Here is a 459,125-nt window from a genome sequence, read left to right as displayed (position 1 = left end):
CGATATGCGGGCTCAGAAGGCCGACGACGAGGCTGGCGACAGCCATGCCGAAAGTGCTGGCATTGACGGCGAAGCCCATCGCGGCCGGCGTGACGCCGTAATGGCGTGTCAGAGAGGGCAGGATGGCCTGGGTCGCGAACAGGTCGACGACGGTCAGGAACGCAGTCAGTCCAATCACGAGCGAGCGCAACGCGCCGCCCGGAGAGCGCTCGTCCATCGCGATCGCGGACGGCTTCATCGGTGCGGTCAGATCGTCCATGGCGGGATCTCCAAGCAGCCTGATTGTCGTTCCGAGACGGCGCACCATGCGCCCGACCCCGAATCGCGAGAGCTTCAGGCGGGCAACTGCTCACCATCGTTCGCTTAGCGCCCCGCAAGGACGGGGCGCATGCGCGACAGGCGCGCGTTACATGTGGTGGTCGTTCGGGTCCTTGCGGACGTCGCCGACATAGAGAATGACGGTCTCCTTGCCGAGGTTCTTCCACCAATGCGACGTGCCGAATACTTCGGGACGGATGTCACCGGCCTTGTGCACGATCGGATCGACGCAGTTGGAGGCGTACTCGACGATCTCGCCCTGCTGAACGAGAATCAGGGCGGGGCGGTCGTCATGGCTGTGCCAGGGTACGATGCCGCCGGGCGCGATCGTCAACTTGCGGAAGCGCAGCTCGCGGCCTTCGATACGGGCGGGCTGCTTGCCGAGATCGATCGCGCCGAGCGTGACGTCGGTGACGCCGACCGGCTTATGGTCTACCATCTGCTGCGCGTTCGGCTTGATCTTGTCCGCGGGGCACTCGCCGGCGATGACCGGCTGGGCCGAAAGCGTCAGGGCGCCGAGGATCGCAAGACCCGGGCAGACCGCGCGAGATAATGTGCGATGCTTGAACATGGAAGTCTCCTGTGTTGCCGCAACCGCAGCGGTCGCCGGCTGTGGCAGGAGTTTCTTCGAGGCGCTGCTCGTCCTGAAATGCCCGTTCGCTCTCGGTGCGATAGCTCAGCGCTATGCCGATAGGCGGCGGCTATCGAACCGATCGTGGATCGGCATTTCCGCTCGCGCGACTTCCGCCGTTCGATGGCAACGTGCCCGATTAGCGGGCGTTTACGTCAATCCGGAGGAGCGTCCCATGACCGGCAAATGCTACGTAAACTGATCATGTGCCATGACGGCCGCCCCTTGCGGGCGGCCGGACCAGGAAACTAGTATTCGTCCCCGAACGCCGGAGCAGAAGATGACGTCTCTCTCGCCCGCCGACGCCGAACAGCTCAGGCTTGCCTTCCAGCGCTGCCGCGACATGGATGGAACGCTGAACGAACAGCTCCTCGCCTATGCAGAGGCCAGCCGCAAGGTCTTCCCTGCTTATGGCGAGGCGGTCGATCGCCTGGTCGCGCGATTGAACGGAAACGATGGTGGCGAGATGGCGCCGCGTCCGGGAGATATGATGCCGCCGTTCATGCTGCCCGACGAGAGCGGACGTCTCGTCGCGCTCACCGCGCTGCTGGAGAGCGGCCCGGTTGCAGTGATGTTCTTCCGCGGTCACTGGTGTCCGTATTGCCGGCTCAATGTCCGTGCGGTGGTCGAAGCCGCCGGCCGCATCAACGCGATGGGGGCACAGGTCGTGGCTATCATGCCGGAGACGCAGGAATATGCGCGGCAGCTCAAGGTGGATGCCGGTGCGCCGTTTCCGATCCTGACCGATCTCGACAATGGCTATGCGCTCTCGCTCAATCTCGCGATCTGGCTCGGCACCGAGATCCAGCATCTGTTGTCCTATCAGGACATGGCGAAATTCCACGGCAATGACGGCTGGATGCTGCCGATCCCGGCCGTGTTCGTAGTCGGGCGCGACGGCATCGTGAAGGCCCGCTTCGTCGACCCCGATTTTCGCAAGCGCATGGAGATCGACGATCTGCTCGAGGCGCTGGAAGATGCCGGCGCGGAGTCCTGAGACTGTCGTTGTCTCCCGCGAAACCTACCCCGCAATCTCCCGCCAGTCTGCGCCGCGCAGCATGCGCATCATGGCGTTGCCCACGGCGGTGCGCTGCCGTCCCGCCACCCCATAAAGGCTGACGGTACGACGGGCATCCAGACCCGTCACCGCAGCGCGTGTAAGCCGCTCCGGCACGGGCGAGGTGTGCGGTACCATGGCGATGCCCATGTCGGCTTCGACTAGCTCGATCAGATCGCGCTCGTTCGAGACTTCGTGGCCACGTTCGATGTCGATGCCGTGCTCGCTCAGGCTTGCAGCAATCCGGCTGGAATGCTCGCAGAAGGTTCGGTTCAGAAGCTGCTCCGATCGCAAATCGTCCGGCTCGATCGAGCTGCGGCCGGCCAGCCGATGGCCATCGCCGACGACGAGTTCGAAGTTCTCGGTGAACAACGGCCAGACGTCGAGCCGCTCCCAGGCCTCGTCGATCTCCGCGGCGATCCCGAGCTCGGCCTCGCCCTTTTTCAAGAATTCGGCGACCTCGCGGTTCGAGCCGCGCAGGAAGCGGAATTCAAGCCGGTTGAACTGCCGTTTGATCTGGTTGAGATGCGAGATCAGCAGCGCAAGGTCGATCGAATGCGTCAGCGCGATCCGCAGTGCGCCGATCTCGCCGCTTCTGAACGATGAGGCGAGCGAGCGCGCGCCGACGGCGGCATCATAGCACTGCTTCAGGAGCGGATGCATGCGCTGGCCGAGCTCGGTCAGTTGCGCTGCCGGACGCTCGCGGCGGAACAGGTCGCCACCGAGCTCGGCCTCGAGCTGCTTGATCGCCCGCGTCAGCGACGGCTGCGTGACGTTGCACTCCTCGGCGGCGCGCGTGAAGTTCAAGAGCTGCGCCACCGCTAGGAAATAGCGGACCTGGTGCATTTCCATGGATCGGCTCCCAGCAGGATCGTCTGGAATCTAACCGATCGGGGCGGGGAATGATATGCTAGCAGCAATAGCACGCACGTATGGTTTCGGAAGCCAGCCGGCATTTCCGAAAGGCCCGACAATCGCCGAGAATGGCAAGATGATGCCCATAGGCTCGACAGGAGCGAGACATGAACAACATGCAGGAGAACGCGCAACGTAAGGGTATGGACCTGCCGGGGCAGGTCGTTCTCGTGCTTCAGGGTGGCGGCGCGCTCGGCTCCTACCAGGCCGGCGTCTACCAGGCGCTCCATGACGCCGGCATCGAGCCGGACTGGATCATCGGCACGTCGATCGGCGCGATCAATGCGAGCCTCATTGCGGGCAACGCACGGGAGCACCGGCTGGCCCGCTTGAGGGAATTTTGGAAGCGGATGGAGCAGCAGCCGGTGTGGGACTGGCGCGCTGCGTTGCCCGGCTTCAACGAGAAGCTGGCCTATTGGTCGACCGTGACCCACGGCATTCCCGGTTTCTTCCGGCCCAATCCGCTGGCGCATGCGGGGGATTCCTATCCGCTCGGCGCTGATCACGCGGGCTTTTATTCGACCGCGCCGCTGGAGAAGACGCTGAGCGAGTTGGTCGATTTCGATCTTGCCAATCGCTGCGCGCCACGTCTGACGGTCGGTGCGGCTCATGTCGGCACCAGCGAAATGCGCTATTTCGACAGCCGGGATGGCGAACTGACGGTGAAGCATGTGATGGCTTCTGGCGCGCTGCCGCCGGCTTTCCCGGCCGTGCGCATCGACGGTGAACTCTATTGGGATGGCGGCATCCTGTCGAACACACCGACGGAAGCCGTGTTCGACGACAATCCGCGCAGGAATTCGCTGATCTTCTCCGTGCATCTGTGGAATCCTGTCGGGCCCGAGCCGACGACGATGGCGGAGGTGCTGAACCGGCACAAGGACGTACAATATTCCAGCCGCATCGCCAGCCAGATCGTGCGACAGCAGCAGGCCCATCGCCTGCGCCATGTCATCAACCAGCTCGCGGCGCGGCTTCCTGAGAGCGAGCGCAACGATCCCGCGGTGATCGAGCTGACGAGCTACGGCTGTCCGACCCGCATGCATGTCGTGCGGCTGCTGGCGCCGCAGCTTGAGCGCGAGACCCATACCAAGGATATCGACTTCAGTCCGTCGGGCATCACGCGGCGATGGCACGCGGGCTATGCCCACACGAAGTCGGTGCTGTCGCGCAAGCCCTGGATCGGCGAATTCGATCCGCTCGCCGGCGTTGTGCTGCACGAGCATATGGACGAGATGCCGATGGCGGCGGAATAGGGGGCCGCGTCCCCCTTCATCGAATTGCCACAGGCCTTGCGGATCGTCAGTCTCGTCCGCAGTTGAAAGACCGCGCAAGTGGTGTCCGAGCACGATCTGGAATCAGCCCTCGATCAGGTCCGCGCCGACGCGGCCGGGCCGGTTGCGGGCGTGTTCGGCCCGGCCTCGGTCACCTGGCAGATCGATCGCGAGGCCGTGATCTTTCTCGGGGCCGGCCGCGCGCTGCTGCTGCAACTGGCGCATCCATGGGTCGCGGCTGCGATCGCCGAGCATTCGCGCACCCTTGCCGATCCGATCGGCCGCTTCCATCGCACCTTCGACATCGTCTTTGCCATGGTGTTCGGCTCTCTGGACCGGGCGCTGCTGTCGTCCCGGCAGCTGCACCGGCGCCACGGAATGATTGTCGGCGAGATGCCCGAGACCGTCGGTCCCTTCGCGGCCGGCTCGCGCTACTGCGCCAACGACATTCCCTCGTTGCGCTGGGTTCATGCGACGCTGGTTGAGACTGCGCTGATTGCGCATGATCTGGTGCTGCCGCCGTTCTCGGCTGGGGATCGCGAGCGCTACTGGACCGAGAGCCGGCTGCACGGCGCCCTGTTCGGACTGACCGGGAATGATCTGCCCGCGGACTGGTCGGGCTTTGCAGCCTACAATGCAGCAATGGCGCAGTCACAGACGCTGACCGTCAGCCCTGCGGCACGCGAGATCGCCACGCAGATTTTCAGCGGCGCCCGTCCCTGGTTGCGGCCGCCGCGATGGTATCGTGCGCTGACGGCAAGCCTGCTGCCGGAACGATTGCGCGCCGGCTTCGGTCTTGACCTCGACGAGCGCGATATCAGAGCTGCCGAGAACGCGCTGAGATGGATCCGGCGCGTCTATCCGAAATTGCCCGACAGGCTGCGCTATGTCGGTCCCTACCAGGAAGCCCAGGCGCGATTGCGTGGCGAGCCGCAGCCTGACTGGATCACCCGCTGCCTCAACCGCGTCTGGATCGGACGGTCGCAGATGGACGCGCGTGGGAAGGGGTGAGGGCCTCCGCCCTTAAACCCGTCATCCTGAGGTGCGAGTGGCGCGATGCGAAAGTATCGCGCCGGGAGCCTCGAAGGATGCACGGCCCCGCCCCGCAGCCGGGCCGTCGCCCTTCGAGGCTCGCCGAAGAGCCGAGCACCTCAGGGTGACGGAAGATAGAGTGGTGCACGGCGCCTCCACCGTCATTGCGAGGAGCCCTTGCGACGAAGCAATCCAGACTGTCACCGCGGAGACAGTCTGGATTGCTTCGCTTCGCTCGCAATGACGGAGTATGCTGAAAGCGCCGCCGGTCTCACACTGACGCCAGCTTCCGGTACAGCGCGCTGTAGCAGCCAGCCGAGATGCTCCAGGAGAACGATCGTCCCATGGCGCTGCGGCGCATGGTATCGAGCTGATCCTGTGCCATGAACGCCTCGAACGCGCGGCGGACGCCGCCGAGGAAGGATTCGCGCGAGGGCCTTGAGAACAGGAAGCCGGTCTCGCCGTCGGTGATGGTTTCGGCAAGGCCGCCGGTCTGGTGTCCGATCGGCAGCGAGCCGAAGCGCTGGGCGTACATCTGGCTGAGGCCGCACGGCTCGAAGCGCGAGGGCATCAGCGTGAAATCGCTGCCGGCGAAGATGCGGCGCGCCTGAGCGTCGTTGAAGCCGATCACGACGCCGATAGCATCGGGGCGGCGGCGATGCGCGTCGATCAAGGCCCGCTCGAGCGCCGGCTCGCCGGAGCCGGTGACCACGATCTGCCCGCCGGCATCGACGATCTCGTCGGCGGCCGACAGCACGAGGTCGATGCCCTTCTGATGCACGAGGCGGGCGACGATGCCGAACATCGGCCCGCGCGACACCGCGAGCCCGAACTGCTTGCGGACGTAATCCGCATTGGCCTTCTTGCCGACCCAGTCACCGGCGCCGAATTGCTGGGCGAGCTGGGCGCAGGAGCGCGGGTCCCAGCTCTCGTCGATGCCGTTGAGGATGCCAGTGAGCTCGGCAGCGTCGGAGCGGGCGCGAAGCAGACCTTCGAGGCCGCAACCGAATTCCTCCGTCGTGATCTCTCGCGCATAGGTGCCGCTGACGGTGGTGAGGTGCGATGCGTAGACCAGCCCCGCCTTGAGGAATGAGACCTGGTCGTAGAATTCGACGCCGTCGATGTGGAAGGAGCTTTCCGGTGCGCCGATCCGCCGCAGCGAGTCCTTCGGGAAGAGGCCCTGATAGGCGAGGTTGTGGATGGTCAGGATCGACGGCAGCTTGGCGCCGCGCCAGGCGAGATAGGCCGGCACGAGCGAGGCCTGCCAGTCATTGGCATGGATCAGGTCCGCTGCCCAATTCTTGTCCAGCTTGCCCATGGCAAGCTCAGCGGCCGCCAAGGCAAAGCGCGCGAAGCGGATGTCGTTGTCCGGCCAGTCGCGTCCGGTCTCGTCGCCATAGGGATTGCCCGGGCGGTCGTAGAGTTGTGAGCACAACAGCACGTAGACCGGCAGGCCGTCCTTGGTCGCGGCTCGCCCGAGCGAGCAGGCCGGCATCTCCGCGAACGCCGGGCAGCGGCCAACAATCTGAATATGCGTGAGTTGCTCGATGATGTCGCGATAGCCGGGCAGCATGATCCGGATATCGGCAAAGGAGCAAAGGGCGCGGGGGAGGGCAGCGGAAACGGCTCCAAGTCCGCCGACGCGGATGAAGTCGTCCATCTCTGTCGTGATGAACAAGACTCTCAAGAACAGCTGCCCTCTGCCGATCCCGTTTGCTGCTATGCAAGAATGGGTCCAGTTGTCCCGAAATTCCCAAGCCCGCCTATGAGGCGCGTCGGCGCGGTAAACACTTTCCTACTCAGCCGCCACCCTCTAGGGTCGCCGCATAAACAACAGAGAACTTCGATAGTTCCTAAGGGACCCAAGGACGTAAGCAGGCATGCAGCTAGCAGATAAGCATGAGGGGACGACGACAAAGGCCTTCGCGGGCCTGCGGGTCCTGGATTTCTCGACCACGATCGCCGGTCCCCATTGCACGCGGATGCTCGCCGACATGGGCGCCGAGGTCATCAAGATCGAAACCGATGGCGGCGAGACGATGCGGACCCGGCCTCCGCTGCGCAAGGGCTGCAGCACCACGTTCGGCCAGCTCAATGTCGGCAAGAAGAGCCTGGTGCTCGACCTCAAATCCGAGGACGGCAAGGAGGCGGTGCGCCGGCTGGCCGCGACCGCCGGCATCCTGGTCGAGAACTTTCGTCCCGGCGTGATGCACCGGCTGCGGCTCGACTACGACAGCCTACGTCAGGTCAACCCGAAGCTGATCTACTGCTCGATCTCGGGCTACGGCCAGACCGGTCCCTCGGCCGAGCTGCCGGCCTATGCGCCGGTGATCCACGCAGCCTCCGGCTACGACATGGCGCATCTCGCCTACCAGCCCGGTCGTCACCGCCCCGACTATTGCGGCATCTATCATGCCGATGTCGTCACCGGAACCTACGGCTTCGGCGCGATCGCTTCGGCGCTCTATCAGCGCACCGTGACGGGGCTTGGCCAGCACATTGACGTCTCCATGCTGGAAACGATGCTGTCGCTGACGCTGACCGAGTTGCAGAATTCGCAATTCACGGTGAAGCCGCCGCCGCGTCCGATGTTCGGGCCGACCGAGACGGCAAACGGCTATGTCATGATCACCGTCGCCAGCGAGAAGACGTTTCAGGGCTTGATGGGGGTGATCGGCCGCCCCGCATGGATATCCGATCCGCGCTTCTCGACCTACGCCGCGCGCCGCGAGAACTGGGCCGACATGATGGACGGTGTCGAAGCCTGGTCACGGCAGATCTCGACCGATGCATGCCTTGCTGCGCTCGGCGCGGCCGGCGTCCCGGCCTCGGCCTATCGCACCGTGTCGGAAGCGCTGGCCGATCCGCAGCTCGCACACCGGCAGGCGCTCTCGTCCGTGCAGGACGAAGGCGGCTCGTTCCAGGTGCTCAATCTGCCGTTCCGGATGTCGGGCGCAGACACCGCGCCCGGCAAGACGATGGCCGTGCTCGGCGAGCATACGGATGTGCTGCGCGACGAAATTGGCCTCGCGAGCGATGCGCCAATTCCGTCAGGCAAGACAGCTGCGCAAGGTTGAAGAAAAGCTCGCTGCGGCAAGCAATGCGGCCCTGCGCGCGGCCGGCTTGCCATCGTCCGCCGGCCCAAACTAGGAGCGCTGGCGGGTTTGTCTCGCTTCGTCGGCCATGGCATGGTGGGGCCGAGAACGAGAAGCATGCCGGGAGGACGCCGATGAAGAGTTTCAAGGTCGCCGATTTCAAGGCGCCGCTGCAGGAGTTCGACGAGGCCACGCCGCAGCCCTCGGGCACGCAGGTGCTGATCAAGGTGAAGGCGGCCGGTGTCTGCCACAGCGATCTCCACATCTGGGAAGGCGGCTACGATCTTGGCCACGGCCGCAAGCCGCTGTCGCTGAAGGATCGTGGCATCAACCTGCCGCTGACCATGGGCCACGAGACGGTTGGTGAAGTCCTCGCTTTCGGCCCCGACGTGAAGCCGACCGACCAAGGCGATCTCCGGCTTGGCGATATCGGCCTCGTCTATCCCTGGATCGGCTGCGGCAAATGCGCCACCTGCCTCGGCGGTGACGAAAACATGTGCCTGACGCCGCGCTCGCTCGGCGTCTATTGCGATGGCGGTTATGCCGATCACATGCTGGTGCCGCACCCGCGCTATCTGCTCAACCTCAGAGGGCTCGACCCGGCGACGACCGCCCCCTATGCCTGCTCGGGCGTCACCACCTACAGCGCGCTGAAGAAGGTCGAGCAGCATTTCGACACGCCGATCGTGATGTTCGGCGCCGGCGGCCTCGGCCTGATGGCGCTGTCGCTCCTGAAGGCGATGGGCGGCAAGGGCGCGATCATGGTCGATATCGACGCCAGGAAGCGCGAGGCGGCGGAAAAAGCCGGCGCGCTCGCAACGGTGGATCCCAAGGCGCCGGATGCGCTGGAGCAGCTCGCGAAGAAGGCGGGCGGACCGATCCGCGCCGTGATCGACCTCGTCGGCAACGCCGCCACGACGCAGCTCGGCTTCGACTGCCTGACCAAGGGCGGCAAGCTCGTCATCGTCGGCCTGTTCGGCGGCGGCGCGACCTGGGCGCTGCCGCTGATTCCGATCAAGGCCGTGACGATCCAGGGCAGCTATGTCGGCAATCTGCGTGAGACGCAGGAGCTGCTCGATCTCGTGCGCACCAAGAACGTAGCGCCGATCCCGGTGACGACGGCACCGCTCGCCAGGGCCAACGACGCGCTGGTGCAGTTGCAGCAGGGCGCAGTCGTCGGGCGCACGGTGCTGACGCCGTAATCATTTCTCTCCTTCGTCATTGCGAGGAGCGAAGCGACGAAGCAATCCAGAGTGTTTCCGTACGTGCAGTTCCGGATTGCTTCGCTTCGCTCGCAATGACGACTTGGCTGGCTCCTTCCTAAGGTCTCTCAAATGTCCGCAAACAACGCCTTCCACATTGCCGTACTCGCCGGCGACGGCATCGGTCCCGAAGTCATGGCGCCGGCCATCGAAGTCCTGCGCAAGATCGAACAGAAGTCGGATTTGCGCTTCCGCTTCACCGAGGCGCCGGCCGGTGCCAACAACTATCTCGCCACCGGCAAATCGATGCCGGATACGACCATCAAGCTGTGCGAAGAGGCGGACGCGATCCTGCTCGGGGCGTGCGGGCTGCCGTCGGTGCGCTACCCCGACAACACCGAGATCGCGCCGCAGATCGAGCTGCGCTTCATCTTCGATCTCTATGCCGGCGTGCGTCCGGCGCGGCTCATCCCGGGTGTGCCGAGCCCGATCGTCGGCGCCGACCGGCGCGGCATCGATCTCGTCGTGATCCGCGAGTCGACCGAAGGCCTGTTCGCCTCGATGGGCAAGGGCGTCGTTACCCATGAGGACGCGCGCGAGACCATGGTGATCACGCGCAAGACCTCCGAGCGCCTGTTCGAGTTCTCGTTTCGCTTGGCCGAACGGCGCAAGGCGCGCGGCAAGCCGGGGGCGCTCACCTGCGTCGACAAGGCGAACGTGTTCAAGGCTTTTGCCTTCTTCCGCGGCATCTTCGACGAGATCGAGAAGAAGCATCCGGAGGTGAAGACCGACCGGCTCTATGTCGATGCCTGCTCGGCGATGCTGGTGAAGCGGCCCTGGGATTTCGACGTGATGGTGATGGAGAACATGTTCGGCGATATCGTCTCCGACATTACCGCGAGCCTGATAGGCGGCCTCGGCATGGCGCCGTCGGCCGATATCGGCGACAAGTACGCCGTGTTCCAACCGTGCCACGGCACCGCGCCCGATATCATGGGGCAGGGCAAGGCCAACCCCACCGGCATGATCCTGTCAGCGGCGATGATGCTGGACTGGTTCGCCGACAAGCACGGCGTCGAGAGCGCGGCTGAGGCCGGCGAGACGATCGAGCGTGCGGTGGACCAGGTCTATGCCGGTGGCATCAAACCCATGGAGTTCGGCGGCAGTAACGGTACCGCCGACATCACGAAAGCGGTGCTCGCGGCGCTGTAGCCAAGACGCGCGCGACCAAAAGGGGCCTTGCGGCCCCCTGGTCGTTACCAGCGACGCCAGTGGCGGTGGCCGTAATAGCCATATGGCCGTGCGCCGTAGAAGCGGCGCGGGCCACCGTAATAGCCATAGGCGCCGCGGTAATAGTTCGGACGCCACCAGCAGCGGCCCCAGCGATTACAGACCATGCGGACCTGGTCGATGTTGGCGGCCGGACCGCCTGCGATACGGTCGGCCTGTGGGATGCCATTCGGCATCGCCGCGAGCGCCGGTCCCGACGCCAACGCCGCTCCCCCCAGGGCAGCCAGACCAAGAACAGCAAACTTGAGTTTCATTGCGATCTCCCTCTTGTGACGGCGGAAGAACCTGCCGTGGATCAATTGGTTGCTATCGCGGTGCGAGCGCCCGAGGAATTTAATCTTCCTGAATGCAGGTTCAGGTTGGCTCAGAGTTCCGAACTCGGTCTCTCCACATCGTCATTACGAGCGAAGCGAAGCAATCCAGAGTCTTTCCGTGGAGGGATTCTGGATTGCTTCGCTTCGCTCGCAATGACAGTGGTGAGCGAGGTCCGCTCGCAATGACGGCGGAACTAGTTCCCTCTGAATTGCGGCTTGCGCTTTTCCATGAAAGCCTGTCGGCCCTCGCGGAAATCCGCGCTATCCATGCACGCATTGCCGATCGCCTTGATCGCGTTCATGTTGCGCTGGCCCTCGTCCTTCAGAACCTGTGCGATGGTGATCTTGGCGGCCTTGATCGCGAGCGGCGCGTTTTCGGAAATGGTCTGCGCGATCGCCATGGTCTCGCCCCAGAGCTGATCATCGGGGATCACGCGCTCGACGAGACCAATGCGTAGCGCCTCGGCGGAATCGATGCGCATGCCGGTGTACATCAACAGGCGGGCCCAGGACGGGCCGACCAGCGACACCAGGTGCCGCAAGCCGTCATAGCCATAGGCGATGCCGAGCCTGGCGGCGGGAATGCCGAACTGGCTGTCCTGCGAAGCGATGCGGATGTCGGCGAGCATCGCGATCTGCATGCCGCCGCCGAGACAAAAGCCCTGGATGCAGGCGATGGTCGGCTTGGGATAGTCGGCAAGCAGCGCACGCTGGGCAGCACTGCGCTTGGCGTATTCATCGGACGCCGCTGCATTGTGCCTGACCTTCTCGAACTGGCTGATGTCGGCGCCCGAGACGAAGGCCTTGCCGCCGGCGCCGCGCAGGATCACGACGCGCACGGTCTCGTCGTCACGCAGGCTCGTCAGCGCCTCGCCAAATCCCTCCCACATTTCCAGCGACATCGCGTTGCGCTTGTCGGGATTGTTGAAGGTGATCACGCCGACGCCACCGGCCGTGTGCTCGAGGATCTTGCCGTCGGCGTAAGCCGTTTCGGTCGTGCTGGATATGTCGGACATTGCGTGCTCGCTGGTCGTTGGCGAGGCGCAATGTGCGGCGCAAGCGCCGCTGCGGTCAACCGGGGCAGGGGAGGAGAGCTTGCATCCGCCTGTGCCGCGATTGCATGGCGCGCGCGAAGTTGGCGAATGGCAGCAAACTGCCAAGACCAAACTGCCAAGACCAAACTACCAAGACGAAGGGGCGGCCAGACCACCCCGAGACAGACCGCGCGCAAGCGCGCGGGCGCAGACATATCTCGTCCGGTCTCGTCCAATCCGGCCGCGCCCCCGCGACGCGGCGGATTGAACGTCGGCCGCGAAGGCCGGACCGTCGATCGATCTCAGCCTTCGTTCGCGGCGATCGATTCCATCAGCGAGACGAGCTGACGCTGCACCGTCTGGTCCTTGATCTTGCTGTAGGCGCGCAGCAGCCGGAGGCTGAAGGCGCTGTCGAGGAAGAGCAGGCTCTCCACTTCGCGCGCCTTGTTGTCGCCGTCATAGAAGAAGGTCACGGGCACATCGAGGGCGGAGGCGATCTGCTGAAGCCGAGCCGCGCCGACGCGATTGACGCCCTTCTCGTATTTCTGGACCTGCTGGAAGCTGACGCCGAGCTTTTCGCCGAGCTCAGCCTGCGAGATCTTCATCTCGACGCGCCGCAAGCGGATCCGCTTGCCAAGCTCAATGTCCGGCTTGCCGGCACTGCGCTGCTTCATTCTTTTCGCCGCTGCTTTCATATTCGTTCTCACCGTTGTTCTTCGGTTGAAAATCCCCCGAAGAGCTGGGTCAGGGGTTCGCCCATATACGAGTCCTTGAATTCATGCGGATGCACGAACTCCTCCTTAAACCACGGGAAGCGAGCCGGATTGAAAGCCTCGATCAGCCAGTCAATCATGTGCCGCACGCGCGGAATCCGGCCGCTACCGGGATGGTAGGACAGCCAGATATCCAGCGGTCGGTTCAGCTCGACCTCCAGTGGAATCAACTTCCCGCCAAGCGCAATGGCGTAGCTCGGGAATACGCCGATTCCGGCGCCATTCGCGACCGCCCAGTAGTTGGCGCTCGAGACGTTGGTCTTCATGACCAGAAGGTCACGCTCCGAAACGCCCGGGAAGAAGCTCTCGAAAGATTCCTTGGCGGCGAGCTGGTCGGCGAATTGCAGCACCAGGCGGTGCTTGATCAATTCCGCCGCCGAGCTCGGCGCGCCATGTTTTGCGATGTATTTCTCGGAAGCCCAGAACATCAGATGCATGCGGCCGAGGCGCACGAGCTTGACGTCGAGCGCCGAGGGGCGCGACAGATGGATGGCGACGTCGGCCTCGTGGCGAGAGACGTCGGCCGAGCGCATCGCGCAATGCAGGTCGACCAGGATCTTCGGATAGGTTTGCTGGAATTCGACCAGGCGCGGGGCGAGCCAGAACGTCCCGAGTCCCTCGGTGACGGCAACGCGGACTTCACCGGACAGGGCGCTGGCCGTCGAATCGCTGGTGCGCAGCACATCGAAGGCTGCCTTCTCCATGCGCTCGACGGCGGAGACCACCATCGCGCCTTCGTCGGTCAGATGGGTGCCGTGCACGTCGCGGGTGAACAGGGTGGTGCCGGTCTGGCGCTCGAAATCATCGATCCGGCGGCGGACGGCGTTGATCGACAGCGATAGGCGCTCGGCCGCCGAGCGGAAACTTCCGCATCGGACGACCTCAAGGAATATGCGGGCCGTATCCCAATCCGAGAGGCCGCTCACGTTTGTTTTTGGGCGTTCTTCCAATGGAACGCCCCTTTCCGCCATGGAGTGCATACAATTCCCTTCGGGTTGCTAAACTGGCAGAATCTGGCGCAAACCACAACCACGGCGGGTTGCGGGGTGATGAGTTTTGAACGTCATCCTTACTGCTGTGCGAGCGGTATTTAAGTGCTGCCAAGGGCTGGGAATCGGGCAAATTGGTGCCCGCTTGAGGGGTATCGCGTGAGTTCCGTTGCGAGCCTTGACATGGCTGCGGGATCGTCGGCGCTGTCCGCAATGGACGTTCCTGCGCGAGAGCCGTTGCCATCGTCCCGGATGGATCAATCACAGGGCGCCAAGCATCTTGTTTCGGACTGCTCCGACGATCGTTGGTGGCGTCGTGAGACGATGTTCGCGGGAAGCGCGATTTCACTGCAGAAACGCGCTGAAATCATGTTCGGAGCCATAGCGGCCTCATGCTATCTTCGGGTCTCCACGGGGGCCGAAGGGGGCGTCACAGCCACATCTCGCAGGCCGAATTAACGGAAAGAACGCCGGTGTCGCATTCAGACGAACAGTTGCAGTCGGTGCTGGAAACGCTCGAGGAGTGCCGCAGGGTTCTCAATGCGAGCAACAGCCGCGAGTCGGCCGAGCTGCTGTCCATGGTCATCCTCGACGTCAGGATGAAGCTCAAAGGAATTGACGATGCCGATTTGAAGGCATTGTGCGACGAAATGCTGCGGAGCGCTGCGAGCGACCCGCTGTCCCCTTCCAAGCAGACGCAGGACCAGCCCCGGCGTCCGCTGCTCCGCGTGGTGAAGTAGCCGCGCCGCCGAGTCTCGCTTTTTGGCGAGATTTGTGCGCGTCCCGATGCCGCATCTGTGATCGCGGACGGCATCGGGAGGAGCCTCGGTTTCGTGCGCTTGTGTTGCGCATTCCCCGGCATCGGCTACACCAGAGCCGGTTCGGCTCCGGCCGCGCGTTCCCTGCGCGTCGTGCCGGGCCTGAGATGGCTCCGATTGCATCATGCAAAATGTTTCGATCCCGGCGGCGCTGATCGCCGGCCTCGTCAGCTTCCTCTCGCCTTGCGTCCTGCCTTTGGTCCCGCCCTATCTGATCTATCTGACGGGCGCCACGATCGAGCATGTCGAGAGCGACGAGCCGGCCGCGGCCTCCAAGCGCGCGATCATGGTGTCGGCGCTCTTGTTCGTGCTCGGTTTCTCCACGGTGTTCGTCGCGCTCGGCGCCAGTGCTTCGCTGATCGGCGGGCTGATCCGCGCTTGGTCGGCCGAGCTGTCGATCCTCGCGGGCATCGTCATCATCGTCATGGGCCTGCACTTCCTTGGGTTGACGCGGATCGACCTGTTGATGCGCGAGGGCCGGCTGTCCATTCCCAAGCCCGTCGGGCTCTGGGGCGCCTACATCATGGGTCTCGCCTTTGCCTTTGGCTGGACACCGTGCATCGGCCCGATCCTCGCCGCGATCCTGTCGATCGCTGCAGCGGAGGCAACGGTGACCAAGGGCGCGGCTCTGCTCGCGGTCTATTCCGCGGGGCTCGGCATTCCCTTCCTGCTCGCCGCCCTGATGATCGAACAGTTCTCGAAACTGTTCGCGCGGATGAAGGGCCAGCTCGTCAATGTCGAGCGGGCCATGGGTGTGTTGATGGTAATCACCGGCATCGGCTTCCTCACCGGCGCCGTGTCGAATGTGAGCATCTGGCTGCTGGAGACGTTCCCGGCGCTGCAGACGATCGGGTAGGGCGAAACCGTGTTTTCACGGGTGGAAAACCAAAAGAAAGCGCTGAGGACCGCCGGGCAAGCTAGGACATGCTCGTGCAGAGCCGAGAGACATCAAACCTTTCCGGTTCCAAGGCGTTGCAGCAGGGACAACTGCATGATGGAGATCGCGTGACCAAGACACTGCTTTTAGAGCCGTTGCCGAACAACGCAGCTTTGGTTGCCTGGCAGTTCGTGGGGCAGCCGTTGCAGGAATGGCCGAGCTGGGTTCAGTCGACCTGCTCGCTGCATAAGGACGCTGATGGGAAGTTCGAGCTTCGCCACGCGCGGCGCAGCGGCACGCAGATCGTTTATCTCGGCGAGTGGCTCGTGAGAGATCTGGACGGTGGCGTTGATTTCTACACGGACGCCGAGATCTGGGCGCGGTTCGCCGCGAAGCGCTAGCAATCAATCAACAGCGCGTGTTCGGGTGGGGCAAAACGCCTCGCTGCTGAAGCTCTCTGCGGAATGCAATCTGTGGTAATATTTCATTGTACTGCACCCAGAGGGGCAATTTTCAAAAACCTATACTGAAACGAGAATTTTGGAACATCGACACCTTCGTCGCCCCTCTCCCTTTCAGCATTTCAAGCAGGAGCAAGCGATGGGAACCGACGTAAACGTTCAGCCCGGCCATGGCAAAGCCGGACGTCAGCCGACGCGGCATTTTCTGGATACGCTGACCGGACACGATGATCCCGGCATGTTTGGCCGGATGTTTCCGACACTGGAACCTCTGGCTGTCGACGACGGTCCGCTCCATGAACTCGCCGATGCGATGAAGGATCCCGCTCCTGGCGACGCTGCGGGAAACAACGCCAACATACCCGCCGGCTTCACCTATCTCGGACAATTCGTCGATCACGACATCACGCTGGACCTGACCTCCTTTGGCGACAAGGAGGCCGATCCCATGGCCGTGCAGAATTTTCGCACGCCGGCGCTCGATCTCGACTGCGTGTATGGTCTCGGTCCCGACGGGAGCCGTCATTTGTACGCGCGCAACTCGGCCACCGACAACGGCAAGACTCCGGGCCCCAAGCTGCTGATCGGCAAGACCGTCAACGTCGATAGCATCACGGGAGATCATCGCAACGATCTTCCGCGCAGCCCCGAGGGGTTTGCCCTGATCGGCGACCATCGCAACGACGAGAATTTGCTCGTCGCGCAGACCCATCTTGCGATGCTCAAATTTCATAACAAGGTCTGCGATCGGCTCGCGGCGTCAGGCAAGCCGCCGGGAGAGATCTTCGAGGAAGCGCGCCAGATCGTGACCTGGCACTACCAATGGATGGTCTTGCACGATTTCGTGGAGCGGATCACCGAGAAGGGACTGGTAGCCAAGATCCTCGAGCAGGGGCGGCGCTTCTATCGCTTCAAGAAGATACCCTACATGCCCGTCGAGTTCTCCGCGGCCGTCTATCGTCTCGGCCACAGCATGGTTCGTCAAGTCTACAGCCACAACAGGATCTTCACGCCCGGGCCGGGCGGTATTCCTGCAACTCTCGACCTGCTGTTCAGGTTTACCGGGCTTTCGGGAGGAATCATCGGAGATCTCGCACCTAATCCGATTCAGCCACCGCTTCCGCTTCCGGTTCTTTCAAGCAACTGGATCATAGACTGGCGCCGCTTCTATCAAGTCCTGCCGGCCAATCCGCCGGGTGTGGCGCTCAATCCATCTCGCAAGATCGACCCGTTCGTCGTGCCGCAACTCCACACCCTGCCTGGCGACGGCGGCAGCCTGCCGTTCCGCAATCTCAAGCGCGGCGTGCTGTTGGGATTGCCGTCCGGGCAGGACGTCGCCAAGGCCATGAAGATCAAGAATCCACTGACGCCCGAAGAAATCTCGAAGGGAAGCGACGGTGCGGTGGCGAAGAAGCATGGTCTGCACCAGCACACCCCGCTCTGGTACTACATCCTCAAGGAGGCGGAGCAGCGGGGCGGAGGTGAGCGACTCGGACCGGTTGGCGCGACGCTGCTTGCCGAGGTCTTTGTCGGCCTCGTCCATGGCGATCGACAGTCGTATCTTTGGCTCAAGGGCAAGACCTGGAAGCCGACGCTTCCGTCGCAAGTGCCTGGCGAATTCACGATGGCCGACCTGCTGCGCTTCGTCGGTGACATCAGCCCGATCGACAACATCTCGACCGTGTAGGCGCTGGTCGCACGAAGGAGGTGGGCCACGACGTGGCCCACCTCATGAGTGTCGATTGTACGGGCCCACTTAACTTAACTCGCCGCGAACCGCGCCAGCGCCTTGCGGTCGATCTCGATCCCGAGTCCCGGGCCGTCGGGCACGCGCACGACTCCATTCGCATGCTCGATCGGCGCCTTCAAAACCGCCTGCCGGATCGGATGCTCGGTGCGGTCGAATTCGAGCAATGGCGCGAGCGGCGCCAGCAAGGCTGGCGTGTGCGAGGGCAGCACGGCAAGGAGCTGGAGCGAGGCGGCGATCGCAACCCCGGTGCCCCAGACGTGCGGATTGTAGCGGATGCCGAACGCTTCGCTCATGTCGGCGATCTTCTTGCATTCCGTGAGGCCGCCGGCGGCGCAGGTGTCGGGCTGGGCGATGTCGAGCGCATGGGAGGCGAACAGGTCGCGGAAGCCGAAGCGGGTGAACTCGCACTCGCCGCCGGCGATCGGAATTGTCAGCGCGGATTTCACCGCGCGATATCCGGCGACGTCCTCGGGCGGCACCGGCTCCTCGAACCAGTCGATGTCGTAGGGCTCGATCATGCGGCCGAGCCGGATCGCGGCGACGGCGTCGTAGGCGTGGTTCGCATCGACCATCAGCGCAACATCGGGGCCGATCGCCTCGCGCACCGCGCGCGTGACCGCGGCATCCTCGGCGAGGCCGAAGCCGACTTTCAGCTTCACGGCGCGAAAACCCTCCGCAACATAGCCGGCGGCTTCTTCCGGCAGATATTTGAGTGGATCGCCCGACTTGCGCCGGTAGAGACCGGTCGCATAGGCCTGCACGTCTTTACGCGCCGCGCCGCCGAGCAGCTGATGCGCAGGCACGCCAAAATGCTTGCCCTTGATGTCCCACAGCGCGATGTCGATGCCGCTCAGACCCTGGATCACGACGCCCTTCTGGCCGTGATCGCGCAGGCGTGCGTAGACCATCTGCCATAGTACGTCGGTGGGCAGCGGATCCTGGCCGATCAGCCATGGCGCGACATTTTGCACGACGGCTGCGGTCATCCGGGCCGGCCCGTAGCATTCGCCCCATCCGGTCAGGCCCGCATCGGTCTCGATTTCGACCAGCATGGCGGTGCGTGTGTCGTACCAGGCGCGCGAATAGGCGAACGGCTGCGAGAGCTTTGCTTCGAGGATGTGGGTGCGCACATGGGTGATCTTCATGGTCGGTATCCTTCTCGTCCGTTCATCGCGCCTCGTCCAGCGTGCAAATCACCGTGCAGACGACGCCGCGCGGCAGGAAGTCGACCGTTGCCTCACCGCCGAGCTGATCGCGCGCGCTGCGCTCGATCAGGCGCGAGCCGAAGCCGCGCTGCACCGGCGCCGTCACCGGCGGTCCGCCGATCTCGGTCCAGATCAGCCGCAGCCGCGACTTGGGCGTATCTGCGATGACCTCCCATTCCAGCGTCACACGGCCGGTCTCGTTGGACAGCGCGCCGTATTTCGCGGCGTTGGTGGCGATCTCGTGCACGATCATCGACAGCACCACGGCGAGCCGCGGCGACAGCGGCACGGCGGGACCGGCCATGCGGATGCGATCGGGATTGCTCAGCAGGAACGGCTGAAGCGCGCGGGCAATGACGTCTCTCAGTTCCGAGCCGGCCCATTTCTCCTGGCTCAGGAGATTATGCGCTTCGGCCAGCGCGCCGAGCCGCCCCTCGAACTTCGTCCGCTCGTCACGGCTGGCGCTGCGGAAGGTCTGAACCGCGATCGCCTGCATCAGGGCAAGCGTGTTCTTGACGCGATGGTTGAGCTCCTCGATCAGGAGATTGTGCAGCATCTCGCCGCGCGCGATCGTGGTCGCCATCCTGACTGCAAAGGTCAGTCCGGTCAGCAGGAGGATGCCGCCGATCAGGCTGGTGATCGCGATGTCGCGCCAGAGCGGTGCGATCAGCGAACTCTCGGCGACACCGGCCACGACCGCCCAGCCGGTCAGCTGCGATCTGGTAAAAGCGGAGGACAGCGCGACGCCGTCGAGCGAAACGCTCGAAAGGGCGGCCTCCGGACTGCGGGACATCGCATCGTAGAGTGCACCGGAAGCTTGCTTACCGAACGTCTCGGCAGGGTTGGGTGCGCGCGCGAACACGCGAGCCTTGGTGTCCAGCAGCGATACCGTCCATTGGTTGTTTGGCCTCTGCTGCTCGACCAGTTTCTGGAATATCGCGATCGGTGGACTGAAGGAGAGTGCATAGGCGACTTTGCCATCGCGCAGCACCGGGACCTCGACGGTCACGATCGGCTGTTTCTTGGTCGACCCGACGAACAGGTCGGAATATTGCGGCGTCTTGCTTGTAAAAACGCGCTCGACGATTTCTCGATTGTTGCGCGATGGCAGGTTCGCCGTTTCGGTCGTGACGGTCGAAAACAGCTGTTGGCCGGACCTGTCGGACAGCAGCAGGACGGTATCCTCCCCATACTGGCTGATGAAGCCGGCCGCCACGCGGCGGAAGCCGTCGAAGTCGCCGCTCTGCAGGGAGTCGCTGAGTGCGAGCACCTGCAAGCCGCCGGTCATCCGCTGCACCTCGGAATCAAGCACGAGCCGCATGCTCCGCACCGTCTCCAGCACCCGGCGCGTCGCGTCGCTGCGGTCCTGACGATAATTGGAGTAGGCAAGGCCGACGGCAAAGACGATCAGCGGCAACATCGTTCCCGCTACCAGGAGAGCGAGCCGGACCGGCAGGGTGAGCTTCGACAAACGCAGGCGTCCCAGTTCCAGCGCCGTGGCGCCGGATTATGATTTTGGGAAGACCATACGGGCAGGCGTTGCGCGGCGCCACGATTTTCGGCGCCCGCGGGCAGCCCGGGAACGGGATATTGCAGTGCAGCCGGTGATGCCTGCACGTTAGCTCATGCTGATCGCAGTCAGCAACAGGCACACGGCGTAGACGGCCGCCAGGCTGAGCCCCACGATCCGCGCTTCTCGATGCGGTGTCATGCTGGTCAACTCCGGGAGGGCGGCCGCCGTCGAGGCAGCCGTCCGTCGCGTCCTGATCAATCGATTTCCTGCACGACCATGCGTGAGCCGGGATCAACGAGCATCACGCGATCGCCGGAGTAGACGTAGCGGTACTTTGTCAGCGACGGGCCCCAATCCGCCGGAACGGACTCGAGCTCCACGTCGCCCGGGACCGCCGCCCCGACAATGATCTTCTGCTTCGTCGTGACCGGGCGGACGCGTTGCTCGGTGACGTAGGATTTGATCCTGGTCCGGTACTCGGGCTCGATCTGCACGGCGGCTGCGTGGCCGGTTCCGGTGGTGGTCACCACGGTGGATTGCGCGAAAGCGCCGGTCGAAATCAGCACCGCCGTGGCGGATAGCAGAGACAGCCTTTTCATCTAGTCCTCCTCTCGGAACCTGCGCCGCACCAACAGCTCATCCTGGGCGGCGTTCCCGACGGATAGGAACAAATTGCCATTTTTTCCCGTTTGTGAATCGGCCGGGCGGCGAGCCCGGTGATTGGAGGAGGAAAAAATGAAGCTGAGAATAGCGACCACAGCCGTGATGCTTGCTGCATTATCCCTGCCGGCGTTTGCGGCGGACGAGTTCTACGTCGTCCAGGACGTCAAGACCAAGAAGTGCACCATCGTCGACAAGAAGCCGATGGACACGTCCATGACCGTCGTCAGCCCGGCGGGCACGATCTACAAGACGCGCACCGAAGCCGAGAGCAGCATGAAGACCGTGAAGGTCTGCACGTCGAACTAGGGAGAACGTGATGCCAGTACTTATCCTATGGGCCGTGCCTGCGATCATTCTGGTCGGTGGCGGCGTTTATCTGATTGGTCACATGCACTAGGCCTGTCGCGGAAGACGAGAGGGTCTGTGCGTGCAGCGCACAGACCCCAGGATTTTTCGTTTCCGACGAGCGAGGCAGGTCGTCCTCGCGGCCTGCCTCACCCCGGCAGGAGCGCGAGTTGCAGTGCAGCAGGTGCAGGTGATGCAGGGGTAGCCCTGCGACGAAGAGTACCTCCAGCACGCGCGAAATGACTTTCGTATCGACGGCGATTTTCATACGCTTCTCTCTCGCAAGCCGCATACCGGCTGCGCTCACGTCCCGGCGACAGGGGCGGAGCATCATAGGGAGGGGAGACGATGAAGCGAAGGTCATTTCTCGCTGGTATCGGTGCGACCACTGCGGCGGCCACGATCGGCATGCCATCGATCCTCAGGGCACAAGCGCCGATCACGCTGAACGGCGCGGTCCAGTTCAACGACGACCATGCCTTCAATCGGGCGCTGATCCGGTTCGAGGAGCTGGTGAAGAAGTACTACGGCAAGCCCGTCAATTTCACGCTGCACAAGAACTCCTCGCTCGGCCTCGAGAAGCAGTATTTCGAGTACATGTCGCAGGGCAAGGCCGTCGATTACGGCATCGTCTCGCCGGCCCACATGTCGACCTTCGCCAAGGCGGCCCCGTTCATCGATGCCCCCTTCGTGTTCAAGGGCATCGAGCACATGAACAAGGTCGTCGAGGCCAATATCCTGGCGCCGATCGCCGATGAAGTCGCGACGAAAGCCGAGGTCGTTCTGATCGGTTATTCCGGCGGCGGCATCCGCAACATCTTCGCCAACAAGCCGCTCAAGAATCTCGCCGATCTCAAGGGGCTCAAGGTTCGCGTGCAGGGCGCGCCGATCTGGTCGAAGACCTTTGCGGCCGTCGGCATGAGCCCGACCGTGATCGCCTATAACGAAATCTACAACGCGATCCAGAATGGCGTGATATCGGCCGGCGAAAACGAGGCGGCCGGCGTCGAGGCGATGAAGTTCTACGAAGTGGCCCCGCATCTCAATCTGACCCAGCACGCCGTGTCGATCCGGCCGATCTGCTTCTCCGTGAAGACGCTGAAGACCTTGCCGAAGGATCTGCAGGACGCGATCATGAAGGCCGGCAAGGAGGCCGGCGATTACGGCCGTCAACTCGAGTCGAGCGAAGAGGTCGTCAAGCTCGACACGCTCGAGAAGGCCGGCAAACTCAAGCGCGTTCCCTTCGAGGAGCGGGACGCCATGAAGAAGCTCGCCGACCCCGTGATGGCCTCCTACGCCAAGGAAATCGGTGCGGAAGGCATTTTCGAGAAGATCAACGTCGTCTGAGGTCGCTCTGTCCGCCGACAGCATTCCGGGCAGGCCCCGCTTCCTGCCCGGACGTGGCGGATGAGCTGCGCACGGAGCCCCAATGTCTGAAATGCCCGTCCCGTCCACACCGTCGCTGTGGCGTCGCGTCACGGCGGCCTATGCGAAATTGCTGGAAATCCTGCTGGCCGCCTGCGTCGGCATCCTGGTTGTTCCGGTCACGCTGCAGATCGTCTCGCGCTACACGCCCTTGATCCCGTCCTACATCTGGACGGAGGAAATGGCGCGATTCCTGTTTATCTGGACGATCATGATCGGCGCCATGGTCGGTGTGCGGGAAGCCCAGCATTTCGAGGTCGACGTGTGGCCCGATTTGTCGCGGCGGTCGGAGGCTGCGGTGCGGATCCTGGCGCGGCTCGGCGTGCTGGCGCTGGCACTGGTGTTCGTTTCGGCGGGCATCGAGTTCACCCGCTTTGCCTGGAACAGAACCTCGGAGCTGGCCGATCTGCCGCTTTGGCTGATTCACGTCGCCTGGCCTGTGGCCGGCGTGACGTGGATCGTCTTTGCGGGTGAACAGATCATCGATGAAGTGCGCGTTCTGATTGGGGCAAAGTAATGGGTGGCAATGTGCTTTCGGCTGGACAGGCCGCGTTGGTGCTGTTCGGTGTCTTCATCGGCCTGCTCATCGTGCGGGTGCCGGTCGCCTTCGCGCTCGGCCTTGCCTGCGTGCCGATCCTGCTGATCGAGCCTCATCTCTCGATGATGATGCTCGCGCAGGAGACCTTCAACGCCTACAATTCATTCATCCTGCTCGCGGTGCCGTTCTTCCTCTTGACGGCCAACCTGATGAGCATCGGCGGCATCACCGATCGCCTGGTGGCGCTGTCGCGCTCGATGGTCGGGCACTGGCCGGGATCGCTGGCGCAGATCAACGTCGTGCTGTCGGTGTTCTTTGCCGGCATTTCGGGGTCCTCCACCGCCGATGCGGCGAGCCAGTCCAAGATCTTCATCGATGCGCAGACCAAGGAGGGCTACGACCTCTCGTTCTCCATCGCCATCACCGCGGTTTCCGCGGTGCTTGCAGTCATCATTCCACCGTCCATCCTCATGATCGTGTGGGGCGGGCTGATCTCGACCTCGATTGCGGCGATGTATCTGGCCGGCATCGTGCCGGGCTTACTGATCGCGGGCGCGCAGATGGCGACGGTGCACGTCTACGCGGTACGCCGCGGCTACCCGACCTATCCGAAGGCGAGCTGGGTCGAGATGCGATGCGCCATCTGGAAGTCGATACCGGCGATGATGACTCCCTTCATCATCGTTGGCGGCATCCTGCTCGGCTGGTTCACCGCGACCGAGTCGGCTTGCGTCGCGGTGCTTTATTCCATCGCGCTCTCCGCGTTCTTCTATCGCGAGACGGGGATACGCGAATTGTACAAGGCCTTGCTCGACACCGGGCGACTTGCCGGCGTGGCGCTGTTCTGCGTCGGCACCGCAAGTGCGTTCGGCTGGCTCCTTGCCTACTACAAGATCCCGCAAGAGCTGCTGGCCAACGTCTCGACATGGGGGATGGGCACCGTCACGGCCGGCTTCTTCATCGCCTTCTGCTTTCTGGTGGTGGGCTGCTTCCTGGACGCCATCCCGGCTATCGTCATCGTCGGCACCGTGCTGGAGCCGCTGGCCAGGTCCGTCGATCTCCATCCGGTCCAGTTCGCGATCATCTCCATCGTCTCGCTGGCCTTCGGACTGGTTACGCCACCTTATGGCTTGTGCCTCATGATCGCCTGTTCGATCGCCGGCGTGCGGCTGCGTTATGCCCTGAAGGACACGGTGATCATGTTGATCCCAATGCTGCTCGTGCTGGCGGCGGTCATCGTTTGGCCAAGCGTGTCGCTGTTCTTGCCGCGTCTGATCGTGCCGGAGATGCTCAAGTGAGGGTCTGATCGTGCGATCCCACGGCCGACGGACGGCCGCGGGATCGCCGCGACTGGTTACAGGTTGCTCTCGGTGATCGCGGCGTAGACCATGCTGCGCAGCTCGCGCCGGATCGGGTAGGCGCTCGAGGGCAGCACCTGCGTCATGAAGATGGTGATCAGCTCCTCAGCGGGGTCGATCCAGAACGACGTCGTGGCCGCGCCGCCCCAATTGTATTCACCCGGACTGCCGGCGATCAGCGTCTCCGCCGGACGCATGGTCACGGCGAAGCCGAGACCGAAGCCGATGCCGTTATAGGTCGCTTCCGAGAACAGCGAGCGCGACACCTCCGGCAGCGCGCGGCCACCCGGAATGTGATTGCTCGTCATCAGCGCCAATGTCTTCGGTCCGATCAGCCTGACGCCGCCGAGTTCGCCGCCGTTGAGCAGCGCCCGGCAGAAGGTGAGATAATCGGCGACCGTCGAACAGAGGCCGCCGCCACCGGAGATGAAGGAGGGCGGCGACAGAAATGAGCTCGTCGCCGGATCGTCCTGGAGCGTCAGGCCCTCGCGCCGCTGGCCGGCATGGAATGTCATTCCGCCGCCTGGATCGGCGGAATAGCAGGCCGCGAACCGATGCGCCTTGGAGGCCGGCACGTGGAAATCGGTGTCGGTCATGCCGAGCGGATCGAGGATGCGTTGCTTCAGGAACTGCTCGAAGGGCATGCCGGAGATCTTGCCGACGAGATAGCCCACCACGTCGGTCGCGACCGAGTAGTTCCAGGAATCGCCAGGCGAGAATTCCAGCGGGATCTTGGCCAGGCTCTCGATCATGGTCTGGAGCGTGCCCGACTTCTCGACCTCGCCGATCTTCTCGGTGCGATAGGCGGCATCGACATTGGAGCGCTGCTGGAAGCCGTAGGTGAGGCCAGCGGTGTGGCGCAGGAGGTCGACGATCAGCATCGGCCGGGACGGCGGCCGCGTCAGGAAGGCCGGGGCGTTCCCGGCGACGAACACGCCGAGATCCTTCCATTCCGGAATGTATTTGGCGACGGGCTCGTCGATCGCGACGAGGCCTGCCTCGACCAGCATCATGAAGGCGACGCTGGTGAGCGGTTTCGTCATGGAATAGATGCGGTAGATCGTGTCGTCCTTGACCGGCGCCTTGCGCTCGACGTCGGCAAAGCCTTGAACCGAGCTGTGCGCGACCTTGCCGCGGCGGTAGACCAGGAGCTGCGTGCCCGGGAACCGGCCGGCATCGATGTACCGGCTCTTCAGATGCGCATCGACGCGGTCGAGCGCGGCTTTGGACATGCCCACGGATTCGGGCGAGGCGGGGGTAGGGGCAAGCATCAGTTCCTCCGGGGCAGTTTTGTCAGGCGTTGATAGCCGAAATGGCGGTCTCATTCCAAGCCGGTCGCGCTTAACGCCAGCCCGCCCGCTGGTGTAGGCTGGACCTTGGAATGCCTCCAGGGAGCCCAAGATCCCCAAGCGGGCCAATCAGAAAAACGCAGGGCAAATGCACCATGACCCAATTCAACGAGACCGAACTCACCGAAGCCGTCATCAAGAGCTTCGACAGCACGCCTGATACGCGGGCAAAATTCCTGCTCCAGGAACTGGTGAAGTCGTTGCACGATTACGTGAGCAAGACCGGTCTGACCTTCGCGGAATGGGAATACGCCATCGACTTCCTGACCCGCACCGGCCAGAAATGCACCGACACCCGGCAGGAGTTCATCCTCTTGTCCGACGTGCTCGGCGTCTCCATGCTGGTCGATGCCGTCAACCACCGCGACCGCGAAGGCGCGACGGAGACCACAGTGCTTGGTCCGTTCTATGTCGGCGAGCACCAGGTGACCGCGCATGGTACCGACATTTCGCCGAACAACCAGACCGTCGAGCGCATGTTCGTGCAGAGCCGCGTCACCGACCTCAAGGGCAGGCCGCTCGCGAACATTCCGGTGGACGTCTGGCATGCCGACGATGACGGCTTCTACGATTCCCAGAAGGCGAACTATAACGAGGTCGGCGCTTCGGCGCGGGCGCGCTTCATCACGGATAGTGACGGTCGCTTCTTCTTCCGCACCATCCTGCCGTGTAGCTACCCGATCCCGACCGACGGCCCGGTCGGCGAGATGATCGTGCAGACCAAGCGTCATCCGATGCGCCCGGCGCATGTGCACTTCCTGGTCAATGCGAAGGGCTATGAGCCGCTGATCACCCACGTCTTCATGGACGGCGACAAATATCTGGATTCCGACGTCGTGTTCGGTGTGAAGGACGATCTCGTCGCCAAGGTCGAGCCGCGCAACGACCTTGAGATGCCCGATGGCACCAAGGCGAACGGGCGCTGGCATCTGATGAGCTACGAATTCCACCTCAAGCCGGGCGGCGGCATGGCGCCGAAGCCGCTGGGGGTGAAGGCCGGGGAGCCGGCCTGACGCCAAAAGCTGCCATCCCTGCCCCGGGCGACCTCCGAACCGTATCGCGTCGTATCGGCGCCGACTTCCTGATGCTAGATTTCACGATGGCAGGGAGCACCTGCTTCCTGCTCTAGACCGAACGGGAGGACGACATGCCTGATAGCGTCTACAAGGTCATTGAACTGGTCGGTACCAGCAGCGACTCATGGGAGAGGGCGGCGGCCAATGCGGTCGAGCAAGCTGCAAAATCTGTCCGAGATCTTCGCGTTGCAGAGGTCGTCAAACTTGATATGCAACTCGATGCCAAGGGAAAAGTAGAGGCCTATCGCGCCAAGCTCAGCGTATCGTTCAAATTCGAGGGTTCCTGAGCCTGAAAGCCTCGCTCCGCTTTCGGAGCGAGGTGGCTCACTGAAGAAAGGCGCGGCCCGCCGACCGGCGCTTGTGATCCATCTCGGAAGTAGTGCCTGGTCCGATTGGGCCCTGATATGCTTTGATGACCGGGGGCCGTAACTGTAACGCGTGGTGGCCTCATGTACATTGTCATTCGCAAGTACACCAAGGTTCGTTCGGTTGCCGACGCTGCGCGCCGCGCCAAGAGCGGCATCGGTCAGATCTTAAGGCAATCGCACGGATTCAGATCCTACTATGTGCTGGATGGGGGCGACGGCGTTGGTGTCGCCGTGATGATATTCGAGGACCGCGAAAGCGCGAATGCAGCGAGCGCCAAGATATTGGAGTTTGTTCAGGCAAGTCTGCATGACCTCGACCTTGGAAATCCCGAAATCACAAGCGGTGAAGTCTTGCTGAATATAGAACCTGAGGCGCCCTCGGACAGAAAGTAAACGCCGCCAGTTGCGTGGGGTGCCGCCCCTTGCCGCTGCAGTCGACCTGATCGCCGTTGCGTTGGAGCGATCGCGCCCTGGACATCCGGATGTCGTCCGTCAGGAATATTGAACCGCGCATGCTTTTTAGGGAGTGACAACATGAAGCAACGCGCCTTCGAAACATTTTTCACCGCGGCGATCGGCTGGACGCCGCTCGTGCGTATGGGCGCCGTGATGCCGCCCCGAGACCCTGATGAAGACGAGGAGGACGACGACGAAGAAGATGAGGACGACGCTGACGAGCCGGCCGTAGTGCGCGAGCCGGACGAAGACTAGACTAGCCGTTGTCTGGGTCGACGTTATAATATCTCCCATGGGCTGGGATACGAAAGACGTAGCGCTGCTCAAAAGGCTCTGGGCCGCAGGACAGAGCGCGGGGCAGATTGCGGGCCGTCTCGGGTGTAGCCGTGACGCGGTCTGCGGCATGCTAACCCGTTTGGGTCTGAAGCGCGGCCACAAGCCGCCGACAGCAAGACCCAAGATAAGGCCGCCTCCGAAGCTGAGGCCGGCATCGGCTGCCGCCGCCCATCCAGCGGCAAAGAAGGTATCGCGGATCTCAGCAAAGAGGCAGCAGCACAAAGAACTCAGCAAGCAGCAGCTTTACGCCATTCTAGCTGAGGCGGTTCGGAACACCGGCTAGTCTAGGAGCTCACACGAAGGTCGTTACGCTCTGCGTCCGTGCCCCAGTCCAACTCGAACGGGTTCGGCTGTGCTGAACCTAAGTATGGCCACTTCATACCTGCGCGCGATGGCACTGGCCGAGTGCTTGGTGTTACCGATACATCCAGAGTGAAAGCAACGGAACCGGCCCTGCGAGCCGGCAGTTGCGGGACAAGGCCGGCGGCGTAGTGCCCGGCGGCTCTTTTCCCGATCTAGCGGCAATTGGTCGCTCTACTGATGCTTACCGCTATGGTTGGTGCAGAGATTACGCCATGAGAAACATCGCCCATCTCCTGATGCGGTTCTGGCAGGGAAGCCAACCCGCGTCCGATACCCAGATTGCGGCTATGGCCGAAAACCGAGATCGATCCAGCATGGCTGACTTTGTTCGGATCCTGCAGGCTTACGATCAAGCCCAGTAGGGCAGACGTCAGGGGCGCTGGCGCCAGTCCGTGATACGAACTTCCGAGCAAACCAAAGCCAAGGCCTGAGACCGACCGCGTCCAGGTTTTACATCGACCACGTCCGTTCAGGGTCATTCGCGTCGATCGCGACGGCATTTCACGGCCTGTGCGACGCACATTGCGTTGCACGATCACCGATCATGGTTGGGGACCCATTCCTCCGCGGTTGAGTCCCAATGATGGGTGTCGTCGAAATGTTTCCAGAGTGGCTGCCTCTGCTTGCTTTCGACGTTCTGTCGGTTTGCATGTGCGCGAAGTTGGACGACAAGCGCCCCAGCCATCATCACCCATTCGCGAGCACTATATCGGGAGTTCCATTTGATTGCCGCGAGCATTGGATGCCTCCTTCAAAGTAAGAAGCCTTCGCCACATTAGCCCGGGCTAAGAACGCTGGGATGTAAACTACTTCACAGGCGGTCATCATCTTCGACATAGCCGGGGAGCTGCCGCTTCCGCCCTTACACCCTAGCGCGCGTGCAGCAGCGCCAGCAGCACGACGACCGCGCAGGCGAGCGCCGCCGAGGTCAGCTTCCAGAACATCAGCGGGCTGCGCTCCAAAAGCGGCGTGATCCGCGTGTCGAGATAGGCCGGATTGGGCGTGCGAAGCTCGAAGACGAATTCCGACAGATCCTCGTGCCGCTTGTAGGGATCAGGATGGAGCGCGCGCCTGAGCGCGCCGTCGACCCAGGCCGGCACGTTGCGGTCGTCGTCGGCCGGGCGATATTGAAGTCGTCGCACGTCCGCCTTGCGGCGGATCCTGGCAACCTGGGTGCCATAGGGCAGCTTTCCCGTCAGCATCTGATAGCAGATCACGGCCAGCGAAAACATGTCCGAGCGCGGCGTGCCGCCTTGCCCAAGAAAATACTCCGGCGCCGTGTACTGGACCGTTCCCAGGATTTCGTCGGCGTCCTCCCGCGGCGCAGCCTCCGCGACGCCGGCGACCCTGACCGATCCGAAGTCGATGATCTTGGCGGTGCCGGTCTTGTCGATCAGGATGTTGTCGGGCCTGAGGTCCTGATGCAGCATCTCCATGCGGTGGAAGGCGCGCAGGCCCGCCGCGATCTGCTCCACCAGCCCGCGGACGGTTTCGAGATCGGGGCGCGGATTGTCGGTCATCCACTGCTTCAAGGTCTGCCCCTCGACGAATTCGGTCGCAACGTAGAGGTAGCTGCGCCGCTTCGACTGCGACAGCGGCTTCAGCACATGCGGGCTGTCGATCCGGCGCGCGATCCACTCCTCCATCAGGAAGCGCTTGAGATAGGCGGCATTGTCGCGCAGGTCGATCGACGGCAGCTTGAGCGCAACAGGCTCCTCGGTCTCTGCATCGACGGCAAGGTAGATATGGCTGCGACTGCTGCCGTGGATCTCCCGGACGATCCGGTAGCCGTCGAAGCTCGCGCGCGGCTCCGGCAGCGGAGGCAGCGGCAATTGTGACGTCTGATTGAAGATGCCGGCCGGCTCGCGCTGCGGCACCGCGTCGATCCGGATGATCTGAACCGTGATGTTGTCGTCGCTGCCGCGCCGGTAGGCTTCCTCGACGATGGCCTTGGCCGCCCCGTCGAGCTCGCCCGCATGCTCGTTCAGGGCACTCGTGACGAAGCGCGCGTCGACGAATTCGTAGGCGCCGTCGGTCGCCAGCAGGAAGGTGTCGCCGGCCTCGACCTCGAATGCCTGATAGTCAATCTCGAGCTGCGGATTGATGCCGAGCGCCCGGCCGAGATAGGTCTGCTCGGAGGACACGATGATCCGGTGATCGTCGGTCAGCTGCTCGAGCGCCTTGCCGGCGACGCGATAGACGCGGCAATCACCGACGTGGAAGATGTGCGCGGTGGTCGCCTTGATGACCATGGCGCTGAGGGTGCAGACATAGCCCTTGTCCCGGTCATAGGCATATTGGCTCTTGCGCGTCTGCGCGTGCAGCCAGGAATTGGTGGCGTCGAGCACGCGGCGGGCGGACGTCTTCACCGTCCAGGATTCCGACGTGCAGTAATAGTCCATCAGGAAGCTCTTGACCGCCGACTCGCTGGCGATCTGGCTCACGGTGCTGCTGGAGATGCCGTCGGCGAGGACGGCCGAGATCCCCTTCAGGCTGAGCAGCGGTTCTTCCGGAATGAGGACGCCATGAAAATCCTGGTTGACGGGCTTGCGACCCTTGTCCGAGTGCTGGCCGACCGAGATCAGGAGTCCGCGGGACATCGTCATCACCAGGAGAGGGGAGCCTCACCCTGCTTGGGCAAGGCTCCCCTGTCGAGACGTATTCGATCAGGCCGCAACGCGAGGCGGCGTCGCCTTGCCGGCCTGACGCTTCGGCTGGGTCATGACGTGCGTGGTGTAGAGAGTCATGCCGGTGAAGGCGAGGCCGCCGACGAGGTTGCCGAGCACGGTCGGGATCTCGTTCCAGATCAGATAGTCCAGGATCGAGAACTTTGCGCCGAGCAGCAGCCCCGACGGGAACAGGAACATGTTCACCACGGAATGCTCGAACACCATGTAGAAGAACACCAGGATCGGCATCCACATCGCGATGACTTTGCCGGGGACCGAGGTCGAGATCATGGCGCCGACGACGCCGGTCGAGACCATCCAGTTGCAGAGCATGCCGCGCATGAACAGCGTCGCCATGCCCGCAGCACCATGCGCGGCGTAGCCGAGCGTCCGGCTTTCGCCGATGATTCCGATCGCGGTGCCGACCTTGTCCGGGGGCTGCGAGAAGCCGAAGGTGGTGACGAAGGCCATCATGAAGGCGACGGTGAAGGCGCCGGCAAAATTACCGACAAACACCAGGCCCCAATTGCGCAGCACGCCACCGAGCGTGACGCCGGGGCGCTTGTCGATCAGGGCGAGTGGCGAGAGCACGAACACGCCGGTCAGGAGATCGAAACCCAGGAGGTACAGCATAACGAAGCCGACCGGAAACAAGAGTGCGCCGATCAGCGGCTGGCCGGTGTTGACGTTGATCGTAACGGCGAACCATGCCGCGAGCGTGAGGATTGCGCCGGCCATGTAGGCGCGGATGATGGTATCCCGGGTGGACATGAAGATCTTGGACTCGCCTGCATCCACCATCTTGGTGACGAATTCCGAAGGCGCGAGATACGACATCAATGGTTCCTTTTGCTTCGTAAGTGGGATCGACGCACCCACTTGGAGAGTGCGGCTGAACGGCTTGGGCCGTGCGGGCCGGCCTGCCGCGCACGAGAGCTATTGAAAGTCTGGAAGCCCCGGGGAATTGCGTCACGACGACCGAGAGAGCCGCGAAGCAGTCGAGCTTCCGGAATGCAGCCGCCAGAGGCTGCAGCGATGCGGCAAGCCGCCGTCTTCGTTGACGCCAACGGAAATGCAAGTTGCGTGCCGTCTGTGGGCGTCAGAAAGACGTAGTGATATCAATATGATGCGTCTTCATCTGAACTGATCCTGACGCGACCCCGGACTTCTTGCATGTGCTGTTGCACAAGATTTGTGCGTCGCACAAGGATTGAGCAAATCGCAAATTTCGCATGCGGAACAGGCCCTGCGGCAGCTTGGCGCAGTCCATTTAACATACTGATTATACGTAATTTTTCGCGGTGCCGGGCTTGGCATGAAGCTTGAATAGTTCCATTCCGACGCCATTGAAGCCGTCCCGCGAGACTTCTCATCCGACTTGCCGACGCCACAGGCGGGGATCCCCGTCGTGCGTTCGCATGCGCCAAAGACGGCGCCGCCGGACGGACGGGCAGCTCGCGCGCACTGACGCCAAATTCTGCAACGATGCAAAAGGACGACACTGCCTATGACCAAGCGCACCCGCCGGCCCTCGGAATCGACTGGCCTGAGCCGCCGTCAATTGTTGAAAGCCACCGGCTCGACCGCCGCACTTCTCGCCGCAGCAAAACTGAATTTCCCGGCCGGCGCCTTCGCGCAGGACGCAGGCCCCGAGGTCAAGGGCGCCAAGCTCGGCTTCATCGCGCTGACCGATGCGACCCCGCTGTTCGTTGCGAAGGAGAAGGGCATCTTCGCCAAATACGGCATGCCCGATGTCGAGGTGCAGAAGCAGGCCTCCTGGGGCACGACGCGCGACAATCTCGTGCTCGGATCCGAAGGCAACGGCATTGACGGCGCGCACATCCTCACCCCGATGCCGTACCTGATCTCCGCCGGCAAGGTGACGCAGAACAACCAGCCGACGCCGATGTACATTCTGGCGCGGTTGAACCTGAACGGTCAGTGCATCTCGGTTGCCAAGGAATATGCCGACCTCAAGGTCGGAATCGACACCGCGCCCTTCAAGGTCGCGCTGGAGAAGAAGAAGGCCGGCGGCAAGGCCGTGAAGGCTGCGATGACCTTCCCCGGCGGCACGCATGATCTCTGGATCCGCTACTGGCTTGCCGCTGGCGGCATCGATCCGGACAAGGACATCGAGACAATCGTGGTGCCGCCGCCGCAGATGGTCGCCAACATGAAGGTTGGCACCATGGATTGCTTCTGCGTCTGCGAGCCCTGGAATCTCCAGCTAATCCATCAAGACATCGGCTACACCGCGATTACCACCGGCGAGCTTTGGGATAAGCATCCCGAAAAGTCGTTCGGCATGCGCGCGGCCTGGGTCGACAAATACCCGAAGGCGGCGAAGGCGTTGCTGATGGCGGTCATGGAAGCCCAGCAGTGGGCGGAGAAGGCGGAGAACCGCGAGGAAGCCGCGGTGATCTGCGCCAAGCGCCAGTGGATCAACTGCCCGGTCGAGGACATCACCGACCGCATGAAGGGCAAGTTCGATTACGGCACTGGTCGCGTCGTCGACAACTCGCCGCAGCAGATGCGCTTCTGGAAGGACAGCGCCTCCTATCCCTACCAGAGCCACGACCTCTGGTTCCTCACCGAGGACATCCGCTGGGGCAAGTACGAGCCTGGCTTCGACACCAAGGCGCTGATCGCCAAGGTCAATCGCGAGGACCTCTGGAAGGATGCGGCCAAGACGCTCGGCGTTGCGGCCGCCGAGATCCCGACCTCGACCTCGCGCGGCAAGGAGACTTTCTTCGACGGCAAGGTGTTCGATCCCGAAAATCCGGCAGCCTATCTGAAGTCGCTCGCGATCAAGCGTGTCGAAGTCTGATGGAGCCAGCGGCCGCCGTCAGGCGGCCGCATCGTCTTTGAGCCGGAGAGGGATTTTCAATGAACATGCCTGCCACGAAGCTTGAGGTTGAGACCGCGGTGCCCGCTTCCATCGCCGCGCCGGTTGTCGCGATGACACCAAAGCGTCCGCCGCGCGCGGAGACCTATGCACGCATGGCGCGGGAGACGGCCGTACGCGTGATTCCGCCACTGGTCGTGATCGCACTATTGACGCTTGTATGGGAGCTGGTCTGTCGCCGCAGCGGTTCTGCACTGCCGCCGCCGTCAAAAGTGTTCAAGGACACCAAGGAGCTCATCCTCGATCCGTTCTTCGACCATGGCGGCATCGACAAGGGGCTGTTCTGGCATCTCTCTGCCAGTCTCCAGCGCGTCGCGCTCGGCTATTCGCTCTCGGCGGTCGCCGGCATTGCGCTCGGTGTGCTGGTCGGACAGTCGGTCTGGGCCATGCGCGGGCTTGATCCGCTGTTCCAGGTGCTGCGCACCATTCCGCCGCTGGCCTGGCTGCCGCTGTCGCTCGCGGCGTTCCGCGACGGCCAGCCCTCGGCGATCTTCGTCATCTTCATCACCTCGATCTGGCCGATCATCATCAACACCGCGGTCGGCATCCGCAACATCCCGCAGGACTATCGCAACGTCGCCGCGGTGGTGCGGCTCAATCCGCTCGAGTTCTTCGGCAAGATCATGATTCCGGCGGCGGCGCCCTACATCTTCACGGGCCTTCGCATCGGCATCGGCTTGTCTTGGCTCGCCATCATCGCCGCGGAAATGCTGATCGGCGGCGTCGGCATCGGCTTCTTCATCTGGGACGCCTGGAACTCCTCGCATATCAGCGAGATCATCCTGGCGCTGTTCTATGTCGGCATCGTCGGCTTCGTGCTGGACCGCCTGATCGCGGGTCTCGGCAAGTTCGTCACCCGCGGCACCGCGCTGAACTAAAGGAGGGGAGCACATGACCGCCTATCTGAAGCTCGACCACATCGACAAGATCTTTACCCGCGGCGCCGCCACCACCGAGGTGCTCAAGGAGATCAACCTGACGATCGAGAAGGGCGAATACGTCTCGATCATCGGCCATTCCGGTTGCGGCAAGTCGACCCTGCTCAACATCATCGCAGGCCTGACCAACGCCACCACCGGCGGTGTGCTCCTGGAAAACCGCGAGGTGAATTCGCCGGGGCCGGATCGCGCCGTGGTGTTCCAGAACCACAGCCTGCTGCCGTGGCTGACCGTCTACGAGAACGTCAGGCTCGGCGTCGACAAGGTCTTTGCCAGGTCCAAGTCCCGTGCCGAACGCGACGCCTGGGTGATGCACAATCTCAACCTCGTGCAGATGGCCCATGCCAGGGACAAGCGCCCCTCGGAGATCTCCGGCGGCATGAAGCAGCGCGTCGGCATCGCGCGGGCGCTGGCCATGGAGCCGAAGGTGCTGCTGTTGGATGAGCCCTTCGGCGCGCTCGATGCGCTGACCCGCGCCCACTTGCAAGACTCCGTGATGGCGCTGCATCAGAAGCTCGGCAACACCATCCTGATGATCACACACGATGTCGACGAGGCCGTGCTGCTCTCCGATCGCATCGTGATGATGACGAACGGACCGAGCGCGCGCATCGGCGAGGTGCTGGAGGTGCCGTTGGCGCGTCCGCGCAAGCGGCTCGAGCTTGCGACCAGTGGCACCTATCTGAAGTGCCGCCAGCGCGTGCTCGAATTCCTCTATGAACGTCATCGCTTCGTAGAGGCTGCGTAAACCAAAGGTTAATGCACGAAAGGTCCACGCCTAAATAATCGACATCTCGCTCAATCCTTGTGCGGCGCACAAGGATTGAGCGAATCGCAAATTTAGCGTGCGGAAAAGCCCTGCAAGAAATTCGGGCGATACGAATAACATCCTGAAATCCCTGTATTTCCAGCGTGCGCGCAACTGGCACGGAAATTGAAATGTCTTTGCGCGACGCCAACGACGACGTCCCTCAACATCATCAATCAGCATCGTGAACTCGCCACCGGGGTGAAGCCTCGGAGCGCGCCTCCGTGGCCGGAGGTGGGGCCTGCAACGAAGCAGCGGTGAGCCTAGAAGGGATTATCAATGACGAAGAATCCTACTTGGATTTCAGACTGGCGCCCCGAAGATGAGGCGTTCTGGAATGCGACCGGCAAGACTATCGCGCGACGTAACCTGATTTGGTCAATCGTAGCCGAGCATATCGGCTTCTCGGTCTGGCTGATCTGGAGCATCGTCACCACCAAGCTGCCGCAGGCGGGCTTCCACTACACCACCGACCAGCTGTTCCAGCTCATCGCCGTGCCGGGCCTGATCGGCGCCTTGATACGCTTTCCCTACACCTTCGCAGTGACGACGTTCGGCGGCCGCAACTGGACCATCTTCAGTGCGGCGATCCTGTTCATCCCGACGTTGTCGCTTGCCTACTTCGTCAGTCATCCCGACACGCCGTTCTGGCTGATGCTGCTGGTCGCCTCGACCGCGGGTCTCGGCGGCGGCAATTTCGCCTCCAGCATGACCAACATCTCCTTCTTCTTCCCCGACCGGATGAAGGGATGGGCACTCGGCCTCAACGCTGCCGGCGGCAATATCGGTGTCTCCAGCGTGCAGCTGCTGACCCCGATCCTGATGACGCTCGCCGTCATCAACTTGTTCCAGGCGAGCCCGATCGACGGCATCTTCCTCCAGAATGCCGGTCTGATGTGGGTATTGCCGATCGCGATCGCGGTGTTCGGCGCGGTGTTCTTCATGAACAACCTCACCACGGCGAAGTCGTCGGTGAAGAACCAGCTCGCGATCGTCAAGCGCAAGCACACCTGGATCATGGCGTACCTCTATATCGGCACGTTCGGATCCTTCATCGGCTACTCCGCCGCCTTCCCGCTGCTGATCAAGACGCAATTCCCCACCGTGACGATCTCCATCGCCTTCCTGGGGCCCCTGGTCGGCTCGCTGTCGCGTCCGCTCGGCGGCTGGCTTGCCGACAAGATCGGCGGCTCGATCATCACCTTCTGGAACTTCATCGTGATGGCGGGCGCCACGGTCGGCGTGCTCTACTTCGTCGGGCAGAAGGATTTCATCGGCTTCCTGTCGATGTTCCTGATCCTGTTCGTGACGACCGGCATCGGTAACGGCTCGACCTATCGCATGATCCCCTCGATCTTCCGCGAGGAGAACCTGTTCAAGGTGCGCGGCAAGGGCGATGCGACGCGTGTACTGGCGCTCAAGACGGCGAGCATCGAGAGCGGAGCAGCGGTCGGCTTCATCGGCGCGATCGGCGCGATCGGCGGCTATCTGATCCCGACCGGGTTCGGCAAGTCGATCGCCATGACTGGCGGGCCGCAGCTCGCGCTCGCGATCTATCTCGGCTTCTACGCCTCCTGCCTGGCTTTGACCTGGTGGTTCTACCTGCGTCGCAGTCCGCAGGGCGAAGGCACGTCAAGCCTCGCCGGAGCGCGGGTCTAATACTTGGTACGAATCTCGCTTCTCCCCGTACGCGGGGAGAGGCCCCACCGCAGGCTTTGGAACAGGGAATTTCCATGAGTGAACCGCTCGTCATCGTCGGTAACGGTATGGCGGCCGCGCGTCTGGTCGACGAGCTCGCCAAGACTGCGCTCGGCCGCTACGCGGTCGCCGTGATCGGCGAAGAGCCGCGGCTCGCCTACAACCGCGTTCTGCTCTCCTCCGTGCTGGCCGGCGAGACCGGTTCGCATGAGATCGAGCTCAGGCCGGCCGACTGGTGGCGCCATCGCGGCGTCACGGTACGCTACGGCTATCGCGTCACCGAGATCGACGTCGGTCGCCGCGAGCTGAAGATCGACGGCGAAGAAAGCATGGAGTATTCGAAGCTCGTGCTCGCCACCGGCTCGACGCCGCTGCGGCTCAACGTATCAGGCGCCGATCTCGCCGGCGTGCACACGTTTCGCGACAGCCGCGACGTCGATCTGCTGCTGACCCTGGCCGCGGCGAAGAAGCGCGTCGTCGTGGTCGGCGGTGGCCTGCTCGGACTTGAAGCAGCTTATGGCCTCGCCAAGGCCGGCGCGCCGGTGACACTGCTGCACCTGATGGACCGGTTGATGGAGCGTCAGCTCGATGCGCCGGCCGCCGATCTGCTCAAGACGCTGGTCGAGCGCAAGGGCATCCGCATCCTGCTCAACGCCGCCACCGCCCGCATCCATGGCGATGGTCACGTCGAGGCCGTCGAGCTCGCCGACGGCAGCCGCATCGAGGCCGACGCCGTGATTTTCGCTGCCGGCATCAAGCCCAACGTGACGCTGGCGAAAGAGGCCGGGATTGCGGTGAACCGTGGCGTCGTCGTCAACGACGTGATGCGGACGGCTTCGTCCGACATCTTCGCGCTCGGCGAATGTGCCGAGCATCGCGGCACCTGCTATGGTCTGGTCGAACCGGCCTATGAGCAGGCGCGCGTGCTGGCACGGCATCTCGCCGGCCGTCCCGCAGCCTATAAGGGCAGCGTGGTCTCGACCAACCTGAAGGTCTCCGGCGTCAGCGTGTTCTCGGCCGGCGACTTCATGGGCGGGGAGGGCAGCGAAAGCCTCGTGCTGACCGACCGCAGGCGCGGCACCTACAAGAAGCTCGTGATCGCCGACGGCCGGCTCACCGGTGCCGTGCTGATCGGCGATACCCTCGATGCGCTCTGGTATCTCGAGCTGATCCGCAATCGCGACAAGGTGGCGGCGATCCGCACCGACATGATGTTCGGCCGCGCGCTGGCGCGTCCCTCCAAGGCGGCTTGATAGAGGCGGCTTGATAAGGCAGCTCGATATGACGGCGATTGATCCAACGCTCCGCGCCACCAAGACAACCTGTCCCTATTGCGGCGTCGGCTGCGGCGTGCTGGCGACGCCGGACGGCAAGGGTGGGGCGGCGATCGCCGGTGATCCTGACCACCCCGCCAATTTCGGCCGCCTCTGCTCCAAGGGCTCCGCGCTTGGCGAGACCGTCGGGCTGGAAGGCCGGTTGCTTTACCCGATGATCCGCTGCAAGGGTGTGCTCGAACGGGTCGCCTGGAGCGATGCGCTCGACCACGTCGCGCACCGCATGCAGCACATCGTGGCGCGCGACGGCGCCGACGCGGTCGCGTTCTATCTCTCCGGCCAGCTGCTGACCGAGGATTACTACGTCGCCAACAAGCTGATGAAGGGCTTTGTCGGCACCGCCAACGTCGACACCAATTCGCGGCTCTGCATGTCGTCCTCGGTCGCCGGCCACCGCCGCGCCTTCGGCGCCGACACCGTGCCCGGCTGCTACGAGGATCTGGACCAGGCCGACCTGCTGGTTTTCGTCGGCTCGAATGCGGCCTGGTGCCACCCCATTCTGTTCCAGCGTATGCTGAAGAACCGTGGGGAACGCGGCGCACGCATGATCGTGATCGATCCGCGCCGCACCGACACCGCTGATGACGTCGATCTTTTCCTTGGGCTCAAGCCCGGGACCGACACCGCGTTGTTCTCCGGCCTGTTCGTCCATCTCGCCGACAATGGCGCGCTCGACCAGGATTATATCGCGCAGAACACGTCAGGTTTCGACGATGTGCTGGCGCGCGCGCGCAAGATCGCCGGCAGCGTCGCTGCGACGGCGCTTGCCACCGGTCTGTCCGAGCAGGACGTTGCCACCTTCTTCAAGATGTTCCGCGACACGCCGCGGGTCGTCACGCTCTATTCTCAAGGCGTCAACCAGTCGGCGCAGGGCACCGACAAGGTCAACGCGATCCTGAATTGCCATCTCGCGACGGGGCGCATCGGCAAGCCGGGCGCCTCGCCATTCTCGCTGACCGGCCAGCCCAATGCGATGGGCGGCCGCGAGGTCGGCGGCCTCGCCAATATGCTCGCCGCCCATATGGGCTTCACGCCGCCCGACATCGATCGTGTCAGGCGATTCTGGAATGCGCCGCGCATCGCCACCCATGAGGGGTTGAAGGCGGTGCAACTGTTCGAGGCCATCAACCGCGGCGAGGTCAAGGCGCTCTGGGTAATGGGCACCAATCCGGCGGTGTCGCTGCCCGATGCCGACTTCGTGCGCGAGGCGCTGAAGAAGCTCGAGCTGTTCGTGGTCTCCGAGAACGTGCTCTCCAACGACACGGTCGAGGCCGGTCCGCATGTGCTGTTGCCGGCTCTGGCCTGGGGCGAGAAGTCGGGCACGGTGACCAATTCCGAGCGCCGCATCTCGCGTCAGCGTTCGTTCCTGCCGGCGCCAGGCGAGGCGCGCCCCGATTGGTGGATCCTGAGCGAGACCGCAAAGCGCCTCGGCTTCGGCGACAGCTTCAATTACAAATCCGCGGTGGACATTTTCCGCGAGCATGCATCGCTCTCGGCCTTCGAGAATGACGGCAGCCGCGACTTCGACATCGGTGCGCTGACCTCGTTGTCCGACGACGCGTTCGACGCCTTGAAGCCTGTGCAGTGGCCGGTGCGGGAGGGCGGGGCGCCGGGCGCGCGCTTCTTTGCGGATGGCGGCTTCTTCACCAGTGACGGCAAGGGCCGCTTCGTCGCGCCCGAGGTGCCGGCATTGCGCAGCGAGACCGGCGCCTCGCGTCCCCTGCGGCTCAACACTGGGCGCATCCGCGACCAGTGGCACACCATGACGCGCACCGGCCTCAGCCAGCGGCTGGGCGCGCATCTGCCCGAACCCTTTGTCGAGATCCACCCGGACGATGCCAGCAAATATGGCATCGTTCACGACGGCTATGCCCGCATCACCACCGATTACGGCCAGTGCATTCTGAAGGTCGTGGTCAGCGAGCGGCAGCAGCGCGGCACGCTGTTCGTTCCGATCCACTGGAGCGCGATGAACGCTTCGCATGGCCGCGTCGGGGCGCTGGTGCAGTCGTTCACCGATCCTTTCTCGGGGCAGCCCGAGTCCAAGGCGACGCCGGCCGCGATCGCGCCCTACGAGTACGTTTTCCGCGGCTTTGCGCTGTCGAGACGGCAGCTCGATCTGCCGCCGAACCTGTTGTGGACCCGCGTCACGGTCGACGGCGGCTTCGGCTACCTGTTCGCCGACAATGCCGATCTGTCGCGCTGGCCCGCCTGGCTCGACCGCGTTGCCGGCGAGGATGTCGCCGAATACCGTGATTTTGGCGGCGGCATCTATCGCGCGGCCTCGTTCGCGGGCGATCGCATCGAGGCCTGCCTGTTCGTCGGCCCGGGGCATGACGCCGGCGATTGGGAGGTGGTCCGAAGTGCCTTTGCGGCCGATCACGTCACCGACGAGCAGCGCCGCATGCTGCTATCGGGCAAGTCGACGGAAGGGGCGGCCTCGACCGGGCCGATCGTCTGCGCCTGCTTCGGCGTCGGCCGCGGCACCATCTGCGACACCATCGCAAGCGGCGCGCGCACGGCCGGCGAGATCGGCGCCAAGCTCAAGGCCGGCACCAATTGCGGCTCCTGCATCCCCGAGCTGAAGCGCCTGATCGCGACGACGGAAGTGCCGGTGAAGCAGGCGAAGGTCGCAAGCGTGGTGGGGTAAAAACTCTCTCCGCCGTCGTCCCGGCGAACGCCGGGACCCATAACCACAGGGAGTGGTTTGGCGAAGATTTGTCGCTCGGTACTCCTACCACCCACAACCGATAGATTCCGCGGTATGGGTCCCGGCGTCCGCCGGGACGACGACCGCATGTGTGGCGTGGCGAATGCCGCCCGCGCCAATCGACGCGCCCGCCAATGTGCCCTATGGTGCCGCACTCTTCCCCTCAACACCCATAACAACAATGATGTACCTGGAAACGCCGCCGCGCCTGATCGAGACCAGGCTCTTCTCCGCCATGCCCGACAAGTTCCGCCGCAAGGGCGTGCGGACGGATTGGGCCGATGCGAACCGGCCGGGTGTGCCGACCGACAGCTTCATCGAGGGGCCGTCCTTCGACAGGGACGGCAATCTCTACATCGTCGACCTTCCCTTCGGTCGCATCTTCCGCATTGCGACTGATGGTGCGTGGTCGCAAGTCGTCGAGTATGAGGGATGGCCGAACGGGCTGAAGATCGCATCCGACGGCCGCATCCTGGTCGCCGATTACATGCATGGCATCATGGAGCTCGATGCGAAGTCCGGCCGCGTCAAGCCGGTGCTCACCGCTCGCAATTCGGAGTCGTTTCGCGGCTGCAACGATCTGCATCTTGCCTCCAACGGCGACATCTATTTCACCGATCAGGGCCAGACCGGCTTGCATGATCCAAGCGGCCGCGTCTACCGCCTGACATCGGGCGGTAGGCTCGACTGCCTGATCAACACCGGCATCAGCCCGAACGGCCTCGTGCTCGACCCGAGCGAGACCGTCCTGTTCGTCGCCATGACGCGCGACAACGCGGTGTGGCGACTGCCGTTCATGAAGGATGGCAGCGTGTCGAAGGTCGGCCGCTTCTGCTCGCTGTTCGGCACCAGCGGCCCTGACGGCATGACCATGGATGCCAAGGGTCGTCTCTTTGTCGGGCACGCCTCGCTCGGCCACGTCTTCGTGTTCGCGCCGAACGGCGAACTGATCGCGCGGATAAAGTCGTGCGCGGGGCCGAATTGCACCAATGTCGCGATCGGTGGCGAAAGCAAGGATCGCCTCTATATCACGGAGTCGTCGACCGGCAGCGTGCTGGTGGCTGACATCAGCGGATTGTAGTTCTTCGCCTCTCCCCGCTTGCGGGGAGAGGCCGGAATTTGCGTGAGCAAATTCCGGGTGAGGGGGAGCTTCCACGAGTCCAACTGTCAGCAATTTTGCGGAAGCTGGCCCCTCACCCCAACCCTCTCCCCGTAGAACGGGGAGAGGGAGAATAGCCATCGAAATCGGAGCGCACATGAACATAAATCCCTTCGGCAAGACCGGCGCCAACGTCTCCGTCATCGGGCAGGGCACCTGGTATCTCGACCATGGCGATCGCAAGCGCGCGATTGCCGCGCTTCAGCGCGGGCTCGATCTCGGCATGACCCACATCGACACCGCAGAGATGTATGGCGATGCCGAGCTCGTCATTGCCGACGCGATTGCAGGCCGGCGCGACGACATGTTCCTCGTTTCGAAAGTGCTGCCGAGCAACGCCTCGCGCCGCGGCACGATCACGGCCTGTGAGCGTTCGCTGAAGCGGCTGAAGACCGATCGCCTCGACTGCTACCTCCTGCACTGGCGCGGCCCCTATCCGCTGGAGGACACCGTTGCTGCGTTCGAGGACCTGGTGAAGTCAGGCAAGATCAAGTCCTGGGGCGTCTCCAATTTCGACGCTGACGATCTCGACGACATTCTCGACGTCGCCGGCGAGGGCCGGATCGCGTGCAATCAGGTGCTCTATCATCTCAAGGAGCGCGCGATCGAGCATGCGGTAATTCCCTGGTGCGAGCGGCATGGCGTCGCCGTGGTCGCCTATTCGCCATTCGGCCACGACGATTTCCCGGACGAGCGCAGCAAGGGCGGTGCTGTCCTCGGGCGCATCGCGGAGGCGCGTCGTGCAACACCGCGTCAGGTCGCGCTGAGCTTCCTTACCCGTGCAACTACGGTGTTCGCGATCCCGAAGGCGTCGTCCGCGGAGCATGCCGGCGAGAATGCGGCGGCCGGTAATCTTGTGCTGACGAAAGACGAGATTTCTGCGCTCGATGCGGCGTTTCCGCGCGGGCCGAAGCCGCGCAGCCTGCCCATGTTGTAACGCACAAACCCCTATTATTAATGGAGTATTGACGCGCGCGGCGGCCGGCGCATATCGGCATCCTGTTTTCGGAAGTTGTGAACGCGGCGCATTTGTCGTTTTTTACGGCTGTTCTCGAATCGCATTTTTTCCCGGGTTCCAGCCGTGACACCGCCGCCTGCCGCAGCCGTAAGGCTCGACAATATTCCTATGCCCGTGCCGGAGAAGAAGCAGGACGTTCGCCGCGCGCCTGCGCGCGTCGATCATCCCTTCAAGGGCATTGCGCTGGTGTTGCTGTCGACGGTGTTTCTCGGCTGCTCCGACGTCACCGCGAAATATCTCTCGACTAGCCTGCCGTCGATCGAGATCACCTGGATCCGCTTCGTCACCTTCGCGCTGATGTTCACGCCGGTGATGCTGCCGGGCTCGCCGCTGCATGCGATGCGCACCGAGCGCCTCGGCCTCCAGCTGATGCGGGGCGCCGCGTTGCTCGGCTCCTCGCTGTTCTTCATCACGGGCTTGCGTTTCCTCCCCATTGCGGAGGCCTCCGCCACCGGCTTCGTCTCGCCGCTGTTCGTCACCGCGCTGTCGATCATCTTCCTGAGCGAGAAGGTGGGCATGCGCCGCTGGATCGCCACCGCGATCGGCCTGACCGGCGTGATGATCATTCTGCGGCCGGGCACGAGCGCGTTCCACGCCGCCGCGTTCTTTCCGATCATCTCGGCGTTCTGCTGGGCTGCGGCGCTGATCCTCACGCGCATGATGAGCGGTCGTGAAGCCGTTCTCACCACCATGGCTTATTCCGCGCTGACGGGCGTTGCGATCCTCAGCGTCATGGTGCCGTTCGTCTGGGTGACGCCGAGCTGGACCGCGATCGGGCTCGGCATCGTGATCGGTGTTGCCTCAACCGTCGGCCAGTGGATCATCGTGCTGGCCTATCGTTACGGCGACGCATCCGTGCTGGCGCCGTTCTCCTACACCCAGCTGCTCTGGGTCAGCATTTTGGGCTTCTTCCTCTTCGGTGAGCTGCCGGACATCTGGACCATCGTCGGCGCCGCCTTCATCGTCGCGAGCGGTCTCTACATCGCCCATCGCGAGCGGGTGCGCCGCGCGCAGCTCCTGGTGCTGGAAGAGCGCTCCCCGAACCCCTGACGCAAGTTCGCGCGTCCCACGTCGTGCTATCATTGGCTCCAACACCACGGGAGGGAGCCGGATGCGCGCTGCGATTTTCAGGAACGGTGAGATTGTCGTCGACCGAATGGCCGAGCCGACGCCGGGTCCCGGCCAGGTTCTGGTCAAGACGCTCGCCTGCGGCATCTGCGGCTCCGATCTGCACGCGCGGCAGCACGCCCATCGCATGGTGGAGATGGCGCGGAAGACCGGGCGCAAGCCGATGGATCTCGCGCGTGACGTCGTGTTCGGCCATGAGTTCTGCTGTGAGGTCGTCGATTATGGTCCTGGCACGGCGCGCAAACTCAAGCCTGGCACCCGCGTCTGCTCGCTGCCGGCGCTGGTGACGCCTGAGGGTATCGAGGGCATCGGCTATTCCAACGACAATATCGGCGGTTATGCCGAGGCGATGCTGCTGAGCGAGCCGCTGCTGCTCGAAGTGCCCAACGGTCTTGCGCCGGAGCACGCTGCATTGACCGAGCCGCTCGCAGTCGGTGTTCACGCCGTGGCGAAAGCCAATATCCGTGGTGGGGAGGTGCCGCTCGTGATCGGCTGCGGCCCGGTCGGGCTTGCGGTGATCGCGGCGCTGAAGCTTAGGGGTCTGCATCCGATCGTCGCCGCCGACTATTCGCCGGCGCGGCGCGCGCTCGCCGCACGGCTCGGCGCCGACGTCGTCGTCGACCCCAGGGTGACGCAGCCCTATGCGACCTGGGCCGAGCACGCGCAGATGTCGGACGCCGAGAAGGCGGCGCGGCCGCCGTTCCAGGCCATGCTGCCGGCGCTGAAGCCCGCGATCATCTTCGAATGCGTCGGCGTGCCCGGCCTCCTGCAGCAGGTGTTCGAGGGCGCCTCGCGCGACGCGCGCATCGTCGTGGTCGGCGTCTGCATGGAGACCGACAGAAGCGAACCCATGCTCGGCATCATGAAGGAGCTCAACGTCCAATACGTGCTCGGCTACACGCCGGAGGAGTTTGCGGCGTCACTGCGCCTGATCGCGGAAGGGCAGGTGGATGCCGCGGCGATGGTGACGGCCGAGGTCGGCATCGACGGCGTCGCCAAGGCGTTCGCCGACCTTGCCAACCCTGAAGCCCACACCAAGATCATCGTGCAGCCGTGGCGGTGATCATTTAGCCGCAACCTCGGTGCTCTCCCTCCCCCGCTTGCGGGGGAGGGTTGGGGAGAGGGTGCTTCCGCAATCGAGAACCCCAAGAGGGGAAAGCCCTCACCCGGCGCTACGCGCCGACCTCTCCCGCAAGCGGGAGAGGTTGACCGCGAGACCTCCATCAATACGTCGACGGCACGTACATCTCCGGCGGGATCGGGCCGCGGTGATAGTCGGGATTGCGGACGCGCGGCGGCAGCACCACCGGTACGCGTGCGACCTCTTGATAGGGAATCTGGCTCAGGAGATGCGAGATGCAGTTGAGTCGCGCGCGTTTCTTGTCCACGGCATCGACGATCCACCACGGCGAGTCGGGCAGATGCGTGTGTTCGAGCATCGTCTCCTTGGCCTTGGTGTACGCCTCCCAGCGGCTGCGCGCCTCGACGTCCATCGGGCTCAGCTTCCACTGCTTGAGCGGATCCTTGATGCGCATGGTGAAGCGGAGCTGCTGCGCGTCGTCGGTGATCGAGAACCAGTATTTGACCAGGATGATGCCGGAGCGGATCAGCATCCGCTCGAACTCCGGCACGGTCTGGAAGAATTCCTGATACTGTTCCTCCGTGCAGAAGCCCATCACGCGCTCGACGCCGGCGCGGTTGTACCAGCTGCGGTCGAACAGCACGATCTCGCCGCCGGCCGGCAGATGCGAGACGTAGCGCTGGAAGTACCATTGCGTGCGCTCGCGCTCGCTCGGCGCCGGAAGGGCGGCGACGCGGCAGATGCGCGGATTGAGGCGCTGGGTGATGCGCTTGATCACGCCGCCTTTGCCGGCGGAATCGCGGCCCTCGAACAGCACCACGACTTTCTTCTTCTCGCTCTGCACCCAGTCCTGGAGCTTCACCAACTCGCCCTGGAGGCGGAGCAGCTCGCGGAAATAGAGCTTGCGATCGACTGTCGGGCCCGGCGTGTCGGTCTCGTCCAGGAGCTCGTCGAGACGGGCATCATCCAGTTCCATCTCCAGCTCTTCGTCGAGGTCGTCGGCCATTTCCTGGATGATGCGCTCGCGCTTGGCGGTTTGGGAGGTCCGGTCGGATGCAGTCATGGGCTTCTTCTCTCGGCTGGGTGCCAGTGTTACCAACGACCATCGGCGGGCTTTGTTGCGTCCATGTGACAGCCCGCCACTCGCCGAAGCAGGTCACACCGGCAGCGCGATCGAATATTTCACCTGGCTCAGCGCGAAACTGGACTCGATCGAGGCAATGCCGTCGAGCCGGGTCAGCTTGGTCTTGAGGAAGGTCTCGTAGGAGGCGAGGTCGGCGGCGACGACACGCAGGAGATAGTCGCGATTGCCGGTCATCAGATAGCACTCCAGCACCTCGTCCCATTTCGAGATCGCGCGCGCGAAGCGGTTGAGGTCCTCCTCCTTCTGCCGTGCCAGCTTGATGGAGATGAACACGCTGACGTGCAGGCCGAGCGCCTTCTGGTCGACGGTCGCGACGTAGCGCGAGATCACGCCACGCTCTTCCAGGAGCTTGACCCGGCGGTGGCAGGGCGAGACCGAGAGCCCGACCTTGTCGGCGAGCTCCTGCATGGTCATGCGGCTGTCGGTCTGGAGGTGGCTGAGGATCTTCCGGTCGATGGCGTCGAGGTTGGGCATTGGGATGGAACCTACATAATGGCGAGCATGTTGGTAAAATATCCCAATCATCACGGGGATGTTGCAAGAAATTGAGATATCTGGCGCCTTCCGCAGGCGTATGATCGGTGGATCAGATTCCGGAGCAGCCCCCATGCCCGTCGATTCCGCTCGTCTGGACACATTGACCGCCCTCAGCCGCAAGGCGCTGTGGCTGTCGTCCTGGACCATCCACCATGCCAACCACGTCCGCCCGAGCGCGGACGGCCTCAAGGTCGGCGGCCACCAGGCCTCATCCGCCTCCCTCGCCACCATCATGTCGGCGCTGTACTTCCATGTGCTGCGCCCTGAGGATCGCGTCGCGGTGAAGCCGCATGCGAGCCCGGTATTCCACGCCATCCAGTATCTGTTCGGCCGGCAGAGCCGCGAGAAGCTGGAGAATTTTCGCGGCTACAAGGGCGCGCAGTCCTATCCCTCGCGCACCAAGGATATCGACGACGTCGATTTCTCCACCGGTTCGGTCGGTCTCGGCGTTGCGCAGACCCTGTTCGCCTCGCTGGTGCAGGACTACGTCAAGGCGCATGGCTGGATGAAGGATCGCCGCGAGGGGCGGATGATCGCGCTGGTCGGCGATGCCGAGATGGACGAGGGCAACATCTTCGAGGCGCTTGCCGAGGGGTGGAAGCACGGCCTGCGCAACACCTGGTGGGTGGTCGACTATAACAGGCAGTCGCTCGACGCCGTCGTGCGCGAGGGTCTATGGGAAAAGTTCGAGACCATGTTCCGCAATTTCGGCTGGGACGTGGTGATCGTGAAATACGGCCGCCTGATGCGTGAAGCCTTTGCCGAGCCGGGCGGCGAGGCGCTGAAGCGCTGGATCGACAATTGCCCGAACGCGCTCTACGCCGCGCTGTGCTTCCAGGGCGGCGCTGCGTTCCGAAAGCATTTGCACGACGAGATCGGCGACCAGGGCCCGATCACCAAATTGATCGACAAGCGCAGCGACGACGAGCTGCTGGCGCTGATGTCGAATCTCGGCGGCCATGACATGGCCAGCATGCTGGAGGCGTTCTCGTCGATCGACCACGATCGTCCGGTCTGCTTCATCGCCTACACCATCAAGGGCGTCGGCCTGCCGTTCCAGGGCCACAAGGACAATCACGCCGGCCTGATGACTGTCGCGCAGATGGAGAAGTTTCGCGACAGCCAGAACATTCGGCCCGGGCATGAATGGGACAAGTTCGAAGGCCTTGCGCAGGATGCGGCCGAGTTGGAAGCCTTCCTCGCGCGCGTGCCGTTCAACCAGGATGGTCGCCGCCTGAGCGCGCCGGTTGTCGAGGTGCCCCAGCAGCTTGCGTTCAAGCCATCGCCGCAGATGTCGACCCAGCAGGGCTTTGGCCTCGTGTTGAACGAAATCGCGCGTGGCGACAGCGAACTGGCGAAGCGCATCGTCACGACTTCGCCCGATGTCACCGTCTCCACCAATCTCGGCCCCTGGGTCAACCGCCGCGGGCTGTTCGCGCACGCCGAGAAGGCGGACTTATTCCGCAGCGAGAAAATTCCGTCGACCTACAATTGGGATGCTTCCCCCAAGGGGCAGCATCTCGAGCTCGGCATCGCCGAGATGAACCTGTTCATCATGCTCTCGGCGCTCGGTCTGTCGCACCAGATCAACGGCGAGCGGCTCTTGCCGGTCGGCACGCTCTACGATCCCTTCATCGAGCGTGGCCTCGATGCGCTGAATTATGCCTGCTACCAGGACGCGCGCTTCATGGTGGCGGCGACGCCGTCTGGCATCACGCTCGCGCCCGAGGGCGGCGCGCACCAGTCGATCGCAACCCCGCTGATCGGCATGGCGCAGGACGGGCTGGCCTCATTCGAGCCGGCCTTTGTCGATGAGCTCGCCGTGATCATGGCTTTCGGTTTTGACCACATGCAGCGTGATCCGGGCGAGGGCGGCTCGGTTTATCTGAGGCTCTCGACGCGCAGCATCGATCAGGCGCAGCGCATCATGACGCCGGAGCTGAAGCAGGGCGTCACCGACGGCGCCTATTGGCTGCGCAAGCCGGGGCCGAATGCCGAAGTCGTGATCGCCTACACCGGCGCTGTCGCACCCGAAGCGATCGAGGCGACGGGCTTCATCGGCGAGAGCCGCCGCGATATCGGCCTGCTTGCGATCACCTCGGCCGACCGTCTCCATTCGGGGTGGACCGCCGCACGGAAATTGAGGCGCGACCGCCGCGGCGTGCAGCACCTCAGCCACATCGAAAGACTGCTGGCGCCGCTGCCGCGGGACTGCGGCATCGTGACCGTGATCGACGGGCATCCGTCCGCGCTCGGCTGGCTCGGCAGCGTCCGCGGCCACCGCGTCGAGGCGCTCGGCGTCGAGCAGTTCGGCCAGACCGGAACGATCGCGGATCTCTACCGCCACTACGGCATCGACGCCAACGCCATCATCGATGCGGCCGAAAGCCTCACCACCGGCGCGCCGGTGCTGCATCGGAAGATGGCGGTGTAGTCGAGGTAACCTGGCGTATGGGCGGACCGCTCCGCTGTCGTCGTCCCGGCGAAAGCCAGGACCCATACTCCGCGGCGATGATTGTAGGCCGCAGGTGGTGGACGTCGGCGCAAAACAACGCAGCTTGGTGGTAATGGGTCCTGGCTTTCGCCAGGACGACATCCGCGACCTTGCCACGTTCCCGCCACCGGCTCATATAACCTCTGTCCGCCGCAACGCTGGCCCCGCATATGGCGGGTTCAACTGCCGGCGCTTTCGTGCAAGGATGCCTGCCGAAACGCCCCCTCCAAGCCCCCAAGAAGAGGTTACCGATGGTCAATCGCATGCAATTCTACATCGACGGCGCCTGGGTCGATCCCGCCGTCAAGAAGTCCACCGCCGTGGTCAATCCCGCGACGGAAGAGGCGATGTACGAGGTTGCGCTGGGCTCTAAGGCTGACGTGGACAAGGCCGTGGCCGCCGCCAAGCGCGCCTTTGCCACCTTCTCCCAGACCAGCCGCGAGGAGCGCGTCGCGCTGCTTTCGAAAGTCATCGAGGTCTACAAGGGCCGCCTCAAGGAGATCGGCGCTGCCGTCTCCGACGAGATGGGCGCGCCGCTGCCGATGGCGGAGAAGCTGCAGGCCGGCGCCGGCCTCGGCCATCTCATGACCACGCTCGACGTGCTCAAGAACTATCATTTCGAGGAGCCGGTCGGCACCGCCATGGTGCTGCGCGAGCCGGTCGGCGTGGTCGGCATGATCACGCCCTGGAACTGGCCGCTCAACCAGATCGCCTGCAAGGTCGCGCCCGCGCTCGCCGCCGGCTGCACCATGATCCTGAAGCCCTCGGAATTCACGCCGACCTCCGCGCTGATCTTTGCGGAAATACTCCATGAAGCCGGCGTGCCGAAGGGCGTGTTCAACCTCGTCAACGGCCTCGGCCCCGAGGTCGGCGCCGCCATGAGCGAGCATCCCGACATCGACATGATCTCCTTCACGGGCTCGACCCGCGCCGGCATCGACGTCGCCAAGCGCGCCGCGCCGACCGTGAAGCGCGTCAGCCAGGAGCTCGGCGGCAAGTCGCCGAACGTCATCCTGGAAGGTGCCGACCTCACGAAGGCGGTGACCGGCGGCGTGATGCACATGTTCAACAACTCCGGCCAGTCCTGCAACGCGCCCTCGCGCATGATCGTGCCGCTGTCGAAGATGAAGGAAGTCGCCGCGATCGCGAAGGCCGTCGCCGACAAGACCAAGGCCGGTGATCCGCGCGGCGAAGGCACCACGATCGGCCCCGTGGTCAACCGCGGCCAGTGGGACAAGATCCAGGCCTTGATCAAGAAGGGCATCGACGAGGGCGCAACGCTCGTCGCCGGCGGCCCGGGCCTGCCCGAAGGCGTCAACAAGGGCTTCTATGTCCGTCCGACCATCTTCGCCGACGTCACCCCCGAGATGACGATCGCACGCGAAGAGATCTTCGGACCGGTGCTGACCATCCTCGGCGCCAAGGATGAAGCCGACGCCGTGCAGATCGCCAACGACACGCCGTACGGCCTCGCCGGCTACGTCTCCGGCGCTTCGGTCGAGGACGCCAAGCGCGTCGGCCGCCAGATCCGCGCCGGCAACGTCAACCTCCAGGGCGTGCCCAACGACCGCACCGCGCCGTTCGGCGGCTACAAGCAGTCGGGCAACGGCCGCGAGTGGGGCAAGTACGGCCTCGAGGACTTCCTCGAAGTGAAGGCCGTCGCCGGCTTCAACGCGGCGTAAGTTTTAGCGCCTGAACAAACAAGCGCCGGAGCGGGCAACCCGCTCCGGCGTTTTTTTGTTCGTAGCCCGGATGGAGCGGAGCGTAATGCGGGACCGGTCCCCGGATTTCGCTCCGAGACTGGGCAAGATTCTAACATCGAGTGAAGGTAGGATTCGGCATGACGAATCGTACCTTCAAAACCGGCGTCAGGCGGGATCAGCCGAGCCTTCTGCCGGCGCGGGTGGAAGATTATGTGGCCGGCGACAATCCGGTTCGGGTGATCGAGGCTTTTGTTGCAGCGCTTGACCTCGGGAAGCTTGGCTTCCGCCATGCCGGATCGAGCGGCGGGGCTGGACAGCCACCTTATGACCCGGCCGACCTGCTGAAGCTTTATCTTTATGGCTACCTGAACCGGATCCGGTCGTCGCGCAACCTGGAGCGCGAAGCCCGGCGCAATCTGGAACTGATCTGGCTGATGAAGCGCCTGGTGCCGGGCTATCGCACCATCGCCAAGTTCCGCCAGGAGAACTGGAAGACGCTCAAGGCGGTGAACCGGGAGTTTGTGCTGATGCTGCGCGAACTCGGTCTGATTGGCGGAGAGGTTGTGGCGATCGACGGTGCGTTTTTTGATGGCAACGCCAGCAAGGCGAGCATCAAAACGCAGCGCAAGCTCGCCAAGCGGCTGGCGGAGATCGAGCAGGATATTGAAGCCTATGGTGCCACGCTCGAGGCCAACGACAGCGCCGAGGTGGAACGTCCACCCGCGGGGCGGGATGGCGGAGGCGATGGCAGTCGCGGCGGAGACCTCGCACAAGAGGTGGCGGCGTTGATGGCCAAGCGCGCCAGCTTGCAGGCCGATCTGGCACGACTGGAGGAGAGCGGGCAGACGCAGCTGTCGCGAACCGATCCGGATGCCCGCCTGTTGTCGAAGAACGGCCAGGTGGTGGCAGGCTATAACGTTCAGATCGGCGTCGACGACAAGCACGCTCTGATCGCGGCGAGCGAGGTCGTCAACGACGGCAACGATAGCGGCCAGCTTTACGACATGGCCAAGGCCGCAAAGGACGAGCTTGGCGTCGAGACGCTGACGGTTCTCGCCGATACCGGCTACTACAACGGCCATACGCTCAAGGACTGCGAGGAGAACGGCATTGCCGCCTACGTTCCGCTGGCCAAGCGAACCACGCGGCTCGAAGCGCAGGATCGCATCAGCCATGAGGCGTTCGCCTACGACGCCGAAGCGGATGTCTATCGCTGTCCCGCCGGCAAGCAGCTGCGTCCCACGGACGGTCGCAAGACCAACGGCAACCGGATCGAGATCAGGTATGTCAGCCGCAAGTCAGATTGCGACGCCTGCCCGCTGCGCGCGCGCTGTGTCACCGTCAAGATCCCGACGCGCACCGTCCAGCGCTGGGAGCATGAAGCGGTGCTGGATCGGCATCGCGCGCGGATGCAGGGCGCCGAGGCCCAGATGCGCCGCCGCGCCGAACTCGCCGAACACCCCTTCGGCACCATCAAATGCCGGGCCGGCTACCGCCACTTCCTCGTCCGCGGCTTCGACAAAGTCTGTGGCGAATGGAGCCTGATGGCGCTTTGCTACAATTTCTCCCGAGTCCTCAGCATTCTCGGCCTCGACGCCTTCATGGCCTATCTGGCAAGCCGGCTTCCGCATTTGGCACTCTTGCTGCTCAACGCCATCACCGACATCATCACCCGGATACGGCCCGCTCCAGCGCCAATCCGAGCCCAAATCCGTCCAATTTTCCGATATGCCGCGTAAGCCGCGCCCAAACAAATACTTGCCCAGCCTCTCCGCTCCATCCGGGCTACGAAGTCTATCCTTCGTCATTGCGAGCGAAGCGAAGCAATCCAGTATCTTTCTGCGGAGACAGTCTGGATTGCCTCGTCGCAAGAGCTCCTCGCAATGACGGGGAGAGAGCTGTGACGACGACGGCGCAGCGCCTAGCCGCCCAGCGCCCCCTGCGTATTCACATACAGCGCGTAGATCGACTGGCTCGCAGCCATGAACAGGCGGTTGCGCTTGACGCCGCCGAAGCAGAGATTGGCGCAGCGCTCGGGCAGGGCGATGCGGCCGATCATGACGCCGTCGGGCGCGAACACCACGACGCCGTCGAGCTCGGGATCGCCCATGCCCCAGCCGCACCAGAGATTGCCGTCGATGTCGCAGCGCATGCCATCGGGCGTGCCGGGCCCCGCATCGATGTGGACGCGCTTGTTCGAGATCGCGGTGCCGTCCGCGGAGACGTCATAGGCGAGGATCTTTCGGTTCGGCACACCGCGCGATTCCACGACGTAGAGGATCTTTTCGTCCGGCGAGAAGCACAACCCGTTCGGGCCCAGCACGCCCTCGGCGACGATCGTTGCCTCGCCGGACGCGGGATCGAGCCGGTAGACGTTAGGCTCGATTTCGGGCTCGGCCTTGTAGCCCTCGTAATTGCCGAGCAGGCCGAAGGTCGGATCGGTGAACCAGATCGAGCCGTCCGATTTAACAACGACATCGTTCGGCGAGTTCAACCGCTTGCCGTTGAATTGATCCATCAGCACGGTGATGCTGCCGTCATATTCGGTGCGGGTCACGCGGCGCCCGCCATGCTCGCAGGTGACGAGCCGGCCCTGGCGGTCGCGCGTATTGCCGTTGGCGAAATTAGAGGGCTTTCGGAACACGCTGACCGCGCCGGTCTCCTCTTCCCATTTGAGGATGCGCTGATTGGGGATGTCGCTGCAGAGCAGATAACGCCCGTCGCCGACCCAGACCGGACCTTCGGCCCAGCGCAGCCCGGTCGCAATCCGCTCCACCGCCGAAAGCTTCAGCCAGTATTTTTCGAAGCGGGGATCCAGTGCTTTTATCGCCGGATCGGGATAGTAGCTCGCCGGCCGCCAGCCTGGCCGCTCTTGGGGGTGGGACGATGCCTCATTCATGTCGGTTCTCTCGTTTCGTTCCCTCTGGACAAACCTGCTATCATTAGAGACACGTGACCGCAAATTGGTCACCAACGGCGAGGGAAGACATGCCGCGTATTTTGATGACGGGAGCTTCGGGCGGAATCGGCACGAGCCTGCGAAAACTGCTGCCGCCGATCTACCCGGATCTCCTGCTCTCCGACATCAAGCGGCCCGCCGATCTCGGCGCCAACGAGCAGTTCAAGGCGGCGGACCTCGCCGATCTCAAGCAGGTCGAGGCGATCTGCGAGGGCGTCGACGGCATCATCCATTTCGGCGGTTATTCGGTCGAAGGCCCCTGGGACGACATCCTCCAGGCCAACATCATCGGCTGCTACAATCTGTTCGAGGCCGCGTACCGCAAGGGTGTCAAGCGCGTGGTGTTCGCCTCGTCGAATCACGCCGTCGGCTTCTATCCGCGCCACCACAAGATCGGCACCGACGTCACCCCGCGCCCCGATGGCCGCTACGGCGTCAGCAAGGTGTTCGGCGAAGCCGTCGGCGCGCTCTACGCCGACAAGCATGGGTTGAAGGTGACGTGCCTGCGCATCGGCAATTTCGGCGACATGCCGCTGGACCAGCGCCGGCTTGCGATCTGGCTGAAGCCCGACGACCTCGTGCAGCTCTGCCGCATCGGACTCGAACATCCCGACATCCATTTCGAGGTCTTCTACGGTGCCTCCCTCAACGAGCGCGCCTGGTGGGACAACCATCGCGCCTACGAGTTCGGCTATCGTCCCACCGGGCGTTCCGAGGATCACGTGGCTCACGCGATGGCGGAGCAGGCCAAGCTCAAGCCCGATCCGGTCGGCGACCACTATCAGGGCGGCGCCTTCTGCAGCAGCGAGTTCGATGCCGATGCGAGCCGGATCATCGACTGGAACAAGCGGTAGGCGAATGACGAGATAGCCGAGGCGCTCGTCATCCTAGCCTGCGCGTCTGAGGTTCTCAGCAGCGCGTCGAAGGACGTCATGGAGCCATTCGTGCGCGGGCTCGCCGTCGACACGCTCGTGCCATAGCAGCCGGACCTCCAGCGGAGTCGCCGTGTAGGGAAGCTCGTAGGTCGCGATCGGGTAATTTTGCGCCAGGGCTTTCGCAAGCGGGCGCGGGACGATGGCCGCCAGCTCAGAATCCTGAAGCAGTCCCGGGACGGCAAGAAAATGCGGCAACGACACCGCCATCCGCGGCGGCCGGTCGCTCTCGGCGAGTGTTCGCTCGAGCGCGTCGCGGTCGTACATTTCCGAGCGCCGCGCCAGGCCGCGCTCGGAAATGAAGCCACCGATCGCGCCCTCCTGCTCGCCACCGAAGGAGACGACCACCAGCGGCAGCCGTGAAAGCAGCGCCTTGTCGAGCCGGCCAAGCTTGCGCTTTTTGCCGACAATCAGCACGTCGTCATATTCGAAGAGCAGCGACGTGCGGAAACGGCTCGGCGGGAGCGAGAAGACGCCGATCGCAACGTCGATGCGGCCGAGATCGATCTGCTCGGCAAGGTCGATCCGCGTGACCGGCTTGATGGTCAGGTCGATGTGGGGGGCCTCGCGCCCCAGTATCTTCAGCAGCGGGGGCGCCAGCACCATCGTGGCGAAGTCATTGGCGGCTAGCGTGAACTGCCTGGTTGATGTTGCCGGAACGAAGGTCGGCAGCTCCACGGCCGCCTCGAGCACGCGCAGCGCCTCGCGAATCTGCGGCGCCATCGTCAATGCCCGCGCCGTCGGTTGCATGCCCGCGGCCGTGCGCACGAACAGCTCGTCTTCCAGCATCTCTCGAAGTCGCGCGAGCGAGTGGCTGACGGCGGACTGGCTCAGCGCGACTTTCTGGCTGGCGCGCAAGACGCTCCTTTCCTCCATGACGGCGTCGAACACCTTGAGCAGGTTCAGGTCCAATGTCTTGAAGGAGACTGACACGATGAGGGTCCGGTTGACGGCGCGCCGCGATGGCGACCAGTTAAGGGCAGGGGCGCCGCAGATGCAACCGACGCAAACGATCGAACCAGGCCTTGAGCGGCACCGCCGGGCAAACTGAAGCGGGTTCAGGATCAATCTGCAAGAGTTTCACTTCCGCAAGAGACCGATCCCGGCATTATTCAGCCGCTGTGTTCGGAGGAGGTGAGCCATGAGATCGACCACGACGACAGGTACCGGCAAGGCAGTCGTTGCGACGTTGATTTCACTGATGCTCACGACCACGGCGATTGCCGACGAGGGACCGATCAAGCTCGGGGTGCTGACCGACATGTCCTCGCTCTATGCCGACAATGGCGGGCAAGGGTCGGTGGTCGCGGCGCAAATGGCCGTTGACGATTTCAAGGGCAAGGTTTTGGGACGCCCCGTCCAGATCATTGCCGGCGACCACCAGAACAAGGCTGACGTGGGGTCGGTGATCGCACGGCGCTGGATCGAGAACGAAGGTGTCGAGGTGATTCTCGACGTCCCCAATTCGGCCGTCGCGCTCGCCGTCCAAGGCATTACCCGTGACAAGAAGAAGCTGTTTCTCGCCACTGGCGCCGCCACGTCGCGCCTCACCGGCGACGAGTGCTCGCCGACCGGCATTCACTGGACCTACGATACCTATGCCTTGTCGCAGGGCACAACGAAGGCGATTTCCCGGCTTGGCGCCAAGAGCTGGTTCTTTCTTTCCGCTGACTATTCGCTTGGTACGCAGCTCGAAGCCGACAGCCGCAAGGTGATCGATGCGACCGGTGGCAAGGTCAAAGGCGCCGTCAAGCATCCGATCAACACACCGGATTTCTCCTCCTTCCTGCTGCAGGCGCAGTCTTCGAAGGCGGATGTGATCGCACTGGCGAACGCTGGCGGTGATTTCATCAACGCGGTCAAGCAGGCCGGTGAATTCGGGATTACGCGCGAGCAGAAGCTTGCCGGTCTGATCGTGTTCATCGCGGACATTCACAGTCTTGGACTGCAGAGTGCGCAAGGCTTGATGCTCAGCTCGGCATTCTACTGGGACCTGAACGAGGAGACTCGCGCATGGTCGAAGCGCTTCATCGAGAAGACCCAGAAGGTCCCCACCATGATCCATGCGGGTACTTATGGCGCGGTGATGCACTATCTCAAGGCGGCCGAAGCGGCGGGCACGTTGGATGGACCCGCCGTTGCCGCCATGATGCGCGAGATGCCGGTGAATGATTTCATGACCAAGAACGGCCGGATCCGCCAGGACGGCAGATTGATCCGCGACATGTATCTATTCCGGGTCAAGTCGCCACAGCAATCAAAGCACAAGTTCGACTATTACGAGCTGCTCGCGACCATTCCCGGAGACGAAGCCTTCAAGCCAATGGAGGGAGGAGGATGTTCGCTCCTGAAGCAGCGGTGATCGCTCGAGATGAGGCCTGTGCCGTGGTGCGGAGCCCGATCGACGAGATCCTGACCGGCCGGTTTGCATGCCGCGAGTTCTGCAGCGCTCCGGTTGCCCGGCGAACGATCGAGCAGATCCTCCGTGTCGCGCGATTCGCGCCCAGCGGTGCGAACATCCAGCCCTGGCACGTCTACGTGCTGACAGGCGAGGTCAAGGGCAGGGTCTCGGCGGCGCTGCTCGATGCGCACGAGACCTCTCGTGACGAACATGTCTCGGAGTATAGGTACTACGCCAGCGATCTGCCCGGCCTGTATCTCAAACGACGGCAGGAGTTCGGCCGACTATACTATGGCTCGCTCGGGATTCATCAGGCCGATTCCGAGGCGAGAACCAGACAGACCGCGAAGAACTACACGTTCTTCGGCGCGCCCGTGGGATTGATCGTAACCATCGACCGTCGTCTCGAAGTCGGAAGCTGGCTCGATCTCGGAATGTTCGTGCAGAACGTCATGCTCGCGGCGGCAGGACGCGGGCTTCGGACGTGCCCGCAGGAAACGTTCGCGAAGTATCACCGGATCCTACGCCCGCTGCTGTCGATTCCGGCAGAGCAGATGGTGGTGTGCGGCATCTCGGTTGGCAAGGCCAAGGTTGAGAGGCAGGACAGATTGATGCCGCGCGCGGACATCGACGAGTTCGCGACGTTCCTTGGTTTCGACGATTGAAGTTTTGGTCGAAGAGGAGATCATCGTGGGAAGTCGAGAAGAACTGATCCAGTGCAGCATTCCGTTTCTCCGCGAGGTCAAGGACATGACCCCCGGAGCCGAGATGGAGCGTTGGCTCAACGAGACATATGGGGAGGAGAGCGCGCTCTATCAGGATCTCGCTCGCCTGATCAAGGTCGGGATCGAGGAGGGATGGGCGGCAAATCAGGAGGTGGACGGCCCAAACTACCGCCGCAGCCGCATCCTGGAGCCCACTGCTGAAACGTTCCAGTTCAGCATCACCGCTGTGTACATGAACAGCGCCGATCCGCGCCGCTTCAAGGACGAGGACGACCACGACGTGTTGCGGGGGCAATATCACGGCCATCCCTACGGCGAGCTCAACCTTGTGGTGCCCTTGAACAAGGGCGCGGAGCTGAAGGGATTGCAGGGATGGCAGGGAGCCGGCTGGACGGCGCCTGATCCGGGCAGCAGGCACTATCCCGAAGTCAGGGGCGGCGCGGTCATTGCACTGTTCTATCTGCCGGCCGGGCGCATCTCGTACGATTTCAACGCGCCGGCCGGATGATGCGCCGAGCCACGCCAGGCCGAGCTATTCGCGGTACTGACGCCGGCAGCCTAGTCCATGCCTTCGTCCGGAATATTCACAATGGTCCCGCAGGCCTTGCAATGCACCGCGTCGACATCATGGCGCTGCAGACCGCAGACGGGGCAGGGAAAGCGCACCTTGGAGGGCGCCAGCAACGCCTTGGCGAGATTCAGGAACAGGGTTACGCCGAAGATCATGATGACGACGGTGATCAGGCGTCCGACGGTGCCGGGCAAGGTGATGTCGCCGAAGCCGGTCGTGGTCAGTGCGGTGACTGTGAAGTAGAGCGCGTCGGCATAGTTGGCGATCTGATGGTTGTGAGACTTTTGGGTCTCGTAGACGATTCCCGTCATCACGAAGATGAACACGCCGAGGTTCGCGACGGCAAAGACGACCTCTTCATTCCGCCGGAAGAAGGGGCTGTCTATCCGAAGCCGCGCCACCATCTGATAGTCGCGCAGCAGTCGCAACGTTCGAAATGCGCGCAGGAAGCCGCCGGCTTCGCCAGCGAGCGGCGCGAGGAACGAAATGATAACGACGATGTCGGTCCAAGTCGACACCCGCGCGAGGTCGTGCAGCGGCTGACGGCTGATGATCATTCGTGCTGCGAAATCCGCAAGGATCAATACACCGAACACGACATCCAGCGACTCGACAACCCTGTTGCGAGGCATGAACGACGTCGCAATGATGAACAAGACCGTGATGATATCGAGCGCGAGCAAGGCGTACCGGAATTTGATGCAGCCGAAAGTGTCGCCTTCGTAAAGTGTTCGGATACTGCTCTTCAGGCGCAGAAACGGGGCGGCGACAGCGTCGGGCGCCCCATGATCACTCGTGTCGTTGCGATCAACCGCCATGGTCAGCGACCGCCGCGCTTGTGCCGGCAGCCTATCCCTCCGAAGGATCGAGGACTTCGCCGATCTTGTTGACGGCGACATTGATCGACATGCCCAGGTAGTCGCCGGGATCTCCGAACCACGAGCCGGCCAGCGGCACGGCCTGGCCCGGATGCCGCGCAATCGCCACCGGGATGAGGTCGAAGCCGGAGCTAAGGCTGTTGGTTGGATCATAATCCAGCCATCCGGCACCAGGCAGGAATACCTGCACCCATGCGTGGGTCGCGCCGGAGCCGGTCATGCCCACGGCGCCGCCGTCAAGTGCCGCGTCGTAGAGATAGCCGCTGACGAAGCGGGCGGCGAAACCGAGCCGGCGCAACGTCTCGATCATCAGCCACGCGAAGTCCCGGCAGGTGCCTGATTTTGTGCGCAGCGTCTCCCCGGGCGACTGGGTGCCTTCGGCATTTCTCCCGCGATAGCTGAACTCGCTGCGAAACATGCCCAGCATTCGGCGCAGCACGTCGGCGGTCCGGTCCTGATCGCCGGCGACGAAGCTCTTGGTCCACGCCGCATGGCTGCCGTCGGCATCGTCGGCATGCGGGCGCAGGTAACCGGCAAGGTCGGTCCATTCGTCCGGCGTATACTGCACGGGGACTTCCTCGGCCCGTGGCTCCAGCGGAAACGCCTCCAGACCCTTGATGCCGAAATAGATGCCGCGAACCCTGAACGTGAATGTCAGCTCGCTGCCGGGTTCGCTGAAGTCCATCACCGTGACGGCATTGGAGCGGGAGTCGGTGACCCAATGCACCCTCGATGACAGGCTGGTCGATGCGGACCAGCGAAGCAGCCGGGTCGAGGCGCCCGGCCGCGGCAGGAACATCGCGCGGTGCGTGCCGAACGTCACCGGCTTTGCATAGCGATAGGTCGTAATGTGCGTGATCTCGCCAATGATCGCCATGCACTGATCCGCTTCGTTTTGCGGAGCTCGTTGAGGTGCTTTCCTCCCACGGGAAGAGCGAACTCAGCTTTCGGTCTGGCCATGTCGGCCCCTTGATCTAGATCAACGTTGCCCTGGGATCGTCTGGCTCAAGCTCGAACGATCACGCTTTGATTCCGACGTTGATGTGCGAATTGACCGAAATGGAGCGATGGAAATGGGGATCATTTGGACGATCATTATCGGATTTATCGTTGGCGTGGTCGCAAAGTTCATCATGCCAGGCGACAAATCCGAGCCCACGGGGTTCATTTTGACGACCGTTTTGGGAATTGTCGGCGCATTCGTTGCGACCTGGCTCGGCCAGGCGGTGGGATGGTATCGGTTCGGCGAGGGAGCCGGCTTCATTGGCAGCGTGGTCGGTGCAATCATCCTGCTCGTCCTGTACGGCCTTGTCATGGGTCGTCAGGGGCGCGCTTGAGCGATCCACATGTTCTGCCGCGTCGTGGCGCCAAGCGCACGACCGTGAAAATCATGCTGCCAGCTGCCGCGATGCTCGCGATCGTCTTCCCAGGACCCGCGCGAGCCGCAGCCCTCAGCGACGCCGAGGCGACGTTCCTCGACCAGCTCGTCACCGCGTCCGCGGTGCTCGAACAACGATGCGTCGGCTACGAGGTCAATGGTGCCGGCGGTGTTCAACTCGGCGCCCGGCTGCTCGGCAGTCCCGATGCGGCGATGGCCATGATTGATACGTATGCTGCGGCCATCAAGGCGCGCGATGGCGCGACCTACGATCCCAACAATTTCCGCCCCGAGGTGTACGAGGCGGCCAGCAAGACGTTCAGGCGCATTCGGACGGATTTGGTCAGGAATCCGGAGCGGGCCTGCGCCGATTATGGCGATACCAGCGTGGATCGCGGCCTGCTGAGACGATACTGAACATTCGAGGGCTACTCGGCAGCTTCGGCCACTGCACAACGGGCCGCACGTACGTACATGATGGGTAGAGCGAAGCGAAACCCATCGAGCTTCACTATTGCAGGTGGACCCGAAAGAGAAAGACTGAGGCGATGGGTTTCGCAAGAGCTCCACCCATCCTAAGGGGTTCATCTCGCGTCCGACCAAAGCAAAGCGGCAGCGTCGATCCGCTGACTTTGAGCGGCGGGACGGCTAAGGTTTCATCACATCCAGCCGGCACTTGGGAGGCGTTGATGGTCATCCTGTATTTCGACGAGGCTGAGGTCGGTAAATTGCGGACGGCGGGCCCGTATCAGGTATCGAAGGACGAAATCATCGAATTTGCCAGGAAGTTCGACCCGCAGCCCTTTCATGTCGATGAGGAGGCTGCCGCGCGCTCGGTCTTTGCGGGGCTGACGGCATCAAGTGCTCACACCTTCGCGATCCTCATTTCATTGTTGAGCAAGACACAGCCCTTTTCGTTTCGCGTCCTGGCTGGGCTCGGTTTTGATGAACTCAGGTTACCCGCGCCGGTGCGCCCGGGAGACGAGCTCGGTCTTGAGGTGACGATCCTAGAGAAGCGCGAAACCAAGTCGCATTCCGATAGGGGTGTCGTCCGCAACCAGATCCATCTCCGCAATCAAAAACGTGAAATCGTGCTGCAGTGCATCGGCACAGTCCTCGTCGCGCGCCGGCCGGTCGCGAGCTCCTGAGACGTCGAAGCGAAGCCCTACCGCCGCGCCTCCTCGCCCGCGATCCTTGCCAGATAATCCTTCTTGCTGAACTGCATGTGGTCGACGCAGAGCTGCGCCAGCGCCCAGCTGTCGCGGCCCTTCAACAGCTCGATCATCAGTTCGTGCTGGCGCCGCGACTGCGCCAGCCCGTTGCGGTCGGCGAGGTTCTTAGCGCGCATCGGCAATGTCAGGTTCATGTAGTCCTGCAGCGAGCGCACCAGATACGGATTATCGCAGGCCGAGAACAGCGCGAGGTGGAACGCATCGTTGGCCTCGTGAATGCCACGCAGGTCCTGCATGTCGGCCTTCGCGCAATACTGCCCTTGCAGTGCCGTGAGTTCGTCGATCAGGCCTTGCGGTGCAGGCAGGGGGATCATCAGCGCGGCCTGTCGCGTCAGCATCTCCCGCACCTCGTAGATCTGCCGAACTTCCTCGGCCGAATAGAACCGCACGGTGGCGCCGACGTTCTTCTCACGACGGACGATGCCGCGCTGCTCGGCTTCCACCAGGGCCTGGCGCACGAAATGCCTGGAGGTGCCGTAGCGCGACATCAGCGCGTCTTCGGTGAGGCGCGCGCCCGGCGAGAGGCGGCCGAAGATGATGTCCTCCTCCAGCCGCGCGACCACGTCGTCCGGATCGTCGCGCCGGACCGGCATGCTGTCTGCGGTGCGAATGTCGGACATGCCCTCAGCCTCCCGGCCTTGGGCCGGCCCGTCCTCTGGAGCAGGGAAGGTGCAGATTGTCAATAATTTGTGCCCTGCACCCGCCGTGAAGGCCGAAACCGCGACAATATGCACCAATCTTATTGACAATCGAGGGGCTGGCTGTACCACAATGGCAACTTGGAAGGAGTGGCATGATGACGAGTGGCTTGCGCAAGGGTCTGACCAGCTATGGCGATGCCGGCTTCTCGCTGTTTCTGCGCAAGGCGTTCATCAAGGCCATGGGCTATTCCGACGACGCGCTGGAGCGCCCGATCGTCGGCATCACCAACACCTATAGCGACTACAACCCCTGCCACGGCAACGTCCCTGACATCATCGAGGCCGCCAAGCGCGGCGTGATGCTGTCAGGTGCGATGCCGTTCGTGTTCCCGACGATCTCGATCGCCGAGAGCTTTGCGCATCCAACCTCTATGTATCTGCGCAATCTGATGGCGATGGACACCGAGGAGATGATCCGCGCGCAGCCGATGGACGCGGTGATCGTCATCGGCGGCTGTGACAAGACCCTGCCGGCGCAGGTGATGGCCGCGATCAGCGCCGATCTGCCGACGGTCGTCATTCCGGTCGGCCCCATGGTGGTCGGCCATCACAAGGGCGAGGTGCTGGGCGCCTGCACCGACTGCCGCCGGCTGTGGGCAAAATATCGCGCCGGCGACATGGACGATGCCGAGATCGAGGCGGTGAATGGCCGCTTGGCGCCGTCGGTCGGTACCTGCATGGTGATGGGCACGGCCTCGACCATGGCTTGCATGATCGAAGCCATGGGACTGTCGTTGCCGATGAGCGCGACGATCCCGGCGCCACACGCCGAGCGTTTCCGTCTGGCGGAAGCGAGCGGCAAGGTGGCCGCCGAGATGGCGAAGACGAAGGGTCCGAAGCCGAGCGAAGTGCTGACGCCGGCGTCTTTCAAGAATGCGCAGGTCGTGCTTCAGGCGATCGGCGGCTCGACCAACGGCTTGATCCATCTGACGGCGATGGCGCATCGCTCGCCGCATCGGCTCGACCTCGAAGTGTTCGACCAGATCGGTCGCGAGGTGCCGGTGCTGATCGATCTCAAGCCGTCCGGCGAACATTACATGGAGCATTTCCACCACGCCGGCGGCGTGCCGAAATTGCTGGCGCAGCTTGGCGATCTCATCGATCTCGACGCCAAGACCATCACCGGCCAGACGCTGCGCGATATTGCGGTGAATGCGGAGGACGTGCCCGGCCAGGACGCGATCCGTTCACGCGACAATCCGATCAAGAAAGAGGGCGGCCTCGCCATCCTGCACGGCAACCTCGCGCCGCGTGGCGCGGTGATCAAGCAATCGGCCGCGAGCCCGAAACTGTTGCAGCACACCGGGCGCGCCGTCGTGTTCGAATCCGTCGAGGATATGACCTTGCGGGTCGACGATCCCGATATCGACGTGACGGCCGATGACGTGCTGGTGCTGCGCAATGCCGGCCCGAAGGGTGCTCCGGGCATGCCCGAGGCCGGGTACCTGCCGATCCCGAAGAAGCTCGCGCGCGGCGGCACCAAGGACATGGTGCGCATTTCGGACGCGCGCATGAGCGGCACCGCGTTCGGCACCATCGTGCTGCACATCACGCCGGAATCCGCCGTCGGCGGGCCGCTGGCGCTGGTGAAGAACGGCGACATGATCCGCCTGGATGTGGCCAAGCGCAGCATCGAGCTGCTGGTCGATGCCGCCGAACTGGAACGCAGACGTGCCGCGCTGAAGCCGGCCGTTGCGCCCGAAGAGGTGCGGCGCGGCTACGCCTGGCTGTTCAACGAGACCATCATGCAGGCCGACGAGGGCTGCGATTTCGATTTCATGCAGAGGACTGGACCAAAGACTGAGAAGGGGTGAGCGACCACCCGCAAACGGTTCAGCCGCAAAAGCGGCGAACCATAAAACAGGGGGAAACGATGATTGCACGATCCATGCGTGGGTTGGCGGCCATGGCCGCCGTGCTGTTCGTCACGGGGGCCGGGGCTCAGGAGGTAAAGCATTATCGCTTCGCCTATGACCAGCCGCGCAACACCGGCTATTCCATTGCGGGCGATATCTTTGCCGACAAGCTCAAGGAATTGAGCAAGGGCACCATGATCATCGACCAGTATCCGGGCGCGCAGCTCGGGCAGGAGCCGCAGGTGCTCCAGCTCGTGAAGGCCGGCGACGTCGAATTCTCGATCATCTCTTCCGCCAACACCGCGACGATCTCCCCGCAGGCCGGCGTGATGTCCTTGCATTACCTCTTCCGCGACGAGAACCATGTGATCAAAGGGCTCGCCGATCCCCGCGTGTTCGAAGCGCTCAAGACTATGATCGACGAGACCACGCAGGGCCTGCATGTGATTGCGACCGGCTCGCAGGGCGTGCGCCACATGTACTCCAAGAAGGAGATCCACAACGTCGGCGACGTCAAGAGCCTGAAGGTCCGCGTGCAGGCGACCGCGACCGAGGACACCATGTTCCCGGCCTATGGCGCCCAGACCGTGCACATGCCGTTCGGCAGCGTCTACACGTCGCTGCAAACCGGTGTGGTCGATGTCGCCGAGAACAGCATCAACGTCTACCTCGTCAACAAGCACTACGAGGTCGCCCCGGTCCTCAACATCACCGAGCACGAGGCCAACAATGCGCTGGTGTTCGTCTCGGACAAACTCTGGCAGAGCCTGTCCGCCGAGCAGAAGGGGTGGGTGCAGGCGGCGGCCAACGAGGTCAGCACCAAGGAGCCGGCGAAGGCGTTCGAGCTCGAACGAGCCGCCGCGGAAAAGCTCAAGAAGATGGGCGTCAAGCTCGTCCAGGACGTCGACAAGAAGAGCTTTACGGCGATCGCCGACCCCTATCTCGACAAGCTCGCCAAAGATCTCGGCCCGCATGCCGAGAAGATCAAGGATTTGATCCGGTCGATCAACTGACCGCGCGTACCGCTCTCTCCGCGAGTCGTCCCGGCGAAAGCCGGGACCCATAACCACAGGATTGAGTTTGGCGAGGACTTGGAGTCGCCAGCTCGCGCAACAACTCCGCTTTGGGATTATGGGTCCCGGCTTTCGCCGGGACGACGGGGGTAACGATGGCCATTGCCGACAAACTGCTCGCTCACCGCCAACGTCACTTGAAATGGCGCTGGCTCGACTGGCTCGAGCTCGCGCTGATGATCCTGTGCGGACTGCTCTGCTTCGGCTTCTCATTGTCGGTGACCGCCGACATCGTCACCCGCACCGTCGGCCATCCCTGGCTGTGGCTCCAGGAGGTGACCTCGACGCTGTTCATCTACGCGATCTTCATCGGCACGGCGGCTGCAACGCGTCGCAATGACCACCTCTATCTCACCGCGATCTCCGAGGCGATGCACGGCACCTCGCGGCTCATCGTCGAGGTGATCATCCGTCTCATCGTGCTCGGCGTCGCCTTCTGCCTGATTTGGTACGGCTACCAGAACTATCTCCGCGGCTTCGGCAGCTTCCGCCTGCCGTCGGGCACACCGATTGCCTCGCTCTATGCGATCATCCCGCTGTCGGGCGTGCTGATCGGCCTGTTCACCATCGAGCAGCTCGTCAATGGTCTGCGCAACGGCTTTGACCATCCCGAGCCGCCCGACGAGGATGCCGGGCCTGGCGTCACCGAGGTGCAGATGAGGGCGCAGCCGTGAGCGCACCCGTCGTCCTGGCCTTGATGACGGTCTGCTTCCTGTCCTTCGGCTATCTCGGCGTGCCGGTGCCGTTCTCGCTGATGGCAGGGGTGTTCATCGGTGCGCTCCTGTCGGACGTCTCGCTCGCCGCGATCATCCAGAAGATCTTCGACGGCGTCGATTCCGAGGCGCTGCTGGCGATCCCGTTCTTCCTCCTGGTCGGCGAGCTCATGAGCTCGGCCAATGTTGTGGTGCGAATAGCCAATCTCTCGGTATCGCTGGTCGGGCATATCAGGGGCGGGCTATCGCAGGTCGTCGTGGTCTTCAGCATGTTCTTCTCGGAGATGTCGGGCTCGACCACCGCCGACGTCGCCGTGATGAGCCGCGCGCTGGGCGGCCCGATGAAACGCGAGGGCTACGAGCCCGCCTTCATTGCCGCGATCATCGCGTCTGCCTCGACGATCGCGGCGCTGGTGCCGCCGAGCATCACGGCCGTGGTCTACGGCGCGGTCGGCAATGTCTCGATCGCCGGCCTGTTCATGGCGGGCGTCGTGCCCGGCCTGATGATCGGCTTCGGCCTCATGATCTACTGCTACTTCTTCGGCCCCTCGGGCCTGCGCAAGCCGCGCGCGCCACTGCGGCAGGTGGTGTTCGCCGCGGGCGATGCCGCGCTGCCGCTGATGATCCCGGTGATCCTGCTCGGCGGCATCCTGACCGGCTGGTTCACGCCGACGGAGGCCGGCGTGGTCGCCGTGGTCTGGATCGTCCTGGTCGTGATCCCCGCGCTCAATCGCGGGCACATCAGGAAGATTCCCTACGATTTCTGTCTCGCCGGCCTGATCTTCTCGCTGCCGCTGATCACGATCGGCGCCGCCAACGCCTTCGGCTGGATGCTCGCGTATTTGCGCGGCGCGACCTTCATTGCCGAGTGGATCACCTCGATCGCCGGCAACGATCCGCATCTGATCATGCTCTTGATGGTGCTGCTGTTCACCGTGGTGGGTGACTTTATCGAGCCGGTGCCGACCATCATCATCTTCATGCCGCTGGTCAACGCGCTGACGGAGGCCGGCGACATCAACGCCGTGCACATGGGCGTGGTGCTGATCGCCACGCTCGCCTTTGGCCTGATCACGCCACCTTACGGGCTCGTGCTGCTGATGGCCTCGAAATTCGTCGGCGTCAGCTTTGCCAAGGCGCTGCGCGCGGCGCTGCCGATCTATCTGGTATTCCTGGCGACCATCGCATTCGCGATCTATTTTCCGAGCGTGGTGCTGTGGCTGCCGCGGCACGTGCTCCCGGAGTCGGTCGGCTGCTTCAAGTCGCCGGCGGGGACGGGTTATATCTGTCCGCAGTAGCGACTTGCTCGATCCGCCATTGCCCGACCTCGTGCAAATAGCGGAACGGCGTGCCATGGCTGTTCTTGAAATAGCTGCCGCACAGCGCGTTCGCCATGGCCTGCATCACCGCGTCGTGGCAGACGAACAGGAAGTTGCTGTCAGGATGGCGGTCGAGCCATGCGGAGACGCAAGCCAGCGACCGTCCGGCCATGGCGTCCCAGTTTTCGCCGTCGGTCGGCAGGATCGAGACGAGGCCCGTCGCCGATGTGACGCCGTGCTTGATCATGAGGTCGCGGACGGGGAGGCCTTCAAAGCTGCCGAAATCGAACTCGATGATGCCTTCGTCGATCGCAAGCGGGACCGAGATCGCGTCCGCGATGATCTCGGCGGTTCGCGCCGCGCGCACCAAGGGGCTTGCGACGATGCGGCTGATGCCGACACCGCGCAACATGTTCGCGGCCTCGTGCGCTTGCCGCAGGCCGTCCTCGTTCAGCGGGTTATCCGTCCGGCCCTGGAACAGCCCCTTGCGATTCCAGTCGGTGGCGCCGTGACGCAGGCCGTAGAAAGTGCGCGCGGGCGTCGTCACTTGGACTTGCTCGTGAACTTCTTCACCGCAGTGCGGAACTCGTCCGTGTTCATCGCCATGATGATCTTGTGCTCCTCGGCGTCGAGCTGCTGCTTCACCGGCGTGGTGGCGGCCTGGTAGACCAGCGACTTGGTGCCGGCGATTGCGGCCGGCGGATTTTGCGCCAGACGCTCGGCGAGTTGGCGCGTGGCAGCCTTCAGATCAGCAGCGGGAACGACCTTGGCGACCAGACCCCACTCGTAGGCCCGCTGCGCGGTAAAATTGTCCTCGGACAGGAAGATCTGCAGCGCGCGGCGGGAGCCGACCGTGCCGACGATGCCGACCGTCGAGCCCCCGTCCGGCGACACCCCGATCTTGGCATAGGCCGGCGTGAACTTGGCATCCTCCGCGGCGATGCAGAGATCGGTCACGAAGGCGAGCCCCATGCCGGCGCCGGCGGCCGAGCCGTGCACGCTCGACAGCGAGATTTTTGGCATGCGCCTGACGATCTCGATGAAGGCATGATAGTGTTTCAAGAGCTCGCCGACCACGGGCGTCACCGTGCCCGCTTCGGCGGCGGCCCCGATCGTCTGAAGATCGCCGCCGGCTGAAAAGGCCCGGCCTTCGCCTTCGAGGACGACGACCTTGATGTCGTTTGCGCTCTCGAGATAGGCCGCGAGTTGCTCGAGCCTCTGCGCGATCGCAAGGTTGATCGAATTGAAGGCGGCGGGCCGGTTGAGTGTTATGGTCGCTATCGGGCCGTCGATCCGCAGCAGGGCGGGATCGTCGGGCTTGGAGACGGGAGCTGGCATCTTGAAATCCCCGGCAAGAGGTCGTTGCTGCAACTAAATCGCAGAAGGCGAGGGGAGACAATCCCCGGTCGCTCTTGCGCTGGGCCAAACGATAGGCTCAAATGGAGCCGCCTTCGCCAAGGGACGGACACGAGCGCCGGCTCCTCGTAAGGCCAGCAAATCAAAATCAGCGAGAGAGGAGACGACATGGGTCACGCTCGTGTCTCCGGAAGTGGGCTGTTCCGATGACGGATGGTCCGGTGATCATTGTCGGTGCCGGCCATGGCGGCTACCAGGTTGGGGCATCCCTGCGCCAGGCGGGCTTCTCCGAGCGCATCTGTCTGATCAATGACGAGGCGCATCTGCCCTATCAGCGGCCGCCGCTGTCCAAGGCCTACATCAAGGGTTCGGCCGGGCCGGAGAGCCTGATGTTCCGGCCAGAGAAATTTTACCACGACCAGAACATCGAGCTGATCGCCGGTCGCGCCGTCTCGATCGACCGCACCGCACGCAAGGTCCTCCTCGCCTCCGGCGAGACGCTGCCCTACGGTCATCTCGTGCTGGCCACGGGCGCGCGAAACCGCTTGCTCGATCTGCCCAACGCCAATCTGGCGGACGTGAAATATCTGCGCATCCTCGACGACAGCGAGGCGCTGCGACAAATCATGCCGTCGAAGAAACGTGCGGTGATCATCGGCGCCGGCTTCATTGGCCTCGAATTCGCCGCCACCGCGCGGATCAAGGGCGTGGAGGTCGACGTGCTCGAGCTCGCCCCGCGCGTGATGGCGCGCGCGGTGACGGCCGAGGTCTCCGAGTATTTTCAGGCTCGGCATCGCGAGGCCGGCATCCGCATCCATCTCGGTGTGCAGGCAACCTCCATCGAAGCCGAGGGCGGCAAGGTTACCGGCGTCAGTCTCAGCGACGGCCGGCATTTGCCCGCCGACCTCGTCGTGGTCGGCGTCGGCGTGCTGCCGAACATCGAGCTCGCCGCGGAGGCGGGGCTGCCGGTCGCTGCCGGCATCATCGTGGACGAATATCTTGCGACGGCTGATCCCGATATCTCCGCGGTCGGCGATTGCGCGCTGTTCGCAAGCCCGCGCTTCGGCGGCTCGCTGCGGCTGGAATCGGTGCAGAACGCCACCGATCACGCCCGCTGCCTCGCGGCGCGGCTGACCGGCGACAGGAAGCCTTACGACGGCCATCCCTGGTTCTGGAGCGACCAGGGCGACGACAAGCTGCAGATGGCGGGCCTCACCACCGGCTACGATCGCGTCGTGCTGCGCGGCGATCCCGCCAAGAAAGCGTTCTCGGCGTTCTGCTACAGGGGCGACGCGCTGCTGGGCATCGAGTCGGTCAACCGTGCCGGCGACCACATGTTCGGGCGCAGGCTGCAGGGTATGAACCGCTCGATCACGCCGGAGCAGGCCGCGGATGAAAGCTTCGACCTGAAGAGCGCGCTGGCCTGAGTTTTTCTCCCTCTCCCCGCTTGCGGGGAGAGGGTCGGGGTGAGGGGGACTCTCCGCGGGGACGGTGACAGTCGGACTCGCGGAGGCTCCCCCTCACCCGGATTGCATCTGCGATGCAATCCGACCTCTCCCCGCAAGCGGGCGAGGTGAAGAGAGAGCTCCGTCTTACAAGACCGCCGCCACTTCCTTCGCCGTCGGCATCGACGGCCCCGCGCCCATGCGCTGAACGCTGATCGAGGCGGCGGCGTTGGCGAAGGCGAGGGCGGTGCGCAAAGCCGCGCCATCGGCGAGGCGCGCGGCGAGCGCGCCCACAAAACAGTCGCCGGCGCCGGTCGTATCGACCGCCTTCACCACGCGGCCGGGTACGGAAATCTCCTCGCGTCCCGCCAGCGCGAGCACGCCGCGCTTGCCGAGCGTGACGCAGATGGTCTGATCCTCCCGCGCCTGAAGTTGTCGCGCGACATCGATGATCCGCGTGCCCTCGTCTCCGTCGGAGAGCTCGGTGCCTGCGAGGAAGCCGAGCTCGGTCTCGTTCAGCACGAGGATGTCGACGAGCGCGAGCAGCTCGCCGGACATTTTTTGTGCCGGCGCCGGGTTGAGCAATGTCGGCGCTCCAGCCGCACGCGCGTGCTGAAAGAATGCAGCGATCGTCGGCAGCGGAATCTCGAACTGGCTGACCGCGACGTCACCCTTCAGCAGCGGCACGACGCCGACATCATCCGCGCTGACAAGCGCGTTGCTGCCGGGTATGACGACGATGGTGTTGTCGGCCTCGGCGACCGTGATGATCGCAGTGCCGGTGTGGGCCTCCGCCGTCTCCTTGACGTAGCCGAGATCGATGCCCTGTTCGCCGAGAAACGCCCTCAGCTCGGTCCCGAACGCATCCGTGCCCAGCCGCCCGATCAGCGTGGTCTTGGCGCCGAGCCGCGCCGCCGCGACCGCCTGGTTCGCGCCCTTGCCGCCCGGAAAATACAGCACCTGCTTACCCGCGACGGTCTCGCCGACCTTGGGATGGCGATCGGCAGTCGCCACCACATCCATGTTGATGCTGCCGGCGACGAAGACGCGCCCCATGATGACCTCGGTGAATGCTAGACCCTGACCTCGAACTCGTGCCTGACTTTTGCGATGTCCACAAGCGTCGGCAAGCCGGCCTCGTTGCCGAGACGCTGGATCTTGTAGGTCGAGGCGGCGCGGGCAAAATCAAAATGCTCGCGCCAGCTTTTGCCGGGATGGGCGAGGTAGGAATAGACATAGGCGCCGTGGAAGACGTCGCCGGCACCGTTGGTGTCGATCACCCGCTCGCGCGGGATCGGCATCGCCGGCATCACCTGGACCGTCCCCGTCTCGTCGTACCAGAGCAGGCCCTTCTCGCCCATGGTGATACCGCCGATCTTGCAGCCGCGGCCCTTGAGATAGTCCAGCATCTTCTCCGGCGTCAGATCCATCTGCTCGCACAGGCGCTCGGCGACGATCGCGACGTCGATGAATTCCAAGAGCTCATGGGTGTTGGTGCGAAGGCCGCCGCCGTCGAGCGAGGTCAGGATGCCGGCTTCGCGGCACACCTTGGCATAGTGGATCGCGGCATCCGGCTGGTGGCCGTCGACATGCAGTGCGCGGCAGCCGCCGAGATTGAGCATCGGGAAGGGGTGAATGTGCTCGTCGTCGCGGCAACGGACGATGGCGCGCTTGCCGTCCTTGGGCATGATGAAGGAGAGTGAGGACTGGTTCACCTTCCGCCCGTGCAGCGAGATCGCGTATTTCGCGCACATATCCTGGAACATGCGCCCCAGCCAGTCATTGGCCGCGGTGGCGATGAGATCGGGCACGATGCCGAGCTTGGCGCAGCAGAACGCCGCCGTCACCGCGTTGCCGCCGAAGGAGACTGCGTAGTCCGAGGCCACGTGCTTCTCGTCGCCGGTCGGCATGTGGTCGGTGATGAAGACGACGTCGATATAGGTCTGTCCGATGAAGAGAGCCTGCATTGCTTGTCCGTGATGCGCGTGTGGTCCCGGCCGGCGCGCTTATTCTAACACCGGTTCCGCCGAGGGATCGCTGAAATTATTCGCAAAACCGCCGCCCGAAGCGCTTGAGGTCAGCATGGTCAGGGAATACGACCATGACAGGGCAATGCCAAGCCCGGGCAAATGCCGTATTTCGGCCCATGGTTCCAGATCAATAAAGGGTCGATCAAAAGGGGGGAAGATGATCACCGGCCTCGATCACGTCGTCGCGCTGGTCCGGGATATCGGTGCGGCGAAGGCGGCGTATCAGACGCTGTTGGGGCGCGCGCCTGCCTGGCAGAACTCCGGCGAGGGCGCCGACCGGGTGCTGTTCACCCTCGACAACATGACGATCGAATTGATGGCGCCGAGCGGCTTCAGCGTCACCGCCGATCGCATGCGCGCGCTGCTCGACGACCATGAAGGCGTGCTCGCCAGCCTGTGCTTTCGTGTCGCCGACATGAGCAAGATGCACCGCCGGCTGGAGCGGGTGGCCTTGCGGCCGGATCCGATCGCCGAGGTCGAAAGCAACGATGCCCTCACCGATGCCGTGCTGCACTGGAAGCGCACGCGCGCCGCCACCGAGCTCACGCGCGGCGTGCGCATGTTCTTCCTCGAATTGGCCGACGAGCGTCCCAAGTCGGTCGCGACCGACATCGCGCCGATCGACGCGCTCGACCATGTCGTGATCACGACGGAGGATTCCGAGTGCGCCGCCGCGCTCTACGGCGCGCGGCTCGGGCTCGATCTGGCGCTCGACCGCTCCCACCAGGATTGGGGGCAGCTGATGTTCTTCCGCTGCGGCGACCTGATCGTCGAGGTGGTGCGTCGCCCGGTGGCGGGCGGCGATGCCGCGCATGACCGCCTCTGGGGCCTGAGCTGGCGCGTCGCCGACATCGACGCCACCCGTGCCCGCCTGATCGCTGGCGGACTCGACGTCACCGAAGTGCGCAACGGCCGCAAGCCGGGCACGCGGATCATGACGGTCCGAAACGGCACCTGCGGGATCCAGACGGTGCTGCTGGAGCGCTCGCCGAAGCCGGTGGATTAGGCACCGTTCTCTCCGCTCGTCATTGCGAGGAGCCCTTGCGACGAAGCAATCCAGGCCGTCACCGCGGCGGCAGTCTGGATTGCTTCGCTGCGCTCGCAATGACGAAACTATGCGGCGGGCCGCGCGCATGATAAATGCGATCTAGACGAGCACCCAGCGAGCACCCGGTTTGGCGACAGCGAAGGCAAAGCGAACTCTGAAATGGCAGCGCGACCCCGAGGGGATGCGGCTGCGCATTCTCGAAGCCGCCAAGCAGGAGTTCTCCGCCCATGGCCTCGCCGGCGCGCGCGTCGACCGCATCGCGGCGAAAGCCGGCGCCAACAAGCGCATGCTGTACTACCATGTCGGCAACAAGGACGAGCTTTACCTCGCGGTGCTCGAAGGCGCCTATGACAAAATCCGCAGCGAGGAGCGGGGGCTCGATCTCGAACATCTCGATCCGCCCGAGGCCATCAGGCGCCTGATCGAGTTCACCTGGAATTACTTCCTGCGCAATCCCGAATTCCTGTCGCTGCTCCAGACCGAGAACCTCGCGCGGGCAAAGCACCTGAAGCGCTCGACCAAGGTCAAGTCGATGCACTCGCCTTTCGTCGAGATGATCCGCACCGTGGTGCGCCGTGGTGTCGACAGCGGCGACTTCCAGGTCGCTGTCGATCCGGTGCAGCTCTACATCTCCATCGCCGGCCTCTGTTTCTTCTACCTCTCGAACTCGGCGACGCTCAGCGTGATCTTCGGCCGCGATTTGCTGGACAAGAAGGCCAAGGATGAGCGGCTCGCGCACATGATCGGCCTCGTGCTCGCCGCGCTGACGGGACAGTCCGTGGCGCTGTTCGAGATCGCGAAAGAGCCGAAGTCGCGCGCGACGGTGGTTCAGACGGCGTAAGGCGCGCTGTCTTCGTGTTCGTCGTCCCGGCGGAGGCCGGGATCCATACCGCGTGATGCCAATCCCGAACGACCAGTCTTCGCCAAACTCCTCCCTGGGGTGATGGGTCCCGGCCCCCCGTGCGCAATTGCGCACTAGGCCGGGGCGACACCTGTGATTTGGTACGGCCCTCGGTCCTCAAGGGACACCGAACATGCGGAACCCGGCGCAAAACGTCACAGGGAAAGCTCTGGACAGTATTTATCCAACGGGTTAATTTCTCTCCCGAACGAAGAAGAAATGCCGGGAGTGAGACGTGGCTGAGTTGAAGCCGCAGAGTGCGGTGTCCAAGATGCTGAATGCGGCCTGGATTCGGCCGTTCTTGTTCCTCGTCTTCATCGTCGTCGCCTGGGATCTCGCGATCCGGCTGTTCAAGATTCCCGCCTACCAGATCCCGGCCCCGCTCGATGTCGTCGCCGTGCTGCGCACCGAATGGCCGGAACTGCTGCGCCAGTCCTGGCCGACCACCTATGCGACCGTCTGCGGTTTCCTGCTGTCGGCGCTGTTCGGCATTCCCGTCGCGATGTTGATTGCGGGCTCGAAGACGGTGGAGAGCTACGTCTACCCGCTGCTGGTGTTCTCGCAATCCGTGCCGAAGATCGCGATCGCGCCGCTGTTCGTGGTGTGGTTCGGCTTCGGCATCATCCCCAAGGTGATTTCGGCGTTCCTGCTCGGCTTCTTCCCCGTGGTGGTCTCCGCGGTGCAGGGCTTCAAGTCGGTCGATCCTGACATGGTCGATCTCGCCCGCGCCATGCAGGGCAGCCGCTTCCAGGTATTCCGTGCGGTGAACCTGCCGCATGCGCTGCCGGCGATCTTCTCAGGGCTGAAAGTGTCGGTGACGCTTGCTGTGGTCGGCGCCGTCGTCGGCGAGTTCGTCGGCTCCAATTCCGGCATCGGCTATGTGATGCAGCGCTCGATCGGCACCTTCGACCTGCCGACCATGTTCGCGGCGCTGGTGATCCTGGCGCTGCTCGGCGTGGTGCTGTTCTGGGTCGTCGACCGGATCGAGAAGCTGGTCATTCCCTGGCATGTCAGCCAGCGCGAGGACGTGATTTTCGCCTCTTGAGCATTTCGGCTCTGAAGCGAAGCAACGAACGGCCACCAACGGCCGACGCAACAACGACAAGGGAGAGTGACGATGAAGCGGTGGATAGGGGTTGTCTCGGCGGTGCTGATGACCTTTGCGGCCATGCCGGCACAGGCGGCCGACAAGGTCGTGCTGATGCTGAACTGGTACGTTTATGGCGAGCACGCGCCGTTCTATTACGGCAAGGCCAAGGGCATTTACGCGGCCGAAGGCATCGACCTCGAGATCCAGGAAGGCCGCGGCTCGGCAGCGACCACGCAGGCCGTTGCCGCCAAGACCGCGGACTTCGGCTATGTCGACGTCCCCACCATGATGCGCGCCGCGATCAAGGGGGCGCCCGTGGTCGCCACCGGCGTGCTGCTCCAGACCTCACCGATGTCCGCCATGGGCTTGGTCGACAAGAACATCAGGAAGCCCGAGGACATCAAGGGCAAGACGGTGGCGATCACGCCGGCCGACTCCATGACCCAGATCTGGCCGCTGTTCCTGAAGAAGACCGGCCTGAAAGAGAGTGACTTCAAGACCGTTGCAGGCGACGGCCAGACCAAGCTCAACGCCGTCATCAATGGCCAGGCCGACCTCTTGCTCGGCTACGTCATGGACCAGTCGATGAAGATCAAGGACGCCACCGGCAAGGACGTCTACCCGATCAAGTTCGCCGACTACGGCATCAACATGGTGTCGTCGGGCATCATCGCCAACGTCGACTATGTGAAGGCCAATGCCGATCTCGTCCGCCGCTTCATGTCGGCGACCACCAAGGCGGTCGAAGCCGCCGAGAAGGAGCCGAAGGCGGCGGCGCAGGCGATCCTCGATGCCAACCCCAAGGGCGGCAAGATCGATACGCTGACCCAGGGCTTTGAGCTGACCATTCCGCTCTACCGGACCGCGGAGACCAAGAGCAAGCGGCCGTTCCAGGTCACCGACCAGAACATGACGGACTCGGTCAATCTGATGGTCGAATATGGCGGCCTCGACGCCAAGGCCAAGGAGAACCCGAAGGCCTTCTACACTAACGACTATTTGCCGAAGAGTGGCTCGTGAAACCTGCGACGATCATGAGCGAAACCGCGCAGCCGGCCGCACATCTGAGACTGGTGAGCGACCGGGCTGCCGGCGATGCGTCGGGCATAAAACTGTCAGGCGTGTCCAAGACCTATCGGACGCGCGACGGCGACGTGCCGTCGCTGCGGCCGCTCGACTTCCACATCAACGACGGCGAGTTCTTCGTCGTCGTCGGCCCAAGCGGTTGCGGCAAGTCCACCCTGCTCAAGCTGATCTCGGGATTGCTGCCGCCGACATCAGGCGAGGTCCTGGTCGAGGGCGAGAAGGTGACGAAGCCGCACGGCAATGTCGGCATCGTCTTCCAGAACGCGTTGCTGCTGCCATGGCGCAACATCCTCAACAACGTGATGCTGCCGATCGACATGAAGCGGCTGCCGCGACAACAATATCTCGACCGCGCCAAGGCGCTGTTGAAGCTCGTCGGTCTCGAAGGTTTCGAGAAGAAGCTGCCCTGGCAGCTCTCCGGCGGCATGCAGCAACGCGCCTCGATCTGCCGCGCGCTGGTGCACGATCCCAAGATCATGCTGATGGACGAGCCGTTCGGCGCGCTCGATGCGCTGACGCGCGAACGCATGAATGTCGAATTGATGCGGATCCAGCGCGAGACGAAGAAGACGGTGCTGCTGATCACGCATTCGATTCCGGAGGCGGTGTTCCTCGCCGACCGCGTGCTTGTCATGACCGAGCGGCCCGGTGCGATCGCCGCGATCTACGACGTGCCGCTGCCGCGCCCGCGCTCGCTCGACGTGATGGCCGACCCTGTCTTCACCGAACTGGTGCAGCGCATCCGCAAGCACTTTTTTTCGCAAGGTTCTCTGGACTAAAGCCATGGCGCCGCGCCTGAAGTTGCGAGATATCGCCTTCTTCGAACGTCCCGTGCAGTTCGCGCGGCCGTTCCGCTTTGGCGCAATCACGATCAATGCGACGCCGCAGCTGTTCGTGCGGGTCGAGATCGAGGTCGAGGGTCGGGGAAGTGCGGTCGGTGCCAGCGCCGAGCTGCTGGTGCCAAAATGGTTCGACAAGCGGCCGGAGCTTTCGCCGGCGCAGACGGTCGACGGTCTGCGACGCTCGTTGGAGATCGCGCGTGGTCTCTATCTGGCCCGGACCGGATATCTCACCGCGTTCGATCTGCACGCCTTGAGCATCGGTGCGCAGGTCGCGACCTGTGCGAACAAGAACATTCCGGCACTCGCCGCGGCTTATGGCCCGGCGGAAATCGACAAGGCGATCCTCGATGCGCTCTTGCGCGCAGCCGACACCAGTTTCTTCGACGGGATAGCCGGTAACATTGCCGGCATCGATGCGCGGCTTTCGCCTGACCTGAAGGACGCGGACGTCGCCACGTTTCTTGCCGGCCGCAAGCCACTGCCGCGTGTTGCCATCAGGCATACCGTTGGCCTCGACGATACCGTCGAAGGTGAGGGTGGCGTCGCCGACGCACGCGAGAATGCAGATGCGAATTACTTCAAGCTGAAGCTGTCGGGCGATCCCGCCTCCGATGCGGCGCGGCTGGCGCGGATCGGCAAGGAACTCGATACGCTTGGGCGCGCCTACAAGGTGACGCTCGATGCGAATGAGCAGTACGCCGATCTTGCGGCGCTGGGCGCGCTGATGGATCGGTTCGACCGTGATCCCGCATTGCGCCCGATCGCTTCGCGACTGCTCTATGTCGAGCAGCCCATGCCGCGCGACATCACACGGCAGTCGCCGCTGGGTTCTCTGGCCGCGTACGGCTTCACCATCGACGAAGCGGACGATTCCTACGACGCGTTTCCGGCAGCGCGGGCCCTCGGCTATCGCGGCATCTCCTCGAAATCCTGCAAGGGTCTCTACAAGTCGATTCTTAATGCAACCCGCGCGGCGAAATGGACGACCGGCGCGGAAACCTTTTTCGTGACCGGCGAGGATCTCACCTGCCAGGCTGGCCTTGCCGTGCAGCAGGACCTCGCGCTCGGCGCCTTCATCGGTGTCACCCACGCCGAGCGCAATGGCCACCACTATGTCGACGGTTTCGGCGAGACGCCTGCCGCTGATGCTGCGGCCTTCGCGGCCGCACACCCCGATCTCTATGCCGACGCCGGGCAGGGCATCCGCCTCGCCATTCACGACGGCGGTCTCCTGACGGGGTCGCTCAATGTTGCGGGCTTTGCGACGTCGGTCCATCCCGACTGGTCGGCGCTTCGTCCGCTCGAACAGCCAACATCACTTCAGGAGTATCTGGCATGACCACGCAGCGCCTCGGCCTCATCATGAACGGCGTCACCGGCCGCATGGGGCTCAACCAGCATCTGATCCGCTCGATCGTCGCGATCCGCGAACAGGGCGGCGTCCGCTTGAACAACGGCGATCGCGTGATGCCCGATCCGATCCTGGTCGGCCGCAGCGCCGAGAAGGTCGAGGCGCTCGCCAAGCGCTACAACATCACGCGCTGGACCACCGACCTCGATGCGGCGCTCGCCGACAAGAACGACACCATGTTCTTCGACGCCGCGACCACGCAGGCGCGGCCCGGTCTGCTGACCCAGGCCATCAACGCCGGCAAGCACGTCTATTGTGAGAAGCCGATCGCGACGAATTTTGAAGAGGCTCTCGAAGTCGTGAAGCTCGCCAATGCCAAGGGCGTCAAGCACGGCACGGTGCAAGACAAGCTGTTCCTGCCCGGCCTGAAGAAGATCGCCTTCCTGCGCGACTCCGGTTTCTTCGGCCGCATTCTCTCCGTGCGCGGCGAGTTCGGCTATTGGGTCTTCGAAGGCGGCTGGCAGGAGGCGCAGCGCCCGTCCTGGAACTATCGCGACGAGGACGGCGGCGGCATCATCCTGGACATGGTCTGCCACTGGCGTTACGTGCTCGACAACCTCTTCGGCAACGTCCAGAGCGTGGTCTGCATCGGCAACACCGACATTCCCGAGCGTTTCGACGAGCAGGGCAAGACGTATAAGGCGACCGCGGACGATTCCGCCTACGCGACCTTTCAGCTCGAAGGCGGCGTCATCGCCCACATCAACATGTCCTGGGTCACCCGCGTCTATCGCGACGATCTCGTTACCTTCCAGGTCGACGGCACGCATGGCTCGGCGGTCGCGGGCCTCACCGACTGCATGATTCAGGCGCGGCAGGCGACGCCCCGTCCGGTCTGGAATCCCGACGAGAAGCGGCTGCATGATTTCTACGGCGACTGGCAGAAGCTGCCCGACAACGTTACCTACGACAACGGCTTTAGGGAGCAGTGGGAGATGTTCATCCGCCACGTCTACGAAGATGCGCCCTACAAGTTCACGCTGCTCGAAGGCGCCAAGGGCGTGCAGCTCGCCGAATGCGCGCTGAAGAGCTGGAAGGAGCGGCGATGGATCGACGTCGCCCCGATCAAGGCGTGAGGTTGATTGGATAGAGTCTCGATGTCTACCAAGCCGTCATTGCGAGCGAAGCGAAGCAATCCAGGGTCCCGCCGCGGACGTAGTCTGGATTGCTTCGTCGCTTCGCTCCTCGCAATGACGGGGAAAGGTCTGAAATCATGAACAAGCCCGTCCAGCCGATGTCATCATTGTCGCTCAAACTGCCGAAAGCCGATCGGTCGATCGAGACCTACCGGCTCGCGGCCTCGCGCACGTTTCCCGCAAAGCTCGAGGGGCCGCTGAACCGCATCGCGTTCTCGGCCGTGCACACGGTCGCCGATCCCTTCGCGGACAGCGATCCCTGGCTGTCGGTCGCCGTCGACTGGGACAAGACCATCGCCTTCCGCGAGCATGTCTGGGACCTCGGCCTCGGCGTTGCCGAAGCCATGGACACCGCGCAACGCGGCATGGGCCTGGACTGGCCGACCTCGCTCGAGCTGATCACGCGCTCGGTCGGCGCCGCCAAGCGACGCAACGCGCTGGTGTTCTCCGGTGCCGGCACCGATCATCTCGCGGTCGAGGATGCCAAGAGCCTCGATGACGTGATCCGCGCCTATGAGGAACAGATCTCGGCGGTTGAGAAGGTCGGCGGCCGCATCATCCTGATGGCATCGCGCGCGCTGGCCAAGCTCGGCCGCAACGCCGACGACTACGCCAAGGTCTATGACCGCGTGCTGTCGCAGGTCCGTGAACCCGTCATCATCCACTGGCTCGGCGACATGTTCGACCCGGCATTGACTGGCTATTGGGGCACCGGGGATCTCGACAAGGCGATGGACACGGCCGTTGCCATCATCAACGGCAACGCCGCCAAGGTCGACGGCGTCAAGGTCTCGCTGCTGGACAAGCAGCGCGAGATCGACATGCGCCGGCGTCTCGACAAGCGCATCAAGATGTACACCGGCGACGACTTCAACTATGCGGAGCTGATCGCCGGCGACAGCGAAGGTTTTTCGCACGCGCTGCTCGGCATCTTCGACGCGATCGCGCCGGCGGCGTCCTATGCGCTGTCGCGGCTGGCGGCCGGCGACGAAGCCGGCTTCCACGACGTGCTGGGACCGACGGTGCCGCTGTCGCGGCACATCTTCAAGGCGCCGACGCGCTTCTACAAGACCGGCGTGGTGTTCATGGCGTATCTGAACGGCCACCAGGATCATTTCACCATGGTCGGGGGACAGGAGAGCGCGCGCTCGATGCTGCATCTGGCCGAGCTGTTCCGGCTGGCCGATCAAGCCGGCCTGCTTGCCAACCCGGAGCTGGCGACGCAACGGATGAAGACCGTGCTGGCCTCGCATGGACTTGAATCCTGATGCGTGATTTCTCGTCCGACCACCGCTGGCTGTCGCTGAATACGGCGACCGTCCGCAAGCAGGGTGACCTCGTCGAGATCATCGAGGCCTGTGCGAAGCATGGCATCCGCGCCATCGATCCCTGGCGCGACCAGGTCGCGGCCGTGGGTCTCGACCGCGCCGCGCGCGCGGTGCGCGACGCCGGTCTTGATCTCTCGGGCTATTGCCGTGGCGGCATGTTCACCTCGGATGCGTCGCGACGGGGCGAGGTGCGCGACGACAACCGGCGTTGCGTCGATGAAGCCAAGGCGCTGGGCGCGCCCTGCATCGTTCTCGTCGTCGGCGGCCTGCCGCAATATTCGCGGCCGGGCAGCGAGGCGTCGAAAGATATCGGGGCAGCGCGCGGGCAGGTCGAGGAGGCGCTTGCGGAGATGCTGGACTACGCCAGACAGGCAAACCTGCCGCTGGCGATCGAGCCCTTGCATCCGGCCTACGCGGCCGACCGCGCCTGCGTGAACACGACAAGGCAGGCGCTCGATATCTGCGACCGGCTGGATCCCGGCCGCACCGGCATGCTCGGCGTCGCGCTCGATGTCTATCACATCTGGTGGGACCCGGAGCTGATCGGTCAGATCGCGCGCGCCGGCAAGGATCGGCTGCTCGCGTTCCATGTCTGCGACTGGCTGGTGCCGACCAGGGACATCCTCAACGACCGCGGCATGATGGGCGACGGCGTCATCGACATCAAATCGGTGCGTCACGCGGTCGAAGCGCAGGGCTTTGCCGGCTATTCGGAGATCGAAATCTTCTCCAACGACTGGTGGGGCAAGCCGATGGACGAGGTGCTGCGCACCTGCATCGCGCGGCACAAGACGGTGGTGTAGCTCCCACGCGCGCTGCCGTCACGGGCTTGCGACCTGTTGCAGCGTGTTGAAGCGCGCCTTCTGCTCGCTGCTCAAGGTGGCATAGAACTCGTTCAGGGCGGGTTCGACCAGCTTGGCGGCCGTCAGGATGGCCCCTCTGAATTGACTTTCGCTTTCAGCGGCAGAACGGACATTGCTCGGACTTACTGCTGGCCCGACCCGTCGCGAAAGACCCAACTTGGACGTTGACGTCCGCCTTTCGTGGGGAGCGGAAAAAGGCGCGGTTTGACGAGACGACATCACTGAGAGACTGACCTGTCCTCATCAACGCGCGGCGTTCGATCAGATGCGCGCATGATCCAGATATGTAGTGATCGCATGTCGACCCGCGCGGGGCGCGCCAGGTGGTGCGCGCTAGTGCGGACGATTGGGCGCGATCGCCTAACGACATCTGCGGTTCAGCCGCCTAGATTCCTATCTTGGCAGCCGAGGTCCTTGGCAAGCGGACAACCGACCGACGTCGATTGATCCGGTCGCTTGTTCGCCGGCCTCGAGCTGGGAGAAGGACCAAGTCGAGAACCAGGCTGGGCTCCGCAGCAGGCGTACAAACGAGATGGCATCAGAGATTCCCTACATGTTCGGTCATTCCGAATCAGAAGTTCACCGCTTTATGCGCCAAACGGCAGTACTTACACCGATCACACGGCGCTTGTGTAGCGACGCGGGCCTCGCGCGCGATATGCGCGTGTGAGATGTCGGCTGCGGTAGCGGCGATGTGTCGATGCTCGCCGCCGACATGGTCGGCTCCGGTTGCGCGGTGGTGGCCAATGCTCGGCTCAAGCGACGCGAGAGCGGTGTCGCAGTCTTCTCGAAACGAAGCAATGGAGGCTGAAATGGGAATGCGAAGAAGCACACGGGGGCTTTGCCGCGGGTCGCATGACGTCGGCAGTGAAGCGACACGATTGCGACTGAAGGTCATACCCGTGCCTGACCTGGGTGAGGATGCCCTGAGTCGTTGCGGCGTTGGACCCGGCAAGCGTATCCTCGATCTAGAGTGCGGCGTTGGCGACACATCTCTCTTGATCGCCGGGTTGGTTGGCCCCACTGGCCTTGTGGTCGGAATCGACAAATCGGCGGACTTCATCGAGGCCGCGGAGAGGCGCGCGACGGTTGCCGGTCTGTGCTATTGGACACGGTTTGCCACTGCCGATCCCAACACCTTCGTTGCCCGGGAACGATTCGACATCGTCATTGTTCGGCTGACTCTCTTGCTTCAAAGCGAACACGCCGCCTTCTTGCGGCTGTGCGCCTGCGCTCGTCCGGACGGAGTCATCATGGTCGTCTCCAGCGAGCCCGCCAAAAAGGCGGATTCGAATCGGCTCGAATCGGCTCCCGATTGCTATGACCGACTGGTCGGTGGCTTGCACGACGCTGGAATGCCTGTTTCCCGCCACCGACCCCGTCGAGACGTACGCCGATCGCCGAACGTTTGACCGGAGACGAGCGATGCAAGACATCATTGCAATGGCGAGCAGGAAGAATATCGCTTTGGTCGCGCACGACAACAAGAAGGAAGAGCTTGTCGCGTGGGCCAAGTTCAATTGCCGAGTGTTGGCAGAGCACTCTCTCTGTTCCACGCGGACAACCGGCGAGATCCTTAGGAACAGGCTCGGACTGAACGTGACGCTCCTGGAAAGCGGAGCTTTAGGAGGTGACCAGCAAATCGGGTCCCGAATCACGGAAGGCCAGATTGATTTTGTGATCTTCTTCCTGGACCCGTTGCAATCTCAACCTCACGACGACGACGTGAAAGCGCTGCTGCGCATCACCGTCGTGTGGAATGTTCCGCTCGCTTGCAATCGCGCTTCCGCCGACTTCCTTATTTCGTCGCCATTGATGACGACAGGATATAAACGCGTGTTTCCCAACCACTCAAAGCACAGAGCCCGCCTGCGCGTCGGCTCGCACTCCAAGCTCGCTGCGGAAGGCGCTGTCGAGAGCCTGAGGCAGAGACGCCACCTCGGCGTCCATGAGAGGGACGGGGAGGAAGTGGCCAGCCCCCCGGTAACCCGCTGAAGTAAGGTCAGCTTTCGGACGACTGCTGCCGAAATCGGATCGATCTTGCATTGACTCGCAACCTTCATCACCGGAGACAAACCATGACCAAGACCATTCTCATCACCGGCACATCGAGCGGCTTCGGCCGCGAAACCGCGGAAAGGCTGGCGCGCGACGGCTATCGCGTGTTCGCCGCGATGCGCGACATCGCCAGCCGCAATCGCTGCCACGCCGACGCGCTGCGAAGCCAGAAAATCGACGTCGTCGAGCTCGATGTTACCGATGGCGGCTCGGTCGATCGCGCCATTGCTTCTATCCTCGCCAAGGCCGGCAAGATCAACGTGCTGGTCAACAACGCCGGCATTGCATCAGCCGGCGTGACCGAAGCCTTCACGGCCGATCAAGCCAAGGCGATCTTCGACACCAACGTCATCGGTCTCCTCCGCGTCACCCGGGCAGTGCTACCATCGATGCGTCGGGAGCGCGAAGGTCTCATTATCAACATGGGCTCGGTCCTCGGCCGGGTGACGATCCCCTTCTTCGGCATCTACGGCGCGAGCAAGATGGCGATCGAAGCTTTGACCGACAGTATTCGGCTGGAGGTCTCCCAACTCGGCGTAGACGTGGTGGAAGTTCAGCCTGGCGCCTACGCGACAAGCTTGTACTCTAGCATCCAGAGGCCTGCCGACGGCGATATCACGAAGTCCTACGGCGAGGTCGGCAAGACTCCCGACGCCCTCTTCAAGATCTTGGAGTCAATGTTGCAGGCTAAGGACGCTCCGAAGCCTCACGACATTGCCGAGGCGGTCGCCAATCTCGTCGGCCAGGCGAAGGGCAGTCGCGCCGCTCGGACGGTGGTGGGCACGTCGTTCGGTGCTGACAAGATCAATGCCGACGTCGCGCCCGTCCAGAAGGCCGTCGTCGGCGGTCTGGGCCTCGGGCATCTCGAAGAACTCGCGTGATGGAGCGTTCTGGGTCGGCGGCCTGCCGTCGACCCGTCCTCACGCGGCAGCACGCTGGCGTGCCATCGCGCTGATGTTGGGCGTCGACAATCGGTGCGGCCGGACAACCGCCACAGCAGGCCAAGTTCCTAATGAACCAGGTTTTGGTCAGAACGCAATCCGGTTAGAAAGTGTCGAGCATCCTGCCCATCTCTGTGCCCGCACTAGCGAAGTGATCAAACGAGATGCCTATTTGCTGCAGTGCATGAGTCCGGTTGTGGCCCATCGCGTCGTTTCGCCGCGGTGCGGAGTTTGATCGCTACCGGTGCATACCCGACATCGGGCAAGCCTGCACCAATCAAGCTCGATTTATGAGTACGTGCCCTATAGTAACCGTCAACAACCTAAAGCGCGAAGACGATTCAGCCCAATTCATCGCGCCTTAGCTCCCACGCGCGCTGCCCTCACGGGCTTGCGAGCTGTCGCAGCGTGTTGAAGTGCGCCTTCTGCTCGCTGCTCAAGGTGGCATAGAACTCGTCCAGGGCGGGTTCGACCAGCTTGGCGGCCGTCAGCATGGCCCCTCTGAATTGACTTTCGCTTTCAGCGGCAGAACGGACATTGTTCGGACTTGCTGCTGGCCCGACCCGTCGCGAATGACGCATTGCGGACTTCGAAGTGCCGCCCAATTCATAACGGATGGGCAGGGTAGAACCCTTCAACGAACAGCAAAGCATCGATTTCTTCTCGGCGCAGGGTGGGATAGTCTCCGCTTCCGTATCTTCGGTCGAGCTGAAGTAAGGTCTCATGAATTTCAGCAGGCAATGGCGCTATTGAGTTGATCGTACAGACCGCTAAGCCGTCACCGATTACGGCTGCACCTGTTGCACGATCAAAGACGAATTTCTCTTGTGTCGTGATCCGCGTTGCTCGGATTTCATCATCAGCGATCGAATTGACTAAGCAAATGCAGCTTGCTCCGTTAGGAAAACTGGCCTGAAAGATGTTTCCTTCGACGAGCGTTGTCAGCGCGGTACTGTGGTCCATTTCGTCCACCTAGCTTCGAACGCGGCTCTGGAGCAGGTCAATTTCGAGTGGCAGCATAACTGCATATTGACCAGTGAGCCGCGATCAAACGGCCGGAGCGATAACGTTCCGTTAATGGCCCTTAGCCGAACAAGGCTGAGACCATTGTAGTGTCGGCTATCGGCGGCAGACCGGACGCGCGGCCGTGCTCACTTCGACCGCCGCTTGTGACCCAAAGCGGACTTGGACTTCTGGCATTTTAACTCTTATCGGCCATCTTCGTACCCTATCCGTTGGATCTAAGAAGGTTCCCGTGCGCCTATGCTGACGCTAGAGAAATTCTGCTGGGAGACTGTTGATGGGTCAGGAAAGCTCGAGGCCGCGAATCGGTGAAGGGCGCATCGGCAGTTCTCTCTGCGCCGCGGTCGGCGTGCTCAGCGTCGCTGCGGTGCTATGCCTGCGTTACCCCGCCTTTCTCACGACACCTGAGCTCCGCGTCCATTACGACGTCGAGCTGCTCCGCCTCACCCTCGCGATTGCCATGGTCGTCGGTGCCTGGCTCGGTGTCATCGGGATCGTGCTCGGCGGCCCGCGGGTGCCCGCTACGATCGGCCTCAGTGCGCTTTTCCTCGCCACGCTGCTTGGCGGGCCCTATGTGCCAACACCGGATTTTCTCCAGCCGCGCTTCTATCTCGGACTCGACTGGCTGGTGCTCGATCTATTCTTCACCGGCGCAGCATTCGTGCTGCTCGAGTGGATCTTCCCACGGGTGCGGCCGGAGCAAGGGCCGCTCAGCCCCGGCTGGAGGCTCGATCTCGCCTATTTCGGCGTCAACCATCTGCTGATCGGCGTCTTCCTAGTGGTCTCGACACATTTTGCCCATGACTATTTCGCCTGGGCGATCAGCCCGTCACTGCAAGCGCATGTCGTGGCCCTGCCGGCGATCGTCCGATTCGTGCTGGTGATCCTGGCGGCCGATGCAGTCGAATACATCTCTCACCGCGCCTATCACGAGGTGCCGTGGTTGTGGCGAATTCATGCGGTCCATCATTCGCCCGAACACATGGACTGGCTCTCGGGATCGCGCCTCCATTTCTTCGAGCCATTGGCAACGCGCGCCCTGGTGCTGGTGCCGATCGTCCTGCTCGGCTTCCCGCAAGACACGATCTTCGCCTATCTTATTTTCATCTCTGTGCAATCGGTGCTGATCCATTCAAACATCAAGATGGATGTCGGCTGGCTGCGGTACGTGATCGTTACACCGCAATTCCATCACTGGCACCACGCGTCGGACGCCGAGGCCATCGACAAGAACTACGCGGCACACACGCCGCTGTTCGATATGCTGGGCAGAACTTGGCACCTGCCCAAAGACCGCTGGCCGGTCAAATACGGTACGGTGAAGCCGATCCCCGGCGGCATGCTCGGCCAGTTTGTGCACCCCTTCGTCGGGCCGGTGAAAGAATTCCTTGAACACCGGAACCCATGAAGCGGCGTGATCCGCTGTTTCCAGCATCAGATCCCTCGCGACGCCACAGACGATGGCAACTGTGCCGATGATCGACGTTCGCGCCTGCGCCAAATGTCTCAAAGTCTAATGACGCTCTAGCGCTTGGGCGACTGGGCGGAGCGCACGATTCATGTCCGAGTCGAGGTTCGTAAGGACACAGCTGAGCCTGCGGCTGAGGTCTGCTTTTGGCCCTTCGGCGAAGTGGCAGCATCGCTCCACGAGGTCCGCTTATTGAGGCATAGCGGACAAGATTTGCTCAGGTTGAGTTCTTCGCATTTTGACCCTGGCTGTGTAAAAACTCAAAAATCGAAACTCGACAAAGAATGATACTTTTCAGTTCGATCTCTAAGTTGAATCCGCTTGCGCGTTGAGCGACTAAAACAGTCTTGGACGAGTAACTTCTTCTATCGCGATTGAGCGTCTTCGCGTTTTCGCACAGCCAAGACCCATCTGCGACATCAGCGCGCATATTGCTGTGATGCACAATACCGGTGGGGTTTGAAGCATATGTTAGGCTGTCGCTCGGCCTTGAGGACGACGAAATGCGACGGCGCGAGTTCATAACGCTAGTCGGCAGTGCGATCGTGGCGTTGCCGCTCACAGCGTTGGCTCAGAAAGAGGGACGGACATATCGCCTAGGTTGCTTGTCTCCGCATCCTCGCGATATTCCCTTTAACGTACTCTTTTTTGACAAACTACGGCGCGCTGGTTTCATTGAACGCCAAAACCTCTCGATCGATTACCGCGCCTTTGCTGCGCATCTCGATCTGATTTCGCAATATGCGGCGGAGCTAGTCTTGGCCCAGCCCGATGTCATCTATGCCGCTAGCGATGCGGCAGTTCACGCCGTACAGCAGGCAACCAACAGCATTCCCATCGTCGGGATCGCAGGCGATATGGTCGGGGAACGATTGGTAGAATCGTTCGCCCGGCCCAATGGCAATACCACAGGGATCAGCATCTTCTCCCGTGAGCTTGACGGCAAGCGACAGGACATCCTGATCGAAGCCGTGCCCGGAATTCGCCGCATGGCAGCTCTCGCCGATCCCCGCATTCCAACTGAGACGAACGCTCGCGCCCTGCAAGAGGCGGCGCGTGCAAAAAACGTCGAGCTTTCAATCTATCGCATCACCAGAGCCGAGGAGATTGTCGCGACTATCGATGAAGCAGAGGCATCGGGCGCCAGGGCGCTGAATGTTTTTTCGTCCTCGATGATCGACGGCAATGTTCCGCTGATTATAGAACGAGTTGCAGCACTGCGGCTTCCGGCGATGTATCAATGGGCCTATTGGGCCGAGATAGGTGGCTTTATCGGCTACGGGCCATCCCTCGATCAGTTGGCAGACCGCACGGCGCAATTTGCGGTGAGCCTTTTGCGCGGCACGATGCCCGCCGATATGCCGGTCGAACAGCCGACGAAATTCGAGCTCGTGATCAACCTCAAGACGTCGATGGCGATGGGCATGACGGTTCCGGCGGCTTTATTGGCGCGCGCTGACAAGGTGATCGAATGAGATGATGGGTTTGCGGCACGGCAGGAGTCTGCACATGGCCCATCGCCTCGTTTCGCCGCGGTGCGGAGTTTCATCGCGCCTTTAGCGCCACGCGCGCTGCCGTCACGGGCTTGCGACCTGTTGCAGCGTGTTGAAGCGCGCCTTCTGCTCACTGCTCAGCGTGGCGTAGAACTCGTCCAGAGCGGGTTCGACCAGCTTGGCGGCCGTCAGCATGGCCTCGAGCCGGTGCTGCATCGTCTCCAGCCGTCCAACCGGCGTCAGCGGCGCATCGTTCGGACAGGCCGCCTGCAGGCCCTCAACGCCCTTCGCCGTCGCTTCGCTGAGGCGGTCGAGCGCCTCCTTCTGCTTACCTGCGGGGTGGAGCACAGCCTCGATCCTCTGGATCGGCAACTGCGTCAGCCCGGACTTGGGATCGGCGCAGCCTTCGGCATTGGCTTCCTGGGCACTGGCCTCCTGCTGCTGCGGCGAGCGCTCGGCGGCATTGGGGCCAAGCTCGTTGAAGCGGGCCTGCTGTTCGTCACTGAGCGAGTTGTAGAAATTCTCCAGTGCCGGTCGAACGATCTTGACGGCTTCCAGCGTCGCGCTGATGCGGTTCATCATCGCGCGCAAGCGGCCAGGAGGAGTCAGTGCATAAGTCTCCGCGCAGGAGTCCTTGAACACACCGGCAGCGTTGGCCGCCGCCGTCTTCAGCTCGTCGAGCAGCGTGCGTTGCTCCGGCGTCGGCCGCACCGCTCGCGCGATATCGGCGAGCGGCCAGGCGGTCACGCCCTTGTCCGGCGTGCCGCACAATTGCTGAAGCGTCTGCGGGCTCACGCTGGCACGCTGGCGCGCGCGGGAGCCGCCGCCGGCTTGCGGATAGTCATACGGGTTGGTGCTGGCATAGGCGGAAGAGGGGCCGTCACCACCCCAGTACACGGTGTCGACGAAGTCGTCATAGGCGTACGCCCAATATCCGGGCTCGTAACCATCGGACCAGAACGTGTAGTTGAAGATGTCGGAATAGGCGTAAGGCCAGAACACGGGCCCAAGCCAGGCCACGAACACCGCGGGATGGCGGTGACGCCAGGCCTGCCGGGGAGCCCAGCCACTTTGGCGAGTGAGGAGAGCCGCTTGGGTCCGCGACGTGGCCTGCTCGCGGAAGCGCGTGGCGAACCGTCCGCGCTCGGCGGCCTGCGTGGCGGCCGCAAACGCCGAAGCGCGTGCCGCCGGAGCCTGCAGTCCAAGCCGCTGCTGGCGTGCCAGGTCACTTTGCTGCGCGCGCTGCTCACGGCCAAGCAAGCGGTTCTGCGTCTGGAGCATCCGTTGCTGCTCGCGTTGCGCCCGCGCGCCTTCCGGCCTTTGCGATTGCAATTGCTGCACGCGCTGTTGCAGGCGATCGATGCGGGTCTGGCGCTCCGTCGTCTGGCGCGACAGCATCTCGCGCTGCCGCTGCTCGACGAGCTGCGAGCGCTGTTGGACACGTTGCTCGCGCTCGAGAAGGCGGCTCTGCGACTGCAGCAACCGCTGCTGCTGGTGTTGCGCCCTTGCGCCTTCCGGTTTCTGCGATTGCAATTGCTGCACGCGCTGCTGCAAGCGGTCGATGCGGCCTTGGCGTTCCGCGGATTGGCGCGAAAGTGTCTCGCGCGGCGGTCCCGGTCGCTCGCTCACGGCCGCTGGTGCGCTCGGGCGCGATGGGGCGGCGATATTCGGCGTCGGCCGCGGCGCCATGGCCGGACGTTGCGGCGCTGCCGGCGCCCGACGGAATTCGGGCCGCGGCGAGGCCACGTGCGGGGCGGGGCGCGACGGCGGCGCAGTGAAACGTGGGGTCGGACGCGGTGGCGGTGAGGCGATGTGCGGCGCCGGACGTGGCGCCATGGCAGGCCGCTGCGGCATGGAGGGCCGCGCCATGGCTGGCGGAGCCGCCGGACGGGCCATGGCAGGTGGTGCCGCCGGACGCGCCATGGCCGGTGGTGCTGCTGGACGGGCCATGGCAGGCGGCGCTGCTGGCCGAGCTGCCGGCGCTGCGGCTGGCCCTGGTGGTCCACCTCTGCCATGTCCAGGAGGTCCCTGGGCGAACGCGCCGACGCTCGCTCCCAGCATCGAGACACCAACCAAAACGGCCGTCAGGCAAACGCCACGCGGAAGCATGGTCTGAGCTCCCAGCTCGTAATCGCCCACGACTTTCAACGCAGGGACGGCGGAATCGTTCGTTGTTGGCCGCGGCCGGCGTTGCGATCTTCCGCCGCAGGCAGCCTCAAGAGAAATCCTGCGTCAGGACCGCGGCGATCCGCTCCAGCGCCCAGTCGACTTGATCACTGGTGATCACCAGCGGCGGGGCGATGCGGATGGTATGCTCATGGGTATCCTTGGCGAGGATGCCCTTGCCCTGGAGCGCCTCGCAGTAGCGGCGTGCGCGTCCGGCCTCCGGATGAAGCTCGACCGCCAGCATCAAGCCGCGCCCGCGCACCTCGCGGATCGTGTTGGCACGGATGGCCTTCAAGCCTTCCAGAAAGCGCGCGCCTTGCCTCGCCGCATTCTCGATCATGCCTTCCTCGACCAGCACCCGCATCGCCGCGCGCGCCACCGCGCAGGCAAGTGGGTTGCCGCCGAAAGTCGAACCGTGCTGCCCGGGCCTCAATGTCCCGAGCACTGCGTTGTTCGAGAGCACGGCCGACACCGGATAGAAGCCGCCGGACAAGGCCTTGCCGAGCAGCGTCACGTCCGCCTCGATTCCCTCGTGCTGTTCGGCGAGCAGCTTGCCGGTGCGGCCGAGCCCGGTCTGGATCTCGTCGAGCACCAGCATCACGTTGTTGGCGGTGCAAAGCTTCCGCACCTCAGTGAAATAGCCGGCTGGAGGAATGATGACACCGGCTTCGCCCTGGATCGGCTCGACCAGAAAGGCGACGGTGTTTGGCGTGATTGCTGCTTCCAGCGCCGGGGCGTCGCCGAACGGGATGAGCTTGAAGCCCGGCGCAAACGGCCCGAAATGTGTGCGCGTCTCGGGGTCGGTTGAAAAGCCGACGATGCCCAGCGTGCGTCCGTGGAAATTGTTGGCGCAGACGATGATCTCGGCCTGGCCGTCCGGCACGCCCTTCACCTCGTAGCCCCATTTGCGCACCGACTTGATCGCGCTTTCGACCGCCTCTGCGCCGCTGTTCATCGGCAGCACCTTGTGGGAGCCGGTCAGCGCTGCGATCTCCTCGTAGAACAAGGCGAGCTGGTCGTTGTGGAAGGCGCGCGAGGTGAGCGTCAGCCTGTGTGCCTGTTCCACCATCGCCGCCAGGATCTTGGGGTGGCAGTGGCCCTGGCTGACCGCCGAATAGGCGGAGAGGCAATCGAGATAGCGGTTGCCGTCGGTATCCCAGACCCAGATACCCTCGCCGCGCGACAGGACGACCCCGATCGGCTCGTAGTTTTGGGCGCCAAAGCGTGCTTCCGTCGCAACGAAATCAATGACCGACGAGCTCATCTGTCGTCACTCCATTGCTCCCGGGCTGGGCGTCAACCGACCGCACCGGGGCGGCGCTCAAACTGATGTGGGTATCGGTTTGCCCGCTCGGAAGCCTTGATGCGTCCGGTGGCGCGGCGCGGCCCGATTTTCTCGAAATGTCAGATAGTTCTGTGGGAGGAGCCGGCATCGTTCGCCGACGCACCCTGTACTGTGCATGGGGTTGTTTTCGCCATTTTTGTTGTTGGCCCTCAGCGAAGCGCGCAGGGCACGCTCAAAAAGCCGCGGAACCGCACCCGTCCGCCCCGCACCGGCTGTCCGCTCACGGAATAGTTCGGAAAGCGCGCCAGGAAGCGTGAGATCGCAATCGCACCTTCCAGCCGCGCCAGCGCCATGCCGGCACATTGATGCGCGCCGGTGGCGAAGGCGAGGTGCCGGTTCGGGGTACGTGCGATGTCGAAACGTTCGGGGTCCGGAAACTGGGCGGGATCGCGGTTGGCCGCGCCAATGCATAGCGTCACCGACGTGCCGGCCTCGAGCGTGACGCCGCCGAGCTCGACCTTCTCGGTGGTCATGCGGTTGCCGAGCTGGTTTGAGCTCTCGTAACGCAGCATCTCCTCGACCGCGGTCTTGATCATGTCGGGATTGCCGATCAGCCGCTGCTTCTGATCCGGATTTCGGTCCAGCGCGACGAGGCCGTTGCCGATCAAATTGGTGGTGGTCTCGTGCCCGGCATTGAGCAGGAAGATGCAATTGTGCAGCAGCTCCTTCTCGGTCAAACGCTCGCCGTTCTCCTCGCCGTTACCTTCTCCCTGGATCAGGCGCGTCAGCACATCGCGCTCGGGATTGCCGGGCTTCGCTCGCCGGCGCGCCACCAGCGTTTCGAGATAGGCGAGAAAATCCTTCACCGCCTTGTTGCCGCGCGCGGCAGCTTCTGGCCGCACGACGGGTTCGAGCGCGCCGAGGATCGCCAGTGACCAGTCGCGCAGCGGCGCGCGCTCGTCATGGGGAACATCGAGCAGATTGCCGATCACCTCGATGGGGATCGATGCGGCGAAATCCTCGATGAGCTCGCAAGCCCCCTTGGCGGCAATCGCGTCGAGCAGGCCGTCGACCAGCTTGATGAGGTCGCCCTCCATCCCTGCGATCGCGCGCGGCGACAGCGCGCCCATGATCAGGCGACGCACGCGGGTATGGGCCGGCGGATCGTTGAACACCAGGCTCGTGGTGTGGTGTTCGTAGAGCAGGCTGTCGCCGTATTTCGGTGCGAACTCGCGCTTCTTGTCCGAGCTGAACGATTTTGTGTTCTTGTACGTCGTGACGAGATCGTCATAGCGCGTCAGGAACACGGAGCCGTTCGGCAGGCGCTTGACCGGCTCGTTCTCCCGCAGTGCACGATAGGTTGGATAGGGGTTGTCGTAGAATTCTGGCGTCAGCTTCTCGAGGTCGAAGCTTGCCGCCAGCTCTCTCGCATCTGCGTTCATCCCGTTATACTCGCCGGTTAAAGCCGATATGCCGTTTTTGTTGTTCTGATCGACGCGTTCATGCGTCTACAGTCGCGCTAGTCTTTGCTAGCCGACCGGACAGGAAAATGCACGCGCGCGCTGACGCTCCCGACACGGCCCCGAATTGGCCCGATGATATTTTCGCGACATTGCAACGTTTCGACGTCCGGCAGGTGCCGTACGTGCCCGACGCTGGTCATTCCAAGCTGATCCAGCGCGTGCTCGCGTCCTCCACGATGCGCGGCATTGCGTTGACGACGGAGGAGGAGGGCGTCGCGCTTCTGGCCGGCGCCTGGACCGGCGGGCAGCGCGGCGTGCTGCTGATGCAGTCGAGCGGCGTCGGCAATTGCATCAACATGCTGTCGCTGATCCCGATCCTGCGCTTTCCGTTCCTCACCCTCGTGACCATGCGCGGCGAGTGGGGCGAGTTCAATCCGTGGCAGGTGCCGATGGGATCGACCACGCAAGGCGTGTTCGAGCTTTTTGGCGTCCAGGTGCTGCGCGCTTCGAACCCAGCCGAGGTTCCGGCCGTGCTCGAGGCGGCCGCCGCGCAGGCCTACAATGCGCTCACCCCCACTGCCGTCCTTCTGTCGCAGCGCCTGATCGGCGCCAAGGTTTTCACCAAATGAGCAAGGCCAATCTCCTCGACCGCCGCCAGGTGGCGTCCACCCTGCTTGCGGACCGCAAGGACGTCGTTGCGATCGGCGGCCTCGGGGCCTCCACCAACGACATGTGCGCGGCCGGCGACCACGCCCGCAATTTCTATCTCTGGGGCGGCATGGGCGGCGCGGCGATGATCGGGCTCGGGCTCGCGCTGGCGCAGCCACGGCTTCCGGTGCTGGTCATTACCGGCGACGGCGAGATGCTGATGGGCATGGGCAGCCTTGCCACGATCGGGCTCCAGAAACCGTCCAACCTCTCCATCGTCGTGCTCGACAACGAGGCCTATGGCGAGACCGGCGGCCAGACCAGCCATACCTCCGCGGCCGCCGACCTCGTCGGCGTCGCCAGGGCCTGCGGCATTGCCGATAGCCAATCGATCTCGACCATGGCGGGGGTGGAGGCCTTCGCCAAAGCCGTCCACGACGTCTCGGTGGGGCCACGTTTTGCCAATGTGAAGATCGGCAGCGACAACGTTGAGCGGATCCTGCCGACCCGGGACGGGACCTACATCGTCAACCGGATCCGCGGCGACCTCGGTTTCCAGCCGATCTAGAGCCGGCTTGCCGGCATCTCGGTCCTGCACGCAAGCCGTGTGGGCGGAGCCAATTTCCGCTGAATCTACAACGCATTCAGGTTGCGTTGCAGCATACCGCTTGACTTTTGCGTGGGTGAGTGCTTACTCACTAGCATGAGCTCATTGCGTATGACGAGCGACCTGAGGCGTCAATTGATCCTCGGTGCCGCGAAACGCTGCTTCGCCCGACACGGCTATACCGGCACCACGACCAAGAGCGTGGCGGCCGCCGCTGCCATTTCCGAGGCGCTGCTGTTCAAGCATTTCCCGTCCAAGGCGGCGCTGTACGCCGAGATCCTGAGCGACGAATGCGAGGCCGATCCGGCCCTGACGGAACTGCTCGAACGGGAGCCGTCGACGGCGGCCCTGGTCGAGCTGATCCGCGGCATGGTCCAGCATTTCCTCGCGATCGCCGACGGGCCCGACCAGGAAGAGGCGCAGCGGCTGCGGCTGATGGCCACGAGCCATTTGGATGATGGCGAATTCGCCCGTTTGCTATATGCCAAGATCGAGACGCTGATCGGGGCTGTCTTCGTCGCTTCGCTCGATCGTGCGGTGGCCGCCGGAGACGCGCGGCCGTGCACGGGTGATCCGCTCAACCTGTTCTGGTTCGCGCATCATGCGGTGATGACCGCAGCGTTGACCAGGCTGCCGGCCACGCCCTGTCTCGCTTACGGGAAGGCGAACGATCTGGAGCGGCAGCTCTGTGAGTTTCTCCTGAGGGGTATCGGACTTAACGACGCCGCAATTGCTTCGCATCTGGGCCACGATCAGGCCACGAGTGCGGGCAAGACGGCGATTGCAGAGAGCGCATGACATGAACATCGTAGCCGAAAACAAAATTTCGGGCCAACCGATCGACAACAAGGCTCCCAAGCGTCCGGTCCGGCCGGTGCTGTGGTTCATCATCGTCGGCACGCTTCTCGGCGCGCTGGTCGGTGGTCTCGTCTGGTTCAATTATTTCCGCGGCCAGATGATCAAGCAGTTCTTCGCCAACAACAAGCCGCCGCCAACCGCGGTTAGCGCGGCTGAAGCGAAGTCCGAGGTGGTGCCGAACCTGCTCACCGCCGTCGGCAGCCTTGTCGCCGTGCACCAGGTCGATGTCAGCGCCGACGTCAACGGCCGCGTCACCGAGATCAAGTTCGAGCCAGGCACGCGTGTCGAGGCCGGCACGCCGCTCGTGCAATTGTTCGACATGCCGGAGCAGGGTGACCTCGCAAATTACAAGGCGCAGGCGACCGTGGCGCAGCTGTCGCTCGACCGCGCCAAGCAGCTCGCCGCGCGCCAGTTCGGTCCGCAGGCGACCGTCGATCAGGCCCAGGCCGCCTACGACCAGGCGCAGGCCGGCATCGCCAAGACCGAGGCGCTGATCTCGCAGAAGCTGGTGCGTGCGCCGTTCTCCGGCGATCTCGGCGTCCGCAAGGTCGAGGTCGGCCAGTATCTCACCGCCGGCACTGCCATCGTCTCGCTGACCGATCTGTCGGAGCTGTGGGCCAACTTCACGGTGACGGAAAAGGACTCGGGCAACCTCAAGGTCGGTCAGGTCGTCCGGTTGAAGGTCGACGCCTATCCGGGCCGCACCTTCGACGGCAAGATCACCACGATCGAGCCGCAAATCTCGACCGACACCCGCAACATCCGCGTGCAGGCGACGATCGCCAACCCGGAGAAGATCCTGAAGCCCGGCATGTTCGTGACCACCACGGTGGTGCTGCCGGACAAGCCGGCCGTGATCACCGTTCCCGAGACGGCGGTCGACTACACGCTGTACGGCGACTCGGTGTTTGTGATCACCGAGAAGAAGGAAGAGGACGGCAAGACCAGCCTCTCCGCGGTGCGCACCTTCGTGCAGACCGGCAACCGGGTCGAAGGTCGCGTCGAAATCATCAAGGGCCTGAAGGCGGGCGACAAGATCGTCGCCGTCGGCCAGCTCAAGCTGCAATCGGGTGCGGCAGTGGCGATTTCGACTGACCCGGCCCCGCAGATCCCGGCGCAGCCGCCGCGTTACTGACCCAACTACATTCGCGTGATCCGGCTCGGCCGGATCACGCTTCTTGAGACAAAGAATTCGAGATCGCCGCGATGCGCTTTACCGATATTTTCATCAAGCGACCGGTCCTGTCGGTCGTCGTCAGCCTGCTGATCCTGCTGATCGGTCTACGTGCGGCGATGGTGCTGCCGATCCAGCAGTATCCGAAGCTGTCGAACACGGTCATCAACATCACGACCGTCTATCCCGGCGCGTCCGCGGACCTGATCCAGGGCTTCATCACCACGCCGATCGAGCAGGCGGTCGCGTCCGCCGAGGGCGTCGACTACATCACCTCGTCCTCGGTGCTCGGCACCTCGACGATCCAGGTCTACATCAAGCTGAACTTCGATCCGAACCAGGCGCTCACCGAGGTGCTGGCCAAGACGAACTCGGTCAAATACCTCATTCCGAAAGAATCCAACGACCCGATCGTCACCAAGACCACCGGCCAGACCACGGCCGTGATGTATCTCGGCTTCTCGTCCGAGGAGCTGTCGGGCTCGGCGATCTCTGATTATCTGACGCGCGTGGTGCAGCCGGTGCTGTCGACCGTCGATGGCGTGGCCTCGGCCGACATTCTGGGCGGCCAGACGTTTGCGATGCGGCTGTGGCTCGATCCCGTGAAGATGGCCGGCCGCAATGTCTCGCCGGCCGACGTTGCCGCGGCGATCCAGGCCAACAACTTTCAGTCCGCGGCAGGTCAGACCAAGGGCTATCTCATCGTCTCGAACGTCTCGACGAACACAGGCCTGACCGATGTCAACCAGTTCAAGAAGATGATCGTCAAGGCCAAGGACGGCGGCTTCGTGCGGATGGAGGACATCGCTACCGTCGAGCTTGCCGCGCAAAGCACCGACGCCAGCGTCGCCTTCAACGGCGAGCACGCGATCTTCATCGGCGTGCAGGCAACGCCGCAGGGCAACCCGCTGACGCTGGTCAAGGGCGTGCGCGCGTTGTTCCCCGAACTGGAACGCAATCTGCCACCGTCGATGAAGATGAAGGTCGCCTACGATTCGACCAAGTTCATCCAGTCCTCGATCGACGAGGTGGAGAAGACGTTGGGCGAAGCCGTGCTCATCGTGATCGTGGTCATCTTCCTGTTCCTGGCCTCGCTCCGCTCGGTCATCATTCCCGTCGTCACCATTCCGCTGTCGATGATCGGCGTCTGCACCCTGATGCTGGCGCTGGGCTTCAGCTTCAACCTCCTGACCCTACTCGCGATGGTGCTCGCGATCGGCCTCGTGGTCGACGACGCCATCGTCGTGGTTGAGAACATCCACCGCCATCTGGAGGAGGGCAAGACGCCGGTACAGGCGTCGCTGCAAGGCGCGCGCGAAATCGTCGGCCCCGTCATCTCGATGACGATCACGCTCGCCGCGGTGTATGCGCCGATCGGTTTCCTCGGCGGCCTCACCGGCTCGTTGTTCCGCGAATTCGCCTTTACGCTGGCGGGCTCGGTGATCGTGTCGGGTGTGATCGCGCTGACGCTGTCGCCGATGATGTGCTCGGTGCTGCTGAAGAACACCGAAGAGGGGCGCTTCGCCAAGCTGGTGAACCGGGTGTTCGGCGCGATAACGCGGTGGTACGGGCGCAAGCTCGATCGCTCGCTGGACTACAAGGCCATCACCGGCCTGTTCGCGGTGACGATCCTCGGGCTGGTCGGCTTCCTCTACATGCACACCTCGAAGGAGCTGGCGCCGGAGGAGGACCAGGGTATCGTGTTCGCGGTGACCAAGGCTCCGAAATACGCCAACATCGACTATGTCGATTTCTACGGCGAGAAGCTCGACAAGGAATTCCAGAAATTCCCAGAGACCGATCTGCGTTTCGTGCTGAACGGCATCAATGGCCCGCAGGGCGGCATCGCCGGCATGCTCTTGAAGCCCTGGGACGAGCGCAAACGCTCGTCGATCGCCCTGAAGCCGCTGGTGCAGGCGGAGCTCGCCAAGATCGAGGGCGTGCAGGCCTTCGCCTTCAACCTGCCGCCGCTCCCGGGCGGACCGGGCGGTCTCCCGATCCAAATGGTGATCAACTCCACGGCAGGCTTCCAGACGGTCTTTGAGCAGATGGAGAAGCTGAAGGACGCCGCGCGCAAGAGCGGCATGTTCATCGTCTCCGACAGCGACCTTGCCTACAACCAGCCGAACGTCGAGGTGACGATCGACCGCACCAAAGCGCAGGACCTCGGCGTCAACATGCAGAACCTCGGCGCAACGCTCGCGGTGCTGCTCGGCGGCAACTACATCAACCGCTTCAACCTCGAGGGCCGTTCCTATCAGGTGATTCCGCAGGTGCCGCGCGGCAAGCGGCTCTCGCCGGAATCGCTCGGCGGCTACTATGTGACGACCAACACCGGCCAGCAGCTTCCGCTGTCGACCGTGGTCTCGATCAGGACTAAGACCGACCCGAACTCGCTGACTCACTACAACCAGCTCAATTCGGCGACGTTCTCTGCCGTGCCGATGCCCGGCGTGACCGTCGGCGCGGCGGTCGACTTCCTCGAAGGCGAGGCCAAGAAGCTGCCGCAGGGCTTCAGCCACGACTATCTGGCCGATAGCCGGCAGTATGTGCAGGAAGGCAATCAGCTCGCGATCACCTTCGGCTTCGCGCTGATCATCATCTTCCTGGTGCTGGCGGCGCAGTTCGAGAGCTTGCGCGACCCGCTGGTGATCATGATCTCGGTGCCGATGGCGATCGTCGGCGCGCTGATACCGTTGTTCTTCGGCGTTGCGACCATGAACATCTACACCCAGGTCGGTCTGCTCACCCTGGTCGGCCTGATCACAAAGCACGGCATCCTGATGGTGGAGTTCGCCAACGAGCTCCAGGTCAACGAGCGGCTCGACCGCCGCTCCGCGATCGAGATGTCGGCCCGCATCCGGCTACGGCCGATCCTGATGACCACGGCCGCGATGGTGACCGGCCTGATCCCGCTCCTGACCGCGACCGGCGCCGGCGCGGCCAGCCGCTTCTCGATCGGTCTGGTGGTCGTCGCCGGCATGTCGATCGGCACGCTGTTCACGCTGTTCGTGCTGCCGGCGGTCTATGTGGTGCTGGCGACCGACCATCGCGCGGCGGCCGATTCGGAGCGGAACAAGCAGGTCGCCGATCTCGACCTCGACTCCAAGGCCCTGCGGCCGACCTGAGACCGCAAGCAAACCGATGAGAGGGCGGCAGCGGCCAATCCGTTGTCGCCCTTTTTTGTTGTGTTCCCCCAACCGCGTCGGGCGGGCCGTTTCCGCGCTTGCGAGAGACAAGGTCCGGTCTTCTTGCTAGGTTCCGCGGGATGAGCCTCTCCCTCCATCCCGACACCCCGCAAGCCAGGACGCTGCCGAGCGCGCCCCCGGGCGAGGTCGTGTCCGGTGAAGCGGCGGGGCGGGGGATCCGAACCCGTCTATTCACCAAATACGTGGCGCTGTTCGTGGCCGTCGTCGCCATCGCGCTGCTCGCCAACGGCCTGTTCGAGGTCTTCTTTTATTATCGTGAGCACAAGGCCTCGCTGATCCGGGTGCAGCACGAGCAGGCGGAGGCGGCTGCGGCCAAGATTGGCCAGTTCGTCAAGGAGATCGAGAGTCAGCTCGGCTGGACCACGCAACTGCCCTGGACGGGGGGATCGATCGAGCAACGCCGGTCCGACGCGCTGCGGCTGCTCCGTCAGGTGCCTGCCATCACCGAAATCGCCCAGGTGGATGCGACCGGAAAGGAGCGATTGCGCGTCTCGCGGCTCGCCATGGACGCGATCGACAGCGGGATCGACCTGTCGAGTGATCCGAAGTTCACCGAGGCGGTCGCGCGCAAGGTCTATTACGGTCCGGTCTATTTCCGCAGGGACTCCGAGCCCTATATGACGCTGGCGCTGGCCGGCGCGCGCAAGGATGCCGGCGTCAGCATCGCGGAGGTCAATCTCAAGCTGATCTGGGACGTCGTGTCCCAGATCAAGGTCGGCGAGCACGGGCACGCCTACGTGGTGGGACCGGAGGGACGCCTGATCGCGCATCCCGATATCAGCCTCGTGCTGCGCAATACCGACATGTCCAAGCTCGAGCAGGTGCGCGGTGCCCAGGCCGGTGGCGGCGCCATGCCGGACTCATTGCAGGAGGCGACCAACATCCAGGGGCAGGAAGTTCTGACAGCCTCCGCCCCCATCGCGCCGCTCGGCTGGACGATGTTCGTGGAATTGCCGGTCGAAGAGGCCTATGCCGCGCTCTACGCCTCGTTGCAACGACTAGCGATCGTGCTGCTGGCGGCATCGATCTTCGCTGTGCTCGCCGGGATTTTTTTGGCGCGCCGCATGGTAGGGCCGATCCAGGCGCTGCGCAGCGGCGCAGAGCGGATCGGTGGCGGCGACTTCTCCCAGCGCATCTCGATCAAGACCGGCGACGAGCTCGAAGGGCTCGCGGACCAGTTCAATCACATGGGCGAGCGCTTGCAGGAATCCTACGCCGATCTGGAAAAGAAGGTCGAGCAACGCACGGCAGAATTGAGCGAGTCCCTGCAGCAGCAGACGGCAACCTCTGAGGTCTTGGAGGCCATCAGTTCGTCCGCGGGCGAATTACAGCCGGTCTTCAACAAGATGTTGGAGAATGCAACGCGGGTCTGCGGAGCGAGCTTTGGCGTCATGGATCTCTGGGATGGGGAGCGATACGCTCTGGTATCGGACTACAATCTACCCCCGCAATTTGCTGCCACGCGACAGCAGAGCAGGATGCTCGCACCACATCCCGAAAGCGGCCTTGCCGAGGTTGCCAGAACGCATCAGGTTGCCCACGTTCTCGATGTCCGCGAAGCCCCTGCCTATCGTGCCGGAGCCGAAATGGCAGTCTTGCTTGCTGACGTTGGAGGCGCTCGCACGGCGCTTATGGTGCCGTTATTGCGGGAAGACGAGCTGATCGGCGTGATAACAATCTTTCGCCGGGAGGTTCGCGCATTCACCGACAAGCAAATCGCGCTGGTAGAGAATTTTGCCAACCAGGCCGTCATTGCCATTGAGAACGCACGGCTGCTCAAGCAACTTCGCGAACGCACCAGCGAGCTTTCGCAATCCCTCGACGACCTGCGCGCCGCGCAGGACCGCCTGATCCAGACCGAGAAGCTCGCGTCCCTCGGCCAGCTCACGGCGGGCATTGCCCACGAGATCAAGAACCCGCTCAATTTCGTCAACAATTTCTCCGCGGTCTCGACCGAGTTGATCGACGAACTCAACGGGGCGCTGCAATCGGCAGCGCTCGACGCCAAGTCGAAGGAGGATATCGACGAGCTGACCGGTATGCTCAGGGCCAATCTCGAGAAGGTCGTGCAGCACGGCAAGCGTGCCGATTCCATCGTCAGGAACATGCTGCTGCATTCGCGCGAGGGCTCCGGCGAGCATCGCGCCGTCGACATCAACGCGATCGTTGAGGAAAGCCTCAATCTGGCCTATCACGGCGCGCGCGCCGAACGGCCGTCCTTCAATGTCACGCTCCAGCGTGGCTTCGACCCGGCGGCAGGCATGGTCGACATCTATCCGCAGGAGATCACGCGCGTCTTCCTCAATCTGATCTCGAATGGCTTCTATGCCACTGCCAAGCGCAAGGAGAGCGCAGGCGACGCCTTCGAGCCCACCTTGAGCGCTGCGACGAAAAATCTGGGCGACAAGGTCGAAATTCGGATCCGCGACAACGGCATCGGGATTCCGCCCGAGGTGAAGGAGAAGATGTTCAATCCGTTCTTCACCACCAAGCCGGCCGGCGAGGGCACAGGACTCGGCCTTTCCATGAGTCATGACATCGTCGTGAAACAGCACGGCGGCACGATCGAGGTGGAGACCGCGCCCGGTGTATTCACCGAATTCATCATCACGCTGCCGCGCACGATGGCGGTGGGCGACACTTCCGGAGGCAAGACTTGAACGTTTACATCCTAGTCGTCGACGACGAGCCTGACGTCGAGGCGTTGTTCCGGCAGCAATTCCGGCGCGAGCTGCGCGCCGGCCGCTTCCAGATGGAATTTGCGTCATCTGCGCCTGATGCGCTCAAGCGCGCCGCCGAGGTTCGCGATCCCTCGCTGATCCTGATTCTCTCGGACATCAACATGCCCGGCATGAGCGGTCTCGACATGCTGCCGAAGGTGCGCGCCGCGCATCCGGACGTTCCCGTCATCATGATCACGGCCTATGGCGATGCCGAAACGCGCCGGAAGGCGATCGAGCGCGGCGCTGTCGGGCTCCTCACCAAGCCGATCGACTTTGCGCTTCTGCGGCAGGAGATCGATACGAGGCTCGAGCAAGCCGCATGACTGCGACCATCCTCTTCGTCGATGACGAGCCGGATCTCGAGGCGTTGATCCTGCAAAAGTTCCGCAGGCAGATCCGCGACGGTGTCATCGATATCATGTTCGCGCGCGACGGCCTCGACGCGCTGCAATCGCTCGAGCAGAATCCGCATGTCGATATGGTGGTTTCCGACATCAACATGCCGCGCATGGACGGGCTGTCGCTGCTGGCGAAACTGCAGGAAGCAGAGGACAAGAAGTCGACCATCATCGTCTCCGCCTACGGCGACATGAGCAACATCCGCACCGCCATGAACCGCGGCGCATTCGACTTCCTGACCAAGCCGATCGATTTCGCCGACCTGGAAGCCACGATCGACAAAACCATTCGTCACGTCGAGATGCTGCGCGAGGCGCGGCGGCGTCAGATGGAGGCCGAGCGTGCCCATGCCGCGCTGTCGCGTCATTTCTCGCCCGAGCTCGCCAAGCGTCTGGCGGCAAGCGGCGAGGGTGAGGGCATCCAGGTGCAGTGGCGCGACGTCGCGACCATCTTCACCGACATCACAGGCTTCACCTCGCTGGTCGAGACTGCGCCGCCCGAAACGCTTGGCGCGCTCCTCAACGAGTATGTCGGCGGGATGACCGAGGTCGTCTTCGCGCATGAAGGGACGGTCGCCAAGATCATCGGCGATGCGATCCAGGTGCTGTTCAATGCCCCGGGCGATCAGCCTGACTATGCGACCCGTGCGGTCGCCTGTGCCCATGATCTCGATGCGTGGGCGCAGGATTTTTGTGCGCGCCAACGCTCAAAGGGCGTGAACTTCGGCGCGACCCGCATCGGCATTCACGCGGGGCCGGCGCTGGTCGGAAATTTTGGCGGCAATCGGTTCTTCGACTACACCGCATATGGCGACTCCATCAACATCGCGGCGCGGCTGGAGGCCGCCAACAAGTACCTGGGAACGCGCATTTGCGTCAGCGCCAGCGTCGCCAACGCGGCCGACAGCTTTCAGGGTCGCCCTGTGGGTGAGTTGATGTTGCGCGGACGCAGTGAGCCGCTGCGCGCGTTCGAGCCGCTGCCGCAGGCCAGGTTCGAGGCGCCGGAGACGGCGCTCTATTCCGAGGCGTTTGCCAAGATGGAAGCCGGCGATGCCGCCGCCATGCCGGCCTTTGCCGCGCTGGTCGGCATGCACGCCGACGATTCCCTGGCCGGCTTTCACCTGAAGCGCCTGCTCAACGGCGCCAAGGGCATTCGCATGCAACTGGAATAGGAGTGCGTCATGGTTCGTGAGTTCTCTGCCGGCAATTATCGTTTCATTCCGTCCGTGTTCCAGTATTCGGCAGGCGCGGCCGCGGATGAGGGCTATGAGATCGAGCGCGTCCGGTTCGACCGCCTGGTGCCGCTTGCCGAGGGGTTTGCGCTGGCCGGAAAATTCATCCAGGAGGCGGGGCGTCCGCTGACAGCGTTCTGCGCCTGTGAGCTGCGTTCACCGGCGGCCTTCAGCGAAGAGGGCTTTCGCGCGTTCAACCTGCACTATGTGAAGACGCTGTCCGAATGGGGCATTTTCGACGGCACCAGCAATCCGGTGGCGCGCAGCAATGTCTGTCCCGAGATCGACCCGCCGTCCGAGCCATCGTTCTACGCGTTCTGCTTCACGCGCCCGGCACGCTCCAAGGCGCCGAGCTTTGTGATCGCCGGCGGCGCCGAGGCACGCGAGGGCGGCGGGACCTATGTCGAGCGCACGGTGCGCTACCGCGACCTCAGCCCGGAGGGCCTTCGCGAGAAAGTGCGCTTCACGACGACGTCGCAGATGGAGAACCGCCTGGCGGCCTTCGGCTTCGGCTGGAAGGACACCACTGGCGTGCAGGCCTATTCCGTCCACGACTTCCACCACGCGCTGGTCGACGAGCTGGTTCGCCGTGGCGCCTTGCGCTCCGGCCTCACTTGGCATTTTGCCCGGCCGCCAGTGGTCGATCTCGAATATGAGATGGATTGCCGCCGCGTGATGCGGGAGGTGGTGATCTAGCGCTGGCGCGGGTCGAGGGCGTCGCGAAGACCATCGCCGAGCAGGTTCAGCGACAGCACCACGAGGAAGATTGCAAGTCCCGGCCAGATCGCCATCCAGGGTGCCTGGGTGAGGAAGCGTTGCGCCGCATTGAGCATGCTGCCCCAGGACGGCGCCGGTGGCTGCTGGCCGAGGCCGAGGAAGGACAGCGCGGCTTCGGCGATGATGGCGGCTGCAATCGACAGCGTCGCCTGCACCAGCAGCGCCGGCAGGATGTTCGGCAGGATATGCGAGAACGCGATCCGCCACGGCGGATTGCCGAGCGCACGCGCAGCCTCGACATAATCCTCGGCCTTGACGACGAGCACCTGGCCGCGGGTCAGGCGGATGAAGATCGGGGTGGCCGAGATGCCGATTGCGATCATGGCGTTGCCAAGACTCGGGCCGAGGAATGCCGCGAGCGCGATCGCCAGGATCAGGAACGGGCAGGCCAGCATCGCATCCGTGATCCGGCTGATCAGCGCGTCGGTGAAGCCGCCGCGATAGCCGGCGAGCAGGCCGAGCGGAACGCCGATGCCGAGCGCGATCGCGACCGAGATCAGGCCGGCGAGCAGCGAGGCCCGCGCGCCGTAAATGACGCGGCTCAGGATGTCGCGGCCGAGCTCGTCGGTGCCGAACCAGTGTGCGGCGGTCGGCGGCTTGCGCACCAGACTCCAGCTCGTCGCGATGGGATCGAAGGGGACGACGAGTGGCGCAAGCACCGCCAGCGCGATAAACGCGATGATCACGACAAGGCCGAACACAGCCGCCTTGCGCTTGAACAAGCGCCGCCGGGCGCGACGTGCCGGGCTATCCAGCTCGTGAGCTTCCGTGACGGGGCTGGCCAGCGCCGTGTCGGTCATGGGTTAGCCTCGAAGCCGCGGATTGACGAGGATATAGGCGATGTCGGCAATGAGATTCAGCGTGATGTAGACCGTGGCCGTCACCAGCACTACGCCCTGCACGACCGCGTAGTCGCGGTTGAACACGGCGTCCACGATCAGCTTGCCGAATCCGGGGATGGAGAAGATCTGTTCCGTCAGCACGGCGCCTGACAGCAGCGTGCCGAGCTCGAGCGCGCCGAGCGTGATGATGGGTGTCAGCGCATTGCGCATCGCGTGCTTGAGGATGACCGAGCGTTCCAGCAGTCCCTTGGCGCGCGCAGTGCGGACATAGTCGCTCTCCAGCACCTGGAGCATGGCGCTGCGCGTATGCCGCATCAGGATCGCGGCAATCGCATTGCCGAGCACGAAGGCGGGCATGATGGTGGCCGCCAGGCTCGCGCGCCAGTTCTCGGTGAGCGGCACGTAGCCCGAGGCCGGCAGCCAGCCGAGCTCGATCGAGAACAGGAAGATCAGCATGATGCCGAGCCAGAAGTTCGGCGTCGATATCCCCCACAGCGCGAAGAAATTGGCGCCGTAGTCCCAGGCGGTGCCTTTCTTCACGGCCGCAACGATGCCGGCGGGAATGCCGATCAGGAACGCGATGATGATCGCCATCGAGCCGAGCTGCAGCGTCACCGGCAGCTTTTGCGCGATCAATTCGCGCACCGGCATCTTGTTGCGCAGGGACTCGCCGAAATCGCCAGCCAGCACGCCCTTGATCCAGTAGGCGTACTGCACGGGGACGGGCTGATCGAGCCGGTACTGACGCCGGATCTGCTCGATCACGGCGGGATCGCGCTCTTCGCCCGCCATCACCAGCGCGGGATCGCCGGGCAGCAATTGCTGCAGCGAGAAGATCAGCACCGAGACGAAGAACAGTGTCGGCACGATCTGCGCAAGACGGCGGGCAAGGAAGTTCAGCATTCTGGCTGCGTCACTTCAGCTTGAGGCCGATGACACGTACGAGCCCGTCGGGCATCTGCTTATAGCCTTCGAGCTTGGTGGTGTGCGCGATGATGATGCGGCGGTGGTAGAGATAGAGGAGCGGCTCTTCGTCCTGGACCAGTTTCGCCAGGGCTTCGTAACTGGCCTTGCGCTTGGCGAGGTCGGTCACGAGGCGCGCATCCTCCAGCGCCTTGTCGGCCTGCGGATTATTCCAGGCGCCGTAGTTCTGTGGCGCGCCGTTGTGCAGGAAGACGAAGGTGTTGCCATCGGGATCGACGCGGCCGCTCCAGGCCAGCATGAAGGCCTGGTAGTCGCCGGCCTCGGCCTGCTTGAGCCCGGTCGCGAATTCGGTGACGCGGAGCTTCATGTCGAAGCCGGCTTCAGCCGCCATCGACTGGATCACCTGCGCTGGCGTCTCGGTCTCCGCGCCCTTCGACACCAGGAAATCGACGCTGACCGGCGGTGTCACGCCGGCTTCCTTCAGCAGCGCCTTGGCCTTCTCCACGTTGCGGGGGCGGATCGGAAGCGATTTCTGATAGTAGGGATGATCGGGATTGACCCACTGATTGCCAGGCTGGAACTCGCCGTTGAACACGACCTGGTTGATGGCCTCGCGGTCGATCGCGAGGTCGAGCGCCTGCCGTACCTTGGCGGACTGGCTGAGCGGGCCCTTGGCCTTGTCCTTGCCGATATTGAGCGTGATGCCCTGATAGCCGAGCTCGATTGCGGTCGCGACCTTCAGTCGTGAGTCCGCGCGCACCTCCTTGAGGTCGGTGGCGAGCACGCGTTCGATCAGGTCGAGGCCGCCGGACTTCAGGTTCGCGAGCCGAACCGTGGCATCGACGATCGGCTGGAACACGATCTTATCGATGAAGACGTTGTCCTTGTTCCAGTAGTCGGCAAACTTCTCGAACACGATGCGGTCCTGCTGCACGCGCTCGACGAATTTGTAGGGGCCCGCGCAGACCGGACGCAGGCCGAACTTGTCGCCGGCCTCCTTGGCAGCTTTAGGCGACATCATCATGCCGGCACGATCGGTGAGCTGGGCGAGCAGAGGTGAGAACGGCGACTTCAGCACCAGCTTGACGGTCAGGGGATCGACGATTTCGATGTGGTCGACCGAGGCCAGCTCGGGTTTGCGGAAGGAGCCGGGGAATGTCAGGTGGCGCTCCAGCGAGAACTTGGCGGCTTCCGCATCGAACGGCTCGCCGTCGTGAAATTTCACGCCCGGGCGGAGCTTGATGACGAGCGCCTTGCCGTCGTCGGCGGTTTCGCTGGAGAGCGCGAGCTGCGGCACGATGTTGAGCTTTTCGTCGATGTCGAACAGCTTGTCGCAGAACGCGGAGAACACGATGCGGCCGACATAGGTGCGCGCCATGGTCGGGTCGAGGATATCGGGGTCCTCGGCGAGGCCGATGCGCAGCGTGGTCTGGGCCTGCGCGGTTGCGATCGACAGCAGGAAGGCGGTGGCCGTTGCGGCCAAGCGAAACATCTTCATCGGACAGTCCCCATTGCTTCGGCTACGTCGTTGTCGGCGCGGTGCCTTGTATACCAACCCCGGAAGGGGCAGCGCCTTCCGTCTTTCGACTGAAGGCCTCGACCAATTTTGCCAGTGCCGGCGAAAACCCGCCGGCGGCCGGCAGGATGGCCTCGGCCGACGGCAGCTCGCTCACGCGGTGACAGGCGGCGGCATGGGCCGCGCCGTCGGCGATCAGCTCCGGCGCCTCGCTGCGACAGCGCTCGACGACGAAGGGGCAGCGGGTATGGAAGCGGCAGCCGGCCGGCGGATTGAGCGCGCTCGGGATCTCGCCTTGCAGCAGGACCTTCGCGCGCTTGGCGTGGGGCTGCGGCAGGGGGATCGCGGACAACAGCGCGCGGCTATAGGGATGGCGCGGCGCAGCGAACAACTCGTCCGCCTCCGCCGTCTCGACGATCTGGCCGAGATTCATCACCGCCACGTGGTCGGCGATGTGCTTGACCACGGCGAGGTCATGCGAGACGAAAATGTAGGCGAGGCCGAGCCGGTCCTGGAGCGCACGCAGCAGGTTCAGGATCTGCGAGCGGATCGAGACGTCCAGCGCCGAGACCGGCTCGTCGCAGATGATCAGCTTCGGCTCGACCGCGAGCGCACGGGCAATGGCGATGCGCTGGCGCTGGCCGCCGGAGAATTCATGCGGATAGCGCCGCGCGAGCCGCGGCTCCAGCCCGACCAGCCGCAGCAGTTCGGCGACCCGTTCGCGCCGCTGTGCCGCCGGCACGAGATCGTGCAGCACCAGCGGCTCGGTCAGGATCTGGCCGACGGTCATGCGCGGATTGAGCGAGGCGTAGGGGTCCTGGAAGATGATCTGAGCCTCGCGGCGAAAGGCGCGGAGCGCCTCGGCATCGAGCGACAGGAGATCGTGATCGTCAAAACGGATCGCGCCCGCATCCGGTTCGATCAACCGCAGGACGAGGCGGCTGACGGTGGATTTGCCGCAACCGGACTCGCCGACGATGGCCAGCGTCTTGCCGGCTTCAAGGGAGAAGCTGACGCCATCGACCGCCTTGACATGCGCCAGCGCGCGGCCGAACAGCGAGCGTTCGGCGACGAAATGCTTGACCAGGCCTTCGACCTCGAGCAGCGCCATCACGACACCAAGAGTTCGAGCGGCGCGCGGATGCAGCGCGAGAGGTGGCCGGAGCTGATTTCGACGAGTGGCGGCGGCGCTTCGGTGCAGGCGTCCAGCACGAAGGGACAGCGCGCGGCGAACCGGCAGCCAGCGGGCGGCTGCGCCATGTTCGGCACCATGCCTTCGATCGTCGCAAGCTGCTCGGCGCGATGGTCGAGCCGCGGGATCGAGCCGAGCAGGCCGACGGTGTAGGGATGTTGCGGCGCTGCGAACAATTCGTCCACCGGCGCACGCTCGACGATCTCGCCGGCATACATCACCGCGACCTCGTCGCAGACCTCGGCGACCACGCCGAGATCATGGGTGATCAGGATGATCGCGGCGCCGCTCGCCGCCTTCAACTCCCGCATCAGCTCCAGGATCTGAGCCTGCAGGGTGACGTCGAGTGCGGTGGTCGGCTCGTCGGCGATGAGGAGGCGCGGATCGCAGGCCAGCGCCATGGCAATCATCACGCGCTGGCGCATGCCGCCGGAGAGCTTGTGCGGATATTCGTCGATCCGCCGCTCGGGTGAAGGGATGTGGACGCGGCGCAGGAGCTCGATCGCCCGCTCGCGCGCGCTTTTCCGCGAGCCGCCGCGGTGGCGCAGGATGGTCTCGATGATCTGGTCGCCGATGGTGAGGCTCGGGTTGAGCGAGGTCATCGGCTCCTGGAAGATCATCGCGAGCCGGTTCCCGCGGAGATCGCGCAGAGTCTGGTCCGGCGTCTCCAACAGATCGAGGCCCTCGAAGCGGATCGCGCCCGATATCTCCGCGCTTCCCTTCGGCAGCAGGCCCATGATCGCCAGCGACGTCACGCTCTTGCCGCAGCCGGATTCGCCGACGAGACCGAGTGTCGCGCCATTGGCGACGCTGAGGTCGACGCTGTCGACCGCGTGGGTGACGCGGCCGTCGTCGCCATGGAAGCGGATGCGCAGATCCGTGATATCGATGAGAGGGCCCGCGCTCATGACCGTCTTGCGCGCGCTGCTGCGATGCTGGCGTCGATGACGCTGCGATCGGTGTTGCCGGCCGGGTTCTGCCGCGTCGGCATCGAGGCGCGGAAGTGCATCCAGAGCTCGTGGCTGACTTGCTCGAGGCGTTCGAGCTCGCCGAGCGGGTCGGGATGATCGTCGGCACGAATGTCCAGCGCCGGCCATTCCTCCTCGCCGTGGATCAGCAGCGCGGCCGATTGCTTGCCGCGCTTGTCGCCGCCGGCGGCCTCGCCCGCTCGCATGGCCGCGAGCAGGCGGCGCGCAAAGGGCAGGCTGTCATTGGCGATATAGGTCTTTGCGGTCTCGTCGAGCACGTCGGCACCCGCGAGCATATTGCCGGCGATGGAGAAGCCGCTGCCTGCGATGTGGCCGCACCAATCGACGCAATCGCGCCCGGTATGCGCGGCGATCTCGCCGCTGGCATCCATGACATGGATCTGTCGGCTTTCGCGACCATCATCGGTCGCGAGCAGGGAGGCCAGCACGTCGTGTGCATTGAGGCCCTCGCGCAGCAGCTTGACGCCGTCGATCCCGTAATAGGGATTGACGAAGGCCTGCGTTGCGATAGCGCCGAGTCCGGCCGCAATGTACGGGACGCGCGCGCCGACGGCGAAGAAACGGGTCGCAACCGCGATGCCGAACTGGCCGGTGGCAGGATCGCGCGCAATGATCGACCAGGTCATGTGCTGCCCTTAGCGTCCCGCGGCGTAGCCCTGCATGCCGCGCGGATTGGCGGCGGCGCGCCGGCGCGGACCAACGCGCGAGGCCGCGGTGAGGCGGCCTTCCGACCAGTCCGGCCCGACCTCGACGATATGCCCGCGCTCGCGAAGATTCTCGATCGTGGCCTTCGGCACGCGGTTCTCGACCACGAGCACGCCCGGGCGCGCGGTGCGCGGCCAGAACGAGATCGGGAAATGCTCAGAGTGCCAGGCCGGGGCGTCGATCGCTTCCTGGAGGTTGAGGTTGCAATGGACGTGGCGCAGGAAGAACTGAGTGATCCACTGGTCCTGCTGATCGCCGCCGGGGGAGCCCCAGGCCAAATACGGCTCACCATCGCGCAGCGCCATGGTCGGAGACAGGGTGGTGCGTGGCCGCTTGCCCGGCGCGAGCGCGGCGGGATGGTCTTCCTCCAGCCAGAACATCTGGGCGCGGCTACCGAGACAGAAGCCGAGCTCCGGAATGATCGGCGAGGATTGCAGCCAGCCGCCCGACGGTGTCGAGGACACCATGTTGCCGGCCTTGTCGATGATGTCGAAATGCACGGTGTCGCCGCGCACCTCTCCGAAGCGTCCGACCGTCGGCTCGCCGGCACCGAGCGCGCCGACCGCCTCGCGCTGGCCCTCGGCACGGCGCAGCTTGACCACCCCGCCATAACCCTCGACCGTGCCGGGCACGAAGTCGAGCGAGGCCTTGTCGGTGACGAGCTTGCGGCGCTCGTCGTTGTAGGCATCCGACAGCAGCGTCGCGATCGGGATCTCGGTGAATTTGGGGTCGCCGTAGAATTTTTCGCGGTCGGCGAAGGCCAGCTTGGCGCATTCGATCTGGAGATGGATGAACTCCGGCCCGGTCGGGTCGAGGCCATCAAGCGCAAAACCCTTCAATAGCGCGAGCTGTTGCAGCGTCACCGGACCCTGGCTCCAGACGCCGGCTTTGCAGACGGTGTAGCGGCCATAATCGTAGGTGAGGGGCGCCTCGATCGTCGGCTGCCACCGCGCCATGTCATCGGCCGAGAGCACGCCGCGATGCGGTGAGCCGCTGACGTCCATGACTGCCTGGGTGCGGCAGAATCTGTCGATGGCTTCCGCGACGAAGCCCTGCGACCACGCTTTTCGCGCCCGCTCGATCTCGGCGTCGCGGCCGCCGCCGCCGCTTTCGGCCTCGCTCAGGATTCGCGCGTAGGTCGCCGCCAGCGTCTTGTTGGTGAACAGCGTGCCTGGCTTCGGCACCTCGCCGTTCGGAAGATAGACCGCGGCCGAGGTCGGCCAGTGCTTGCGGAACAATTGCTCGACGGTCTGGATCGTGGCGCAGGCGCGCTCGACCAGCGGGTAGCCGTCGCGCGCGTAGGAGATTGCGGGCTCCAGCACGTCGCGCACGCGCATCGTGCCATAGTCGCGCAGCAGCATCATCCAGGATTCGAAGGTGCCGGGAACACATGCCGCGAGCAGGCCGGTGCCCGGCACCATGTCGAGGCCCTCGCTCTTGTAATGCGCGATGGTGGCGCGCGCCGGCGCCGGCCCCTGGCCGCAGATCACCTCGGTGCGGCCGCGCTTCACGTCGTGAACGATAACAGGCACGTCGCCACCGGGGCCGTTGAGATGCGGCTCGACCACCTGGAGCGTGAAGGCGGTGGCGACGCCGGCATCGAAGGCATTGCCGCCTCTTTCGAGGACGGCCATGCCGACGGCCGTCGCGATCCAGTGCGTGGTGGCGACGACGCCGAAGGTGCCTTCGATCTCCGGCCTGGTCGTGAACGGATCTGGATTGATATTGCTGGCCATGGGCTACCTCATTTGCGACGCGCGCAATTGATCACAGGCCCACGCCGCCGCCAAATGCGCAGGCCGCATGGCACGCGCGCGTCACGCCGGGACCGGCGCGGTATTCACCGCGTGGCAGGCGACGCCGTCGATCAGTTCCGGAGTTTCCTTGCGACAAAGATCGAACGCCAGCGGGCAGCGCGGATTGAAGGCGCAGCCGGAGGGCGGATTGATCGGGTTCGGGATCTCGCCCTTGACCGGAATGCGCTGGCGGCCGCTCATGGCGAGATCAGGCACGGCGCCCAGCAGCATCTTGGTGTAGGGCATGCGCGGACGGGCGAACAGCTCGCGGCCTTCCGCGATCTCGACGATGCGGCCGAGATACATCACGCCGACGCGGCTCGCCATGTGACGGACCACGGCGAGGTTGTGGCTGATGAACATGTAGGTCAGGCCGAACTTGTCCTGGAGGTCGCGCATCAGGTTCAAAATCTGCGCCTGCACGGAGACGTCGAGCGCCGAGGTCGGCTCGTCGCAGACGATGAACTCGGCGTTTGATGCCAGCGCGCGCGCGATCGCGATGCGCTGACGTTGGCCGCCGGAGAATTCGTGCGGAAACTTCAGCCTGTCGTCAGGGTGCAGGCCGACGAGGCTGAGCAGCTCGCCGACGCGCGCCTGGATGTCACGTTCGCCCTGGATCAGATCGAACGCGCGGATCGGCTCGGAGATGATGGCGTCGACGCGGAAGCGCGGGTTCAGGCTCGCATAGGGGTCCTGAAAGATCATCTGAATGCGGCGGCGCAGCTTGCGCCGCGCCGGCGCCTGCCGCGGGTCGGTCATGGAGACGCCGTCGATCAGGACGTCGCCGGAGCTCGGCGGCAACAGGCCGACGACCATTCGCGCCACCGTCGTCTTGCCCGAACCGGATTCGCCGACCAGGGCGAACGTCTCGCCCTTCCTGATCTCGAAGGAGACGTGATCGACCGCCTTGAGATATTCGAGATGCCCGCCCTCGAGCACGCGGTTCAGCCAGGGCTTCGAGACGTCGAAGACGCGGCGCAGATTGGTGGCCTGGACGAAGGGAAGGCTCATGCCGCGCTCTCCGCCGGCACATTGTCATAGAGGTGGCAAGCGACAGACTGCGCGCCACGCGGTAGCGGCTCCGGCCGCTCGACCCTGCAGCGGTCGAAGGCGAACGCGCAGCGCGGATTGAACGAGCAGCCCGGCGGGATCGCCGACAGGCGCGGCATGGAGCCGGGAATCTGCACGAGGCGCTTGTCGTCGCCGGCCAGCGTCGGGATCGCGCCCATCAGACCCTTGGCGTAGGGGTGCAGCGGGTTTTTCACGACGTCCTGCACAGGGCCGATCTCGGCGACGCGGCCGGCATACATCACCGCGACCCGGTCCGAGGTCTCCGCGATCACACCCATGTCGTGGGTCACCAGCATCACGGCCGTGCCGTGGTCGCGTCCGAGCCGCTTGATCAGCGAGATGATCTGCGCCTGCACGGAGACGTCGAGTGCAGTGGTCGGCTCGTCCGCGATGATCAGCTCCGGCTCGGCACAGATCGCCAGCGCGATCACCACGCGCTGGCGCATGCCGCCGGAAAATTCGTGGGGATAGCCGTCGATGCGCTTTTCCGGCGCGGGAATGCCGACTTCGGCCAGGAGGTCGATGGCGCGGCGGCGAGCGGCCGCCTCGGAGAGATTGAGGTGGGTCCGGATCGTCTCCACGATCTGGTCGCCGACGCGGTAGAGCGGATTGAGCGAGGTGAGCGGATCCTGAAAGATCATGCCGATGCGCTTGCCCCGGATGCGGCGCATCTCCTCTGGCGGCAGATTGTCGACGCGCACGCCTGCGAGACGGATCTCGCCGCCGGCGATGCGGCCGGGTGGATCGATCAGGCCGATCACTGCGAGGCCGGTGACCGACTTGCCGGCGCCGGATTCGCCGACGACGCCAAGCACCTCGCCCTTGCCGATGTCGAAGGAGACGCCGTCGATGGCGCGCAGCGTGCCGCGGCGTGCCGCGAATTCGACCTTGAGATTACGCACGGAGAGGACGGGGGCGGTCATGGGCGACGAATACTCATCGAAGCTTCGGGTTAAGCGCGTCGCGTAGCCAGTCACCGAGCAGGTTGATCGACAGGATCAGGGCAGCGAGCGCGAGTCCGGGGAAGGCGACGATCCACCATTCGCCCGCGAACAGGTAGTTGTTGCCGATGCGGATCAGCGTGCCGAGCGAGGGCATGGTGTCGGGCAGGCCAACGCCGAGAAAGGACAGCGTGGCCTCGGTGATGATGGCCAGCGCGAGGTTGATGGTTGCGATGACCAGGATCGGGCCCATCGTATTGGGCAGCACGTGCCGCAGCATGATCTTTGGTGCAGGCAGGCCGATCAGCTGCGCGGCGGCCACATAGTCCTTGTTCTTCTCGACCATCACCGAACTGCGTACCGTCCGGGCATACCCCACCCAGAAACTCAGGCCGATCGAGATCACCAGCACCAGCAGCATGCTGGTGGCATCCAGCCGGTTGCCGAGGATCGATTTCGCGATGCCGTTGACCAGCAGCGCGATCAGGATGGCGGGGAAGGTGAGTTGCACGTCGGCGATCCGCATGATCACGCCATCCACCGCGCCCCCGAAATAGCCCGCGATCAGGCCGAGCGCGATGCCGAGCGCGCCAGCGAATATCACGCCGGCCACACCGACGGCGAGCGAGATGCGCATCCCGTAGAGAATGGCGGAGAACACGTCGCGGCCCTGCTCGTCGGTGCCGAGCAGGAACGGGCTCTGGCCGTCCGCGGTCCACAGCGGTGAGATCCGCGAATTCATCAATTGCAGTTGCGCCGGATCGAACGGGTTTTGCACCGCGAGCCAGGACGCAAAGATCGCAAGCAGGAAGAACAGGATCGTGATGGCGGCTGCCACCATGGTGAGCTTGGAGCGTCGGAACGAATAAAAGAGGTCGCTGTCGAGTGCGCGGCTGAACCAGCTCTGGGCGGCATGCGTCGGCTGCGCGCCCTGCTTGTCGGAATTGGAGACGACTGCGTCGGACATGCAGGCTGCCTTATGCGGCGCGACCGATGGTCGAGCGCAGGCGCGGATCGACCACGGTGTAGAGGATGTCGACCACCAGATTGATGGTGACGAAAATCAGCGAGACCATCAGCAGGTAGGCGGCCATGATCGGGATATCGACGTTTTGCACGGCCTGCACGAACAGCAGTCCCATGCCCGGCCATTGGAATACGGTTTCGGTGATGATCGAAAATGCAATAACCGAGCCAAACTGAAGTCCGGCTACCGTGATCACGGGAATGAGCGTGTTCTTCAGCGCATGGCCGAAATGGATGGCGCGGGTGGTCAGCCCGCGGGCGCGAGCGAAGCGGATGTAGTCGGTCCGCAGCACTTCCAGCATTTCCGCGCGCACCAGCCGCATGATCAGGGTCATCTGGAACAGGCCGAGCGTGATCGAGGGCATGATCAGTGCCTTCAGGCCCGACAGCGTGAGCAGGCCCGTCGTCCACCAGCCGAGCTTGACCACCTCACCGCGGCCGAACGAGGGTAACCAGCCCAATGTCACCGCGAACAGATAGATCAGGAGAATGCCGATCAGGAAGGTCGGCAACGAGATGCCGATCAGCGAAACAGCCTGGAATAATTTGGCGAGCACGGTGTCGCGCTTGAGCGCCGAATAGACGCCCATCAGGATACCAAACACCATTGCGAAGACGGTCGCGCAGATCGCAAGCTCCAGTGTCGCCGGCATGCGCTCCATCAATAATGCCGAGACCGGCTGGCGGAACTGGTAGGAGACGCCAAACTTGAACTGCGCGGCGTCGGCGAAATAGCGCACGAACTGCACCGGCACGGGATCGTCGAGGCCGAGCGACTTGCGCACGACTTCGCGTTCGGCCGCCGAGGTGTCGATCGAGACGATCTGGTTGACGGGGTCGCCGGCAAAGCGGAACATCGAGAACGCGATGATACCGACGGCGAACATGACGCCGATGGCCTGAATGGCGCGGCGAAGAGTGAAAGCGAGCATTCCTTCCACTTTCCTTGAGTGGGCTTCTAGCCGACGTCTTTGTCAGCCGGAAAAGGAAAGGTCCCGGAAGCCTGGTGCTGCCGGGACCTCGTATTTAACCGACGCTATTCCTTTTTGGTCGCCCAATGGAACATGACCAGATTGTCGGCGCGTTGCGGCAGGTTGACCTTTTTCGATACGCCCCAGGCCAGTGCCTGCTGGTGCAGCGGGATGTAGGCCCAGTCCTTGATGCTGATTTCGTAGGCCTGCTTGATCAGCTGGTTGCGCTTGGCGGTGTCGGTTTCGACCAGCACCTTGTCGGTGATGGCGTCGAACTCCTTGTTGCAGTAGCCGCCGAGATTGGCCTCACCGCGCGAGGATTTGGCATCGTCGCGGCAGCCCATGATGTCATAGAGCACGTTGTGGGAATCCATCGTGCTCGGCGTCCAGCCCAGCAGATAGAACGAGGTCTGGTAGCCGCCCTGTTTCAGCACCTTGGCGAAGTATTGCGCCTTCGGCTGCGCCAGCAAATTGATCTTGACGCCGATGCGGGCAAGCATGCCGACGACCGCCTGGCAGATCGCCGCGTCGTTGACGTACCGATCGTTCGGGCAGTCCATCGTGACCTCGAAGCCGTCGGGATAACCGGCCTCGGTCAGGAGCTTCTTGGCTCCATCAGGGTCGAATTTCGGCCTCGTGAACTCCTTGGACAGCGCGAACAATTCCGGCGCGATCATCAGCGCCGATGGCGTTGACAGCTCGCGCATCACGCGCTTCTTGATCAGCTCGATGTCGATCGCCTTGTAGAAGGCCTCGCGGACGCGGACGTCCTTGAATGGGTTCTTGCCCTTGATGTTGGAGTAGAGCAGTTCGTCGCGGGTCTGGTCGAAGCCGATGAAGATGGTGCGCAGCTCCGGCCCCTTCAGCACCTGGGCATTCGGGCTTGAATCGACGCGGGAGATGTCCTGGATCGGCACCGGCTCGATGACGTCGACTTCGCCGGAGAGCAGTGCGGCGACGCGGGTGGCATCGGAGGCGATCGGGGTGAAGATGATCTCCTTCAGATTACCTTCCATCTTGCCCCAGTAATTGGGGTTGGCCTTGAACACGGTCTTCACGCCGGGCTGGTGGCTTTCGATGATGAAGGGGCCGGTGCCGTTCTCGTGGAGCGAGGCGTAGCTCGGCGTGGTCGCCGCCACCGGCGTCGGATCGACGACGTTGTTCGCCTCCGCCCATTTCTTGTCCATGATGTACCAGACATCCCACGAGTTATGCAGGATGGGATTGGGCGAGGGCAGGACGAAATCGACGGTGTAGTCGTCGACCTTGACCACCTTGACGTCGGGCGCAAGGCGGGTCTGCATATTTGACCCCTTCTTGCGGACGCGATCGGCGGAGAACAGCACGTCGTCGGCGGTGAAGGGATCGCCGTTGTGGAATTTCACGCCCTTGCGCAAATGAAAGCGCCAGCGGGTCGGCTCCGGAGTTTCCCAGCTTTCCGCCAGCGCCGGAATGATCTTGAGGTCCTTGTCGCGGGCGGTGAGGCCTTGATAGACGTGACTCAGATGGGCGTGGGTGGTGCTCTCGTTGAGGGTATAGGGATCGAGCGACTTCAGGTCACCTTGGTTGGCATAACGCAGCGTCTGGCTGGACGCCGGAGAGACCGTCAATGCAAACGTACCGGCGAGCGTCGCCGCAAACAGACTTCGACCTACTGACATTCTTGACCCTCTCCGCTGCCGTGCCGGTGATTTTTGATTTGTTCGGCCGGCCGATTAATCCATGTTGCCCAGAGTTATCGACCCGTGCAAGCGTCATTCCAGCAAAGAACGCGCCAAGTTGCACCGCTGTGCAGCAATGTTGATCGTGCCACCTGGCATGGAGGCCTGCGGCTTTCGACTTTGGTTGACCATATTCGGCCGATTGCGGCTCGGGACATGTCGCGCCGCCATCAGGTCGCTTGCGTCGCACCACAACTCGCGGCGATACTGCGACAGGCCGCTCGAATCTCATCCGGAGGGGACATGAAGGTTAACATCGAAATCGACTGCACCCCCCTTGAGGCCCGCCAGTTCTTCGGATTGCCCGATGTGGCTCCGATGCAGACGGCGGTGATGGACAAGCTGCAGCAGCAGGTGCTGAGCAACATCGAGAAGGTTTCGCCGGAATCGCTGATCCAGAGCTGGTTCACCTTCGATCCGAAGCTCGCCGAGCGGTTTCAGGACATGTTCGTCGCGATGGCCGGCCTCGGCGGACCGCGCAGCGGCGACAAGAAGAAATAGTGTCGTCCGGGCCGGACGGGATGCCTGATTCAGGCCGGCTTCGTCCGCCGGCCCTCGGCCTGCTGCTTGCCGAGGCCCGCGGTCTGTTCGAATTCAATGCGAGCCTGCTGCTGTCACCGCTGCTGATGCGCGCGCCGAGGGGCGACGGCCATCCGGTGCTGGCGCTGCCGGGCTTCCTCGCCAGCGATCTCTCGATGGCACCGATGCGGCGCTATCTTAGCGAGCTCGGTTATGAGGCACATGCCTGGCGGATGGGCCGCAATCTCGGCGGGCTGGCACGGATGCGGGATGCGCTGCGCAGGCGCCTGGCCGAGATCCACGCCGCCACGGGGCGCAAGGTCAGCCTGGTCGGATGGAGCCTCGGCGGCGTCTATGCCCGCGATCTCGCGCTCCAGGCGCCGGACATGGTGCGTTATGTCGTTACGCTCGGCAGTCCTTTCGCCAACGATGTGCGGGCGACCAACGCCACGCGGCTCTACGAGGCACTGTCCGGCGAGCGCGTCGGGGACTTGGCCGAACTGCGCGAGGCGATCGCCGGGGACCTGCCGGTGCCGGCGACGTCGATCTATTCGCGCGCCGACGGTGTCGTGAACTGGCGAACCTGCCTGCTCCGTCCCTCCGACCGCGCCGAGAACATCGAAGTGCACCTGGCGAGCCATATCGGGCTCGGAGTGAACCCCGCGGCGCTATGGGCCGTGGCGGACCGCCTGGCGCAACCGGAGGGGGAGTTTTGGCCATTTGACCGGGCCGGGCCGTTTGCCATTGCATATGCCCCGCCGGAACAGGCAGTATCGGCCTGACGAGAAGCGCGACCAAGGCGCCCGTCGAAATTAGCGGAGGGAATTATGGCTGACGGTAAGAAGCTGTCGTCGCTGGACGCGTCGTTTCTCTATCTGGAAACGCCGGAAATGCCGATGCATGTCGGCAGCATGGCGATCTTCCGCCTGCCTGACGACTACAAGGGCGACTTCTTCGAAGACTTCAAGGCGATGATCGTCTCGCGCCTGCACATTGCGCCGATCCTGAAGGCGCGGCTGGAGAAGGCGCCGCTCGACATCGATCATCCCTCCTGGGTCGAGGACGACCAGTTCGACATCGATCGTCACATCTTCCGCGCCAGCCTGCCGCAGCCGCGCGACCGCGCCACGCTCGAGCGCATCGTCGGCTGGATGCACGCCAAGCTCTTGAACCGCGCCCGCCCGCTCTGGGAATTCTACGTGTTCGAAGGCATGAAGGACAACGAGGTCGGACTTTATTCGAAGATGCACCATGCCGCCATCGACGGCGGCGCCGGGGCGGCGCTGACCAACATGATCTACGATATCTCGCCGATCCCGCGGAAGGTCGATCCGCCGACGGCAGGAGCCAAGCCCGGGCAGGAGCCGCGCGACATCGCTGCGAACCTGCTCGATTCCTATCAGCAGCTCTTCAGCCAGCCGCTCGATGCATCGGCCGCCGCGAAGAACCTGCAACTGCCCCGCACCGGCAAGAGCGACATCGGCTCGATTCTGTTCGACAATGCGATGTACCAGATCGAGAGCGCGGTGCGCTTTGCCGGCAACATCCCGACCGTGCTCAAGAGCGTGTCCGACGTGCTCGGCAAGGTCGCCGATCCCAAGTCGCGCGAGAGCCTTGCCAGCATGGTGTCGCCGCCGACCTTGCTCAACAAGACGATTTCGTCGGAGCGCAGCTTCGCCGGTGTGTCGATCTCGTTGTCGCGGGCGAAGGCGCTGGCCAAGCAGGCCGGCGGCAAGCTCAACGACGTCGTGCTGGCGCTCGCCTCCGGCGTGGTCCGCCGCTATCTCCAGCAATACGGTACGCTGCCGGCGAAATCCTTGACTGCCGCCGTGCCGATCTCGCTACGCGAGGAGGGCAACACCGAGGCCAACAACCAAGTGTTCGGCATGATCTGCGCGATTGCGACCAACGTCGACGATCCCAAGGCGCGACTGGAAGCGATCATCGCGCAATCGACCAAATCCAAGGAGATGTCGCATCCGCTGCGCGCGCTCATGCCGCAGGTCTCCAACATCTCGATGCTGGGCGCGCCGATCATGGTGCAGATCCTGGCCTTGCTCTACAGCCGCTCGAACCTCTCGGACGTGCTGCCGCCGGCCGCCAACATCACGGTGTCCAACGTGCCAGGACCGCGGCAGACGCTTTATGCTGCTGGTGCCGAGCTATTGCACATCTTCCCGGTGTCGATCTCGACACACGGGCAGGCGCTCAACATCACCGTGCAGAGTTATCGCGACCAGCTCGATTTCGGCTTCATCGTCGGCGCCAACATCATCCCGCACGTGCAGGTGATGTGCGACATGCTGCCGGAGGAGTTTGCCGCACTGGAGGCGGCCTACGCGCCGCGGGCGACCGACGTCAAGGGCGCCGCGGAATAAGAAATTTATTCAGGACGTTCGCAATGATTGAAATGCCGCCGCTCAAGTTCGTGCAGACGAACGGAATCCGCATGGGCTATTACGAGGCGGGTCCGGTGACGGACACCCCGCCGGTCGTGCTGTGCCACGGCTGGCCCGAGCTCGCCTTCTCCTGGCGTCACCAGATCAAGGCGCTGAGCGAGGCCGGGATCCGCGTGATTGCGCCGGATCAGCGTGGCTATGGCGCGACCGACCGGCCCGAGCCGGTCGAGACCTACGACATCGAGCACCTGACCGGCGACCTCGTCGGACTCCTCGATCATCTTGCCATCGACAAGGCGATCTTCGTCGGTCACGACTGGGGCGGCTTCATCGTCTGGCAGATGCCGTTGCGGCATCTCGAGCGGGTTGCGGGGGTGGTCGGCATCAACACGCCTCATACCAACCGTGCCTGGGCTGACCCGATCGAGCTCCTGCGCGCGCGCTTCGGCGAGAAGATGTACATCGTGCAATTCCAGGATCCCGCGCGGGAGCCCGACAGGATTTTCGGCAGTCGCGTCGAACAGACTTTCGATGCGTTCATGCGCAAGCCGGCGCCACGCCCGCCCGATGCGCCGGCCGAGGAAGTGGTTGCCGGCGTCGGCGCTTCGCCGCGCGTCAATCTGGCGTTTCCGCAAATGATCGCCGCCTATGACGCGAAGCACGATCCGCGTACACCGATCCTGTCGCCGGAAGAGAAGCAGGTGTTCGTCGACAACTTCACCCGGACCGGCTTCACCGGCGGCATCAACTGGTACCGCAACATGTCGCGCAACTGGACGCGCGCCGAAGGGCTCGATCATACGGTGCGCGTGCCGTCGCTGATGATCATGGCAGAGAACGACGCGGTGCTGCCGCCATCTTCCGCCGATGGCATGGACAAGCTGATTCCCGATCTCGAAAAATATCTGGTCCGCGACAGCGGCCATTGGACGCAGCAGGAGAAGCCGGAAGAGGTCAGCGCCAAGCTGATCGAATGGCGTAGAAGGCGGTTTGGCTAGCCCGTCATTGCGACGAGCGAAGCGACGAAGCAATCCAGATATGTAACCGCTGGCACATTCTGGATTGCTTCGCTTCGCTCGCAATGACGGCGTTGAATACCGATCAGGGGGAAGCGCATTCAATGTCATCCAAGAACCGACTGGATCCGATTCCGCATCCACCGACCAAGCCGGTGGTCGGCAACATGCTGTCGCTGGACTCGGCCGCCCCCGTGCAGCACCTGACGCGGCTGGCCAAGGAGCTCGGTCCGATCTTCTGGCTCGACATGATGGGCTCGCCGATCGTCGTCGTCTCCGGCCACGATCTCGTCGACGAGCTCTCCGACGAGAAGCGGTTCGACAAGACGGTGCGCGGTGCGCTGCGGCGCGTGCGTGCGGTCGGCGGCGATGGCCTGTTCACGGCCGATACCAAAGAGCCGAACTGGAGCAAGGCGCACAACATCCTGCTGCAGCCGTTCGGCAACCGCGCCATGCAGTCGTACCACCCGAGCATGGTCGATATCGCCGAGCAGCTGGTCCACAAATGGGAGCGCCTCAACGCCGACGACGAGATCGACGTCGTCCACGACATGACCGCGCTGACGCTCGACACGATCGGCCTGTGCGGCTTCGAGTATCGCTTCAACTCGTTCTACCGGCGCGACTACCATCCCTTCGTCGAGTCGCTGGTGCGCTCGCTCGAAACCATCATGATGACGCGCGGCCTTCCGTTCGAGCAGATCTGGATGCAGAAGCGGCGCAAGACGCTCGCCGAAGACGTCGCCTTCATGAACAAGATGGTCGACGAGATCATCGCCGAGCGCCGCAAGAGTGCCGAGGGGATCGACGACAAGAAGGATATGCTGTCCGCGATGATGACGGGCGTCGACCGTTCGACCGGCGAGCAGCTCGACGACATCAACATCCGCTACCAGATCAACACCTTCCTGATCGCGGGTCACGAGACCACCAGCGGCCTGCTGTCCTACACGCTCTATGCGCTGCTCAAGCATCCGGACATTCTCAAGAAGGCCTATGACGAGGTCGACCGTGTCTTCGGTCCCGATGTCAATGCGAAGCCGACCTATCAGCAGGTGACGCAGCTCACCTACATCACGCAGATCCTCAAAGAGGCTCTGCGGCTGTGGCCACCGGCGCCGGCTTATGGCATCTCCCCGCTGAGCGACGAAACCATCGGCGGCGGTAAGTACAGGCTCAGGAAGGGCACCTTCACCACCATCCTGGTGACCGCGCTGCATCGCGATCCCTCAGTCTGGGGGCCGAACCCCGATGCCTTCGATCCCGAGAATTTCAGCCGCGAGGCGGAAGCCAAGCGGCCGCTCAATGCCTGGAAGCCGTTCGGCAACGGCCAGCGCGCCTGCATCGGGCGCGGCTTCGCCATGCACGAGGCTGCGCTCGCGCTCGGCATGATCCTCCAGCGCTTCAAGCTGATTGACCACCAGCGCTACCAGATGCACCTGAAGGAAACCCTGACGATGAAGCCGGAAGGCTTCAAGATCAAGGTGCGCCCGCGCGCCGACCGCGAGCGCGGTGCCTATGGTGGGCCCGTGGTGGCGACGGCTTCAGGGCCGAAGGCGCCGCGCCAACCGACGACACGGCCCGGCCACAACACGCCGATGCTGGTGCTCTACGGCTCCAATCTCGGTACCGCCGAGGAGCTCGCAACGCGCATGGCCGACCTCGCCGAGATCAACGGCTTTGCCGTGCACCTTGGCCCGCTTGACGATTACGTCGGCAACCTGCCGCAGGAGGGGGGCGTACTCATCATCTGCGCCTCCTACAACGGCGCGCCGCCTGACAATGCGACCCAGTTCGTCAAATGGCTGGGTGACGATCTGCCGAAGGATGCCTTTGCCAAAGTGCGCTACGCCGTGTTTGGCTGCGGCAACAGCGATTGGGCCGCGACCTATCAATCGGTGCCGCGCTTCATCGACGAGCAATTGTCGAAGCACGGTGCGCGCGCGGTTTATCCGCGCGGCGAGGGCGATGCACGCAGCGATCTCGACGGCCAGTTCCAGAAATGGTTCCCCGCGGCGGCGCAGGTCGCGACCAAGGAATTCGGCATCGACTGGAATTTTACCCGGACCGCGGAGGACGATCCGCTCTACGCGATCGAGCCTGTTGCGGTGACCGCCGTCAACACCATCGTGGCCCAGGGCGGTGCGGTCGCGATGAAGGTGCTGGTCAACGACGAACTCCAGAACAGGAGCGGGTCCAATCCGTCGGAGCGCTCGACGCGCCACATCGAGGTGCAACTGCCGGCCAACATCACTTATCGCGTCGGCGATCACCTAAGCGTCGTCCCGCGCAACGATCCGACGCTGGTGGATTCTGTTGCCCGCCGCTTCGGCTTCCTGCCGGCCGACCAGATCAGGCTTCAGGTCGCCGAAGGCCGCCGCGCGCAATTGCCGGTCGGCAATGCCGTATCGGTCGGACGCCTGCTCAGCGAGTTCGTCGAGTTGCAGCAAGTGGCGACCCGAAAGCAGATCCAGACCATGGCCGAGCACACCCGCTGCCCGGTCACCAAGCCGAAGCTTCTGGCCTTCGTCGGCGAGGAGCCTGAAACGCTCGAGCGTTACCGCACCGAGATTTTGGCGAGGCGCAAATCGGTGTTCGACATGCTGCTCGAGTACCTTGCCTGCGAACTGCCGTTCCATGTCTACCTGGAAATGCTCTCGTTGCTCGCGCCCCGCTATTACTCGATCTCGTCCTCGCCGTCGGTCGACCCGGTGCGTTGCAGCGTCACCGTCGGCGTGGTGGAGGGACCTGCCGCTTCCGGGCGGGGCACGTACAAGGGCATCTGCTCGAACTATCTCGCCAACCGTCGCGCGGGCGATGCCATCTATGCGACCGTGCGCGAGACCAAGGCCGGTTTCCGGCTTCCCGATGATCCAACCGCGCCCATCATCATGATCGGCCCGGGCACGGGACTTGCTCCGTTCCGCGGCTTCCTTCAGGAGCGCGCCGCGCGCAAGGCGAAGGGGGCCGCACTCGGCCCAGCCATGCTGTTCTTCGGCTGCCGCCATCCCGACCAGGATTTTCTCTACGCGGACGAGCTGAAGGCATTGGCGGCAAGTGGCGTCACCGAGCTCTTCACGGCGTTCTCGCGTGCGGACGGGCCGAAGACCTATGTGCAGCACGTGCTTGCCGCGCAGAAGGACAAGGTGTGGCCACTGATTGAGCAGGGCGCGATCGTCTATGTCTGCGGCGATGGCAGCAAGATGGAGCCCGATGTGAAGGCTGCGCTCGTCGCAATCCATCGCGAGAAGAGCGGCAGCGATGCCGCCACAGCTGCGCGCTGGATCGAGGAGATGGGCGCGAAGAACCGGTATGTGCTGGATGTCTGGGCGGGCGGGTAGGGCGAGATTGTAGGGTGGGTTAGCGAAGCGTAACCCACCAATTCTGTCCAAGCGGAAAGTAAAGAGGTGGGTTACGCCTTCGGCTAACCCACCCTACGAATTGCGATCGTGCTAAACGTCACGCATGATTCCCTGGGAAAAGATCGACACCGCCCAAATTCCCGGCTCCGATGGCGAACTCCGCCTGATGCGACGCGGCAAGGAGTTCTCCATCAAGCTTGGCAGCAACGAGCTGATGAACAGCCGCCTGTCGGGCTCGGAGGCCGCACTCGCGACGCTCGCGGCGAAGCAGATCGAGAAGGTCGCCAAACCCGTCGTGCTCATCGGCGGCCTGGGCATGGGTTTTACGCTGCGTGCGGCGCTCGCCGTGCTCGGAGATAAGGCGAACATCGTGGTCTCCGAGCTCGTGCCGGCGGTGGTCGCCTGGGCGCGAGGTCCGATGGCGGAGGTTTTTGGTGACAGCCTCGATGATGTCAGGGTGAACATCCGGGAGACCGACGTCGGCGAGATCATCCGGGCGAAGCGGTCCGCCTTCGACGCCATTCTGCTCGACGTCGACAACGGGCCGGAAGGGCTGACTCGGAAGGGCAACGATGCGCTTTATAATGCGAGCGGGCTCGCGGCGGCAAAGACGGCGCTGCGGCCGGGCGGCGTTCTCGCCGTCTGGTCTTCGGGACCCAACCCCGCATTCACGAAGCGCCTCGGCCGCGCCGGCTTCGACGTCAACGAAGTCAACGTCCGCGCCACCGGAAGGGGCGGCGGCGCGCGCCATGTGATCTGGATGGCAAGGAAGAGCTAGCAGTTTCTTTGTGCTGCGCCGAGCCCCGAATCCACGATGTCGGAATTGTAGGGTGGGCAAAGCGAAGCGTGCCCACCAATTCCACTGTCATTGCGGATGGATGGTGGGCACGGCGCGCGAAGAGCGCGCCTTTGCCCACCCTACGATCTGCATGTCAGAACATCGTGTTGTTGTTCGCCGGATTCTCGGGAATGTCCTGGACGACGTCCCAGTGTTCGACGATCTTGCCGTTTTCCAGCTTGAAGATATCCACGATCGCGCGCCCCCTGCTGCCGGGCTCGCGAACGGAGTGAACGTGCAGGATGACAAAGTCGCCATCCACGAAGCTGCGCTTGATCTCGCTGTGCGAGTTCGGAAATTTTTCGTGCAGGAAGCCGATGAATTTTCGGAATCCGTCCGGGCCGTCGGCGGCGTTTGGATTGTGCTGGACGTAGCGATCCCCGACATAGGCGAGTGCTGCATCGGCGTCCTTCTGATTGAGGCCCTTCTCGTAGAAGGCCAGCACGGTTGTGCGATTGGCTTCTTCTTGCGCGCTGGCGGCCATCGCGGCAGCGCTTGCGAGGGACAGCATGAGCGCTGAAGCGACGACCATTGCGGCCGACCGGACGATAAGATGCATGTGAGCTCCGAGAGGCCGCAGCCCCTGTCTTGCGATTGAGGAGGCCTGTATAGCTTTCGCGCCGGCTTGCGTTAAGAGCGTAACCGACAGCTCACATGGTCACCACGAGGAAACCGGACGGCTTTAGGCCGCCCGTGCCGTCGCTCCATGCGCGTGCTTGTCGATGGCGCCGATGATCTCCGGCCAGAACCGCATCGGCAGCGCGTGGCCCATGCCGTCGATCATCAACAGCTTTGCGCCCGGAATTGACTCTGCCGTGTCCTTGCCCCCCTCGGGACGGACCAGGGGATCGACCGTGCCGTGAATGACCAGCGTCGGAATCTTCACGCCATGCAGCCGTTCCTTGCGGCTGCCGGATGCAAGCACGGCGCGGAGCTGCCGGCCGACGCCGGCCGGATTGAGTCCGCGCGCGAACACCCGCTCGGCACGACCGGGGTCCAGCGCTTCCTCCTCGGGAAAATGTCCGGCGCGCAGCACCTTCCAGGTCTGGCCGAAGCGGATGATGAACTCCTCCTTGCTCTGCGGCGGCGGTGCCATCAGCATGGCCCCGGCCTCGCGTGTCGGCGGCGGTACCCGCGGGTTGCCCGTGGTCGACATGATGGAGGTCAGCGAGCGCACGCGCTCCGGAAACGATAGCGTCACCTCCTGCGCGATCATGCCGCCCATTGAGGCCCCGACCAGATGCGCCGACTTGATGCCGAGCGCATCCATCAGCCCGACCGTATCCTTGGCCATGTCGATCAGCTTGTAGGTGGCGGCCACGGGAATCCTGAGGAAGCGCAGCTTCAGCAGCTCGAGCGGGGTCAGCCGCTTGCCTCCCGTGAGATGGCTCGACTTGCCGATGTCGCGATTGTCAAAGCGGATCACGCGAAAGCCGCGCGCTGCGAGCTGCTCGCAGAACGCATCGTCCCAATGGATCATCTGCGCCCCGAGCCCCATGATCAGCAGCAGCGGCTCGGCATTGTCGTTGCCGAAGATCTCGTAGCAGATGTCGATGCCATTGGCGCGGACGGTCTGGGGCGGCTGATGAACGTTCACGGTCGCGATCCCTTGCTGCTGACCAATGCTGTATTGCACGGTTTCCCGCGGCAAAGAAGCCGTGTGTGCGGCACCGGGCCGCTTGCTGGTTGACCGGCCCCTCGCAACGGTGTGGTATGGCCAAAAAGAAGGGCATCGCAGCTCTCGATACCAGGAGGACGCCGATGACCGACAAGACCAATGACCCCGTCGCTATGTGGCAGAAGATGATGGGCGAGATGGAGAAGGGGTTCAACTCCTTCGCCAACCAAGCCATGTCGTCACCCGAGTTTTCCCAGGCGATGAACCGCGCAGGAGGAGTTGCTGCAGGTGCTCAGAAGCAACTGGGCGAGGTCATGGAGAAATACCTCGTCGCAATGAACCTGCCGAGCCGGGAGCAGGTGACGGGTCTCGCGGAACGCCTACAGTCCATTGAAGCCCAGCTCGCTGAGATGAAGTCGATGCTGAGCCAGATGGCGGCAAGTTCGGGCATCCCGCAAGGCTTCGACGGCACGCCACGGCCGCCACGGACGAAGCGTCCGCCCTCCGAAAGCGGAGGGCAGACATGAACGCTTCGACGGGACTTGATTTCGCATCCATCCCGGAGCGCATCCAGAACGAGGTGCAGCGTGCGATCCAGCGCAGCATCAAGGGCGTCGAATATTTCTCGACCTCCGGCCCCACGCTCGGCTCGACGCCAAAGGATGTGCTGCATTCGCGCGGCACGATGAGCCTCTATCACTACCGGCCGATGTCGGATGAGATTTACCGCGTGCCGGTGCTGATCGTGATGGCGACCACCAACCGCGGCTACATCCTCGACCTCGTGCCCGGCCAGAGCTTCATCGAGTTCCTGCTCAGGCGTGGCTATGACGTCTACATGCTCGACTGGAGCGCACCGCGGCCGGAGGAGAAGAGCCTGCGGATGGAGGACTACGTTCTCGACTTCATCCCGGATTGCGTCCGCCGCGTGCAAGCCGATTCCGGCGAGCAGGACGTCTCCGTTATCGGCTATTGCTTCGGCGGGGTGCTGTCGCTGCTCTACGGCTCGATCCACAAAGACGGGCCGATGAAGAATTTGATCTGCTTCACCACGCCGATCGACTTCCGCGAGATGAAGCTGTTCTCCAATTTTTCCGACCGCCGCTATTTCGACGTCGACCGTCTGGTCGACAGCGTCGGCAACGTGCCGCCGGAGATGATCCTATCCTCGTTCGAGATGCTGCGCCCGGCCTCGCGCACTGTGAGCCAGATCCAGCTCTGGGAGAACATCTGGAACGACGAGTTCGTGAAGTCTTACCGGATGTTCGACCGCTGGGCGACCGACACGCTGCCGTTGGCCGGCGAATATTTCCGCACCATCACCAAGGACCTGATGTGGGACAACAAGCTGTTCAACGACACCATGTCGGTCGGCGGCCGCGCCGCTAAACTCGAAGACATCAAGGTGCCGATCCTGCATGCGGTCGCCGAGCACGATCACATCGTGCCTTATGATGCCGCAAAGCACCTGATCACCAAGATCGGATCCGAGGACAAGGAAGAGGTGATGCTGAAAGGCGGGCATGTCTCGCTGGTCGCCGGCGCCAACGCGGTGAAGCGGCTGTGGCCGAAACTGGACTCCTGGCTGGGAAAGAGATCGACATGAGTGAGCAGCGTTCCTATCCGCGTCACGTCAAGACCGATGCTGGTGATATCGAGATACGCCTGATGTCGCCTGGAGATGAAGCTGCGGTGCTCGCCTTCGGGCAAGGCCTTCCGTCCCATGATCTGTTGTTCCTGCCGCGCAATATCAGCCAGCCGAAGGTGCTCTCCGCCTGGATCAAGGAGATCGAGCGCGGCGCGATCACGAGCCTGCTCGCGGTAAGGGACAGTCAGGTCGTCGGCTGCGGCACGCTGGTGCGCGATCCGCATTCCTGGTCGCCTCATGTCGGCGAAATTCGCATGGTGGTCTCGTCCGACGTCCGCGGGCAGGGGGTGGGCAAGGCGCTTTCACAGGAGACCTTTGCACTTGCGCTCGGTGCGGGCCTGGAAAAGCTGTCGGTGCAGATGACGGTCGATCAGCAGGCGGCGATTGCGCTGTTCGAAGGCCTCGGCTTCAAGGCCGAGGCGTTGCTGCGCGATCATGTCCGGGATATCGGCGGCAAGACCCATGACATCGTCGTGCTCGGGCACAACATCGCGCAGGTCCAGGCCCAGATGGAGGCCTATGGATTGCCAGGCGCTGTCCAGCATTAGGCGAAGATCGGGCCGATCCGGGTCTAATTGTCCCAGGCAGCCCTAAGAAGCGGCACACCGCCTTCCGTTAAGGCAGATCACGACTTTGTGATATCGCAGTGCAATACGAATATTGCATCGCACAATTAACTATGCCATATAAGCCGTGCCCCGGGCCATCGAGGACGGGGTGAGCCCATAGCTCAACCCAATGAGGATGGAGAGAACCCCAATGACCACCGAAACCAACACCGCTTTCGACGGCTTCAAGGACGCTTTCAAGAACATCCAGAATCTGGAAGTTCCCGAGGCCGCCCGCGAGTTCGTCAAGAAGACTGCCAACACTGCCAAGGACCGCGCTGCCGAGGCTTTCGCCGGCTCCGAGCGGGTGACCGCCGCCGTCGAGAACGCGGTGACCGAATCCGTTGCCGAGGCCGGCAAGATCAGCCGCAACATCCAGCAGGCGATCTACGAGGACGCCGAGGCGTTCTTCTCGGGCATCGACAAACTCGCGTCCGCCAAGTCGATCAGCGAGGCCGTCGAGATCCAGTCGAGCCTGCTCCGCGCCCGCGGCGAAGTGTTCGTCTCGCGTGCCAAGGCGACCGCCGACTATTTCGGCAAGCTCGCCGCCAACGGTGCGAAGTCCGCTCAGGACAACTTTGCCAAGGTCTACACCAAGACCGCCTGATCCGGCCTGAGAGAGAAACTGAATTTTGAGGCCCGCTTCGGCGGGCCTTTGTTTTTGCGCTACCGTCATTGCGAACAAAGCGAAGCAATCCCGAGTCTTTCCACGGAGCAGACTGGATTGCTTCGCTTCGCTTGCAATGACGAGTACTGTGATGCAGCCATGAACGCACCCGCCACCTTCTCCTTCGACTCACCCGGCGATGCAGAACGCGCGGCCGAGCTGAGGCGCGTGAAAGCGCTGGCGACGCTGGTGTTGGCCGCGACACTGGCACTGTTCGTGGTCGCAAAGTGGTTGTTGCCCGTGCACCCCGTGTTCGGCTTCATCGCCGCCTTCGCGGAAGCTGCGACCATCGGCGGGCTCGCCGACTGGTATGCCGTGGTCGCACTGTTCAAGCGGCCGCTAGGCCTGCCGATCCCGCATACCGCGATCATCCAGAGCAATCAGGCCCGCATCGCCGACAAGCTCGGCGAGTTCATTCAGGTGCACTTCCTCGAGGCAGGTCCCGTCGAGGCGAAGCTCAAGGAGATCGATTTCGGCTCTTTTGTTGCCGACTGGCTGCGCGACCGCAAGCGCAGCGATGATCTGGCGCGCTTCGCGCTGCGACTGTTGCCGGAGGCTTTTTCTGCGACGGAAAGCTCTGGCCTGATGACCTTCATCATCCGTCGCATGTCGTCGCAGCTCCAGGCCATCGACCTGGCACCGCTTGCGGCCGGCACGCTACGCGGCTTTGTGGCGGAGGGGCGACACCAGATCCTGTTCGACGATCTCCTGCGCGTGATGCACGAGACGCTGAATCAGAAAGAGACGATGGCGATGATCCGCGAGAAGGTGCGCGCGGAGTTGCCGACCCTGCTCAGGCTCTATCGCGCCGACAAATTTCTGGTGAACAAGATCGTGTCGTCCGCGACCGCTTTCTTCAATGAGGTGCGCAGCGATCCCAAGCATCCGTTCCGCGGCGAGTTCGATCGCATGGTGCTGACCTTCGTCGATCGGCTCGGCACCGACCAGGCCTATATCGACCGCATCGACGGACTGAAGCGCGATCTTCTGGCGCGGCCCGAGCTTGCCGACCTCGCCCGCACCGTCTGGGCCAACACGCGCTCTTTCATCGAGCGCAGCGCGAGCGGTGAGACGCAGGTGCTCCAGCATCATCTCGCCGGCATGTTCGTTGCTGCGGGCGAAGCGCTCGCTAGCGATGCCGAACTGCGCGGGGAGATCAACAAGGGTCTGGTGACCGTGCTGCGCAGCTTCGTCGCCGATCAGAAGGGGGGCGTCTCGACCTTCATCTCCGACCAGGTCAAGGCGTGGGATATGGCGCAGCTGATTTCGCTGATCGAAATCAACATCGGGCGCGACCTGCAATACATCCGCTTCAACGGTTCGCTGATCGGTGGCCTTGCCGGACTTACGCTCTACTCCGTGGAATTCCTGCTCCGATTGTTGTGACTTTTGCGTCACGGCCGTTAGCATTAACGCGCGGGCCTATTGTCGCCTCGCGTCTCTCCCGCTTGAATGTCGGGAACCGGCCGCCTAGCTGATTCATGTTGCGCTGCGGAACATTCAAGAAGCCGGAGTATTGGAATTCACGCCCGTTTGCCGGCATCGCAGCCGGTGGCCTTTCCAGGAATTCGTCCCAGGGGAAACATTGATGACCGCTACTGCCCAGACGCTGCGTCCGCCGTCCCGCACCCTGATGTTTCTGGAGGGGCGCGCAATCCACGAGTTCGGCGCATTCCTCGGCGCGCTGCCGCTGCTGAGCCTTGCGCCGCGCGGTGATGGGCATCCGGTGCTTGTGCTGCCGGGCCTGGTGGCCTCCGACGCGTCCACGCGCGCGCTGCGTGCATTTCTGACCAGCAAGGGTTATGCGGTGAGCGGCTGGCGTCAGGGGCGCAACTACGGCCTGCGCCCCGGCGTTCAGCACGCGATGGCCGATCTGGTCCAGGAGCTCAGCGACATGCATGGCCGCAAGATCAGCCTGGTCGGCTGGAGCCTCGGCGGCCTCTATGCGCGCCAGCTCGCCAAGATGATGCCCGAGCGCGTGCGTCAGGTGATCACGCTGGGCAGCCCCTTTGCGGGTGATCCAAAATCGACCAATGCCTGGCGCGTCTACGAATGGGCAAGTGGTCGCCGCGCCGACGAGGTCGATCCGCGCTTCGGCGGCGAACTCGCCGTCCCCCCGCCGGTGCCGACCACCGCCATCTTCAGCCGCACCGACGGCGTCTGCGCCTGGCAAGGCTGCATGGAGAAATCGGGCGCACAGACCGAGAGCATCGAGGTCGAAAGCAGCCATTGCGGCATGGGTCATCACCCCGCCGCCGTCTATGCGGTCGCCGACCGCCTCGCGCAGAAGGAAGGCCAGTGGCGGCCCTTCGATCGCAGCGGCTGGCTGAGCTTGGTGTATCCCGACCCGCATAGGTAGGTTCTTCGCCTCTCCCCACCTGCGGGGAGAGGCTGGAATTTGCGAGGAGCAAATTCCGGGTGAGGGGGACTCTCCGCGAGTCCCTCTACCAGTGATGCAGCCTCTCACCCCAGCCCCCTCCCCGTAAGAACGGGGAGGGGGAGAGTAGCCGCCTCGCTCCCCTCCATTGTCGCGCCCGCACCAAACGCGCTATGGCTCGTGCATGGCGCACCCATTGTCCCGCATCATCGATCAGCTCAAACGCGAGCCGTCGCGCACCGGCTCGATCGTCATCACCGTGTTCGGGGACGCTATCGTGCCGCGCGGCGGTGTGGTGTGGCTCGGGACGCTACTGGAGTTCTTCGAAAGCCTCGACATCGACAGCGGCGTGGTGCGCACCGCGATGTCGCGCCTCGCGGCGGACGGCTGGTTGACGCGCGAAAAGGTCGGCCGCAACAGTTTCTATCGGCTGGCCGAAAAAGGACGCCAGACCTTCGAGGCCGCGACCCGCCACATCTATGACCCGCCGCCATCGGACTGGACCGGGCGCTTCGAGCTGTTGTTGATCGGCAATGGCGAGGACCGCGACGCCTCGCGCGAGGCGCTTCGCAATGCCGGCTTCGGCAGTCCGCTGCCCGGCGTTTGGGTCGCGCCGTCAGGCGTGCCCGTGCCGGACGAAGCGGTGGGTGCAATTCGTCTCGAAGTCTCGGCGGAGGATGACAGCGGTCGCCGCCTGCTGAGCGCGAGCTGGCCGCTGGAGCGCACCGCGGATGCCTATCTGAAATTCATGAAGACGTTCGAGCCGCTCCGCGCCGCACTCGCGCGCGGCACGGAGCTGTCTGAGGCCGAGGCGTTCACCGCACGCATCCTGCTGATCCACCACTACCGCCGCGTCGTGCTGCGCGATCCGCTGCTGCCGGAAAGCCTGCTGCCCGCGGACTGGCCGGGCAGGGCAGCGCGAGCGCTTTGCGGCGAGATCTATCGCGCGCTGCTTGTCCCGTCCGAACAATGGCTTGACGGCCATGGAACCAACGAAAAAGGGGCATTGCCGCCGGCGCGAAAGCACCTGGAACGGAGGTTCGACGCTTGAGTTATATGTTACAGAAATATCTTGCATGATCTAAATTTTGTTATATGTTATCTCCCAACAAATCGGGAGGATGCGCATGTACACCCAGGCGCTGAATACGGCCGAGACCGACGATCGTGGTCTTGAGGACGCGGCCAAGGCCGTGCAGTTTCAGGCCCGCATCGATGCCGAGGAGCGCATCGAGCCGAACGACTGGATGCCGGCGGCCTATCGCAAGACGCTCACCCGCCAGATCTCCCAGCACGCCCATTCCGAAATCGTCGGCATGCTGCCTGAAGGCAACTGGATCACGCGCGCGCCGACGCTGCGCCGCAAGGCGGCGCTGCTTGCCAAGGTGCAGGACGAGTGCGGCCATGGGCTCTATCTCTACGCCGCCGCCGAGACGCTTGGTACCTCGCGCGAAGAGCTGGTCGACGCCATGCTCGCGGGGAAAGCCAAATATTCCTCGATCTTCAATTACCCGACGCTGACCTGGGCCGACATCGGCACCATTGGATGGCTGGTCGACGGCGCCGCCATCATGAACCAGATCCCCCTGTGCCGTTGCTCCTACGGTCCCTATGCGCGGGCGATGATCCGCGTCTGCAAGGAGGAGTCGTTCCACCAGCGGCAGGGCTACGAGATCATGCTGACGCTGTGCCGTGGCTCCGACGAGCAGAAGGCGATGGCGCAGGACGCGCTGAACCGCTGGTGGTGGCCGGTGCTGATGATGTTCGGCCCGCCCGATGCCACCAGCCAGCACAGCGACACCTCGACGAAATGGAAGATCAAGCGCTTCTCCAATGACGAGCTGCGCCAGAAGTTCGTCGATGCCACCGTGCCGCAGGCGCAATATCTCGGCCTCACCATTCCCGATCCCGGCATGACGCAGGATGCCGACGGGCACTGGCGCTACAGCGAGATCGACTGGACCGAGTTCAAGCAGGTGCTCGCCGGCAACGGCCCCTGCAATCGCGATCGTATAGCCGCGCGCCGCAAGGCGCACGAGGAGGGCGCCTGGGTGCGTGAGGCAGCCGCAGCCTATGCTGCAAAGCGCGCGCAGCGTCAGACCGCACAAGCCGCAGAATAGGGAGATCGCGATGGCCACGCCGAACACGCCGCTGTGGGAAGTCTTCATTCGCAGCCGCAACGGGCTCGCGCACAAGCACGTCGGCTCGCTGCATGCGAGCGACGCCACCATGGCCCTGCAGGCCGCCCGCGACATCTACACCCGCCGCGGCGAGGGTCTGTCGATCTGGGTGGTGCCGTCGACCGCGATCACTGCAAGCGATCCCGCCGAGAAGGGCATGATGTTCGAGCCGGCGGAGTCGAAGATCTACCGGCACCCGACATTCTACGAGGTACCCGAGGAAGTGGGGCACATGTGATGGCCGTCGCCAACATTCAGGTCTCCGAAACGCCGCTGGTGCTCTACACGCTGCGCCGCGCCGACGATGCGCTGATCCTCGGTCACAGGCTGTCGGAATGGTGCGGGCATGCGCCGATGCTGGAAGAGGACATGGCGCTGTCCAACATCGCGCTCGATCTCATCGGCCAAGCGCGCGAGCTCTATGGCTACGCCGCCAAGGTCGAAGGCACCGACAACGACGAGGACAAACTCGCCTATTTGCGCGATGTCAGGCAGTACCGCAATTTGCTGCTGGTCGAGCAGCCGAATGGCGACTTTGCCCAGACCCTGGTGCGGCAGTTCTTCTATTCCGCCTTCGCCGACCTTTATTGGCGCGCGATGATGACCTCGCGCGATACGACGCTTGCCGCCATCGCGGCCAAGTCGGAGAAGGAGAGCGCCTATCACCTGCGCCACGCCTCGGAATGGATCATCCGGCTGGGGGACGGCACGGCCGAAAGCCACGCGCGGGCGCAGGCCGCGATCGATCATCTCTGGGCTTTTACCGGCGAGATGTTTGTCGTCGACGATAGCGAGCGCGCCCTGATTCATGCCGATATCGCCGTCGATCCCGGGAGCTTGCGCGGTCGTTGGCTGACGACGCTGTCCGATGTCGTCAGCGAGGCGACACTTGAACTGCCGCAGAACGACTGGATGCAACAAGGCGGTCGTTCCGGCAGGCACAGCGAGCATCTTGGCCATCTCCTGTCGGAGCTGCAATCGATGCAGCGCACCTTCCCGGGGCTGACATGGTGACGGTGCTGGAGTCCGATAGCAATCTGCGCCAGCGGGCCTGGGACGCTGCGGCCGGCGTGGTCGACCCCGAGATCCCGGTGCTGACCATCGCCGATCTCGGCGTGCTCCGCGACGTCGTGCTGGACGGCGATCAGGTCGAGGTCGAGATCACGCCGACCTATTCGGGCTGCCCGGCCATGAACATGATCGCCCTCGAAATCGAGCTCGCGTTGGAACGCGCCGGATTCCATCATCCCAAGGTGCGCACGGTACTGTCGCCGGCCTGGACCACAGACTGGATGAGCGAGGAGGGCCGCCGCAAGCTACGCGTCTACGGCATCGCGCCGCCGCAGGCGTCAAGCTCCCGCCGCGCGCTGTTCGGCGAGCAGGCCATCGCGTGCCCGCAATGCGGCTCTGACAAGACCGAGCTGCTGTCTGAATTCGGCTCGACCTCCTGCAAGGCGCTCTGGCGCTGCAAGTCCTGCCGCGAACCCTTTGATTATTTCAAGTGTCTTTGAGGGCACAATGCCAACCTCACCGTCATTGCGAGCGCAGCGAAGCAATCCAGAATCCCTCCGCGGAGACAGTCTGGATTGCTTCGTCGCAAGGGCTCCTCGCAATGACGCCGGTGAGCCAAACCTAGAGTGTTCTTGATGTCCGCAGCCGCACCGCGCTTCCATCGCCTGGCCGTCAGCGACCTCCGCCGCGAGGCGTCCGACGCCGTCTCGATGACTTTCACAATCCCCGGCGAGCTCGCCGAGGATTACGCCTTCACGCCCGGCCAGTACCTCACGCTCCGCACCTCGCTCGATGGCGAGGAGGTGCGTCGCTCCTATTCCATCTGCTCCGGTCCTGATGACGGAGAGATCCGCATCGCCGTGAAGAAGGTCGACGGCGGGGCGTTCTCGAGCTGGGCGGCGGACGAGCTGAAATGCGGCGACGAGCTCGACGTGATGACCCCGACCGGCCGCTTCGGCGTGGTGCCACCGGCCGATAGCGGGCGCATCCATGTCGGCTTTGCCGCCGGCTCCGGCATCACCCCGATCCTGTCGATCGTCAAAGGCATCCTCGCACGTGAGCCGGCCAGCCGCTTCTTCCTGTTCTACGGTAACCGTGTCACCGACAACATCATGTTTCTCGAGGCCCTCGAGGAGCTGAAGGACCGCTTCATCGATCGCCTTTCGATCTTCCACGTCATTTCCGGCGAAGAGCAGGACATCCCGATCCTGCATGGCCGGCTCGACGGCGACAAGGTGAGGGTGCTGCTGCGCTCCCTAGTCCCGGCGGAAAGCGTCGATCATGTCTTCGTCTGCGGTCCGTCCGGCATGAGCGAGGACATCGAGGCGACCTGCCGCGGTCTCGGGATCGCGGAAGAGCGTATTCATGTCGAGCGCTTCGTCTCCGAATTCGGCGGCAAGCCGCGGCCGAAGAAAGTCGTTGCGCCCGATGCTCCGCCGAGAGCGATCGCATCCCTGATCATCGACGGCAAGCGCCGCGACGTGCCCGTTGCCGAGGACGAGGCGATCCTCGATGCCGCGCTGCGGGCCGGCGTTGATCTGCCCTTCGCCTGCAAGGGCGGCATGTGCTCGACCTGCCGTGCCAAGCTGGTCGAAGGCGAGGCGCCGATGGACATCAACTATTCGCTGGAACCGTGGGAGCTGAAAGCCGGTTTTGTCCTGACCTGCCAGGCCAAGCCGTCGTCGCAGCGCGTCGTGGTCGATTACGACCACGTTTGACAGTTTTGGCCGAGCAGCAGAGCATCATGGATAGACCTTGACCGGGAGAAGCGCGTGAACCTCAAAGCCGCCCTGTCGCCTGAGGATGTTGCCCGCGCCTGCGCCGATGCGATGTGGGCGGAGGACGATGCCTCAAAGGGTCTCGGCATGGAGATCGTCGAGATCGGTCCTGGATATGCGACGCTTGCAATGATTGTGCGGCCGGACATGGTCAACGGCCAGCGCATCGCCCATGGCGGCTTCATCTTCACGCTCGCCGATTCCGCCTTCGCCTTTGCCTGTAACTCGCACAACGAGCGCGTGGTGGCGGCGCAGGGCCAGATCACCTTCATCAGGCCTGGCAAGCTTGGTGACCGCCTCGTCGCAAAGGCGCGTGAGGTGAATCGCAGCGGCCGCTCCGGCATCTACGACGTGCGCGTGACCGCGGGAGACACCGTCATCGCAGAATTCCGCGGCCATTCGCGCGTCATTCCCGGCACGTGGCTGCCGGCGCAGGATCAGTAAAGACGACCAATCAAGAAAAGAACGAACCAATGTGGGGAAACGAGGATGGCTCTGACGAGACGCAAGGAAGGTGGCGGCACCTATAGCGCCGAGATGGACGCGCAGGAGCGCGCCTCGCGCGACGAGATCATGGCGCTGCAAACGCAGCGGCTGGCCTGGTCGCTGAAGCACGCCTATGACAATGTCGCGCATTACCGCAAGGCCTTCGACGGGGCCGGCGTGCATCCGTCCGATTTCCGCCAGCTCTCCGATCTTGCGAAATTTCCGTTCACGGTGAAGACGGACCTCCGCGACAACTATCCCTTCAACATGTTCGCGGTGCCGCGCGAAAAGCTGGTGCGCGTGCACGCCTCGTCGGGCACCACGGGCAAGCCGATTGTCGTCGGCTATACGCAGGCCGACATCGACACGTGGTCCGACGTGATGGCGCGCTCGATCCGCGCCGCCGGCGGCCGCACCGGCATGATCATCCACAACGCCTACGGCTATGGCCTCTTTACCGGCGGCCTTGGCGTACATTATGGCGCCGAAAAGCTCGGCTGCACCGTGGTGCCGATCTCCGGAGGCATGACCGAGCGGCAGGTGCAGCTCATCAATGATTTCCGCCCTGACATCATCACGGTGACGCCGAGCTACATGCTGGCGATCCTCGACGAGTTCAAGCGGCAGAAGCTGGACCCGCGGCAATGCTCGCTCAAGGTCGGTATTTTCGGCGCGGAGCCCTGGACCAATGCGATGCGCGGCGAGATCGAGGACGCCTTCGATATGGATGCGACCGACATCTATGGCCTCTCCGAAGTGATCGGCCCCGGCGTCGCGCAGGAATGCATCGAGACCAAGGACGGCCTGCATATCTGGGAGGATCATTTCTACCCCGAAGTGATCGATCCCCAGACGGGCGCGGTGCTGCCCGACGGGGAGAAGGGCGAGCTGGTGTTCACCTCGCTCACCAAGGAAGCTTTTCCGGTGATCCGCTATCGCACGCGCGACCTGACCCGGCTGCTCCCCGGCACGGCACGCCCCGGCATGCGGCGCATGGAGAAGGTGACAGGCCGCTCGGACGACATGATCATCCTGCGTGGCGTCAATCTGTTCCCGACCCAGATCGAGGAGGTGCTGCTCGCGACCGACTGGTGCGGCGGACATTTCGTCCTGGAGCTGACCCGTGAAGGGCGGATGGACGAGTTGACCATCATCGCCGAGGCAAGGCCGGAAAGCTGGGACGGCCGGGGGCTCGTCGATCATGCCGATCGCATCTCAACCCATATCAAGAATACGATCGGGATCAGCTCCACGGTAAAGGTGGTCGCGCCGGCTACGCTGGAACGCTCGCTCGGCAAGGCCAAACGGCTCTACGACAAGCGGCCCAAGGACTGACCTGACGGATTGACTTGGTCGGCCCCAAAGGCGACAAGGCCCGCGAGAAATCACGGGTCTTCCGATGTCGCAAGCCGATACCAAAACCGTCGAAGCGCGCTGCGCGCGCCTCAGTGCCAAGGCCGAGAGCGCCGCTGCCCTCGCACCTGGCATCGAGCGTCATGCGCTCACGCGTGGTGCGAACGATCTCCTGATCGAGGTGAAGGCGGCCGCGGTCAATCCCTCGGACGTCAAGGCTGCGACTGGGTTGATGCCCTATGCCGTGTTCCCACGCACCCCCGGCCGTGACTACGCTGGCGTAGTGATCGACGGGCCGGCCGGTACGATCGGTCGTGAGGTGTTCGGCTCGTCCGGCGATCTCGGCATCCGCCGCGACGGCACTCACGCATCCCATCTCGTGGTCGAAGCCGATGCCGTGGTCGAGAAACCGGCGACGGTGTCCTGGGAGGAAGCCGCCGGTATCGGCGTTCCCTTCGTCACGGCGATGGAAGGCTTTCGCCGTGCCGGCGTACCGAAGAACGGCGAGACCGTGTTGGTGTTCGGTGTCAACGGCAAGGTCGGCCAGGCCGCCGTGCAGATCGCGACCTGGCAGGGGGCGCGCGTCATTGGCGTGGTGCGCAAGGCGGAAGCCTATGAAGGCCACACCAATGCGCCAATCGAGGTGATCGATGCCTCCGCGCTCGACGTCGCCGCGCGCGTCCGCGAAGTGACTGGTAGCAAAGGCGCCGACATCGTCTTCAACACGGTGGGCGATCCCTATTTCCAGGCGGCGCACAAGTCGCTAGCACTCCGCGGCCGCCAGATCCTGATCGCCGCGATCGACCGCATCGTGCAGTTCAACATTCTCGAATTCTACCGCGGCCAGCACACCTATGTCGGCATCGACACGCTCGGCCTGTCCTCGGCCACAACAGGCGCGGTGCTGCGGGAGCTCGGCGCGGGCTTTGCGAGCGGGCACCTGAAGCCGTTCCCGATCAAGGCGGATGCCGTCTATCCGCTGGAACGCGCAAAGGAGGCCTATGTTGCGGTCGCCGGCTCGTCTCGAGACAGGGTGGTCCTGCGGCCATGAGACTCGTCATTGGGAGCGCAGCGAAGCAATCCAGAATCTTTCCACGGCGGCAGTCTGGATTGCTTCGCTGCGCTCCCAATGACGGAGAATGGCGAGAGACCTGAGGGCCACCGATGGAGTCCACCCAACTCGTCATCCTCGCCGGCCTCGTCATTGGCCTGATCTACGGTGCCGTCGGCCTGCTCAGCGGCTTCTGCCTGATGAGCAGCATGCGCGGCTGGCTCGCGGAGGGGGATGGGCGGCTGGTGCGCACCTATGCGCTGGCGATGGCCGTTGCGATCGCCGTCAGCCAGTTTTTGGCGGGCAGCGGCACGGTCGATCTCGGCAAATCGATCTACCTGCAACAATCTTTTTCAGTGCCTGTGTTGTTCCTCGGTGGTCTGCTGTTCGGCTATGGCATGGTGTTGTCGAACGGCTGCGGCTCGCGGGCGCTGGTGCTGTTCGGGCGCGGCAATCTCCGCTCCTTCGTCGTCGTGATCGTGCTTGCCATCGCGGCGCAGATGACGCTCAAGGGGCTGATCGCGCCAGCACGCATTGCGCTGGTTCAGGCGTCGCAAACGACCGTCAACGCAAATTCGCTGCCGTCGCTGCTGGCAGCGCTTGGTGCCGCTGAACCGGTTTCGCGTGTGCTCGCTGCTGCCGTGGTCGTGGTCGCGCTGATCCTGTTCGCTTTCGCGCATCCGGCGTTTCGACGCTCGCCGGGCCAGATCGCAGCGGGCGTCATCGTCGGCCTGCTCGTCGCCGGTGGCTGGTTCGTCACCGGCTCTCTCGGTGCTGACGACTTCAATCCGGTACCGGTGGCTTCGCTCACCTTCATCGCGCCGATCGCCGATAGCCTGCAATACGCGATGCTCTCGACTGGCCTCACGCTCAATTTCGGCATCGCTACGGTCGCAGGCGTATTTGCCGGGAGTCTGGTCACGGCGCTCGCCACGGGCCGTTTCCACCTCGAAGGCTATTCCTCGCCGCGCCACATGCTGCGCTCAGGCAGTGGCGCCGCGCTGATGGGCATCGGCGGCGTGATGGCGTTTGGTTGCTCGATCGGGCAGGGGCTGACCGGCCTATCGACGCTTGCGCTGGGCTCGTTCGTCGCGGTTGCCGGCATCGTTCTCGGTACCACGGCGGGCCTGCGCGGCGCGCTGCGCGTTCAGCTGCTTGCCGTGGCCTGACCGCGCAGCATCCGGTCGCCCAGCGTCGCAAGGCCGATGCCGGTGACGATCAGTCCGGCCGCGACAGCAAGGCTCATGTCGATAGGTTCGCCCAGCAGGATCGCAGCACTGGCGATACCGACCAGCGGCGTCCCGGTGGTGCCGAGCGAGGTCGTCAGGGCCGAAATGCTCTTGTTGACCATCGACATCGCCCAATAGGCCAGCGCCGTTCCGATCAGCCCCGAGTACAGGAACAGCAGAACGAGCTTCCACGACCATTCCGCGTGAGGCAGTCCATCGACGACCGTCGCGCTGACTGACAGCACGATTGTCGCGACGAGCACCTGCCAGATCAGGAGCTGGAGCGGCGAGGCGATCCAGCGATGCGCGCGGATATAGATGATGTTCGCCGCCCAGGAGATCGCGGCCAGGATGACCATGCCGGCGCCGAGGACAGCGTTGTCATTGGTCCAGTCGATCGACGCCGGATTCAGGATCACGGCAAGGCCTATCAATCCGAGCAGGGCGCCGGCGAGCTTTGACGCGGTCAGCGTATCCTTTCCCAGCAAGGGCGCGGCGATCGCGACCCAGAGTGGGGTGGTGTAACCGAGCACGATGGCCTTGCTCGCGGGCAGGAAGCGCACGCCGGCCGCAACAAGGACCGAGAACACCGTCATGTGCAGCAGCGCCACGCTCAGGATCACCGGAATGTCGTGCCGCTCCGGGATCACCAGATTCTTGCTCAGTCCGAGGATCACGATCAATCCAGCCAGCGCGATCCAGCTCCGGATCGCTGACGTCCACAGTGGCGGAAGGAACTGCACGAGCTGTTTCGTGACCGACCAGTTCACGCCCCAGGCTAGCACGACGATGAGGAACAGACCGATGGCCGCGCGAGGCGAAAGGGAGTTCATCGTAAAATCCTTGAAGCAGTCCGGTACGGCGGATAGCATCCCATTTGGCACCTGAAAAAGTGCCAGATCGAAAAGGAATAAGGTGCCAGTTTCGGAAAGCATGATCTCCGGCCTGATCAACCTGAAGCGGGCCGGCGATGAGGGCCTGGTCGTCCAATTGACGAGCCGGCTTCGAAACCTGATCGCTGCCGGAAGCCTGGGCAAAGGTTACGTGTTGCCGTCGAGCCGCCGGCTTGCGAGTGAGCTTGGCGTTTCGCGCAACACCGTCACCTATGCGTTCGAGCAACTCGCTGCCGAGGGATATTTGACGGCGTCACACGGGCGCCGGGCGGTGGTGACGATCGACGGCGATGAGCGCGCCGAAGGGGCGGGCGCCGTCGCTTCGAGCATCCGCCCTGTCAAGCCGCGGCTCTCGCCCTGGGCGTCGAAGCTCAAGCAGACTGACTGGCCGATGTCCTATCAGGCACCGCTCAGGCCGTTACGTCCGGGGCACGGCGATTTCAGGGAGTTTCCGAACGAGATCTGGGCGCGCTGCTTGCGCGGCAGTGCCGTGCGTGCCGTCAAGCGCGAGCTCGGCCCGGTGAACCGGACGCGGCTGCGTGAGGCGCTGGCGCATTATCTGGCGACCAGCCGGGGTGTCCGCGCCACCGCAGAGCAGATCATGATCCTGCCAAGTGCACAGGCTGCGTTGACCTTGATCGCGGCCGTGCTCATTACGCCAGGTGACGAGGTCTGGGTCGAGGATCCCGGCTATCCCGGCGCCGCGGCTGCCTTCCGTGGGTCCGGTGCGCGCGTGATCGGCGTGGAGCTGGACGAGCAGGGCATGCAGCGGATGCCGGACGTACTTGCGCCAAAGCTCGTCTTCATGACGCCGTCGCATCAGCACCCAACCGGGCGGCTGATGTCGCTGGAGCGCCGCACCGAGTTTCTCAGGACAAGCCGGCCCGGCAAGACCTGGATCGTGGAGGACGATTACGACGGCGAATTCCACTACGACAGCCGGCCGGTGCCGGCCCTGCAGGGGCTCGACGCGCACGGCCGTGTGTTCTATGTCGGCACCTTCTCGAAGGCGATGACGTCCGATATCCGGCTTGGCTATCTCGTCGCGCCGCCGGCGCTGGTCGGCACCTTGGAGATCGCGCAGCGGCACATGGGGCTGATCGCCGCCAGTCACATCCAGGAAGCGCTGGCTGAATTCATCAGCGATGGGCACTTCCTGGCGCATCTGCGTCGCATGCGCCGACTCTATCACGCGCGCCGCGATCACCTCGTTGAGGGACTCGAGCATCATCTGGGCGAGGTGCTTTCGGCCGAAGTGCCCTCGGGCGGAATCCAGCTCGTGGCTCGTCTCAAGCGTGGTCGTGCCGATCAGGCGGTGGTGAAGCGGCTCGTTGCGGCGGGCGTTGTGACGCGAGCCCTGTCGAGCCTGGCGCTCGGCAAGCCGCGCGATCATGGCCTGCTGCTCGGCTTTGCGGCGTGGCGAGAGAACGAGATCAGCGCGGCGTTGCGGACGATGGCGTCGTGCTTCTAGGGCATGATCCGGAAGAGTGTGAGGCGGTTTTCCGAAAAGATCATGCTCAAACAATAATGCGCTAGTCCACCGCCTTCGTCACGATGCGGATCTCCGACGTCAACGTCCGGTGCACCGGGCATTTGTCGGCGATCTCCATCAGTTTCTTGCGCTGCTCGGCATCGAGCGCGCCGTCCATCGCGATGTCGCGCTCGATCTGGTCGAGCATGCCCTCGCGCGTCTCGCACTCCGCGCAGTCCTTGGCATGGATCTTGGAATGTTTCAGCGAGACTGTGACGCGATCGAGCGGCAGCGATTTGCGGTCGGCATAGAGGCGCATGGTCATGGAGGTGCAGGCGCCCAAGCCGGCGAGAAGGAAATCATAGGGCCCGGGTCCGGCATCCTCGCCGCCCGCGGTCACCGGTTCGTCCGCCACCAGATGATGTGGCCCGATGGTGATGATCTGGTTGAATTTGCTCTTGCGGGTCTCCTGCACCACCACCTTGCGCGGTACTTCGGCGAGATCCATCGTTTTCGCGGGCCTTGCAGTGTCGATGTAGCGGCTTGCCCAGGCCGCGATTACGTCGGCCGCGTAGAGAGCGTCGGCCGGTTTCGTCAGTAGATGGTCGGCGTGGTCGAGCGAGACGAAGCTCTTGGGATGTTTTGCTGCGACGAAAATCTTTGTCGCATTGTCGATGCCGACGGTGTCGTCGACGGGTGAATGCATCACGAGAAGCGCCTTGTGCAAGCCGGTGATGTCCTTCATCAGCTCGTGCTCGGCGATGTCGTCGAGGAATTCGCGCTTGATCCGGAACGGGCGTCCGGCGAGCGAGACTTCGACCTCGCCCTGGGTGCGGATGTTGTCGAGATGCTCCCTAAAGAGACCGGTGACGTGGGCCGGATCGGACGGCGCTGCAATGGTCACGACCGCCTTGGCGTCCGGAATTTGTCCCGCTGCCGCGAGGATCGCCGCGCCGCCGAGGCTGTGGCCAATCAGGACCGACGGCGCCTTGCGGACGCTGCGCAGATGATCGGCCGCGCGCACGAGATCGGTAACGTTGGAGGAGAACGTGGAATTGGCGAAATCGCCCTCGCTGGAGCCGAGCCCGGTGAAGTCGAACCGCAGCACCGCGATACCCTTGGCGGCAAGCGCGACCGCGATGCGCTTGGCCGCCAGCGTGTCCTTGCCGCAGGTGAAGCAATGCGCGAACAGTGCGAAGGCCGCGGGCTCACCGTCCGGCAGTTCGAGCGCTGCTGAAAGCTGATGGCCGCCTTCGCCGGTGAATTGAAAACGTTCCGTCGGCATGGGCTTCCCCCGTCGTTGCCTAAAATCAATCGTCTGAATAGCGCTGCTCGGCCCAGGGATCGCCACGGTTATGATAGCCACGGACTTCCCAGAAGCCCGGCGCATCCTCGGTCAGGAACTCGATCGCCTGGAGCCATTTGGCGCTCTTCCAGAAATACAGTTGCGGCACGACCAGCCGCACAGGGCCGCCATGCTCCTCCGTCAACGGCTGACCCGACCAGCTATGGGCGAGCAGCGCATCCTCGGCGGCAAAGTCTTCCAGCGCGAGATTGGTGGTGTAGCCGTCGTAGGAATGGAGCACGACGAAGCGCGCATCCTCGCGCGGCTGGCAGGCCGCGAGCAGTTCACGTGTCGCGAGCCCTTCCCACTCGTTGTCGTAGCGCGACCAAGTCGTCACGCAATGGATGTCGGAGGTGAACCACACCTGCTTCTGCGCGGCGAATTCGGCGAATGTCCAGAACACGGGCGTCTCGACCGCGCCATAGACGTCGAGCCGCCAGCGTTCGCGCGACACAGGGGGCACGACGCCGAGATCGAGCACAGGCCAGTCCTTGGTGAGGTGCTGGCCGGGCGGCAGCCTCTCGTCCTCCGGCCGCGTGATCTTCCCTGTGAGAAAGCGGCCCTCACGCGCCCATTTCTCCTTGGTGCGCGTCAGCTTGCTGTCGAAGGGCGTCTCGTCGGCCATGGTCTACTCGTGCCGATGCATCGCGGAGGCGTGCTTGGTGTCGCGCATGGTAGCATAGATGATCAGCGACAGGCAGATGATGCCGGCAAGATAGAAATAGAACCATTCCTCGCGCCCGATGCTCTTGAAATAGAGCGCGATCGCCGGCGCCGTGCCGCCGAAGATCGAGACCGTGATGGCATAGGGCAGGCCGACGCCGAGCGCGCGGACATTGGTCGGGAACAGCTCGGCCTTCACCACCGCGTTGATCGAGGTGTAGCCGGCGACGAACAGCCAGGCGGCGCAGATCAGGATGAATGCGATGAAGGGCGATTTGGTCTCCTTCAGCGTCATCAACAGCGGCACCGTCGCGAGCGTGCCGGCGACACCGAAGAAGATCAGTAGCGGCTTGCGTCCGATCTTGTCGGAGATCGCGCCATAGATCGGCTGGAGGATGGTCGCGAAGATCAGCGTGCCGAAGATCACGAAAGTGGTCTGGTCTTCGGTCAGCCCGACCGAAAGCTTGACGAAGGTCTGCATGTAGGTGGTGAAAGTGTAGAACGCCGCGGTGCCGCCGGCGGTGAGACCAACCACGAGCAGCAGCTCGCGCGGATAACGCAGCAGGTTGGCGATCGAGCCGGTCGGCTTCACCACCTTCTTGGCTTCCTCGAACGCCTCCGTCTCGTGCAGGCCGCGCCGCATCACCGCGGCAAAGATCGCAAGCGCTGCGCCGATCGCGAAGGGGATACGCCAACCCCAGTCCTTCAGCTCCTGCGGCGTGAGGAAGACCTTTTGCAGGAGCAGCAGCACGATGATCGCGGTGAGCTGGCCACCGATCAGCGTCACGTACTGAAAGCTGGAATAGAAGCCGCGGTGCTTGGGGTCGGCGACTTCGCTGAGGTAAGTGGCGCTGGCACCGTATTCGCCGCCGAGGCTCAGGCCCTCGATGACGCGGGCGAGCGCCAGGATCACCGGTGCGGCGAAGCCGATCGTGGCATAGGTCGGCGTCAGCGCGATGATCAGCGAGCCGAAGCACATGAAGACGACGGACAGCGTGAGCGAGATGCGGCGGCCGAAATGGTCGGCGAGATAGCCGAAGAACCAGCCGCCCAGAGGCCGCATCAGGAAAGTCGCCGCGAATACGACGGCGACGTTCAGTTGCTGGACGACAGGGTCGTTACCGGGGAAGAATGCGGGAGCGAAGTAAAGCGCAAATGCCGTATAGGCGTAGAAATCGTACCACTCGACGAGATTGCCGATCGAGCCGATGAAGATCGCCTTGATCCGCCGCTGGGCGTCGGCGAGGTCAAGGTGGTCGGAGGCCGGTTGGATTGCTTGCTCAGTCACGTCCGGCCTTTCCGCATGTTTGGAGAGGTCTACATCGCCTTTCCCAGCAGAAATGGCAACTGGCGGGGGCCTCTGACCGTGCCTTGCGACCAGGTCACGGTGCCTGCCGGGTCGAGGGCGAAGTCGGGAACCCGCTTCAGCCATTCCTCCAGTGCAACCTGCATCTCCATGCGTGCAAGGTTGGAACCGACGCAGCGGTGAATACCAAGACCGAAGGCGGCGTGGCGGTTCTCCCGGCGGTCGATCACGACTTTGTCAGCGTCCGGAAACATCTTGGGATCGCGGTTCGCGGCCGGGAAGGACAAGAGCACCATGTTGCCCGCCTTCACCGGGCAGCCGGAGATCGTGGTCTCCTTGACCACCTCGCGGGCCATGGTCACCGGCGAATAGGCACGCAGCAGCTCTTCCACCGCGGTCGGGATCAGTCCAGGCTCGGCGATCAGCCGCTCGCGATCGGCCGGCGTTTTCGCAAGATGCCAGAGCGAGGAGCCGATCGCACTCCAGGTGGTGTCGATGCCGGCGATCAGGAGCAGGCGCAGCGAGCCCAGCACGTGGGAGTCCTCGAGCGGATTGCCTTCCTTGTCCCTGGCATTCATCAGATAGGAGATCAGATCGTCGGTCGGCTTGTTCTTGCGCGCCTCGATATGGGCGCTGAAATAAGCGCTCATCTCCTGGACGGCCTGGAGCAGCTTGGTTTCGTCCTTGATGCCGAGCTCCAGGATCATGTGGATCCAGTTGACGAAGAGGTCGCTGTCGCTTTCGGGAATGCCGAGCATGTGCGCGATCGCGCGCACCGGAATGTGCTTCGTGTAGCGCGCCGCCGCGTCCACGCTCTTCTCGGCGATGAAGCCGTCGATCAGCTCGTTGCAGATGGCGCGGACCCGCGGCTCGAGCTTCTTCATCGCGTCCGGCGTGAACGGAGGCAGCAGCAATTGCTTGGCCGGCTTGTGCACGGGCGGATCGGAGGTGATCGGCGGAGCCGCGTTCTTGGCAATTTCGTTACGCACATCGCGGACGATGATGCGGCGTGAGGAGAAATGCTCGCTGTCGTTGGCGATCTCGCGCACCGCCTCATAGGTCGTCGGCAGATAGCAGCCGAGGAAGCGGTTCGTATGCACGACCGGGCTTGCGGCGCGCAGCTCGTCCCAGATCGGGAAGGGGTCGTCGGTCCATTGCGGATCGGTGTGGTCGAAATCGTGGACCCAGTCGGTCACGGGCGGATGAGCGGCGGGCTGGCTGACGTCGGACATGTCGGAATCCCCAGGGGCTCGTGTTCGCTGCAGGCACGCACAATGCGCGGAAGGCGCGTTACTCCTCGATCACATCGATTGCGATTTCCGGACAATTGGACTTGGCAAGCCAGGCCTTGTCTTCCAGACCCGGCGGAACGGTGCCGTCTCCGGCTTCGTGGGCGTTGCCGTATTCGTCGAGCTCGAACAGCTCCGGCGCGAGCGCCTTGCAGCGGGCGTGGCCCTGGCATTTGTCGGGATCGACGTGAACCCTCAGTCGCTCTGCCATTGCGGCTTCCTCGGTCGTGCGCGCGGACCCGAAGGCGGCGCGTGTCCTCGTTTGGGCTTTGTCTAAGTTATATCCTATTACATTCGCGGCAGGCTTCCCCTGTCAAGCGCAAACTTATAGGCTTCGCTTCAAGATGCGTTCACAACTCGCTCGCAAGCCCGAGAAGACCTACCACCATGGCGATCTCCGCGATGCCTTGATCAAGGCCGCGCTGCGCGAAGCGGAGCGGGGCGGCGCCGAGGCGATCAGCATCAAGGCGCTGGCCAAGCAGCTCGGCGTCTCGCAGCCGGCGCCATACCGGCATTTCGCCGACCGCGAGGCCTTGATCGCGGCGGTGACGGCGGAGGCGTTCCGGCAGCTCAGTGCAATCCTGCGGGAGGCGATGGCGGGACTGTCGAAGCAATCGAAGCTGTCGCGGCTCGCGCTAGCCACGCTCGATTTCGGTCTGCGACGTAACGGCGTCTACCGGCTGATGTTCGCCTCGCGCACCGTGTCATGCGCGGCCAAGGGCAGCGAGCTGCACGAGGCCACGCGCGAGACCTTTGCGCTCGTGATCGAGGCCCTGGAGGCTCCGGCGGTCGGCTACTTGCGCGAGCGGCAAGCGCTCAAGATCTGGGCGGCGCTGCACGGCGTGGTGATGCTGGCCGAGCAGGGCCTTTTCACCGGCGAGGCGGCGCATGCCACGCGCGAGGAGCTGATCGAGGATTTCGTCAGCGAAACGAAGGCCGCTCTGGCGGTCGCGATTAGGCATGCCCGCCGTCGTAAGAAGAATGGTGCCTAAGCCTCTGCCTTCAACAGCCTCTTCAGCTTGTCGACCGCGCTGTCCGGTGTGGTCACGACCGGGCAGCCGGTGGCTTCCACAACCAGCGGCGCAGTGCCTGCGATGCTGAACTGCGCAAGCGCAATGACGTCGCAATCGCGCAAATCGCGCGAAGCTTCGGTGATCAGCCGGTCGTGCGTGGCGCGGTCGCCGCGGTCGAGCGCCGCCAGTGCCCCCTCGGCGAGTTTTGGCACGACTTGAACGGAACCAGGAAATTCCGGCGGCATCGAGGCCAGGGTCGGCGGGAAGGTCGAGAGCAGGCCGATGCGCTGACCCATGGTCACGGCACGTTCAATCATCGCCTCGTTCGGCTTCAGCACCGGCATCGGTGCATGTGCGCGCGCGACCGCTTCGATGCAGGGCCCGAAGGCGGAGCAGGTGAACAGGATTCCGTCCGCCCCCGTCGCTGCGGCGTAATCGCCGAGCGCTAGGAAGCGCTCGGTCATGGCGTCGTTGAGTGCGCCCTCGCGCGTCAGGTCCGCCGACAGGCTGTCGTCGAGCAGGTTCATCAGCCGTGCCTCGGGCCATGCCGTGGCGAACGCCGCCTCGATCGGCGCGATGGAGTGTTTAAGGGCGTGGATCAGGGCGATGCGCATGGGATGTCTCTTCTGCCTCTCCCCGCAAGCGGGGAGAGGCAAGCGGGTACAGGCGAACTCCTTACTTGAACGGAATGGCGTACATCAACCCGCCTTTGCTCCAGAGGCCGTTGAGGCCGCGATCGAGCTTGAGCGGGCTCGCCTTGCCGACATTGCGCTCGTAGATCTCGCCGTAATTGCCAGTGGCCTTGATCGCGGTGACCAGCCATTTGTTGTCGAGGCCGAGCCGCGAGCCCAGATCGCCGGAGGCCCCTAACAGCCGCTGGATCGCAGGCGTCTGCGACTTCGCCATCTCCTCGACATTGGCCTGCGTGACGCCGAGCTCCTCGGCCTCGATCAGGCCGTAATGCAGCCAGGTGATGATGTCGCTCCAGACTTCGTCGCCATTGCGGGTGAATGGGCCGAGCGGCTCCTTGCTGATGGTCTGCGGCAGCACGACGTAATCGGCCGGGTTCGGTGCCGCGGTCGTCACGGCGCCGGCGAGCGCGGAAGCGTCCTGGGTCATGGCATCGCAGCGGCCGCCGAAGAAGGTCTGGTACATGGTGTCGACGCGGTCGAACACCAGCGGCTTCCAGTCGATGCCGTTGGCGCGGCCGTAATCGCCCAGCGTGACCTCATGCGTGGTGCCCTGCGCGACGCAGACAGTGGCACCCTTGAGGTCCTTCAGCTCCTTCACGCCGAGGTCCTTCTTCACGACAAAGCCCTGGCCGTCGTAGAAGTTGATCGGGCCCTGGCGGAGGCCCAGCGTGACGCCGCGCAAATAGGTCTGGGTCGAGTTGCGGTAGAGTACGTCGATCTCGCCCGATTGCAGCGCGGTGAAGCGGTTCTGCGCGGTCAGCGAGACGTAACGCACCTTGTTGGCGTCACCGAGCACGCCGGCCGCAAGCGCGCGGCAATAGTCGACGTCGAGGCCCTTGTAATTGCCCTGCGAGTCCGGTGCGGAGAAGCCGGCGAAGCCGGCGCTGACGCCGCACACCAGCGTGCCGCGGCTCTTCACCGTGTCGAGCGTCGCCGCTGACGCGACGACCGTCGATGCCGCAAGCACGCCGGCTACGATAACCACTTTCCTCATCATGCTACTCTCCCCTCAGTGATTGACACTACGCAACACGTTGTCGACGGCCGTGCCGAGCCTGTCGACGATCAGGTCGATCTCGTCCGCGGAAGCGATAAAGGGCGGCGCCAGCAGCACGTGATCCCCGCGCACCCCGTCGACGGTTCCGCCGCCGGGATAGCAGCCGAGCCCGTTGGCGAGCGCCTCCGCCTTGATCTTCTGGTGCAGCTTGAGCGCCGGATCGAACGAGGCGCGGCTGGCGCGATCGGCGACGAGCTCGATCGCCCAGAACAGCCCGCGGCCCCTGATGTCGCCGACATGGCGGTGATTGCCGAAGCGTTCGGTCAGCCGTTGCTCGAGTTGCTTGCCGCGTTCCTTGACGCGATCGAGCAGGCCGTCCTCGCGGATAACGCTTTGCACCGCGAGCGCGGCCGCGCAGGCGAGGGGATGCGCCAGATAGGTGTGCCCGTGCTGGAACGCGCCCGAGCCTGATCGGATGGTGTCGATGATCTTGCCGCTCGCCAGCATCGCGCCGATCGGCTGATAGCCACCGCCGAGGCCCTTCGCAATGGCCTGGATGTCGGGCGCGACGCCTTCCTGCTCCCAGGCGTGCGTGGTGCCGGTGCGGCCCATGCCGCTCATGACCTCGTCGAGGATCAGCAGCGCGCCATGCCGGTCGCAGATCTCGCGCACGGCCTTGAAGTAGCCGTCGGGCGCGGTCACGGCGCCTACCGTGGCGCCGACGACAGGCTCGGCGAGGAATGCCGCCACGGTGTCAGGTCCAAGCCGCTGGAACTCGGCCTCGAGCTCGGCGGCAAGACGCGCGACGAACTGCGCATCCGACTCGCCCTCGCGTTTCTCGTGATAGGCGAAGGCCGGCGTCACGTGGCTGAAAGCGGCTGACAGCAGCGGCGCATAGGGCGCCCGACGCCAGGCATTGCCGCCGGCGGCCAGCGCGCCGAGCGTGTTGCCGTGATAGCTCTGTCGCCGCGCGATGAAATGTTGCCGCTGCGGCTCACTGCGCTCGATGAAATACTGCCGCGCGAGCTTGATGCTGGCCTCGATGGCCTCCGATCCGCCGCTGACGAAATAGGCGTAGGCGAGCCCGCCGGGCTCATGGCCGACCAGCGTTTCGGCGAGCGCCTCGGCCGGCTCGGACGAGAAGAAGGCGGTGTGGGCGTAAGCCAGCGTCGAAGCCTGCTTCGTCATCGCCGCGATGACGCGTGGGTGTTGGTGCCCGAGGCAGGAGACCGCCGCGCCGCCGGAGGCATCGATGATGCGCCGTCCGTCCTCGGCGAAGAGATAGACGCCTTCGCCGCCGATCGCCTTGGGCGGGGTTTCGCGCAACGAGCGGTGCAGCACGCGGCTGGTGCGAGCGGCCATGGGTCAACCTTTCTCTGGGACGTAAGTGGCGGCCGCAGCGAGCCGCGCCTCGGTACTTTCCAGGCGTTTCTTCGCGGCAACGCCGCCGAGCGAGAACGTGACCGCCGCGAGCGACTGCGCGATCGCGATCGCGCCGGTGAGGCTGGGAAAGAAGCCGGGAGAGGACGCCGCCTCGAACAGCAGCACGTGGTCGGCGCCCTCGGCCATCGGTGCCGAGAGGCTATCCGCGATCGCGATCAACGTTGCTCCGGCGCGATAGGCGGCTTGAGCGACCCGGACGCTGGCATGCGTGTAGGGCAGGAAGCCGATGACGATGACAGCCTCGCCGGGGCGGAACGCGCCAAGATCGAGATCGTCGGGCCCGGACGTGCCGACGAGTTGCACCTGTTCGGGCCGGAACAAACGCAGCTCGTAGTTCAGCAATTCCGCGACGCTGCGGCAGCTTCGAAAGCCTGCGATCCATATCCTCCTGGAGTCGTGCAGCGCGCGAGCCGCTTCCGCAATCGGCTGCGCCGGGATCCGCGGAAGGCCGGCGGCCTCGGCCTCAAGCTTGTCGGTGATGAGCGCGACATCGGCATGCGGGCCGTGGCGACGACCTCTTGTGCGGCCGGAGAAGGGCGCGGTCTGCGACGGCCGCCGCGCCTCGGTCAGCGCCGCGCGCAACTCGTCCCAGCCGGAATAGCCGATGGCCTTTGCAAGTCGCGTGAACGCGGCGGGATCGGCGCCGGCTTCCGCCGCGAGATCGCGCATCGAACGGGTGGTGGCGTCGTAGTCGTTGGCGGCGACGAAGCGTCCGACCTCCTGCAGGCGCATCGGGAGCGATGGCAATGCAATACGCAGCTCGCTCAGCGGCGAGGATTTCGCGGGCTCGGCCATGAAACATTTGTTGCATGGATTGGGTTTTGGTGCAACAGTTGACGTGCGCTGCCGGAAATCGCTGCCTTTTAGAAGGATTTTTGTGCTGTGACGTCAGATGCGCCGAGACCGCCGCCGCGCCGCCGCTTCTTCGGTGCCTTCGGGCGTCGCGAGCTGAAGGGCCTGGTCTGGCAGGTCCTGGTGGTCGGCATCGCGGTCGCGGTCATCGCCTTCCTCTGGTCCAACACCGTCACCAACCTCTCGGCCCGCCGCATCACGACCGGCTTCGCCTTCCTCGGCCGCGAAGCCGGCATGCCCATCGCCGACAGCCTGCTCCCCTATAATCCGAGAGACACCTATTTCTGGGCCTTCGTCGTCGGCGTCGCCAACACCTTGCGCGTCGCCGTGATCGGTATCGTGCTCGCGACGATTTTGGGTACGCTGATCGGGATCTCACGGCTGTCGAGCAACTGGCTGTTGTCGCGGCTCGCGGCCGTCTATGTCGAAACTCTTCGCGACATCCCACTGCTGCTTCAGCTCCTGTTCTGGTACGTATTGATGCAGGCGTTGCCGGCGGCACGCGCCGCGTGGCGACCTGTCGAAGGTGTGTTCCTCTCCAATCGCGGCCTGATCCTGCCGGCGATCCCGTTCGGTCCGCCTCAGCTCGCAGTGCTCGGCACTGCGGCGCTGGGTTGCGCGGTGCTCTATGTCATCCGGCGATGGCTCGTCGCGCAGCAGATGCGCGACGGCAAGCCGCGGCCGGCGTGGCCCTTTGCGGTTGCGCTGCTGATTGCGTTGCCTGCGGTGGTGTTCGTGCTGCTCGGCGTATCCTGGACCATCGAATGGCCCGAGCTGCGCGGCTTCAACTTCGTCGGCGGACTGACGCTGGCGCCGGAATATTTCGCGCTGCTGATCGCGCTCGTCACCTACACCTCGGCTTTCATCGCCGAGATCGTGCGTAGCGGCATCCAGTCGGTGCCGCGCGGACAGTGGGACGCCGCCAACGCGCTCGGCCTGCGTCGCAGCCTCATGCTGCGGCAGATCATCCTGCCGCAGGCGCTACGCGTGATCGTGCCGCCGATGACGAGCCAATATCTGAACCTGACCAAGAACTCCTCGCTCGCGGTTGCGATCGGCTACCAGGACGTGGTCTCGATCGCCAACACCACGCTGAACCAGACCGGGCAGGCGATCGAGGCGATCGCGCTGATCATGGCGGTGTTTCTGACCATCAGCCTCGGGATCAGCTTCTTCATGAACTGGTACAACGCGCGTATCGCGCTGGTGGAGCGCTGAGGATGACGGCGATCACGGATATGCCGGACGTGCCGCGTGCCGCGCGCCGCCCGCAAATTGGCAATCCTGTGCTGCGCTGGCTCCGCACCAATTTGTTCTCGTCGATCCCGAACGGCATCCTCACGATCGTGCTGCTGGCGGTGCTCGCAAAGGGCGTGATCAGCTTCATACAATGGGGCATCGCCAATGCGGTCTGGTTCACGCCCGCCAACGATTCCAGTGCCTGCCGCGCAGTGCGCGGCCTCGGCGCCTGCTGGGCGATCATTCCCGAAAAGTACCGCTTCATCCTGTTCGGCACCTATCCGTTCGACGAGCAGTGGCGACCGGCATTGTCGGTCTTGCTGTTCATCGCGCTGTTCTATCTCTCGACCCGCCGTGCCCTGTGGCGGCGCGAACTCGTTTTCGTTTGGATCGGTGCGCCCGGGTTGATCAGCGTGCTGATGTGGGGTGGGGTGCTCGGACTCTCTTTTGTCTCGCAGGATCGCTGGGGCGGATTGCCGGTCACGCTGATCCTGGCGACGTTCGGTCTTGCCTTCGGCTTCCCGCTCGGCATTCTCGTCGCGCTCGGCCGGCGATCAAAGCTGCCGGCAATCCGCTCGCTCAGCGTGCTCTATGTCGAGCTGATCCGCGGCGTTCCGCTGGTGAGCCTCTTGTTCATGGCGAGCGTGATGTTTCCGCTGTTCATGCCCAGTGGATTCAACATCGACAAGCTGCTGCGGGCCCAGATCGCGATCATCCTGTTCGCAGGTGCCTATCTTGCCGAGGTCATCCGCGGCGGTCTCCAGGCCGTGCCCCGGGGGCAATATGAGGCGGCCGACGCGCTGGGACTCTCGTACTGGCGCAAGAACCGGCTGATCATCCTGCCGCAGGCGATCCGGCACGTCATCCCGCCGCTGGTCAACACCTTCATCGCCTTCTTCAAGGACACCAGCCTCGTTCTCATCATCGGCATCTTCGACCTGCTGACGACCGCGAAAACCGCGATCATCGATCCCGCCTGGCAGCAGTTCTCGGTCGAGGTCTACATCTTCGTCGCCGCGATCTACTTTGTCTTTTGCTTTGCGATGTCGCGCTACAGCCGAAGCCTCGAGGCTCACACCGGCGCGAGGTGACCCTGGACGAGGGAATGCTTATGCGGCGCCTATAATGCGTGCCCGGATCCCGACTGGGAATCCTACATTGCGAAAGCCATCTCCTATTTGCTGATGGGGCTCAACGAGAGGCACGTCGAATCATGATGAAGTCTGTTCTCGCCGCGTCGGCCCTTCTGGTCGCGCTTTGCTCCGCCGCTGCTGCCCGCGACGTGGTGCACCATCCCTATGCGAATTCGGAAACCGCCGTCCGGATGTCGCAGATCCAATCGGGCTCCATGGCCAACGCAGTCATGGCCGAAGAAGCGGACTATGATACGCATCAGTACCACGGCGGCCCGAAGGCGAACGATTAGGATCTTGCCTGGGCGGTCGATGGCATGGTGACCGGCCACGCACCAACGGTTTGACGGCGGGGAGGCGGGCACCGGGGGCAGCCAAACTCCCGCCGGTGCCGCGTACCTTATGCCCTCACCTTCGGCTCAATCGGCGTCGTCCCGCGCAGGCCCAGAATGTCCTCAAGCACTTTCGCGCCCGCGAGCACCTGCGCGTCCCCGCGCGGCGCGCCGACGACCTGCACGCCGACGGGCAGCCCCGAGGCGGTGAAGCCGCAGGGCAGTGACAGCGACGGGCAGCAGGCGAGCGTGATGGCGTAGACGATGCCGAGCCATTCGACATAGTTCTCGAATTTCTTCCCTGCACATTCCGCGACATACCGGTGCTCGATCGGGAAGGGCGGCACGATCGTAGTCGGCGTCAGCAACAGATCGTATGTCTTGAAGAATTCCACCGCGCGTGCGGTCACGCCGACGCGCTGGGCCTCGGCGCGCTCAAGCTGTTCGACGCTGAGCTTGAGGCCTTCCTCGATGTTCCAGATCACCTCGGGCTTGAGCAGGTCGCGCTTGGTCCGGAGCAGTTGCGCCTTGCTGATCGCGAAGTCGAAAGCACGCAGCACGTGGAAGCATTCATGCGCCTCGCGCCAGTCCGGATGCGCCTCCTCGACGACGGCGCCGGCCTCGGCAAAGCGTTCGGCCGCCTTGCGCGTGATCGCCTTGACTTCGGGATCGACCGGCGTGATGCCGAGATCGGGCGAATAGGCGATGCGCTTCGGCTTCTTGCCGGACTGCGCCGCCGACAGGAATGAGGTCAGAGGCGCCGGCAGCGACAGGGGATCGGCGGCATAGTCGCCGCTCATGGCGTCCAGCAGCAGGGCGAGATCCTCGACGTTGCGGGCCATCGGGCCCTGCACGCCGAGATTGCGATCGATGCCCGCCTTCGGTGTATGCGCGACCCGGCCGATGCTCGGGCGCATGCCAACCACGCCGCAGAAACTCGCCGGGCTGCGCAGGCTGCCGCCCATGTCGGAGCCCTGCGCGAGCCAGGCCATGCCGGTGGCGAGTGCCACCGCCGCCCCGCCGGAGGATCCGGCGGCGGATTTCGACGTATCCCAGGGATTGAGAGTCGCACCGAACACCTCGTTGAAGGTGTTGGCGCCGGCGCCGAATTCCGGGGTGTTGGACTTGGCGTAGACGACTGCGCCGTTGGCCTCGAGGTTCTCGACCATGAGGTCGGACTTCGCGGGGATGCTATCCCTAAAGATCGGCGAGCCCTGGGTGTTCAGCACGCCCGCAACATCGGTGAGATCCTTGATCGGCACCGGCAGGCCGGCGAGCAGACCGCGCGCGCCGGCCGGCTTCTGCATCAGCGCCTTCGCGCTATTCCGCGCGCGATCGAAGCACAGTGTAGGCAGTGCATTGACCTTGCCGTCGACGTCGCTGATCCGCTTCTCCAGCACGTCCAGAAGCTCCAGCGGCGAGACGTCGCCCGACCGCAATTTGTCGACGACGGTGCAAGCGGTTTCGCGGATCAGGTCTTGAGACAATTAGTTTACTCCCATGCTTATTCAATCGTCATTGCGAGCGCAGCGAAGCAATCCAGTGTTTCACCGCGGGGGCGTTTCTGGATTGCTTCGCTACGTTCGCGATGACGGAAAACTCTAACCCCACCCAGCACTGATGCCGCCATCGACCGTGTAGATCACCCCCGAGGTATAACCCGAGCGATCCGACGCCAGGAACGCCATGAGGTCGCCGATCTCGCGCGCATGCGCGGGGCGGCCGAGCGGCAGGCTCTTCTGAAATTCCTTGTAGCGGTTCTCGTCGCCGAACTGGTGCTTTGCTCGGGTCTTGAGCAGGGTGACGTGGCGATCGGTGCCGACAGGGCCGGGATTGATGCCGACGACGCGGATGTTGTCGGCGAGGCTCTTGCCGCCGAGGGCGCGGGTGAAGGCCATCAGCGCGGCATTCCCGGCGCTGCCGCAGATGTAATTGGCGTCGAATTTCTCGCCGGCCGCGCCGATGTCGTTGACGATCACGCCGCCGCCTTTCGCCTTCATCTGCGCGTAGATCTGCCGCGTGAGGTTGATGTAGCCGAACACTTTCAACTCCCAGGCGTGCCGCCAGGTTGCCTCGTCGATCTTGTCGATCGAGCCGCCGGGAATGTCGCCGGCATTGTTGACGAGGATGTCGATGTCGGCGGCTTCCCTGGCGAGCCGCGCCACGTCCTCGGCCTTGCGCAAGTCCACGATGCTGGTTGCGGCGTCGATCTGGTGCGCCGAGCGCAGGCGATCCGCCAACGCCTTGAGCTGGTCGCCGCTGCGCGCGGCGAGCAGGAGATGGCAGCCTTCTTCGGCAAACGCTTCGGCAGCGGCCGCGCCAATGCCTTTGGAGGCGCCCGTGATCAGGACGCGCTTGCCACGCAGATGCAGATCCATGAGGGGGACTCTCGCAGGACAGGAATAGGATCAAACCAGTAGGCGCTCGGCCGCGCCATGGTCAACATTGCAGTGCAGCGTTGCGCTGTCGCCGCGTTTGGTCCATTGCAATGCGGTCAAAAGGCGGCGGCTGCCGAACCAACCAAGGACGTTCTCGATGAGCAAGAAACAATACCGGATCGCAGTCATTCCCGGCGACGGCATTGGCAAGGAAGTGATGCCCGAAGGCCTGCGCGTTCTGGAGGCTGCGGCGAAGAAGCACGGGGTTGCCCTGCATTTCGACCATTTCGACTTCTCGTCCTGGGACTATTACGAGAAGCACGGCCAGATGATGCCTGACGACTGGAAGGAGAAGATCGGCAAGCACGATGCGATCTATTTCGGCGCGGTCGGCTGGCCGGCCAAGATTCCGGACCACGTCTCGCTGTGGGGCTCGTTGATCAAGTTCCGCCGAGAGTTCGATCAGTACGTCAACCTGCGCCCGGTGCGGTTGATGCCCGGCGTGCCGTCGCCGCTCGCAAACCGCAAGCCCGGCGACATCGATTTCTGGGTGGTGCGCGAGAACACGGAAGGTGAATATTCCTCCGTCGGCGGCCGCATGTTCCCGGACACCGACCGCGAGTTCGTGACGCAGCAGACGGTGATGACCCGCACCGGCGTCGATCGCATCCTGAAGTTCGCGTTCGAGCTCGCCCAGTCGCGGCCGAAGAAGCACCTGACCTCGGCGACGAAATCGAACGGCATCTCCATCACCATGCCCTATTGGGATGAGCGCGTGGAGGCGATGGCCAAGAAGTTTCCGAACGTGAAGTGGGACAAGTACCACATCGACATCTTGACGGCGAATTTCGTGCTGCATCCGGATTGGTTCGATGTCGTGGTCGGCTCCAATCTGTTCGGCGACATCCTCTCCGACCTCGGCCCGGCCTGCACCGGCACCATCGGCATCGCACCGTCAGGCAACATCAACCCCGAGGGCGATTTCCCGTCGGTGTTCGAGCCGGTGCACGGCTCGGCCCCCGATATCGCGGGGCAGGGCATCGCCAACCCGATCGGCGCGATCTGGTCGGGCGCAATGATGTTCGAACATCTCGGCGAGAAGGAAGCCGGCAAATCGATCGTGGAAGCGATCGAACGCACGCTGGCCGAACGCACCCTTCGCACCAAGGATCTCGGCGGCAACGCCGACACCACCGCTTGCGGCAAGGCCGTTGCGGAGATGGTGGATTGAGGCGAGCCCGCGCAGTAGACTTCGGTGTCGTCCCGGCGAAAGCCGGGACCCATACGCCGCAGCCGTTGTTGTTGCGCGAAATGGTCATTGCCTGTCTTCGCCAAACGCCTGCTGCGGCGTATGGGTCCCGGATCGGCGCTTCGCTTGTCCGGGACGACAGCGGAATTTTTGGCGAGCCTCAGACATACGACCGCCGCGCCGGATCGAAGATCGGCGGATAATCATTCTCGTCGAGCAGATCGAGAAACGGATCAAGTCCCTCGGACTTGATCAGCGCCAACTCCTGATGCGAGATCAGGTTCACGGTCAAGATTTCCACCGGATCACCCGCGATCTCCAGCGCCTCGGCGATCCGCTGGTCGGGCCCGATGATCGGCGTGAGGAAGAGGAACGTCTCGAAGTCCGTTCCGGCAACCGGCGGTCTCGGCAACGCGACCCGGTGACCGAAGCCGAACCAGGTGGTGTCGATGAACGGCAGATTGGCGAGCCAGCGCAGATTGTCGCAAATCTCCGGCGTTGGCTCGCGGACGTACCACATCAGCTCGGCACGCGGCTTCGCGCCCACATGTGTCCCCTGCATCCGTTGCTCGCTCATCCCGTTGGTCAAAAGGACATAGCCTTCGTCGGAGCCCTCCTGGCACTCCGGCACGAAATCGCGGCCAAAGGCATGGATGTCGATGCGGCGCTCCGCGCTGTCAGCGAATGTGCGCTCGGGTTCGTCGAGCTCGCGTTCATAGATGGCGAGCCGTTGCTGGTAGAGGTCGGCCGCGCCTGACGGCCGGCCCGTGCCGGACATGAACTTTGCGAGACGGGAGAGCATGTGAACCTCGGTGACGGAAATGAGCCGGGATATCCGCGTTGTCGCAAGGCAACGCGGGCTGGTTCAAATCCGTCCCGCAGGCGAGCCGATGTTTCGCCGTGGTCCAGCCTCCGTTGCGCAATTGTGCATTCGGCCGGAACTATTCCGAGCAATGGACTTCGTTCTCGATCAGCCCACGATCTTCTCGATCGCCGCCTGATCCAGCCCGAACTTCTTCCCGGCCTCCAGAATCTCCTGCCAGGTGGTCGGATCGACCGGAATGCCTTCGGCGAGGCGCCTCTTCTTGGTTTCGCGCTCAGGTTCGCCGGCGATCTTGACCTTGTCGACGCCGGGGCCGGGCGGCGAGCCGGTGTGCCAGGCGACGAAGCTCTCGACCTCGCGCGCGAGGTTTTCGCCAGTGCCGAGCTTGCCCGGATCGATGACGATCGAGAGCATGCCGTTGAGGACGTTGTACTTGCCGTCAGACGGGCCCTTGACGACCTGTCCGCCCGAGAGCGCACCGCCCAGGATTTCGCACACCAGCGCGAGCCCCGAGCCCTTGTGCTCGCCGAACGGCAGGATAGCGCCGTGCGGCGGGATCACGGTGTAGCGCGGGTTGACCGTGGGCTTGCCTTCATTGTCGATAATGGTGCCGGGCTCGAGTTCGACGCCCTTGTTGTGGGCGACGCGGGTCTTGCCCTGCGCGATCCTACTGGTGGCGAAGTCGAGCACAATCGGGTCCTTGCCCCTGCGCGGGATGCCGACGCAGAACGGGTTGGTGCCATGGCGCGCATCGCTGCCGCCCCAGGGCGCCACGATCGGGCGTGAGATCACGTTGACGAAGTGGATCGAGACCAGCCCGTGGTCGATGCACTGCTCGGCCCAATGGCCGATGCGGCCGATGTGATGCGAGTTGGAAAGACCGACGAGGCACACGCCGTTGCGCTTGGCGCGCTCTGCCGCCAGCTCCATCGCTTCATGGCCGATCACCTGGCCATAGCCGGTGAGTCCGTCGAGGGTGAGAAGCGGACCAGTGTCGAGCATGATCTTGACGTGCTGGTTCACGGCGAGGCCGCCGTTGATGACGCTCTGGGTATAGCGCGGGATCATGCCGACGCCGTGGGAGTCGTGGCCCTTGAGATTCGCTTCCACCAGATTGGTGGACACGAGCTCGGCTTCGCGGTCCGTAGATCCGCCCGCCTTGACGATGGCGCGGATGGCATTGGTGAGTGGTTCTGCCTTGATAGTGCGGTAGTCGGCCATTGTTATTGCTCTTATCCCTTCACGATCCGGCGGCAGTGCTCCCACGCCGCGCCAATCAGGTTCTCGCTCGCTTCCGGCGTGCGGAAGGCCGAATGCGCCGACAGCGTCACGTTCGGCAGTTTTGTGAGCGGATGATCGCCGGGCAGCGGCTCGATGTTGAAGACGTCGAGGCCGGCATGGCGGATGTGGCCCGACTTCAGCGCGTCGATCATGGCGGCCTCGTCGACGATCGCGGCGCGGGCGGTGTTGATGAGGATGACACCGCGCTTCATCGCAAGGATCTTCGCGCGCGTGATCATGCCGCGCGTCTCGTCGTTGAGCAGCAGATGCAGCGACACGACGTCGCTCTTGGCCAGCACGGTGTCGAGATCGGTGAACCCAACGCCAGGACAGGTCTTCGGCGAGCGATTCCAGGCAATCACCTTCATGCCGCTGCCCGACGCGATGCGCGCAACCTCGGCGGCGATGCCGCCGAAGCCGATCAGGCCGAGCGTCTTGCCGGTGAGCTGCATGCCGTCCTCGCGCAGCCAGTTGCCGCCACGCATCTCGCGATCCATCACCGCGATGACGCGCGCCGAGGCCCACATCAGCGCAATCGCGGATTCCGCCACGGCGGTGTCGCCATAGCCCTTGATCAGATGCACGGAGATGCCGAGCTCGGCGAGCTCTTCCGGGTTCATGTAGCTGCGTGCGCCGGTGCCGAGGAAGACGACATGCTTCAGCCCGGTGCATTTCCTCGCGACATCGGTCGGCAGTGCGGTGTGGTCGACGATCGCGATCTCGGCGCCGTCAAGGATTTCAGGATATTGCTCGGGCTTGATGTCGGGGTTCCTGTGGATCCGGACCTTGGGATCGCCTGATATCTCCAGCCGCTCCATGATCACGGCGAGGGCTTCGTTGGCGTCGACGAAAACTCCGCGCATGGTTCTCTCCGGTCAGGATGCGACGCCGGCGATCGCCAGCACGGTATGCATGAGAACGTTGGTGCCCGCGGCGCAGTCCGGCTGCGTCGCGTCCTCGAGCTCGTTGTGGCTGATGCCGTCCTTGCAGGGCACGAACACCATCGCCGCCGGCATGACGGTGTTGAGATTACAGGCGTCGTGGCCGGCGCCGGACGTGATGCGGCGCGAGGAATAGCCGAGCGTCTTCGCCGCATTCTCGACCGCCGCAATGAGCTTGGGATCGAAATGCGTCGGCGGCTTGCGCCAGACGAGGTCGATCTTGACCTCGACCTTGCGGCGCGCTGCGATCTCGGCAATGGCGGCGCGCAGGTCGCGGTCGAGCGCATCCATGATGGCGCCGTCCGCGCTGCGGCAATCCATGGTGAAGGCGATCTCGCCGGGAATGACGTTGCGCGAAGGGTTTGCGATCACGGCTTCGCCGATGGTGCCGACCGCGTTCGGCCCGTGCTTCCTGGCGATGGCCTCCATCGCCAGCACGATTTCCGACAGCGTCGCCAGCGCATCGCGCCGCAGCGGCATCGGGGTCGATCCCGCATGGCTTTCGAAGCCGGAAATCTTGCCGTCGTACCAGAGCACGCCCTGGCCGGAATCGACCACGCCGATGGTCTTGCCTTCAGCCTCAAGGATCGGACCTTGCTCGATGTGCAGCTCGAGGAAGCAGCCGAGCTTCTGGAAGCCGACCGGCTTGTCGCCGCGATAGCCGATGCCGTCGAGCGCCTGGCCGACGGTGGTGCCCTCGGCGTCCTTGCGCGACAAAATGTCGTCCGTGGTGAAATCGCCGACATAAGCGGCGGACGCCATCATTGCCGGTGCGAAGCGCGAGCCTTCCTCGTTGGTCCAGTTGACGACGCAGATCGGCGCTTCGGTCTCGATGCCGGCGTCGTTCAGCGTACGGATCACCTCGAGCGCGCCGAGCGTCCCCAGGATGCCGTCATACTTGCCCCCGGTGGGCTGCGTGTCGAGATGCGAGCCGATGCCGACGGGCAGCTTCGACATGTCGCGTCCTTTGCGCAGGCCGAACATCGAGCCGAGCGAGTCGACATGGACCTCCAGGCCAGTGTCCTCGCACGCCTTGCGGAACCAGTCGCGCACCTGCTTGTCTTCGCTGCTTAGTGTCAGCCGCCGCACGCCGCCTTTTGCCGTCGCGCCGAATTTCGCGGTCTTATGGATGGAGCCCCAGAGACGGGCGGAATCGATTTGCAGATTGGTTGCGGCTCGGCTCATGCGTCCCTTCCATTGGTCGCTGTCATTCCGGGTTCGATGCTGGCGCATCGCCCCGGAATGACGGTAGAAAATCCGGCTTTATTTCAATGACGCGCCAGCGCGGGCGCGTCAACCGCGAGGCTGCTCTGCGCAATCTGCCGAGCCAGCTCGGCGACGCGCTCCACGGCGACGACATCGGGTGAGGCGAGCCAGCTTGCGGTGAAGGTCAGCGGCGCGATTGCAAGATCGGTGTCGAGCAGTTGCAGCCGGCCATTGGCGAGCTCGTTCTCGACGATGGCATCGGGGATCACGGCGACGCCGAGCCCTTCGACCGCCATGTGGATGACCGTCGCGAGCGAAGCGGAGGCGTGCAGCCGGATCGGCGGCAACTCCGGCCGGTCGAACACCTCGCGCACGACCTCGTAGGGCTTGGTCTTGCGCGGGAAAGTGATGATCGGAAACCGCGCGAGCTCCGCCGGCGTCACCGGGCCCTTGCCGAGCCCGAGCGAGGGGCTTGCGAGGAAGCCGATCGGATAGTCGGCGAGCACGCGATTATGCACGCCGGAGGCGGACAGTGGCCCGACGACGAAGGCAAGCTCGATCTCCTGCGCGAGCAGGCGCGCGGTGAGGTTCGGCGTGATGTCGACTTCGATCTCCAGCGACAGGTTCGGATAGGCCTCGTTGACGCTCTTCACGAGCCGCGGCAGCCAAGTGTGCACGATGGTCTCGGCAACGCCGAGGCGCATCACGCCGCGCATCGCCGAGCGGTCGCCGATCTCCGCCATCATCTGAGCGCGCAGGCCGATCAGCTTCTCCGCATAGACCATCATCTGCCTTCCACTGGGCGTTGGCGACGCCACGCGATGATCGCGGTTCAAAAGCTTCACGCCCATTTCGCGCTCGAGCTGGGCGATGCGCTGGGAGATCGCCGGCTGGGTGGTGTTGAGCCGTGCTGCGGCGCCGCGGAAGCTGCCGAGCTTCACGACCCAGAGGAACGTCTCGATCGACCTGAAGTCCAGCATTGGAAGGATTTTCCTCCTCGATAAACTAATTTTATCGAGATCGATTAGAAAGGACGATTAGACTTTATAGCACGCTTGGTGTTGGCTTGTCTTTGTCGAGTTTATAGGCAGGTCGATCGCATGACTGTTTTTGCGGCAGTGCAGCAAACTGAAACGCCCGACACACTCCCGAGCCGCAAGGCGCGGCTCGCTTACCGCGAAGGGCTGGTGGCCTCCACCGCCGGCGTCGCTCCCGGCTTCGTCCAGGGCAATCTGGCGATCCTGCCGGCGGAATATGCCGGCGCCTTTCATCGCTTCTGCCAGCTCAATCCGAAGCCGTGCCCGATCATTGGCATGTCCGACGTCGGCAGTCCTTTCATCCCTTCGCTCGGCGCCGATCTCGACATCCGCACCGACGTGCCGCGCTACCGCGTCTGGCGCGACGGCGAGGTCGTGGACGAGCCGGCCGACGTGACGGGCTACTGGCGCGACGACCTCGTGACCTTCGTGCTCGGCTGCTCCTTCTCGTTCGAGGAAGCGCTGCTCGACGAAGGCATGCCGATCCGCCACATCGAGAAGAACGTGCGCGTGCCGATGTATCGCACCAACATCGCTTGCGGCGAGGCCGGCCCGTTCGCCGGCCCCATGGTGGTGTCGATGCGTCCGTTCAAACCGGCGGATGCGATCCGCGCGGTGCAGATCACCTCGCGTTATCCCGCCGTGCACGGCGCGCCCGTGCATCTCGGCCATCCGCACCTCATCGGCATCAAGGACATCGCCAAGCCCGACTACGGCGATCCGGTGCCGGTCGCCGATGACGAGATTCCGGTGTTCTGGGCCTGCGGCGTGACGCCGCAATCGGTGATCAATGCCGCAAAGCTGCCGTTTGCGATCACGCATTCGCCCGGCCTGATGCTGGTGACGGATCTCAAGAACAGGACCATGGCCGTGATATAGTAGGCAGCGTTTGCTGCTTGTTCGGGCTTTACTGCCCCCATCAATCGCTTCATTCGATCTATCGAAATTCAGTAACAGGGGACTTTGCCATGACGATCACTCGCCGCGACGTATTGTTGGGAGCCACCGCCACCGCTGCGCTGGTGCCGCTGGCAGCGCGCGCACAGACCTCCGAAGTCGTGATCGGCGTGATCTATCCGTTCTCCGGCGGCAGCGCGCAGCAGGGCGTCGACGCGCAGAAGGCCTATGAGACCGCGCTCGAGGTCATCAACAAGAACACCGATTTCGACCTGCCGCTCGCCAAGGGCGAAGGCCTGCCGGGCCTCGGCGGAGCCAAGGTCCGCCTCGTATTCGCCGACCACCAGGCCGATCCGCAGAAGGGTCGCGCCGAGGCCGAGCGCCTGATCACGCAGGAGAAGGTTTCCGCCATCATCGGTACCTATCAGAGTGCGGTTGCGGTCACCGTCAGCCAGATCTGCGAACGCTACCAGGTCCCGTTCGTCTCCGCCGACAACTCCTCGCCGAGCCTGCATCGCCGGGGCCTGAAGTATTATTTCCGCGCCGCGCCGCACGACGAGATGTACTCGGCTGCGATGTTCGACTTCTTCGATGCCATGAAGAAGAAGGGCACCAAGATCGGGACGCTGTCGCTGTTCCACGAGGATACCATCTTCGGCACCGATTCCGGCAACGCCCAGGCCAAGATCGCCGGCGAGCGCGGCTACAAGATCGTCACCGACATCAAGTATCGCGCCAACTCGCCCTCGCTCTCGGCCGAGGTGCAGCAGCTCAAGAGCGCCAATGCCGACGTGCTGATGCCCTCGAGCTACACCACCGACGGCATCCTGCTGGTCAAGACCATGGCGGAGCTCGGCTACAAGCCGAACGCGATCGTGGCGCAGGACGCCGGCTTCTCCGAGAAGGCGCTCTACGACGCCGTCGGCGACAAGCTCGAAGGCGTGATCTCGCGCGGCACCTTCTCGCTCGACCTCGCGCAGAAGCGCCCGATGGTCGGCAAGATCAACGAGATGTTCAAGGCGCGCTCGGGCAAGGACTTCAACGATCTCACCTCGCGCCAGTTCATGGGCCTGATCATCCTTGCGGACGCGATCAGCCGCGCCAAGTCGACCGATGGCGAGAAGATCCGCGACGCGCTGGCGGCGACGGACATCCTGGGCGAGCAGACCATCATGCCCTGGAAGCGCGTCAAGTTCGACGAGATGGGCCAGAACAACGATGCCGACCCGGTGCTGCTGCAATATGTCGGCGGCAAGTTCGTCACCATCTTCCCGCCGCAGGCCGCGATCGCCGAGGCGGTCTGGCCGATGAAGTAAGCGTGTCGCAGAGCGGGAGCTCAGATGTAGCTCCCGCCCTCATCCTGAGGAGCGGGCGTAGCCCGCGTCTCGAAGGACGAGGGCTGGGCCATCCTTCGAGACGCGCGCCTGTGCGCGCTCCTCAGGATGAGGATCTATTTCGGGGGACAGACTTTTGACAGCCCAAGCTATTATCCAGAGTCTCGCAAGCGGCCTCCTCATGGGGCTGCTCTACGGACTGATCGCGGTCGGCCTCGCGCTGATCTTCGGCCTGATGGACGTCGTGAACTTCGCCCATGGCGAGTTCCTGATGATCGCGATGTACGCGTCGTTCTTCCTGTTCGCGTTCTTCGCCATCGATCCCTTGCTGTCGGCGCCGCTGGTCGCGGCGGCACTCTTCGTGTTCGGGGCAGTGGTCTATCTATTAATCGTACGCTTTGCCATGCGGGCCAAGGCCAATGCCGGCATGGTGCAGATCTTCTCGACCTTCGGCTTGGCCATCGTGATGCGTGGCCTGGCGCAGTTCTTCTTCACGCCGGACTATCGCAGCATTCCGCAGTCCTGGCTCGGCGGCAAGACCATCTCGGTCGCCGGCATCTTTCTGCCGGAGCCGCAGCTGATCGGCGCCCTGGTCTCGATTCTCGCCTTTGGCGGTCTCTACTTCTTCATCAATCGCACCGATTTCGGCCGTGCGCTGGAGGCGACGCGTGAGGATCCCGGCGCCGTGGCTCTCGTCGGCATCGACAAGAACCGCGTGTTCGCGCTCGGCTGGGGCCTTGGTGCGGCGCTGGTCGGTCTCGCCGGCGCGATTATGGCGGTGTTCTTCTACATCTATCCCGATGTCGGCGCGTCCTTCGCGCTGATTGCCTACGTCACCGTGGCGCTCGGTGGCTTCGGCAGCGTGTTTGGGGCCTTTGCCGGCGGCATTGTCGTCGGCCTCGTCGAGGCCGTCACCGCATTGGTGCTGCCGCCCTCGCTGAAGTCGGTCGGCATCTACGCCGTCTATCTGCTCGTCGTCTTCATCCGGCCGCGTGGCCTGTTCGGGTCGATGTGATGGACCAGAATTTTGCCGCGCGGCGCCGCCGCGACCTCATCATCGCCGCCGTCCTGGCCGGGATCGCAGCGCTTGCACCGCTGTTCATCAAGGACGTCTATGTCCAGAACATCCTGATCCTGACCTTGATGTATGCGGCGCTGTCGCAGAGCTGGAACATCCTTTCCGGCTATTGCGGACAGATCTCGCTCGGCCACGCGCTCTATTTCGGTATCGGCGCCTACACAACCTCGCTGCTCTTCACCAAGTTCGGCGTGCTGCCCTGGTTCGGCATGCTCGGCGGCGGCGTGATCGCAGCCCTGATCGCGATGGGGCTCGGCTATCCATTCTTCCGCCTGCGCGGCCATTACTTCGTGATCGCGACCATCGTCATTGCCGAGATCGGGCTATTGCTGTTCCAGAACTGGGAGTGGGCGGGCGCCGCGATGGGCATCACCGTTCCGATCCGTGGCGACAGCTGGCTGAAATTCCAGTTCCTGCGCACCAAGCTGCCATATTTCTATTTTGCGCTGGCGCTGTGCTGCCTCGCCTGGTTCGTCACCTGGTGGCTGGAAGACTCCAAATGGGGCTTCTGGTGGCGGGCGGTGAAGGATAATCCGGAGGCCGCCGAGAGCCTTGGGGTCGTCGTGTTCAACTCCAAGATGGGCGCGGCCGCCGTGTCCGCCTTCCTCGTCGCCATCGGTGGCGCCTTCTACGCGCAGTTTCTCGCCTATATCGATCCTGAAAGCGTCATGGGCTTCCAGTTCTCGCTGCTGATGGCATTGCCGGCCGTGCTCGGCGGCATCGGCACGCTGTGGGGGCCGGTGCTGGGGGCCGCCATCCTGATTCCGATGACCGAGCTGACGCGCTCTTATATCGGCGGCTCCGGCCGCGGCGTCGACCTCATCGTCTACGGCGCGCTGATCGTGGCGATCTCGCTGGCCCTGCCGCGGGGATTGGTAAGCTTGTTCTCCCGCTCGAAAGCAAAAGGAGCCACGCGATGACTGCGCTCCTTGAAACCCGCGGCGTCTGGCAGCGGTTCGGCGGCCTCGTCGCCAACAGCGATGTCTCGATCTCGGTCGGCCGCGGCGAGATTGTCGGCCTGATCGGCCCCAACGGCGCCGGCAAGTCGACGCTGTTCAATCTCATCGCCGGCGTTCTCCCGCCGACGCAAGGCTCGATCTGGTTCGACGGCGAGGACGTCACCCACATGCCAGCCGCCGAGCGCTGCCAGCGCGGGGTCGGTCGCACCTTCCAGGTGGTCAAGAGCTTCGAGACCATGACGGTCATCGACAACGTGATCGTCGGTGCCCTGGTCCGCAATACCGTGATGCGCGAGGCCCGCCGCAAGGCGCATGAGGTGCTGGAGTTCACCGGCCTTGCCGCGCGCGCCGATGTGCTCGCGAGCGACCTCGTGCCGGCCGAGAAGCGCCGCCTCGAAGTCGCCCGTGCACTTGCGACCGAACCAAAGCTGCTGCTGCTCGACGAGGTCCTCACCGGCCTGACGCCGACCGAGGCGCAGACCGGCGTGGCGCTCGTGCGCAAGGTGCGCGACGCCGGCATCACCGTCTTGATGGTCGAGCATGTCATGGAGATCGTGATGCCGCTGGTCGACCGCGCCATCGTGCTTGACCTCGGCAAGGTGCTGGTCGAAGGCAAGCCCGCCGACGTCGTCCGCGATCCCAAGGTGATCAAGGCATATCTGGGAGATCGTCATGCTGTCGGTGCGTGAAATCACGACCGCCTATCAAGGCCTGGTTGCGATCTCCGCGGTCTCGATCGAGGTCCAGAAGGGTGAGATCGTTTGCGTCGCCGGAGCCAACGGCGCGGGCAAGTCGACGCTGCTGAAATCCATCGCCGGCGCCGAGCGCCCGCGGTCGGGCACGGTGACATTCGACGGCAAGCGCCTCGATGGCATGGCGCAGCACCACATCACCGCCACTGGCATCGCCTATGTGCCGGAGAACCGCCGCCTGTTTCCGCGCCTGTCGGTGCGCGACAATCTTCGCCTCGGCAGCTATCTCTATCGTGGCGAGGCGGATCGCGAGGGCCCGCTCGATCTCGTCTTCACGCTATTCCCGCGTCTCCAGGAACGTTTGGAGCAGCGCGCCGAGACGCTCAGCGGCGGCGAGCAGCAGATGCTCGCGATCGGCCGCGCGCTGATGACGCGGCCGCGGCTTCTGATGCTGGACGAGCCCTCGCAGGGCATCATGCCAAAGCTGGTCGACGAGATCTTCCAGGCGGTGAAGCGCATCCGCGACGCCGGCATGACCGTGCTGATCGTCGAGCAGCGCATGGCCGAATGCCTGGAGATCGCCGACCGCGCCTACATCCTGCAAACCGGCCGCGTGCTGATGCAGGGCGCAGCGAGCGAGATCAGGGGCAACCCGGACGTGCGCAAGGCGTATCTGGGGCTGTAGCTAAACGGCTACCGCAATCGCAGCCGTCATCCTGAGGTGCGCGCTCTTGCGCGCCTCGAAGGATGAGCCGCGAGCGCCCATAGCCCATCCTTGGAGGCTTCACCTTGCGATGCGGAGCATCGCAAGGCTCGCACCTCAGGATGACGTCGGAGTGTGCGGCTAGTGCCCATGCTCCGGCAGCGTCACCCCGAACACCTTCACCAGATCCTTCACCTGGTCCGGCGACAGATAGCGTGGGTTCATCCCGCGCAACAGCAGATACAGCTTCGCCGTTTCCTCCAGCTCCTCCGTTGCGAACACCGCCGCTTCCAGCGAGTCGCCCGCAACCACCGGGCCGTGATTGGCGAGCAGCACCGAGGAATATTTCCCAGCGAGCCCCTTGATCGCATCCGCCACGGCGGGATCGCCGGGACGATAATACGGCACGAGTGCGGTGGCGCCGCATTTCATCAGATAATAGGCCGTCATCGGCGGCAGCGCGGCGCGCGGATCGATCTCGGGGAGCATCGAGAGCGCGACCGAATGGGTCGAGTGCAGGTGCACGATCGCGCGCGCACGTCCGCGCGTGTCGTAGAGCGCGGTGTGCAGCGGAACTTCCTTGGTCGGCGCATCGCCGGAGACCAGCCGTCCCTGGCTATCCAGCCGCGATAGCTTGGCGGGATCGAGAAAGCCGAGCGAGGCGTTGGTCGGCGTCACCAGCCAGCCGCCATCGTCCATCCTGACGCTGATATTGCCGGAGGAGCCCGGCGTCAGTCCGCGCTCGAACAGGGACCGTCCAAACCGGCAGATATCCTCGCGCAGCCGTGTCTCGTTGCTCGTTTCCGTTCTCATGGCCGTCATGCCTGCTTGTCTCACGCTTTGGCAGCGCGGCCAAGCCGTGATATCGGTTCGCCGAGCCGCCGCAAAAGGGCAGCCGTCCGGGAAACGTTCGCAAGGGTTAGTTTCATGTCCGCGTCCACGTCACAAGATCAGCGTGTCGCCGTCGTCGGGCTCGGCTCGATGGGATTTGGCATGGCGACCTCGCTGAGGCGCGCCGGCCATGCCGTCACCGGCTGCGACGTCTCGGCCGATACCGTCGCGCGTTTCGTGAAAGACGGCGGTGCAGGCGCCAAGACGCCGGCCGAAGCGGCCAAGGATGCCGATATCGTCGTCAGCGTCGTGGTCAACGCCGCTCAGACCGAAACCATCCTGTTCGGCAAAGATGGTGCCGCCGAGACCATGCCGAAGGACAGCGTCTTCATCTCCTCGGCGACCATGGACCCGGATGTGGCGCGACGCCTCGCAAAACAGCTGGAGGCGACCGGCCGGCACTATCTGGACGCGCCGATCTCCGGCGGTGCCCAGCGCGCCGCGCAAGGCGAGCTGACGATCCTTGCCTCCGGCAGCTCCGCCGCCTTCGCCAAGGCGCGGCCGGCGCTCGATGCCATGGCTGCAAAGCTCTATGAGCTCGGTGATGCCGCAGGGCAGGGCGCCGCGTTCAAGATGATCAATCAGTTGCTCGCCGGCGTGCATATCGCTGCCGCCAGCGAAGCCATGGCGTTTGCGGCCAAGCAGGGCCTCGACATCCGCAAGGTCTATGAGGTGATCACGGCGTCTGCCGGCAATTCCTGGATGTTCGAGAATCGCATGCCGCATGTGCTCGACGGCGATTACACGCCGCGCAGCGCGGTCGAGATCTTCGTCAAGGACCTCGGCATCATCCAGGACATGGCGCGCAGTGCCAGATTCCCGGTGCCGGTCTCCGCCGCCGCGCTCCAGATGTTCCTGATGACGTCAGCCGCCGGCATGGGCCGCGACGACGACGCTTCGGTGGCGCGGATGTATGCGCAGGTCACCGGCGTCAAGCTGCCTGGCGACAAGTAAAACTAAGAGGATTCCGATGCCCCGTTTCGCCGCCAACCTCTCGATGATGTTCACAGAGGTGCCGTTCCTCGATCGCTTCGATGCCGCCGCCCAGGCTGGCTTCACCGCCGTCGAGTTTCTCTTTCCCTATGAGCATCCGGCCGAGGTGGTCGGCGAGCGGCTCGAGCGCAACGGCCTGACCCAGGCGCTGTTCAACCTGCCGCCGGGCGACTGGAATGCCGGCGAGAAGGGGTTTGCGGCGCTGCCGGCGCGGTTCTCCGATCTCAAGGCGAGCCTGGAGACGGCGCTGCCTTACGCCAAGGCGACCGGTGTCAAGCGCCTGCACCTGATGGCCGGCATCGCCAATCGCGGCGAGCGAGTCGCGATTGAGGCGTTCTACAAATCGGTGGCGTGGGCCGCCGAGTTCTTCGCACCCCACGGCATCGACATCGTGCTCGAACCGATCAATGCGCGCAATGTGCCCGGCTATTTCCTCAACGATTTCGGCTTCGCGCGCGACCTGATCCAGGAGCTGAGGCTTCCGAACTTGAAACTCCAGTTCGACATCTATCACTGTCAGATCATCCACGGCGATGTGACGATGCGGCTGCGCGAGATGATGCCGATCGTCGGCCACATCCAGATCGCCAGCATTCCTTCGCGCAACGAGCCCGACGGCGAGGAGCTGAACTATCCGTTTCTCTTCACTGAACTCGACCGGCTCGGCTACACCGGCTTCGTCGGCTGCGAATACAATCCGCGCGGCAAGACCACCGATGGGCTCGCCTGGTTCAAGCCTTATGCCGGAGTGAAGCCGTGACACTTGCAGCAAAAATTTCTCTTGGCTGCATCGCCGACGACTATACTGGCGCCTCCGACCTCGCCAACACGCTGACGCGCGCGGGCTTGCGCACCGTCCAGACCATCGGCGTGCCCTCGAACGATCTCGCGCTGCCCGAGGTCGACGCCGTCGTGGTGTCCTTGAAGAGCCGCTCGATCGAGGCAGGTCTTGCCGTATCGCGCTCGCGCGCGGCGGACAAATGGCTGCGCGGCCGCGGCGCGAACCACGTGCTGTTCAAGATCTGCTCGACCTTCGATTCCACCGTTTCAGGCAATATCGGCCCGGTGATGGACGCGTTGCGCGCCGATTGCGGCGAAGCGAACGTGCTGGTGACGCCGGCCTTCCCGGAGACCGGCCGCACCGTCTACCAGGGCAACCTCTTCGTCGGCGCCGTGCCGTTGAACGAGAGCCCGTTGAAGGATCATCCGCTCAATCCGATGCGCGATTCCAATCTGGTGCGGGTGCTGGCGCGCCAGAGCAAAACGCAGATCGGCCTCGTCGATCTCGCCACCGTCGCCCGCGGCGCAGACGCCGTGCGGGCACGGCTGGCCGAGCTCGCGGGCAAGGGCATCGGCGCTGCGATCATCGACGCGGTGTTCGACCGCGACCTTGAGACCATCGGGCTCGTTGCCGCCGAGCATCGGCTATCGGTCGGCGCCTCCGGCATCGGCCTTGGCCTGGCGCGGGCGCTGGTATCGACGGGGAAGGTGCGGTCGAGCGTGGCCGGCACCGAAGTGGGCGCGGCGGTCGGCGGCCCGGCGGCCTGCCTTGCTGGAAGCTGCTCGCAGGCGACGCTTCAGCAGATCGCCAATGCCGAGCGCGTGATGCCGGTTTTGCATCTTGATCCCGGGCAGATCGTTGCAGGCGCCGGCGAAGCGCAGCGCGCGCTCGCCTGGGCGCAGCCGCGGCTGGCAGACGGTCCTGTTCTGATCGCCTCGAGCGCGACGCCGGAAGCCGTTGCCGCCGTGCAGGCGCGTCACGGCCGCGACGCGGCCGGGCATGCCATCGAGCAGGCCATGGCCGACATCGCCGAAGGCCTGGTGGAGGCGGGCGTTCGGCGCTTGATCGTCGCGGGTGGCGAGACGTCAGGCGCCGTGGTCGACCGGTTGAGGATTCCCGGGTTTCTTGTGGGAGTGGAAATCGCCGCGGGCGTCCCGGTGCTGCGTGCGGTCGGTGCACAGGCAGGCGAGATGTTGCTTGCTCTGAAGTCCGGAAATTTCGGCGGCCCGGAGTTTTTCTCCGACGCGCTTGGGCTCATGCGCTGAGCGCAGAGCATTCTTAGTCGCCCATTCATTTCTTTCTGGCTTCCGTACTCGTACGGAGCCGTGGTTAACGTCTGCGCAGGTGCTCTGGTGTTGGATGTCGGCGCTGCTCCCTTTGGTTGATTCGTAGAAATTCCGGACGCGCGCCGCGCCAGCAAAGAGACTTGATTATGCTCGCTACCATCTCCATCCGCGCCAAAATCATCAGCGTCGTGGCGTTCCTGCTGGTCGCGATGACCGGCATGGGCCTGCTCGCCGTCATGAAGATGCGGTCGATGAACGCCAACACGACAGACATCACCACGAGCTGGCTGCCCAGCGTGCGGGTGCTCGGCGAGATACGTGCGAGCGTGATCACCTACCGGAACGTGGTCCGCCAGCACATGCTGGCCGAGACCATGGAAGACAAGCTCGCCAACGAGAAGACCGCCGGCATCGTGATGGAGGCGCTTGCCAAGGCCCGCAAGAACTACGAGCAGATGATCACCTCTCCGGAGGAACGCAGGCTGTACAACGAATGGGCCAAGCTCTGGGACGACTACAGGAAGGGCACCGAAGACGTCATGGCGCTGTCGCGCAAGGAGGCCGGCAAGATCCCGCATGACGCACAGGAGCTGAACACCAAGACGGTCAACAAGATCGGCCTTGCGTCGGATGAGGTCCTGATGAAGGACATCGAGCTCAACACCAAGGGCGGCGACCAGGCTGCCCAGGATGCCGCCGACAGCTATTTCTATGCGTTCATGCTGGTCTCGATCATCCTTGGCGCCGCCGTCGTCGTCGGCGTGGGCGTGAGCTTCTATCTGGTCCAGGACGTCTCCGCCGGCATCAACTCGATCACCCAGCCGATGCAGGCGCTGGGCAAGGGCGACCTCTCCGCCGAAGTCCCGCATCGCGGCGAGAAGACGGAGATCGGCGCGATGGCCGACGTGCTCCAGATCTTCAAAGAGGCGCTGATCGCCAAGAGGGCCGCCGACGAGGCTGCTGCTGCGGATGCCGAAGCCAAGATCGAGCGCGGCCGCCGCGTCGACAACATCACCCATGAGTTCGAAACGATGATCGGCGAGATCGTCCAGACCGTATCGTCGGCCTCGACCCAGCTCGAAGCTTCCGCCTCGACGCTGACGTCGACGGCCGACCGCTCCCAGAGGCTGGCGACCAGCGTGGCCGGAGCCTCGGAGGAAGCCTCGACCAACGTGCAGTCCGTGGCCTCGGCGACGGAGGAGATGGCGTCGTCGGTTGGCGAGATCAGCCGTCAGGTTCAGGAATCGGCGCGGATGGCGGGCGATGCCGTCGGCCAGGCGCGCGCCACCACCGAGCGCGTCAGCGAACTCTCCAAGGCGGCATCCCGCATCGGTGACGTCGTCGAGCTCATCAACACTATCGCCGGCCAGACCAACCTGTTGGCGCTGAACGCGACCATCGAGGCGGCGCGCGCCGGCGAGGCCGGCCGCGGCTTCGCCGTGGTGGCCTCCGAGGTGAAGGCGCTTGCCGAGCAGACCGCCAAGGCGACCGGCGAGATCGGTCAGCAGATCTCCGGCATCCAGGCTGCGACCAATGACTCGGTCGGCGCCATCAAGGAGATATCCTCGACCATCGAGCGTCTGTCGGAGATCTCCTCGGCCATCGCAGCCGCGGTGGAAGAGCAGGGTGCAGCGACGCAGGAGATCGCCCGCAACGTGCAGCAGGCGGCGCAGGGCACTCAGCAGGTCTCCTCCAACATCACCGACGTGCAGCGCGGCGCGACCGAGACCGGCACGGCCTCCTCGCAGGTGCTGTCGGCGGCGCAGATGCTGTCGAACGACTCGAGCCGGCTGAAGACCGAGGTCAGCAAATTCCTGACCAATGTGCGCGCGGCGTAACCCTGGCGTGACCCGTTTATCGACGAGCGGCGCCGAAGGCGCCGCTCGTTTTGTTTGGCTGGTAACATGATGTCGCCTGGGTTCGGCGGGCCGCATGGCTGTGATGTAGATTTCGCAGTGCGGTAGCAGGGAAGTGAATGCCGGCAAGCCGCCGGAGGTTAGCGTTTCCGGCGGTGCTCAGGTAAAGGGAGATGGGGATCGCCGTGGGGGCAGATTCCGTTTCCTCGTTTGACCTGGATTTGCCTGGCGCATGATTGCTCTGGTCCGTATTGCCCTGAGCCGGCCCTATTCGTTCGTCGTGCTCGCATTGCTGCTGCTGATCATCGGACCGCTCGCGGCGCTGCGGACGCCCACCGACATCTTCCCGGATATCCGCATTCCCGTGATCGGCGTGGTCTGGCAGTACACCGGCCTGCCGCCGGACCAGATGTCCGGCCGCATCACCACGCCGTTCCAGCGCGCGCTGACGACGACGGTCAACGACATCGAGCACATCACCGCCAATTCGTATAACGGCTTTGGGATCATCAAGATCTTCTTTCAGCCGAACGTCGACATCCGGACCGCCAACGCCCAGGTGACCGCGATCTCGCAGACGCTGCTCAAGCAGATGCCGCCGGGCGCAACGCCGCCCCTGATCCTGAACTACTCGGCTTCCACCGTGCCGATCATTCAAGTCGCGCTGTCGGGTGAGGGGCTCACCGAGCAGAATCTCGCCGATATCGGCATCAACCAGCTTCGTACGCCTCTGGTGACCGTGCCCGGCGCGGCGATCCCGTATCCGTTCGGCGGCAAGCAGCGCCAGGTTCAGATCGACCTCAGTCCGACCGCGCTCCAGGCCCGGGGCCTCTCGGGCCAGGACGTCGCCAATGCGCTGGCTGCCCAGAACCTGATCACGCCGGTCGGCACCCAGAAGATCGGCCAGTTTGAATACAACATCCAGCTCAACAACTCGCCGCTGAGGATCGACGAGCTCGGCAATCTGCCGATCAAAACCGTCAATGGTGCCATGGTGTACGTCCGCGACGTCGCGACCGTGCGTGACGGCAATCCGCCTCAGACCAACATCGTCCATGTCGACGGCAACCGCTCGGTGCTGATGATGGTGCTGAAGGCGGGCGCGACCTCGACGCTCGATATCATCGCCGGCATCAAGCAGAAGGTCATCGACGTCAAGGATCAGCTGCCCGACGCGCTGAAGATCGGCTTCATCGGCGACCAGTCGGTGTTCGTCCGCGGCGCGATCCAGGGCGTCGCCGTCGAGGGCGTGATCGCGGCGCTGCTCACCAGCGTCATGATCCTCCTCTTCCTCGGCAGCTGGCGCTCGACCATCATCATCGCGGTGTCGATCCCTCTCTCCGTGCTCGGCGCCATCATCATGCTGTCGGCGATCGGCGAGACGCTGAACATCATGACGCTCGGTGGCCTCGCGCTTGCGGTCGGCATCCTCGTCGACGATGCCACGGTGACGATCGAGAACATCAACTATCATCTGGAGCAGGGCAAGCCGGTCGAGCAGTCCATCCTCGACGGCGCCAACCAGATCGTGACGCCGGCCTTCGTCTCGCTGCTCTGTATCTGCATCGTGTTCGTGCCGATGTTCTTCCTCACCGGCGTCGCGCGCTTCCTGTTCGTGCCGATGGCGGAAGCCGTGATGTTCGCGATGATCTGGTCGTTCATTCTGTCGCGCACGTTGGTGCCGACCATGGCAAACTATCTGCTGCACGCGCATGTCCATCACGAAGGCGGGCCGCCGAAATCGCGCAATCCTTTTGTCTGGTTCCAGCGCGGCTTCGAAGCGCGGTTCGAGCGCATCCGCGGTGGTTATCGCGGCCTTCTTGGTCTGGCGCTGGCGCACCGTGCCGTGTTTGTGATCGGCTTCCTCTGCGTCGTCGGCGCGTCCTTCGCGCTGGTGCCGTTCCTTGGCCGCAACTTCTTCCCCGCCGTCGATGCCGGCAACATCCTGATGCATGTCCGCACCCAGGTCGGCACCCGTGTCGAGGAGACCGCCAATCAGCTCGCCGACGTGCAGAAAGCGGTCCGCAAGCTGATACCGGGCGAGATCGAGACCATGACGGACAACATCGGCATGCCGATCTCCGGCATCAACATGACCTACAACAACACCGGCGTGATCGGCCCGCAGGACGGCGACATCCAGATCAAGCTGAGGGAAGGCCACAAGCCGACGGAAGAGCACGTGAAGGTGCTGCGCGAGCAGCTGCCGCGGCTGTTCCCCGGCGTCAGCTTCGCGTTCCTGCCGGCCGACATCGTCAGCCAGATCCTGAATTTCGGCGCGCCTGCGCCCATCGACCTGCAGATCCGGGGCGCTAATCTCAGCGCCAACTTCGCTTACGCCAACAATCTGCTGGCCAAGGTCCGCAAGATTCCCGGCGTTGCCGATGCACGTATCCAGCAGTCGCCGAACAATCCGACCTTCAACATCGATGTCGACCGCACCCGCGCGCAGTATGTCGGCCTGACCGAGCGTGACGTGACCAATAGCCTCGTGGTCAACCTCGCCGGTTCTTCGCAGGTGGCGCCGACCTACTATCTTAACCCCGACAACGGCGTGTCCTACTCAATCGTGATGCAGACGCCGCAATACCAGATCGACTCGCTCAGCGCGCTGCAGACGCTGCCAATTACAGCCGCCGGCAATGCGCAGTCGCCGATCCTCGGCGGCATTGCCGACATCAAGCGCTCGACCTCGAGCGCGGTGGTGTCGCAATACGACATTCAGTCGATGGTGCAGATCTTTGCCACGACCTCGGGCCGCGATCTCGGCGCGGTCGCCGCCGACATTCGCCAGGTGATCGCCGATACCGCCAAGGAGGTGCCGAAGGGTTCGTCCGTGGTGCTGCTCGGCCAGGTGCAGACCATGAACAGTGCCTTTACCGGCCTGTTGTTCGGCCTGCTGGGGGCCGTCGTATTGATCTACTTCCTGATCGTCGTGAACTTCCAGTCCTGGTCCGATCCGTTTGTGATCATTACCGCGCTGCCGGCCGCGCTCGCGGGCATCGTCTGGATGCTGTTCATGACCGAGACGACGCTGTCGGTGCCGGCGCTGACCGGCGCCATCATGTGCATGGGCGTCGCCACCGCCAACAGCGTGCTCGTGATCTCCTTCGCCCGCGAGCGCTACGAAGAGCTCGGCGATCCCGTTGCCGCCGCGCTCGAGGCCGGCTTCGTCCGGTTCCGTCCCGTCCTGATGACCGCGCTCGCCATGATCATCGGCATGGGGCCGATGGCGCTGGGGCTGGGCGAGGGCGGCGAGCAGAATGCGCCACTCGGCCGCGCCGTGATCGGCGGCCTGATCTTTGCAACCTTCGCCACGTTGATGTTTGTTCCCGTGGTGTTCAGTATGGTACACAAGAAACAAGGCGCCAAGGCCGCCGCCCCATTGGAGACCCCGCATGTCGCCCACTGAACCCCGCTCCCCGGTGTCGTACCGGAAACTGGGCATTTTCGGCGTGGTGGCGCTGATTGCGGCAGGCCTCGTCGTCGGCACCGGCATCCGCGCCCGCGAGGAGCAGGGCTCCAAGCTGAAGGAATGGACCGATGATCAGGCCGTTCCCAGCGTCGCGGTGACCCTGCCCAATGCCAAGGCCCTCAACGCCACCATCGACCTGCCGGGCCGTCTCGAAGCCTACTATCGTGCTCCGATCTTCGCCCGCGTCCCCGGCTATCTCAAAAACTGGAGCGCCGACATCGGGGCGCGCGTCAAGGCCGGTCAGGTGATCGCCGAGATCGAGGCGCCGGACCTCGACCAGCAGCTGCTTCAGGCGCGCGCCGACCTCGCCAGCCAGCAGGCCAGTGCGAGGCTGTCGGAAGCAACGCTGAACCGGCGCAAGACGCTGGTCGCCTCCAACTTCGTCTCCGCGCAGGAGATCGACGAACGCACCGCCGATCTCTCCAACAAGAACGCGGCGGTTCGCTCGGGGCAGGCCAATGTCGAGCGGCTGGAGGCGCTGGCCGGATACAAGAAGATCACCGCGCCGTTCGACGGCGTCGTCACCGCGCGCGATACCGACGTCGGCGCGCTGATCAACGCCGGCGGCGGTTCGGGGCCGGCGATGTTCGTGGTGTCCGACATCACCAAGCTGCGCGTCTATGTCAACGTGCCCCAGAACTACGTGCCGGCGATCAAGATCGGCGCCAAGGCCACCATTGCGCTGCCGGAGTATCCGAACCGGACCTTCCAGGCGACGGTGGAGGCCTCTTCGCAGGCCGTCGACGTCGCCTCGGGGACCACGCGGATGCAGCTCGGGCTCGACAATTCGAGCGGAGAACTGATGCCCGGCGGCTATGCAAGCGTGAAGCTGAACCTCCAGCGCGACGCCGCGCCGCTCAGCATCCCCGCCAGCGCCCTGATCTTCAACAGCAGCGGCCTGCGTGTCGCCACCGTCGGCCCGGACGACAAGGTGCTGTTCAAGACCGTGACCATCGCCCGCGACCTCGGCCGCGAGATCGAGCTGGCCTCCGGGATCGCAGCGGATGATCGCGTCATCACGGCACCGCCGGATGGCCTCTCCGATGGAGATGCGGTCCGCGTCGTCGGCGCCGGCGCCAAGGGCAAGCCGGCAACGGCGTCGGAGAAGCAGGCGCCGAGGAGCTAGAATGGTCTCGTAGGGTGGGCAAAGGCGCTCTCGCGCCGTGCCCACCATTCCTTCCGCGATCGAGATGAGATGGTGGGCACGCTCCGCTTTGCCCACCCTACGAGATCTACGCCACCCGCCACTCCGGCACGCCATCCGCAGCCATCGTGATCTCGCCAAGCGAACCCACCGGCGTGCGGTTCATGTCGAGCAGATGCGCCAACGTCGCGCTATCGCTCGCTGGAATCCGTGCCAGCGTGCGCCGGTCGTCTTGGGTGCGAAGCATCACCACGCCGTGCTCGGCATCGCCGCTGCGGCCGTAGAGCACGGTAAAGCTCTCGACCTTGCCCTTGCCGGCCGCCTCCGTCACAAACTCCGGCACCGCGCGCTTGTTGCGGTCGGCCTCTTCTTGCACGCTCGTTTCCTGCGCCAGCGCCTCGCGCGGCGGTGCCTTCGACACCACCAGCGCGTGGTGCTTGGTGACGAAGCCGCCCTGGCCGTAGAGCAGGCCGAGCCGGGCGCCGCCCCGCACACGCCGCGCCATCGCGCAAGCCGCATGCGTCATATAGGTATTGAGCGGCGCGCCGAAGAACGTGAGGCCACCGGTCACGGTCGGCTGCACATCGGCACCTAAGCCCAGCGTCCGCCGTGCCATCTTGGGCACGCAGGGAAAACAGCTGTAGAGCTCGATCGCGTCGAATTGTCTGCCGTCGCCGCCGGCGAGATCCATCACCGCCTTCAGCACGGCGTTCTGTGGATGGCTCTCATAGAATTGGTCGCGCAGGAGATAGTCGCGCGGCTCCTCCGCCGAAGCGCCGCCGAGCGGATAGACCAGCTTGTCCTCGGCAATGCCGGCCGAGCGGGCCTTGGCGAGGCTGGTGAGCAGCAGCGCCCCGCCCATGTTGACGCTGGGATTGGCCACCATGAGCTTGTTGTAGGGCCAGGCGATCAAGCGGTTGTCCGCGGTCGGCGTCGTGATCTCCTCAGGGGCGTAGCGCCGCTTCAGCCAGGCATTGGGATTTTGCGCGGCGACTTCGGAATAGCGCGACCACAGCGTGCCTGATTCCGTCATCGCCTCGCGCGGCGTCTGGCCCCAATGTGCCGAGGAGGCCGCCTCATAGAACGGATAGACGGTGACGGGACGAAACACGCCGAGCTTCACCGCCAGCGGTTTCTGGAACGCCGCGCCGCGCTTGGGCTCCTCGACGTCATGGGCGAACGGCGTCCATGGCAGCTTCGCGCCAGTGCGTTCCGCCTTGGTTGCGGTCGACTGCGCCTCGGCGCCGCAGACTGCGGCTACGCTGCACTCGCCGCGGGCGATGCGCTTTGCGGCCTCGTGGATGTAGCGGATCGGGCTCTCGCCGCCGACCGGGCCGTAATAGCAATGCCCGGGCGAGATGCCGAGGCGTTGCGCCAGAAGCTTCTCCGGATCGCGGTAGCGCCAGCTCAGGAAGTTGACGACGTCGAGCGACTGCACTTCAACAAGCAGCTGTGCGCCGGCATCTTGTTCTGCGCGCCGCAGCGCCTGTTCGAGCAGATCGAGCGGCTCCAGGCCCTCGGTGATCTCCTTGGGGCGGTCGACGATCTCGCCGATGCCGACGATGACGGGAATGCGGTCTGGTGAGATTTTGTTCTTATCTGTCATGCTTCAATTCACGATGTCTGTTGTTTCATCATTGCGAGCGCAGCGAAGCAATCCAGAAAAGTCTCCGCGGCGGCAGTCTGGATTGCTTCGCTGCGCTCGCAATGACGGTGTGGCGACTACTCCGCCACCAGCGCATTCATGTGGTCGACGGCTTCGGCGAACTCTTCCTTGAACTCCTGCACCACGGCGCCCGCGGACTTCACGCTGTCGATCAGTCCGACGCCCTGGCCGACGAAATAGCTGACGAGATCGCGCGCCCTCGCGTTGCCGCCCGCGGCCGCGCGGTCGATCGAATTGAAGGCGTCACGGCTGATGATGCTTTGCAGCGGCATCGGCAGCGCGCCCGGGCTGTCCGGCGCGCGGTCCCAGGCATCGGTCCAGACCGAGCGAAGCTGCCGCGCGGGTTTTCCCGTGCGCCCCTTCGAGCGCACGGCGTCGCGCGAGGACGCCGCGATCATCTTCTCGCGAAAGATCTCCGTCGTCTCGGCTTCGACGGTCGCGAGCCACACCGAGCCGGTCCAGGCGCCGGCCGCGCCCATGGCCATGCAGGCCGCCATCTGCCGCCCCGTCATGATGCCGCCGGCCGCCAGCACCGGCACGTCACGGATATTCCTGATCGCCTTGATCACTTCCGGCACCAGCACCATGGTCGAGACCTCGCCGCAATGGCCGCCGGCCTCGGTGCCCTGCACGACGAGGATATCGACGCCGGCCGCGACCTGGCGCAGCGCGTGCTCCTTGGCACCGACGAGCGCCGCGACGGGGACGCCGTGTTTCTTGCCCATCTCGATCATCGCCTTCGGCGGCACGCCCAATGCATTGGCGATCAGGCGGATTGGATGATTGAAGGAGACCTTGAGCAGCTCCAGTGCCGTCTTCCCGTCGAACGGCTGCGGCTGGTCGTCGGCGACCTCCGTGGTGGTGAGCTCGATGTCGTACTTCTTCAGGAGATCGCGGGTGTAGTTGCGATGCTCCTGCGGGACGCGCGCTTCCAGGCTCTTCCAGGTGACGTCCTTCTCGCCCGCGGTCGAGATGTTCTCGGGGATCAGCACGTCGATGCCGTAGGGCTTGCCATCGACGTGATCGTCGATCCACTTCAGCTCGCGTTCGAGCGTATCTGGCGTGTGCACGGTGGCGCCCAGCACGCCGAAGCCGCCGGCGCGGCTGACGGCGGCGACGACGTCGCGGCAATGGCTGAAGGCGAGCAGCGGGAACTCGATTCCCAGCATGTCGCAGATCGGCGATTTCATGGCTCTCTCCCGGTGGCCTTCGCGTTCTCGTTATCTTCGTGGCGAAGCGAGACGACGCTAGCCGATCGTCGATCGCGATGCCATGCCGGATTCGACGGAGCATCTTGCGTGCAGGCGTCGCGCAACGCGCGGAGCTATTCCGTCGCGCAAAATAAGCAGGGCAGAGGACTTCGATAAGCCTCTTGCGCTTTTGCGACGGCCAGCGAATGCTGCTCATAACAACAGAACAACGAGGGAGCGCCAACCGATGTCGTCAGCGCAATCGAGCCCGGCCCGCGCCACCGAAGCCTACGACGTGGTCGTCGTCGGCGCGGGCTTTGCCGGCATGTACATGCTGCATCGGCTGCGCGGGCTTGGTTTCTCAGCCCGCGTCTACGAGCAGGGCGGCGGCGTCGGCGGCACGTGGTACTGGAACCGCTATCCCGGCGCGCGCTGCGACGTCGAGAGCATGCAATATTCCTACTCGTTCTCCGAAGAGCTCGAGCAGGAATGGGACTGGAGCGAACGCTACGCGCCGCAGCCGGAGATCCTGAAATACGCCAATCACGTCGCCGATCTTTTCGATCTGCGCCGCGATATCCAGTTCGACACCCGCGTCGAGCGCGCCGTGTTCGCGGAGCGCGCAAAGCGCTGGTCGGTGACGACCTCCGACGGCAAGACGGTTCAAGCGCAGTTCGTCGTGCTCGCCACCGGCTGCCTCTCCAACGCGCGCAAGCCCGACATCAAGGGGCTCGATGATTTCAAAGGCCCCGTCTACCACACCGGCAACTGGCCGCACGACGACGTCGACTTCACCGGCTTGCGCGTCGGCCTGATCGGAACGGGATCATCCGGTATCCAGTCGGCGCCCATCATCGCCGCGCAGGCCAAACATCTCACGGTGTTTCAGCGCACCGCGAATTTCTCGATTCCAGCCCGCAATGCCGCGCTGACGAACGAGGAGCGCGACGCATTTCGAGAGAATTATCCAGAGATCCGCCGCTTCGCCCGTGAGGTCTCGCGCAACGGCATTTATGCCGAGCAGCCCGATCGTGGCGCGCTTGATGACAGCGAGGATACCAGGCGCGCCAAGTTCAAGGCGCGTTGGGACCGCGGCGGGCTCACGTTCATGTACGTCTACAACAATCTCAGTCTGGATCGGGCAGCGAATGATACGGCTGCCAACTACGTGCGCGGCAAGATCACCGAGATCGTCAAGGATTCGGCAACGGCAAAATTGCTCCAGCCGAACAGCCATCCGATCGGCACCAAGCGCATCTGCATCGACACCGATTATTTCGCGACCTTCAACCGGTCCAACGTGTCGCTGGTCGACATCAAGGCCAATCCGATCGAAGAGATCACGGCGAATGCCGTGCGCGTTGCCGGCAGCGACCATGAGGTCGACGCATTGGTGATGGCGACGGGCTTTGACGCCATGACCGGATCGGTCGCGAAGATCGACATCAGCGGCCGAGGCGGGCAGACGCTGAACCAGAAATGGGCGGAGGGGCCAAAGACCTATCTCGGGCTGATGAGCGCGGGCTTTCCGAACCTCTTCATCATCACCGGCCCCGGCAGCCCCTCAGTGCTCTCGAATATGATCGTGTCGATCGAGCAGCACGTTGACTGGATCGCCGATTGCCTCGTCCACATGCGCAAGCAGGGCGTTGCCGCGATGGAGGCGGACAGGGAGGCCGAGGAGAAATGGGTCGCCCATGTCAACGAGGTCGCGCACGGCACGCTCTATCCGCAGGCCAATTCCTGGTACATGGGCGCCAACGTCCCCGGCAAGCCGCGCATCTTCATGCCCTATATCGGCGGTGTCGGCGTCTACAGGCGGATCTGCGACGAGGTCGCGGCGAATGGATATGAGGGGTTCGTGATGGAGCGGGCCGAGCAGGGGCTGACTGCGGCCGCGTTTTGAGCCCGGCTCTTTCGACCCGTCATTCCGGGGCGTCGCGGAGCGGCGAGCGCGGAATCCATTTCTCCGAGCATTCATGACGTCTGATGGATTCCGGGCTCGCCCTGCGGGCGCCCCGGGAATGACGCCGGGGAAGGGCTGCCATGACAAAACGTGGAGTTGCCCAGCTCGGTAATGCATTTCGGCGCCCTTGCCATCGGCCGTTCGGGGGCTAATTAATGCAGGCGCATCTTTCCGCCGGAGCCCCTCGCATGACCGATACCCCCGCCTACGTGCCGCCCAAAGTCTGGACCTGGAACAAGGAGAATGGCGGGCAGTTCGCCAGCATCAACCGCCCGATCGCCGGCCCCACTCACGACAAGGAGCTGCCGGTCGGAAAGCATCCCTTCCAGCTCTATTCGCTGGCGACGCCGAATGGGGTGAAGGTCACGGTAATGCTGGAGGAACTGCTGGCGCTCGGCCACAAGGGCGCGGAATATGACGCCTGGCTGATCAGGATCGGCAATGGCGACCAGTTCGGCAGCGGCTTTGTCGACATCAATCCGAATTCCAAGATTCCGGCGCTGCTGGACCGCTCCGGGCCCGAGCCTGTCAGGGTGTTCGAATCCGGCTCGATCCTGTTCTATCTCGGCGAGAAGTTCGGCGCCTTCCTGCCGAAGGACATCAAGACCCGCACCGAGGCCATGTCCTGGCTGTTCTGGCAGATGGGCAGCGCGCCCTATCTCGGCGGCGGCTTTGGTCATTTCTACGCCTATGCGCCGTTCAAGATTGAATACGCCATCGATCGCTTCGCGATGGAGGTCAAGCGCCAGCTCGACGTTCTCGACCGGCGGCTCGCCGACAACGAATATCTTGCGGGCAACGAGTACACCATCGCCGACATGGCGGTGTGGCCCTGGTACGGCGCGCTCGCCAAGGGGCTGGTCTACGGCGCCGGCGAATTCCTCTCGGTGCAGGACTACAAGAACGTGCAGCGCTGGACCGACCAGATCGCCAAGCGCCCGGCTGTGAAGCGCGGCCGCATGGTCAACCGCGTCTCCGGCGATCCCGCAAGCCAGCTCCATGAGCGCCACGACGCCAGCGATTTCGAAACCAAGACGCAGGACAAGCTCGCGCCGGCGACGTGAGGTCTCTTCACCTCTCCCCGCTTGCGGGGAGAGGTCGGATCGCTCTTGCGATCCGGGTGAGGGGGCACAGGTCCTTCGGCAACCGAACGTGTGGAGAGAGCCCCTCACCCCAACCCTCTCCCCGTAAGAACGGGGCGAGGGAGCGCACTTTTGTCGCGGCGCTCACTACTTCCCCTTCACACCTTCCGCCGCCGGAAACACCACGCGGTCATCCGTGCGGCAGTAGCGGTCGGCGAACATGCGGCCGATCGGGTGATAGCGCTCCATGTGGACCCGCATCGTCTCGGGATCCCAGAGTTCGTCGCGGATGTGGAAGTGGATGCCTTCGCCCATGATCAGGCGACGATCGTCGTTGACGTCGATCAATTTCCAGAGCTTGCACTCCATCGCCCAGGGCGTGTCGGCCAGTCGTGGCACGGCGATCCTGGTCGAGGGCGCTAGCTTCAGGCCGAGATGGTCGGGTTCGCCGATGTCGGGCGGAAAATCGCCGCTGCTCTCGTGCATGGCCCTTGCCAGCGGTTCATCGGCGAGATTGACCACGAATTCGCCGGTTCGCTGGATATTGAGAAACGTGTCCTTGTCCTGACCGTTCGGCTTGCGGTTTGCCGCGAACATGCAGAGTGGCGGATCCTCGCAGAAGGCGTTGAAGAAGCTGAACGGGGCGGCGTTGACGATGCCGGTCGGCCCGACCGAGGTCACCCACGCGATCGGCCGCGGCAATATGAAAGACGTCAGCACCTTGTAGCGCTCGCGTGGCGTCAGGTCGCTGGCGGCGTAGTCCATGGTGGCTCCTGGCAAGTCGTCATTGCCGGGCTTGACCCGGCAATCCATCAATCCTGAAGAAATGTTCTCTTCGATGGATGCGCGGGTCAAGCCCGCGCATGACGACTTGAGATCAAGCCATGCTCAGCTCGTGCCGGCCGACCACCATCCAGTGCACCTCGTCCGGACCGTCAGCAAAGCGCAGATGGCGCACGTCCTGGTACATCTCGGCGAGCGGAGTCCAGTGCGAGATGCCGGTGGCGCCATGCATCTGGATCGCCTGGTCGATGATCTTGCAGGCGCGCTCCGGCACCATGGCCTTGACCATGGAGACCCAGACGCGGGCCTCTTTGTTGCCGAGCACGTCCATCGCCTTCGCCGCCTTCAGCACCATCAGCCGCATCGCCTCGATCTCGCAGCGCGCCTGCGCGATGATCTGCATGTTGCCGCCGAGATGGGCGATTTTCTTGCCGAAGGCCTCGCGGGTGAGGCCACGCTGCACCATCAAATCGAGCGCCTTCTCGGCCTTGCCGATGGTGCGCATGCAGTGATGGATGCGGCCGGGTCCGAGGCGGAGCTGCGAGATCTCGAAGCCGCGGCCTTCACCGAGCAGCATGTTCTCCTTGGGAACGCGGACATTGTTGAAGCGCATGTGCATGTGGCCGCGCGGAGCGTGGTCCTGGCCGAACACGTACATCGGACCGAGCACCTCGACGCCCGGAGTATCGCGCGGCACCAGGATCTGCGACTGCTGCTTGCTCGGCGCCGCATCCGGATTGGTCTTCACCATGACGATGAGGATCTTGCAGCGGGGATCACCGACTCCGGAGATGTAATATTTCTCGCCGTTGATGACCCATTCGTCGCCGACCAGCTTTGCGGTCGTCGAGATGTTCTTGGCGTCGGAGGAGGCGACGTTCGGCTCGGTCATGACATAGGCCGAGCGGATCTCGCCGTTGAGCAGCGGCTTCAGCCACTTCTCCTTCTGCTCCTTGGTGCCGACGCGCTCCAGCACCTCCATGTTGCCGGTGTCGGGCGCCGAGCAGTTCATGCTCTCCGAGGCCAGCGGGCTCTTGCCGAGCTCGGAGGCGATATAGGCGTAGTCGAGATTCTTCAGGCCCTGGCCGGTCTCGTCGTCGGGCAGGAAGAAATTCCAGAGGCCTTCCTTCTTGGCCTTGTTCTTGGCGACCTCGAGCACCTCGAGTTGCTTCGGCGTAAAGCTCCAGCGATCCTCCTTGCCTTCGCCGGCTTTGGCGAACTCGATCGACATCGGCTCGACGGTGTCGCGGATGAACTTCTTGACGTGATCATAGAGCGGCCGAACCTGGTCCGACATCCTGAGGTCGTTGAGCTCGTCGCCGGGATTGAGGGTGTAGTTGGTGGTGCGGGGAATGTAGGTGTGTTTTGTCATTGTTCCTCCCGGGACGCTGAGACCATGTTGGCCGGGAGAATAGTCGCAGCGCCGCCAAAGTGCGAGCGCGTATTTTCTCACGCGAGGCATGCCATGCGATGGAATTTCGCGAAGGCGTTTGAAATGTTGTTTGAACGGGGGTTGGGACTCTCTCCAAGTGTCGTCCCGGACAAGCGCAGCGAAGCGGAGCGCAGATCCGGGACCCATAACCACAGGGAGATGTTTGATGAAGATTCGTAGTTGCCAGCTCGCGCCATAACCGCTCCCTGTGGTTATGGGTCCCCGCTTGCGCGGGGACGACACCGTGCATGTAGTTGCCGGATCAGTTCGCCATCCGATGCATCGCGCAAATCTTGTTGCCGTCGAGGTCGCGCAAATAAGCGAGATAGAGCTGGCCTCCTGGGCCCTGGCGGATGCCGGGCGGATTCTCGATCGGCTTGCCACCGGCGGCGACGCCGGCCGCGTGCCAGGCGTCGACCTGTTCGGGCGAGTTGCAGGCAAAGCCGATGGTGCCGCCATTCGCGCAGCTCGCCGGTTCGCCGTTGATCGGCTTCGACACCGAGAACACGCCGGTCTTGGTGATGTAGAAGATGCGATGGCCGTCGACCCTGGCCGGACGCACCTCGAGTGTGCCGAGCAGCGTGTCGTAGAACGCCTTGGCTTTGTCGAGGTCGTTGGTGCCGATCATGACGTGTGAAAACATTTGCCCGTTCCCTCAGAGTTTGTAGCCCGGATGGAGCGTAGCGAAATCCGGGTCTGTTTGCTTTTGGCCGTCCCGGATTGCGCTGCGCTCCATCCGGGCTACTCGAAGAATCAAAACGCTGTATAGCCGCCGTCGATCACGAAGGTGTCCGCGGTGTGATAGGATGATGCCTTGCTCATCAGATACACCGCGATGCCGCCGAAATCGCTGGCCTCGCCGAAGCGCCGCACTGGAATGCGCGGCATCACGTTGGCGACGAACTTGTCGTTGGCCATGAGACCTGATGTCATGTCGCTCTTGATCCAGCCGGGCAGGATCGCGTTCGCGGTGACGCCGTGGCGCGCCAGCTCGACGCCGAGCGCGCGCACCAGTGCGTTGATGGCGGCCTTGGTCGCGGCATAATGCTCGTTGCGCGCCGTGCCGAAGATCGACGCGAGGCTCGAGGTCGCGACCAGCCGGCCGAAGGGATCGCCGCCATTGGCGCGCTCCGTCATATGCTTTGCCGCGGCCTGGAACGCATGGAACACGCCGTCGAGATTGGTCGAGAACATCGTGCGCCATTCCTCCTCGGTGCGCTCGATGAAGGCGCGCCGGCCGCCGCCGCCGATGCCTGCGTTGGCGAAGCAGCCGTCGACCCGGCCGAAGGTGTCGAGCGTCGCCTTCATCGCGGCATTGACCGAGGCCGGGTCGGTGACGTCGCAGACGCGGGTGTCGACCTTGCCTGATAGCCCCGTCATGCTCGCGGCAGCAGCCTTGTTCTTGTCAGGGTTGCGGCCCCAGATCGAGACGTTGCAGCCCTGGCCGGCGAGCGCCTGGGCGATACCGAGCCCGATGCCGCCATTGCCGCCGGTGATCACGGCGACGCGGCCGGAAAGGTCGAAAAGGTTCATGGCGCGCTTCCTGTTCTTGGCGAGTCCTTGGCGAGACTTTCTGGGATGCCGCGCATCAGCCGCTGCGCGCAAGATTGCTTGCCATGCTCTGATCACCATGGACAAGACCGCGTCAAAAATCAAATATGCGCCCCGGAAAAACAAATTCCGGCCTGCGAAACTGACGCAGGCCGGCAACTGACGAGGAAACCATGCAGTTCAAACACGTCACGCTCGATATCGATGGTTCGGTCGCGATCCTCAAGCTCGACCATCAGGAGGTGATGAACGCGGTCTCCATGGACATGCTGGGCGGTCTTGCCGAAGCGCTCGATGCGATCGAGGAGAAGAGGGACGAGGTGCGCTGCGTCGTGCTGACCGGCGCGGGGCGGGCGTTCTGCACCGGTGCGAATCTCCAGGGCCGCAACAACCAGTCGAAGAAGACCAAAGCCGGCCTGACGCTGGAGACCGGCTTTCATCCCTTCCTGCGCCGCATTCGCAATCTGCATTGCCCGATCGTGACCGCAGTCAACGGTCCGGCCGCCGGCGCCGGCATGAGCTTTGCGCTGCTGGGCGACATGATCCTGTGCGCGCGCTCGTCCTATTTCCTGCAAGCCTTCCGCCGCATCGGTCTCGTGCCGGATTGCGGCTCGACCTGGCTGTTGCCGCGCCTCATCGGCCGGGCGCGCTCGATCGAATTGTCCTTGATGGGCGAACGGCTGCCGGCCGAGAAGGCGCTGGAATGGGGCCTCGTCAACCGCGTCTATGATGATGGCGTGCTGATGGAGGAGGCGATGAAGCTCGCGCGCGAGCTCGCGAGCGGTCCGACGGTCGCGCTGTCGCTGATCCGCAAGCTCTATTGGGACAGCCCGGAGAATTCTTTCGAGGATCAACTCAATCTCGAATTCCAGTGCCAGCTCCGCGCCGGCGACACCCAGGATTTTCGCGAGGGCGTCGGCGCGTTCCTGGAGAAGCGGCCCGCGCAGTTCAAAGGCAAATGATCGAGGCGGAGCTTTCCCGCAGCGTCCAGCGCTGGTGTCCCGGTGCAACCGGCGTCACCGGCGCGGCAAGGCTGTCCGGCGGTGCCAGCCAGGAAACCTGGCGCTTCGACGTCGTCCATCCCGATGGGCCGATCGGCGCGATCCTGCGACGTTCGCCAAAGGGCTATGGTGCGGCGCCGACGCGCGCGGCAGGCCTTGCCGCCGAAGCGCAGCTGATGCAGCTCGCCTATGAGGCGGGCGTGCCGTCCCCGCGCGTGATGCATGTGCTCACGGTGGAGGACGACCTCGGCACCGGCTTCATCATGCAGCGGATCGAAGGCGAAACCATCGCCCGCAAGATTCTTCGCGATGAGGAGTTCGCCGCAGCGCGACCGATTCTGGCGCGGCAGATCGGTGGCGTGCTCGCCGGCCTGCATAAATTGCCGCAGGACAAGCTACCCGCGCTTCGCCGCCGGGGCGCGACCCAGGAGATCTCTGAGTTCGAGCGCGACTATCGCAGCCTGAACTGGCCAAAGCCCGTCTTCGAGCTGGCGCTGCGCTGGCTACGCGACCACGATCCCGGTCCGTCTGCGGAGGAGACGCTGGTGCATGGCGATTTCCGCAACGGCAATCTCATCATCGACGCCGACGGCGTCCGTGCCGTCCTCGACTGGGAACTCGCCCATCTCGGCGATCCCATGGAGGATCTCGGCTGGGTCTGTGTCAATTCATGGCGCTTTGGCGAGATCGACAAGCCGGTCGGCGGCTTTGGTTCGCGCGAGGAGCTGTTCGCGGGCTATGAGGCCGCAGGCCGCAGGGTCGATGCAGCACGCGTCAAATTCTGGGAAGTGATGGGGACCCTGCGCTGGGGCATCATGTGCGGCGGCATGATGCAGCGCTTCCGCGAGGGGCCGGACCATTCCATGGAGCGCGCCATGATCGGCCGCCGCGCCTCCGAAACCGAGATCGATCTGTTGCGGCTCTTGGCGCCGCGCGGGAGCTGACGCATGCAGGACGAACCGACTCCGATCGAGCTGACCAAGGCGGTCGCCGACTTCCTCCGCGACGACATCACGCCGCTGATCTCCGGCCACCAGGCCTTCAAGCTCCGCGTCGCCATCAACATCCTCGACCTCGTCACGCGGCAGCTGACGCAGGAGGAGGGGAGCGATGCTGCGGAAGTCGAGCGCCTGCGGGCGCTGCTCGGGACGGACGGCTCGGTGACGGAGCTCAACCGGGCTCTCGCTGATCGTATCGCGAAAGGCGAGGTCGATTTGGCGACGCCGGGCCTCGCCGAGCATCTCTGGGCGACCACGATGGACAAGCTCGCGGTGGATCAGCCGAATTACGCATCGTACAAGCGCGAGCTGGGGCGGGGTGGGTAGACGACGCGCCATCCTCCGTCATTGCGAGCGCAGCGAAGCAATCCAGAGTCTTTCCACGGAGGCGCTCTGGATTGCTTCGTCGCAAGGGCTCCTCGCAATGACGGCGGTGAGACCTCTTACTTCCCCACCCATTTCGGCGGCCGCTTCTCCGAGAACGCCTTCGGGCCCTCGATATAATCCTGTGAGGCCGCCATCGCCTTCACCGCCGGATAGTCGCGCTGCTCCTCGATCGCCTGTTCCAGCGAGACGCCAAGCCCTCTCTGGATGGCCTGCTTCGAGGCCCGGATCGACATCGGCGAGTTCTTGGTGATCATCTCCGCCCAGCGCAGCGCGGCGTTGAGCGCCTCGCCCTGCGCCACCACCTCGTTGACGAAGCCGAGCTCCTGGCCTTCCCTGGCGCTGACATGGCGCGCGGTGAGGATCATGCCCATGGCGCGCTTGAGGCCGATCTGCCGCGGCAGCCGATGCAGGCCGCCGGCAAGTGCGGCGAGGCCGACTCGCGGCTCGGGCAGGGCGAAGGTCGCGTTCTCCGAGGCGATGATCAGGTCGCACGCCAGCGCGATCTCGAAGCCGCCGCCCATCGCCACACCGTTCACCGCGGCGATGATCGGCTTGTCGCAGTCGAAGCGCGCGGTGAGGCCGGCAAAGCCGCCCTTGTCCCAGCCACGCTTGCCGCCGGCTGCCTGCCACTTCAGGTCGTTGCCGGCGCAGAACGCCTTGTCGCCGCTGCCTGTGACGATCGCGATCCACTGCTCGGGATCGGCGGAGAAATCGTCGAAGACCTTGTTGAGCTCGAAATGCGCGTCGGTGTGCAGCGCGTTGTAGACCTCGGGACGCGACAGCGTGACGATCGTGATCGGCCCCTTGCGTTCCACCTTCGAGAATTTCAGCTCCATCGCACGCTCCCGCATTTTCTTGTGAAGGAATATTCGCGGCATACTAACGCGCGTCCGCGCCTGAGCACCATCGAATTGCGCAATGCGCCTTGCGTACCTGACACGCCTCGCCTTGCTTGACTTGGATGCGCTCTTCTCCGCTTAATCATGCGAAGCAAGGTTGCGCCTAGCGCCTTAACGCAAAACGATAAAATCATTCCGGGAGAGAACCCTTGGATTTCTCACTGCCTGCCGATCTCGTCGCCTATCTCGCAGAGCTCGATCGTTTCATTGCGCGCGAGATCAAGCCGCTGGAGGAGGCCGATGACAACATCCGCTTCTTCGATCATCGCCGCGAATGGGCGCGCACCGATTTCGAGAATGGCGGCCTGCCGCGGCACGAATGGGAGGCCTTGCTGCGCAAGGCGAAGGATCTCGCCGATGCCGCTGGTCACCTCCGCTTTCCGGTGCCGAAGCAGTACGGCGGCAAGGACGGCTCCAATCTCTGGATGGCGGTGATCCGCGAGCATTTTGCCGCCAAGGGTCTCGGGCTGCATAACGACCTTCAGAACGAACACTCCATCGTCGGCAATTTTCCCGTTGTCACCATGCTCGACCGCTACGGCCGCGACGACCAGAAGGCGATGATCGACGGCTCGATCAAGGGCAAGTACCGCATCACCTTTGGTCTGACCGAGCCGCATCACGGCTCCGACGCCACCCACATGGAGACGCGCGCGGTGCCGGCGACCCGCGACAACGTCAAGGGCTGGGTCATCAACGGTGAGAAGATGTGGACCACGGGCATGCACGTCGCCACCCACTGCGCGCTGTTCGCGCGCACCAGCGGCAACGACGGCGATGCCCGCGGCATCACCTGCTTCCTGGTGCCGGCCAAGAGCCACGGCGTCAAGGTCGAGGAGTACATGTGGACTTTCAACATGCCGACCGATCATCCGCGTGTCAGCTTCACCGACGTGTTCGTGCCTGAGGATGCGCAGTTCGGCGAGGTTGGCCGCGGCCTGTCGCTGGCGCAGTGTTTTGTCCACCAGAACCGCATCCGCCAGGCCGCAAGCTCGCTCGGTGCCGCCGTCTACTGCATCAACGAGAGCGTCAAGTACGCGCGCGAGCGAAAGCCGTTCGGCAAGGCGCTGGCCGAGAACCAGGCGATCCAGTTCCCGCTGGTCGAACTCGCGACGCAAGCGGAGATGCTGCGCCTTCTGATCCGCAAGACTGCCTGGGAGATGGACCAGCTCACCGAGGAGCAGGTCGAGCGCACGCTCTCCGACCGCGTCTCCATGTGCAACTACTGGGCAAACCGCCTCTGCTGCGAATCCGCCGACCGCGCCATGCAGGTCCATGGCGGCATGGGCTACTCACGCCACAAGCCATTCGAGCACATCTACCGCCACCACCGGAGGTATCGCATCACGGAAGGCAGCGAGGAGATCCAGATGCGCAAGGTGGCGGGGTTCCTGTTCGGCTATATGGGGCCGGGGAAGCGTTGATTGTCATTGCAATCCAGAATTGTTTCTCGGAGACAGTCTGGATTGCTTCGTCGCAAGGGCTCCTCGCAATGACGGAGGAGAGAGGCGCACATCTGCCTCCACACCGTCATTGCGAGCGAAGCGAAGCAATCCAGAAATGTCGCCGCCGCGATGCTGCATTGATCTTTGCCCAGCTTCTCATAACGACGATCAATTCACCCTGCGATCTTTCCCCGCCCAATACGGCTCGCGCAGCTGCCGCCGCAATATCTTCCCTGACGGATTCCTCGGCAGCGCCGGCAAAAACTCCACGCTCTTCGGCGTCTTGAACCCAGCGATGCGCTCGCGGGTGAAGTTGATGATGTCGGTGGCGCTCGCCTGCTTGCCCGGCTTCATGACCACGACGGCCTTCACCGCTTCGCCCCATTTGTCGTCGGGCACGCCGATCACGGCGGCCTCCGCGACGTCGGGGTGATCGCACAGCGCGCTCTCGACCTCGGCGGGGTAGATGTTCTCGCCGCCGGAGATGATCATGTCCTTGATGCGGTCGTGGATGTAGAGATAGCCGTCCTCGTCCATGTAGCCGGCATCGCCGGTGCGCAGCCAGCCGTCGCCGCGCAGCGTCGCGGCAGTCGCCTCCGGCAGATTCCAGTAGCCCGCCATGTTGGAGCCCGACCGCGTCGCGATCTCGCCGACTTCACGCGGCGGCAGCGGCTTGCCGTCGACGTCCAGGATCGCGATCTCGACGCCCGGCAGCGCCTTGCCGGCCGAACGCATCCGCTCCAGCCCCTCGACATGGTCTTCCGGAGGCAGCGCGACGATCGTGCCTGTGGTCTCGGTCATGCCATACATCTGCACGAAGCCGCATTTGAAGATTTCGATGCACTCCTTCAGCAGCGCCGCCGGAATAGGCGAGGCGCCGTACAGCATGTATTTGAGCCGCGAGAAATCCACCGTCTTCGCGCGCGGCTGCCGCACCACGAATTGCATCGCCGCCGGCACCATGAACAGTTTTGTGATGCCCGACTGCTCGAAGAAGTCGAGCACCTTGGTCGGATCGAACTCGCGCGCGATGACGCCGCGGGCGCCGTGGTAGAGCCCCATCACGCCCCAGCCCGAACCGCCGATGTGGAAGACCGGCATGGCGACCAGCGACACGTCGTCGGTCGACCACCGGTTCCACTCCGGCTTGTCCTCGGCATTGCCTGTTTGCACGAGGTTCAGGAAATTCGCATGCGACAGCATTGCGCCCTTCGGCTTGCCTGTCGTGCCCGATGTATAAAGCTGGAGCGCGATGTCGCTTGTAGCGATCGGCAGCTTCGGATCGTCGCCCCTCTGCGCGTCACGCCAGGCTACAAAATCCTGCCATTCGGGTGCGCCGCCCTCGGTGGTGACGACGGTGCGCACGCCCGGCAACTGATCCCCGATCTGGCGAACCTGGGTGATGAATTCCGGTCCCACGAACAGCACCGGGGCCCTGCAATCTTCGACGATGAAGGCGACCTCGGGCCCCGCCAGCCGCCAGTTCACCGGCGCCATCACCACACCGGCTTTCATGGCCCCCATCAGGAGCTCGAAATAGAGGTCACTGTTCTTGCCGAGATAGGCGATGCGGTCGCCCTTCTTCACGCCCATGGCGATCAGAGCATTAGCGACCTTGTTGGTCTGTACGTCGAATTCGGCAAAGCTGGTGAGGCGGCCCTCGAACTCGTAGGCAATGGCATTGCCGCGGCTTTTCGCGCGCTCGCGCACCATGTCGGCGAGATCAGTCAGTGGCTGTGTGGTGGACATGTCTCTCCCGTCGCGTCTTGTTTTTATGCCAGGGAGTGTGAAGTCAATCGCGGGTGAAGACAAGATAGGGGCCCCGCCGTCGTCCTGGCGAAGGCCAGGACCCATAGCCACAAGACGCAATTTTGCGAAGACCGGTCATGACCGGTCTTCCAAATCGAGTTTCGTGGTTATGGGTCCCGGCCTTCGCCGGGACGACGATTGAGAATCTCGTCGTCCTGGACAAGCGCAGCGAAGCGGAGCGCCGATCCAGGACCCATAACCATCAAACGCAATTTGGCGAAAGACTGATTTTGGCGAATCTTCGTCAAAACTGGATTCGGTGGCAATGGGTCCTGGCTTTCGCCAGGACGACTACGGAGAGACTTACCCCCGCTTCGCCCGATCCTTCTCGTTCTGCGCCATGATGCTCTCGCGCGCGGCTTTCCAGTCGTCGTCGCTCCAGTCGCGGAGCTGGTAGAAATTGCCGCCCATCGCGAGCGCCTGGGCGCCGTCCATGGCGATGGTTTCGCCATTGATCCAGTCGCAGCCGCCGGAGATCAGGAACGTCGCGAGGTTCTGCAACTCCTCCATGGTGCCGACGCGGCCCATCGGGTTCATCGCCTTGGTGCGCGCGCCGGCCTCGTCGCCGGGCTTGATGCGCTTGCTCATGCCCTCGGTCGGGATTTCGCCCGGCGCGATCGTGTTGAGGCGGATGCCGTAGCGGCCCCATTCGGTCGCGAGCGACATCGTCATGGCGTGGATCGCCGACTTGCTCATCGCCGACGGCACCACATAGGGCGAGCCGTTGCGCACCCAGGTCACGGTGATCGACACGACGTTGCCCGGTTGCTTCAAGGCGATCCAGCGCTTGCCGACCGCGTGGGTTACGTAGAACGTGCCGTGCATGACGATGTTGGCGACGGCATCGAATCCGCGCGGCGAGAGCTCCTCGCTGCGCGAGATGAAATTGCCGGCGGCGTTGTTGATGAGGTCGGTGAGAGGACCATCGCGAAAGATGCTCTCGATCATCTCCTCGACCGCGAGCGTGTTGCGGATGTCGACACCGTGGCTGGTGACGCGGCCGCCGTACTGGTCCATCAGCTCGGTTGCGGTCTCGTCGCACACGATCTTGCGCCGGCCGCAGATGTGCACCTCGGCGCCGAGCTGGAGGAAGCGCGCCGCCATCGACTTGCCGAGCCCAGTGCCGCCGCCGGTCACGAGAATGCGCCGTCCGGCCAGAAGATTTTCCTTGAACATGGCTGTTTCTCCCGTACGGATTGTCAGTTAATTGGTCGATTGACTAAATCTGGCCGTCAGCTTCCTGTAAAGCGGCACCGAACAAGAACAGGGGAGAATTGATCCATGGAAGAGCGCGTCTCGATCTCGATCTCGGAAGGCGTCGCCGACGTGCGTCTGATGCGCGCGGACAAGATGAATGCGCTGGATCAGGCCATGTTCGAGGCGCTTGTCGCGGCGACCGACCGGCTTTCGAAGGACAAGAGCGTGCGCGCCGTGGTCTTGTCCGGCGAGGGCCGCGCCTTCTGCGCCGGTCTCGACATGGGGCGTTTTGCGGCCATGAAGGAAAAGGGCGGTAACGGAATTCCGGGTGGCGAAAATCGCGATCTCGCCAAACGCACCCACGGCCAGGCGAACTTTCCGCAAGCCGCGGTGTGGGGCTGGCGTCAGCTCCCGGTTCCCGTGATTGCCGCCGTGCACGGCGTTGCCTTCGGCGGCGGTTTCCAGCTCTCGCTCGGCGCCGACATGCGCTTCCTCTCGGCCGACGCGCGCATGTCGGTGATGGAGATCAAATGGGGCCTCGTGCCTGATATGGCGGGTACGCCGATCCTGGCCTCGCTGGTGCGCGATGATATCTTGCGCGATCTCACCTACACCGGCCGCATCTTCTCCGCGCAGGAGGCGATGACTTACGGCCTCGCCACGCGCATCTGCGACGACCCGCGCGCGAGCGCCCTGGAAGTCGCACGCGAGATCGCCGGCAAGAGCCCCGATGCGATCCGTGCGGCAAAGCGCCTCCTCAACAATCTCTCGGTCGACCCGGGCCCGGCGCTGCTCGCCGAATCCGTCGAACAGCAGAAGCTGATCGGCAGTGCGAACCAGACTGAGGCGGTGCGTTCGAACCTGGAGAAGCGCGCCGCGAAGTATGTGGACTAACAATCTCCGTCATGACCGGGCTTGTCCCGGCCATCCACGTTCTTGCCAGAGCGATAAACAAGAACGTGGATCACCGGGACAAGCCCGGTGATGGACGACCAATTGGCATCGTCACTGAACAACAAAGAAAAACAACAATGAGCGAAACGTCCCACTTCCTCGGCATCGTCTCCGGCGAGCGTCGCCGTACCCACACTGAGATCGCTGACCGTGCCGACCGCATCGCCTCTGGCCTCGCCAAGCTCGGCGTCAAGCCAGGCGATTGTGTCTGCATGCTGATGCGCAACGACATCGCGTTCCTGGAGGCTGCCTACGCCGCGATGCGGCTCGGTGCCTATGGCGTGCCGATCAACTGGCACTTCAAGCCGGAGGAGATCAACTACATCCTGAACGATACCGGCACGTCCGTTCTGATCGGACATGCCGACATGCTGCATGCCTTGCGCGATGCAATTCCCAAAGGCGTCACCGTGCTCAGCGTGCCGCCGCCCCCGGAGATCCGCTCCAACTACAAGATCGATCCCGATCAGCTCGCGACACCGGACTTTGCGATCGATTTCGAATCCTGGCTCGCGCAGCACCAACCCTATGACGGCCCCGTCGTGCCGCAGCCCATGAACATGATCTATACCTCGGGGACGACAGGCCATCCCAAGGGCGTCCGCCGCAATGCGCCGACGCCGGATCAACAGGCGGCCGGCGAGCGCATGCGCGCGATGATCTACGGGCTGAAGCCAGGTGCCCGCGCGCTGCTGCCGGGTCCGCTCTATCACTCCGCGCCGAACTCATTCGGCATCCGCGCCGGAAAACTCGGCGGTGCACTGGTGCTGATGCCGCGCTTCGAGGCTGAGGAATTCCTCGAGCTGATCGAGCGCTACAAGATCGACACCATCTTTATGGTGCCGACCATGTTCATCCGCCTGATGAAGCTGCCGGAAGCGGTGCGCAAGTCGTACGACGTCTCCTCGCTGCGCCACGTCATTCACGCCGCCGCACCCTGTCCGGCCGACGTCAAGTGCGCCATGATCGAATGGTGGGGGCCGGTCATCTACGAATTTTACGGCTCGACCGAATCCAGCGCCGTCACCTTCGCGACCTCCGAGGACGCGCTGAAGAAGCCCGGCACGGTCGGCAGGATATCGCCCGGCGCCGAGCTGCGCTTTCTCGGTGAGGACGGAAGCGAGCTGGGCGTGGGCGAAATCGGCGAGATCTATTCGCGCATGGCCGGGATGGCCGATTTCACCTATCACAACAAGCCGGAAAAGCGCGCCGAGATCGAGCGCGACGGCTTCATCACCTCGGGCGATGTCGGCTACTTCGACGAGGACGGCTATGTCTTCATTTGCGACCGCAAGCGCGACATGGTGATCTCGGGCGGCGTCAACATCTATCCGGCGGAGATTGAGTCGGTGCTGCATGCCGTGTCAGGCGTGCATGATTGCGCCGTGTTCGGCATCCCCGATACCGAGTTCGGCGAGGCGCTGATGGCGGTGATCGAGCCGCAGGCCGGCATCCAGCTCAATGCCGCCGATGTCCGCGCGCGGCTAAAGGCCTCGCTCGCCGACTACAAGGTGCCGAAGCACATCGAGATCCGCAGCGGATTGCCGCGCGAAGACTCCGGAAAAATCTTCAAGCGCCGCCTGCGCGATCCCTATTGGGAGCAGGCGGGCCGCAAAATCTGACAGTCCGTAGCCCGGATTGCGCTGCGCTCCATCCGGGCTACGAAGGGGCATCCTCCGACATGATCGGAAATGGATTTTCGAGCTATCTAGCAGGGACAGATTTCGATCCTATATAGACGGCGTCATCGTCTTGCGGATCATCCCATGGCTCCCGTTTCCATCCTGCTCAACCTGCTCTGGATCCTCATCGGCGGCGCCTGGATGGCGTTCGGCTGGCTGATCGCTGCGATCATCATGGCCATCACCATCATCGGCCTGCCCTGGGCGCGTGCGGCGTTCAACATCGCCGTCTACACGCTGCTGCCGTTCGGCTCGCGGGCGGTCAGCCGCTACGAGGTCACCGGGATGAGCGATATCGGCACCGGTCCGCTCGGGGTGATCGGCAACATCATCTGGTTCGTGCTCGCCGGCTGGTGGCTGGCGCTCGGCCACCTCCTCACCGCCCTGGTCCTCGCAGTCACCATCATCGGCATTCCCTTCGCCTGGGCCCATCTGAAGCTCGCGGGCATTGCGCTCTGGCCGATCGGAAAGGTCATCGTGCCGGCTTGAGGCGCGTGGACCCATCAATGACGGTCTCCGGTGGCGGAGCGGAAGTCGCCCAGCTCGAGGGGCTTCGGCGGCTGATGACGCACTGCGGACTGGAACCCTTGCACCGCAAGTCAAGCACGTGATCCGCTGCGGGCTTGGATCACGCCCCGGGTCTAGTGTGAGGGACTGCAGTTGAGTTCCTTGATCCTCCCGGCGGCGTCAAACGCAAGAAGCACACTCACGACACCAGTACGCGTGTTGTATGAGATAAGAGTCCCGTCCTGCGAGCAATTGAGATCGTTCAACTTGCCGGCCGGATAGTCTCGGAGGCGATCGACCCAATAGGCACGGAGTGCCTCGCGACTGGTAATGGTCTTGACGCCGGCGCCGCAGCCGCAGTGAACCACGGCATCTTCGGCATACAATTCGAGGATCGCTTCGATATCACCCGCGCGGTAGGCATCAAGCCAGTCAATCGCAACGGCCATCGGGTCAAACGACAAATTTCTCATCTACATGCCGTCAAAAGTGCGGTTCCCAGGTCGCGTTCCCCGCCAAGCCTCTTTCTCCGCTCAATTAATTGTCTTTAAATACCTCACCCGGCCTCGGCCATATGCCAAAGCACATAGATGGCCGGGCCGAGGCAGAGTCCATGTTAGACGTGTCTGCTAAGCAGGGGATATTCAACCGCATTCGGCTTGTGATCGTAGATCGGCAACCGATCGTTCTACAGGGGCTGAAATCAGTACTCGGGGCACAGCACGATTTCGACGTTGTCGCATCATGCAGCGATGGGACAAGCTGCCTCGAAGCAATTCGGAATTTGACACCCGACATCGCGCTTATTGCCGACAGCCTGCCAGATCTGACGATATCCGGGATTCTCGCAACTGCGAAAGCCGAGAATCTTTCCACGCGCCTGGTGTTCTTTACCGAGTCCGAATCCGACCACGATCTAACCGCAGCGGTTGCTGCTGGCACCTGCAGCGAAATCTCGAAGTATGCTTCCCCCGACACCATGCTGCGACTGCTAAGGCTGTTGACAAAGCGCAGCGCGTCGTCGGAGCAGTTCGACCTCTCGCTGGTCGGCAAGGAAGCAGACGGCGGCGCCAAAATCGAAAAGATGCTGGAGCTATTGACGCACCGGGAACGTCAAATCGTGCGACTGGTGTCAGAAGGAATGTCGAACAAGGAGATCGCGCGCCAGCTAAACGTTTCCCCAGGGACAGTCAAAGTCCACCTGTACAATATTTTTCAGAAGCTCGAGATCACCAACAGAACTGTGCTCGCGACCCTCGCGTTGTTACAACGCCCCTCCGGCTTCGGCACGCTCGCGCTGGCCTTTCTGGCGGTCGCCATTGCGGACGAACTCAAGGCTGCGGAAGCGAACGACATGCTTCCGAATGACGGCAGCATCGTCCACGCGGGCGAGAACGGCGAATATGAGCCCTGGAAAAAAGCTATCCTCCGGCACCTCATCGTCTGGGAATCCGCCGAGACGCCCCCGCTTACCCAGAGAGACTTCTTTGCCAAGCTGAGCCATGTTACGAGCCCGGCGGCGGCAACCGAAGCGTTGCGCGCGGCTGAGCAATCCTTGGGCGCGATATCGTGGAAAGACTACGGTCCTGCTGGATCGAGCACGCTCAATCTTCCCACGCCTTTGCTGCGAGGAACCAGCGACACACGGATTGGGGCTGACCCGGCCCCGGAACATCAATTCCCGCCGCTTGCTTCCAAGCCGATGTTGATTCAGGGAGGGTATGGCACGTTCGCCACTCTCGCCGGTGCGTTGATCTACGCTCTGCAAGACCCCCATCTCGCTGCGCAGTCGCATGACCCGGATCAAGCGTCAATCGACAGCTTCGTGGTCGTCACCGGAGAGAATGCGACCACAACACTGGCCGCGATCACCAATGCCGATGCAAATCATGCAGACAACTCAGCCCCGGGTTTCCTTGCGCACGATTTCCGCCTGCCGTCGGCGTCTGTGACCACGGAAAACCAAAGTGTCACTGGAGACGGCGCTCAGCGCCAAATGAGTCATGTCGCCGCAGACGACAATCTCCAAAAACCGCCTGACTTGGTGGATTTTCGTCACGAGACCAGTATTGGCGGAGATGGCCGCGATCAAGCTATGGGCGGCAACGTTGGTGAACACGTTGTTTATCGCTCCAATATCGATTCCAATTTGACCTCCCCCGACTCCGTCTTCGATTTCGCATCTGGGTCGAGCAGGATAAATCTTGCGGCTTTCGGAGCGCTTGCTTGGCTGCATATGACAGCAGCAACCAAGTCTATACCGCCACGTACCGTCGCCTGGGCCTACGACGCCGCAAGCAATGAAACGATCGTCTATGTGAATCCGACCGATCGCACCCTCGATATCGGGGATCGCGGCCTGCTGGAATTCCATCTGCAGGGGATCGTCGCCATTGCGGAGGCGGATGTCGTCTCCCAGCCGGATGGCGCGGCTGTCGCGGCCACCTTGGAGCAGCTCGAAGGAGCGCTGACATCGGCGAAAGCGACCGATGAGACTGTTCTGAGTACGGGTAATGTCCATGGCATCGTCGGGTCGAGCGAGAGCACACTTGGGACGGCTGGAGTTTGGAGCGTTCTGGCCGACGCCGGCTTGAGCTTCCACTTCGGGCAGACTCGGACCGGCTTCGGGGCGTCGACGCAGTTCAGAACCTTCACGACTGATTCGACGGATGCGACGGAAGAGAGCGCTGGTGCGTCTGGCGTGTCGGCTCACGTATCATCAATCGCGCTTGCTCAGAGCGCGACGGTTCCGGCAGTTGAAAATCCCGCATTGAAGAGTGAGCCGATCAATGCGGACACCGACGTTTTGTCGACCGGGCAGAACGAAACCGTCGAACCGAGCGCCGCAACGGCCGATAGCGCGGAGCGCGGTAACTCGCAGCACGCTTCGGAGCAAGGGTCTGCAAAGGCGGCCACAGAGATGGCCGAAGCGAAGTCCAGCCCGGGCATCGGCGTCGGCCATGACAAGGAGCATCATTCGCAGGCTTCGGACGGGTCGCCAGGCTCAAAGAAGACGGCAGAACCAGGCGGCGTCGAACACGGCAACTCGGGGCACTCGACCTCTGCAAAAGCGCCGGAAGCAGCCGGGATCGCCGCAACGGCCGATAGCGCGGAACGCGGTAACTCGCAGCACGCTTCGGAGCAAGGGTCTGCAAAGGCGGCCACAGAGATGGCCGAAGCGAAGTCCAGTCCGGGCAACGGCGTCGGCCATGACAAGGAGCATGATCGCGAGGCTTCGGACGATCCGCCAGGGCCAAAGAAGACGGCAGAACCAGGCGGTGTCGAACACGGCAACTCGGGGCACTCGACCTCTGCAAAAGCGCCGGAAGCAGCCGAGATCGCCGCAACGGCCGCTAGCGCCGAGCGCGGTAACTCGCAGCACGCTTCGGAGCCAGGGTCCGCAAAGGCGGCCACAGAGATGGCCGAAGCGAAGTCCAATCCGGGCAACGGCGTCGGCCATGACAAGGAGCATCATCGCGAGGCTTCGGACGATCCGCCAGGGCCAAAGAAGACGGCAGAACCAGGCGGTGTCGAACACGGCAACTCGGGGCACTCGACCTCTGCAAAAGCGCCGGAAGCAGCCGAGATCGCCGCAACGGCCGCTAGCGCGGACCGCGGTAATTCGCATCACGCTTCGGAGCCAGGGTCGGCAAAGACGGCGACCACGGATGTGGCTGAGGCTGACTTCATCTCCGGAAATGGTGTCGGCAAAGGCGCCGAGCATCGCGCTCCGGCTTCGGACGCTGCGAGCGCGTCGGCGGTCTCAAAAACGGCAGAACCAGCCGTCGTGGAGCACGGCAATTCGGGGCACGATCTACCCTCGACCTCTGCAAACGCGTCAGCAGCCGAGATTGTCAAACCGAGCGTCGCAAGCGGCGATCACGCCGGACGCGGAAATTCGGAGCACGTTGCGCCATCTGCTGCAATCGCATTAGAAGCCCCACAGCCGGCTAAGGCTGCGCCCGAGACTGGCGGAGTGGATCGAGAACTGGTGTTTCGCTTCGATCGCGAGGCAACTCCTGCCACTCTCGTCGCGGCAGTTGAGCCTAAAGAGCTCCACAATCCACTCGATGCGCACGTTCCGCGCGGTCAGGAAGCGAACCTCGAGATGATCGTCAAAGCACTCCCCAATGGACTGGAGGAACACGCGGCCAACGACGGCAATAACGGTGCGCATCATGCCATTGTACCTGCGTCTCATGATCTGCTGATTTGAAGCGTTGCACTGTCGTTGACGGGAGTGCCAGAGCAATCTGAAGCTCGCGGGCATTGCGCTCTGGCCGATCGGAAAGGTCATCGTGCCGGCCTAGGCGCGGAACCATCGATGTCGACCTCCGGCGGTGTGGAGCGGAAGTCGTTCAGCTTGCGGGGCGTTCGTTTCCACACAACCAAGACCCGAAGCCGACATTGGTCAACGCATGAGGGTCAATTATGATCTTCGGCAGCTTCATTTGCTTTGGGTGCTTTCTCAATGACTGGACGAGGCTTCAAGCGGCTACTTTGCGTCGCCAGTGCGATGGCATTCCCCCTCCTTCCAGATGCGCTCACGCTGAATTCGCATCGCGCCTTCGCCCAAGCAGCGCCGGCACCACAAGCCGCCAGTCCCCGCTTTCGTGCGGATGGACCGGCTGCAGACGAATTCGGCCAGAAGGAGGGATATCCGAGTTGCAAGGGCATCGACTATGTTGATCAAAAGGGCTGCCGGGTAGGTGCGCTGAGCCGGTATGACACGCTGTTTCCTGCACGCACCATCACTGCTCCGAAACAGTCAATCCCGCTGGCTCGCGCAGCGAACGAACCCGTCATTCACTATGGCTTCGCCGGGCTCAAGCTGACGCTTGACGACTACCTCAACCGCCAACCGGTCACGGGCCTATTGATTGCGAAAGACAATACGATTCTGGTCGAGCGCTATCAGTACGGTCGCACTGATACGGATCGTCTGACGTCCTTCTCGTTGGCGAAGACGGTGGTTGGCCTCCTGATCGGCATCGCCCTGAAAGAGAACGCCATCGCGTCCGTGGATGACTTGGCGGGAACCTACGTCTCTGGTTTGAAGGACACCGAATACGGGCGCACGCCGATCAAGGCGCTGCTGCTGATGGCCTCCGGTGTTGCATTCTCGGAAGACTACGACAATAGATCCAGCGATATTAGCAAGCTGGCACGTCTGACGATTGAGCCAGGCTCCCCCGGCAGCCTCGCTGCGGTGAAGCAGTTCGACACCCGTCTCTCTCCCCCCGGCGTGCGTTTCTCTTATTCGTCAGCTGAATCGCTCGTGCTGGGCCTCGTGCTCGCGGCCGCCACCAAGCGAACCGTATCTGACTACGCTTCCGAAAAGCTTTGGCATCCACTGGGAGCGGAAGCCGATGCAACGTGGAACATCGATGCGACCGGACAGGAAATAACGTTTGCCTATGTCAATGCGGTTCTGCGCGACTGGGCGCGCCTTGGTCTGATGCTGGCCAATCACGGCATTTGGAATGGGAAGACCGTCGTCCCTGCAGATTGGCTTAAGGCATCGGCTGCTGACGCGCTTCCCACAGGCTCACCGCTGGCGAAGTACGGTTATCAAGTCTGGTATTCCGCAGACACTAGGCGTTTCGCGCTGCAGGGCATTCGCGGACAGTTTGTCTTTGTCGACCCGGACCTAAAGCTTGTCCTTGTGCAAACCGCGCTCAGCGGTGGGCAACCCGCAACCGCTGAGGTGTTTGCTCTTTGGAATGCGCTGCGAGCGCAGGTTCAGTAGGCAGCGGATGGCAAGACGCCGTTTCGGCTTGTGGCTGTGCGTCAAGGCTTGCGGTGGTGAAGCGGCCCAACCGGGTGCGCGCACCAATCATCCGCAAGGCTACGGGGGCAATAGTGCATCGCTCCCCGGGGAGAGCGCGCCATAAGCCGTAAACCGTTGCACAGGGAAGGCCGGGATCTCCCGGCGTCACCTGTGGTCACCCCGCGTGCGTTTTTCGCGTGCGGACCCTGGGTGCCAGCCGGCGCCCGGCCTTCCCCTGCGCCCTTCGACGAGGGTGAAACGGACAGCAAAGCTTCGGGCGCTCGCGCCGCGAGACCGAGAACGTGCGCGCGCCGCCGCGAGGCCCATTCGGCGACGGTCAGCGATGTTGCCGCGCCGCCACCAAGTTCATCTTGCACTGCGGTAGAAAAATATCGCACACTCCTCCGGACCGGGGAGCCAAGGTGCTCTAGAAGCGGAGCCAGCCATGTCCCTCCAGACCATACCATCCGACGCCAATGAGCTTCGCCCCAACCGTCCTGAGGACGTCCAGGCGATGGAAGCGGAGGCGCGGCTGCGCGATGACATCCGCCTGCTCGGGCGCATCCTGGGCGATACTGTGCGCGACCAGGAGGGCGCCGATGTGTTCGACCTGGTCGAGCGCATCCGCCAGACCTCGATCCGGTTCCACCGCGACGAGGACCGGCTGGCCCGCCGCGAGCTCGAGCAGATCCTCGACAGCATGTCGACCTCCGAGACGGTACGGATCGTCCGCGCCTTCAGCTATTTCTCTCACCTCGCCAACATTGCCGAGGACCAGAACAACATCCGCCAGATGCGCGCCCGCGGCGCGGCCCAGAGCGGCGGCTCAGGCGTGCTGGCGGAAACGCTCGCCCACGCCAAGGCGGCGGGCATCGGCGCCGACGCACTTCGCGCCTTCTTCAAGTCCGCGATGGTCAGCCCGGTGCTGACCGCACACCCGACCGAGGTCCGCCGCAAGAGCACCATGGACCGCGAGATGGAGGTCGCAGCCCTGCTCGACCGCCGCGAGCGCGTCGCGCTGACCGCGGAGGAGGCCGCCGCAAGCGACGAGCAGCTTCGCCGGGAGGTGCTGACGCTGTGGCAGACCAACCTCCTGCGCCGGACCAAGCTCACCGTGCTCGACGAGGTCTCCAACGGCCTGGCCTTCTACGACTACACCTTCCTGCGCGAGGTGCCGCGCCTGGTCAACGCGCTGGAAGACCGGCTGGAGGAGGGCGGCGAGGCGGCGGCAGGCGAGCTCGCCTCGTTCCTGCGCATGGGCAGCTGGATCGGCGGCGATCGCGACGGCAATCCCTTCGTCACCGCCGACGTCATGCGCGGCACGCTGCGGCTGCAGTCGAGCCGCGTCATGCAGTTCTATCTGAACGAGCTGCACGTGCTCGGCTCCGAGCTGTCGATCGCGGCCCATCTTGCCGACGTCTCCGAGGAGCTGCGCACGCTGGCGGAGCGCTCGCCGGACACCTCGCCGCATCGGAGCGGCGAGCCCTATCGCCTCGCGGTCTCCGGCATCTATGCGCGGCTCACCGCGACGGCCGAAATGCTCGACGTCGAGATCACCCGGCGGCCGGTCGGCAAGGGCAAGCCCTACGAGAGCGTCAGGGAGCTGCAAGCCGATCTCGACGTGCTGCACCGGTCGCTGATCTTCAACAATGCCCGCGTCATCGCCCGCGGCCGGCTGCGGCTCTTGCGGCGCGCGGTGGACTGCTTCGGCTTCCACCTGGCGCGGCTCGACATCCGGCAGAATTCGGCCGTGCACGAGCGCACCATCGCCGAGCTGATGGATGCCGCGAACCCCGGCATGTCCTATCTCGCGCTCGGCGAGGATGCCCGCATTTCGCTGCTCACCAACGAGTTGCGCTCCACGCGCTCGCTGGTCTCGCCATTCGTCAAATACAGCGACGAGACCATGGGCGAGCTCAACGTGTTCCATGCCGCAGCAGAAGCGCATGCGAAATTCGGCTCGGACGCCATTCCTCAGTGCATCATCTCGATGTGCAAGGGCATGTCCGACATGCTCGAGGTCGCCGTGCTCTTGAAGGAGGTCGGCCTCGTCCATCCCTCCGGACGCAGCGCCATCAATGTCGTGCCGCTGTTCGAGACCATCGAGGATTTGCAGGCCTCGAGCGGCATCATGGACCGCATGTTGTCGCTGCACGATTACCGCCGCCTCGTCGACAGCCGCGGCAGCGTCCAGGAGGTCATGCTCGGCTATTCCGACAGCAACAAGGATGGCGGCTTCGTCACATCGGGCTGGGAGCTCTACAAGGCCGAGATCGGCCTCGTCGACGTGTTCGAGCGCCACGGCGTGCGCCTGCGCCTGTTCCACGGCCGCGGCGGCTCGGTCGGCCGCGGCGGCGGACCGAGCTATGATGCCATCATCGCCCAGCCCGGCGGCGCCGTGAACGGCCAAATCCGCATCACCGAGCAGGGCGAAATCATCTCGTCGAAATATTCCAACGCCGAGGTCGGCCGTAACAATCTGGAAATTCTCGCCGCGGCGACGCTTGAAGCGAGTCTCCTGCATCCGCGCCAGAGCGCGCCGCGCCGCGAATATCTGAGCGCGATGGACGAATTGTCGAACCTCGCCTTCAAGGCCTATCGCGGCCTCGTCTACGAGACCGACGGTTTCGTCGATTATTTCTGGTCCTCGACCGTCATCAACGAGATCGCAACGCTCAACATCGGCAGCCGGCCGGCCTCGCGCAAGAAGACCCGCGCCATCGAGGATCTGCGTGCGATTCCCTGGGTGTTCTCCTGGGCGCAGTGCCGCCTGATGCTGCCGGGCTGGTACGGCTTTGGCAGCGCAGTCGAGCAATGGATCGCGGAGCATCCGCAACAGGGCATGCCGTTCCTGAAAGAGCTCTACAGGGAATGGCCGTTCTTTCGCATGCTGTTGTCGAACATGGACATGGTGCTCGCCAAGAGCTCGATCGCGATCGCCTCGCGCTATGCCGAGCTCGTGCCGGATGAGGCCCTGCGCGAAAAAATCTTCGGCCGCATCCGCCGCGAATGGCATTCGTGCATCGAGACGCTGCTCGACATCATGGGCCAGGACCGATTGCTTCAGAGCAATCCGCTGCTGGAGCGCTCCGTGCGCCACCGTTTCCCCTATCTCGACCCGCTCAACCACGTGCAGGTCGAGCTGCTCAAGGAGCACCGCGCGCAGAACCCGGACGAGCAGGTGCTGCGCGGGATTCAGCTGACCATCAACGGCATTTCGGCGGGGTTGAGGAATACGGGGTGAGAGCTACTCCCTCGGTCGTCATGGCCGGGCTTGACCCGGCCATCCACGCGCTTCAGCAATTGCAGACAGACGTGGATGCCCGGGTCAAGCCCGGGCATGACGAGGAGAGAGCGTGCGTGCTCAGCAGAAATGCGCCCCCTGCGTCTCCACATAGACCGCATAGAGCGACTGGCTCGCGGTCATGAACAGGCGGTTGCGCTTCTTGCCGCCGAAGCAGACATTGGCGCAGGTCTCGGGCAGCAGGATCTGGCCGATGCGCGCGCCATCGTTCGGTGCGAATACCTGCACGCCGTCATAGCCGGGCCCGACCCAGCCCGCACCGACCCAGATGTTGCCCTCGGTGTCGACGCGCAGGCCGTCGGGGAAGCCCGACTTGCCGTCGAGTGTCATGTCGATCAGCTTCTTCGGGTTCGACAGTTTTGGGCCGTCGATGTCGTAGGACCACACCACGTTTTTGGCTTCAGGATAATGCGTGATGCCGGTGTCGCAGACATAGAGCTTCTTGTAGTCGTGGCTGAAGGCGAGGCCGTTCGGCTTGAACGGGTCGTCGGCGACCTTCGCGAGTTGCCCGGTCTGGGTGTCCAGGCGATAGACGGCTTCCTTCTGATGGGGCTGGAGCGAACCGGTATTGGCAAGCTTGCCCTCGTAGATGCTGATCGCGCCATAGCCGGGATCGGTGAACCAGATCGCCTTGTCATTGGGGTGCACGACCATGTCGTTCGGGCCGTTGAGCGGCTTGCCATTGGCCTGCTCGGCCAGCGACGTGACCGAGCCGTCGTGCTCGTAGCGGACGAGGCGCGTGCGCTCCGCGCTGAGCTGGCGTCCTTCGGTGTCGAACGAGTTGCCGTTGGCTTCGTTCGACGGCTTGTGGAACTGCTCGGAGATGTGGCCGTCATCGTCGAGATAGCGAAGCTGCCGGTTGGCGGGGATGTCGCTCCAGACGAGATATTGTCCCTGCGCGTTCCACGCCGGTCCCTCCGCCCACAGGCAGCCGGTGTAGAGCCGCTTGATCGCGGTGTTGCCGACCTTGGCCTTGAAGCGCTTGGGATCGATGGCGACGATGTCGGGGTCGGGATAGCGCTGCGGTTCGGCATTGGCGCCGAAGTCGCGGGCATCGGCCTGTGACGCCAGGATGGTGGAGGCGGCGAGTGTCGCCGCGCCTTTGAGAACATCGCGGCGGCCGAGGCCACCACGCTCGCTTGCAGTCGTGTCGCTCGTGTCGCTCGTGTTGGTCAGTATTCTTGTCATGGTTTCCTCCCAAAGTTTGTTGGGAGGGCACCATCCGACCGCATTCGGGCGTAAAGCGGGGCGATCTCTGGCCGAGGCAACCAGAGATCGCAGGGCAGGGATGCCGGAAGCGCGACTAGACAGGATCCCTACACGGGATCCCAGGTGAAGATGTCGGCCGAGCGGTCGAGCTTGTAGAACGAGCCCTTGAGCGCCGGCATGCCGTGTTCCGCGATCGACTGCGGCGTCCAGCCTTCGTTCCGCTGCACCGAGCGGATCGGACGGTTCTGGCTGAACAGGAAGATCTCGTTCATGCGCACGCCGAAGATCTGGCCGGTGACGTCCTTGGCGGAATCGCCCAGCAGATAGCCGCAGAGCGGGGCGATCTTCTCCGGTCCCATCTGCTTGATCTTCTCGACGCGCGCCTTCTCGGCCTCGGTCTCGGTCGGGATGGTGCCGATCATGCGGGTCCAGGCGAACGGCGAGACGCAGTTGGAGCGGACGTTGAAGCGGCCCATGTCGAGCGCAATGGATTTGGAGAGTCCGACGATGCCGAGCTTGGCGGCGGCATAGTTGGCTTGGCCGAAATTGCCGATCAGGCCCGAGGTCGAGGTGAAGTGTACGAAGGAGCCGGACTCCTGTTCGCGAAAGATCCGCGCGGCAGCGTGGGAGACGTAGAACGAGCCCATCAAATGAACCTTGATGACGGCCTCAAAGGCTTCGACGCTCATCTTGTGGAAGATCATGTCGCGCAGGATGCCGGCGTTGTTGACGACGCCGTCGAGCCGGCCGAAATGATCGGTCGCGGCCTTCACGATCTTGCTCGCGGGGATCGCTTCCGCCACCGACTCGAAATTGGCGACGGCGGTGCCGCCGCGCTTCTTGATCTCCTCGACCACCTCCTCGGCGGGCGCAGCATTCGAGCCGGCACCGTCCGCGGCGCCTCCGGGATCGTTGACGACGACCTTGGCGCCCTCGCCGGCGCAGAGCAGCGCGATCTCCCGCCCGATGCCGCGGCCTGCGCCGGTGACGATGATGACCTTGTCTTGCAGCGATTTGCTCATGTGGGTTACCTCTCGTTCGTAAACACGATCGTGCCACTTGCGGCGAACATGCCGCCGACGCCGTGGCACACCGAAACCTTCGCATTGGGGACCTGCGCCGGCGCAATCCCGCGCATCTGGCGCACGCTTTCCTGGAGCGCGTACATCCCGTACATGCCGGAGTGCATGTAGCTCAAACCGCCGCCATTGGTGTTGAGCGGCAGCTTAGCCCCAGGCCGCGTGTTGCCGTCGGCGATGAACCTGCCCGTCTCCTCATAAGGCATGAAGCCGAGGTCGCCGAGGCCGAACAGCGGCAGATGCGCGAACGCATCATAGATCATGAGATGATCGACGTCCTTGTGTGCGATGCCGGCTTCCTTGAAGGCGAGGGGTCCCGCGGTCTTGAACGCGCGCGAAGAATTGAAGGTCTCCATCTGGCTGACCATTGGCGTTTCCACGCTTTCGCCGGTGCCCATGATGTAGACGGGCGTTCTGGGAAAATCCCGGGCGCGGTCGGCCGAGGTCAGGATCAGCGCGCCGCCGCCGTCGGTGACGAGGCAGCACTGCAGGAGGCGGAACGGATAGGCGATCATGCGCGAGTTGAGGACATCAGTGACCGTGATCGGGTCCTTCATCATCGCGCGCGGATTCTTCGCCGCCCATTCCCGCTGCACCACCGCCACCGAAGCAAGCTGCTCGTGGGTGATACCGTAGGTCTTCATGAAGCGAAGCACAGGGATCGGGAACATGCTGGGCGGTCCATAGACGCCGTAGGGTGCCTCGAACTGGCCATTGAGGCTGTCCGCCGGCGTCGAGCGCGGCAATTTGCCGATCATCGACTTGCCGCTCTCCGCATGCGTGATCAGCACCGTCTTGCACAGGCCGGCCTCGATCGCCGCGGCCGCATGGCGGACATGCAGCATGAAGGAGCAGCCGCCGACCGAGGTGCCGTCGACCCAGGTCGGCTTGATGCCGAGATAATGGCAGATCTGCTGCGGCGTTTCGACCGCCGTGGCGAAGCCGTCAATGTCGGAGAGCGTCAGCCCGGCATCCGCGATGGCGTTCAGCGCCGCATCCGCGTGAAGCTGGAGCTGCGACATGGTGGGGATGACCCCGAGCTCGGTGGTCTCGGCCGCTCCGACGACGGCAACCTGGTTCTTGCGCATGGTCTACCCCTTCGCCGGACGGAACACGGGGAGGGCGATCTTGTCGTCGAGCTCCTGGAAGGCGACCTCGAGCTTCATGTCGAGCTCGAGCGCCTCCGGCGTCTGCGGGCAGTCGATGATGTTGCTCATCATCCGCGGCCCTTCGGCGAGCTCGACCACCGCGATCGCGTAAGGCGGCGTGAAGCCCGGTGCGGCGGGCCGGTGGTTGATCACGTAGCTGTAGAGAAAACCCTTGCCGCTGGCCTTGAACACCGAAACCTTGCGCGAGGCGCAGGAGGGGCAGAAGGGGCGTGGCGGGAAGTAGACATGCGCGCAGGCGTCGCAGCGTTGCAGGCGCAATTCGCCCGCTTTCGTGCCGTCCCAGAAATGCTGTGTCTCCGGCGTCGGCTTCGGTCGCGCGCGCTGCGGTTCGGCCATGTCGGCGGCTCCTCCCAAGAGACAGGCTTCGCGCCCGCCTGTTTCGATCTTGATGCGACAATCGACCATGGCGCGTCAACGGTCCAGCAATGCGCATGCATGCCATCATGCGCACAATGCTTGTGTCGAACTGAGGCAGCGCTATAGATTGCGCGCGCCAATATTCCGTGAGACAGACATGCCCGATTTTCCGACGCTGGCGAAGCTTGCCGAAGACCTCGAAAGCGGCCGCACGACCTCCCGCAAGCTGGTCGAGGCGTGCATCGCCCGGATCGCCGACCCGGCCGGTGAGGGCCAGCGCGCCTTCATCCATGTCGACAAGGACGCTGCGCTCGCGGCCGCGGATGCGATGGACGGCCTGCGCAAGGTAAAGGCGGCGCCATCGCGCTATGCCGGCATCCCGATCTCGATCAAGGACCTCTTCGATATCAAGGGGCAGACGACGCGCGCCGGCTCTCGTGCGCTCGACGATTCCGATCCGGCGGAGCACGATGCGGCGGCCGTTGCGCGGTTGCGCCACGCCGGCTTCGTTGTGATCGGGCGGACCAACATGACCGAGTTCGCCTATTCCGGCATCGGCATCAATCCGCACTACGGCACGCCAAAGGGCGCCTGGAACCGGGCCGAGGGCCACGTGCCCGGCGGCTCGTCCTCGGGCGCGGCGGTGTCCGTTCTCGACGGCATGGCGCATGGCGCGCTCGGCACCGATACCGGCGGCTCCTGCCGGATACCGGCGGCCTTCAACGGCATCGTCGGCTACAAGCCGACGCAGCGGCGCGTGCCGCTCGACGGCTCCGTGCCACTGTCCTTCTCGCTCGACAGCATCGGGCCGCTGGCGCGATCGGTCAGTTGCTGTGCCATACTCGACGCCGTGCTCGCCAACGAGCCGATCGCCCCGCTGAAGCCGCGGCCGATCCAGGGCATGCGGCTGGCGGTGCCGACCACGATCGCGCTCGACGACCTCGACGCAGCCATCTCTGAGACCTTCGAGCGAGCGTTGAGGGCGCTCGCCGATCACGGCGCCATTATCGAGCGCATCGAGATGGCTGAATTCCACGACATCGGACCGATGAATGCCAAGGGCGGCTTTGCGGCCTCCGAAAGCTACGCCTGGCACCGCTATCTGATCACGGCCAAGGGCGACGTCTACGATCCCCGAGTCTTCGTGCGCATCATGCGCGGCGAGGCGCAGAGCGCGGCCGACTACATCGATCTCCTCAACGAGCGCCGCTCGCTGATCGCTCGCGTCAATGCACGCATCGCGCCATACGACGCGCTGGTGCTTCCGACCACCGCCAACACGCCGCCGAAGATCTCTGATCTCGCCGACGACAAGGCGTTTACCACGCAGAACCTGCGCGCGCTGCGCAATTGCACCCTGATCAACATGATCGACGGCTGCGCCATCTCGCTGCCCGCGCATCGCGAGGGCGACGTTCCAGTCGGCCTGATGCTTGCAGGTAGCGGTGGTTCGGACCGTCGCATTTTCGAACTTGCTGCCGGCATGGAGGCCGTGATCCGTGTTTGACCTGACTTTCACCGTCGACGCCCAGGACACCACAACGCCGCTGACGCTGGCGATCGACCAGATGGTCATCGCCGGCTGGACCGGCCGCGACCCCGTCGCGCGCGACAAGCACATCGCCGAGCTGCAAGAGATGGGCATCGCCCCGCCGGCCTCGACGCCGATCTATTACCGCGCCTCGGCGCGGCGGCTGACCCAGGAAGACCGCATCGAATGCACTGGCGGCGATTCCTCGGGCGAGGTCGAGTTCGTGCTGATCGGCTGGCAGGGCCGCATCTTCGTCGGCTGCGGCTCCGATCACACCGACCGCAAGGTCGAAGCCTACAGCGTCACGGTGTCCAAGCAGATGTGCGACAAGCCGGTCGCCTCAACGCTGTGGGAGCTCGAGGACGTCATCGGCCACTGGGACAAGATGATTCTGCGCTCCTACGCCTGGATCAAAGGCGAGCGCGTGCTCTACCAGGAGGGCACGCTGGATGCGATGCTACCGGTCGCCGACCTGATCGCGCGCGGCTTTCCGGATGGGAAGCTACCCGACGGCTGTGCCATGTTCGGCGGCACTTTTGCGGCCAAGGGCGGCATCCGCCCGGCGGACCGGTTCGAGTTCGAGCTCGAGGATCCCGTGCTGAAGCGGACGATCAAGCATGGCTATGACGTGGTGACGCTGCCGGTGAGGGGCTGAGAAGTCTCCGCCGTCATTGCGAGGAGCCCTTGCGACGAAGCAATCCAGACTGGTTCCGCGGAGGGACTCTGGATTGCTTCGCTCCGCTCGCAATGACGAGGAGATAGTCATCGGAAATCGGGTGGCGGGGTGAACGCCGAGCTACAAAGGTGATTGTTATGACAATGACCGCACGCAAATCGCCCCAAACGCCGTTCGCCGACCTCGCCATCCGCGTCGACGTCCTCGACTGGCCTCAAATCAGCAGCGAACTCGATTCCCAGGGCTGCGCCCTTTTGAAAGGCCTGCTGACGCCAGACCAATGCCGCGCCGTGACCGCCCTCTATCCCGACGACGCGCACTTCCGCAGCCGCATCGTCATGGGCCGCCACGGCTTTGGTCGCGGCGAGTACAAATATTTCTCCTATCCGTTACCCGATCTGATCGCACAGATGCGCCCGGCGCTTTACGCGCAGCTCCAGGGCGTCGCCAACCGTTGGAACGAGGCAATGGGGATCGACATCCGCTATCCCCAGGCGCACGCTGCGTTCCTCAAGCGCTGCCACGAGGCGGGGCAGGCGCGGCCGACGCCCTTGCTGCTGCAATATGAGGCCGGCGACTACAATTGCCTGCATCAGGACCTCTATGGCGAGCACGTGTTCCCGATTCAGGTCGCGATCCTGCTGTCGGAGCCTGGACGCGATTTCACCGGCGGCGAGTTTGTGCTGACCGAGCAGCGGCCGCGCATGCAGTCGCGCGCCGAAGTGGTGCCGCTGGCGCAGGGCGACGCCGTCGCCTTTGCCGTGCATCATCGTCCGGTGCAGGGGACACGCGGCACCTACCGCGTTAACCTGCGTCATGGCGTCAGCCGTATCAGGTCGGGCCAGCGCCACACGCTGGGTGTGATCTTTCATGATGCCAAATGAGTGGAGCGATTGACCGCGGATCTGTTCGATAGCGTTGCCGAGGCGCAGCCGTCGCGCGAGGAGATCGCCGACGGGGCCGTGTTGCTGCGCGGATTCGTCAGGCCGATCGAGAGCGAGCTGATCGAAGCGGTGCGCGCCGTCGTGGCGCAGTCGCCGTTTCGGCGCATGACCACGCCGGGCGGCTACCAGATGTCGGTGGCGATGACCAATTGCGGCGAGTGCGGCTGGATCACTGACCATACCGGCTATCGCTATGATCCGATCGATCCACGAACCGGCGCGCCGTGGCCGGCGATGCCGCCGGTGTTCCGCGATCTCGCCCGCCGCGCGGCGGAGCAGGGCGGTTTTGCCGGCTTTGCGCCCGATGCCTGCCTGGTCAATCGGTACGAGCCCGGCACGCGGCTATCGCTGCATCAGGACAAGGACGAGCTGGATTATTCGGCACCGATCGTGTCGGTCTCGCTCGGCCTGCCCGCGACATTCCTGTTCGGCGGCATGGCGCGCAGCGACAAGCCGCGGCGCTTCCGCCTGGTGCATGGCGACGTCGTGGTTTGGGGTGGGGCTAGCAGGCTCGCCTATCACGGCGTCGCGCCGCTCGCCGACGGCGAGCACGCGCTGCTCGGCCGCAAGCGGATCAATCTGACCTTCCGCAGGACGCGTTGAAAGAGTGGTCGTTCCGGGGCGATGCGAAGCATCGAACCCGGAACCTCGAGATTCCGGGTTCGCGCTTTCGCGCGCCCCGGAATGACGAAAACTACGGCTTCGATGGGTGAATGAACGCCCACGGGCTGACTTCCGAATCCCTGGTCACCTCGACCGAGATCAGATACGGCCCGCCATGCGCGAGCGCCTTCTCCAGCGCCGCCTTGAATTGGTCCGGCGCGGTGACGCGCGCGGCCGCGACGCCAAAGGATTCCGCAAGCTTGACGAAATCCGGATTGACCAGATCGGACGCCACCACCCGGCCATCGAAATGCTGGCGCTGGTCGCGGCGGACATTGCCGTAGGCGTTGTTGTTGAACACCAGCGTCACCACGCCGATGTTGAATTGCACGGCGGTCGACAGCTCCTGCACGCCGAACATGAAGCCGCCGTCGCCGGTGATGGCGACCACCGGCTTGTCGGGATTGGCGACCTTGGCGCCAAGCGCGGTCGGAAAGCCCGAGCCGAGCGTGCCCTGGTAGCCCGACGTGATGAAAGTCCGCGGCTCGTAGACCGGAAAGCCGTACCAGGAAGCGAAGCCGACCTGGGATAGCTCATCGGTGACGATCGCGTTCGCCGGCAGCACCTCGCGCAGGATGTTGAGATAGGCCATCTGCGGCTGGATGCGCTGGATCTCCGCTTGCGCCGTCGCCGTGGCCTCGCGGATGGTCCCGCGCCGCCCGCTGCCCTTGGCATAGCCGGCTTTCTTCACGGCTGCGACAAGATCGATCGTACCGGCCTTGGCGTCGGCGACGATCGCCGCATCGGAGGCGAGCCGGCGCATCTCGGCCGGATCGATGTCGATCCGAATGGATTTCAGCCCCTTCGGTTGATACGGCCAGCGGAAGCCTGAGGCCGGCAGCTCCGCGCGGGTGCCGATTGCGACCATGAGGTCGGTCGTGGGCCAGAGCTTATAGGCGGCCGCCATGGTGAGCCCGAGCTCGTGCGCATTGGAGACGATGCCGCGGCCGCTGCGGAAGGCGACGACCGGCGCATCGATCATCTCGGCGAGCTCGAGGATCTCCTCGCGCGCCTCGATCGCGCCGCTGCCGACGAAGATCATCGGCGCCTTGCTGGCCTTGATCAGCGCAGCCGCCTGCTTGATCAGGTCAGCGTCAGGCTGCGGCGCGGGCAGCGGCTCCAGCACCTTTGCGGAGGCCGTGTCCGCGCGCCGGGTAAAGACGTCCCAGGGCATCTCGACCGAAGCGGGACCGCGCCGTCCCGACATCATCTCCTGGAACGCGCGCGCCACGACTGTCGGTGCGTTGCCGGGATATTCGATACGGTCTGCCCATTTCACGTAGGTCCGCAGCGTCGCGAGCTGATCCGGCATCTCGTGCAGATGGCCCCGGCCCTTGCCCAAAAAAGACGTCGGCACCTGGCCGGTGACGCACAGCACCGGCTCGTTGCAGCCGAACGCGGTAAGCAGCGCCGCGCTGGCATTGAGCACGCCGGGGCCCGGCACCACGCTGAACACGCCGGGCCTGCCGCTGGAGCGCGCATAGCCGAACGCCATGTAGCCGCAGGCCTGCTCGTGCCGCGCGCCGATCACCTTGAGCTGAGCCTGGTGGAAGGCATCGAACAGGCCGTAGACCTGCGCGCCGGGCAGGCCGAATACGGTGTCGACGCCATGGGCCACAAGCCCGCTTACGATCGCTTCGCCGCCGGTGAGGGTGGTCATTGCACTATTCCACTTCGTCTTGTTCAGACTTCGTCGACGACGCCGTTTCGCAACGCGCCGATGCCCTCGGCTTCGATCTCGACGACATCGCCCGGCTTCAAATAGCGCGGCGGATCGAACCGCGCACCCGCGCCGGTCGGTGTGCCCGTGACAATGACGTCGCCGGGAACGAGCGTTGCGAAGGTCGAGATGTAGCTGATGAGATAGCGGAACGGGAACATCAGCCGGCTAGTTCGATCGTCCTGCCTGAGCTCACCGTTGACATGCGTCGTCAGACGGATGTCGGCGATCTGCGATTCCTGCGTGTAGGGCACCAGCCACGGCCCGAGGCTGCCGCTGGAATCAAAGTTCTTGCCCTGCGTCACGTTGAATTTTGCATGGCGAAGCCAGTCGCGCACTGAGCCTTCGTTGCACAGCGTGAGCGCGGCGATGTGGTCGAGCGCGGCGCTTTCCGCAATGTGCCGGCCGGCCTTGCCGATCACCAGCACGATCTCGCCCTCGTAGTCGAGCTGCGCGGAGGCGCGCGGCCGCACCAGCGGCGTGTCGTGGCCGACGAAGGAGCGGGGCGATCGCATGAACATGCTCGGATATTTCGGCGCGTCCTGCCCGTCCTTGTACTCGGCGTTGCGGTCGGGATAGTTGACGCCGATGCAGATGATCTTTTCCGGCGCCGGCACCGGCGGCAGCCATGTGATCTCGCCAAGCGCGTGAACCGGCGTGCGGCCGGCAGCCTCTTTGGCGAGGCTTACCAGCTTTCCGGCGGCGATCACCTCGCGCAGCGTTGGATAGTCTTTTGCATAGCGCGCGGAGAGGTCAACGATGCCGCCTTCGAGGACGGCGCCGTAGCGGATATTACCCTTGACCGAATAGGTGGCGAGGCGAGGGAGCTTCATGATTAATCCGCCACCAGCACGTCGGCCACGAATTTCGGCTCGCGCACGGCCTGCCCGCTGAATGGCGAGCCCTGCTCGAACCAGGAGCGCGGCGCCGGCGCGCCCCACAGCGTCTGGCGGCGCGGATCGCGCAGCGACCAGCGCAGCGGCTCGTGGTCGTGATCCCCCGTGAAGTAATCGCTGGTGTAGAGCTCGAGGCGGTGTCCATCAGGGTCGCGAACATAAAGGAAGAACGCATTCGAGATGCCGTGGCGTCCGGGCCCGCGCTCGATGTTCTTCACAAAACCTTGCGAGGCCATGACATCGCAGAGATGGATGATGTTCATCGCCGTCGGCGTCCAATAGGCGAAGTGATGCAGGCGAGGGCCCTTGCCGTTGGTGATTGCAAAATCGTGGACGTTGCCCTTGCGATGCATCCAGGCGGCGGCGATGCGGCCGTTCGGCCCGTCCTCCTCGGCGTATTCGGTGAGACGGAAGCCAAGCCGGGCGTAGAACTCGACGGTGTCCTGCACCTCGGCAGCGAAGACGTTGAAATGGTCAAGCCGCTGCGGGTGGCAGCCCCGGTAGAGATCATAGCGGCGCAAAAGATGCGGCCGGCGGTCCATCGCCGCATAGAGCTCGATCTGAAAGCCGAAGGGATCGGTGAATTGCAGAGTGCGGCCCTGGAACGGCTGGTCGACGAAGGCGTAGCCAAGGCCGTTCTCGGAGAGGAACGCGGCGGCCTTGTCGAGGTCTTTGTCGTTGCCGACCTTGAAGCCGAGCCTGTTACAGGCCGGCGCCGCGGCTTTCCGCAGCACCAGCGAGTGATGCTGATGCTCCTCGGCGGCGCGCAAATACACCGCGTTGTCGTCGGCATCCTCGACATGCAGGCCGACGGTGGTCTCGTAGAACTCGCGGCTCAGCTTCAAATCGGTCACGTCGAGCACGACATGGCTCGAGCGGATGATGTTGAACGGCGGCTCGAAGATGTGTTGCGGTACGGGCATTGGCGTTTCCCCTCGGTCTGTCATTCCGGGGCGGTCCGTCAGGACCGAACCCGGAATCTCGAGGTTCCGGATTCGACGCTTCGCGCCGCCCCGGAACGACGGTGGCTCTAAATTCCCAGCTTCTGAATCTTGTGCGTGCCCCGCGCCAGCGAGACGTGCTTGGTTTCCATGTAGAAGTCGAACGAATAGTCGCCGCCGTCGCGGCCGATGCCCGAGGCCTTCATGCCGCCGAACGGGGTCGGCAGGTGGCGGACGTTTTCCGAGTTCAGCCAGATCATGCCGGCCTCCAGCGCGTCGGCGACGCGCAAGCCCCGGCCCATGTCATTGGTCCAGACATAGCCAGTGAGGCCATAGCGGATGTCGTTGGCGATCTCGATCGCATCCGCCTCATCACGGAAAGGCAGTACGGTGAGGAAGGGGCCGAACACCTCCTCCTGCGCCACCCGCATCTTGCCGTGCGCGCCGGTGACCAAGGTAGGTTCGACATAATGTCCGCCGCCCGGGCCGTCATAGGCCTTGCCGCCGACCGCGATCGTCGCGCCGTCCTGCCGTGCGATGTCGAAATAGGAGCAGACCTTTGCGAGGTGACGCTCGTGGATCAGCGGCCCGATCTCGGTGGCGGGATCGAGGGGGTGGCCGACCTTCAGCGCCTTCACGCGCGCGGTCAGCTTCTCCACGAATTTCTCCGCAATGTTCTGCTGGATCAGCAGGCGGCTCGACGAGGTACAGCGCTCGCCGTTGAGCGAGTAGATCATGAACACGACGGCATCGAGCGCACGGTCGAGATCGGCATCGTCGAACACGATCACCGGGTTCTTGCCGCCAAGCTCGAAATGCACGCGCTTCAGGGTTGGCGCGCCCTGGATCATGATCGCCGAGCCCGTTGCGCTCTCGCCGACGAAGCCGATTGCCTTGATGGCGGGATGCTCGGTCAGTGCCTTGCCGGCTTCTTCACCAAAGCCGTGGACGGTGTTGAGCACGCCGTCGGGAACGCCGGCTTCCTTGACGAGCTTCGCCAGAACGGAGGCCGTCACCGGCGACCATTCGGCCGGCTTGTGCACGACGGTGCAGCCCGCAGCGAGGGCAGGGGCGATCTTCCAGGTCGAGAGCATGAACGGTGTGTTCCACGGCGTGATCACGCCGACGGGACCGATCGGTACACGCGTGGAGACATTCCAGTGCTCGTCGCTCGGCGTGTTGAGGCCGTCGCGCGCCTCGGCGCATTTGTCCGCGAAGAAGCGGAAATTCTCGGCGGCGCGGATCGCGGCCTTGGCCATGAAGCGGTAGGCCTGGCCGGTGTCGATGCATTCGAGCACAGCGATGTCGTCGGCATTGTCCTCGATCGCGTCGGCAACACGATGCAGCAGTTTCCTTCGCATCGCCGGTCCCATGTCGCGCCAGGATCTGAAGGCCAGTGAAGCAGCAGTCGCTGCTGCGTCGATATCCTCTGCATTGCCGCGCGCGACGCTGGCGAGTACAGCGCCATCGATCGGCGATTTCGTCTCAAATATCTCGCCGGAGATCGACGGCACGATCTTGCCGTCGATCATGTGGCCGATGCCGTCCGCGCGCAGCGTCTTCAGCAGCGGCGCTGCGCGGTCGCGGTTGGCCTGAAACACGTCGGCTTTCGGCGTGGGCTTATCCATGGGCGGCCTCCACTTTCAGGGCGTCGTGGATGTTGTTGCGCTTCCAGCTCGTGTCCTTGTCGTTGATCTGCATGTCGAACGACAGGGCGAATTTGCTGGCGGCGAAGACCGGATCGAGATGTTTCGAGAGCGCCTGGAAGACGTGCTCGCCGGCCTTCTGGCGCGTCGGCAGGTCGCGGCCCTCGCCGATGCGCAGCACCATGTCGAGAAAGCTGTAGTCCTGCCTGTTATCCGCGATCGCATAGTGCTCGCACCTGACGGCGCGGACGCGGATGCCGCCGAGCGGGAAGATGCCGGTCTCGACCGCCGCCTTGCGCACGACTTCGCATACCAGCTTCATATCGAGACGGCCATCGAGATTGGCCGAATATTCGATCGTGAAATGCGGCATCGCGGTTTCACTCCCTGTCTTCTTGTTGGTTTAAGCGAAGTAGCAGCTCACCGAGCCGTAGGCGCCATAGTCGGCTTGAATTGTGTCGCCCTTGCGAGTCTCGATCGGGCGGATGAAGGAGCCGGCGAGCACGATTTGTCCGGGCTCCAGCGCGAGCCCAAGCGGCGCGATCTTGTTGGCGAGCCAGGCGACCGCAGTAGCGGGATGATTGAGCACGCCGGCGGCAAGCCCGGTTTCCTCGAGCTGGCCGTTCTTGAAACAGAGCGCACCGATCCAGCGCAGGTCAGCATCCAGCGGACGGATCGGCCGGCCGCCGAGCACGATGCCGGCATTCGCGGCGTTGTCGGCGATGGTGTCATAGATCTTTCGCGTCGCCTTGGTCTTGGGATCGACGCGTTCGATGCGCGTGTCCAAAATCTCCAGCGCCGGCACGACGAAGTCGGTGGCGTTGAGCACGTCGAATAGCGTGCAATCGGGCCCTGCGAGGCGCGTGCGCATGACGAAGGCGAGCTCGGCTTCGACGCGCGTTGCGATGAAGCGTTCGGTCGGCACGAGCCCGCCATCGGCAAAGAACATGTCGTCGAGCAGCACGCCGGAATCCGGCTCGTCGATCTTGAGCGCGCTCTGCATCGCCTTCGAGGTCAGGCCGATCTTGTGACCTTTGACGATGCGCCCCTCGGCGATCTTGACGTCGACCCAGGCCTTCTGAATCGCGTAGGCATCCGCAATGGTGATCTCGGGAAAATCCTGCGACAACTGCCTGATCTGCGTGCGGGTCTTCTCCGCCTGGTGCAGACGCCTCGCGCAAGCTTGGATATCGTCGTTGGAAAGCGCCATGTGTGATCTTGGAGCGTGTGATCTTACAAATCGTGGTGCCCGGAGATACTTAACATGTTAAGTGAATGCGTCAAACACAATTTGGGCTTGCTGCACTGCAAACGTTTTGCGGCTTGAAAGGGCGTCATGGTGAAGAGACCGGCCGATCCTGCGAACGGAGGCGGACCTGCCGCACGGCAGGTGCCGATGCGCGATTTCTCGCGCTCACTGCCGATGTCGCTGCTGCGAGCCCGCGAGGCGGTGATGCGACAATTTCGTCCCTCGCTGCGCGAGCACGGCTTGACCGAGCAGCAATGGCGCATCCTGCGGGCGCTGGCTGCCATCGAAGCGGTCGAGGTCACGGAACTCGCGCGCACGGCGTTCCTGCTCGGGCCGAGCCTGTCGCGCATCCTGCGCGACCTCGAGGCGCGTAACCTGATCGAGCGCAAGACGGCGAAAGCGGACCAGCGCCGGAGCATGGTCTCGATCTCGAAGGAGGGCGTGAAGCTGATGGCCTCCGTGGCGCCGACGTCGGAAGCGATCTACGCGGAGATCACGCAGCGCTTCGGCGCGCGCAAGCTCGCCGAGTTGCAGGAGATGCTCGGCGAACTCGAACACAGTCTCGCGAGCCTCGGCGCCGGCGAGGAGGCAAGTCCCGAGGAGTGAAAGCTGATATGCGCGAGCGCGTGGCGGGAGCCATGGACATCCCTGCGCTTTTTCGCTCAAAGTGCTGCCCAAGCCGATCGCTGCAAAATCGGCGCTGGGCAGAGGCAAGCAGACCGTCATGGTCACCATTCAGGTCCAAAGGCTGATCGACTTCGTCACTGAAGTCTTCACGCATGTGCAATCGTCACCCGAAGAAGCCAGGCGCATCGCAACCTACCTCACCACGGCGAACCTGACCGGCCATGACAGCCATGGCGTGATCCGCGTTCCCGTCTACATCCGCTGGCAGAAGACCGGCTCGGTGGTGCCCAACCAGAACGCGGAGGTGGTGCTCGACACGCCCTCGCTCGCGGTGGTCGACGGCAAGTTCGGCTATGGCCAGACCGTGACGCCGCAGGCGGTCCGGATCGGCATCGACAAGTGCAAGAAGGCGGGCCTCGCCGCGGTCGCGTTGCGCAATGCCGGCCATATCGGCCGTGTCGGCGATTGGGCCGAAATGGCCGCGGCCGAAGGTCTCATCTCGGTCCATTTCGTCAATGCCGCGGGCTCGCTGCTGGTCGCCCCGTTCGGCGGCGTCGAGAAACGGCTGTCGACCGCGCCTTATTGCGTCGGCATCCCGCGCGAGGGGCAGGACCCGATCGTGCTGGATTTTGCGACCTCGGTCGTCGCCGAAGGCAAGGTGCTGGTCGCAAGCCGCGGCGGCAAGAAGCTGCCGAAGGGCGCGCTGGTCGATTCCGACGGGACCCTAAGCGAGGACCCGGTCGTGCTCTACGGTCCTTACACGCAGGACGGACCGCGGGATCACACCAAGGGGATCGGCGCCATCCGCGCCTTCGGCGAGCACAAGGGGTCGGGCCTCGCCTTCATGTGTGAACTCTTGGGCGGCGCGTTGACCGGAACCGGGGCCACATCGGGCGGTCGGCGCTTTGCCAATGGTATGCTGGCGTTCTATGTCGATCCGAAGGTGGTCGACACCTCCAACCTTTTCGACGGCGAAGTCTCGCGCTACGTCGATTTCATCCGCGCCACCAAGCCGATGGCCGGGGTCGATCAGGTGCTGATTCCGGGCGATCCGGAGCGGAAAACGCGCGCTGAGCGGACCCGGAACGGCATCCCCTTGCCGGATGACACCTGGGCGGCAATAGTGAGCACCGCCCGCGAGGTCGGCGTCAGCGAAGTCAGCATCCAGAGCGCGACCGCATAGGTCTTGCGCCATTGCAAGCGTAGCGCGGCGATCCGGTTCGCGGTAACAGCAGGATCGTACGATCGCGGCGCTCGTCATGGTGACGAAGGTCAAATAACACGGTCTAAACAACAAAGAAGGAAGGCAACGTGGCGAACAAGGTCAAGGAAATCTGGAAGTCGGGCAAGGCCGTGGTCAACGCGTGGCTCGCTATACCCTCCGGCTTCTCGGCCGAAATGGTCGCGCAATGCGGCTTCGACAGCGTCACCGTCGACATGCAGCATGGCGTGCAGGACTATCTGTCGATGGTGCAGTGCTTCCAGGCCATGGACAAGCATCCGGTCACTCCGATGGTCCGCGTGCCCTGGAACGAGCCCGGCATCATCGGCAAGGTGCTCGACGGCGGCGCCTATGGCGTGATCTGCCCGATGGTCAATACGCCGCAGGAAGCCAGGAACCTGGTCTCCTATTCGAAGTATCCGCCGAAGGGCGTGCGCTCCAACGGTCCGATCCGCGCCGGCATGTACGGCACCGCGGGCTCCTACCAGAAGACGGCCAACGACGACATCGTGCTGCTGCCGATGATGGAGACCAGGACCGCGGTCGAGAACATGGAAGCGATCTTCGACGTCGAAGGCATCGACGGCGTCTATATCGGCCCGTCCGACCTCGGCTTCTCCTACGGCCTCGAGCCGAAGCTCGACCGCAGCGAGCCGGAGATTCTCGCGATCTACGAGAAGATCATCAAGGAGTGCGGCAAGCGCGGCCTCAACCCGGGCATCCATTGCAGCGGCGCCGAAGGCGCGGCGCGCGCCATCAACATGGGCTTCAAGCTGGTGACGTTGTCCAACGAGGTGGGCATGATGACCACCTACGCCAAGATGCAGGTCAACGCGACCCGCAAGGATTCCGGCGGCAAGGCCTAAGAACTCGCGAATGGCAATGGGGAGTAGCGAATACAAGGCTACTCCCTTTTTTCCATTCGGCACCACCACTCGCTATTCGCCTCCGAAGGAGAACTGCCATGACCATCAGCCCCGTCATCCGCCTGCATTCCGATGATGGCGTGCTGATCGCGCGCGCGAGCCTGCCGTCGGGCACGGTGGTCGCCGACGGCGTGACCACGGTCGAGCGCATTCCCTCGGGCCACAAGGTCGCGATCAAGCCGATCGCCGTGGGCGAGCCGATCAAGCGCTACGGCCAGATCATCGGCTTTGCGACGGTGCCGATCGCGCCTGGCCAGCATGTGCACGTGCAGAACTGCGGCATGGGTGATTTCTCCAAGGACTATGCCTATTGCGCCGACGTCAAGCCGACGCCGAACTTCGACCTGCCGGCGACGTTCGAAGGCATCCGCCGCCCGGACGGCCGCGTCGCGACGCGCAACTATATCGGCATCCTCACCTCGGTGAATTGCAGCGCGCATGTGGCCAGCCTCGTCGCCGACGTCTTCAAGAAGAATCCCTTCACCGGCGATAATCCGCTGGCCGATTTCCCCAATGTCGACGGCGTGGTCGCGCTGACCCACAAGACCGGCTGCGGCATGACGCAGAACGAGCCGCTGGCGCTGCTTCGCCGCACGCTCGGCGGTTATGCGCGTCACGTCAACTTCTCACATGTCATCGTGCTCGGCCTCGGCTGCGAGGTGAACCAGATCGGCGGCTTGATGGAAGAGCAGAAGCTCGCCGGCCGCCTGCGCGCGATGGACATCCAGGAGGTCGGCGGCACCCGCAAGACGGTCGAGGCGGGCATCGCCTTCGTGCGCGAGGCGCTGGCCGATGCGAACAAGGTGAAGCGCGAAACAGTGCCGGCGAGCGAGCTGACGGTGGCGCTGCAATGCGGCGGCTCCGACGGCTATTCCGGCGTATCCGCCAATCCCGCGCTCGGTGCTGCCAGCGATCTCATCGTGCGTCACGGCGGCACCGTGATCCTGTCGGAGACACCGGAGACCTACGGCGCCGAGCATCTGCTGACGCGCCGCGCCGTCAGCCGCGAGGTTGGCGAGAAGCTGGTCGATCTGATGCGCTGGTGGGACGAATACACCGAGCGCGAAGGTGCCGAGATGAATGCCAATCCGAGCCCCGGCAACAAGGCCGGCGGTCTCACCACCATTCTCGAAAAATCGCTCGGCGCGATGGCGAAGGCCGGTACCACCAATCTCGTCGAGGTGTTGCGCTACGCGGAGCCCATCACCAAGAAGGGTTTTGTCTTCATGGATACGCCCGGCTATGACCCTGTCGCGGCCACCGGGCAGGTCGCCGGCGGCGCCAATCTCGTCTGCTTCACCACCGGCCGCGGCAGCGTGTTCGGCTGCAAGCCCGCGCCCTCGATCAAGCTTGCGACCAACACGCCGATGTACAAGCGCATGGAAGAGGACATGGACGTCAATTGCGGCACCATCCTCGAAGGCGAGGAGAGCGTCGAGCAGTGCGGCCAGCGCATCTTCGAGCTCATCCTCAAGACGGCCTCGGGCCAGCCGACCAAGAGCGAGAGCTTCGATTTCGGCGGCGCCGAGTTCGCGCCTTGGGTGCTAGGCGCGACGATGTGAACGGGGGCGAATGGCGAATAGGGAGTAGCGAATAAGGCAAACCTTTGGCTACTCGCGATTCGCCACTTACCATTCGCCCGTGCCGTAGGCACGCACTGCCCGTTGTTAGTGCTTGATCGAGGTCACCAGCGGTGTTCTGCTCAAAAATGCTGCTGGAGCACCGCACCCCGTGTCGATCTACGTCGCACTACATCATGTCACGCACTACAAATACGACCGCCCGATCGACCTTGGTCCGCAGACCATCCGCCTGCGGCCGGCACCGCACACGCGAACGCCGATCCTGAGCTACTCGCTCAAGGTCACGCCCTCAAATCATTTCGTGAACTGGCAGCAGGATCCGCAAGGCAACTGGCTCGCGCGCTACGTCTTTCCGGAGAAGACCACCGAGCTTAAGTTCGAGGTCGATTTCACGGCGCAGATGACCGTGGTCAATCCGTTCGACTTCTTCGTCGAACCTTACGCTGACAGCTTCCCGTTCGAGTACCCGAAAGATCTCAAGACCGAGCTCGCACCCTATCTCGAGACCATCAAGCCCGATCGTCTGTTCGCGAAATATCTCGATACGATCCCGCAGGAAGCCCCGAACACCGTCAACTTCCTGGTCGAGCTCAATCGCGAGCTCCAGACCAAGATCCGCTACATCATCCGCATGGAGCCCGGCGTGCAGACGCCGGAGGAGACGCTCGCCTCCGGCGCGGGATCATGCCGCGACTCCGCCTGGCTCTTGATCCAGACGCTGCGTCATCTCGGTCTCGCGGCGCGCTTCGTCTCGGGCTATTTCGTCCAGATCCGTCCCGACATCGATCCGATCGAGGGGCCGCCGGAAGTCGAGAACGACATCACCGACCTGCACGCCTGGGCCGAGGTCTACCTGCCGGGCGCCGGCTGGATTGGGTTCGATGCCACCTCCGGCATGCTTGCCGGCGAGGGACACATCCCGGTTGCGGCCACGCCGCATTATCGCTCCGCGGCGCCGATCTCGGGCGGTGCCGGCTTTGCCGAGGTCGAGTTTGCTTTCGACATGAGCGTGAAGCGCATCCGCGAGGCGCCGCGCATCACAAGACCGTTCTCTGACGAATCCTGGGCGCGGCTCAACGATCTCGGCGAGCAGGTCGACGGCGATCTCGCTGCGCAGGACGTGCGGCTCACCATGGGCGGTGAGCCCACCTTCGTCTCGGTCGACGATCTCGAGGCAGGGGAGTGGAATACGGAAGCCGTCGGCCCGACCAAGCGTGCGCTCGCCGACGATCTGATCCGCCGGCTGCGCACGCGCTTCGCGCCCGGCGGCCTGCTGCATTACGGTCAGGGCAAATGGTATCCGGGCGAGAGCCTGCCGCGCTGGGCCTTCGGCCTGTACTGGCGCAAGGATGGCGTGCTGATCTGGAAGAACGCCGATCTCATCGCCAGAATTGAAAATCCGCGGCCCGCGCAGGTGAAGGACGCCGAGACCTTTATGGAAGGTATGGCGGCGCGGCTCGGCCTCGATCCCGGCTACATCATGCCGGCCTACGAGGACACAGCGCTTTGGCTTCAGAAGGAGGCCGAGCTCCCGGTTAACGTCGATCCGTCCGACTCCAAATTGTCCGATCCGGAGGCGCGTGCGCGCATAGCGCGGGTGTTCGAGCAGGGCCTCAACACGCCGCGCGGCTTCGTGCTGCCGGTGCAGCGCTGGAACGCGCCGCCGCGCTGGCGCAGCGAGCGCTGGCAACTCCGGCGCAATCATCTGTTCCTGACGCCCGGCGATTCTCCCCTGGGCCTGCGCCTGCCGATCGGCTCGCTCGGCTACGTCCCGCCCAACCAATATCCCTACATCGTCGAACAGGACCCGATGGAGGCGCGGGGCAAGCTGCCGGTGTTCACGCTCGCCGCGCGCCCGCCATCGCCGCCGCGGGTTGCGCCCGAGCATCTCAATACCTCCGTCCCGGTCCGCACCGCGATGTCGGTCGAAGTCCGCGACGGCGTGCTCTGCGCCTTCATGCCGCCGGTCGAGCGCATCGAGGATTATCTCGAACTGATCGCGGCGCTTGAAGCCACGGCCGAGGAGATACAGCTTCAGGTCCATGTGGAAGGTTACCCGCCGCCGTTCGATCCGCGCATCGAGGTCATCAAGGTGACGCCAGATCCCGGTGTCATCGAGATCAACATCCAGCCGGCCAAGAGCTGGCGCGAGGCGGTCGACATCACGTCCGGCCTTTATGAGGACGCAGGGAAAGTTCGGCTCGGCGCCAACCGCTTCCTGGTCGACGGTCGCCACACCGGCACCGGGGGCGGCAATCACGTCGTGGTCGGCGGCTCCTCGCCGCAGGACTCACCGTTCCTGCGCCGGCCCGATCTGCTGAAGAGTCTGGTCTTGTACTGGCAGCGGCATCCGTCGCTGTCCTACTTCTTCTCCGGTCTCTTCATCGGCCCGACCAGCCAGGCGCCGCGCATCGACGAGGCCCGCCACGACAGCATCTACGAGCTCGAGATCGCGCTGTCGCAGGTGCCGCCGCCGGGCTACCAGACGCCGCTGTGGCTGGTCGACCGGCTGTTCCGGCATCTGCTGGTCGACATCACCGGCAACACCCACCGCGCCGAGATCTGCATCGACAAGCTCTATTCGCCGGAAGGGTCCACGGGGCGGCTCGGTCTCGTCGAATTCCGCGCGCTCGAAATGCCGCCGGACCCGCGCATGTCGCTGGCGCAGCAGCTCCTGATCCGCGCGCTGATCGCAAAATTCTGGCGCGAGCCGCAACAAGGCAAGTTCGTACGCTGGGGCACCGCGCTGCATGATCGCTTCATGCTGCCTCACTTCATTTGGCAGGATTTTCTTGAAGTGCTTTCTGAGTTGAAGCAGTCCGGCTATCCCTTTGAGCCGGAATGGTATCTGGCCCAGCTCGAATTCCGTTTCCCCGCCTTCGGCCGGGTCCATCATGGCGGGGTGACGCTGGAATTGCGCCAGGCGCTGGAGCCCTGGCACGTGCTGGGCGAGGAGGGCTCGTCCGGCGGCACGGTGCGCTATGTCGACAGTTCGGTCGAACGACTTCAAGTAAAAGCCGAGGGCTTTGTCGAAGGCCGTCACATCGTCACCTGCAATGGCCGCCGCCTGCCGATGACCGCGACCGGCCGATCCGCCGAAGCCGTGGCCGGAGTCCGCTTCAAGGCCTGGCAGCCGGCCTCCGGCCTGCACCCGACCATACCCGTCCACGCGCCCCTGACCTTTGATCTCATTGACACCTGGAACGGCCGCTCGATCGGCGGCTGCGTCTATCACGTCGCCCATCCTGGTGGGCGCAACTACGATACCAAGCCCGTCAACACCTATGAGGCCGAGGCACGGCGGCTGGCGCGCTTCCAAGACCATGGCCATACGCCGGGGCCGGTCCAGCCGCCGCCCGAGGAACGTACAAATGAGTTTCCGCTGACCCTCGACTTGCGGACCCCGCTCCTGCAATGAGTATGATGGTGGGGCAGGGAGAGGCGCATGGCCGAGGGCGCAGCCGAGCAGGACGACAAGGCGGGCAAGGCGCAAGGACAGCGCGAGGGCCGGCGCCGCCTTGCGCAATGGGTCCGCGACTATAGCCGTCTGCCCGGAATTCCCGACGAATTCCTGGAACCCGATGGCGCCCCGCGCGCGGTCTGGAGCCGCTTCTTCGACGCCTTCGGCGCGCTCGCGCCAGACGAGGCCGAGCGGCGCTTTGCCATGGCCGACCGTCATCTCCGCGAGGCCGGCGTCACCTACCGCGCTCCCGGCGACAGCGCCGACCGGCCCTGGTCGGTCAGCCATCTGCCGCTCCTGATCGACGAGGCCGACTGGCAGCAGCTCTCCGCCGGGATCAAGCAGCGCGCCGAGCTGCTCGAGCTGGTGCTGCGCGACATCTATGGCGAGGGCCGGCTGGTCGCGGAAGGCGCGCTGCCTGCGGCCGCGATCGCCGGCAGCCCCGAATATCTCCGCCCTGTCTGCGGCGTGCCGCCGCCCGGCGGGCGCTATCTGTCGATCTACGCCGCCGATGTCGGCCGCGGCCCCGACGGCCGCTGGTGGGTGCTCGGCGACCGCACCCAGGCGCCGTCGGGCGCGGGCTATGCGCTGGAGAACCGCCTGGTGCTCTCGCGCGCCTTCTCCGATCTTTACAAGTCGATGAATGTGCCGCGCGTCGCGCCTTTCTTCGAGGCATTCCGCGACAGTCTGCGCGCGCGTGCCGATCGCGACGAGCCGCGCATCGGCGTGCTCACCCCCGGCAGCTTCAGCGAGACCTATTTCGAGCATGCGACGCTGGCGCGCTATCTCGGCTTCCTCCTGGTCGAGGGGGACGATCTCGCCGTCAGCGACAACCGGATCCATATCCGCACCGTCGCCGGCCTCAAGCGGCTCGACGTGCTGCTCCGCCGCGTCGATTCCAACTCGCTCGATCCGCTCGAGCTCGATGCCTCCTCGCATCTCGGCGTGCCCGGCCTGATCGACGTATTGCGCAAGGACGGCGTCGTCGTCGCCAACATGCCGGGCTCGGGCGTGCCGGAGGCGCGGGCGCTGCTCGGCTTCCTGCCGGCGCTCAGCCGCCGTCTGCTCGGCGAGGAGCTGAAGATGCCGCACATCGCGACCTGGTGGTGCGGCCAGCGCATCGCGCGCGACGAGGTGCTGTCGCGGCTCGATGAGGTCGCGATCGAAGGCGCCTACCGGCGCGGCGTTCCCGGCTTCGACTCCAGCGGGCCAATGCTCGCGAGCGAGCTGGATGCGAGCGACCGCCAGCGCCTGATCGACGCCATCACCACGCGCGGCATGGACTATGTCGGCCAGGAGGTGGTGCGGCTCTCGACCATGCCGGTGTGGGAGCAGGGGCAGCTCACGCCGCGGCCCTTCGTGCTGCGCGTGTTCGCGGCCGCAACGCCCGACGGCTGGGTCATCATGCCCGGCGGCTTCTGCCGGATCGCCGAGCAGGCCGATGCACGTGCCGTGTCGATGGGCGACGGCGCCCGTGCCGCCGACGTCTGGGTCATCTCGGACAAGCAGGTCTCGACCGCGACGCTGCTGCCGGCGACCGACAAGGTCCGCATCCGCCGCATCGCCGGCGTGTTGCCGAGCCGCGCCGCCGACAATCTGTTCTGGCTCGGCCGCTATCTCGAACGCGCCGAGGCGACACTGCGCCTGGTGCGCGCGCTCGGCTCGCCGAGCGGGCCCAACAAGGGCACCGCCGCCTCGGTGCAATCGGCCGAACGCATCCAGCGCCTGCTGGTGGCCTGGGGCGCGATCTCGCAGACCTCGCGCGCGGCACAGGGGCGCATCGTGGCCGAGGCATTGCAGAGCGAGGCACGTTTCGGCTCGGCGCTGTCGCTGGTACGCGCCGCGCAGCGTACCGCGACCTCGTTGCGCGAGCGGCTGTCGCCCGATGCCTGGCAGGTCATCACCGAGATGGCCGAGCGTCTCGCCTACGAGGTCGAGGACGACGACAGCGTCGTCAGCGCCGCCGAGCTGACCTTGCAGGAGCTGGCGAGCTTCGCCGGCCTTGCGCAGGAGAACATGAACCGCGCCGCCGGCTGGCGCTTTCTCGACATCGGCCGCCGCGTCGAGCGCGCCATCAACACCACGCGCTTCACGCGCCAGTTCGCCTATGACGAGGCCGGCGACGAGGACCTCGACATCCTGCTGACGCTGGTGGATTGCCAGATCACCTATCGCTCGCGCTACCTGCTGGCGCCGATTCTGGCGCCGGTGCGCGACCTCGCCGTGCTCGACGGCTACAATCCGCGATCGGTCGCGTTCCAGGTGACGGCGCTGAACGAGCACATCGCCGCGTTGCCGAGCCTGAAGGAGCACGGCCTGATCGAGAAGCCGCAGCGGCTTGCGGTCGCGATGCAGGCCCTGCTTGCGACGGCGGAGGCCGAGAAGCTCGAGGTCAAGATGCTGTTCGCGCTGGAGCAGGATCTGCTCAGCCTCGCCGAGGCGATCGGGCAGCACTATTTCCCGCACGGCCCCAATGCCAGCCGACCGGAAAAGCTGACGGGGCTGGCGTGATCTACGACATCCGCCACGTCACGACCTACGCATATGAAAGTCCGGTCAGCTTCGCCCGCTGCACGCTGCGGCTGGAGCCGAGAACAGGCAACGGCCAGGAGCTGATTTCGCACCGCGTCGAGATCCGACCGCGTCCGGCCGAGCGCAATGTCCGCCGCGATTTCTTCGGCACGCTCACCGAGAGCGTGGTGATCGAAGCTGCGCATCGCAATTTACGGATCGATTCACGCTCGCGTGTATCGGTCTTGCGACAGCCGCCGGCGCGCGATGCCGTCAGCCCGGCCTGGGAGACCATTCGCGACCTCGCGTTCGAGGTGACGAGCCTTAAGCCATCCTCGCCGGTCGGCTATGTCTTTGCGAGTCCGCTGGTGCCGGTGCTGCGTCCGGTCAGTGCCTATGCGGCGGAAAGCTTTCCGCCGGGCGCGGGCATCCTCAAAGGCGCGGTCGATCTCATGCGGCGCATCCGCAACGAATTTCGCTACGATCCCAAGGCGACGGTGATCTCGACGCCGCTTGGCGAGGTCTTCGACAAGCGTCATGGCGTCTGCCAGGATTTTGCCCATGTGATGATCGCAGGGCTGCGCGGGCTCGGCCTGCCCGCCGCCTATGTCAGCGGTTACTTGCGTACCATTCCGCCGCCGGGTCAGCCGCGGCTGCAAGGCGCCGACGCCACCCATGCCTGGGTGTCGTTGTGGTGCGGGGCGGAGCTCGGCTGGGTCGATCTCGATCCGACCAATGATCTCCTGGTCGGCAATGACCACATCGTGCTCGCGGTCGCCCGCGATTTTTCCGACGTCTCGCCGGTCGACGGCATCATCGTCGGCTCGCCGAAGCAGAAGCTCGGCGTCGCCGTCGACGTGCTGCTGGTCGAATGACCGCAAATCTTGCGGTTTGGATGATTGCTACCAGAAGGAGTGTCGCGCCTTAACTGCAATTGCGCTATGATGCAGCGCAACTGCAACATTTTTCGTCTTTTCGTTCCGGGATTTGGTCAGTCGGCCCAAGATGGGCTATGCTGGCTCTTGCGTCGATGACAAGAATGAAACGTCGGGAGTTGGCGTGGAATACCACCGACAGACGGGCCTGCATCCATGATGACGTTACCGAGACTGGCGGCGGAAACCCTGGAGAAGATGCTGGGTACGTTCATGCGTCGCCGGTACGACGAGGCCTCCGCAAGGGTGCTGGAGGGCTCGACGCGCACCGCGATGGAGTGCATCGGCAACAGCGACGCGCTGTACCACAACATCGAGCATACGATGCTGGTGACTCTGGCCGCTCAGGCCATCCTCACGGGACGTAATCTCCATGCGCATCTTGCTGCGGAGGATTACCTCCATATCCTGATCGCCTGCCTTGCGCACGATATCGGCTATGTCCGCGGCCTGTTTCCCGAGGATGACGAAGACGGATTCATCATCGATGACGCCGGCACCAAGGTGTCGCTGCAGCGCGGCGCTTCGGATGCCAGTCTGATGATGTATCACGTCGATCGCTCGAAACTGTTTGTGCGGCGGCGATTGCCCCCGATCCGCGGCATCGACTCTGAGCGGATCGCCCGCGCCATCGAGGGTACGCGGTTTCCGGCGCGCGAGGGGCAGGAGTACGACGACGAGGCCTCGATACTGCGCGCGGCGGACTTCATCGGCCAGCTCGGCGACCCCAACTATCTGCGCAAGGCCAATGCGCTCTATTACGAGTTCGAGGAGGTCGGCATCAACCGCCAGCTCGGCTACGATTCGCCGGCCGACATCGTGAACCGCTATCCACAGTTCTATTGGAACAGCGTCGCACCGCACATCCAGACCGAGATCGGTTATCTCAACAAGACCGAGATCGGCCGGCAATGGATCGCCAACCTCTACAGCAACGTGTTCCGCGCCGAGCGCGACATCTCGCTGTCCGGGCCGCAGAAGTAGCCGCGCCTGGGCTACGGCTTCCCAACGCCGTGAGCAAATCATGCAACAAAAATCCACCACCACGGATGTCCTTGACATCGCCTATCTCGACTACGGCGCGCCGGATGGTTGGCCCTGCATCATGGGGCACGGCTTTCCCTACGACGTGAACGCCTATGCCGAGACCGCGCCGATCCTTGCGCAAGCCGGCGCACGGGTGCTGGTGCCCTGGCTGCGCGGCTACGGGCCGACGCGGTTTCGCTTCCCGGAGACGCTGCGCTCCGGCGAGCAGGCGGCGCTGGGCGCCGATCTCCTGGCCTTCATGGACGCGCTCGGCATCAAGCGTGCGGTCGTCGGCGGTTATGATTGGGGCGGACGTGCGGCCTGCGTGGTCTCCGCGCTGCATCCGGAGCGCGTGATCGGGCTCGTCTCCGGCAATTCCTACAACATCCAGAACATCGCCCGCGCCATGGAGCCGGCCTCGCCGCCGGAAGAGGCGGCGCTGTGGTATCAATATCTCTTCCACAACGAGCGCGGCCACCGCGCACTGGAGCGCAACCGGCGCGGCTTTGCGCGCCAGCTCTGGTCGATGTGGTCGCCGACATGGGCTTTCGACGACGCGACGTTCGAGAAGAGCGCGACCTCGTTCGACAATCCCGATTTCGTCGATGTCGTGATCCATTCCTACCGCCACCGCTATGCGCTGGTCGAGGGCGACCCCGCCTATGCCGCGATCGAGGCAAAGCTTGCCGCGCAGCCACAGGTCCGCGTCCCGACCATCGCAATCGACGGCGACAGTGACGGCGTCAATGCCGGCACCGCCCATCACGCGCACAAGTTCGAGGGTTTCTTCGAGCGGCGCGTCTTCGCCGGCGCCGGTCACAATTTGCCGCAGGAGCGGCCGGCCGAATGGGCGCAGGCGGTGCTCGATGTCCGGAAAGCTGCTGAGCAATAAGCCGTTCCCGGTGCGTCATAGACAGCCTGGCTCCTCGTCATGAGGAGCCCGCCCTGCCATCCTTCCCATTTTTCCTGATCTTGGGAACCTTTTCCGATTGCCGCCGTCCAAGCTGTGGGGCCGCTTTTGTATGCGGCTCGTTGCAGGGAGGTTCTAGATGACGTCACAGCCGCGGCGGTTGGAACGTGTTGCGGTCGCGCAGGCGCCGAGCGAACGGCCGGATAGGTCGGAGGTCGAGCAGGCGATCCGGACCATGATCCGCTGGGCCGGCGACGATCCCGCGCGCGACGGTCTGCGCGAGACGCCGGATCGCGTCGCGCGTGCCTTCGAGGAGTATTTCTCAGGCTATGCGCAGGATCCGACCGAAATCCTGCAAAAGACCTTCGAGGAGATCGAGGGCTACGACGAGATGATCGTGCTGCGCGGCGTTCGTTTCGAAAGCCATTGCGAGCACCATATCGCGCCGATCGTCGGCCGCGCCTGGGTCGCCTATATCCCGCGGGGGCGCGTCGTCGGCATCAGCAAGCTTGCGCGCGTGGTCGACATCTACGCCAAGCGCCTCCAGATCCAGGAGAAGATGACCGCGCAGATCGCCAATACGATCAACGACGTGCTGAATCCCGAAGGCGTCGGCGTCATCATCAAGGCGACGCATCACTGCATGACCACGCGTGGCGCGCACAAACCGGGGACCGATCTCGTCACCAGCCGCATGCTCGGCGTGTTTCGCGACAATGCGCTGACGCGCCAGGAGCTGTTGGGGCTTGCCAATTCAGACGATTGACCCGCGCGAGCTGAGAGGAGACGCTGCCATGGCCGAGGACAACAAGCCGAGCGGACCCGACCTGACCAAAGGCGTGTCGCTGACCGCGTTCAAGGACGGCAAATTGCTCGGCCATGTCGGCGAGGAGGATGTCCTTCTGGTCCAGGCGGGCAACGAGATCTTCGCGATCGAGCCTTCTTGCAGCCACTACCACGGCCCGCTCGCCGAAGGCCTGGTGGTCGGCGACACCATCCGCTGCCCCTGGCATCACGCCTGCTTCTCCTTGCGGACGGGCGAAGCAACCCGCCCGCCGGCGCTGAATGCGCTGGCGGTATGGGACGTCTCGCGCGATCGGGACAAGATCGTCGTTCAGCGCAAGCGCGAGGCACCGAAGCCGCCAGCCGCTCATCGCAGCGCGCCGACGCCGGAAAAATTCGTCATTGTCGGCGGCGGCGCAGCCGGCTTCGTGGCGGCCGAGACGCTCCGGCGCGAGGGCTTTGCCGGAGCCATTACCATGCTCAGCAATGACGGCGCGATGCCGGTCGACCGGCCGAACCTCTCCAAGGATTACCTCGCCGGCAACGCGCCGGAGGATTGGCTGCCGCTGCGCGGCGAGGACTATTATCAAGATACGGGCATCGATCTCAGGCTGAACGTGAGCGTCTCCGCGATCGACCCGAAGAAGCGGAGCGTCACGCTGGGCAATGCCGACAGACTGCCGTTCGACCGGCTGCTGCTTGCGACCGGCGCCGAGCCGGTCAAATTGCAGATACCGGGCGCCGACCAGCCGCATGTTCACACCTTGCGGTCCGTCGCCGACAGCCGCGCCATCATCAAGGCCGCGGGCAGCGCGAAGCGCGCGCTGGTGATCGGGGCGAGCTTCATCGGCCTCGAAGTCGCGGCGTCCTTGCGGGCGCGCAAGCTGGAGGTCCATGTGGTCGCGCCGGAGGAGCGGCCGATGCAGAAAGTGCTCGGCCCCGAGATGGGCGATTTCGTCCGGTCGCTGCATGAAGAGAACGGCGTTGTCTTCCACTTGAAGGATACGGTGGAAAAGCTCGACGGCATGCGGGCGACGCTGAAGAGCGGTGCGGTGATCGAGGCTGACCTCGTTGTGGTCGGTATCGGCGTCAAGCCGCGCCTCGCGCTCGCCGAGCAGGCGGGGCTTGCCGCTGACCGCGGCGTCAGCGTAACCGAATATCTCGAAACCAGCGTCGCCGGCATCTTCGCTGCCGGCGATATCGCGCGCTGGCCCGATCCGCATTCGCGGCAAACCATCCGCGTCGAGCATTGGGTGGTGGCGGAGCGGCAGGGCCAGACCGCGGCACGCAACATGCTCGGCAAGCGCGAGCGCTTCGACGCGGTGCCATTCTTCTGGTCGCAGCACTATGACGTGCCGATCAACTATGTCGGCCACGCCGAGAGCTTTGACGACATCGCGATCGACGGCAGCATCCCCGGCAAGGACTGCCTGCTGAAATACCGCAAGGGCGGGCGCGTGCTGGCGGTCGCCTCCATCTATCGCGATCTCGACAACCTCAAGGCCGAGTTCGAGATGGAACGGTCGCGCGGCTGACGCGCCGCATTCGATCTTGATTTACGTCAATGTTGCTGCCGGCGAGGGCTGCTCTGCTGGCTGTCGTCCCGGTACGGCCTGTGCTATCCTGGCGTGTGCCTCCGGGCTTCGCATGCAGGAGTGGCCTCATGACAACCGCTTCGGATACCTCACAACAGCTCGGTCTTGGCTCCGGCATCGCGGCGCTGCATGCCAAATGGGGCTGGATCGTCGCGCTCGGTGTCGTCTATCTCATCGCCGGCTTCGTCGCGCTCGGCAGCGTCGTGATGGCGACGGTAGCGAGCGTGATCGTGGTCGGTGCCATGATGATCGTCGCCGGTGCCGCCGAGATCATCGGCGCCTTCCAGATGAAGAGCTGGGGCAAATTCCTGATCTGGGCCTTGCTCGGGGTGCTCTACGTCATCGCGGGCTTTCTGACCTTCGAGAACCCGCTGCTCGCGGCAGTGCTGCTGACGCTGTTTCTGGGTGCGTCGCTGATCGCCTCGGGCGCCGTCAGGCTGTTCCTCGCCTTCAGCATGAAGCGTGAAACGCCATGGGTGTGGGTGGCGCTCTCCGGCGCCATCACGCTGCTGCTCGGCTTGCTAATAGTCGCGCGCTGGCCGGTCAACAGCGTCTACATCCTCGGCCTGTTCCTCGGCATCGATCTGATCATGGCCGGTGCCGGATGGATCGGCCTGGGCTTCAGCCTGAAGCGGCGGCGCTAGGCGCACGGCGCGCACGCAGACCTCGGATCACCTCTCCCGAAGGGAGAGAGGTGAAACACGAGTCCATGCGCTAGGCGCGCGTCAAGCCATCAGCAACTCGACGCAAGACCGATTTGTGGAACTCCGCTGATCTGACGCGCTGACAAAAAGCAGCACGCCGCGCCTTCGCCTCATGATTTCGCGCGGCGACCATCATCGGGGAGAAACCATGAAAGCCGCTTTGGTCCTGGCCGCAGCGCTCGCTGCCGCCTGCCTGTCCACGCCCGCCACCGCGCAAAAAGCCTACGGTCCCGGCGTCAGCGACACCGAGATCAAGATCGGCAACACCATGCCCTATAGCGGCCCGGCCTCGCCGCTCAGCATCACCGGCAGGGTGATCGCGGCCTATTTCGACGAGGTCAACGAGAAGGGCGGCATCGGCGGCCGCAAGCTCAATCTGATCTCGCTGGACGACGCGTTCTCGCCGCCCAAGACCATGGAGGCGGCGCGGCGGCTGGTCGAGGGCGATGGCGTCGCCTTCATCTTCGCCACCATGGGCACCGCGCCGAGTTCGGCGATCGCGAAATATCTCAACAGCAACAAGGTGCCGCAGCTGTTCTTGATCAGCTCGGCCTCGAAGTGGAACGATCCCGCCAACATGCCCTGGTCGATGGCGCTGCCCTGGGCGCCGAACTACACCAGCGAGGCCGCGATCGACGTCGCCTATGCTCGCGCCAAGAATCCGAATGCGCGTTTCGCAGTGCTCTACCAGAACGACGACGCCGGCAAGGAATATCTGCGCGGCGTCAAGGAGGCGCTCGGGGCCGACGCCGACAAGGCGATCGCGATGGCCGCGAGCTTCGAGGTCGCCGACCCCACCGTCGATTCCCAGGTGTTGACGCTCGCAAACACCAAGGCCGACGTCTTCATGATCTATTCGGTGACGCCGCGCGCCTGTGCGCAGGCGATCCGGAAAGCGCATGAGGTCGGCTGGCAGCCGACGCGCTTCCTCGCTAGCGGCTGCGCCAACAAGGCGACCGTGATGGCGCCGGCGGGCCTCGATGCCGGCAAGGGCGTGCTGTCGCTCGGATCCCTCAAGCCGTTCGTCGAGACGCCGAAGAACGATCCGGCGATGACGGCCTATATCGACTTCATGAAGAAGCGCCTCCCCAATGCCGACGTCAACAACGTCGCCGGCCTCTACGGCTACACTGTCGCCGAGGCGCTGGTGGTCCTGCTCAAGCAGTGCAAGGACAATCTGACCCGCGAGAACATCATGGCGCAGGCCTCGAACCTCAAGAACGTGCCGTTGTCGCTGCTGATGCCCGGCATCACCCTCAACACCACGCCGCAGGACTTCCGCCCCATCAAAGACGGCTACATGCTTCAGTTCGACGGCAACGACTGGGTCGTGGCGAGCGAACTCTTGCGCGGGACGTAACGTGCCACAGAGACGGTGCACCCTCTCCCCCTGTGGGAGAGGGTGGATGCGCGAAGCGCAGCCGGGTGAGGGGTTTCTCTCCGAGAGCCGTCTCTACATTTGAACTCGCGGATACAACCTCTCATCCGGCGCGCTTCGCGCGCCACCTTCTCCCACAAGGGGAGAAGGGAAGAGACACCTTTATTTATTGCGCGCAGCTTTCTCGGCACGAACTGGAGAACCCCATGGACTTTCAACACTCCCCCCGTTCGCTGCAGCTCCAGGACCGCATCCGCCAGTTCATGCGCGCGCATGTCGAGCCGGCCGAGGATCTCTATTACGAGCAGGTCAAGCCGGAGGCCGCGCGCTACAAGACGCCGCAAGTGCTCCAGGATCTGAAGCGGCTGGCGCGCGAGCAGGGGCTCTGGAATCTGTTCCTGTCCGGCGAGCATGGCCCGGGCCTGACCAACCTCGAATATGCGCCCGTGAAGGAGATCATGGGTCGCATCCTCTGGGCGCCCGAGGTCTTCAATTGCTCCGCCCCTGATGTCGGCAACATGGAGGTGCTGGCCAATTACGGCACGAAGGCGCAGCAGGAGCGCTGGCTGAAGCCGCTCCTGGAGGGGCGCATCCGCTCCGGCTTCTCGATGACGGAGCCGCAGGTCGCCTCCAGCGATGCCACCAACATCCAGTGCGCGATCACGCGCGACGGCGACGACTACGTCATCAAGGGCCGCAAATGGTTCACCTCAGGCGCCATGAACGAGGATTGCGAGATCCTGATCGTGATGGGCAAGACCGCGCCCGACCATCCCGACCGCCATCGCCAGCAATCCATGATCCTGGTGCCCCGAAATACGCGTGGGGTGCGTATCGTCCGCGACATGCTCACCTACGGCTATGACGACGCGCCGGTCGGTCATCCCGAGATCGTCTACGAGGACGTCCGCGTGCCCGCGGAGAACATCCTGCTCGGCGAAGGCCGCGGCTTCGAGATCGCGCAAGGCAGGCTCGGGCCCGGCCGCATCCATCACTGCATGCGCCTGATCGGCTGCGCCCAGCGCGCGCTGGAATTGATGTGCCAGCGCGCGGTCTCCCGCGTCGCCTTCGGCAAGCCGCTGGCGGAGCAGGGCTCGGTACGCGAGGATATCGCGAACTCCTTCTGCGAGATCGCGCAGGCGCGGCTCTTGACCCTGCAAGCCGCCGACAAGATGGATCGCGAGGGCAACAAGGCCGCACGCGACCTGATCGCCGCCGCCAAGATCGTGGTGCCCAGCATGGCCGCCCGCGTCATCGACCGCGCCATCCAGATCCACGGCGCCGCCGGCGTCTCGCAGGATACGTTCCTTGCCCGCGCTTACGTCTACGCCCGCTTCATCCGCATCGGCGACGGTCCCGACCAGGTGCATCTGGCCGCGGTCGGCAAGGAACTGATCAAGCGGGGCGGGGTGATCGCGGGGTAGGGCCGTTCATTCTCGCGACGACGCGTCCTCGGCCGAGCCGTCAAGCCTTTGATTTAGCTTGCCCCGGGTACTGTGCATGGGTTGTTTTTCAGTTTTTTATCTTGGCATGTCCATCGCAGGAGCACGGACGACGGCCACGCCGTCATCCCGCCTTGGCGATGCGGCCGTCCGCCGCGCCCGAGCGCAGGTTCCGGAAGAACTTTTCCACCTCGCGCGACAGCGTGTCCGCCGTCTCCGTCAGGCTGCTCGCCGCCGTCAGCACGGAGGCCGCCGCCGTGTCGGTCTCGCCGATGGCGTCGCGCAGCGAGGTGATATTGGCGACCAGGGTCTCGTTGCCCTGTGCCGCCGATTGCGCGTTGGAGGAGATCTCGCGCGTCGCCTGGTCCTGCTGGCCGATGGCGCCGGCGATCGCGGAAGTGACTTCGTTGATCTCGCGCACCGCGCCGCCGATCTCGCGGACGGCATCGACCGCATTGCGCGTCGAGGCCTGGATCATCGAGACGTTCTCGCCGATCTCGGCGGTGGCCTTGGCGGTCTGGCCCGCCAGCGCTTTCACTTCATGGGCGACGACGGCAAAGCCGCGGCCGGCATCGCCGGCGCGGGCGGCTTCGATGGTGGCGTTGAGCGCGAGCAGGTTGGTCTGCTCGGCGATCGCCTGGATCAGGTTGAGCACGCCGTCGATGCGTTGCGTCGCTGCGGCGAGGCTCTCGATCTCAGAGATCGATTTCTCGGTGCGCTGGCCGGTCTGCTCGACCGCGCCGGCGGATTGCCGCACCTGGCGGCCGATCTCTTCCACCGAGGCCGACAGTTCCTCGGCGGCACTCGCCACCGCCGTGACGTTGTGCGAGGCCTGCTCGGTGGCGTTCGCCGCCGTGCCGGCGCGACCAGTCGCATCCGCAGTGACGCGCGTGATGGTCTGCGCGGTCTCGCGCATGGTGGAGGCGTTGTTGCTGAGGCCGCGCATGATGGCGCCGATCGCCTCGCGAAACGCCTCGACGGATTTTTCGATATGGCTGGCGCGCTCCTCGCGCGCGGCGGAGTCGTGCGAGACCTGCGAGGCGAGGTTGCGGTTGCGGCCCATCGCCTCCTGGAAGACCTCGATCGCGCGTGCCAGCGCGCCGATCTCGTCGGCGCGGCCGCTATAGGGCACCACGACGTCCTCGCTCCCGTCGGCGACCTGCTTGATGGTCGCGGTAATAGCCGAAAGGGGCCGTGCGATGGAGCGGGCAATGATAACGATGCCGATCACGACCAGGGCCAGCGCGATGCCGCCGAGACAGGTCAGGACGAAGGACAGCATGCGATTGGTCTCGGTCTCGCGCGCGATCTGCCTGGCGCGTTCGGCGTAGACCTTGGAGAGCGCTTCGAGGTCCTTGTTCAGCGCCGAGCGCACGCTGCGATTGGCGTCGTTGTCACCCCATTCGCGGCCCGCGGCCGCATTGATCTCGACGCCGCGGCGCACCAGCTCCTTGCGGAACTCGACGAACTGCTCGATCCGTTTCTTGAAGGTGGCGAACTGCTCGGCATCGTCGGCTTTGACGATGGTCTCCCAGCGCTTCACGACATCGAGGATCTGGGCGTTGAACTTGAGCAGGCCATCGCCGTATTTCTTCACGACGGCGGGCTCCGTCGACATGTAGACGCCGCGCGATTCCATCACGACCGCATAGACCAGCGAGTTGACCCGCTCGACGTTCAGCGCGGCGGCATTCGCCGTCTCGATCGCGCTGGTCAGGTCGGCGTTGCGGCGGCTGTTGTAGTCAGACAGCATCGCGATCGCCGCCGTGAGCAGCGCAAACAGCGCGAAGATCGCATAGAGCTTGGTGGCAAGCGTAAAGCGGCCGGCGAGGCCGGTGGCATTCCCAGATCGGTCTGATGTCATGGCGTTCAAGGGGCCCGAGATGGCCTGGAGCGGCCGGTGAGCACGGTCGTTTGGATTTGATGCAAAACTATGCAGAACGAAGATGGATGCGGCGTTAACGCCAGAGGTTGCCGCTTCGTCCTTAGTCGAAAGAAAGGTAAGATATTTCAGCGTCTTGATCTGAAGGTATAGTCTTGGGATCGCGCTGGAGTCGGCCGTTGGCCGACGAACCCGGAGGGGCCCCTTGGTCTACCGCCACACCATCGATGCCACGACCTATGCGTTTGCGGACCTGCGCGACCTCCTCGCCAAGGCGACGCCGCCGCGCTCCGGCGACCGGCTGGCCGGGATCGCCGCCACCAGCGCCGAACAGATGATCGCGGCGCGGATGGCGCTTGCGGATGTCCCGCTCGGACAGTTCCTCCAGGAAGCCGTTGTCCCCTATGAGACCGACGAGGTCACCCGCCTCGTCATCGACAGCCACGACGCCAAGGCCCTTGCGCCGGTGGCCTCGCTCACGGTTGGAGCCTTCCGCGACTGGCTGCTGTCGGACGCCGCGACGACCGAGGCGTTGCAAAAGCTCGCGCCCGGCATCACGCCCGAAATGGCGGCGGCCGTCTCGAAGCTGATGCGCAACCAGGACCTGATCCTGGCGGCGCGGAAATGCGAGGTCACCACCGCCTTCCGCAACACCATCGGCCTGAAGGGCCGGATGAGCACGCGCCTTCAGCCCAATCATCCGTTCGACGATGCCAGGGGCATCACCGCCTCGATTCTCGATGGCATCCTGCTCGGGGCCGGCGATGCCTGCATCGGCATCAATCCGGCGAGCGACGATCCCGCCGTGATCGCGCAATTGCTGCGGCTGCTCGACGAGATCATCGCGCGGTTGAAGATACCGACGCAGGGCTGCGTGCTGACCCATGTCACGACGACGCTGTCGCTGATCGGGCAGGGCGTGCCGGTCGATCTGGTCTTCCAGTCGGTTGCCGGCACCGAGGCCGCCAACCGCAGCTTCGGCGTCGACCTCGCGCTTCTGAAGGAAGCGCAGGAGGCCGGGCTGTCACTGGGGCGCGGCACGGTCGGCGAGAACGTGATGTATTTCGAGACCGGGCAAGGCTCGGCGTTGTCGGCCAATGCCCATCGCGGCGTCGACCAGCAGACCTGCGAGGCGCGCGCCTATGCGGTCGCCCGGGCCTTTGCCCCGCTCCTGGTCAACAGCGTGGTCGGCTTCATCGGCCCGGAATATCTCTATGACGGCAAGGAAATCATCCGGGCCGGGCTGGAGGATCATTTCTGCGGCAAGCTGCTCGGCCTGCCGCTGGGGGTCGACATCTGCTACACGAATCATGCCGAGGCGGACCAGGACGACATGGACAATCTCCTGACGTTGCTCGCCGCTGCCGGCGTCACCTTCATCATGGGCGTCCCCGGCGCCGACGACGTCATGCTGAACTATCAGTCCACGTCTTTTCACGACGCTCTCTATGTCCGCGACGTCTTCTCCCTGCGCCGCGCCCCGGAATTCGACGACTGGCTGGTGCAGGCAGGCATTGCCGGCACCGATCTCCGCCTTGCCGGCGATGCAGGCCTGCTTCCCGATTTTGCCTCGCGGCTGATCGCGTGACGCGGGCGACAGCCCAGGCCGTTAGGAAACCATTGGTCCCTCCAGGAATTATCCTTCTGCCACAATATTGAGAAATTCCGGCGATCGCATTACGCTATGTGTCTGGCTGGCAATTTCCGCACCATCGGTCAGTGTGGCGGGGGAGCTTTGATGCGAGCTGAAAGTAACGGAACGGCACGACGGATTCTCTGCGTATTTCCGCGCTACACCTCCTCATTCGGGACATTCGAGCATTCCTATCCCCTGACCGACGGCGTTCGCGCTTTCATGCCGCCGCAGGGGCTGCTGCTGATCTCCGCCTATCTGCCGAAAGACTGGCAGGTCAAATTCGTCGACGAGAACCTTCGCCCTGCGACGAACGAGGAGTTCGCGTGGGCCGAAGCAGTCTTCGTCAGCGGCATGCACATCCAGCGCCAGCAGATGAACGACATCTGCCGCCGCGCCCATGAATTCGATCTGCCCGTTGCGCTCGGCGGTCCCTCGGTCAGCGCCTGCCCGGATTATTATCCCTCGTTCGACTATCTGCATGTCGGTGAGCTCGGCGACGCGACCAACCAGCTGATCGACATCCTGTCGCGCGACACCTCGCGGCCCGAGCAGCAGGTGGTGCTGACCACCAAGGACCGCGTGCCGATGACGGAGTTTCCGATCCCAGCCTACGAGCTCGTCGACGTTAAGAAGTACTTCCTCGGCAGCATCCAATATTCCAGCGGCTGTCCCTATCAGTGCGAGTTCTGCGACATCCCCGGCCTTTACGGGCGCAATCCGCGCATCAAGTCGCCGGAGCAGATCATCGCCGAGCTCGACCGCCTGCGCGAATGCGGCATGACCGACACGGTCTATTTCGTCGACGACAATTTCATCGGCAACCGCAAGGCCGCAATGGACCTCTTGCCGCATCTGATCGAATGGCAGAAGCGGACCGGCTATGTCGTCCGGCTCGCCTGCGAGGCCACGCTCAACATCGCCAAGCGACCCGAGATCCTCGAGAAAATGCGCGAGGCCTATTTCATCACCATCTTTTGCGGCATCGAGACGCCCGATCCCGATGCGCTGAAGGCGATGCACAAGGACCACAACATGATGGTCCCGATCCTGGAGGGCGTGCGCACCATCAACTCCTACGGCATGGAGGTCGTGTCCGGCATCATCATGGGGCTCGACACCGACAAGCCGAACACGTCCGAGGCGCTGCTCTCCTTCGTCGAGGATTCCAGGATTCCGCTGCTCACGATCAATTTGCTCCAGGCCCTGCCGAAGACGCCTCTGTGGGACCGGCTGGAGCGCGAGGGGCGCCTGGTCGAGGACGACGGGCGCGATTCCAACGTCGACTTCCTGCTGCCTTACGACGAGGTCATCGCATCCTGGAAGCACGCCATGGCGGTCGCTTACGCGCCCGAGAAGGTCTATGCGCGCTTCCAGTATCAATGCGACCAGGTCTACGTGCATCGCCTGAAGATGCCGGTGCCGGACGAGATGAAGACCTGGCGCAACATCCGGCGCGGCCTCGTCATGCTGCGCAACATCTTCTGGAAGGTGGGCGTGCTCGGCGACTACAGGCGCGTGTTCTGGACGTTCGCGCTGGGACGCATCAAGCGTCGTGACATCGAAGGCCTGATCGGCTGCACGCTGATCGCGCACCATCTCATCACCTTTGCGCGCGCGGCCTCGAGCGGCAAGCAGAACGCCTCCAACTATTCGATCCGCCTGCGCGAGGCCGCCGTTCCCGCCGAATGATGCGACATGTCTGATCCGGCCCCGCCGCGCCGTCCGACGCTCGATCTGCGGACGTTCACGCCCGCACGCGTTGCGCTGGGCCGCAGCGGGGCAAGCGTTCCGACCCGTGCGCTGCTCGACTTCACGCTGGATCATGCCCGCGCCCGCGACGCCGTGCATGCCGCCTTCGATGCGCCGGGTCTGATCGTCGAGCTCGCCGGGCTTGGCCTCGTCGTCACCGAGGCGAGGAGCAGGGCGGTCGACCGCGGGGATTATCTGCGGCGGCCGGATCTGGGACGGCAGCTCGATGCCGAATCGGTCGACGCGCTGACACGGGTCGCTTCGGCGCCGTGCCAGCTCGCGGTCGTGATCGGCGACGGCCTGTCGGCTGCCGCGGTCCATGCCCATCCGGTGGCGCTGCTGACGCGCCTGATGCCGCTGCTCGCAGCCGGCGAGGCTGTCGCGATCGGCCATGTCGTCGTCGCCTCGGGCGCGCGCGTCGCGCTCGGCGACGAGATCGGCGCGATTCTCCATGCGCGCATGGCTCTGATGCTGATCGGCGAGCGGCCGGGCCTGTCGGCGCCCGACAGCCTCGGCGCCTATCTGACCTTCGCGCCGCAGCCCGGTCGCACTGATGCCGAGCGCAATTGCGTGTCGAACATCCACCATGCCGGGTTGAGCTATGACGAGGCCGCCTTCAAAGTCGCCTGGCTCGTCCGGGAGGGGCTCGCCCGGGCGACCACCGGCGTGGCACTGAAGGACGAGAGCGCGGACCGTGCGCCGCGTCGAATTGGCACGCCGCAGCCCGAATGACGGGCATTCCGGCAAAAATCGCCGCATCTTGATCGATTTGGGCGCCCTTCGCCTGCTTGCGAGTCGGGCTGTTGACCTGCTAAACCCCTCGCGGCGATTTTCCGCGCATTTTCAAGGGACAAGCCTCCCATTGGTATGGCGTTTTCAAGCCGTTCGCGGGGCGCAATAAGCTCTCAGACCGAGCCGATTTAGGAACTGGATAAGGCATGCTCGAAAAGCACAGCGAGAATGAGGTTCATGTCGACAAGGTCGAGCAGGGACCTACGTCCTCGATCGCCTTCGGGCTGGAGCGTCTCGGGCTGATCGCCGTCCGGGCGCCGATCGTCTCCTGCATCGTCCTGATCGTCCTGATCGTCGGCGCCGTGTTCGGCATCCACCGGATCAAGATCGACGATTCGCTGTCGCAGCTGTTCCGCTCCGACACCAAAGAATTCAAGCAGTACGAAGAGGTGACCAAGAAGTTCCCGGCCGAGGAATTCGACGTCCTCGTCGTGGTCGAGGGCAAGACCCTGCTGGCCCGGAACAACCTCGAGAAGCTGCGCGACTTCGTCACCGACCTGCAACTGGTCGAAGGCACCCGTGGCCTCGTCTCGCTGTTCTCGGCGCGCCAGGCGCCGGCGCCGGGCAGGCTGCCGGCGGCGTTGTTCCCGCCCGAGCTGCCCGAGGGCGCGGCCTATGACAAGTTCATCGAGACCGTCAAGAACAACGAGATTATCCGCGGCAAGCTGCTGTCGGAGGACGGCACGCTGGCGCTGATCGTGCTGTCGCTCGATCCGGAAGTGGTCGCCTCCAGCAAGCTGACCAAGACCGTCGCCGACATCCGCGCGCTGATGAAGGAGGATCTCGGCGACACCGGGCTCAACGTGCAGCTCTCCGGCGTGCCGGTGATGCAGCTCGAGATCCGCAACGCGGTCGAGCGCGACGGACTCACCTACAACATCCTCGGCATCCTCGCCGGCTGCATCATCGCGATCATCTTCTTCCGCAAGATCTCGTTCATGGTCGCCGCGGCATTCCCGCCGATGATCGCGATCCTGCTGGCGCTCGGCGCGCTCGGCTGGGCCAATTTCAATCTCAACATGTTCCTGAACGTGATGACGCCGCTCATCATGGTCATCAGTTTCTCGGACTCGATGCAGCTCACCTTCGCCGCGCGCGACCGGCTGATCGCAGGCCAGGACAAGTTCACCGCGTTCAAGAATGCGGTGCTGGTGGTGGGCCCGGCCTGCGTGCTGACGCACGGCACCGCCGGCATCTCCTTCATCGCGCTGCAATTCTCCGACTCCGACCTGATCCGCAAATTCGGCGAAGCCGGGCTCGCCGCCACCATCATCGCGCTGGTCGCGGTGCTGTCGCTGGTGCCGGTGTTCGGCGTACTGCTCGTGCGCAACGAGAAGACGTTCGCGGTCAAGTTCCAGGGCGCGGATGCCGGCGTCCAGGCGCTGCGCAATTTCTGCTACTGGATCGCGGTGCGCATGGTCGGCCGTCCCGGCCTGTTCAGCCTGATCGCAGTGCTGTTCGTCGGCGGCCTCGGCGTCATCTACGCCAATCTGGAGCCGCGCTACCGGCTCGCCGACCAGGTGCCGGACAAGCGTCAGGCGGTCGCCGCCAGCGACCGGCTCGACGCCAAGCTGACCGGCGCCAATCCGGTCAACGTGCTGATCCAGTTCCCCAAGGGGGAGACGCTCTATTCGCCGGAGACGCTCCAGACCATCGCCGACGTGCATGCGACCGTGGAGAAGGCGGCCGGCGTCGGCAACGTCTGGTCGCTCGAGACGCTGCGCCGCTGGCTCGCGGAGAAGGCCGGGAGCGCCGACGTCGCGACGCTGAAGGAATACGTCAACGTCATTCCTGAGCATCTGGTGCGGCGCTTCATCGATGCCGAGCAGGATGCCGTCGTGGTCGCCGGCCGCGTGCCGGACAAGGATTCCAGCCAGCTGCTGCCGATCGTCGACAAGCTCGACAGCGAGCTCGACGCCGTCCGCAAGAAGCATCCCGGCTACGAGATCGCGGTGACCGGCCTGGCCGCGATCGCCGCGCGTAACTCGGCCAGCATGATCGAGAAGCTGAACCATGGCCTCACGATCGAATTCGCGCTGGTCGCGATCTTCATCGGGCTCGCCTTCCGCTCCTGGGTGGTGACGCTCGCCTGTATCCTGCCGGGCATCTTCCCGGTGGTGATGTCGGGAACGGTGCTGTGGGCGATGGGCGAGGGACTGCAATTCGCCAGCGTCGTCGCGCTCACCGTCTCGTTCGGCCTGGGCCTCAGCGCCACCATCCATTTCCTCAACCGCTTGCGGCTCGAGAACAAGCCGGGCGTGGGTTCGGCGCTGGCGGTGGAGCGGGCGACCGTGCTGGTCGGCCCCGCGCTGATCCTGACCACGGTGGTGCTGGCCTGCGGCCTCGTCGTCACCGTGTTCTCCGACCTGCCGTCGCTGCGGCTGTTCGGCTGGCTCAGTGCTTTCTCGATGGTCATGGCCCTCGTCGCCGACCTCTTCATCCTGCGGCCGACGGCGATGTGGCTGATCAACCTGCACGCCAAGCTTCAGGGCCCCGACAAGCCGGCGATCTGAGCGGCGGGGCGGCTAAGGCATGTCTCGCGCTCATGCCTCGACGCGAATGATTCCGTACGGATTGAACTTGAAGTCGCCCTCGGCGTAGTCCTGCTCCCGCGATAGCCTGAGCTTGCGATCGCGCCGCGTCGCCTCGAGGCCGCGCTCGGCCATCGCATTCGCGATCTCCTCCATGAGCATCACCGCGGACCATTCGTTGCCGCGCGATTTGGCGACGACATGCTTTGGCGAAGGCGCGGTTGGCTGCAACGAGCCCGACGACCTTGAGCAGATGTCTGCGAAGCGGGTCCATGTCCGCGACAATGTCAGCAAAAAGCCCCCGGCTCGCGAGAACCGGAGGCCATGATCCTACCGAAGCGGGAAGGGGGTCAGCCCTTGGTCATCGTGATGTTGACGCCGCGGATTTCGCCCTTGGAAGAGATCTGCACCGTCTGCTTGGTGCCGTTGGTGCGCAGCGACAAATTGGCGGCAAATCCGTTGGCCTCGACGAACACCTCGATCTGGCCGCCGCCGGCAGTGCCCTGGAGGTTGCCGAAGATGTTGCGGCTCGACTCGCTCCAATTGCCGGAGATGCGGTCGCCCTGGCTCGTCACGTCGCTGGTGAGGTCGAACTTGTAGCTGTCGGACGCGCAGTGCAGCGCCTGCTTCAGGCTGAGGCCGCTGCCGGCAACCTTGTAGTCGGCCTTGCAGCGGATGCGCTCGGTGGAGCCGTCGGACAGCGACACCGTGCCGGTGCCCGTCCATGCGCCGTCGAAGCCGGCAAATGGACCGGACGACTGAGCATGGCTTGCCGACACTGAGAAGAGCAGCGCAGCCGCGATGCCGACTGCCTTGATTGCCTGTCCAGATCGCCCAAAGAATGTCATCTCAAATATCCCGTTTTGGAACGACGTCCGCTTACGCTTGAGAACGTCTCGCCACATCGAAAGTTTAGTGTTCCGAGCCTGTGTCAGGTTCAACGCCTGACCGCCAGAGATGGCGGTTCATTCAGGCCCACGCGCCATGTCCGGAACCTGCAATTCCCGTGTTTCCGTGTGTTTCTGGCCGAAATTGCGGGGCCGACAGATGCAGCTCTGCAACAGGCGTGCAGTAAAATGCGGGGTTCCTGAATTATGGCGTAGTATCAACCGTTTACATCTGCCAATGAAGGCGCAGGGAAGACCTGATTTGGTGGACGTGGCGCCAATTTGGCCGCATTTGCCAGTGCTTGTGCCTTCTCCGAGGCCGCACGTTCCGCGGCGACTTGCCATCAGAACAATCCATTCCGGCCATCCGCCCTGTGCAGCCCGGGATCGGTGTGATTCTGCCGTCAGAATGAAGGAATACAATGCGTAAGCTTCTCGTCGCTCTCACCCTGCTGTCGGCCTCCCTTTCGACGGCGGCGTTCGCCCAGCAAGGGCGTGGCACGGACGCCGAGCAGAAGGCCTGCACCCGCGATGTGCAGAAGTTCTGCCGTCCCGTCATCGACCAGGGCGATTTCACCGTCCTGGCCTGCCTCAAGGAGAACCGGGCCAAGATCTCCCAGGCCTGCGACCAGGTCCTGAAGAACCACAACCAGTAAGCTCGGCCGCTGGCCCATAGAGGCGGCCCCCGGGGCCGCCTTTTCGGCTGCGATCCGTAAAGGGCAGCCATCGAGAGACAGGATTGGTTTTGCGGCCGTATTCCCCTATATGGGGGCCGCGGCGGCACTGCCGGCATGAGCCCGCGCGAGCGACGAAGCCCCTCCTGTCCAAACGATTGTAAACCAGCCCTCGATGACCTCTGCGAGCGAATTGCGATCCGGCAAAGGTGACCGCGACGAGAATTTTCCCGTCGCGTCTTGGATCATTCATCCGCGTCATCGTGCCCTGATCCTGGCGTACTACAATTTCGTCCGCACCGCCGACGACATCGCCGACCACGCGACGCTGCCGGCCGACGAGAAGCTCGCTTATCTCGATCTGCTCGAGGCGGAACTGCTCGGCAAGGGCGACACCCAGCCCGAGGCCGTGACTCTGCGCCGTGCGCTGGCCGAACGCGGCATGGCGCCGCGCCATGCGCTCGACGTGCTCATCGCGTTCCGCATGGACGTGACCAAGCTCCGTTACGAGAATTGGGACGAGGTCATCCACTATTGCCGTTATTCGGCGATGCCGGTCGGCCGCTTCATGCTCGACGTTCATGGCGAGAGCACCTCGACCTGGGCGGCATCGGATGCGCTCTGCGCCGCGCTCCAGATCAACAATCACCTCCAGGATTGCGGCAAGGATTTTCGCGAGCTCAACCGCGTCTATCTGCCGCGCGATGCGCTGGCAGCGAGCGGCGCCTCGGTCGAGCAGCTCGGGCTGACGCAATCGCCGCCGACCATGCTGGCCTGCCTTCAGGCGCTGGCCGTGCGCAACGAAGCGCTGCTGGGCGAGAGCAAGTCGCTGAGCGCGGAGATCCGGGACTTCCGCCTCGGCGTCGATGTCGCGGTGATCCAGGCCTATGCCGACCGCATCGTGCGCCTGCTCAGGGTGCGCGATCCCTTGCGCGAGCGCGTGCATCTGAACAAGTTCGAGCTTCTCACCTTCAGCCTCGCCGGCATGATCGGCGAAGTCGGCCGCCGCGCGATCGGACGCAAGGCCATTTCCAGACCGGGGACTGCACATGACGCTTGAGGCGACCTCGCCCGGCGCCAATTATGGCTCGACCGCATCCGGCAGCTCGTTCTACGCCGCGATGCGCATCCTGCCGCATGACCAGCGCGAAGCGATGTTCCAGATCTACAGCTTCTGCCGCCAGGTCGACGACATCGCCGATTCCGACGGCCCGCGCGAGGAGCGGCTCGCCGCGCTTCAGCAGTGGCGCAACGACATCGATGCGCTCTACCAGGGCAATCCGCCGCCGCGGCTGAAGGACTACGTCGCCTCGGTGAAGACCTTTGGACTCAAGCGTGAGGATTTCCTCGCCATCGTCGACGGCATGGAGATGGACGTGCCGCAGGACATCCGCGCGCCCGACATGGCGACGCTCGATCTCTATTGCGATCGCGTCGCCAGCGCCGTGGGACGATTGTCAGTGCGGGTGTTCGGCCTGCCTGAAGAGGATGGCATCCTGCTCGCGTACCATCTCGGTCGCGCGCTCCAGCTCACCAATATCCTGCGCGACATCGACGAGGACGCGGGCCTCGGCCGGCTCTATCTGCCGCGCGAGGCGCTGCTGCATGCCGGCATCACCTCCAACGATCCGAACCGCGTCATCGCCGAACGTGCGCTGGCGAAGGTCTGCCTGCCGCTGACCCAGCGCGCCAAAGCGCATTTCGAGAAGTCGGACGAGATCATGAACCGCAACAAGCGCCGCGCGGTGCGCGCGCCGCGGATCATGTCGAAATATTATCATTCCATTCTGGACCTCCTGATCGCGCGCGGCTTCAACGCGCCGCGCGAGCCGGTGCGTGTGTCGAAGGTCACACGCGTCCTGATCCTGCTCCGTTACGCTTTCATCTGATGCAAAACACAGCTCACATCATCGGCGCTGGAATTTCCGGCCTCTCTGCCGCCGTGCGACTCGCCAATGCCGGCTTCAAGGTCGCCGTGCACGAGGCGACGCAGCAGGCCGGCGGCCGTTGCCGGTCCTATTTCGACGGCGCCACCAACCTCACCATCGACAACGGCAACCATCTGCTGCTGTCGGGCAACGGCCATGCCCGCGCCTACGCGCGCGCGATCGGCACCGAAGCGGGCCTCGTCGGCCCTGACAGCGCGCAGTTTCCTTTCGTCGATATCAAGACCGGGCAGCGCTGGCAGATCGATCTCGGAGACGGCCGGCTGCCGACCTGGGTGCTCGACGAGAGCCGTCGCGTTCCCGACACCGGGCTGACCGACTATCTCAAGCTGGCGCCGCTGATCTGGGCGTCGGAGGAAACGCTGGTTGGCAAGTCCATTCCTTGCGAGGGCGTCCTCTATCAGCGCCTGGTGCAGCCGCTGCTGCTGGCGGCGCTCAACGTCGATCCGCCCGAGGGTTCGGCCGGGCTCGCCGGCGCGATCGTGCGCGAGACGCTGCTTGCGGGCGGGCAAGCCTGCCGTCCCCTGATCGCGCGCGACGGCCTCAGCGCCGTGCTGATCGAGCCCGCAGTGAAGTTCCTGCAGGAGCGTGGCCACACCGTTCAGCTCGGCCATGAGCTGCACTCGTTTGCGACCGGCGACGGCAAGGCCAGCGCGCTGAATTTCGGCGGCGAGGACGTGATCCAGCTCGGTGAGGGCGATGTCGTCGTGATGGCGGTGCCGCCGCGCGCTGCCGCGAGCCTGCTGCCCGGCCTGAAGACGCCGACCGAATTCCGCGCCATCGTTAACGCGCATTTCCGCTTCACGCCGCCGCCGGGCTCGGCGCCGATCCTCGGCGTGATCGGCGGCGTCGTGGAGTGGCTGTTCGCGTTCCCGAACCGGCTTTCCGTCACCATCAGCAATGGCGACCGCCTGGTCGACATGCCCCGCGAGGAACTCGCGCAGGCGATCTGGAACGACGTCTGCAGGGCGGGCGGGGTGTCCGGTGAGCTGCCGCCGTGGCAGATCGTTCGCGAGCGCCGCGCCACATTTGCGGCCACCCCCGCGCAGAATGCCCTGCGCCCGGGTCCGGTCACTGCGCTGAAAAACCTGTTTCTTGCCGGCGATTGGACTGCTACGGGATTGCCTGCAACCATCGAGGGATCGGTCCGGTCCGGCGATCGCGCCGCCGATCTGGTTTTGGCCGCAAAGCGGCCCTGACGGGCCAATGTCCCGGTCAATTTCAATCGACTATCGGAGCAATCGAGCGACATGGATTCCGTGAACGCGACCAGCCGCGAAGCTTTGGAATCGAGCATCGCGTCGGCGACGCAAGGCGTGCTCGACTTCCAGCAACCCGACGGCCATTGGGTGTTCGAGCTCGAGGCCGACTGCACGATTCCGGCCGAATACGTTCTCCTGCGTCACTATCTCGCCGAGCCGGTCGACACCGCGCTTGAGGCCAAGATCGGCAATTATCTGCGCCGCGTGCAGGGTGCCCATGGCGGCTGGCCGCTGGTGCATGACGGCGAGTTCGACATGAGCGCGAGCGTGAAGGCATACTTCGCGCTGAAGATGATCGGCGACTCCGTCGACGCGCCGCACATGGTGCGCGCGCGCGAGGCAATTCACGCCCGTGGCGGCGCCATCAACAGCAACGTCTTCACGCGCTTTTTGCTCGCAACGTTCGGCGTCGTGACCTGGCGCGCGGTGCCGGTGTTGCCGGTCGAGATCGTGCTGCTGCCGTTCTGGTCGCCGTTTCATCTCAACAAGATCTCGTATTGGGCGCGCACCACGATGGTGCCGCTGATGGTGATCGCCGCGCTGAAGCCGCGCGCAAAGAATCCGAAGGCGGTCGGCATCGACGAGCTGTTCCTCCAGGATCCGCGCTCGATCGGCATGACCGCGAAGGCACCGCATCAGAGCATGGCCTGGTTCGTGCTGTTCCGCTCGCTCGACGCGATTCTGCGCGTGATCGAGCCGATGTTTCCCAAGAGCCTGCGCAAGCGCGCCATCGACGCGGCGCTCGCCTTCACCGAGGAGCGGCTCAACGGCGAGGACGGCATGGGCGCGATCTACCCGCCGATGGCCAACATCGTCATGATGTACGACGCACTCGGCAAGGACGAGAATTATCCGCCGCGCGCCACGACACGTCGGGGCATCGACAAGCTGCTCGTCATCAAAGGCGACGAAGCCTATTGCCAGCCCTGCGTCTCGCCGGTGTGGGACACGACGTTGACCGCGCACGCGCTGCTCGAAGCCGGCGGCGACAAGGCGGTGCCGGCGGCCAAGCAGGGCCTCGACTGGCTGATCCCGAAGCAGGAGCTCGAGGTGAAGGGCGACTGGGCGGTGAAGCGGCCCGACGTGCGCCCCGGCGGCTGGGCCTTCCAGTACAACAACGCCCATTATCCTGATCTCGACGACACCGCCGTCGTGGTGATGTCGATGGACCGCATGCGCCGGGAGCACGGCACGACCGGCTACGACACCGCGATCGCCCGCGGCCGGGAGTGGATCGAGGGCATGCAGAGCGACGACGGCGGCTGGGCTGCCTTCGACGTCAACAACCTCGAATATTATTTGAACAACATCCCGTTCTCCGACCACGGCGCGCTGCTCGACCCGCCGACCGAGGACGTCACCGCACGCTGCATCTCGATGCTGGCCCAGCTCGGCGAGACCGCGAAGAGCAGCAAGCACGTCGCCGATGGTGTCGCATACCTCAGGAAGACCCAGCACCCGGAGGGGTCCTGGTATGGCCGCTGGGGCATGAACTTCATCTATGGAACCTGGTCGGTGCTCTGCGCCCTCAATATGGCCGGCGTTGACCACAAGGACCCCATGATTCGCAAGGCCGCGGACTGGCTGGCCTCGATCCAGAACGACGACGGCGGCTGGGGCGAGGACGCCGTCAGCTACCGGCTGGATTACAAGGGCTGGGAGGCGGCACCCTCGACCGCCTCGCAAACGGCATGGGCTTTGCTTGCCCTGATGGCCGCAGGCGAGGTTGATCACCCGGCCGTCGCCCGCGGGGTGGAGTACCTGATTGCAACACAGAACAAAAAAGGACTGTGGGACGAGCAGCGTTACACCGCCACAGGCTTCCCCCGCGTGTTCTATCTACGTTATCATGGTTACCCAAAGTTCTTTCCGCTGTGGGCGCTGGCGCGGTATCGGAACTTGCGGAACACCAACAGCAGGGTGGTAGGGGTCGGAATGTGACTTTGGGGACGGGGGACTATTTTACCGCGGGTAATGCCATCGACCCGCGGCCGATACTGATCGTGACTGGACTGGTTCAAGAGGCCCGCATTGCGGCCGGGCCAGGCATGGCGGTCATCTGCTCATCCAGCAGCCCGACCCAGTTGCGGGCGCTTCTGACGGTGGTGGATCCCGAGACGATTCGCGGCGTGATCTCGTTCGGCGTGGCCGGTGGGCTCGACCCGACGCTGCGCTCCGGCGACGTCGTGCTGGCGACCGAGGTGCTGTCCGGCGACACCCGCTGGGCCGCCGGACTGTCGCTCGGCGACGACCTCATCGACCGCCTGACGTCGGGACGCCGCCGCGTGGTGCGCGGCAGCCTCGCCGGTGCCGAGGAAGTGGTCACGAAGCGGGCCTGCAAGGCGGCGCTGCATTCGGAGACGGGAGCTGCCGCCGTCGACATGGAGAGCCACATCGCGGCCGCCTACGCCGCCGAGGCCGGGCTGCCTTTCGCCGCGGTCCGCGTCATCAGCGACCCCGCCCATCGCGCGCTGCCGGCGCTCGCCCGCGCCGCGATCAAGCCGAACGGTCAGATCGACCTCGCCGCCGTGCTGCGCGGCATCGTGCGCAATCCCACCACGCTGCATGCGCTGGTCTCGACCGGCATCGACTTCAACCGTGCGCTGCGTTCCTTGCGCGGCTGCCGTGACTATCTGATCGGCACGGAGCTGATCGAGAGCGAAGAGCTGGTGTCGAAGGCGGCCTGAGCGGCTGCTTCGAACTGAGAAAAGATAAAGGCCCGGTCGCGATTGGCGACCGGGCCTTTTTCGTTTGGTGTGCGTAGCCTGGATGGAGCGAAGCGCAATCCGGGGTCTTGCAACACGGAGAGACTGTCTCGGACTTCACCTCGCTCCATCCGGGCTTCAGTTCGTAGGATGGGTTGAGCCCTTGCGAAACCCATCTCTTCCCAATCACGGCTCTCGGTAATCGCGGCCATCATCTGACTGATCGCTCACCCCGGTGCGTCTCACAAAACGCCGCGCGCATAGCTCGACATGATCCGTCAGCAACGATAGCTTCCGCTCCGCCAGATCAACGGTGAAGAAGAAGCATCCACCCGGAACGAAGTTGCGCGGTCCGCGGTCATGACGAGACGCTACCACGAAACACGTGCGATCGATTTCGCAAGAGCTCAACCCACCCTACCGGGCTACTGCAGCTACATCCGCGCCAAGCTTTGATTCAGATCAAGCATCTTGCTCGGAACCACGCTCCTAAATTGTACCTTGGCGGCGCGGTCTCTTGGACAATTGCTCTCCCCAATCGAGGTCCGGCATTACCGCGCCGGACTCGCTTTGCTGCGCGGTAAGCGCGTGGTCGGTCGCTGCGCTCGTGCAACAAGGCTCTCCTGAGCAATCTGTTTGTGGAGGAAAGCATGAGCGTCCAAAAAGAGCAGACACAAATATCGACACAAGCGCCTGATCTCGATCGTCGCCGCATCCTGCTTGGCAGCACCGCGCTTGCGGCTGCTTCCGCGCTGAGCGTCGGCGCTTCGGTCCGGATGGCACAGGCACAGCAACCGGTGCCGGCGCAACCAACCGGACGCCTCCCAAACGTCTTGGCGATCATGGCCGACGATATCGGCGTATTCAACGTCAGCGCCTACCATCACGGCCTCATGGGCGGGCGCACCCCCAACATCGATCGCATCGCCGGACGCGCCGCCTTCATCACCGGGCAGATACCGATGCGCACGGGCCTGACCGCGGTCGGACTGCCGGGTGCGCCGCAAGGGCTCATGTTCGAAGATCCCACCCTTGCCGATCTGCTCAAGCCGCTGGGCTACGTGACCGCCCAGATAGGGAAGAACCACCTGGGGGACCGCAACGAGTTCCTGCCGACCGTGCACGGCTTCGACGAGTTCTACGGCAACCTCTACCATCTCAACGCCGAGGAAGAGCCGGAACAGGTGGACTATCCGAAAAACGACCCGGCATTCCAGCAGAAGTTCGGACCGCGTGGCGTGCTGGACTGCAAGGCCACGGAGAAGGAAGACGCGACCGTCGACCAGCGCTTCGGCCGCGTGGGAAAACAAACCATCAGGGACAGCGGCCCCTTGACGAGCAAGCGAATGGAAACGGTCGAAGACGACCTGCTGCAACGCTCGCTCGACTTCATGGCGCGGGCGCGGGACGCCAACAAGCCCTTCTTCCTGTGGCACAACACGACGCGCATGCACGTGTTCACGCATCTGTCGGATCGCTGGAAAGGCAAGACGAAATACGGCCTCTACGCCGACGGGATGATGGAGCTCGACTTCGTGGTCGGCGAACTCCTGAAGAAACTCGACGAGTTGGGATTGGCCGACAACACCATCGTGATCTTCACCACCGACAACGGCGCGGAGAAGTTCAGCTGGCCGGACGGGGGGACCACTCCGTTCCGCGGCGAGAAAGGACTTGGCTGGGAGGGGGGATTCCGCGTGCCGTTCGTGATGCGCTGGCCCGGGCGGATTCCCGCGGGGCAGGTGCTCAACGGTATCTTCTCGCTGGAGGACGTGGTGCCGACAGTCATGGCCGCCGCTGGCGTGCCCGACGTGAAGGAGAAACTGCTCACGGGGTACAAGGCCGGCGACAAGTCCTTCAAAGTGCATCTCGACGGCTATAACCAGTTGCCCTACCTCTCCGGTCAGAGCAAGGAATCCGCCCGCCGCGAGTTCTTCTACTACGGCGAGGCCAATCTCTACGCCATCCGCGTCGACGACTGGAAGATCCACTTCCAAGTCAAGGACAACTGGTTCGCGGGGCAACTCGAGACGCCGACCGTGCCGCGGCCGGTGAACCTGCGAGTGGACCCGTTCGAGCAGCACATGGAGGCGCCCTACTACCCGATCTACGCGGGCCAAAAGCTATGGACGGTGGTGCCGGCCCAGGCGTTCGTGAACCAGCACCTGCAGTCGTTCAAGGCCTTCCCGCAGCGTCAGAACCCGGCCGGCTTCAATCTCGGCGACGCGGTAGGGCAAGCACTGCGAGCCACTTCTGTCGCAGGGCGGTAGGCAGGATTGGCTGCGCCTGTCTTGCCGCGTTGACGGGCGCAGTCGAGCTTGATCGATGCTGCATTGGCACCAAAGGCGGTTAGTTCGTAGGATGGGTTGAGCCCCTGCGAAACCCATCCTTGCCGATCACGGCTCTCCGTAATCGCAGCCATCGTCTGACTGATCGCCCGACCCGGTGCGTCTCACGAAGCGCCGCGCGCGCAAGAGCTCAACCCATCCCACGGACTAACGGCTGCCAAGGCCAAAATCGCCAGAGTGATCCGTTCCACCTGCCTCCTTGATGAAGGCGAGCAGGAGCGTGCTGAGCCGAACCGGCTGCTCCTGTTGGATCCAGTGGCCGGCGCAGTCGATCAGCTCGATGCCACCCATCCTCGTCGCCGCCTTCGTCCTCATGAGATCGAGCGCGCCCGGCGCCGCATAGGTGCCCCAATCGGGCAGAACGATCGATGTCCCGTCGCTCTTCATCGGTGGCTCGGGAGATAGCCGCTTGTCCGCCGCTGTCGGGAGCGCGTCGGTTGCCGCTCTTCAACCGGGGCCAGCATGGCATAGTGCCATTGTTTTGCCCGACGGGTCAAACGAAATTCTAAAAATACGAAATTAGTGCTGGCCTTGAATTGCACTGAAGCTGGCGGCGGACCGAATTGCCGGGCAGCATTCCGCAAGCCTCGCCATTACCCGTTTGCCGCTGATCTACGCGACGCGCCAATCGCCTAGCCAATTCGACATCGCGCCGTCTGGCAAGCGCGTCTCTACTGTGCATGGGGTTGTTTTTCACATTTTTGCAAGTTGGGCGGCCCGGCCCGGCCAGCAAAGGAGGGGAGGGAGCATAGCTCGCGGATCGGGCTCCGCTGTTCCCCCGACGCATCAGCGGGCAAAAAGAAAGGCCCGGTCGCCAATGGCGTCCGGGCCTTTCTGTTTGTGACTGTGGCTCGCGCGCTTACGCGGCCGTCGAAGCCTTCTGCGCGGCCTTCGCCTGCGCGGCGGCGGCTTCGTCCTTGCGGATCTCGGAGAGCTTCTTCTGGACCTGCTCCGAGAAGATGTACTGCGCCGGGCGCTGCTTGGACATGTCGATCTCCGGCGCCATCGGGCCGGAGGTCTTGATGCCGCGCAGCGACACCCACATCGCCTTCAGCGGGTTGTTGAGCGCGGCGGTCGCCGCCGTCGGCTCGTAGCCGCAATGGGCCATACAGTCGGCGCACTTCTCGTACTTGCCGGTGCCGTAGGTTTCCCAGTCGGTGGTGTCCATCAGCTCCTTGAAGGTCTTGGCATAGCCTTCACCGAGGAGGTAACAGGGCTTCTGCCAGCCAAAAATGTTGCGCGCGGGCATGCCCCAGGGCGTGCACTCGTATTCCTGGTTGCCGGCGAGGAAGTCCAGGAACAGGCCGGAATGCATGAAGTTCCACTTCTTGCCCTTGCCCATCGCGAAGACGTCGCGGAACAGCTTCTTGGTCTTGGTGCGGTTGAGGAAGTGCTCCTGGTCCGGCGCGCGCTCATAGGCGTAACCCGGCGACATCGAGACGCCGACGCCGAGCTCGACGGTGAGGTCGAGGAATTTTGCGATCTCCTCGGCCGGGTGGCCGTCGAAGATGGTGGCATTGACGTTGACGGTGAAGCCGCGCGCCTTGGCCGCCTTGATCGCGGACACCGCGCGGTCGAACACGCCCTTCTGCGACACCGCCTTGTCGTGATGGTCCTTCAGGCCGTCGAGATGCACGGAGAAGAACAGGTAAGGCGAGGGCGTGAACAGGTCGAGCTTCTTCTCGAGCAGCAGCGCGTTGGTGCAGAGCGAGACGAACTTCTTGCGCTCCACGAGGCCGCGCACGATCTCGCCGATCTCCTTGTGGATCAGCGGCTCGCCGCCGGGAATGGCGACCATCGGCGCGCCACATTCGTCGGCGGCGTCCCAGCACTCCTGCGCCGTCATGCGGCGGTTGAGGATCGCATCGGGATAATCGATCTTGCCGCAGCCGACGCAGGCGAGGTTGCAGCGAAACAGCGGCTCCAGCATCAGCACGAGCGGATAGCGCTTGCGGCCAAGCAGTTTCTGCTTGAGCAAATAGCCGCCGATACGCATTTCCTTGAAGAAGGGGATGGCCATTACAAGTTTCTTTCTGGGCTTGGAATTCGGGTGGGTCAGCTCGCAGCCAGTTGGGCCGGAAGCCGGAATTCGATGTTTTCCTCGCGGCCCGGCAGCACGGAGACCTGGACTGGTCCGATTCGCCGCATCGCTTCGATCACGTCATCCACAAGTACCTCGGGCGCCGAAGCGCCGGCCGTGACGCCGACGGTTCTGGCATCTTTCAACCACTCCGGATTGAGCTCGCTGCCGTCGGCAATCAAATAACTCGCGACGCCGGCTTCGGTGCCGATTTCGCGGAGCCGGTTCGAGTTCGAGCTGTTGGCAGCGCCCACCACCAGGATCACGTCGACCAGCTTGCTCAAATCCCTTACCGCAGATTGGCGGTTCTGTGTCGCATAGCAGATATCCCGGATATCCGGACCTTGAATATCTGTAAAGCGGGCCTGGAGGGCGGCGATGATGTCCCGGGTGTCGTCGACCGACAGGGTGGTCTGCGTGATGTAGGCCACTGGCGTATCTGCGGGCAGCGTCAGTGCGTTAACCTCTTCAACGCTTTGAACAAGCAGCACGGGGGCGGGAACCTGGCCCATCGTGCCCTCGACCTCGGGGTGGCCGGCATGGCCGATCAGGATCAGGGTGCGGCCCTTGGTGATGTAGCGCTTCCCCTGATTGTGAACTTTCGTGACCAGCGGGCAGGTGGCATTGAGCACCGGAAGGTCGCGCGCGGCAGCCTCTTCCTCGACGCTGCGGGCGACACCATGGGCGCTGAAGACCGTCACGGCCTTCGGCGGCACTTCGGACAATTCCTCGACGAAGATCGCGCCCTTGTTCTTCAGGCTCTCGACGACGTATTTGTTGTGCACGATCTCGTGGCGCACGTAGACGGGCGGGCCGTACTTCTCCAGGGCCCGTTCCACGATCTCGATCGCACGCACCACGCCCGCGCAGAAGCCGCGCGGCTGCGCCAGATAAACTTCCATGGGACGTCCATCACGCAAGTTGCACCAATCCGCTTCAAGTTTCCGGCGACACCCCGATATGACCAATGACGTGCAATATCCGCACCATTGGTCTCGCGCACGCGGTAGCCGCCCACCCCCGATGGGGGCTCCGGCGCATGGAGGCGCAATACTTTGTGTCAAAAAATCGGCAGAAAGGGAAGGTGGAATGAGCCTTGGGTTCCCAGTTAGATTAATGTAACGGTACTATAGTATGTAATTTCTGGTAGGCACGATGGCGACATTTGTGCTCACCCCTTCGTCACTTTCCCGCCTCAAGTCCCCGGCTATACCGACCGCCCCGCATGATTTTGCGACGGTCCTCCGCCGTTTACCTCGAACCTTCTCGCGGCGAGCGCCACTCAAAACAGCAATAGGTTTCGCCCGGGAACTCCGATAAACAGCGGGCGTTTCCGGCAAGCTGTTAACCGCAGAAAGAAAAGAAGTGCTGCAAAGCGTAGTCGTTGCCATTGTCAGGGCCTGCACCCGGTTTGCCACCCTCGTCGTCGTTCTCGGGCTCCTGCTGGCGGTGGGAGCGGGCTATTATGCTGCGCGCCATTTCGCCATCAACACCGACATCAATTCGCTGATTTCTCAAAATCTCGACTGGCGCAAGCGTGACCAGCAATTCGACAAAGCGTTCGATCAAAACGAAACGATCCTCGCTGTGGTCGAGGCCCGCACGCCGGAAATGACGAGCGCCGCGGCAGACGCACTCTATGCCAGGCTGAAGGACGACAAGACCAACTTCCAGTCGATGCAGCAACTCGGCAGCGGCGAGTTCTTCGAGAAGAACGGACTGTTGTTTCTGCCGACGGAAGAAGTCGGCAAGATCACCGGCCAGTTCGAATCCGCAGCACCCCTGATCGAGATCATGGCTGGCGATCCCTCGATCCGGGGCCTCACCGGCGCGCTGGAGACGGGACTTGCCGGCGTCAAGCGCGGGCAGGTCAAGCTCGACAACACCGAGCGTCCGTTCAACCTGATCGCGCAGACGGTCGAGACCGTGCTCAACAAGGGCAATGCGAGCTTCTCCTGGCGCGAGCTCGTCAGCGACGAGCCGCTGAAGGATTCGGACAAGCGCGCTTTCATCGAGTTCAAGCCAATCCTCGACTACAACGCGTTGGAGCCTGGCAAGGATGCCACCGACGCGATCCGCAAAGCCGCGGCCGATCTCGATTTTCCCACCAAGTACCAGGCGCGGGTGCGACTGACCGGCCCGGTCCCGATCGCCAACGAGGAATACGCGACCGTGCAGGAAGGCGCCGTCGTCAACGGCATCGGCACTGTCCTGGTCGTGCTGCTCATCCTGTGGCTGGCGCTGCATTCGGCGAAGATCATCTTCGCGGTGTTCATCAATCTCTTCGTCGGGCTTGCGATCACGACCGCTGCGGGACTGATGATGGTCGGCTCGTTCAACCTGCTGTCGATCGCGTTCGCCGTGCTTTTCGTCGGCCTCGGCGTCGATTTCGGCATCCAGTACAGCGTTCGCTATCGCTCCGAGCGCTACAAGCACAACGATCTCTCGGGGGCGCTGGTGCTGGCAGCCAAGCGTTCGGCCGTGCCGTTGTCGCTCGCGGCGATGGCGACAGCCGCCGGCTTCCTCTGTTTCATGCCGACCGACTACAAGGGTATCGCGGAGCTCGGCCAGATCGCCGGTGTCGGCATGCTGGTGGCGTTCGTCTCCTCGATCACCGTCTTGCCGGCAATGCTGAAGCTGCTGAACCCGCCCGGCGAGATGGAGCCGGTCGGCTACGCCTTCCTGGCGCCGCTCGACCATTTCCTGGAGAAACACCGTGTGCTGGTCGTCGGCGGCACGTTGCTGCTGGCGCTCGCCGGACTGCCGCTGCTCTACTTCATGAAGTTCGACTTCAATCCGATGAATCTGCGTAACCCGCACGCTGAATCCATCGCGACCTTCCTCGACCTGCGCAAGGATCCCAACACCGGTGCCAATGCGATCAACGTGATGACGACGTCGGAGGAGCAGGCGAGGCAGGTCGAGGCGAAGCTGGAGAAGGTGCCCGAGGTGCTGCGGGTGATGTCCCTCGACAGCTTCGTGCCGCAGGATCAGCCGCCGAAGCTGAAGCTGCTCGCGCAGGGCGCCAAGGTGCTGAACCCCGCGCTCAATCCCGACCAGATCGACGCGGCGCCGTCGGACCAGGAAAACGTCGAGGCGCTGAAATCCTCGGTCGACAATCTGCGCCGGACCGCGGGTGATGCGAAGGGACCGGGTGCGGTCACCTCGCGTCGGCTGGCGGACGCGCTCGAGAAGCTCGCGAATTCCGACGAGGCCACGCGCAACAAGGCGCAAGACGTATTCGTCACGCCGATGAAGATCGTCTTCGACCAGCTCAGGAATGCGTTGCAGGCCGAGCCGGTGACGTTGAAGTCACTGCCGCCCGATCTCGTCAGTGGCTGGAAGAGCAAGGACGGCATCATCCGCGTCGAGGCGTTGCCGAAGGGCGATCCCAACGACAACGACACGCTGCGCAAATTTGCAGCGGCCGTGCTCGCGGCCGAGCCGACCGCCATCGGCGGGCCGGTCTCGATCCTGAAATCGGGTGACACCGTGGTGAAGGCGTTCATCCATGCCGGCATCTATGCGCTGCTGGTGATCGGCCTGCTGTTGTGGATCACGCTCCGGCGGTTCGTCGACGTGCTGATGACGCTGGTGCCGCTGCTGGTGGCCGGCGCGGTGACGCTCGAGATCTGCGTGTTGATCGGCCTGCCGCTCAACTTCGCCAACATCGTCGCATTCCCGCTGCTGCTCGGCGTCGGCGTCGCTTTCAAGATCTATTATGTCGTGGCCTGGCGCTCGGGCAGGACGAACCTGCTGCAGACCAGCCTGACACGCGCGATTTTCTTCAGCGCGCTGACGACGGCAACCGCGTTCGGCAGCCTGTGGCTGTCGAGCCATCCCGGCACGTCCAGCATGGGCAAGCTGCTCGCCCTCTCGCTGGTGACGACGCTTGCCGCAGTGCTGCTGTTCCAGCCGGCCCTAATGGGCAAACCCCGCAATCTCAGGGAGTAGGCAAATGTCGCCGACGGCGTCGGCGGCGTTCTTCTGACCGGGCTTCGCGGCGGTGGGTTTCGGGGAGCCGGGTGCAGGCGCCGTGGCGCCCGTCGTTCCCTGGGCTTTCGGCGCCGCGCCGGAGGACTTCGGCGCGCCCTTGGCCATGGCGTTGGCGGGGCTTAGGGGGATCGGCGGGCCAACGCGGGTCCAGGTCTCACCGCCGCAGAGAAAGCCCATCACGCAGCCCTTGATTTCGAGCTGGTCAGAACCAGCAGGCGTGATGGTCGCGCTATAGAGCTGGCCGTCCTTGGCGTTGTAGACCTGCCCTTCCCACTGATCGACGCCGGGCTTCTTCTTCATGTCGATCAGGGTCGCCATGCCCAGCGTCGGCCTGTTCTTTTTTGAAGCATCCGGGTTGTTCTCGTCGCGGCCGCCGGGCTGTTTTTCCCAGGAAACCGCGCCCCACATGCTGCCATTGCATTGGGCGACACGGATGTTGGCGACGCCATCGGCGACCCGCCAGTCGCCGGTGGGGTCAGCGGCGAGCGCCGGGGTCAGACAGGTGTAACCGCCAGCCAGTATTATTCCGGTGTAAAGGGCTAAACGCATGAGTGTTCCTTGGCAGTGCAACATGGTCTAAAGCTGTGCTTGCGAAGATGGTCCGAAAAAGGGCAAAAGGCCGCACAGAGCGTTTTCGATAGCGGTCCGTTTTCAGTTGACGAGACGGCCCTCAACCGAAGTATGTAGCGGATGCACAGCCCAAATCCAGACATGTCTCAGCTATTCGCGGACCGTCAGGCCCAGCGCAGCGCCCTGCATAATCGGCATCTGAACGAGCAGTTCGTTCGGGTTCTCAAGACCATCGGCTACGATGTCGGTTTCCAGAAGGGGCAGGGGCAGTACCTCTACGACCGCGACGGCGCGCGCTATCTCGACCTCTTGTCCGGCTTTGGCGTGTTTGCGATCGGGCGCAATCATCCCGTCATGCGCGAGGCGCTCAAGAGCGTGCTCGATGCCGACCTGCCCAACCTCGTCCAGTTCGACGTCTCGGTGCTCGCCGGCGTGCTGGCCGAGCGCCTCCTGAAATATGTTCCCTATCTCGACAAGGCGTTTTTCGCCAATTCCGGCGCCGAATGCGTCGAAGCCGCGATCAAGTTCGCGCGCGGTGCCACCGGCCGTCCCGGTATCGTCTATTGCGCCCACGGCTATCACGGCCTGACCTATGGCGCGCTGTCGCTCACGGGTGATTCGAACTTCCGCACCGGTTTCGAGCCGTTGCTGCCGGGCTGCACCCCGATCCCGTTCAACGATCTGGCCGCGCTGGAAAAGGCGCTGGCCTCGCGCGAGGTCGCGGCATTCGTCGTCGAGCCGATCCAGGGCAAGGGCGTCAACATGCCCACCGACGAGTTCCTGCCCGGCGCGGCTGCGCTCTGCAAGAAATACGGCACGCTGTTCGTCGCCGACGAGATCCAGACCGGCATGGGCCGCACAGGCCGCTTCCTTGCGGTCGAGCACTGGAACGTCGAGCCCGACATGGTGCTGCTGTCGAAGTCGCTGTCGGGCGGCCACGTGCCTGTTGGCGCGGTGCTGACGCGCAAGAGCATCTTCGACAAGATCTTCAACCAGATGGACCGCGCGGTGGTGCACGGCTCCACCTTCTCCAAGAACGACCTCGCGATGGCCGCGGGCATCGCCACGCTCGACGTCATGGAGTCCGAGAAGCTGATCGAGTCCGCCGCCAAGCGCGGCGCCGAGCTGCGCCTGGCGCTGACGCGCATGGTTCCCGGCTACGAGCTGATGAAGGAAGTGCGCGGCAAGGGCCTCATGATCGGCGTCGAGTTCGGCCCGCCGAAGTCGCTGCGCCTTCGCGCCTCCTGGAACGTGCTGGAGACCGCCAACAAGGGCCTGTTCTGCCAGCTCATCACCGTGCCGCTGTTCAAGGATCACAAGATCCTGACCCAGGTCGCCGGCCACGGCAGTCACACCATCAAGCTGCTGCCGCCGCTTACCATCACCGAAGAAGACTGCAGCTGGATCGAGAAGGCGTTCGACGACGTCATCGCCGGCAGCCACAAGGTCCCCGGCGCGATCTGGTCGCTCGGCAAGACCCTGGTAGACAACGCGGTGCGACGGTCGGCGTAGCCTGAACTAACTCAGCAATCGTCATTGCGAGCGAAGCGAGCAATCCAGTATCCCTCCGGGATGCAGTCTGGATTACTTCGCTACGCTCGCAATGACAGTGGAGACCGCTAGCCCTCCACATTCGCCTTCATTGCCGCCTCGAACTTCGCGACGAACTCGGCGAGCTCGTCGGCGCCGAGATCGCTGACGGCCCAGAAGTTCAGACCGCGATTGCCCCAGCGGCGGCAGTTGAAGCCCTGCATGGTCTCGGTCTTCGGCGCGCGATAATCCGCGTTCGATGTCTGCGACACGAACAGGTTGATGACGTGCTGCCGACGCTTGTAGACGACGGCGCCGATGGCGCGGGCGTCGATGTAGTCGAGCCGGCCGCCGACCAGCGTAAAACCCTGCGCAGTGAGGTCGATCACGGGCGGGGCGACGTCGAGCTTGCCGTTGAACCAAGGTTTGACCGTGTGCTGATCGGTCGAGATCACGTCGGTGAGATGGCCGGCCTGGAGCGAGCGCAGATGCGCGGAGACGACCTCCGACAGGATGCGCTGCTGGTCGTCCTGACGCAGCACCACGGCGACGACGCCGGAGGCGGCGAGCGCGGAGACCGCCGAGCCCATCGCAAAGCCGCGCAACACGGAGCGGCGGGTCGGCTGCTGGCGCTGCGGCTCAGGCAGCGAGGCTTCGATGCGTGCGCGCAGGCTGGCCGGTGCGGTGTAGCGCAAACTGGTCTCGGCGAGCACGCGCTGCGTTTCGCGTTGTGACGCGAGGTCGGCGGCGCAGGCCGGGCAGCTCGCGATATGGGCTTCGACCTCGCGCGCATGGCCGGCGTCGAGCTCGTTGTCGAGCAGCGCGTGAAGCAGGATTGTTGCTTCGTCGCAGGTCATTTCGCTTGCTCCTCTTCCGCCGTCCAGGCCGCGCGCAGCATGGCGCGGGCGCGGGCGAGGCGGGACATCACGGTGCCGACGGGGGCGCCGACGGCCTCGGCGATCTCACGATAGGACAGGTTGTTGATCTCCCGCAGCACGAAGGTCTCCTTGAACGGTTCGGCGAGCGTATCGATCAGCTTGCGGATCGCGCCGGCATCGCGGCTGCGCAGCACTTCGGTCTCCGGGCTCGTGCCAGTCTCCTGCCAGATCGGCGTCTGCTCGGCGGCGCCGGGAAGATCCTCGATCGCGCTGTGCGAATGCGCGCGCCGGGCATATTCTGCGTTGCAGACGTTGCGCAGGATGGCAAGCAGCCAGGGCTTCATCGCCGGTCCGCGATAGCTGTCGAAGTGCTTCAGTGCGCGCAGATAGCATTCCTGCACCGCATCCTCGGCGTCGGAGGCATCGCGCAAGAGATAGCGCGCGAGCGTGTAGACGTCGTCGAGATAGGGCAGAGCGGCCTCCCGGAAGCGCTGCGCCTTCTGTAAATCGTCGGTGGCCGGCATCGCTCCTCGCTTTGCCTCTGCTTCTTCTTTTGCCGTGATCGAAGGCGCACGCGCCCGGCCGGCGTGGGACCACCGGCCAGGCAAGACGTTGATGCCTTGGTTGGAGACGTTACTCAACCTTGATCATCCCCGTCATGTGCGGGTGCAACGAACAAAAATACTTGTAGTCGCCCGCATTGGTGAAGGTGAAGGAGAACCTGTCGTCGGTGTCCAGGGTCTTGGACCTGAACTTGCCGGCCGAGACGATCGTGTGCGGGATGTCGTCCCGGTTGGTCCAGGTCACGGTGGTGCCGACCTTGATCTTGAGCTCGGTCGGCTGGAAAACGAAGTTGTCGATATGGACCTCCGTGTCGTCGGCAGCGCGGGCTTTTGTTGCGGGCAACAGGATGGCCGCGGCCAAAGCGAGACCGAACTCGACACTGAAGTCGCGGCGATTGAGTTTCTTCATGGTCGGTTTCCGTCAGCCCTGCAGCGGCGTGTCGATGATCGCGAGCCGCTGCTCGTTCTGCTTGAAGTCGACGCTGGCAACTCCGAGCATCGAGCGCAGCCTTGCATCCTCGACCTTCATCGGTCCGGGCGAGGGGGCGGCGCCCGGCGCGGGCTGCGGGAAGGCGGTCGAGCGCGCGGTGTGGAAGGTGACGTTGCCCTCGACCTTCTGCATCACCTGATGAATGTGACCGTTCAGCACGGTGACCGAGCCGAACCCCTTGACGTATTCGAGTGCGCGGCCGCCATCCTCGGTGCCCCAGCCCCATTCCGGGTAGACGGTCCAGAGCGGGATGTGGGCGAACAGCACGATCGGCGTCGACTTGGATTTGCCGCGCAGATCGTCCTGGAGCCAGGCAAGTTGCTCCGCGCCGAGATTGCCGAGGCCGCCGGCCTTGAGGTCGACGACGTTGACGAGGCCGATGAAGTGCACACCGCCGGCGTCAAACGAGTACCATCCCGCACCCTTGGTGCCGCGGCCATAGCGCTCGCGATAGAACTTCACCTCCTCGTCGAGGAAATCATGCTCGCCTGGCACGTAGTGCACGTCGAGCTTGCTCTGCGAGATGATGCGCTCGGCATTGTCGAACTCGGCGGCCTTCGACAGATGCGTGATGTCGCCGGTGTGGATCATGAAGGAAGGCTTGGCCGGCATCGCGTTGATCTTGTTGACCGCTTCCTCCAGCGTGCCGAGCGCGTTGGGATTGGCCGGCTTGTCGAAGCCGACATGGCTGTCGCTGATCTGGAGGAAGGTCATGCCGGGCGCGGCCGCAGTTGCGGCTTGCGCGGAATCGATGATGCCGAGCGAGCGCGGCACGCCGCCGCTGATGGTCCAGAGCACCCCCGTGCCGGCCCAGGTCATGCACTCCAGCACTTTGCGGCGGCTGACGCCGTCTTCGCCGTGATCGTGTCCGCTCATCGCAACGTCTCCACTCCGCCCGGAATTGGGCTTCGGGGAGGTGATCGCGGGAGCGGGGGAGTTATTCCCGGTTGCGATGACGTTTTCGTGAGGTGAGAGGAATTCTTGTGTCCCGGACGCGCTGCAACGCGGAGCGTTGCTGCGCAGAGCCGGGACCCAGAAAGCCGCGCGGTACGCGGTGAGATGGGCCCCGGCTCAGCGGCGCACCACTTCGTGCTGCGCCGCGTCCGGCGCAAGAGACCTATTCCGCGAACTCCCTTACGGCCTGCACCACGGCCGCCGGCATTTCCTGCGCCACGCAATGCCCGGCGCCCTCGAACACCAGCGTACTTACGCGCGGGATCAGCGACACGGCCCGTGCGGCCATCAGCTTGTAAACCGGCCCCGACTTCGCCGCGGTTGCGACGCGCACCGGGCAGTCGATCTCGGGGAGCCCGGTAAACGGATTGCCGCGGGCATCGCCGACATAAACCTGCGCCATCGCTTCGTAGATCGGACGCAGCATCGCCGCCTCGGTCTCCGGCATGCAGCTGAGCCGTACCCGGCCATCGCCGAGCGGCACGAAGCCATGGCGCACATAGGCCCGCAGCGAGGTCTCGGTCCAATCCACAAATGTCGGCGATGTGCGGTAGCGTTCGAACACGGCCTCAGTGCTATCGAACTCGGCCCGACGGCGCAGCGCGCCCTCGACGCGGGCGATGGAGTCGTCGTCCAATCCTCCGGCGCGCGCCGCGCGCGGATCCATGATGGTCGGCTCCATCACGAACAGGCGCGTGAAACGTCCGGGCAGGAGCCTTGCCGCGAGCAGAAGATCGGTCGCGCCCGCGCTGTGGCCGATGCCATAGATGTCGCGCAGATCGAGCGCATCGATCACCCGGCAGACGTCGGCGGCAAAGTCGAGGAAATGATAGCTGCCGGGCTTGTGGCTGGCGCCATGGCCTCGGCGGTCGAGCGCATAGACGGTGTAGGTCGATGCCAGATCGCGCGCGACCTCGTCCCAGACGTCGGCGACGAAACCGGTCCCGTGCACGAGCAGGGCGGGCGGCTTCCCGCTCTCGCCCCACTGCAGCATGGCGATCTCTGCGTCGGAGGGACCGATTGAAAAGCGGCGTTGATTGATCATGGCGTGATGCGTAGTAGCCCGGATGGAGCGCAGCGTAATCCGGGGCCAATGTTGCGGCAGCTTCCCGGATTGCGCTTCGCTCCATCCGGGCTACGGGGGTTCCTTAACTTCGCATCCTCCAGGATCATCGTCGCGCCTTTCTCGGCGATCATCGCCGTCGGCGTGTTGGTGTTGCCTGAGGTGATGGTCGGCATGATCGAGGCATCGACGATGCGCAGGCCGCTGAGGCCATAGAAACGTAGCCGCTCGTCGACCACCGCCATCGGGTCGTTGACCGCACCCATCTTGGCGGTGCCGACGGGATGGAAGATCGTGGTGCCGATATCGCCGGCGGCCTTCGCGAGCGAGGCATCGTCGTCGCCGACGGAGGGACCGGGCAGGTATTCAGTCGGACGATACTGCGCGAGCGCTTTCTGCTGCATCAGCCGACGCGTGGTGCGGATGGCGTCGGCGCCGACCTGGCGGTCGTCGTCGGTCGACAGATAGTTTGGCGCGATGATCGGCTTCTCGTCCGGGCTCGCCGAGCGCAGCCGCACCGTGCCGCGCGAGGTCGGCTGGAGATTGCAGGCGCTCACGGTAATGGCGGGGAAGCGGTGCAGGGGATCGCCGAACTTGTCGAGCGACAGCGGCTGCACGTGGAACTGGATGTTGGCGCGCGCGCGCGTCGCATCCGAGCGCGTGAAGATGCCGAGCTGCGACGGCGCCATGGTCAGCGGCCCGCGGCGACGGAAGGCGTAATCGAGCCCCATCAGGCCGCGGCGGAAAAGGTTGTAATACGTCTCGTTCAGCGTGCGCACGCCCTCGACCTTGTAGATCGCGCGCTGCTGGAGGTGATCCTGGAGGTTGCGCCCCACACCGGGCTTGTCCATCACGATGTCGATACCGAGCGGCGAGAGCCAGTCGGCCGGGCCAATGCCGGAGCGATGCAGCACCTGCACCGAGCCGATCGAGCCGGCCGACAGGATCACCTCTCCCTTCGCCCGCGCCTCGATGATCTCGCCCTTCTGGATGAAGCGCACGCCGACGGCGCGACCCTGCTCGATGATGAGACGGTCGACCAGCACATGCTTCTCGAGCCGCAGGTTCACCCGGTTCAGCGCGGGCTTGAGAAAGCCGCGCGCCGACGACCAGCGCCGGCCACGCTTCTGGTTGACGTGGAAATAGCTGGTGCCTTCGTTGTCGCCGGTGTTGAAATCTGGGATGCGCTTGATGCCCATCTCCTCGGCGGCGTCGCCGACGGCGTCGAGAACGTCCCACGACAGCCGCGGCGCCTCGATGCGCCAGCCGCCCCCGGCGCCGTGATGTTCGCTTGCCCCAAGGAAGTGGTCTTCCAGCCGTTTGAACAGCGGCAGCACATCGTCATAGCCCCAGCCGGTCATGCCGAGCTGGCGCCAGTGGTCGTAATCGGCGGCTTGTCCGCGCATCGAGATCATGGCGTTGATGGCCGAGCAGCCGCCGATCACCTTGCCGCGGGGATAGGCGAGTGCGCGGCCGTTCAACCCGGGCTCGGCCTCGGTCTTGAACATCCAGTCCGAGCGCGGATTCCCGATCGCGAAGAGATAACCGACCGGGATGTGGAACCAGATCCAATTGTCGTCGCCGCCGGCTTCGAGAATGAGGACCCTGTTCTTTGGATCGGCCGAGAGCCGGTTGGCGAGGATGCAGCCCGCCGTGCCGGCCCCGACGACAATGTAGTCAAACTCACCTTCGAGCCGCCTCGGCATTCTGCTTCCACCCGGATGGTCACTTAACGTTCCGTCCTAATAGGCAGACGAAGACGACCGGGACAAGCCCGGCCATGACGAGAGGACAGGGCTACCCTCGATCTGCGGGAGTTAGGTGGACCGCCGCTTGCATGATAGACAGTCTTGCACTTCCAACAAAGCTCGAGACCCTCCATGCCCATCGTGAACCGCGTCGCCGACCTCCAACCCGATATTCAGGCCTGGCGCCGGGACATCCATCAGCATCCGGAGTTGCTGTACGATGTTCACCGCACCGCAGCATTCGTTGCGGACCGCCTGCGCGAGTTCGGCTGCGACGAGGTCGTGACCGGGCTCGGCCAGACTGGCGTGGTCGGTGTGATCAAGGGCAGCAAGCCGGGCGGCGAGGGGCTGAAGACGATCGGCCTGCGTGCCGACATGGACGCGCTGCCGGTCGAGGAGCAGACCAACCTGCCTTACGCCTCCAAGAATCCCGGCAAGATGCACGCCTGCGGCCATGACGGCCACACAGCGATGCTGCTCGGGGCGGCGCGCTATCTCGCCGAGACCCGCAACTTCGCCGGCGATGCCGTGGTGATCTTCCAGCCGGCCGAGGAGGGCGGCGCCGGCGGCGCGGCCATGGTCAAGGACGGCCTGATGGAGCGCTTCGGCATCGAACAGGTCTACGGTATGCATAACGGCCCGGGCATCCCAATCGGCTCGTTCGCGATCCGGCCAGGTCCGATCATGGCGGCGACCGACGAGGTCGACATCATGATCGAGGGCCTCGGCGGCCACGCCGCGCGTCCGCACAAATGCATCGATTCCGTATTGGTCGGCGCGCAGGTGATCACCGCCTTGCAATCGATCGTCGCGCGCAGCGTCGATCCCCTGGAATCGGCGGTGATCTCGATTTGCGAATTCCACGCCGGCAACGCCCGCAACGTCATTCCGCAGACCGCGACGCTGAGGGGCACCATCCGCACGCTGTCGCCGGAGGTGCGCAAGCTGATCGAGAAGCGCGTACGCGAGGTGGTCGCGGGCGTCGCACAGATCACCGGTGCCAAGATCGACCTGCACTACAAGCGCAACTATCCCGTCGTGAACAACCACGCCGCCGAGACCGAGGTAGCGCGGCGCATTGCGAAGCAGGTCGCGGGCGAGGCCAACGTGCATGAGATGCCGCCGCTGATGGGCGGCGAGGATTTCGCCTACATGCTGGAGGCGCGACCCGGCGCCTTCATCTTCTGCGGCAACGGCGACAGCGCCGGCCTGCATCACCCCGCCTACAATTTCAACGACGAGGCGATCGTGTTCGGCACGTCCTACTGGGTCAAGCTGGTCGAGGAATCGCTCGCGGCGTCCTAAGGCCGAATTCGGAGCACAAGCGAAAGGGGCCCGCGCATCGCACGGGCCCCTTGTCTTTGCGGGATGATCTGATCGGCTTTTAGAAGATCCGCGAGAAGATCACGTAGAGCGTGGCCGACAGCATGATCGCGCAGGGCAGCGTCAGCACCCAGGCCATCAGCAGGTTGCGGATCGTCGACCATTGCAGGCCCGAACCGTTCGCGGCCATGGTGCCGGCGACGCCGGACGACAGCACGTGCGTGGTCGAGACCGGCAGACCGAACACGTCGGCGGCGCCGATCGTGGCGGCGGCCACGAGCTCGGCCGAGGCGCCTTGCGCGTAGGTGAGATGGCTCTTGCCGATCTTCTCGCCGACGGTGATGACGATGCGCTTCCAGCCGATCATGGTGCCAAGGCCGAGAGCGATGGCGACGGCGATCTTCACCCAGTTCGGGATGAACTTCGTGGCGGAGTCGAGCGCGCCCTTGTAGGTGTTGAGTACCGCGACTTCGTCCTTGCTGAGATCGTTTTCCTTGTCTTTCATCAGGAAGCGGATGGCTTCCGACGTCAGGTACATGTCGTTGCGGGTGTTGCCGACGACTTCCGCCGGAACCTTGTTCAGCGAACCATATTTGGCAACCTGATCGCCGACGTCCTTCACCAGCACGGCGAGCGAGGGATAGGTGCCCTCGTTGATGTGACGCAGCGTGATGTACTGCGTCACCGCCGGACGGGGATCGCCGATGATGCTGTGGCCGGCGCCTTTCGCCGAGATCACCTTGGAGGCGGCCTCCGAGGTCTTCTGGAACTGGGCGACTTGGGATTCCGGCAGCGCGCGGTTGAGCGCGTAGGCCGTCGGCACGGTGCCGATCAGGATCAGCATGATCAGGCCCATGCCCTTCTGGCCGTCGTTCGAGCCGTGCGCGAAGCTGACGCCGGTGCAGGTCGCGATCAGCAGGCCGCGGATCCAGAGCGGCGGCGCCTTGTTGCCTTCGGGCGCGGCATAGAGTGCCGGGTTGCGCACGATGAACTTGAGCAGCAGCAGCAGCGTGGCGGCGCAGATGAAGCCGAACAGCGGCGACAGCAGCAGCGCGTAGCCGATCTCGGTCGCCTTGGTCCAGTCCACGCCCGAGGTGCCGTCGCGGCCGCGCATGACGGCGTTGGCGACGCCGACGCCGATGATCGAGCCGATCAGCGTGTGCGAGGAGGAGGCGGGCAGGCCGAAGAACCAGGTGCCGAGATTCCATAGGATCGCGGCGATCAGAAGCGCGAACACCATGGCGAAGCCGGCGCTGGAGCCGACCTGGAGGATCAGCTCGACTGGCAGCAGCGAGACGATGCCGAAGGCGACCGCGCCGGAGGACAGGAGCACGCCGAGGAAGTTGAAGAAGCCCGACCACATCACCGCGACTTCGGCCGGCAGCGAATGCGTGTAGATCACGGTCGCCACCGCATTGGCGGTGTCGTGGAAGCCGTTGACGAATTCGAAGCCGAGCGCGATCAGGAGCGCGACGAACAGCAGGATGTAGGGCAGGTAGCTCGTCACCCGCGCGCCAGTCGCGTTGATGTCGGCATAGATGCTGTAGGCGACGAACAGCAGGCCCGCGGCGAGGATGCCGAAGAACAGGATCATCGTCAGCGGATTGAAGCCCTTGTCGAGATTTGGCCGCGAGGCCGGCTGAATCGGCGCGGGATCGGCTACCGCGCGGTCGAATGCAACATCGGTCATGTCTGGACGCCCCTTAACTTTAAAGTAAGGGTATTGTCCGCGATGGATTTGAAGGCCGGATGACAACCGGGGCTTGAAAGCCGTTTTCCTGCCAGTATTTAGGCAGCCCGCGCCGCCTTCTTCTGGAGGCCGGCTGCGATCCTCAGATCTTCAACAAAGCGCTGATATTCCAGCACCTTGGCCTCCGGATCAGGCAGCCGCAGCAGGTAGGACGGGTGCACCGTCACCAAAGCCTTGCGCCCGTCGGGAAGGTCGATGAGCCGCCCGCGGGTCTTGCCTACAGGGGTGATCTTGCCGAACACGCTTTGCGCGGCTGTGGCACCCATCGCCACGATGAGGTCAGGCTGGATTGCCGAAACTTCCCGCTCGAACCATGGCCGGCACGCCCGGATCTCCGGCGTATTCGGCTTCTGGTGCAGGCGGATTTTTCCCCGCGGTACGAATTTGAAGTGTTTGACCGCGTTGGTGACATAGACCTTCTTGCGGTCGACGCCGGCTTCCTCGAGCGCGCGGTCGAGCATCTGGCCGGCCGGGCCGACGAAGGGATGGCCGGCGAGGTCTTCCTTGTCGCCGGGCTGCTCGCCGACCAGTATGATGTTGGCGGATCTCGGCCCCTCGCCGAACACGGTCTGGGTTGCGTCCTTGTAGAGAGGGCAGGCGCGGCAATGCGCGGCTTCCTCGCGGAGCGCTTCGAGATCGTCGGCCGTGGTCTTGCGTTTCATTGGAGCCTCCGGCCGCTTCTGAGGCTTGTGCGGGTCGGTTGCGGCATTGGCGATCATGGCGCCGGTCATGCGCTCGGCGTCCTCGATCAGAGGCTTAATGATCGAAGCCTCGGGCAGGTTCCTCCAGTATTTCTTCGGCATTTCGGCCTGCATCGCCTTCACCTTGAGCCGGGCCGGATTGAAGATGCTGGCATAGTAGCGCCGCCAGGTTTCCTCCAGCCGGTCTTCGTTCGGTGCTTCGCGCTTGCTGACGCCCGGTGTGAACGAGAGCGCGTGGCCATCCCAATGCGCACACAGATCTGGTGTCAGGATCGACCAGGGCATGTCGGCAAAGCGCTTGGCGAAGAACGGGGCGGCGAGCTCGACGATGTGATGCTCCGGCTCGAACCAGGCGACGTAATGCGCCTCGCGTTCCCTGCCGATCTCGCGGAAGCGCACGAAGGCATGCATCTTGTGCTCGTCGCGATAGACCGCCTTCGCCATGGCCGTGACTTGCGCGACATCGGGATCGGTGGCGACCTCGATGAGATCGTGATTGTCCTTCAGACGCCAGAGCAGGCGATAGAGGATCGCGAAACGCTCGCCATCGCGATGCAGGATCACGGCCTTGGCGAGCTCGACGAATTTTGCCGGCACGTTGAAGGTGCCATCATTCACTTCGAGTATCGGAGACGGCGAGGGCGGTGCGAACAAATCGGCTTCGTCGCCCTGCACGGCCCAGGTGATATCGCGCGGCTCCACGTGATGCAGCACAAGCGTACGTGCGGCTTTGCGCCAGCCATCGAAATCGGTTTCGGTGTCGAGGGTGATGTACTGCATCAGAAGCCAAACCCCAGTTGTGTTGCCTTCGGCTTGAACCGTTCGATGAGCCCGGCCGCATCGAGCCGATGCGGTGAGGGGCGGTGATCGCTGAGGACGATGAACGGCAGCGCCTTGTTGCGGGGCACATGCAGTCGCGCGAGATCGGCCACGCGGATCGTAGTGGTGCGCCGTGCTGCGATGATGCGGTCGACGGCCTTGGTGCCGAAGCCCGGCACGCGCAGCAATTCCTCGCGGCTGGCGCGGTTGACGTCGAGTGGAAAGCGATCGCGATGGCGCAGCGCCCAGGCGAGTTTTGGATCGATGTCCAGCGGCAGCATCGCGCTGTCGTCGACGATCTCCGCAACGTCGAAGCCGTAGAACCGCATCAGCCAATCGGCCTGGTAGAGCCGGTGCTCGCGCAGCAAGGGCGGCGCGCGCAGGGGCAAGGCGCGGCTGGCATCGGGGATCGGGCTGAAGGCGGAATAGTAGACGCGCCGCAGCCTGTAGGCGCCGTAGAGATTGGCGCTGGTGTGGAGAATGGTATGGTCATTGGCGCTGTCGGCGCCAACGATCATCTGCGTGCTTTGCCCGGCCGGCGCGAAGCGCTGCGGCTTCGCTTTCGTTCTCGCGATGCGACCTTCCTCGGCTTCATCCAGCTTCAACCGCAGCCGGCCCATGGTGCGGCGGATCGCACGCACGTCCTTCTCCGGCGCGAATTGCTGCAGGCTCGTCTCCTCAGGCATCTCGATGTTGATGGAGAGACGGTCGGCATATTTGCCGGCTTCCGCGATCAGCGCGTCGTCGGCCTCCGGAATGGTCTTCAAGTGAATGTAGCCGCGGAAGTGATGCTCCTCGCGCAGTTTTCGCGCGACACTGACGACCTGCTCCATCGTATAGTCGGGGCTGCGGATGATGCCCGAGGAGAGGAAGAGCCCTTCGATGTAATTGCGCCGGTAGAAGTCGAGCGTCAGCTTGACCAATTCGTCGATGGTGAAGCGGGCGCGCGGGACGTTGGAGGAGGCGCGGTTGACGCAATAGAGGCAATCGTAGTTGCAGGCATTGGTCAGCAGCACCTTGAGCAGCGAGATGCAGCGTCCATCGGGTGCGTAGGAATGACAGATGCCCATGCCGGGCGCGGTCGAGCCCATGCCCTTACCGTCACTGGAATCCCGCTTCTCGGTGCCGCTGGAGGCGCAGGACGCGTCGTACTTGGCGGCATCTGCCAGAATTTCCAGCTTGCGTTGTACGTCCATCGTGGAATCCCTTTGATTCAACTCACGAATCCGGATGAGCACCAATTCGATTGACTCCCCGGCCGCCGTTAGCTTTATATTAGAACATATCATGAACAAATGAGCCAGCCGCTGGTTCTCTTTTCGAGAGCCACCGGCAATCACCTCTGAAGGAGCGGCGTATATGAGCGGCGCACGTGGAAGCGCGCTTGCGATGTTGCGCGGCCAGATCGAGCGCATCGAGACGGCGGAGGTCGTGCATCAGCACGACCGCGTCGCGCTCGGCCACAGCGAGGCGGACGGCACGCTGAAGGGCGGGCTCGCACGCGCGGCGATCCACGAGGTGTTTTGCGAGGGGCGCCAAGGCGCCGCCGCAACGGGTTTTGTCACCGGGCTTGCAGGCCGCGTGACGGCACGCAAGCCGCTGTTGTGGGTGCGGCAGGATTTTTCGGAAATCGAAATGGGTGCGCTGTCGATGAGCGGGCTTGCCGAGTTCGGCCTAGATCCGCGCCGCGTGGTGATGGTGCGCGCCGCCGATGTCGAGAGCGCACTGCGCACCTCGGCGGACGCGCTCGCCTGCGATGCGCTCGGCGCCGTGGTGCTCGAGCTCTGGGGCGAGACCAGGCAGTTCGATCTGGTGGCGAGCCGCAAGCTGACGCTCGCCGCGCAAGGCTCCGGTGTCACCGGGCTGATGCTGCGGATGGCCGCGCAGCCTTTGCCGTCGACTGCCGAGACCAGATGGATGCTGCGCGCGGCACATTCGCCGCCGGGCCCGGTGTGGAGTGCCTGGGGTGCGCCGTGTTTCGATGCCGAGCTCTTGCGCAATCGTCATGGCCCGTGCGGCCGATGGATCATGGAATGGAAATGTGATGAGTGCCAGTTCAGTGAGCCGTCGACGTATCCTCAGCCTGTGGCTGCCGCGTCTGCCCATCGACCGGATCCAGCGTTTCTTCAACGCCGGGCGGGGTAACACCAATGATCCCAGCATTGTCGTCATCAAGGACAACAATGCGCTGGTGATCCATTCGCTGGATGAGGTCGCCGAGCGCCTAGGGCTGCATATCGGCCAGCCCTTGGCCAATGCGCGAGCGATGTGTCCGGACTTGCGTGTGTTCGACGCCGATACCGTCGCCGATGCGAAGACGCTCAGCGACATCGCCGACTGGTGCGATCGCTTCACGCCCCTGGTGGCGCTCGATCCCCCGCATGGCCTGTTCCTTGACATCACCGGCTGCGCGCATCTGTTCGGCGGCGAAGCCGCGTTGTTACGGACATTGGTTCGCGCATTGGCTCGGCAGGGTTTTGCCGTCAGCGCGGCGATCGCGGGCACCTCGGTCTGCGCGCGCACGCTGACGCGGCAGGCCACGGGTAGCATTGTGGCCGATGGCGAGGAGGTGGAGGCGATCAGCCGGTTTCCGATATCCGCGCTCGGCGCAGGCGAGACCATCACCGCCGGCCTGCGCCGCGCCGGCCTGAAGACCATTGGCGATGTCGCCTCGCGCACGCCGAGCGAGATCACGGCGCGGTTCGGCGCGCACTTCTCCACGCTGCTCGCGCATGCGCTGGGGCAGGGCGATGCGCCGATCAATCCGCGAAAGCTGCTGCCCGATTACATCGTGGAGAAACGTTTTGCCGAGCCGATTGCGACCGACACCATGATCGCGATGACACTGTCGCGGCTGGCGGACACGCTTGTTACGTCCATGGAGAAGCAGGGCAAGGGCGCGCGGCGCCTGGAGGCTGCGTTCTTCCGCACCGACGGCGTGGTGCGCGCGATCACGGTCGAGACCGGACGTCCTGTGACGCGAAGTGCAGTCATCGACCGGCTGTTCCGCGAGCGGTTAGATGCGCTCGCCGATCCCCTCGATCCCGGTTTCGGCTTCGACATGGTGCGGCTGTCGGCGAGCCGCACCGAGATCGTGGTGCAGGAGCAGCACGATCTCGACGCCCATGTCCACGACAATGACGAGCTTGCCGCGCTGATCGACCGCATCGCTGCGCGCATCGGCGGCAAGCGCGTCGTCGTGCACCTGCCTGAGGATACCCATATACCCGAATGTGCGGTGCTGGCCGCGCCGGCGCAGCATCATCTCGCTGCTGCCATGCAGGCCGAATGGCCTGATCGTGCCGAGAGCGAGCCGCCGCTGCGCCCGTTGCGGCTGTTCGACAAGCCGGAGCCGATCAAGGTGCCGTTCGCGACCGTGCCGGATGGTCCGCCGCATCAATTCACCTGGCGCCGCGCGTTGCATGCGGTGGTGCGGGTGGAGGGGCCCGAGCGCATCGCGATGGAGTGGTGGCGGCAGGACGGCAAGCAGCTGACGCGGGATTATTTCCGCATCGAGGATGCCGAAGGCCTGCGCTTCTGGATCTTTCGTGACGGACTTTATGAGGGGGAGTGCTTCGATGACGACGGCAAGCCCGTTCCTCCCAGCTGGTATGTGCACGGTCTCTTCGCATGAACACCCCTGCTTATGCCGAGATCGGCATCACCACCAATTTCTCCTTCCTGCGCGGCGGCTCTGATCCGCGCGCCTATGTGCATCAGGCCAGCATCCTCGGCATTCCCGCGATCGGCATCGCCGATCACAACACGCTCGCCGGCGTGGTACGGGCCTACAAGGAGCTCGACAATGACAAGGTGCTGCACAAGCCGAAGCTTTTGATCGGCGCTCGCATCGTCTTCATCGACGGCACGCCCGATATCCTGGTCTATCCGCGCGATCGCGCCGCCTATGGCCGGCTGTGCCAGCTTCTCACCAGGGGCAAGCGCGGCGACGACATCACGCGGATCGAGAAGGGCGAGTGCCGTCTCACCTTTGCCGACTTCGTGGAATTTGCGGAAGGCCAGTTGCTGATCCTGACATTGCCGCATCGTTTCGAGCCGGCTCCGGCGCTGGATGTTCTGGCAAAGCTCAGGGATAGCCGCGCCGCGGGCGTGTGGCTGGCGGCGAGCCTGATCTATCGCGGCGACGACCGGCGCCGCCTCGCGCGCCTCGATGATCTCGCCACCAAAGCAAAAGTGCCGCTGCTCGCAACCAACGAGGTGCTCTATCACGATCCCGGCCGCCGTCCGCTCCAGGACGTGCTGACCTGTATCCGGGAAAAGACCACGATCGAGGCGATCGGGAGAAAGCTCGAGGCCAATGCGGAGAGGTTTTTGAAGGCGCCGCGAGAAATGGCGCGGCTGTTCCGCGATTTCCCCGAGGCGGTCGCGGAGACCATGCGCTTTGCGGACAAGATCGACTTCTCGCTCGATCAGCTCAAATACCAGTATCCGGACGAGCCGGTGCCGCCGGGCAAGACCGCGCAAGGGCATCTGGAGGATTTGACCTGGGCGGGCGTCGACAAATATTTCAGCGGTAAGATCGACGACAAGCTGCGCGCGACGCTCAACAAGGAACTCGCGCTGATCGCCGAGCTGAAATACGCGCACTACTTTCTCACCGTGCACGACATCGTGCATTACGCGCGCAGCCAGAACATCCTGTGCCAGGGCCGCGGCTCGGCGGCGAACTCGGCCGTCTGCTACGTGCTCGGTATCACCTCGGTCGATCCGACCAAGGTCGATCTGTTGTTCGAGCGCTTCATCTCCAAGGAGCGGTTGGAGCCGCCCGATATCGACGTCGATTTTGAGCATTCGCGGCGCGAGGAGGTGATGCAATATGTCTATCGCCGCTACGGTCGTCATCGTGCGGCGATCATCGCCACCGTCATCCATTATCGCCCGCGCAGCGCCATCCGCGACGTCGGCAAGGCGCTGGGCCTGACCGAGGACGTCACCGCCGCGCTTGCCGACACCGTGTGGGGAAGCTGGGGCAAGGGCCTCAACGACATGCAGGTCAGGCAGGCCGGGCTCGATCCCAAAAATCCCATGATCAACCTCGCGGTCGAGCTTGCGACCGAGTTGATCGAATTCCCGCGCCATCTCTCCCAGCATGTCGGCGGCTATGTGCTCACGCAGGACCGGCTCGACACCTATGTGCCGATCGGCAACGCCGCGATGGACGATCGCACCTTCATCGAATGGGACAAGGACGACGTCGACGCGCTCAGCATGATGAAGGTCGACGTGCTCGCGCTGGGCATGCTGACTTGCATCCGCAAATGTTTTGACTTGATCGCGGACCACAAGGGCAAACGTTGGGTGCTGGCGAGCGTGCCGCAGGACGATCCCAAGGTCTACGACATGCTATGTGACGGGGAGTCGCTCGGCGTTTTCCAGGTCGAAAGCCGCGCGCAGATGAATATGCTGCCGCGCCTGAAGCCGCGGACGTTCTACGATCTCGTGATCGAAGTTGCGATCGTGCGGCCGGGGCCGATCCAGGGCGACATGGTGCATCCGTATTTGCGTCGGCGAAACGGTGAAGAGGAGGAAAGATATCCGGCTCCGTCACCAGAGCATGGTGAACCAGATGAACTCTACAAAGTCTTGCACAAGACGCTTGGCGTTCCTCTTTTTCAGGAACAGGCGATGCGGATCGCAATCGAAGCGGCGCACTTTACTCCTGAGGAGGCGAATGGTCTGCGCCGCGCGATGGCAACATTCCGCAACGTCGGGACCATCGGCAAGTTTGAAGACAAGATGATCAGTAAAATGATCGCGCGCGGCTATGCGCCGGAATTCGCCAAGAATTGTTTCGAACAGATCAAGGGCTTTGGCTCCTACGGTTTCCCGGAGAGTCACGCTGCGAGCTTCGCACAACTCGTCTATATCTCGTCATGGCTAAAGCATCACCACCCCGATGCCTTCTGCTGCGGCCTCCTGAACTCGCAGCCGATGGGTTTTTACGCGCCAGCGCAGATCGTTGGAGATGCGATCAAGAACAAGGTCAAGATTCGTCCGATAGATGTTTCGCATAGTTTCGCGCAGAGCACGCTAGAGGATCGGGATGGAGACCATTGCGCCGTACGCCTGGGTTTCCGCCAGATCGACGGCTTCCACTGGCTGGATCCGGATGATGAATTCCTCAAGAAAGAACAGGCGAAGCGGCAAGCCAAAGCATACGTCAGCCCGGAAGACTGGGCCGACCGTACCGTCGCCGCCCGCAACCGCCGTCCCTTTACCTCGCTCGAAGACTTCGCCCGCGACACCGGCCTGCCCAAGCGCGCGCTGATCCTGCTGGCGGATGCCGACGCCTTCCGCTCGCTCGGGCTCGACCGCCGCGAGGCGCTATGGCAGGTGCGGCGGCTACCCGACGACGTGCCGCTGCCGCTGTTCGAGGCGGCCACCGCGCGCGAGCAGCCGGACGAGGGCGCAAAACCATTGCCGGTGATGCCGCGTTCCGAGCAGGTCGTCGCCGACTACCAGACCATCCGCCTGTCGCTGAAGGGGCATCCGATGGAGTTCTTGCGCGAAATGTTTTCGCGCGAGCGCGTCATCGCCTGCAAGGATGTCAGCCATGAGAACGAGCGTCGCCGCGTCCGCTGCGCCGGCGTGGTCTTGGTGCGGCAGCGGCCGGGCAGCGCTAGCGGCGTCGTGTTCATGACGCTGGAGGACGAGACCGGCATCGCCAATGTCGTGGTCTGGCCCAAGATCATGGAGCAGTATCGCAAGGAGGTGATGGGCGCGCGCCTCATCCTGGTCGAAGGCTATATCCAGAGCAGCCCGGAAAAGGTAACGCATCTCATCGCCCAGCGCATGATCGACCGCTCGCACGATCTGGTCGGCCTTGCCAACGATGCCCTGAGTAGCAAGCATCCGTTGCCGGCAGGCACCACCGTGGTCGAACCGCTCAACGACGACCCCCGTGCACATGCCGATATGCCGGCGCAAAAAATCCGCCACCCCCGCAACGTCCGCATCCTGCCGCCGTCACGGGACTTTCATTGAAGATGTGGCGCGAGCCACCGCCACGCCGTCATTGCGAGCGCAGCGAAGCAATCCAGAATCCTTCCGCGGTGGCAGTCTGGATTGCTTCGCTGCGCTCGCAATTGTGCAAGTTCACTAATTCGCTGATCGAATAGTTTAGGTCTGGGCCTCGGCAAATTCCTTCGGTGTCTTGCCGCCGAGGGCCTGATGGGGCCTGAAGTTATTGTAGTAGATCACGTACTCGAACAGCTCGTTGGCGAAGTGGTCCAGGTTATCGAAGGTTGCGCCTTCGATGACGTCGTCGTCCAGGTTTCGCCAGAAGCGTTCGACCTTGCCGTTGGTCTGCGGCCGGTAGGGTCTGGTGTAGCGATGCTTGATGCCGAGCTCGATCAGCATGGCCTCGAAGGGATGCTCTTCAGGCGTGTTGCGGGATGCGAACTCCGCGCCGTTGTCGGACAGGATCTCGGCAAACTGGATCCCATAGGTGACGTTGAGCGTGTTGATCATCTTCAAGGTCTTAAACATGACCGGCAGGGCCTTTTTTGAAGTCAGCACCTCGGCCCAGGCCAGGCGCGAGCAACTGTCGACCAGGCTGACGATAAAGGCGGGGCTTGAGGGGGGCGCCAGGAACATGTCGCGGGACAGCTGGTGCAGGTCGACATGGCCGAGCTCGCCGATCTTGTCCTTGATAATACGACGTTTCTCCTCGCGCATCGTCGGGGTGCGGCGGTTGAGCTGATTGCGTTTGAAGACCCGGTAGATGGTCGAGAGCGACGGTACCGTATCTCGCCGTTCGCGCAAGGCAGCGTGGACCTCGTACCGGTTCATGCCGCGCGTTCGGCAAGCAACGATCTCCGCCTCGATGCCTTGCGGCTCGCGGCGCTCGCGCCACTTCGGTCCGCGGCGTTGCGGCAACAGGTCAGCCTCCGCGCCGCTCCGCAGGTAGCGGTTGTAGTACTTCCGGAAGGTCTGCGAGCAGGTGCCGTGGTGCTTGTAGAAGTCTCCCACCCGGCGGAACGTCGCCGACCGCCCGGCCTTCACCTCCTCATACTCGGCGATCAGGAACCGCCACTTCTGAAGATAATTCCGCTCAATCGTCCGGTCGAAGCTGTTGTCGCGCATCGGATCCTCCACGCTGGGAACGGATTCGATCAGCGAATTAGTGAACTTGCACAGCAATGACGAATTTGTTGCGGCGGCGCGCGCCCCACCCACAGTCGTCATGCCCGGGCTTGACCCGGGCATCCACGTCTTTCTGGATGCGCAGTGACGCGTGGATGGCCGGGTCAAGCCCGGCCATGACGGTGGAGGGAGTTCCGGACGGACGTCCTAAAAATTCACCCGGTTCGAGATCGCGCCGTCCACGACGAGATTGGAGCCCGTCGTGAACGATGACACCGGGCTCGCCAGAAACACCGCCGCGCTCGCGATTTCCTGCGGCGTGGCCATCCGGCCCGTCGGATTGCGCTTCATCGCGTCGTTGTAACGCTCGGGCATGTTCTGCTCGACCATTTCCCAGACGCCGCCCTTGAAATAGACCGTGCCGGGCGACACCACGTTGACCCGGATCTTCTTCTTCGCGTATTGCCGCGCCAGTCCCTTGGCCATATGGATCAGCGCCGCCTTGATCGGACCGTAGGAGCTGGCCGTGTCCGCCTGTGCCGCGGAGATCGACGAGATGATCACGAAGGCGGAATCGCCGCTGCTCGCGCCGCTGGCTTCGAGGAACGGCCGCGCGGCGTCGAACGCGTGCACGGCACCGAGCACGTCGAGCCGGAAATTCTGCTCCCAGGATGCGGGATCGCCGCCCTGCGCCATCGCGCCGGCATTGGAGAATAGCAAGTCGATGCCGCCGAGCTCCTTTGCCGCGTTCTCGATCCAGGCTTTCAGCGCCGCGCCGTCGGTGACGTCGACCGGGCCACCAATGGCGCGGATTCCGCTCGCCTTCAGTTCAGTGACGGTAACCGCAACCTGATCGGCGTTGCGCGCGCACACCGCCACATTGGCGCCTTCACCGGCAAGCGTTGCCGCAATCGCCCGCCCGATGCCGCGCGTGCCGCCGAGCACGATGGCGTTCTTTCCCTTGAGGCCGAGATCCATTGTCTGGTTTTCCTTGTTGTTGGTGCAAAGAGTGTAACTGTTTCAGCAGACCCACAGAAGCCTCCACACCGTCATTGCGAGCGCAGCGAAGCAATCCAGAACTGCATCCGCGGAAGCCGTCTGGATTGCTTCGTCGCAAGGGCTCCTCGCAATGACGACGTGGAGAGAGGCGCGCCCTCTCACTCCGGCGCCGCGCCCACTGGCGGGCCGCCGGGCGGGCGGTGCAGGTAGGTAAGTGAGACGTAGGCGCCGGCCCAGGAGCCGATCGCCGCGAAGGCGACATAGAAGGGGTTGTCGGTGTAGCTGATCACCGCGTAGGAGGACAGCATGTACCAGACCGCGCTCCAGTTCGCTGCCGGGATGCGCTTGCGCGCGATCACGGCCGAGGTGAACATGACATAGACCGCGTCTGTGGCTGCCGTTGCGATGAACACGGCGCCCGCGGTGAGGGGATCGATGGCGGCCATTGCGGTCCTTTCCGTGCTAATGGGATGGTTGCAAAACTAGAGCATGATCCGGACCCGGAGGGTCGCATAGCGCAAAGTGTGCAGCGGTTTTCCGGAAAGATCATGCTCAAACAATAACCTGAAAAGGAGAGAAACGGCCATGCAAAGCCCCGCCGACATTCTCAGCGACATCTGGACCTCCGCGGGTGGCGAGCCTGCTGCGCTCGCACGCGTTCGGCTGACCGGCGAGGAGCCGCAAATCCCATCGTCGTTTCGTGTTGCAATTGCCGGCCAGACGACGATCGCCGCCGCGGGTCTTGCCGCCGCCGAAATCTGGCGATTGCGCGGCGGCGAGGCGCAGGACGTTTCCGTCGACCTGCGTCACGCCGTCGCCGAATGCCGCTCGGAGCGCTACCTGCGCCTCGATGACAAGCCGCCGCCCCCGGCCTGGGATGCCATCGCCGGTGTCTACAGGACCGGCGACAACCGCTTCGTCCGCTGCCATACCAATTTCCCGCATCATCGCGACGCCGTCTGCAAGGTGCTCGGCTGCGCGCCCGAGCGCGAGAAGGTGCAGGCGGCGCTGATGCAATGGAAAGGCGAGGATTTCGAGACTGCGGCCTACGCCGCGGGCGGCGTCGTGGCCTTGATGCGATCCTACGACGAATGGTCCGCGTTGCCGCAGGCGCGGGCGCTCGCGCAATTGCCGCTGATCTCGATTGAGAAGATCGGCGAGGCTCCGCCAAAGCCGTGGCCCCGGGGATTGTCGAACGGCGATCGACCGCTTTCCGGCCTGCGCGTGCTCGATCTCTCGCGCGTCATCGCAGGTCCCGTCGCGGGCCGCTCGCTCGCCGCGCACGGCGCCGATGTGCTGCTCGTCTCGGGGCCGGAGCTCCCTGCGATTCCCTGGCTCACCATCGATACCGGCCGCGGCAAGCTCACCACCTTCATCGACCTGAAGAGCGAGTCGGGAAGGGCGCAGATGCGCGAGCTGCTGAAGGGCGCCGACATCTTCTCGCAAGGCTATCACCCGCGCGCGCTCGCCGCTCTCGGCTTTTCGCCGGAGGATGCAGCGCACATCAATCCCGGCATCGTCTATGTCACGCTGTCGGCCTATGGCCATGCCGGCCCCTGGGCCGAGCGACGCGGCTTCGACTCGCTGGTGCAGACCACGACCGGCTTCAATCATGCCGAAGGGCAGGCCGCCGGCATCGACGGCCCGAAGGAATTGCCGGCGCAGATGCTCGACCACGCCACCGGCTATCTGATGGCGTTCGGCGCGATGATGGCCAAGGCACGCCAGGCACGCGACGGCGGCAGCTGGCACGTGCGCGTGTCGCTGGCGCAGACCGGGCGATGGTTGTGGAATCTCGGCCGGCTCGACGGCGGCCTGAACACCCCGGATCTTACGGGCGAGGCCGTACATGCTGCGTTCATCGAGAGCATGTCATCTGGCTTCGGCCTGTTGAAGGCGGTGCGCCACGCTGCGCTGCTGTCGACAACGCCGGCGCGATGGAGCCGCCCGGCGATGCCGCTCGGCAGTCACCCGGCACAGTGGCCGATGCGAAGCTGACATGAAGCTGACACGTCGCAAACTTTTAACGCCAACCGCGAGAGATCCTGCGTTTTTTAGGTTGTCTGAAATCGGAATTCGGCACTATTAGCGCGACCGATGAGGCAGTCATTTTGCCGAGATCGTCGCAGACACGACCGGGCTCAATGGTAGTTGAAAATACCAAGCGATTGCAGGTGCTTACAAAACCACGGATGATAACCTCCGTAGTTTTACTAGCGCTCGCTTGTGCCGGGGCCTACGGCTTCCAGTATTCGGGAGCCAAGGAAAAGAAGCACTCCGAGATCTCAAGCCAGGCGCGCAGGAATGCGCAGTCGTTCACGCCGACACCGTCCGAATGGGCGACGCTGACGATCGAGCCGGTCAAGGCCAAGAGCTTCCGGGCCGAATATGTCACGGAGGGCAAGGTTGCAGTTGACGAGGACCGCTCGACGCCGGTGTTCTCGCCCTATGCGGGACGGGTCACCAAGCTGCTCGCCAAGCCGGGCGAGACACTGAAGCAAGGTCAACCGCTATTCACGATCGAAGCCGCCGATACCGTGCAGGCCCAGAACGATTTCGTCGCTGCGATGACCTCGCAGAACAAGGCGAAGTCAGCGCTCGAGCTCTCCGACATCCAGTTCAAGCGCGCCAAGGATCTCTATGAGGGCCATGCCATTCCGCTGAAGGACTATCAGCAGGCGGAAGCGACCCAGGTTCAGGCGCAGAACGACATGCGCTCGTCGGTGACGGCGCTGGAAGCTGCGCGCAACAAGCTGCGCATCCTCGGCTTCACCGACGAGACCATCAAGGCGTTCCGGGAGAAGGGTGTCATCAATCCGGAAATCACGATCTACTCGCCGATCGCCGGCACCGTCGTGCAGCGCAAGATCGGCCCCGGCCAGTACGTCAGTTCCGGCGCCATCGATCCGGTCTTCGTGATCGGCGACCTCTCCACGGTCTGGCTCACCGCGTTCGTGCGCGAGAGCGATGCGGCCGCCGTGTGTATCGGTCAGGACATTACCGTCAACGTGATGGCGCTGCCGGGCCGGTCGCTGACCGCCAGAATCAACTATGTCGCCGCCGCGATCGATCCCAACACCCGCCGCCTGCTGGTCCGCGCCACCATCGACAACAAGGACGGCCTGCTCAAGCCGGAGATGTTCGCCAATGTCACGATCTACTCGGCCGGCGACCGCGCCGCACCGGCGGTGCCGAAACAGGCCTTGATCTATGAAGCCGACAAGGTCCGCATCTGGGTCGCGCGCGAAGACAAATCGGTCGAGCTGCGCCAGATCAAGACCGGCCTCATCAACGGCAACCTCGTCGAGGTCACCAGCAATCTGAACCCCGGCGAGCAGATCGTCACCAAAGGCAGCCTGTTCATCGACCGCGCGGCCTCCGGCAGCTGATCGACGACCCAAGAAAATTGAAGACCTGATGGATCGTCTCGTTGCCCTAGCCGTCAACCGGCGCTTCCTGATGGTCGGCATGTTCGTTGCCGTGCTGATCGGCGGCCTGATCGCGTTCAACCAGCTCAACATCGAGGCCTATCCCGATCCGACCCCGCCGATGGTCGATATCGTCACGCAGAGCCCCGGCCTGTCGGCCGAGGAGATCGAGCGCTACATCACGATCCCGATCGAGACCCAGGTCGCGGGTCTGAAGAACATCACGACCATCCGTACCATCTCGCTGTACGGCCTTTCCGACGTCAAAATCCAGTTCTCCTTCGCCTACACCTATGACGAGGCGCAGCAGCAGGTTCTGAACCGCCTGGCGCAGCTCGCGCCGCTGCCCGGCAACGTGCAGCCGCAGATCTCGCCGCTCAGCCCGATCGGCGAGATTTTCCGCTATCGCCTGGTGGGCCCGCCGAACTACAGCGTGCTCGACCTCAAGACCATCCAGGACTGGATCCTCCAGCGCCGCTTCCGCGCCGTGCCCGGCGTCATCGACGTCACCGGGTGGGGCGGCAGGAGCAAGACCTATGAGCTCCAGGTCGACTTCAACAAGCTGGTCGCCAACGGTCTGACGCTGCCGCAATTGCTCCAGGCGGTCAGCAATTCCAACGTCAATGTCGGCGGCAACACCGTCAATATCGGCCAGCAATCGGCCGTGGTGCGCGGCGTTGGCCTGATCCGCTCGATCGACGATCTCGCCAACACCATGATCGCTCAGACCAATGGCAATCCGGTGCTGGTCAAGGACGTTGCCACGGTCACCGTCGGGCAGAGGCCGCGTCTCGGCATCGCCGGCCTCGACGATGCCGACGACATCGTGCAGGGCATCGTCCTGATGCGCCGCGGCGAGCAGAGCACGCCGACCATCAAGCGTGTCGAGCAGCTCGTCCAGCAGATCAACAATTCCTCCATCCTGCCGCCGGGCGTGCGCATCGAGCGCATCTACGACCGCAAGGACCTGATCGACCTCACCACCCACACGGTGCTGCACAACATGGTGGTCGGCATTCTGCTGATCGTGCTGCTGCAGTGGATGTTCCTCGGTGATCTCCGCAGCGCGCTGATCGTCGGCGCCACCATTCCGTTCGCGCTGTTCTTCGCCGTGATCATCCTGGTGCTGCGCGGGGAATCGGCCAACCTGCTGTCGGTCGGTGCGATCGATTTCGGCCTGATCGTGGATGCCACCGTCATCATGGTGGAGGCGATCTTCCGGCGCCTGACGCAGACGACGCCGATGTCGGAGACCGAGCAGATGTCGCCCGAGACGCTGTTCGGCATGAAGAGCCACGCCATCCTCAGCGCGGCCGCCGACGTCTCGCGCTCGATCTTCTTTGCCGCGGCGATCATCATCGCGGCCTTCCTGCCGCTGTTCACGCTCTCCGGCGTCGAGGGCAACATCTTCGGACCGATGGCGCGGACTTATGCCTACGCGCTGGCCGGCGGGTTGCTTGCGACGTTCACCGTCACTCCGGCGCTGTCCGCGATCATCCTGCCTGCGCATGTCGAGGAGACCGAGACCAGGGTCATGCGGATCCTGCACCGGCTCTACATGCCGGTGCTGAATTGGGCGGTCGCCAACCGCAACATCGTGCTCGGCGGCGCAGTCGGGCTCGTGCTGATGACGGTGGCGCTCAGCCGGCTGCTCGGCCTCGAATTTCTGCCGAAGCTGGAAGAGGGCAATCTGTGGATTCGTGCCACGCTGCCGCCGACGATCTCGCTCCAGGAAGGCAACAGCTACGTCAACGAGATGCGGAAGGTCATCCGTGCGAGGCCCGAGGTCGAGTCCGTCGTATCGCAGCACGGCCGTCCCGATGACGGCACCGACGCTGCCGGCTTCTTCAACGCCGAGTTCTTCGCGCCGCTGAAGCCTGTGAGCCAATGGCCCGGCACGCGCGACAAGGAAGAGCTGACCGCGCAGCTGCTCAAGCAGCTCGACGACCGCTTCCCCGGCGTCGAGTTCAACTTCTCACAATATCTCCAGGACAACGTCTCCGAAGCCGTCTCCGGCGTGAAGGGCGAGAATTCGATCAAGCTGTTCGGCAGCGACCTCCAGGCGCTGACCGACACCGCCAACAAGATCAAGCAGGTGTTGTCGACCGTGCAGGGCGTCACCGACCTTGCGGTGTTCACCTCGCTCGGGCAGCCGACCATCCAGATCGACATCGACCGTGCCAAGGCCGCGCGCTATGGCCTTGCGCCGGGCGACATCAACGCGACCATCAAGGTCGCGATCGGTGGCGACACTGCGGGCGATCTCTATGAGCCCGGCAGCGACCGTCATTTCCCCATCATCGTCCGCCTCGCGCCGGAATACCGCAGGAGCGCGGAGGCGATCCAGAATTTGCGGATCGGCGCGCCGGGGCCGAATGGCACCGTCACGCAAATCCCCCTGAGCGAGGTCGCCAACATCAGCCTCGTCTCCGGCGCCGCCTACATCTATCGCGAGCAGCAGGAGCGCTATCTGCCGATCAAGTTCTCGGTGCGTGAGCGCGACCTCGGCAGCGCGATCCGCGAAGCGCAGCAGAAGATCGCCGAGCAGGTGCAGCTGCCGCCAGGCTCTCACATGGACTGGGTCGGCGAATTCGGCAATCTCCAGGACGCGATCCGCCGGCTGTCGATCGTGGTGCCGATCTCGCTGGCGCTGATCGGCGTCCTGCTCTGGTTCAATTTCGGCTCGATGACCGACACCTTGCTCGCGATGAGCGTGATCCCGATGGCGATCTTCGGCGGTGTGCTCGGACTGTTGATCACCGGCACGGCGTTCAGCGTCTCGGCGGCGATCGGCTTCATCGCGCTGTTCGGCATCGCCGTGATGGACGGCATCATCATCCTGTCGCAGTTCAACCAGCTCATCGAAGAGGGGATGGACCGCATGAGCGCGGTGGTGCGCACCGGCGAGTTGCAGCTCCGGCCGGTGCTGATGACCTGCGTCGTCGCGGGCGTCGGCCTGTTGCCGGCGGCGCTGTCGGAGGGCATCGGCTCGCAGGTGCAGAAGCCGCTCGCGGTCGTGGTCGTCACCGGCATGATGCTGGCGCCCGTCGTGATCCTCGTGACCTTGCCGGTCCTGATCTCCTTCTTCTCCCGCCGCGCGCGCTGACCGTCAGAATCCGTAGAGCCGCGCCGGATTGTCGACCAGGATCTTCTTGCGCACATCCGCATCCGGCGCCCACACCGGAAGCTGATTGAGCAGGCGGCCGTCATCGATCTGATAGAGCGGCGCGATGTCGGTGGGCTTGCGTCCCTCGACGCGGCTGGAATCCGGGTGCGGCCAGTCGGTGCCCCAGACGATGCGGTCCGCGTTCGCCGCGATCAGCGCCTTCGCGAACGGCACCATGTCCTGATAGTCCGGCGCGAGCTTCGAGGAGCGATAGGAGCCGGAGATCTTGACATAGGCCTTGCCTGATTTCACCAGCGCGACGAGATCGGAGAAGCCCGGTTGCTCCAGGCCCTGCGATGCTTCGAGACCGCCGAAATGGTCGAACACGACGGGCACCGGCGCCGTCTCGACGAGGTCCTTGATCGCCGAGATCATGGCAAGCGTTGTGTAGAGCTGGACGTGCCAGCCGCGCGCCTTCATGCGCTCGACTGCGGCAGTGAAGCGCGGCCGGCCGACATTGGGGTCGTTGACGCCGCCGGTCGCGAGATTGAGGCGCATGCCGCGGAAACCGTCCTGATGCATTGCATCGAGCTGGGCCTCCGACGTCTTGTCGTCGATCACGGCGACCCCACGCGCGGTCGCGCCGCGCGCCTTCATGCCGAACAGGGTGGAGGAGTTGTCGGTGCCGTAGACGCTCGGTGTCACGATCACCACGCGCTCGACATGCAGCGCCTTGTGCAGCGCGGCCATCTCTTCGGGGCTGGCCGGCTCCGGCGTGTAGACGCGTCCCGCGAAGAACGGAAACTTCTCGACGTCGCCATGGATGTGGGTGTGGCAGTCGCAGGCATGCGCCGGGACATCGAAATTGATTGGTGTCGCGGGCTGCGCCGCGCGGGCGTGTGCTTTGCTGGTCATGCGTCGGCTGAGCATGGTTTCTCTCCCGCTTTTTATGGTGGCGTGGAGACAGTACCACTGTCAGCCTGACAGTCGCTCCGCTTCGCTGCATAGCTGCTCGACAAGGTCCGCAAGGGGACGCGAGCCATCGACGCGCACGACCGGGCAGGGCAGGCCCGCGAGCCAGGCTTCATCTTTTGCCAGACTGCGGCCTTCGCGATCGCCGGCTTCGTAGTGTGAAGCCCATTCCACGAAGGATGCGGTCTCCTTGTGGCGCCAGCCACCCGGCGCGACGGCATCTGCGCCGAAATGCGTGGCCTCGCGCGCTTGCAATCGCCTCATCCGGAGCTCGCGCGGCGCGACGACGAAGACGACGAGATCGAAGAACAGGACGAGCTCGTCGCCCCAGCCGGTGACAGTTCCGCTCAGCACCCAATCGAGACGCGGCAGAAACAGCTCGCGCATCAGGCGCAGGCGTTCGGCGGCGGGCCGCGTCGTCTGGTAGGGCGGCGCGGTCGGCAACCAGAAATAATCGTCGCTGTCGTGATGCGGAAGCGCAAGCCGGTTCGCCACTGCGCGACCGAGCGTCGTTACGCCGGATCCCGAAGCTCCCATCAGATGGATGCGGCGGCTCTTCATCGGCACCGGGCCAGGAGATTTGAAACTACTGCCCCGACGGCGTGCGCAGGCCGTGCCAGGCGTCGCGGACCTGCTGGTAATGCACCTCGGGCAGATAGTCCGGCGTGTTCAGGCTCAAGGTCTTGACGTCGAGATGGCCGATGGCGCTGAGCAGCGTGTAGGAGGCGATCACGCGGTCGCGCAATGCGCCGATCAGGCGGGCCTTGGCCTGGATCAGGTCGGCCTGCGAGTTCAGTACGTCCACCGTCGTGCGCTGCCCACCGGCAGCCTCGCGCTGGACGCCCTGGAGCGCGACGGTCGCCGCCTTCACCTCGGATTCCGAGGCGGAGACCGTGATCTTGGCGCCTTCATTGGCAACCCAGGCGCTGACCGCCGCCGTGCGCGCCTGGTTGCGCACCTGGTCGAGCACGAGCCGGCTCTGCGCGGTGATCTCCTTGGCCTGCCTGGTCTGCGCCGCGCCCTGGCCGCCGTCGTAGATCGGCGCGGTGACATTGGCGACGATCGAGGCCTGGTCTTCGGCGAAGGTGCCGAGCGTCGGGTCGTTGTTGCGGCTTTTGCTGGCGCTGCCCTGGATGCTGGCACTCGGCAGCAACGTGCCTTCGGCGATGCGGATGTTGGTGGAGGCAACATCGACGTCGAAGCTTGCGGCCATCACCGCCGGATGCTGGCGGATCGCCATCGTCATCGCGTCTTCGCGGCTCTTCGGCAGATAGCGGTCGACGACCTCGGCGGGCCGAAGCTGCGACGGCGCGTTGCCGATGACCTGCGCATAGGTGGCCTGGCTGACGGCGAGGGCGACTTCGGCCGCGTTGAGATCGGCAAGGCCGCGGTTGAGGCGGGCTTCGGCCTGGGCGGTGTCGGTGGGAGTGACGTCGCCAGCGTTGAGTCGGCGCTGGGTGACGGCGAGCGTTTCGCGCAGAAAGGCGACGTTGGAGCGCTGCGCTTCGACCAGCGACTGATTGGCGAGCACGTTGGTGTAGGCGGTGACCGCATCGAGCAGCACACCCTGGCCGACATTGCGCAGCGCCTCGCGGCCCGACTGCACCTGGAGTTCCGCAGCCCGCACGCTGTTGGCGGTGCGGAAGCCGTTGAACAGGGTCTGCGTCACGGTGACGCCGATGATCCACGGCTTCAGATTGGCGGTCTGGATGGTGTTGTCGGGCAGCAGATTGCGCACCGATTGCAGGCCGGCGCTGAGGCTGGCCACGATCTGCGGCCGGTAGCCGGCGAGCGCCTGCGGCACGTTCTCGTCGGTCGCGCGCTGCCGCGCGCGCTCGGCATTGAGCTGCGGATTGGTCTGGTAGGCCTTGGCGAGCGCCTCGGGCAGGGCCTCGGCCCAGGCGGTGGAGGAAAGGGCGCAAGAAAGCGCCAGCGTGGTCCATGTCGCAAGCACAGGAGCCACGCCCGATCTTTGCCGCATCATCACGCGACCAGCTCTGGCGGCACGCCCAATCATGTATTCCCGCAAAACCCTGCCTGTCCGCCCCCGCCGACCGCGGCTCTCTTAACTGTTTAACCAGCGCAGGTCCCGCAGGCAAACTGCCGCGGGGAAAACCCCCATGTATTCCGTGCTTGTTGCAGGTGCGTCACAGGGGTTGTGGGGGAACGCGGCAGAGACTTACACCAGCCTTACCGTTCGTCCGCGTCACCGGTTCTTGTTCACCGGCTTGCGCTTCTCGATGAACGCCGCCATGCCCTCGGAGCGGTCCTCCAGCGCGAAGGTCGAGTGGAACAGGTTGCGCTCGACGCTCATGCCCTCGGCCAGCGTGGTCTCGAAGGCGCGGTTCACCGCTTCCTTGGCCATCGCGGCGGCAGGGCGCGACATCGCGGCGATCTTCTCGGCTGCTGCCATCACCTCGTCCATCAGCTTGTCGGCGGGCACGATGCGGCTGACGAGACCACTGCGTTCGGCCTCCGCCGCATCCATCATGCGGCCGGTGAGGCAGAGGTCCATCGCCTTCGACTTGCCGATTGCACGCGTCAGGCGCTGGGTGCCGCCGATGCCCGGAATGGTGCCGAGCGTGATCTCGGGTTGGCCGAACTTTGCGGTGTCGGCGGCGATGATGAAGTCGCACATCATGGCGAGTTCGCAGCCGCCGCCGAGCGCATAACCCGCGACCGCCGCAATGGTCGGCTTGCGGCAGCGCGCGACGCGGTCGCCGCCGATCGCGGCAAAATCCTCGGAGAACATGTCGATGAAGCCTTTCGGCTGCATCTCCTTGATGTCGGCGCCGGCGGCAAAGGCCTTCTCGCTGCCGGTCACGACGATGCAGCCGATGGCCTCATCGGCCTCGAGATCGTCGATGGCCGCCGCAATCTCGCGGAAGACGCCAAAGGAGAGCGCGTTGAGCATCTTCGGCCGGTTCAGCTTCACGATGCCGACCGCGCCTTTGCTTTCGACGATGATGTGTTCGAACGTGCTCATGCTCCACCCACGCGTTTGATTGGGCGGGCAATGTGCCCGCTGGCGCGGGGGGCTTCAAGGGGGCCGGCCGCCGGACGCGCTGGGCGCGTCCTGGCGGAACTGGCAATCAGGCCATGAACATGCGCGCCGCCGAGACCAGCGTCAGCAGCGTGCCGACGCCGATGAAGATCTTGCCGATCAGCGAGCTCTGGTCCCAGGCCGAGCTCTGCTGGCTGCTGGCCATTACCGGCGCGGGCCGCGGCTGCGCTTCGGTTGCGGCGATCACCGCCTTTTGCGCCGGCGGGTTGTCCTGCTGCAGGGCGCGGTCGATGTCGTTGAGCTGATCGGGGGCCATGACCTGGGTCTCGGCACCCTGAGCGGCCTTGTTGGCGGTATCATCGGCCGCTGCCTGGACGTTGTCGTTGGCACGGCCCGTCATCGCGGAGGCCGCAGCCGCGGTCGGCGTATCGGCGGCGGCGAGCTGCGCATTGGCGTTGGCGATTTCCGGCGGCATCTGGTTCGAGGCCGGCACGTCATTGCCGGTCTTATTCTCGATCTTGGCCTCATCGGCCTTTGCCGCGACGTCTTTCTTGTCGGCCTTGTCGTCGGAGGATTTCTGCGCCGCCGTCTTGCTGCCGGTGCGACGCGACTCGTGGTGCCGATGCTTGCTCGGCTTGGCCGTGTCGGCCTGATTGTCAGCGCTGTCTGATTTGCTTTTTTCGGCCGAACCCGGCGCTGCCTGTGCAACGCCCCCGGAGAGCAAGAAAAGTCCGGCGAGAAGGATCAGGGCGGCGCGCCCGCTGGCTTTGATCATGATGAGATCTCCCCAATTCCACCCGTCCCAGGGCCGAACAGAGACCCCGGGGCGTGACCACAGCGGGGCAGAAAATGGGAATCTTCGGGCCACACCGGGCAAAAACGGGGCAACCCCGCGTTGCGGCCGCCCGCCGGATGCAGGCCGGACGGATCGGTGTTATGAGCCGTCGCGGGCTCTTACGGCCGCACCGGATACGGCGGCTCGCTTTGATCACAACTTTGTGATCGCGCGGGTGCCGGGTAACAAATTGAAAGAGCGGCCGAATTGCATGGTGAGGGGCGCGCGTGCGCGGACGTGAGGATGAATGGACCGGCCTGATGCGGTCGGCCATGGCAGGCGACGATGCGGCGTATCATCGCCTGTTGAAGGCTGTCACGCCGGTGCTGCGCGCTGCTGCGAGGCGTGGACTGGCGCGGGCTGGCCAGCCTCCCGACCAGGCCGAGGATATCGTGCAGGAGATTCTGTTGGCGGTGCATCTGAAGCGGCACACCTGGGACAGCGAAGCCCCCTTCGCGCCCTGGCTGTTCGCGATCGCCCGCAACAAGCTGATCGATACGCTCAGGCGGCGCGGCAGGCGCGTCTTCGTCAACATCGACGATTTTGCCGAGACGCTGCCGGGCGAGGCGCCGCAGGAGACGGCGTCGGCGGGCGAGGTCGCCGCACAGCTGAGCACCCTGCCGCAGCGCCAGCGCGACGTGTTGCAGTCGATCGCGGTCGAGGCCGCCTCGATCAAGGATACCGCGGCAAAGTTTGCGATGAGCGAAGGCGCGGTGCGGGTCGCGCTGCATCGCGGACTTGCTGCACTGACCGCCAAACTGCGGAACCACTAGTCATGGATACCGATCAACTCATTCGCTCGCTCGCGGCCGACAACGTCCATCGCGCGCCGCGCGTCGGCGCCGTGCTGACCATGGCGCTGCTGGTGGCTGCGCCCCTGTCGATCCTGATCTTCGCGACCTTCCTCGGCGTGCGGCCGGACGTGATGAGCGCGATGGGCAATCCGTTCTTCGACATGAAGTTCGCGGTGACGCTCTCGCTCGCGATCCCCGCCATCATCGTCAGCCTGCATCTGTCGCGTCCCGAAGCCCTGCTGCGCGGCTGGGGCTGGCTCTTGCTGCTCCCCGTCGGACTGCTTGTCGTGGCGATCGGCAGTGAGGCGATGATGGCGCCGGCGATGCCGATGACGATGCGCTTGATGGGCAAGAACTCCAGGGTATGCCTGTTCGCGATCCCCGCGATGTCGCTGCCGCTGCTTGCGGGGGCGATGTTCGGCCTGCGCCACGGTGCGCCGACGCGCCCCGCGCTCGCCGGCGCGCTCGCCGGTTTGGTTTCGGCCGGGCTCGCCGCGACGCTCTACGCCTCGCATTGCACGGACGATTCCCCGCTGTTCGTCGCGACCTGGTACACGATCGCGACCGCGGTAGTGACCGCGATCGGCGCCGCGGTCGGCTCCAGGGTCCTGCGCTACTAGTTGTCGGGCGTCACGTCGCCGGCGTCGGGTTCTGCTGCATGCGGTGGAAGCGCAGCACCTGCTGCGCGGTCGACGAGCGCAGGGCCTCGTAGGTGTCGCGCTGTGTCAGCATGTCGGTCTGCGAGCCGCCGGAGAGCTTCTCGCGCATGGCGATGATCGCGCGCACGCTCGGCCACGACATTCCCGCGACCTTGGCGAGGATCATCACGCCCTCGGTCCGGCTCTCGATCATCATGGACTCGGCGGTCTCGACCGCGACGCCCGCGAGCGCGGCGAGCCCCGCATTGGTCTCGTCGAACTTGCCCTGCTCGGCGAAGGTGGTGACCTGGAGCTCGTTGAGGCGGCCGTCCTCGTGCAGCGACTTCACCAGCGCGCGCGCCATCTCGGTCTGCCTGGTCGTGGCGGCGGCGCGGACCCGCTGAGCCGCTTCCTGGACCACGCTCGACACTTCGTCCGCAAGCTCGGGGTGTGCGGCCTCGAGCTTCCTGCGCACGCTCAAGGAGGCTTTCGCGACCAGCTTCAAATAGTGATGACGCGGCAGGTCGGGCCGCAAGCCGATGCAGGTGGCGAGGTCGTCGTCGCGTTCGGCGCGGGTGACGAGATCGGTGAGACTTCCCTCGGAGAGGCGCGCGCCCGGATTGCTGACGGTCGACTGCACCACGTCCTCGTTGCCGCGCATCATCAGCACGTCGGTGAGCGCCTCCGACAGCACCCGTCGCAGCGAAATCGCCTTCAGATGCGCCTGGCCTCTGGTGCGTGCGACCTCGATCAGGGTCGCCTCGTCCAGCCGTTCCGATTTCGACAGCACGGGCCCGGAGACCTCGATCACCTCGTCGAGCGCCAGCGTGCGGATGATCTTTGGCGGCGCGGCCGCGATCGGTGCGAGGCGGTCGGCGAGCAGCGCCCTGGCCGATGTCTCGATCTGCTCGATCAGGCACTGGAATACGTCGTCGAACACGCGGATGTGGTCGTCGGAATAATCCATCGCGTTGCCGACGAAGAGATCGGTGACGCGGCGCAGCGTCTCGACCCGGCGCGCAACGGTGCCGTGCGAGAGCGCGGACTGCAGTTCCTCAAGCAAATTCTCGGATGGTTTTACGGATTTCAATATCATTGCCCTGTCCTGGAGCGTTCTGTCCGGCGACGACTTCTCACGTGCCGGAGAAAATGAATTGGTCAACTCGTTGCAATGCGGTTGCGCCCTTGCGCCTTGGCGGAATAGAGCGCGCTGTCGGCGCGCGCGAGAAACGTGTCGGCAGTATCAACGTCGCGCAGCGTCACGACGCCTGCGGAAATGGTCACGCGCATGCCGGGAGAGAATGCGCTCCAATCTAGATCGGCGACGATACCGCGCACACGCTCGAGCATGCGCGACGCCGCGTCGCGATCGGTCCCCGGCAGCAATAGCAGGAATTCCTCGCCGCCGTAGCGGCCGAAGCAGTCGGCCGGGCGGATGTTGGCGAAAACGGTGATCGCGAAGGTGCGCAGCACCTCGTCGCCGACGGGGTGGCCGTGAGCGTCGTTGATGCGCTTGAACCAGTCGAGATCGATCAGTGCGATCGCGCAAGGCGTCGATGCCTGCCGGGAATTTTCGATCGCGGCATCGAGAAGCCGCATGATGCAGCGGCGGTTGTAGGAACCGGTGAGCTCGTCGAGCTCGGCTAATTCCTCGATGCGCTGATAGGCCGCCTTCAGCTCGATGCTGCGCCGATACAGGATCTTGCGCAGCGTGGCGCCGAACAGGCCGAGACAGGCGCACTGGCCGATCACCAGCGCGAAGCACAGCATGGAGGCGGTCCGCTGCAGCCGCGTTGCGACGGGTAGGCCAATCGGCAGGTCGGTCGCGAGGAAGACCGCGGCAAGGCCGGAGGTCGCGATCGCACAGGTCAGCATCGCCTGTGCCGAGGTCATGCGCAGCGTGCCGAAGGCGAAAATCAGGAACAGCACGCTGATGAAGGTGACGCCGATGGTCGGCACCGACAGCAGGAACACGAACTGCAGCGCCATATGCGCCGAGATCTGGAAAACGGTGAGATAATGGTCGGTGAACCTGTCGCCGACGCCAGCCTCCGACAGCACGGCGAACGTACCGATGGTCAGGAGCCCGCCGAACCAGAACAGCGAGGCGACGTCGAGGGAGATCGTGCCGTCATAGGCGTAGAGCAGCAGGACGGAGGCGCCGAGCGAGTAACTCGCGACCTGGCCGATATACATCTGGCGGCGCTGCCGGACCCGGCGCATGCGGACTTCGGGCGCGGTAGCCTCGGGCGCGAGGACGAGATCCGCGACTTCAGTGGCATTCCTCTCCGGAAAGGACGTCGCGGCCGTGGTCATTGTCCCGCCAATGGTCGATGTCAGCTCAAAAATCTACGTGGCAAGCCTTTAGGTTTGGTATCCTTCGAAACCGAATCCGAACCGTGCAGCGCGGAACAGGGGGATATCGGCCGGCAAGAAGATTTGCCGGCGATTAGGCATCGGGTGCGATACGGTCGAGCCAAAACGGGGGTTTGCGAGACATACGTCGTGCAGGGCTGCTATGGATCCAGTCTTGGCCGCGCCGCCTGTGCCGGATCGGCCTTCCGCCGGGGAAAAATTTCAGTATTATGCTACCGATCTGGACCAAGATGGCCCACCGCCGCGGGCGGAATACGGAAAATGCACGTATGTGGGGTAGATCACACAAGCTTCCGTATGACTGCGGTAGCCTGAAGAATTTCGTCCCTGCCGTCGAACCGTCCGTCGCACCGACCCGACCAACTTTGCGAGACGGCATTTGAGCGTGACACAGGCGGCTTCGGACGAGGTCCTGATCGCCAGGATCGCTCAAGGCGACCGGCTCGCCATGCAGGTGCTGTACGGGCGGCACCATGTCAGGGTTTACAGGTTCGGATTGAGGCTCGTGCGGGACGAGCAGGCGGCGGAAGACCTCATCAGCGAGGTATTTCTCGACGTCTGGCGTCAAGCCGGCAAGTTCGAGGGCCGATCCGCCGTTTCCACCTGGCTGCTGGCCATCACCCGATTCAAGGCCCTGTCTGCGCTCCGGCGCAGGAAGGATTTCGAGTTAGACGAAGAAGCCGCCAACGCGATCGAGGATACGTCCGACAATCCGGAAACGGCGGCGCAGAAGAAAGATACCAGTGCGGCGTTGCGGGAGTGTCTGACGGGGCTCTCGCCGGAACACCGGGAGATCGTCGATCTTGTCTACTACCACGAGAAGTCCGTGGAAGAAGTGGCCGAAATCGTCGGGATACCGGAGAACACTGTGAAGACGCGCTTGTTCTACGCGCGCAAGAAACTGGCCGAACTGCTGAAGGCAGCCGGCGTTGAACGAGGCTGGCCATGATGGCTTTGAGCAAGAAGATGCTGGAGCAAGAGCCCAGTGAAATTGAACTGCTGCTGCCGTGGCATGCCGCCGGCACGCTGAACGCGCGCGATGCCCGCCGCGTCGAGGAAGCGCTGGCGCGCGATCCGGAGCTTGCCAGGCAATATGCCGCGATCCGCGGCGAGTACGAAGAGACCATCCATCTGAACGAGAGCCTGGGTGCGCCCTCGGCGCGCGCGATGCAGACGCTGTTCGCCGCAATCGACGCCGAGCCGGCGCGGGTGGCCGGCCCGCTGCCGCTGTCGGCGCGCATCTCGACGTTCTTCGCGAGCCTGTCGCCGCGCACGCTGGCCTGGTCGGCCGGCCTTGGCGCCGTCGCACTCGTGCTGCAGGCGGGCATCATCGGCGCCGTGATGATGAAGAACCAGCCGGCCACCTTCCAGACGGCTTCGCTCTCGACCAGCGCGCCGATCACACGCGAACTTGGCAGCACGGCCGCGCCGGCGCGCGCGCTGGTGCGTTTCACGCCCGAGGCGCGCGTCGCCGACATCACCGCGCTGCTCGACAGCTATCACGCCTCGATCATCGACGGTACCAAGGGCGGCATGTTCCGCGTCCAATTCGACAAGGCGATGAGCCAGGACGAGCTCGCCTCGCTGCTCGGCAAGATCCAGCGCGAGAAGTTCGTCAATCTGGCCGTCGCGACGCCCTGAACGCGCCGCTGAACCGATGACGCGCAAGTCCGAGAACAGGGGACGCGCCGGGGTCTACGCTTCGTCGGTCGGAGCCGCGCTGTTGCTCACAGCCTGTCTCGGCGCCGAGGTTGCACGGGCGCAGGCGATCATGCGCACGCCCACGATCAGCGTTCCCTCGCGCACGCCGACCATCTCTCCAAGTATTGCCCCGCGTGTCAGCCCCAGCATTGCTGCGCGCGCGGTCAGCGTCGACCGCGGCCCGCGGACGATCGCGGCCATCCCCCACACCACGACGTCGCGCGTGCGGCCGACGCCGGTGCTGCCCTATGCGCGCTATTCGCCGAACCTCTATCCGGCCTGCACCGCACCCTATCGCGATGCCGGCGGCGAATGCCTGGCGCAGTCGAGCGCAGGTGGCCAGGGCAGTGGAAAATCAGGCAAGAAAAGCGCCGCCAATGGCCGCCGCAACAACGCGCCGGCCGCGGTGAACCTGCGCAGCTTCGCCAACGAATTCGTCGCCGAGATCGACGGTGCGCTGTCGCTCGTCGAGGCCGACGAGCTTGCGCGCCGCCACGGCCTGACGCGCATCGCCTCCGAGGATTTCCCCCTGATCGGAGCCACTTTCGGCCTGTTCCGCATCACCGACGGCCGGCCGTACGAGACGGTGCGGCGCGAATTCGCGGCCGACGGCAGCGTGCGCTCGCTCCAGCCGAACTTCCGATATGTGCTCCAGGACCAGAAGTCGACGCCTTTGAGCGAGGGCGATCCTGCGCAATATGCGCTGACGAAGCTCCGCCTGCCGCAAGCGCATACGCTGGCGCACGGCGCCAACGTCACGGTTGCCGTGATCGATTCCGGCATCGATGCCAGCCATCCCGAACTGGCCAATTCCATCGCCGACAATTTCGATGCGCTCGGCAGCGCCGAGGGGCCGCACGTTCACGGCACCGGTATCGCGGGCGCGATCGTGGCGCATGCCCGGCTGATGGGCAGCGCGCCCGAGGCGCGCATCATCGCGATCCGCGCCTTCGGCGGCACCGCCGGTGGCGCCGAGAGCTCGTCCTACGTCATCCTGCGCTCGTTGAATCATGCCGCCGAGCACGGCGCGCAGATCGTCAACATGAGCTTCGCCGGTCCGAAGGACGCGGTGATCGAACGCGCCATCGCTGCGACCGCTGCGCGCGGGCTGGTGCTGATTGCGGCCGCCGGCAATGCCGGCGCGAAATCGCCGCCGCTCTATCCCGCCGCCAATCCCAACGTGATCGCGGTCAGCGCCACCGATCAGCAGGACAGGCTGTTTACCGCCTCCAACCGTGGCAACCACATCGCGGTCGCAGCCCCCGGCGTCGACATCTTCCTGCCGGCGCCCGACGGCAAATATCAGATGACGTCCGGAACCTCGTTCTCGGCCGCCTATGTCTCCGGCGTCGCGGCGCTGCTGCTCGAGCGCAACCACGCCTTGAAGCCGGAAGCGCTGCGCATGACCCTGGCGAGGACTGCGCGCGACCTCGGTTCACCCGGCCGTGATGATCTATTCGGCGATGGCGAGGCCGATGCGTTTGCCGCGGTCATGGCCGTTCCCGCCGACAGCGCGACGCCAGTCGCGGCGGCATCGGGTACAACAAAACGTGAAGATGCCGGCAAGCGTCGCGAGGAGCCGGGCATACGCGCGATAGAACAACCCTCGTTGTCGAGCGCAGACGATAAATCTACGATTTCTCAAGCGGATAGGCCGGCGGCGCGATAGCGGCTGCGACAAAGATGCGCGCCGGCCGAAGCTCAAAAAAGCAAGCGCCGCGTTGAACGTTCAGCCAGCTGCCACGACCAAATTATGTGGGAGCGGTCATCCCTCCCCATAGGTCATATCAGGCGCGAGCGCCCATCCACCCCAAGCGCCCATATGGCTCGACCCGTCCGGTTGTCCCCCCGGACGGGTCTTTTCTTTTCAGAGCGTTTTCGAGCGAAGTGGATACCCGGTTCGCGTCAAGAAAACGCGTCAAAACAAGAATCTAGAGCTTCGGTTCTGATTCAATCAGAACCGAAGCTCTCGACATCCGATTTTTTCAAGCCTCGCGCTCGTTCAGCTTGCGGTTGAAGGATCGCACCCTGTGTTGGTGGCGATCGTTCGCCCGGCACGCCGCAGGCCCGTTATGCTTGTGCGAAGCTTGACTCGAAAACACAGCAAATCTCCGCACGAGTACGGAGTTTGATGACGAACGCGGTGTCGTCGCTGGACAAGTCAAAACTTTTCCACAAAATAATCATGTCGCGTCTAAATTGATTCGTGTGCGTTGCGTCCCCCGCGTCCGTGTTTTCTCCTGACGGGCTGGTTCATGACACATCGCCAAGAGGCTGTTCGCGACATGACTGGTCGCGACCTGGCCGTTAGCCGCGACATTGCGGCACGCTGGTGCGCTCTCGCCGAGCAACGGCTGCAACATCTCTCCGAAATGTTCGAGACCGGGCGCTGGCGCCGCTACCACTCCGAGATCGCCTTCCTCGAAAACATCCAGGAAGCCAAGCGCGCAGTCCAGACCTGGCGGGCGCTTGCAACCGGTGCGGACGTCGCCGCAGCGGCCGCGAGCGTCACGCCTGCCTTCGGCTGGTCGCCAGCGACGATGCCGCGCGTGTTTCCGTGCGAGCAACAGGCGCAGACCGTGCAGCCGAAGGCCGTCCACATTGCGCCCGAGACCGCCGTGCCGGTCAGGCTCGATCCCAAGCTGGACGTTCTCGCCGAGATCACGGACGTCCCGATCGCACCGCTCTCCGTACCGCCCGCTATGGCGCCGGCGACGGCACCCGCCGCGGTGGCATCGTTCACCGCCCCTGCCGTCATGCCGCCGCTCAAGGCTCCCGCTGCGAGGGGGCCGCTAACCGCACCTGTTGTGAGGCCGCCGGTGGCCACGCCCGCCGCGATGGCGCCACTCACCGCGCCTGTTGTGAGGCCGCCCGCTGCCTTGGCAGCGCTCCTGCAGCAGTTCACTCCGCCCGCAACCGAAATCGTCGCCGCCCCCGAGCGGGTCGTCGAATTCACCTTCAGCCTCGACGGCCTGGAAGCCAAGTACCCGCTGCTGCGAAACGCGTTCTAGCGGGGCGCTCAGGAGAAGGACCCGCGTCCTCTCCAATTCCGTCATCCTGAGGTGCGAGGCATGGGACGCGACGCGTCCCATGGAGAGCCTCGAAGGATGCACGGCCCATCTGCCGCCTCACCAGCGACTACTTCTTTGACCTTGGCGCTCCCCTGCGCCGACGCGCAAGCTGGCTCACCGATCCCCAATCCGAGCGAATGAGCGCTTCCTTCTTGGCGCGGCTCCATCCCTTGAGCTGCCGCTCGGCCGCAATGCCGTCGGTGATCCGATCGAAATGCTCGGACCACACCAGAACAACGGGGCGTCTCGAATAGGTGTACCCTTGATGAGCTCCCGCATTGTGCTCATCAACCCGCTTGGACGTGTCCTCGCCCGTGGCACTTCCGATGTAGAAGGAGCCATCCGCGCAGCGCAGCATGTAGACATGGATGCCCACAACATCATCCTTCGAGGCTCCCCACGTGGCGCATTTGCGCCACGTGTCTCGCACCTCAGGATGACGGCAGCATGCTTGTTGTCAAGATTAGGCTCGACAACTTTCGAGTGTGGTGCCGAATAGCTTTTCGCGAAGTCGCGCTCCGTTCAATCCGTCATCCTGAGGCGCGAGCAGCCGGCCGCACGCCTACCTTCGCACCGCATTCCCGCCAACCACGACCTGCGCGAACCGCTGGGCGCCATCGGCTGAGAGATCCGACGTCACCGCCAGCGCATGGTCCAGCCCGACCACGGCGCCGCGCGGAGTCTCGGAGATCATGTTGTTGTTAACCAGTGCAGTGCCTGCGCCCGGCATCACGGAAACGCCGACACCGGCCAGCGCCTTGCGGATCACGTTGCCCGTGATCGCGACGTCGCGCAGATATTTGCCCCAGCCGGCTACGATGCCGTAGGACGGCGCGTTCTCGATCACGTTGCCGGTCACCGAGGTATCAGCCTCGATGTAGATGCCGACGCCGGCATCGTCGTCCGGCGCGGTGCCGATCGGCCGCTTCGGGATCAGATTGCGGATGATGTTGCCCTGGACCACCGCGATGCGGCCGCCCTCGTTGAAATTGCAGACGGAGACGCCGACGGCGGCGCCATCGACCGTGTTGTTGGCGATGACAGCGGCTTCGAACGCGAACTCGGAATAGAGCGCGACCTCGCGCACGTCGCTGACGCTGTTGCCTGATATGTGGATGTTCGAGGCGGAGTTGCCGCGCACCGCGGAATAATCGCAATTCTTGATGCGGTTGCCGCGCACGATCACATTGCCGGCACGGAAGGCGTTGATGGCGTTGCCGTACTGGCCGGAGCCGCCGGGACCGGCCTTGATGTCCTCGATGCGGTTATCGGCGACCAGCGTGCCGTCATCGCCGATCGCCGTGCGCAGGATCTCGATGCCGTTGTCGTTGGTGCCGGTGATGGTGTTGCGGGACACGCTGAGGCCCCTGGCATCGAATGAGACCACCGCCGTCATCGCGATATTTGTGAAGATATTGCCGGAAATATCGCCGGACACTTGTTCGAGCCAGATGCCGCTGCCGCCCGAGCCCATGATCGCGCAATCCGTGATGCGAACGTCGCGGCCGCCGAGAACGTGGATCAGTCCGCGCCGCGTCGGCAGCGGAATGCCGCCGCCGTCGAAGGTGATGCCGGTGAGGCCGATCGCGTCGGAACCGTCACTCTGGATCGCTGACGCTCCGCCTGTGAAGACGAGCTTGGTCGCGCCGCGCACGCCGATCAATTGCGCGCCGTTCGGAAGCCGCAACAGACCGGTCCGATAGATGCCGGGGGGCAAGGCGAGCGGCACCTGCGCCCGCGCGGTCTCGTCGATTGCACGCTGAAGCGCTCGCGTCTGATCCTCGCCGCTGCCTGGCCGCACGCCATAGTGTGTGACATCGCGGCCGAGCAGGGACGTCAGCGGCGCCGCGCGCGCAGGGTCAGCCGGCATGGCGAGTGCACCGGCGATGCCAGCGGTCGAAGCTCCGATGAGATGGCGGCGATTGAGGTCCATGACGCGTCCTCCGGCGGACGCGGGAGATGTCCGCAGCGGTTAGGTAGCGCAGCGCGGCCCAGGGCGTCGGGATTGTTCGCGGTAGGGTTAAATGTTTACGCAAGGACGGCGCCGTAGGGTGGGCAAAGCACAAGCGTGCCCACCTTGTCACCACCAACGCGAACGCATGGTGCGCACGGCGCAAGCGCGCCCTTGCCCACCCTACGAAGCCGTAGTGTTCCGCGCCTTTCGCGCTAGCCCCACCATCTCCATCAGCATCGCCTCGCCGGCATCCACCAGTTGCTCCAGCGTGATCCGCGGCGCGCCCTTGCGTCGCACCGCGCCGCTGCGCGCGAGCAGGGGAATGTGGATGAACGCGGCAAGCTGTGGTCCGCCCGCCCTGACATTCTCGATCGCGCGCCAGCTCAGATAGTTGCAGAGGTAGGCGCCGGCATCGCGCGAAGAACGCGCGTCGATGCCGGTGAGGCGCGCGGCGCGCAGCAGCCTTGCCGTATGCGGACCGAACATCATCGCATCCGCATGACCGGCAATGCCGCGCTTGCTCGAGCGGGTGTTGGCGGCATCGGGCCAGAGCATGGTGACGGCGTTGCGCGCGCGGGTCTCGATCCGCAGGTAGGGCGTGCGTGCGGCGAGACCGAACATCAGCAGCGCGTCGGGCTTTTGTGCCGCGAGCACGTCAGGCAATTGCCGGTCGACCGCGGCATAGGTCACCGGGAAGATGTGGCTTGATATCTCGACCCCGTCGAGCGCCGGTCGGCGCAGTTGCGCCAGCCGCGCGACCAGCGGCTGGGTCGGGTTATAGGGTGCGCCGGGGAAGGAGCCGAAGCCCGTGAGGAGAACGCGGAGCTTTGCGTTCATTGCAGCAACTCCAAGATCTGCTCGGCGGCGAGCGCCGGCGTCAGATGGCCGGCGGCGACTTCAGCCTCGATCTTGCGGACCTTGGTTCGCACCGACGCCTCGCTGCGCAGCCGCGCCAGCATGCGCTGCTCCAGCATCGACCACATCCACTTCACCTGCTGATCGCGCCGTCGTGCGGCGAAATCGCCGGACGCGTTCATCGCCTTGCGGTGATCCACAACCTTCTGCCAGATCTTTGCGATGCCGTCGCCGGTCAGCGCCGAATAGGTCTCGACCGGCGGATGCCAATGCTCGGACCGCGGCGCCAAAATATGCAGCGCGCCGCGATAGTCGGCGGCGGTGATTTTGGCGCGCTTGAGATTGTCGCCGTCGGCCTTGTTGATGGCGATCATGTCGGCGAGCTCGACCAGCCCCTTCTTGATGCCCTGCAGCTCGTCGCCGCCGCCCGGCAGCATCAAGGCGAGGAAGAAGTCGGTCATGTCGCAGACTGCGGTCTCGGACTGGCCGATGCCGACGGTCTCGACGAGGACGACATCGAAGCCGGCCGCCTCGCACAGCAGCATGGCCTCGCGCGTTTTCGCGGCAACGCCGCCGAGCGTGCCCGAGGACGGCGAGGGGCGGATGAACGCATCGTCGGAAGCCGACAGCCGCGCCATCCGCGTCTTGTCGCCGAGGATCGAGCCGCCGCTGCGTGCCGAGGACGGATCGACCGCGAGTACCGCGACCTTGTGGTCTTGCTCAATCAGGTAAGTGCCGAGCGCGTCGATCGTGGTGGACTTGCCGACGCCGGGTGATCCCGTGATGCCGACGCGCACCGCCTTGCCGGTGTCGGGCAGCAGCATCTGCACCAGCTCGCGCGCCAGCGCCTGATGGTCGCTGCGCCGGCTCTCCACCAGCGTGATGGCCCGCGCCAGCGCGGCGCGGCTGCCGGCTCGCAGGTCGCGGGCGAGGGATTTGATGTCGATGGATTTGGGATTGGTCATCATTGCCTTCGCGTCCAGCCACTAACGGCCTGACATGCGAATGTGTTTTTCAGCGCAGGATTTCAACGGTGGAAGGTGGGCTTGGATGATGTCCCAAACAATTTCGGCTTTGGTCTCGTGGTAAGCGTGACGCAGAAGATTTCCGAAGTCGATCATCTTGCGCCAGTCGATCCCAGGTTCGCCTCGCTTGACCTCATCCGGGATGAATCTCGATGCCTCGCAGATGATCTCGAGAAGGCGTTCGATTGCGAGGCGTGAGGTCTTTTCGGAGACAAACTGGTCGAAGGTGAGGCCCTTTGCGATGCCTTCGATGTCTGTGATGGCGCCAAGAATATCTCGCAGCCGGTCTTCGACGGTCGGCGGCATTCAGAAAACCTCGACCAGATCGTCCGCGATCCGCTCAGCCATGCGCGGCTTCAGCAAGTCTCGCATCGATATCTGCGCTCGAAGGCCGACATGGTCCTCGATCAGGCGCAGGACCTTGAAATAGTCGAACCGCGGCACCTCCTCGCGCGAGGTCGTCTCGACCAGTACGTCGAGGTCGCTGTCAGGCCCAGCGTCGCCGCGCGCGCGAGACCCGAAAAGGTAAAGCCGCGTGACACCCGCAGCCTTCAGGGCGGGAGCGAGCTCTCGGAGCTTCCCGACAAGCGTCTGGAGTGGAATGTCAGCGACCTCGGTCATGATCGGACACTAGCACAGGGGTGCGGCTCGGCCCAGCAATAGCGGAGCCAGCTCAAACCTCCCCGGCCGGGCAGGCGGGGGCCGCTCGCCCCATATCACCGGCCCGTTGCCGCCGCCGTCTGAGGCGGCTTCACCTTGCGCCACACCCACACCATCACCGGCCAGAGCAGGGCGCCGATCGCCATCGCGGCGAGGATGGCTGCGACGGGGCGTTCGAAGAACGGCAGGATGCTGCCGTCCGACTTGATCAGCGAGGTGACGAAGGCCTGCTCGACCATCGTGCCCATGACGATGCCGAGCACCATCGCGGCGACGGGATAGCCGTTCGCCTCCATCACGTAGCCGATCACGCCGAAGGCGGCGACGGTGACGACGCCGAACATGTTGTTGCCGATCGCAAACGAGCCGACCGCGCAGCACAGCATGATGATCGGCATCACGGTGGAGCGCGGCGCCAGCAGGATGTAGGCCGCGACCCGGATCATGGCGATGCCGAGTGGGATCATCATGATGTTCGCGATGATGAACATCAGGTAGATCGCATACATGCTCGACGCCTTCTCGGTGAACAGCGTCGGGCCGGGATTGAGGCCCTTCATGTAGAGCACGCCGATCGCGATCGCGGCGATGGTGTCGCCGGGGATGCCGAACAGCAGCGAAGGCACCCAGCCGGAGGCGATGCTGGCATTGTTGCTGGCGCCGGCCTCGACCAGGCCCTCGACATGGCCGGTGCCGAACTTCTCCGGCTCCTTGGAGAAGCGCTTCGACATCGCATAGGAGACCCAGGCGGCCATGTCGGCGCCGGCGCCCGGCAGCACGCCGATGATGATGCCGACGATGTTCCCGCGCGTCATCTGCCAGTGATACAGCTTGGTCAGCTTCCACTGGCCGGCCATGATGCTTCCGAATTTGCGCCGCGGCAACGGCGGCGGCTCGGGCGTCAGCATCGCCCGCATCACCTGCGCGACCGCAAACACGCCGACCAGCGCCGGGATCGGCTCGATGCCGCCGAACAGGTCGGTGATCCCAAAGGTGAACCGCGGCACGCCGCCGGGATTCTCGATCCCGATGCAGGAAACCAAGAGGCCGATGAACATGCCGGCGATCGCCTTCACCGGCGAGGAGCGCGCCACCAGCGTGGCGCACATCAGGCCGAGCAGCGCCAGCCAGAAATATTCGAAGGTCGAGAACGACAGCGCGATCTCGGCGAGCGGCGGTGCCAGGATCATCAGCGACAGCACGCCGGCGATGCCGCCGACCGCGGAGAACCAGACGCCGGCACCTAACGCGAGCTCGGCCTGGCCCTTGCGCGTCATCGCATAGGCTTCGTCGGCATAGGCGGCGGACGCGGGCGTGCCGGGAATGCGCAGCAGCGCGCCGGGAATGTCGCCGGAGAAGATCGCCATCGAGGAGGCCGCGACGATGGTTGCGATCGCCGCGATCGGGGACAGGTAGAAGGTGACGGGGACGAGCAGGGCGGTTGCCATCGTTGCCGACAGGCCGGGCAGCGAGCCGATCACCAGCCCGTACACGGAAGCGGCGAACATCGCGATGATGACCTCCCAGGTGGAGATCAGCGCGAACGCATCAATCAGGGTTTTCAGCATGGGATTACCAGGGCGTCGGCAGCAGGCCGACCGGCAGCGGCACGCGGAGCAGCTTGCCGAAGATGAGGTGGATGGCGAGCGGCGAGAGCGCCGCGAGCGGCAGCGCCAGCTTCCACTTCGCCCCTAACGCGGTCGAGGTCACGTAGACCATGATCGCCGCGGTGATGATGAAGCCGAGCCGGTCCGCCGCGAAGACGTAGAACAGCAGTAGCGCCGGCGGCAGCAGTGCGCGCAGGCCGTAGAGCCTGCCCTGCGCAGGCGGCGGCGCGGCCGCCTGGCCGTCCTCCAGCGGGACCAGCTCTTCCTCCTCCTCGAAGGAATGGCCGATGCCGAACACGATCGCGAGCCCGCATAGCGCAAGGCCGCAACCGATCACCAGCGGAAACACGTTGGGGCCGACCGGCTGCCCGGGCACCGGCGGCAAGATCCAGCCGCCATAGGCGGCGGCAGCGCCGAGCACGACGAGAAACGATCCCGTGACGGAGTCGGGAAGACGCATGGGAGAAGTCCTATGAAAGAAGCGCTCCCTCTCCCCGCAAGCGGGGAGAGGCGATCAGAGCGTCGCAGTAGCGGATCACGCCTTGCTCAGGCCCGCCGCCTTCATCGCCTCGCCCATCTGGGCGTCGCCCTTGTCCATGAAGCCAGCGAAATGGCCGGCATCGCCCCACACCGTGCCGAAGCCGCGATTGCTCATGAAGTCCTTGAACTCGGCGGAGTCGTAGACCTTCTTCAGCGCCGCGGTGAGCTTCGTTGCGATCTCCGGCGGCAGGTTCTTTGGCCCGGCAATGCCGCGCCAGGCACCGGTCGCGTAGTCGATCCCCATCGCCTCCTTCAGCGTCGGCACGTCCTTGAAGATCGGGTTGCGCGCCGGCGCCATGATGGCAAGGCTCCTGGCTTTGCCGGCCTCGATGATGGCGCGCGCCTCCGGCACTGAGCAAGTGGTGAGGTCGAGGCCGCCGGCGGCGAGATCTTGCATTGCGGGCGCGGCGCCATTCGACGGCACCCAGGCAACCTGGTTGGCGGGCAGACCCATCGCCTGCATCCAGCCGACCAGCGCCAGATGCCAGATGCCGCCCTGGCCGGTGCCGGAGGCCTTGAATTTGCCGGGAGGCGCCGCCTTGATCGCTTCGGCGAGCTCCTTGACCGTCTTGTAGGGCGAAGAGGAGGAGACCTGGATGCCGGGCGGATCCTCGTTCATCAGCGCCAGCGGCGTGTAGCTCTTCGGCGTCAGGTCGGTGAGGCCCTGCCAGTGCATCATCGAGATTTCGACCGTGAGCATGCCGATGGTGTAGCCGTCGGGCTGCGCGGTCGCGATCGCGCTGTGGCCGACGACGCCGGAGCCGCCTGTGCGGTTGACCACGTTGAAGGGCTGACCGAGGTCCTTCTCCAGCAGGGCTGCGACAATGCGCGCGGTTGCGTCAGTACCGCCGCCCGCGCCCCAGGGCACGATCACGGTGACTGGACGCGCTGGATAGGCTTGTGCGCGTGCGGGCTCGAACCCCAAAGCGGCGGATGCCGCGACCGCGGCAGATGAAGCCGCAAAAGCGCGGCGGGTAATCTTGGACATTGAATGCCTCCCAGCGGCGCCCGTGACGTCGGGCGCTCTTGTCAATGAAGGCATTCTAGTCGGCTTTGCGGCGCCGCTGCAAGGTAGCGCTACCAACGAGATCGACGTGTTGTGCGAAAGCCATCGGATGGCAGTCGGAAATCGGGTGGGTTTTGCGCGCGCAAGTCGCCAACCTCAGCGCGTAACGAAAACCAAAGGCACGCTTCCGATGACCCAAGCCTATTACAGCGCCGTGCTGGACCATCCGCTGGACGACGTCTGGTCGCTGATCCGCGATTTCAACAACTACCCCGCTTACATCGATGGGGTGAGCGAGAGTCTGATCGAAGATGACAAGCGCGGCGATGAAGTCGGCGCCATCAGGCGCTTCTGCTACCTCGGAAACTGGATCCGACAGCGTCTGGTCGATCACTCGGACCGGCAGCACACCTTGACCTATGCCGGTCTCGAAGCGCTGCCATATCCGCAAGATGACGGGAGCCAAGGGGGAAGCCAAGCGGAAAGCGAAGTGCCAGCTCCGACGCGCTACCAAGGCACCATGCATCTGCGCCCGATCGTCGAAGGCGACCGCACCCTCATCGAATGGTCGGTTGCCCTCGATACCGAACCTGCGGGCGCCGATCGTTGGCAAGCCCTGTTCGGCTCCTGGATCCCCGCTTGGACGGACTCGCTTGCGCGCACTCTGGCTCGGGCTCGTCCGCGATCCCATTAGCGACCGCTCACTGTCCGTTAGGGTTTCAGCGTTTCCCACGGCACGAACGCGATCGCGCATGAACGTTCGCGCGAGACGTCATGCGGGAATCCTTCGTGTCGGAAGATCGGCGGCGACGGTTACTCCGCCGCCTCGCTATGCCCGAGCCGGGCGTTCAGCTTGCGGATCAGCTCCTCGGCGGCGTCCGCGATCACGGTGCCCGGCGGGAAGATGGCTTCTGCGCCTGCCGCGTAGAGCGCATCATAATCCTGCGGCGGCACCACCCCGCCGACGATGATCATGATGTCGTCGCGGCCCTGCTTCTTCAGCGCGGCCTTCAATTCAGGCACGGCGGTGAGGTGGGCGGCGGCGAGGGAGGAGACGCCGAGGATGTGGACGTCGTTCTCGACCGCCTGCCGCGCCGCTTCGTCGGCGGTGGCGAACAGCGGCCCGATGTCGACGTCGAAGCCGATATCGGCGAAGGCGGATGCAATCACCTTCTGGCCGCGGTCGTGGCCGTCCTGGCCGATCTTGGCGACCAGGATGCGCGGGCGGCGGCCTTCCGCCTCCTCGAAAGCGTCGATCAGCGCCTGAACCTTCTCGACCTGGTTACCCATGCTGGATGCTTCCCGCTTGTAGACGCCGGTGATGGACTTGATCTCGGCGCGGTGCCGGCCGAACACCTTTTCCATCGCCTCCGAAATCTCACCGACCGTCGCCTTGGCGCGCGCGGCGTCGATCGCGAGCGCAAGCAGATTGCCGTTGCCTTCGCCGGCCGAGCGCGTCAGCGCGGCGAGCGCGGCGTCGACGTCCGTCTGGTTGCGCTCGGATTTCAGCCGCGTCAGCTTGTCGATCTGCAAGCGCCGGACATTGGTGTTGTCGACCTTGAGGATGTCGATCGAAGCCTCGTCGGTCGGCTTGTACTTGTTGACGCCGATCACCGCCTGCTTGCCGGCATCGATGCGCGCCTGGGTCTTGGCCGAGGCCTCCTCGATGCGCAGTTTTGGCACGCCGGCCTCGATGGCTTTCGCCATGCCGCCGAGCTCCTCGACCTCCTGGATGTGGCTCCACGCTTTCGCCGCAAGATCGCGCGTGAGCCGCTCGACGTAATACGAGCCGCCCCAGGGATCGATGATGCGGGTGGTGCCGCTCTCCTGCTGCAGGAAGAGCTGGGTGTTGCGGGCGATGCGCGCCGAGAAATCGGTCGGCAGCGCCAGGGCTTCGTCGAGCGCGTTGGTGTGCAGCGACTGGGTGTGGCCTTGCGTTGCCGCCATCGCCTCCACGGTGGTGCGCATCACGTTGTTGAAGACGTCCTGCGCGGTCAGCGACCAGCCGGAGGTCTGGCTGTGCGTGCGCAGCGACAGCGAGCGCGGGTCTTTGGGATTGAACGGCTTGAGCAGCTTGGCCCACAAGAGGCGCGCGGCGCGCAGCTTGGCGACTTCCATGAAGAAGTTCATGCCGATCGCCCAGAAGAACGACAGGCGCGGCGCGAAGCGGTCGACGTCGAGGCCGGCGGCAAGGCCGGCGCGAAGATATTCAACGCCGTCGGCGAGCGTATAGGCAAGCTCGAGATCCTGCGTCGCACCGGCCTCCTGCATGTGATAGCCGGAGATCGAGATTGAATTGTATTTCGGCATCTTCGTGGAGGTGTAGGCGAAGATGTCCGAGATGATTCGCATCGAGGGCGCGGGCGGATAGATATAGGTATTGCGCACCATGAACTCTTTCAGAATGTCGTTCTGAATGGTGCCGGAGAGTTTCTCGGGAGGTACGCCCTGTTCGCCCGCGGCAGCGACGTAGAGCGCGAGGATCGGCAGCACCGCGCCGTTCATGGTCATGGACACGCTCATCTGGTCGAGCGGAATGCCCGCAAACAGCGTGCGCATGTCGTAGATGGAGTCGATCGCCACGCCGGCCATGCCGACGTCGCCGCCGACGCGCGGATGGTCGCTGTCATAGCCGCGATGGGTGGCGAGGTCGAAGGCGACCGAGAGGCCCTTCTGTCCGGCCGCCAGGTTGCGCCGGTAGAACGCGTTGGAATCCTCCGCCGTGGAGAAGCCGGCATATTGCCTGACGGTCCAGGGCTGATTGACATACATAGTCGGGTAGGGACCGCGCAGGAACGGCGCGATGCCCGGATAGGTGTCGAGGAAGTCGAGCCCGGCGAGATCAGCCTCGCCATAAGCAGGCTTCACCAGAATGCCCTCGGGCGTCAGCCACGGTTCGGCGCTGCCTGATGGCGCGGCGGTGGCACTGCGCTCAAAGGCGACATCAGCGAAATTGGGAATTCGGCTCATGGTTTCAACCATATCATAGACGCTCAATCATGATCCGGATGCTGATGGCTGACGATGGTTGCCATCTTCTCCGGTCCGTAATTCTGCTGCGTGGTCTGGCTCGGCAGATTGGCGATGCCGACCACCCAGCCGAGGCGGGACTCGCTGCCATATTGCCGTGTCGGTACCACCCGGTCGGGACGGTCGAAAGCGCCGGTCATGATCTCGATGCGGTCGCCGTCGATACGGCCAAAGCTCAGCGGCGTGCCGCAGGCGGCGCAAAAGCCGCGTTCGGCGATGGAGGAGGAGCGGAAGAACGACGGTCGTCCCTTGGTCCAGGCGAAGTCCGTCCTGTTGATATCGGCAAAGGAAGCGAATGGCGCGCCGGCCGCTTTCTGGCACATCCGGCAATGGCAGATCGAGATTTTCGTCGGTGCGGTCGTGACGCCAAAGCGCACGGCCCCGCATTGGCAGCCGCCGGTGAGAACGGTTTTGCTGGTGTCGCTCATGCCTGCTCCATCCGTCGATAGGCGTCTTGCAGTGTCGCAAGCGCATCGCCTCCGGCGAAGACAAAACCGGTGACGCCGGCTGCGCGTAGGGTCGCCTCGGCATCGGTCGGGCGGCCTGCAAGATAGATATGCCGCCCGCCGGCCGTTTGCAGGGCCTTGGCCGTGGCTTCGGCGTGTTCCGCATAGACCTTGTCGCTGGAACAAAGACAGGCGAGCGCGGCGCCGGAGGCCTTGAAAGCGGCAGCCAGCTTGGCTGGATCGGCAAAACCCTCGCTGTCGATGGCCTGGATGCCGCCGGCCTCGAAGAAGCTCTTCGCAAAGGTCGCGCGCGCCGTGAAATCGGCAGGCGTGCCGAGATTGGCCAGGAACACCTTTGGCCGGGCGCCACGCGCCTTCAATGTCGCATCGGATTTGTCGCGGAGCGCCTCGAACGGTTCCGCCAGCCGGATCGGTGGCAGCGCCTCGAACTTGTATTTCTGTTCACCGTAAGGCGGAAGCGCGACCGGCATCGCCTTCAGCACCGCCGTCTCGCTCTCATGCAGGTTCGGAAACTCGCTGGCGCCGGTCAGGACGTCGCGGCGCTTTGCGATGTTGGCGTCGCGGGCCTTTCGCGCGACTGCGACCTTGCTCTGGAACACGCCTTGCTGAAGTGCGGCGAAGGCGCCGCCGGCTTTCTCGCTCTCCTGGAACAGCGCCCAGGCGGCGCCGCAGAGCTGCGCCGTCAGCGTCTCGATGCCGCCTGCGCCCGCCGCGGGATCACTGACCTTGGCGAGGTTGCTTTCCTCCAGCAGCAGAAGCTGCGTATTGCGTGCGACGCGGCGCGCGAACGGATCGGGCAGGCCAAGCGCGAGCGTATGCGGCAGCACGGTGATCGCATTGGCACCGGCAAGCCCCGCCGCGAATGTTGCGATGGTCGCGCGCAACATGTTCACGTAGGGGTCGCGCTGCGTCAGCATACGCCAGGCCGTATCGGCAGCAATGAACAGAGGCCTTGGCGTGAGCCCGCACGCCGTCTCGATACGTGCCCACAGCAGCCGCAAGGTGCGGAATTTCGCCATGGTCAGGAACTGATTGGCGTCGGCGGCGAGACGCGCGTAGACCATGCCCTGCGCGGCTTCCATCGGAATGCCGGCGCTTTCGATCGCGCGAAGATAGGCGACGCCGCAGGCGAGCACGAAGGCGAGCTCCTGCACCTCGGAGCCGCCGGCATCGTGGATCACGCGCCCGTCGGCGGACGTGAATGGCCCCTTGAAGCCCAGCGCAGCGAGGCCCTTGATGGCGCCGGCGACGGCGGGAACGATCTCGTCCCAGGCATAGGGGCTGTGACCCCACACCGCGCCGGCCGCGAGCGGATCGAGGCCGAAGCGGATGTTGCAGGCCGCGGGATCGAGGCCTGCGCTCTTCACATATTCCGCGACATGGATCGCGGCCATGCGCGATTGCGGTCCGATCTCGAGCTCGATGCCAATGCCGGCATCGAGATGAATGTCCTTCAACACTTTTGCGACGGCATCGGCCGACGGTTCCAGGCCGAAACCGCGCGCGCTATTGGCGCCAGCGAAGACCAGTGAAAGTCCCGTCGCGCCGTTCTCGAGATCCGTCAGCGCCTGTGCATTCGCGACCGCCGCGTCGGGATGGTCTATCCGCTGCATGACCTGCCAGGGCGCAGCCGCTGGCCGTCCTGCCACGGGCGCGACACCCTTGGCGCGCGGATAGAGCGGGTCGATCTTGATTCCGTCATAGGTCTTGCCGACCAGCTTCTCAAACGGCGCGCCCTTCAGCACGCCGTCGACCAGCTTGCGCCAATCCTCGACGGTCGCCTTGGGGAAATCCGCCGCCAGCGGCAGGTCGTCAGTCACGGAGGTCATACGGCGAGAGGCTCCCAAAACTCTTGTTGTTCGCAGGCGAAATTGCCACGACGGACCGCCCCTGCAAACGGTTGTTTTTGGTTAACCGGTATCCGGGAGCCGCTCAATGCCTTGCGTCGAGACGCTGGCAAGCCCGTCGCGCACACGAATGCCTGATATCACGCGCTCGGGCGCGATTTCGGCCAACGGCACCAGCACGAAGGCGCGTTCGAACAGGCGCGGATGCGGCAGGGTCAGGTCGGGCTTCTGCAAGGAGACATCGTCATAAGCGATCATGTCGAGATCGAGCGTGCGCGGCCCCCAGCGCCGCTCCTTGTCCCTGATACGGCCGAATTTTTTCTCGACCTTCTGCAGCACGAACAGCAGCGCGTGCGGATCGAGACTGGTCTCGATCTCGATGCAGGCATTGATGAAAGGCGCCTGGTCCTCGTCGCCCCAGGGCGGCGTCGCATAGTCCGAGGAGCGCGCGATCAATGCAGCTTGCGCCATGCCGCAGATATGCGCGATGGCCTTCCCGAATGTCGCGCGGACGTCGCCGACATTGCCGCCGAGTGCGATCAGCACGCTCGCCATATCAGGGATGCCGCGAGCGCGTCAGCATGATGCCGACGTCGTCGAAGATCGCGGCGATCGGCGCATGCGGCTTGTGCACCGTTATCTTCACGGCGCGAATGCGCGGGAAGTGCGACAGGATGGCATCGGCGACCGCGCCGGCCGCGCGCTCCAACAGCTTGTAATTGGTGTTCTTGAACGCCGCCGTCGTGGTCGCCACGACCTCGGCGTAGGACACGGTGTCGGCAAGCCTGTCGCTGCGCGAAGGCTCCGACAGGTCGGTATATAGTTCGAGATCGATGACGAAGCGTTGGCCGACCTCGGTTTCGTGATCCATCACGCCGTGGCGGGCGTGGATCGACAGGCCGGTGACGAAAATCGTATCGGTCATTGCTTGCTCTCGATTGCGTTCGCGACCCGCAGGGCCTGCAAGGTCTCGGCGACGTCATGGGTCCGGATGATTTTTGCGCCACGCTGCGCGGCGAGCAGATGCGCGGCGATCGAGCCCGCGAGCCGCCCCGATGGCTCCGACGGTGACACCGAGGCGATGAAGCGCTTGCGCGAGGCGGCGACCAGGATCGGCAGGCCGAACATCTCGAGCTCGCGCAGCCGTGCCAGCGCAATCATGCTCTGCTCGGCCGTCTTGCCGAAGCCGATGCCGGGGTCGAGCACGATCTTCTCGCGCGCGATGCCGGCCTTTGCCGCGATATCCAGCGAGCGCAGGAAGAAGGTTTTCATGTCCGTGACGATGTCGATGGTGGGGTCGGCATTGTCGCGGTTGTGCATGACGATGACCGGAACGCCCCTCGCAGCGACCAGCGGTGCCATGGCGGCGTCGCGTTGCAGGCCCCAGACGTCGTTGACGATCGCCGCGCCCTGCTCGAGCGCGAAGGCCACCACCTTCGCCTTCATGCTGTCGATCGAAACCGGCGCGCCGAGGGCCACCACGCCTGCCAGCACCGGCTTCAGCCGGGCGATCTCGTCGTCCGCCGTGACCGGCTGGGCGCCCGTGTAGGGCCGGGTGGACTCGGCGCCGATATCGATGATGTCGACGCCATCGGCGATCATGGCTCTGGCTCGCGCGAGCGCCTGCTCGGGCGCGATGAACTTGCCGCCGTCGGAGAAGGAGTCCGGGGTGACATTGAGCACGCCCATCACCGCTGGAATCGGCCGTTCCAGCAGGGTCCTTAGCACGTCAGCCCTGGCCGAGCCGGCCGGCGGGACGGATGGGGAGGGCGAGGCATTCATGCGCGTGGCTTTGCGCGGTCGGGCAGGGGGAGTCAAGACGGGACTGGTGCGATCCGGTCGTTCCGATGCGCTCCGGCGCCCAAGAGGGAGCGATGTTCTTGCCCACACTCCGTCATTGCGAGCGCAGCGAAGCAATCCAGACCGTCACCGCGGAAAGATTCTGGATTGCTTCGCTGCGCTCGCAATGACGATCTGGGACCAGCGGTACCTATTTTCCCAGCTTCGCCCGCGGCTAATACGTAATCTTCGGCTGAAGCTTCTTCGCCTTGGCGATGATGTCGCCGACCGACTTCTCGGAAGGCAGGATGCGGAGGAGCTTTTTCTTCTCGTTGGCGTCCCGCATGCTCTGGGCGAGCCTGGCCGGATTCCGATAGGCGAGCTCGCGCACGGTGGTGACGCCGGCGGCGCGAACGAGGCCGACCTTGGCCCGGCCCATGCCGGGGATGCGCATGTAGTCGGAGACGTTGGCCCATTCCAGCAGCTGCTGCTCGCTGATGCCGGTCTTGGCGGAGAGCGCCTTGCGGCCCTTCACGGTTGAAGCGGCCTCGAGCAGCGCATCGGTGGTGCGGATTCCTTGCGCCTTCAACTTGTTGGCGGCAAAGGCCGACAGGCCCTCAATCTCGGAGATCGGATATGTCATGATGCTTGATATGAAATGCGTGGCTTCAGGCGAACTGGCTGAGGCCCGGCGTCCCCGCGATGATCTTGCCCATCTGATCAGCTCCGATTTTGTCTCGGCCGTAGCGGAAAAGTTCACGGGCGATGTTCTGAATTTCGGACATGCCAAGTCCGAGGCCCATCAGGCGCGTGCCGACCGCCATCAGGCCACCACCCATCAGCCGCGATAGTCCGCCGCTGCTCCTGGATGCCTCGATCGCGGCTTCCGCGCCGGGAATCTGATCGATGAGGGCCTGCACGCTGTCGGACGGACCCTCACTGCGGAGGAAGCCCAGGATAATGCCGACGGTCTTTTCAGCGACAGCACCATCTATGCTGGCGTTTGTCGCCAGCCGTCCGATCAGCTCGTCCATAACGCCCGCCCCTCAGCCGGTTTGCTTGCCGGAGTATTGCTTTCGAAAAATGATCTTGAGCCGGTGTGAAGTGAAATTCAAGCGATGAACGCCGGTGTGACCCTCGAACGCGCGAAAAGTGTTGCAGCGATGCAAGAGCGGAGATGGAATTAGCAACAAATTGCCGCGGTGCGAACGCGCCGTTGCTACTTTCGAACGATGCCGTCCGTTCGTGTCCGACAATGTCGCACGTCCAGCTCGCATCGATGGCGCGTTGAATGGTTTTAATCGACGCACGACATGCGTTAAACTACGGAACTGGTGCATTCGAGTCTCAAGACGCGAGACCTGCAGAGAGATCAGAGAGAATTATGACCGTACAGGACAGCAAGCTCGGCGACACCGACGACAAGATCTTCGTCGGCAAGGGAGACGAGCAGGCCTGGCTGACGCTGGCGCTCGCCAATCGCCACGGCCTCGTCACGGGTGCAACTGGAACCGGCAAGACGGTGTCGCTGCAAGTCATGGCGGAAGGATTTGCGCGCGCCGGCGTTCCGGTCTTCGCGTCCGACATCAAGGGCGACCTCTCCGGCATCTCCGAGGTCGGCGTGCCCAAGGATTTCATCCTCAAGCGCGCCACCGAGATGGGACTGACGTTCCAGCCCGACCAGTTCTCGACGGTGTTTTGGGACGTGTTCGGCGAGCAGGGACACCCGGTGCGGGCGACCGTCACGGAAATGGGGCCGCTTCTGCTCGCGCGCATGCTCGATCTGAACGACGTGCAGGAAGGCGTGCTCAACGTCGCTTTCCGCGTCGCCGACGAAGCCGGTCTTGCCTTGATCGACATGAAGGACCTTCGCGCGTTGCTCGACGCCATCGTGCCCGATAGCGGGAAGAAGGGAGCGGATGCGGAGCAGGATCCGCTCGCCCCCATTCGCAAGGCCGCCCAGGGCTTCGGCAACGTCAGCAAGGCGACCGTCGGCACCATCCAGCGGCAGCTCCTGGTGCTGGAAAACCAGGGCGGCACCAAGTTCTTCGGCGAGCCGGCGCTGACGCTGAAGGATTTCATGAAGACCGACCGCGACGGCCGCGGCATGGTCAACATCCTTGTCGCCGACAAGCTGCTCCAGAGCCCGCGGCTGTATGCGACATTCCTCTTGTGGATGCTGTCCGAACTGTTCGAGGAGCTGCCCGAGGCTGGCGACCTGCCCAAACCCAAGCTCGTGTTCTTCTTCGACGAGGCGCATCTTCTGTTCAACGACGCGCCCAAGGCGCTGATGGACAAGATCGAGCAGGTGGTGCGTCTGATCCGATCCAAGGGCGTCGGCGTCTACTTCGTGACGCAGAACCCGATCGACGTGCCCGACCGCGTGCTCGGGCAGCTGGGCAACCGCGTCCAGCATGCGCTGCGTGCCTTCACGCCGCGCGACCAGAAGGCGGTCGCCGCCGCGGCCCAGACCTTCCGGCCCAATCCGAAGCTCGACACCATCAAGGCGATCATGGAGCTCGGCAAGGGCGAGGCGCTGGTCTCTTTCCTCGAAGGCAATGGCACGCCTTCGATGGTCGAGCGGGTCATGATCCGGCCGCCATCGGCTCGGATCGGACCGATCACGCCGGAGGAGCGCAACGCGATCATGGCCGCAAGCCCGGTCAAAGGCAAATATGACACCGCCGTCGATTCCGAGTCTGCCTACGAGATTCTTCAGAAACGCCTCGCCGGCACCGCGGCAACGGCCGACGGTTCGGCGGGTGGAAACGGTGGCGGCATCCTCGGCCAGATCGGCTCGATCGTGGGCACCATCTTCGGCACCAACGTCAGGCGTGGCCGCCTGTCGACCGGCCAGGTCATTGCGCGCGACGTGACGCGATCGGTGACCAACCAGGTGATCGGGGGGATGGCCGCCAATATCGGCAAATCGGTCGGCGGCCAGCTCGGTGGCTCAATTGGTCGCACGCTGGTGCGCGGCGCGCTCGGCGGGTTGCTGCGACGCTAGGCAGGTCCTGTTCGAGGCGATTGGCCGGTCGGATACTTCGTCCCGCGCGCGGGCTGAGGTCAGATCACCGCCGGCACAAATTGCAGTGAGGGACTCTCCAAGCATCCGTTCGTCTGGTACGTGCTAGTCTGCCGCTGACTGGACCGCACCCGTGACCTCGATCGCCCCGTTAGCCAAACCTGATCCGCCGAGACGCCTGTCGCTGCGTGCGCCGCTGGACCTGCTTTTCCTGTTCTGCTGCGTCCTCCTGACTGCGGACGTGCTTGGTCCCGAGATTTTCGGCCGCGGCAAGACCAAGGACTACGCGCTGTGGTACTGGGCCGGGCAGCAGGTCTTGCAGGGGCAGCCGCTCTATCCTGGCTCGGCCCGCGCGTATTTCGACTTCATCTATCCACCGCTGCCGGCGATCCTGCTGGCGATCCCGAGCTGGTTCGGCAAGATCCCGCTCTATGTCGTGCTGTCGATCCTGAATGCCGTGGCGTGGTGGTACGCCGGGACGTTCTCTCACGTCCTGGTCGGATCGGGCCGCAAGCCCGGTCCCTGGCTGGAAGCGCTGCCCGCCATCGTGACCGTGACCTTCGTGTTCGACATGTTCGACCTCGGTCAGCCGAACCTCGTCCTGCTGGCGATGATGCTCTACGGTTTCTGGAGTCTGCGGCAGCAGCGGTCGTGGCTCGCGGGCTTCATGTTCGCGCTCGCCATCGCCATCAAGGTGTTTCCGATCGCGGTGCTGCCCTATCTGGCGTGGCGGCGGAAGTGGGCGGCCGTCGTCGCGACCGTCGCCTTCAGCGGCATCCTTCTCTACGTCGTGCCGGCGCCGATCCGCGGCTTCGAGCGCAATGCGGCCGAACTTGCGACCTGGTACCAGGCCATGGTCGGGTCGAGCTCGGAAAAAGGCTTTGGCCAGCGCGGCGAGCAGAACTGGTCGTGGGTCAACCAGTCCCTGATTGCCGTCACGCATCGCCTGGTCCGGCCGATCAACTACAATCAGGAAGATCCCAACAAGCCACCGCGGACGATGAACGTCATCGACGTCGACTACAGCACGGCGAACTGGATCGTGCTCGCGCTGTCGGTCGTGCTCGGGCTCGGCTTCGTCGCCATCATGCCTTCGCAAGCTCGGCGAACGGCGCGCTCCGATGCCGAGGAGCTCGGCATCCTGTTCTGTCTGATCACGATTGCCTCGCCTCTGGCGCGGCAATACTACTTCATGTGGCTGTTCCTGCCGATCACCGTGCTGACGTATCGGGCCGCCTTCGACGCGCGGGCGCATGTGCGGCTGGGAACCTGGCTCGCTTTGGGCGCGGCCGGCATCCTCATGCTGCTGTCGCTGCCGTGGTTTCCCAATGTCCTCCAGGCCTGGGGCAATAACCTCATGGCTACCGGCATTCTCGCAGGTAGCCTCGCTTGGCACATCCGGCATCCGCCGGTTGTGGCTGGCTCCGAGCCGGCGGCAGGGCTAAAAGCGCAGACGTCTTGAAATTCACAAGCCAGGAACACGCCATGTCCAACGCGCAGCTTCAATCCGTGCTCGACCACATCGACAAGGATTTCGACAACAGCCTGGAGCGACTGTTCTCGCTGTTGCGGATCAAGTCGATCTCGGCCGATCCGGCCTTCGCCGCCGATTGCAAGGCGGCGGCCGAGCATCTCGCCAAGGACATCGCGACCCTCGGTGTCGCCACCGAGGTGAGGCCGACCGCCGGTCATCCCGCCATCGTCGGCAAGACCGGGGCAGGCGGACGCCCGCACGTGCTGTTCTATGGTCATTACGACGTGCAGCCGGTCGATCCGCTCGATCTCTGGCACCGTCCGCCGTTCGAGCCCGTCGTCACCGATCATGCCGATGGCCGCAAGATCATCGTCGCGCGCGGCGCCGAGGACGACAAGGGCCAAGTCATGACCTTCGTCGAGGCCTGCCGCGCCTGGAAGAAGGTGACGGGCTCGCTGCCGGTCGACGTCACCTTCCTGATCGAGGGCGAGGAGGAGGTCGGCTCGAAGAATTTCGTGCCGTTCATCGAGGCCAACAAGGACGAGTTCAAAGCCGATTACGTGCTGGTCTGCGACACCGGCATGTGGGACCGCAACACGCCGGCGATCACGACCTCGCTGCGCGGCCTGCTCTATGAAGAGCTCAAGGTCACGGCCGCCAATCGCGACCTGCATTCCGGCGTGTTCGGCGGCAGCGCGATGAACCCGATCCGCGTGCTCACGAAAATTCTGGGCGGCCTGTTCGACGACGACAACCGCATCACCATCCCCGGCTTCTATGACGGCGTGAAGGACCTGCCGCCCGATATCCTGGAGCAGTGGAAGAAGCTCAACCTCACGCCGGAGATGTTCTTGAAGCCGATCGGGTTGTCGATCCCGGCCGGCGAGAAGGGACGGCTGCTGATCGAGCAGGCCTCCTCGCGCCCGACTTGTGACGTCAACGGCATCTGGGGCGGCTATATCGGCGAAGGCTCCAAGACGGTGATCCCCTCGCACGCATCGGCCAAGGTCTCGTTCCGCCTGGTCGAGGGGCAGGATCCCCAGAAGATCCGCAAGGCCTTCCGTGACTACGTGACGGCGCGTATTCCCGGCGACTGCAAGGTCGAGTTCGGTGACCATTCCGCCGCGCCTGCGGTCGCGCTCGACTGGAACATGAAGCCGCTTGCCGCCGCCAGCAAGGCGCTGACGGAGGAGTGGGGCAAGGAGACCGTGCTGATGGGGTCCGGCGCCTCGATCCCGATCGTCGCCGACTTCAAGCGCACGCTCGGCCTCGACTCGCTGCTGGTCGGCTTCGGCCTCGACGACGACAACATCCATTCGCCGAACGAGAAGTACGACCTGCGCAGCTTCCAGAAAGGCATCCGCTCCTGGGCGAGGATTCTCGCGGCATTGGCGGAGGTGAAATGACGCACGGTGCCGTAGTCCCGTAGGGTGGGCAAAGGCGCGCTCTTCGCGCGCCGTGCCCACCATCACTCAGTGATTGCGAAAGAAGAAGACGTGGGCACGCTTCGCTTTGCCCACCCTACGAGACCCCAATCCTCGGTGCGTAGGGTGGATTAGCCGAAGGCGTAATCCACCAACTTTTGCGTCCGCATAGAGAGAATAGGTGGATTACGCTTCGCTCCACTCTACGAGACCTCTCCCCGTCATTGCGAGCGAAGCGAAGCAATCCAGAATTCCTCTGCGGGGCCAGTCTGGATTGCTTCGTCGCTTCGCTTCTCGCAATGACGGGTGCAGAGACGGCAGGGCCAAATAAAAACGCCGCCCGGAATTGGGCGGCGTTTCATTCCAGAATGTGCAGAGGTAGGTGAGAACTACCCTACACGAAATCCCGAAAATCTCAAGACCGGTAGCCCGGAAGCTCGCGGTCGAGCTTGCGCAGCAGCGGCGGCCACACGAGGTTGGTTGCGCGCAGCTCGGCGCGGTCGCGGTTGGCGAGCAGCTCGGTGTTCTTGTCGATCGCGACGTCGTCGACCGGATAGACCGGCGTGCCGAGCGCGCGCGTGCGCACCTGCATCGAACAGGCGCGCTCGAGGTGATACATGCGCTCGAATGCGGAGGCGACCGAGCGGCCGACCGTCAGCGTGCCGTGGTTGCGCAGCAGCATGTGGTTGTGGTCGCCGAGGTCCTTCTGCAGCCGCGGCCGCTCGTCATGGTCCAGCGCAATGCCCTCGTAGTCGTGATAGGCGAGGTCGTGGGTGACGAGCTGAGCGGTCTGGTTGAGCGGGAGCAGCCCTTCCGCGCTGCTCGACACCGCGGTGCCGTCGAGTGTGTGGAGATGCAGCACGCAGATCGCGTCCTCGCGCACCTCGTGGATCGCCGAATGGATGGTGAAGCCGGCCGGGTTGATGCTGTATTCGCTCTCGGAGAGCTGATTGCCGTGCAGATCGACCTTGACGAGGCTGGACGCCGTGATCTCGTCGAACATCAGTCCGTAGGGATTGATGAGGAAGTGATGGTCGGGGCCGGGCACGCGCGCGGAAATGTGAGTGTCGACCAGGTCGTCCCAGCCGTAGAGCGAGACGAGGCGGTAGCAGGCGGCGAGATTGACCCGTTGCTGCCATTCGGCCTCCGTCATGTTCGACGGCACTTCCTTGAGGCGCGCTTCCGCTGGCGACATGGCTGATTTCTCCGAACATCGTTGTTGCGGGGAGGGAGCGTAGTCTTGGGAGACGCCGGCAGCAAGGCGCGCAAAGCGCGCGGCAGTTCAGCGTAGCCCGCATGGAGTGTAGGCGTCGTGCGGGATCGCCCGGCTACGGGTCAGGAGAAAATTATTATGGCGCCGGGATCGACAGCAGGCTGGAAATGCTGCGGCCGCGGATGTCGTAGACGCGGGCGAACACCACGTCGTCGCGCTTGATCTCGACCATGACTGGTGCGGTCAGGCCCTTGCAGTAGAACTCGCCGAGCGTCATCGCAAAGTCGGCCGCGTTGGAATCCCAGCCGATGGTGAAGTCGGGCCCGAGCGCGACCTGGGCCGGGCGCTGCGGACCGCATACCGCGACCTTCCATTTGCGATTGACGGGCGGCACTTCCTGGCGCTCCACGAGCTGCTCGCGCAGTTCATCGGAGGCCTGCTTCAGCGCCAGGCCCCAATAGTCCAGCATGAAGCGGTCGTCGGCGCCGCGAACGGTGCCGGCGATGTGGTTGAAGTGGGTGTATTGATAGGGGTGCAGCCGGATCATCTCGGCCAGCGAGAGCGCAAGGCCGAAGCAGAAGGTGGCGAGCACGACCGGCTGCCAGGTGCGGTGATTGGTGCGCAGGCGCTCCATGGTCCAGGCGAAGGCGACGCCGCCGAGCACCGCCATCGGCGGGATCACGAAGACGAAATGGCGGATGCCGTTGTAGAGCGCCGGCCGCTTCACCATCGCGATTGCGAGCGGCAGGGTCGCGGCGAGCGTCAGCATCAAGAGGATGGTCTTGCGGCGGGCGGGAACCCCGCGGCGCGGCAGCAGCGCGAAGGTGCCGATCGCAGCGCCGGTCATCAGCACCAGCATCACCTCGGGCAGCTGGAGCGCGAACAGCGTCGGCAGATAGGACCAGGGCATGTCGGGCACGGACACGATCGCGCCGTCGAACATCTCCTTCCAGGGCTTCTCGAAGAAGTGCGAGAAGTAGGTCAGCGCCTCGAAGGGATTGCCGGGCTCCATGATCGACCACGGCCAGATCAGGCCCATCACGAGGTAGCCGAGCACGAGGCCGGGTAGCAGCACATAGACGACATGGGCGAAGCGACGGACCGACTCGCGCAGGCCCTCGGTGCGCAGCTCCTCCAGGAACAGCGGCATGAAGCCCAGCACGGCGTAAACCAGTGCGAGACCGCCGAGAACGCGGCAGCCCAGCGAAAGACCGGCACCCAAGCCGACGATCAGGATCGTGCGCGGCGAAGGCTGCGGATATTCCTCGGCGAGCCGGACGAGGCCCAGCATCAGGGTGATCATGGCCACCGCGAAGGGCGCATCCTTCGGGTTCATGAACATGTGGCCGTAGAAGATCGGACACAGCGCGAGCAGCAAGAGCGCCGCGAGCCCTGCAAGGGGGCCGCCGATGCGGCGGCCGAGCCGCCACGTCACCGCAAGTCCGATCACGCCGACGAAGGCGCCGACCAGACGTCGCGTCTCGAACAGCTCGAGTGGAATGATCTTGTGCAGGAGGGCGGCGACCATGTCGAAGCCGCCGCCATACATGTAGAGATTGGCGAAGGAGAGCGCCGCGGTGTCCCTGAAGCCGGAACCAAACATGCGCAGCAACAGATCGGCATATTCAGCGTGGGTGTAATCGTCCCAGCCGAGCCCGTAGTCGCGGAAGGTCAGACCTGCAATGACGGCGACCGCAGCCAGCACCAGCATGGCGAGATCGTCGCAGGTACGTTCGACCGAGCGCCGCAGAGGCGTGTCGATCGCCGAGGTCGTGATGGATGTCATGGCTATTGGCGCCCCGGAATCCCCTCTTGGCCCAGCTGGTGCGCGCGGACCTGCTCCCCGGAATCCCTATAGCGCAGTTCCATTATCAAGTAATTGGGCATTATGGCTAAATTCCTGATGCGACGCAGCAAATCCAGAAACTTGGAGCATTGTAGCTGTAGCCAAGCTCAGCTGAAGGGAATGTGAATAAGTCCCTGATTTCCTTCTCTTTAGGAACAGCGCGCACAATTGGTCGTTGGCGTGGAACACCGTATGACGGTATCGTGGCGCGACGAGTGTCGCGTGTGGATACGCGGCGGGGGTGAATTCGATGGCCTTGGCATTGTTGATCGTGGGGATTTTCGCCGTTCTGGCGGGCCTCCTTGCGATCCTGTTTGGTTATACCGTCAGGGAATTCAGTGTCGGCAGCACCCTCATAATCTCCGGAACCATCGGCGTCTGCACCGGACTGTTACTGGTCGGGCTGCATCTCCTGCTTCTCGAGCTGAGGGGCATCGCCCGCCGGCTGGCTGCCGGATTGGCTGCGCCGTCCGAAGTTCGGGTCAGGCCGGTGCTGCCGGGCCTGGCGACACCCGGCGCGCCTGCGCCCGAGCCGGCGCTTACCTCGGCTGCCAAGGTCGAACCGGCGCCGCCACCGGCCGCAGGGGCTCCGCCGTGGCAGAGCGAAGCCGCCACGCGCGAGCGCCCGCGCATCGAGCTGCCGGAAGCACCAACGCCTGCTGCCGCTCCGGAAACGCCGCGCCGCCGCAATTTGCTGTTCGCCTCGACCTCGCGCAAGGAGCGCGAGCGCGCGGAGGCAAAAGTCACCGAAGGCCCGCCGCCGCCACCCCAAGAAGAATTCGCAGCGCCCGCCGCGCAGGACGTTCCGCCTGCCAGTTTCGACGACGCCTGGCCGAAGCCGGAGCGCATGCGTCCGCCGGAGCCGCCGGTTACCGCGCGTCGTCTGCCACCGCGCTCGCCCTCGACCTTTGCGGAAGCTGCTCCCCCGCAGCCGCCCGCACCTGAGCCGGCGGCTGCGCCCGAGCAACCGCCCGTCACCGTGCTCAAGTCCGGCGTCGTCGATGGCATGGCCTATTCGCTCTATTCAGACGGTTCGATCGAGGCGCAGATGCCGGAGGGCATGATGCGCTTTGCCTCGATCGACGAGCTGCGCGCCCATCTCGACCAGCGCGGCTGAGACGGCCGCGCCCAAGTAAAGCGCCGCCGTTCACCAGTAATCGGCTCATCGTCGTTGATTGTGATGTTTCACCCGAACGTGTTGTTGACACGGAATACTTCGGCGTCGTCTATCCGTGCGACGCAAGGCGGAGAAAGGGCGGGTCGCATGTCGGATCCGGCGAATAAGAATTTCATCGAGCTGACGGCGAGCATCGTGTCGGCCTATCTCAGCAACAATCCGACGCCCGCGGCCGAGATTCCGAACCTGATTAGCCAGGTGCATGGCGCCTTGGTGCGGATCTCGTCGGGGCGCACCGAGACGCCGCCGCTCGAGCCGGCAAAGCCGGCGGTCTCGCTGAAGAAGTCGATCGCGCCGGACTATCTGGTGTGCCTGGAGGACGGCAAGCGCTTCAAGTCGCTGAAGCGCCATCTGCGCACCCAGTACAACATGACGCCCGAGCAATATCGCGAGAAATGGGGCCTGCCGGCAGACTATCCCATGGTCGCGCCGAACTACGCGGTGGCGCGCTCGCAGCTGGCGAAGCAGATGGGACTGGGACAGCAGCAGCGGAAGCGGAAGTAGAACCGGCCACGGATCTGGTAGGGTGGGCAAAGCGAAGCGTGACCACGACTTCGAGTGCGATTGGAGAAAGCTGGTGGGCACGGCGCAAAGGCGCCTTTGCCTACCCTACGAAACTTCCGCGAGCGCTTCTTTCGCGTCGGTCTTGATGCGCTCGACCATCGAGCGCAGTCCGTTGGACCGCTGCGGCGTCAGATGATCGCGAAAGCCGAACTCGTTGAACACCGCGATCGCGTCGGTATCGAGGATCTGCTGCGGCGTGCGGCCCGAATAGAGCGCGAGCACGATCGCGACCAGCCCGCGCACGATATGCGCGTCACTGTCGCCGCGATATTTCAGGATCGGCGCGCCATGGCCGCGGTCGACCAACTTCTGGAGCCAGACCTGGCTGACGCAGCCTTGCACCTTGTTCTCGGCGGAGTGCTCGGCCTCCGGCATCGGTTCCAGGGTACGGCCGAGCTCAATGACGTACCGGTAGCGGTCGTCCCACTCGTCCAAAAGCTCGAAATTGTCCCTGATGTCGTCGATCGTCGTCATGTGGCCCGTGGTTCCCGTTCGGGCTAATATAGGGACGGAAAGCCGTGAAATCGATAGGGTTTGGGGGCTAATTCGCCGTCGCAGGTCCGCGCCATTCCAGCGCGAGGTCGTCCTGGGTCAGCGTATCGCGCGGGGCCTCGCTCGGGGCGGCATCACCTTCCCCGGCCAGCGCGATCGAGCCGGTATGGTCTGGCGCCTTCTTGTCAGTCTTCTCGTGCTTCTCGTTGGTGATCTGCTCTTTCTTGTCGTTGATGATCTGATAAAGCTTGCGCGCGCCGTCCTGCGCCCGCTGGCCGATGATGGCCGCGGCCTGGCCGCCGACCTCGCAGGCTGTCGGCTGGCGCTTGCAGAACTGGCTCGCGTCGGAGACGGCCGCAGTCGCAGCCTGCACCGCGTCGGCAGCGCCGATCTGCGGCAGCTTTTCCGATTCGGGAGTCTTGTCCCGCGGCAGGAGCACCAGCACCAGCCCGAGCCAGAATGTGATGCGGAGCAGAAAGCGCATCTTGCGACCTGTATGTTAGATCCCGCCCGCGGCGATCTCCGCGGGATGTCGGACCTAGCAGCCCTCGATAAATCGCAAGTGATTGCCTTGAGCTTAATTCGCGGAAAATTTACGCAAGATTCTTCGGGATCGACGTTCCAGTAAATTTTCGATTGACGCGCGCGCCGGTGATTCTGCCGGCATCCCGCATCCACCAATTCGAAACCATGCGGAGCAACGTGAAACCCTGTGTTCACCATCCTCGCGGATGACATCGCCAAATCGTCTAAAAAGCCTCGCGATGACGCGGTGTCCGGCCGCACGCCGCACCGCCTTAGCACTCGTTTAAGGTCGCTCTGACACGGTGACTCAACGACAAGGAGGCGTTCCGGCGCGTCTTCTAAAGACGATTGGGCCGAAGCGCGAGACCCGTGACAGTTTTGAGTATCATCCGCGATTGTCTCGATGCACTGCTGCATCCCTCCGCGCGTTACGATGCGCTGACGCGAGCGCGCCATCGTGCTTTCATGGCGCCGCGGCTGCTCGGCAGCCTGGCCGCCTTTGCCGCATTTCCGATCTATCTCGTCCTGCGCGGCGCGCCGAGCGCGATCGAGGTCGCCGCCTTCGCCTGGCTGATCGCGCCGATCCTGTTGTCCTGGTTCCTGTCGCGCACCGGCCGCTATGAAGGCGCGCACGTCTTGTCGTCGCTGGCGCTGGCCAGCCTGATCATGGCGATTGCGGCTACCACCGGCGGCATCGAATCCTTCGCCGCGATCTGGTTGGTCGTGGTTCCGCTCGAAGCGGCGCTGTCGGCCTCGCGCCGCGTCGCGGCCTTCGCCTCGCTGCTCGCGCTGTCCTGTGCCGGAATCCTGATCCTCGTCAGCCAGCTCGGCTGGCTGCCGCTCGACCAGCTGAACGCCGCAGAACGCGGCGTATTGATGGCGCTCGGCGTCGCGTCGGCGACGCTCTACGCCGCCGGCCTCGCCTTCGGCGCGGAATCGCTCGCGCGCACCAGCGTTGCGCTGCTGTCGCGCGAGGAAGAGCGCTATCGCCTGCTCGCGCGCAACATGAGCGACGTCATCTCGCGGCACCAGCGCAATGGCGCGGTGCAGTTCATCTCGCCGGCGGCGGAGGCCATGCTCGGCGTCTCCGCCGCGCAACTGCTCGGCCACGGCCTGTTCGATCGTGTCCACGTCGCCGATCGGCCGGCCTATCTCACCGCTTTGTCGGATGCGGCGCGCGGTGACGTGCGCAGCGTCGAGTTCCGGCTGCGGCGGGAGCCGGCCGGCTCCGAGCGCGGCCAGATCGACTTCATCTGGGTCGAGATGCGCTGCCGCCCACTCGATCCGGACAAAGGGCGTGACGTCACGCATGAAGCCGAAGTCGTCGCCGTGATGCGCGACGTCACCGACCGCAAGCTGTCCGAGCAGGCACTGGATCAGGCCCGCAGCGCGGCCGAGGCGGCCGACGCCGCCAAGACGCGCTTCCTCGCCACCATGAGTCACGAGCTGCGCACGCCGCTCAACGCCATCATCGGCTTCTCTGAGATGATCGCGCAGGAGCAGACCCTGATGCTGGGGGCGGCCCAGCGCAAGGAATACGCTCAGCTCATCAACGATTCCGGCCAGCACCTGCTGTCGGTCGTCAACGGCATCCTGGACATGTCCAAGATGGAATCCGGCAATTTCGAGATTGCGTCAGAGCCGTTCGCGCCGCGCGCCTCGCTCATGCATTGCTGCAATCTGCTCGCGCTGAAGGCGCGGGAGAACGGCATCGATCTCATCACCGATGCGCCGCAGGACCTGCCCGTCATGACCGGCGATCCCAGGGCCTTCAAGCAGATCGTGCTCAACCTCGTTGCCAACGCCATCAAGTTCACCGAGCGCGGCGGTCAGGTCACCGTGACTGCGGCGGTGTCGGGTTCACAGCTTGCGCTGCGCATCAGCGACACCGGCGTCGGCATCGCGCCCGATGATCTCAAGCGCATCGGCGCGCCATTCTTCCAGGCCGGCAAGACCTATCAGCGCCGTCACGAAGGCACGGGCCTTGGCCTTTCTATCGTGAAGAGTCTCGTGGCGTTGCATCTCGGCGAATTGACGGTACAAAGCAGGCTCGGCGAGGGCACGGCCGTCACCGTCAAGCTGCCGCTCGTCTACACGGCGCCGCTAGCCAAAACGTCTGATAAAAAGACATCCGATGAGAAGGCGAACGAGAGCAAGATCGCGACCCTGACGCCGGTGCTGCGTCAGGAAACTCAGAACCAACCCGCTCTGGTGAAGAAAAGTGCCTAAGAAGTCTGCAAAGGACGAACCCGCTCCGCGCCGTCGTGGCGCCAAGGCCGCGGTCATCGATGTCGAGACCGAGCGCAACCTCGTCATGCGCGTGCTGCTGCACAGCCCCAAGGATACGCTGGCCGGCCTCGTCGCCGTCGCGGCGGTCGCTGCGATCGTTGCCAATGCATTGTTCCTTCAGACCGGCCGGCATCCCGCGCCGATGTTCGGCACGGTGATCAATCTACCCGCGCCATCGTCCGCTTCGCTGTCGAACCCCTTGCCGCGTCCGCGTCCCGTCGGTGCCGACACCTCGCCGCTCGAGCCGCGAGCGACGGAGTTCCGCGCCGAGCCCAAACCTGTCGAGCGCGCCGCCGAGAAGCCGCCCGAAAAGCCTGTCGAGGCGACCGCCTCGACCCGCTCGAGCGATCCGATGACCAATCTGGTCAAGGCGACGACCTCGGCGCCGCCCTCGGCCCTGCGTCCGCCGGCGCCGATCCCGCTGCAGAGCCCGGCCGCGCGGCGTATCGCCGGCGTGCAGCGCGCGCTGTCCGAATACGGCTACGGGAACTTGAAGATCACGGGCACGATGAGCGGCGAGACCCAGTCCGCGATCCAGAAATTCGAGCGCGAGCACAAGATGCAGGTCACCGGTCAGGTGTCTGACCGTCTGCTGCGCGAACTCGGTGCGGCGATCGGCCATCCCGTCGATTAATTCCACGCGCGTGCGAAGGCTGGTGCTGACTGCGCCACTCGCCTATCGTTCGACTCATGCGTTTGAAATCCAACATTTGGGTGGCGGCTTACTTGCGCCGCTGCCAGACCGAGGGCGTGTTCGGCGCGGTGCGCCGCCGCGGCGCCGAGGAGGCGGGCGCGGTGTTCGTCAAGGTGTCACTGCTTGACGGCAATGCGATGCTGTATACGCCTGCGCCGCAGACCGTCTATGACGACGGCCGGCCGGTCGATCGCTTCTTCGTGCCGGTCGCGCTGCAGCCCCTGCCGGACCACACCATCGAGGAACGGCTGACCAAGGAAGTCCGCTTCGATCCGGACGCCTGGATCGTCGAGACCGAGGACCGCGCGGGGCGCCACTTCCTCGAACTGGCGAAGACCTGATCAGCGTTCCGATGATCCGCCGGTGCCGGTGCGCACCGTCGAGCTCGAGCCCGGCTGTACGCCCGGCCGCGTCTGGCCTGCGCCCGCACGCGCGCGTTGACGCTCGCTGTCATGCAGCGCGGACTGATACTTTGCGCGGGTGACGGCGAGCGTCGAGCCGCGCCAGGCCGCCAGCATCACCAGCGCCGAGCGGTCGCTGAGGCGGTCATAGAGCCGCGACAGCCGGTACACGTCGTTCACGGAGGTGCCGATCTCCGGCTTGAAGAACAGCAGAATGCGCTGGAAGACCGGGCTCGGCATGTCGAGCGCGCGCGCGGCGACCGCGAGCGCTTCGCCGCCGGCATCGTCGACGATCTGGGCCGCGACGCGCGAGGGCAGGATCAGGCTGTCGCCGAGCTCGAAGGTGAAGTTCTCGACGTCGCCCGCGATCGCCGCCATCTCCAGGATCTGGATGGCGCGCTTGGCGCGCACGGTCGGAATCCGCGGCGCGGCCTTCAGCGGGGTCTGCGCGAGATTGTGCAGGATCAGCGCGCGCTCGGAGGCGCCGGCGCGGAAGAACATGTCGTGGATCTCGGCGGCGTCCTTCGGCTGCATCGCCATGTTGGAGGCCATGCGCTGCTCGGCCTCGGTCGGCCTGCGGACCGGGGCGGGTGCCGGCGGCGGCGTCGGAATCTCGCGCGCCAGCGGAACCCTTCGGCCTTCCTGGGCAGCCACCAGTCCGAGCTTCTGGAGAATCGGGACGGGCGTCGACGGATAGGTCGCAAGCCGGGCCTTGACGGCCGCGCGCGTCGCATCGTCGACCTGGTCGATCAATCGGGTGGCGAGCTCGACGAATTGGCGCTGCTCGTCGTCGCTGTGGACGCGTGTCTGGACATAGAGGTCGGTCAGCACGCGCAGCAGCGTCGGGCGAACGTCGACGCCTTCGCGACGGGACAGGGTCATCAGCCCGTCGAATCCGGGAAACAGCGATTTGGTCATGGAGAGATACGCGACCTGGAAGAGATACTCCTCCGCAACCTATCGCAGGCTCCTTTAAAGGCTCGTTAAGGAAAACGAGGCGTGAAGTTGATCCCTAAATTTAAGTGTTGTCGTGCCGCAACGGGACGCCGCGCCAAGATCCGCCGAGGCCCCGTGCGGCTACGGTTCGGAAGAGGCGTTTACATCCCGTTAACCATGAACTGATCTTAATGCATGCATGTTGCATGAACGCGTCCGGTCGCGCGGCATTTGATAGAGAGCTGATATGGGGACCATTATCGAATTTCCGGCCGGTCGCCGGGCAGGCTCGTCGGGGGATGCCACGCCGCGCGCGGAAACGGGAACGATTGTGATTCTCCCCGTGATCCGTATCGAGCGTGAGGCGGACGAAACCAGTGGCGATCGCGGGCCGGAGCAGGGCACAGCGCCGGGGCGCCGTCGGCGCCGTCGCTGACGTCCGGCTTCTTGCAATGCCGGACACCATCCACCAGATCCGGCCCTTTTCATCGGCCGTTGTGCTCACATTGCTAGGCGCGATGCTCGCCGCCTGCAGCGGCGGCGATTTCGGCCGCACCCGCGAGAGCATGCGCAGCGACGACATGCATCGCTGGTTAGGTGCGGAGGTCACCTCCAGCGTCGGCCTGAAGCCCTCGCAATTCCAGCTCACCGACGAAGAACGCCAGCTGCGCGATCTCGCCTATCCCATGATCGAGCCGCCGCTGTCGCGCCCGGCGTGGAAGAGCGTGTTCGGCGACTACAAGGCACTGCCATCGCCCTGGCGGCAGAAGATCGTATTCGACCGCACCATGTACGGCCGCACGCTGATCGACGAGCCGCACCGCTCGCATGCCTCGCGCTATGCGCAGCTGATCGAGGACGTGCGTAACGATATCACCCGCTTCGAGCCGTTCTTCGCCTCTGCGATCCGCGTGATCGATCTCGACAGGAAGCGCGATGCCAGCATGGCGCGCGTCTCCGCCCTTTCGCCGCGGGAGAGGGACGACGCGGTCGCGCGCATGCAGGAGAACTCGCTGATCGTGCAGTGGGTGCAGCAGTGCCTGGAGCAGCGCGTCTCCTCCTACCGCTGGGCGCTGGAGCGCCTGGTGATCCAGGCCCCCGACGGCATGGCAGCCGATGCCGACCGACTGATCGGCGAACTTGCCGCCCAGACCGCCAACCCGCCGGTCGCGGCGCAGCCGCCCTACGGACGCGCGGTCATCTCTAAGGGCTGACCTGCGGCAATCGCTTCGGCATCGCACGTTCGAGAAACGCGAACAGCCTGCGCTCGGAGTCCTCAGTGACGTCCTTGCGGAAATGATATTCGACGCGATGGCCGCGTACGTCGATCTTGCTGAAGCCATCGAGCTGCTGGCAATCCCAGCAATGCGTCGCACCGGGATAGAGGTGCCACTCCACGGGCCGAGCGTCCCGCTTGAGAGCGTCGAGCTTGTCGATGCAGTCCGGCGCGGGCGTCTCGGTGTCCGCATCGCCCATCAGCACGAGAAGCGGTTGCGCGACATCCGAGTTGACGATGTCGAAGGGCGGTCGTCCGTTCGGCGGCGTCACGCGGAAGCAGCCCGGATAGAAGCTGGCGATCGCGGCGAATCCCTTGTCGAACTTCAACGCGCTGACCGTGTGGGAGCTGGCCGCCATCAATCCGACCATGGCGCCCCAGGAAAAACCGACCAGCGCGACGCGGTCCTTGTCGACATAGGCTTGCCGGCGCAGGTGCTCTGCGGCCTGCATGGCATCTCTTGCGCCGCGAAAGAAATTCACCCCGTTCTTCGGACCGAAGCAGACGCTCCTGACGTCCCGCGCCCCAAGGCTGTCGAGGAGCAGGACGACGTAGCCGCGCGTGACGGCTCTGCGCGCCCAGGCCGCAACGGCAGGATTCAGTCCCGCGCACTGGTGCAGGAGCGCGATGGCCGGGAACGGGCCGGCGCCATCGGGCTTGAGCAGCGCCATGCGCGGTGCAGCAAATTGGTCGATGCTCTCGGCTGCATCGGGAAGAACAAGGTCGGCGGCGATTGTCGCACCGCGGTAGATCGCCTCGGCATTCCAGGCCGCAGGGGTCCATTGTGGCCCATCCTGCGCGGCGGCCCCGCCGGTACTCCAGGCTGCGAGCGATCCCGCGACCAGCGCAATGATCGCGCCAAGGCGGCGTCGCTCCAGGGGCTTCAGGAAGCGGTGCCTGGCGCAGCGGCTAATCCTAATGGGCATATCCCCGACCCTGATTGGCGCTTGTTCTTCGACGCTATATCGATAGGATCATCTCGTTATACCAAGTCATTTTGCGCGAAGGAATTTTGGCATGAGCTCAGATTCCGCGGCTCCATTTGATTCTGCACCGAATTTTTCTCCACCGCGAATGCTGCTGGCATTTGTCCTCCTGCTGGGATCGGCCGGCTCCGCTGCCGCGCTGACCAAGGAGGCGGCGATTGAGAATTGCCGGATGTCCGTCGGCAAGCCGATCGTACAGGCCTGCATGCGCGCTGGCGGAGGGCACGCCGGCGGCGCCAATCTGGAAGCCTGCCGCGCTCAAGCCTCTCCCAAGGTCAAAGCCTGCGTGATCGCGGCGCTCAATGCCGCCAATGGCCGCGCCAATGTCGCGATCGAAATGCCGAAAGAGGCGGCGCCCAAGCTCGATCCGGGCACTGCGCTGCCGAAGGATTTCGTTGCGCCGCCGCGCAACATCTCCGATATCACGGCCATTCTCGACGGCGAGAAGCCCGATGAGAAGTTGATCGCCCAGCTCAAGGCGGATGCCGATGCCGCACCGACGGGCAAGGAGTCGCGCCAGGATCTCGCGCAATTCTACTTCGATCGCGCCAATGCGCGCTCGCAACTCGGCCGGCTCGCCGAATCCGTTGCCGATGCCAACAAGGCCGTGGAGACGGGACGCGGTGCCGTCAGCCCCAACATGCTGGGGCGATTGATGCAGCTCCAGTCGCTGCAATATGCTCTTGCCGGCGATCCCAAGCGTGCGCTCGAAGTGATCCAGAGACTCTTGCGCGAGTTGGCGAACGTGCCGGGGGGCAGGGGTTACGTGTTCAATGCCAATCGCTCGGTTGCGGCCATTTTGCTTCAGATGGGTGACATCCCCCAGGCCGAAGCCTATCTGCGCCGCAGCCTGGCCGCGATCCAGGAGGCGCGCACCAGCGGACTTCCGGGGTGGCGCACCTCCTATGCGAGGTTCGGCCAGAGCTGGGAGAGCGACATCGAGCTTTCGCGTGGCCAGATCTTCGAGGCCAGGGGGCAGTTTGCCGAGGCCGAGGCCGCCTATCGTACCGCGGAGGTGCGCAGGCGCGCCGGCAATAAGGGTGTATTGGAGTCGGATAACCCGCCGGCGGAAACCATTCTGCTGCAGGCAGTCGACAACACGATCTTGAATCAGGCACGCATGAAAGCGAGGCAAGGTCGTCTGGCCGAAGCCGAGGTCGACGCGCGCCGGGCGCTGTTGTCGCGCTTGAAGGACACCGGCAAGTACAATCCCGTGACGCCGCGTTTCGTGATGGGGCTGGCTGGTATTCTCGTCGACCAGGGCCGCTACGAGGAAGCCGAGCAGCTCGGCCGCGTCGCCCTCGACATCAGCAAGACCGTCGGCGTGCCGGACGATTCGCAGTCGACGGTGCAGTTGCTGTCCCAGCTCGCCGGCATTCTCAGCCTTCAGCGCAAGAACGCCGAAGCCAACACCTTGTATGCGCAGATCGACCAGGCGATTGCCAAGTGGGAGCCGCAGCGCCGCCAGGTGTTCGAGCTCAATCCGTTGCGCATTGTCGCGCTCTACAACTCCGGACAGCTGGACGCCGGCATTGCGGCGGCCGAGCAACTCGTCAAGAAGCAGGTCGGACGCGTCGGTGAAAATCATTTCGATGCCGCCTCCGCGCGCGGCACGTTGGCCGTCGGTCTGATGCGGGCGCGGCGCGATGCCGAGGCGATCCGCGAGTTCAAGGCTGCCATCCCGATCATGATGGCGAGCGCGAACGAGAATGCCGATGATGAGAATACCACTGTTGTGGCCGCGCGCAGCCAGCGGCTGCAGACCATTGTCGAAAGCTATCTCGCGCTGCTCGCGCGGGCCGAGGGTACCGGCAGCGGCGTTGGCGAGGAGACATTCAGCCTCGCCGATGCCGTCCGTGGCCGCTCGGTCCAGCAGGCATTGGCTGCTTCGAGCGCGCGCGCGGCGGCCAAGGATCCGGCGCTCGCCGAGCTCGTGCGCAAGGCGCAGGATCTGACCAAGCAGGTCAACGCCCAGCTCGGCACGCTCAACAACGTGCTCGCGCTTCCGGCGGCGGAACGCGACGACAAAGGCGTTGCACAAATCCAGGCCTCGATTGCCGCCTTGCGCGGCCAAAGCGACAAGGCGCGCCAGGAGATCAAGCAGAAATTCCCAGTTTATGCCGACCTGGTCTCGCCCAAGCCACCGAGCGTCGCCGAGATTCGTGCGACGCTGGCCGACGACGAGGCCATGCTGTCGTTCTATTTCGGCCAGTACGGCAGCTTCGTCTGGGCCGTGCCGAAGTCAGGGCCGGTGGCGTTCGCCGCCGTCCCGGCGAAGATCGGCGACATCGAGACGAAGATCCGCAAGCTTCGTGAGGCGCTCGAGCCCCAGGCCGCGATGATTTCGGACATCCCGCCCTTCGACCTCAAGCTCGGCTACGAGCTCTATGAACTCCTGCTCAAGCCGGTCGAAAGCGGCTGGAAGCCGGCGAAGAACCTGATTGTGGTGACCAACGGCGCACTCGGTCTGCTGCCGCTCTCGCTGTTGCCGACTGCACCGGCGGAAGTGGCCGCGGACGAGGACCCGCTGTTCGTCGGCTACCGCAAGGTACCGTGGCTCGCGCGCACCCATGCCGTGTCGACGGTGCCGTCGGCGGCGGCGCTGCGGACACTGCGGCAGTTGCCGCCGGGCAAGCCCGGCCGCGGCGACCTCGTGGCGTTCGGCGATCCCTACTTCAACAAGGATCAGCAGGCCGAGGCTGAAACCGGCGACGCCAAAATTGAGGTGGCCGATGCCGGCGGCGGCAACGTCACGCGCGGCATGCCGCTGAAGCGACGCAACAGCCCCAAGCTCGAAGGCGTCGACAGCGCCGAGCTCGGCCTGTTGCCTCGGCTTCCCGACACCGCGGACGAGCTGAAGTCGATCGCGCTGGCGCTGCAGGCCGATCCATCGAAAGTGCTGTTCCTCGGCAAGAGCGCGACGGAGAGCGCGGTGAAAACCATGAATCTCTCCGGCTTCAGGATTCTGGCCTTTGCCACCCATGGTCTGGTCCCGGGCGAGCTGAACGGGCTGACGCAGCCCGCGCTTGCGCTGTCTTCGCCGGCGGTGACGGGTGAGGGCGGTGATGGCCTCCTGACGATGGAAGAGATCCTGGGCCTCAAGCTGGATGCGGATTGGGTCATCCTGTCGGCCTGCAACACCGGTGCGGGTGCCGGCGCGGGGGCCGAGGCGGCATCCGGGCTCGGCCGCGCGTTCTTCTACGCCGGAACGCGGGCGCTGCTGGTGACGAACTGGTCGGTGCATTCGCAGTCGGCACGGCAGCTGGTGACTGACCTGTTCAAGCGTCAGGCGGACGATCCGAAGCTGTCGCGCAGCGAAGCGCTGCGCCAGGCGGCGATGGCCCTGGTCGATGGCCCCGGCTATCTCAACAGCGACGGCAAGACCGAGTTCGCCTATGCCCATCCGCTGTTCTGGGCGCCGTATACGATCATCGGCGATGGCGGCTTGCGTTGACGGACAGCAGACGGAGGGGGCAGGGAAAATGAAGCGGAATGTCTTGCAGGGCCTCGTGGCCGCGGGTTTGCTGTTCTCGGGACCATCGCGCGCCACGCAATTGATCACGGAGGAGGAAGCCAGGCTGCCGCCTCCGAAGGGCGCAGTCGCCGTCGATCAGCGCGGCATCATGCGCGGCCCCAAGGTCGAGTTCGTCTCGCCGGGCGCCTCGGCGAGTTCACCTCTACCGCTGGTCCTGAAATTTCAGTCCTATGGCGGGGCGAAGATCGATCCGGATTCGGTCAGGATGATCTTCCTCCGGACGCCGAATGTCGACCTGACCCCGAGGGTCAAGCCGTTCGTGAAGGCCGATGGTATCGACATGCAGGATGCGGAGCTGCCGCCCGGTGAATACACCGTGCGCGTCGATATCAAGGACAGTGATGGCCGGCCGGGCACGGCCATCTTTACGCTGAAGGTCGCACCCAAGTGACGTGTCCCTACTGCCGGGCGGGGACTGCAGAAGGGGCGCTGGTCTGCGCGTCCTGCGGGCGCGACATTGCCGTTCCCGCGACGCTGATTGCGGAGCGTGACGATCTCCTGCGCAAGCGCGAGCAGCTGCGCGATGAGCTGAAACGGGCCAGAGACGAAGTCGAGGCCTTCAGGAGGCGGAGGCATTCGCGCTAGCGATGGAGTGTCCGTTCTGTGCCGAGACGATCAAGGACGAAGCCATCGCGTGCAAGCACTGCTCGCGCGACCTGCGCGCGGTGCGGCCGACCTTGCTCGAGATCGAAGAGATCGTCGCCGATCTCGACAAGCTCAGGCGCGATCTCGACCGCGTCAATGCCCGGCTCGAACGCTACAAGAATCCGCTGCGCTATTTCACGACGCATGCGGTGCTCTACGTCGCGATACCGGCCCTTCTTCTGGTGATCGCGCACATGCTCGTGACCATCACCTTCAATTTGTCTCCGATCCCGCTTCGGATTGCGTCCATCGCGATCCCGCTGCTGTTCGGCTTCGTGGCCTATCGGCTGCACCGGGTCTCGGCCCTGCCGGCCTTCGTGCTGGCGTTTCTCGCGGCGGCCGTCAGCGTCCTGTCGATGCTGACGGTCACGGGAATCCATGATCATGTGCCGATTCTGCCGCAAGCCTGGATCGAATGGCGGGAAGTGTTCGAATACGGCGCCAGCATCCTGCTCGCCTTCGTCTCCGGAAACATCTTGAGCGTCGTGATCTTCCAGGTGCTGCCGCGCGTGCTGACACAGGGCGGCAAACCGAATGCGTTCGCGTTCCGCGTGGCACGCCTGCTCGGACAACATGTCGGCGATGAGCAGCTGCGCCGCCGCGCCCGCCTGATCCAGGATCTCATGCAGACGATTGGGCCGCTGGTCGGCGTTGCCGCCACAGCCGTCGGCTCGATCTACGCGGGATTGAAGGGCTTGCTTGGATAGTGGAACGTCAACGTCGGCGGTGCGGTGCGCATCGACGCGCGTCGGTCAGCGTTGCCCGTCGTGCACGGAGATATCGGATGCTGCGAGGCCCCCGATGCGCGCGTGCGGGCGGCCGCCGGTCGCCATCACCAGGCCGAAGGCGATCTCGTCGCGCCTTGGCGCATCCCACAGCGTCATCTCGGCCGTGCCGAAATGGCTGCGGACGTAGGCGGCGTGGATGTGGCCGAGCGGTACCATCAGGCGCGTACCGGGGCCGCCGATGGTCTTTGCCGCCGGGACGATCGCCTTGGGTTGCCCCAGCACCTCGCGCATGCCCTGGCCGCCGGCTTCGTGCCAGACGGCGCCGTGCTCGAGCTCGCCGTCCTCGCCGACGATGATGCCCTTGCCATAGGCTTCGATCTGCGCTGCGCCGCCAAGCTGCGCGATCAGCGCGCCCGCGAGCTCGCGTCCGAGCTCGCGCAAGCCAGCTTGAAACGGCATCAGGTTGGGTTCAAAGCGGCCGGCGTAGGGATTGCGGATGACCGCAACGGCCGTTCCAACCAGCAGCGGCTTCTCCAGCCGCGGACCGCGCTCATGCCGGATCGTCTCGACGCTGAGCGCGGTCTTCCGCACCTCGTATGACATGCGGGGCTCTATGCTTCGTCGACGACGGGATTGCGCAGCACGCCGATGTTCTCGATCTCGACCTCGACCACGTCGCCTGGTTTCAGGAAGATCGGCGGCTTGCGGGTGAAGCCGACACCGGCCGGCGTGCCGGTGGCGATGACGTCGCCGGGGACGAGGTCGAAGATGGTCGAGCAATATTCGATCAGCCGCGGGATCGAGAAGATCAGCATCGACGTGTCGGAGGACTGCACCACGGCGCCGTTGACGCGCGTCTCGAGCTTCAGCTTGGTCGGGTCGCCGATCTCGTCCGGCGTGACCAGCCACGGCCCGAACGGACCGGTGCCGACGAAGTTCTTGCCGGAAGCGATCTGCTGGGCGTGGCGCTGCCAGTCGCGAACGCTGACGTCGTTGTAGATCGAGTATCCCGCCACGTGGCTCCAGGCGTCGGCCTGGCTGATGTGACGACCGCCCTTGCCGATGACGACGGCGAGCTCGCCCTCCCAGTCGAAATTGTCCGAGACCTTCGGCCGGATCACCGGTGCATTGTGCGCCACCTGGGAGCGCCAGACCCGCAGGAAGATCGGCGGGAATTCGGTGATCTCGCGCTTCATGCCGAACGCCACCGCCTCGTTGTGGTGGTCGAGATAATTGCGCACGGCGCACACGATCTTCTCGGGACGCGGAATCACCGGCAGATATGTGACGTCGCTCAGCGCCATCGTCGGCTTGTGTGCGGCGACGATGGCCTCGCGACGCGCATAGTCATCGCTGCCGACGAAGTCCGCGAGAAAAGGGTACTGGGGCAGGGCGCGGCAGAGATCGACGATTCCGTTTTCGACAACGGCGCCCCAGCTTTCCCGATTTCCATCCCAGAATGACAGCAGCTTCATGGTTTCGCCCCGAAGGTTCCAATTTTCGATCTTGTGTATTATTTTCGAAAATCAGACGCAACGCAAGCCCGCCGCGTCTGAAATTCCTGTTACGGCCTATTCGGTATCGAGCAGGTGGCCGGCGTAGGTCGCGACGTTGTCCGACGTCGAGCGGATATGCGCCTCGATCAGTTGCACGGCGAGATCCGCATTGCGGGATATGGCGGCCTGCATGATCGCCTGGTGCTCGCCGGCCTTGTCGCGCGGGCGCGGCCGGAAATTTGCGGAGAGATGCCGGTAGCGCTCGGCGCGATCGAACAGTTCGGCGCGAATGGCGAGCAGCGTTGCCGAGCCGCAGGCGGACACCAGCGCCTGGTGGAATTGGCGATGGGCGATCTTCCATTCGGGGTCGCGCAAGGGGTGTTCGGGATCGCGCTGCTCGATCCGCTTCAATCGGTGCAGCGTCGAGATCACGGCGATTTCCCAATCGTCATCGCCTCGCGCGATCGCGCGGCGGATCAATTCCACCTCGATCAGGACCCGCGCGTCGGTGACTTCCACCAGATCCTGGCGGCTGACCGGCGCCACGCGAAATCCGCGCTGCTCCTGCGCATCGACCAGTCCCTCGGCGGCGAGGGCGGTCAGCGCCTCGCGCAGCGTCGTGAAGCTCGCGCCGAACCGTTCGCGCAGCACGTCGAACCGCAGCGGCTCGCCCGGCGCCAGGCCGCAGGCGATGATCTCCTCGCGTAAGCGATGCGTGATGTCGGCGGCGATGGTCTTGCCGAATTCCTTGCGGGGGCGAATGGCGCTGTCAGGCATGATGTCTGCCGTTGAATCGATGGCTCAAGATGCCGCGCCAACGACCATCTTGCAATAATTTTCGTAAACGGTATGATTTTCGAAAATATGGATTTGGAGACGAGTGAACATCATGAGGGCGGTGCTGGTGCGTCAGCCGGGTGGGCCGGATGCACTTGAGGTGGTCGAGCTTCCGGTGCCGGTGCCCGGACCCGGCCAGGTGCAGATCCGGGCCGAGGCGTTCGGGGTCGGGCAGCCCGACGTGCTGATCCGACGCGGCGTCTACAAATGGATGCCGTCGTTGCCGGCCAATCCCGGCAACGACGTCGCCGGCCGCATTGCCGCGCTCGGGCCTGATGTCGAGGGCTTTGCGATCGGCCAGAAGGTGCTGCTGAGCGCGCGCGATCTGCCCCAGCGCGGCGGTTGCTACGCCGACTACGTGGTCGCACCCGCGGATGCCGTTCACGCGCTGCCCGACCAGGTCGATCTGCAAGCGGCCGTGTGCCTGTCGAACTACCAGGTCGCCTACGCGCTGCTGCACGAGTGCCGTCATCCGCGCGCGCCCGCGAGCGTGCTGGTGATTGGCGCGGCCGGCGGCGTCGGCACTGCCCTGGTGCAGCTCGCCAAGCTCGCGCAGATGAATGTCATCGGCACGGTCTCGACCGACGAGAAGGCAGAGTTCGCGCGACGCAACGGCGCTGATCACGTCATCTTCTATCGCCGCGAGGATGTGGTGGCGCGGACGCGTGAGTTGACGAAGGGCGAGGGCGTCGGCCTCGTGCTCGATCACGTCTGCGGACCCGAGTTCACCGCCTATCTCGGCGCGCTCGGCAAATGGGGCACGCTGCTGTCGTACAACGCCTTCGCGGGACTTCCGGAAGAGAACCTGATTGCGGCGATGCGAAACCATCTCGACATCTGTCCGGCCGTGCGCTGCTTCTCCTTCCATATCTACGACTACGATCGCGACGGGCGTCGCGCCCTGATGCGCAGCGTGATCGATGCCCTGAGCCGCAATGCGATCAGGCCGGCGATCTCGGCGGTCCTGAAGCTCGACGAGGTCAGGCAGGCCCACACGCTGCTCGAGCAGGGCTCCGCGCTTGGCAAGATCATCATGACGCCATGAGGGGTGGACAATGACGACACAGGCACCCATTGCACGCTTCACCCGGTTGCGGCACGCCACTTTTGCCTCGCCCGATCCGGCGCGGCTGCTCGACTATTACCGTGCCGTGATCGGCCTTGGCCTCATTGGCCGCGACGGTGACCGCGTCTTTCTCGCCAACGATTCCGAGCAGCTCTCGCTCGTGATCGAGCCCGGTGACGCCGAATTGAAGAGCATCGCCTTCGAGATATCTCCCGATGTGCAGATCGAGGCGCTCGGCGCTGCGCTCAAGCAGGCCGATCTGCGGCCAGAGCTTCAGAGCAATCCCCTGCCTGGCGTCTCCAGGCTGCTGTCGTTCAGCGATCCCGAGGGGACACGCTTCGAGCTGATCCAGGGCTGGACGCCGACGCCCGCGCAGGAGCGCATCGGTGCGCTTGCCGTCAGCAAGCTCGGCCATGTCGCCCTTCGCACGCCCGATCCGCGCGCGGCCTCGGACTTCTATGCCAATTTCATGGGCTTGCGGGTCTCCGACTGGATCGAGGACCGCTTCGTCTTCATGCGCAGCGGCTTTGAACACCACACGCTGAACTTTGCCCGCGCGCCGGGCCGCGGCCTGCATCATGTCGCTTTCGAGCTGCGTGGCCCCGCCCACATGCATCAGGCCTGCGACCATCTCGCGCGGCACAAGCTGCCCGTGCTCTGGGGTCCGGTGCGTCACGGCCCCGGGCACAACACCGCGATCTATCACCGCAATCCCGACGGGCATCTCGTCGAGCTGTTTTGCGATCTCGACCGCATGACCGACGAGGCGCTCGGCTATTTCGAGCCGCGTCCCTGGCATCGCGATCGTCCACAGCGGCCGAAGATCTGGGTCGGCCTGCCGCGCGACGTCTGGGGCATGGCGCCATCGCCGGAATGCACCGAATTCGCTCGTTAGCGGATTCGAATTCGAAGGAAGAACGCCGTCTCGCTGCGGCCAACGAAACAACAATCGAGAGGGAGGATGCATCCATGCAATGGATGAAGCGGCTTGCTGTGGCCATTTTTCTGCTGGGCGGTTGTCTCGCGACCGGTCCTGCGTCGGCGGACAATTATCCGTCGCGCCCGATCCGCCTGCTGCACGGATTTGCCGCGGGCGGGGCAGCCGACACGCTGTCGCGCATCATCGCCGACGGGCTCTCGAAGAAGCTCGGGCAGCCGATCATCGTCGAGGCCAAGCCGGGCGCTGGCGGCAACATCGCGGCGGATGCGATCGCGAAAGCGGCGCCCGACGGCTACACGATCGGGCTCGTCACCGGCGCCCACGCGATTTCCGCGGCGACCTACAAGAGTCTCGCCTACCAGCCGGCGGAGAGTTTCGAAATGATCTCAACGCTGGTCTACTACGCGCTCGTCATCGCCGTGCGTAACGACTATCCGGCAAAATCGCTGGGCGAGCTCATCGCCATGGCCAAGGAGAAGCCCGGTGCGCTCAGCTTCGGATCGGTCGGGTTCGGCAGCACGCATCACCTTGCCGGAGAGCTGCTGAACGCGACCGCCGGCGTCGAGATCGTGCACGTGCCTTATCGCGGCGATTCACAATCCATCACCGCTCTTCTCGGTGGAGAGATCCCGGTCATCGTCGGCACGCCGGTCCTGCTCGCTCCGCAAATTCAGAGCGGTGCGATCCGAGGCCTGGCGGTAACGTCGCCGACGCGCACCGCTTTGTTGCCCGACGTCCCGACGGTTCAGGAGGCCGGCATCAAGGGCTATGACGTGCGCACCTGGGCCGGCCTCCTGGCCCCGAAGGGAACGCCGCCCGTCATCATCGCCGCGCTCAACGCAGCAACGCTCGACGCACTCAGGGATCCCGACCTCAAGCAGCGCCTGGAGACCGCCGTCGGCGGCGTGGTCCGCGGCAGCTTGCCGGAGGAGATGAAGAAGCTGATCGAGACCGAGATCACGAAATGGACGGGCGTAGTGGACCGGGCGAAGATTCCGAAGATTTGATTCGGTCAGGCGCAGTGCGAGAGCCGAGGGCGAAGCCGTGCCGGTGACCACTGTCGCTGCTACGGCTGCGGAGGATAGCGGTCGAACGCCGGCAGTTCGTGCGCGTGCTCCATCCAGCGAAGACGCTCGGCGACCTGGATGTGCATCGTCGCCGGCACGGCATCCGGATCATCGTAAGTCGCGCTCTGGATGTCGATGACCCCTGGCAGCATGCTGGCATTGACGTAGAACAGGCCGGTTCCGCAATCGGCGCAAAAATGCCGCCGGCCATGTTCCGAGGAACTGTAGACCTTGGGCTCGCCCTTGGTCACCTTGAGGGCACTGTCCGCATACATCGTCCAGCTGACCACCGGCGCGCCGGCGTGACGTCTGCAATCGCGGCAATGGCACAGCGCGTGCACGATCGTCTCGCCCTCGACCTCATAACGGATTGCGCCGCAGTGACAACCGCCGGTGATGGTGCTCATGCGTCCCTCCCGATTGAAGCAGCTTCGGTGTTTCGATAGCTTTTGAGACTTGCTGCTTCAACGGCGCAATCGATTTGCGATTGCGTCCTACTGTCGCGTGACAGCTGCTGCCATCGCGGCCGCGCCTATCGCGCTTCCACCACCTCGCCGTCCTCCTTCACGAAGCGGCCGACCGGGTGATCCAGGAGATCTATCACGGCTTCCGAGGGGCGGCACAGGCGTGTGCCCTTTCGAGTCACCACGATCGGACGGTTGATCAGGATGGGATGCGCGAGCATCTGGTCGATCAGCTCGTCATCGGACCATTTGGGATCATCGAGACCGAGCTCGCGAAAGGGCGTGCCTTTCTCCCGCAGCAGCGCGCGCGCTGACGTCCCCATGGCCTCGATGAGCTCGACCAGCTTTTGGCGGGATGGCGGCGTCTTCAGATATTCGATGACGTCAGGCTCGACGCCGCTCTGCCGGATCATCGCGAGCGTGTTGCGCGAGGTGCCGCAGGCCGGGTTGTGATAGATCGTGACGCTCATCGAGGTGTCTCCGCAATTGGAACAGGGCCGCGCACATGTGGCTGTCCGAGCAGCCAGTTCATCAGCAGCATGCCGGCGAACGCACCGCAGAGTTCTGCGACGATGAATCCAGGCAGGTCGACGGGGCGAATGCCGGCGAACGTGTTCGTCAGCGATCTTGCAATGGCCACCGCCGGGTTGGCAAACGACGTGGACGCCGTGAACCAATAGGCTGCCGTGATGTAGAGGCCCACCAGCCAGGGAACCGCCGTCCGCTGAAAGCGGATGCCGGCCAGGATCGTCGCGACCAGCCCGAAGGCCGCGACGGCTTCGGCGAACCATTGCGGTCCTCCGGTTCGGACCTTGGTCGAGAGGTCGAGCAGGGGCAGTCCGAACATCAGATGCGCCGCCAGCGTTCCCGCGATGCCGCCGGCGATCTGCACGATCACGTAGAGCGCGGCCTCGTTCACCGGCAATTCGCGCTTGCCGGTGAAGACGAGGGTGACAGCCGGATTGAAGTGGGCGCCGGAGATCGGACCGAGCACCGTGATCAGGACGACCAGGATGGCTCCGGTCGGCAAGGTGTTGCAGAGCAGCGCAAGCGCCACATCCTTGGTCAGGGTTTCCGCCATGATTCCGGACCCGACCACGGTGGCGACGAGAATGCCCGTGCCGAGCGCTTCGGCCGCGAGGCGGCGCGAAAGGTCGAAGGCGTGCATTCGATCAGGCACGGCTTCGCTCCCTTCGTTTTGGCGCGCAGCAGGACCGCAGCGTCTCGACGACGGGATCGCAAACCTCCGGCCGTCCTCCACAGCAATCGCGCAGAAGGAAAACGGCGACGTCGCGAAATTCGCCGAGATTGGCGCGGTAGATGATCGAGCGGCTGTGCCGTTCGGACGACACGAGACGCGCGCGGCTCAGGATCGCCAGATGCGCAGAGAGCGTGTTCTGGGGGACTTCCAACAGCCGGGCGAGATCGCCCGCCGCAAGACCCTCGGGCTCGTGCCTGACCAGCGCCTGGAATGCCTCAAGGCGGGTCGATTGCGACAGCGCTGCAAGCGCCAGGACGGCTTCCTCAATTTCCATATATCTAGATTTATGGAATTATCGGAAGGGTGTCAATCCGCGATGCGATATTTCGAATATTCTAGAAATATAGTTTGACATTGGTCCGTCATGGGCACAGGTTGCGATCATGAAGATCGACGACGCAGCAGCACGCCTGGAAGCCTTGGGCAACCGGACTCGGCTCCAAATTTATCGGGCTCTCGTTCGGGCCGGGCACGCGGGCATGCCCGTCGGCCGCCTGCAGGAGAAGCTGAAGATCCCGGCGTCGACGCTGTCCCACCACATCAAGAGCCTGGTGTCGGTCGGGCTCGTCAGTCAGGTGCGCGAATCCACCACTCTGATGTGTCACGCGAACTACGACACGATGCGAGGCCTGCTCGATTTCATGGCGGCAGAGTGTTGTGCCGACGAGGCCGAATGCAAGGGCAGGCAAACGGCGGCCTGATTTTTTTTGCCGATTTGTTCCATGATTCTAGAAAGATAGGATGATGCAATGAACGATAAGACGGTTGCAATCATCGGGGCAGGGCCCGTCGGTCTCGCGGCGGCCGCGCACGTGCTCGAACGCGGCATGTCTCCCATCGTGCTGGAGGCCGGACCCGAGGCCGCCCACGCGGTCCGTCAGTGGCAGCACGTGCGGCTCTTCTCGCCGTGGGAATACAATGTCGACAAGGCGGCAGCGCGGCTGCTCGCACCCACCGGGTGGAATTCGCCGGATCCAAACGCCTATCCTACCGGCGGCGAGCTGATCGAGCACTACCTCGAGCCGCTCGCAACGCGAACGCCGCTGCGTGAGGCGATCCGGACCGCGAGCCGCGTCACGGCCATCAGCCGTATCGGCCTCGACAAGGCGAAGACGAAGGGGCGGGAGCAGGCGCCATTCGAAATCCGCTATCAGAACGGCAAGGGCCCGGAGGTGCTGCGCGCCGATGCCGTCATCGACGTCTCGGGCACGTGGTTCTCGCCCAATCCCGCCGGCAGCAACGGCTTGCCCGCAATCGGCGAACGCGAGCGCGCGGTCCGCATCGCCTATGGCATGCCGGATGTGCGGGGCACGGCCCGCGCCAGATATGCCGGGAAGTCCGTTGCTGTTCTCGGCGCCGGCCATTCCGCCGTGGGCACACTGATCGATCTCGTGCAGCTTGCGGGCGAGGCGCCGGGTACGAAGCCGGTCTGGCTGTTGCGCGGCACTGAATCCGCAAAAGCCTTTGGCGGCGGCGGCAATGACAAGCTGGCCGCACGCGGCGAGCTTGGCTCGGCCTTCGCCGCGCTCGTGGCTGCCGGCAAGATCGCGGTCGAGGCCGGCTTTGGCGTCACGCACGTCTCGAACGCGGAAGGCCGTCTCAGGATTTCGGCAGGCGCCTGCTGCTGCGGCGCGCGCAGCGTGATCGCGGACGAGCTGATCGTCGCGACCGGTTTCCGTCCCGATCTCTCCTTCCTGTCCGAGCTGCGGCTGCGGCTCGACCCCGCCATCGAGGCGCCGGCCGCGCTGGCGCCGCTCATCGATCCCAACGAGCATAGCTGTGGCACGGTGCGTCCCCACGGCGCGCGCGAGCTTGCGCATGATGAGCCGGGCTTCTACTTGGCCGGCATGAAATCCTACGGTCGTGCGCCGACCTTCCTGATGATGACGGGCTATGAGCAGGTGCGCTCGATTGTCGCCGACATCGCGGGCGACAAGGCCGGTGCGGCACGGGTCGAGCTCGTGCTGCCGGAGACCGGCGTCTGCACGCGGGGTGGCGTGGAGTCGGCCGGCGCTGCGGGATGTTGCGGCGGCCCTGCGAAGGAAGACGTCTCGGCCTGTTGCGCCGCCGACGAAACAGCCAAGAAGGCAGGCGCTTCGGGATGCGGCTGTTCGTGAGGCAAATGTCGGCGGGCGGACCACAGATCCATCCACCGTCGTCGTCGCGGACGACATCGAAGTCACTCCTGAGAGAAGGAGAAAATTCGTAGGCTGAGCGGGTGGCCGCTGCGGTGATGTGCATCGGCCAGATCGGCAATCCGCCACCGCACGTGACACTCTCGGCGAACTTGGCCCAGCACCTGATGCCGGCGTGGAATCTGTCCACTGCCGAAGGCGGCTTGATGGCGAGCGGCGATGCCTTCGGCTACATGCTCGCGGTGCCCGTGCTGACGACGCTGACCGATCGTATCGACGCCCGGCTCGTACTCCTGGGCGGCTCGGTCGTCAGCGGACTTGCGACCCTGGCATTCGGCCTCTTCGCGCAAGGATTATCATCGAGCGGCGGCGGCCCGCTCCGAAATCGGGACGCCTCCTGAATTTCGCACCCGTTTTCGCCAATCGCGATGCGCTCGGCTACATTCTCGGCTATGGCGCGCACTGCTTCGAGCTCTACGGCATCCGCACCTGGTTGGTCGGATTCTTCTGAAGTCTGAACGATCGCCTTGTGCTGATGGGTGGAGGTACCTCACCAGATGGCCGCCACCATCGTCGTGATAATAAGGGCGATCGTCACGAACGCTCCGGCAACATAGAGGATGGTTCTGATGCTGCCACCCTTGGCAGCTTTGCCGCCACGCAAATAGACCGCAACGTGGATCAGGCGGATCGCGACATAGACCCATACGAGCGTTGCAAGCGTAGCAGGCCTCACGCGCACCATCATCGCCAGCACAGCGGGGACAACGAACGGCGTCAACGCCTCTACCGCGTTCATGTGGACGCGATCGATGCGGTAAAGCAGGTTGTTGTCATCTGCCGGCAGGACAGGTCCGGAGAGGGCTCCCGCCCGACCCTTGGACGACCCTGAATGCACCGCAAGCACGATGGATATGAGGCAAAGGAGAAGCACCCCTGCAATGCTGAACGAGTAAGCAGCCATACGGACCTCCGCCATCAATGATCACGTCGCATTGGACAAGCGAGCGTCAGGCCTCGCACGCCATGCGCTCGGCAAACCGCCGAAGGTAGAGCGGCCAGCCCTGATCGCTTCCAACGCCTGCATGCTCGGCTTCCCAGCCTTCGCCATGCCGTTCGAGGTGGCGGTGTTCCAGCTCCAATCTGGTCCGGCCTGGCGTCTCGGCGATGAACCGCACCTCCCATTCACTGGTCTTGTCGGGATCGGTCTCGATTTGCCAGCGCGGGCTGATGTCCCAGCTAAGCACGCGATGGGGCGGTTCAAAGGCCAGCACACGCGCCCAGCGGCATTCGCTGCCGTCAATACCTCGATCATAGATGTGTCCGCCCACGTGAGGTTCGAACACGGTCTCTGCGATGGGAACAGCGAGCAGATTGTGCTCGCGCGGCTTGAAGCTTCCGAAGTCTTCGGTGAAGACCTTGAACGCGCGCTCGATGGGCGCCTCGACGACGATAGACTGTTTGATAGGCGCAGCCGATATACGTGCGTTCATTGCTGGTTCTCCCGTGGTTTTTCTACGGCTTCTTTGTAAGCTGCCAGCGTGTGGCTCCAGAATCTGTCGAGCCACGCGCGCATCTGGCCGAGCCCTGCTGGATCAATGTGATAGACGTTGCTGGCACCCTTCGGCTCAGCACGAACCAGGCGGGATTCGCGCAGAACCTTGAGATGCTGTGATACGGCCGATTGTGAGACGGTCAGCTCGCGCGTGATTTCAACGACTGTGCGAGGCCGGGCGCCCACCAGTTCGAATATCTGCCTGCGAGTAGGATCGCCGAGAGCAGCCAGTTGCGCGCTGTCTTTAGCCATAGCTACCCCGCGCGGCGCCGGTCATGCCTGCGGGTCCTCCAGTAGCAAGAGAGATAATTAGTTGTAGCTTATGATTAGTGTAAACTAATTATCGAGTCAATCGGTGCCGAGCGACAAAATAGTAGTCTCATTTTGGCTTCGAACGAGACGCGATCCGCCAGGCAGAGATGCAGTCTGGCGTGTCTGTGTCGGTCACTCGCTCATATCGGGTGCGCGGCGCCGGCGGGCCATCGCTCAAAGGCGAGGATCCCGCATGAAGATCGGATCGCGCGCGCCTTGCCGGCTGCGCGCTACCACTACCACTTGAACGACGCTGCCACCTCGTAGCTGCGGGGCGCACCGAGAATGATCTGGTCGGTGTATCCGGGATCGCCCCACGCCGCGTAGAGCTTGTTGGTCAGGTTTCTCACGCGGAAACTGATCCGCGTCTTCTCGACACCCGTGAAATATGACTTTGGAATGTCGACGAACGCAAACGCATCGAAGGTCGTGTAGGCATTCATGACAACCAGATTGTCCTGGTAGTTGAAGCGGTCGCCGACATGGCGCATGGACGCACCGATCTCCACCGGTAAGGCCGTCTCGAAGCGGTAGGACGCACCGGCATTGGCGACGAAGTTCGGAACATTGGGCGGCGTATTGCCGGAGTAGGACTGGAACACTCCGTTGCCGTCGACGTAACTGAAGTCGACGAAGCGCGACTGCACGAAGGCGACATTGCCCCACAGCTTCAGCCCGCCGAACGGATTGGTCGCTGCGGCGAGCTCGATGCCCTTGGAGGCGATCTTGCCGGCGACGTTGAAGACGATGCCGCTTTCGGGGACGTAGACGTTCTTGCGCTCGATATCGAACGCGGACGCGGTGAACTCGGTGCGCTTGTCAGCCGACTGCACTTTCACGCCGGTCTCGTAGGTTCGCGACGTCGTCAGCAGCAACGGCACCTGTGGCGCGAGGATGAAGATGTTGGCGACCGTCGGGTCGGCCGCCGTCGCATACTGGCTGTAAAGCATGACGCCCGGGGTAACCTCCCAGGTGTAGCCGACGCGGCCGGTGACGGGATTGAACACTTTCGAGAACGGATAGCCGCGGTCGGTGCGCAGCACGCCGTCGGGGGAGTAGCGCGTGCGGTCTAGCTTGATGTCCTCGAAGCGAATGCCGCCGATAAGCGCGAAGGTCGATGTCAGCTTGAGCCGGTCCTCGAACGACAGCGAGGCGGTGTTGACGCGGGTGTAGATCTTCTCGTCGCTTCGTGGACCATAAAGACCGCGGTCCGGATTAAGCAAATCGACGTAATCGCTGAAGAACAGCGTGTCCTGCGAGACGTTGAACTGGTTGTTGCTCGCGGCCACGGTTGCGACGAAACGATTGTCCATGCCGCCGATATCGGAATTGATAGTCAGGTCGGTGATGTTGCCGTAGAGCCGCTGTGCGTGATCCAGCGCTAGGCGCTCACGATAAATGCTCTGCGCGCCGGCAAAATTGCCGACGGTCTGGTCGAACGACGTGATCTCGTTGTTGAACCAGTGCCGATGGGCGTCATAGCCGTAAACCTGGCTCTTCAGCGAGACGTTGTTGGTGATGTCCCATTGAAAGCCTGACCGCAGCCAGAGCTCGCCCGCTCCGCTACGATTGTCGAGCACGTTGTAATTCGTCGTCAGCGTGCGCGCGTCGATGGTGGGCGTAACAGGCGTGCCGCCGCCGAGGTAGTAATTGCTCCAGGTCCCGGAGACGATCCCCGATGTCGGCACAACGCCCGGCGCGTTCGCCGGCACGATCGGCGTTCCCCAGTAGAAACGGTCCTTGTCCTGCCTGTACTCGGCCGCGCCCCAGACCTTCAGGCTGTCGTTGACGCGATAGTTCAACTGCCCGGAGACATTGCTCAGCTTCGAATAGGCATCGTCGATGAAGCTCTTGTCGTTGAAATGGCTGATGTCGAAGCGATAATCGAGTCCGTTGATCAGCGTGCTGCCGCCGGAGCCGTAGCCGGCGCGGTAGCCGTTGAAGGAATCGTAGGAGGTGAAGGCGTCGTTGACGATCGGGCCAGTGTGCGGCGCCTTGGTGACATAGTTGATTGCGCCGCCGGTCGCGCCGAGGCCCGCCACCAGCGAGTCCGGCCCTTTGATGATCTCGACCTGCTGGAGGCCTGCCACATCCATGGGGCGGCCGGTCATGGTCGAGGGCCCGATCGGGATGCCGTTGTAGAGCGTGCTGAGCTGGTCACCGGAAAAGCCGCGCATCGAGAAGATCGCGGGCGCGCCGGGCGCATCGCCGCCGGTGACGCCGACCGCAGCCTTGGCGACCTCGGTCGTGGTCCTGATGCCCTGATCCTGCATCGTCTGCTGGCTGATGACCTCGACGGTCGCGGGCATTTCCCGCGCCGTGATCCCGAGCCGAGAGCCGACATCGGTAACGGCGGCCGTGTTGAGCGGCGTCTGCACCGGGCCGCTTGACGGCTGCGCCGCCGGAGCCGCGACCACTGCACCACTACGGTTACGCGCCGGGACGCGTCGCGCGGTCCGCGACCATTGATTGCCAGGGCTGACGGCGGGAGCCGGCTTGGACATGGCCGGTGAGACGATCACCGGTCCGACCTCCTGGGAGGCACCGGGAGCCGCAGTCTGTGCCGTCGCCACTGAGGACAGCGATGTCGAAAGAGCTAAGGCGAGCAGGGCAGGTGTAGCGCCCCGAATTTGGCCTGCGAAGCCCTGAGAGATACCGATACGAACACGCGAAAACTCCGGCGCAATGCCAGAAACGAAATGATATTGCACGACAATGCTCTGCGGCGACGCAAACAAACTGTCACCGCGGTTGCCTTTGTCATCTGCCTTCGCCCTAGGCGGCAGATGCGCTGGCTACTCCTCCGACATCGGGGCACCCCGCCCAATGCGTTCGCGCGTGACTCATGGCTGGCAGCAGGTTTCCTGGCTCGCGGGTCATCGCCTTCGACCGCCTTCCCAGAGGCCCAATTCGGGGCTCCAGTGGTTCGTTTGGCCGTCGGCTATCCGCCTACAGTTGCGGGGGCAGCCGCGGAATTGCCCGCCGTAACGGACGCACCGCATTCCCTTGGATTGTCCTCGCGGACACTACCGATCACGAAACTGGCATCTGGCACTATACGCGTCAACATTCGCGCGGAGACTTTAGCCGGCGGGTCGTCTGATGGCGGCACTGTGTTGCAGTTTTGCTCGACCCGCACGGGCCGACGTAGAAATCCGTGTCTCACTTCAAACGAATCGTTGACACCACCATGAAAACACCCGCGGCGGACGGCTTCCCGCGCGGGTGTGACAAACTCTCGATGATGCCAATATGCCGGTGTTTTGCCCGACGTGTCAAAGGGGCGAAGGCGCGCGGCCCGGCTGCTTCTGATCGTCAACCGAAGAGCGCAATGATTTCAACGCCCTCGCTACTGTGCATGGGGTTGTTTTTCATGTTTTTGTTGTTGCGCCGCCGAAGCGGCCTGCTCAGCGGCGGCCGCGCGGCGCTTCGGCCTTGGCGGGCGCTTCGGTCTGCGGCGCGCAGGTTGCGGCTTGAAGCGTGGCCTGGGCCTGCGGCATGAGGCCCGGCTCGGCGGCGAGCGCCTTCATCACGATCAGGCCCGTCGTGCTTGGGGAATCGATGATCAGCCGGTCGGCCGCGGTGACCTCTTCGTCCTCGGGCAGCTCGTTGTGCTGCGCTTCCGTCATCAGGTCGAGCTCGATCACCTTGCGGCCCGCCGAGCGGTCGTTGATGGCGTAATAGGCGATCTCGTTGCGGGTGTAGAACGACACCGAGGTGTAGGCCTGGCTGACGGGCACCGTGAGCTTGAGCGGCCCGCCCGTGAGGTCGTAGCGGCAGATCGCGAGCGCAAAGGCCGGGTCCATGAACGGCATCGGTGAGGTCTGCGGATCGGCGAGGGGAAGCTGGGTGACGCCGTTGAGCTTCGTCATCGGCGTCAGCCGCGAATAGGCATCCTGCGTCGCGATCCGTGGCAGCGCCAGCACGCTGACGAGATGGACCACGAGGCCCAGAACGATGCCGGCGACGATGGTGAACAGCAGGCGGATCATGAGCAGCCCACCGTGCTGATGGTGGGCATCGGCGCATCGCGCTGGGTACGCGTGGCGACCCCGACCGGGGTGTCGTAGAGGCGCAGCATCAGGGCGTAGCGCTCGATGCCGCCGGTCGGCAGCCAGTTGCCGGCGCGCGAGCGCGAGGCGATGCGGATCTCGAACGAGCCGTCGGATTGCCGCACGATCTCCTGGCTGGTGAAGCCGTAGCGCTGCAGCGAGTTGGCGACGAGGTGGCCCTTGCGGTCGTAGAGCGTCAGCGTCCAGAACCGCGCCGGCGGCGTCACGCCGGAGACGATCACGTCGCAGCGGCCGTCGAGCGCCTTCTTCTTGTCGTCGGCCGTCGCGGTGAAGGCGACGCCGTCGCCGGTGCCGATCGGCAGCTCGCCGTTGCGCACGATGGTGGCGCGCGAATAGGGATCGACGTCGGCGGTGCCGGTGCGCGGCCGCGCGGTCCAGGCGCCGATGGTCAGCGTGCCGATCTCGGTGCCGCGCGTCGTCGTCATCCAGGTCGCGCCGACGCCGACCACGCTCGCGAGCAGAAGGGCCGTCAATGTGATCAGGATCAGCCGCACGGGTTTCGATCAGTTCTTGCGCGGGGCGGAGGCGTTGGCGTTCTCTTCCGCATAATTCTGCGGGAAGGCGAGCGCACTCGTTGACGAGGACGGCTTGGCCGGGTTGATGTCGGCGGCCGACGATTTGTTCGCAGTCTTGGCCGCATCATCCAGCAGCTTCTCGACGCGCACCAGGATGTCGGCGCCGCGCTTGGTCAGCACGGGCGGCGGACCGGGCTTGGTCTCCGGCACCTTCGGCGCCGCATTGGCCTGCGTGTTGCCGACATGCTGCGGCGGCAGCTTCTGGCCCATGCCGATGCCGGGGATTTCCCGGACCTCGACGCCCTGATGCGCCGCGAGCATGATGTCGTGCCAGGTCTGCGCCGGCAGTGAGCCGCCGGTCATGCGGTTGGTCGGCGAGTAGTCGTCGTTGCCGTACCAGACCGCGCAGGTGAAATTGCCGGTGTAGCCGACGAACCAGGCGTCGCGATACGCATTGGTGGTGCCGGTCTTGCCCGCGGTCGGAATGCCGTCGAGGGCAGCGCGGCGCGCGGTGCCTTCGCTGACGACGTGGCTCATCATGCCCGCCATGTCGGCGGCCACAGAGGCGGGGATCGCCTGCCGCGGTTTCGGGCCGTCGCGGTCCCAGCGCCAGACCAGGTCGCCGGCGCCGGTGCGCACCTCCAGCACGGAATGCGGCGTCACCGCCTTGCCGCGGTTCGGGAACGTCGCATAGGCGACCGCGTGCTCGAGCACGGTGACTTCGTCAGAGCCGATCGGCAGCGACGGCGTATCAGGCAGCGGCGCCTTGAGGCCGAAGCGGCGCGCGACCTCGACGATCTTGGCGCGGCCGATCTTGGCCGGGTTCGGCGCCTTCGGCTGCTCCTTCTGGCCGATCGCGATCGACAGCTTCACCGGCACGACGTTGATCGAGCGCGTGATCGCCTGCGTCAGCGTCACCGAGCCGGAATAGGAATGGCCATAATTCTGCGGGCACCAATTGCCGATGCAGACCGGGCCGTCGACCACGATCGAGTTCGGCGTGAAGCCGTTCAGAAGCGCGGTCGTATAGACGTAAGGCTTGAACGAGGAGCCGGGCTGGCGGTAGGCGTCGGTGGCGCGGTTGAACTGGCTGGCGCCGTAGTCGCGGCCGCCGACCATGGCACGGATGCCGCCGTCGAGATCGGAGACCACGGTTGCGGCCTGCGTCGCGTGATAGTCGCGGCCGAACTGGCGCAGCTGGTTCTCGATCGCGTCTTCTGCCGCCTTCTGCACATTGGCGTCCATGGCGAGGCGGACCACGAAGACGCGCTCGGTGTAGGACTTCGGGAAGGTGTCGACCAGCTTGCGCATCTCGTCGAAGGCGTAGTCGAGATAATAGTTCGGCGACGCCTCGTCGCGGCGGTCGACCGCGAAGGCCGGGTTGCGGCGGGCGCCGAACACCTGGCCCTCGGTCATGAAGCCGGCATCGACGAGGTTGTCGAGCACGACGTTGGCGCGGGCGCGGGCGGCGGGCAGGTTGATGTGGGGGGCGTATTTGGTCGGGGCCTTGAACAGGCCGGCGAGCATCGCTGCTTCCGCCAAGGTGACGTCGCGTGCCGACTTGTTGAAGTAGAAATGCGCCGCGCCGTCGACGCCGAAGGTGCCGCCACCCATATAGGCGCGGTCGAGGTAGAGCTTGAGGATCTCGTTCTTGGTCAGACGCCATTCCAGCCAGATCGCGAGGAAGGCTTCGTTGACCTTGCGCTCGATGGTGCGCTCGTTGCTCAGGAACAGGTTCTTGGCGAGCTGCTGCGTGATCGACGAGCCGCCCTGGCGGACGCCGCCGGCCTGGGCGTTGGTGACGAGCGCGCGCGCCGTGCCGGCGATGTCGATGCCGAAATGGTCGTAAAAGCGGCGGTCCTCGGTCGCCAGCGTCGCCTTGATCAGCACATCAGGAAAATCTTCCAGCGGGATCGAGTCGTTGTGCTTGATGCCGCGGCTGCCGATCGGGTTGCCGTAGCGGTCGAGGAAGGTCACGGCGAGATCGGACTTCTTCAGCCAGTCCTCGTCCGCGGTCTCGCGGAAGGCGGGGATGGCGAGCGTGAGCATCACGACCAGGCCGCCAAGGCCGAGGGTTGCGGCTTCCGACAGCGGCTCGATGAACACCCAGCGCTTCCAGCGTCCGACATAGAACCGGTCCATGAAGGTAGAGTAGCGCTCGTAGAGCTCGCGGATGCCCTTGGCCGAGGAGAACAGCGAGGAGTCGATGCGCGCATCGAGATCCAGGAGGAAATTCCGGATCTTCTGCTTCCAATGCGGTGGTATGATCTGGCGCACCTGGAACCCTTGCGGCTTGCTTCGAAAGCGTTCAAGCACCCGGCCGGGGCGGCATCGAGACGTCTTGCGGGAATGTTACGGCAAACCCAAGGCGCCCGGTTCGCGTCCTTTGGGGACTCTGTGTTCCTTCTAGCCGAGCAGGGCCTATAAACCAATGGTCACGCTCGCGATTTTGAACAACAGGCCTAATTGACCCCGGGTCATTACGGGCCTTGTGCGGGGTGTTGCTTGCACCGTCACGGCCACCCGCCCTAGATGGCATTTGCCGTAGCTCTTTCGAACTCGTGTTGAGGCGCATGACCGCAGCTCCCAAACGACCTTCAGGCCAGGAGGGATTCTTCTGGAAAACCAAGACGTTGGAAGAGATGTCTGGGCCGGAATGGGAAAGCCTGTGCGACGGCTGCGGGCGCTGCTGCCTGAACAAGCTCGAGGACGAGGACACCGGCGAGATCTATTTCACTCATATCGGCTGCAAACTTCTCGATGGTGCGAGCTGCGCCTGCAAGGACTACCCGAATCGCTCCGACAAGGTTCCGGACTGCGTCCGGCTGACCCCTGCCAATGTCCGCACCTTGAACTGGCTGCCGCCGAGCTGCGGCTACAAGCTCGTCGCCGAGGGGCGCGATCTCTATTGGTGGCATCCGCTGGTCTCCGGTGATCCCAATACCGTGCACGAGGCGGGCGTCTCCGTGCGTGGCCGGGTCGAGGGCAGCGAGGAGGAGATCCCGGACGAGGAGCTTGAGGATCACATCGTGCAATGGCCGGCGACCTTGCCGAAACGGGCCCGCCTGAAGCGACGTCCGAAGGACTGATCCGCCGCACCGCTCTTGATCAATTGTTCGGGATGACCCCGCGGTGGGATGCACCCATGCGCCGCGGTGCCTGCCTGGGAAGAACTTTCCTCTCTACATTGTCTGCATAGAACGAATCCTTCGCGGCGTTGCGCCGCTTCACGGCTTCCGATCGAGATGAACAAGTTCGAACGGCGGAGCACTGCCGACGTCCAGGCATTGCCCGACGATATCGCCGAAGAGCTGTCCCGCCTTCCTTCCGAGGTCTTGAGCGTCGATGACGCGCCCTCGCTCGCGCCGCCGGTGCCGCTGTCGCAGGACGAGGTCCGTACCATCGTCATCAGCTTGATGCTGACGATGTTCCTGGCCGCCCTCGACCAGACCATCGTGGCGACTGCGCTGCCGACGATCGGGCGCCAGTTCCAGGATGTCTCGAGCCTGTCCTGGGTCATCACCGCCTATCTGCTCGCTTCGACCGCCGTCGCGCCGGTGTTCGGCACGCTCAGCGACATCTACGGCCGCAAGGCCATGATCATCACCTCGCTCAGCCTGTTCGTCGTGGGCTCGGTGCTGTGCGCCATCGCGCCGAACTTGCCGATGCTGATTCTGGCGCGCGGCCTTCAGGGCCTCGGCGGCGGCGGCATCATGCCTGTGGTGCAGACCGTGATCTCCGACGTCGTCTCACCCCGCGAGCGCGGCCAATACCAGGCCTATTTCTCCAGCGTCTGGATGGTCGGCGGCATTTTAGGTCCGGTCATCGGCGGCGTGTTCGCCGAGCACCTGCACTGGTCGATGATCTTCTGGATCAATCTGCCTCTCGCGGCCGCCGCGATCGCGCTGCTGCTGCCGAAGATGAAGAAGATTCCGGTGTTCCACCGCAAGCGCAAGGTCGACTGGCTCGGCGGCGTGTTGCTGATGGCCTCCGCCGTTGTCTTCATGCTGGTGCTGACCTGGGGGGGCACGCGCTATCCGTGGCTGTCGCCGACCGTGCTGGCGATGCTCGGCGGAGCGGTCGCGCTCGTGGTCAGCTTCGTCTGGCATGCGCGGCGGTCGGACGAGCCGTTCCTGCCGCTTCCGCTGCTGGGCGGAAGCGTCGTGCCGTTCGGGCTGATGGCCGGCGGTTGTGCGCTCGGCGCGATCACCGGCCTCACGGTTCAGCTCCCGCTCTATTATGAATCCGTCTATCACCTCAGCGCCAGCGAGGCGGGGCTTGCCCTCATCCCGCTCGCGGCGGTCTCGACCTGCGGTGCGGCCATCGCCGGTCGTACGATGGCGCGGGCCAAGCATTACAAGCGCGTCGCCATCATCGGCACGTCCTGGGCGGCGCTGTGTGGCCTCGGCCTCACGCTGACGACGCTGCCGCTATGGGGCTTGCTGACACTGATGGCCGCGTTTGCGCTCGGCCTCGGCACCACCTTTCCGGTCTGCGTGGTCTCGGTGCAGAATTCGGTCGCGCGTCCGCAGGTCGGCACCATCACTGGTGCGTTGAACTTCTTCCGCTCGCTGATGTCGTCCTTCACGGTCGCGGCGTTCGCGGCCATCCTGCTGATCGCGCTCGGTGCCGACATTCCGCTCGCCGGCGAGCATCATGTCGCGGGCAGCATCCCTGCGATTCCCGCCGAGGACATGCGGCACGCGTTCCGCTACGTGTTCGGCGCCGCCACCGCGCTGATGACGGGCGCTGCGCTCTGCCTGATCGCGATGGAGGAGCGGCCGCTGGCTGGCCCCTCCACGTCGCAGCCGGTGGAGATGGCGGAGTAGGGGCTCTGATTATTTGAGCCTGATCTTTTCGGAAAACCGCTGCGCACTTTTCCGGATCATGCTTTAGCCCCCGCGGTCGGGATCGTCGTCTGCATTGCCTGCGCCCGTCTTCCGCGCTTTCGCCGCGAGCTGTTGTTTCAGCCGCGCGAGCGCTTCGGCAGGCCAATCACGGACATCTGTCACCGCGACCCAGGCATCGACGTAATGCTCGGGCGCGTAGACATGGCCGAAGCCCATCGGGGTATGGGTCGCGACCGCCATGTCGAGGGCGAGCTGCAGCATGGTGACGATTGGATACCATCGCAGCTCCGGTGACACGTCCGGTCCGCGCGGTGCCGCCATCCAGGCGGGCGCCTGATAGGCATCGCGGTAGGCGAAGAACGTGATCGCATCACTGGCATATTGCAGATAGACGACGCGCATCGGGCCCCAGGGCGCATCCGGCGGCACGGTCGATCCGTCCTGGTTCATGAAGCGGACGAAGCGGCTGTCGCGGAATTCCGGCAGCCAGGCCGGCGTGTCCGGATTGCGGCTTTCGGTGATCGAGCGCCAGATGCGGCTTTCGAACGGCGCCCCGCTCCACAGCGCGCCGGCGATGGGATCGCCGATCGTCTCGAACAGCTCCGCGGATTTTTCCGAGTTCATGGCGCCGAGGCTGAGCCCGTGCAAATACAGCTTCGGCCGCTTATCCTTCGGCAGCGTCGTCCAGTAACCGTAGATTTCCGCAAACAGCGCACGCGCCGCCTCTGCGCCGTACTCGGGTTGAAACAGCAGCGACAGCGGGCTGTTGAGATAGGAGTATTGCATCGCGACGCTCGCGACATCGCCATGATGAAGATATTCGACCGTATCCATCGCGGCAGGGTCGATCCAGCCGGTACCGGTCGGCGTGACGACGATGAGTGTGCCCCGTTCAAAACCGTGTTGGCGCTTCAGCTCTTCGAGCGCAAGCTTGGCGCGTGCCTGCGCCGTGTCGCGGCTGCCGAGCCCCACATAGACGCGCACCGGGTCCTGCGCGGGCCGTTCCGTGATGGCGCTGATCTCGGCCGCGGTCGGGCCGGAGGCAATGAACCGGCGCCCCATGCGCCCGAGCTCCTTCCACTTCACCAGCGATGCCGGGCTTCCCGTCCGATCGGAGGCGGTCGGCTGCGGCCGTTCGGGCTCTAGCAGAACATCGAGTTCGCGGAAGGAGGAGTCGAGCGCGTTGAATGCCATGCGGACCAGGACATTGCTGGCGATCGACCAGAACAGCAGGCCCGCGACGATCACGCCGATGACGTTTGCGACCTTCCGCGGAATGACGCGCCTCGTGCGCGCAGCGAGGAAGCGGGCGACAAGTTCGAACAGTCGCCCCAGCACCAGCAGCACTGCGAATGTGATCAGGGCGATCGCGCAGACCTTGAGCGGATGCGCGGTCTCGACCGGGGCCATCTTCATCACAGCGCGGATCGAGTTCTGCCAATCGGTGGTGCGCCACAGAAAGCCGATGACAACGAGCAAGCAGACGGCCGCGACAAGCGCATTCGCAATCGATCTCGCGCGCGCCGAAGGCTCGGGCAATTCGAGATAGTGCCACAGCCGCCGCCACAGGATTCCGGCGAAATAGCCGATCGCAAGGCAACCGCCGGCGAGGACGCCTTGCGTGAGATAGCTCCGCGGGATCAGCGTCGGCGTCAGCGCGGCCGCGAAGAACAGCGCGCCCAGCATGAGGCCGACGCCGGATAGCGAGAGGAGTTGTCGCCGAATGAACCACGCGAGACTCTTCAAGGCACCCTCCGGCTGACGCTATCCCTTGTTGCTCTCCGCAAAGCTGCTCTTCCGCGGCAGCCGGATCGTGAACTCGGTGAACTCACCGGCCTTCGTCGCGACGTCGATCGTGCCGCCGTGCTGCTTCACGACGATGTCATGGCTCATCGACAGCCCCAGGCCGGTGCCTTCACCGGCCGGCTTGGTGGTGAAGAACGGATTGAACATCTTCTCTCTGATGCCCTCGGCAATGCCGGTGCCGTTGTCGCGGATGCGGATCTCGATACTGTCGCCGCGGTCGCACGTTGCCGCAAGCAGCACCGGCTCGTAGTCGGCGGCGCCGTCGGCCTTGCGCTTGGCGACCGCATGGAAGCCGTTCGAGATCAGGTTCAGCAGCACCCGGGTGATCTCCTGCGAAAACACTTCGGCTTGCCCCGCTGCCGGATCGAGCTCGCGCTTCAGCGTCACGTCGAACCCCGGCTTCTCGGCGCGTGCGCCGTGATAGGCGAGGTTGAGGCTCTCCTCGACCAGCGCGTTGATGTCGCTCAACCCGTGCTCGCCGCCGCCTTCGCGCGAATGCAGCAGCATGTTCTTGACGATGGAATCGGCGCGCCGGCCGTGCTGCACGACCTTTTGCAGATTGTCCTTCAGAAGTCCCGTCAGCTCGTCGACCTCGCTGCGGAGCTCGTCTGCGAGCGTAACGGGCGCGAGCACCTCGTTCAGCTCGTCCGTCAGCTCGGCGGAGAGCGAAGCAAAATTATTGACGAAGTTGAGCGGGTTCTTGATCTCATGGGCGATGCCGGCGGTGAGCTGGCCGAGCGACGCAAGCTTCTCGGTCTGGATCAGCCGATCTTGCGCGGCGCGCAGATCGTTGAGCGATTTGGCGAGCTCCTGTGTGCGGTCCTGCACCTCGTTGAACAGGCGCGTGTTCTCGACCGCGATCACGGCCTGGTCGGCAAAGGTCTTGAGCAGGTTGATCGCCTTGTCGGGGAAATGACCGGGCTCCGGCCGCGTGACGGCAATGGTGCCGATCGCAACGCCGTCGCGCAGCATCGGCACCACGAGGATGCTGCGATAGCCTCGTGTCCGCGCCAGCTCCTTCATGGCCTCGGTGAGGTCAGGTTCGTTCTGCATGTCGCTGCGGAAGGCATATTCCCCGCTCGTCGCGACCCGGCTGTGAATGCCTGACGACGACAGCGGCGTCGGAAAGGAACTGAGCAGATCCGCGTTGCCGGCTTCATTGTCGGTGGTGAAGGCGGCCAGATGCAGCACGCCGTCGATGACGCGGGTGACGGTGGAGGAGTGTCCGCCGACCAGCGCCTTGGCGCTGTCGGAGATGGCCTGGAACACCGGCGTGACATCGGCAGGCGAGGCCGCGATCACCTTGAGGATGTCGGCGGTCGCGGTTTGTCGTTCCAGCGCCTCCCTTGTGGCGTTGAACAGGCTGACATTCTTGATCGCGATCACCGCCTGGTCGGCAAAGGTCTGTAGCAGCCGCACGTGATGTTCGGCGAAGTGGCCGGTTGCCCGGCGCGTGGCGATGATGATGCCGATGGCTTCGCCTTCGCTCATCAAGGGCGTGAACAGCATGCTGCGATAGCCGCGGGCGCGCGCGATATCGCGCGCCGCCGGCTCGAGCTCGGTGTCTGGCAATTGCGCCGCGGCGCCATTGGCCACAAGCGGGTAGGGCGGAAACTGTGCGAACGGCACCGGGAACGAAGCCTGGAGCACGTGATCGCCGGCCGGATCGGTCGGCGTGAATGCCGCAAGGTGCGCGGCGCCGTCGATATAGCGCAGCACTGCGGTGGAGAAGCCGCCGATCAGCCGGTTGGCGTTGGTGGCGATGGCCTCGAACACCGGCTGCACGTCGGCCGGCGAGGCCGCCATCACCTTCAGGATGTCCGCCGTGGCGGTCTGGCGCTCCAGTGTCTCTTTCGTCTCGTTGAACAGGCGCGCGTTCTCGATGGCGATCACGGCCTGGTCGGCAAAGGTCTGGAGCAGCTGCACGAGGTCGGGCGCGAACGCGCCGGTCTCGGCGCGCGTGACGCTGATCATGCCGACCGGCGTGCCCCGGTTCATCAGCGGCATGAACAGCACGCTGCGGAAGCCGCGCAGCCGCGCCAGCTTCCGGTTCAGCTCGGGAACGTCGGCGGCCTCGCTGTCGGGAAACTGGATCGTCTCGCCGTCGCGCACGAGGGCAAAGGTCGGGAAGTCGGCGATCTTGCGCGGGAACGACGCCTTCAGCCCTTCATCCGCCTCCGGGCTGGTCGGCGTAAACGCCACGAGATGCAGCTCGTCGCCGATGAATTGAAGCACGGTGGCGGAGAAGCCGCCGAGCAGGCGCTTTGAGCTGGACGCGATCGCCGCGAAGACCGGCCGCGCATCGGAGGGCGAGGCCGCGATGGTGCGCAAAATCTCGGCGCTGGCGCTCTGGCGGTCGCGCGCAATCGCAAGCTCGCCGCGCAGCTGCGCATTCTCGGCTGCGGCCGACTGCAATTGCCGCTTGAGCTCGTCGATCCCGGCGATGTCATTGATAGGGGGGGTCATTCGCAATCCGGCTTGATGCCGCGACGTGCGCGGCACCAAGGCGGATTATCACATCTCCTGCGGCAGGAGCCAGCGCCCGAGGCGCAGCGTTGCCGCCGAAACTCGACCCGTATCACGTGCCGGGCCGCGACACCTCGGTCTCCTTGCTGGTGATGAATTCCAGCAGCACCGGAATCCCTTCCTGCGTCTTCTGGATGCCGCGCTTGATCGCAGGGATGATGTCCTCAGGCCGCGTCACCCGCTCGCCATAACCGCCGAAGGCGCGCGCCATCGCGGCGTAGTCGCCGGAGATGTCGGTCGAGCGATATTTTTCGGTCGAGACCGGCATCACCTTCAATTCGATCGCCATCGAGAAATTGTTGAGCAGGATCGACATGATCGGGATGCGCTCGCGCACCGCGGTCTCGAAATCCATGCCGGTGAAACCAATGGCCGCATCACCCCAGACATTGATGCAGAGCTTGTCCGGCTTTGCCAGCTTGGCGCCCATGGCGAGCCCAAGGCCATAGCCGAGCTGCGTCGTCTTGCCCCAGCCGAGATAGGTGAGGGGCTCGACCGATTTCCAGAACGGCGAGAGCTGGTCGCGCGGGCTGCCGGCATCATGCGTGATGATGGTGTTCTTGATGTCGACGGTGTGTTGCAAGTCCCAGAGCACGCGATAAGGGCTCAAGGGAGCATCATTGCTGGTGAGTTTCGGCATCCATTTCCCCAGCCACTCCTTGTGCGAGGCCGCGATCTCGGCTGCGACGGCGGACGCATCACGATCGGACGTGACGGCCTTGCCGATCTCCTCCAGCAGCGCATCGAGCACCAGGCCGGCATCGCCGACGAGGCCGATCGTCGCTTCCACATCCTTGTTGAGATGATTGGGGTCGAGCGTGGAATGGATGACGGTCTTGCCCTTCGGCATCGCGATGCCGAAATTGGTCTCGGTGAAGGAGCAGCCGATGCCGAAGATGACGTCGGCCTCCGCGAGGAATTTCGGCACGGCGCGCGGCACCGCGAGCCCGCCGGAGCCGAGCGAGAGCGGATGCGTTTCCGGAAACGACGATTTGCCCCCTAAGCTGGTGGTGACGGGGATCGCCAGCCGCTCGGCCAGCCGTTTCAGTTGTGGCCACGCCTGCGCGTAATGCACGCCCTGGCCGGCATAGATCACCGCCCGTTTTGCATTTACGAGCAGGCTGGCTGCTTCCTTGACGTGAACAGGGTCGGCGCCGTAGCGCGTGCGCAGCACCGGCGTGTAGTTCAGCGGTTCCGGCACCTCCTCGTTCCACATGTCAGAGGGGATCTCGACGATGACAGGTCCGCCGCGACCGTTCTTGAGTTTCGTGAAGGCGCGGCGGAAGATGTTGGCGACTTCTGCCGCGAGAATGATCGGTTCGGAGGATTTCGCGAACGGCTTCATCGCCTCGCTGGAATTGAAGTTCGGCTCGATATGCGCAAGCCTGCGCTGATATCCCATCGGCAGCACCAGCACGGGCACGGATTCGCCAAAGCACTGTGCGACGCCGCCCATCGCATTCTCCGCGCCGGGCCCATGCTGCATGCAGAACGCGCCGATGCTGCGGCCCGACGTCACCCGCGAGATCGCATCCGCCATGTGGATGCCGACGCGCTCCTGCCGCACCATCACCGGCCGGATCTCCGCCATCGCCGCATGCTCGATCAAATGGTTGACGGGATAACCGCAGAGGATCTCGATCCCCTCACGCCTCATGATTTCCGCAATGGCGGTGCCGAGCTTCATGGCGTCTCTCTCCCTGGCAGGCCGGTTGGTCCCGGCTGGTTGGGGAGAGAGGATCAGGAAATACGGGGGCGGTAAAGCGCGGAGGGGCGACAGTCAGCTATGCAGCAAGCTGTCGTAGTCCGGATGGCGCGTAAGCCGATCCCCGGATTTCGCTTCGCTCCATCCGGGTCACGAGCTTCCTATTTGCAGTTTTTGCAGATCGTCAGTTTCCGCTTCAACGACTCGTCTTCCTGATCGATCGATGACGCGGCATCCGTATTGGACTTGGAGTCCTTTGATGCGCGTGATCTCGCAGCCGGCGTCGGCTGACTTGGGGTGTCATTGTCATCGACGGTGCCTACGCTGAAGCCATCATAGTCAGCGGCCGGATTCGGCGCTGATGGAAGTCCGCCGATCACGGGTGGCGAAGCCTCTCTGCTGGATGCCGCCGGCGGGGGTCTGGAATTTTTGACGCTCGCGCGCGGCGGCGATGCATCGGGCGGAGTCAGCGAAACCGGCGGTTGGGCCGACGTCTGTCCCTTCGCGCCGTCGTGCCACCAGACGCCGACCAACATGAGGCTGAGAGCCAGGATCGTCACGCTTCTCATCCGCGTCCTTCAAGCTGCTCTGGTTCATCGATCGTCAGTGCCGAAGAGTATCAGGACTCACATGGTCGTCAAAGCGCCGTTGCCCGGATGGAATGTGGCGTAATCGGGCGCAATTCGGCGTAATACGGCGTAATACAGGTAACCGCATCCCGTCGGAGCTGGTCCCCGGATTTCGCTATGAGGCTGGGCAAGTATTTGTTTGGGCGCGGCTTACGCGGCATATCGGAAAATTGGACGGATTTGGGCTCGGATTGGCGCTGGAGCGGGCCGTATCCGGGTGATGATGTCGGTGATGTCGGTGATGGCGTTGAGCAGCAAGAGTGCCAAATGCGGAAGCCGGCTTGCCAGATAGGCCATGAAGGCGTCGAGGCCGAGAATGCTGAGGACTCGGGAGAAATTGTAGCAAAGCGCCATCAGGCTCCATTCGCCACAGACTTTGTCGAAGCCGCGGACGAGGAAGTGGCGGTAGCCGGCCCGGCATTTGATGGTGCCGAAGGGGTGTTCGGCGAGTTCGGCGCGGCGGCGCATCTGGGCCTCGGCGCCCTGCATCCGCGCGCGATGCCGATCCAGCACCGCTTCATGCTCCCAGCGCTGGACGGTGCGCGTCGGGATCTTGACGGTGACACAGCGCGCGCGCAGCGGGCAGGCGTCGCAATCTGACTTGCGGCTGACATACCTGATCTCGATCCGGTTGCCGTTGGTCTTGCGACCGTCCGTGGGACGCAGCTGCTTGCCGGCGGGACAGCGATAGACATCCGCTTCGGCGTCGTAGGCGAACGCCTCATGGCTGATGCGATCCTGCGCTTCGAGCCGCGTGGTTCGCTTGGCCAGCGGAACGTAGGCGGCAATGCCGTTCTCCTCGCAGTCCTTGAGCGTATGGCCGTTGTAGTAGCCGGTATCGGCGAGAACCGTCAGCGTCTCGACGCCAAGCTCGTCCTTTGCGGCCTTGGCCATGTCGTAAAGCTGGCCGCTATCGTTGCCGTCGTTGACGACCTCGCTCGCCGCGATCAGAGCGTGCTTGTCGTCGACGCCGATCTGAACGTTATAGCCTGCCACCACCTGGCCGTTCTTCGACAACAGGCGGGCATCCGGATCGGTTCGCGACAGCTGCGTCTGCCCGCTCTCCTCCAGTCGTGCCAGATCGGCCTGCAAGCTGGCGCGCTTGGCCATCAACGCCGCCACCTCTTGTGCGAGGTCTCCGCCGCGACTGCCATCGCCTCCGCCATCCCGCCCCGCGGGTGGACGTTCCACCTCGGCGCTGTCGTTGGCCTCGAGCGTGGCACCATAGGCTTCAATATCCTGCTCGATCTCCGCCAGCCGCTTGGCGAGCTTGCGCTGCGTTTTGATGCTCGCCTTGCTGGCGTTGCCATCAAAAAACGCACCGTCGATCGCCACAACCTCTCCGCCAATCAGACCGAGTTCGCGCAGCATCAGCACAAACTCCCGGTTCACCGCCTTGAGCGTCTTCCAGTTCTCCTGGCGGAACTTGGCGATGGTGCGATAGCCCGGCACCAGGCGCTTCATCAGCCAGATCAGTTCCAGATTGCGCCGGGCTTCGCGCTCCAGGTTGCGCGACGACCGGATCCGGTTCAGGTAGCCATAAAGATAAAGCTTCAGCAGGTCGGCCGGGTCATAAGGTGGCTGTCCAGCCCCGCCGCTCGATCCGGCATGGCGGAAGCCAAGCTTCCCGAGGTCAAGCGCTGCAACAAAAGCCTCGATCACCCGAACCGGATTGTCGCCGGCCACATAATCTTCCACCCGCGCCGGCAGAAGGCTCGGCTGATCCCGCCTGACGCCGGTTTTGAAGGTACGATTCGTCATGCCGAATCCTACCTTCACTCGATGTTAGAATCTTGCCCAGTCTCTTCGCTCCATCCGGGCTACGATCCCTTTGTTGTCCGACGGGCAAAACACGCCAGCGGCGGGTTATCGTAAGCGCCCAAATATTCGCATTTAAAGAAATTCTGTTTTGCGGAATACCGGTCGTCGTGCCCGGGCGAATGCGCGAAGCTGTGTCTGCTGAAATGTCAGTGGAAGAGAAGCGCGTCACACTCCGTCATTGCGAGGAGCGAAGCGACGAAGCAATCCAGAATCCCTCCGCGGAAGAACTTTGGATTGCTTCGCTCGCAATGACAGGGGACGGCATGGCCGCTAGCGGCGCAGCCGGAGGCCGCGCCGAACTCAAGGCGAGCAGGGCGTCGCCTCGGGCCTTCGCGGCCGTTACTTCAGCGACGAGCTGATCGAGTTGAACTTGTTGTTGAGGAGCTGGCTGCCGGTGTTGTTCACGACGGTCACGATGGCCAGTGCAATGCCGGCGGCGATCAGGCCGTACTCGATGGCGGTGGCGCCAGTCTCATCGGCAAGGAAAGACCTAAGCAAACTCATTGCCAACTCCTTTTCATCCGATCCAATGTATGGCCGCATCTTTTTCGAACCCGAAAATCGATCGAATAGATTTCTGCGCGTCAAAAGAATTAAGCCCGGGCGGTCGCGCTCCCGTCACATACGATGGCATTCATTAAATTAAGGTTCCATCGATCCATCCAAATGGATGCAAATCGACAGCTGCTCGGAGGACGCGCCAGCCGCAGCGTCCGCTAGGACGTGATCGTTGTGCCGGGGAGGCGGCGCTTCAGCACGGCTGTGAGGCGGCCGACGAAGTCCTTCATCGGCCCCGGCTGCGAACGCGCACCCGTGCCCGCGGCCCGCTCGCTCTCGGGAGCATCGTTCACGATGCTGATGTAGTTCTTTCTGACGTCCTGCTGCTGCACGGCACGCGAACCTTGGCTCGATCGAGGCTGGGACCATGCTGTGCGCATGGAGAACCAATGATTAATTTTGTGTCCCGTAGGAATACCCTGGTTCACGCGCAGAGCTCCGCCGTATCGGGAAATCACCTCGCGCTTAACGGATTATTGAGCCTGTTCGGCAACGGCTCGGCAAGCATGCCAACCGACGGCATTCACCAACGCTCTCATTCGCGTCGTCCGTCCGCATTCAGCGCCCGCAACATGGCGATGCGTGCGAACATCATCCAGCCGCCGCCGGTCTCGGCCGCTTTGATCAAGGTCTCGATGGCGGTCTGCCAGTGCGCCTCGTGCTGGGCGTTCTCGGGCAGCTGCATGATGTAGTCCGCCGCCTCCTGAAGCGTGAGCAGCTTGCGCTTGCTGCTCACGCGAACCGGATCGTCGAACGCCGCCGACCAGGGCATGTCAGGCCGGCCGGCCGGCGAGGGGGGACATCACGGCGCGATGGCAGATGCGATGCGTCTAGCTCGCCTTCTTCGCCCGCGCTGGCGCGCGCACCGGCTTGTCGGCCTTCTTCGTGGCTTCCTTGGGCGCAATCTTTGCAGCCGCGTCCTTGCCGCCCTTGCCTGATATCGGCAGCAGCATCTCGCGCTGGCCCTCGGCGCGCTTCTTCGGCTTCTTGCCCTTGACGGCCTCCTTGGCGACCTTCGTCGCGGGGCCTGCGTCCTTCTCGTTCGCGATGCTCTTCTTCAGCGCGTCCATCAGGTTGATGACGTTGCCGCCGGTCTTCGGCGCGGCCTTGGCTGCGATCGGCATGCCGCTGCGCTTCTGGTTGATGAGATCGATCAGCGCGGTCTCGTAATGATCCTCGAACAGCTCGGGCTCGAACGCGCCGGACTTCTTCTCGACGATGTGCTTGGCGAGGTCGAGCATGTCCCTGGTCAGCTTCACGTCCTGGATGTCGTCGAAATACTCGGTCTCGCTGCGGACCTCGTAGGGGTAGCGCAGCAGCGTGCCCATCAGCCCGCTCTCGAGCGGCTCCAGCGCGATGATGTGCTCGCGGTTGGTCAGCACCACGCGGCCGATCGCGACCTTGTCCATGCTGCGGATAGTCTCGCGGATCACCGCATAGGCGTCGTGGCCGACCTTGCCGTCCGGCACGAGGTAATAGGGGCGGATCAAATAGCGATTGTCGATGTCGGCCTTCGGCACGAATTCGTCGATCTCGATCGTGTGCGTGGAGTCCAGCGCGATCTCATCGAGCTCGTCCTTGGTGACCTCGATATAGGTGTCGGTATCGACCTTGTAGCCCTTGACGATGTCCTCGGACGTCACCTCGTCACCGGTCTCGGCGTCGACCTTGAGGTACTTGATCCGGTGGCCGGTCTTGCGGTTGATCTGGTTGAAGGAGACTTTCTCCGTATCCGAAGTGGCCGGATAGAGCGCGACCGGGCAGGTCACGAGCGACAGGCGCAAAAAACCCTTCCAATTGGCGCGGGGGGCCATGGGCTACTCCAAACGCAACGGGGACAGATGACAAGGATACCATCGGGGAACAACGAATCATAGCAAGGCGGGTTGCTGAATCTTGCAACTGCGTTAACCGGCCGCTGAGCCCTGCGGTTGCCGCCCGATTGGAGCGCAAAAGCCGGAACATCATATTCAATCACGCGTTGGCTGGGGACATCGGCTGCGAGGAGGTCGCGGCTAGCGAAGCGACATCCAGAGATTGAGGGTATCATGGCAACCACCCGAGAGCAGCATCAGATCGTCGAAACTCCGACTGAGGCCCGTCAGGGCGAGCCCGGCCCCTCGGTGGCGGCGCTGCTCGCCATCTCGACCGGGCTTGCGATCCTGATCCTCGCCGTCATCTGGTTCGTGTTTTTCCGGACCTGACGGGCGGACCCGGACGCCTCCGACCTTTCTATTCGCCGCATGACGCGGCACATTGCGCCCGCCAGGCTGCCGGCTCGTCCGGTTGGACTGGCGGGCGCAGGCGTATCGGCGGGCGAAACTGCTATATGACCAAAAAGTAACATGGCCGGTTCCCCGCGTTCATACTCAGTTCACGCCGGAATTGCTCATCTCTGGCGGTGGTCATGCAAGGCTGTTCTTGCAGCCAATCTTTGGAGAGACGCGTGCGCCTGCTCGTTGTTGAGGACGACCCCGATCTCAATCGCCAGCTCACCAAGGCGCTGACGGACGCCGGCTACGTCGTCGACCGCGCCTTCGACGGCGAGGAGGGACACTATCTCGGCGACAACGAGCCCTACGACGCCGTGGTGCTCGACATCGGACTGCCGAAGAAGGACGGCATCTCGGTGCTGGAGGCCTGGCGCCGCAACGGCCGCACCATGCCGGTCCTGATCCTCACCGCACGTGACCGCTGGAGCGACAAGGTGCAGGGCTTCGATGCCGGCGCCGACGACTATGTCGCAAAGCCGTTTCATCTGGAGGAGGTGCTGGCCCGGATCCGCGCGCTGCTGCGCCGCTCCACCGGCCACGCCCAGAGCGAGCTCAGCTGCGGTCCCGTCACGCTCGACACCAGGACCGGCCGGGTCAGCGTGTCAGGCAATCCCGTGAAGATGACCTCACACGAATATCGGCTTCTGGCCTATCTGATGCACCATTCCGGGCGCGTGGTCTCCCGCACCGAGCTGGTCGAGCATCTCTACGACCAGGATTTTGACCGCGACTCCAATACGATTGAAGTCTTCGTTGGCCGTATCCGCAAGAAGCTCGACGTCGACATCATCCAGACCGTCCGCGGCCTCGGTTATCTCCTGACCCCGCCGCCTGCGCCGGGCGCTTGAGGCTCTCTCGGGCTTGACGGGAGGCCGAACAGGCGCCTTGGTCCGGTTATGACGTCCGACGCCCCGACATCCGGCGCCTCCCGGGATCGTTCCGATGGCCGCTAGCTCACTTGCCAACCGACTGTTCCTGTCGGCGACGGCGTGGCTCGTGGTGATCCTGGCCATCACCGGTGTGGTGCTGTCGTCGGTCTACAAGAACGCCACCGAGCGCGCCTTCGATCGCCGTCTCAATCTCTATCTCCGCACCCTCATCGCCGAGGTCGCGACCCCCGACGAGCCGCCCGACCGCCAGTTCCAGTCGCTCGGCGAGCCGCTGTTCGAGCTGCCTTTGTCCGGTTGGTACTGGCAGATCACGCGCACCGACACCGAGAAGCCGGAGGTGCGCTCCTCGCGCTCGCTCTGGGACAAGAAGCTGCCGAAGCTGGAGGAGCAGGGCGCCGAGCTCACCGCCGCCGGCATCCGCCTCGCTTATGTCGACGGTCCGGAAGGGCAGAACCTGCGCATGGTCGAGCGTCCGGTCGATCTCGGGGCCGACGGCAAATTTCTCGTCAGCGTCGCCGGCGACGATACCGAGATTTTCGACGAGACGCGGAGCTTCGACTACTATCTTGGCGGCACGTTTACGGCGCTCGGCATCGTGCTGCTGCTGACGACCGTGTTCCAGGTCCGCTTTGGCCTGGCGCCGCTCAAGCGCATCTCGGAGTCGATTGCCGATATCCGGTCCGGGCGGGCCGAGCGGCTCGAGGGTGAATTCCCGGTCGAGATCGCGCCTTTGGCGCGCGAGACCAATGCGCTGATCGACGCCAATCGCGAGATCGTCGAGCGTGCCCGCACCCATGTCGGCAATCTCGCTCATGCGATCAAGACGCCGCTCTCGGTCATCGTCAACGAGGCAGGCAGCCACGCGGCCGATCCGTTCGCGGCCAAGGTGATGGAGCAGGCGGATGTGATGCGCGACCAGGTCGCCCATCATCTGGAGCGCGCACGCATTGCGGCGCGGGTCTCGGTGGTTGCGACCGTGACGGAGGTGGCGCCTGCCATCGAGGCGCTGCGGCGGACCATGGAGAAGATCCATCGCGACCGCGACATCGTGGTCGAGGCCAAGGCCGATCCGTCCGCGAAGTTCCGGGGTGAGCGGCAGGACCTGGAGGAGATGGTCGGCAATCTCGTCGACAATGCCTGCAAATGGGCAGCCTCGCGCGTCTTCATCGAGGTTCTGCTCGAGACGCCGCACCAGACCGGCTCGGGCCCGCGTTTGCGGATCATCGTCGACGACGACGGCCGCGGCCTGTCGGAGGCTGAGCGCGCCCAGGTCTCCCGGCGCGGCCAGCGGCTCGATGAATCCAAGCCCGGCTCGGGGCTGGGGCTGTCGATCGTGACCGACCTCGCTGCCCTCTATGGCGGGAGCCTCTCGCTCGGCGGTGCGCCGACCGGGGGGCTGCGGGCCGAACTGGTCCTTCCCGGACTATAATCCCTTGTTCCCACGTGACTTTTCGCCACGCTCGATCCCCCTCGAGGAAAAACCTGGGGCATTCGAGGCGACTTCCTAAACGGCTTCTTAAGTGGGGACCTCCTATGATCGCGCCCGGACGCATCCCATGTCCGCCATTTTACCGTGCATTACCGGGCGCATGAGCCAGACATCGATCGAGCGGCTGAGGGAATATCTCGCGCAGCTCCCGCCGCAGTCGCAGGCGCTGCTGATGCGGGAGTTCGAGCGCGCGCTGGAGCGTGGCCAGGACACGGCGGTCGCCACCCTCGTGCTCGAGCAGTTGCGCAAGATCGTCCGCAAGACCGAAGCCGACGAGGCGCCTCCGCCGCGCACGGACGATCTGTCGCGGCTTCTGTTCCAGGTGCTGGAACCGTTCCTGATCGAGGCGGGCCCCCCTGTCAGGGTCGGGCAGATCCGCCGCTCCTCGCTGCATCCGATCTGGCAATGGCTCGGCCGTGACGGCGCCCCGGACAAGGTGAGCGAACTCGAGGCGGCGCTGGCCCGCATGCCGGCAGACAGTGCAGGGCAGGTCGAGGCGCTGGCCTCGAAGCTCCAGGCGGTGGCTGCGGACGCTATCTTCGAGCTGACGGGGCCTGGCGGCGGCGACAAGTCGCGCGCGCTGGCCCGCGTCGGCCCGCCCAACGTGATCGAGGATCTCTATTCGATCGGTGCGGTGCTCCAAGTCCGGGAAGCCATCGCCGCCCTGAACGAGAAGCTGCCGCGCTTCCTGCGCGCCTTCAGCGATTCCCATATCGCTTCGGTGACGTCGGCGCTCAACATTCCCGTCCTCCAGACCCCGCAGATGCTGCCCTTCGCGCTGTCGATGGTGGTGCAGCGGATGACCGCGCCGTGGCAGATCATCCGCCTCGCCATCAAGATTGCCGCGTCCGACGACGAGATCCGCGTCGCGGCAACGCCCTATGGTGTCGCCGTCACGATCGCCCTGCACGATTTGTCCTGCGTCGCCGCGATCCTGCGCATGGACATCAAGCGCGGCCATTTCGACAACGTCGCCGACAATCTCAAGGCGCTGCATGACGGCGTGCGGGGCCTACGCACCGAACTGGACCTGCGCAACGATTCCGCCTGGGGCAAGCAGTTGACCTCGATCCGGGCGGACATCTCCAATGCGCTGCAATCCGAGATCGACAGTGTTCCCGGCCGCGTTCGCCGCATCCTGCGCCAGCGTGCCGAGAAGGACATTCCGCCGGGAGCGCGAATCGACAGCACCGAGGTCGAGGAGACCGTGTCGCTGATCGATTTCGTCGCGACCTGCCGCACCTATGCGAGCGAGCTTGCGATCAACGAGGTGACGCTGCGCACCTATTCCGACCTCCAGCAATATGTCGAACGCTCGACCGAGCAGCTGGTGCAGTCGCTGCGCGCCGCCGATCACAAGGTCCGCACCTATCGTCAGCAGCAGGTGCAGGCTGCGATCCGCTTTTGCCAGGTGCTGTTCGGCGACGATTACGCCTCGCTGATGAGTCGTGCGGCAGAAAATGCGCTCACGGGCGAGCGTAAATCGTCGCGCGCAAGCTGATATTTTCCTGATCACAATTTGAGGTTGACGCTGCCGGTGGCGGGCCCTACGGTCCCGTGCACTTCTGGGGAATTTCTATTTGTGGGCGCATGAAACCCGTTATCAGCTCCATCGAAATTGAGAACCGCATCATTACTGCCAAATATCAACGACTGATGGTCGGCGCGAAGGTGGTGCTGGTCGACAAGGCAAGCGGTCGGCAACTGCCGGAGACGGTCACCAGGGTCGCGTCGCCGGTTCCGGTCGGGGCGCTGCGCATCCGATTGCCCGATGCAATCCGGCCGGGAACGTACTTCCTCAAGGCCTTCAATGGGCGCGGCGAGGATGCCGCGCAAAGTCCGGACTTCGAGATCGGCTAAGCTGTTGGAGTTTCACCGTTTCGGGACTGCGCGCGGTCGCGCCGAATTGACAATTGTCAATTGCCGCCTCGTCCGGCCGTAGTGTAAAGCCACCTATGGGCGCGGGTGGCGCGCTGCCGGAAGCTTGCCAGATGACGTTATGGTTCGTGTTCGCGCTGATGACGGTCGCGGCGATCTTCGCCGTGCTCTTGCCGCTCGGCCGCAGCGCACGCGCGCCAAATCAAGGCAGCGAGGTCGCGGTGTACAAGGACCAGCTGGCCGAGATCGAGCGTGATCTCGGCGCCGGACTGATCGCCGCGCCTGAAGCCGAGGCCGCGCGCGTCGAGATCAGCCGCAGGCTGCTGGCTGCGGCCGGCAGCGAGCCCGTATTGGAGCCGAAGTCGAGCCTCAAATGGCGCCGCGCGGCGGCCGTGCTGGCGCTGATCGGTCTGCCGCTGGTTGCGATCGGCGTCTACATGCCACTCGGCTCGCCCAGGCTTCAGGACTTTCCATTGGCGCAGCGCGAGAGCGGAGCCGGGTCCGGCATGGCGCGATCGCTCGAGACGCTCGTGGTACAGGTCGAGCAACATCTGGAAAAGAATCCGACCGACGGCCGCGGCTGGAACGTGCTCGCGCCCGTGCTGGAGCGGCTCGGCCGCTTCGACGATGCGGTGCGCGCCTATCGCAATTCGCTCACCTACAATGGCGAGAGCGCCGAGCGTCGCGCCAATCTCGGCGAAGCGATCGCTGCCGCAGCCAGCGGCGTGGTGACGGCCGAAGCCAAGGCGGAATTCGAGCGCGCGCACGCGCTCGACGCCGACGATCCCAAGGCGAACTACTTCCTCGGGCTCGCCGCGGAGCAGGACGGCCGCAAGGACGAAGCGGCCAATATGTGGCGCGCGCTGCTTGCGAAGGCGCCGGCGGATGCGCCGTGGCGTCCTCTGGTGCAGTCGTCGCTGGCGCGGGTCGGCGGTGGCACGATGCCGGCATTGTCCGACGAGACGATCGCAGCGTCCAAGGATATGACCGAGGGCGATCGCAATGCGATGGTGCGCGGCATGGTCGAACGCCTGGCCACCAGGCTGAAGCAGAACGGCGACGATGTCGACGGCTGGCTGCGCCTGGTGCGCGCCTATCTCGTGATGGGCGACCGTGACAAAGCGGTCGGGGCATCGGCCGATGCCCGGCAGGCGGTCGCTGGCAATGCCGAGCGGTTGCGCCAGCTCAACGAAGGCCTCAGGACTCTCGGGCTCGACGGATGACGATGTCAGGACGAGACGAGCGGAGAACGGATACGCCATGACGCGCAAGCAGCGACGTATGACCATCATCGGCGGCTCACTCGCCGTGCTCGCGCTCGCGGCCGCGCTGGTGCTCAACGCATTGCGCGACTCCATCGTGTTTTTCTCGACGCCGAGCATGGTCGCCGAGAAGCACGTCGAGCCCGGCAAGCGGTTTCGCCTCGGCGGGCTGGTGCAGCCCGGCTCGCTCCAGCGCGGCGACAATCTCGCGGTGACCTTCGAGGTCGCTGACGGCAGCGCAAAACTACCCGTCGCTTACAAGGGCATTCTGCCCGACCTGTTCCGCGAAGGGCAGGGCGTCGTCGCCGAAGGCGCGCTCGATGCCAATGGCGTATTCAAGGCCGACACCGTGCTTGCCAAGCACGATGAGACCTACATGCCCAAGGATGTCGCCGATGCCCTGAAGAAGCAGGGGCACTGGAAGGACGATTACGGCGCGCAAGCTTCTGGTAGCGCCAAGCCTGCGGCCACGACGGCGCAGGGCAATCCGCAGGGAGCGGTGCGGTGATCGCGGAGTCAGGACATTATGCGCTGGTGCTGGCGCTCGCCCTCGCACTGATCCAGTCCATCGTGCCGTTGATCGGTGCGCGCCTGCGCGATGCCGCGCTGATGAACGTGGCGCGCTCCACCGCGCTGGCCCAGCTGCTGTTCGTCGGCGCCTCGTTCACGGCGCTCGTGATGCTGCACGTGAACTCGGATTTCTCCGTCGCCAACGTCTACGAGAATTCCCACTCGATGAAGCCGCTGCTCTACAAGATCACCGGCGTGTGGGGAAACCATGAAGGCTCGATGCTGCTGTGGGTGTCGATCCTTGCGTTGTTCGGCGGGCTTGTCGCGGCTTTCGGCAACAATCTGCCGCTGTCGCTGCGCGCGCATGTGCTCGCCGTCCAGGCCTGGATCGCTAGCGCCTTCTACCTCTTCATCCTGGTGACCTCGAATCCGTTCCTGCGTATCGCCAATCCGCCGATCGAGGGACGCGATCTCAATCCGGTGCTCCAGGACATCGGCCTCGCCGTGCATCCGCCGATGCTCTATCTCGGCTATGTCGGCTTCTCGATCTCGTTCTCCTTCGCTATCGCGGCGCTGATGGAGGGGCGGATCGACGCGGCCTGGGCGCGCTGGGTGCGGCCGTGGACGCTTGTCGCCTGGATTTTCCTGACGCTCGGCATCGCCATGGGCTCCTACTGGGCCTATTACGAGCTCGGCTGGGGCGGCTGGTGGTTCTGGGATCCGGTCGAGAACGCCTCGCTGATGCCGTGGCTCGCCGGCACCGCGCTGTTGCATTCGGCAGTCGTGATGGAGAAGCGCAACGCGCTGAAGGTCTGGACCATCCTCCTGTCGATCCTGACCTTCTCGCTGTCGCTGCTCGGCACCTTCCTGGTGCGCTCCGGCGTCATCACCTCCGTGCACGCCTTTGCGACCGATCCGACCCGCGGCGTGTTCATCCTGCTGATCCTCTGCCTGTTCATCGGCGGCAGCCTGTCGCTGTTCGCGGGGCGCGCGACCTCGTTGAAGCAGGGCGGCCTGTTCGCGCCGATCTCGCGCGAGGGCGCGCTGGTGTTGAACAACCTGCTGCTCACGGTCGCCTGCGCGGTGGTGCTGTTCGGCACGCTCTATCCGCTGGCAATGGAAATGCTCGTCGACTTCAAGATGTCGGTCGGTGCTCCCTTTTACAATCTGACCTTCGCCCCGCTGTTTGTCCTGTTGCTGCTCGCCGTTCCGTTCGGACCCATGCTGGCCTGGAAGCGCGGCGATCTGCTCGGCGTGACGCAACGCCTGCTCGCAGCCGGCGTCGCCGGGCTCGTCGTCATTGCCATCACCTGGGCCTGGGCGAGGGGCGGCAGCGCACTGGCGCCGCTCGCGATCGGGCTTGGTGTCTTCGTCGTCGCGGGCGCCGTCACCGACCTGGTCGAACGGACGGGCCTCGTTCGCCTGCCGTTCGCAACGGTGCTGCACCGGGCGCGCGGCCTGCCACGCTCGGCCTGGGGCACCACGTTTGCGCATGCCGGGCTCGGCGTCGCCCTGATCGGAATCGTCTGCGAGACCACCTGGAACAGCGAATATATCGCGACGATGAAGCAAAACGACGTCGCCCAAGTCGCCGGCTACGACGTGAAGCTCGACGGGCTGTTTCAACGCCAGGGCCCGAACTACCGCGAGATGATCGCCGAGTTCAACGTCAGCCGCGACGGCGAGAAGCTCAGCGTCATGACGCCGTCCAAGCGCAACTTTACCACCCGGGGATCCTCGACCACCGAGGCGGCGCTGCTGACCCGCGGCGCAAGCCAGCTCTACATCTCGCTCGGTGACGCCACCGCCGAGGGCGCCATTGCCGTACGCATCTATCACAAGCCGCTGGTGCTGCTGATCTGGTGGGGGCCGGTGCTGATGGCGTTCGGCGGCGTGCTGTCGCTGTCCGACCGGCGCCTGCGGGTCGGCGCGCCGAAGCCGGCGCGGGCCAAGCAGCGCCTTCAGCCAGCGGAGTGATCCGATGCGCCGGCTATGGTTCGTGATCGCCGCGCTGATGCTGCTGGCCTGGCCTGCAGCTCACGCCGTGCAGCCGGACGAGATCATGTCGGACCCTGCGAAGGAAGGGCGTGCGCGCGAACTGTCACGCGAGCTGCGTTGCATGGTCTGCCAGAACCAGTCGATCGACGATTCCGACGCGCCGCTCGCACGTGATTTGCGGCTCCTGGTGCGCGAGCGCATCGCCGCCGGCGACAGCAACTCGCAGGTGCTTGACTTCCTTGTCGCGCGCTATGGCGAGTTCGTGCTGCTGAAGCCGCGCTTCGAGGGGCAGACCATGCTGCTCTGGCTGCTCGCGCCGCTTCTATTGGTCGGCGGTGGCCTGGCGCTATGGCTGCAAATCCGGCGCCGCTCGCAAAGCGGTGCAGATGTGCCAGCGCCGCCGCTCTCGCCCGAGGAGGAGGCTCGGCTCGCCGCGTTGATGTCGGACGATGCCAAGTCTTTCTAGTCGCGGACGGCCAATGAAGCGCGAAGTCGACGAGTCCATCGTCAGCGTCAAGGCGAGCTGACGTTGCCAAAAGCCTGCTCTGACGCTTGTCGCCGGAACTCAAATAAGTTCCTGTAGAACCACCATTTTTAGGCTGCGTTAAACTGCCGCATCTGCGCGCGGCTTCATTACAAAAGTTTAACCCCGCCGCCAGCGCATGGTAAGGCGCGAGCCCCCATCTTCAGGTCCGTAAGGTGCCGCCACCGGCGCCCAATGAATTTCAAGGCCTTGGAGATCTCTGCATGACCGACCGTCACGACCTCTCGAACCTTCCGTCCTACCGGCAGCCGCGCCGGTCGGTGTTCTCCGCGCGCAAGATCGCGCTGATGGCCTCGGTCGTCGCCGGCCTCGGTGCAGCCGTCTACGGCTATGGCACGTCGACCTCGCCGGCGGACCTGTTCTCGAGCCCGGCGCATGCGCAGGTCAACAACGAGGTTCGGAAGGTCGAGCGTCCGGTTGGATTCGCCGACATCGTCGAGCGCGTGAAGCCGTCGGTGATCTCGGTGAAGGTCAACATCAAGGAGAAGGTCGCGAGCAACGATGACGGCGATGATTCCTCCTCGCCGTTCCAGCCGGGCTCGCCCATGGAGCGTTTCTTCCGCCGCTTCGGCGGTCCGGATGGTTTCCCGGGCCTGAAGGGTGGTCGTGGCCGCGTCGTGCAGGGCCAGGGCTCCGGCTTCTTCATCTCGGCTGACGGCTTTGCCGTGACCAACAACCACGTGGTCGACGGTGCCGACAAGGTCGAGGTCACCACCGACGACGGCAAGACCTATACGGCCAAGGTCATCGGCACCGACCAGCGCACCGACCTCGCCTTGATCAAGGTCGAGGGCGGCTCCAACTTCCCGTTTGCCAAGCTTGCCGACGCCAAGCCACGGATCGGCGACTGGGTGCTCGCGGTCGGCAACCCCTTCGGCCTCGGCGGCACCGTGACCGCAGGCATCGTCTCGGCCAGCGGCCGCGACATCGGCAACGGCCCCTATGACGATTTCATCCAGATCGACGCGCCCGTGAACAAGGGCAATTCCGGCGGTCCCGCCTTCGACACCAACGGTGAGGTGATGGGCGTCAACACCGCGATCTACTCGCCCTCCGGCGGCAGCGTCGGCATCGCGTTCTCGATTCCCGCGAGCACCGTGAAGAGCGTGGTGGCCCAGCTCAAGGACAAGGGCTCGGTCAGCCGCGGCTGGATCGGCGTGCAGATCCAGCCGGTGACGTCTGACATCGCCGACAGCCTCGGCATGAAGAAGGCCGAAGGCGCGCTGGTGGCGGAGCCGCAGGCGAGCGGTCCGGCCGCGAAAGCCGGCATCGAGTCCGGCGACGTGATCACCGCAGTCAACGGCGAATCCGTCAAGGACGCCCGCGAGCTTGCCCGCACCATCGGCGGCATGGCGCCCGGCGCGACCGTGAAGCTCAACGTGCTGCACAAGGGCCAGGACAAGGTCGTGAACCTCACTCTCGGCCAGCTGCCGAACACGGTCGAGGCCAAGGCCGACACCGACAAGGACAGCGGCAAGGGTGCGAGCCGTGGCACCGACGTGCCCAAGCTCGGCATGACCGTTGCGCCCGCCAATTCCGTGGCCGGTGCCGGCAAGGAAGGCGTCGTTGTCACCGAAGTCGATCCGAAGAGCGCCGCGGCCGATCGCGGCTTCAAGGAAGGCGACGTGATTCTCGAAGTCGGCGGCAAGAGCGTGAGCACCGCCGGCGAAGTCCGCGACGCCATCAACACGGCGCGGACCGACAACAAGAACAGCGTCCTGATGCGCGTGAAGAGCGGCGGCCAGTCGCGCTTCGTCGCCGTGCCCATCGCCAAGGGCTGAGAAGGGCTGAGGCCTTCAGGAGGCTTTACAAGATGAAGGGTGTCGCCGGCATCAGTCGCCCCCGCCGTCGGCGCCCTTCGGGGGAGCAGCGCAACGCTGACTTCCCCTATCTACCTTCCGGTGGAATTACGCCCCCCTCCGTCGGAAGGCCTAGGGCGGTGAAGTCCCCCAGCTTCACCGCCCGCCTTTTCCCGATCCGAGATCGTTCCGCTCGGCTTGCATGCGATTGCCGCTCGCGCCATGTTTAGAGAAGGTTCACTCCCTTGACCGTCGCCGAACGCACGATGCGCCTCCTCATCATCGAAGACGACCGCGAATCCGCCGACTACCTCGTGAAGGCGTTTCGTGAAGTCGGACACATTGCCGACCACGCCGCGGACGGCGAGGAAGGCCTCGCCATGGCCGAGAGCGGCGATTACGACGTGCTGGTGGTCGACCGCATGCTGCCCAAGCGCGACGGCCTGTCGCTGATCGGCGCGCTGCGTGCGAAGGATGATTCGACGCCGGTGCTGATCCTCTCCGCGCTCGGCCAGGTCGACGACCGCATTAAGGGCCTGCGCGCCGGCGGCGACGACTATCTGCCCAAGCCGTATTCGTTCGCCGAGCTCCTGGCCCGGGTCGAGGTGCTGTCGCGCCGTCGTGGCGGGCCGGCTGAGGACACGCTCTACCGCGTCGGCGATCTCGAGCTCGACCGTCTCTCCCATCGCGTCGCCCGCGGCAAGGACGAGCTGACGCTGCAGCCGCGCGAATTCCGCCTGCTCGAATACCTCATGAAGCATGCCGGCCAGGTGGTGACGCGCACCATGCTGCTCGAGAACGTCTGGGACTATCATTTCGATCCGCAGACCAACGTGATCGACGTGCACATTTCGCGGCTGCGCTCCAAGATCGACAAGGGTTTCGAGCGCCCGCTGCTGCACACGATCCGCGGCGCCGGGTACATGATCCGTGACGGCATTCGGTAAACTCGTCCGCACCACGGCATTCCGGCTGACGCTGGTCTATCTTTTGCTGTTCGCGATGTTCGCGGCCTCGCTGCTCGGCTATTTCGCCTGGAATACGCGGCGGCTGATCACCGAGGAAATCACCCAGACGGTGAACTCCGAGACCTCGGAGATCAACGAGATCTACGACCGCCGCGGCATGTACGGCCTCGTGCGCACGATCGAGTATCGGGCGCTGCGGCCGGGCGCAAACCTCTATCTCGTGACCACGCCGACGGGGCAGGCGGTTGCCGGCAATGTCGGCTCGCTGGCGCCGGGCGTGATGGCGACGCGCGGCTGGACGGAGACGGCCTACCGCCGGATCGAGGATGCCGACGAGCGCGATCATCGCGCGCTGGTGCGCGTCACCGAATTGGAGAACGGCTTCCGGCTCCTGATTGGCCGCGACCTCGACGAGCGGCGGCGCCTGTTCAGCATCGTCGCCAAGGCCGCGCAATGGTCGGTCCTGATCGTCGTGGTGCTTGGCCTCGGCGGCGGCATTTTCGTGGCGCGTCGCGTCTTGACGCGCATCGACGCCATGACGGGCACCGCCCAGCGCATCATGACCGGCGACCTCAGCGGACGGCTGCCCGTCGGGCGTAGCGGCGACGAGCTCGACCGTCTCGCCGAGAACCTCAACGCCATGCTGGAGCGAATCGAGGCGCTGATGGCGGGGCTGAAGGAAGTCTCTGACAACATCGCGCACGACCTCAAGACGCCGCTGACGCGCTTGCGCAACCGCGCCGAGGAGGCGCTGGCGAAATCGGGTTGCGAGGCCGACTACCGCGCCGCGCTGGAGCGCACCATCGAAGAATCCGATGGTCTGATCCGCACCTTCAACGCGCTCCTGATGATCGCGCGTGCCGAGTCAGGGCAGGCGCGCGGCAACATGGACGATTTCGATGCCGCCGATGTCGCGGGCGGCATCCATGAGCTCTACGAGCCGCTGGCCGAAGACGACGGCATGACCCTGAAGGTCAGGGCAGAGCCGACGCCGGTTCATGCCAATCGCGAGCTGATCAGCCAGGCGCTGGCCAATCTCGTCGAGAACGCGATCAAATACGGCAAGCCGGAGGCTCAGGCCGCGGGAACCGTGGTCAGCATGGACGCCAGGCAGATCACGATCGAGGCCAGGCGCGAGGGCGACCATGTGCTGCTCAGCGTCACCGATCGTGGTCCGGGGATCCCCGAAGCGGATCGCAAGCACGTCGTCGAGCGATTCGTGCGGCTGGAGGCCAGCCGCACACTGCCGGGCTCCGGCCTCGGCCTCAGCCTTGCTGCGGCGGTTGCGACATTGCACGGAGGCGAATTGCGCCTGGGCGATGCCCATCCCGGTCTCGTCGCCACGCTCGTCCTGCCGGCGCGCCTGGGCGCTGGCGACAGGGTTGCTCCGCCAATACCGGATGTGCCACAGAAGGTGGCATGAACCACTCCGCGCCGGGAAACGCGGACAAGCATGGTGAGAGCCTCGCCGCACGCTTTGCGGAGGCTCCCTATGTTGCCGCTTCCACAACCGACGAAAAACGCTTCGGGAATTGGCTGGCCGAGCTCGAGCCGGCGCAATCGGCCCGTGTCGAATCGCTGCTGGTTCATCCCTTCGCGCGGGATATTCTGACCGGCATCGCGGAATTCTCGCCCTATCTGTTCGATCTGGTGCGCGCCGATTCCCTGCGCCTGATCCGGTTGCTCGAATCCGATCCGGACGCGCATCTGGCGGCACTGATGGCGGAGGCGAGGGACGCGGCGCTCGCGGCACCGGATGAGACCGAGGTGATGCGCCTGCTTCGCCGCATGAAGGCGGAGGCAGCGCTTCTGATCGCGCTGTGCGACATCGGCGGCGTCTGGCCGGTGATGCGGGTGACGGCCGCGCTGACCGACGTCGCCGTGTTCTCGGTCCGGGCGGCGCTCCAGTACCTGCTGCGGCAGGAAGCCGCACGCGGCAAGCTCTCACCGCCCGATCCCGAGGCGCTTGAAGACGGTTGCGGGCTGATCGTGCTCGCGATGGGCAAGATGGGTGCAGGCGAGCTGAACTATTCCAGCGACATCGATCTCATCGTGTTCTTCGATCCCGATGCCACGACGCTCGCGCCCGATATCGAAGCACAGCCGTTCTTCGTTCGCGTGACCCAGGGGATGGCGCGTATCCTCCAGCAGCGCACCTATGACGGCTACGTGTTCCGCGTCGATCTGCGCCTGCGGCCCGATCCGTCCTCGACTCAGGTGGCGATCTCGCGTGACGCCGCGCTGAATTACTACGAGCGGGAAGGGCGCACGTGGGAGCGCGCCGCGATGATCAAGGCGCGCGCCTGCGCCGGCGATCCCAGGGCGGGCGAGGCCTTGCTGGCGGAGATCGCGCCTTTCGTCTGGCGCAAGCATCTCGACTTCGCCGCGCTCGCCGACGTGCACGACATGAAGCGGCAGATGCAGACCTACCGCGGCCAGAGCGAGGTCGCCGTCGAAGGCCACAACGTCAAGGTCGGGCGGGGCGGCATCCGAGAGATCGAGTTCTTCGCCCAGACGCAGCAGTTGATTGCGGGCGGCCGCCATCCGGAATTGCGGGTGCGGCCGACGCTCGCTGCGCTCGACGTGCTCGCCTCCAGCAACTGGATCACCTTCGCGGCGCGCGACGAGCTGACCACGGCCTACGACTTCCTGCGCCGGGTCGAGCATCGGCTCCAGATGATCGCCGACGAGCAGACCCATACGCTGCCCGAGGACAAGGAAGCGGTCGAGCGCTTCGCCTGGTTCTTCGGCTATCCGGATCGCGAGGCCTTTGCCGGCGACCTCTTGCGCCAGCTTGAGATCGTGCAGGGGCATTACGAAAAACTGTTCGAGGGCGATGACCCGACCGGGACGGCCAAGCTGCCGGCGCTCGACTACAGTGCCGGTCCCGAGGATCCGCGCCTGCTCCAGCACCTGGCGACGCTCGGCTTCAAGAAGCCTGCCGCCGTCGCGCAGACCGTGCGCGACTGGATCACCGGCGATTATCGCGTGTTCCGCAACGAGGCGACGCGAAGCGCCTTCGTCGAGTTCGTGCCGGCCCTGATCGATGGTCTTGCCCATGCCGAGGAGCCGGATCGCGCCGTCGTGGCGTTCGATCATTTCCTCGCGGCGCTCCAGCGCGGCGGCCGGCTGATCACGCTGCTCGGCCAGAACCGCGATCTCGTCGCACTGGTGGCCCTGGTGCTGGGCGCAGCACCCAGGCTCGGCGAGATGCTGGCGCGCAAGCCGCAGCTGATGGACGGCCTGATCGATCCGCGCTTCTTCGGTGCCATGCCGGACAGGCAGGAATTGTCGGCGCGGCTCGCCACGACCGTGCAGGACGCCGGCTCATACGAAGAGTTCCTCGATCGCCTGCGCCTGTTCGGGCAGGAGAGCCTGTTCCTGATCGGCACGCGCATCCTGTCCGGCACCGTCTCGGCGCAGCAGGCGAGCACCGCTTTTGCGGATGTCGCCGAAGGCATCGTCCACACCGTGCATGGCCTCGTCGCCGAGCGCTTCGCAGCCCAGCATGGCCGCATCAAGGATCAGCAGACCGCGATCATCGCCATGGGCCGGCTAGGCAGCCGCGAGATGACCGCGTCATCCGATCTCGACCTGATCCTGCTCTACGATTTCGACAGCGACAATCCGGACTCGGATGGTGAGAAATCGCTGCAAGGTGCACACTACTTCGCTCGCTTCACCCAGCGCCTGATCAGCGCCTTCACGACGCGCACCAATTACGGCGTGCTCTACGAGATCGACATGCGGCTGCGTCCTTCGGGACGTGCCGGTCCCGTGGCCTCGAGCCTCGTCTCGTTCGCGGATTACCAGGCCAACGAGGCCTGGACCTGGGAGCACATGGCGCTGACGCGCGCCCGCGTGGTGTCGGCGTCGCCTGAATTCGCTGACAGCATCGAGCGCGTCATCCGCGATGTCCTGACCCGCCGCCGTGATCCCGCAATCACCGCCAACGACGTCGCCGACATGCGGCGCGCGATTGCCCAGGAGAAGGGCGAGACGGATTGCTGGGATCTCAAACATGCCGCCGGTGGCATGGTCGACATCGACTTCATCGCGCAATATCTCCAGCTCGTGCATGCCCACGACAAGCCCGACATCCTCGACGTCAGCACCATGCAGGTGCTGGAAAACGCTTGCAGGCTCGGCGTACTCCCGCAGTCGGAGACCGAGATCTTGCGCGCCGCGGCGCGGCTCTATCACGATCTGACGCAGATCCTGCGGCTTTGCGTCAGCGACCGCTTCAAGCCGGAAACCGCCGGCTCGGACCTCCTACGCGTGATGGCGCGTGCCGGGGACGCGCCGGATTTCTCGTCGCTGGAGGCGCGGGTGAAGGAGACGCAGAGCGAGGTGCGGCGCGTGTTCAGGGCGCTGCTGGAAGGGTCGTAGTCTGTTTCAGCGAGGTGATGGCTTCGCGCACATCAGGCTCGAGGCCGCCGCCGCCCGCATCGAGATGGGCGAAGATCGCGCGCTTCATCCGGGGGTCCCAGAACTTCTTGATGTGCTCGGCGATCCCCGGCACGGCCTTGTCGTGGCCCTGGCTCTGGAAGAACTTGCCGATCTGGTTGGCCATGTAGATCAGGCGGTCAGGCGACGACATCGATAATCTCCTGAGCACGATGGCCTGCAAGGCGGCCGTGGTGCGTGAATATTTCAAATCCATCGCTGCGGGCGATTGCGATCAGCGTGATGCCGGCAGCTTCCGCGGTGCGCACGGCGAGCGCGGTGGGTGCGGAAACCGCGACCATCACTGGCGCGCCGATGGCGGCGGTCTTCTGCACCATCTCGACCGAGACCCGGCTCGTCAGCAGCACCATGCCGCCACTCGCATCCGTGCGGCTGCGTGCGAGCGAGCCGGCCAGCTTGTCGAGCGCGTTGTGGCGGCCGACGTCTTCGCGCAGGGCGCCAAGTCCGCAGGACGGCGCCCAGAACGCGGCGGCGTGAACGGCGCGGGTCTGCATGTTGATCGCTTGCAGCGGCGCAATGGCCTGCATCGCCGTCATGATCTGTTGCGGCGTAAAGGTCTGGCCCTGCGGAACGACCGCCGCGGGCCGTATAGCCTCCGCGATCGACTCGATGCCGCAGATGCCGCAGCCGGTCGGGCCGGCGATATGGCGCCGGCGCTCACTGATGCGCGCGGCATCATCCGAGGCCAGCCACATGCGCAGCTCGATGCCGTCGTCGAGGCGGACGATTTCGAGCGACCGGATGTCGTCGACCGACTTGATGATGCCTTCGTCCAGGCTGAAGCCGACCGCAAAATCTTCCAGGTTCTGCGGCGTTCCCATCATGACGGCGTAGGTGCCGCCATTGTACGTCAGCGCCAGCGGCGTCTCCTCCGGGATCAGCCGCGCCCCTTCGGACGCGACGCCGTCGCGCCAGATCTCGCGGTCGATGGCCTGGACCGGCACGTGCATGCGGCTACTCCGCGGCCTCGGCTGGCGCGATGCGGCGGGAGTGCCGCGCCTGCTCGTCGTAGGACTTCTGCCAGTCGGACGGGCCGTTCGACGGCGAGATCTGCACCGCGGTGACCTTGTATTCGGGGCAGTTGGTCGCCCAGTCCGAAAAGTCGGTCGTGATGACGTTGGCCTGCGTATCCGGGTGGTGGAAGGTGGTGTAGACGACACCCGGCGACACGCGGTCGGTGATCTCCGCGCGCAGCGTGGTTTCACCGGCGCGGCTCTGCAGCCGCACCCAGTCGCCGTCGCGCACGCCGCGCTGCTCGGCATCGTGCGGATGGATCTCCAGCCGGTCCTCGGCATGCCAGACCACGTTCTCGGTGCGCCTAGTCTGCGCGCCGACATTGTACTGGCTGAGGATGCGGCCGGTGGTGAGCAGCAGCGGGAAGCGAGGGCCGGTGCGCTCGTCGGTCGCAACATATTCGGTGACGATGAACTTGCCCTTGCCGCGGACGAAGCCATCGATATGCATCACCGGCGTGCCCTCCGGCGCCTTCTCGTTACAGGGCCACTGCACTGAGCCGAGCTCGTCGAGCTTGGCGTAGGAGACACCGGCGAAGGTCGGCGTTAGCGCCGCGATCTCGTCCATGATCTCCGACGGATGGTTGTAGTTCATCTCGAAGCCCATCGCCTTGGCAAGCGCGATGGTGACTTCCCAGTCGGCCATGCCGTTCTTCGGCGACATCACCTTGCGGACGCGCTGGATGCGGCGCTCGGCGTTGGTGAAGGTGCCGTCCTTCTCCAGGAAGCTCGAGCCGGGCAGGAACACGTGCGCGTAATTCGCGGTCTCGTTCAGGAAGAGGTCGTGGACGATGACGCATTCCATCGACGACAGCGCCGCTACCACGTGCTTGGTGTTGGGATCGGACTGGAGGATGTCCTCGCCCTGCACGTAGATGCCCATGAACGAGCCTTCGATCGCAGCATCGAACATGTTGGGAATGCGCAGGCCCGGCTCCGGGTTGAGCTTGACGTTCCACAGCGCCTCGAACTGGTCGCGCACGGCGTCGCCCGAGATGTGACGGTAGCCGGGCAGCTCGTGCGGGAACGAGCCCATGTCGCAGGAGCCCTGCACGTTGTTCTGGCCGCGCAGCGGGTTCACGCCGACGCCGGGACGGCCGATATTGCCGGTCGCCATCGCGAGGTTGGCGATCGCGATCACCGTGGTCGAGCCCTGGCTGTGCTCGGTGACACCGAGGCCGTAATAGATCGCGCCATTGCCGCCGGTGGCGTAGATGCGGGCGGCTTCGCGCAGCACCTTCGGATCGACGCCGGTGAGGATGGCGGTGGCTTCCGGGCTGTGCTTGGGCTGGGCGACGAACGCGGCCCATTCCTCGAACTCGGCCCAGTCGCAGCGCTCGCGCACGAAGGCCTCGTTGGCGAGGCCCTCGGTGACGATGACATGCGCCAGCGCCGTCACGACCGCAACGTTGGTGCCGGGCATCAGGGGCAGGTGCAGCGCCTTCACATGCGGCGATTCCACCATCTCGGTACGGCGCGGATCGATCACGATCAGTTTGGCACCCTGGCGCAGCCGCTTCTTCAGGCGCGAGGCGAACACCGGGTGAGCCGAGGCCGGATTGGCGCCGATGATCACCGCGACGTCGGTGTCCTCCACCGAGTCGAAGTCCTGCGTGCCGGCAGAGGTGCCGAAAGTCTGCGACAGGCCATAGCCGGTCGGCGAATGGCAGACGCGGGCGCAGGTGTCGACATTGTTGTTGCCGAAGCCGCCGCGGATCAGCTTCTGCACCAGATAGGTTTCCTCGTTGGTGCAGCGGGACGAGGTGATGCCGCCGATGGCGTCGCGGCCGTACTGCTTCTGGATGCCGCGCATCTTCGCCGCGGCAAATGAGAACGCCTCGTCCCAGGACACTTCGCGCCAGGGATCCTCGATCCGCTCGCGGATCATGGGATTGAGGATGCGTTCCTTGTGGTTGGTGTAGCCCCAGGCGAAGCGGCCCTTGACGCAGGAATGGCCGCGATTGGCCTTGCCGTCCTTGTAGGGCACCATGCGCACAACTTCCTCGCCGCGCATCTCGGCCTTGAAGGCGCAGCCGACGCCGCAATAGGCGCAGGTGGTGACAACGGAGTGCTCGGGCTGGCCGATCTCGATCACGGATTTTTCCGTCAGCGTCGCAGTCGGGCAAGCCTGCACGCAGGCGCCGCAGGACACGCATTCGGAGCCGAGGAAGCTCTCGCTCATGCCAGGCGAGACGCGGCTGTCGAAGCCGCGGCCGGAGATGGTCAGCGCGAAGGTGCCTTGCACCTCCTCGCAGGCGCGGACGCAGCGCGAGCAGACGATGCACTTGGAGGGATCGTAGGTGAAGTACGGATTGGATTCGTCCTTCGGCATCCAGTGGTCGTTGGCGCAGCCATCGGTCTTGCCAGGTGTCTTGGCGAAGACGTGGTTCTCGCCCTCATAGCCGTAGCGCACGTCGCGCAGGCCCACGGCGCCGGCCATGTCCTGCAATTCGCAATCACCATTGGCGCCGCAGGTGAGGCAGTCGAGCGGATGGTCGGAGATGTAGAGCTCCATCACGCCCTTGCGCAGCTTCTTCAGCCGCTCGGTCTGGGTGTGGACGACGAGGCCGTTCATGACAGGCGTGGTGCAGGAGGCCGGCGTGCCGGCGCGACCCTCGATCTCGACGAGGCAGAGCCGGCAGGAGCCGAACGCGTCGACCATGTCGGTCGCGCAAAGCTTCGGGATCTGGTGGCCGGCGTCCATCGCGGCCCGCATGATCGAGGTGCCTTCGGGCACCGTGACCTCATTGCCGTCGATGGTCAGCGTGACCATCGTTTCCGATTTTGAAGCCGGCGTGCCGAAGTCGATTTCTTCGATCAGAGACATTGTCGTTCTCCTATTCCGCGGCCTGAAGCGTGGTCGGGACGGGTGCGAAATCCTCCCGGAAGTGCTTCAATGCGCTGAGCACTGGGTAGGGCGTGAAGCCGCCGAGCGCACAGAGCGAGCCGAATTTCATGGTGTTGCAGAGGTCTTCGACCAGCGCGAGATTCTCGCTCACGCGCTCGCCATTGATGATCTTCTCGATGGTCTCGACGCCGCGGGTCGAGCCGATCCGGCAGGGCGTGCACTTGCCGCAGGATTCGACCGCGCAGAACTCCATCGCGAAGCGTGCCTGCCTGCGCATGTCGACGCTGTCGTCGAACACGACGATGCCGCCATGGCCGATCAGGCCGTCGCGCGCGGCGAAGGCCTCGTAGTCGAACGGCGTATCGAACAGCGCGCGGGGAAAATAGGCGCCGAGCGGGCCGCCGACCTGCACGGCGCGGACCGGGCGGCCCGTGAACGTGCCGCCGCCGATGTCGTCGACGAGCTCGCCGAGCGTCACGCCGAACGCGGTCTCGAACAAGCCGCCGTAGCGGATGTTGCCGGCGAGCTGGATCGGCATCGTGCCGCGCGAACGGCCCATGCCGAAATCGGCGTAGGCCTTGGCGCCTTCGGCGAGGATGAAGGGGATGGCCGCGAAGGACAGCACGTTGTTGATCACGGTCGGCTTGCCGAACAGGCCGTGATGGGCGGGCAGCGGCGGCTTGGCGCGCACGATGCCGCGGCGGCCCTCGAGGCTTTCCAGCAGCGAGGTCTCCTCGCCGCAGACATAAGCGCCGGCGCCGACGCGCACCTCGAGATCGAACGCTTGCTTCGAGCCGCCGATGTTCGCGCCGAGATAGCCGCCGCGCCTGGCCGCTGCGATCGCGGCGTTCATCGCCTCGACCGCGTGCGGATATTCGCTGCGGATGTAGATGTAGCCCTTGGTCGCGCCGACGGTGATGCCGGCGATCGTCATGCCCTCGATCACCAGGAAGGGATCGCCTTCCATGATCATGCGATCGGCAAAGGTGCCGCTGTCGCCTTCGTCGGCGTTGCAGACGATGAATTTGCGGTCGGCCTTCGCCTGCGCGACGGTCTTCCACTTGATGCCGGTGGGGAAGCCCGCGCCGCCGCGGCCCCGCAGGCCTGAAGCTGTCACTTCGTTGAGGATCGCATCGGAGCCGAGCGACAGCGCGTGCTCCAGGCCCTTGTAGCCGCCATGGGCGCGGTAGTCGTCGAGCGAGCGCGGGTCGATCACGCCGCAGCGGGCGAAGGTGAGGCGGGTCTGGCGCTTCAGCCAGGGGATCTCGTCGGTGGCGCCCAGCCGCAAGAGATGCGACGTGTTGCCGGCAAGCGCATCGAGCAGGGAGGGCACGTCGGTCGCGGTAACAGGCCCGAACGCGATCCGGCCCTGTGGCGTCGCGACCTCGACCAGCGGCTCCAGCCAGTACATGCCGTGCGAGCCGGTCCTGACGATCTCAACCGCGACGCCGCGCTTGGCCGCAGCCTGATCCAGCGCCAATGCAACTTCATCGGCGCCGACGGCAACCGCACCCGCATCGCGTGAGACGAATAGACGCATGCTCATCGCTGTGCCTCCGCAACCAGTGCATCGAGGCGCTTCTGATCGAGCCGGCCGATCAGGCGGCCGTCGAGCATCGCGGAGGGCGCGGTCGCACACAGGCCGAGGCAGTAGATCGGCTCCAGCGTGACGCGATCGTCGGCCGTGGTGTTGCCGAGCGTGACGCCAAGCTTGGCCTCGGCGCGCGCGGCCAGCGCATCGCCGCCGGCAGCCTGGCAAGCTTCCGCGCGGCAGAGCTTCAGGACATGGCGGCCGGCGGGCTTGTGGCGGAAATCATGATAGAACGTGAATACGCCGTGCACTTCGGCGCGCGACAGATTGAGCGCCTGCGCCACCATGGGAATGGCGGCCTCCGGCACGTAGCCGAACGCCTCTTGAAGCGCATGCAGGATGACGAGCGTCGCGCCTTCCTGCTTGGCATGTTCGGCGATGATCTCGGCGCCGCGCGTTTCGTCCCATGATTCGTAACGAGGCTCGTAAACCGCTGTCATTCTTCGTTCTCAACCTGAGCGTTCCTCATCCCAAACTATTTGGAATCGTTCGAAGATCAATAAAGCTGTCTCATGCTGCGATCGGGAATCCGGATCGATTGGTCAATGCAATCGATCGATATGAAAATGCGATCGAAGCCGTTCCGCCGGACGGTTTTTGCGTGTTGGGAGGGGGTAGGCGTGCTAGCTTGCATGCCACGACAGAATCCGAGGGGACGTCCGGTTGATCGACAAGCTTGAACTGCTGCTGGCGCTGGCGAAGGAGCGGCATTTCGGACGCGCGGCGGAGGCCTGCGGGGTCACCCAGCCGACCATGTCGACTGGGCTCAAGCAGCTCGAGGAGATCCTCGGCGTCATGCTGGTCCAGCGCGGGTCCCGCTTCCAGGGCTTTACGCCGGAAGGCGAGCGGGCGCTGGACTGGGCGCGGCGGATCGTGGGCGATGCCCGCGCGATGCGCGACGAGATCAACGGGCTGAAGCATCAGCTCTCCGGCGAGATCCGCATCGCGGCGATCCCGACCGTGCTCGGCATGGTCGCCGCGCTGACGACGCCGTTCCGCGCCAGGCATCCGGAGGTGCGTTTCAGCATCCGCTCGACGACCTCATCGGAGGTGCTGGGATTGCTCGAAAATCTCGAGGTTGACGCGGGGCTGACCTATATCGAGAACGAGCCGATCGGCAAGGTGCGCACCATTCCGCTCTACAACGAGAGCTATCGTTTGCTGACGTCGCCGGACGGGATGTTCGGCGACCGCGAGACGGTGACCTGGAAAGAGGTCGGGCAGGTGCCGCTGTGCCTGCTCACGCCCGACATGCAGAACCGCCGCATCATCGACCGTGCGCTGCGCTCGGTCGGTGCCGAGGCGACGCCGACGCTGACCTCGAACTCGCTGCTCGTGCTCTTCACGCACGTCAAGACGGGGCGCTGGGCGAGCGTGATGCCGGCCAAGCTCGCCGAGACGCTCGGCCTGTCCGATACGGTGCGCTCGATCCCGATCGTCGATCCCGAGGTCAATTACAGCATCGGCCTGGTGATCCCGCAGCGCGATCCGATGACGCCGCTGATCGCAGCGCTGGTCAATGTCGCGCGCGAAGTCGCGCCGTCGCTGCAGTTGTAGGAGCCAGAGTATTTTCGAGCCACAGTCAAGGGCATGGTGAGATTGGGTTCGAATATCGCAACGAGGGAGGTGTGCTCCCTCCCCCGCTTGCGGGGGAGGGTTGGGGAGAGGGTATCTCCACAGTCGAGACCCCCAAGAGGAGAGAGCCCTCACCCGGCGCGTTGCGCCGACCTCTCCCGCAAGCGGGAGAGGTACACCGAGCCCGCGGCCGCTTGATTCAGCCTAAGCCGACTCCGCTTTAAGCCGCCGCCGAGATCCCGGTCGCTGCCTTGATCGCATCGCGCGGCAGCGTCACGCGCACCACCGTGCCGACATCGATCTTCGAGCGCAGGCGCATCGTGCCGCCCTGGAGCTGCGCCAACGAGCGCGCTATGGCGAGCCCGAGGCCCGAGCCGTGATAGGTCTTGGTGAGCTGGCTCTCGACCTGCTCGAACGGGCGGCCGAGCCGCGCCAGCGAATGCGGCGCGATGCCGATGCCGGTGTCGGCGATCATCAGCACGATCCGGTCGTCGAGCTGCCGGCTGCGCACCACGACGCGTCCGCCGTCGGGCGTGAACTTCACCGCGTTTGAGAGCAGGTTGACGATGATCTGCTTGGTGGCGCGGCGGTCGGCGACGACGGAGATGGATTTTGCGATGTCGGCGTCGAGGATCAGGTGCTTGTCCTGCGCCCGGCCGGTGACGACCCGCAAGGATTCCGCCAGCGTCCGCGACAGATCGAGCTCTTCCATGTCCAGCTTCATGCGGCCGGCCTCGATCTTGGACATGTCGAGGATGTCGTTGATGACCTCGAGCAGATAGTGGCCGCTGGTCAGGATGTCCTGGCAGTATTCCTGGTATTTTTCGCTGCCGAGCTCGCCGAACAGACCCGAGCCCATGATCTCGGAGAAGCCGATGATCGCGTTGAGCGGCGTGCGCAGCTCGTGGCTCATATTGGCGAGGAATTTCGACTTGGTCTGGTTGGCTTCCTCGGCGCGGGTCTTCTCGCGCTGGTACTTTTCGGCGAGGTCGGCGAGCTCGACCGCCTGGCGCTCCAGCGCGGCCTGCGAGCGCTTGAGGTCGATGACGGTGGCGCGCAGGCGCAGATCGTTGTCGACCAGCTTCTGCTCGTGCTCCTTGATGCGTGTGATGTCGGTGCCGACCGAGACGTAGCCGCCGTCCTTGGTGCGGCGCTCGCTGATGTGCAGCCAGCTGCCGTCGTCGAGCTGCGCCTCGAAGGTGCGCGCGCCGGGGCCTTGGGCACCGGTCTCGTTGTGGCGGGTGCGCACCTCCGGCATGCGGCCGACCTCGAGCACGGTCTCGTAGGAGGTGCCGGGAATCACGGCGGTGTCGGGCAATTTGTGCAGACGCTGGAAGTGCGAATTGCAGAGCACCAGGCGGTCGCTCGCGTCCCACAGCACGAAGGCTTCCGGGATGGTCTCGATCGCGTCGCGCAGGCGAAGGTCGGCTTCCACCGTCTTCTCGGCGAGGCTCTTCTGCTCGGTGATGTCGACGGCGATGCCGATCAGGTGCACGCTGGAATCGGTCGCGCCGCGCACCTTTTCGCAGCGGACGCGGAGCCAGATCCAGTGGCCGTCGACATGCTGCATGCGGAAGGTCTGGTCGATGTGGTCGATCTTCTCGGAGATGAGCTGGTCGGCGATCTCGAACAGATCGATGTCGTCGGACTTCACCAGCGCGTTGACCTCGCCGAAGGTGAGGAGCTCGTTGCGGCCGTCGAGGCCGAGCATCGAGAACATCGATTGCGACCAGAAGATCCGGCCGCGGGACAGGTCCCAGTCCCACAGGCCGCAGCGGCCGCGGTTGAGTGCGGTGTCGATGCGGCCGCGCACGGCGTCGTTAATGAGGTCGCCTTCGCGGGCCCGGGTCGACTGCCAGTGGAAGGCGAAGCCCAGGATCAGGACGACGAAGCCTGTCGTCGCCGACAACGTCACCGAGAGCGCGGCGTCCGAGCCCCAGATCGGCTCGTTGCGTTCCTGGATCACGGTGACGAAGCCGGGCAGCGACTTGATCTGCCGCGAGGTCGCCATCGCGGCGTTGCCGTTCGGCAGCGTCATGTCGGAGACGTTGGCGTCGCGTGGCGGCGTCGCGACCAGTTGCGCGATCGTGATCGCATCGAGCAGGCGGTCGTTGCCGGAGGGATCGCTGTCGATCGGAATGCGGGCGAGGATACGGCGGTCGATGCCCGCCGAGGTGACGATGACGTGGCGGCCCGAGGCCGTGCCCCAGGACGGAATGAGATCAGGCAGCAGCGACGGCAGGCTCTCGATGTTCTTGAGCCGCTCCTGTCGCGCGGAGGTGAGGCGGTCGATGCGTTCGGCGAGCACGTCGGCGAGCGCCGAGATGTCGTGCCGGATCACCAGCCGCTTCTGCCGCGTCTGGTCGACGACCTGCACGAACGCGCCGAGGCAGATCGTGATCAGGAACGCGATGATGAGCGTCGGCACGGCGCGGCGCAGCGCCGGCTCCGCGATCAGTAGCCGGTGATAGGCAGGTTTCGCGATCGATTGCGCCAATCCCTTGATCGAATCGGATTGGACGCACGCGTTCGCGGCGTCTGCACGCGACATGCCTTCGGCCCCCTGAAAACCAGCTTGCAACTTGAGCTCGGAAGCAGCCCCACGTCGCTTCCGAATCATACCGATTTGAATCCAGTTTTCGCAGGCTGTCGAGAGTCAACGAATCGTTAACGCGAAATTATTCTTATCCAGAGCGCAGTTTGCGCAGCGCGTGTCCGTAAATAGACGTGCGCGCTGAGTCCGAAACGAGAACATGTGACTCCGCGCGGACCATATCACACACGCGGCGGCTCGGCGTGGCTGATGACGCGCTTCACGCTCGGGAACGCGCGCCGCAATGCGCGCTCGATCGCATCGACATGCTCGTGCACCCTGATCACGCTCATCGACGGCGCTGCGCGGCAGTGGAAGTTGACGATCTCGCCGGCCTCGGTGTTGCGGACGCGTACGTTATGGATGTCGTGAATCTCGCCTTCGCCGGCAAACTCCGTCAGCGCGGCGGCAATGGTTTGCACGCGTTCCGGCGGGGCGTCGACGCCGAACGGCAGCTCCGGTTCCAGTGGCTCGATATGGACATCGACCTCGACGTCCGCGCCGAACTCCTCCTGGATGTTCCGCTCCAGCGTATTGGCGACGTCGTGGGCTGAATCGAGCCGCATCTCGCCGTCGACCTCGAGGTCGATGCCGACGATCAGCTTGGCGCCGAGGTCGTGCACCGTGACGTGGTGGATCGCGAGGCCGGAATTGCGCGCGATCACCATGATGCGGTCGCGCACGGTCTCGTTGTTGCGCGCGACGGGGATGGCCATGAAGGTGAGGTCGGCGTCGCCGAACGCCTTGCTGACGGCGAGTTCGGCGTTGTGCTTGATGTCCTCGACGCGGTCGATCGGATAGGTCCGTGGCACCTTCGCGATGGTGTCGATGAACGTGGTCGCCCCGACCATGCGCACGCGCAGTCGCTCGACCTCGATCACCCCCGGCACGCTGCGGATCGCGGCCTTGGCCTTCTCCTGGGCGCCCTCCGGCGCGCGGTCGACCAGCGTCTGCACCGTCGAGCCGGCCATGCGCAGGCCGAGCAGGGCGATCATCACGGCGACGGCGGCGGCCGCGGCGGCGTCGCCCCACCAGAAGCCGAGGCCGGCGAGGACCAGGCCCACGATCACGGCAGACGAGCCCATCACGTCGGAGGCGAAATGCAGCGCGTCCGCCGCCAGTGCCTGGCTCCTGGTCTCCCGCGCGGCACGGTGCAGCGCGCGGGCGCGCCAGAGATTGACGGCGATGTCGATCACCAGCACGACGAAGGGCACGGCCGAAATCGTCGGCGGCTGGGTTCCCTCGCGCAGCCGGCTATAGGCCTCGACTAGGATGCCGCCGGCGAGCACGTAAAGCAGCGCCGTGACGCCGAGCGCGGAGACGCTCTCCAGCTTGCCGTGGCCGTAATGGTGCTCCTCGTCCGCCGGCTTGTCGGACACCCGCACCACCGCCCAGGTGATGATGGTGGCGACCAGGTCGATCGCGGAATGCAGCGCCTCGGAGATCAGCGCCAGCGAGCCGATCGCGATCCCGACCACGAACTTGGCCGCCGCCATGCCCCCGCTGGCGAAGATCGAGATTGCGGCGACCGAGGTCTTATTGTGCTGGGAGGTCATGGCGGGGATTTAGCAGCCTAAGGCTGAACATCAAGCGACGATCCACAGCTATCGTCGCAAGTGAGTTGCAGGAGCAAAGCTATTGCGAATGCTTCCGAATTGAATGCTGGCTTATGCCACTAGCTCGGTCTCGTAGGGTAGGCAAAGGCGCGTAGCGCCGTGCCCACCAGCAGGTGTCTCCTGATCCGCCGCCTATGGTGGGCACGCTTCGCTTTGCCCACCCTACTGGGGGTATCTGGACGCGGAGCGCCGCCTACGGCACCGTCACGACGATCTTCCCCAGATGCTTGTTCGCCTCCATGTGCTCGAACGCCTGGTCGATCTGGTCGAACGGATAAACCTTGTCGATCGGCAGTTGCAGTTTGCGCGATTCCACCGCGCCCCAGATGTCCTTGCGGACCTCCTCGAAGATCTCGCGGACCTCCTCGATGGTGCGGGTGCGGAAGGTGACGCCGACATAATCGATGCGGCGCGCGGCATGCAGGTCGAAGTTGAAGTCGGCATGGGTGCCGCCGAGCCGGCCGACATTGACGATCCGGCCCTTGATCTTCGTCGCGGCGAGGTTCTGGCTCGCGACTTTGCCCGAGACCTGGTCGACGATGAGATCGACGCCTTCGCCGTTCGTTGCCTTCAGGACGTCGTCGACCCATTTCGGATCGGAGCTGTCGACGGCGAGATCGGCGCCGTATTCCTTCAGCCGGCCGCGGCGATAGGCGTCGGTCGACGAGCCGATCACGAGCTTTGCGCCCTTGAGCCTGGCGATCTGCATCGCCATCAGGCCGACGCCGGAGCTGGCGCCCTGGATCAACACGGTTTGGCCCGGCTGCACGCCGCCGATGGTGACGACGGCGTTGTGCATGGTCGCGAGCGCGACGGGGAGGGTGGCGGCCTCCTCGAAATTCATGTTCGAGGGTGCGCGGAACAGCCGGCCGTGATCGGCGAGCGTATATTCGGCGAAGGCAGCGCCGCCCGAGCCCATGATGCGGTCGCCGACCTCTACGCCTTTTGCGTCGGGCCCGAGCTCGGCGACTTCGCCGGCCCATTCCATGCCGAGCACGGTGCCGACGCCGCCGGCCGCGCCATGGGCGTGGCCCTTGCGCATGCCGGTGTCGGCGCGATTGAGGCCACAGGCGCGGACGCGCACCAGCACCTGCGTGCCCTTGGGTTTCGGTTGAGCGACGTCGGAAATCTGAGCGCCGTCAGGGCCATACACATAAGCCTTCATGAATTACTCTCGCCTCTTGAAGTGATTATTCCGCCGCTTGCGCGGTCGGATGAACGATCATGCCTTCGAGCCGGCTGCGAATGATGGCCTCGGCCTCGCGCACGATGCGGGAGACGAGCTCGGCGCAGCTCGGGATGTCCTGGATCAGGCCCTGCACCTGGCCGGCCGACCAGATGCCCTCGTCGGAATTCCCGGTCGCGTAGACCATCTTGCCGCGGGCACCGGCGACGAGCTCGCGGATGTCCTCGAACCTGGCGCCTTCCTTCTCCATCGCGACGACCTTGGTCGAGATCGCGTTCTTGGCGACGCGCGACGTGTTGCGCATGGTGCGGAAGATCAGCTCGGTCTCGCGCTCGTCATTGGCGACGATCTTCTCCTTGATGGACTGGTGGATCGGGCTCTCCCTGGTGGCCATGAAGCGCGTGCCCATGTTGATGCCGTCGGCGCCGAGCGCCAGCGCCGCGACGAGGCCGCGGGCGTCGGCAAAGCCGCCCGAGGCGATCATCGGGATCTTGATCCTGTTGGCGGCGGCCGGGATCAGGATCAGGCCGGGGGTGTCGTCCTCGCCGGGGTGGCCGGCGCATTCGAAGCCGTCGATCGAGATGGCGTCGACGCCCATGCGCTCGGCCGAGAGCGCGTGGCGTACGCTGGTGCATTTGTGCACGACCTTGACGCCGTGCTTCCTGAACTCGTCGACATGCGCCTGCGGCTTGTTGCCGGCGGTCTCGACCACCTTGACGCCGCTCTCGATGATGGCGGCGCGGTATTCGGCATAAGGCGGCGGCTTGATTGCGGGCAGGATGGTGAGGTTGACGCCGAACGGTCTGTCGGTGAGGTCGCGGCAGCGCGCGATCTCCTTGGAGAGGTCCTCCGGCGTCGGCTGGGTCAGCGCCGTGATGAAGCCGAGCGCCCCGGCATTGGCGACCGCTGCGACCAGCTCGGCCCGCCCGACCCATTGCATGCCGCCCTGGACGATCGGATGCTCGACGCCGACGAGCTTGGTGAAGCGTGTCTGCAGCATGATCTGTTTCCCCCGCCCACATGGCGCTCTGTTCTCGGTTGATGCCGGGAGGATGCCGCCAGGGGTGGGAAATGTCTATTGCGCCGCCGTGCGGGCTTTCATGCGGGCGGGAGGGGGTGATTCCACGGGGCGGATAATTGGAGCGGTTACGCTTGCCGCATCCACCGCCGTCGTCCTGGCGAAAGCCAGGACCCATAACCACAGGGAGATGTTGTTTGGCGCAATGGTGGCCGCGGCGTGCCCGATAGCGCTGACCGGGGTAATGGGTCCTGGCTTTCGCCAGGACGACGTTGGAGGGATATGCGGACGCGCTCCGGCCAGCTACTCCGCCGACAGCCGCACCATCTGGCGGCCGCCGTTGATTTCCTTGAGGCTGTTGACGAAGTTTTCCGGGCGCTGCCAGCGGTAGGGGACCTTCAATCCCATGAACTCGGCGATGTCGCCGATGAAGCCGGTGCAGTTGGTGGTCTCGGCGTTCCACACCGGCGAGTTTGCCTGCAGTTTCTTGATGTAGGCGAACACGCGCTTGGCGTCGGCCTCGTTGAGATAGACGCGATAGCTCGCGGTCAGATATTCCGGATCGAGATCGCCGTAGCTCGCGCCGGTCTCGGAGGGCACAAAGGTGATGTGGCCGAGCACGTAAGCAAGCGTGTCGCCGGCCGGCGTGAGGCCCGCGACCTCGACCGCGCGCTCGCTGGTCTTGCCGTACCAGACGAAGGCGTGGCCCCAGCTCGCGGCCGTGCGGGCGCGGAAGTCGACGTAGTACGGACCTTTCTCCGCGCGCGCGACGGGACGCCGCGTCGCTGGCGGCTGAGGTCGTGATGCGGTGTCAGCAGTAGCAAGCGCGTTCGCATCGGCAACGCGCTTGTTCGCTTCATGGGCCGAGGCCGAGGGCATCATGCATGCGATCATGGCCGCGAGCGCGAAGCCCGCGAGGATGCAGGATCCCGATCGATCAGGTTTGTACGTCACGCGATGCCCCCTCGACTCTCGGCCGCCTACGCAGGTTCGTGTTGCGCCTCAGTAGCGCGCTGCGACCGGGCCGGGCGCCTTGCCGATCGGGGCCTTTCCAACCGGGCTCTTGCCAATCGGCATCTTGCCGATCTGCGCCTGCTCGGCGGGATAGGCCGGCACGGGCTGGCGGCGCGGCAGATCCGCAGCGTTCGCGGCCGTCACCAGAGCAAGCGTAGCACCCAGAGCAATTACAATCTTCTTCACGTTGATACCCCTAGAAGGTTTGGTCCAAACACGGCAGAGCCGTGCCCCCAGACACGCGTCACAGAAGGGCGGCCGAATGCGTCCAAGTTGCGGCAAGCGCGGGACATGTTGGCGGCATCTATCGGGCGCGCGGAGATGTGATGTGTCCCGTCGTTTCGGCGGCGCAATGAGCGCGCGCAGCTTTTGTAGCCCGCATGAGCCAAGCGATATTGCGGGTTCTCTACGGAAGCATGGATCCCGGATATCGCTTCGTTCATCCCGGGCCTCGACACCGCTTGTTCTCACCCGATCGGTCTATCGCTTTCCGAGGAAGTTCGAGCGCATCTTGTCGGCGAACCAGACCACGAAAATCGCAGCGAACGAGAGAACGAAGTACAGGGCCGTCCACAAAAGTGCATTGCCGGCATTCGTCATGGCGTCCTCCCTGGCATCAGAAATTGATTTCTTGCGGGAAGGATAGCGTTGGCCGCGACGGCCGATTTGCGCTGGATCAATTTTGCTGCGCTGCAGAGCAAATAGCCGACGAGCCTTCATTCCGGGCTCGCGACGTCGTCGCGTCCCGGAATGATGGAGAGCACTAGGGCGTGCACCCATAAATGACGACGATGGCTTTTGATGGCTGAGTGGAAATGGTCTGATCGGTTAGAGCATTACCGCTTGTGACCCGGACCGGAAGCTGTCCGAGTTCGTGTATGAACCATTTGAATTGTGACCCCGACCAAGGGTCGGAAGAGGGTTCGGGGAAATAGCGATAGGCCATCCCCACCGCTCCCGACGCCCCAGAAGCGATCGGGCGGGTGAAGAAAGCTTTGAGCCAAAAATGATGAGCGATTGAGCTATGCAGAAGCGCTCAACCTTCAATGTAGGGCAATTCGGAGTTGGTGGTCGAAAGACGCTCTTCTTGCTGCTTCTCCTTTTCGCGATCCCCGCGGACGACTGCTCCGCGCAGACACCTCCGCCCCCAGTCAGCGAACATGCGTTCGAGCGCGTGCCGCCGACAGTCGTGAAGAGATTGGCGACCCGCTTTTCGCTAGGCGCATTCGCAGGCCGCTTCGAGAAGACGCGGCTCGGCGCGGTTCGCGAAGCCGTGGGCGAAGGGACCATCCAACACCAGGGCGACGCTGGAGATAGTGTCTATTGGCTGTGTTATAGGCGCGCGCAGTATCGACTATGGGCCGTGTCCAGCGGAGAGATGGGCGGCCCGGACCATCTCGTCACAGAGGTCGTTGAAGAGCTCACCGAGAAAGACACCGAGACCTCGACCGATTGCGCCATCATCCCGGAAAAGTTCGCGCCCGTCGTCTTCGACGGCAAGCTGCATTTAGGTATGTCGCGTTTGGAGGTAGTCACGGCGCTGGGACCGCCGTCGAAGTCGGAAGCTGCTCAGATGGTGTATTCTCACCACGGAAAGCTCGCAGACGGTTTTGATGAGACCGCATGGCTCATTCTCCGATTTCGTGAGGAAAAGCTCGTGTCCATGCGCGGCGGCAAGACCACGACGAATTGAAAGTGGCTGCTATCCGCTCAATGGCGCTAAAAGAGACGTTGTCTCTCGATCATAAAGCAGACGCCATTTCGGCGCCGCCAAGGTCCGCTTTTGATGCTGTGGACGGCTCCTCCACCGGCGCCAGAAAGGCAAGCCGCCGATCTGTGACGATGGTCACGCAAAGGTCCGCATCTTCCGACCTTCTTTTCGTCAGACGGAAGAATGTTTCGGCGATTTGGCTTAGTGACTCATCTCACATAAGGCCCACTTGCCTTCGGGCAGGCTGTGACTACGCTGCTCGCAATTGATTTGGGGCTGTAATGGGCGCGCTTCGTTTTCTTTTGATCCTTTTTGCCGTGTGGCTGGGATGCGGGCCGGCGATCGCCGAACGGCGTGTGGCGCTGGTTATCGGCAATTCGGCCTACAAGAACGTGTCCCGGCTCACCAACCCGGCGAACGATGCCACTCTGGTCGGTGGCATGTTCAAGAAGGCCGGATTCGACGCCGTCGACATCAAGCTTGACCTCAATGTCGCGGAGATGCGGAGGGCACTGCGTGACTTCGGCGACAAGACCAGGAATGCCGAGGTCGCCGTGATCTACTACGCCGGTCACGGCATCGAACTTGATGGCACCAACTATCTGATCCCCACGGACGCAACGCTGGAGAGGGATAGCGACGTCCTCGACGAGACGATTGCTCTGGACCGCGCGCTGTTTGCGGTCGAACCCGCGAAGCAGCTCCGCCTTGTCATTCTCGATGCCTGCCGGGACAATCCGTTCGCCAAGACTATGAAGCGGACGATCGCTTCGCGCGCCATCGGGCGCGGCCTCGCCAAGATCGAGCCGACCAGTCCGAACACAATGATTGCTTTCGCAGCGAAGGCGGGGTCGACGGCGTCAGATGGCGACTCCAAAAACAGTCCATTCGCGGCGGCCCTGGTCGAGCGCCTCCCCACGCCGGGGCTGGATCTGGGGAAGGCATTTCGCTTCGTCCGCGACGATGTTTTGAAGAAAACTGGCAACAAGCAGGAGCCCTATGTCTACGGTTCGCTCGGCGGCGATGACTTGGCGCTGATTCCTGCGAAGCCTGTGGCAGCGGCGCCGCAAGGGCCGCAAGCGAATTCGCAGGATGGAATCCGCAGGGACTATGAGCTTGCGCTGCAGACAGGAAACCGGGACGGATGGGAAGCATTCCTCCAGGCCTATCCCGACGGGTTCTATGCCGGCCTGGCTCGCGCGCAGCTGAAGAACGTTGCAGCCGAAGAGGCGCGCGCGGCTGCAGCGACCAAGGCGCGCCAGGCTGAGGACGAAAAGGCGCGGCTCACGGCTGAGCGCGCGAACAAGGCGGAGCAGGAAAAGGCGGCGGCGGCCGCCAAGGCTGCAGAGAACGCACGAATTGCGGCTGAGAAGACCAAGCAGGTCGAGGAGGCCAAGGCGGCCGCCGCCGAGCAGCGCAGGAAGGATGCCGAAGCCGCCGTAGCCAAGAAGGCGTTGGACGACAAGGTCGAAAACGACAAGGCGGCTGCCGAGCTGATTGCAAAACAACCAGCCGACAACACGCCGCCAGAGGGAGAGCAAAAGGTCGCGGCAGTCGCCCCAACGCAATCGCCGCCCAGTCTCTCGCCGCAGGAGACCGCTAAGTTGATTCAGTCCGAGCTCCGTCGCGTGGGATGTCTGATCGGAACAGCGGACGGAGAGTGGAACGCGACCTCGCAGCGGTCGCTGACGCTGTTCAACAAGTATGCTGGCACCAAGTTCGACGCCAAACTGGCGAGCTTCGATGCCCTTGATGCGATCAAGAGCAAGCAAGATCGTGTCTGCCCGTTGGTCTGCGACCATGGGTTCAAGGCTGATGGCGACGCATGCGTCAAGATCGCCTGCCGCACAGGCTATCGGGTCAACGACGGCAACGAGTGCGAGAAGGTCCAGGATAAGAAGCCTGTTGCGACCCGTCCGGATGCCAAGCCGCGAGACGACGAGAGAAAGAAGGGCGAAGCCGTCCCCACTGGTTCACAGGCCAAGTCTGCCGGCCAGATTTTCTGCGGCCCGGCGGGATGTCGGCCTGTCAGAAGCGGATGCAGACTGGAAGAGGATCGAATCGGACGCAACACTGGGTTAATGTCTGGCCGTCAGCTTGAGGTATGCAACTGATCGCCGCATTAATTGGTCACGTGTTCCTCTCCTCGCTGGCCTGACTAACAAACTTTCGGTCGGTGTGCTTCTCGAGGTCTATCGGGACTTCTGCTTTTGATGCCGTGGACGGCTCCTCCACCGGCGCGAGAGCGCCAAGGAGTGGGCGCCATTTTGAGGCTCCCACGATTCGGAGGAGCAAGCTATGCAGTCAATTTCGACAATCGGTCTGGATATCGCGAAGTCGGTCTTCCAAGTACACGGCGTTGATGCCGGCCAAGTGGTCATCCGCCGTCAGTTGAAGCGCCGCCACGTCCTGGCGTTTTTTTTTCAGAAGCTGCCGCCCTGTCTGGTGGGGATCGAGGCTTGCGCATCATCGCACCATTGGTCTCGCGAGTTGCAGGCGTTAGGGCATACAGTGTGCTTTTGACCGGGACCTGATCCGCGGAGGGCATCATGGCCAGCGGTCACGTGAACCGCGCTAATAGGCCGAACACATGGCTGCCCCGACTACCGCCGCATGCGTAAAGAAAACCCTTGCCAACCTGGAGCCGCCCACACATGGCCCTTTAGCGACCTGCGACGATGTCCGCTTTTTTGCCGCTGTTGAATGACGAGCGGACATCAGGCGCGACCGAGATCAAGCGTCTCACTTATGAGTACACGCCCTACAGCCGAAACTCGTTGGTGAGCTCGCCGATGCCGTCGATCGCGACAGTCACGGCGTTCACCGGCTCCTTCATCACGCCGACGCCGACCGAGGTGCCCACCGCAATGAGGTCGCCAGGGAGCAGGGTCATGTCGTGGGAGATCCTGCTGACGAGCTCCTGCGCGCTGAAGATCATGTCCGAGATCGGATAGTTCTGCCGCTCCGCGCCGTTGAGGATGGTGCGGACCACGAGCCTCGCCGGATCGAGGCCGGTCGCAATGAGGGGGCCGAACGGGCCGTAACCGTCGATGCCCTTCGCGCGCGCCCATTGCGGGAAGGTCGGGTCGCGGGTCAAGATGTCGTTGGCGGTGATGTCGTTGACGCAGGTGTAGCCGAAGATGAAGCTGTCGGCTTCGCCAGGCGAGACGCGGGCGCAGGTCTTGCCGATGACGATGCCGAGCTCGCCCTCATAGGTGGTCTTGCCGTCGTAGTAAGAGGGGCGGCGGATCACGGCGCCGGGTGTCGTGATGCTGGTGGTGGCCTTGAGCAGATAAAGCGGCTCCGGCGGCTCGGGCTGGTTCAGCTTGGCGGCGAGCGCGTGAAAGTTGTTCCAGAGCGCGACGATCTTGCTGGGCGCGCAGGGCGCGAGCAGCTCGACCTCAGGCAGCGCCAGCGTCTTGCCGGTAGCCGCGTTGCGGCCGAACATCTCGCCCTCGTGCACGCTGATGCCTGACGGTGTCAGCGTGCCGAAGCCGGTCGTGCCGGCGTGGCGGAAGCGCAGCCACTGCTTCATCTCGCCCGCCATCATGCCACCGCCAGTGCGCGGGGATCTGATGGCGTCGAGATGCCGTCATAGAGGCCGGCGATGCGGGCACGCTGGGTCACCATCGCCAGCACCGAGTCGAGCGCGGGCGTGGCGATGCCGGTGAGGCGGCCCATCTCCTGCACGACGGTGACGAGCGGGTCGATCTCCATCGGGCGGCCGCGCTCGAGATCCTGGAGCATCGAGGTCTTGTGCGCGCCGACCTTGCGGGCGCCCTCGATGCGGCGCTCGACGTCGACGCGGAATTTGACGCCGAAGGTCTCGGCGATGGCCTGCGTCTCCACCATGATCGCGCGCGACAGCGCGCGCGTCGCCGGATCGGTGCAGATCACGTCGAGGGTTGCATGCGTGAGCGCGCTGATCGGATTGAAGCAGACATTGCCCCAGAGTTTCAGCCAGATCTCGTCGCGGATGCGGTCGAGCACGGGGGCCTTCAGGCCGGCCGCGACGAACAGGTCGGCAAGTCGCTGCACGTCCGGTGTGACCTCGCCGGAGGGCTCGCCGAGCGGGAAATTGTTGCCGTAGACGTGGCGGATCACGCCGGGCGCCTCGATCTCGGTGGCGGGATAGACGATGCAGCCGATGGCACGCTCGGCGCCGATTTCGCGCCACTGCCGCCCGCCGGGGTCGATGCTCTCCAGCGTCGAATTCTCGTATTGGCCGCCGTGCTTGTAGAAGTACCAATAGGGGATGCCGTTGACGGCAGTGACGATGCGGGTGTGCGGGCCGAGCAGCGGCTGCATCTTCTCGATCACGCCGGTGATCGAGTGCGCCTTCAGCGTGACGACGATGGTATCCTGCACGCCGAGCTCGGCGGGATTGTCGGTGCAGCGCGGATGCACGGTGTGCTTTTCCTCGCCCGCGAGCAGCGTCAGGCCGCGCTCGCGCATCGCGGCAAGGTGCGCGCCGCGTGCGACCAGGCTGACGTCGGCGCCTGCGCGCGCGAGCTGAACCCCGAGATATCCGCCGATCGCGCCGGCGCCGTAGATGCAGATCTTCATGAAATCCTCGTGGGACCAAGATTTGGAAGCGTTGCGATGGCTCGTGACACAGGTCTGCTGCACCTCTCCCGCTTGCGGGAGAGGTCGACGTGCCCCGGGCGATGCGAAGCATCGTCCCGAGCGCGGCGGGTGAGGGCTCTATCCTCTTGGGGAGTTTCCCTAGCGGAGACACCCTCTCCCCAACCCTCTCCCGCAAGCGGGAGAGGGAGCGCGCCTGTTTTGTGGCTGGGAGCTCTAGGCTGCTGCTTGCGGCGTGCCGTTGAGTGCTTCGTCGACGGCAGCGGCGATGTCGCGCATGCTGATGACGGAGACGAGGCTGTACTCGTCGATGACAGGCAGATGCCGGATGTGATGCCGGTTCATCAGATGCCGGACGTGCTCGATCGTGTCCGAGGAGGTGCAGGACACCAGCTGCTGCACCGAGACCAGCTGCGAGACCTTGACGTTGACGGCATTGGCGCCGTGCTCGGCGACGGCGCGCACCACGTCGCGCTCGGTGAACATGCCGACCGCGGTGTTACCCTCGGAGCGGACCACGTCCTTGACCACTAGCGCGCTGATGTTGTTGGCGCGCATCAGCTTGGCGGCGATACCCACCGTTTCGTTCATTCGCACCGTGACAACGCGCGGCGTCTTCTTGCGCAGAATGTCTCCGACCAGCATTGCAACCTCCTTGGGTGAATGACAGAGGAAGTGTGGTATACATAATGCCAATCGTCAAGCGTTGGATTTGGGGGATCCGAAAAATCTTGCGGCAGTAATGCTGACGTTTGCCCTGCGTAAAAAAAGAAAGGGGCGCATCGCTGCGCCCCTTTCTCAAGCCTGCAAGCGTGTGCTGGCTTACGCCGTCTCGGTCTTGGCGTTGCCGGTCGTGGTGCCCGCGCTCTCAGCTTCCTTGCCGAGAATGAAGGAGCGGCGCAGCGGCTTGATCACGAACACGGCCATCAGCGCGGCCGTTGCGTTGAGGGCCACCGCCACCACGAACACGGCCTTCCAGCCATAGGCGGTGGAGATCACGCTTGCGAGCGGGACGAGCAGGGACGCGGTGCCCTTCGCGGTGTAGAGCATGCCGTTGTTGGTGGTCGCGTATTTCGAGCCGAAGGTGTCGCCGCAAGTCGCGGGGAACAGCGAGTAGATCTCGCCGAACACGCCGAAATACACCGCGGTCGCGAGCACGAAGACAACAGGCACTTGGCCATAGGCGGACAGTGTCAGCAGCATCAGTGCGGCGGTGCCGAAGGCGATGAACATGGTGTGCTCGCGGCCGATCGTGTCGGAGACCCAGCCGAAGAAGGGACGTCCGAAACCGTCGAAGATGCGGTCGAGCGAGATCGCGAATGTCAAGGCGGCCATCTGGAAGCCCGCGAGCGTGACCGGGGTGCTTGCGATCTTGAAGTCGTGCGCGATCGGGGCGATCTGCGCCGCGGTCATCAGGCCGCCGGAGGCGACCATGACGAAGACAAGATACATCACCCAGAAAACAGGGCTGCGCAGCACCTGCGGCGGGGTGAAGTCGATCTTGGTCTGCGGCAGGTTGAGCTGCTTCTTCTTCGGCGGGATCGAGATCCGCGGCGGCTGGATGAAGAAGGCGAGCACGAACACGATTACGCCCTGGCCGATGCCGAAGGTGAGGAACGCGTGCTGGTAGCCGCTCGCCGCGATCATGCTCGCGATCGGCACCACGGTGAGCGCAGCGCCCGCGCCGAAGCCGGCGGCCGTCGCGCCTGCGGCGAGGCCGCGGCGATCGGGAAACCACTTCAGCGCATTGCCGACGCAGGTGCCGTAGACCGCGCCCGCGCCCATGCCGCCGATGATCGCGGCCGCGTAGAGCAGGGTGAGCGAGTCAGCGTAGGAGTTGAGGATCCAGGACAGTGCGATCATGACGCCACCGAACATGATGACGACGCGCGGGCCGTATTTGTCGACGAACCAGGCCTCGATCGGCACCAGCCAGGTCTCGGTGACGACGAAGATGGTGAACGCGAGTTGGATCGCGGCGCGTCCCCAATGGTGTTCGTGATCGATCGGATCGACGAACAGTGTCCAGCCGTATTGCAGATTGGCGATCATCGCCATGCAGACGATGCCCATCACGAGCTGGAGCCAGCGGAAACCTGTGCGAAGAGGCGCGGCTGTAACGGCGCCATCCGTGCTGGAAATCATCAACAACCTCCCAAGCGCCTGATTGAATGAGACCTGGGATTGCAAGATGACCCAGTGTCGCAAATGTTGTGGCTTATCGTCGCAAGCGCAGTCAGGAAATTGGTATACCATATTCCAGAACGCAAGCCCCATCTTGTGACGCAGCGCAGCAAAAATAGCTGGTTCCGCCAAGTGAGGACTTCGCCGGATGAGTTCTTAAAATACGAAAACGCCCGGCCGTGAGGCCGGGCGTCATGTTTGAACGAGACTTGGTGGAGCGGATCAGATGGTCGATTTCTCGACCACGATCTTGCGCCAGGGTTTCAGCACCGCGATCGCCAACAGCGAAGCCAGGATGTTGGCGCCGGCCGCGATGATGAACACGCTGTCCCAGGTGCCCGACGACTGCTGCATGTAGTTGGCGATCGGCACCAGCAGTGCGGCGGTGCCCTTCGCGGTGTAGAGCAGGCCGGCATTGGTGGTCGCGAACTTGGCGCCGAACGTGTCGGTGCAGGTCGAGGGGAACAGCGAGTAGATCTCACCCCAGGCGAAGAACACGAAGCCCGAGAGCAGCACGAACCAGATCGGATCGTGACCCCAGAGGTAGAGCATCCAGATGCCGAAGCCTTCCATGCCGAACGCGATGAACATCGTGTTCTCGCGGCCGATCATGTCGGAGATCCAGCCGAAGAACGGACGCGTCAGGCCGTTGAGCACGCGGTCGATCGTCGCTGCGAAGGTCACGGCCGTCATCGTCACCGCCATCAGCGTGACCGGCACGTTGTCGACCTTCCAGTCGGCCGCGATCGGCTTCAGGTTGGCCGTCACCATCAACCCGCCGGCGCCGACGATCACGAACATGAAGTACATCAGCCAGAAGATCGGCTGACGCAGCACTTCGGTCGGCTGGTAGTTGCGGCGGGTCTGCAGCAGATGGGCGTTCGCCACCACGTGTGGCACCTGGCCCGCCTTCGGCGACAGCAGGAAGAAGGCGAGGATGCAGATGATGATGCCTTGTCCGAGGCCGAAATAGAGGAAGGTGGTCTGGAAGCCACTGTCCTTGATCATGGCCTGGATCGGCGCGACGGTCAGCGCGGAGCCTGCACCGAAGCCTGCGGCCGTGATGCCCGCGGCAAGGCCGCGCTTGTCCGGAAACCATTTCAGCGCGTTGCCGACGCAGGTGCCGTAGACGCCACCGGCGCCGATGCCCGCGATGATCATTCCGAGATAGAAGCCGTTGAGCGTGGTGGCCTGCGCGTTGATCGCCCACCCGATGGCGCAGAGCACGCCGCCGACCAGCACCACGATGCGCGGGCCGTATTTGTCGACGAACCATCCCTCGATCGGCACGAGCCAGGTTTCGAACAGGACAAAGAGCGTAAAGGCCCATTGGATCGACGCGCGATCCCAGCCGAACTTCTTCTGGATGTCAGGGACGAAGAACGTCCAGCCGTATTGATAGTTGGCGATCATCACCATCGCGCCTACGCCGATGGCCAATTGCGCCCAGCGATAAGTATCGCTGACGCGCGCGGCACTAGGGGCCGCTCCCGACTGCACCATGTCCGTCATTAAAAACCCTCCCGAACGCGCCGATCATTTTTGTCCATGCGCTGGCGGGCATACTGGTATTCATTATGCCAAGATTCAACCGAGGACGGGGAGGTGCGGCGAAATAACGCGGGCCTGTTCACATGCGCCAGGAGTGTGGGTTTGTAAAGCCCCAATCGCTGCCGACTGCCGGCGGCGATGGTGGCCTGCTCCATTTAAATTATTGATTTTGTGGATTATTTCTGTTTTGCGGCAATGCCGCAGGCCGCTGTTGAAAGCTTGTGCGCTCGGAGATTTTCTACGCGCGTGCTGTTCACACGTGCGGAGGCGCGATCAGTTGGCGAACGCGCAATTCCTGGAATTCTATATTCCAGAAGTTCGACCTGCGGCAATCTGGCGTTAGTAGCCGTGCAGATTACGCAGATCGAATCTCACGCCATCGACGTGCGCAGCCGGCTGTAGCCTTCCTGGATCACGGACCAGAACAGGGCGACCAGACCGAGCGCCATGATCGTGCTGACGAGGCCATTGGAGAAGAACACGCTGAGCGACCCCTGCGATCCCAGCAGCGATTGACGGAAGGCTTCCTCCGCCTTGTCGCCGAGCACGATGGCGAGCACGAGCGGTGCAAGCGGGTAGTTGCACTTCTTCAGGAGATAGCCGAGCACGCCGAACACCAGCATCAGCATCACGTCGAAGGTGCTGTTGTGCACCGAATAGGCGCCGATCGCACAGAGCACGAGGATGAGCGGCGCGATGATGCCGAAGGGCACGCGGAGGATCGCGGCGAAGATCGGCACGCAGGTGAGCACGACGATGAGGCCGGCGAGATTGCCGAGATACATCGACGCGATCAGGCCCCAGACGAATTCCTTCTGCTCGACGAACAGCATGGGGCCGGGCTGCAGGCCCCAGATCAACAATCCGCCAAGCAGGACGGCGGCGGTCGGGGAGCCGGGCACTCCGAGCGACAGCATCGGCAGCAGCGCCGAGGTGCCCGCGGCATGTGCGGCCGTCTCCGGCGCGATCACACCCTCGATCTCGCCCTTGCCGAAATTGTTGCCGCGTCGCGCCAGGCGTTTGGCGATGCCGTAGCTCATGAAGGATGCCGGCGTCGCACCAGCGGGCGTGACGCCCATCCAGCACCCGATCAGGCAGGAGCGCAGCGAGGTCATCCAATACGCCGGCAATTCCCGCCAGGTCTGAAGCACGACCCGAAGGTTGATGGTCGCGTTGCCGCCGCGGAATGCCAGCCCTTCCTCCATGGTGAGCAAGATCTCGCCGATGCCGAACAGGCCGATCACGGCGATCAGGAAGTCGAATCCGTTGAGCAGCTCTGTGACGCCGAAGGTCAGCCGCAGCTGCCCCGTGATCGAATCGAGGCCAACCGCGGCGAGCGCAAAGCCTATCATCATCGCCGCGATGGTCTTGAACGGCGGCTCCTTGCTGAGGCCGACGAAGCTGCAGAAGGCGAGGAAGTACACCGCGAACTTCTCCGCCGGGCCAAATCGCAGCGCGAAGCCGGCGACGAGGGGCGCGACCAGCGTGATCATGATGACGGCAAACAGCGCGCCCACGAAGGAGGAGGTGAAGGCGGCCGTCAGGGCTTCGCCGGGTTTGCCCTGTTGCGCCATCGGATAGCCGTCGAAGGTGGTCGCCACGGACCAGGGCTCGCCGGGTATGTTGAAGAGGATCGAGGTGATGGCGCCGCCGAACAATGCGCCCCAGTAGATGCAGGACAGCATGATGATCGCCGATGTCGGCGGCATGCTGAAGGTCAGGGGCAGCAGGATCGCCACGCCGTTGGCGCCGCCTAACCCCGGAAGCACGCCGATGATGACCCCGAGCGTGATGCCGATGATCATCAGCATGATGTTGTAGGGCTGCAGGGCGACCGCGAAGCCGTGAAACAGATTGGCCAACTCTTCCATATCGATACGTCCTGCAGCAGTAACGGAAATGACGGCGCGGCGCTTACAAGCCCAAGCCCTTTACAGGCCGAGCCATTCCTCGAGCGGACCCTTGGGAAGCGGGACCAGGAACCAGCGCTCGAAAACGAGATAGGTGAGGACCGGCATGCCGATCGCCACGGCGGCGACCGTCAGCCAGCGATAACCGCCGAGCCAGCGCATGAACCAGGCGATGAAGACCATCGAGGCGACGTAGAGGCCGATGAACGGCATCGAGCCGACATAGATCGCGGTGGGCACGACGACGCTCATGACCTGGCGAAGCTGTCCCCATTCCGCGAACAGCCGGCCGTCGTCGTCGCGTTGCGCATGCCAGAGGTTGATGGCGCTTGCGCCAACGATGGCGGCGCCGACATAGAAGGGGAAGAAGCCGGCACGCGGGCCCTCCGCGCCCCAGTTGATGCCGGCCTTCAGGCTGCCGAAGATCACGACCAGGCCGAAGGCGCCGATCAACAGCGCCATGCCGATTTCCAGCGTCTTGTGCGTCGGGCCGGATTCGGATCCGGATCGTTCAGTCATGGGACCTCCAGACGGAGTTGTGATCTTTCGCGGTCGCAGCAGACGGGAGGACGACGAGCGTCCTCAGCCGTCGTCGATGCCGCGGGTCAATTCCCCGATGCCAGGAAGCCGGCTTCCTTCATCAAGCCTTCGTGGCGCTTCTCCTCCGCCTCGACCCATTTGGCGTAGTCGGCTCCAGCCAGGAAGGTCGTGTTGAAGGCGCCGCTCTTCATGAAATCCTGCCATTCCGGCGTGGCGCGGACCTTCTTGAACAGCTCGACATAGTATTCGACCTGATCCTTCGTGGCCTTGGGCGACATGAAGATGCCGCGCAGCATGAGGTATTCCATCGCGAGGCCCTGCGACTTGCAGGTCGGAATATCCTTCCAGGCCTTGCCGTCGGCGATCGGCTCGTCATAGGCCATCGGCTGGGCGTCGAAGACGCAGAGCGGACGGAGCTTGCCGCCGCGCCATTGCGCGACCGCCTCGATTGGATTGTTGACGGTCGAATCGACGTGGTTGCCGACGAGCTGAACCGCGACTTCGCCGCCGCCCTTGTAGGGGATGTAGGTGAACTTCGCGTCGATCGCCTTCTCGATGCCGACCGTGATGATCTGGTCTTCCTGCTTGGAGCCGGTGCCGCCCATCTTGAACGAGCCGGCGGGTGCCTTTTTCGCCGCGTCGACGTAGTCCTTGACGCTGTTGTACGGCTTCTCGGCATTCACCCAGAGCACGAATTCATCGAGCGCCAGCATCGCGACCGGGGTCAGATCCTTCCAGTTGAAGGGGATCCCCGTTGCCAGCGGTGTCGTGAACAGGTTCGACAGCGTGATGATGATCTTGTGAGGGTTGTTCGTCGACGTCTTCACGTCGAGAAAACCTTCACCGCCCGCGCCGCCGGCCTTGTTGATGACGACCAGCGGCTGCTTCATGAGATTGTGCTTGGTGACGATGCCCTGGATGGTGCGTGCCATCTGATCGGCGCCACCGCCGGTGCCGGCGGGGACGATGAACTCGACCGGACGAACCGGCTCCCAGGCAGCACGGCTTGCTGTGCTTGTGACGCACGACATCGCGATTGCCGCCAAAGCGACATTCAGAACGAATGGCTTCATCTTGTTTCTCTCCCTGTCGAACCCTAAACGCGGCCGCTCTTTGTCGGCTCGCCTCAGCCCATCTTTGCTTCACGTGCCTGGGGTCACCCTTGCGGTCGATCTCCCATGGCAAGTCCCGATCGAAACTCTATGAGCAGGGACAACGCGCGGCATCCGCTCCTTTCGGCTAAGGTTCCGCCAAGGTTCGCGGCAACTCGGCTGTTCCCGCCCTGCGTGATGTGTCCTCGCCTACCACCTTTGATTGTGCAATCGTTCTTGTTGGCCTAATGGTATGCGAGATGCCAGCGGACAAACAATCGGATCGACGGGCACTGGGTCGGACCAATCGTCGCAGTTGTGGCCGCGAGCGAGGGGCGGACACCAAAAGAAAATGGCCCCGACATGCGGGGCCATTTTGATCAAATCTGGCGTCTGCGGATTTTGCCGGCCGCGGGTCGACGGGGCCGGCAAGGCCTTCTTACAGGCCGAAACGCGGCAGGTCGCCGTTCTGATTGGAAATCTCGGCGCTCGCCATCAGGAAGCTGTCGATCGCGGCCATGAGGCGGGCGAACAGCGAGGTGGAGGGGGCGAGAGCAACGGAAGCGGTCTTGGACATCGGAAATCCCTTTCTTGAGACGGTCAGTGTTGCTGTCTCATTTCGAAGGGCAATCTATGTATACCAGATGCCACTGTCCATGCGCTTGTTTGCATGGCAGCACGCAATCTCTCGCATTGCAGCATAATGCCGGGTTAACGGAGCCGTTTCGGACATAAAGTTACCGATGCCCCGGAACGGCGGGGTATTTCATCGCCGAAAGGCGTGAAAGCGGGCGGAATGCGTCTGGCCGGAAGCGGGGCTCTCGCAACGATGGCCGCCGGGTTCCGGCCGCACTGCAACGGAGCGGCTTGGCATAGCCATGCAAAGCGGCTAGTGGTCCGCCCCCTTATCCAATCAACTGTCAGAGTGGTTCATGTCGAGCGCCTCGCCCGCCGTCTCGATCGGCATCGATTTTGGGACCAGCAACACGGTCGTCGCTCTCGCGGCTGATGACCGCCGGGTCGAGGCCATCCGCTTCGACCATGGCGGACAGCGCCACAGCGTCTACGTGTCGGCGCTGTGCTTCTGGGAGGACCGGCCGGGAGCGGGCGCCCAGGCGGAAGGCGGCCCATGGGCGATCGAGCAGTTTCTCGAAGGCCGCCATGTCTACCGCTTCCTGCAGTCGTTCAAGACGTTTGCGGCGAGCAGCAGCTTCAACACCACCCAGGTGTTCCGGCAACGTTACAAGTTCGAGGACATTCTGGCCGCGTTCCTGCGGACGCTGGCGCGCCATGGCGGGGACAAGTTCGGCTTCGAGGCCGCACGCATCACGGTCGGCCGTCCCGTGCGCTTCGCGGGCGGCAATCCCGACGAGGCGTTGGCGATGCAGCGCTACCGGGCCGCGTTCGAGCGGCTCGGCGCCGGTCACGCGCGCTATGTCTATGAGCCCGTGGGCGCGGCGTTCTCCTTCGCGCGGCGGCTGGAGCGCGACGCCACCGTGCTGGTTGCGGATTTCGGCGGCGGCACCAGCGATTTCTCCGTGATGCGCTTCTCACGCGCGGGCGGCGTCTTGCGCGCCGAGCCGCTCGGCCATGCCGGCATCGGCGTTGCCGGCGACACGTTCGACTATCGGATCGTCGACCACATCGTCTCGCCGCGGCTCGGCAAAGGCTCCAGCTTCCGCTCGTTCGACAAGGTGCTGCCGGTCCCCAGCGGCCACTACACCAACCTCGCGCGCTGGCATCAGCTCGCGATGATGAAGAGCAACGGCGATCTGCGCGAGCTGCGGGAGCTTGCGCGCACTGCGCTGAAGCCGAAACTGCTGGAGGATTTCATCACCATCGTCGATCTCGATCTCGGCTTTTCGCTGTACCGCGCGGTGTCCGATGCCAAGGTCGCGCTGTCGGCGCAGGACGAGGTGGATTTCCGCTTTCGAGGCGGCGGCGTCGATATCGGCGCGACCATCACAAGGAAGAATTTTGAATCCTGGATTGCCGACGATATCGCGCGGCTGGGAGCCACCGTCGACAAAGTGCTGGGCGAGGCCGGCATCACCGCGCGCGAGGTGGAAAAGGTGTTCCTGACCGGCGGCACTTCCTTTGTGCCGGCCGTCCGAAAGCTGTTCGCCGAACGGTTCGGCAACGAGCGGCTGATGTCGGGCGACCAGTTCGAGTCGATCGCCTATGGCCTCGCGCTGATCGGACACAGTTCCGACCCGGATCGCTGGACGGCCAGCGGCGGGCTTGTGTCGGGAGCGGGCGTGTAGGCGCGCGATCTGGCGGCCACCCTCAGGACTCTCGCGCTATCTGCGCGCGATGTGGCCGCAACGGTTCCACGGTCCGAACCTTGACCCAAATCAAGGGTGACTGACGTGATCCGACTTCAATCCCTCAGAACTATCAGTCACAGGAGGTCGGCCATGTCGAGGTTTGCCGTCCTGGCAGTCATTGCATTCGGCCTGGCGACGGCATCGGCTCGCGCGGCCGAATGCCGGGTCACTGGACACCCTTCCGCTTTTGGCGTCGACATGGTGGCGTTCTTCGCTGTCAGGTCTGGTGAAACATGCAATTTCCCGATCAGAATTCCAGGCATGATGGCCAGTTCCGGCATTTCACAGAAGCCCGCGCACGGAACGCTGAGGCAGGTGAACGTCACGACCTTCACCTATACGGCTGCACGCGGCTACAAGGGCAGCGACACGTTCGCCATTTACGGTTCAGGGGAGGGGCCGTATGGTTCGGGCAGGTCGGTCATTACGGTGAACGCAACGATTCAGTAGACGTGACGGGCAAATCGACGCTGTCGTGCTGGTCGGTCCAGGATCGGGAGAGAGGTTGCGAGATGCGGGTGCTGTACTGGATGCTCCTGACGAGCGCGGTGTTTCTCGCGGTAGCGCCGGCCATGGCTCAACGCTACGACCCGCGTTACCCCGTGTGCCTCCAGTCCTGGCACCAGCATGGCCTCGTCGTCATCAACTGTAGTTACACTTCAATCGATCAGTGCCGGATGACCGCTTCAGGACTCTCTGCCACCTGCCTGGAGAATCCATATTGGCGCGGATGGCCGAGCCAGAATTCCCAACGACGGCCATACGGCGTCAACTAGGCACAGGCGCTTCGCCGTTCCGATGAAGCGAGCACTACAATCCCGGTGATCTCGCCGCCCAAGCCTTGGTGGCCTGGCAGCTGTCCATCGCTCGGGCGTAGGCAGGGCGTGCGGTCGTGCGGGCGAGATAGTCCCGCTCGGTAGAACCGGGGACGTAGTTGCCAGTTCGCAGGCCTAGCAGGAGAGCGTAACTCACCGAGATATCGGCAGCAGTGAAGCGGTCGCCGGCGAGATAGGGGCAATCCGCGAGGCGGCGGATAACCAACCCGAGTCGGCTCTCGAAGGTCTCGCGCGCCCAGCGGGTAACCCGGGCATCTCGCTCGGCTTCGGGCGCCAATTGGCGACCGACAATGACGGCATTCATCGGTCCGGCGAGCCCGGCCTCGCCTAAGTGGAGAAATTGCAGATAGGAAGCGAAGGCGGGATCGTCCGGGGCGACAGCAAGCGAACCTGAGTCGTGGCGGGCGAGCAGGTACTCAAGAATCGCGATCGATTCGACCATGATCGTCTCGCGGTCCTGCAGTGCGGGAATGAAGCCGGCGGGGTTGATCGCGAGGAAATCGCGATCAATCTCGCCTGCCAGCAGATCGACCGGGCGCAGCCGATAAGCCAATCCCAATTCCTCAAGCAGCCAGATAACTCGGAAGCCACGACCTTCGCCATAGACGGTGAGCATGGTTAAGCGTTCCTGGTTCACGACCTCAAACACGCCTCCATCCAAAAAGGTCGCCGAAGCAGGCGGCCTCCTGTTTTGAGGTGCGGCCTGTCGTGGCTGCGCGCTTTATTGATTGATCTCGGGCTCGACGAGCTTCGCCAGATTTCGCAGCGAGTCCTGCCAGCCGAGATAACAGGCCTCCGGCGGGATGACGTCGGGGATGCCGGCCTGCGTGATGTCGACCTCGGTGCCGACCGAGACCTTTTTCAGGATCACGGTGACCTGGATCTCGCCGGGCAGATTGGGATCGTCGAACTTGTCGGTGTAGCGGAGGCGTTCGCCAGGCACGAGCTCGAGATATTCGCCGCCGAACGAATGGCTGTTGCCCGTGGTGAAATTCCGGAACGACATCTTGAACGTGCCTCCAACCTTGGGCTCGAAGTGATGCACGGTGCAGGTGAAGCCGTTGGGCGGCAGCCATTTCGCCATCGCATCGGCCTCCAGGAAGGCGCGATAGACCTTCTCCGGGCTGGTGGCGAGAACGCGGTGCAAGCGGACTGTGCTGGGCATGATTGTCATCCTCAGTGATTGATGGGCCCGAGTTTGGCGTCTATGGCCCATTCATGTCACGAGGACGACCGGGCGGCCGCCGATCCGACACGGCCTTGCAGTTTTTTTCTCGGGAGCGCCGGCGTCAGCGATCGTCCCGCCCGCCGGCCCGGCCCATCAGGCCTGGCGCGTCTTGTCCGCCTTGGTCTTCGATGCAAGGACCTGAAGCACGTCCCCCATGCGCAAAGGCTGACCGTTGGGGAAGGTGGACATCCTCAGGCTCGAAAAATGCGTCGCTCCGTCGGCCGGCGACACATAGGCGAACTTGACCTCGATCTTGTGCTTGATCTCATAGCCCTGCCATTTCGGATGGTCGCGCGTCAGGATTTCGGCCTGGTCGCAGCGGAGCAGGTCGGAGGTCGACGTCGTCTTGGAGAGCACGCCGCGCTCGACCTTCTCCAGGTAGCATTGATCGGTCACGGTGCTGACGCGCGCATCGACGCGCTGATAATTCGACTTCTTGTCATACTGATCGTAGGCACCAAAACCCACGACCGCGGCGGCGACTACTCCGAAGACCAAGAGGCGCATGCTCGTGCTCCGTTTTGCGAGCAGCTTTGGGCGGCAGTCATTAAGGGTGGCTGAATCCCATCAGATACCTTCCATGACGGGCAACACGACGGAAAACACCTCTCTGAGGATCATGCGCTCAATTGAATCAAATTGACGCGGATGAGACCGATCCATCCGTCAGATCACCGCTACATCCTGCGGCGTCATCGTGAAGGCGAGCCGGTAATGGCCGATCGTCGGATTGTGCTGCGCGCCCAGAGCACCAAGCGCCAACGGCGAGAGCCGGTCGGCGATCACCTGCTCGACGGCATCGGCGTCGTAACCCGACAGCAGCACGATCCAGTCGGCAGCGCCGTCCTTTCCCCGGATCTGTTGCTCGGTGGTCGGCGAACTCGTCCTGGGCGTATCGGTCAGGAGGAGGTGAGCGCCGGTCAGTCCCGGCTTCTGCGCCAATGCGTCGAGGGTCTCCGAGAGTTGCGCCTGCAACTCGGCTTGCTGTCCGGTTCCTGGCGAAAGCCTGATGGTGGCGAGCGAGGTCGCGACGCCACCGCCAAAGCTCGCAGCGACCCGGCACTGACTGCGGATCATGCCGAGATGATGCGGCATCATTTTCGTCGACCACGGCGTCGGCGCGTTGAGCCGGTCGAGATATCCCTTCGAGGTGAGCACGTCATATTGCTCCAGCTCGTACAGCACGAAGAAGCCTTCGGCGTCCGTCGTGCTGGTCCAGCGCGATCCCCGCCGGAAGCCGGGAATGCTCATCCGCTCCGGAAAGTGCTCATGCGAATGCCAGTCGCCGAACTCGCCGCGCTGCTCGGCGCGGACGCTCCACCACATCGCAACGGCGGCCTTGCCGAGCAGTGACATGCTGACCTCCCTTCTTTCGCAGCGCTCTCGCATATCAAGAAGCGCAGCGGATAGCTCGCCCGGAGCCCATCCTTCGAGACGCCGGCCTACGGCGGCCCCTCAGGATGAGGACGGCAACAGTGTTGCTTAGCCTCATCCTGAGGAGACCGCGGAGCGGTCGTCTCGAAGGACGAGGCGCGCGCTCGGGCCGCTCAAAATGCAATATGCGATTGCCCTACCTCTCTTCGGGCACTTTGCCTCAACGCCAACGCTGGCGGCAAGATGTTGTCGACGCTTGACGAGCTGAAGCCACAATTCCGCTATCGTTCCTCGTTCAACTCCTGCGCGAAATCAGGGGGGGCCTTCGTTGCGCAGCACGCTCTGAGCTTTTGCCGATCACTGAGCATCGAGCCCGGGGAGGCGATGATGAGGCGACTTGGCTGTTTGATTGCGTGGCTTGGGCTTCTGCTGTTGCCGGCCTCGGCCGATACGGCTCTGCCGGGCCTCGTTCGGCAAGTTCGACTGATACCCGTCAGTTTGAACGATGGCAGCGAGGTCAAGCTCGAGACCATGATCGTCCGCCCGGACCGGCCCGGGCGCTTTCCGCTGGTCCTGCTGGTTCACGGTACAAATCCTGCCGCGGGACAAGCGTTTCGTGACGCTGCCGCGCGACAATCGCCGACCGATCTCCTTAATGCTGCCGTCGCGTTTGCACAGCATGGTTATGCCGTCGCGTCGATCATGCGTCGGGGATTCGGTCGTTCAGAGGGCCGGTTCGCCGAGAGTCTTTCCGGACCATGCGACGACCGGGACTATCTTGCGGTCGGCCGGATCGCAGCGGAGGACGTCACTGGCGCTGTCGTCATGCTCCGCGGCGAGCCATGGGTCGAGCCTGATCAGGTCCTGCTGATGGGGCATTCAACCGGCGGCTTTGCGGTGACGGCCGCGGCGGCGGGCAATCCTGCCGGCGTCATTGGTGTTCTGAACTTCGAGGGTGCTCACGGTTCTGTCCCGGGTCACACCTGCAGCCCGGATCATCTCGTGGCGGACGCGGGCATCTTTGGCCGCACGGCGCGAATTCCGGCGCTGTGGATCTATTCGGAGAACGATCGTAGTGCTCCGCCTGCGTTGGGCCGTCGCATGTTCGATGCCTATGTCGCCTCCGGCGCGCCGGCGCAGTTGCAGGTGCTGCCGCCCTTCGGTGTCGATGGCCATGCCCTGCTGTCGATGGGACCCGCGGACATCTGGTGGCCTGCCGTCGAGAGCTTCCTGAACCGGTTGCGCCTGCCGACGTCGGTGCTTGTCGAGTTGCCTCCGCGCGCGTCCATTCCGGCGCCGTTGCTGCTCAACGCGGCGTGCACGGACTATTTCGACGCTTACGTGAAGGCATGGACCGACGCCAAAGCCTATGCCTGGAATCGCGAAGGTCATTGTTCGTCGGTGACCACTCGAACAGTCGAGGAGGCGAAGAGCGAGGCGCTGCGCCAATGCGTGGCCGCATGGAAGGAATGCTCGCTCTATGCAGTCGGGCAGGGGCTGGCGCCTGGATAGAGCATGAACCCGGCGCTTCAAAGTGCTCTTCGCCGGGCCGACCAGCGGCTTTTTCGGATGATGATGCAGGTGTTCTCAAGCAAAAAGGGCCGCCTCTTCCTTCTTTCGGGCACTTTGCCTCAACGCCAACGGCGGCGGCAAAGTGTCCGCGCTTGACGAACAGAAGCCACAATTCCGCTATCGTTCTCGTTCAACTCGCGCGCGAAATCAGCCTTGCGGCTGGGGCGAAGCTCGCGATGGAGCGATGGTCCCGCCGCGGTGTCAGGAGATGTGTGATGCTCGGTGCGAAAGAAGGGGAGACCAAACCAATCCCCTCACAAGAAAGATCCCGGGGGACTCGCGTGGGAACGCAAGAATGGACCAGCCAGGATGCCTGGGCGGTCTACCAGCTTCCCTTCAACGACCTGCTGTTCCGTTCACAATCCGTGCATCGCGAGCATTTTGACCCAAATCGCGTGCAGTTGAGCCGGCTGCTGAACATCAAGACTGGCGGTTGCCCGGAAGACTGCGGCTATTGCAGCCAGTCGTCGCATCACGCAACAGCTGTTGCGGCCTCCAAGCTGATGGAGATCGAGAAGATCGTTGCCGAGGCGCGCAAGGCAAAAGACGGCGGCGCGACGCGCTACTGCATGGGAGCGGCCTGGCGTAACCCGAAGCCGCGCGACATGGATGCCATCGTCGAGGTCGTCGGGGCCGTGAAGCAGCTCGGGCTCGAGACCTGCATGACGCTCGGCATGCTCGACCGGGGGCAGGCCGACCGGCTGAGCGCGGCCGGGCTCGACTACTACAATCACAATATCGATACTTCGGAGCGCTACTATCCGAGCGTCATCTCCACCCGCACATTCGCTGATCGCCTCGATACGCTTTCGCATGTCCGCGAGGCCGGCATGAAAGTGTGCTGTGGCGGCATCCTCGGCATGGGCGAGAGCGAACAGGACCGCGTCGACATGCTGGTCACGCTCGCCAACCTACCCGAGGCGCCGGAGAGCGTGCCGATCAACATGCTGATCCCGATTCCGGGAACGCCGATGGCGAAAGCGCCGCCGATCGGTCCGATCGAGTTCGTGCGCATCGTCGCGCTGGCGCGCATCATGATGCCGGCCTCTTTCGTGCGGCTCTCGGCGGGACGGTCGGCCATGACCGACGAGATGCAGGCACTGTGCTTCTTTGCCGGCGCAAACTCGATCTTCGTCGGAGACACCCTGCTGACGGCGGGCAATCCGCAGGACGAAGCCGATCGAAAGTTGTTCCGCCGGCTCGGGCTGGAAGCTCTTTGAGGCATGATCGTCCGTTCGCGATCGACGCTGGAAAAGGAAAAGCCTCGATATTCATGTGTCTACGCGTTCTCAATCTTCAAAGCGGCGGCTACGAGACCTGCTATCTGCGGCTTCGTGCTTTCGCTCGGTCACAATCCTCTCCTGCAACACTGCTTTGGCCGCGTTAAGCGCATCATTAAGCGCTGGGGTCTGATCGATCGGAATTCGCTCAAGGAGCCTCAACCGCCCCTCAAGTTTCGTGGCAAGTGAGCCGCTCCAGCTCGTGGGATGAAGACGCCGGACGATCTCCTTGAGAACGGCTTGCGGACTAGGCGCCTTGGCAAGAAGTCTTGCGGCTAGAGGAAGCCATTCGTGCGGCTCGTTGTTTGCGGGGCGCTTAAATATGCCGGCCGATGCCGCCATAATCGGGTAGCGGACTTCAGGATCAGCATCACACCAGGCAAGCAGAACATCGTCGGACACGACCCCTAACGGATTTTTACGGAACCGCTGGAAGTCGGCGAAAACCTGAACGGCGTTTGCTATAGCCTTAGCGTCACCCGAAAACGCTTCATCCAGCACGACCGTCGGATGAACCCGAAGCAGCCCGGTCATCAGATCGTCCTGGTCGTGCGCGTATACGTTATAGCGCCGTACGGCCACCATCATTTTTCGGACGATGCCCCGCACGATGGGAATGCCCTCATCTCCCACGAGGGATACCTGGGCGATCCGGCCCAGTTCCCGATCCTCCTTATCGGTACGTCCATTTTTCTTGTGAAACTCGAACGCGTTCAAAAGTGCCCGGCCGATCTGGGTCACTTCAGGGGCAGACGAACACTTGTCAGCCGCATCGGCAAACAGGCGCATCGACAATATCTCTAGCGAAACCGTTAAGCCGCCAGCCTTGCTTGCAATGGCAAGCAAAAGATCTCGGAATTGAGGCCCCGGAATCTCATCGCTCACGCGGCCATAGGCCAGCATGAAAAACTGGCTGATGTCGGCTTTCCCAAGCTCAAGCGCTTCGTGCAGCCGTTCCAGCCCACGGTCGTCGATCGAAACACTCGTCTGAAGCTGAGGAAATAACGGCCCAATCGACGGGTGTTGTAGCGCCTCGTCCAGCATCTTGTCGGTCAGTTTGGCGTCCCGCTTTTGCAGTCCAGCTAGGAAGCCGCCCATCACGCCCGTAGCTGGCTTCTCCGTCGCCGCAAATTCGGTTACGAAGGCCTGCCAAATCTCATATGGCTTCTCGGTGCTGCCTGCGAGGCCTGCTCCGAACAGAGGGACGCGTGAACCGCCCCTTATCAGGCCTGGCAGCAGGCTTTTGAACGCTTCGTCATCGTTCGCAACATCTTTGCCCAGATTCTCGACCGTTCGGTTCATGCGTTCGGTAGCGCCCGCATAATCGTCGTTCACGACGTCCTCGAGATCGTCGAGGTCAACGCTTCCTGGACCCGATCCCAGAACCACACCTTTTACTTGATCGACGAGGTCCTTGGGCCGAAGCAACTCTTCAAGAGCGATCAGCCGCTCACGGATATCGGGTGGCATGTGCTCGCTATCAAAGACCCGTGTTTGGCGTATGGCTATCCAACCCGCTCTCCAGAATCCCTTTTTCCCGATCGCCCTTACGAGGTTCTCAAGAGCATCGATCTGTCCGGTGTGCGACCAGAGTCCCCGGAACTCGTGCGCGATAGATGTGCGAACACCCGCGGCAATGGGATCATCGGACAGGGCTATGGGTGAGATGAGTTGCAGGACCGCGCCGAACCAATCCTGCACATCTTTGCCCGTCGGCGGGTAGTAGCCGTAGTCGCGTGAACGCGCACCAAAGTCAAAACTGTAGGACGACGAGAAGTGATCAGTTTTCAGGACAGCGTCGAGTGCCTTTAATCCGAGCGTACGCAGCCCAGCCTCTTCCGACCGAAGCAGGCTTTCCAGCACCTTTAGGCGCACTATAATCGGCGCATGGGTCCCGGAAAGAACAATGTGAAACAGAGACGGCACGATACCCGCCGCGCTGTTGTCATCATCGGAATCCGACGCTTGCGCAAACTTGATCAAGAGAGCTATGGCCCGCTCGAATTGCGCGGGTTCATAAGCCAGCGAGCGTAGAAGCCGCACGAGATGCAGATTCTTGGCGAGCGTCGAACGGTCCGCATTCTGGAGAGCTCGCTCGATTGCAGCCAAAGTTTCGTCCGGCATGACCGGAGCGACATTCACCAGCATCGTGCACTCATCCTCGCGGAGATTGGAGATGTCCGCGAGGATGCCACCGGGCGACAGCCACCTTTCCACGATCGCACGGGCTTCCTTACTGCCATCGAGGTAACCGAGCCGCCGCGAGAAGGAACGCCGCAGGCGCGCGAGTGCGTTCATCACAAGCGCATTCATAATCGTCGCGGTAGGAATGTTCTGCAATGCGAGGGCCGCGAGGCGGTTGGCAATGGCGTGCGGCAACACTGCGCGCCATTCTGCGCGTTCCTGCAATAAGTCGCGCCGCTTCAGCTCGGCAATGGCCGCATAGGCCTCCGATACGGGCTTACCGATTAGCCCGGCAAGGATGGGCAGTTCCGCGCCGTCACCTTCTGTCTTGACGCCCTCGAAGGAATACACCAGCGAACAGGCTTGTGCGATCAGGAGCAGGTCGGGATCATGTTCGTGCCGTTGCTGGAAGAGCCGCTTGAACAAATCCGCGTTGCTAAGCCCGGTAATGGACCCGTTCTTCTCTACCGTAGCTGCGAGCGCGAGGGCCACCCGAGCGTTACCGTCCGAAAATTGCGCGATGGTCCCAGCGTCGATTTGCGAGATCTGAGGATGGCGCCGGGCCACCAGCTTCTCGATAAGCGCGGGCGACGACGTATCCAGCGCGAACACGTCGGTACCTTCGGGTTGGTCGTCGCGAATGTCGTATTCGACCGTGATGACGCTGATCATCGAGTTCGCTTCGCGGGCTACTTTCGCCAACTCGCCGTGAAGCTCAAAGGGGCAGTTGTCAATGACAAGGATACCCCGCCTACGTGCTGCGATGAGGTCGGATGCAAGTCCGACCGGCGGCGGGTTTGGGCCTTCCGCCACGTTCGTATAGTAAGCAAGCGATGGATCGAGGCCTTCCTTGCCGATCTTGTCATCGAATAGTGCCTCGCAAAGTCGCGTTTTTCCCACACCGGACAAGCCGACAAGGCGGACCACCTGTCCCGGCTTCCGAAGAACGTCGCGGACGCGGTTTATACCGTCGACCGCGCTAAGGCCTTCGCCTTCGTTCTCATCGCCTGTCTTGATGCGTGCTTCGTCGTCGAACAGGTAGGAGTCATCCACGCCGCCGGGAGCGCGGGACCACGACCCGAAGGACTGCCAGCCCGGAATCGACTTGCCAATGAGGGAACGAACCCATGGAATAAGGCCCGGATGATCGCGGAGCCAAGTCGCAACCCGGTTACGGTCATAGAAATCGAGCGCGAGCTTTGACGCGTCGGCGATGCCCTCCATCGCCTCAGCCATCGCCTTCTTGCGGTTGTTGAGCGCTGAATGAGCTGTCGATCCGGTCGCACTTACGATGATGTATGCCCCCGATGCCTTGGCAAGATCGACAATGACGGAGCGCGCAACGCCGTCCGGCTTCATCTCATCGAGAATTTCCTTTCGTGGCATGTCGGGCTTCTTGACCTGAAACCCTGTCTCGGGCCTCGGAATAAAGCCGGTGACAATGGCCTCAGCCGGCAGCCCTACATGCACATCGAGTCCGCCGTCCTTGGCGGTCTGACTACCGCCCCAAGTCGCATGCGAGACTGAATAACCCTGCCGCCGCAGTTCGGCTTCGCATAGCCGCCCAATCAGCGCGCGCAGGTCAGTGTCATTCAGAAGATAAATATCGTCCCCGGTGATTTCAAACATGGTTCGAAGCTAGGTAAGTGGCTAAGTATCGTCAATCACAGATAGAAAGTCGGATACAAGATATCCCGAGGCAAAGAGGCCTCTCGATCGTGCTCGGGGGAAGGGGCGGTCAATTGCCCGCGCGTAGCCGTCCGTTGCTAGCGCTCAAAGCCCGTCAAAGCGTCACCGTCTCCGAAGGGGGAATTGAAAACGGCGGCCCAACCGCCGGGTCGCGGACGTTCCGATGATCGCACAATACCCCTGTTTTGCCCGACGCGTCAAAGGAATTTCGCTAAAATAGAAATTGCTCTGCAGCCAAGGGGTTAGCTACTGTGCATGGGGTTGTTTTTCATTTTTAGTTTTGAGCCTTCACGCCCAACGGCGTTCTCATGCAAAAAGGGCCGCCCTTGAAGGGCGGCCCTTTCATTAGTCTCGTGTAAGCCCGCTTACTCAGCGGCCTGCTTCTGCGGCGGGTCGAGCGCGCCGGACTTGTGGATCTCGGCGACCTGGTGGTCGGAGAAGCCGAGCACCGAGCGCAGGATCTCGTCGGTGTGCTCGCCGAGCAGTGGGGAGCGGGTGACGTCGCTCGCGCTGTCCGACAGCTTGATCGGGTTGCCGACCGAGATGTACTTGCCGCGGGTGGGGTGGTCGACCTCGACCACGGTGCCGGTGGCGCGCAGCGACTGGTCTTCGGCGATCTCCTTCATCGACAGGATCGGGCCGCAGGGGATGTCGTCCTTGTTGAGGATCTCCATCGCCTCGAACTTGGTCTTGGTCATCGTCCACTGCTCGATGCGGGCGAAGATCTCGTTGAGGCGCGGCAGGCGCGCGGCCGGCTTGGCGTAGTTCGGGTCGGTCTTCCAGGTGGGCTCGCCGATCACGTCGCAGATCTTCTCCCAGACCGGAGCCTGGGTGATGAAGTAGATGTAGGCATTGGGATCGGTCTCAAAACCCTTGCACTTCAGGATGCGGCCGGGCTGGCCGCCGCCGGAATCGTTGCCGGCGCGCGGCACGGCATCGCCGAACGGAATGCCTTCGCCGAACTGGCTGTACTCCTTGAGCGGGCCGTGGGCGAGGCGCTGCTGGTCGCGCAGCTTGACGCGGGCGAGGTTGAGCACGCCGTCCTGCATCGCCGCGGTGACGCGCTGGCCCTTGCCCGAATGCGTGCGCTGATAGAGCGCGGTGACGATGCCGAGTGCGAGATGCAGGCCGGTGCCGGAATCGCCGATCTGCGCGCCGGTGACGAGCGGCAGGCCGTCGCGGAAGCCCGTGGTGGAGGCGGCGCCGCCGGTGCACTGCGCGACGTTCTCATAGACCTTGCAGTCTTCGTAAGGCCCGGGGCCAAAGCCCTTGATCGAGGCGACGATCATCTTCGGGTTGATGGCCTGGATCTTCTCCCAGGGGAAGCCCATGCGGTCGAGCACGCCGGGGCCGAAGTTTTCCACCAGCACGTCGCACTTCTTGATCAGCTCGGTGAGGACTTCCTTGCCCTTGGGGTTCTTGGTGTCGAGCGTGATCGAGCGCTTGTTGTGGTTGAGCATGGTGAAATACAGGCTGTCCACGTTCGGGATGTCCTGCAGCTGGCCGCGGGTGATGTCACCCACGCCCGGACGTTCCACCTTGATCACGTCGGCGCCGAACCAGGCCAGCAGCTGGGTGCAGGTCGGTCCTGATTGAACGTGGGTGAAGTCGAGAATGCGAACGCCCTCGAGCGCTTTGGTCATTGTGTTGCTCCGTACTCTGTCTGCCCCTGCGAACCACAGGGAATAAAGGGTTGAGGGGTGGACTTACTTCTTCTTCTGCAGGACGCTCTGCGGATTGAGGTTGCCGATGCGGCCGCTCTCCGAGCCCGCGGCCGGATCGATCACCGCGTTGATGAGCGTCGGCTTGCCCGAGGCCATCGCTTCGTTGACGGCGCGCTTGAGCTCGTCGGGCGAGGTGGCATTCACGCCGACGCCGCCAAAGGCTTCCATCATCTTGTCGTAGCGCGCGCCCTTGACGAACACCGTCGTCGCCGGATCGGCGTTCGCGCCGTTGACGTCGGTGCCGCGATAGATGCCGTCATTGTTGAAGATGACCACGCAGATCGGCAGGTTGTAGCGGCAGATGGTCTCGACCTCCATGCCGGAGAAGCCGAAGGCGCTGTCGCCTTCCACAGCGAGCACGGGATGACCGGTCTCGAGCGCGGCCGCGATCGCCTGGCCCATGCCGATGCCCATCACGCCCCAGGTGCCGACGTCGAGACGCTTGCGGGGCTTGTACATGTCGATGACGCCGCGGGCGAGGTCGAGCGTGTTGGCGCCTTCGTTGACGAGGATCGCCTCGGGATGATCCTTGATGATGGTCTTCAACACGCCGAGCGCGCCGTGATAGTCCATCGGCGACTTGTTGTTCATGAGCTTCGGCGCCATCTTGGCGACGTTCTCGTCGCGCTTGGTCACGATGGCCTTGGTCCATTCGGCCGGCGGGGCGGTCCAGCCCGTAGCGATGGCCTGGTTGAAGGCGGAGACGACCGAGCCGATGTCGCCGACCACGGGTGCGACGATCTCGACGTTGGAGTCCATCTCCTTCGGCTCGATGTCGACTTGGATGAACTTCTTGGGCGCTTCGCCCCAGCTCTTGCCCTTGCCGTGCGAGAGCAGCCAGTTCAGGCGCGCGCCGATCAGCATGACGACGTCGGACTCTTTCAGCACGGTCGAGCGGGCGGCGCCGGCGCATTGCGGATGCGTGTCGGGCAGCAGACCCTTGGCCATGCTCATCGGGAGGAACGGCACGCCGCTCTTCTCGACGAAGCTCTTGATCTCCTCATCGGCCTGCGCGTAGGCCGCGCCCTTGCCGAGGATGATGAGCGGACGCTTCGCGCTCTTGAGCACGTCGAGCGCGCGCTTGACCGAAGCGGGCGAGGGGATCTGCGCGGGCGCGGCGTCGATCACCTTGACCAGCGACTTCTGGCCGGCATCGGCGTTCATCACCTGGCCGAACAGCTTTGCCGGCAGGTCGAGATAGACACCGCCCGGACGGCCCGAGACCGCGGCGCGGATGGCGCGGGCGAAACCGATGCCGATGTCCTGGGCGTGCAGCACGCGGTAGGCCGCCTTGCACAGCGGCTTTGCGATCGCGAGCTGGTCCATTTCCTCGTAGTCGCCCTGCTGGAGGTCGACGATCTCGCGCTCGGACGAGCCCGAAACCAGGATCATCGGGTAGCAGTTGGTGGTGGCGTGCGCGAGCGCGGTGAGACCGTTGAGGAAGCCGGGCGCCGAGACCGTGAGGCAGACGCCGGGCTTCTTGGTGAGGTAGCCGGCAATGCCCGCGGCATAACCGGCGTTCTGCTCGTGGCGGAAGGAGATCACGCGAATGCCTTCGGCCTGCGCCATGCGGCCCAAATCCGTGATCGGGATGCCCGGCACATTATAGATGGTGTTGATGCCGTTCAGCTTGAGCGCGTCGATGACGAGATGGAAGCCATCCGTCAGTTCCTGCTCGGTGCCCGGTGCTTCGGACTTGGTCGCGGTATTCAGCATGGGCCTTGTCTCCCTGGTCTCAAGATGCGGGGCGAATTGTTCGCCCTTCTGGTGAACGTCGTTAAGTGAACAGTTCCTGGCCGTGCGCTTCGACATAAGCGGCAAGGCCAAGGGTGTGGTCGCGGGCGCGCTTCTCGGCGAGCTCGGTGTCGCGCGCTTCCAGTGCTTCGATCATGCCGAGATGCTCGGGCAGCGAGGTCGCGGTGCGGTCCTTGCGTCCGATGGTCAGTTGGCGATAGCCGCGCACGTGCAGCAGCAGGTCGTTGGTGAGATCGACCAGCACGGGGGATTCCGACAGCGAGATCAGCGCCTGGTGGAAGGCGATGTTGGCGCGCGAATATTCCTCGACATGGTCCTCGGGCAGGCGGTCCTTGCCGAAGTCCTTGAAGTAATCGCGCAGCGCGGTGATGTCCTTCTTGCGCGCGGTGGTGGTGATGAGGCGCGCGGCCATGCTCTCCAGCGCCGCCCAGGCGCGGATCATGTCGACGATCTCGCTCTTGGTCCTGCGCACCACCATGATGCCGCGGCGCGGCACCGTCTTCACGAAGCCGTCCTGCTCCAGCATCGCGATCGCTTCGCGGATCGGCGTGCGGCTGACGCCAAGACGTTCGGACAACGCGCGCTCGTCGAGCATCACCGGCTCGGGCGTCGAATAGATGTCCATCTTGAGGATGGCTTCCTTCAAGGCGTCATACGCCTTGTTCTTGAAGCTGCTCTCCGGGGCAATACGAACGATTGCGATGTCTGCCTCGGCCATGTTCGGCAACGCCTTGGTTGGTTTCCGTAGTGACACGACGAATCTCCTCCAGTGGGAGTCGTCTTTTACAGGAATATTAACGGGAAAGTTTTTGGCATACCACATGCCAGAATGTCAAGCTGGCTATTTTTTGCGGCGTTCTAAGGTGCGCTCTGGCTTGACAAGTTGGCTTCTGGCATACCAAATGCCATCGCCAGCCATTTTTGATCCACGCCGGCGGAGTAGTCTCGGCTTTATGCCACTCCGTTCCGCGGCATGGAACAGAGCGCGGCGAATGGCAAGCATCACGGGCAGCCGCAACGCGCGCGCTTGATAAAGAACGAACTGAGGTCAAGGGAGAAGCCACATGTCCAATTCCAAAGATGCCGTCCGCAAGGTGCTTGACCAGGTCAAGGCGGACAACCGCACCAGCCTGACGGCGCCGGAAGGCAAGCTGGTCTGCGACGCCTATGGCATTCCGGTGCCGAAGGAGGGCGTGGCGAAGTCGGCCGGCGAGGCCGGCAAGATGGCCTCCGCGATGGGCTTCCCGGTCGTGATGAAGATCGTCTCGCCGGACATCCTCCACAAGACCGAAGCCGGCGGCGTCATCGTCGGCCTGAAGACGGCCGAGGATGCCGAGAAGGCCTACGAGACCATTCTTTCCAACGCCAAGAAATATAAGGCCGACGCCAAGATCGAGGGCATCCAGGTGCAGCAGATGCTGGCCGGCGGCACCGAGGTCATCGTCGGCTCGATCACCGACGGCTCGTTCGGCAAGCTGGTCGCCTTCGGCCTCGGCGGCGTGCTGGTCGAAGTCCTCAAGGACATCACCTTCCGCCTCGCGCCCGCGACCAAGGAGGATGCCCTGTCGATGCTCGACGGCATCCAGGCGCATGAGATCCTGAAGGGCGTTCGCGGCGGGGAACCGGTGAACCGCACCGCGCTCGCCGACGTCATCGTCAAGGTTTCGCAGCTCGTCACCGACTTCCCCGAAATCGTCGAGCTCGACCTCAACCCGGTGTTCGCGACGCCGAAGGGGGCGACCGCCGCCGACGTCCGCATCGTCGTCGACTTCGCCTACGTTCCCAAGCCGAAGCCGCGGCCGACTGAAGAGATCGTCGCGGCGATGAACCGCATCATGCAGCCGAAGGCCGTCGCCGTGGTCGGCGCCTCCGCCGAGGACGGCAAGATCGGCAATTCCGTGATGAAAAACCTCATCAACGGCGGCTACAAGGGCGATATCTATCCGATCCATCCCAAAGCCGCCGAGATCCTCGGCTACAAGGCCTATAAGAGCGTCAAGGACGTGCCTGGTGTGATCGACGTCGCGGTGTTCGCGATTCCCGCAAAGTTCGTGGCGGCAGCGCTCACCGAATGCGGTGAGAAGAAGATCCCGGGCGCGGTGCTGATCCCGTCGGGCTTCGCTGAAGCCGGCGCGCCGGAGCTGCAGGCCGAGATCGTCGAGGTCGGCAAGAAGTACGACATCCGCCTGATGGGGCCGAACATCTACGGCTTCTATTATACGCCCGCCAATCTCTGCGCGACCTTCTGCACGGCCTACGACGTCAAGGGCCACGCGGCGCTGTCGTCGCAGTCGGGCGGCATCGGCATGGCGATCATCGGCTTCTCGCGCTCGGCCAAGATGGGCGTCTCGGCGATCGTCGGCCTCGGCAACAAGTCCGACATCGACGAGGACGATCTGCTCGCCTTCTTCGAGCAGGACCCGAACACCAACTTGATCGCGCAGCACTGCGAAGACCTCAAGGACGGCCGCGCCTTCGCGGAAGCGGCCAAGCGCGTCTCCAAGAAGAAGCCTGTCGTCGTGCTCAAGGCCGGCCGCACCTCGGCCGGCGCGAAGGCGGCCTCGTCGCACACCGGCGCACTCGCCGGTAACGACAAGATCTACGAGGATGTCCTGGCGCAGTCCGGCGTGATCCGCGCGCGCAGCTTGCGGCAGCTGCTCGAATTCGCTCGCGGCGTTCCGGTGCTGCCGACGCCGAAGGGCGAGAACGTGCTGATCATCACCGGTGCCGGCGGCTCGGGCGTGCTGCTGTCGGACTCCTGCGTCGACAACGGCCTGTCGCTGATGTCGATGCCGCCGGATCTCGATGCGGCCTTCCGCAAGTTCATCCCGCCGTTTGGTGCGGCCGGAAATCCTGTGGATATCACCGGCGGCGAACCGCCGATCACCTACGTCAACACGGTGAAGCTCGGCCTGTCGGATGAGCGTATCCACGCGCTGATCCTCGGCTACTGGCATACCATCGTCACCCCGCCGATGGTGTTCGCCCGCAACATGGTCGAGGTGAAGAAGGAGATGGAGGCCAAGGGTTTTGTGAAGCCCATGGTTGCCTCGCTCGCCGGTGACGTCGAGGTCGAGGAAGCCGCCGAATATCTCTATCAGAACGGCATCCCGGCCTACGCCTATTCGACCGAGCTGCCGGTCGAGGTGCTCGGGGCCAAGTACAAGTGGGCGCGCGGGGCAGGGCTGCTCTGAGCTTGTTTCGCCTCTCCCCGCTTGCGGGGAGAGGCCGGAATTTGCGCAGCAAATTCCGGGTGAGGGGGAGCTTCCGCGAGTCCGTCTCTCACTGTCTTTGCGGAGATGGCCCCTCACCCCGGCCCTCTCCCCGTAAGAACGGGGAGAGGGGGAAGAGGCGGCTCGCGCCTTGTCGGATTGGCAAATGCAGGTCGCGATGAGCAAGAACGTGATCAGGCGCAAATCGCTCGAGCCCAGGTCGGCCGCAGAGGCCGATCATGAGGGCCGTGACGGCGGCGTGCAGTCGGTCGACCGCGCGCTGTCGATCCTCGAAACGCTCGCTGAAGACGACGAAGGCTATCGCCTCAGCGATCTCGCGGTCCGCACCGGCCTGTCGGCCTCCACCGTGCACCGCCTGCTGGCGACGCTGGAAAGTCGCCGCTTCGTGCAGTTCGATCGCGCCGAATCCAAATGGCATGTCGGCGTGCGCAGCTTCACGGTCGGGGCAAGCATCGCGCGGCGGCGTAATTTCTCTGCGCAGGCGATCCCTTACTTGCGCAAGCTGCGCGATCTCACCCGCGAAACCGCTAATCTTGCCGTCGTCGACGACGAATTCATCATCGTGCTGACCCGCATGGAAAGCCGCGAGATCATGCGGTCGCTGACCCAGGTCGGCGGCCGCGTCGCCATGGTGACGTCGGGGGTCGGCAAGGCGGTGCTCGCGACCTATTCGGACGAAGACGTCGGCGCGGTCATCCGCCATCACGGCATGCCGCGCCTGACCGAGAAGTCGATCGTGCGGCCGAGCGACCTGTTCAAGGAGCTCGAAAAGATCCGCAAGCAGGGCTACGCGCTCGATGATGAAGAGGCCTGCATGGGCCTGCGCTGTGTTGCCGCGGTCGTCTACAATGACTGCGCCGAGCCACTCGGGGCAATTTCGGTCTCCGGCATGACCAGCCGGCTGACCGACCAGAGGTTGCCGGAGATCGGGCAAATCGTGCGGGATGTCGCCGCCGAGCTGACGGCCGCGCTCGGAGGGGCGATGCCGACGGCCCGTTAGCCAGGAGCCCCAGGGGATGTCACTGGACAGCATCAGCCGTTTTGGCTGATATGCGACCAAACGACACAATGCGGCAAACGTCCGCATGAGCCTGGAGATGCCCCGATGTTTCGATTTCCCGTGCGCCTTGTCGGCGCGGCCGTCGCGCTGACCCTGGCGGCAGCCACGCCGGCCCTTGCCCAGCAGCTCGAGCTCAAGCTGATGGCGCCGGCAGCGCCCGGCGGCGGCTGGGACCAGACCGCCCGCTCGATGCAGCAGGCGCTGGTGGCCTCGGGCGTTGCGCGCAGCGTGCAGGTCACTAACGTTCCCGGCGCCGGCGGCAGCGTCGGCATCGCGCAATTCGTCAACGGCGCCAAGGGCGATGGCAACCAGCTGATGGTCAACGGCTTCGTCATGGTGGGTGCGCTCGCCATGAACAAGTCGCCTGTCACCCTCGAGCAGGTGACGCCGATCGCGCGCCTCACCGAGGAAATCCAGGTGATCGTGGTTCCCGCGAATTCGCCGATCAAGACGGCGCAGGACCTCGCCGCCGCGGTGAAGGCCGACATCGCCAAAGTGACCTTCGCCGGCGGCTCGGCCGGCGGCGTCGACCATGTGATGGCCGCGTTGTTCGCGGGCGCCGTCGGCGCCGACGCGAAGAAGATCAACTACATCCCATTCTCGGGCGGCGGCGAGTCGCTGGCGGCGATCCTCGGCGGCAAGGTCACCGCGGGCATTTCGGGACTGAGCGAGTACGAAGGGCAGATCAAGTCCGGCAAGCTGCGCGCGATCGGCGTGACCTCGGAGAAGCGCATCACAGGCAGCGACATCCCGACCTTCAAGGAGCAAGGCATCGACCTCGTGATCGCCAACTGGCGCTCGGTGGTCGCGCCTCCCGGCATCACGCCGGAGCAGCGCAAGACGCTGAGCGACGCCGTCGAGAAGATGGTGAAGTCTGACGCCTGGAAGGAGATCCTCAAGCAGAAGGGCTGGGAGGACGCCTATCTCGGTGGCGACGCCTTCGCCGACTTCCTGAAGAAGGAAACGGCGCGCGTCACTGACGTGCTGAAATCGGTCGGCCTGGTCAAGTCATGACCTCAAGCGATCCCGCCCAGCCGCCGAGGCGCGTCGATCGCGCCGGCATCGTCATCGCTGCGTTGCTCGCAGGTCTCGCCGCGGTGCTGGTCTGGGACGCGAGCGGCCTGCCAACCACCGCGATGTATGGCATGGGGCCGGAGGCGATGCCGATCGTGGTCGCCAGCGGCCTTGCGCTGCTTGCGATCGGCAATTTCATCGACGCGATGCGCGGCAATCTGCCGGCGCGCGAGAGTTCCGATCCCGTGCCAGTGGTTCTGATCCTCATTGGCCTTGCGCTCCTGATCGCCATCATCGGCTTCGGCGGCGGCTTCATCCTGGCGACGTCGGCGCTGTTCGTGACGACGTCGGCGGCCTTCGGGCGTCGCGCCGTCCTCGTCGATTCCGTCATCGCCCTCGTCATGTCGACCCTCATCTATCTCGCGTTTGACCGCCTGCTGACGCTGAGCCTTCCGACCGGCCCTCTGGAGCGACTGCTGTGATGGACACTTTTGCCGCGCTGGCGCATGGCATGGCGGTCGCCGTCCAGCCGATGAACCTGCTCTATGCACTGATCGGTGTGTTCCTTGGTACCGCCGTGGGCGTGCTGCCCGGCATCGGCCCGGCCTTGACGGTCGCGCTGTTGCTGCCGGTGACGTACAAGCTCGATCCCGGTGGATCGCTGATCATGTTCGCGGGCATCTATTATGGCGGCATGTATGGCGGGTCGACCACGGCGATCCTCATCAACACGCCCGGCGAGAGCGCCTCGATGGCGACCGCGCTCGAAGGCAACAAGATGGCCAAGGCCGGCCGCGGCGGACCGGCGCTTGCGACCTCCGCGATCGGCTCTTTCGTCGCTGGCACCATCGCCACCATCGGACTGGCGTTCCTCGCCCCGTGGTTGGTCGATTTCGCCGTGCGCTTTGGACCCGAGGATTACTTCGCGCTGATGTGCGTCGCCTTCGTCACGGTGTCGGCGACCTTCGGGGATTCACCGGTCCGCGGCCTGACCAGCCTGTTCATCGGCCTGACGCTGGGCCTCGTCGGCATCGACAAGCTAACAGGTCAGGCGCGGCTCGCGTTCGGCGTCCCCGAGCTGCTCGACGGCGTCGAGGTGACGACGCTCGCGGTCGGCCTGTTCGCGGTGGGCGAGGCGCTTTACGTCGCATCGCGCCGCCACCACACCGAGGAGAAGCTCGAGCCGGTGCGCGGCTCGCTGTGGATGACGAAAGAAGACTGGAAGCGCTCGTGGAAGCCGTGGCTGCGCGGCACCATGTTCGGCTTTCCGATCGGGGCGCTGCCAGCGGGCGGTGCGGAGATCCCGACCTTCCTTTCCTATTCGACCGAGAAGCGGCTCACAAAACATCCGGAGGAATTCGGCAAGGGCGCGATCGAAGGCGTCGCGGGTCCGGAAGCCGCCAACAACGCCTCCGCCGCCGGCACGCTGGTGCCGTTACTCACGCTGGGACTGCCGACCTCGGCGACGGCCGCGATGATGCTGGCGGGTTTTCAGCAATACGGCCTCAACCCGGGGCCACTGCTGTTCGCCGAGCGGCCCGATCTGGTGTGGGGTCTGATCGCCAGCCTGTTCATCGCCAATGCGATGCTGCTGGTGCTCAACCTGCCGCTAGTCGGCCTGTGGGTGCGGCTGCTCGCGATCCCGCAGCCCTGGCTCTATGCCGGCATTCTCGTCTTCGCGACCATGGGCACGATCGCCGCAAAGCCGTCGGTGGTCGAATTGTCGATGCTCGCGGGTTTCGGCGTGCTCGGTTTCCTGATGCGCCGGTTCGATTTTCCCATCGCGCCTGTCGTGGTCGGCCTGATCCTCGGACCGATTGCCGAGAGCCAGCTGCGCCGTGCGCTGGCTATCAGCCTCGGCGATCCCATGGCGTTGGTCCAGAGCCCGATCTCGGCGACGCTGCTGGCGCTGGCCCTGATCGCGCTGCTGGCGCCCTTCGTGCTGAGGGGGCTCGGGCGATTCAAGGCGAACGAGGACTAGACGGCCCGACGCGCTGCGTCTTCGAATGTTGCGTCCATCTTGCTGAGGAAACGCCATGCCGTCGGAACTCCGCTCGCCGCGTCTCGCTGTCCTGATCGATGCCGACAATGCCTCCGCGAAGATCGCGGATGGACTGTTCGAGGAGATTGCCAAGATCGGCGAGGCCAGCGTTCGCCGTATCTATGGCGACTTCTCCAATGCGCGTTCCAGGGGGTGGGCCGACATTCTATCGAAGCACGCCATCATCCCGCAGCAGCAGTTCGCCTATACGACGGGAAAGAACGCGTCCGACATAACCCTGGTCATTGACGCCATGGACCTGCTCCACAGCGGCCGGTTCGATGGCTTCTGCCTGGTGTCGTCCGATAGCGACTTTACCCGTCTCGCCGCCCGCATCCGTGAGCAGGGCGTCGATGTTTTCGGGTTCGGCGAGCAGAAGACACCGGAAAGCTTCAGGCAGGCCTGTCGAAGGTTCGTCTACACGGAGAACCTGCTTGCCGGCACGGCGACCAACCAGGACGCCGCCTCGAGGTCCGTGCCGCTTCAACCGCCTGATGCCGCCACACCCATCATCAAGAAGGTCATCGCCCAGATGGAGAGCGAGGACGGTTGGGTCGCGCTCGGTGAGGTTGGAAAGCGGCTCGCCAATCTGGCTTCCGATTTCGATCCGAGGACCTTCGGCTTCCGCAAGCTGAGCGACCTCGTCCGAAAGACGAATTCGTTCGAGATCGATGAGACAAACGGCCGGTCCCTGCGGATTCGGGTCAAGGCCGCCGCACCACCTCAGGCAGCGCAGGTTCCGCGCAGGCGTTCAAGGTCGAGGGGGGCGGGCGGTTCGGCGCCTAAGACGTAAGCGGGGCGTGCCGTTATATTTGAGTTTGCCCGGTTTGGCGCTGGGCGTAACTATTGCTTGGCCGTAACGCCAAGCGAGGGTTCCTATGACAAAACTCACCCGCTTCACCGTCGCGCCGCTGCATTCGATGACCCGGTTTTTGGCCGATGTCGCCTCCGCGCGCGTGGCGCCCGATCTCGTCGTCACGGGTGCCCGGGTGCTCTCGACGTATTCGGAGCGCATCCATCAGGGGCGGGAGGTCTGGATCACAGGCGGCCGCATCGCCGCTGTGAAGCCGTCCGGGACGGCGAAGAAGATTTGGGGCGATGTTCCTCTTTACGACGCGGCGGGCGGCATCATCGCGCCTGGTCTCGTCGATCCGCACATCCACATCGAATCCTCGATGGTGACCGCCTGCGCCTATGCGGAAGCCGCGCTGCTCAACGGTACCACCACGATCTTCTGCGACAGCCACGAGATCGGCAACGTCATGGACGTCGCCGGTGTCGAGGCGATGCTGGAGGACGCGCGCGAGGCGCCGCTTTCGATCTTCCTGACGGTGCCGAGCACGGTGCCGGCAACGTCAGCGGAACTGGAGACCGCCGGCGGTGACCTCACGCCGGACAAGATCGCGGGCCTGTTCGACCGCTGGCCGGAAGCGGTGGCGCTTGGCGAGAAGATGGATTTTGTGCCTGTTACGATGGGCGACGAGCGCAGCCATGCCATCCTCGCCGCAGCCTTGAAGCGCGGACGGCCTGTGTCCGGCCACGTCTATGGCCGCGAATTCGTCGCGGCCTATGCGGCGAGCGGCGTCACCGACACCCACGAGGCGATCGACCGCGACATCGCTGATGATCTGCTCGATGCCGGCGTCTGGGTGTTTTTGCGTGGCGGCCCGCCGACCACGCCGTGGCATTCGCTGCCGCAGGCGATCCGGACAATCACCGAGCTCGGGGCCTCGCACAAGCGCACCGCCGTGTGCACGGACGATCGCGATGCCGACGATCTTCTGCTGTTCGGCCTCGACTGGGTGGTGCGCGAGGCCGTGAAAGCGGGGATGTCGCCGGAGCAGGCCTGGTCGATGGGCTCCCTGCATGGCGCCACGCGCTTCGGTATGGAGGGCGATATCGGTGGTCTCGGCGGCGGCCGTCGCGCCGATCTCGTGCTGATGGACGATCAGCTCAAGCCGCAATGTACCTGGTATGGCGGCGAGCTGATGGTCGAGCACGGCAAGATCACTGATAGCCTCGATCAGGCGTTGTCGCAGCGCTACCAGTATCCGAAGGCGGCCTACGCGACGGTCAAGCTGCCGAAGAAAATGAAGCTGACGCCGGAGCTGCCGTCGAGCGCCTGCACCGTCAATGCGATCAAGACCGCGTTGCCCGGCATCACACTGATCCACGAGAAGGTTGCGATCGAGCCGGCCGGGGATTGGCCGTCGCTGTTCGCGCGCTACGGCCTGTGCTTCGTCACAGTGGTCGAGCGTCACGGCAAATCGGCCGGCAATGTTGCCCATGGCCTGCTGAAGGATTTCGGCCTCAAGCGCGGCGCGGTCGCCTCCAGCGTCGGCCATGACAGTCACAACATCATCGTTGCCGGAACCAACGAGGGCGATATGCAGGTCGCGATCGCAGCGGTCAGGGATCGTCAGGGCGGTGTCTGCGTCGTCGCCGACGGCAAGGTGAGGGCGCTGGTCCCGCTGCCGATCGCCGGACTCTTGTCCGACAAGCGGGTCACCGAAGTGGCCGAAGAGGTCAAGGTGTTGAAGAAGGAGTGGGTGGAAGCCGGCTGCACCATCCCCTACATGGGCTTCAATCTGATTCCGCTATCGGTCATTCCGGAAATTCGCATCACCGACAGGGGCCTGGTGCTGGTGCCGCAGATGCAGCTCGCGCCGCTGTTCGAGTGATCTGCTTTCACGTGTATCTCGATCTAACCGATTGAGACCGCCGCGATTTTTCCACGGCTGCCACATCGTGGAAAATAAAATCGATCTCGTTGAGATTGGCTTCTGTGCGCCCGATGATCTCGCTCGCTGACGCAACTTGAGCGAGGTCCGATATGGCGAAGATGCGAGCTATCGATGCTGCCGTACGCATTCTGGAGAAGGAAGGCATTTCGACTGCCTTCGGGGTTCCCGGCGCTGCGATCAATCCGCTTTACTCGGCGCTGAAGAAGCGCGGCTCGATTCGCCACATCCTGGCGCGGCATGTCGAGGGTGCCTCGCACATGGCCGAGGGCTACACGCGCGCGAAGGCCGGCAACATCGGCGTCTGCATCGGCACCTCGGGGCCGGCCGGCACCGACATGATCACCGGGCTCTACTCGGCGATCGCCGATTCCATTCCGATCCTCTGCATCACCGGGCAGGCGCCGCGGGCACGGCTCTACAAGGAGGATTTTCAGGCCGTCGACATCGAGTCGATCGCAAAGCCCGTGACCAAGTGGGCGGTGACGGTGCGCGAGCCGGCGCTGGTGCCGCGCGTGTTCAGCCAGGCTTTTCACGTGATGCGCTCGGGCCGGCCGGGGCCGGTGCTGATCGACATGCCGCTCGACGTGCAGCTCGCCGAGATCGAGTTCGACGACGAGACCTACGAGCCGCTGCCGGTCTACAAGCCGGCCGCGACCCGCAAGCAGGTCGAGAAGGCGCTGGAGATGCTCAACGCCGCCGAGCGGCCGCTGATCGTCGCTGGCGGCGGCATCATCAACGCCGATGCGTCGGATCTCCTGGTCGAATTCGCCGAGATTGCCAACGTGCCTGTCGTGCCGACATTGATGGGGTGGGGTGCGATCCCCGATGACCACGTGCTGATGGCCGGCATGGTCGGCCTTCAGACCAGCCACCGCTATGGCAATGCGACGCTGCTGGAGTCCGATTTCGTGCTCGGCATCGGCAACCGCTGGGCCAACCGGCACACCGGCTCGGTCGAGACCTACACCAAGGGCCGCAAATTCGTGCATGTCGACATCGAGCCGACGCAGATCGGACGCGTGTTCAATCCCGATCTCGGCATCGTCTCGGATGCGAAGGCCGCGCTCGAACTCTTCGTCACCGTCGCCAGGGAGTGGCGCCGGTCAGGCAGGCTCCGCGAGCGCCAGGCGTGGCCCGCGGCCTGCCGCGATCGCAAGAAGACGATGCTGCGCAAGAGCCATTTCGACAACGTCCCGATCAAGCCGCAGCGCGTCTATGAGGAAATGAACAAGGCGTTCGGCCGCGACACCACTTACGTCACCGTGATCGGCCTGTCGCAGATCGCCGGGGCGCAGTTCCTGGGCGTCTACAAGCCGCGCAACTGGATCAATGCCGGCCAGGCGGGGCCGCTCGGCTGGACGTTGCCGGCGGCGCTCGGCGTGCGCGCGGCGTGTCCGGATCGCGACATCGTCGCGCTCTCAGGCGACTACGACTTCCAGTTCCTGATCGAGGAGCTCGCGGTCGGGGCGCAGTTCAATCTGCCCTACATCCACGTCGTCGTGAACAATTCCTATCTCGGCCTGATCCGCCAGGCTCAGCGCGGCTTCGACATGGACTACCACGTCCAGCTGTCCTTCGAGAACATCAACGCGCCCGAGATCGGCGTCTACGGCGTCGACCACGTCACAGTCGCCGAAGGCCTCGGCTGCAAGGCAATCCGCGTCACCGACCCGAAGGACACGCAGGCGGCATTTGCGACGGCACGCGAATTGATGGCCAAGCACCGCGTGCCCGTCGTGGTCGAGTTCATCCTCGAGCGCGTCACCAATATCGCGATGGGCACGGAGATCGACAACATCGTCGAGTTCGAGGAGGTGCTGGATCTGCCGCTCGACGAGGTCGGAAGCACGCGCGTGTTGCAGCCGGCAGAATAAGGGGACAGCATCATGCCGAAATTCGCCGCCAACCTCACCATGCTCTTCAACGAGATGCCTTTTGTCGACCGCTTCACTGCTGCGAAAGCGGCGGGCTTCTCCGGGGTCGAATATCTCTTTCCCTATGATTTCGACAAGGCGCAGCTCCGTGAACAGCTCGAGGCCCACGGCCTGACGCAGGTGCTGCACAATCTACCGGCCGGCAACTGGGCTGGGGGCGAGCGCGGCATTGCGATCCTGCCCGATCGCACAGCCGAATTCCGCGACGGCGTGTTCCGCGCCATCGACTATGCCAAGGCGCTGGATTGCGAGCAGCTCAACTGCCTCGTCGGCATCGCGCCCGCCGGTGCCGATCCGCGCGAGCTTCAGGAGACGCTGGTCGGCAATCTCCGCTTCGCGGCCTCGACGTTGGCGCGGGAGAACATCAAGCTCCTGGTCGAACCGATCAACACGCTCGACATTCCCGGCTTCTACCTCAATGGTACCGAGCAGGCGGTGCAGCTCATCTCTGAGGTGCGGTCGAACAATCTGTTCATCCAGTACGACATCTATCACATGCAGATCATGGAGGGCGATCTCGCCCGCACCATGCAGAAACATCTCGACCGCATCGCGCATATCCAGCTCGCCGACAATCCCGGCCGCCACGAGCCCGGCACCGGCGAGATCAACTATCCCTTCCTGTTCCGCCATCTCGACGCGATCGGCTATCGCGGCTGGGTCGGTTGTGAATACAAGCCGCGCACCACGACGCTGGAAGGCCTGTCCTGGCACGCCGCGCAGACATTCGAGACCTGAGGAAGACGCTGCGGCAGTGCACTCCCTCTCCCGCTTGCGGGAGAGGGCTGGGGAGAGGGTGCCTCCGCGACGGGATTCGTGAGATGCGTTGAAAATCCCCGGGCGGAGAGAGCCCTCACCCGGCGCTCTGCGCCGACCTCTCCCGCAGGCGGGAGAGGTGAGGGAGCCCGCGGATCGACTTAGCAAAATCAAGAGGAAACGACTGACATGATCGACATCGGCTTCATCGGACTTGGCACCATGGGACGGCCGATGGCCGGCCACCTGCTCGCGGCGGGGTATCGTGTTCTCCTGCATGACGTTGCGCCTGTCGCCCCCGAGCTGATCGCGGCCGGCGGCGTCGCCTGCAAGTCGGGTAAGCAGGTTGCCGAGGAGGCGGATGCGACCATCATCATGGTGCCAGACACGCCGCATGTTGAAGCGGTGCTGTTCGGCAAGGACGGTGTCGCCAGCGGTGTCTCCAAGGGCAAGATCGTCGTCGACATGAGCTCGATCTCGCCGCTGGCGACGAAGGAGTTCGCGAAGAAGATCGAGGCACACGGCGCGGACTATCTCGACGCGCCGGTGTCGGGTGGGGAGGTCGGCGCCAAGGCGGCGAGCCTCACCATCATGGTCGGCGGGCCCGAGCGAGCCTTCAACACCATGAAGCCGGTGTTCGACAGGATGGGCAAGAACGTCACCAGGGTCGGTGCCAATGGCGACGGGCAGACGACGAAGGTCGCCAACCAGATCATCGTCGCGCTGACGATCGAGGCGGTGAGCGAAGCGCTGTTGTTTGCGTCGAAGGCCGGCGCCGATCCGGCGCTGGTGCGGCAAGCGCTGATGGGTGGGTTTGCATCATCGCGGATTCTCGAAGTTCATGGCGAACGCATGGTGAAGCGCAATTTCGATCCGGGTTTCCGCATCGAGCTGCACCAGAAGGATCTCAACCTCGCGCTCGAAGGCGCACGTACGCTCGGCTTGTCGCTGCCGAGTACGGCGGTCGCGCAGCAATTGTTCTCGTCCTGCACTGCGCATGGCGGCAAGGCCTGGGATCATTCGGCGATGGTACGGGCGCTGGAACTGATGGCGGGGCACGAGATCGCCGCAGCGTAAACTGTTACGCAGGAACAGTCTTCAGAATTGATGCCTCTTTGGCCATGCGGGAACCGGAACAATGCTCCGGCCCCGCGGTTGACGGCGCATAACAATCACTGGAGACATGAGGACATGAAAACCCGTCTTGCGATTTCGTTGGCTGCAGCGTCGCTGTTGGCGTCGAGCGCAGCCTTTGCCCAGTCGACGACCGAACAGGGCGCCAGGGACGGCGCGCGGGCGGGCGGCGATATCGGCGGTCCGGTTGGCGCGATGGTCGGCGGCACCGTCGGCGCGGCCGTTGGCGCGGGTCTGGAAATTCCGAATGCGATTCTGGGCGGAATCCCGCGCAGTGAATCTGTTGTCGTGGAGGAGCGCGTCGTGGTCGGCGAACCCCTGCCTCCGAGGGTGGTGCTGCGTCCCGTGCCGAACTACACCGAGTATCGCTACGCGGTCGTGAACGATCGCCGCGTGATCGTCGAGCCGCGCACACGCCGCGTCGTCAAGATCATCGACTGATTTGCGCAGCCCTATGCGCTGAGAAGATGGGCCCTGCGGCGTGTCACTCCGCGGGGCCTTCGCTTGTCAGGACCGCATTTGTGCGAAGCCGGGCCATGGCCCAATCGGCGGCGGCCGCGACCACAAATCCGAGGCAAGCCGTGAGCGCGTCGACCAGAAAATCCTCCAGCCGGGCATGGCGGCCGGGTGCCCAAAATTGCATCAGTTCGAGCACGCCAATCATCACGACCGCAGCCGCTGCGGTCAGCAGGCGCCGCTGCCGATAGGCGAGGCCGAAGGCCAGTCCCACCAGGACGAAGGCAAGCGCATGTTCGCCGTCCTGGCCGAGATCGGAATGCGGCCGTAGGCCGGGGGGACCAAGGGTGGCGAAGGTGACGGCGGCCGCGAGCAGCCAGGCAAATAAACGAATTAAAATGGACATCCGGTTCGCTTAGCACAGATTTGCAACGGGCCGAAATGGCCCGTTATCGAATCCCCGTGTAGTTAATGACAAAATGTTAAAGGGGCTCACGCACGCCGAGGCCGTGCATGAAGCGCTCCCGGATCTGCACGGGGTCGCGGCGGGTGGTGCCGACGCCCGGTTTGTCGTCGATCCGGACGGCGATCAGGCTGGGCTCGGCAGCCGACATCGCATCCTCGACCAGCCGCTCGAAATCATTTTCGTCCGCCGCCCAGGCGCTGTTGGCGAGGCCGGAGCCGATGGCCATGGCGACGATGTCGGCTACGCTCGATGCCGGCGTCGGCTGCGCGCCGGTGATCTGATAGATGCCATTGTCCATCACGATCATCGTGAGGTTCTGCGGCTTCAACATCGCAATCGTCGAGAGCGCGCCGAGTTGCATCAGCAGCGAGCCGTCGCCCTCGAGCGCGAAGACGCGGCGGTCGGGCTGCGCCAGCGCCACGCCGAGCGCGATCGGGAAGGCGAGGCCCATGCTGCCGAGCATATAGAAGTTCTGCGGCCGGTGGCCGGCGGCCCAAAGATCGAAATTGGTGTTGCCGATGCCGCCGATCACCGCTTCCTCGTTTCCGAGCTTCGCGATCAGGCGCGAGGTGACGTCGAAGCGGTTCATCACCTTGGTGTTGCGATTGTCCAAGTCTGTTTTCATTTTCGCCGGGCTCACTTGTCGAAAACCTTGCCGCCCGTGAGCAGCGGGTTGAGGATCAGCGCCACTGGCGCCTGCGTGGTGACGGCCTGCTTGATCGAGCGGTCGGCGATGAATTCGAGCTCGTCGAGCCGGGTGATGGTGTGGTGCTCCAGCGCCAGCGAGTCCAGCACTGGCCGCATGGTGCGGCAAACCAGCGACTGGCCGTAGTTGAACTCGCCGAGCGTGCCGCGCTCGGAGACGAACATGATCAGCGGGATCTGGTAGGGCACCGCGAGCGAGGCCAGCACGTTGGCGAGCGTGGCAAAGCCGGAGGTCTGCATCAGCACCGCGCCGCGGCGGCCGCCCATCCAGGCGCCCGAGACGATGCCGACCGCTTCCTCCTCGCGGGCGGTGGCAAAGGTGGTGAAGAAGGGGTCGGCGTGCAGGTTCTTGATCAGCGGCGTCAGCACGCGATCGGGAACGTAGGGGATGAGGCTGATCTCGTTCCGCTTCAGGGTTTGCAGGACAATGCCGTGCCAGCTTCTTTCGCCGGCCCCCTGTGTTGCTTGGGTCGAGGTCTGCTGCTCCGCAATCGCCATTGAGTTCTCCCTTGGCGTATCTTCCTGGCCGCGCATGCTTCTTGTGATGACCATTGTTCTGGCCGTCGCGGCTATCAGCCGAACTTGACGCGGCGGGCGGGTTTGTCAACATGTCCCGGCCGGCACCGTGATCTGCGCCAGACGGCCTGCCGTGGCCGGCGCCCCCGTGTCATAAATGCGGCAACGAAAAAGCGGGAGGAAGCACGTGTCGCGCCGACCTTGCCGATCTT

404 protein-coding genes, 4 pseudogenes and 1 riboswitch (1 of these 409 only partly in view) are annotated in these 459,125 nt (G+C 64.2%); of the genes and pseudogenes, 220 read left to right on the top strand and 188 right to left on the bottom strand.

The genetic code is table 11. From position 1 onward, the window contains the following. Positions 1–259: the start of an MFS transporter gene (locus NLM27_RS21240; RefSeq protein WP_254145164.1), read on the bottom strand. Its footprint begins 944 nt before the window's first position; only the first 259 of its 1,203 coding nucleotides appear in the window; its start codon is at positions 257–259; its stop codon lies beyond the left edge, outside the window. Between the two features lie 147 nt (positions 260–406). After that, positions 407–889 (bottom strand): cupin, encoded by a 483-nt coding sequence (locus NLM27_RS21235; protein WP_254145163.1) that lies wholly within the window; start codon positions 887–889, stop codon positions 407–409. A 340-nt stretch (positions 890–1,229) separates the two neighbouring features. Between NLM27_RS21235 and NLM27_RS21230 the strand changes: the two genes are divergently transcribed. Next, positions 1,230–1,946 (top strand): peroxiredoxin-like family protein, encoded by a 717-nt coding sequence (locus tag NLM27_RS21230; protein WP_254145162.1) that lies wholly within the window; start codon positions 1,230–1,232, stop codon positions 1,944–1,946. Between the two features lie 24 nt (positions 1,947–1,970). Here NLM27_RS21230 and NLM27_RS21225 read toward each other — a convergent pair whose 3' ends face one another. Next, a complete protein-coding gene (locus NLM27_RS21225; protein ID WP_254145161.1) occupies positions 1,971–2,858 on the bottom strand; it encodes a LysR family transcriptional regulator in 888 nt (295 codons plus the stop codon). A gap of 170 nt (positions 2,859–3,028) precedes the next feature. Between NLM27_RS21225 and NLM27_RS21220 the strand changes: the two genes are divergently transcribed. Both NLM27_RS21220 and NLM27_RS21215 read left to right on the top strand, forming a co-directional pair. Further along, complete coding sequence (locus NLM27_RS21220; protein WP_254145160.1) at positions 3,029–4,177, top strand: patatin-like phospholipase family protein; 1,149 nt, start codon at positions 3,029–3,031, stop codon at positions 4,175–4,177. A 78-nt stretch (positions 4,178–4,255) separates the two neighbouring features. Continuing rightward, complete coding sequence (locus tag NLM27_RS21215) at positions 4,256–5,206, top strand: oxygenase MpaB family protein (protein ID WP_254145159.1); 951 nt, start codon at positions 4,256–4,258, stop codon at positions 5,204–5,206. A gap of 292 nt (positions 5,207–5,498) precedes the next feature. On the opposite strand, the gene glgA is transcribed toward NLM27_RS21215, so the two are convergent. Next, positions 5,499–6,914 (bottom strand): glycogen synthase GlgA, encoded by a 1,416-nt coding sequence (gene glgA / locus NLM27_RS21210; protein WP_254145158.1) that lies wholly within the window; start codon positions 6,912–6,914, stop codon positions 5,499–5,501. Positions 6,915–7,107: 193 nt separating this feature from the next. Here glgA and NLM27_RS21205 point away from each other — a divergent pair, with 193 nt between their 5' ends. The 3 genes from NLM27_RS21205 to NLM27_RS21195 all read left to right on the top strand — a co-directional run bounded on the left by NLM27_RS21205 (position 7,108) and on the right by NLM27_RS21195 (position 10,736). After that, entirely contained in the window at positions 7,108–8,304 is a 1,197-nt protein-coding gene (locus NLM27_RS21205) for a CaiB/BaiF CoA-transferase family protein (RefSeq protein ID WP_254145157.1), read from the top strand. Between the two features lie 152 nt (positions 8,305–8,456). Further along, complete coding sequence (locus tag NLM27_RS21200; RefSeq protein ID WP_254145156.1) at positions 8,457–9,524, top strand: alcohol dehydrogenase; 1,068 nt, start codon at positions 8,457–8,459, stop codon at positions 9,522–9,524. Between the two features lie 132 nt (positions 9,525–9,656). Beyond that, on the top strand, positions 9,657–10,736 hold the full coding sequence (locus NLM27_RS21195; RefSeq protein WP_254145155.1) for an isocitrate/isopropylmalate dehydrogenase family protein: 1,080 nt from the start codon (positions 9,657–9,659) through the stop codon (positions 10,734–10,736). A 44-nt stretch (positions 10,737–10,780) separates the two neighbouring features. On the opposite strand, the gene NLM27_RS21190 is transcribed toward NLM27_RS21195, so the two are convergent. The 4 genes from NLM27_RS21190 to NLM27_RS21175 form a co-directional block, all read right to left on the bottom strand. Then, positions 10,781–11,068 carry a hypothetical protein gene (locus NLM27_RS21190; protein WP_254145154.1) on the bottom strand — a complete coding sequence of 96 codons (288 nt, stop codon included), beginning with the start codon at positions 11,066–11,068 and terminating at the stop codon, positions 10,781–10,783. Positions 11,069–11,322: 254 nt separating this feature from the next. After that, entirely contained in the window at positions 11,323–12,144 is an 822-nt protein-coding gene (locus NLM27_RS21185) for an enoyl-CoA hydratase (RefSeq protein ID WP_254145153.1), read from the bottom strand. Positions 12,145–12,464: 320 nt separating this feature from the next. After that, a complete protein-coding gene (locus tag NLM27_RS21180) occupies positions 12,465–12,836 on the bottom strand; it encodes a helix-turn-helix domain-containing protein (RefSeq protein WP_027558475.1) in 372 nt (123 codons plus the stop codon). Positions 12,837–12,865: 29 nt separating this feature from the next. Beyond that, positions 12,866–13,915: a LysR family transcriptional regulator gene (locus NLM27_RS21175; protein ID WP_254145152.1), complete on the bottom strand. Its 1,050-nt coding sequence runs from the start codon at positions 13,913–13,915 to the stop codon at positions 12,866–12,868. A gap of 512 nt (positions 13,916–14,427) precedes the next feature. Here NLM27_RS21175 and NLM27_RS21170 point away from each other — a divergent pair. The 4 genes from NLM27_RS21170 to NLM27_RS21155 all read left to right on the top strand — a co-directional run bounded on the left by NLM27_RS21170 (position 14,428) and on the right by NLM27_RS21155 (position 17,767). After that, positions 14,428–14,664, top strand: coding sequence for a hypothetical protein (locus NLM27_RS21170; protein WP_254148890.1), 237 nt, complete (start codon positions 14,428–14,430; stop codon positions 14,662–14,664). A 202-nt stretch (positions 14,665–14,866) separates the two neighbouring features. Continuing rightward, positions 14,867–15,598, top strand: a complete 732-nt coding sequence (locus NLM27_RS21165) for a cytochrome c biogenesis CcdA family protein (protein ID WP_254145151.1) — start codon at positions 14,867–14,869, stop codon at positions 15,596–15,598. Positions 15,599–15,747: 149 nt separating this feature from the next. Further along, positions 15,748–16,020, top strand: a complete 273-nt coding sequence (locus tag NLM27_RS21160; protein WP_254145150.1) for a hypothetical protein — start codon at positions 15,748–15,750, stop codon at positions 16,018–16,020. Positions 16,021–16,219: 199 nt separating this feature from the next. Then, positions 16,220–17,767 carry a heme peroxidase family protein gene (locus tag NLM27_RS21155; protein ID WP_254145149.1) on the top strand — a complete coding sequence of 516 codons (1,548 nt, stop codon included), beginning with the start codon at positions 16,220–16,222 and terminating at the stop codon, positions 17,765–17,767. Positions 17,768–17,841: 74 nt separating this feature from the next. Here the strand turns inward: NLM27_RS21155 and NLM27_RS21150 are convergent, their stop codons facing one another. The 3 genes from NLM27_RS21150 to NLM27_RS21140 all read right to left on the bottom strand — a co-directional run bounded on the left by NLM27_RS21150 (position 17,842) and on the right by NLM27_RS21140 (position 21,147). Then, a complete protein-coding gene (locus NLM27_RS21150) occupies positions 17,842–18,975 on the bottom strand; it encodes a mandelate racemase/muconate lactonizing enzyme family protein (protein WP_254145148.1) in 1,134 nt (377 codons plus the stop codon). Positions 18,976–18,997: 22 nt separating this feature from the next. Beyond that, positions 18,998–20,455: a sensor histidine kinase gene (locus tag NLM27_RS21145; RefSeq protein ID WP_254148889.1), complete on the bottom strand. Its 1,458-nt coding sequence runs from the start codon at positions 20,453–20,455 to the stop codon at positions 18,998–19,000. A 347-nt stretch (positions 20,456–20,802) separates the two neighbouring features. Continuing rightward, positions 20,803–21,147 (bottom strand): DUF1236 domain-containing protein, encoded by a 345-nt coding sequence (locus tag NLM27_RS21140; RefSeq protein WP_254145147.1) that lies wholly within the window; start codon positions 21,145–21,147, stop codon positions 20,803–20,805. A gap of 136 nt (positions 21,148–21,283) precedes the next feature. Between NLM27_RS21140 and NLM27_RS21135 the strand changes: the two genes are divergently transcribed. After that, the gene (locus tag NLM27_RS21135; RefSeq protein ID WP_254145146.1) at positions 21,284–21,517 is read left to right on the top strand and encodes a hypothetical protein; all 234 of its coding nucleotides are present in this window, start codon (positions 21,284–21,286) and stop codon (positions 21,515–21,517) included. A 25-nt stretch (positions 21,518–21,542) separates the two neighbouring features. Here NLM27_RS21135 and NLM27_RS21130 read toward each other — a convergent pair whose 3' ends face one another. Then, a complete protein-coding gene (locus tag NLM27_RS21130; protein ID WP_254145145.1) occupies positions 21,543–21,824 on the bottom strand; it encodes a hypothetical protein in 282 nt (93 codons plus the stop codon). An 80-nt stretch (positions 21,825–21,904) separates the two neighbouring features. Here NLM27_RS21130 and NLM27_RS21125 point away from each other — a divergent pair, with 80 nt between their 5' ends. The 3 genes from NLM27_RS21125 (at position 21,905) to NLM27_RS21115 (ending at position 24,817) form a co-directional block, all read left to right on the top strand. Beyond that, positions 21,905–22,903, top strand: a complete 999-nt coding sequence (locus NLM27_RS21125) for a TRAP transporter substrate-binding protein (protein WP_254145144.1) — start codon at positions 21,905–21,907, stop codon at positions 22,901–22,903. Between the two features lie 82 nt (positions 22,904–22,985). Next, positions 22,986–23,498, top strand: a complete 513-nt coding sequence (locus NLM27_RS21120) for a TRAP transporter small permease (RefSeq protein WP_254145143.1) — start codon at positions 22,986–22,988, stop codon at positions 23,496–23,498. Beyond that, entirely contained in the window at positions 23,498–24,817 is a 1,320-nt protein-coding gene (locus NLM27_RS21115) for a TRAP transporter large permease (protein ID WP_254145142.1), read from the top strand. Before NLM27_RS21120 ends, NLM27_RS21115 begins: the two co-directional genes overlap by 1 nt. A 56-nt stretch (positions 24,818–24,873) precedes the next feature. On the opposite strand, the gene NLM27_RS21110 is transcribed toward NLM27_RS21115, so the two are convergent. Continuing rightward, positions 24,874–26,148: a serine hydrolase gene (locus tag NLM27_RS21110; protein WP_254145141.1), complete on the bottom strand. Its 1,275-nt coding sequence runs from the start codon at positions 26,146–26,148 to the stop codon at positions 24,874–24,876. A gap of 173 nt (positions 26,149–26,321) precedes the next feature. Between NLM27_RS21110 and NLM27_RS21105 the strand changes: the two genes are divergently transcribed. The 5 genes from NLM27_RS21105 to NLM27_RS21085 all read left to right on the top strand — a co-directional run bounded on the left by NLM27_RS21105 (position 26,322) and on the right by NLM27_RS21085 (position 28,745). Next, complete coding sequence (locus NLM27_RS21105; protein ID WP_254145140.1) at positions 26,322–27,239, top strand: dioxygenase; 918 nt, start codon at positions 26,322–26,324, stop codon at positions 27,237–27,239. Positions 27,240–27,373: 134 nt separating this feature from the next. After that, positions 27,374–27,589 carry a dodecin family protein gene (locus NLM27_RS21100; protein ID WP_254145139.1) on the top strand — a complete coding sequence of 72 codons (216 nt, stop codon included), beginning with the start codon at positions 27,374–27,376 and terminating at the stop codon, positions 27,587–27,589. Positions 27,590–27,751: 162 nt separating this feature from the next. Next, entirely contained in the window at positions 27,752–28,063 is a 312-nt protein-coding gene (locus NLM27_RS21095; RefSeq protein ID WP_254145138.1) for a hypothetical protein, read from the top strand. Positions 28,064–28,204: 141 nt separating this feature from the next. Further along, a complete protein-coding gene (locus NLM27_RS21090; RefSeq protein WP_254145137.1) occupies positions 28,205–28,381 on the top strand; it encodes a hypothetical protein in 177 nt (58 codons plus the stop codon). A gap of 37 nt (positions 28,382–28,418) precedes the next feature. Next, positions 28,419–28,745 (top strand): GcrA family cell cycle regulator, encoded by a 327-nt coding sequence (locus NLM27_RS21085; RefSeq protein WP_254145136.1) that lies wholly within the window; start codon positions 28,419–28,421, stop codon positions 28,743–28,745. Positions 28,746–29,694: 949 nt separating this feature from the next. Here NLM27_RS21085 and NLM27_RS21080 read toward each other — a convergent pair. Together NLM27_RS21080 and NLM27_RS21075 are read right to left on the bottom strand one after the other, a co-directional pair. Further along, positions 29,695–31,431 (bottom strand): bifunctional protein-serine/threonine kinase/phosphatase, encoded by a 1,737-nt coding sequence (locus NLM27_RS21080; protein ID WP_254148888.1) that lies wholly within the window; start codon positions 31,429–31,431, stop codon positions 29,695–29,697. Between the two features lie 60 nt (positions 31,432–31,491). Then, positions 31,492–32,331: a formate/nitrite transporter family protein gene (locus tag NLM27_RS21075; protein ID WP_254145135.1), complete on the bottom strand. Its 840-nt coding sequence runs from the start codon at positions 32,329–32,331 to the stop codon at positions 31,492–31,494. Between the two features lie 670 nt (positions 32,332–33,001). Here NLM27_RS21075 and NLM27_RS21070 point away from each other — a divergent pair. The 10 genes from NLM27_RS21070 (at position 33,002) to NLM27_RS21025 (ending at position 46,255) form a co-directional block, all read left to right on the top strand. Beyond that, positions 33,002–34,321: a CmpA/NrtA family ABC transporter substrate-binding protein gene (locus tag NLM27_RS21070; protein WP_254145134.1), complete on the top strand. Its 1,320-nt coding sequence runs from the start codon at positions 33,002–33,004 to the stop codon at positions 34,319–34,321. 59 nt (positions 34,322–34,380) lie between these two features. Continuing rightward, positions 34,381–35,277, top strand: a complete 897-nt coding sequence (ntrB, locus tag NLM27_RS21065; RefSeq protein WP_254145133.1) for a nitrate ABC transporter permease — start codon at positions 34,381–34,383, stop codon at positions 35,275–35,277. 13 nt (positions 35,278–35,290) lie between these two features. After that, positions 35,291–36,085, top strand: coding sequence for an ABC transporter ATP-binding protein (locus tag NLM27_RS21060; RefSeq protein ID WP_254145132.1), 795 nt, complete (start codon positions 35,291–35,293; stop codon positions 36,083–36,085). A 339-nt stretch (positions 36,086–36,424) separates the two neighbouring features. Beyond that, positions 36,425–37,804, top strand: coding sequence for an MFS transporter (locus tag NLM27_RS21055; protein ID WP_254145131.1), 1,380 nt, complete (start codon positions 36,425–36,427; stop codon positions 37,802–37,804). A 74-nt stretch (positions 37,805–37,878) separates the two neighbouring features. After that, the gene (locus NLM27_RS21050) at positions 37,879–39,096 is read left to right on the top strand and encodes an NAD(P)/FAD-dependent oxidoreductase (RefSeq protein WP_254145130.1); all 1,218 of its coding nucleotides are present in this window, start codon (positions 37,879–37,881) and stop codon (positions 39,094–39,096) included. Positions 39,097–39,124: 28 nt separating this feature from the next. Then, entirely contained in the window at positions 39,125–41,827 is a 2,703-nt protein-coding gene (locus NLM27_RS21045; protein ID WP_254145129.1) for a nitrate reductase, read from the top strand. Between the two features lie 244 nt (positions 41,828–42,071). Continuing rightward, complete coding sequence (locus NLM27_RS21040) at positions 42,072–42,968, top strand: SMP-30/gluconolactonase/LRE family protein (protein WP_254148887.1); 897 nt, start codon at positions 42,072–42,074, stop codon at positions 42,966–42,968. A 175-nt stretch (positions 42,969–43,143) separates the two neighbouring features. Further along, complete coding sequence (locus NLM27_RS21035; RefSeq protein WP_254145128.1) at positions 43,144–43,983, top strand: aldo/keto reductase; 840 nt, start codon at positions 43,144–43,146, stop codon at positions 43,981–43,983. 189 nt (positions 43,984–44,172) lie between these two features. After that, positions 44,173–45,114, top strand: a complete 942-nt coding sequence (locus NLM27_RS21030; RefSeq protein ID WP_254148886.1) for a DMT family transporter — start codon at positions 44,173–44,175, stop codon at positions 45,112–45,114. 61 nt (positions 45,115–45,175) lie between these two features. Further along, positions 45,176–46,255: a zinc-binding dehydrogenase gene (locus NLM27_RS21025; protein ID WP_254145127.1), complete on the top strand. Its 1,080-nt coding sequence runs from the start codon at positions 45,176–45,178 to the stop codon at positions 46,253–46,255. Positions 46,256–46,415: 160 nt separating this feature from the next. On the opposite strand, the gene ppk2 is transcribed toward NLM27_RS21025, so the two are convergent. Both ppk2 and NLM27_RS21015 read right to left on the bottom strand, forming a co-directional pair. Next, positions 46,416–47,336, bottom strand: coding sequence for a polyphosphate kinase 2 (gene ppk2, locus NLM27_RS21020; RefSeq protein ID WP_254145126.1), 921 nt, complete (start codon positions 47,334–47,336; stop codon positions 46,416–46,418). Positions 47,337–47,429: 93 nt separating this feature from the next. Then, positions 47,430–47,891 carry an Lrp/AsnC family transcriptional regulator gene (locus tag NLM27_RS21015; RefSeq protein ID WP_254145125.1) on the bottom strand — a complete coding sequence of 154 codons (462 nt, stop codon included), beginning with the start codon at positions 47,889–47,891 and terminating at the stop codon, positions 47,430–47,432. A 133-nt stretch (positions 47,892–48,024) separates the two neighbouring features. Here NLM27_RS21015 and NLM27_RS21010 point away from each other — a divergent pair, with 133 nt between their 5' ends. The 3 genes from NLM27_RS21010 (at position 48,025) to NLM27_RS21000 (ending at position 53,890) form a co-directional block, all read left to right on the top strand. Beyond that, positions 48,025–50,388 (top strand): transketolase, encoded by a 2,364-nt coding sequence (locus NLM27_RS21010; RefSeq protein WP_254145124.1) that lies wholly within the window; start codon positions 48,025–48,027, stop codon positions 50,386–50,388. A gap of 311 nt (positions 50,389–50,699) precedes the next feature. Further along, the gene (locus NLM27_RS21005) at positions 50,700–52,130 is read left to right on the top strand and encodes an aldehyde dehydrogenase family protein (RefSeq protein ID WP_254145123.1); all 1,431 of its coding nucleotides are present in this window, start codon (positions 50,700–50,702) and stop codon (positions 52,128–52,130) included. 158 nt (positions 52,131–52,288) lie between these two features. Continuing rightward, positions 52,289–53,890, top strand: a complete 1,602-nt coding sequence (locus NLM27_RS21000; RefSeq protein ID WP_254145122.1) for an IS1182 family transposase — start codon at positions 52,289–52,291, stop codon at positions 53,888–53,890. A gap of 182 nt (positions 53,891–54,072) precedes the next feature. On the opposite strand, the gene NLM27_RS20995 is transcribed toward NLM27_RS21000, so the two are convergent. Further along, complete coding sequence (locus NLM27_RS20995; protein ID WP_254145121.1) at positions 54,073–55,050, bottom strand: SMP-30/gluconolactonase/LRE family protein; 978 nt, start codon at positions 55,048–55,050, stop codon at positions 54,073–54,075. A gap of 89 nt (positions 55,051–55,139) precedes the next feature. Here NLM27_RS20995 and NLM27_RS20990 point away from each other — a divergent pair, with 89 nt between their 5' ends. Continuing rightward, entirely contained in the window at positions 55,140–55,964 is an 825-nt protein-coding gene (locus tag NLM27_RS20990; RefSeq protein ID WP_254145120.1) for an NAD(P)-dependent oxidoreductase, read from the top strand. Between the two features lie 33 nt (positions 55,965–55,997). Here the strand turns inward: NLM27_RS20990 and NLM27_RS20985 are convergent, their stop codons facing one another. Next, positions 55,998–56,975 (bottom strand): LysR family transcriptional regulator, encoded by a 978-nt coding sequence (locus NLM27_RS20985; RefSeq protein WP_254145119.1) that lies wholly within the window; start codon positions 56,973–56,975, stop codon positions 55,998–56,000. A 208-nt stretch (positions 56,976–57,183) separates the two neighbouring features. On the opposite strand from NLM27_RS20985, the gene NLM27_RS20980 reads away from it, so the two are divergent. The 3 genes from NLM27_RS20980 to NLM27_RS20970 are packed head-to-tail and all read left to right on the top strand — an operon-like array spanning position 57,184 to position 59,676. Then, positions 57,184–58,404 (top strand): ABC transporter substrate-binding protein, encoded by a 1,221-nt coding sequence (locus NLM27_RS20980; protein ID WP_254145118.1) that lies wholly within the window; start codon positions 57,184–57,186, stop codon positions 58,402–58,404. Further along, a complete protein-coding gene (locus NLM27_RS20975) occupies positions 58,380–59,108 on the top strand; it encodes a nitroreductase (protein ID WP_254145117.1) in 729 nt (242 codons plus the stop codon). Before NLM27_RS20980 ends, NLM27_RS20975 begins: the two co-directional genes overlap by 25 nt. Before the next feature lie 25 nt (positions 59,109–59,133). Beyond that, complete coding sequence (locus NLM27_RS20970; protein WP_309144801.1) at positions 59,134–59,676, top strand: DUF4863 family protein; 543 nt, start codon at positions 59,134–59,136, stop codon at positions 59,674–59,676. Positions 59,677–59,726: 50 nt separating this feature from the next. On the opposite strand, the gene NLM27_RS20965 is transcribed toward NLM27_RS20970, so the two are convergent. Together NLM27_RS20965 and NLM27_RS20960 are read right to left on the bottom strand one after the other, a co-directional pair. Next, positions 59,727–60,557 carry a potassium channel family protein gene (locus NLM27_RS20965; RefSeq protein WP_254148885.1) on the bottom strand — a complete coding sequence of 277 codons (831 nt, stop codon included), beginning with the start codon at positions 60,555–60,557 and terminating at the stop codon, positions 59,727–59,729. Positions 60,558–60,588: 31 nt separating this feature from the next. Continuing rightward, positions 60,589–61,494 carry a transglutaminase family protein gene (locus NLM27_RS20960; protein WP_254145115.1) on the bottom strand — a complete coding sequence of 302 codons (906 nt, stop codon included), beginning with the start codon at positions 61,492–61,494 and terminating at the stop codon, positions 60,589–60,591. A gap of 196 nt (positions 61,495–61,690) precedes the next feature. Between NLM27_RS20960 and NLM27_RS20955 the strand changes: the two genes are divergently transcribed. The 3 genes from NLM27_RS20955 (at position 61,691) to NLM27_RS20945 (ending at position 63,143) form a co-directional block, all read left to right on the top strand. Further along, entirely contained in the window at positions 61,691–61,954 is a 264-nt protein-coding gene (locus NLM27_RS20955) for a GlsB/YeaQ/YmgE family stress response membrane protein (RefSeq protein WP_254145114.1), read from the top strand. Positions 61,955–61,998: 44 nt separating this feature from the next. Next, positions 61,999–62,412, top strand: a complete 414-nt coding sequence (locus tag NLM27_RS20950; protein ID WP_254148884.1) for a hypothetical protein — start codon at positions 61,999–62,001, stop codon at positions 62,410–62,412. 272 nt (positions 62,413–62,684) lie between these two features. Next, positions 62,685–63,143 (top strand): MaoC/PaaZ C-terminal domain-containing protein, encoded by a 459-nt coding sequence (locus NLM27_RS20945; protein ID WP_254145113.1) that lies wholly within the window; start codon positions 62,685–62,687, stop codon positions 63,141–63,143. A gap of 17 nt (positions 63,144–63,160) precedes the next feature. Here NLM27_RS20945 and NLM27_RS20940 read toward each other — a convergent pair whose 3' ends face one another. Further along, on the bottom strand, positions 63,161–63,847 hold the full coding sequence (locus NLM27_RS20940; RefSeq protein ID WP_254145112.1) for a GntR family transcriptional regulator: 687 nt from the start codon (positions 63,845–63,847) through the stop codon (positions 63,161–63,163). Positions 63,848–64,023: 176 nt separating this feature from the next. On the opposite strand from NLM27_RS20940, the gene NLM27_RS20935 reads away from it, so the two are divergent. The 4 genes from NLM27_RS20935 (at position 64,024) to NLM27_RS20920 (ending at position 68,868) form a co-directional block, all read left to right on the top strand. Further along, positions 64,024–65,742 carry an IlvD/Edd family dehydratase gene (locus tag NLM27_RS20935; RefSeq protein WP_254148883.1) on the top strand — a complete coding sequence of 573 codons (1,719 nt, stop codon included), beginning with the start codon at positions 64,024–64,026 and terminating at the stop codon, positions 65,740–65,742. A gap of 59 nt (positions 65,743–65,801) precedes the next feature. Next, complete coding sequence (locus tag NLM27_RS20930; RefSeq protein ID WP_254145111.1) at positions 65,802–66,797, top strand: TRAP transporter substrate-binding protein; 996 nt, start codon at positions 65,802–65,804, stop codon at positions 66,795–66,797. 155 nt (positions 66,798–66,952) lie between these two features. Continuing rightward, entirely contained in the window at positions 66,953–67,531 is a 579-nt protein-coding gene (locus NLM27_RS20925; protein ID WP_254145110.1) for a TRAP transporter small permease, read from the top strand. After that, positions 67,528–68,868, top strand: a complete 1,341-nt coding sequence (locus tag NLM27_RS20920; protein ID WP_254145109.1) for a TRAP transporter large permease — start codon at positions 67,528–67,530, stop codon at positions 68,866–68,868. The genes NLM27_RS20925 and NLM27_RS20920 overlap by 4 nt, the downstream gene beginning before the upstream one ends. Here NLM27_RS20920 and NLM27_RS20915 read toward each other — a convergent pair. Further along, complete coding sequence (locus tag NLM27_RS20915) at positions 68,828–69,436, bottom strand: histidine phosphatase family protein (protein WP_254145108.1); 609 nt, start codon at positions 69,434–69,436, stop codon at positions 68,828–68,830. The two genes, NLM27_RS20920 and NLM27_RS20915, sit on opposite strands and share 41 nt — an antisense overlap. Then, positions 69,433–70,227, bottom strand: a complete 795-nt coding sequence (locus NLM27_RS20910) for an enoyl-CoA hydratase/isomerase family protein (protein ID WP_254145107.1) — start codon at positions 70,225–70,227, stop codon at positions 69,433–69,435. The genes NLM27_RS20915 and NLM27_RS20910 overlap by 4 nt, the downstream gene beginning before the upstream one ends. A 224-nt stretch (positions 70,228–70,451) precedes the next feature. On the opposite strand from NLM27_RS20910, the gene NLM27_RS20905 reads away from it, so the two are divergent. Beyond that, positions 70,452–71,672 (top strand): NAD(P)/FAD-dependent oxidoreductase, encoded by a 1,221-nt coding sequence (locus NLM27_RS20905; RefSeq protein ID WP_254145106.1) that lies wholly within the window; start codon positions 70,452–70,454, stop codon positions 71,670–71,672. A 165-nt stretch (positions 71,673–71,837) separates the two neighbouring features. Here the strand turns inward: NLM27_RS20905 and rbsK are convergent, their stop codons facing one another. Further along, a complete protein-coding gene (gene rbsK / locus NLM27_RS20900) occupies positions 71,838–72,746 on the bottom strand; it encodes a ribokinase (protein WP_254145105.1) in 909 nt (302 codons plus the stop codon). A gap of 17 nt (positions 72,747–72,763) precedes the next feature. After that, positions 72,764–73,657, bottom strand: a complete 894-nt coding sequence (locus tag NLM27_RS20895) for a sugar kinase (protein ID WP_254145104.1) — start codon at positions 73,655–73,657, stop codon at positions 72,764–72,766. 220 nt (positions 73,658–73,877) lie between these two features. Here NLM27_RS20895 and NLM27_RS20890 point away from each other — a divergent pair, with 220 nt between their 5' ends. From NLM27_RS20890 to NLM27_RS20850, 9 genes are all read left to right on the top strand, one after another. Further along, a complete protein-coding gene (locus tag NLM27_RS20890) occupies positions 73,878–74,726 on the top strand; it encodes a VOC family protein (RefSeq protein WP_254145103.1) in 849 nt (282 codons plus the stop codon). Between the two features lie 223 nt (positions 74,727–74,949). Then, entirely contained in the window at positions 74,950–75,609 is a 660-nt protein-coding gene (locus NLM27_RS20885) for a TetR/AcrR family transcriptional regulator (protein ID WP_254148882.1), read from the top strand. A 295-nt stretch (positions 75,610–75,904) separates the two neighbouring features. Continuing rightward, positions 75,905–76,714 carry an ABC transporter permease gene (locus NLM27_RS20880; protein WP_254145102.1) on the top strand — a complete coding sequence of 270 codons (810 nt, stop codon included), beginning with the start codon at positions 75,905–75,907 and terminating at the stop codon, positions 76,712–76,714. A gap of 72 nt (positions 76,715–76,786) precedes the next feature. After that, a complete protein-coding gene (locus tag NLM27_RS20875) occupies positions 76,787–77,779 on the top strand; it encodes an ABC transporter substrate-binding protein (RefSeq protein WP_254145101.1) in 993 nt (330 codons plus the stop codon). 14 nt (positions 77,780–77,793) lie between these two features. Then, the gene (locus NLM27_RS20870) at positions 77,794–78,624 is read left to right on the top strand and encodes an ABC transporter ATP-binding protein (protein ID WP_254148881.1); all 831 of its coding nucleotides are present in this window, start codon (positions 77,794–77,796) and stop codon (positions 78,622–78,624) included. Between the two features lie 4 nt (positions 78,625–78,628). After that, positions 78,629–80,026, top strand: coding sequence for a hypothetical protein (locus NLM27_RS20865; protein ID WP_254145100.1), 1,398 nt, complete (start codon positions 78,629–78,631; stop codon positions 80,024–80,026). Continuing rightward, positions 80,023–81,174 (top strand): Gfo/Idh/MocA family protein, encoded by a 1,152-nt coding sequence (locus NLM27_RS20860; protein ID WP_254145099.1) that lies wholly within the window; start codon positions 80,023–80,025, stop codon positions 81,172–81,174. The genes NLM27_RS20865 and NLM27_RS20860 overlap by 4 nt, the downstream gene beginning before the upstream one ends. 137 nt (positions 81,175–81,311) lie before the next feature. Next, entirely contained in the window at positions 81,312–82,502 is a 1,191-nt protein-coding gene (locus NLM27_RS20855) for a dihydrodipicolinate synthase family protein (RefSeq protein ID WP_254145098.1), read from the top strand. Beyond that, positions 82,502–83,365, top strand: a complete 864-nt coding sequence (locus NLM27_RS20850) for a sugar phosphate isomerase/epimerase (protein ID WP_254145097.1) — start codon at positions 82,502–82,504, stop codon at positions 83,363–83,365. Before NLM27_RS20855 ends, NLM27_RS20850 begins: the two co-directional genes overlap by 1 nt. Positions 83,366–83,383: 18 nt before the next feature. Here the strand turns inward: NLM27_RS20850 and NLM27_RS44000 are convergent, their stop codons facing one another. Beyond that, entirely contained in the window at positions 83,384–83,644 is a 261-nt protein-coding gene (locus tag NLM27_RS44000) for a Spy/CpxP family protein refolding chaperone (RefSeq protein WP_375142258.1), read from the bottom strand. A 662-nt stretch (positions 83,645–84,306) separates the two neighbouring features. Between NLM27_RS44000 and NLM27_RS20845 the strand changes: the two genes are divergently transcribed. The 3 genes and pseudogenes from NLM27_RS20845 to NLM27_RS20835 all read left to right on the top strand — a co-directional run bounded on the left by NLM27_RS20845 (position 84,307) and on the right by NLM27_RS20835 (position 86,364). Continuing rightward, positions 84,307–84,837, top strand: a complete 531-nt coding sequence (locus NLM27_RS20845) for a class I SAM-dependent methyltransferase (protein WP_254145096.1) — start codon at positions 84,307–84,309, stop codon at positions 84,835–84,837. A gap of 31 nt (positions 84,838–84,868) precedes the next feature. Next, positions 84,869–85,285, top strand: a pseudogene (locus tag NLM27_RS20840) (methylglyoxal synthase); the annotation flags it as partial. Positions 85,286–85,503: 218 nt separating this feature from the next. Then, positions 85,504–86,364, top strand: coding sequence for an SDR family oxidoreductase (locus tag NLM27_RS20835; RefSeq protein WP_254145094.1), 861 nt, complete (start codon positions 85,504–85,506; stop codon positions 86,362–86,364). Positions 86,365–86,807: 443 nt separating this feature from the next. Here the strand turns inward: NLM27_RS20835 and NLM27_RS20830 are convergent, their stop codons facing one another. Both NLM27_RS20830 and NLM27_RS20825 read right to left on the bottom strand, forming a co-directional pair. After that, positions 86,808–87,005 (bottom strand): Spy/CpxP family protein refolding chaperone, encoded by a 198-nt coding sequence (locus tag NLM27_RS20830; RefSeq protein WP_254145093.1) that lies wholly within the window; start codon positions 87,003–87,005, stop codon positions 86,808–86,810. A 25-nt stretch (positions 87,006–87,030) separates the two neighbouring features. Next, positions 87,031–87,387, bottom strand: a complete 357-nt coding sequence (locus tag NLM27_RS20825) for a hypothetical protein (protein WP_254145092.1) — start codon at positions 87,385–87,387, stop codon at positions 87,031–87,033. 520 nt (positions 87,388–87,907) lie between these two features. Here NLM27_RS20825 and NLM27_RS20820 point away from each other — a divergent pair. Continuing rightward, on the top strand, positions 87,908–88,855 hold the full coding sequence (locus NLM27_RS20820; protein WP_254145091.1) for a sterol desaturase family protein: 948 nt from the start codon (positions 87,908–87,910) through the stop codon (positions 88,853–88,855). 563 nt (positions 88,856–89,418) lie between these two features. After that, entirely contained in the window at positions 89,419–90,390 is a 972-nt protein-coding gene (locus NLM27_RS20815) for an ABC transporter substrate-binding protein (RefSeq protein ID WP_254145090.1), read from the top strand. Positions 90,391–90,492: 102 nt separating this feature from the next. On the opposite strand, the gene NLM27_RS20810 is transcribed toward NLM27_RS20815, so the two are convergent. The 3 genes from NLM27_RS20810 to NLM27_RS20795 form a co-directional block, all read right to left on the bottom strand. Beyond that, positions 90,493–92,037 (bottom strand): Spy/CpxP family protein refolding chaperone, encoded by a 1,545-nt coding sequence (locus tag NLM27_RS20810; RefSeq protein ID WP_254148880.1) that lies wholly within the window; start codon positions 92,035–92,037, stop codon positions 90,493–90,495. A gap of 586 nt (positions 92,038–92,623) precedes the next feature. Continuing rightward, complete coding sequence (rocD, locus tag NLM27_RS20800) at positions 92,624–93,838, bottom strand: ornithine--oxo-acid transaminase (RefSeq protein WP_254145089.1); 1,215 nt, start codon at positions 93,836–93,838, stop codon at positions 92,624–92,626. A 230-nt stretch (positions 93,839–94,068) separates the two neighbouring features. Continuing rightward, on the bottom strand, positions 94,069–95,301 hold the full coding sequence (locus NLM27_RS20795) for a cytochrome P450 (RefSeq protein WP_254145088.1): 1,233 nt from the start codon (positions 95,299–95,301) through the stop codon (positions 94,069–94,071). A 107-nt stretch (positions 95,302–95,408) separates the two neighbouring features. On the opposite strand from NLM27_RS20795, the gene NLM27_RS20790 reads away from it, so the two are divergent. The 9 genes from NLM27_RS20790 to NLM27_RS20750 all read left to right on the top strand — a co-directional run bounded on the left by NLM27_RS20790 (position 95,409) and on the right by NLM27_RS20750 (position 106,867). Further along, positions 95,409–95,951 carry a thiamine pyrophosphate-binding protein gene (locus NLM27_RS20790; protein ID WP_254145087.1) on the top strand — a complete coding sequence of 181 codons (543 nt, stop codon included), beginning with the start codon at positions 95,409–95,411 and terminating at the stop codon, positions 95,949–95,951. After that, positions 95,948–96,538 carry a thiamine pyrophosphate-dependent enzyme gene (locus NLM27_RS20785; protein ID WP_254145086.1) on the top strand — a complete coding sequence of 197 codons (591 nt, stop codon included), beginning with the start codon at positions 95,948–95,950 and terminating at the stop codon, positions 96,536–96,538. The genes NLM27_RS20790 and NLM27_RS20785 overlap by 4 nt, the downstream gene beginning before the upstream one ends. A gap of 150 nt (positions 96,539–96,688) precedes the next feature. Beyond that, positions 96,689–97,375, top strand: coding sequence for a TetR/AcrR family transcriptional regulator (locus NLM27_RS20780; protein ID WP_254145085.1), 687 nt, complete (start codon positions 96,689–96,691; stop codon positions 97,373–97,375). 1 nt (position 97,376) lies between these two features. Then, the gene (locus tag NLM27_RS20775; RefSeq protein ID WP_254145084.1) at positions 97,377–98,570 is read left to right on the top strand and encodes an efflux RND transporter periplasmic adaptor subunit; all 1,194 of its coding nucleotides are present in this window, start codon (positions 97,377–97,379) and stop codon (positions 98,568–98,570) included. A 71-nt stretch (positions 98,571–98,641) separates the two neighbouring features. Continuing rightward, positions 98,642–101,737 (top strand): MexW/MexI family multidrug efflux RND transporter permease subunit, encoded by a 3,096-nt coding sequence (locus tag NLM27_RS20770; RefSeq protein WP_254145083.1) that lies wholly within the window; start codon positions 98,642–98,644, stop codon positions 101,735–101,737. Positions 101,738–101,877: 140 nt separating this feature from the next. Beyond that, entirely contained in the window at positions 101,878–104,478 is a 2,601-nt protein-coding gene (locus tag NLM27_RS20765) for a cache domain-containing protein (protein ID WP_254145082.1), read from the top strand. Continuing rightward, positions 104,475–104,864 carry a response regulator gene (locus NLM27_RS20760; protein WP_018315558.1) on the top strand — a complete coding sequence of 130 codons (390 nt, stop codon included), beginning with the start codon at positions 104,475–104,477 and terminating at the stop codon, positions 104,862–104,864. The genes NLM27_RS20765 and NLM27_RS20760 overlap by 4 nt, the downstream gene beginning before the upstream one ends. Next, a complete protein-coding gene (locus tag NLM27_RS20755) occupies positions 104,861–106,111 on the top strand; it encodes an adenylate/guanylate cyclase domain-containing protein (RefSeq protein WP_254145081.1) in 1,251 nt (416 codons plus the stop codon). The genes NLM27_RS20760 and NLM27_RS20755 overlap by 4 nt, the downstream gene beginning before the upstream one ends. 9 nt (positions 106,112–106,120) lie before the next feature. Beyond that, positions 106,121–106,867 (top strand): hypothetical protein, encoded by a 747-nt coding sequence (locus NLM27_RS20750; RefSeq protein WP_254145080.1) that lies wholly within the window; start codon positions 106,121–106,123, stop codon positions 106,865–106,867. Here NLM27_RS20750 and NLM27_RS20745 read toward each other — a convergent pair. From NLM27_RS20745 to NLM27_RS20690, 12 genes are all read right to left on the bottom strand, one after another. Further along, positions 106,864–107,748 carry an ABC transporter permease gene (locus tag NLM27_RS20745; RefSeq protein ID WP_254145079.1) on the bottom strand — a complete coding sequence of 295 codons (885 nt, stop codon included), beginning with the start codon at positions 107,746–107,748 and terminating at the stop codon, positions 106,864–106,866. The genes NLM27_RS20750 and NLM27_RS20745 overlap by 4 nt on opposite strands. Positions 107,749–107,751: 3 nt before the next feature. After that, a complete protein-coding gene (locus NLM27_RS20740; RefSeq protein WP_254145078.1) occupies positions 107,752–108,693 on the bottom strand; it encodes an ABC transporter permease in 942 nt (313 codons plus the stop codon). Between the two features lie 10 nt (positions 108,694–108,703). Then, the gene (locus NLM27_RS20735; protein ID WP_254145077.1) at positions 108,704–110,212 is read right to left on the bottom strand and encodes an ABC transporter substrate-binding protein; all 1,509 of its coding nucleotides are present in this window, start codon (positions 110,210–110,212) and stop codon (positions 108,704–108,706) included. Between the two features lie 22 nt (positions 110,213–110,234). Beyond that, entirely contained in the window at positions 110,235–111,341 is a 1,107-nt protein-coding gene (locus NLM27_RS20730; RefSeq protein WP_254145076.1) for an ABC transporter ATP-binding protein, read from the bottom strand. Then, positions 111,341–112,330: an ABC transporter ATP-binding protein gene (locus NLM27_RS20725; protein WP_254145075.1), complete on the bottom strand. Its 990-nt coding sequence runs from the start codon at positions 112,328–112,330 to the stop codon at positions 111,341–111,343. Before NLM27_RS20725 ends, NLM27_RS20730 begins: the two co-directional genes overlap by 1 nt. Then, positions 112,327–113,037 (bottom strand): DUF1028 domain-containing protein, encoded by a 711-nt coding sequence (locus NLM27_RS20720; protein ID WP_254145074.1) that lies wholly within the window; start codon positions 113,035–113,037, stop codon positions 112,327–112,329. Before NLM27_RS20720 ends, NLM27_RS20725 begins: the two co-directional genes overlap by 4 nt. A gap of 9 nt (positions 113,038–113,046) precedes the next feature. Continuing rightward, entirely contained in the window at positions 113,047–114,852 is a 1,806-nt protein-coding gene (locus NLM27_RS20715) for a gamma-glutamyltransferase family protein (protein ID WP_254145073.1), read from the bottom strand. Between the two features lie 81 nt (positions 114,853–114,933). Further along, a complete protein-coding gene (locus NLM27_RS20710) occupies positions 114,934–115,923 on the bottom strand; it encodes an ABC transporter ATP-binding protein (RefSeq protein ID WP_254145072.1) in 990 nt (329 codons plus the stop codon). After that, positions 115,920–116,906, bottom strand: a complete 987-nt coding sequence (locus NLM27_RS20705; RefSeq protein ID WP_254145071.1) for an ABC transporter ATP-binding protein — start codon at positions 116,904–116,906, stop codon at positions 115,920–115,922. The genes NLM27_RS20710 and NLM27_RS20705 overlap by 4 nt, the downstream gene beginning before the upstream one ends. A gap of 13 nt (positions 116,907–116,919) precedes the next feature. Continuing rightward, complete coding sequence (locus NLM27_RS20700) at positions 116,920–117,891, bottom strand: ABC transporter permease (RefSeq protein WP_254145070.1); 972 nt, start codon at positions 117,889–117,891, stop codon at positions 116,920–116,922. Between the two features lie 10 nt (positions 117,892–117,901). Continuing rightward, on the bottom strand, positions 117,902–118,882 hold the full coding sequence (locus tag NLM27_RS20695) for an ABC transporter permease (RefSeq protein WP_254145069.1): 981 nt from the start codon (positions 118,880–118,882) through the stop codon (positions 117,902–117,904). Between the two features lie 104 nt (positions 118,883–118,986). Further along, entirely contained in the window at positions 118,987–120,582 is a 1,596-nt protein-coding gene (locus NLM27_RS20690) for an ABC transporter substrate-binding protein (RefSeq protein WP_254145068.1), read from the bottom strand. 303 nt (positions 120,583–120,885) lie between these two features. Here NLM27_RS20690 and NLM27_RS20685 point away from each other — a divergent pair, with 303 nt between their 5' ends. The 6 genes from NLM27_RS20685 to NLM27_RS20660 all read left to right on the top strand — a co-directional run bounded on the left by NLM27_RS20685 (position 120,886) and on the right by NLM27_RS20660 (position 128,716). Then, positions 120,886–121,143, top strand: coding sequence for a DUF6489 family protein (locus tag NLM27_RS20685; RefSeq protein WP_254145067.1), 258 nt, complete (start codon positions 120,886–120,888; stop codon positions 121,141–121,143). Next, complete coding sequence (locus NLM27_RS20680; protein WP_254145066.1) at positions 121,143–121,943, top strand: triacylglycerol lipase; 801 nt, start codon at positions 121,143–121,145, stop codon at positions 121,941–121,943. The genes NLM27_RS20685 and NLM27_RS20680 overlap by 1 nt, the downstream gene beginning before the upstream one ends. A gap of 45 nt (positions 121,944–121,988) precedes the next feature. After that, a complete protein-coding gene (locus tag NLM27_RS20675) occupies positions 121,989–123,539 on the top strand; it encodes a wax ester/triacylglycerol synthase family O-acyltransferase (RefSeq protein WP_254145065.1) in 1,551 nt (516 codons plus the stop codon). Positions 123,540–123,562: 23 nt separating this feature from the next. After that, positions 123,563–124,558, top strand: a complete 996-nt coding sequence (locus NLM27_RS20670; RefSeq protein WP_254145064.1) for an alpha/beta fold hydrolase — start codon at positions 123,563–123,565, stop codon at positions 124,556–124,558. Between the two features lie 122 nt (positions 124,559–124,680). Next, positions 124,681–127,917, top strand: coding sequence for a bifunctional cytochrome P450/NADPH--P450 reductase (locus tag NLM27_RS20665; protein ID WP_254145063.1), 3,237 nt, complete (start codon positions 124,681–124,683; stop codon positions 127,915–127,917). 124 nt (positions 127,918–128,041) lie between these two features. After that, positions 128,042–128,716, top strand: coding sequence for a spermidine synthase (locus NLM27_RS20660; RefSeq protein WP_254145062.1), 675 nt, complete (start codon positions 128,042–128,044; stop codon positions 128,714–128,716). Positions 128,717–128,870: 154 nt separating this feature from the next. Here the strand turns inward: NLM27_RS20660 and NLM27_RS20655 are convergent, their stop codons facing one another. Continuing rightward, the gene (locus NLM27_RS20655; RefSeq protein WP_254145061.1) at positions 128,871–129,335 is read right to left on the bottom strand and encodes a nuclear transport factor 2 family protein; all 465 of its coding nucleotides are present in this window, start codon (positions 129,333–129,335) and stop codon (positions 128,871–128,873) included. 123 nt (positions 129,336–129,458) lie between these two features. Continuing rightward, on the bottom strand, positions 129,459–130,373 hold the full coding sequence (locus NLM27_RS20650) for an alpha/beta fold hydrolase (protein WP_254145060.1): 915 nt from the start codon (positions 130,371–130,373) through the stop codon (positions 129,459–129,461). 164 nt (positions 130,374–130,537) lie between these two features. On the opposite strand from NLM27_RS20650, the gene NLM27_RS20645 reads away from it, so the two are divergent. The 16 genes from NLM27_RS20645 (at position 130,538) to NLM27_RS20570 (ending at position 144,722) form a co-directional block, all read left to right on the top strand. Then, complete coding sequence (locus NLM27_RS20645; RefSeq protein WP_254145059.1) at positions 130,538–130,921, top strand: hypothetical protein; 384 nt, start codon at positions 130,538–130,540, stop codon at positions 130,919–130,921. Then, complete coding sequence (locus NLM27_RS20640) at positions 130,918–132,000, top strand: alpha/beta hydrolase (protein ID WP_254145058.1); 1,083 nt, start codon at positions 130,918–130,920, stop codon at positions 131,998–132,000. The genes NLM27_RS20645 and NLM27_RS20640 overlap by 4 nt, the downstream gene beginning before the upstream one ends. Further along, a complete protein-coding gene (locus NLM27_RS20635) occupies positions 131,997–132,590 on the top strand; it encodes a GNAT family N-acetyltransferase (RefSeq protein WP_254145057.1) in 594 nt (197 codons plus the stop codon). The genes NLM27_RS20640 and NLM27_RS20635 overlap by 4 nt, the downstream gene beginning before the upstream one ends. Positions 132,591–132,801: 211 nt before the next feature. Then, a complete protein-coding gene (locus NLM27_RS20630; RefSeq protein ID WP_254145056.1) occupies positions 132,802–133,257 on the top strand; it encodes a phasin in 456 nt (151 codons plus the stop codon). A gap of 159 nt (positions 133,258–133,416) precedes the next feature. Further along, entirely contained in the window at positions 133,417–134,703 is a 1,287-nt protein-coding gene (locus NLM27_RS20625; RefSeq protein ID WP_254145055.1) for a DUF445 domain-containing protein, read from the top strand. A 202-nt stretch (positions 134,704–134,905) separates the two neighbouring features. Next, complete coding sequence (locus NLM27_RS20620; RefSeq protein WP_254145054.1) at positions 134,906–135,676, top strand: triacylglycerol lipase; 771 nt, start codon at positions 134,906–134,908, stop codon at positions 135,674–135,676. Positions 135,677–135,878: 202 nt separating this feature from the next. Further along, on the top strand, positions 135,879–136,745 hold the full coding sequence (gene paaX, locus NLM27_RS20615; RefSeq protein WP_254145053.1) for a phenylacetic acid degradation operon negative regulatory protein PaaX: 867 nt from the start codon (positions 135,879–135,881) through the stop codon (positions 136,743–136,745). A gap of 76 nt (positions 136,746–136,821) precedes the next feature. Further along, positions 136,822–137,814 (top strand): 1,2-phenylacetyl-CoA epoxidase subunit PaaA, encoded by a 993-nt coding sequence (gene paaA, locus NLM27_RS20610; RefSeq protein ID WP_254145052.1) that lies wholly within the window; start codon positions 136,822–136,824, stop codon positions 137,812–137,814. A gap of 10 nt (positions 137,815–137,824) precedes the next feature. After that, positions 137,825–138,112 (top strand): 1,2-phenylacetyl-CoA epoxidase subunit PaaB, encoded by a 288-nt coding sequence (gene paaB, locus NLM27_RS20605; RefSeq protein WP_008136594.1) that lies wholly within the window; start codon positions 137,825–137,827, stop codon positions 138,110–138,112. Next, positions 138,112–138,888: a 1,2-phenylacetyl-CoA epoxidase subunit PaaC gene (gene paaC / locus NLM27_RS20600; protein ID WP_254145051.1), complete on the top strand. Its 777-nt coding sequence runs from the start codon at positions 138,112–138,114 to the stop codon at positions 138,886–138,888. Before paaB ends, paaC begins: the two co-directional genes overlap by 1 nt. Next, the gene (paaD, locus tag NLM27_RS20595) at positions 138,882–139,385 is read left to right on the top strand and encodes a 1,2-phenylacetyl-CoA epoxidase subunit PaaD (RefSeq protein ID WP_254145050.1); all 504 of its coding nucleotides are present in this window, start codon (positions 138,882–138,884) and stop codon (positions 139,383–139,385) included. Before paaC ends, paaD begins: the two co-directional genes overlap by 7 nt. A 135-nt stretch (positions 139,386–139,520) precedes the next feature. Beyond that, positions 139,521–140,603 carry a 1,2-phenylacetyl-CoA epoxidase subunit PaaE gene (gene paaE / locus NLM27_RS20590; protein ID WP_254145049.1) on the top strand — a complete coding sequence of 361 codons (1,083 nt, stop codon included), beginning with the start codon at positions 139,521–139,523 and terminating at the stop codon, positions 140,601–140,603. Positions 140,604–140,657: 54 nt separating this feature from the next. Beyond that, the gene (gene paaI, locus NLM27_RS20585) at positions 140,658–141,107 is read left to right on the top strand and encodes a hydroxyphenylacetyl-CoA thioesterase PaaI (protein WP_254145048.1); all 450 of its coding nucleotides are present in this window, start codon (positions 140,658–140,660) and stop codon (positions 141,105–141,107) included. Between the two features lie 45 nt (positions 141,108–141,152). Beyond that, positions 141,153–142,484, top strand: a complete 1,332-nt coding sequence (gene paaK, locus NLM27_RS20580; protein WP_254145047.1) for a phenylacetate--CoA ligase PaaK — start codon at positions 141,153–141,155, stop codon at positions 142,482–142,484. 64 nt (positions 142,485–142,548) lie between these two features. Next, positions 142,549–143,553: a zinc-binding alcohol dehydrogenase family protein gene (locus NLM27_RS20575; protein WP_254145046.1), complete on the top strand. Its 1,005-nt coding sequence runs from the start codon at positions 142,549–142,551 to the stop codon at positions 143,551–143,553. Positions 143,554–143,666: 113 nt separating this feature from the next. Beyond that, positions 143,667–144,722 carry a YeeE/YedE family protein gene (locus NLM27_RS20570; protein WP_254145045.1) on the top strand — a complete coding sequence of 352 codons (1,056 nt, stop codon included), beginning with the start codon at positions 143,667–143,669 and terminating at the stop codon, positions 144,720–144,722. On the opposite strand, the gene NLM27_RS20565 is transcribed toward NLM27_RS20570, so the two are convergent. Beyond that, entirely contained in the window at positions 144,701–145,615 is a 915-nt protein-coding gene (locus tag NLM27_RS20565; RefSeq protein WP_254145044.1) for a DMT family transporter, read from the bottom strand. The genes NLM27_RS20570 and NLM27_RS20565 overlap by 22 nt on opposite strands. A gap of 100 nt (positions 145,616–145,715) precedes the next feature. On the opposite strand from NLM27_RS20565, the gene NLM27_RS20560 reads away from it, so the two are divergent. Then, entirely contained in the window at positions 145,716–147,146 is a 1,431-nt protein-coding gene (locus NLM27_RS20560) for a PLP-dependent aminotransferase family protein (protein ID WP_254148879.1), read from the top strand. A 61-nt stretch (positions 147,147–147,207) separates the two neighbouring features. Here NLM27_RS20560 and NLM27_RS20555 read toward each other — a convergent pair whose 3' ends face one another. Genes NLM27_RS20555 through NLM27_RS20535 form a run of 5 tightly spaced genes read right to left on the bottom strand, consistent with a single transcriptional unit; the run spans position 147,208 to position 151,960 of the window. Beyond that, the gene (locus NLM27_RS20555; RefSeq protein ID WP_254145043.1) at positions 147,208–148,431 is read right to left on the bottom strand and encodes a bifunctional alpha/beta hydrolase/OsmC family protein; all 1,224 of its coding nucleotides are present in this window, start codon (positions 148,429–148,431) and stop codon (positions 147,208–147,210) included. A gap of 25 nt (positions 148,432–148,456) precedes the next feature. Beyond that, a complete protein-coding gene (locus NLM27_RS20550; protein ID WP_254145042.1) occupies positions 148,457–149,116 on the bottom strand; it encodes a sulfite oxidase-like oxidoreductase in 660 nt (219 codons plus the stop codon). 3 nt (positions 149,117–149,119) lie between these two features. Beyond that, positions 149,120–150,442 (bottom strand): MFS transporter, encoded by a 1,323-nt coding sequence (locus NLM27_RS20545; protein ID WP_254145041.1) that lies wholly within the window; start codon positions 150,440–150,442, stop codon positions 149,120–149,122. 29 nt (positions 150,443–150,471) lie between these two features. Further along, positions 150,472–151,692: a cytochrome P450 gene (locus NLM27_RS20540; RefSeq protein ID WP_254145040.1), complete on the bottom strand. Its 1,221-nt coding sequence runs from the start codon at positions 151,690–151,692 to the stop codon at positions 150,472–150,474. 58 nt (positions 151,693–151,750) lie between these two features. Continuing rightward, positions 151,751–151,960, bottom strand: coding sequence for a ferredoxin (locus tag NLM27_RS20535; protein WP_148774408.1), 210 nt, complete (start codon positions 151,958–151,960; stop codon positions 151,751–151,753). A 133-nt stretch (positions 151,961–152,093) separates the two neighbouring features. Here NLM27_RS20535 and NLM27_RS20530 point away from each other — a divergent pair, with 133 nt between their 5' ends. Continuing rightward, the gene (locus NLM27_RS20530; protein WP_254145039.1) at positions 152,094–152,741 is read left to right on the top strand and encodes a TetR/AcrR family transcriptional regulator; all 648 of its coding nucleotides are present in this window, start codon (positions 152,094–152,096) and stop codon (positions 152,739–152,741) included. Here NLM27_RS20530 and NLM27_RS20525 read toward each other — a convergent pair. The 4 genes from NLM27_RS20525 to NLM27_RS20510 all read right to left on the bottom strand — a co-directional run bounded on the left by NLM27_RS20525 (position 152,738) and on the right by NLM27_RS20510 (position 156,689). Further along, a complete protein-coding gene (locus tag NLM27_RS20525) occupies positions 152,738–153,376 on the bottom strand; it encodes an aspartate/glutamate racemase family protein (RefSeq protein ID WP_254145038.1) in 639 nt (212 codons plus the stop codon). The two genes, NLM27_RS20530 and NLM27_RS20525, sit on opposite strands and share 4 nt — an antisense overlap. 61 nt (positions 153,377–153,437) lie before the next feature. Beyond that, the gene (locus NLM27_RS20520) at positions 153,438–154,451 is read right to left on the bottom strand and encodes an amino acid ABC transporter substrate-binding protein (RefSeq protein ID WP_254145037.1); all 1,014 of its coding nucleotides are present in this window, start codon (positions 154,449–154,451) and stop codon (positions 153,438–153,440) included. Between the two features lie 12 nt (positions 154,452–154,463). After that, the gene (locus NLM27_RS20515) at positions 154,464–155,813 is read right to left on the bottom strand and encodes an aspartate aminotransferase family protein (RefSeq protein ID WP_254145036.1); all 1,350 of its coding nucleotides are present in this window, start codon (positions 155,811–155,813) and stop codon (positions 154,464–154,466) included. 3 nt (positions 155,814–155,816) lie between these two features. Then, entirely contained in the window at positions 155,817–156,689 is an 873-nt protein-coding gene (locus NLM27_RS20510) for a MurR/RpiR family transcriptional regulator (protein WP_254145035.1), read from the bottom strand. A gap of 87 nt (positions 156,690–156,776) precedes the next feature. Between NLM27_RS20510 and NLM27_RS20505 the strand changes: the two genes are divergently transcribed. The 3 genes from NLM27_RS20505 (at position 156,777) to NLM27_RS20495 (ending at position 159,411) form a co-directional block, all read left to right on the top strand. After that, positions 156,777–157,964, top strand: coding sequence for an amino acid ABC transporter permease (locus tag NLM27_RS20505; protein WP_254145034.1), 1,188 nt, complete (start codon positions 156,777–156,779; stop codon positions 157,962–157,964). Positions 157,965–157,966: 2 nt separating this feature from the next. After that, a complete protein-coding gene (locus NLM27_RS20500; protein WP_254145033.1) occupies positions 157,967–159,076 on the top strand; it encodes an amino acid ABC transporter permease in 1,110 nt (369 codons plus the stop codon). 122 nt (positions 159,077–159,198) lie between these two features. Next, positions 159,199–159,411: a hypothetical protein gene (locus NLM27_RS20495; protein ID WP_254145032.1), complete on the top strand. Its 213-nt coding sequence runs from the start codon at positions 159,199–159,201 to the stop codon at positions 159,409–159,411. Between the two features lie 107 nt (positions 159,412–159,518). On the opposite strand, the gene NLM27_RS20490 is transcribed toward NLM27_RS20495, so the two are convergent. Together NLM27_RS20490 and NLM27_RS20485 are read right to left on the bottom strand one after the other, a co-directional pair. Further along, positions 159,519–160,937, bottom strand: a complete 1,419-nt coding sequence (locus NLM27_RS20490) for an amidase (protein WP_254145031.1) — start codon at positions 160,935–160,937, stop codon at positions 159,519–159,521. A 114-nt stretch (positions 160,938–161,051) separates the two neighbouring features. After that, positions 161,052–161,828 (bottom strand): SDR family oxidoreductase, encoded by a 777-nt coding sequence (locus tag NLM27_RS20485; protein ID WP_254145030.1) that lies wholly within the window; start codon positions 161,826–161,828, stop codon positions 161,052–161,054. Between the two features lie 157 nt (positions 161,829–161,985). Between NLM27_RS20485 and NLM27_RS20480 the strand changes: the two genes are divergently transcribed. Next, a complete protein-coding gene (locus NLM27_RS20480; RefSeq protein ID WP_254145029.1) occupies positions 161,986–163,059 on the top strand; it encodes a tartrate dehydrogenase in 1,074 nt (357 codons plus the stop codon). 178 nt (positions 163,060–163,237) lie between these two features. On the opposite strand, the gene NLM27_RS20475 is transcribed toward NLM27_RS20480, so the two are convergent. From NLM27_RS20475 to NLM27_RS20455, 5 genes are all read right to left on the bottom strand, one after another. Then, a complete protein-coding gene (locus tag NLM27_RS20475; protein ID WP_254145028.1) occupies positions 163,238–163,879 on the bottom strand; it encodes a suppressor of fused domain protein in 642 nt (213 codons plus the stop codon). 168 nt (positions 163,880–164,047) lie between these two features. Continuing rightward, complete coding sequence (locus tag NLM27_RS20470) at positions 164,048–165,121, bottom strand: malate/lactate/ureidoglycolate dehydrogenase (protein ID WP_254145027.1); 1,074 nt, start codon at positions 165,119–165,121, stop codon at positions 164,048–164,050. A gap of 11 nt (positions 165,122–165,132) precedes the next feature. Then, positions 165,133–166,044, bottom strand: coding sequence for an NAD(P)-dependent oxidoreductase (locus NLM27_RS20465; RefSeq protein ID WP_254145026.1), 912 nt, complete (start codon positions 166,042–166,044; stop codon positions 165,133–165,135). A gap of 12 nt (positions 166,045–166,056) precedes the next feature. Next, positions 166,057–167,307: a Zn-dependent hydrolase gene (locus NLM27_RS20460; protein WP_254145025.1), complete on the bottom strand. Its 1,251-nt coding sequence runs from the start codon at positions 167,305–167,307 to the stop codon at positions 166,057–166,059. Between the two features lie 83 nt (positions 167,308–167,390). Continuing rightward, complete coding sequence (locus NLM27_RS20455; RefSeq protein WP_254145024.1) at positions 167,391–168,308, bottom strand: LysR family transcriptional regulator; 918 nt, start codon at positions 168,306–168,308, stop codon at positions 167,391–167,393. Between the two features lie 120 nt (positions 168,309–168,428). On the opposite strand from NLM27_RS20455, the gene NLM27_RS20450 reads away from it, so the two are divergent. From NLM27_RS20450 to NLM27_RS20425, 6 genes are all read left to right on the top strand, one after another. Continuing rightward, positions 168,429–169,244 carry a putative hydro-lyase gene (locus NLM27_RS20450; protein WP_254145023.1) on the top strand — a complete coding sequence of 272 codons (816 nt, stop codon included), beginning with the start codon at positions 168,429–168,431 and terminating at the stop codon, positions 169,242–169,244. An 89-nt stretch (positions 169,245–169,333) separates the two neighbouring features. After that, complete coding sequence (locus NLM27_RS20445; protein ID WP_254145022.1) at positions 169,334–170,578, top strand: ABC transporter substrate-binding protein; 1,245 nt, start codon at positions 169,334–169,336, stop codon at positions 170,576–170,578. 199 nt (positions 170,579–170,777) lie between these two features. Continuing rightward, positions 170,778–171,611, top strand: a complete 834-nt coding sequence (locus NLM27_RS20440) for a branched-chain amino acid ABC transporter permease (RefSeq protein WP_254148878.1) — start codon at positions 170,778–170,780, stop codon at positions 171,609–171,611. Beyond that, positions 171,611–172,594, top strand: coding sequence for a branched-chain amino acid ABC transporter permease (locus tag NLM27_RS20435; RefSeq protein ID WP_254145021.1), 984 nt, complete (start codon positions 171,611–171,613; stop codon positions 172,592–172,594). The genes NLM27_RS20440 and NLM27_RS20435 overlap by 1 nt, the downstream gene beginning before the upstream one ends. Beyond that, positions 172,591–173,322 (top strand): ABC transporter ATP-binding protein, encoded by a 732-nt coding sequence (locus tag NLM27_RS20430; protein WP_254145020.1) that lies wholly within the window; start codon positions 172,591–172,593, stop codon positions 173,320–173,322. Before NLM27_RS20435 ends, NLM27_RS20430 begins: the two co-directional genes overlap by 4 nt. Then, the gene (locus NLM27_RS20425; protein ID WP_254145019.1) at positions 173,306–174,010 is read left to right on the top strand and encodes an ABC transporter ATP-binding protein; all 705 of its coding nucleotides are present in this window, start codon (positions 173,306–173,308) and stop codon (positions 174,008–174,010) included. Before NLM27_RS20430 ends, NLM27_RS20425 begins: the two co-directional genes overlap by 17 nt. A gap of 159 nt (positions 174,011–174,169) precedes the next feature. On the opposite strand, the gene NLM27_RS20420 is transcribed toward NLM27_RS20425, so the two are convergent. Next, the gene (locus NLM27_RS20420; protein WP_254145018.1) at positions 174,170–174,850 is read right to left on the bottom strand and encodes an aldolase; all 681 of its coding nucleotides are present in this window, start codon (positions 174,848–174,850) and stop codon (positions 174,170–174,172) included. Between the two features lie 105 nt (positions 174,851–174,955). On the opposite strand from NLM27_RS20420, the gene ltnD reads away from it, so the two are divergent. The 6 genes from ltnD (at position 174,956) to NLM27_RS20390 (ending at position 184,436) form a co-directional block, all read left to right on the top strand. After that, positions 174,956–175,873, top strand: coding sequence for an L-threonate dehydrogenase (ltnD, locus tag NLM27_RS20415; protein ID WP_254145017.1), 918 nt, complete (start codon positions 174,956–174,958; stop codon positions 175,871–175,873). Positions 175,874–175,889: 16 nt separating this feature from the next. Beyond that, entirely contained in the window at positions 175,890–176,672 is a 783-nt protein-coding gene (gene otnI, locus NLM27_RS20410; RefSeq protein WP_254145016.1) for a 2-oxo-tetronate isomerase, read from the top strand. Then, positions 176,669–177,958, top strand: coding sequence for a 3-oxo-tetronate kinase (otnK, locus tag NLM27_RS20405; protein WP_254145015.1), 1,290 nt, complete (start codon positions 176,669–176,671; stop codon positions 177,956–177,958). The genes otnI and otnK overlap by 4 nt, the downstream gene beginning before the upstream one ends. A gap of 167 nt (positions 177,959–178,125) precedes the next feature. After that, positions 178,126–179,817, top strand: coding sequence for a methyl-accepting chemotaxis protein (locus tag NLM27_RS20400; protein WP_254145014.1), 1,692 nt, complete (start codon positions 178,126–178,128; stop codon positions 179,815–179,817). A gap of 250 nt (positions 179,818–180,067) precedes the next feature. Beyond that, positions 180,068–183,247, top strand: coding sequence for an efflux RND transporter permease subunit (locus NLM27_RS20395; RefSeq protein WP_254145013.1), 3,180 nt, complete (start codon positions 180,068–180,070; stop codon positions 183,245–183,247). After that, entirely contained in the window at positions 183,234–184,436 is a 1,203-nt protein-coding gene (locus NLM27_RS20390; protein ID WP_254145012.1) for an efflux RND transporter periplasmic adaptor subunit, read from the top strand. Before NLM27_RS20395 ends, NLM27_RS20390 begins: the two co-directional genes overlap by 14 nt. A 106-nt stretch (positions 184,437–184,542) precedes the next feature. Here the strand turns inward: NLM27_RS20390 and NLM27_RS20385 are convergent, their stop codons facing one another. Together NLM27_RS20385 and NLM27_RS20380 are read right to left on the bottom strand one after the other, a co-directional pair. Continuing rightward, on the bottom strand, positions 184,543–186,060 hold the full coding sequence (locus NLM27_RS20385; protein ID WP_254145011.1) for an acetyl-CoA acetyltransferase: 1,518 nt from the start codon (positions 186,058–186,060) through the stop codon (positions 184,543–184,545). 116 nt (positions 186,061–186,176) lie between these two features. Then, a complete protein-coding gene (locus NLM27_RS20380; RefSeq protein ID WP_254145010.1) occupies positions 186,177–187,310 on the bottom strand; it encodes a nitronate monooxygenase in 1,134 nt (377 codons plus the stop codon). Positions 187,311–187,557: 247 nt separating this feature from the next. Here NLM27_RS20380 and NLM27_RS20375 point away from each other — a divergent pair, with 247 nt between their 5' ends. Further along, positions 187,558–189,216 carry an NAD(P)/FAD-dependent oxidoreductase gene (locus tag NLM27_RS20375; RefSeq protein ID WP_254145009.1) on the top strand — a complete coding sequence of 553 codons (1,659 nt, stop codon included), beginning with the start codon at positions 187,558–187,560 and terminating at the stop codon, positions 189,214–189,216. A 248-nt stretch (positions 189,217–189,464) separates the two neighbouring features. After that, a complete protein-coding gene (gene yghU, locus NLM27_RS20370; RefSeq protein ID WP_254145008.1) occupies positions 189,465–190,340 on the top strand; it encodes a glutathione-dependent disulfide-bond oxidoreductase in 876 nt (291 codons plus the stop codon). Between the two features lie 165 nt (positions 190,341–190,505). Here the strand turns inward: yghU and NLM27_RS20365 are convergent, their stop codons facing one another. The 4 genes from NLM27_RS20365 to NLM27_RS20350 all read right to left on the bottom strand — a co-directional run bounded on the left by NLM27_RS20365 (position 190,506) and on the right by NLM27_RS20350 (position 194,106). After that, a complete protein-coding gene (locus tag NLM27_RS20365; protein WP_254145007.1) occupies positions 190,506–191,123 on the bottom strand; it encodes a flavin reductase family protein in 618 nt (205 codons plus the stop codon). A gap of 112 nt (positions 191,124–191,235) precedes the next feature. Next, complete coding sequence (locus NLM27_RS20360; RefSeq protein ID WP_008550086.1) at positions 191,236–192,513, bottom strand: acyl-CoA dehydrogenase family protein; 1,278 nt, start codon at positions 192,511–192,513, stop codon at positions 191,236–191,238. 322 nt (positions 192,514–192,835) lie between these two features. Beyond that, entirely contained in the window at positions 192,836–193,216 is a 381-nt protein-coding gene (locus NLM27_RS20355; protein ID WP_254145006.1) for a VOC family protein, read from the bottom strand. 110 nt (positions 193,217–193,326) lie between these two features. Beyond that, on the bottom strand, positions 193,327–194,106 hold the full coding sequence (locus NLM27_RS20350; protein ID WP_254145005.1) for an SDR family NAD(P)-dependent oxidoreductase: 780 nt from the start codon (positions 194,104–194,106) through the stop codon (positions 193,327–193,329). On the opposite strand from NLM27_RS20350, the gene NLM27_RS20345 reads away from it, so the two are divergent. From NLM27_RS20345 to NLM27_RS20330, 4 genes are read left to right on the top strand one after another with little or no spacing between them, the layout of a single operon-like run. After that, positions 194,105–194,287, top strand: a complete 183-nt coding sequence (locus NLM27_RS20345; RefSeq protein WP_254145004.1) for a hypothetical protein — start codon at positions 194,105–194,107, stop codon at positions 194,285–194,287. The genes NLM27_RS20350 and NLM27_RS20345 overlap by 2 nt on opposite strands. Positions 194,288–194,297: 10 nt before the next feature. Beyond that, positions 194,298–195,086: an enoyl-CoA hydratase/isomerase gene (locus tag NLM27_RS20340; RefSeq protein ID WP_254145003.1), complete on the top strand. Its 789-nt coding sequence runs from the start codon at positions 194,298–194,300 to the stop codon at positions 195,084–195,086. Then, entirely contained in the window at positions 195,083–196,069 is a 987-nt protein-coding gene (locus NLM27_RS20335; RefSeq protein ID WP_254145002.1) for a phosphotransferase family protein, read from the top strand. Before NLM27_RS20340 ends, NLM27_RS20335 begins: the two co-directional genes overlap by 4 nt. A gap of 3 nt (positions 196,070–196,072) precedes the next feature. Then, a complete protein-coding gene (locus NLM27_RS20330) occupies positions 196,073–196,450 on the top strand; it encodes a DUF6285 domain-containing protein (RefSeq protein ID WP_254145001.1) in 378 nt (125 codons plus the stop codon). 116 nt (positions 196,451–196,566) lie between these two features. Here the strand turns inward: NLM27_RS20330 and NLM27_RS20325 are convergent, their stop codons facing one another. Further along, positions 196,567–197,346: an enoyl-CoA hydratase-related protein gene (locus NLM27_RS20325; RefSeq protein WP_254145000.1), complete on the bottom strand. Its 780-nt coding sequence runs from the start codon at positions 197,344–197,346 to the stop codon at positions 196,567–196,569. 212 nt (positions 197,347–197,558) lie between these two features. Between NLM27_RS20325 and NLM27_RS20320 the strand changes: the two genes are divergently transcribed. After that, entirely contained in the window at positions 197,559–198,833 is a 1,275-nt protein-coding gene (locus NLM27_RS20320; protein ID WP_254144999.1) for an acyl-CoA dehydrogenase family protein, read from the top strand. Between the two features lie 189 nt (positions 198,834–199,022). Here NLM27_RS20320 and NLM27_RS20315 read toward each other — a convergent pair whose 3' ends face one another. Together NLM27_RS20315 and NLM27_RS20310 are read right to left on the bottom strand one after the other, a co-directional pair. Further along, positions 199,023–200,603: a fatty acid--CoA ligase gene (locus tag NLM27_RS20315; protein WP_254144998.1), complete on the bottom strand. Its 1,581-nt coding sequence runs from the start codon at positions 200,601–200,603 to the stop codon at positions 199,023–199,025. Positions 200,604–200,966: 363 nt separating this feature from the next. Continuing rightward, positions 200,967–201,839 (bottom strand): SDR family oxidoreductase, encoded by an 873-nt coding sequence (locus tag NLM27_RS20310; protein WP_254144997.1) that lies wholly within the window; start codon positions 201,837–201,839, stop codon positions 200,967–200,969. 105 nt (positions 201,840–201,944) lie between these two features. Here NLM27_RS20310 and NLM27_RS20305 point away from each other — a divergent pair, with 105 nt between their 5' ends. From NLM27_RS20305 to NLM27_RS20295, 3 genes are all read left to right on the top strand, one after another. Further along, a complete protein-coding gene (locus NLM27_RS20305; protein ID WP_254144996.1) occupies positions 201,945–202,754 on the top strand; it encodes a crotonase/enoyl-CoA hydratase family protein in 810 nt (269 codons plus the stop codon). Positions 202,755–202,891: 137 nt separating this feature from the next. Continuing rightward, on the top strand, positions 202,892–204,436 hold the full coding sequence (locus NLM27_RS20300) for an acyl-CoA synthetase (protein WP_254144995.1): 1,545 nt from the start codon (positions 202,892–202,894) through the stop codon (positions 204,434–204,436). A gap of 144 nt (positions 204,437–204,580) precedes the next feature. Then, on the top strand, positions 204,581–204,985 hold the full coding sequence (locus NLM27_RS20295) for a YccF domain-containing protein (RefSeq protein WP_254144994.1): 405 nt from the start codon (positions 204,581–204,583) through the stop codon (positions 204,983–204,985). A gap of 152 nt (positions 204,986–205,137) precedes the next feature. Here NLM27_RS20295 and NLM27_RS20290 read toward each other — a convergent pair whose 3' ends face one another. Continuing rightward, the gene (locus NLM27_RS20290; protein WP_254144993.1) at positions 205,138–205,452 is read right to left on the bottom strand and encodes a nuclear transport factor 2 family protein; all 315 of its coding nucleotides are present in this window, start codon (positions 205,450–205,452) and stop codon (positions 205,138–205,140) included. A 164-nt stretch (positions 205,453–205,616) separates the two neighbouring features. Between NLM27_RS20290 and NLM27_RS20285 the strand changes: the two genes are divergently transcribed. From NLM27_RS20285 to ppc, 3 genes are all read left to right on the top strand, one after another. Next, positions 205,617–209,219: a LuxR C-terminal-related transcriptional regulator gene (locus tag NLM27_RS20285; protein ID WP_254144992.1), complete on the top strand. Its 3,603-nt coding sequence runs from the start codon at positions 205,617–205,619 to the stop codon at positions 209,217–209,219. Between the two features lie 255 nt (positions 209,220–209,474). Next, positions 209,475–210,752, top strand: a complete 1,278-nt coding sequence (locus tag NLM27_RS20280; protein WP_254144991.1) for a serine hydrolase — start codon at positions 209,475–209,477, stop codon at positions 210,750–210,752. A gap of 466 nt (positions 210,753–211,218) precedes the next feature. Then, on the top strand, positions 211,219–214,017 hold the full coding sequence (gene ppc, locus NLM27_RS20275) for a phosphoenolpyruvate carboxylase (RefSeq protein ID WP_254144990.1): 2,799 nt from the start codon (positions 211,219–211,221) through the stop codon (positions 214,015–214,017). Between the two features lie 120 nt (positions 214,018–214,137). On the opposite strand, the gene NLM27_RS20270 is transcribed toward ppc, so the two are convergent. The 4 genes from NLM27_RS20270 to NLM27_RS20255 form a co-directional block, all read right to left on the bottom strand. Next, positions 214,138–215,265, bottom strand: a complete 1,128-nt coding sequence (locus NLM27_RS20270) for an SMP-30/gluconolactonase/LRE family protein (protein WP_254144989.1) — start codon at positions 215,263–215,265, stop codon at positions 214,138–214,140. A 128-nt stretch (positions 215,266–215,393) separates the two neighbouring features. Next, positions 215,394–216,308 (bottom strand): SDR family oxidoreductase, encoded by a 915-nt coding sequence (locus NLM27_RS20265; RefSeq protein WP_254144988.1) that lies wholly within the window; start codon positions 216,306–216,308, stop codon positions 215,394–215,396. A gap of 5 nt (positions 216,309–216,313) precedes the next feature. Further along, positions 216,314–217,453: a thiolase gene (locus NLM27_RS20260; RefSeq protein ID WP_254144987.1), complete on the bottom strand. Its 1,140-nt coding sequence runs from the start codon at positions 217,451–217,453 to the stop codon at positions 216,314–216,316. A gap of 3 nt (positions 217,454–217,456) precedes the next feature. Then, on the bottom strand, positions 217,457–217,870 hold the full coding sequence (locus NLM27_RS20255; RefSeq protein ID WP_254144986.1) for a Zn-ribbon domain-containing OB-fold protein: 414 nt from the start codon (positions 217,868–217,870) through the stop codon (positions 217,457–217,459). Positions 217,871–218,048: 178 nt separating this feature from the next. On the opposite strand from NLM27_RS20255, the gene NLM27_RS20250 reads away from it, so the two are divergent. From NLM27_RS20250 to alkB, 4 genes are all read left to right on the top strand, one after another. Continuing rightward, positions 218,049–219,398 carry an amidase gene (locus NLM27_RS20250; protein WP_254144985.1) on the top strand — a complete coding sequence of 450 codons (1,350 nt, stop codon included), beginning with the start codon at positions 218,049–218,051 and terminating at the stop codon, positions 219,396–219,398. Beyond that, positions 219,391–220,077, top strand: coding sequence for a DUF2848 domain-containing protein (locus NLM27_RS20245; protein ID WP_254144984.1), 687 nt, complete (start codon positions 219,391–219,393; stop codon positions 220,075–220,077). Before NLM27_RS20250 ends, NLM27_RS20245 begins: the two co-directional genes overlap by 8 nt. A 158-nt stretch (positions 220,078–220,235) precedes the next feature. Next, complete coding sequence (locus NLM27_RS20240; RefSeq protein WP_254144983.1) at positions 220,236–220,982, top strand: 2OG-Fe(II) oxygenase; 747 nt, start codon at positions 220,236–220,238, stop codon at positions 220,980–220,982. A gap of 9 nt (positions 220,983–220,991) precedes the next feature. Next, positions 220,992–221,645, top strand: a complete 654-nt coding sequence (gene alkB, locus NLM27_RS20235) for a DNA oxidative demethylase AlkB (RefSeq protein ID WP_254144982.1) — start codon at positions 220,992–220,994, stop codon at positions 221,643–221,645. A 91-nt stretch (positions 221,646–221,736) separates the two neighbouring features. Here alkB and NLM27_RS20230 read toward each other — a convergent pair whose 3' ends face one another. The 6 genes from NLM27_RS20230 to hpaH all read right to left on the bottom strand — a co-directional run bounded on the left by NLM27_RS20230 (position 221,737) and on the right by hpaH (position 228,118). Further along, complete coding sequence (locus NLM27_RS20230) at positions 221,737–223,365, bottom strand: thiamine pyrophosphate-dependent enzyme (RefSeq protein ID WP_254144981.1); 1,629 nt, start codon at positions 223,363–223,365, stop codon at positions 221,737–221,739. Positions 223,366–223,388: 23 nt separating this feature from the next. Beyond that, a complete protein-coding gene (locus tag NLM27_RS20225; RefSeq protein ID WP_254144980.1) occupies positions 223,389–224,258 on the bottom strand; it encodes a fumarylacetoacetate hydrolase family protein in 870 nt (289 codons plus the stop codon). 2 nt (positions 224,259–224,260) lie between these two features. Next, positions 224,261–225,244 (bottom strand): 3,4-dihydroxyphenylacetate 2,3-dioxygenase, encoded by a 984-nt coding sequence (gene hpaD, locus NLM27_RS20220; protein ID WP_254144979.1) that lies wholly within the window; start codon positions 225,242–225,244, stop codon positions 224,261–224,263. A 107-nt stretch (positions 225,245–225,351) separates the two neighbouring features. Continuing rightward, complete coding sequence (gene hpaE / locus NLM27_RS20215; protein ID WP_254144978.1) at positions 225,352–226,890, bottom strand: 5-carboxymethyl-2-hydroxymuconate semialdehyde dehydrogenase; 1,539 nt, start codon at positions 226,888–226,890, stop codon at positions 225,352–225,354. Beyond that, complete coding sequence (locus tag NLM27_RS20210) at positions 226,883–227,281, bottom strand: 5-carboxymethyl-2-hydroxymuconate Delta-isomerase (RefSeq protein WP_254144977.1); 399 nt, start codon at positions 227,279–227,281, stop codon at positions 226,883–226,885. The genes hpaE and NLM27_RS20210 overlap by 8 nt, the downstream gene beginning before the upstream one ends. 30 nt (positions 227,282–227,311) lie before the next feature. After that, a complete protein-coding gene (gene hpaH, locus NLM27_RS20205) occupies positions 227,312–228,118 on the bottom strand; it encodes a 2-oxo-hept-4-ene-1,7-dioate hydratase (protein WP_254144976.1) in 807 nt (268 codons plus the stop codon). Between the two features lie 126 nt (positions 228,119–228,244). On the opposite strand from hpaH, the gene hpaR reads away from it, so the two are divergent. The 14 genes from hpaR (at position 228,245) to NLM27_RS20135 (ending at position 247,241) form a co-directional block, all read left to right on the top strand. Continuing rightward, a complete protein-coding gene (gene hpaR / locus NLM27_RS20200) occupies positions 228,245–228,763 on the top strand; it encodes a homoprotocatechuate degradation operon regulator HpaR (RefSeq protein ID WP_254144975.1) in 519 nt (172 codons plus the stop codon). 118 nt (positions 228,764–228,881) lie between these two features. Further along, positions 228,882–229,967 (top strand): malate/lactate/ureidoglycolate dehydrogenase, encoded by a 1,086-nt coding sequence (locus tag NLM27_RS20195; protein WP_254144974.1) that lies wholly within the window; start codon positions 228,882–228,884, stop codon positions 229,965–229,967. Positions 229,968–230,095: 128 nt separating this feature from the next. Beyond that, positions 230,096–230,872 (top strand): aldolase/citrate lyase family protein, encoded by a 777-nt coding sequence (locus NLM27_RS20190; protein ID WP_254144973.1) that lies wholly within the window; start codon positions 230,096–230,098, stop codon positions 230,870–230,872. A 98-nt stretch (positions 230,873–230,970) separates the two neighbouring features. After that, positions 230,971–232,494 carry a UxaA family hydrolase gene (locus tag NLM27_RS20185; RefSeq protein ID WP_254144972.1) on the top strand — a complete coding sequence of 508 codons (1,524 nt, stop codon included), beginning with the start codon at positions 230,971–230,973 and terminating at the stop codon, positions 232,492–232,494. A gap of 169 nt (positions 232,495–232,663) precedes the next feature. Then, positions 232,664–235,933: a DUF2126 domain-containing protein gene (locus NLM27_RS20180; RefSeq protein ID WP_254144971.1), complete on the top strand. Its 3,270-nt coding sequence runs from the start codon at positions 232,664–232,666 to the stop codon at positions 235,931–235,933. A 27-nt stretch (positions 235,934–235,960) separates the two neighbouring features. Continuing rightward, complete coding sequence (locus tag NLM27_RS20175) at positions 235,961–238,486, top strand: circularly permuted type 2 ATP-grasp protein (RefSeq protein WP_254144970.1); 2,526 nt, start codon at positions 235,961–235,963, stop codon at positions 238,484–238,486. Beyond that, positions 238,483–239,361 (top strand): transglutaminase family protein, encoded by an 879-nt coding sequence (locus NLM27_RS20170; RefSeq protein WP_254144969.1) that lies wholly within the window; start codon positions 238,483–238,485, stop codon positions 239,359–239,361. The genes NLM27_RS20175 and NLM27_RS20170 overlap by 4 nt, the downstream gene beginning before the upstream one ends. A 216-nt stretch (positions 239,362–239,577) precedes the next feature. Beyond that, entirely contained in the window at positions 239,578–240,405 is an 828-nt protein-coding gene (locus NLM27_RS20165; protein ID WP_254144968.1) for an HD domain-containing protein, read from the top strand. 40 nt (positions 240,406–240,445) lie between these two features. After that, complete coding sequence (locus tag NLM27_RS20160; protein WP_254144967.1) at positions 240,446–241,339, top strand: alpha/beta fold hydrolase; 894 nt, start codon at positions 240,446–240,448, stop codon at positions 241,337–241,339. A gap of 157 nt (positions 241,340–241,496) precedes the next feature. Next, positions 241,497–242,123, top strand: coding sequence for a GTP cyclohydrolase I FolE (gene folE / locus NLM27_RS20155; protein WP_254144966.1), 627 nt, complete (start codon positions 241,497–241,499; stop codon positions 242,121–242,123). Positions 242,124–242,151: 28 nt separating this feature from the next. Then, entirely contained in the window at positions 242,152–243,675 is a 1,524-nt protein-coding gene (locus NLM27_RS20150) for an FAD-dependent oxidoreductase (RefSeq protein ID WP_254144965.1), read from the top strand. Positions 243,676–243,803: 128 nt separating this feature from the next. Beyond that, positions 243,804–244,379 (top strand): HdeD family acid-resistance protein, encoded by a 576-nt coding sequence (locus NLM27_RS20145; protein WP_254144964.1) that lies wholly within the window; start codon positions 243,804–243,806, stop codon positions 244,377–244,379. Between the two features lie 208 nt (positions 244,380–244,587). Continuing rightward, positions 244,588–245,799 (top strand): ABC transporter substrate-binding protein, encoded by a 1,212-nt coding sequence (locus tag NLM27_RS20140; protein ID WP_254144963.1) that lies wholly within the window; start codon positions 244,588–244,590, stop codon positions 245,797–245,799. 224 nt (positions 245,800–246,023) lie between these two features. Next, positions 246,024–247,241: an acyl-CoA dehydrogenase family protein gene (locus tag NLM27_RS20135; protein WP_254144962.1), complete on the top strand. Its 1,218-nt coding sequence runs from the start codon at positions 246,024–246,026 to the stop codon at positions 247,239–247,241. 142 nt (positions 247,242–247,383) lie between these two features. Here NLM27_RS20135 and NLM27_RS20130 read toward each other — a convergent pair whose 3' ends face one another. After that, positions 247,384–249,123 (bottom strand): methyl-accepting chemotaxis protein, encoded by a 1,740-nt coding sequence (locus NLM27_RS20130; RefSeq protein WP_254144961.1) that lies wholly within the window; start codon positions 249,121–249,123, stop codon positions 247,384–247,386. Positions 249,124–249,346: 223 nt separating this feature from the next. Between NLM27_RS20130 and NLM27_RS20125 the strand changes: the two genes are divergently transcribed. From NLM27_RS20125 to NLM27_RS20110, 4 genes are all read left to right on the top strand, one after another. Then, positions 249,347–250,729 (top strand): ethanolamine ammonia-lyase subunit EutB, encoded by a 1,383-nt coding sequence (locus tag NLM27_RS20125; protein ID WP_254144960.1) that lies wholly within the window; start codon positions 249,347–249,349, stop codon positions 250,727–250,729. A gap of 150 nt (positions 250,730–250,879) precedes the next feature. Further along, positions 250,880–252,466, top strand: coding sequence for a B12-binding domain-containing radical SAM protein (locus NLM27_RS20120; RefSeq protein WP_254144959.1), 1,587 nt, complete (start codon positions 250,880–250,882; stop codon positions 252,464–252,466). Between the two features lie 6 nt (positions 252,467–252,472). Further along, positions 252,473–253,258: an ethanolamine ammonia-lyase subunit EutC gene (gene eutC / locus NLM27_RS20115; protein WP_254144958.1), complete on the top strand. Its 786-nt coding sequence runs from the start codon at positions 252,473–252,475 to the stop codon at positions 253,256–253,258. 206 nt (positions 253,259–253,464) lie between these two features. Then, positions 253,465–255,831 (top strand): RND family transporter, encoded by a 2,367-nt coding sequence (locus NLM27_RS20110; protein WP_254144957.1) that lies wholly within the window; start codon positions 253,465–253,467, stop codon positions 255,829–255,831. Positions 255,832–255,861: 30 nt separating this feature from the next. On the opposite strand, the gene NLM27_RS20105 is transcribed toward NLM27_RS20110, so the two are convergent. Further along, a complete protein-coding gene (locus NLM27_RS20105; RefSeq protein WP_254144956.1) occupies positions 255,862–256,005 on the bottom strand; it encodes a hypothetical protein in 144 nt (47 codons plus the stop codon). Here NLM27_RS20105 and NLM27_RS20100 point away from each other — a divergent pair. Continuing rightward, positions 256,004–256,177: a hypothetical protein gene (locus tag NLM27_RS20100; RefSeq protein WP_254144955.1), complete on the top strand. Its 174-nt coding sequence runs from the start codon at positions 256,004–256,006 to the stop codon at positions 256,175–256,177. The two genes, NLM27_RS20105 and NLM27_RS20100, sit on opposite strands and share 2 nt — an antisense overlap. A gap of 22 nt (positions 256,178–256,199) precedes the next feature. Here the strand turns inward: NLM27_RS20100 and NLM27_RS20095 are convergent, their stop codons facing one another. Continuing rightward, positions 256,200–256,697: a hypothetical protein gene (locus NLM27_RS20095; protein ID WP_254144954.1), complete on the bottom strand. Its 498-nt coding sequence runs from the start codon at positions 256,695–256,697 to the stop codon at positions 256,200–256,202. Positions 256,698–257,158: 461 nt separating this feature from the next. Here NLM27_RS20095 and NLM27_RS20090 point away from each other — a divergent pair, with 461 nt between their 5' ends. From NLM27_RS20090 to NLM27_RS20060, 7 genes are all read left to right on the top strand, one after another. Beyond that, positions 257,159–257,392, top strand: a complete 234-nt coding sequence (locus tag NLM27_RS20090; protein WP_166817451.1) for a hypothetical protein — start codon at positions 257,159–257,161, stop codon at positions 257,390–257,392. Positions 257,393–257,585: 193 nt separating this feature from the next. After that, positions 257,586–258,470 carry a squalene synthase HpnC gene (hpnC, locus tag NLM27_RS20085; RefSeq protein WP_254144953.1) on the top strand — a complete coding sequence of 295 codons (885 nt, stop codon included), beginning with the start codon at positions 257,586–257,588 and terminating at the stop codon, positions 258,468–258,470. After that, positions 258,460–259,299, top strand: coding sequence for a presqualene diphosphate synthase HpnD (gene hpnD, locus NLM27_RS20080; protein ID WP_254144952.1), 840 nt, complete (start codon positions 258,460–258,462; stop codon positions 259,297–259,299). The genes hpnC and hpnD overlap by 11 nt, the downstream gene beginning before the upstream one ends. Beyond that, positions 259,299–260,555 carry a hydroxysqualene dehydroxylase HpnE gene (gene hpnE / locus NLM27_RS20075; RefSeq protein ID WP_254144951.1) on the top strand — a complete coding sequence of 419 codons (1,257 nt, stop codon included), beginning with the start codon at positions 259,299–259,301 and terminating at the stop codon, positions 260,553–260,555. The genes hpnD and hpnE overlap by 1 nt, the downstream gene beginning before the upstream one ends. A 51-nt stretch (positions 260,556–260,606) precedes the next feature. After that, a complete protein-coding gene (shc, locus tag NLM27_RS20070; protein WP_254144950.1) occupies positions 260,607–262,559 on the top strand; it encodes a squalene--hopene cyclase in 1,953 nt (650 codons plus the stop codon). Beyond that, positions 262,556–263,305 (top strand): phosphorylase, encoded by a 750-nt coding sequence (locus NLM27_RS20065; protein ID WP_254144949.1) that lies wholly within the window; start codon positions 262,556–262,558, stop codon positions 263,303–263,305. Before shc ends, NLM27_RS20065 begins: the two co-directional genes overlap by 4 nt. A gap of 668 nt (positions 263,306–263,973) precedes the next feature. Continuing rightward, positions 263,974–265,593 (top strand): arylsulfatase, encoded by a 1,620-nt coding sequence (locus NLM27_RS20060; RefSeq protein ID WP_254144948.1) that lies wholly within the window; start codon positions 263,974–263,976, stop codon positions 265,591–265,593. Positions 265,594–265,818: 225 nt separating this feature from the next. Here NLM27_RS20060 and NLM27_RS20055 read toward each other — a convergent pair whose 3' ends face one another. The 3 genes from NLM27_RS20055 to ispH all read right to left on the bottom strand — a co-directional run bounded on the left by NLM27_RS20055 (position 265,819) and on the right by ispH (position 268,653). Continuing rightward, complete coding sequence (locus NLM27_RS20055) at positions 265,819–266,058, bottom strand: hypothetical protein (RefSeq protein ID WP_254144947.1); 240 nt, start codon at positions 266,056–266,058, stop codon at positions 265,819–265,821. Positions 266,059–266,530: 472 nt separating this feature from the next. Further along, positions 266,531–267,691 (bottom strand): adenosyl-hopene transferase HpnH, encoded by a 1,161-nt coding sequence (gene hpnH, locus NLM27_RS20050; protein WP_212307648.1) that lies wholly within the window; start codon positions 267,689–267,691, stop codon positions 266,531–266,533. A 35-nt stretch (positions 267,692–267,726) separates the two neighbouring features. Then, positions 267,727–268,653, bottom strand: a complete 927-nt coding sequence (gene ispH, locus NLM27_RS20045) for a 4-hydroxy-3-methylbut-2-enyl diphosphate reductase (RefSeq protein ID WP_254144946.1) — start codon at positions 268,651–268,653, stop codon at positions 267,727–267,729. A gap of 463 nt (positions 268,654–269,116) precedes the next feature. Between ispH and NLM27_RS20040 the strand changes: the two genes are divergently transcribed. Further along, positions 269,117–271,705 carry an MMPL family transporter gene (locus tag NLM27_RS20040; RefSeq protein WP_254144945.1) on the top strand — a complete coding sequence of 863 codons (2,589 nt, stop codon included), beginning with the start codon at positions 269,117–269,119 and terminating at the stop codon, positions 271,703–271,705. Here the strand turns inward: NLM27_RS20040 and NLM27_RS20035 are convergent. Next, complete coding sequence (locus tag NLM27_RS20035) at positions 271,673–272,296, bottom strand: DUF2147 domain-containing protein (protein WP_254144944.1); 624 nt, start codon at positions 272,294–272,296, stop codon at positions 271,673–271,675. The genes NLM27_RS20040 and NLM27_RS20035 overlap by 33 nt on opposite strands. 141 nt (positions 272,297–272,437) lie before the next feature. Between NLM27_RS20035 and hpnO the strand changes: the two genes are divergently transcribed. Beyond that, positions 272,438–273,829, top strand: a complete 1,392-nt coding sequence (gene hpnO, locus NLM27_RS20030) for an aminobacteriohopanetriol synthase HpnO (protein WP_254144943.1) — start codon at positions 272,438–272,440, stop codon at positions 273,827–273,829. A 107-nt stretch (positions 273,830–273,936) separates the two neighbouring features. On the opposite strand, the gene NLM27_RS20025 is transcribed toward hpnO, so the two are convergent. From NLM27_RS20025 to NLM27_RS20000, 6 genes and pseudogenes are all read right to left on the bottom strand, one after another. Continuing rightward, positions 273,937–274,704 carry an anti-sigma factor gene (locus NLM27_RS20025; RefSeq protein WP_254144942.1) on the bottom strand — a complete coding sequence of 256 codons (768 nt, stop codon included), beginning with the start codon at positions 274,702–274,704 and terminating at the stop codon, positions 273,937–273,939. Beyond that, entirely contained in the window at positions 274,701–275,249 is a 549-nt protein-coding gene (locus tag NLM27_RS20020; protein ID WP_254144941.1) for a sigma-70 family RNA polymerase sigma factor, read from the bottom strand. The genes NLM27_RS20025 and NLM27_RS20020 overlap by 4 nt, the downstream gene beginning before the upstream one ends. Positions 275,250–275,358: 109 nt before the next feature. Further along, entirely contained in the window at positions 275,359–275,697 is a 339-nt protein-coding gene (locus NLM27_RS20015; RefSeq protein WP_254144940.1) for a cupredoxin family copper-binding protein, read from the bottom strand. A gap of 12 nt (positions 275,698–275,709) precedes the next feature. After that, the gene (locus NLM27_RS20010; RefSeq protein ID WP_254144939.1) at positions 275,710–276,654 is read right to left on the bottom strand and encodes a metallophosphoesterase; all 945 of its coding nucleotides are present in this window, start codon (positions 276,652–276,654) and stop codon (positions 275,710–275,712) included. Between the two features lie 241 nt (positions 276,655–276,895). Further along, positions 276,896–277,777, bottom strand: coding sequence for an alpha/beta fold hydrolase (locus tag NLM27_RS20005; protein ID WP_254144938.1), 882 nt, complete (start codon positions 277,775–277,777; stop codon positions 276,896–276,898). Between the two features lie 107 nt (positions 277,778–277,884). After that, positions 277,885–279,501 (bottom strand): annotated as a pseudogene (locus tag NLM27_RS20000) (GMC family oxidoreductase); the annotation flags it as partial. Positions 279,502–279,675: 174 nt separating this feature from the next. On the opposite strand from NLM27_RS20000, the gene NLM27_RS19995 reads away from it, so the two are divergent. Next, on the top strand, positions 279,676–280,848 hold the full coding sequence (locus NLM27_RS19995) for a M20 aminoacylase family protein (RefSeq protein WP_254144937.1): 1,173 nt from the start codon (positions 279,676–279,678) through the stop codon (positions 280,846–280,848). Positions 280,849–280,927: 79 nt separating this feature from the next. Here the strand turns inward: NLM27_RS19995 and NLM27_RS19990 are convergent, their stop codons facing one another. The 3 genes from NLM27_RS19990 to NLM27_RS19980 all read right to left on the bottom strand — a co-directional run bounded on the left by NLM27_RS19990 (position 280,928) and on the right by NLM27_RS19980 (position 285,332). Then, positions 280,928–282,556, bottom strand: a complete 1,629-nt coding sequence (locus NLM27_RS19990) for an inorganic phosphate transporter (RefSeq protein WP_254144936.1) — start codon at positions 282,554–282,556, stop codon at positions 280,928–280,930. Positions 282,557–282,654: 98 nt separating this feature from the next. Next, on the bottom strand, positions 282,655–284,097 hold the full coding sequence (locus tag NLM27_RS19985) for a UdgX family uracil-DNA binding protein (RefSeq protein ID WP_254144935.1): 1,443 nt from the start codon (positions 284,095–284,097) through the stop codon (positions 282,655–282,657). Next, positions 284,097–285,332: a putative DNA modification/repair radical SAM protein gene (locus tag NLM27_RS19980; protein ID WP_254144934.1), complete on the bottom strand. Its 1,236-nt coding sequence runs from the start codon at positions 285,330–285,332 to the stop codon at positions 284,097–284,099. The genes NLM27_RS19985 and NLM27_RS19980 overlap by 1 nt, the downstream gene beginning before the upstream one ends. A 163-nt stretch (positions 285,333–285,495) precedes the next feature. Between NLM27_RS19980 and NLM27_RS19975 the strand changes: the two genes are divergently transcribed. From NLM27_RS19975 to NLM27_RS19965, 3 genes are read left to right on the top strand one after another with little or no spacing between them, the layout of a single operon-like run. Further along, positions 285,496–286,281: an ImuA family protein gene (locus NLM27_RS19975; protein WP_254144933.1), complete on the top strand. Its 786-nt coding sequence runs from the start codon at positions 285,496–285,498 to the stop codon at positions 286,279–286,281. Next, positions 286,181–287,770 carry a DNA polymerase Y family protein gene (locus NLM27_RS19970; protein ID WP_254144932.1) on the top strand — a complete coding sequence of 530 codons (1,590 nt, stop codon included), beginning with the start codon at positions 286,181–286,183 and terminating at the stop codon, positions 287,768–287,770. Before NLM27_RS19975 ends, NLM27_RS19970 begins: the two co-directional genes overlap by 101 nt. Further along, on the top strand, positions 287,767–291,141 hold the full coding sequence (locus tag NLM27_RS19965) for an error-prone DNA polymerase (protein ID WP_254144931.1): 3,375 nt from the start codon (positions 287,767–287,769) through the stop codon (positions 291,139–291,141). The genes NLM27_RS19970 and NLM27_RS19965 overlap by 4 nt, the downstream gene beginning before the upstream one ends. Positions 291,142–291,276: 135 nt before the next feature. Here NLM27_RS19965 and NLM27_RS19960 read toward each other — a convergent pair whose 3' ends face one another. The 3 genes from NLM27_RS19960 to NLM27_RS19950 all read right to left on the bottom strand — a co-directional run bounded on the left by NLM27_RS19960 (position 291,277) and on the right by NLM27_RS19950 (position 293,687). Next, complete coding sequence (locus tag NLM27_RS19960) at positions 291,277–292,242, bottom strand: integrase core domain-containing protein (RefSeq protein WP_254144930.1); 966 nt, start codon at positions 292,240–292,242, stop codon at positions 291,277–291,279. Positions 292,243–292,449: 207 nt separating this feature from the next. Then, positions 292,450–293,220 carry an SDR family NAD(P)-dependent oxidoreductase gene (locus tag NLM27_RS19955; RefSeq protein WP_254144929.1) on the bottom strand — a complete coding sequence of 257 codons (771 nt, stop codon included), beginning with the start codon at positions 293,218–293,220 and terminating at the stop codon, positions 292,450–292,452. Between the two features lie 179 nt (positions 293,221–293,399). Next, positions 293,400–293,687, bottom strand: a complete 288-nt coding sequence (locus tag NLM27_RS19950) for a hypothetical protein (protein WP_008553352.1) — start codon at positions 293,685–293,687, stop codon at positions 293,400–293,402. A gap of 139 nt (positions 293,688–293,826) precedes the next feature. On the opposite strand from NLM27_RS19950, the gene NLM27_RS19945 reads away from it, so the two are divergent. From NLM27_RS19945 to NLM27_RS19935, 3 genes are all read left to right on the top strand, one after another. Beyond that, positions 293,827–295,239, top strand: coding sequence for a CoA transferase (locus tag NLM27_RS19945; protein WP_254144928.1), 1,413 nt, complete (start codon positions 293,827–293,829; stop codon positions 295,237–295,239). Positions 295,240–295,385: 146 nt separating this feature from the next. Next, positions 295,386–296,630 carry an efflux RND transporter periplasmic adaptor subunit gene (locus NLM27_RS19940; protein ID WP_254144927.1) on the top strand — a complete coding sequence of 415 codons (1,245 nt, stop codon included), beginning with the start codon at positions 295,386–295,388 and terminating at the stop codon, positions 296,628–296,630. 28 nt (positions 296,631–296,658) lie between these two features. Then, positions 296,659–299,775: an efflux RND transporter permease subunit gene (locus NLM27_RS19935; RefSeq protein ID WP_254144926.1), complete on the top strand. Its 3,117-nt coding sequence runs from the start codon at positions 296,659–296,661 to the stop codon at positions 299,773–299,775. 3 nt (positions 299,776–299,778) lie between these two features. On the opposite strand, the gene NLM27_RS19930 is transcribed toward NLM27_RS19935, so the two are convergent. From NLM27_RS19930 to NLM27_RS19910, 5 genes are all read right to left on the bottom strand, one after another. Then, a complete protein-coding gene (locus NLM27_RS19930; RefSeq protein ID WP_254144925.1) occupies positions 299,779–300,705 on the bottom strand; it encodes an amidohydrolase family protein in 927 nt (308 codons plus the stop codon). A 45-nt stretch (positions 300,706–300,750) separates the two neighbouring features. Beyond that, on the bottom strand, positions 300,751–301,308 hold the full coding sequence (locus NLM27_RS19925; RefSeq protein WP_254144924.1) for a hypothetical protein: 558 nt from the start codon (positions 301,306–301,308) through the stop codon (positions 300,751–300,753). 25 nt (positions 301,309–301,333) lie between these two features. Beyond that, positions 301,334–302,764 (bottom strand): TolC family outer membrane protein, encoded by a 1,431-nt coding sequence (locus tag NLM27_RS19920; RefSeq protein ID WP_375142257.1) that lies wholly within the window; start codon positions 302,762–302,764, stop codon positions 301,334–301,336. Between the two features lie 189 nt (positions 302,765–302,953). Continuing rightward, positions 302,954–303,733 (bottom strand): enoyl-CoA hydratase, encoded by a 780-nt coding sequence (locus tag NLM27_RS19915; protein ID WP_254144922.1) that lies wholly within the window; start codon positions 303,731–303,733, stop codon positions 302,954–302,956. A gap of 106 nt (positions 303,734–303,839) precedes the next feature. Next, entirely contained in the window at positions 303,840–304,526 is a 687-nt protein-coding gene (locus NLM27_RS19910; RefSeq protein WP_254144921.1) for a hypothetical protein, read from the bottom strand. Positions 304,527–304,813: 287 nt separating this feature from the next. On the opposite strand from NLM27_RS19910, the gene NLM27_RS19905 reads away from it, so the two are divergent. Continuing rightward, entirely contained in the window at positions 304,814–305,359 is a 546-nt protein-coding gene (locus tag NLM27_RS19905) for a sigma-70 family RNA polymerase sigma factor (protein WP_254144920.1), read from the top strand. 2 nt (positions 305,360–305,361) lie between these two features. Continuing rightward, positions 305,362–306,000 carry an NrsF family protein gene (locus NLM27_RS19900; RefSeq protein ID WP_254144919.1) on the top strand — a complete coding sequence of 213 codons (639 nt, stop codon included), beginning with the start codon at positions 305,362–305,364 and terminating at the stop codon, positions 305,998–306,000. Positions 306,001–306,010: 10 nt separating this feature from the next. On the opposite strand, the gene NLM27_RS19895 is transcribed toward NLM27_RS19900, so the two are convergent. Both NLM27_RS19895 and NLM27_RS19890 read right to left on the bottom strand, forming a co-directional pair. After that, on the bottom strand, positions 306,011–307,114 hold the full coding sequence (locus tag NLM27_RS19895) for a DUF2336 domain-containing protein (protein ID WP_254144918.1): 1,104 nt from the start codon (positions 307,112–307,114) through the stop codon (positions 306,011–306,013). Between the two features lie 62 nt (positions 307,115–307,176). Further along, on the bottom strand, positions 307,177–308,334 hold the full coding sequence (locus NLM27_RS19890) for a GGDEF domain-containing protein (RefSeq protein WP_254144917.1): 1,158 nt from the start codon (positions 308,332–308,334) through the stop codon (positions 307,177–307,179). A 439-nt stretch (positions 308,335–308,773) separates the two neighbouring features. Between NLM27_RS19890 and NLM27_RS19885 the strand changes: the two genes are divergently transcribed. The 4 genes from NLM27_RS19885 to NLM27_RS19870 all read left to right on the top strand — a co-directional run bounded on the left by NLM27_RS19885 (position 308,774) and on the right by NLM27_RS19870 (position 313,106). Continuing rightward, positions 308,774–309,343 carry a sigma-70 family RNA polymerase sigma factor gene (locus NLM27_RS19885; RefSeq protein WP_254144916.1) on the top strand — a complete coding sequence of 190 codons (570 nt, stop codon included), beginning with the start codon at positions 308,774–308,776 and terminating at the stop codon, positions 309,341–309,343. Further along, complete coding sequence (locus NLM27_RS19880; protein ID WP_254144915.1) at positions 309,340–310,035, top strand: hypothetical protein; 696 nt, start codon at positions 309,340–309,342, stop codon at positions 310,033–310,035. Before NLM27_RS19885 ends, NLM27_RS19880 begins: the two co-directional genes overlap by 4 nt. Before the next feature lie 16 nt (positions 310,036–310,051). Then, positions 310,052–311,764, top strand: coding sequence for a S8 family serine peptidase (locus NLM27_RS19875; protein ID WP_254144914.1), 1,713 nt, complete (start codon positions 310,052–310,054; stop codon positions 311,762–311,764). A 631-nt stretch (positions 311,765–312,395) separates the two neighbouring features. Next, entirely contained in the window at positions 312,396–313,106 is a 711-nt protein-coding gene (locus NLM27_RS19870) for a TIGR03809 family protein (protein WP_254148877.1), read from the top strand. 127 nt (positions 313,107–313,233) lie between these two features. Here the strand turns inward: NLM27_RS19870 and NLM27_RS19865 are convergent, their stop codons facing one another. The 9 genes from NLM27_RS19865 to NLM27_RS19825 form a co-directional block, all read right to left on the bottom strand. Continuing rightward, positions 313,234–313,542: a GIY-YIG nuclease family protein gene (locus NLM27_RS19865; protein ID WP_254144913.1), complete on the bottom strand. Its 309-nt coding sequence runs from the start codon at positions 313,540–313,542 to the stop codon at positions 313,234–313,236. Positions 313,543–313,728: 186 nt separating this feature from the next. Further along, on the bottom strand, positions 313,729–315,099 hold the full coding sequence (locus NLM27_RS19860) for a TIGR03808 family TAT-translocated repetitive protein (RefSeq protein WP_254144912.1): 1,371 nt from the start codon (positions 315,097–315,099) through the stop codon (positions 313,729–313,731). A gap of 201 nt (positions 315,100–315,300) precedes the next feature. After that, positions 315,301–315,957 (bottom strand): pyroglutamyl-peptidase I, encoded by a 657-nt coding sequence (locus NLM27_RS19855; protein WP_254144911.1) that lies wholly within the window; start codon positions 315,955–315,957, stop codon positions 315,301–315,303. Then, positions 315,954–316,940 carry a methylmalonyl Co-A mutase-associated GTPase MeaB gene (gene meaB / locus NLM27_RS19850; RefSeq protein WP_254148876.1) on the bottom strand — a complete coding sequence of 329 codons (987 nt, stop codon included), beginning with the start codon at positions 316,938–316,940 and terminating at the stop codon, positions 315,954–315,956. The genes NLM27_RS19855 and meaB overlap by 4 nt, the downstream gene beginning before the upstream one ends. Before the next feature lie 21 nt (positions 316,941–316,961). Then, positions 316,962–317,306 (bottom strand): DUF86 domain-containing protein, encoded by a 345-nt coding sequence (locus tag NLM27_RS19845; protein ID WP_254144910.1) that lies wholly within the window; start codon positions 317,304–317,306, stop codon positions 316,962–316,964. Further along, on the bottom strand, positions 317,307–317,621 hold the full coding sequence (locus tag NLM27_RS19840) for a nucleotidyltransferase family protein (RefSeq protein ID WP_254144909.1): 315 nt from the start codon (positions 317,619–317,621) through the stop codon (positions 317,307–317,309). It abuts the gene before it with no gap. A gap of 95 nt (positions 317,622–317,716) precedes the next feature. Beyond that, a complete protein-coding gene (locus NLM27_RS19835) occupies positions 317,717–319,228 on the bottom strand; it encodes a tripartite tricarboxylate transporter permease (protein ID WP_254144908.1) in 1,512 nt (503 codons plus the stop codon). Positions 319,229–319,232: 4 nt separating this feature from the next. Next, complete coding sequence (locus NLM27_RS19830) at positions 319,233–319,727, bottom strand: tripartite tricarboxylate transporter TctB family protein (protein WP_254144907.1); 495 nt, start codon at positions 319,725–319,727, stop codon at positions 319,233–319,235. Between the two features lie 75 nt (positions 319,728–319,802). Continuing rightward, entirely contained in the window at positions 319,803–320,795 is a 993-nt protein-coding gene (locus NLM27_RS19825; protein WP_254144906.1) for a tripartite tricarboxylate transporter substrate binding protein, read from the bottom strand. On the opposite strand from NLM27_RS19825, the gene NLM27_RS19820 reads away from it, so the two are divergent. Next, complete coding sequence (locus tag NLM27_RS19820) at positions 320,788–321,507, top strand: SRPBCC family protein (protein ID WP_254144905.1); 720 nt, start codon at positions 320,788–320,790, stop codon at positions 321,505–321,507. The two genes, NLM27_RS19825 and NLM27_RS19820, sit on opposite strands and share 8 nt — an antisense overlap. Positions 321,508–321,626: 119 nt before the next feature. On the opposite strand, the gene scpA is transcribed toward NLM27_RS19820, so the two are convergent. From scpA to NLM27_RS19780, 8 genes are all read right to left on the bottom strand, one after another. Further along, positions 321,627–323,783 carry a methylmalonyl-CoA mutase gene (gene scpA, locus NLM27_RS19815; RefSeq protein WP_254144904.1) on the bottom strand — a complete coding sequence of 719 codons (2,157 nt, stop codon included), beginning with the start codon at positions 323,781–323,783 and terminating at the stop codon, positions 321,627–321,629. A 23-nt stretch (positions 323,784–323,806) separates the two neighbouring features. Continuing rightward, positions 323,807–324,271: a GFA family protein gene (locus NLM27_RS19810; protein ID WP_254144903.1), complete on the bottom strand. Its 465-nt coding sequence runs from the start codon at positions 324,269–324,271 to the stop codon at positions 323,807–323,809. Further along, a complete protein-coding gene (locus NLM27_RS19805; protein WP_254144902.1) occupies positions 324,268–326,139 on the bottom strand; it encodes a methylmalonyl-CoA mutase family protein in 1,872 nt (623 codons plus the stop codon). Before NLM27_RS19805 ends, NLM27_RS19810 begins: the two co-directional genes overlap by 4 nt. Positions 326,140–326,220: 81 nt before the next feature. After that, the gene (gene folK, locus NLM27_RS19800; RefSeq protein ID WP_254144901.1) at positions 326,221–326,712 is read right to left on the bottom strand and encodes a 2-amino-4-hydroxy-6-hydroxymethyldihydropteridine diphosphokinase; all 492 of its coding nucleotides are present in this window, start codon (positions 326,710–326,712) and stop codon (positions 326,221–326,223) included. Between the two features lies 1 nt (position 326,713). Next, the gene (folB, locus tag NLM27_RS19795) at positions 326,714–327,082 is read right to left on the bottom strand and encodes a dihydroneopterin aldolase (protein WP_008553485.1); all 369 of its coding nucleotides are present in this window, start codon (positions 327,080–327,082) and stop codon (positions 326,714–326,716) included. Continuing rightward, entirely contained in the window at positions 327,079–327,939 is an 861-nt protein-coding gene (folP, locus tag NLM27_RS19790) for a dihydropteroate synthase (RefSeq protein ID WP_254144900.1), read from the bottom strand. The genes folB and folP overlap by 4 nt, the downstream gene beginning before the upstream one ends. 232 nt (positions 327,940–328,171) lie before the next feature. Then, positions 328,172–328,579 (bottom strand): DUF4332 domain-containing protein, encoded by a 408-nt coding sequence (locus NLM27_RS19785; RefSeq protein WP_254144899.1) that lies wholly within the window; start codon positions 328,577–328,579, stop codon positions 328,172–328,174. A 25-nt stretch (positions 328,580–328,604) separates the two neighbouring features. Continuing rightward, positions 328,605–328,970, bottom strand: a complete 366-nt coding sequence (locus tag NLM27_RS19780; RefSeq protein ID WP_254144898.1) for a DUF2267 domain-containing protein — start codon at positions 328,968–328,970, stop codon at positions 328,605–328,607. A 350-nt stretch (positions 328,971–329,320) separates the two neighbouring features. Between NLM27_RS19780 and NLM27_RS19775 the strand changes: the two genes are divergently transcribed. The 3 genes from NLM27_RS19775 (at position 329,321) to NLM27_RS19765 (ending at position 333,841) form a co-directional block, all read left to right on the top strand. Next, positions 329,321–330,943 carry a helicase HerA-like domain-containing protein gene (locus tag NLM27_RS19775; RefSeq protein WP_254144897.1) on the top strand — a complete coding sequence of 541 codons (1,623 nt, stop codon included), beginning with the start codon at positions 329,321–329,323 and terminating at the stop codon, positions 330,941–330,943. A 151-nt stretch (positions 330,944–331,094) separates the two neighbouring features. Then, positions 331,095–332,423 carry a glycosyltransferase 87 family protein gene (locus NLM27_RS19770; RefSeq protein WP_254144896.1) on the top strand — a complete coding sequence of 443 codons (1,329 nt, stop codon included), beginning with the start codon at positions 331,095–331,097 and terminating at the stop codon, positions 332,421–332,423. A gap of 23 nt (positions 332,424–332,446) precedes the next feature. After that, positions 332,447–333,841, top strand: a complete 1,395-nt coding sequence (locus NLM27_RS19765) for a M20/M25/M40 family metallo-hydrolase (protein ID WP_254144895.1) — start codon at positions 332,447–332,449, stop codon at positions 333,839–333,841. A 433-nt stretch (positions 333,842–334,274) separates the two neighbouring features. On the opposite strand, the gene NLM27_RS19760 is transcribed toward NLM27_RS19765, so the two are convergent. Further along, the gene (locus tag NLM27_RS19760; protein WP_247496511.1) at positions 334,275–335,054 is read right to left on the bottom strand and encodes a class II aldolase/adducin family protein; all 780 of its coding nucleotides are present in this window, start codon (positions 335,052–335,054) and stop codon (positions 334,275–334,277) included. A 154-nt stretch (positions 335,055–335,208) separates the two neighbouring features. Then, positions 335,209–336,858 (bottom strand): glycosyltransferase family 39 protein, encoded by a 1,650-nt coding sequence (locus NLM27_RS19755; protein ID WP_254144894.1) that lies wholly within the window; start codon positions 336,856–336,858, stop codon positions 335,209–335,211. Between the two features lie 310 nt (positions 336,859–337,168). Here NLM27_RS19755 and NLM27_RS19750 point away from each other — a divergent pair, with 310 nt between their 5' ends. Both NLM27_RS19750 and NLM27_RS19745 read left to right on the top strand, forming a co-directional pair. Then, positions 337,169–338,035 (top strand): DUF308 domain-containing protein, encoded by an 867-nt coding sequence (locus NLM27_RS19750; protein WP_254144893.1) that lies wholly within the window; start codon positions 337,169–337,171, stop codon positions 338,033–338,035. A gap of 147 nt (positions 338,036–338,182) precedes the next feature. Further along, positions 338,183–338,599, top strand: coding sequence for a MucR family transcriptional regulator (locus NLM27_RS19745; RefSeq protein ID WP_254144892.1), 417 nt, complete (start codon positions 338,183–338,185; stop codon positions 338,597–338,599). A gap of 105 nt (positions 338,600–338,704) precedes the next feature. Here NLM27_RS19745 and NLM27_RS19740 read toward each other — a convergent pair whose 3' ends face one another. Both NLM27_RS19740 and NLM27_RS19735 read right to left on the bottom strand, forming a co-directional pair. Next, positions 338,705–339,133, bottom strand: coding sequence for a SufE family protein (locus tag NLM27_RS19740; protein ID WP_254144891.1), 429 nt, complete (start codon positions 339,131–339,133; stop codon positions 338,705–338,707). Positions 339,134–339,200: 67 nt separating this feature from the next. After that, positions 339,201–339,635: a DUF5330 domain-containing protein gene (locus tag NLM27_RS19735; RefSeq protein WP_254144890.1), complete on the bottom strand. Its 435-nt coding sequence runs from the start codon at positions 339,633–339,635 to the stop codon at positions 339,201–339,203. 410 nt (positions 339,636–340,045) lie between these two features. Between NLM27_RS19735 and NLM27_RS19730 the strand changes: the two genes are divergently transcribed. The 3 genes from NLM27_RS19730 to NLM27_RS19720 are packed head-to-tail and all read left to right on the top strand — an operon-like array spanning position 340,046 to position 343,000. Continuing rightward, positions 340,046–341,905 carry an ATP-binding protein gene (locus NLM27_RS19730; protein ID WP_254144889.1) on the top strand — a complete coding sequence of 620 codons (1,860 nt, stop codon included), beginning with the start codon at positions 340,046–340,048 and terminating at the stop codon, positions 341,903–341,905. After that, positions 341,898–342,599, top strand: a complete 702-nt coding sequence (locus NLM27_RS19725) for a peptidoglycan-binding protein (protein WP_254144888.1) — start codon at positions 341,898–341,900, stop codon at positions 342,597–342,599. Before NLM27_RS19730 ends, NLM27_RS19725 begins: the two co-directional genes overlap by 8 nt. A 56-nt stretch (positions 342,600–342,655) precedes the next feature. Continuing rightward, positions 342,656–343,000 (top strand): DUF1491 family protein, encoded by a 345-nt coding sequence (locus NLM27_RS19720; protein WP_254144887.1) that lies wholly within the window; start codon positions 342,656–342,658, stop codon positions 342,998–343,000. Here NLM27_RS19720 and NLM27_RS19715 read toward each other — a convergent pair whose 3' ends face one another. After that, positions 343,001–343,978: a DUF2336 domain-containing protein gene (locus NLM27_RS19715; protein ID WP_254144886.1), complete on the bottom strand. Its 978-nt coding sequence runs from the start codon at positions 343,976–343,978 to the stop codon at positions 343,001–343,003. It abuts the gene before it with no gap. Positions 343,979–344,243: 265 nt separating this feature from the next. Between NLM27_RS19715 and NLM27_RS19710 the strand changes: the two genes are divergently transcribed. Beyond that, a complete protein-coding gene (locus NLM27_RS19710; RefSeq protein ID WP_254144885.1) occupies positions 344,244–344,432 on the top strand; it encodes a hypothetical protein in 189 nt (62 codons plus the stop codon). Between the two features lie 16 nt (positions 344,433–344,448). Then, entirely contained in the window at positions 344,449–345,210 is a 762-nt protein-coding gene (locus NLM27_RS19705) for a hypothetical protein (protein WP_254144884.1), read from the top strand. Here the strand turns inward: NLM27_RS19705 and NLM27_RS19700 are convergent. After that, positions 345,200–346,198: a dienelactone hydrolase family protein gene (locus tag NLM27_RS19700; RefSeq protein ID WP_254144883.1), complete on the bottom strand. Its 999-nt coding sequence runs from the start codon at positions 346,196–346,198 to the stop codon at positions 345,200–345,202. The two genes, NLM27_RS19705 and NLM27_RS19700, sit on opposite strands and share 11 nt — an antisense overlap. A 91-nt stretch (positions 346,199–346,289) precedes the next feature. Here NLM27_RS19700 and NLM27_RS19695 point away from each other — a divergent pair, with 91 nt between their 5' ends. The 3 genes from NLM27_RS19695 (at position 346,290) to NLM27_RS19685 (ending at position 351,145) form a co-directional block, all read left to right on the top strand. Next, positions 346,290–349,712, top strand: a complete 3,423-nt coding sequence (locus NLM27_RS19695) for a CHAT domain-containing protein (RefSeq protein WP_254144882.1) — start codon at positions 346,290–346,292, stop codon at positions 349,710–349,712. 28 nt (positions 349,713–349,740) lie between these two features. After that, positions 349,741–350,184 carry a hypothetical protein gene (locus NLM27_RS19690; RefSeq protein ID WP_254144881.1) on the top strand — a complete coding sequence of 148 codons (444 nt, stop codon included), beginning with the start codon at positions 349,741–349,743 and terminating at the stop codon, positions 350,182–350,184. Between the two features lie 196 nt (positions 350,185–350,380). After that, entirely contained in the window at positions 350,381–351,145 is a 765-nt protein-coding gene (locus tag NLM27_RS19685) for a hypothetical protein (RefSeq protein WP_254144880.1), read from the top strand. Between the two features lie 45 nt (positions 351,146–351,190). Here NLM27_RS19685 and NLM27_RS19680 read toward each other — a convergent pair whose 3' ends face one another. The 3 genes from NLM27_RS19680 to NLM27_RS19670 form a co-directional block, all read right to left on the bottom strand. Further along, positions 351,191–351,769, bottom strand: coding sequence for an amino acid synthesis family protein (locus NLM27_RS19680; RefSeq protein ID WP_254144879.1), 579 nt, complete (start codon positions 351,767–351,769; stop codon positions 351,191–351,193). 8 nt (positions 351,770–351,777) lie between these two features. Then, entirely contained in the window at positions 351,778–352,641 is an 864-nt protein-coding gene (locus NLM27_RS19675) for a fumarylacetoacetate hydrolase family protein (RefSeq protein WP_254144878.1), read from the bottom strand. Positions 352,642–352,737: 96 nt separating this feature from the next. Continuing rightward, positions 352,738–353,439 carry an FCD domain-containing protein gene (locus NLM27_RS19670; RefSeq protein WP_254144877.1) on the bottom strand — a complete coding sequence of 234 codons (702 nt, stop codon included), beginning with the start codon at positions 353,437–353,439 and terminating at the stop codon, positions 352,738–352,740. A gap of 112 nt (positions 353,440–353,551) precedes the next feature. On the opposite strand from NLM27_RS19670, the gene NLM27_RS19665 reads away from it, so the two are divergent. The 3 genes from NLM27_RS19665 to NLM27_RS19655 all read left to right on the top strand — a co-directional run bounded on the left by NLM27_RS19665 (position 353,552) and on the right by NLM27_RS19655 (position 356,512). Next, positions 353,552–354,544 carry a zinc-dependent alcohol dehydrogenase family protein gene (locus NLM27_RS19665; protein WP_254148875.1) on the top strand — a complete coding sequence of 331 codons (993 nt, stop codon included), beginning with the start codon at positions 353,552–353,554 and terminating at the stop codon, positions 354,542–354,544. Between the two features lie 10 nt (positions 354,545–354,554). Next, complete coding sequence (locus tag NLM27_RS19660) at positions 354,555–355,460, top strand: VOC family protein (protein ID WP_254144876.1); 906 nt, start codon at positions 354,555–354,557, stop codon at positions 355,458–355,460. Between the two features lie 74 nt (positions 355,461–355,534). Further along, a complete protein-coding gene (locus NLM27_RS19655; protein WP_254144875.1) occupies positions 355,535–356,512 on the top strand; it encodes a tripartite tricarboxylate transporter substrate binding protein in 978 nt (325 codons plus the stop codon). A gap of 59 nt (positions 356,513–356,571) precedes the next feature. Here NLM27_RS19655 and NLM27_RS19650 read toward each other — a convergent pair whose 3' ends face one another. The 4 genes from NLM27_RS19650 to NLM27_RS19635 all read right to left on the bottom strand — a co-directional run bounded on the left by NLM27_RS19650 (position 356,572) and on the right by NLM27_RS19635 (position 358,571). Continuing rightward, positions 356,572–356,979 (bottom strand): GFA family protein, encoded by a 408-nt coding sequence (locus NLM27_RS19650; protein WP_254144874.1) that lies wholly within the window; start codon positions 356,977–356,979, stop codon positions 356,572–356,574. Between the two features lie 125 nt (positions 356,980–357,104). Continuing rightward, on the bottom strand, positions 357,105–357,506 hold the full coding sequence (gene arsC / locus NLM27_RS19645) for an arsenate reductase (glutaredoxin) (protein WP_254144873.1): 402 nt from the start codon (positions 357,504–357,506) through the stop codon (positions 357,105–357,107). Then, a complete protein-coding gene (locus NLM27_RS19640) occupies positions 357,503–358,204 on the bottom strand; it encodes an MIP/aquaporin family protein (protein WP_254148874.1) in 702 nt (233 codons plus the stop codon). Before NLM27_RS19640 ends, arsC begins: the two co-directional genes overlap by 4 nt. Positions 358,205–358,208: 4 nt before the next feature. Beyond that, positions 358,209–358,571: a helix-turn-helix transcriptional regulator gene (locus NLM27_RS19635; RefSeq protein ID WP_254144872.1), complete on the bottom strand. Its 363-nt coding sequence runs from the start codon at positions 358,569–358,571 to the stop codon at positions 358,209–358,211. A gap of 109 nt (positions 358,572–358,680) precedes the next feature. Here NLM27_RS19635 and NLM27_RS19630 point away from each other — a divergent pair, with 109 nt between their 5' ends. The 3 genes and pseudogenes from NLM27_RS19630 to NLM27_RS19620 form a co-directional block, all read left to right on the top strand. Continuing rightward, positions 358,681–358,998 carry a helix-turn-helix transcriptional regulator gene (locus NLM27_RS19630; RefSeq protein ID WP_254144871.1) on the top strand — a complete coding sequence of 106 codons (318 nt, stop codon included), beginning with the start codon at positions 358,681–358,683 and terminating at the stop codon, positions 358,996–358,998. A gap of 48 nt (positions 358,999–359,046) precedes the next feature. Continuing rightward, positions 359,047–360,414: an NAD(P)-binding domain-containing protein gene (locus NLM27_RS19625; protein WP_254144870.1), complete on the top strand. Its 1,368-nt coding sequence runs from the start codon at positions 359,047–359,049 to the stop codon at positions 360,412–360,414. Between the two features lie 116 nt (positions 360,415–360,530). Then, positions 360,531–360,940, top strand: a pseudogene (locus NLM27_RS19620) (hypothetical protein); the annotation flags it as partial. A gap of 42 nt (positions 360,941–360,982) precedes the next feature. Here the strand turns inward: NLM27_RS19620 and NLM27_RS19615 are convergent. The 7 genes from NLM27_RS19615 to NLM27_RS19585 all read right to left on the bottom strand — a co-directional run bounded on the left by NLM27_RS19615 (position 360,983) and on the right by NLM27_RS19585 (position 369,164). Continuing rightward, on the bottom strand, positions 360,983–361,396 hold the full coding sequence (locus NLM27_RS19615; RefSeq protein ID WP_254144868.1) for an MAPEG family protein: 414 nt from the start codon (positions 361,394–361,396) through the stop codon (positions 360,983–360,985). Between the two features lie 46 nt (positions 361,397–361,442). After that, the gene (locus tag NLM27_RS19610; RefSeq protein ID WP_254144867.1) at positions 361,443–361,925 is read right to left on the bottom strand and encodes an SRPBCC family protein; all 483 of its coding nucleotides are present in this window, start codon (positions 361,923–361,925) and stop codon (positions 361,443–361,445) included. After that, on the bottom strand, positions 361,922–362,239 hold the full coding sequence (locus tag NLM27_RS19605) for a helix-turn-helix transcriptional regulator (RefSeq protein ID WP_254144866.1): 318 nt from the start codon (positions 362,237–362,239) through the stop codon (positions 361,922–361,924). Before NLM27_RS19605 ends, NLM27_RS19610 begins: the two co-directional genes overlap by 4 nt. A 296-nt stretch (positions 362,240–362,535) precedes the next feature. Beyond that, on the bottom strand, positions 362,536–364,821 hold the full coding sequence (locus tag NLM27_RS19600) for a TonB-dependent receptor domain-containing protein (RefSeq protein WP_254144865.1): 2,286 nt from the start codon (positions 364,819–364,821) through the stop codon (positions 362,536–362,538). 314 nt (positions 364,822–365,135) lie between these two features. After that, positions 365,136–365,345: riboswitch (cobalamin riboswitch) on the bottom strand. A gap of 361 nt (positions 365,346–365,706) precedes the next feature. Continuing rightward, on the bottom strand, positions 365,707–366,291 hold the full coding sequence (locus NLM27_RS19595) for a DUF1254 domain-containing protein (RefSeq protein WP_254144864.1): 585 nt from the start codon (positions 366,289–366,291) through the stop codon (positions 365,707–365,709). Beyond that, the gene (locus tag NLM27_RS19590; protein ID WP_254144863.1) at positions 366,288–366,866 is read right to left on the bottom strand and encodes a DUF1214 domain-containing protein; all 579 of its coding nucleotides are present in this window, start codon (positions 366,864–366,866) and stop codon (positions 366,288–366,290) included. Before NLM27_RS19590 ends, NLM27_RS19595 begins: the two co-directional genes overlap by 4 nt. Positions 366,867–366,875: 9 nt before the next feature. Beyond that, the gene (locus NLM27_RS19585) at positions 366,876–369,164 is read right to left on the bottom strand and encodes a transglycosylase domain-containing protein (protein ID WP_254144862.1); all 2,289 of its coding nucleotides are present in this window, start codon (positions 369,162–369,164) and stop codon (positions 366,876–366,878) included. A gap of 296 nt (positions 369,165–369,460) precedes the next feature. Between NLM27_RS19585 and NLM27_RS19580 the strand changes: the two genes are divergently transcribed. Beyond that, on the top strand, positions 369,461–369,976 hold the full coding sequence (locus NLM27_RS19580) for a YcgN family cysteine cluster protein (protein ID WP_254144861.1): 516 nt from the start codon (positions 369,461–369,463) through the stop codon (positions 369,974–369,976). 156 nt (positions 369,977–370,132) lie between these two features. Next, positions 370,133–371,716, top strand: coding sequence for an MDR family MFS transporter (locus tag NLM27_RS19575; protein WP_254144860.1), 1,584 nt, complete (start codon positions 370,133–370,135; stop codon positions 371,714–371,716). Between the two features lie 63 nt (positions 371,717–371,779). On the opposite strand, the gene NLM27_RS19570 is transcribed toward NLM27_RS19575, so the two are convergent. From NLM27_RS19570 to NLM27_RS19530, 9 genes are all read right to left on the bottom strand, one after another. Then, entirely contained in the window at positions 371,780–373,423 is a 1,644-nt protein-coding gene (locus tag NLM27_RS19570; RefSeq protein WP_254148873.1) for an alpha/beta-hydrolase family protein, read from the bottom strand. A 78-nt stretch (positions 373,424–373,501) separates the two neighbouring features. Next, entirely contained in the window at positions 373,502–376,009 is a 2,508-nt protein-coding gene (locus tag NLM27_RS19565; protein WP_254144859.1) for a GAF domain-containing protein, read from the bottom strand. Positions 376,010–376,121: 112 nt separating this feature from the next. Beyond that, positions 376,122–377,810, bottom strand: a complete 1,689-nt coding sequence (locus NLM27_RS19560; protein WP_309144799.1) for a thiamine pyrophosphate-requiring protein — start codon at positions 377,808–377,810, stop codon at positions 376,122–376,124. Positions 377,811–377,935: 125 nt separating this feature from the next. Continuing rightward, the gene (locus NLM27_RS19555) at positions 377,936–378,343 is read right to left on the bottom strand and encodes a hypothetical protein (protein WP_254144857.1); all 408 of its coding nucleotides are present in this window, start codon (positions 378,341–378,343) and stop codon (positions 377,936–377,938) included. Positions 378,344–378,553: 210 nt separating this feature from the next. Continuing rightward, positions 378,554–380,164, bottom strand: coding sequence for an IS1182 family transposase (locus NLM27_RS19550; RefSeq protein ID WP_254142551.1), 1,611 nt, complete (start codon positions 380,162–380,164; stop codon positions 378,554–378,556). 399 nt (positions 380,165–380,563) lie between these two features. Further along, on the bottom strand, positions 380,564–380,728 hold the full coding sequence (locus NLM27_RS19545) for a Flp family type IVb pilin (RefSeq protein ID WP_091890949.1): 165 nt from the start codon (positions 380,726–380,728) through the stop codon (positions 380,564–380,566). A 212-nt stretch (positions 380,729–380,940) separates the two neighbouring features. Next, complete coding sequence (locus NLM27_RS19540) at positions 380,941–381,114, bottom strand: hypothetical protein (RefSeq protein WP_254144856.1); 174 nt, start codon at positions 381,112–381,114, stop codon at positions 380,941–380,943. 203 nt (positions 381,115–381,317) lie between these two features. Then, the gene (locus NLM27_RS19535; RefSeq protein WP_254144855.1) at positions 381,318–381,554 is read right to left on the bottom strand and encodes a hypothetical protein; all 237 of its coding nucleotides are present in this window, start codon (positions 381,552–381,554) and stop codon (positions 381,318–381,320) included. A 58-nt stretch (positions 381,555–381,612) separates the two neighbouring features. Beyond that, complete coding sequence (locus tag NLM27_RS19530) at positions 381,613–382,596, bottom strand: Ku protein (RefSeq protein ID WP_254144854.1); 984 nt, start codon at positions 382,594–382,596, stop codon at positions 381,613–381,615. 234 nt (positions 382,597–382,830) lie between these two features. On the opposite strand from NLM27_RS19530, the gene NLM27_RS19525 reads away from it, so the two are divergent. The 13 genes from NLM27_RS19525 (at position 382,831) to NLM27_RS19465 (ending at position 398,782) form a co-directional block, all read left to right on the top strand. Then, on the top strand, positions 382,831–382,986 hold the full coding sequence (locus NLM27_RS19525; RefSeq protein WP_164936196.1) for a hypothetical protein: 156 nt from the start codon (positions 382,831–382,833) through the stop codon (positions 382,984–382,986). A 242-nt stretch (positions 382,987–383,228) separates the two neighbouring features. Beyond that, complete coding sequence (locus NLM27_RS19520; protein WP_011085905.1) at positions 383,229–383,903, top strand: response regulator transcription factor; 675 nt, start codon at positions 383,229–383,231, stop codon at positions 383,901–383,903. A 94-nt stretch (positions 383,904–383,997) separates the two neighbouring features. Continuing rightward, on the top strand, positions 383,998–385,374 hold the full coding sequence (locus tag NLM27_RS19515; RefSeq protein ID WP_254144853.1) for a sensor histidine kinase: 1,377 nt from the start codon (positions 383,998–384,000) through the stop codon (positions 385,372–385,374). Positions 385,375–385,534: 160 nt separating this feature from the next. Then, positions 385,535–386,935: a hypothetical protein gene (locus tag NLM27_RS19510; RefSeq protein WP_254148872.1), complete on the top strand. Its 1,401-nt coding sequence runs from the start codon at positions 385,535–385,537 to the stop codon at positions 386,933–386,935. Positions 386,936–387,024: 89 nt separating this feature from the next. Beyond that, positions 387,025–387,294: a hypothetical protein gene (locus NLM27_RS19505; protein WP_254148871.1), complete on the top strand. Its 270-nt coding sequence runs from the start codon at positions 387,025–387,027 to the stop codon at positions 387,292–387,294. Positions 387,295–387,425: 131 nt separating this feature from the next. Beyond that, the gene (ccmI, locus tag NLM27_RS19500; protein WP_254144852.1) at positions 387,426–388,535 is read left to right on the top strand and encodes a c-type cytochrome biogenesis protein CcmI; all 1,110 of its coding nucleotides are present in this window, start codon (positions 387,426–387,428) and stop codon (positions 388,533–388,535) included. 37 nt (positions 388,536–388,572) lie between these two features. Continuing rightward, a complete protein-coding gene (ccmE, locus tag NLM27_RS19495) occupies positions 388,573–389,082 on the top strand; it encodes a cytochrome c maturation protein CcmE (RefSeq protein WP_254144851.1) in 510 nt (169 codons plus the stop codon). After that, positions 389,079–391,061, top strand: coding sequence for a heme lyase CcmF/NrfE family subunit (locus NLM27_RS19490; RefSeq protein ID WP_254144850.1), 1,983 nt, complete (start codon positions 389,079–389,081; stop codon positions 391,059–391,061). The genes ccmE and NLM27_RS19490 overlap by 4 nt, the downstream gene beginning before the upstream one ends. Before the next feature lie 4 nt (positions 391,062–391,065). Continuing rightward, positions 391,066–391,548, top strand: a complete 483-nt coding sequence (locus NLM27_RS19485; RefSeq protein WP_254144849.1) for a cytochrome c-type biogenesis protein — start codon at positions 391,066–391,068, stop codon at positions 391,546–391,548. Positions 391,549–391,829: 281 nt separating this feature from the next. Then, entirely contained in the window at positions 391,830–393,407 is a 1,578-nt protein-coding gene (locus tag NLM27_RS19480) for a Do family serine endopeptidase (protein WP_254144848.1), read from the top strand. Positions 393,408–393,691: 284 nt separating this feature from the next. Beyond that, positions 393,692–394,372, top strand: a complete 681-nt coding sequence (locus NLM27_RS19475) for a response regulator transcription factor (protein WP_254144847.1) — start codon at positions 393,692–393,694, stop codon at positions 394,370–394,372. Further along, entirely contained in the window at positions 394,356–395,816 is a 1,461-nt protein-coding gene (locus NLM27_RS19470; protein ID WP_254144846.1) for a HAMP domain-containing sensor histidine kinase, read from the top strand. The genes NLM27_RS19475 and NLM27_RS19470 overlap by 17 nt, the downstream gene beginning before the upstream one ends. Continuing rightward, the gene (locus NLM27_RS19465; protein WP_254144845.1) at positions 395,813–398,782 is read left to right on the top strand and encodes a bifunctional [glutamine synthetase] adenylyltransferase/[glutamine synthetase]-adenylyl-L-tyrosine phosphorylase; all 2,970 of its coding nucleotides are present in this window, start codon (positions 395,813–395,815) and stop codon (positions 398,780–398,782) included. The genes NLM27_RS19470 and NLM27_RS19465 overlap by 4 nt, the downstream gene beginning before the upstream one ends. Here the strand turns inward: NLM27_RS19465 and NLM27_RS19460 are convergent. The 5 genes from NLM27_RS19460 to NLM27_RS19440 are packed head-to-tail and all read right to left on the bottom strand — an operon-like array spanning position 398,757 to position 404,752. Beyond that, a complete protein-coding gene (locus NLM27_RS19460) occupies positions 398,757–398,993 on the bottom strand; it encodes a formate dehydrogenase subunit delta (protein ID WP_254144844.1) in 237 nt (78 codons plus the stop codon). The two genes, NLM27_RS19465 and NLM27_RS19460, sit on opposite strands and share 26 nt — an antisense overlap. Then, positions 398,980–399,810 carry a formate dehydrogenase accessory sulfurtransferase FdhD gene (gene fdhD, locus NLM27_RS19455; protein ID WP_254144843.1) on the bottom strand — a complete coding sequence of 277 codons (831 nt, stop codon included), beginning with the start codon at positions 399,808–399,810 and terminating at the stop codon, positions 398,980–398,982. Before fdhD ends, NLM27_RS19460 begins: the two co-directional genes overlap by 14 nt. 4 nt (positions 399,811–399,814) lie before the next feature. Beyond that, positions 399,815–402,700 carry a formate dehydrogenase subunit alpha gene (gene fdhF / locus NLM27_RS19450; protein ID WP_254144842.1) on the bottom strand — a complete coding sequence of 962 codons (2,886 nt, stop codon included), beginning with the start codon at positions 402,698–402,700 and terminating at the stop codon, positions 399,815–399,817. Positions 402,701–402,710: 10 nt separating this feature from the next. Continuing rightward, positions 402,711–404,267, bottom strand: a complete 1,557-nt coding sequence (locus tag NLM27_RS19445; protein WP_254144841.1) for an NADH-quinone oxidoreductase subunit NuoF — start codon at positions 404,265–404,267, stop codon at positions 402,711–402,713. Next, positions 404,264–404,752: a formate dehydrogenase subunit gamma gene (locus tag NLM27_RS19440; RefSeq protein WP_254144840.1), complete on the bottom strand. Its 489-nt coding sequence runs from the start codon at positions 404,750–404,752 to the stop codon at positions 404,264–404,266. Before NLM27_RS19440 ends, NLM27_RS19445 begins: the two co-directional genes overlap by 4 nt. 223 nt (positions 404,753–404,975) lie before the next feature. On the opposite strand from NLM27_RS19440, the gene NLM27_RS19435 reads away from it, so the two are divergent. Then, positions 404,976–405,869 (top strand): LysR family transcriptional regulator, encoded by an 894-nt coding sequence (locus tag NLM27_RS19435; RefSeq protein WP_254144839.1) that lies wholly within the window; start codon positions 404,976–404,978, stop codon positions 405,867–405,869. 238 nt (positions 405,870–406,107) lie between these two features. On the opposite strand, the gene NLM27_RS19430 is transcribed toward NLM27_RS19435, so the two are convergent. The 7 genes from NLM27_RS19430 to NLM27_RS19400 all read right to left on the bottom strand — a co-directional run bounded on the left by NLM27_RS19430 (position 406,108) and on the right by NLM27_RS19400 (position 414,034). Next, positions 406,108–408,438, bottom strand: a complete 2,331-nt coding sequence (locus NLM27_RS19430; protein WP_254144838.1) for an ATP-binding protein — start codon at positions 408,436–408,438, stop codon at positions 406,108–406,110. A gap of 224 nt (positions 408,439–408,662) precedes the next feature. After that, complete coding sequence (locus NLM27_RS19425; RefSeq protein WP_254144837.1) at positions 408,663–410,036, bottom strand: cation-efflux pump; 1,374 nt, start codon at positions 410,034–410,036, stop codon at positions 408,663–408,665. Positions 410,037–410,289: 253 nt separating this feature from the next. Further along, entirely contained in the window at positions 410,290–411,261 is a 972-nt protein-coding gene (locus tag NLM27_RS19420) for a zinc-binding dehydrogenase (RefSeq protein WP_254144836.1), read from the bottom strand. Between the two features lie 25 nt (positions 411,262–411,286). After that, positions 411,287–412,282, bottom strand: a complete 996-nt coding sequence (locus NLM27_RS19415) for a nitronate monooxygenase family protein (RefSeq protein ID WP_254144835.1) — start codon at positions 412,280–412,282, stop codon at positions 411,287–411,289. A 321-nt stretch (positions 412,283–412,603) separates the two neighbouring features. After that, complete coding sequence (locus NLM27_RS19410) at positions 412,604–413,254, bottom strand: hypothetical protein (RefSeq protein ID WP_254144834.1); 651 nt, start codon at positions 413,252–413,254, stop codon at positions 412,604–412,606. Positions 413,255–413,302: 48 nt separating this feature from the next. Then, the gene (locus NLM27_RS19405) at positions 413,303–413,506 is read right to left on the bottom strand and encodes a hypothetical protein (RefSeq protein WP_375142322.1); all 204 of its coding nucleotides are present in this window, start codon (positions 413,504–413,506) and stop codon (positions 413,303–413,305) included. Between the two features lie 288 nt (positions 413,507–413,794). Next, positions 413,795–414,034 carry a hypothetical protein gene (locus tag NLM27_RS19400; RefSeq protein ID WP_254144833.1) on the bottom strand — a complete coding sequence of 80 codons (240 nt, stop codon included), beginning with the start codon at positions 414,032–414,034 and terminating at the stop codon, positions 413,795–413,797. Between the two features lie 367 nt (positions 414,035–414,401). Between NLM27_RS19400 and NLM27_RS19395 the strand changes: the two genes are divergently transcribed. From NLM27_RS19395 to NLM27_RS19385, 3 genes and pseudogenes are all read left to right on the top strand, one after another. Next, the gene (locus tag NLM27_RS19395) at positions 414,402–415,007 is read left to right on the top strand and encodes a hypothetical protein (protein ID WP_254144832.1); all 606 of its coding nucleotides are present in this window, start codon (positions 414,402–414,404) and stop codon (positions 415,005–415,007) included. 299 nt (positions 415,008–415,306) lie between these two features. Beyond that, positions 415,307–417,139, top strand: a complete 1,833-nt coding sequence (locus NLM27_RS19390) for a caspase family protein (protein WP_254144831.1) — start codon at positions 415,307–415,309, stop codon at positions 417,137–417,139. Positions 417,140–417,323: 184 nt separating this feature from the next. Then, positions 417,324–417,539 (top strand): annotated as a pseudogene (locus NLM27_RS19385) (IS110 family transposase); the annotation flags it as partial. A gap of 247 nt (positions 417,540–417,786) precedes the next feature. Here NLM27_RS19385 and NLM27_RS19380 read toward each other — a convergent pair. From NLM27_RS19380 to NLM27_RS19340, 9 genes are all read right to left on the bottom strand, one after another. Then, positions 417,787–418,575, bottom strand: coding sequence for a fumarylacetoacetate hydrolase family protein (locus NLM27_RS19380; protein WP_254144830.1), 789 nt, complete (start codon positions 418,573–418,575; stop codon positions 417,787–417,789). Next, the gene (locus tag NLM27_RS19375; RefSeq protein ID WP_254144829.1) at positions 418,572–419,591 is read right to left on the bottom strand and encodes a 2-dehydropantoate 2-reductase; all 1,020 of its coding nucleotides are present in this window, start codon (positions 419,589–419,591) and stop codon (positions 418,572–418,574) included. Before NLM27_RS19375 ends, NLM27_RS19380 begins: the two co-directional genes overlap by 4 nt. 234 nt (positions 419,592–419,825) lie before the next feature. Then, a complete protein-coding gene (locus NLM27_RS19370; RefSeq protein ID WP_254144828.1) occupies positions 419,826–420,254 on the bottom strand; it encodes a CBS domain-containing protein in 429 nt (142 codons plus the stop codon). A 177-nt stretch (positions 420,255–420,431) separates the two neighbouring features. Further along, positions 420,432–421,754 carry an oxalate/formate MFS antiporter gene (gene oxlT / locus NLM27_RS19365; protein ID WP_254144827.1) on the bottom strand — a complete coding sequence of 441 codons (1,323 nt, stop codon included), beginning with the start codon at positions 421,752–421,754 and terminating at the stop codon, positions 420,432–420,434. Positions 421,755–422,015: 261 nt separating this feature from the next. Beyond that, positions 422,016–423,305, bottom strand: a complete 1,290-nt coding sequence (gene oxlT, locus NLM27_RS19360; RefSeq protein ID WP_254144826.1) for an oxalate/formate MFS antiporter — start codon at positions 423,303–423,305, stop codon at positions 422,016–422,018. Positions 423,306–423,715: 410 nt separating this feature from the next. Beyond that, positions 423,716–425,215, bottom strand: a complete 1,500-nt coding sequence (locus NLM27_RS19355) for a tripartite tricarboxylate transporter permease (RefSeq protein WP_254144825.1) — start codon at positions 425,213–425,215, stop codon at positions 423,716–423,718. A 60-nt stretch (positions 425,216–425,275) separates the two neighbouring features. After that, a complete protein-coding gene (locus NLM27_RS19350; protein ID WP_254144824.1) occupies positions 425,276–425,773 on the bottom strand; it encodes a tripartite tricarboxylate transporter TctB family protein in 498 nt (165 codons plus the stop codon). 86 nt (positions 425,774–425,859) lie between these two features. Further along, a complete protein-coding gene (locus NLM27_RS19345; RefSeq protein WP_254144823.1) occupies positions 425,860–426,867 on the bottom strand; it encodes a tripartite tricarboxylate transporter substrate binding protein in 1,008 nt (335 codons plus the stop codon). Positions 426,868–427,324: 457 nt separating this feature from the next. After that, positions 427,325–427,462 carry a hypothetical protein gene (locus NLM27_RS19340; protein ID WP_254144822.1) on the bottom strand — a complete coding sequence of 46 codons (138 nt, stop codon included), beginning with the start codon at positions 427,460–427,462 and terminating at the stop codon, positions 427,325–427,327. A gap of 355 nt (positions 427,463–427,817) precedes the next feature. On the opposite strand from NLM27_RS19340, the gene NLM27_RS19335 reads away from it, so the two are divergent. The 3 genes from NLM27_RS19335 (at position 427,818) to NLM27_RS19325 (ending at position 429,988) form a co-directional block, all read left to right on the top strand. Then, positions 427,818–429,149 carry an Hsp70 family protein gene (locus tag NLM27_RS19335; RefSeq protein WP_254144821.1) on the top strand — a complete coding sequence of 444 codons (1,332 nt, stop codon included), beginning with the start codon at positions 427,818–427,820 and terminating at the stop codon, positions 429,147–429,149. A 153-nt stretch (positions 429,150–429,302) separates the two neighbouring features. Then, on the top strand, positions 429,303–429,662 hold the full coding sequence (locus tag NLM27_RS19330; RefSeq protein ID WP_254144820.1) for an Ig-like domain-containing protein: 360 nt from the start codon (positions 429,303–429,305) through the stop codon (positions 429,660–429,662). Positions 429,663–429,724: 62 nt separating this feature from the next. Then, a complete protein-coding gene (locus NLM27_RS19325) occupies positions 429,725–429,988 on the top strand; it encodes a DUF3551 domain-containing protein (RefSeq protein ID WP_254148870.1) in 264 nt (87 codons plus the stop codon). Between the two features lie 34 nt (positions 429,989–430,022). Here NLM27_RS19325 and NLM27_RS19320 read toward each other — a convergent pair whose 3' ends face one another. The 4 genes from NLM27_RS19320 to NLM27_RS19305 form a co-directional block, all read right to left on the bottom strand. Further along, the gene (locus tag NLM27_RS19320; protein WP_254148869.1) at positions 430,023–430,664 is read right to left on the bottom strand and encodes a glutathione S-transferase family protein; all 642 of its coding nucleotides are present in this window, start codon (positions 430,662–430,664) and stop codon (positions 430,023–430,025) included. 105 nt (positions 430,665–430,769) lie between these two features. After that, on the bottom strand, positions 430,770–431,213 hold the full coding sequence (locus NLM27_RS19315) for an SRPBCC family protein (protein ID WP_254144819.1): 444 nt from the start codon (positions 431,211–431,213) through the stop codon (positions 430,770–430,772). 156 nt (positions 431,214–431,369) lie between these two features. Beyond that, positions 431,370–431,783 (bottom strand): hypothetical protein, encoded by a 414-nt coding sequence (locus NLM27_RS19310; protein ID WP_254144818.1) that lies wholly within the window; start codon positions 431,781–431,783, stop codon positions 431,370–431,372. A gap of 159 nt (positions 431,784–431,942) precedes the next feature. Next, entirely contained in the window at positions 431,943–432,632 is a 690-nt protein-coding gene (locus NLM27_RS19305; RefSeq protein WP_254144817.1) for a hypothetical protein, read from the bottom strand. A 405-nt stretch (positions 432,633–433,037) separates the two neighbouring features. On the opposite strand from NLM27_RS19305, the gene NLM27_RS19300 reads away from it, so the two are divergent. Together NLM27_RS19300 and bioB are read left to right on the top strand one after the other, a co-directional pair. Then, on the top strand, positions 433,038–434,162 hold the full coding sequence (locus NLM27_RS19300; protein WP_254144816.1) for a S9 family peptidase: 1,125 nt from the start codon (positions 433,038–433,040) through the stop codon (positions 434,160–434,162). A gap of 275 nt (positions 434,163–434,437) precedes the next feature. After that, positions 434,438–435,442, top strand: coding sequence for a biotin synthase BioB (gene bioB / locus NLM27_RS19295; RefSeq protein ID WP_254144815.1), 1,005 nt, complete (start codon positions 434,438–434,440; stop codon positions 435,440–435,442). Positions 435,443–435,511: 69 nt separating this feature from the next. Here bioB and NLM27_RS19290 read toward each other — a convergent pair whose 3' ends face one another. From NLM27_RS19290 to NLM27_RS19275, 4 genes are all read right to left on the bottom strand, one after another. After that, on the bottom strand, positions 435,512–439,315 hold the full coding sequence (locus NLM27_RS19290) for a hypothetical protein (RefSeq protein WP_254144814.1): 3,804 nt from the start codon (positions 439,313–439,315) through the stop codon (positions 435,512–435,514). 425 nt (positions 439,316–439,740) lie between these two features. Then, positions 439,741–441,018, bottom strand: coding sequence for a formyl-CoA transferase (frc, locus tag NLM27_RS19285; protein WP_254144813.1), 1,278 nt, complete (start codon positions 441,016–441,018; stop codon positions 439,741–439,743). Between the two features lie 63 nt (positions 441,019–441,081). After that, on the bottom strand, positions 441,082–442,815 hold the full coding sequence (gene oxc / locus NLM27_RS19280; RefSeq protein WP_254144812.1) for an oxalyl-CoA decarboxylase: 1,734 nt from the start codon (positions 442,813–442,815) through the stop codon (positions 441,082–441,084). A gap of 61 nt (positions 442,816–442,876) precedes the next feature. Continuing rightward, positions 442,877–443,572 (bottom strand): GntR family transcriptional regulator, encoded by a 696-nt coding sequence (locus NLM27_RS19275; protein ID WP_166819518.1) that lies wholly within the window; start codon positions 443,570–443,572, stop codon positions 442,877–442,879. A gap of 346 nt (positions 443,573–443,918) precedes the next feature. On the opposite strand from NLM27_RS19275, the gene NLM27_RS19270 reads away from it, so the two are divergent. From NLM27_RS19270 to NLM27_RS19220, 11 genes are all read left to right on the top strand, one after another. Continuing rightward, positions 443,919–446,048: an acetate--CoA ligase family protein gene (locus NLM27_RS19270; RefSeq protein ID WP_254144811.1), complete on the top strand. Its 2,130-nt coding sequence runs from the start codon at positions 443,919–443,921 to the stop codon at positions 446,046–446,048. Positions 446,049–446,244: 196 nt separating this feature from the next. Continuing rightward, complete coding sequence (locus NLM27_RS19265) at positions 446,245–447,087, top strand: IclR family transcriptional regulator (RefSeq protein ID WP_254148868.1); 843 nt, start codon at positions 446,245–446,247, stop codon at positions 447,085–447,087. 105 nt (positions 447,088–447,192) lie between these two features. Continuing rightward, entirely contained in the window at positions 447,193–448,161 is a 969-nt protein-coding gene (locus NLM27_RS19260) for a tripartite tricarboxylate transporter substrate binding protein (protein ID WP_254144810.1), read from the top strand. Beyond that, positions 448,158–448,643 carry a tripartite tricarboxylate transporter TctB family protein gene (locus tag NLM27_RS19255; RefSeq protein WP_254144809.1) on the top strand — a complete coding sequence of 162 codons (486 nt, stop codon included), beginning with the start codon at positions 448,158–448,160 and terminating at the stop codon, positions 448,641–448,643. Before NLM27_RS19260 ends, NLM27_RS19255 begins: the two co-directional genes overlap by 4 nt. Next, positions 448,643–450,142: a tripartite tricarboxylate transporter permease gene (locus tag NLM27_RS19250; RefSeq protein ID WP_254144808.1), complete on the top strand. Its 1,500-nt coding sequence runs from the start codon at positions 448,643–448,645 to the stop codon at positions 450,140–450,142. Before NLM27_RS19255 ends, NLM27_RS19250 begins: the two co-directional genes overlap by 1 nt. A gap of 55 nt (positions 450,143–450,197) precedes the next feature. Next, a complete protein-coding gene (locus NLM27_RS19245; RefSeq protein ID WP_254144807.1) occupies positions 450,198–450,995 on the top strand; it encodes an NYN domain-containing protein in 798 nt (265 codons plus the stop codon). An 85-nt stretch (positions 450,996–451,080) separates the two neighbouring features. Further along, positions 451,081–452,883 (top strand): adenine deaminase C-terminal domain-containing protein, encoded by a 1,803-nt coding sequence (locus NLM27_RS19240; RefSeq protein ID WP_254144806.1) that lies wholly within the window; start codon positions 451,081–451,083, stop codon positions 452,881–452,883. Positions 452,884–453,035: 152 nt separating this feature from the next. Beyond that, positions 453,036–454,820, top strand: coding sequence for a glyoxylate carboligase (gcl, locus tag NLM27_RS19235; protein WP_254144805.1), 1,785 nt, complete (start codon positions 453,036–453,038; stop codon positions 454,818–454,820). Positions 454,821–454,832: 12 nt separating this feature from the next. Then, a complete protein-coding gene (hyi, locus tag NLM27_RS19230) occupies positions 454,833–455,618 on the top strand; it encodes a hydroxypyruvate isomerase (RefSeq protein WP_254144804.1) in 786 nt (261 codons plus the stop codon). A 207-nt stretch (positions 455,619–455,825) separates the two neighbouring features. Further along, positions 455,826–456,713, top strand: coding sequence for a 2-hydroxy-3-oxopropionate reductase (locus tag NLM27_RS19225; protein ID WP_254144803.1), 888 nt, complete (start codon positions 455,826–455,828; stop codon positions 456,711–456,713). 114 nt (positions 456,714–456,827) lie between these two features. After that, a complete protein-coding gene (locus NLM27_RS19220) occupies positions 456,828–457,211 on the top strand; it encodes a DUF1236 domain-containing protein (protein WP_254144802.1) in 384 nt (127 codons plus the stop codon). 43 nt (positions 457,212–457,254) lie between these two features. On the opposite strand, the gene NLM27_RS19215 is transcribed toward NLM27_RS19220, so the two are convergent. The 3 genes from NLM27_RS19215 to NLM27_RS19205 form a co-directional block, all read right to left on the bottom strand. Next, positions 457,255–457,632, bottom strand: a complete 378-nt coding sequence (locus tag NLM27_RS19215) for a VanZ family protein (RefSeq protein ID WP_254144801.1) — start codon at positions 457,630–457,632, stop codon at positions 457,255–457,257. A gap of 76 nt (positions 457,633–457,708) precedes the next feature. After that, a complete protein-coding gene (locus NLM27_RS19210; protein WP_254144800.1) occupies positions 457,709–458,317 on the bottom strand; it encodes a thiamine pyrophosphate-dependent enzyme in 609 nt (202 codons plus the stop codon). An 11-nt stretch (positions 458,318–458,328) separates the two neighbouring features. Further along, positions 458,329–458,895 (bottom strand): thiamine pyrophosphate-binding protein, encoded by a 567-nt coding sequence (locus NLM27_RS19205; RefSeq protein ID WP_254144799.1) that lies wholly within the window; start codon positions 458,893–458,895, stop codon positions 458,329–458,331. Positions 458,896–459,125: the final 230 nt, after the last annotated feature.

Source organism: Bradyrhizobium sp. CCGB12 (assembly GCF_024199845.1).
In the GTDB taxonomy this organism is placed as follows: domain Bacteria; phylum Pseudomonadota; class Alphaproteobacteria; order Rhizobiales; family Xanthobacteraceae; genus Bradyrhizobium.
The sequence above is the reverse complement of the archived record's forward strand: the minus strand, read 5'-3'. Positions and strand labels throughout refer to the sequence as shown.

What these genes read in the sequence shown, in the direction of transcription:
- hpaR (WP_254144975.1), top strand. Translation starts at nt 228,245, where the DNA reads ATGGTGAAGAGACCGGCCGATCCTGCGAACGGAGGCGGACCTGCCGCA.
- NLM27_RS19205 (WP_254144799.1), bottom strand. Translation starts at nt 458,895, where the DNA reads ATGGCGATTGCGGAGCAGCAGACCTCGACCCAAGCAACACAGGGGGCC.
- otnI (WP_254145016.1), top strand. Translation starts at nt 175,890, where the DNA reads ATGCCCCGTTTCGCCGCCAACCTCTCGATGATGTTCACAGAGGTGCCG.
- NLM27_RS19750 (WP_254144893.1), top strand. Translation starts at nt 337,169, where the DNA reads ATGGCCTTGGCATTGTTGATCGTGGGGATTTTCGCCGTTCTGGCGGGC.
- NLM27_RS20960 (WP_254145115.1), bottom strand. Translation starts at nt 61,494, where the DNA reads ATGGCGATCATTGGCGAGATCACGCACATTACGACCTATCGCTATGCA.
- NLM27_RS19980 (WP_254144934.1), bottom strand. Translation starts at nt 285,332, where the DNA reads ATGGACGTACAACGCAAGCTGGAAATTCTGGCAGATGCCGCCAAGTAC.
- NLM27_RS19565 (WP_254144859.1), bottom strand. Translation starts at nt 376,009, where the DNA reads ATGACCCCCCCTATCAATGACATCGCCGGGATCGACGAGCTCAAGCGG.
- paaE (WP_254145049.1), top strand. Translation starts at nt 139,521, where the DNA reads ATGTCCGCAGCCGCACCGCGCTTCCATCGCCTGGCCGTCAGCGACCTC.
- NLM27_RS21230 (WP_254145162.1), top strand. Translation starts at nt 1,230, where the DNA reads ATGACGTCTCTCTCGCCCGCCGACGCCGAACAGCTCAGGCTTGCCTTC.
- NLM27_RS20955 (WP_254145114.1), top strand. Translation starts at nt 61,691, where the DNA reads ATGGGGATCATTTGGACGATCATTATCGGATTTATCGTTGGCGTGGTC.
- NLM27_RS20860 (WP_254145099.1), top strand. Translation starts at nt 80,023, where the DNA reads ATGACCACGCAGCGCCTCGGCCTCATCATGAACGGCGTCACCGGCCGC.
- NLM27_RS21090 (WP_254145137.1), top strand. Translation starts at nt 28,205, where the DNA reads ATGAAGCAACGCGCCTTCGAAACATTTTTCACCGCGGCGATCGGCTGG.
- NLM27_RS20830 (WP_254145093.1), bottom strand. Translation starts at nt 87,005, where the DNA reads ATGCGTCATTCGCGACGGGTCGGGCCAGCAGCAAGTCCGAACAATGTC.
- NLM27_RS20510 (WP_254145035.1), bottom strand. Translation starts at nt 156,689, where the DNA reads ATGGCCGAGCCCGCGAAATCCTCGCCGCTGAGCGAGCTGCGTATTGCA.
- NLM27_RS20535 (WP_148774408.1), bottom strand. Translation starts at nt 151,960, where the DNA reads ATGGCAGAGCGACTGAGGGTTCACGTCGATCCCGACAAATGCCAGGGC.
- NLM27_RS20620 (WP_254145054.1), top strand. Translation starts at nt 134,906, where the DNA reads ATGACCGCTACTGCCCAGACGCTGCGTCCGCCGTCCCGCACCCTGATG.
- NLM27_RS20570 (WP_254145045.1), top strand. Translation starts at nt 143,667, where the DNA reads ATGGAGTCCACCCAACTCGTCATCCTCGCCGGCCTCGTCATTGGCCTG.
- NLM27_RS20855 (WP_254145098.1), top strand. Translation starts at nt 81,312, where the DNA reads ATGAACAAGCCCGTCCAGCCGATGTCATCATTGTCGCTCAAACTGCCG.
- NLM27_RS19975 (WP_254144933.1), top strand. Translation starts at nt 285,496, where the DNA reads ATGAGCGGCGCACGTGGAAGCGCGCTTGCGATGTTGCGCGGCCAGATC.
- NLM27_RS19245 (WP_254144807.1), top strand. Translation starts at nt 450,198, where the DNA reads ATGCCGTCGGAACTCCGCTCGCCGCGTCTCGCTGTCCTGATCGATGCC.
- NLM27_RS20380 (WP_254145010.1), bottom strand. Translation starts at nt 187,310, where the DNA reads ATGAAATCGCCGATCTGCGACATGCTGGGAATCGAGTTCCCGCTGCTC.
- NLM27_RS19400 (WP_254144833.1), bottom strand. Translation starts at nt 414,034, where the DNA reads ATGAAGGCTCGTCGGCTATTTGCTCTGCAGCGCAGCAAAATTGATCCA.
- NLM27_RS44000 (WP_375142258.1), bottom strand. Translation starts at nt 83,644, where the DNA reads ATGTCGTCTCGTCAAACCGCGCCTTTTTCCGCTCCCCACGAAAGGCGG.
- NLM27_RS19300 (WP_254144816.1), top strand. Translation starts at nt 433,038, where the DNA reads ATGAGGCGACTTGGCTGTTTGATTGCGTGGCTTGGGCTTCTGCTGTTG.
- NLM27_RS19845 (WP_254144910.1), bottom strand. Translation starts at nt 317,306, where the DNA reads ATGCCGCCGACCGTCGAAGACCGGCTGCGAGATATTCTTGGCGCCATC.
- NLM27_RS19465 (WP_254144845.1), top strand. Translation starts at nt 395,813, where the DNA reads ATGAACCACTCCGCGCCGGGAAACGCGGACAAGCATGGTGAGAGCCTC.
- ccmI (WP_254144852.1), top strand. Translation starts at nt 387,426, where the DNA reads ATGACGTTATGGTTCGTGTTCGCGCTGATGACGGTCGCGGCGATCTTC.
- NLM27_RS20240 (WP_254144983.1), top strand. Translation starts at nt 220,236, where the DNA reads ATGACAATGACCGCACGCAAATCGCCCCAAACGCCGTTCGCCGACCTC.
- NLM27_RS19545 (WP_091890949.1), bottom strand. Translation starts at nt 380,728, where the DNA reads ATGAGTTTGCTTAGGTCTTTCCTTGCCGATGAGACTGGCGCCACCGCC.
- NLM27_RS21040 (WP_254148887.1), top strand. Translation starts at nt 42,072, where the DNA reads ATGTACCTGGAAACGCCGCCGCGCCTGATCGAGACCAGGCTCTTCTCC.
- NLM27_RS20755 (WP_254145081.1), top strand. Translation starts at nt 104,861, where the DNA reads ATGACTGCGACCATCCTCTTCGTCGATGACGAGCCGGATCTCGAGGCG.
- NLM27_RS19425 (WP_254144837.1), bottom strand. Translation starts at nt 410,036, where the DNA reads ATGACCTCCCAGCACAATAAGACCTCGGTCGCCGCAATCTCGATCTTC.
- NLM27_RS20700 (WP_254145070.1), bottom strand. Translation starts at nt 117,891, where the DNA reads ATGTCCGACGCAGTCGTCTCCAATTCCGACAAGCAGGGCGCGCAGCCG.
- NLM27_RS20255 (WP_254144986.1), bottom strand. Translation starts at nt 217,870, where the DNA reads ATGGCCGAACCGCAGCGCGCGCGACCGAAGCCGACGCCGGAGACACAG.
- NLM27_RS20175 (WP_254144970.1), top strand. Translation starts at nt 235,961, where the DNA reads ATGGCCGAGGGCGCAGCCGAGCAGGACGACAAGGCGGGCAAGGCGCAA.
- NLM27_RS19215 (WP_254144801.1), bottom strand. Translation starts at nt 457,632, where the DNA reads ATGTCCATTTTAATTCGTTTATTTGCCTGGCTGCTCGCGGCCGCCGTC.
- NLM27_RS19220 (WP_254144802.1), top strand. Translation starts at nt 456,828, where the DNA reads ATGAAAACCCGTCTTGCGATTTCGTTGGCTGCAGCGTCGCTGTTGGCG.
- NLM27_RS19445 (WP_254144841.1), bottom strand. Translation starts at nt 404,267, where the DNA reads ATGAGCATGCGTCTATTCGTCTCACGCGATGCGGGTGCGGTTGCCGTC.
- NLM27_RS20835 (WP_254145094.1), top strand. Translation starts at nt 85,504, where the DNA reads ATGACCAAGACCATTCTCATCACCGGCACATCGAGCGGCTTCGGCCGC.
- NLM27_RS20990 (WP_254145120.1), top strand. Translation starts at nt 55,140, where the DNA reads ATGCCGCGTATTTTGATGACGGGAGCTTCGGGCGGAATCGGCACGAGC.
- NLM27_RS20185 (WP_254144972.1), top strand. Translation starts at nt 230,971, where the DNA reads ATGACCATCAGCCCCGTCATCCGCCTGCATTCCGATGATGGCGTGCTG.
- hpnC (WP_254144953.1), top strand. Translation starts at nt 257,586, where the DNA reads ATGACCTCTGCGAGCGAATTGCGATCCGGCAAAGGTGACCGCGACGAG.
- NLM27_RS19670 (WP_254144877.1), bottom strand. Translation starts at nt 353,439, where the DNA reads ATGCCTGACAGCGCCATTCGCCCCCGCAAGGAATTCGGCAAGACCATC.
- NLM27_RS20260 (WP_254144987.1), bottom strand. Translation starts at nt 217,453, where the DNA reads ATGCGCAAGAACCAGGTTGCCGTCGTCGGAGCGGCCGAGACCACCGAG.
- NLM27_RS19525 (WP_164936196.1), top strand. Translation starts at nt 382,831, where the DNA reads ATGGCAACCACCCGAGAGCAGCATCAGATCGTCGAAACTCCGACTGAG.
- hyi (WP_254144804.1), top strand. Translation starts at nt 454,833, where the DNA reads ATGCCGAAATTCGCCGCCAACCTCACCATGCTCTTCAACGAGATGCCT.
- NLM27_RS19390 (WP_254144831.1), top strand. Translation starts at nt 415,307, where the DNA reads ATGGGCGCGCTTCGTTTTCTTTTGATCCTTTTTGCCGTGTGGCTGGGA.
- NLM27_RS19340 (WP_254144822.1), bottom strand. Translation starts at nt 427,462, where the DNA reads ATGTCCAAGACCGCTTCCGTTGCTCTCGCCCCCTCCACCTCGCTGTTC.
- NLM27_RS19460 (WP_254144844.1), bottom strand. Translation starts at nt 398,993, where the DNA reads ATGTCGTCGCCTGACCGCCTGATCTACATGGCCAACCAGATCGGCAAG.
- NLM27_RS20495 (WP_254145032.1), top strand. Translation starts at nt 159,199, where the DNA reads ATGATGAAGTCTGTTCTCGCCGCGTCGGCCCTTCTGGTCGCGCTTTGC.
- NLM27_RS19965 (WP_254144931.1), top strand. Translation starts at nt 287,767, where the DNA reads ATGAACACCCCTGCTTATGCCGAGATCGGCATCACCACCAATTTCTCC.
- NLM27_RS20865 (WP_254145100.1), top strand. Translation starts at nt 78,629, where the DNA reads ATGGCGCCGCGCCTGAAGTTGCGAGATATCGCCTTCTTCGAACGTCCC.
- NLM27_RS20330 (WP_254145001.1), top strand. Translation starts at nt 196,073, where the DNA reads ATGCAGGACGAACCGACTCCGATCGAGCTGACCAAGGCGGTCGCCGAC.
- NLM27_RS19705 (WP_254144884.1), top strand. Translation starts at nt 344,449, where the DNA reads ATGCCGGACACCATCCACCAGATCCGGCCCTTTTCATCGGCCGTTGTG.
- NLM27_RS21185 (WP_254145153.1), bottom strand. Translation starts at nt 12,144, where the DNA reads ATGTCCGACATATCCAGCACGACCGAAACGGCTTACGCCGACGGCAAG.
- hpnH (WP_212307648.1), bottom strand. Translation starts at nt 267,691, where the DNA reads ATGGCCATCCCCTTCTTCAAGGAAATGCGTATCGGCGGCTATTTGCTC.
- NLM27_RS21180 (WP_027558475.1), bottom strand. Translation starts at nt 12,836, where the DNA reads ATGAAGCAGCGCAGTGCCGGCAAGCCGGACATTGAGCTTGGCAAGCGG.
- NLM27_RS19415 (WP_254144835.1), bottom strand. Translation starts at nt 412,282, where the DNA reads ATGCTGCAGACACGCTTCACCAAGCTCGTCGGCGTCGAGCATCCGATC.
- NLM27_RS20020 (WP_254144941.1), bottom strand. Translation starts at nt 275,249, where the DNA reads ATGCCGGCCACCGACGATTTACAGAAGGCGCAGCGCTTCCGGGAGGCC.
- NLM27_RS20890 (WP_254145103.1), top strand. Translation starts at nt 73,878, where the DNA reads ATGATCACCGGCCTCGATCACGTCGTCGCGCTGGTCCGGGATATCGGT.
- NLM27_RS20365 (WP_254145007.1), bottom strand. Translation starts at nt 191,123, where the DNA reads ATGGACTACGCCGCCAGCGACCTGACGCCACGCGAGCGCTACAAGGTG.
- NLM27_RS20350 (WP_254145005.1), bottom strand. Translation starts at nt 194,106, where the DNA reads ATGAACCTTTTCGACCTTTCCGGCCGCGTCGCCGTGATCACCGGCGGC.
- NLM27_RS19715 (WP_254144886.1), bottom strand. Translation starts at nt 343,978, where the DNA reads ATGACCAAATCGCTGTTTCCCGGATTCGACGGGCTGATGACCCTGTCC.
- NLM27_RS21100 (WP_254145139.1), top strand. Translation starts at nt 27,374, where the DNA reads ATGCCTGATAGCGTCTACAAGGTCATTGAACTGGTCGGTACCAGCAGC.
- NLM27_RS21075 (WP_254145135.1), bottom strand. Translation starts at nt 32,331, where the DNA reads ATGTCGTATCTCGCGCCTTCGGAATTCGTCACCAAGATGGTGGATGCA.
- NLM27_RS19475 (WP_254144847.1), top strand. Translation starts at nt 393,692, where the DNA reads ATGCGCCTCCTCATCATCGAAGACGACCGCGAATCCGCCGACTACCTC.
- NLM27_RS19760 (WP_247496511.1), bottom strand. Translation starts at nt 335,054, where the DNA reads ATGTCGCCAGCGGAAGCGCGCCTCAAGGAAGTGCCGTCGAACATGACG.
- NLM27_RS20120 (WP_254144959.1), top strand. Translation starts at nt 250,880, where the DNA reads ATGCGAGCTGAAAGTAACGGAACGGCACGACGGATTCTCTGCGTATTT.
- NLM27_RS20360 (WP_008550086.1), bottom strand. Translation starts at nt 192,513, where the DNA reads ATGACAAAACACACCTACATTCCCCGCACCACCAACTACACCCTCAAT.
- NLM27_RS20735 (WP_254145077.1), bottom strand. Translation starts at nt 110,212, where the DNA reads ATGAAGATGTTTCGCTTGGCCGCAACGGCCACCGCCTTCCTGCTGTCG.
- NLM27_RS19505 (WP_254148871.1), top strand. Translation starts at nt 387,025, where the DNA reads ATGAAACCCGTTATCAGCTCCATCGAAATTGAGAACCGCATCATTACT.
- NLM27_RS20925 (WP_254145110.1), top strand. Translation starts at nt 66,953, where the DNA reads ATGGCCATTGCCGACAAACTGCTCGCTCACCGCCAACGTCACTTGAAA.
- NLM27_RS19690 (WP_254144881.1), top strand. Translation starts at nt 349,741, where the DNA reads ATGAAGCGGAATGTCTTGCAGGGCCTCGTGGCCGCGGGTTTGCTGTTC.
- NLM27_RS21190 (WP_254145154.1), bottom strand. Translation starts at nt 11,068, where the DNA reads ATGAAACTCAAGTTTGCTGTTCTTGGTCTGGCTGCCCTGGGGGGAGCG.
- NLM27_RS19510 (WP_254148872.1), top strand. Translation starts at nt 385,535, where the DNA reads ATGAGCCAGACATCGATCGAGCGGCTGAGGGAATATCTCGCGCAGCTC.
- NLM27_RS19875 (WP_254144914.1), top strand. Translation starts at nt 310,052, where the DNA reads ATGACGCGCAAGTCCGAGAACAGGGGACGCGCCGGGGTCTACGCTTCG.
- NLM27_RS20780 (WP_254145085.1), top strand. Translation starts at nt 96,689, where the DNA reads ATGACGAGCGACCTGAGGCGTCAATTGATCCTCGGTGCCGCGAAACGC.
- NLM27_RS19430 (WP_254144838.1), bottom strand. Translation starts at nt 408,438, where the DNA reads ATGTCGCGTGCAGACGCCGCGAACGCGTGCGTCCAATCCGATTCGATC.
- NLM27_RS20715 (WP_254145073.1), bottom strand. Translation starts at nt 114,852, where the DNA reads ATGGCCAGCAATATCAATCCAGATCCGTTCACGACCAGGCCGGAGATC.
- ntrB (WP_254145133.1), top strand. Translation starts at nt 34,381, where the DNA reads ATGAACATGCCTGCCACGAAGCTTGAGGTTGAGACCGCGGTGCCCGCT.
- NLM27_RS20705 (WP_254145071.1), bottom strand. Translation starts at nt 116,906, where the DNA reads ATGACCGCCCCCGTCCTCTCCGTGCGTAATCTCAAGGTCGAATTCGCG.
- NLM27_RS20575 (WP_254145046.1), top strand. Translation starts at nt 142,549, where the DNA reads ATGTCGCAAGCCGATACCAAAACCGTCGAAGCGCGCTGCGCGCGCCTC.
- NLM27_RS20105 (WP_254144956.1), bottom strand. Translation starts at nt 256,005, where the DNA reads ATGGAGGAGATCGCGAATGCGATGGCCGAGCGCGGCCTCGAGGCGACG.
- NLM27_RS20060 (WP_254144948.1), top strand. Translation starts at nt 263,974, where the DNA reads ATGAGCGTCCAAAAAGAGCAGACACAAATATCGACACAAGCGCCTGAT.
- NLM27_RS21030 (WP_254148886.1), top strand. Translation starts at nt 44,173, where the DNA reads ATGCCCGTGCCGGAGAAGAAGCAGGACGTTCGCCGCGCGCCTGCGCGC.
- NLM27_RS19375 (WP_254144829.1), bottom strand. Translation starts at nt 419,591, where the DNA reads ATGAAGATCTGCATCTACGGCGCCGGCGCGATCGGCGGATATCTCGGG.
- NLM27_RS20540 (WP_254145040.1), bottom strand. Translation starts at nt 151,692, where the DNA reads ATGTCCGACGTCAGCCAGCCCGCCGCTCATCCGCCCGTGACCGACTGG.
- NLM27_RS19660 (WP_254144876.1), top strand. Translation starts at nt 354,555, where the DNA reads ATGACGACACAGGCACCCATTGCACGCTTCACCCGGTTGCGGCACGCC.
- NLM27_RS21130 (WP_254145145.1), bottom strand. Translation starts at nt 21,824, where the DNA reads ATGAAAATCGCCGTCGATACGAAAGTCATTTCGCGCGTGCTGGAGGTA.
- NLM27_RS19355 (WP_254144825.1), bottom strand. Translation starts at nt 425,215, where the DNA reads ATGGAAGAGTTGGCCAATCTGTTTCACGGCTTCGCGGTCGCCCTGCAG.
- NLM27_RS19970 (WP_254144932.1), top strand. Translation starts at nt 286,181, where the DNA reads ATGAGTGCCAGTTCAGTGAGCCGTCGACGTATCCTCAGCCTGTGGCTG.
- NLM27_RS19440 (WP_254144840.1), bottom strand. Translation starts at nt 404,752, where the DNA reads ATGACAGCGGTTTACGAGCCTCGTTACGAATCATGGGACGAAACGCGC.
- NLM27_RS20210 (WP_254144977.1), bottom strand. Translation starts at nt 227,281, where the DNA reads ATGCCGCATTTCACGATCGAATATTCGGCCAATCTCGATGGCCGTCTC.
- NLM27_RS20435 (WP_254145021.1), top strand. Translation starts at nt 171,611, where the DNA reads ATGGACCAGAATTTTGCCGCGCGGCGCCGCCGCGACCTCATCATCGCC.
- NLM27_RS19380 (WP_254144830.1), bottom strand. Translation starts at nt 418,575, where the DNA reads ATGATGGCGGGCGAGATGAAGCAGTGGCTGCGCTTCCGCCACGCCGGC.
- NLM27_RS20055 (WP_254144947.1), bottom strand. Translation starts at nt 266,058, where the DNA reads ATGAAGAGCGACGGGACATCGATCGTTCTGCCCGATTGGGGCACCTAT.
- NLM27_RS19855 (WP_254144911.1), bottom strand. Translation starts at nt 315,957, where the DNA reads ATGAACGCAAAGCTCCGCGTTCTCCTCACGGGCTTCGGCTCCTTCCCC.
- hpaH (WP_254144976.1), bottom strand. Translation starts at nt 228,118, where the DNA reads ATGGCGCTTTCCAACGACGATATCCAAGCTTGCGCGAGGCGTCTGCAC.
- NLM27_RS20325 (WP_254145000.1), bottom strand. Translation starts at nt 197,346, where the DNA reads ATGGAGCTGAAATTCTCGAAGGTGGAACGCAAGGGGCCGATCACGATC.
- NLM27_RS20110 (WP_254144957.1), top strand. Translation starts at nt 253,465, where the DNA reads ATGCTCGAAAAGCACAGCGAGAATGAGGTTCATGTCGACAAGGTCGAG.
- NLM27_RS21080 (WP_254148888.1), bottom strand. Translation starts at nt 31,431, where the DNA reads ATGACGATGTCCCGCGGACTCCTGATCTCGGTCGGCCAGCACTCGGAC.
- paaA (WP_254145052.1), top strand. Translation starts at nt 136,822, where the DNA reads ATGTACACCCAGGCGCTGAATACGGCCGAGACCGACGATCGTGGTCTT.
- NLM27_RS21025 (WP_254145127.1), top strand. Translation starts at nt 45,176, where the DNA reads ATGCGCGCTGCGATTTTCAGGAACGGTGAGATTGTCGTCGACCGAATG.
- NLM27_RS20785 (WP_254145086.1), top strand. Translation starts at nt 95,948, where the DNA reads ATGAGCAAGGCCAATCTCCTCGACCGCCGCCAGGTGGCGTCCACCCTG.
- NLM27_RS20025 (WP_254144942.1), bottom strand. Translation starts at nt 274,704, where the DNA reads ATGACCTGCGACGAAGCAACAATCCTGCTTCACGCGCTGCTCGACAAC.
- NLM27_RS20010 (WP_254144939.1), bottom strand. Translation starts at nt 276,654, where the DNA reads ATGAGCGGACACGATCACGGCGAAGACGGCGTCAGCCGCCGCAAAGTG.
- fdhD (WP_254144843.1), bottom strand. Translation starts at nt 399,810, where the DNA reads ATGCACGTGCCGGTCCAGGCCATCGACCGCGAGATCTGGCGCGACGGC.
- NLM27_RS19615 (WP_254144868.1), bottom strand. Translation starts at nt 361,396, where the DNA reads ATGGCTGCTTACTCGTTCAGCATTGCAGGGGTGCTTCTCCTTTGCCTC.
- NLM27_RS20940 (WP_254145112.1), bottom strand. Translation starts at nt 63,847, where the DNA reads ATGTCCGACATTCGCACCGCAGACAGCATGCCGGTCCGGCGCGACGAT.
- NLM27_RS20975 (WP_254145117.1), top strand. Translation starts at nt 58,380, where the DNA reads ATGTTCGCTCCTGAAGCAGCGGTGATCGCTCGAGATGAGGCCTGTGCC.
- NLM27_RS19665 (WP_254148875.1), top strand. Translation starts at nt 353,552, where the DNA reads ATGAGGGCGGTGCTGGTGCGTCAGCCGGGTGGGCCGGATGCACTTGAG.
- NLM27_RS19985 (WP_254144935.1), bottom strand. Translation starts at nt 284,097, where the DNA reads ATGCAGTACATCACCCTCGACACCGAAACCGATTTCGATGGCTGGCGC.
- NLM27_RS19930 (WP_254144925.1), bottom strand. Translation starts at nt 300,705, where the DNA reads ATGCTCAGCCGACGCATGACCAGCAAAGCACACGCCCGCGCGGCGCAG.
- oxc (WP_254144812.1), bottom strand. Translation starts at nt 442,815, where the DNA reads ATGCTGAATACCGCGACCAAGTCCGAAGCACCGGGCACCGAGCAGGAA.
- folK (WP_254144901.1), bottom strand. Translation starts at nt 326,712, where the DNA reads ATGGCGAGCGTGCTGATCGCACTCGGCGGCAATGTCGGCGACGTCCGC.
- NLM27_RS19330 (WP_254144820.1), top strand. Translation starts at nt 429,303, where the DNA reads ATGTCGAGGTTTGCCGTCCTGGCAGTCATTGCATTCGGCCTGGCGACG.
- NLM27_RS19735 (WP_254144890.1), bottom strand. Translation starts at nt 339,635, where the DNA reads ATGCGCTTTCTGCTCCGCATCACATTCTGGCTCGGGCTGGTGCTGGTG.
- NLM27_RS20750 (WP_254145080.1), top strand. Translation starts at nt 106,121, where the DNA reads ATGGTTCGTGAGTTCTCTGCCGGCAATTATCGTTTCATTCCGTCCGTG.
- gcl (WP_254144805.1), top strand. Translation starts at nt 453,036, where the DNA reads ATGGCGAAGATGCGAGCTATCGATGCTGCCGTACGCATTCTGGAGAAG.
- NLM27_RS21195 (WP_254145155.1), top strand. Translation starts at nt 9,657, where the DNA reads ATGTCCGCAAACAACGCCTTCCACATTGCCGTACTCGCCGGCGACGGC.
- NLM27_RS20425 (WP_254145019.1), top strand. Translation starts at nt 173,306, where the DNA reads ATGCTGTCGGTGCGTGAAATCACGACCGCCTATCAAGGCCTGGTTGCG.
- NLM27_RS20165 (WP_254144968.1), top strand. Translation starts at nt 239,578, where the DNA reads ATGATGACGTTACCGAGACTGGCGGCGGAAACCCTGGAGAAGATGCTG.
- NLM27_RS19955 (WP_254144929.1), bottom strand. Translation starts at nt 293,220, where the DNA reads ATGGATCTCGGCCTCAAGGGAAAGAACGCCATCGTGCTCGGCGGCACG.
- NLM27_RS20685 (WP_254145067.1), top strand. Translation starts at nt 120,886, where the DNA reads ATGAAGGTTAACATCGAAATCGACTGCACCCCCCTTGAGGCCCGCCAG.
- NLM27_RS20445 (WP_254145022.1), top strand. Translation starts at nt 169,334, where the DNA reads ATGACGATCACTCGCCGCGACGTATTGTTGGGAGCCACCGCCACCGCT.
- NLM27_RS20015 (WP_254144940.1), bottom strand. Translation starts at nt 275,697, where the DNA reads ATGAAGAAACTCAATCGCCGCGACTTCAGTGTCGAGTTCGGTCTCGCT.
- NLM27_RS20655 (WP_254145061.1), bottom strand. Translation starts at nt 129,335, where the DNA reads ATGCATCTTATCGTCCGGTCGGCCGCAATGGTCGTCGCTTCAGCGCTC.
- NLM27_RS20910 (WP_254145107.1), bottom strand. Translation starts at nt 70,227, where the DNA reads ATGCCAGCTCCCGTCTCCAAGCCCGACGATCCCGCCCTGCTGCGGATC.
- NLM27_RS19755 (WP_254144894.1), bottom strand. Translation starts at nt 336,858, where the DNA reads ATGACATCCATCACGACCTCGGCGATCGACACGCCTCTGCGGCGCTCG.
- NLM27_RS19700 (WP_254144883.1), bottom strand. Translation starts at nt 346,198, where the DNA reads ATGCCCATTAGGATTAGCCGCTGCGCCAGGCACCGCTTCCTGAAGCCC.
- NLM27_RS20225 (WP_254144980.1), bottom strand. Translation starts at nt 224,258, where the DNA reads ATGAAGCTCCCTCGCCTCGCCACCTATTCGGTCAAGGGTAATATCCGC.
- NLM27_RS19950 (WP_008553352.1), bottom strand. Translation starts at nt 293,687, where the DNA reads ATGGCCGCCATCGATCCCCTCACCGCGGGCGCCGTGTTCATCGCAACG.
- NLM27_RS20730 (WP_254145076.1), bottom strand. Translation starts at nt 111,341, where the DNA reads ATGGCGCTGCTCGAGGTCGAAGGCCTGGTCAAGCATTTCGTCGCCGAA.
- NLM27_RS19710 (WP_254144885.1), top strand. Translation starts at nt 344,244, where the DNA reads ATGGGGACCATTATCGAATTTCCGGCCGGTCGCCGGGCAGGCTCGTCG.
- yghU (WP_254145008.1), top strand. Translation starts at nt 189,465, where the DNA reads ATGACCGATACCCCCGCCTACGTGCCGCCCAAAGTCTGGACCTGGAAC.
- NLM27_RS20300 (WP_254144995.1), top strand. Translation starts at nt 202,892, where the DNA reads ATGAGCGAAACGTCCCACTTCCTCGGCATCGTCTCCGGCGAGCGTCGC.
- NLM27_RS20430 (WP_254145020.1), top strand. Translation starts at nt 172,591, where the DNA reads ATGACTGCGCTCCTTGAAACCCGCGGCGTCTGGCAGCGGTTCGGCGGC.
- NLM27_RS19575 (WP_254144860.1), top strand. Translation starts at nt 370,133, where the DNA reads ATGAACAAGTTCGAACGGCGGAGCACTGCCGACGTCCAGGCATTGCCC.
- NLM27_RS20290 (WP_254144993.1), bottom strand. Translation starts at nt 205,452, where the DNA reads ATGGCCGTTGCGATTGACTGGCTTGATGCCTACCGCGCGGGTGATATC.
- NLM27_RS20195 (WP_254144974.1), top strand. Translation starts at nt 228,882, where the DNA reads ATGGTCACCATTCAGGTCCAAAGGCTGATCGACTTCGTCACTGAAGTC.
- NLM27_RS20555 (WP_254145043.1), bottom strand. Translation starts at nt 148,431, where the DNA reads ATGCCGACGGAACGTTTTCAATTCACCGGCGAAGGCGGCCATCAGCTT.
- NLM27_RS20035 (WP_254144944.1), bottom strand. Translation starts at nt 272,296, where the DNA reads ATGCGTTTAGCCCTTTACACCGGAATAATACTGGCTGGCGGTTACACC.
- NLM27_RS19635 (WP_254144872.1), bottom strand. Translation starts at nt 358,571, where the DNA reads ATGGAAATTGAGGAAGCCGTCCTGGCGCTTGCAGCGCTGTCGCAATCG.
- NLM27_RS20475 (WP_254145028.1), bottom strand. Translation starts at nt 163,879, where the DNA reads ATGCTCTCCCGTCTCGCAAAGTTCATGTCCGGCACGGGCCGGCCGTCA.
- NLM27_RS21205 (WP_254145157.1), top strand. Translation starts at nt 7,108, where the DNA reads ATGCAGCTAGCAGATAAGCATGAGGGGACGACGACAAAGGCCTTCGCG.
- NLM27_RS19210 (WP_254144800.1), bottom strand. Translation starts at nt 458,317, where the DNA reads ATGAAAACAGACTTGGACAATCGCAACACCAAGGTGATGAACCGCTTC.
- NLM27_RS21070 (WP_254145134.1), top strand. Translation starts at nt 33,002, where the DNA reads ATGACCAAGCGCACCCGCCGGCCCTCGGAATCGACTGGCCTGAGCCGC.
- NLM27_RS20640 (WP_254145058.1), top strand. Translation starts at nt 130,918, where the DNA reads ATGAACGCTTCGACGGGACTTGATTTCGCATCCATCCCGGAGCGCATC.
- NLM27_RS21015 (WP_254145125.1), bottom strand. Translation starts at nt 47,891, where the DNA reads ATGCCCAACCTCGACGCCATCGACCGGAAGATCCTCAGCCACCTCCAG.
- NLM27_RS20160 (WP_254144967.1), top strand. Translation starts at nt 240,446, where the DNA reads ATGCAACAAAAATCCACCACCACGGATGTCCTTGACATCGCCTATCTC.
- NLM27_RS20400 (WP_254145014.1), top strand. Translation starts at nt 178,126, where the DNA reads ATGCTCGCTACCATCTCCATCCGCGCCAAAATCATCAGCGTCGTGGCG.
- arsC (WP_254144873.1), bottom strand. Translation starts at nt 357,506, where the DNA reads ATGAGCGTCACGATCTATCACAACCCGGCCTGCGGCACCTCGCGCAAC.
- NLM27_RS20390 (WP_254145012.1), top strand. Translation starts at nt 183,234, where the DNA reads ATGTCGCCCACTGAACCCCGCTCCCCGGTGTCGTACCGGAAACTGGGC.
- NLM27_RS21155 (WP_254145149.1), top strand. Translation starts at nt 16,220, where the DNA reads ATGGGAACCGACGTAAACGTTCAGCCCGGCCATGGCAAAGCCGGACGT.
- NLM27_RS19310 (WP_254144818.1), bottom strand. Translation starts at nt 431,783, where the DNA reads ATGCGCCTCTTGGTCTTCGGAGTAGTCGCCGCCGCGGTCGTGGGTTTT.
- NLM27_RS19260 (WP_254144810.1), top strand. Translation starts at nt 447,193, where the DNA reads ATGTTTCGATTTCCCGTGCGCCTTGTCGGCGCGGCCGTCGCGCTGACC.
- shc (WP_254144950.1), top strand. Translation starts at nt 260,607, where the DNA reads ATGGATTCCGTGAACGCGACCAGCCGCGAAGCTTTGGAATCGAGCATC.
- NLM27_RS19345 (WP_254144823.1), bottom strand. Translation starts at nt 426,867, where the DNA reads ATGAAGCCATTCGTTCTGAATGTCGCTTTGGCGGCAATCGCGATGTCG.
- NLM27_RS20740 (WP_254145078.1), bottom strand. Translation starts at nt 108,693, where the DNA reads ATGCTGAACTTCCTTGCCCGCCGTCTTGCGCAGATCGTGCCGACACTG.
- paaD (WP_254145050.1), top strand. Translation starts at nt 138,882, where the DNA reads ATGGTGACGGTGCTGGAGTCCGATAGCAATCTGCGCCAGCGGGCCTGG.
- fdhF (WP_254144842.1), bottom strand. Translation starts at nt 402,700, where the DNA reads ATGTCTCTGATCGAAGAAATCGACTTCGGCACGCCGGCTTCAAAATCG.
- frc (WP_254144813.1), bottom strand. Translation starts at nt 441,018, where the DNA reads ATGACCAAAGCGCTCGAGGGCGTTCGCATTCTCGACTTCACCCACGTT.
- NLM27_RS19350 (WP_254144824.1), bottom strand. Translation starts at nt 425,773, where the DNA reads ATGACTGAACGATCCGGATCCGAATCCGGCCCGACGCACAAGACGCTG.
- NLM27_RS20485 (WP_254145030.1), bottom strand. Translation starts at nt 161,828, where the DNA reads ATGGATCTGCATCTGCGTGGCAAGCGCGTCCTGATCACGGGCGCCTCC.
- NLM27_RS20875 (WP_254145101.1), top strand. Translation starts at nt 76,787, where the DNA reads ATGAAGCGGTGGATAGGGGTTGTCTCGGCGGTGCTGATGACCTTTGCG.
- NLM27_RS20645 (WP_254145059.1), top strand. Translation starts at nt 130,538, where the DNA reads ATGACCGACAAGACCAATGACCCCGTCGCTATGTGGCAGAAGATGATG.
- NLM27_RS21120 (WP_254145143.1), top strand. Translation starts at nt 22,986, where the DNA reads ATGTCTGAAATGCCCGTCCCGTCCACACCGTCGCTGTGGCGTCGCGTC.
- NLM27_RS20135 (WP_254144962.1), top strand. Translation starts at nt 246,024, where the DNA reads ATGGACTTTCAACACTCCCCCCGTTCGCTGCAGCTCCAGGACCGCATC.
- NLM27_RS19240 (WP_254144806.1), top strand. Translation starts at nt 451,081, where the DNA reads ATGACAAAACTCACCCGCTTCACCGTCGCGCCGCTGCATTCGATGACC.
- hpaE (WP_254144978.1), bottom strand. Translation starts at nt 226,890, where the DNA reads ATGGATAAGCCCACGCCGAAAGCCGACGTGTTTCAGGCCAACCGCGAC.
- NLM27_RS19745 (WP_254144892.1), top strand. Translation starts at nt 338,183, where the DNA reads ATGTCGGATCCGGCGAATAAGAATTTCATCGAGCTGACGGCGAGCATC.
- eutC (WP_254144958.1), top strand. Translation starts at nt 252,473, where the DNA reads ATGTCTGATCCGGCCCCGCCGCGCCGTCCGACGCTCGATCTGCGGACG.
- NLM27_RS20745 (WP_254145079.1), bottom strand. Translation starts at nt 107,748, where the DNA reads ATGACCGACACGGCGCTGGCCAGCCCCGTCACGGAAGCTCACGAGCTG.
- ltnD (WP_254145017.1), top strand. Translation starts at nt 174,956, where the DNA reads ATGTCCGCGTCCACGTCACAAGATCAGCGTGTCGCCGTCGTCGGGCTC.
- NLM27_RS20465 (WP_254145026.1), bottom strand. Translation starts at nt 166,044, where the DNA reads ATGCGCGGAGTTTTCGTCGACGCCAACGAAGCCCTCGCCGTGATCATG.
- NLM27_RS19580 (WP_254144861.1), top strand. Translation starts at nt 369,461, where the DNA reads ATGACCGCAGCTCCCAAACGACCTTCAGGCCAGGAGGGATTCTTCTGG.
- NLM27_RS20140 (WP_254144963.1), top strand. Translation starts at nt 244,588, where the DNA reads ATGAAAGCCGCTTTGGTCCTGGCCGCAGCGCTCGCTGCCGCCTGCCTG.
- NLM27_RS19370 (WP_254144828.1), bottom strand. Translation starts at nt 420,254, where the DNA reads ATGCTGGTCGGAGACATTCTGCGCAAGAAGACGCCGCGCGTTGTCACG.
- NLM27_RS20470 (WP_254145027.1), bottom strand. Translation starts at nt 165,121, where the DNA reads ATGGCCGACTACCGCACTATCAAGGCAGAACCACTCACCAATGCCATC.
- NLM27_RS19515 (WP_254144853.1), top strand. Translation starts at nt 383,998, where the DNA reads ATGGCCGCTAGCTCACTTGCCAACCGACTGTTCCTGTCGGCGACGGCG.
- NLM27_RS20995 (WP_254145121.1), bottom strand. Translation starts at nt 55,050, where the DNA reads ATGAATGAGGCATCGTCCCACCCCCAAGAGCGGCCAGGCTGGCGGCCG.
- NLM27_RS20675 (WP_254145065.1), top strand. Translation starts at nt 121,989, where the DNA reads ATGGCTGACGGTAAGAAGCTGTCGTCGCTGGACGCGTCGTTTCTCTAT.
- paaB (WP_008136594.1), top strand. Translation starts at nt 137,825, where the DNA reads ATGGCCACGCCGAACACGCCGCTGTGGGAAGTCTTCATTCGCAGCCGC.
- NLM27_RS20820 (WP_254145091.1), top strand. Translation starts at nt 87,908, where the DNA reads ATGGTCGTCGGTGCCTGGCTCGGTGTCATCGGGATCGTGCTCGGCGGC.
- NLM27_RS21175 (WP_254145152.1), bottom strand. Translation starts at nt 13,915, where the DNA reads ATGCACTCCATGGCGGAAAGGGGCGTTCCATTGGAAGAACGCCCAAAA.
- NLM27_RS20295 (WP_254144994.1), top strand. Translation starts at nt 204,581, where the DNA reads ATGGCTCCCGTTTCCATCCTGCTCAACCTGCTCTGGATCCTCATCGGC.
- NLM27_RS19695 (WP_254144882.1), top strand. Translation starts at nt 346,290, where the DNA reads ATGAGCTCAGATTCCGCGGCTCCATTTGATTCTGCACCGAATTTTTCT.
- folP (WP_254144900.1), bottom strand. Translation starts at nt 327,939, where the DNA reads ATGAATGCCTCGCCCTCCCCATCCGTCCCGCCGGCCGGCTCGGCCAGG.
- NLM27_RS20385 (WP_254145011.1), bottom strand. Translation starts at nt 186,060, where the DNA reads ATGACAGATAAGAACAAAATCTCACCAGACCGCATTCCCGTCATCGTC.
- NLM27_RS21005 (WP_254145123.1), top strand. Translation starts at nt 50,700, where the DNA reads ATGGTCAATCGCATGCAATTCTACATCGACGGCGCCTGGGTCGATCCC.
- NLM27_RS20335 (WP_254145002.1), top strand. Translation starts at nt 195,083, where the DNA reads ATGATCGAGGCGGAGCTTTCCCGCAGCGTCCAGCGCTGGTGTCCCGGT.
- NLM27_RS19650 (WP_254144874.1), bottom strand. Translation starts at nt 356,979, where the DNA reads ATGAGCACCATCACCGGCGGTTGTCACTGCGGCGCAATCCGTTATGAG.
- NLM27_RS20665 (WP_254145063.1), top strand. Translation starts at nt 124,681, where the DNA reads ATGTCATCCAAGAACCGACTGGATCCGATTCCGCATCCACCGACCAAG.
- NLM27_RS19925 (WP_254144924.1), bottom strand. Translation starts at nt 301,308, where the DNA reads ATGAAGAGCCGCCGCATCCATCTGATGGGAGCTTCGGGATCCGGCGTA.
- NLM27_RS19315 (WP_254144819.1), bottom strand. Translation starts at nt 431,213, where the DNA reads ATGCCCAGCACAGTCCGCTTGCACCGCGTTCTCGCCACCAGCCCGGAG.
- NLM27_RS19810 (WP_254144903.1), bottom strand. Translation starts at nt 324,271, where the DNA reads ATGAGCGACACCAGCAAAACCGTTCTCACCGGCGGCTGCCAATGCGGG.
- NLM27_RS20100 (WP_254144955.1), top strand. Translation starts at nt 256,004, where the DNA reads ATGAGCATCACCGCGGACCATTCGTTGCCGCGCGATTTGGCGACGACA.
- paaC (WP_254145051.1), top strand. Translation starts at nt 138,112, where the DNA reads ATGGCCGTCGCCAACATTCAGGTCTCCGAAACGCCGCTGGTGCTCTAC.
- NLM27_RS20660 (WP_254145062.1), top strand. Translation starts at nt 128,042, where the DNA reads ATGATTCCCTGGGAAAAGATCGACACCGCCCAAATTCCCGGCTCCGAT.
- NLM27_RS19275 (WP_166819518.1), bottom strand. Translation starts at nt 443,572, where the DNA reads ATGGCCGAGGCAGACATCGCAATCGTTCGTATTGCCCCGGAGAGCAGC.
- NLM27_RS21000 (WP_254145122.1), top strand. Translation starts at nt 52,289, where the DNA reads ATGACGAATCGTACCTTCAAAACCGGCGTCAGGCGGGATCAGCCGAGC.
- NLM27_RS19535 (WP_254144855.1), bottom strand. Translation starts at nt 381,554, where the DNA reads ATGCCCTGGTCGGCGGCGTTCGACGATCCGGTTCGCGTGAGCAGCAAG.
- NLM27_RS19655 (WP_254144875.1), top strand. Translation starts at nt 355,535, where the DNA reads ATGCAATGGATGAAGCGGCTTGCTGTGGCCATTTTTCTGCTGGGCGGT.
- NLM27_RS19625 (WP_254144870.1), top strand. Translation starts at nt 359,047, where the DNA reads ATGAACGATAAGACGGTTGCAATCATCGGGGCAGGGCCCGTCGGTCTC.
- paaX (WP_254145053.1), top strand. Translation starts at nt 135,879, where the DNA reads ATGGCGCACCCATTGTCCCGCATCATCGATCAGCTCAAACGCGAGCCG.
- NLM27_RS20340 (WP_254145003.1), top strand. Translation starts at nt 194,298, where the DNA reads ATGCAGTTCAAACACGTCACGCTCGATATCGATGGTTCGGTCGCGATC.
- NLM27_RS19595 (WP_254144864.1), bottom strand. Translation starts at nt 366,291, where the DNA reads ATGATCCGCCTGCTGTTCACCATCGTCGCCGGCATCGTTCTGGGCCTC.
- NLM27_RS19830 (WP_254144907.1), bottom strand. Translation starts at nt 319,727, where the DNA reads ATGCGTCTTCCCGACTCCGTCACGGGATCGTTTCTCGTCGTGCTCGGC.
- NLM27_RS19915 (WP_254144922.1), bottom strand. Translation starts at nt 303,733, where the DNA reads ATGAGCACGTTCGAACACATCATCGTCGAAAGCAAAGGCGCGGTCGGC.
- NLM27_RS21125 (WP_254145144.1), top strand. Translation starts at nt 21,905, where the DNA reads ATGAAGCGAAGGTCATTTCTCGCTGGTATCGGTGCGACCACTGCGGCG.
- NLM27_RS19610 (WP_254144867.1), bottom strand. Translation starts at nt 361,925, where the DNA reads ATGAACGCACGTATATCGGCTGCGCCTATCAAACAGTCTATCGTCGTC.
- NLM27_RS21135 (WP_254145146.1), top strand. Translation starts at nt 21,284, where the DNA reads ATGAAGCTGAGAATAGCGACCACAGCCGTGATGCTTGCTGCATTATCC.
- NLM27_RS20095 (WP_254144954.1), bottom strand. Translation starts at nt 256,697, where the DNA reads ATGACATTCTTTGGGCGATCTGGACAGGCAATCAAGGCAGTCGGCATC.
- NLM27_RS19960 (WP_254144930.1), bottom strand. Translation starts at nt 292,242, where the DNA reads ATGCGCGACAACAGCTTCGACCGGACGATTGAGCGGAATTATCTTCAG.
- NLM27_RS19940 (WP_254144927.1), top strand. Translation starts at nt 295,386, where the DNA reads ATGGTAGTTGAAAATACCAAGCGATTGCAGGTGCTTACAAAACCACGG.
- NLM27_RS19305 (WP_254144817.1), bottom strand. Translation starts at nt 432,632, where the DNA reads ATGTCACTGCTCGGCAAGGCCGCCGTTGCGATGTGGTGGAGCGTCCGC.
- NLM27_RS20280 (WP_254144991.1), top strand. Translation starts at nt 209,475, where the DNA reads ATGACTGGACGAGGCTTCAAGCGGCTACTTTGCGTCGCCAGTGCGATG.
- NLM27_RS20980 (WP_254145118.1), top strand. Translation starts at nt 57,184, where the DNA reads ATGAGATCGACCACGACGACAGGTACCGGCAAGGCAGTCGTTGCGACG.
- oxlT (WP_254144827.1), bottom strand. Translation starts at nt 421,754, where the DNA reads ATGATTTCCAGCACGGATGGCGCCGTTACAGCCGCGCCTCTTCGCACA.
- NLM27_RS20775 (WP_254145084.1), top strand. Translation starts at nt 97,377, where the DNA reads ATGAACATCGTAGCCGAAAACAAAATTTCGGGCCAACCGATCGACAAC.
- rocD (WP_254145089.1), bottom strand. Translation starts at nt 93,838, where the DNA reads ATGAGCTCGTCGGTCATTGATTTCGTTGCGACGGAAGCACGCTTTGGC.
- NLM27_RS21105 (WP_254145140.1), top strand. Translation starts at nt 26,322, where the DNA reads ATGACCCAATTCAACGAGACCGAACTCACCGAAGCCGTCATCAAGAGC.
- hpnE (WP_254144951.1), top strand. Translation starts at nt 259,299, where the DNA reads ATGCAAAACACAGCTCACATCATCGGCGCTGGAATTTCCGGCCTCTCT.
- ppc (WP_254144990.1), top strand. Translation starts at nt 211,219, where the DNA reads ATGTCCCTCCAGACCATACCATCCGACGCCAATGAGCTTCGCCCCAAC.
- NLM27_RS20895 (WP_254145104.1), bottom strand. Translation starts at nt 73,657, where the DNA reads ATGCAGGCTCTCTTCATCGGACAGACCTATATCGACGTCGTCTTCATC.
- hpnO (WP_254144943.1), top strand. Translation starts at nt 272,438, where the DNA reads ATGCACAGCCCAAATCCAGACATGTCTCAGCTATTCGCGGACCGTCAG.
- NLM27_RS21140 (WP_254145147.1), bottom strand. Translation starts at nt 21,147, where the DNA reads ATGAAAAGGCTGTCTCTGCTATCCGCCACGGCGGTGCTGATTTCGACC.
- NLM27_RS19630 (WP_254144871.1), top strand. Translation starts at nt 358,681, where the DNA reads ATGAAGATCGACGACGCAGCAGCACGCCTGGAAGCCTTGGGCAACCGG.
- NLM27_RS20310 (WP_254144997.1), bottom strand. Translation starts at nt 201,839, where the DNA reads ATGTTCAAGGAAAATCTTCTGGCCGGACGGCGCATTCTCGTGACCGGC.
- NLM27_RS20270 (WP_254144989.1), bottom strand. Translation starts at nt 215,265, where the DNA reads ATGACAAGAATACTGACCAACACGAGCGACACGAGCGACACGACTGCA.
- hpnD (WP_254144952.1), top strand. Translation starts at nt 258,460, where the DNA reads ATGACGCTTGAGGCGACCTCGCCCGGCGCCAATTATGGCTCGACCGCA.
- NLM27_RS19900 (WP_254144919.1), top strand. Translation starts at nt 305,362, where the DNA reads ATGGATACCGATCAACTCATTCGCTCGCTCGCGGCCGACAACGTCCAT.
- NLM27_RS20710 (WP_254145072.1), bottom strand. Translation starts at nt 115,923, where the DNA reads ATGAGCCTTCCCTTCGTCCAGGCCACCAATCTGCGCCGCGTCTTCGAC.
- NLM27_RS21050 (WP_254145130.1), top strand. Translation starts at nt 37,879, where the DNA reads ATGAGTGAACCGCTCGTCATCGTCGGTAACGGTATGGCGGCCGCGCGT.
- NLM27_RS20440 (WP_254148878.1), top strand. Translation starts at nt 170,778, where the DNA reads ATGGGGCTGCTCTACGGACTGATCGCGGTCGGCCTCGCGCTGATCTTC.
- scpA (WP_254144904.1), bottom strand. Translation starts at nt 323,783, where the DNA reads ATGAGCCGAATTCCCAATTTCGCTGATGTCGCCTTTGAGCGCAGTGCC.
- NLM27_RS19890 (WP_254144917.1), bottom strand. Translation starts at nt 308,334, where the DNA reads ATGACCACGGCCGCGACGTCCTTTCCGGAGAGGAATGCCACTGAAGTC.
- NLM27_RS19255 (WP_254144809.1), top strand. Translation starts at nt 448,158, where the DNA reads ATGACCTCAAGCGATCCCGCCCAGCCGCCGAGGCGCGTCGATCGCGCC.
- NLM27_RS19270 (WP_254144811.1), top strand. Translation starts at nt 443,919, where the DNA reads ATGTCCAATTCCAAAGATGCCGTCCGCAAGGTGCTTGACCAGGTCAAG.
- NLM27_RS20725 (WP_254145075.1), bottom strand. Translation starts at nt 112,330, where the DNA reads ATGAGCGCGGGCCCTCTCATCGATATCACGGATCTGCGCATCCGCTTC.
- NLM27_RS20850 (WP_254145097.1), top strand. Translation starts at nt 82,502, where the DNA reads ATGCGTGATTTCTCGTCCGACCACCGCTGGCTGTCGCTGAATACGGCG.
- hpaD (WP_254144979.1), bottom strand. Translation starts at nt 225,244, where the DNA reads ATGCCCGTACCGCAACACATCTTCGAGCCGCCGTTCAACATCATCCGC.
- NLM27_RS20885 (WP_254148882.1), top strand. Translation starts at nt 74,950, where the DNA reads ATGCGGCTGCGCATTCTCGAAGCCGCCAAGCAGGAGTTCTCCGCCCAT.
- NLM27_RS19335 (WP_254144821.1), top strand. Translation starts at nt 427,818, where the DNA reads ATGTCGAGCGCCTCGCCCGCCGTCTCGATCGGCATCGATTTTGGGACC.
- NLM27_RS20770 (WP_254145083.1), top strand. Translation starts at nt 98,642, where the DNA reads ATGCGCTTTACCGATATTTTCATCAAGCGACCGGTCCTGTCGGTCGTC.
- NLM27_RS19530 (WP_254144854.1), bottom strand. Translation starts at nt 382,596, where the DNA reads ATGGCCCCCCGCGCCAATTGGAAGGGTTTTTTGCGCCTGTCGCTCGTG.
- ccmE (WP_254144851.1), top strand. Translation starts at nt 388,573, where the DNA reads ATGACGCGCAAGCAGCGACGTATGACCATCATCGGCGGCTCACTCGCC.
- NLM27_RS20870 (WP_254148881.1), top strand. Translation starts at nt 77,794, where the DNA reads ATGAGCGAAACCGCGCAGCCGGCCGCACATCTGAGACTGGTGAGCGAC.
- NLM27_RS20525 (WP_254145038.1), bottom strand. Translation starts at nt 153,376, where the DNA reads ATGCGCATCGCCCTGATCCACGCCCTTAAACACTCCATCGCGCCGATC.
- NLM27_RS21150 (WP_254145148.1), bottom strand. Translation starts at nt 18,975, where the DNA reads ATGAAGATCACCCATGTGCGCACCCACATCCTCGAAGCAAAGCTCTCG.
- NLM27_RS19320 (WP_254148869.1), bottom strand. Translation starts at nt 430,664, where the DNA reads ATGCTCACCGTCTATGGCGAAGGTCGTGGCTTCCGAGTTATCTGGCTG.
- NLM27_RS21115 (WP_254145142.1), top strand. Translation starts at nt 23,498, where the DNA reads ATGGGTGGCAATGTGCTTTCGGCTGGACAGGCCGCGTTGGTGCTGTTC.
- NLM27_RS20130 (WP_254144961.1), bottom strand. Translation starts at nt 249,123, where the DNA reads ATGACATCAGACCGATCTGGGAATGCCACCGGCCTCGCCGGCCGCTTT.
- NLM27_RS20355 (WP_254145006.1), bottom strand. Translation starts at nt 193,216, where the DNA reads ATGTTTTCACACGTCATGATCGGCACCAACGACCTCGACAAAGCCAAG.
- NLM27_RS20560 (WP_254148879.1), top strand. Translation starts at nt 145,716, where the DNA reads ATGATCTCCGGCCTGATCAACCTGAAGCGGGCCGGCGATGAGGGCCTG.
- NLM27_RS21095 (WP_254145138.1), top strand. Translation starts at nt 27,752, where the DNA reads ATGTACATTGTCATTCGCAAGTACACCAAGGTTCGTTCGGTTGCCGAC.
- NLM27_RS20395 (WP_254145013.1), top strand. Translation starts at nt 180,068, where the DNA reads ATGATTGCTCTGGTCCGTATTGCCCTGAGCCGGCCCTATTCGTTCGTC.
- NLM27_RS20625 (WP_254145055.1), top strand. Translation starts at nt 133,417, where the DNA reads ATGAACGCACCCGCCACCTTCTCCTTCGACTCACCCGGCGATGCAGAA.
- NLM27_RS19485 (WP_254144849.1), top strand. Translation starts at nt 391,066, where the DNA reads ATGCGCCGGCTATGGTTCGTGATCGCCGCGCTGATGCTGCTGGCCTGG.
- NLM27_RS20500 (WP_254145033.1), top strand. Translation starts at nt 157,967, where the DNA reads ATGACGGCGATCACGGATATGCCGGACGTGCCGCGTGCCGCGCGCCGC.
- NLM27_RS19570 (WP_254148873.1), bottom strand. Translation starts at nt 373,423, where the DNA reads ATGCTGGGCGCGCTGTTCTTCGCGGCCGCGCTGACGCCGACGCTGATC.
- NLM27_RS21165 (WP_254145151.1), top strand. Translation starts at nt 14,867, where the DNA reads ATGCAAAATGTTTCGATCCCGGCGGCGCTGATCGCCGGCCTCGTCAGC.
- NLM27_RS19995 (WP_254144937.1), top strand. Translation starts at nt 279,676, where the DNA reads ATGCCCATCGTGAACCGCGTCGCCGACCTCCAACCCGATATTCAGGCC.
- NLM27_RS21225 (WP_254145161.1), bottom strand. Translation starts at nt 2,858, where the DNA reads ATGGAAATGCACCAGGTCCGCTATTTCCTAGCGGTGGCGCAGCTCTTG.
- NLM27_RS20630 (WP_254145056.1), top strand. Translation starts at nt 132,802, where the DNA reads ATGACCACCGAAACCAACACCGCTTTCGACGGCTTCAAGGACGCTTTC.
- NLM27_RS20315 (WP_254144998.1), bottom strand. Translation starts at nt 200,603, where the DNA reads ATGTCCACCACACAGCCACTGACTGATCTCGCCGACATGGTGCGCGAG.
- NLM27_RS20825 (WP_254145092.1), bottom strand. Translation starts at nt 87,387, where the DNA reads ATGGACCACAGTACCGCGCTGACAACGCTCGTCGAAGGAAACATCTTT.
- NLM27_RS20515 (WP_254145036.1), bottom strand. Translation starts at nt 155,813, where the DNA reads ATGGCCGCTCGCACCAGCCGCGTGCTGCACCGCTCGTTGCGCGAAACC.
- NLM27_RS19775 (WP_254144897.1), top strand. Translation starts at nt 329,321, where the DNA reads ATGACCGTACAGGACAGCAAGCTCGGCGACACCGACGACAAGATCTTC.
- NLM27_RS20375 (WP_254145009.1), top strand. Translation starts at nt 187,558, where the DNA reads ATGTCGTCAGCGCAATCGAGCCCGGCCCGCGCCACCGAAGCCTACGAC.
- rbsK (WP_254145105.1), bottom strand. Translation starts at nt 72,746, where the DNA reads ATGGGGCGCGTCTTCGTCGCCGGCAGCATCAACATGGATGTGGTGGCG.
- NLM27_RS21085 (WP_254145136.1), top strand. Translation starts at nt 28,419, where the DNA reads ATGGGCTGGGATACGAAAGACGTAGCGCTGCTCAAAAGGCTCTGGGCC.
- NLM27_RS20965 (WP_254148885.1), bottom strand. Translation starts at nt 60,557, where the DNA reads ATGGCGGTTGATCGCAACGACACGAGTGATCATGGGGCGCCCGACGCT.
- NLM27_RS20345 (WP_254145004.1), top strand. Translation starts at nt 194,105, where the DNA reads ATGGCGCGCTTCCTGTTCTTGGCGAGTCCTTGGCGAGACTTTCTGGGA.
- NLM27_RS20930 (WP_254145111.1), top strand. Translation starts at nt 65,802, where the DNA reads ATGATTGCACGATCCATGCGTGGGTTGGCGGCCATGGCCGCCGTGCTG.
- NLM27_RS19860 (WP_254144912.1), bottom strand. Translation starts at nt 315,099, where the DNA reads ATGGACCTCAATCGCCGCCATCTCATCGGAGCTTCGACCGCTGGCATC.
- NLM27_RS19765 (WP_254144895.1), top strand. Translation starts at nt 332,447, where the DNA reads ATGTCCAACGCGCAGCTTCAATCCGTGCTCGACCACATCGACAAGGAT.
- NLM27_RS20145 (WP_254144964.1), top strand. Translation starts at nt 243,804, where the DNA reads ATGACAACCGCTTCGGATACCTCACAACAGCTCGGTCTTGGCTCCGGC.
- NLM27_RS19840 (WP_254144909.1), bottom strand. Translation starts at nt 317,621, where the DNA reads ATGACCGAGGTCGCTGACATTCCACTCCAGACGCTTGTCGGGAAGCTC.
- NLM27_RS20250 (WP_254144985.1), top strand. Translation starts at nt 218,049, where the DNA reads ATGCCCGATTTTCCGACGCTGGCGAAGCTTGCCGAAGACCTCGAAAGC.
- NLM27_RS19740 (WP_254144891.1), bottom strand. Translation starts at nt 339,133, where the DNA reads ATGACGACGATCGACGACATCAGGGACAATTTCGAGCTTTTGGACGAG.
- NLM27_RS19605 (WP_254144866.1), bottom strand. Translation starts at nt 362,239, where the DNA reads ATGGCTAAAGACAGCGCGCAACTGGCTGCTCTCGGCGATCCTACTCGC.
- NLM27_RS19805 (WP_254144902.1), bottom strand. Translation starts at nt 326,139, where the DNA reads ATGACCTCCGTGACTGACGACCTGCCGCTGGCGGCGGATTTCCCCAAG.
- oxlT (WP_254144826.1), bottom strand. Translation starts at nt 423,305, where the DNA reads ATGACGGACATGGTGCAGTCGGGAGCGGCCCCTAGTGCCGCGCGCGTC.
- NLM27_RS19640 (WP_254148874.1), bottom strand. Translation starts at nt 358,204, where the DNA reads ATGCACGCCTTCGACCTTTCGCGCCGCCTCGCGGCCGAAGCGCTCGGC.
- NLM27_RS19920 (WP_375142257.1), bottom strand. Translation starts at nt 302,764, where the DNA reads ATGATTGGGCGTGCCGCCAGAGCTGGTCGCGTGATGATGCGGCAAAGA.
- paaK (WP_254145047.1), top strand. Translation starts at nt 141,153, where the DNA reads ATGGCTCTGACGAGACGCAAGGAAGGTGGCGGCACCTATAGCGCCGAG.
- NLM27_RS20305 (WP_254144996.1), top strand. Translation starts at nt 201,945, where the DNA reads ATGGAAGAGCGCGTCTCGATCTCGATCTCGGAAGGCGTCGCCGACGTG.
- NLM27_RS19290 (WP_254144814.1), bottom strand. Translation starts at nt 439,315, where the DNA reads ATGTTTGAAATCACCGGGGACGATATTTATCTTCTGAATGACACTGAC.
- ppk2 (WP_254145126.1), bottom strand. Translation starts at nt 47,336, where the DNA reads ATGACTGCATCCGACCGGACCTCCCAAACCGCCAAGCGCGAGCGCATC.
- NLM27_RS20695 (WP_254145069.1), bottom strand. Translation starts at nt 118,882, where the DNA reads ATGCTCGCTTTCACTCTTCGCCGCGCCATTCAGGCCATCGGCGTCATG.
- NLM27_RS19250 (WP_254144808.1), top strand. Translation starts at nt 448,643, where the DNA reads ATGGACACTTTTGCCGCGCTGGCGCATGGCATGGCGGTCGCCGTCCAG.
- NLM27_RS21060 (WP_254145132.1), top strand. Translation starts at nt 35,291, where the DNA reads ATGACCGCCTATCTGAAGCTCGACCACATCGACAAGATCTTTACCCGC.
- NLM27_RS20285 (WP_254144992.1), top strand. Translation starts at nt 205,617, where the DNA reads ATGTTAGACGTGTCTGCTAAGCAGGGGATATTCAACCGCATTCGGCTT.
- NLM27_RS20530 (WP_254145039.1), top strand. Translation starts at nt 152,094, where the DNA reads ATGCGTTCACAACTCGCTCGCAAGCCCGAGAAGACCTACCACCATGGC.
- NLM27_RS20690 (WP_254145068.1), bottom strand. Translation starts at nt 120,582, where the DNA reads ATGTCAGTAGGTCGAAGTCTGTTTGCGGCGACGCTCGCCGGTACGTTT.
- NLM27_RS20720 (WP_254145074.1), bottom strand. Translation starts at nt 113,037, where the DNA reads ATGACCTGGTCGATCATTGCGCGCGATCCTGCCACCGGCCAGTTCGGC.
- NLM27_RS20935 (WP_254148883.1), top strand. Translation starts at nt 64,024, where the DNA reads ATGACGAGTGGCTTGCGCAAGGGTCTGACCAGCTATGGCGATGCCGGC.
- NLM27_RS19325 (WP_254148870.1), top strand. Translation starts at nt 429,725, where the DNA reads ATGCGGGTGCTGTACTGGATGCTCCTGACGAGCGCGGTGTTTCTCGCG.
- NLM27_RS21055 (WP_254145131.1), top strand. Translation starts at nt 36,425, where the DNA reads ATGACGAAGAATCCTACTTGGATTTCAGACTGGCGCCCCGAAGATGAG.
- NLM27_RS21010 (WP_254145124.1), top strand. Translation starts at nt 48,025, where the DNA reads ATGCCCGTCGATTCCGCTCGTCTGGACACATTGACCGCCCTCAGCCGC.
- NLM27_RS20005 (WP_254144938.1), bottom strand. Translation starts at nt 277,777, where the DNA reads ATGATCAATCAACGCCGCTTTTCAATCGGTCCCTCCGACGCAGAGATC.
- NLM27_RS20670 (WP_254145064.1), top strand. Translation starts at nt 123,563, where the DNA reads ATGATTGAAATGCCGCCGCTCAAGTTCGTGCAGACGAACGGAATCCGC.
- NLM27_RS20460 (WP_254145025.1), bottom strand. Translation starts at nt 167,307, where the DNA reads ATGAGCCGAGCCGCAACCAATCTGCAAATCGATTCCGCCCGTCTCTGG.
- NLM27_RS19935 (WP_254144926.1), top strand. Translation starts at nt 296,659, where the DNA reads ATGGATCGTCTCGTTGCCCTAGCCGTCAACCGGCGCTTCCTGATGGTC.
- NLM27_RS21110 (WP_254145141.1), bottom strand. Translation starts at nt 26,148, where the DNA reads ATGCTTGCCCCTACCCCCGCCTCGCCCGAATCCGTGGGCATGTCCAAA.
- NLM27_RS19680 (WP_254144879.1), bottom strand. Translation starts at nt 351,769, where the DNA reads ATGTCATACGAGGTGCGGAAGACCGCGCTCAGCGTCGAGACGATCCGG.
- ispH (WP_254144946.1), bottom strand. Translation starts at nt 268,653, where the DNA reads ATGGAAGTTTATCTGGCGCAGCCGCGCGGCTTCTGCGCGGGCGTGGTG.
- NLM27_RS20520 (WP_254145037.1), bottom strand. Translation starts at nt 154,451, where the DNA reads ATGATGAGGAAAGTGGTTATCGTAGCCGGCGTGCTTGCGGCATCGACG.
- NLM27_RS20265 (WP_254144988.1), bottom strand. Translation starts at nt 216,308, where the DNA reads ATGAGCAAATCGCTGCAAGACAAGGTCATCATCGTCACCGGCGCAGGC.
- NLM27_RS20550 (WP_254145042.1), bottom strand. Translation starts at nt 149,116, where the DNA reads ATGGCCGACGAGACGCCCTTCGACAGCAAGCTGACGCGCACCAAGGAG.
- NLM27_RS20150 (WP_254144965.1), top strand. Translation starts at nt 242,152, where the DNA reads ATGGCCGAGGACAACAAGCCGAGCGGACCCGACCTGACCAAAGGCGTG.
- NLM27_RS19880 (WP_254144915.1), top strand. Translation starts at nt 309,340, where the DNA reads ATGATGGCTTTGAGCAAGAAGATGCTGGAGCAAGAGCCCAGTGAAATT.
- folE (WP_254144966.1), top strand. Translation starts at nt 241,497, where the DNA reads ATGACGTCACAGCCGCGGCGGTTGGAACGTGTTGCGGTCGCGCAGGCG.
- NLM27_RS21145 (WP_254148889.1), bottom strand. Translation starts at nt 20,455, where the DNA reads ATGTTGCCGCTGATCGTCTTTGCCGTCGGCCTTGCCTACTCCAATTAT.
- NLM27_RS20790 (WP_254145087.1), top strand. Translation starts at nt 95,409, where the DNA reads ATGCACGCGCGCGCTGACGCTCCCGACACGGCCCCGAATTGGCCCGAT.
- NLM27_RS19825 (WP_254144906.1), bottom strand. Translation starts at nt 320,795, where the DNA reads ATGTCCAAGATTACCCGCCGCGCTTTTGCGGCTTCATCTGCCGCGGTC.
- NLM27_RS19720 (WP_254144887.1), top strand. Translation starts at nt 342,656, where the DNA reads ATGCGTTTGAAATCCAACATTTGGGTGGCGGCTTACTTGCGCCGCTGC.
- NLM27_RS19675 (WP_254144878.1), bottom strand. Translation starts at nt 352,641, where the DNA reads ATGAAGCTGCTGTCATTCTGGGATGGAAATCGGGAAAGCTGGGGCGCC.
- NLM27_RS20230 (WP_254144981.1), bottom strand. Translation starts at nt 223,365, where the DNA reads ATGACCACCCTCACCGGCGGCGAAGCGATCGTAAGCGGGCTTGTGGCC.
- NLM27_RS21045 (WP_254145129.1), top strand. Translation starts at nt 39,125, where the DNA reads ATGACGGCGATTGATCCAACGCTCCGCGCCACCAAGACAACCTGTCCC.
- NLM27_RS21035 (WP_254145128.1), top strand. Translation starts at nt 43,144, where the DNA reads ATGAACATAAATCCCTTCGGCAAGACCGGCGCCAACGTCTCCGTCATC.
- NLM27_RS19910 (WP_254144921.1), bottom strand. Translation starts at nt 304,526, where the DNA reads ATGATCAAAGCCAGCGGGCGCGCCGCCCTGATCCTTCTCGCCGGACTT.
- NLM27_RS21220 (WP_254145160.1), top strand. Translation starts at nt 3,029, where the DNA reads ATGAACAACATGCAGGAGAACGCGCAACGTAAGGGTATGGACCTGCCG.
- NLM27_RS20565 (WP_254145044.1), bottom strand. Translation starts at nt 145,615, where the DNA reads ATGAACTCCCTTTCGCCTCGCGCGGCCATCGGTCTGTTCCTCATCGTC.
- NLM27_RS19555 (WP_254144857.1), bottom strand. Translation starts at nt 378,343, where the DNA reads ATGAGAAGCGTGACGATCCTGGCTCTCAGCCTCATGTTGGTCGGCGTC.
- NLM27_RS19990 (WP_254144936.1), bottom strand. Translation starts at nt 282,556, where the DNA reads ATGACCGATGTTGCATTCGACCGCGCGGTAGCCGATCCCGCGCCGATT.
- NLM27_RS20090 (WP_166817451.1), top strand. Translation starts at nt 257,159, where the DNA reads ATGCGTAAGCTTCTCGTCGCTCTCACCCTGCTGTCGGCCTCCCTTTCG.
- NLM27_RS21235 (WP_254145163.1), bottom strand. Translation starts at nt 889, where the DNA reads ATGTTCAAGCATCGCACATTATCTCGCGCGGTCTGCCCGGGTCTTGCG.
- NLM27_RS20795 (WP_254145088.1), bottom strand. Translation starts at nt 95,301, where the DNA reads ATGAACGCAGATGCGAGAGAGCTGGCGGCAAGCTTCGACCTCGAGAAG.
- folB (WP_008553485.1), bottom strand. Translation starts at nt 327,082, where the DNA reads ATGACCGATACGATTTTCGTCACCGGCCTGTCGATCCACGCCCGCCAC.
- NLM27_RS20635 (WP_254145057.1), top strand. Translation starts at nt 131,997, where the DNA reads ATGAGTGAGCAGCGTTCCTATCCGCGTCACGTCAAGACCGATGCTGGT.
- NLM27_RS20480 (WP_254145029.1), top strand. Translation starts at nt 161,986, where the DNA reads ATGAGCAAGAAACAATACCGGATCGCAGTCATTCCCGGCGACGGCATT.
- NLM27_RS20455 (WP_254145024.1), bottom strand. Translation starts at nt 168,308, where the DNA reads ATGCTGGACTTCAGGTCGATCGAGACGTTCCTCTGGGTCGTGAAGCTC.
- NLM27_RS19420 (WP_254144836.1), bottom strand. Translation starts at nt 411,261, where the DNA reads ATGAAGGCTTATGTGTATGGCCCTGACGGCGCTCAGATTTCCGACGTC.
- NLM27_RS19225 (WP_254144803.1), top strand. Translation starts at nt 455,826, where the DNA reads ATGATCGACATCGGCTTCATCGGACTTGGCACCATGGGACGGCCGATG.
- NLM27_RS21200 (WP_254145156.1), top strand. Translation starts at nt 8,457, where the DNA reads ATGAAGAGTTTCAAGGTCGCCGATTTCAAGGCGCCGCTGCAGGAGTTC.
- NLM27_RS19835 (WP_254144908.1), bottom strand. Translation starts at nt 319,228, where the DNA reads ATGCTGAAAACCCTGATTGATGCGTTCGCGCTGATCTCCACCTGGGAG.
- NLM27_RS19895 (WP_254144918.1), bottom strand. Translation starts at nt 307,114, where the DNA reads ATGATATTGAAATCCGTAAAACCATCCGAGAATTTGCTTGAGGAACTG.
- NLM27_RS20905 (WP_254145106.1), top strand. Translation starts at nt 70,452, where the DNA reads ATGACGGATGGTCCGGTGATCATTGTCGGTGCCGGCCATGGCGGCTAC.
- NLM27_RS19945 (WP_254144928.1), top strand. Translation starts at nt 293,827, where the DNA reads ATGCAAAGCCCCGCCGACATTCTCAGCGACATCTGGACCTCCGCGGGT.
- NLM27_RS20420 (WP_254145018.1), bottom strand. Translation starts at nt 174,850, where the DNA reads ATGACGGCCATGAGAACGGAAACGAGCAACGAGACACGGCTGCGCGAG.
- NLM27_RS19685 (WP_254144880.1), top strand. Translation starts at nt 350,381, where the DNA reads ATGGAGTGTCCGTTCTGTGCCGAGACGATCAAGGACGAAGCCATCGCG.
- NLM27_RS19265 (WP_254148868.1), top strand. Translation starts at nt 446,245, where the DNA reads ATGAGCAAGAACGTGATCAGGCGCAAATCGCTCGAGCCCAGGTCGGCC.
- NLM27_RS20450 (WP_254145023.1), top strand. Translation starts at nt 168,429, where the DNA reads ATGACTGTTTTTGCGGCAGTGCAGCAAACTGAAACGCCCGACACACTC.
- meaB (WP_254148876.1), bottom strand. Translation starts at nt 316,940, where the DNA reads ATGACCAATCCCAAATCCATCGACATCAAATCCCTCGCCCGCGACCTG.
- bioB (WP_254144815.1), top strand. Translation starts at nt 434,438, where the DNA reads ATGCTCGGTGCGAAAGAAGGGGAGACCAAACCAATCCCCTCACAAGAA.
- NLM27_RS20815 (WP_254145090.1), top strand. Translation starts at nt 89,419, where the DNA reads ATGCGACGGCGCGAGTTCATAACGCTAGTCGGCAGTGCGATCGTGGCG.
- NLM27_RS19780 (WP_254144898.1), bottom strand. Translation starts at nt 328,970, where the DNA reads ATGGACGAGCTGATCGGACGGCTGGCGACAAACGCCAGCATAGATGGT.
- NLM27_RS19480 (WP_254144848.1), top strand. Translation starts at nt 391,830, where the DNA reads ATGACCGACCGTCACGACCTCTCGAACCTTCCGTCCTACCGGCAGCCG.
- NLM27_RS19550 (WP_254142551.1), bottom strand. Translation starts at nt 380,164, where the DNA reads ATGACGAATCGTACCTTCAAAACCGGCGTCAGGCGGGATCAGCCGAGC.
- NLM27_RS19785 (WP_254144899.1), bottom strand. Translation starts at nt 328,579, where the DNA reads ATGACATATCCGATCTCCGAGATTGAGGGCCTGTCGGCCTTTGCCGCC.
- NLM27_RS20945 (WP_254145113.1), top strand. Translation starts at nt 62,685, where the DNA reads ATGGTCATCCTGTATTTCGACGAGGCTGAGGTCGGTAAATTGCGGACG.
- NLM27_RS20765 (WP_254145082.1), top strand. Translation starts at nt 101,878, where the DNA reads ATGAGCCTCTCCCTCCATCCCGACACCCCGCAAGCCAGGACGCTGCCG.